This window comes from Ruegeria sp. CDSA077 (assembly GCF_059612265.1).
Window position 1 is genome coordinate 390,615 of record NZ_JBXWQG010000001.1, and the last position, 449,544, is coordinate 840,158.

438 protein-coding genes, 8 tRNA genes, 1 other RNA gene, 1 pseudogene and 1 riboswitch (2 of these 449 running past the window's edge) are annotated in these 449,544 nt (G+C 56.4%); of the genes and pseudogenes, 237 read left to right on the forward strand and 211 right to left on the reverse strand.

The window, feature by feature from the left end; genetic code table 11:
* The 7 genes in view from AC2FLE_RS01995 to AC2FLE_RS02025 are tightly spaced (at most 1 nt apart) and all read left to right on the forward strand, a layout consistent with a single transcriptional unit that may run on beyond the window.
* Positions 1-929, forward strand: the 3' portion of a protein-coding gene (locus AC2FLE_RS01995; protein WP_496694947.1) for a V-type ATP synthase subunit B. It extends 433 nt beyond the left edge of the window; the window shows 929 of its 1,362 coding nt (coding positions 434-1,362); its start codon lies off the left edge, out of view; it ends in the stop codon at positions 927-929.
* On the forward strand, positions 907-1,512 hold the full coding sequence (locus AC2FLE_RS02000; protein ID WP_496694949.1) for a V-type ATP synthase subunit D: 606 nt from the start codon (positions 907-909) through the stop codon (positions 1,510-1,512). The genes AC2FLE_RS01995 and AC2FLE_RS02000 overlap by 23 nt, the downstream gene beginning before the upstream one ends.
* Positions 1,509-3,305: a V-type ATP synthase subunit I gene (locus AC2FLE_RS02005; protein ID WP_496694951.1), complete on the forward strand. Its 1,797-nt coding sequence runs from the start codon at positions 1,509-1,511 to the stop codon at positions 3,303-3,305. The genes AC2FLE_RS02000 and AC2FLE_RS02005 overlap by 4 nt, the downstream gene beginning before the upstream one ends.
* Positions 3,302-3,745 carry an ATP synthase subunit C gene (locus tag AC2FLE_RS02010; RefSeq protein ID WP_281972343.1) on the forward strand — a complete coding sequence of 148 codons (444 nt, stop codon included), beginning with the start codon at positions 3,302-3,304 and terminating at the stop codon, positions 3,743-3,745. Before AC2FLE_RS02005 ends, AC2FLE_RS02010 begins: the two co-directional genes overlap by 4 nt.
* The gene (locus tag AC2FLE_RS02015; protein ID WP_496694952.1) at positions 3,745-4,422 is read left to right on the forward strand and encodes a hypothetical protein; all 678 of its coding nucleotides are present in this window, start codon (positions 3,745-3,747) and stop codon (positions 4,420-4,422) included. Before AC2FLE_RS02010 ends, AC2FLE_RS02015 begins: the two co-directional genes overlap by 1 nt.
* Before the next feature lies 1 nt (position 4,423).
* A complete protein-coding gene (locus AC2FLE_RS02020) occupies positions 4,424-5,116 on the forward strand; it encodes a hypothetical protein (protein WP_496694954.1) in 693 nt (230 codons plus the stop codon).
* On the forward strand, positions 5,113-6,954 hold the full coding sequence (locus tag AC2FLE_RS02025; protein ID WP_496694956.1) for a V-type ATP synthase subunit A: 1,842 nt from the start codon (positions 5,113-5,115) through the stop codon (positions 6,952-6,954). Before AC2FLE_RS02020 ends, AC2FLE_RS02025 begins: the two co-directional genes overlap by 4 nt.
* Before the next feature lie 5 nt (positions 6,955-6,959).
* Here the strand turns inward: AC2FLE_RS02025 and AC2FLE_RS02030 are convergent.
* From AC2FLE_RS02030 to AC2FLE_RS02055, 6 genes are all read right to left on the reverse strand, one after another.
* Positions 6,960-7,034: transfer RNA gene (locus AC2FLE_RS02030), tRNA-Glu, on the reverse strand.
* A gap of 71 nt (positions 7,035-7,105) precedes the next feature.
* Positions 7,106-7,180 (reverse strand) — tRNA-Glu (locus AC2FLE_RS02035).
* Positions 7,181-7,278: 98 nt separating this feature from the next.
* Entirely contained in the window at positions 7,279-9,021 is a 1,743-nt protein-coding gene (gene recJ / locus AC2FLE_RS02040; protein ID WP_496694957.1) for a single-stranded-DNA-specific exonuclease RecJ, read from the reverse strand.
* Positions 9,022-9,112: 91 nt separating this feature from the next.
* A complete protein-coding gene (glpX, locus tag AC2FLE_RS02045; RefSeq protein WP_271946243.1) occupies positions 9,113-10,096 on the reverse strand; it encodes a class II fructose-bisphosphatase in 984 nt (327 codons plus the stop codon).
* Positions 10,097-10,165: 69 nt separating this feature from the next.
* A complete protein-coding gene (locus AC2FLE_RS02050; protein ID WP_142634682.1) occupies positions 10,166-11,452 on the reverse strand; it encodes a homoserine dehydrogenase in 1,287 nt (428 codons plus the stop codon).
* A gap of 124 nt (positions 11,453-11,576) precedes the next feature.
* Positions 11,577-11,825 carry a hypothetical protein gene (locus tag AC2FLE_RS02055; protein WP_142634680.1) on the reverse strand — a complete coding sequence of 83 codons (249 nt, stop codon included), beginning with the start codon at positions 11,823-11,825 and terminating at the stop codon, positions 11,577-11,579.
* Positions 11,826-11,925: 100 nt separating this feature from the next.
* Between AC2FLE_RS02055 and AC2FLE_RS02060 the strand changes: the two genes are divergently transcribed.
* Positions 11,926-12,513, forward strand: a complete 588-nt coding sequence (locus AC2FLE_RS02060; RefSeq protein WP_496694958.1) for a TetR/AcrR family transcriptional regulator — start codon at positions 11,926-11,928, stop codon at positions 12,511-12,513.
* Positions 12,514-12,520: 7 nt separating this feature from the next.
* On the opposite strand, the gene AC2FLE_RS02065 is transcribed toward AC2FLE_RS02060, so the two are convergent.
* Complete coding sequence (locus tag AC2FLE_RS02065) at positions 12,521-13,432, reverse strand: pirin family protein (RefSeq protein WP_496694960.1); 912 nt, start codon at positions 13,430-13,432, stop codon at positions 12,521-12,523.
* A gap of 159 nt (positions 13,433-13,591) precedes the next feature.
* Between AC2FLE_RS02065 and AC2FLE_RS02070 the strand changes: the two genes are divergently transcribed.
* Positions 13,592-14,062: a hypothetical protein gene (locus AC2FLE_RS02070; protein WP_281972336.1), complete on the forward strand. Its 471-nt coding sequence runs from the start codon at positions 13,592-13,594 to the stop codon at positions 14,060-14,062.
* Between the two features lie 71 nt (positions 14,063-14,133).
* Here the strand turns inward: AC2FLE_RS02070 and AC2FLE_RS02075 are convergent, their stop codons facing one another.
* The 3 genes from AC2FLE_RS02075 to AC2FLE_RS02085 are packed head-to-tail and all read right to left on the reverse strand — an operon-like array spanning position 14,134 to position 16,968.
* Positions 14,134-14,814 carry a TadE/TadG family type IV pilus assembly protein gene (locus tag AC2FLE_RS02075; protein WP_496687444.1) on the reverse strand — a complete coding sequence of 227 codons (681 nt, stop codon included), beginning with the start codon at positions 14,812-14,814 and terminating at the stop codon, positions 14,134-14,136.
* Positions 14,815-14,818: 4 nt separating this feature from the next.
* On the reverse strand, positions 14,819-15,352 hold the full coding sequence (locus AC2FLE_RS02080; RefSeq protein ID WP_496694962.1) for a TadE/TadG family type IV pilus assembly protein: 534 nt from the start codon (positions 15,350-15,352) through the stop codon (positions 14,819-14,821).
* Entirely contained in the window at positions 15,349-16,968 is a 1,620-nt protein-coding gene (locus tag AC2FLE_RS02085) for a TadE/TadG family type IV pilus assembly protein (protein ID WP_496694964.1), read from the reverse strand. The genes AC2FLE_RS02080 and AC2FLE_RS02085 overlap by 4 nt, the downstream gene beginning before the upstream one ends.
* Positions 16,969-17,294: 326 nt before the next feature.
* Between AC2FLE_RS02085 and AC2FLE_RS02090 the strand changes: the two genes are divergently transcribed.
* The 4 genes from AC2FLE_RS02090 (at position 17,295) to rpoD (ending at position 23,300) form a co-directional block, all read left to right on the forward strand.
* Positions 17,295-18,725 (forward strand): Glu/Leu/Phe/Val family dehydrogenase, encoded by a 1,431-nt coding sequence (locus AC2FLE_RS02090; RefSeq protein WP_142634665.1) that lies wholly within the window; start codon positions 17,295-17,297, stop codon positions 18,723-18,725.
* Between the two features lie 145 nt (positions 18,726-18,870).
* Positions 18,871-19,167: a hypothetical protein gene (locus AC2FLE_RS02095; protein WP_142634663.1), complete on the forward strand. Its 297-nt coding sequence runs from the start codon at positions 18,871-18,873 to the stop codon at positions 19,165-19,167.
* A gap of 80 nt (positions 19,168-19,247) precedes the next feature.
* Positions 19,248-21,197: a DNA primase gene (gene dnaG / locus AC2FLE_RS02100; protein ID WP_496694965.1), complete on the forward strand. Its 1,950-nt coding sequence runs from the start codon at positions 19,248-19,250 to the stop codon at positions 21,195-21,197.
* 114 nt (positions 21,198-21,311) lie between these two features.
* Positions 21,312-23,300 carry an RNA polymerase sigma factor RpoD gene (gene rpoD / locus AC2FLE_RS02105; RefSeq protein WP_142634659.1) on the forward strand — a complete coding sequence of 663 codons (1,989 nt, stop codon included), beginning with the start codon at positions 21,312-21,314 and terminating at the stop codon, positions 23,298-23,300.
* Positions 23,301-23,493: 193 nt separating this feature from the next.
* On the opposite strand, the gene AC2FLE_RS02110 is transcribed toward rpoD, so the two are convergent.
* Positions 23,494-24,501: a helix-turn-helix domain-containing protein gene (locus tag AC2FLE_RS02110; protein WP_496694967.1), complete on the reverse strand. Its 1,008-nt coding sequence runs from the start codon at positions 24,499-24,501 to the stop codon at positions 23,494-23,496.
* Positions 24,502-24,776: 275 nt separating this feature from the next.
* On the opposite strand from AC2FLE_RS02110, the gene AC2FLE_RS02115 reads away from it, so the two are divergent.
* From AC2FLE_RS02115 to ribD, 6 genes are all read left to right on the forward strand, one after another.
* Entirely contained in the window at positions 24,777-25,241 is a 465-nt protein-coding gene (locus tag AC2FLE_RS02115; RefSeq protein WP_496694969.1) for a thiol-disulfide oxidoreductase DCC family protein, read from the forward strand.
* A 41-nt stretch (positions 25,242-25,282) separates the two neighbouring features.
* Entirely contained in the window at positions 25,283-25,786 is a 504-nt protein-coding gene (locus AC2FLE_RS02120; protein WP_496688205.1) for a DUF4166 domain-containing protein, read from the forward strand.
* Positions 25,787-25,864: 78 nt separating this feature from the next.
* Entirely contained in the window at positions 25,865-26,263 is a 399-nt protein-coding gene (locus AC2FLE_RS02125; RefSeq protein WP_142634653.1) for a hypothetical protein, read from the forward strand.
* Positions 26,264-26,282: 19 nt separating this feature from the next.
* Positions 26,283-26,696: a secondary thiamine-phosphate synthase enzyme YjbQ gene (locus tag AC2FLE_RS02130; protein WP_496694971.1), complete on the forward strand. Its 414-nt coding sequence runs from the start codon at positions 26,283-26,285 to the stop codon at positions 26,694-26,696.
* A 121-nt stretch (positions 26,697-26,817) separates the two neighbouring features.
* Entirely contained in the window at positions 26,818-27,288 is a 471-nt protein-coding gene (gene nrdR, locus AC2FLE_RS02135) for a transcriptional regulator NrdR (protein WP_142634651.1), read from the forward strand.
* Entirely contained in the window at positions 27,285-28,385 is a 1,101-nt protein-coding gene (ribD, locus tag AC2FLE_RS02140) for a bifunctional diaminohydroxyphosphoribosylaminopyrimidine deaminase/5-amino-6-(5-phosphoribosylamino)uracil reductase RibD (protein ID WP_496694973.1), read from the forward strand. The genes nrdR and ribD overlap by 4 nt, the downstream gene beginning before the upstream one ends.
* On the opposite strand, the gene AC2FLE_RS02145 is transcribed toward ribD, so the two are convergent.
* From AC2FLE_RS02145 to AC2FLE_RS02155, 3 genes are all read right to left on the reverse strand, one after another.
* On the reverse strand, positions 28,382-30,388 hold the full coding sequence (locus tag AC2FLE_RS02145; RefSeq protein WP_496696074.1) for a capsule polysaccharide biogenesis protein: 2,007 nt from the start codon (positions 30,386-30,388) through the stop codon (positions 28,382-28,384). The two genes, ribD and AC2FLE_RS02145, sit on opposite strands and share 4 nt — an antisense overlap.
* Positions 30,388-31,521 (reverse strand): polysaccharide biosynthesis/export family protein, encoded by a 1,134-nt coding sequence (locus AC2FLE_RS02150; protein WP_496694975.1) that lies wholly within the window; start codon positions 31,519-31,521, stop codon positions 30,388-30,390. Before AC2FLE_RS02150 ends, AC2FLE_RS02145 begins: the two co-directional genes overlap by 1 nt.
* A gap of 92 nt (positions 31,522-31,613) precedes the next feature.
* Positions 31,614-32,912 carry a capsule polysaccharide biogenesis protein gene (locus AC2FLE_RS02155; RefSeq protein WP_496694977.1) on the reverse strand — a complete coding sequence of 433 codons (1,299 nt, stop codon included), beginning with the start codon at positions 32,910-32,912 and terminating at the stop codon, positions 31,614-31,616.
* A gap of 138 nt (positions 32,913-33,050) precedes the next feature.
* Here AC2FLE_RS02155 and AC2FLE_RS02160 point away from each other — a divergent pair, with 138 nt between their 5' ends.
* From AC2FLE_RS02160 to AC2FLE_RS02180, 5 genes are all read left to right on the forward strand, one after another.
* Positions 33,051-33,638 carry a riboflavin synthase gene (locus tag AC2FLE_RS02160; protein ID WP_142634640.1) on the forward strand — a complete coding sequence of 196 codons (588 nt, stop codon included), beginning with the start codon at positions 33,051-33,053 and terminating at the stop codon, positions 33,636-33,638.
* A gap of 109 nt (positions 33,639-33,747) precedes the next feature.
* Positions 33,748-34,869 (forward strand): 3,4-dihydroxy-2-butanone-4-phosphate synthase, encoded by a 1,122-nt coding sequence (gene ribB, locus AC2FLE_RS02165; protein ID WP_496694979.1) that lies wholly within the window; start codon positions 33,748-33,750, stop codon positions 34,867-34,869.
* Positions 34,870-34,871: 2 nt separating this feature from the next.
* Entirely contained in the window at positions 34,872-35,423 is a 552-nt protein-coding gene (locus AC2FLE_RS02170; protein ID WP_496687468.1) for a 6,7-dimethyl-8-ribityllumazine synthase, read from the forward strand.
* Positions 35,420-35,902 carry a transcription antitermination factor NusB gene (gene nusB / locus AC2FLE_RS02175; protein ID WP_142634634.1) on the forward strand — a complete coding sequence of 161 codons (483 nt, stop codon included), beginning with the start codon at positions 35,420-35,422 and terminating at the stop codon, positions 35,900-35,902. Before AC2FLE_RS02170 ends, nusB begins: the two co-directional genes overlap by 4 nt.
* A 59-nt stretch (positions 35,903-35,961) precedes the next feature.
* Positions 35,962-36,267: a hypothetical protein gene (locus tag AC2FLE_RS02180; RefSeq protein ID WP_142634632.1), complete on the forward strand. Its 306-nt coding sequence runs from the start codon at positions 35,962-35,964 to the stop codon at positions 36,265-36,267.
* Positions 36,268-36,379: 112 nt separating this feature from the next.
* On the opposite strand, the gene AC2FLE_RS02185 is transcribed toward AC2FLE_RS02180, so the two are convergent.
* A complete protein-coding gene (locus AC2FLE_RS02185; protein ID WP_496690790.1) occupies positions 36,380-37,207 on the reverse strand; it encodes a TauD/TfdA dioxygenase family protein in 828 nt (275 codons plus the stop codon).
* Between the two features lie 90 nt (positions 37,208-37,297).
* Here AC2FLE_RS02185 and AC2FLE_RS02190 point away from each other — a divergent pair, with 90 nt between their 5' ends.
* Positions 37,298-38,194, forward strand: coding sequence for a LysR family transcriptional regulator (locus AC2FLE_RS02190; protein ID WP_142634628.1), 897 nt, complete (start codon positions 37,298-37,300; stop codon positions 38,192-38,194).
* Positions 38,195-38,469: 275 nt separating this feature from the next.
* Here the strand turns inward: AC2FLE_RS02190 and AC2FLE_RS02195 are convergent, their stop codons facing one another.
* Positions 38,470-38,895, reverse strand: a complete 426-nt coding sequence (locus AC2FLE_RS02195) for an SRPBCC family protein (RefSeq protein WP_496694982.1) — start codon at positions 38,893-38,895, stop codon at positions 38,470-38,472.
* A complete protein-coding gene (locus tag AC2FLE_RS02200) occupies positions 38,892-39,212 on the reverse strand; it encodes an ArsR/SmtB family transcription factor (RefSeq protein WP_271946295.1) in 321 nt (106 codons plus the stop codon). Before AC2FLE_RS02200 ends, AC2FLE_RS02195 begins: the two co-directional genes overlap by 4 nt.
* Before the next feature lie 113 nt (positions 39,213-39,325).
* Between AC2FLE_RS02200 and AC2FLE_RS02205 the strand changes: the two genes are divergently transcribed.
* Positions 39,326-39,757 (forward strand): MmcB family DNA repair protein, encoded by a 432-nt coding sequence (locus AC2FLE_RS02205; protein WP_142634622.1) that lies wholly within the window; start codon positions 39,326-39,328, stop codon positions 39,755-39,757.
* 4 nt (positions 39,758-39,761) lie between these two features.
* On the opposite strand, the gene AC2FLE_RS02210 is transcribed toward AC2FLE_RS02205, so the two are convergent.
* Complete coding sequence (locus AC2FLE_RS02210) at positions 39,762-39,950, reverse strand: DUF6324 family protein (RefSeq protein ID WP_142634620.1); 189 nt, start codon at positions 39,948-39,950, stop codon at positions 39,762-39,764.
* A gap of 77 nt (positions 39,951-40,027) precedes the next feature.
* On the opposite strand from AC2FLE_RS02210, the gene AC2FLE_RS02215 reads away from it, so the two are divergent.
* Together AC2FLE_RS02215 and AC2FLE_RS02220 are read left to right on the forward strand one after the other, a co-directional pair.
* Positions 40,028-40,510, forward strand: a complete 483-nt coding sequence (locus AC2FLE_RS02215; protein WP_496694984.1) for a GNAT family N-acetyltransferase — start codon at positions 40,028-40,030, stop codon at positions 40,508-40,510.
* Positions 40,511-40,557: 47 nt separating this feature from the next.
* A tRNA-His gene (locus AC2FLE_RS02220) sits at positions 40,558-40,634 on the forward strand.
* Positions 40,635-40,783: 149 nt separating this feature from the next.
* Here the strand turns inward: AC2FLE_RS02220 and AC2FLE_RS02225 are convergent.
* From AC2FLE_RS02225 to secG, 10 genes are all read right to left on the reverse strand, one after another.
* Positions 40,784-41,590 (reverse strand): ABC transporter permease, encoded by an 807-nt coding sequence (locus AC2FLE_RS02225; protein ID WP_142634616.1) that lies wholly within the window; start codon positions 41,588-41,590, stop codon positions 40,784-40,786.
* Positions 41,587-42,474: an ABC transporter permease gene (locus AC2FLE_RS02230; RefSeq protein WP_142635158.1), complete on the reverse strand. Its 888-nt coding sequence runs from the start codon at positions 42,472-42,474 to the stop codon at positions 41,587-41,589. The genes AC2FLE_RS02225 and AC2FLE_RS02230 overlap by 4 nt, the downstream gene beginning before the upstream one ends.
* Before the next feature lie 72 nt (positions 42,475-42,546).
* Positions 42,547-43,260, reverse strand: coding sequence for a transporter substrate-binding domain-containing protein (locus tag AC2FLE_RS02235; RefSeq protein ID WP_271946303.1), 714 nt, complete (start codon positions 43,258-43,260; stop codon positions 42,547-42,549).
* A 33-nt stretch (positions 43,261-43,293) separates the two neighbouring features.
* The gene (locus tag AC2FLE_RS02240) at positions 43,294-44,070 is read right to left on the reverse strand and encodes an ABC transporter ATP-binding protein (RefSeq protein ID WP_496694986.1); all 777 of its coding nucleotides are present in this window, start codon (positions 44,068-44,070) and stop codon (positions 43,294-43,296) included.
* 146 nt (positions 44,071-44,216) lie between these two features.
* Entirely contained in the window at positions 44,217-44,939 is a 723-nt protein-coding gene (locus tag AC2FLE_RS02245; protein WP_496696077.1) for a phosphate/phosphite/phosphonate ABC transporter substrate-binding protein, read from the reverse strand.
* Between the two features lie 5 nt (positions 44,940-44,944).
* On the reverse strand, positions 44,945-45,382 hold the full coding sequence (locus tag AC2FLE_RS02250; RefSeq protein WP_142634608.1) for a tellurite resistance TerB family protein: 438 nt from the start codon (positions 45,380-45,382) through the stop codon (positions 44,945-44,947).
* Between the two features lie 20 nt (positions 45,383-45,402).
* Positions 45,403-45,852, reverse strand: coding sequence for a tellurite resistance TerB family protein (locus AC2FLE_RS02255; protein WP_142634606.1), 450 nt, complete (start codon positions 45,850-45,852; stop codon positions 45,403-45,405).
* Positions 45,853-45,955: 103 nt separating this feature from the next.
* The gene (locus AC2FLE_RS02260) at positions 45,956-46,720 is read right to left on the reverse strand and encodes an isocitrate lyase/PEP mutase family protein (protein ID WP_496693321.1); all 765 of its coding nucleotides are present in this window, start codon (positions 46,718-46,720) and stop codon (positions 45,956-45,958) included.
* A gap of 102 nt (positions 46,721-46,822) precedes the next feature.
* Positions 46,823-48,466 carry a CTP synthase gene (pyrG, locus tag AC2FLE_RS02265; protein ID WP_142634602.1) on the reverse strand — a complete coding sequence of 548 codons (1,644 nt, stop codon included), beginning with the start codon at positions 48,464-48,466 and terminating at the stop codon, positions 46,823-46,825.
* Between the two features lie 161 nt (positions 48,467-48,627).
* Entirely contained in the window at positions 48,628-48,993 is a 366-nt protein-coding gene (gene secG, locus AC2FLE_RS02270; protein ID WP_142634600.1) for a preprotein translocase subunit SecG, read from the reverse strand.
* A gap of 151 nt (positions 48,994-49,144) precedes the next feature.
* On the opposite strand from secG, the gene nthA reads away from it, so the two are divergent.
* The 5 genes from nthA (at position 49,145) to AC2FLE_RS02295 (ending at position 52,518) form a co-directional block, all read left to right on the forward strand.
* Entirely contained in the window at positions 49,145-49,759 is a 615-nt protein-coding gene (nthA, locus tag AC2FLE_RS02275; RefSeq protein ID WP_496694988.1) for a nitrile hydratase subunit alpha, read from the forward strand.
* Entirely contained in the window at positions 49,756-50,436 is a 681-nt protein-coding gene (gene nthB / locus AC2FLE_RS02280; protein WP_281972315.1) for a nitrile hydratase subunit beta, read from the forward strand. The genes nthA and nthB overlap by 4 nt, the downstream gene beginning before the upstream one ends.
* Positions 50,429-50,764: a nitrile hydratase accessory protein gene (locus AC2FLE_RS02285; RefSeq protein ID WP_496694990.1), complete on the forward strand. Its 336-nt coding sequence runs from the start codon at positions 50,429-50,431 to the stop codon at positions 50,762-50,764. The genes nthB and AC2FLE_RS02285 overlap by 8 nt, the downstream gene beginning before the upstream one ends.
* Before the next feature lie 216 nt (positions 50,765-50,980).
* Positions 50,981-52,276 carry an adenylosuccinate synthase gene (locus tag AC2FLE_RS02290; RefSeq protein ID WP_142634592.1) on the forward strand — a complete coding sequence of 432 codons (1,296 nt, stop codon included), beginning with the start codon at positions 50,981-50,983 and terminating at the stop codon, positions 52,274-52,276.
* Complete coding sequence (locus AC2FLE_RS02295; protein WP_142634590.1) at positions 52,276-52,518, forward strand: DUF2842 domain-containing protein; 243 nt, start codon at positions 52,276-52,278, stop codon at positions 52,516-52,518. Before AC2FLE_RS02290 ends, AC2FLE_RS02295 begins: the two co-directional genes overlap by 1 nt.
* 113 nt (positions 52,519-52,631) lie before the next feature.
* On the opposite strand, the gene AC2FLE_RS02300 is transcribed toward AC2FLE_RS02295, so the two are convergent.
* Positions 52,632-54,227, reverse strand: a complete 1,596-nt coding sequence (locus tag AC2FLE_RS02300; RefSeq protein ID WP_496694992.1) for a hypothetical protein — start codon at positions 54,225-54,227, stop codon at positions 52,632-52,634.
* 134 nt (positions 54,228-54,361) lie between these two features.
* Between AC2FLE_RS02300 and AC2FLE_RS02305 the strand changes: the two genes are divergently transcribed.
* Complete coding sequence (locus tag AC2FLE_RS02305; protein ID WP_496694993.1) at positions 54,362-55,057, forward strand: thiamine diphosphokinase; 696 nt, start codon at positions 54,362-54,364, stop codon at positions 55,055-55,057.
* Here AC2FLE_RS02305 and AC2FLE_RS02310 read toward each other — a convergent pair.
* From AC2FLE_RS02310 to AC2FLE_RS02325, 4 genes are read right to left on the reverse strand one after another with little or no spacing between them, the layout of a single operon-like run.
* Positions 55,002-55,916: a DMT family transporter gene (locus AC2FLE_RS02310; protein WP_496694995.1), complete on the reverse strand. Its 915-nt coding sequence runs from the start codon at positions 55,914-55,916 to the stop codon at positions 55,002-55,004. The two genes, AC2FLE_RS02305 and AC2FLE_RS02310, sit on opposite strands and share 56 nt — an antisense overlap.
* Positions 55,917-55,959: 43 nt before the next feature.
* Positions 55,960-56,376 carry a GFA family protein gene (locus AC2FLE_RS02315; RefSeq protein ID WP_496694997.1) on the reverse strand — a complete coding sequence of 139 codons (417 nt, stop codon included), beginning with the start codon at positions 56,374-56,376 and terminating at the stop codon, positions 55,960-55,962.
* A 19-nt stretch (positions 56,377-56,395) separates the two neighbouring features.
* The gene (locus AC2FLE_RS02320) at positions 56,396-57,769 is read right to left on the reverse strand and encodes an L-serine ammonia-lyase (RefSeq protein ID WP_142634582.1); all 1,374 of its coding nucleotides are present in this window, start codon (positions 57,767-57,769) and stop codon (positions 56,396-56,398) included.
* Between the two features lies 1 nt (position 57,770).
* Positions 57,771-58,472, reverse strand: coding sequence for a glutathione S-transferase family protein (locus tag AC2FLE_RS02325; RefSeq protein WP_496694999.1), 702 nt, complete (start codon positions 58,470-58,472; stop codon positions 57,771-57,773).
* A gap of 167 nt (positions 58,473-58,639) precedes the next feature.
* Here AC2FLE_RS02325 and rpiA point away from each other — a divergent pair, with 167 nt between their 5' ends.
* The 7 genes from rpiA (at position 58,640) to AC2FLE_RS02360 (ending at position 65,314) form a co-directional block, all read left to right on the forward strand.
* A complete protein-coding gene (gene rpiA / locus AC2FLE_RS02330; protein ID WP_271946345.1) occupies positions 58,640-59,428 on the forward strand; it encodes a ribose-5-phosphate isomerase RpiA in 789 nt (262 codons plus the stop codon).
* Positions 59,429-59,431: 3 nt separating this feature from the next.
* Positions 59,432-59,968, forward strand: a complete 537-nt coding sequence (locus AC2FLE_RS02335) for a hypothetical protein (RefSeq protein WP_496695003.1) — start codon at positions 59,432-59,434, stop codon at positions 59,966-59,968.
* 61 nt (positions 59,969-60,029) lie between these two features.
* Positions 60,030-61,388 carry a glutathione-disulfide reductase gene (gene gor, locus AC2FLE_RS02340; protein ID WP_496695004.1) on the forward strand — a complete coding sequence of 453 codons (1,359 nt, stop codon included), beginning with the start codon at positions 60,030-60,032 and terminating at the stop codon, positions 61,386-61,388.
* A 72-nt stretch (positions 61,389-61,460) separates the two neighbouring features.
* Positions 61,461-62,603, forward strand: a complete 1,143-nt coding sequence (gene hflK / locus AC2FLE_RS02345) for an FtsH protease activity modulator HflK (protein WP_271946353.1) — start codon at positions 61,461-61,463, stop codon at positions 62,601-62,603.
* A complete protein-coding gene (hflC, locus tag AC2FLE_RS02350; protein ID WP_496695006.1) occupies positions 62,603-63,499 on the forward strand; it encodes a protease modulator HflC in 897 nt (298 codons plus the stop codon). Before hflK ends, hflC begins: the two co-directional genes overlap by 1 nt.
* Complete coding sequence (locus tag AC2FLE_RS02355; protein ID WP_496695008.1) at positions 63,499-63,693, forward strand: DUF2065 domain-containing protein; 195 nt, start codon at positions 63,499-63,501, stop codon at positions 63,691-63,693. Before hflC ends, AC2FLE_RS02355 begins: the two co-directional genes overlap by 1 nt.
* Positions 63,694-63,823: 130 nt before the next feature.
* On the forward strand, positions 63,824-65,314 hold the full coding sequence (locus AC2FLE_RS02360) for a Do family serine endopeptidase (RefSeq protein ID WP_496690773.1): 1,491 nt from the start codon (positions 63,824-63,826) through the stop codon (positions 65,312-65,314).
* Positions 65,315-65,529: 215 nt separating this feature from the next.
* Here AC2FLE_RS02360 and AC2FLE_RS02365 read toward each other — a convergent pair whose 3' ends face one another.
* From AC2FLE_RS02365 to AC2FLE_RS02385, 5 genes are all read right to left on the reverse strand, one after another.
* Positions 65,530-66,198, reverse strand: a complete 669-nt coding sequence (locus AC2FLE_RS02365) for a Crp/Fnr family transcriptional regulator (RefSeq protein WP_142634564.1) — start codon at positions 66,196-66,198, stop codon at positions 65,530-65,532.
* A 142-nt stretch (positions 66,199-66,340) separates the two neighbouring features.
* Complete coding sequence (locus tag AC2FLE_RS02370; RefSeq protein ID WP_142634562.1) at positions 66,341-66,946, reverse strand: inner membrane-spanning protein YciB; 606 nt, start codon at positions 66,944-66,946, stop codon at positions 66,341-66,343.
* A 17-nt stretch (positions 66,947-66,963) separates the two neighbouring features.
* Positions 66,964-67,866, reverse strand: coding sequence for an EamA family transporter (locus AC2FLE_RS02375; RefSeq protein WP_496695011.1), 903 nt, complete (start codon positions 67,864-67,866; stop codon positions 66,964-66,966).
* An 86-nt stretch (positions 67,867-67,952) separates the two neighbouring features.
* Complete coding sequence (gene ftsY / locus AC2FLE_RS02380; protein ID WP_496695013.1) at positions 67,953-69,065, reverse strand: signal recognition particle-docking protein FtsY; 1,113 nt, start codon at positions 69,063-69,065, stop codon at positions 67,953-67,955.
* A gap of 58 nt (positions 69,066-69,123) precedes the next feature.
* On the reverse strand, positions 69,124-69,762 hold the full coding sequence (locus AC2FLE_RS02385) for a lysoplasmalogenase family protein (RefSeq protein WP_281972305.1): 639 nt from the start codon (positions 69,760-69,762) through the stop codon (positions 69,124-69,126).
* Positions 69,763-69,895: 133 nt separating this feature from the next.
* Between AC2FLE_RS02385 and AC2FLE_RS02390 the strand changes: the two genes are divergently transcribed.
* Complete coding sequence (locus AC2FLE_RS02390; RefSeq protein WP_185956619.1) at positions 69,896-70,291, forward strand: hypothetical protein; 396 nt, start codon at positions 69,896-69,898, stop codon at positions 70,289-70,291.
* 12 nt (positions 70,292-70,303) lie between these two features.
* On the opposite strand, the gene xseA is transcribed toward AC2FLE_RS02390, so the two are convergent.
* On the reverse strand, positions 70,304-71,797 hold the full coding sequence (gene xseA, locus AC2FLE_RS02395) for an exodeoxyribonuclease VII large subunit (RefSeq protein WP_496695015.1): 1,494 nt from the start codon (positions 71,795-71,797) through the stop codon (positions 70,304-70,306).
* 75 nt (positions 71,798-71,872) lie between these two features.
* Between xseA and purD the strand changes: the two genes are divergently transcribed.
* Positions 71,873-73,135, forward strand: a complete 1,263-nt coding sequence (gene purD / locus AC2FLE_RS02400) for a phosphoribosylamine--glycine ligase (RefSeq protein WP_496695017.1) — start codon at positions 71,873-71,875, stop codon at positions 73,133-73,135.
* An 86-nt stretch (positions 73,136-73,221) separates the two neighbouring features.
* Here the strand turns inward: purD and AC2FLE_RS02405 are convergent, their stop codons facing one another.
* The 3 genes from AC2FLE_RS02405 to AC2FLE_RS02415 all read right to left on the reverse strand — a co-directional run bounded on the left by AC2FLE_RS02405 (position 73,222) and on the right by AC2FLE_RS02415 (position 75,466).
* Entirely contained in the window at positions 73,222-73,977 is a 756-nt protein-coding gene (locus AC2FLE_RS02405; RefSeq protein ID WP_496695019.1) for an FG-GAP repeat domain-containing protein, read from the reverse strand.
* The gene (locus AC2FLE_RS02410) at positions 73,977-74,300 is read right to left on the reverse strand and encodes a 2Fe-2S iron-sulfur cluster-binding protein (RefSeq protein ID WP_142634548.1); all 324 of its coding nucleotides are present in this window, start codon (positions 74,298-74,300) and stop codon (positions 73,977-73,979) included. Before AC2FLE_RS02410 ends, AC2FLE_RS02405 begins: the two co-directional genes overlap by 1 nt.
* A 230-nt stretch (positions 74,301-74,530) precedes the next feature.
* A complete protein-coding gene (locus AC2FLE_RS02415; protein WP_496695021.1) occupies positions 74,531-75,466 on the reverse strand; it encodes an alpha/beta hydrolase in 936 nt (311 codons plus the stop codon).
* A gap of 132 nt (positions 75,467-75,598) precedes the next feature.
* Positions 75,599-75,676, forward strand: a riboswitch (SAM riboswitch).
* 62 nt (positions 75,677-75,738) lie between these two features.
* Between AC2FLE_RS02415 and metZ the strand changes: the two genes are divergently transcribed.
* The 5 genes from metZ (at position 75,739) to AC2FLE_RS02440 (ending at position 82,323) form a co-directional block, all read left to right on the forward strand.
* Complete coding sequence (gene metZ / locus AC2FLE_RS02420; protein ID WP_496695023.1) at positions 75,739-76,929, forward strand: O-succinylhomoserine sulfhydrylase; 1,191 nt, start codon at positions 75,739-75,741, stop codon at positions 76,927-76,929.
* 171 nt (positions 76,930-77,100) lie between these two features.
* Positions 77,101-78,204 carry a GTP cyclohydrolase FolE2 gene (folE2, locus tag AC2FLE_RS02425; RefSeq protein WP_496695025.1) on the forward strand — a complete coding sequence of 368 codons (1,104 nt, stop codon included), beginning with the start codon at positions 77,101-77,103 and terminating at the stop codon, positions 78,202-78,204.
* Positions 78,205-78,479: 275 nt separating this feature from the next.
* Positions 78,480-79,241 (forward strand): hypothetical protein, encoded by a 762-nt coding sequence (locus AC2FLE_RS02430; protein WP_496695027.1) that lies wholly within the window; start codon positions 78,480-78,482, stop codon positions 79,239-79,241.
* Positions 79,242-79,291: 50 nt separating this feature from the next.
* Positions 79,292-80,740, forward strand: coding sequence for a TrkH family potassium uptake protein (locus tag AC2FLE_RS02435; protein ID WP_496678166.1), 1,449 nt, complete (start codon positions 79,292-79,294; stop codon positions 80,738-80,740).
* Entirely contained in the window at positions 80,740-82,323 is a 1,584-nt protein-coding gene (locus AC2FLE_RS02440) for a thiamine pyrophosphate-binding protein (RefSeq protein WP_496695029.1), read from the forward strand. Before AC2FLE_RS02435 ends, AC2FLE_RS02440 begins: the two co-directional genes overlap by 1 nt.
* A 45-nt stretch (positions 82,324-82,368) precedes the next feature.
* Here AC2FLE_RS02440 and AC2FLE_RS02445 read toward each other — a convergent pair whose 3' ends face one another.
* Positions 82,369-84,105 (reverse strand): serine protease, encoded by a 1,737-nt coding sequence (locus tag AC2FLE_RS02445; RefSeq protein WP_496695031.1) that lies wholly within the window; start codon positions 84,103-84,105, stop codon positions 82,369-82,371.
* Between the two features lie 204 nt (positions 84,106-84,309).
* Here AC2FLE_RS02445 and AC2FLE_RS02450 point away from each other — a divergent pair, with 204 nt between their 5' ends.
* Positions 84,310-85,239, forward strand: a complete 930-nt coding sequence (locus tag AC2FLE_RS02450) for a glycine--tRNA ligase subunit alpha (protein ID WP_496695033.1) — start codon at positions 84,310-84,312, stop codon at positions 85,237-85,239.
* An 8-nt stretch (positions 85,240-85,247) separates the two neighbouring features.
* Here the strand turns inward: AC2FLE_RS02450 and AC2FLE_RS02455 are convergent, their stop codons facing one another.
* The gene (locus tag AC2FLE_RS02455; protein ID WP_496690758.1) at positions 85,248-85,880 is read right to left on the reverse strand and encodes a MarC family protein; all 633 of its coding nucleotides are present in this window, start codon (positions 85,878-85,880) and stop codon (positions 85,248-85,250) included.
* 92 nt (positions 85,881-85,972) lie between these two features.
* Here AC2FLE_RS02455 and AC2FLE_RS02460 point away from each other — a divergent pair, with 92 nt between their 5' ends.
* The 9 genes from AC2FLE_RS02460 (at position 85,973) to glmM (ending at position 98,110) form a co-directional block, all read left to right on the forward strand.
* Positions 85,973-86,500, forward strand: a complete 528-nt coding sequence (locus AC2FLE_RS02460; RefSeq protein ID WP_496695035.1) for a DUF6446 family protein — start codon at positions 85,973-85,975, stop codon at positions 86,498-86,500.
* Positions 86,497-87,699, forward strand: coding sequence for a sodium/glutamate symporter (gltS, locus tag AC2FLE_RS02465; protein WP_496695037.1), 1,203 nt, complete (start codon positions 86,497-86,499; stop codon positions 87,697-87,699). Before AC2FLE_RS02460 ends, gltS begins: the two co-directional genes overlap by 4 nt.
* 9 nt (positions 87,700-87,708) lie before the next feature.
* The gene (gene glyS / locus AC2FLE_RS02470; RefSeq protein ID WP_496695039.1) at positions 87,709-89,841 is read left to right on the forward strand and encodes a glycine--tRNA ligase subunit beta; all 2,133 of its coding nucleotides are present in this window, start codon (positions 87,709-87,711) and stop codon (positions 89,839-89,841) included.
* 36 nt (positions 89,842-89,877) lie between these two features.
* On the forward strand, positions 89,878-92,439 hold the full coding sequence (locus tag AC2FLE_RS02475) for a putative PEP-binding protein (RefSeq protein WP_281972295.1): 2,562 nt from the start codon (positions 89,878-89,880) through the stop codon (positions 92,437-92,439).
* A 153-nt stretch (positions 92,440-92,592) separates the two neighbouring features.
* A complete protein-coding gene (locus AC2FLE_RS02480; RefSeq protein WP_271946407.1) occupies positions 92,593-93,267 on the forward strand; it encodes a cell wall hydrolase in 675 nt (224 codons plus the stop codon).
* A 77-nt stretch (positions 93,268-93,344) separates the two neighbouring features.
* Complete coding sequence (locus AC2FLE_RS02485; RefSeq protein ID WP_496695042.1) at positions 93,345-94,712, forward strand: multicopper oxidase family protein; 1,368 nt, start codon at positions 93,345-93,347, stop codon at positions 94,710-94,712.
* A gap of 100 nt (positions 94,713-94,812) precedes the next feature.
* The gene (locus AC2FLE_RS02490) at positions 94,813-95,733 is read left to right on the forward strand and encodes a dihydroneopterin aldolase (protein ID WP_496695044.1); all 921 of its coding nucleotides are present in this window, start codon (positions 94,813-94,815) and stop codon (positions 95,731-95,733) included.
* Positions 95,730-96,728 carry a dihydropteroate synthase gene (gene folP, locus AC2FLE_RS02495; protein ID WP_496695046.1) on the forward strand — a complete coding sequence of 333 codons (999 nt, stop codon included), beginning with the start codon at positions 95,730-95,732 and terminating at the stop codon, positions 96,726-96,728. The genes AC2FLE_RS02490 and folP overlap by 4 nt, the downstream gene beginning before the upstream one ends.
* Positions 96,729-96,766: 38 nt before the next feature.
* The gene (glmM, locus tag AC2FLE_RS02500; RefSeq protein ID WP_281972291.1) at positions 96,767-98,110 is read left to right on the forward strand and encodes a phosphoglucosamine mutase; all 1,344 of its coding nucleotides are present in this window, start codon (positions 96,767-96,769) and stop codon (positions 98,108-98,110) included.
* Here the strand turns inward: glmM and AC2FLE_RS02505 are convergent.
* On the reverse strand, positions 98,107-99,015 hold the full coding sequence (locus AC2FLE_RS02505; protein ID WP_496695048.1) for a DMT family transporter: 909 nt from the start codon (positions 99,013-99,015) through the stop codon (positions 98,107-98,109). The genes glmM and AC2FLE_RS02505 overlap by 4 nt on opposite strands.
* Positions 99,016-99,092: 77 nt before the next feature.
* Here AC2FLE_RS02505 and AC2FLE_RS02510 point away from each other — a divergent pair, with 77 nt between their 5' ends.
* A complete protein-coding gene (locus AC2FLE_RS02510; RefSeq protein WP_142634506.1) occupies positions 99,093-99,437 on the forward strand; it encodes a hypothetical protein in 345 nt (114 codons plus the stop codon).
* A gap of 39 nt (positions 99,438-99,476) precedes the next feature.
* Here AC2FLE_RS02510 and ilvC read toward each other — a convergent pair whose 3' ends face one another.
* The gene (ilvC, locus tag AC2FLE_RS02515) at positions 99,477-100,499 is read right to left on the reverse strand and encodes a ketol-acid reductoisomerase (protein ID WP_142634504.1); all 1,023 of its coding nucleotides are present in this window, start codon (positions 100,497-100,499) and stop codon (positions 99,477-99,479) included.
* A gap of 132 nt (positions 100,500-100,631) precedes the next feature.
* Here ilvC and AC2FLE_RS02520 point away from each other — a divergent pair, with 132 nt between their 5' ends.
* Both AC2FLE_RS02520 and AC2FLE_RS02525 read left to right on the forward strand, forming a co-directional pair.
* Positions 100,632-101,087, forward strand: a complete 456-nt coding sequence (locus AC2FLE_RS02520; protein ID WP_271946422.1) for an Lrp/AsnC family transcriptional regulator — start codon at positions 100,632-100,634, stop codon at positions 101,085-101,087.
* A complete protein-coding gene (locus AC2FLE_RS02525) occupies positions 101,084-101,542 on the forward strand; it encodes an Lrp/AsnC family transcriptional regulator (RefSeq protein WP_142634500.1) in 459 nt (152 codons plus the stop codon). The genes AC2FLE_RS02520 and AC2FLE_RS02525 overlap by 4 nt, the downstream gene beginning before the upstream one ends.
* A gap of 7 nt (positions 101,543-101,549) precedes the next feature.
* Here the strand turns inward: AC2FLE_RS02525 and hutC are convergent, their stop codons facing one another.
* A complete protein-coding gene (gene hutC, locus AC2FLE_RS02530; protein ID WP_496695051.1) occupies positions 101,550-102,164 on the reverse strand; it encodes a histidine utilization transcriptional repressor HutC in 615 nt (204 codons plus the stop codon).
* A gap of 316 nt (positions 102,165-102,480) precedes the next feature.
* Here hutC and AC2FLE_RS02535 point away from each other — a divergent pair, with 316 nt between their 5' ends.
* A complete protein-coding gene (locus AC2FLE_RS02535) occupies positions 102,481-103,608 on the forward strand; it encodes an aminotransferase class V-fold PLP-dependent enzyme (RefSeq protein WP_496695053.1) in 1,128 nt (375 codons plus the stop codon).
* 10 nt (positions 103,609-103,618) lie between these two features.
* On the opposite strand, the gene AC2FLE_RS02540 is transcribed toward AC2FLE_RS02535, so the two are convergent.
* From AC2FLE_RS02540 to AC2FLE_RS02550, 3 genes are all read right to left on the reverse strand, one after another.
* Positions 103,619-104,815 carry a UbiH/UbiF family hydroxylase gene (locus AC2FLE_RS02540; RefSeq protein WP_496695054.1) on the reverse strand — a complete coding sequence of 399 codons (1,197 nt, stop codon included), beginning with the start codon at positions 104,813-104,815 and terminating at the stop codon, positions 103,619-103,621.
* A 74-nt stretch (positions 104,816-104,889) separates the two neighbouring features.
* The gene (locus tag AC2FLE_RS02545) at positions 104,890-105,138 is read right to left on the reverse strand and encodes a hypothetical protein (protein ID WP_271946430.1); all 249 of its coding nucleotides are present in this window, start codon (positions 105,136-105,138) and stop codon (positions 104,890-104,892) included.
* 85 nt (positions 105,139-105,223) lie between these two features.
* A complete protein-coding gene (locus tag AC2FLE_RS02550; RefSeq protein ID WP_496695056.1) occupies positions 105,224-105,868 on the reverse strand; it encodes a pyrimidine 5'-nucleotidase in 645 nt (214 codons plus the stop codon).
* 99 nt (positions 105,869-105,967) lie between these two features.
* Between AC2FLE_RS02550 and AC2FLE_RS02555 the strand changes: the two genes are divergently transcribed.
* Positions 105,968-106,615, forward strand: coding sequence for a GntR family transcriptional regulator (locus AC2FLE_RS02555; protein WP_142634488.1), 648 nt, complete (start codon positions 105,968-105,970; stop codon positions 106,613-106,615).
* Positions 106,616-106,618: 3 nt separating this feature from the next.
* Here AC2FLE_RS02555 and AC2FLE_RS02560 read toward each other — a convergent pair whose 3' ends face one another.
* The gene (locus AC2FLE_RS02560; RefSeq protein ID WP_496695058.1) at positions 106,619-108,490 is read right to left on the reverse strand and encodes a glycosyltransferase; all 1,872 of its coding nucleotides are present in this window, start codon (positions 108,488-108,490) and stop codon (positions 106,619-106,621) included.
* 73 nt (positions 108,491-108,563) lie between these two features.
* Positions 108,564-109,730 (reverse strand): glutamine-hydrolyzing carbamoyl-phosphate synthase small subunit, encoded by a 1,167-nt coding sequence (gene carA, locus AC2FLE_RS02565; protein WP_496695060.1) that lies wholly within the window; start codon positions 109,728-109,730, stop codon positions 108,564-108,566.
* Positions 109,731-109,914: 184 nt separating this feature from the next.
* On the opposite strand from carA, the gene AC2FLE_RS02570 reads away from it, so the two are divergent.
* A complete protein-coding gene (locus AC2FLE_RS02570; RefSeq protein WP_142634482.1) occupies positions 109,915-110,394 on the forward strand; it encodes a GatB/YqeY domain-containing protein in 480 nt (159 codons plus the stop codon).
* A gap of 21 nt (positions 110,395-110,415) precedes the next feature.
* Here AC2FLE_RS02570 and AC2FLE_RS02575 read toward each other — a convergent pair whose 3' ends face one another.
* The 3 genes from AC2FLE_RS02575 to ctaD all read right to left on the reverse strand — a co-directional run bounded on the left by AC2FLE_RS02575 (position 110,416) and on the right by ctaD (position 113,364).
* Positions 110,416-110,907, reverse strand: coding sequence for a DUF2244 domain-containing protein (locus tag AC2FLE_RS02575; protein WP_496695061.1), 492 nt, complete (start codon positions 110,905-110,907; stop codon positions 110,416-110,418).
* 44 nt (positions 110,908-110,951) lie between these two features.
* Positions 110,952-111,551 carry a 2-hydroxychromene-2-carboxylate isomerase gene (locus AC2FLE_RS02580; protein WP_142634478.1) on the reverse strand — a complete coding sequence of 200 codons (600 nt, stop codon included), beginning with the start codon at positions 111,549-111,551 and terminating at the stop codon, positions 110,952-110,954.
* Positions 111,552-111,690: 139 nt separating this feature from the next.
* Positions 111,691-113,364 carry a cytochrome c oxidase subunit I gene (gene ctaD / locus AC2FLE_RS02585; RefSeq protein WP_142634476.1) on the reverse strand — a complete coding sequence of 558 codons (1,674 nt, stop codon included), beginning with the start codon at positions 113,362-113,364 and terminating at the stop codon, positions 111,691-111,693.
* A 188-nt stretch (positions 113,365-113,552) separates the two neighbouring features.
* On the opposite strand from ctaD, the gene AC2FLE_RS02590 reads away from it, so the two are divergent.
* A complete protein-coding gene (locus AC2FLE_RS02590; protein ID WP_496695064.1) occupies positions 113,553-114,308 on the forward strand; it encodes a glutathione S-transferase family protein in 756 nt (251 codons plus the stop codon).
* Between the two features lie 81 nt (positions 114,309-114,389).
* The gene (locus tag AC2FLE_RS02595; RefSeq protein WP_496695066.1) at positions 114,390-114,809 is read left to right on the forward strand and encodes an HIT family protein; all 420 of its coding nucleotides are present in this window, start codon (positions 114,390-114,392) and stop codon (positions 114,807-114,809) included.
* A 15-nt stretch (positions 114,810-114,824) separates the two neighbouring features.
* Here AC2FLE_RS02595 and AC2FLE_RS02600 read toward each other — a convergent pair whose 3' ends face one another.
* On the reverse strand, positions 114,825-115,238 hold the full coding sequence (locus AC2FLE_RS02600) for a MerR family transcriptional regulator (protein WP_281972282.1): 414 nt from the start codon (positions 115,236-115,238) through the stop codon (positions 114,825-114,827).
* A gap of 81 nt (positions 115,239-115,319) precedes the next feature.
* On the opposite strand from AC2FLE_RS02600, the gene AC2FLE_RS02605 reads away from it, so the two are divergent.
* The gene (locus tag AC2FLE_RS02605) at positions 115,320-116,246 is read left to right on the forward strand and encodes a cation diffusion facilitator family transporter (RefSeq protein WP_496695068.1); all 927 of its coding nucleotides are present in this window, start codon (positions 115,320-115,322) and stop codon (positions 116,244-116,246) included.
* Positions 116,247-116,538: 292 nt separating this feature from the next.
* Here AC2FLE_RS02605 and lipB read toward each other — a convergent pair whose 3' ends face one another.
* Positions 116,539-117,198, reverse strand: coding sequence for a lipoyl(octanoyl) transferase LipB (lipB, locus tag AC2FLE_RS02610; RefSeq protein ID WP_496695069.1), 660 nt, complete (start codon positions 117,196-117,198; stop codon positions 116,539-116,541).
* 38 nt (positions 117,199-117,236) lie between these two features.
* Positions 117,237-117,896 (reverse strand): DsbA family oxidoreductase, encoded by a 660-nt coding sequence (locus tag AC2FLE_RS02615; RefSeq protein ID WP_496695071.1) that lies wholly within the window; start codon positions 117,894-117,896, stop codon positions 117,237-117,239.
* A gap of 142 nt (positions 117,897-118,038) precedes the next feature.
* Between AC2FLE_RS02615 and AC2FLE_RS02620 the strand changes: the two genes are divergently transcribed.
* Positions 118,039-118,125 (forward strand) — tRNA-Leu (locus tag AC2FLE_RS02620).
* A gap of 160 nt (positions 118,126-118,285) precedes the next feature.
* On the opposite strand, the gene AC2FLE_RS02625 is transcribed toward AC2FLE_RS02620, so the two are convergent.
* The 4 genes from AC2FLE_RS02625 to AC2FLE_RS02640 are packed head-to-tail and all read right to left on the reverse strand — an operon-like array spanning position 118,286 to position 121,398.
* Entirely contained in the window at positions 118,286-119,056 is a 771-nt protein-coding gene (locus tag AC2FLE_RS02625; protein ID WP_496695073.1) for an ABC transporter permease, read from the reverse strand.
* Positions 119,056-119,769, reverse strand: a complete 714-nt coding sequence (locus tag AC2FLE_RS02630; protein WP_496696079.1) for an ABC transporter permease — start codon at positions 119,767-119,769, stop codon at positions 119,056-119,058. Before AC2FLE_RS02630 ends, AC2FLE_RS02625 begins: the two co-directional genes overlap by 1 nt.
* 47 nt (positions 119,770-119,816) lie before the next feature.
* On the reverse strand, positions 119,817-120,590 hold the full coding sequence (locus AC2FLE_RS02635; protein ID WP_496695074.1) for a transporter substrate-binding domain-containing protein: 774 nt from the start codon (positions 120,588-120,590) through the stop codon (positions 119,817-119,819).
* A gap of 31 nt (positions 120,591-120,621) precedes the next feature.
* A complete protein-coding gene (locus AC2FLE_RS02640) occupies positions 120,622-121,398 on the reverse strand; it encodes an ABC transporter ATP-binding protein (protein WP_282021356.1) in 777 nt (258 codons plus the stop codon).
* A 96-nt stretch (positions 121,399-121,494) separates the two neighbouring features.
* Between AC2FLE_RS02640 and AC2FLE_RS02645 the strand changes: the two genes are divergently transcribed.
* The 9 genes from AC2FLE_RS02645 to AC2FLE_RS02685 all read left to right on the forward strand — a co-directional run bounded on the left by AC2FLE_RS02645 (position 121,495) and on the right by AC2FLE_RS02685 (position 132,040).
* A complete protein-coding gene (locus AC2FLE_RS02645) occupies positions 121,495-122,145 on the forward strand; it encodes a TetR/AcrR family transcriptional regulator (RefSeq protein ID WP_496695076.1) in 651 nt (216 codons plus the stop codon).
* Positions 122,142-123,329 (forward strand): pyridoxal phosphate-dependent aminotransferase, encoded by a 1,188-nt coding sequence (locus AC2FLE_RS02650; protein ID WP_496695078.1) that lies wholly within the window; start codon positions 122,142-122,144, stop codon positions 123,327-123,329. The genes AC2FLE_RS02645 and AC2FLE_RS02650 overlap by 4 nt, the downstream gene beginning before the upstream one ends.
* A complete protein-coding gene (locus tag AC2FLE_RS02655; RefSeq protein ID WP_496695080.1) occupies positions 123,326-124,921 on the forward strand; it encodes a 5-guanidino-2-oxopentanoate decarboxylase in 1,596 nt (531 codons plus the stop codon). The genes AC2FLE_RS02650 and AC2FLE_RS02655 overlap by 4 nt, the downstream gene beginning before the upstream one ends.
* A gap of 18 nt (positions 124,922-124,939) precedes the next feature.
* Complete coding sequence (locus AC2FLE_RS02660; protein ID WP_271946472.1) at positions 124,940-125,722, forward strand: dimethylarginine dimethylaminohydrolase family protein; 783 nt, start codon at positions 124,940-124,942, stop codon at positions 125,720-125,722.
* A gap of 263 nt (positions 125,723-125,985) precedes the next feature.
* Positions 125,986-126,969: a glycosyltransferase family 2 protein gene (locus AC2FLE_RS02665; protein ID WP_496695082.1), complete on the forward strand. Its 984-nt coding sequence runs from the start codon at positions 125,986-125,988 to the stop codon at positions 126,967-126,969.
* A 5-nt stretch (positions 126,970-126,974) separates the two neighbouring features.
* Entirely contained in the window at positions 126,975-127,910 is a 936-nt protein-coding gene (locus AC2FLE_RS02670) for a hypothetical protein (RefSeq protein ID WP_496695084.1), read from the forward strand.
* Positions 127,907-129,925, forward strand: coding sequence for a hypothetical protein (locus tag AC2FLE_RS02675; RefSeq protein ID WP_496695086.1), 2,019 nt, complete (start codon positions 127,907-127,909; stop codon positions 129,923-129,925). The genes AC2FLE_RS02670 and AC2FLE_RS02675 overlap by 4 nt, the downstream gene beginning before the upstream one ends.
* A gap of 106 nt (positions 129,926-130,031) precedes the next feature.
* Positions 130,032-131,030 (forward strand): glycosyltransferase family 2 protein, encoded by a 999-nt coding sequence (locus tag AC2FLE_RS02680; RefSeq protein WP_496695088.1) that lies wholly within the window; start codon positions 130,032-130,034, stop codon positions 131,028-131,030.
* A gap of 26 nt (positions 131,031-131,056) precedes the next feature.
* Complete coding sequence (locus AC2FLE_RS02685) at positions 131,057-132,040, forward strand: hypothetical protein (RefSeq protein ID WP_496695090.1); 984 nt, start codon at positions 131,057-131,059, stop codon at positions 132,038-132,040.
* A 3-nt stretch (positions 132,041-132,043) separates the two neighbouring features.
* Here the strand turns inward: AC2FLE_RS02685 and AC2FLE_RS02690 are convergent, their stop codons facing one another.
* Positions 132,044-132,346: a DUF6476 family protein gene (locus tag AC2FLE_RS02690; protein WP_142634436.1), complete on the reverse strand. Its 303-nt coding sequence runs from the start codon at positions 132,344-132,346 to the stop codon at positions 132,044-132,046.
* Between AC2FLE_RS02690 and AC2FLE_RS02695 the strand changes: the two genes are divergently transcribed.
* From AC2FLE_RS02695 to AC2FLE_RS02710, 4 genes are all read left to right on the forward strand, one after another.
* A complete protein-coding gene (locus tag AC2FLE_RS02695; protein WP_496695092.1) occupies positions 132,345-133,379 on the forward strand; it encodes an RluA family pseudouridine synthase in 1,035 nt (344 codons plus the stop codon). The two genes, AC2FLE_RS02690 and AC2FLE_RS02695, sit on opposite strands and share 2 nt — an antisense overlap.
* A 145-nt stretch (positions 133,380-133,524) precedes the next feature.
* Positions 133,525-134,421 (forward strand): RNA polymerase sigma factor RpoH, encoded by an 897-nt coding sequence (rpoH, locus tag AC2FLE_RS02700; RefSeq protein ID WP_142634432.1) that lies wholly within the window; start codon positions 133,525-133,527, stop codon positions 134,419-134,421.
* Positions 134,422-134,551: 130 nt separating this feature from the next.
* Positions 134,552-135,529, forward strand: coding sequence for a Gfo/Idh/MocA family protein (locus AC2FLE_RS02705; RefSeq protein WP_496696081.1), 978 nt, complete (start codon positions 134,552-134,554; stop codon positions 135,527-135,529).
* Between the two features lie 59 nt (positions 135,530-135,588).
* A complete protein-coding gene (locus AC2FLE_RS02710; protein ID WP_281972270.1) occupies positions 135,589-135,858 on the forward strand; it encodes a DksA/TraR family C4-type zinc finger protein in 270 nt (89 codons plus the stop codon).
* Between the two features lie 936 nt (positions 135,859-136,794).
* On the opposite strand, the gene AC2FLE_RS02715 is transcribed toward AC2FLE_RS02710, so the two are convergent.
* The 3 genes from AC2FLE_RS02715 to AC2FLE_RS02725 form a co-directional block, all read right to left on the reverse strand.
* Positions 136,795-138,615, reverse strand: coding sequence for a M3 family oligoendopeptidase (locus AC2FLE_RS02715; protein WP_496695094.1), 1,821 nt, complete (start codon positions 138,613-138,615; stop codon positions 136,795-136,797).
* A 102-nt stretch (positions 138,616-138,717) separates the two neighbouring features.
* Complete coding sequence (locus AC2FLE_RS02720; RefSeq protein ID WP_496695095.1) at positions 138,718-139,659, reverse strand: alpha/beta fold hydrolase; 942 nt, start codon at positions 139,657-139,659, stop codon at positions 138,718-138,720.
* The gene (locus AC2FLE_RS02725) at positions 139,659-139,949 is read right to left on the reverse strand and encodes an SCP2 sterol-binding domain-containing protein (protein WP_142634424.1); all 291 of its coding nucleotides are present in this window, start codon (positions 139,947-139,949) and stop codon (positions 139,659-139,661) included. The genes AC2FLE_RS02720 and AC2FLE_RS02725 overlap by 1 nt, the downstream gene beginning before the upstream one ends.
* Before the next feature lie 69 nt (positions 139,950-140,018).
* On the opposite strand from AC2FLE_RS02725, the gene AC2FLE_RS02730 reads away from it, so the two are divergent.
* From AC2FLE_RS02730 to AC2FLE_RS02750, 5 genes are all read left to right on the forward strand, one after another.
* Positions 140,019-140,588, forward strand: a complete 570-nt coding sequence (locus tag AC2FLE_RS02730; RefSeq protein ID WP_416383904.1) for a tetratricopeptide repeat protein — start codon at positions 140,019-140,021, stop codon at positions 140,586-140,588.
* Between the two features lie 22 nt (positions 140,589-140,610).
* The gene (locus AC2FLE_RS02735; RefSeq protein WP_496695097.1) at positions 140,611-143,430 is read left to right on the forward strand and encodes a helicase-related protein; all 2,820 of its coding nucleotides are present in this window, start codon (positions 140,611-140,613) and stop codon (positions 143,428-143,430) included.
* A 6-nt stretch (positions 143,431-143,436) separates the two neighbouring features.
* Positions 143,437-143,802 carry an RNA-binding S4 domain-containing protein gene (locus AC2FLE_RS02740; RefSeq protein ID WP_496695099.1) on the forward strand — a complete coding sequence of 122 codons (366 nt, stop codon included), beginning with the start codon at positions 143,437-143,439 and terminating at the stop codon, positions 143,800-143,802.
* Positions 143,803-143,868: 66 nt separating this feature from the next.
* Positions 143,869-144,207, forward strand: a complete 339-nt coding sequence (gene fdxA / locus AC2FLE_RS02745; protein WP_085821728.1) for a ferredoxin FdxA — start codon at positions 143,869-143,871, stop codon at positions 144,205-144,207.
* A gap of 282 nt (positions 144,208-144,489) precedes the next feature.
* Positions 144,490-145,008 (forward strand): CarD family transcriptional regulator, encoded by a 519-nt coding sequence (locus AC2FLE_RS02750; protein WP_142634416.1) that lies wholly within the window; start codon positions 144,490-144,492, stop codon positions 145,006-145,008.
* 83 nt (positions 145,009-145,091) lie between these two features.
* On the opposite strand, the gene cobS is transcribed toward AC2FLE_RS02750, so the two are convergent.
* Complete coding sequence (cobS, locus tag AC2FLE_RS02755; protein ID WP_496695101.1) at positions 145,092-145,904, reverse strand: adenosylcobinamide-GDP ribazoletransferase; 813 nt, start codon at positions 145,902-145,904, stop codon at positions 145,092-145,094.
* Positions 145,905-145,935: 31 nt separating this feature from the next.
* On the opposite strand from cobS, the gene cobT reads away from it, so the two are divergent.
* Entirely contained in the window at positions 145,936-146,949 is a 1,014-nt protein-coding gene (gene cobT, locus AC2FLE_RS02760) for a nicotinate-nucleotide--dimethylbenzimidazole phosphoribosyltransferase (RefSeq protein WP_496695103.1), read from the forward strand.
* A 28-nt stretch (positions 146,950-146,977) separates the two neighbouring features.
* On the opposite strand, the gene AC2FLE_RS02765 is transcribed toward cobT, so the two are convergent.
* Positions 146,978-148,858, reverse strand: coding sequence for a monovalent cation:proton antiporter-2 (CPA2) family protein (locus AC2FLE_RS02765; protein WP_142634410.1), 1,881 nt, complete (start codon positions 148,856-148,858; stop codon positions 146,978-146,980).
* Between the two features lie 19 nt (positions 148,859-148,877).
* Positions 148,878-149,333, reverse strand: a complete 456-nt coding sequence (locus tag AC2FLE_RS02770; RefSeq protein ID WP_142634408.1) for an Lrp/AsnC family transcriptional regulator — start codon at positions 149,331-149,333, stop codon at positions 148,878-148,880.
* Between the two features lie 146 nt (positions 149,334-149,479).
* Here AC2FLE_RS02770 and hppD point away from each other — a divergent pair, with 146 nt between their 5' ends.
* Positions 149,480-150,577, forward strand: coding sequence for a 4-hydroxyphenylpyruvate dioxygenase (gene hppD, locus AC2FLE_RS02775; RefSeq protein WP_281994757.1), 1,098 nt, complete (start codon positions 149,480-149,482; stop codon positions 150,575-150,577).
* 43 nt (positions 150,578-150,620) lie between these two features.
* On the opposite strand, the gene AC2FLE_RS02780 is transcribed toward hppD, so the two are convergent.
* Positions 150,621-152,498 carry a hypothetical protein gene (locus AC2FLE_RS02780; protein WP_496695105.1) on the reverse strand — a complete coding sequence of 626 codons (1,878 nt, stop codon included), beginning with the start codon at positions 152,496-152,498 and terminating at the stop codon, positions 150,621-150,623.
* Positions 152,499-152,662: 164 nt separating this feature from the next.
* Here AC2FLE_RS02780 and AC2FLE_RS02785 point away from each other — a divergent pair, with 164 nt between their 5' ends.
* The gene (locus AC2FLE_RS02785) at positions 152,663-153,358 is read left to right on the forward strand and encodes an SIMPL domain-containing protein (protein WP_496695106.1); all 696 of its coding nucleotides are present in this window, start codon (positions 152,663-152,665) and stop codon (positions 153,356-153,358) included.
* Here the strand turns inward: AC2FLE_RS02785 and AC2FLE_RS02790 are convergent.
* The 3 genes from AC2FLE_RS02790 to AC2FLE_RS02800 all read right to left on the reverse strand — a co-directional run bounded on the left by AC2FLE_RS02790 (position 153,355) and on the right by AC2FLE_RS02800 (position 156,435).
* Entirely contained in the window at positions 153,355-154,071 is a 717-nt protein-coding gene (locus AC2FLE_RS02790) for a GNAT family N-acetyltransferase (RefSeq protein WP_496695108.1), read from the reverse strand. The two genes, AC2FLE_RS02785 and AC2FLE_RS02790, sit on opposite strands and share 4 nt — an antisense overlap.
* A gap of 3 nt (positions 154,072-154,074) precedes the next feature.
* Positions 154,075-155,367 carry an O-acetylhomoserine aminocarboxypropyltransferase/cysteine synthase family protein gene (locus AC2FLE_RS02795; RefSeq protein WP_496695110.1) on the reverse strand — a complete coding sequence of 431 codons (1,293 nt, stop codon included), beginning with the start codon at positions 155,365-155,367 and terminating at the stop codon, positions 154,075-154,077.
* A gap of 72 nt (positions 155,368-155,439) precedes the next feature.
* Positions 155,440-156,435 carry a GT-B fold glycosyltransferase domain-containing protein gene (locus AC2FLE_RS02800; RefSeq protein ID WP_496677799.1) on the reverse strand — a complete coding sequence of 332 codons (996 nt, stop codon included), beginning with the start codon at positions 156,433-156,435 and terminating at the stop codon, positions 155,440-155,442.
* Between the two features lie 171 nt (positions 156,436-156,606).
* On the opposite strand from AC2FLE_RS02800, the gene AC2FLE_RS02805 reads away from it, so the two are divergent.
* The 3 genes from AC2FLE_RS02805 to preA all read left to right on the forward strand — a co-directional run bounded on the left by AC2FLE_RS02805 (position 156,607) and on the right by preA (position 160,081).
* Positions 156,607-157,239, forward strand: coding sequence for a cupin domain-containing protein (locus tag AC2FLE_RS02805; RefSeq protein WP_496695112.1), 633 nt, complete (start codon positions 156,607-156,609; stop codon positions 157,237-157,239).
* 157 nt (positions 157,240-157,396) lie between these two features.
* Positions 157,397-158,731 carry an NAD(P)-dependent oxidoreductase gene (locus AC2FLE_RS02810; RefSeq protein WP_496690719.1) on the forward strand — a complete coding sequence of 445 codons (1,335 nt, stop codon included), beginning with the start codon at positions 157,397-157,399 and terminating at the stop codon, positions 158,729-158,731.
* Between the two features lie 45 nt (positions 158,732-158,776).
* Positions 158,777-160,081 (forward strand): NAD-dependent dihydropyrimidine dehydrogenase subunit PreA, encoded by a 1,305-nt coding sequence (gene preA / locus AC2FLE_RS02815; RefSeq protein ID WP_496695114.1) that lies wholly within the window; start codon positions 158,777-158,779, stop codon positions 160,079-160,081.
* Positions 160,082-160,333: 252 nt separating this feature from the next.
* On the opposite strand, the gene AC2FLE_RS02820 is transcribed toward preA, so the two are convergent.
* Positions 160,334-160,942, reverse strand: coding sequence for a TetR family transcriptional regulator C-terminal domain-containing protein (locus AC2FLE_RS02820; RefSeq protein WP_142634388.1), 609 nt, complete (start codon positions 160,940-160,942; stop codon positions 160,334-160,336).
* 169 nt (positions 160,943-161,111) lie between these two features.
* Between AC2FLE_RS02820 and AC2FLE_RS02825 the strand changes: the two genes are divergently transcribed.
* The 9 genes from AC2FLE_RS02825 to AC2FLE_RS02865 all read left to right on the forward strand — a co-directional run bounded on the left by AC2FLE_RS02825 (position 161,112) and on the right by AC2FLE_RS02865 (position 170,004).
* Positions 161,112-162,362, forward strand: a complete 1,251-nt coding sequence (locus tag AC2FLE_RS02825; protein ID WP_496695116.1) for a Zn-dependent hydrolase — start codon at positions 161,112-161,114, stop codon at positions 162,360-162,362.
* Positions 162,363-162,455: 93 nt separating this feature from the next.
* Positions 162,456-163,910 (forward strand): dihydropyrimidinase, encoded by a 1,455-nt coding sequence (gene hydA / locus AC2FLE_RS02830; RefSeq protein ID WP_496690715.1) that lies wholly within the window; start codon positions 162,456-162,458, stop codon positions 163,908-163,910.
* Positions 163,911-163,964: 54 nt separating this feature from the next.
* The gene (locus tag AC2FLE_RS02835; RefSeq protein WP_271946553.1) at positions 163,965-164,759 is read left to right on the forward strand and encodes an ABC transporter ATP-binding protein; all 795 of its coding nucleotides are present in this window, start codon (positions 163,965-163,967) and stop codon (positions 164,757-164,759) included.
* Positions 164,752-165,684, forward strand: coding sequence for an ABC transporter permease (locus AC2FLE_RS02840; RefSeq protein WP_142634380.1), 933 nt, complete (start codon positions 164,752-164,754; stop codon positions 165,682-165,684). Before AC2FLE_RS02835 ends, AC2FLE_RS02840 begins: the two co-directional genes overlap by 8 nt.
* Positions 165,681-166,526: an ABC transporter permease gene (locus tag AC2FLE_RS02845; RefSeq protein WP_142634378.1), complete on the forward strand. Its 846-nt coding sequence runs from the start codon at positions 165,681-165,683 to the stop codon at positions 166,524-166,526. Before AC2FLE_RS02840 ends, AC2FLE_RS02845 begins: the two co-directional genes overlap by 4 nt.
* 60 nt (positions 166,527-166,586) lie before the next feature.
* Positions 166,587-167,576 carry an ABC transporter substrate-binding protein gene (locus AC2FLE_RS02850; protein WP_142634376.1) on the forward strand — a complete coding sequence of 330 codons (990 nt, stop codon included), beginning with the start codon at positions 166,587-166,589 and terminating at the stop codon, positions 167,574-167,576.
* A 153-nt stretch (positions 167,577-167,729) separates the two neighbouring features.
* On the forward strand, positions 167,730-168,443 hold the full coding sequence (locus AC2FLE_RS02855; protein WP_281994749.1) for an ABC transporter permease: 714 nt from the start codon (positions 167,730-167,732) through the stop codon (positions 168,441-168,443).
* Complete coding sequence (locus AC2FLE_RS02860) at positions 168,436-169,170, forward strand: ATP-binding cassette domain-containing protein (protein WP_496695120.1); 735 nt, start codon at positions 168,436-168,438, stop codon at positions 169,168-169,170. The genes AC2FLE_RS02855 and AC2FLE_RS02860 overlap by 8 nt, the downstream gene beginning before the upstream one ends.
* Before the next feature lie 18 nt (positions 169,171-169,188).
* Positions 169,189-170,004, forward strand: a complete 816-nt coding sequence (locus AC2FLE_RS02865; protein ID WP_496695122.1) for an ABC transporter substrate-binding protein — start codon at positions 169,189-169,191, stop codon at positions 170,002-170,004.
* Positions 170,005-170,006: 2 nt separating this feature from the next.
* Here the strand turns inward: AC2FLE_RS02865 and AC2FLE_RS02870 are convergent, their stop codons facing one another.
* The 10 genes from AC2FLE_RS02870 to AC2FLE_RS02915 form a co-directional block, all read right to left on the reverse strand.
* Positions 170,007-170,879 carry a substrate-binding domain-containing protein gene (locus AC2FLE_RS02870; RefSeq protein ID WP_496695124.1) on the reverse strand — a complete coding sequence of 291 codons (873 nt, stop codon included), beginning with the start codon at positions 170,877-170,879 and terminating at the stop codon, positions 170,007-170,009.
* On the reverse strand, positions 170,880-171,005 hold the full coding sequence (locus AC2FLE_RS02875; RefSeq protein WP_271946568.1) for a hypothetical protein: 126 nt from the start codon (positions 171,003-171,005) through the stop codon (positions 170,880-170,882).
* Between the two features lie 13 nt (positions 171,006-171,018).
* Positions 171,019-172,281 carry a c-type cytochrome gene (locus AC2FLE_RS02880; RefSeq protein ID WP_496695125.1) on the reverse strand — a complete coding sequence of 421 codons (1,263 nt, stop codon included), beginning with the start codon at positions 172,279-172,281 and terminating at the stop codon, positions 171,019-171,021.
* Positions 172,282-173,463 (reverse strand): formate dehydrogenase subunit gamma, encoded by a 1,182-nt coding sequence (locus AC2FLE_RS02885; protein ID WP_496695127.1) that lies wholly within the window; start codon positions 173,461-173,463, stop codon positions 172,282-172,284.
* 121 nt (positions 173,464-173,584) lie between these two features.
* Positions 173,585-174,178, reverse strand: coding sequence for a formate dehydrogenase FDH3 subunit beta (gene fdh3B, locus AC2FLE_RS02890; protein ID WP_085821701.1), 594 nt, complete (start codon positions 174,176-174,178; stop codon positions 173,585-173,587).
* 11 nt (positions 174,179-174,189) lie between these two features.
* The gene (locus tag AC2FLE_RS02895) at positions 174,190-177,084 is read right to left on the reverse strand and encodes a formate dehydrogenase subunit alpha (protein ID WP_281972245.1); all 2,895 of its coding nucleotides are present in this window, start codon (positions 177,082-177,084) and stop codon (positions 174,190-174,192) included.
* Between the two features lie 107 nt (positions 177,085-177,191).
* Positions 177,192-177,380, reverse strand: a complete 189-nt coding sequence (locus AC2FLE_RS02900; protein WP_281994743.1) for a ubiquinol-cytochrome c reductase iron-sulfur subunit N-terminal domain-containing protein — start codon at positions 177,378-177,380, stop codon at positions 177,192-177,194.
* Between the two features lie 59 nt (positions 177,381-177,439).
* Positions 177,440-178,051 (reverse strand): TorD/DmsD family molecular chaperone, encoded by a 612-nt coding sequence (locus tag AC2FLE_RS02905; protein ID WP_496695130.1) that lies wholly within the window; start codon positions 178,049-178,051, stop codon positions 177,440-177,442.
* A gap of 4 nt (positions 178,052-178,055) precedes the next feature.
* Positions 178,056-178,637 carry a DUF3306 domain-containing protein gene (locus AC2FLE_RS02910; protein ID WP_496695132.1) on the reverse strand — a complete coding sequence of 194 codons (582 nt, stop codon included), beginning with the start codon at positions 178,635-178,637 and terminating at the stop codon, positions 178,056-178,058.
* Entirely contained in the window at positions 178,634-179,188 is a 555-nt protein-coding gene (locus AC2FLE_RS02915; RefSeq protein ID WP_142634353.1) for a DUF3305 domain-containing protein, read from the reverse strand. Before AC2FLE_RS02915 ends, AC2FLE_RS02910 begins: the two co-directional genes overlap by 4 nt.
* Before the next feature lie 230 nt (positions 179,189-179,418).
* Between AC2FLE_RS02915 and AC2FLE_RS02920 the strand changes: the two genes are divergently transcribed.
* Positions 179,419-181,371, forward strand: coding sequence for a 4Fe-4S binding protein (locus AC2FLE_RS02920; protein ID WP_496695134.1), 1,953 nt, complete (start codon positions 179,419-179,421; stop codon positions 181,369-181,371).
* Here AC2FLE_RS02920 and AC2FLE_RS02925 read toward each other — a convergent pair.
* Complete coding sequence (locus AC2FLE_RS02925) at positions 181,365-182,093, reverse strand: hypothetical protein (protein ID WP_496695135.1); 729 nt, start codon at positions 182,091-182,093, stop codon at positions 181,365-181,367. The two genes, AC2FLE_RS02920 and AC2FLE_RS02925, sit on opposite strands and share 7 nt — an antisense overlap.
* Positions 182,094-182,203: 110 nt before the next feature.
* On the opposite strand from AC2FLE_RS02925, the gene AC2FLE_RS02930 reads away from it, so the two are divergent.
* From AC2FLE_RS02930 to AC2FLE_RS02940, 3 genes are read left to right on the forward strand one after another with little or no spacing between them, the layout of a single operon-like run.
* The gene (locus AC2FLE_RS02930; RefSeq protein WP_496695136.1) at positions 182,204-183,265 is read left to right on the forward strand and encodes an Mrp/NBP35 family ATP-binding protein; all 1,062 of its coding nucleotides are present in this window, start codon (positions 182,204-182,206) and stop codon (positions 183,263-183,265) included.
* A complete protein-coding gene (locus AC2FLE_RS02935) occupies positions 183,262-183,957 on the forward strand; it encodes a biotin/lipoate--protein ligase family protein (protein ID WP_496695137.1) in 696 nt (231 codons plus the stop codon). Before AC2FLE_RS02930 ends, AC2FLE_RS02935 begins: the two co-directional genes overlap by 4 nt.
* Positions 183,957-184,436: a DUF6505 family protein gene (locus tag AC2FLE_RS02940; RefSeq protein ID WP_142634342.1), complete on the forward strand. Its 480-nt coding sequence runs from the start codon at positions 183,957-183,959 to the stop codon at positions 184,434-184,436. The genes AC2FLE_RS02935 and AC2FLE_RS02940 overlap by 1 nt, the downstream gene beginning before the upstream one ends.
* Before the next feature lie 3 nt (positions 184,437-184,439).
* Here AC2FLE_RS02940 and AC2FLE_RS02945 read toward each other — a convergent pair whose 3' ends face one another.
* From AC2FLE_RS02945 to acs, 8 genes are all read right to left on the reverse strand, one after another.
* Entirely contained in the window at positions 184,440-184,940 is a 501-nt protein-coding gene (locus tag AC2FLE_RS02945) for a flavin reductase family protein (protein ID WP_281994740.1), read from the reverse strand.
* A gap of 88 nt (positions 184,941-185,028) precedes the next feature.
* The gene (locus AC2FLE_RS02950; RefSeq protein WP_496695139.1) at positions 185,029-186,441 is read right to left on the reverse strand and encodes a 3'-5' exonuclease; all 1,413 of its coding nucleotides are present in this window, start codon (positions 186,439-186,441) and stop codon (positions 185,029-185,031) included.
* A gap of 1 nt (position 186,442) precedes the next feature.
* A complete protein-coding gene (locus AC2FLE_RS02955; protein ID WP_142634335.1) occupies positions 186,443-186,961 on the reverse strand; it encodes a hypothetical protein in 519 nt (172 codons plus the stop codon).
* 26 nt (positions 186,962-186,987) lie between these two features.
* Complete coding sequence (locus AC2FLE_RS02960; protein ID WP_496695141.1) at positions 186,988-188,811, reverse strand: DUF294 nucleotidyltransferase-like domain-containing protein; 1,824 nt, start codon at positions 188,809-188,811, stop codon at positions 186,988-186,990.
* Between the two features lie 111 nt (positions 188,812-188,922).
* Positions 188,923-190,707 (reverse strand): sodium:solute symporter family protein, encoded by a 1,785-nt coding sequence (locus AC2FLE_RS02965; RefSeq protein WP_142634331.1) that lies wholly within the window; start codon positions 190,705-190,707, stop codon positions 188,923-188,925.
* 6 nt (positions 190,708-190,713) lie between these two features.
* Positions 190,714-190,998, reverse strand: a complete 285-nt coding sequence (locus tag AC2FLE_RS02970; RefSeq protein WP_142634329.1) for a DUF4212 domain-containing protein — start codon at positions 190,996-190,998, stop codon at positions 190,714-190,716.
* 184 nt (positions 190,999-191,182) lie between these two features.
* Entirely contained in the window at positions 191,183-191,866 is a 684-nt protein-coding gene (locus tag AC2FLE_RS02975) for an adenylate kinase (RefSeq protein WP_496695143.1), read from the reverse strand.
* 7 nt (positions 191,867-191,873) lie between these two features.
* Positions 191,874-193,838 (reverse strand): acetate--CoA ligase, encoded by a 1,965-nt coding sequence (gene acs, locus AC2FLE_RS02980; protein WP_496695145.1) that lies wholly within the window; start codon positions 193,836-193,838, stop codon positions 191,874-191,876.
* Between the two features lie 428 nt (positions 193,839-194,266).
* On the opposite strand from acs, the gene AC2FLE_RS02985 reads away from it, so the two are divergent.
* The 3 genes from AC2FLE_RS02985 (at position 194,267) to AC2FLE_RS02995 (ending at position 197,385) form a co-directional block, all read left to right on the forward strand.
* Complete coding sequence (locus AC2FLE_RS02985; protein ID WP_496695146.1) at positions 194,267-195,283, forward strand: C4-dicarboxylate TRAP transporter substrate-binding protein; 1,017 nt, start codon at positions 194,267-194,269, stop codon at positions 195,281-195,283.
* A 65-nt stretch (positions 195,284-195,348) separates the two neighbouring features.
* Positions 195,349-195,978 carry a TRAP transporter small permease subunit gene (locus AC2FLE_RS02990; protein ID WP_142634321.1) on the forward strand — a complete coding sequence of 210 codons (630 nt, stop codon included), beginning with the start codon at positions 195,349-195,351 and terminating at the stop codon, positions 195,976-195,978.
* A 3-nt stretch (positions 195,979-195,981) separates the two neighbouring features.
* Positions 195,982-197,385: a TRAP transporter large permease gene (locus tag AC2FLE_RS02995; protein WP_496695148.1), complete on the forward strand. Its 1,404-nt coding sequence runs from the start codon at positions 195,982-195,984 to the stop codon at positions 197,383-197,385.
* A gap of 67 nt (positions 197,386-197,452) precedes the next feature.
* Here the strand turns inward: AC2FLE_RS02995 and ocd are convergent, their stop codons facing one another.
* From ocd to rocF, 3 genes are read right to left on the reverse strand one after another with little or no spacing between them, the layout of a single operon-like run.
* Positions 197,453-198,493 carry an ornithine cyclodeaminase gene (gene ocd / locus AC2FLE_RS03000; protein WP_496695150.1) on the reverse strand — a complete coding sequence of 347 codons (1,041 nt, stop codon included), beginning with the start codon at positions 198,491-198,493 and terminating at the stop codon, positions 197,453-197,455.
* A gap of 9 nt (positions 198,494-198,502) precedes the next feature.
* Positions 198,503-199,423: a citrulline utilization hydrolase CtlX gene (gene ctlX, locus AC2FLE_RS03005; protein ID WP_496695152.1), complete on the reverse strand. Its 921-nt coding sequence runs from the start codon at positions 199,421-199,423 to the stop codon at positions 198,503-198,505.
* Positions 199,423-200,343 (reverse strand): arginase, encoded by a 921-nt coding sequence (rocF, locus tag AC2FLE_RS03010; protein WP_496695153.1) that lies wholly within the window; start codon positions 200,341-200,343, stop codon positions 199,423-199,425. The genes ctlX and rocF overlap by 1 nt, the downstream gene beginning before the upstream one ends.
* An 86-nt stretch (positions 200,344-200,429) precedes the next feature.
* Here rocF and AC2FLE_RS03015 point away from each other — a divergent pair, with 86 nt between their 5' ends.
* Positions 200,430-200,858: an Lrp/AsnC family transcriptional regulator gene (locus tag AC2FLE_RS03015; RefSeq protein WP_142634311.1), complete on the forward strand. Its 429-nt coding sequence runs from the start codon at positions 200,430-200,432 to the stop codon at positions 200,856-200,858.
* Positions 200,859-200,956: 98 nt separating this feature from the next.
* A complete protein-coding gene (mprF, locus tag AC2FLE_RS03020; RefSeq protein WP_496695155.1) occupies positions 200,957-203,566 on the forward strand; it encodes a bifunctional lysylphosphatidylglycerol flippase/synthetase MprF in 2,610 nt (869 codons plus the stop codon).
* 3 nt (positions 203,567-203,569) lie between these two features.
* Here mprF and AC2FLE_RS03025 read toward each other — a convergent pair whose 3' ends face one another.
* From AC2FLE_RS03025 to AC2FLE_RS03050, 6 genes are all read right to left on the reverse strand, one after another.
* Positions 203,570-205,132, reverse strand: coding sequence for an efflux transporter outer membrane subunit (locus AC2FLE_RS03025; protein ID WP_281972232.1), 1,563 nt, complete (start codon positions 205,130-205,132; stop codon positions 203,570-203,572).
* An 11-nt stretch (positions 205,133-205,143) separates the two neighbouring features.
* The gene (locus AC2FLE_RS03030) at positions 205,144-206,289 is read right to left on the reverse strand and encodes an HlyD family secretion protein (protein WP_281994737.1); all 1,146 of its coding nucleotides are present in this window, start codon (positions 206,287-206,289) and stop codon (positions 205,144-205,146) included.
* Between the two features lie 21 nt (positions 206,290-206,310).
* Positions 206,311-206,673, reverse strand: a complete 363-nt coding sequence (locus tag AC2FLE_RS03035) for a DUF3302 domain-containing protein (RefSeq protein ID WP_142634304.1) — start codon at positions 206,671-206,673, stop codon at positions 206,311-206,313.
* Positions 206,674-206,707: 34 nt separating this feature from the next.
* Positions 206,708-207,277: a disulfide bond formation protein B gene (locus tag AC2FLE_RS03040; RefSeq protein WP_496695158.1), complete on the reverse strand. Its 570-nt coding sequence runs from the start codon at positions 207,275-207,277 to the stop codon at positions 206,708-206,710.
* Between the two features lie 9 nt (positions 207,278-207,286).
* Positions 207,287-207,442: a DUF5993 family protein gene (locus AC2FLE_RS03045; protein ID WP_271946630.1), complete on the reverse strand. Its 156-nt coding sequence runs from the start codon at positions 207,440-207,442 to the stop codon at positions 207,287-207,289.
* 97 nt (positions 207,443-207,539) lie between these two features.
* A complete protein-coding gene (locus AC2FLE_RS03050; RefSeq protein ID WP_496695160.1) occupies positions 207,540-208,322 on the reverse strand; it encodes a DeoR/GlpR family DNA-binding transcription regulator in 783 nt (260 codons plus the stop codon).
* 202 nt (positions 208,323-208,524) lie between these two features.
* Here AC2FLE_RS03050 and glpD point away from each other — a divergent pair, with 202 nt between their 5' ends.
* Entirely contained in the window at positions 208,525-210,102 is a 1,578-nt protein-coding gene (gene glpD, locus AC2FLE_RS03055; protein ID WP_496695162.1) for a glycerol-3-phosphate dehydrogenase, read from the forward strand.
* A 37-nt stretch (positions 210,103-210,139) separates the two neighbouring features.
* On the opposite strand, the gene AC2FLE_RS03060 is transcribed toward glpD, so the two are convergent.
* The 3 genes from AC2FLE_RS03060 to metG all read right to left on the reverse strand — a co-directional run bounded on the left by AC2FLE_RS03060 (position 210,140) and on the right by metG (position 216,464).
* A complete protein-coding gene (locus tag AC2FLE_RS03060) occupies positions 210,140-213,277 on the reverse strand; it encodes an efflux RND transporter permease subunit (protein WP_496690692.1) in 3,138 nt (1,045 codons plus the stop codon).
* A 3-nt stretch (positions 213,278-213,280) separates the two neighbouring features.
* Positions 213,281-214,459 carry an efflux RND transporter periplasmic adaptor subunit gene (locus tag AC2FLE_RS03065; protein WP_496695163.1) on the reverse strand — a complete coding sequence of 393 codons (1,179 nt, stop codon included), beginning with the start codon at positions 214,457-214,459 and terminating at the stop codon, positions 213,281-213,283.
* Between the two features lie 286 nt (positions 214,460-214,745).
* Positions 214,746-216,464: a methionine--tRNA ligase gene (metG, locus tag AC2FLE_RS03070; protein ID WP_496695164.1), complete on the reverse strand. Its 1,719-nt coding sequence runs from the start codon at positions 216,462-216,464 to the stop codon at positions 214,746-214,748.
* Positions 216,465-216,720: 256 nt separating this feature from the next.
* Between metG and AC2FLE_RS03075 the strand changes: the two genes are divergently transcribed.
* Both AC2FLE_RS03075 and AC2FLE_RS03080 read left to right on the forward strand, forming a co-directional pair.
* Positions 216,721-217,437 carry an OB-fold-containig protein gene (locus AC2FLE_RS03075; RefSeq protein ID WP_496695166.1) on the forward strand — a complete coding sequence of 239 codons (717 nt, stop codon included), beginning with the start codon at positions 216,721-216,723 and terminating at the stop codon, positions 217,435-217,437.
* A gap of 33 nt (positions 217,438-217,470) precedes the next feature.
* A complete protein-coding gene (locus AC2FLE_RS03080; RefSeq protein WP_496695168.1) occupies positions 217,471-219,141 on the forward strand; it encodes a flotillin family protein in 1,671 nt (556 codons plus the stop codon).
* A 33-nt stretch (positions 219,142-219,174) separates the two neighbouring features.
* Here the strand turns inward: AC2FLE_RS03080 and AC2FLE_RS03085 are convergent, their stop codons facing one another.
* The 7 genes from AC2FLE_RS03085 to AC2FLE_RS03115 all read right to left on the reverse strand — a co-directional run bounded on the left by AC2FLE_RS03085 (position 219,175) and on the right by AC2FLE_RS03115 (position 226,105).
* A complete protein-coding gene (locus tag AC2FLE_RS03085; RefSeq protein ID WP_496695169.1) occupies positions 219,175-220,398 on the reverse strand; it encodes an MFS transporter in 1,224 nt (407 codons plus the stop codon).
* Between the two features lie 70 nt (positions 220,399-220,468).
* Positions 220,469-221,065, reverse strand: a complete 597-nt coding sequence (locus AC2FLE_RS03090) for a YceI family protein (RefSeq protein WP_496695171.1) — start codon at positions 221,063-221,065, stop codon at positions 220,469-220,471.
* Positions 221,062-222,276, reverse strand: a complete 1,215-nt coding sequence (locus AC2FLE_RS03095) for an MFS transporter (RefSeq protein WP_496695173.1) — start codon at positions 222,274-222,276, stop codon at positions 221,062-221,064. The genes AC2FLE_RS03090 and AC2FLE_RS03095 overlap by 4 nt, the downstream gene beginning before the upstream one ends.
* Before the next feature lie 61 nt (positions 222,277-222,337).
* Positions 222,338-222,964 (reverse strand): ImuA family protein, encoded by a 627-nt coding sequence (locus AC2FLE_RS03100; RefSeq protein ID WP_496690685.1) that lies wholly within the window; start codon positions 222,962-222,964, stop codon positions 222,338-222,340.
* 48 nt (positions 222,965-223,012) lie between these two features.
* Entirely contained in the window at positions 223,013-223,594 is a 582-nt protein-coding gene (locus AC2FLE_RS03105; RefSeq protein WP_496695175.1) for a retropepsin-like aspartic protease family protein, read from the reverse strand.
* A 40-nt stretch (positions 223,595-223,634) separates the two neighbouring features.
* On the reverse strand, positions 223,635-224,255 hold the full coding sequence (locus tag AC2FLE_RS03110) for a MarC family protein (protein ID WP_142634274.1): 621 nt from the start codon (positions 224,253-224,255) through the stop codon (positions 223,635-223,637).
* Positions 224,252-226,105 carry an ABC-F family ATP-binding cassette domain-containing protein gene (locus tag AC2FLE_RS03115; protein WP_496695177.1) on the reverse strand — a complete coding sequence of 618 codons (1,854 nt, stop codon included), beginning with the start codon at positions 226,103-226,105 and terminating at the stop codon, positions 224,252-224,254. Before AC2FLE_RS03115 ends, AC2FLE_RS03110 begins: the two co-directional genes overlap by 4 nt.
* A gap of 106 nt (positions 226,106-226,211) precedes the next feature.
* Here AC2FLE_RS03115 and AC2FLE_RS03120 point away from each other — a divergent pair, with 106 nt between their 5' ends.
* Both AC2FLE_RS03120 and ndk read left to right on the forward strand, forming a co-directional pair.
* On the forward strand, positions 226,212-227,414 hold the full coding sequence (locus tag AC2FLE_RS03120; RefSeq protein WP_496695179.1) for a multidrug effflux MFS transporter: 1,203 nt from the start codon (positions 226,212-226,214) through the stop codon (positions 227,412-227,414).
* Between the two features lie 116 nt (positions 227,415-227,530).
* Positions 227,531-227,953 carry a nucleoside-diphosphate kinase gene (gene ndk / locus AC2FLE_RS03125; RefSeq protein ID WP_142634270.1) on the forward strand — a complete coding sequence of 141 codons (423 nt, stop codon included), beginning with the start codon at positions 227,531-227,533 and terminating at the stop codon, positions 227,951-227,953.
* Between the two features lie 54 nt (positions 227,954-228,007).
* Here the strand turns inward: ndk and AC2FLE_RS03130 are convergent, their stop codons facing one another.
* The 10 genes from AC2FLE_RS03130 to AC2FLE_RS03175 all read right to left on the reverse strand — a co-directional run bounded on the left by AC2FLE_RS03130 (position 228,008) and on the right by AC2FLE_RS03175 (position 239,997).
* Entirely contained in the window at positions 228,008-228,355 is a 348-nt protein-coding gene (locus AC2FLE_RS03130) for a TfoX/Sxy family protein (RefSeq protein WP_496696083.1), read from the reverse strand.
* Between the two features lie 75 nt (positions 228,356-228,430).
* Positions 228,431-229,801: a sensor histidine kinase gene (locus AC2FLE_RS03135; protein WP_496695181.1), complete on the reverse strand. Its 1,371-nt coding sequence runs from the start codon at positions 229,799-229,801 to the stop codon at positions 228,431-228,433.
* Positions 229,794-230,474, reverse strand: a complete 681-nt coding sequence (locus AC2FLE_RS03140; RefSeq protein ID WP_496695183.1) for a response regulator transcription factor — start codon at positions 230,472-230,474, stop codon at positions 229,794-229,796. Before AC2FLE_RS03140 ends, AC2FLE_RS03135 begins: the two co-directional genes overlap by 8 nt.
* Before the next feature lie 183 nt (positions 230,475-230,657).
* Positions 230,658-232,094: a Do family serine endopeptidase gene (locus tag AC2FLE_RS03145; RefSeq protein WP_496695185.1), complete on the reverse strand. Its 1,437-nt coding sequence runs from the start codon at positions 232,092-232,094 to the stop codon at positions 230,658-230,660.
* 753 nt (positions 232,095-232,847) lie between these two features.
* The gene (locus AC2FLE_RS03150) at positions 232,848-233,447 is read right to left on the reverse strand and encodes a nucleotidyltransferase family protein (protein WP_496695187.1); all 600 of its coding nucleotides are present in this window, start codon (positions 233,445-233,447) and stop codon (positions 232,848-232,850) included.
* A gap of 31 nt (positions 233,448-233,478) precedes the next feature.
* Positions 233,479-235,896, reverse strand: a complete 2,418-nt coding sequence (locus tag AC2FLE_RS03155) for a GcvT family protein (protein ID WP_496695188.1) — start codon at positions 235,894-235,896, stop codon at positions 233,479-233,481.
* Between the two features lie 93 nt (positions 235,897-235,989).
* Positions 235,990-237,297: an HlyC/CorC family transporter gene (locus AC2FLE_RS03160; RefSeq protein ID WP_142634257.1), complete on the reverse strand. Its 1,308-nt coding sequence runs from the start codon at positions 237,295-237,297 to the stop codon at positions 235,990-235,992.
* Between the two features lie 63 nt (positions 237,298-237,360).
* Entirely contained in the window at positions 237,361-238,314 is a 954-nt protein-coding gene (locus AC2FLE_RS03165) for a site-specific tyrosine recombinase XerD (protein ID WP_496677775.1), read from the reverse strand.
* 2 nt (positions 238,315-238,316) lie between these two features.
* A complete protein-coding gene (locus AC2FLE_RS03170) occupies positions 238,317-239,840 on the reverse strand; it encodes a hypothetical protein (RefSeq protein ID WP_496695189.1) in 1,524 nt (507 codons plus the stop codon).
* Positions 239,830-239,997, reverse strand: coding sequence for a hypothetical protein (locus tag AC2FLE_RS03175; RefSeq protein ID WP_496696107.1), 168 nt, complete (start codon positions 239,995-239,997; stop codon positions 239,830-239,832). Before AC2FLE_RS03175 ends, AC2FLE_RS03170 begins: the two co-directional genes overlap by 11 nt.
* Positions 239,998-240,058: 61 nt before the next feature.
* Between AC2FLE_RS03175 and AC2FLE_RS03180 the strand changes: the two genes are divergently transcribed.
* The gene (locus tag AC2FLE_RS03180) at positions 240,059-240,646 is read left to right on the forward strand and encodes a shikimate kinase (RefSeq protein ID WP_496695190.1); all 588 of its coding nucleotides are present in this window, start codon (positions 240,059-240,061) and stop codon (positions 240,644-240,646) included.
* Positions 240,647-241,753, forward strand: a complete 1,107-nt coding sequence (aroB, locus tag AC2FLE_RS03185) for a 3-dehydroquinate synthase (protein ID WP_496695191.1) — start codon at positions 240,647-240,649, stop codon at positions 241,751-241,753.
* Here aroB and AC2FLE_RS03190 read toward each other — a convergent pair whose 3' ends face one another.
* A complete protein-coding gene (locus AC2FLE_RS03190; protein ID WP_496695193.1) occupies positions 241,754-242,824 on the reverse strand; it encodes a site-2 protease family protein in 1,071 nt (356 codons plus the stop codon). It lies immediately after the preceding gene.
* 18 nt (positions 242,825-242,842) lie between these two features.
* Positions 242,843-243,340, reverse strand: a complete 498-nt coding sequence (gene ssb / locus AC2FLE_RS03195) for a single-stranded DNA-binding protein (protein WP_142634245.1) — start codon at positions 243,338-243,340, stop codon at positions 242,843-242,845.
* 207 nt (positions 243,341-243,547) lie between these two features.
* Here ssb and AC2FLE_RS03200 point away from each other — a divergent pair, with 207 nt between their 5' ends.
* Positions 243,548-244,126, forward strand: a complete 579-nt coding sequence (locus tag AC2FLE_RS03200; RefSeq protein ID WP_271946701.1) for a lytic transglycosylase domain-containing protein — start codon at positions 243,548-243,550, stop codon at positions 244,124-244,126.
* A 141-nt stretch (positions 244,127-244,267) separates the two neighbouring features.
* Here the strand turns inward: AC2FLE_RS03200 and AC2FLE_RS03205 are convergent, their stop codons facing one another.
* The 5 genes from AC2FLE_RS03205 to miaA all read right to left on the reverse strand — a co-directional run bounded on the left by AC2FLE_RS03205 (position 244,268) and on the right by miaA (position 251,972).
* Positions 244,268-246,355: a dipeptide ABC transporter ATP-binding protein gene (locus tag AC2FLE_RS03205; protein ID WP_496695195.1), complete on the reverse strand. Its 2,088-nt coding sequence runs from the start codon at positions 246,353-246,355 to the stop codon at positions 244,268-244,270.
* Positions 246,356-246,447: 92 nt separating this feature from the next.
* Positions 246,448-247,911: an ABC transporter permease gene (locus AC2FLE_RS03210; RefSeq protein WP_142634239.1), complete on the reverse strand. Its 1,464-nt coding sequence runs from the start codon at positions 247,909-247,911 to the stop codon at positions 246,448-246,450.
* Between the two features lie 13 nt (positions 247,912-247,924).
* Positions 247,925-248,971: an ABC transporter permease gene (locus AC2FLE_RS03215; protein ID WP_281972213.1), complete on the reverse strand. Its 1,047-nt coding sequence runs from the start codon at positions 248,969-248,971 to the stop codon at positions 247,925-247,927.
* 117 nt (positions 248,972-249,088) lie between these two features.
* Positions 249,089-250,759 (reverse strand): ABC transporter substrate-binding protein, encoded by a 1,671-nt coding sequence (locus AC2FLE_RS03220; protein WP_496690672.1) that lies wholly within the window; start codon positions 250,757-250,759, stop codon positions 249,089-249,091.
* 319 nt (positions 250,760-251,078) lie between these two features.
* The gene (gene miaA, locus AC2FLE_RS03225; protein ID WP_496695198.1) at positions 251,079-251,972 is read right to left on the reverse strand and encodes a tRNA (adenosine(37)-N6)-dimethylallyltransferase MiaA; all 894 of its coding nucleotides are present in this window, start codon (positions 251,970-251,972) and stop codon (positions 251,079-251,081) included.
* A gap of 95 nt (positions 251,973-252,067) precedes the next feature.
* Between miaA and pyrH the strand changes: the two genes are divergently transcribed.
* From pyrH to AC2FLE_RS03295, 14 genes are all read left to right on the forward strand, one after another.
* A complete protein-coding gene (gene pyrH, locus AC2FLE_RS03230) occupies positions 252,068-252,820 on the forward strand; it encodes a UMP kinase (RefSeq protein ID WP_496695200.1) in 753 nt (250 codons plus the stop codon).
* Between the two features lie 251 nt (positions 252,821-253,071).
* Entirely contained in the window at positions 253,072-254,298 is a 1,227-nt protein-coding gene (locus tag AC2FLE_RS03235; RefSeq protein WP_496695202.1) for an aminotransferase class V-fold PLP-dependent enzyme, read from the forward strand.
* Between the two features lie 48 nt (positions 254,299-254,346).
* Positions 254,347-255,771: a cryptochrome/photolyase family protein gene (locus AC2FLE_RS03240; protein WP_496695204.1), complete on the forward strand. Its 1,425-nt coding sequence runs from the start codon at positions 254,347-254,349 to the stop codon at positions 255,769-255,771.
* A gap of 69 nt (positions 255,772-255,840) precedes the next feature.
* A complete protein-coding gene (locus AC2FLE_RS03245) occupies positions 255,841-257,049 on the forward strand; it encodes a class I SAM-dependent methyltransferase (RefSeq protein WP_496695206.1) in 1,209 nt (402 codons plus the stop codon).
* A gap of 16 nt (positions 257,050-257,065) precedes the next feature.
* Entirely contained in the window at positions 257,066-257,506 is a 441-nt protein-coding gene (locus tag AC2FLE_RS03250; RefSeq protein WP_496695208.1) for a TrgA family protein, read from the forward strand.
* Positions 257,507-257,534: 28 nt separating this feature from the next.
* Entirely contained in the window at positions 257,535-258,653 is a 1,119-nt protein-coding gene (locus AC2FLE_RS03255; RefSeq protein WP_496695210.1) for an NUDIX domain-containing protein, read from the forward strand.
* A gap of 66 nt (positions 258,654-258,719) precedes the next feature.
* Positions 258,720-259,754, forward strand: a complete 1,035-nt coding sequence (locus AC2FLE_RS03260; protein ID WP_142634220.1) for a cysteine synthase A — start codon at positions 258,720-258,722, stop codon at positions 259,752-259,754.
* A complete protein-coding gene (locus tag AC2FLE_RS03265; RefSeq protein ID WP_496695212.1) occupies positions 259,754-262,180 on the forward strand; it encodes a DUF3772 domain-containing protein in 2,427 nt (808 codons plus the stop codon). The genes AC2FLE_RS03260 and AC2FLE_RS03265 overlap by 1 nt, the downstream gene beginning before the upstream one ends.
* A gap of 88 nt (positions 262,181-262,268) precedes the next feature.
* Positions 262,269-262,358 (forward strand) — tRNA-Ser (locus AC2FLE_RS03270).
* A 362-nt stretch (positions 262,359-262,720) separates the two neighbouring features.
* The gene (locus AC2FLE_RS03275; RefSeq protein ID WP_496695214.1) at positions 262,721-263,680 is read left to right on the forward strand and encodes a glycosyltransferase family 2 protein; all 960 of its coding nucleotides are present in this window, start codon (positions 262,721-262,723) and stop codon (positions 263,678-263,680) included.
* On the forward strand, positions 263,677-264,063 hold the full coding sequence (locus tag AC2FLE_RS03280; RefSeq protein WP_496695215.1) for a GtrA family protein: 387 nt from the start codon (positions 263,677-263,679) through the stop codon (positions 264,061-264,063). The genes AC2FLE_RS03275 and AC2FLE_RS03280 overlap by 4 nt, the downstream gene beginning before the upstream one ends.
* A gap of 9 nt (positions 264,064-264,072) precedes the next feature.
* Complete coding sequence (locus AC2FLE_RS03285; protein ID WP_496695217.1) at positions 264,073-264,822, forward strand: methyltransferase domain-containing protein; 750 nt, start codon at positions 264,073-264,075, stop codon at positions 264,820-264,822.
* Complete coding sequence (locus AC2FLE_RS03290) at positions 264,819-266,228, forward strand: hypothetical protein (protein WP_496695219.1); 1,410 nt, start codon at positions 264,819-264,821, stop codon at positions 266,226-266,228. The genes AC2FLE_RS03285 and AC2FLE_RS03290 overlap by 4 nt, the downstream gene beginning before the upstream one ends.
* A 40-nt stretch (positions 266,229-266,268) precedes the next feature.
* On the forward strand, positions 266,269-266,946 hold the full coding sequence (locus AC2FLE_RS03295; protein ID WP_496695220.1) for a YrbL family protein: 678 nt from the start codon (positions 266,269-266,271) through the stop codon (positions 266,944-266,946).
* Positions 266,947-266,949: 3 nt separating this feature from the next.
* On the opposite strand, the gene AC2FLE_RS03300 is transcribed toward AC2FLE_RS03295, so the two are convergent.
* Entirely contained in the window at positions 266,950-267,828 is an 879-nt protein-coding gene (locus AC2FLE_RS03300; RefSeq protein WP_496695222.1) for a LysR family transcriptional regulator, read from the reverse strand.
* A 211-nt stretch (positions 267,829-268,039) separates the two neighbouring features.
* Between AC2FLE_RS03300 and AC2FLE_RS03305 the strand changes: the two genes are divergently transcribed.
* Together AC2FLE_RS03305 and AC2FLE_RS03310 are read left to right on the forward strand one after the other, a co-directional pair.
* Positions 268,040-268,288, forward strand: a complete 249-nt coding sequence (locus AC2FLE_RS03305) for a hypothetical protein (RefSeq protein WP_496695224.1) — start codon at positions 268,040-268,042, stop codon at positions 268,286-268,288.
* A 43-nt stretch (positions 268,289-268,331) separates the two neighbouring features.
* Positions 268,332-269,336: a GlxA family transcriptional regulator gene (locus AC2FLE_RS03310; protein WP_496695225.1), complete on the forward strand. Its 1,005-nt coding sequence runs from the start codon at positions 268,332-268,334 to the stop codon at positions 269,334-269,336.
* A gap of 7 nt (positions 269,337-269,343) precedes the next feature.
* On the opposite strand, the gene AC2FLE_RS03315 is transcribed toward AC2FLE_RS03310, so the two are convergent.
* The 5 genes from AC2FLE_RS03315 to AC2FLE_RS03335 all read right to left on the reverse strand — a co-directional run bounded on the left by AC2FLE_RS03315 (position 269,344) and on the right by AC2FLE_RS03335 (position 275,325).
* Positions 269,344-269,904: a sarcosine oxidase subunit gamma gene (locus AC2FLE_RS03315; RefSeq protein ID WP_496695227.1), complete on the reverse strand. Its 561-nt coding sequence runs from the start codon at positions 269,902-269,904 to the stop codon at positions 269,344-269,346.
* A complete protein-coding gene (locus AC2FLE_RS03320; RefSeq protein WP_496695229.1) occupies positions 269,897-272,842 on the reverse strand; it encodes a sarcosine oxidase subunit alpha family protein in 2,946 nt (981 codons plus the stop codon). Before AC2FLE_RS03320 ends, AC2FLE_RS03315 begins: the two co-directional genes overlap by 8 nt.
* Positions 272,839-273,126, reverse strand: a complete 288-nt coding sequence (locus tag AC2FLE_RS03325; protein ID WP_496690657.1) for a sarcosine oxidase subunit delta — start codon at positions 273,124-273,126, stop codon at positions 272,839-272,841. Before AC2FLE_RS03325 ends, AC2FLE_RS03320 begins: the two co-directional genes overlap by 4 nt.
* A gap of 14 nt (positions 273,127-273,140) precedes the next feature.
* Positions 273,141-274,391, reverse strand: a complete 1,251-nt coding sequence (locus tag AC2FLE_RS03330) for a sarcosine oxidase subunit beta family protein (protein ID WP_496695231.1) — start codon at positions 274,389-274,391, stop codon at positions 273,141-273,143.
* An 85-nt stretch (positions 274,392-274,476) separates the two neighbouring features.
* A complete protein-coding gene (locus tag AC2FLE_RS03335) occupies positions 274,477-275,325 on the reverse strand; it encodes a LysR family transcriptional regulator (RefSeq protein ID WP_496695233.1) in 849 nt (282 codons plus the stop codon).
* Between the two features lie 108 nt (positions 275,326-275,433).
* On the opposite strand from AC2FLE_RS03335, the gene AC2FLE_RS03340 reads away from it, so the two are divergent.
* From AC2FLE_RS03340 to AC2FLE_RS03365, 6 genes are read left to right on the forward strand one after another with little or no spacing between them, the layout of a single operon-like run.
* On the forward strand, positions 275,434-276,033 hold the full coding sequence (locus AC2FLE_RS03340) for an amino acid synthesis family protein (RefSeq protein ID WP_142634190.1): 600 nt from the start codon (positions 275,434-275,436) through the stop codon (positions 276,031-276,033).
* A complete protein-coding gene (locus tag AC2FLE_RS03345; protein WP_496695235.1) occupies positions 276,005-276,784 on the forward strand; it encodes an alpha/beta fold hydrolase in 780 nt (259 codons plus the stop codon). Before AC2FLE_RS03340 ends, AC2FLE_RS03345 begins: the two co-directional genes overlap by 29 nt.
* Positions 276,781-277,689: a flavin reductase family protein gene (locus tag AC2FLE_RS03350; protein ID WP_496695237.1), complete on the forward strand. Its 909-nt coding sequence runs from the start codon at positions 276,781-276,783 to the stop codon at positions 277,687-277,689. The genes AC2FLE_RS03345 and AC2FLE_RS03350 overlap by 4 nt, the downstream gene beginning before the upstream one ends.
* Positions 277,690-277,701: 12 nt before the next feature.
* Positions 277,702-278,736 carry an LLM class flavin-dependent oxidoreductase gene (locus AC2FLE_RS03355; protein WP_496695239.1) on the forward strand — a complete coding sequence of 345 codons (1,035 nt, stop codon included), beginning with the start codon at positions 277,702-277,704 and terminating at the stop codon, positions 278,734-278,736.
* A gap of 8 nt (positions 278,737-278,744) precedes the next feature.
* Complete coding sequence (locus AC2FLE_RS03360; protein WP_496695241.1) at positions 278,745-280,223, forward strand: aldehyde dehydrogenase; 1,479 nt, start codon at positions 278,745-278,747, stop codon at positions 280,221-280,223.
* 32 nt (positions 280,224-280,255) lie between these two features.
* A complete protein-coding gene (locus AC2FLE_RS03365; RefSeq protein ID WP_496695243.1) occupies positions 280,256-281,122 on the forward strand; it encodes an urea carboxylase-associated family protein in 867 nt (288 codons plus the stop codon).
* Here AC2FLE_RS03365 and argE read toward each other — a convergent pair.
* From argE to AC2FLE_RS03380, 3 genes and pseudogenes are all read right to left on the reverse strand, one after another.
* Positions 281,119-282,276: an acetylornithine deacetylase gene (argE, locus tag AC2FLE_RS03370; RefSeq protein WP_496695245.1), complete on the reverse strand. Its 1,158-nt coding sequence runs from the start codon at positions 282,274-282,276 to the stop codon at positions 281,119-281,121. The two genes, AC2FLE_RS03365 and argE, sit on opposite strands and share 4 nt — an antisense overlap.
* Positions 282,273-282,518, reverse strand: a pseudogene (locus tag AC2FLE_RS03375) (ectoine hydrolase DoeA); the annotation flags it as partial. The gene argE and the pseudogene AC2FLE_RS03375, both read right to left, overlap by 4 nt.
* Positions 282,519-282,588: 70 nt before the next feature.
* Complete coding sequence (locus AC2FLE_RS03380) at positions 282,589-282,789, reverse strand: aminopeptidase P family N-terminal domain-containing protein (protein ID WP_465160558.1); 201 nt, start codon at positions 282,787-282,789, stop codon at positions 282,589-282,591.
* Between the two features lie 86 nt (positions 282,790-282,875).
* On the opposite strand from AC2FLE_RS03380, the gene AC2FLE_RS03385 reads away from it, so the two are divergent.
* The 6 genes from AC2FLE_RS03385 to AC2FLE_RS03410 all read left to right on the forward strand — a co-directional run bounded on the left by AC2FLE_RS03385 (position 282,876) and on the right by AC2FLE_RS03410 (position 290,720).
* The gene (locus AC2FLE_RS03385) at positions 282,876-283,919 is read left to right on the forward strand and encodes a pyridoxal-phosphate dependent enzyme (RefSeq protein WP_496695247.1); all 1,044 of its coding nucleotides are present in this window, start codon (positions 282,876-282,878) and stop codon (positions 283,917-283,919) included.
* Positions 283,920-284,495: 576 nt separating this feature from the next.
* A complete protein-coding gene (locus tag AC2FLE_RS03390; RefSeq protein ID WP_496690647.1) occupies positions 284,496-285,587 on the forward strand; it encodes an ABC transporter ATP-binding protein in 1,092 nt (363 codons plus the stop codon).
* Between the two features lie 100 nt (positions 285,588-285,687).
* Complete coding sequence (locus tag AC2FLE_RS03395) at positions 285,688-286,776, forward strand: extracellular solute-binding protein (RefSeq protein ID WP_142634172.1); 1,089 nt, start codon at positions 285,688-285,690, stop codon at positions 286,774-286,776.
* A 70-nt stretch (positions 286,777-286,846) separates the two neighbouring features.
* Positions 286,847-288,121 carry an ABC transporter permease gene (locus tag AC2FLE_RS03400; RefSeq protein ID WP_271946783.1) on the forward strand — a complete coding sequence of 425 codons (1,275 nt, stop codon included), beginning with the start codon at positions 286,847-286,849 and terminating at the stop codon, positions 288,119-288,121.
* A gap of 5 nt (positions 288,122-288,126) precedes the next feature.
* Complete coding sequence (locus AC2FLE_RS03405; RefSeq protein ID WP_281972192.1) at positions 288,127-289,338, forward strand: ABC transporter permease; 1,212 nt, start codon at positions 288,127-288,129, stop codon at positions 289,336-289,338.
* Between the two features lie 161 nt (positions 289,339-289,499).
* Positions 289,500-290,720 (forward strand): aminopeptidase P family protein, encoded by a 1,221-nt coding sequence (locus AC2FLE_RS03410; RefSeq protein WP_496695250.1) that lies wholly within the window; start codon positions 289,500-289,502, stop codon positions 290,718-290,720.
* Here the strand turns inward: AC2FLE_RS03410 and speB are convergent, their stop codons facing one another.
* Positions 290,721-291,716, reverse strand: a complete 996-nt coding sequence (speB, locus tag AC2FLE_RS03415; protein WP_496695252.1) for an agmatinase — start codon at positions 291,714-291,716, stop codon at positions 290,721-290,723.
* 136 nt (positions 291,717-291,852) lie between these two features.
* Here speB and AC2FLE_RS03420 point away from each other — a divergent pair, with 136 nt between their 5' ends.
* The 3 genes from AC2FLE_RS03420 (at position 291,853) to AC2FLE_RS03430 (ending at position 294,246) form a co-directional block, all read left to right on the forward strand.
* Positions 291,853-292,695: a glycosyltransferase family 25 protein gene (locus AC2FLE_RS03420; RefSeq protein ID WP_496695254.1), complete on the forward strand. Its 843-nt coding sequence runs from the start codon at positions 291,853-291,855 to the stop codon at positions 292,693-292,695.
* A 127-nt stretch (positions 292,696-292,822) separates the two neighbouring features.
* A complete protein-coding gene (locus AC2FLE_RS03425) occupies positions 292,823-293,191 on the forward strand; it encodes a group I truncated hemoglobin (RefSeq protein WP_271946797.1) in 369 nt (122 codons plus the stop codon).
* Positions 293,188-294,246 carry an adenylate/guanylate cyclase domain-containing protein gene (locus AC2FLE_RS03430; RefSeq protein WP_496695256.1) on the forward strand — a complete coding sequence of 353 codons (1,059 nt, stop codon included), beginning with the start codon at positions 293,188-293,190 and terminating at the stop codon, positions 294,244-294,246. The genes AC2FLE_RS03425 and AC2FLE_RS03430 overlap by 4 nt, the downstream gene beginning before the upstream one ends.
* 5 nt (positions 294,247-294,251) lie before the next feature.
* Here AC2FLE_RS03430 and AC2FLE_RS03435 read toward each other — a convergent pair whose 3' ends face one another.
* From AC2FLE_RS03435 to guaA, 8 genes are all read right to left on the reverse strand, one after another.
* Positions 294,252-294,866 (reverse strand): TetR/AcrR family transcriptional regulator, encoded by a 615-nt coding sequence (locus tag AC2FLE_RS03435; RefSeq protein WP_142634158.1) that lies wholly within the window; start codon positions 294,864-294,866, stop codon positions 294,252-294,254.
* A gap of 104 nt (positions 294,867-294,970) precedes the next feature.
* Entirely contained in the window at positions 294,971-295,840 is an 870-nt protein-coding gene (gene ppk2 / locus AC2FLE_RS03440) for a polyphosphate kinase 2 (protein ID WP_496695258.1), read from the reverse strand.
* 49 nt (positions 295,841-295,889) lie between these two features.
* Positions 295,890-296,843, reverse strand: coding sequence for an alpha/beta fold hydrolase (locus AC2FLE_RS03445; protein ID WP_496695260.1), 954 nt, complete (start codon positions 296,841-296,843; stop codon positions 295,890-295,892).
* Positions 296,833-297,750, reverse strand: coding sequence for a homoserine O-acetyltransferase MetA (gene metA / locus AC2FLE_RS03450; RefSeq protein ID WP_496695262.1), 918 nt, complete (start codon positions 297,748-297,750; stop codon positions 296,833-296,835). Before metA ends, AC2FLE_RS03445 begins: the two co-directional genes overlap by 11 nt.
* 39 nt (positions 297,751-297,789) lie before the next feature.
* Positions 297,790-298,662, reverse strand: a complete 873-nt coding sequence (locus AC2FLE_RS03455; protein ID WP_496695264.1) for an ATPase — start codon at positions 298,660-298,662, stop codon at positions 297,790-297,792.
* 233 nt (positions 298,663-298,895) lie between these two features.
* On the reverse strand, positions 298,896-300,020 hold the full coding sequence (locus tag AC2FLE_RS03460) for an OmpP1/FadL family transporter (RefSeq protein WP_142634147.1): 1,125 nt from the start codon (positions 300,018-300,020) through the stop codon (positions 298,896-298,898).
* Between the two features lie 125 nt (positions 300,021-300,145).
* A complete protein-coding gene (locus tag AC2FLE_RS03465; RefSeq protein WP_142634145.1) occupies positions 300,146-301,045 on the reverse strand; it encodes a DMT family transporter in 900 nt (299 codons plus the stop codon).
* Positions 301,046-301,141: 96 nt separating this feature from the next.
* Positions 301,142-302,701, reverse strand: coding sequence for a glutamine-hydrolyzing GMP synthase (gene guaA, locus AC2FLE_RS03470; RefSeq protein WP_496695267.1), 1,560 nt, complete (start codon positions 302,699-302,701; stop codon positions 301,142-301,144).
* A 276-nt stretch (positions 302,702-302,977) separates the two neighbouring features.
* Here guaA and AC2FLE_RS03475 point away from each other — a divergent pair, with 276 nt between their 5' ends.
* Positions 302,978-304,522 carry a trimethylamine methyltransferase family protein gene (locus AC2FLE_RS03475; RefSeq protein WP_496695269.1) on the forward strand — a complete coding sequence of 515 codons (1,545 nt, stop codon included), beginning with the start codon at positions 302,978-302,980 and terminating at the stop codon, positions 304,520-304,522.
* Here AC2FLE_RS03475 and AC2FLE_RS03480 read toward each other — a convergent pair.
* Positions 304,515-304,823 (reverse strand): DUF6477 family protein, encoded by a 309-nt coding sequence (locus tag AC2FLE_RS03480; RefSeq protein ID WP_496695271.1) that lies wholly within the window; start codon positions 304,821-304,823, stop codon positions 304,515-304,517. The two genes, AC2FLE_RS03475 and AC2FLE_RS03480, sit on opposite strands and share 8 nt — an antisense overlap.
* 241 nt (positions 304,824-305,064) lie before the next feature.
* Between AC2FLE_RS03480 and AC2FLE_RS03485 the strand changes: the two genes are divergently transcribed.
* Entirely contained in the window at positions 305,065-306,171 is a 1,107-nt protein-coding gene (locus AC2FLE_RS03485) for a DUF6456 domain-containing protein (RefSeq protein ID WP_496695272.1), read from the forward strand.
* A 52-nt stretch (positions 306,172-306,223) separates the two neighbouring features.
* Positions 306,224-307,144, forward strand: a complete 921-nt coding sequence (locus AC2FLE_RS03490) for a hydrogen peroxide-inducible genes activator (RefSeq protein WP_496695274.1) — start codon at positions 306,224-306,226, stop codon at positions 307,142-307,144.
* A 46-nt stretch (positions 307,145-307,190) separates the two neighbouring features.
* On the opposite strand, the gene AC2FLE_RS03495 is transcribed toward AC2FLE_RS03490, so the two are convergent.
* The gene (locus tag AC2FLE_RS03495; RefSeq protein ID WP_496687851.1) at positions 307,191-307,739 is read right to left on the reverse strand and encodes a peroxiredoxin; all 549 of its coding nucleotides are present in this window, start codon (positions 307,737-307,739) and stop codon (positions 307,191-307,193) included.
* Between the two features lie 265 nt (positions 307,740-308,004).
* Between AC2FLE_RS03495 and lipA the strand changes: the two genes are divergently transcribed.
* Together lipA and AC2FLE_RS03505 are read left to right on the forward strand one after the other, a co-directional pair.
* Complete coding sequence (lipA, locus tag AC2FLE_RS03500) at positions 308,005-308,955, forward strand: lipoyl synthase (protein ID WP_496696084.1); 951 nt, start codon at positions 308,005-308,007, stop codon at positions 308,953-308,955.
* Positions 308,952-310,097, forward strand: a complete 1,146-nt coding sequence (locus tag AC2FLE_RS03505; protein ID WP_496695277.1) for an amidohydrolase — start codon at positions 308,952-308,954, stop codon at positions 310,095-310,097. The genes lipA and AC2FLE_RS03505 overlap by 4 nt, the downstream gene beginning before the upstream one ends.
* 51 nt (positions 310,098-310,148) lie before the next feature.
* Here AC2FLE_RS03505 and AC2FLE_RS03510 read toward each other — a convergent pair whose 3' ends face one another.
* A complete protein-coding gene (locus AC2FLE_RS03510) occupies positions 310,149-311,165 on the reverse strand; it encodes an alpha/beta hydrolase (RefSeq protein ID WP_496695279.1) in 1,017 nt (338 codons plus the stop codon).
* Positions 311,166-311,344: 179 nt separating this feature from the next.
* Positions 311,345-311,884 carry a hypoxanthine phosphoribosyltransferase gene (gene hpt, locus AC2FLE_RS03515; RefSeq protein ID WP_496695281.1) on the reverse strand — a complete coding sequence of 180 codons (540 nt, stop codon included), beginning with the start codon at positions 311,882-311,884 and terminating at the stop codon, positions 311,345-311,347.
* Between the two features lie 72 nt (positions 311,885-311,956).
* Here hpt and AC2FLE_RS03520 point away from each other — a divergent pair, with 72 nt between their 5' ends.
* On the forward strand, positions 311,957-312,403 hold the full coding sequence (locus AC2FLE_RS03520; protein ID WP_142634123.1) for a type II toxin-antitoxin system RatA family toxin: 447 nt from the start codon (positions 311,957-311,959) through the stop codon (positions 312,401-312,403).
* Positions 312,404-312,441: 38 nt separating this feature from the next.
* Positions 312,442-313,737 (forward strand): MmgE/PrpD family protein, encoded by a 1,296-nt coding sequence (locus AC2FLE_RS03525; protein ID WP_496695283.1) that lies wholly within the window; start codon positions 312,442-312,444, stop codon positions 313,735-313,737.
* Here the strand turns inward: AC2FLE_RS03525 and pyrC are convergent.
* Positions 313,734-314,771 (reverse strand): dihydroorotase, encoded by a 1,038-nt coding sequence (pyrC, locus tag AC2FLE_RS03530; protein WP_496695284.1) that lies wholly within the window; start codon positions 314,769-314,771, stop codon positions 313,734-313,736. The two genes, AC2FLE_RS03525 and pyrC, sit on opposite strands and share 4 nt — an antisense overlap.
* 161 nt (positions 314,772-314,932) lie before the next feature.
* Here pyrC and AC2FLE_RS03535 point away from each other — a divergent pair, with 161 nt between their 5' ends.
* Both AC2FLE_RS03535 and AC2FLE_RS03540 read left to right on the forward strand, forming a co-directional pair.
* Positions 314,933-315,841: an AAA family ATPase gene (locus AC2FLE_RS03535; protein ID WP_496695286.1), complete on the forward strand. Its 909-nt coding sequence runs from the start codon at positions 314,933-314,935 to the stop codon at positions 315,839-315,841.
* Positions 315,841-317,097, forward strand: a complete 1,257-nt coding sequence (locus AC2FLE_RS03540; RefSeq protein WP_496695288.1) for a vWA domain-containing protein — start codon at positions 315,841-315,843, stop codon at positions 317,095-317,097. The genes AC2FLE_RS03535 and AC2FLE_RS03540 overlap by 1 nt, the downstream gene beginning before the upstream one ends.
* Positions 317,098-317,100: 3 nt before the next feature.
* Here the strand turns inward: AC2FLE_RS03540 and AC2FLE_RS03545 are convergent, their stop codons facing one another.
* The gene (locus AC2FLE_RS03545) at positions 317,101-317,601 is read right to left on the reverse strand and encodes a hypothetical protein (RefSeq protein ID WP_246097135.1); all 501 of its coding nucleotides are present in this window, start codon (positions 317,599-317,601) and stop codon (positions 317,101-317,103) included.
* Positions 317,602-317,826: 225 nt separating this feature from the next.
* Between AC2FLE_RS03545 and AC2FLE_RS03550 the strand changes: the two genes are divergently transcribed.
* The 5 genes from AC2FLE_RS03550 (at position 317,827) to AC2FLE_RS03570 (ending at position 323,727) form a co-directional block, all read left to right on the forward strand.
* A complete protein-coding gene (locus AC2FLE_RS03550) occupies positions 317,827-318,795 on the forward strand; it encodes an XdhC family protein (RefSeq protein WP_496695290.1) in 969 nt (322 codons plus the stop codon).
* Positions 318,792-319,793, forward strand: coding sequence for a molybdopterin-binding protein (locus tag AC2FLE_RS03555; protein ID WP_496695292.1), 1,002 nt, complete (start codon positions 318,792-318,794; stop codon positions 319,791-319,793). The genes AC2FLE_RS03550 and AC2FLE_RS03555 overlap by 4 nt, the downstream gene beginning before the upstream one ends.
* 147 nt (positions 319,794-319,940) lie before the next feature.
* Positions 319,941-320,426, forward strand: coding sequence for a (2Fe-2S)-binding protein (locus AC2FLE_RS03560; RefSeq protein WP_142634109.1), 486 nt, complete (start codon positions 319,941-319,943; stop codon positions 320,424-320,426).
* Positions 320,427-320,480: 54 nt separating this feature from the next.
* The gene (locus AC2FLE_RS03565; RefSeq protein WP_281994691.1) at positions 320,481-322,841 is read left to right on the forward strand and encodes a xanthine dehydrogenase family protein molybdopterin-binding subunit; all 2,361 of its coding nucleotides are present in this window, start codon (positions 320,481-320,483) and stop codon (positions 322,839-322,841) included.
* A 94-nt stretch (positions 322,842-322,935) separates the two neighbouring features.
* Complete coding sequence (locus AC2FLE_RS03570) at positions 322,936-323,727, forward strand: FAD binding domain-containing protein (protein WP_496695294.1); 792 nt, start codon at positions 322,936-322,938, stop codon at positions 323,725-323,727.
* Between the two features lie 52 nt (positions 323,728-323,779).
* Here the strand turns inward: AC2FLE_RS03570 and AC2FLE_RS03575 are convergent, their stop codons facing one another.
* The gene (locus tag AC2FLE_RS03575; RefSeq protein ID WP_496695296.1) at positions 323,780-324,679 is read right to left on the reverse strand and encodes a MurR/RpiR family transcriptional regulator; all 900 of its coding nucleotides are present in this window, start codon (positions 324,677-324,679) and stop codon (positions 323,780-323,782) included.
* A gap of 83 nt (positions 324,680-324,762) precedes the next feature.
* Here AC2FLE_RS03575 and AC2FLE_RS03580 point away from each other — a divergent pair, with 83 nt between their 5' ends.
* The 3 genes from AC2FLE_RS03580 to AC2FLE_RS03590 all read left to right on the forward strand — a co-directional run bounded on the left by AC2FLE_RS03580 (position 324,763) and on the right by AC2FLE_RS03590 (position 327,306).
* Positions 324,763-325,530: a beta-keto acid cleavage family enzyme gene (locus tag AC2FLE_RS03580; protein WP_496695298.1), complete on the forward strand. Its 768-nt coding sequence runs from the start codon at positions 324,763-324,765 to the stop codon at positions 325,528-325,530.
* Positions 325,527-326,843: an aspartate aminotransferase family protein gene (locus AC2FLE_RS03585; protein ID WP_496695300.1), complete on the forward strand. Its 1,317-nt coding sequence runs from the start codon at positions 325,527-325,529 to the stop codon at positions 326,841-326,843. Before AC2FLE_RS03580 ends, AC2FLE_RS03585 begins: the two co-directional genes overlap by 4 nt.
* 70 nt (positions 326,844-326,913) lie before the next feature.
* On the forward strand, positions 326,914-327,306 hold the full coding sequence (locus AC2FLE_RS03590; protein ID WP_496695302.1) for a hypothetical protein: 393 nt from the start codon (positions 326,914-326,916) through the stop codon (positions 327,304-327,306).
* A 48-nt stretch (positions 327,307-327,354) separates the two neighbouring features.
* Here the strand turns inward: AC2FLE_RS03590 and infC are convergent, their stop codons facing one another.
* The 7 genes from infC to cobA all read right to left on the reverse strand — a co-directional run bounded on the left by infC (position 327,355) and on the right by cobA (position 332,978).
* On the reverse strand, positions 327,355-327,936 hold the full coding sequence (gene infC / locus AC2FLE_RS03595; protein WP_246097134.1) for a translation initiation factor IF-3: 582 nt from the start codon (positions 327,934-327,936) through the stop codon (positions 327,355-327,357).
* A 123-nt stretch (positions 327,937-328,059) separates the two neighbouring features.
* Positions 328,060-328,893: a ferredoxin--NADP reductase gene (locus AC2FLE_RS03600; RefSeq protein ID WP_496695304.1), complete on the reverse strand. Its 834-nt coding sequence runs from the start codon at positions 328,891-328,893 to the stop codon at positions 328,060-328,062.
* A 109-nt stretch (positions 328,894-329,002) separates the two neighbouring features.
* Positions 329,003-329,410: a DUF934 domain-containing protein gene (locus AC2FLE_RS03605; RefSeq protein WP_496695306.1), complete on the reverse strand. Its 408-nt coding sequence runs from the start codon at positions 329,408-329,410 to the stop codon at positions 329,003-329,005.
* The gene (locus tag AC2FLE_RS03610) at positions 329,407-330,168 is read right to left on the reverse strand and encodes a phosphoadenylyl-sulfate reductase (protein WP_496695308.1); all 762 of its coding nucleotides are present in this window, start codon (positions 330,166-330,168) and stop codon (positions 329,407-329,409) included. The genes AC2FLE_RS03605 and AC2FLE_RS03610 overlap by 4 nt, the downstream gene beginning before the upstream one ends.
* The gene (locus tag AC2FLE_RS03615; RefSeq protein WP_496695310.1) at positions 330,158-331,822 is read right to left on the reverse strand and encodes a nitrite/sulfite reductase; all 1,665 of its coding nucleotides are present in this window, start codon (positions 331,820-331,822) and stop codon (positions 330,158-330,160) included. Before AC2FLE_RS03615 ends, AC2FLE_RS03610 begins: the two co-directional genes overlap by 11 nt.
* 65 nt (positions 331,823-331,887) lie before the next feature.
* Complete coding sequence (locus AC2FLE_RS03620) at positions 331,888-332,202, reverse strand: DUF2849 domain-containing protein (protein WP_496693226.1); 315 nt, start codon at positions 332,200-332,202, stop codon at positions 331,888-331,890.
* The gene (gene cobA / locus AC2FLE_RS03625) at positions 332,202-332,978 is read right to left on the reverse strand and encodes a uroporphyrinogen-III C-methyltransferase (RefSeq protein ID WP_496693225.1); all 777 of its coding nucleotides are present in this window, start codon (positions 332,976-332,978) and stop codon (positions 332,202-332,204) included. The genes AC2FLE_RS03620 and cobA overlap by 1 nt, the downstream gene beginning before the upstream one ends.
* Positions 332,979-333,120: 142 nt before the next feature.
* Between cobA and AC2FLE_RS03630 the strand changes: the two genes are divergently transcribed.
* Positions 333,121-333,600, forward strand: a complete 480-nt coding sequence (locus AC2FLE_RS03630; protein WP_142634084.1) for an Lrp/AsnC family transcriptional regulator — start codon at positions 333,121-333,123, stop codon at positions 333,598-333,600.
* Between the two features lie 3 nt (positions 333,601-333,603).
* On the opposite strand, the gene AC2FLE_RS03635 is transcribed toward AC2FLE_RS03630, so the two are convergent.
* On the reverse strand, positions 333,604-334,785 hold the full coding sequence (locus tag AC2FLE_RS03635) for a cytochrome P450 (protein WP_496695313.1): 1,182 nt from the start codon (positions 334,783-334,785) through the stop codon (positions 333,604-333,606).
* Between the two features lie 47 nt (positions 334,786-334,832).
* On the opposite strand from AC2FLE_RS03635, the gene AC2FLE_RS03640 reads away from it, so the two are divergent.
* From AC2FLE_RS03640 to AC2FLE_RS03665, 6 genes are all read left to right on the forward strand, one after another.
* Positions 334,833-336,566 carry a sensor histidine kinase gene (locus AC2FLE_RS03640; protein ID WP_496695315.1) on the forward strand — a complete coding sequence of 578 codons (1,734 nt, stop codon included), beginning with the start codon at positions 334,833-334,835 and terminating at the stop codon, positions 336,564-336,566.
* Positions 336,563-337,792: a sigma-54-dependent transcriptional regulator gene (locus AC2FLE_RS03645; RefSeq protein ID WP_271946867.1), complete on the forward strand. Its 1,230-nt coding sequence runs from the start codon at positions 336,563-336,565 to the stop codon at positions 337,790-337,792. Before AC2FLE_RS03640 ends, AC2FLE_RS03645 begins: the two co-directional genes overlap by 4 nt.
* A 362-nt stretch (positions 337,793-338,154) precedes the next feature.
* Positions 338,155-339,156, forward strand: coding sequence for a DctP family TRAP transporter solute-binding subunit (locus AC2FLE_RS03650; protein WP_496679567.1), 1,002 nt, complete (start codon positions 338,155-338,157; stop codon positions 339,154-339,156).
* A 114-nt stretch (positions 339,157-339,270) separates the two neighbouring features.
* Complete coding sequence (locus AC2FLE_RS03655; protein WP_142634075.1) at positions 339,271-339,948, forward strand: TRAP transporter small permease; 678 nt, start codon at positions 339,271-339,273, stop codon at positions 339,946-339,948.
* Positions 339,948-341,324, forward strand: coding sequence for a TRAP transporter large permease (locus AC2FLE_RS03660; RefSeq protein ID WP_271946870.1), 1,377 nt, complete (start codon positions 339,948-339,950; stop codon positions 341,322-341,324). Before AC2FLE_RS03655 ends, AC2FLE_RS03660 begins: the two co-directional genes overlap by 1 nt.
* A gap of 156 nt (positions 341,325-341,480) precedes the next feature.
* Positions 341,481-341,792 (forward strand): DMT family transporter, encoded by a 312-nt coding sequence (locus tag AC2FLE_RS03665; RefSeq protein WP_496695319.1) that lies wholly within the window; start codon positions 341,481-341,483, stop codon positions 341,790-341,792.
* Here the strand turns inward: AC2FLE_RS03665 and tpiA are convergent, their stop codons facing one another.
* Positions 341,793-342,542: a triose-phosphate isomerase gene (tpiA, locus tag AC2FLE_RS03670; RefSeq protein WP_496693221.1), complete on the reverse strand. Its 750-nt coding sequence runs from the start codon at positions 342,540-342,542 to the stop codon at positions 341,793-341,795.
* A gap of 125 nt (positions 342,543-342,667) precedes the next feature.
* Here tpiA and AC2FLE_RS03675 point away from each other — a divergent pair, with 125 nt between their 5' ends.
* Entirely contained in the window at positions 342,668-343,582 is a 915-nt protein-coding gene (locus AC2FLE_RS03675) for an isopenicillin N synthase family dioxygenase (RefSeq protein ID WP_496695321.1), read from the forward strand.
* Here the strand turns inward: AC2FLE_RS03675 and AC2FLE_RS03680 are convergent.
* Positions 343,579-343,944, reverse strand: a complete 366-nt coding sequence (locus AC2FLE_RS03680) for a HesB/IscA family protein (protein WP_142634067.1) — start codon at positions 343,942-343,944, stop codon at positions 343,579-343,581. The genes AC2FLE_RS03675 and AC2FLE_RS03680 overlap by 4 nt on opposite strands.
* A 200-nt stretch (positions 343,945-344,144) precedes the next feature.
* On the opposite strand from AC2FLE_RS03680, the gene AC2FLE_RS03685 reads away from it, so the two are divergent.
* Positions 344,145-344,474, forward strand: coding sequence for a hypothetical protein (locus AC2FLE_RS03685; RefSeq protein WP_496691309.1), 330 nt, complete (start codon positions 344,145-344,147; stop codon positions 344,472-344,474).
* Between the two features lie 22 nt (positions 344,475-344,496).
* On the opposite strand, the gene AC2FLE_RS03690 is transcribed toward AC2FLE_RS03685, so the two are convergent.
* The 3 genes from AC2FLE_RS03690 to AC2FLE_RS03700 form a co-directional block, all read right to left on the reverse strand.
* Entirely contained in the window at positions 344,497-344,859 is a 363-nt protein-coding gene (locus AC2FLE_RS03690; protein ID WP_142634063.1) for an SUF system Fe-S cluster assembly protein, read from the reverse strand.
* 97 nt (positions 344,860-344,956) lie between these two features.
* A complete protein-coding gene (locus AC2FLE_RS03695; RefSeq protein WP_281972169.1) occupies positions 344,957-345,235 on the reverse strand; it encodes an NfeD family protein in 279 nt (92 codons plus the stop codon).
* Positions 345,235-346,125, reverse strand: a complete 891-nt coding sequence (locus tag AC2FLE_RS03700; protein ID WP_142634059.1) for an SPFH domain-containing protein — start codon at positions 346,123-346,125, stop codon at positions 345,235-345,237. The genes AC2FLE_RS03695 and AC2FLE_RS03700 overlap by 1 nt, the downstream gene beginning before the upstream one ends.
* Before the next feature lie 173 nt (positions 346,126-346,298).
* On the opposite strand from AC2FLE_RS03700, the gene AC2FLE_RS03705 reads away from it, so the two are divergent.
* Together AC2FLE_RS03705 and tgt are read left to right on the forward strand one after the other, a co-directional pair.
* Complete coding sequence (locus AC2FLE_RS03705; protein WP_496695324.1) at positions 346,299-347,210, forward strand: nucleoside hydrolase; 912 nt, start codon at positions 346,299-346,301, stop codon at positions 347,208-347,210.
* A gap of 63 nt (positions 347,211-347,273) precedes the next feature.
* A complete protein-coding gene (tgt, locus tag AC2FLE_RS03710) occupies positions 347,274-348,404 on the forward strand; it encodes a tRNA guanosine(34) transglycosylase Tgt (protein WP_496695326.1) in 1,131 nt (376 codons plus the stop codon).
* A 49-nt stretch (positions 348,405-348,453) separates the two neighbouring features.
* On the opposite strand, the gene AC2FLE_RS03715 is transcribed toward tgt, so the two are convergent.
* The gene (locus AC2FLE_RS03715) at positions 348,454-349,623 is read right to left on the reverse strand and encodes a sugar-transfer associated ATP-grasp domain-containing protein (RefSeq protein WP_142634053.1); all 1,170 of its coding nucleotides are present in this window, start codon (positions 349,621-349,623) and stop codon (positions 348,454-348,456) included.
* A 351-nt stretch (positions 349,624-349,974) separates the two neighbouring features.
* On the opposite strand from AC2FLE_RS03715, the gene lon reads away from it, so the two are divergent.
* Positions 349,975-352,383, forward strand: coding sequence for an endopeptidase La (gene lon, locus AC2FLE_RS03720; protein ID WP_496695328.1), 2,409 nt, complete (start codon positions 349,975-349,977; stop codon positions 352,381-352,383).
* Positions 352,384-352,495: 112 nt separating this feature from the next.
* Here the strand turns inward: lon and AC2FLE_RS03725 are convergent.
* Both AC2FLE_RS03725 and AC2FLE_RS03730 read right to left on the reverse strand, forming a co-directional pair.
* Positions 352,496-352,570: transfer RNA gene (locus AC2FLE_RS03725), tRNA-Val, on the reverse strand.
* A 143-nt stretch (positions 352,571-352,713) separates the two neighbouring features.
* Positions 352,714-354,540 (reverse strand): M10 family metallopeptidase C-terminal domain-containing protein, encoded by a 1,827-nt coding sequence (locus tag AC2FLE_RS03730; RefSeq protein ID WP_496695330.1) that lies wholly within the window; start codon positions 354,538-354,540, stop codon positions 352,714-352,716.
* 562 nt (positions 354,541-355,102) lie between these two features.
* Here AC2FLE_RS03730 and AC2FLE_RS03735 point away from each other — a divergent pair.
* The 3 genes from AC2FLE_RS03735 (at position 355,103) to uvrA (ending at position 358,327) form a co-directional block, all read left to right on the forward strand.
* A tRNA-Asp gene (locus tag AC2FLE_RS03735) sits at positions 355,103-355,179 on the forward strand.
* Positions 355,180-355,223: 44 nt separating this feature from the next.
* Positions 355,224-355,300, forward strand: a tRNA-Asp gene (locus AC2FLE_RS03740).
* 168 nt (positions 355,301-355,468) lie between these two features.
* Positions 355,469-358,327, forward strand: coding sequence for an excinuclease ABC subunit UvrA (gene uvrA / locus AC2FLE_RS03745; RefSeq protein ID WP_496695332.1), 2,859 nt, complete (start codon positions 355,469-355,471; stop codon positions 358,325-358,327).
* A gap of 17 nt (positions 358,328-358,344) precedes the next feature.
* On the opposite strand, the gene AC2FLE_RS03750 is transcribed toward uvrA, so the two are convergent.
* From AC2FLE_RS03750 to AC2FLE_RS03775, 6 genes are all read right to left on the reverse strand, one after another.
* The gene (locus AC2FLE_RS03750) at positions 358,345-358,848 is read right to left on the reverse strand and encodes a site-2 protease family protein (protein WP_496695333.1); all 504 of its coding nucleotides are present in this window, start codon (positions 358,846-358,848) and stop codon (positions 358,345-358,347) included.
* 296 nt (positions 358,849-359,144) lie between these two features.
* Complete coding sequence (locus tag AC2FLE_RS03755) at positions 359,145-359,543, reverse strand: hypothetical protein (protein ID WP_496695335.1); 399 nt, start codon at positions 359,541-359,543, stop codon at positions 359,145-359,147.
* A 95-nt stretch (positions 359,544-359,638) separates the two neighbouring features.
* Positions 359,639-360,511 carry a 3-hydroxyisobutyrate dehydrogenase gene (gene mmsB / locus AC2FLE_RS03760; RefSeq protein WP_496679606.1) on the reverse strand — a complete coding sequence of 291 codons (873 nt, stop codon included), beginning with the start codon at positions 360,509-360,511 and terminating at the stop codon, positions 359,639-359,641.
* A 3-nt stretch (positions 360,512-360,514) separates the two neighbouring features.
* Positions 360,515-361,555: an enoyl-CoA hydratase/isomerase family protein gene (locus AC2FLE_RS03765; RefSeq protein ID WP_142634039.1), complete on the reverse strand. Its 1,041-nt coding sequence runs from the start codon at positions 361,553-361,555 to the stop codon at positions 360,515-360,517.
* A gap of 7 nt (positions 361,556-361,562) precedes the next feature.
* Positions 361,563-362,705, reverse strand: a complete 1,143-nt coding sequence (locus tag AC2FLE_RS03770; RefSeq protein WP_496695337.1) for an acyl-CoA dehydrogenase family protein — start codon at positions 362,703-362,705, stop codon at positions 361,563-361,565.
* 128 nt (positions 362,706-362,833) lie between these two features.
* Positions 362,834-363,949 carry a carboxylate-amine ligase gene (locus tag AC2FLE_RS03775; RefSeq protein ID WP_142634035.1) on the reverse strand — a complete coding sequence of 372 codons (1,116 nt, stop codon included), beginning with the start codon at positions 363,947-363,949 and terminating at the stop codon, positions 362,834-362,836.
* Positions 363,950-364,093: 144 nt separating this feature from the next.
* Here AC2FLE_RS03775 and AC2FLE_RS03780 point away from each other — a divergent pair, with 144 nt between their 5' ends.
* Positions 364,094-364,939, forward strand: coding sequence for a class I SAM-dependent methyltransferase (locus AC2FLE_RS03780; RefSeq protein ID WP_496695340.1), 846 nt, complete (start codon positions 364,094-364,096; stop codon positions 364,937-364,939).
* Between the two features lie 77 nt (positions 364,940-365,016).
* Positions 365,017-365,493 (forward strand): fasciclin domain-containing protein, encoded by a 477-nt coding sequence (locus tag AC2FLE_RS03785; RefSeq protein WP_496695341.1) that lies wholly within the window; start codon positions 365,017-365,019, stop codon positions 365,491-365,493.
* 55 nt (positions 365,494-365,548) lie between these two features.
* Here AC2FLE_RS03785 and AC2FLE_RS03790 read toward each other — a convergent pair whose 3' ends face one another.
* Positions 365,549-366,136: a L,D-transpeptidase gene (locus AC2FLE_RS03790; RefSeq protein WP_496695342.1), complete on the reverse strand. Its 588-nt coding sequence runs from the start codon at positions 366,134-366,136 to the stop codon at positions 365,549-365,551.
* Positions 366,137-366,338: 202 nt separating this feature from the next.
* The gene (locus tag AC2FLE_RS03795; protein ID WP_496691299.1) at positions 366,339-367,838 is read right to left on the reverse strand and encodes a CoA-acylating methylmalonate-semialdehyde dehydrogenase; all 1,500 of its coding nucleotides are present in this window, start codon (positions 367,836-367,838) and stop codon (positions 366,339-366,341) included.
* 101 nt (positions 367,839-367,939) lie between these two features.
* Here AC2FLE_RS03795 and AC2FLE_RS03800 point away from each other — a divergent pair, with 101 nt between their 5' ends.
* The 3 genes from AC2FLE_RS03800 (at position 367,940) to coaD (ending at position 369,917) form a co-directional block, all read left to right on the forward strand.
* Entirely contained in the window at positions 367,940-368,842 is a 903-nt protein-coding gene (locus AC2FLE_RS03800; protein WP_281972156.1) for a LysR family transcriptional regulator, read from the forward strand.
* A gap of 60 nt (positions 368,843-368,902) precedes the next feature.
* Positions 368,903-369,340 carry a CBS domain-containing protein gene (locus tag AC2FLE_RS03805; protein WP_142634023.1) on the forward strand — a complete coding sequence of 146 codons (438 nt, stop codon included), beginning with the start codon at positions 368,903-368,905 and terminating at the stop codon, positions 369,338-369,340.
* 85 nt (positions 369,341-369,425) lie between these two features.
* Positions 369,426-369,917 (forward strand): pantetheine-phosphate adenylyltransferase, encoded by a 492-nt coding sequence (coaD, locus tag AC2FLE_RS03810; RefSeq protein ID WP_142634021.1) that lies wholly within the window; start codon positions 369,426-369,428, stop codon positions 369,915-369,917.
* On the opposite strand, the gene gap (AC2FLE_RS03815) is transcribed toward coaD, so the two are convergent.
* The 3 genes from gap (AC2FLE_RS03815) to gap (AC2FLE_RS03825) all read right to left on the reverse strand — a co-directional run bounded on the left by gap (AC2FLE_RS03815) (position 369,909) and on the right by gap (AC2FLE_RS03825) (position 372,212).
* The gene (gene gap / locus AC2FLE_RS03815) at positions 369,909-370,913 is read right to left on the reverse strand and encodes a type I glyceraldehyde-3-phosphate dehydrogenase (protein ID WP_142634019.1); all 1,005 of its coding nucleotides are present in this window, start codon (positions 370,911-370,913) and stop codon (positions 369,909-369,911) included. The genes coaD and gap (AC2FLE_RS03815) overlap by 9 nt on opposite strands.
* A gap of 82 nt (positions 370,914-370,995) precedes the next feature.
* The gene (locus AC2FLE_RS03820; protein ID WP_496679620.1) at positions 370,996-371,139 is read right to left on the reverse strand and encodes a hypothetical protein; all 144 of its coding nucleotides are present in this window, start codon (positions 371,137-371,139) and stop codon (positions 370,996-370,998) included.
* A gap of 71 nt (positions 371,140-371,210) precedes the next feature.
* Positions 371,211-372,212 (reverse strand): type I glyceraldehyde-3-phosphate dehydrogenase, encoded by a 1,002-nt coding sequence (gap, locus tag AC2FLE_RS03825; protein WP_142634017.1) that lies wholly within the window; start codon positions 372,210-372,212, stop codon positions 371,211-371,213.
* Positions 372,213-372,396: 184 nt separating this feature from the next.
* Between gap (AC2FLE_RS03825) and AC2FLE_RS03830 the strand changes: the two genes are divergently transcribed.
* Positions 372,397-373,359 carry a DUF808 domain-containing protein gene (locus AC2FLE_RS03830; protein WP_496695344.1) on the forward strand — a complete coding sequence of 321 codons (963 nt, stop codon included), beginning with the start codon at positions 372,397-372,399 and terminating at the stop codon, positions 373,357-373,359.
* 58 nt (positions 373,360-373,417) lie between these two features.
* Here the strand turns inward: AC2FLE_RS03830 and tkt are convergent, their stop codons facing one another.
* Complete coding sequence (tkt, locus tag AC2FLE_RS03835; RefSeq protein WP_496695345.1) at positions 373,418-375,442, reverse strand: transketolase; 2,025 nt, start codon at positions 375,440-375,442, stop codon at positions 373,418-373,420.
* Positions 375,443-375,676: 234 nt separating this feature from the next.
* Between tkt and AC2FLE_RS03840 the strand changes: the two genes are divergently transcribed.
* Genes AC2FLE_RS03840 through AC2FLE_RS03850 form a run of 3 tightly spaced genes read left to right on the forward strand, consistent with a single transcriptional unit; the run spans position 375,677 to position 377,168 of the window.
* Entirely contained in the window at positions 375,677-376,423 is a 747-nt protein-coding gene (locus AC2FLE_RS03840; protein ID WP_496695347.1) for a hypothetical protein, read from the forward strand.
* On the forward strand, positions 376,423-376,818 hold the full coding sequence (locus AC2FLE_RS03845) for a cell division protein ZapA (RefSeq protein ID WP_281994664.1): 396 nt from the start codon (positions 376,423-376,425) through the stop codon (positions 376,816-376,818). The genes AC2FLE_RS03840 and AC2FLE_RS03845 overlap by 1 nt, the downstream gene beginning before the upstream one ends.
* 5 nt (positions 376,819-376,823) lie before the next feature.
* A complete protein-coding gene (locus AC2FLE_RS03850; RefSeq protein WP_246097133.1) occupies positions 376,824-377,168 on the forward strand; it encodes an MliC family protein in 345 nt (114 codons plus the stop codon).
* Here the strand turns inward: AC2FLE_RS03850 and grxD are convergent, their stop codons facing one another.
* From grxD to AC2FLE_RS03885, 7 genes are all read right to left on the reverse strand, one after another.
* On the reverse strand, positions 377,169-377,531 hold the full coding sequence (grxD, locus tag AC2FLE_RS03855; RefSeq protein WP_142634005.1) for a Grx4 family monothiol glutaredoxin: 363 nt from the start codon (positions 377,529-377,531) through the stop codon (positions 377,169-377,171).
* 1 nt (position 377,532) lies between these two features.
* Positions 377,533-377,808: a hypothetical protein gene (locus AC2FLE_RS03860; protein WP_282021284.1), complete on the reverse strand. Its 276-nt coding sequence runs from the start codon at positions 377,806-377,808 to the stop codon at positions 377,533-377,535.
* Positions 377,805-378,011 carry a hypothetical protein gene (locus AC2FLE_RS03865; RefSeq protein ID WP_496695350.1) on the reverse strand — a complete coding sequence of 69 codons (207 nt, stop codon included), beginning with the start codon at positions 378,009-378,011 and terminating at the stop codon, positions 377,805-377,807. The genes AC2FLE_RS03860 and AC2FLE_RS03865 overlap by 4 nt, the downstream gene beginning before the upstream one ends.
* 32 nt (positions 378,012-378,043) lie before the next feature.
* Positions 378,044-378,280 (reverse strand): BolA/IbaG family iron-sulfur metabolism protein, encoded by a 237-nt coding sequence (locus AC2FLE_RS03870; RefSeq protein ID WP_142634001.1) that lies wholly within the window; start codon positions 378,278-378,280, stop codon positions 378,044-378,046.
* A gap of 134 nt (positions 378,281-378,414) precedes the next feature.
* Positions 378,415-380,574, reverse strand: a complete 2,160-nt coding sequence (gene purL, locus AC2FLE_RS03875; RefSeq protein WP_496695352.1) for a phosphoribosylformylglycinamidine synthase subunit PurL — start codon at positions 380,572-380,574, stop codon at positions 378,415-378,417.
* A 234-nt stretch (positions 380,575-380,808) separates the two neighbouring features.
* Positions 380,809-383,058, reverse strand: coding sequence for a mechanosensitive ion channel family protein (locus AC2FLE_RS03880; RefSeq protein ID WP_496695354.1), 2,250 nt, complete (start codon positions 383,056-383,058; stop codon positions 380,809-380,811).
* Positions 383,059-383,335: 277 nt separating this feature from the next.
* Positions 383,336-384,241 carry a LysR family transcriptional regulator gene (locus AC2FLE_RS03885; RefSeq protein ID WP_142633997.1) on the reverse strand — a complete coding sequence of 302 codons (906 nt, stop codon included), beginning with the start codon at positions 384,239-384,241 and terminating at the stop codon, positions 383,336-383,338.
* Between the two features lie 169 nt (positions 384,242-384,410).
* On the opposite strand from AC2FLE_RS03885, the gene AC2FLE_RS03890 reads away from it, so the two are divergent.
* From AC2FLE_RS03890 to AC2FLE_RS03935, 10 genes are all read left to right on the forward strand, one after another.
* Positions 384,411-387,830 carry an indolepyruvate ferredoxin oxidoreductase family protein gene (locus AC2FLE_RS03890; RefSeq protein ID WP_496695356.1) on the forward strand — a complete coding sequence of 1,140 codons (3,420 nt, stop codon included), beginning with the start codon at positions 384,411-384,413 and terminating at the stop codon, positions 387,828-387,830.
* Between the two features lie 78 nt (positions 387,831-387,908).
* Positions 387,909-388,787: a lysophospholipid acyltransferase family protein gene (locus AC2FLE_RS03895; RefSeq protein ID WP_271946941.1), complete on the forward strand. Its 879-nt coding sequence runs from the start codon at positions 387,909-387,911 to the stop codon at positions 388,785-388,787.
* An 8-nt stretch (positions 388,788-388,795) separates the two neighbouring features.
* Positions 388,796-389,605 carry a glutamate racemase gene (gene murI / locus AC2FLE_RS03900; RefSeq protein ID WP_271946944.1) on the forward strand — a complete coding sequence of 270 codons (810 nt, stop codon included), beginning with the start codon at positions 388,796-388,798 and terminating at the stop codon, positions 389,603-389,605.
* Between the two features lie 94 nt (positions 389,606-389,699).
* Positions 389,700-390,728, forward strand: coding sequence for an N-acetyl-gamma-glutamyl-phosphate reductase (argC, locus tag AC2FLE_RS03905; protein WP_496695358.1), 1,029 nt, complete (start codon positions 389,700-389,702; stop codon positions 390,726-390,728).
* Between the two features lie 7 nt (positions 390,729-390,735).
* The gene (gene ccmE, locus AC2FLE_RS03910; protein ID WP_281972148.1) at positions 390,736-391,182 is read left to right on the forward strand and encodes a cytochrome c maturation protein CcmE; all 447 of its coding nucleotides are present in this window, start codon (positions 390,736-390,738) and stop codon (positions 391,180-391,182) included.
* 121 nt (positions 391,183-391,303) lie between these two features.
* On the forward strand, positions 391,304-391,915 hold the full coding sequence (locus AC2FLE_RS03915; protein ID WP_496691290.1) for a holin-associated N-acetylmuramidase: 612 nt from the start codon (positions 391,304-391,306) through the stop codon (positions 391,913-391,915).
* A complete protein-coding gene (locus AC2FLE_RS03920; RefSeq protein ID WP_496695360.1) occupies positions 391,906-392,484 on the forward strand; it encodes a holin family protein in 579 nt (192 codons plus the stop codon). Before AC2FLE_RS03915 ends, AC2FLE_RS03920 begins: the two co-directional genes overlap by 10 nt.
* 75 nt (positions 392,485-392,559) lie before the next feature.
* The gene (locus tag AC2FLE_RS03925) at positions 392,560-394,524 is read left to right on the forward strand and encodes a heme lyase CcmF/NrfE family subunit (RefSeq protein WP_142633981.1); all 1,965 of its coding nucleotides are present in this window, start codon (positions 392,560-392,562) and stop codon (positions 394,522-394,524) included.
* Complete coding sequence (locus tag AC2FLE_RS03930) at positions 394,521-394,979, forward strand: cytochrome c-type biogenesis protein (RefSeq protein WP_496691288.1); 459 nt, start codon at positions 394,521-394,523, stop codon at positions 394,977-394,979. Before AC2FLE_RS03925 ends, AC2FLE_RS03930 begins: the two co-directional genes overlap by 4 nt.
* Positions 394,980-395,050: 71 nt before the next feature.
* Positions 395,051-395,827, forward strand: coding sequence for an enoyl-CoA hydratase-related protein (locus AC2FLE_RS03935; RefSeq protein ID WP_496695361.1), 777 nt, complete (start codon positions 395,051-395,053; stop codon positions 395,825-395,827).
* A gap of 5 nt (positions 395,828-395,832) precedes the next feature.
* Here AC2FLE_RS03935 and bmt read toward each other — a convergent pair whose 3' ends face one another.
* Together bmt and AC2FLE_RS03945 are read right to left on the reverse strand one after the other, a co-directional pair.
* Positions 395,833-396,846, reverse strand: a complete 1,014-nt coding sequence (bmt, locus tag AC2FLE_RS03940) for a betaine--homocysteine S-methyltransferase (protein ID WP_496695363.1) — start codon at positions 396,844-396,846, stop codon at positions 395,833-395,835.
* Between the two features lie 118 nt (positions 396,847-396,964).
* Entirely contained in the window at positions 396,965-397,282 is a 318-nt protein-coding gene (locus tag AC2FLE_RS03945) for a DUF1476 domain-containing protein (RefSeq protein WP_142633973.1), read from the reverse strand.
* Between the two features lie 186 nt (positions 397,283-397,468).
* Here AC2FLE_RS03945 and purC point away from each other — a divergent pair, with 186 nt between their 5' ends.
* The 7 genes from purC (at position 397,469) to AC2FLE_RS03980 (ending at position 406,431) form a co-directional block, all read left to right on the forward strand.
* Positions 397,469-398,224, forward strand: a complete 756-nt coding sequence (gene purC, locus AC2FLE_RS03950) for a phosphoribosylaminoimidazolesuccinocarboxamide synthase (protein ID WP_496695365.1) — start codon at positions 397,469-397,471, stop codon at positions 398,222-398,224.
* A gap of 129 nt (positions 398,225-398,353) precedes the next feature.
* A complete protein-coding gene (locus AC2FLE_RS03955) occupies positions 398,354-399,013 on the forward strand; it encodes a MarC family protein (RefSeq protein WP_496691286.1) in 660 nt (219 codons plus the stop codon).
* Between the two features lie 95 nt (positions 399,014-399,108).
* A complete protein-coding gene (purS, locus tag AC2FLE_RS03960; protein ID WP_142633967.1) occupies positions 399,109-399,339 on the forward strand; it encodes a phosphoribosylformylglycinamidine synthase subunit PurS in 231 nt (76 codons plus the stop codon).
* Between the two features lie 22 nt (positions 399,340-399,361).
* Positions 399,362-400,030 (forward strand): phosphoribosylformylglycinamidine synthase subunit PurQ, encoded by a 669-nt coding sequence (gene purQ, locus AC2FLE_RS03965; RefSeq protein ID WP_142633965.1) that lies wholly within the window; start codon positions 399,362-399,364, stop codon positions 400,028-400,030.
* A 36-nt stretch (positions 400,031-400,066) separates the two neighbouring features.
* Positions 400,067-401,845 (forward strand): sensor histidine kinase, encoded by a 1,779-nt coding sequence (locus tag AC2FLE_RS03970; protein WP_496695368.1) that lies wholly within the window; start codon positions 400,067-400,069, stop codon positions 401,843-401,845.
* 12 nt (positions 401,846-401,857) lie between these two features.
* Positions 401,858-403,192 carry a sigma-54-dependent transcriptional regulator gene (locus AC2FLE_RS03975; protein WP_142633961.1) on the forward strand — a complete coding sequence of 445 codons (1,335 nt, stop codon included), beginning with the start codon at positions 401,858-401,860 and terminating at the stop codon, positions 403,190-403,192.
* Between the two features lie 506 nt (positions 403,193-403,698).
* Positions 403,699-406,431 (forward strand): Rne/Rng family ribonuclease, encoded by a 2,733-nt coding sequence (locus AC2FLE_RS03980; protein WP_496695370.1) that lies wholly within the window; start codon positions 403,699-403,701, stop codon positions 406,429-406,431.
* Positions 406,432-406,476: 45 nt separating this feature from the next.
* Here AC2FLE_RS03980 and AC2FLE_RS03985 read toward each other — a convergent pair whose 3' ends face one another.
* Positions 406,477-406,710: a sulfurtransferase TusA family protein gene (locus AC2FLE_RS03985; protein ID WP_496691281.1), complete on the reverse strand. Its 234-nt coding sequence runs from the start codon at positions 406,708-406,710 to the stop codon at positions 406,477-406,479.
* Between the two features lie 105 nt (positions 406,711-406,815).
* Here AC2FLE_RS03985 and AC2FLE_RS03990 point away from each other — a divergent pair, with 105 nt between their 5' ends.
* From AC2FLE_RS03990 to AC2FLE_RS04005, 4 genes are all read left to right on the forward strand, one after another.
* Positions 406,816-407,568: a cytochrome c biogenesis CcdA family protein gene (locus AC2FLE_RS03990; RefSeq protein WP_496691280.1), complete on the forward strand. Its 753-nt coding sequence runs from the start codon at positions 406,816-406,818 to the stop codon at positions 407,566-407,568.
* Between the two features lie 63 nt (positions 407,569-407,631).
* Positions 407,632-408,846 (forward strand): hypothetical protein, encoded by a 1,215-nt coding sequence (locus AC2FLE_RS03995; protein WP_496695372.1) that lies wholly within the window; start codon positions 407,632-407,634, stop codon positions 408,844-408,846.
* Positions 408,843-410,192, forward strand: a complete 1,350-nt coding sequence (locus tag AC2FLE_RS04000) for a cytochrome P450 (protein ID WP_496695374.1) — start codon at positions 408,843-408,845, stop codon at positions 410,190-410,192. Before AC2FLE_RS03995 ends, AC2FLE_RS04000 begins: the two co-directional genes overlap by 4 nt.
* A 72-nt stretch (positions 410,193-410,264) precedes the next feature.
* Positions 410,265-411,146: a fructose bisphosphate aldolase gene (locus AC2FLE_RS04005; RefSeq protein WP_496693197.1), complete on the forward strand. Its 882-nt coding sequence runs from the start codon at positions 410,265-410,267 to the stop codon at positions 411,144-411,146.
* Positions 411,147-411,152: 6 nt separating this feature from the next.
* On the opposite strand, the gene AC2FLE_RS04010 is transcribed toward AC2FLE_RS04005, so the two are convergent.
* The 4 genes from AC2FLE_RS04010 to fumC all read right to left on the reverse strand — a co-directional run bounded on the left by AC2FLE_RS04010 (position 411,153) and on the right by fumC (position 413,606).
* Positions 411,153-411,755, reverse strand: coding sequence for a DNA-3-methyladenine glycosylase I (locus AC2FLE_RS04010; protein WP_496695376.1), 603 nt, complete (start codon positions 411,753-411,755; stop codon positions 411,153-411,155).
* A 68-nt stretch (positions 411,756-411,823) separates the two neighbouring features.
* A complete protein-coding gene (locus tag AC2FLE_RS04015; protein ID WP_271947000.1) occupies positions 411,824-412,039 on the reverse strand; it encodes a ribbon-helix-helix domain-containing protein in 216 nt (71 codons plus the stop codon).
* On the reverse strand, positions 412,036-412,212 hold the full coding sequence (locus AC2FLE_RS04020) for a DUF4169 family protein (RefSeq protein ID WP_142633944.1): 177 nt from the start codon (positions 412,210-412,212) through the stop codon (positions 412,036-412,038). Before AC2FLE_RS04020 ends, AC2FLE_RS04015 begins: the two co-directional genes overlap by 4 nt.
* Positions 412,212-413,606, reverse strand: coding sequence for a class II fumarate hydratase (gene fumC, locus AC2FLE_RS04025; protein WP_496695378.1), 1,395 nt, complete (start codon positions 413,604-413,606; stop codon positions 412,212-412,214). Before fumC ends, AC2FLE_RS04020 begins: the two co-directional genes overlap by 1 nt.
* A 206-nt stretch (positions 413,607-413,812) precedes the next feature.
* Here fumC and AC2FLE_RS04030 point away from each other — a divergent pair, with 206 nt between their 5' ends.
* Positions 413,813-414,376, forward strand: coding sequence for a hypothetical protein (locus tag AC2FLE_RS04030; RefSeq protein ID WP_271947005.1), 564 nt, complete (start codon positions 413,813-413,815; stop codon positions 414,374-414,376).
* Positions 414,377-414,410: 34 nt separating this feature from the next.
* On the opposite strand, the gene AC2FLE_RS04035 is transcribed toward AC2FLE_RS04030, so the two are convergent.
* From AC2FLE_RS04035 to AC2FLE_RS04065, 7 genes are all read right to left on the reverse strand, one after another.
* Positions 414,411-414,869, reverse strand: a complete 459-nt coding sequence (locus tag AC2FLE_RS04035; RefSeq protein WP_281972137.1) for an SspB family protein — start codon at positions 414,867-414,869, stop codon at positions 414,411-414,413.
* A 76-nt stretch (positions 414,870-414,945) separates the two neighbouring features.
* Complete coding sequence (gene chrA, locus AC2FLE_RS04040; protein WP_496695381.1) at positions 414,946-416,202, reverse strand: chromate efflux transporter; 1,257 nt, start codon at positions 416,200-416,202, stop codon at positions 414,946-414,948.
* Positions 416,199-417,002, reverse strand: a complete 804-nt coding sequence (locus AC2FLE_RS04045) for a chromate resistance protein ChrB domain-containing protein (RefSeq protein WP_496695383.1) — start codon at positions 417,000-417,002, stop codon at positions 416,199-416,201. The genes chrA and AC2FLE_RS04045 overlap by 4 nt, the downstream gene beginning before the upstream one ends.
* A 129-nt stretch (positions 417,003-417,131) precedes the next feature.
* On the reverse strand, positions 417,132-417,563 hold the full coding sequence (locus AC2FLE_RS04050; protein ID WP_142633933.1) for an ester cyclase: 432 nt from the start codon (positions 417,561-417,563) through the stop codon (positions 417,132-417,134).
* 100 nt (positions 417,564-417,663) lie between these two features.
* Positions 417,664-418,009: a transfer-messenger RNA gene (gene ssrA / locus AC2FLE_RS04055) on the reverse strand.
* 37 nt (positions 418,010-418,046) lie between these two features.
* Entirely contained in the window at positions 418,047-418,409 is a 363-nt protein-coding gene (locus AC2FLE_RS04060) for a DUF4345 family protein (RefSeq protein WP_496695385.1), read from the reverse strand.
* Between the two features lie 7 nt (positions 418,410-418,416).
* On the reverse strand, positions 418,417-419,151 hold the full coding sequence (locus tag AC2FLE_RS04065; RefSeq protein WP_142633929.1) for a FadR/GntR family transcriptional regulator: 735 nt from the start codon (positions 419,149-419,151) through the stop codon (positions 418,417-418,419).
* An 87-nt stretch (positions 419,152-419,238) separates the two neighbouring features.
* Here AC2FLE_RS04065 and AC2FLE_RS04070 point away from each other — a divergent pair, with 87 nt between their 5' ends.
* From AC2FLE_RS04070 to AC2FLE_RS04150, 17 genes are all read left to right on the forward strand, one after another.
* A complete protein-coding gene (locus AC2FLE_RS04070; RefSeq protein ID WP_496695386.1) occupies positions 419,239-420,030 on the forward strand; it encodes a DUF2182 domain-containing protein in 792 nt (263 codons plus the stop codon).
* Between the two features lie 4 nt (positions 420,031-420,034).
* Positions 420,035-420,739 (forward strand): DUF1326 domain-containing protein, encoded by a 705-nt coding sequence (locus AC2FLE_RS04075; RefSeq protein ID WP_142633927.1) that lies wholly within the window; start codon positions 420,035-420,037, stop codon positions 420,737-420,739.
* Positions 420,740-420,879: 140 nt separating this feature from the next.
* Positions 420,880-421,983: a dimethylsulfoniopropionate demethylase gene (locus tag AC2FLE_RS04080; RefSeq protein ID WP_496695387.1), complete on the forward strand. Its 1,104-nt coding sequence runs from the start codon at positions 420,880-420,882 to the stop codon at positions 421,981-421,983.
* Between the two features lie 85 nt (positions 421,984-422,068).
* Positions 422,069-423,064: an acryloyl-CoA reductase gene (acuI, locus tag AC2FLE_RS04085; RefSeq protein ID WP_496695388.1), complete on the forward strand. Its 996-nt coding sequence runs from the start codon at positions 422,069-422,071 to the stop codon at positions 423,062-423,064.
* A 186-nt stretch (positions 423,065-423,250) separates the two neighbouring features.
* A complete protein-coding gene (frr, locus tag AC2FLE_RS04090; protein ID WP_142633921.1) occupies positions 423,251-423,814 on the forward strand; it encodes a ribosome recycling factor in 564 nt (187 codons plus the stop codon).
* Between the two features lie 9 nt (positions 423,815-423,823).
* Positions 423,824-424,555 (forward strand): undecaprenyl pyrophosphate synthase, encoded by a 732-nt coding sequence (gene uppS / locus AC2FLE_RS04095; protein ID WP_271947031.1) that lies wholly within the window; start codon positions 423,824-423,826, stop codon positions 424,553-424,555.
* Entirely contained in the window at positions 424,552-425,334 is a 783-nt protein-coding gene (locus AC2FLE_RS04100; protein ID WP_496695390.1) for a phosphatidate cytidylyltransferase, read from the forward strand. Before uppS ends, AC2FLE_RS04100 begins: the two co-directional genes overlap by 4 nt.
* The gene (gene dxr / locus AC2FLE_RS04105) at positions 425,334-426,509 is read left to right on the forward strand and encodes a 1-deoxy-D-xylulose-5-phosphate reductoisomerase (protein WP_496695392.1); all 1,176 of its coding nucleotides are present in this window, start codon (positions 425,334-425,336) and stop codon (positions 426,507-426,509) included. Before AC2FLE_RS04100 ends, dxr begins: the two co-directional genes overlap by 1 nt.
* 1 nt (position 426,510) lies before the next feature.
* Complete coding sequence (rseP, locus tag AC2FLE_RS04110) at positions 426,511-427,863, forward strand: RIP metalloprotease RseP (RefSeq protein ID WP_496695394.1); 1,353 nt, start codon at positions 426,511-426,513, stop codon at positions 427,861-427,863.
* Between the two features lie 92 nt (positions 427,864-427,955).
* A complete protein-coding gene (locus AC2FLE_RS04115) occupies positions 427,956-428,084 on the forward strand; it encodes a hypothetical protein (RefSeq protein ID WP_496695396.1) in 129 nt (42 codons plus the stop codon).
* Positions 428,085-428,212: 128 nt separating this feature from the next.
* The gene (gene bamA, locus AC2FLE_RS04120) at positions 428,213-430,573 is read left to right on the forward strand and encodes an outer membrane protein assembly factor BamA (protein ID WP_142633911.1); all 2,361 of its coding nucleotides are present in this window, start codon (positions 428,213-428,215) and stop codon (positions 430,571-430,573) included.
* A 108-nt stretch (positions 430,574-430,681) separates the two neighbouring features.
* Positions 430,682-431,164, forward strand: coding sequence for an OmpH family outer membrane protein (locus AC2FLE_RS04125; protein ID WP_496695397.1), 483 nt, complete (start codon positions 430,682-430,684; stop codon positions 431,162-431,164).
* 72 nt (positions 431,165-431,236) lie between these two features.
* Positions 431,237-431,710: a 3-hydroxyacyl-ACP dehydratase FabZ gene (gene fabZ, locus AC2FLE_RS04130; RefSeq protein ID WP_496691266.1), complete on the forward strand. Its 474-nt coding sequence runs from the start codon at positions 431,237-431,239 to the stop codon at positions 431,708-431,710.
* The gene (gene lpxA / locus AC2FLE_RS04135) at positions 431,707-432,492 is read left to right on the forward strand and encodes an acyl-ACP--UDP-N-acetylglucosamine O-acyltransferase (protein WP_271947043.1); all 786 of its coding nucleotides are present in this window, start codon (positions 431,707-431,709) and stop codon (positions 432,490-432,492) included. Before fabZ ends, lpxA begins: the two co-directional genes overlap by 4 nt.
* Positions 432,493-432,496: 4 nt before the next feature.
* Complete coding sequence (locus AC2FLE_RS04140; protein ID WP_496695398.1) at positions 432,497-433,291, forward strand: LpxI family protein; 795 nt, start codon at positions 432,497-432,499, stop codon at positions 433,289-433,291.
* Positions 433,291-434,448, forward strand: coding sequence for a lipid-A-disaccharide synthase (gene lpxB / locus AC2FLE_RS04145; protein WP_496695400.1), 1,158 nt, complete (start codon positions 433,291-433,293; stop codon positions 434,446-434,448). Before AC2FLE_RS04140 ends, lpxB begins: the two co-directional genes overlap by 1 nt.
* On the forward strand, positions 434,448-435,029 hold the full coding sequence (locus tag AC2FLE_RS04150; protein ID WP_271947048.1) for a hypothetical protein: 582 nt from the start codon (positions 434,448-434,450) through the stop codon (positions 435,027-435,029). Before lpxB ends, AC2FLE_RS04150 begins: the two co-directional genes overlap by 1 nt.
* Here AC2FLE_RS04150 and mnmA read toward each other — a convergent pair.
* Entirely contained in the window at positions 435,026-436,171 is a 1,146-nt protein-coding gene (mnmA, locus tag AC2FLE_RS04155; protein ID WP_496695401.1) for a tRNA 2-thiouridine(34) synthase MnmA, read from the reverse strand. The genes AC2FLE_RS04150 and mnmA overlap by 4 nt on opposite strands.
* Positions 436,172-436,300: 129 nt before the next feature.
* Here mnmA and sciP point away from each other — a divergent pair, with 129 nt between their 5' ends.
* From sciP to AC2FLE_RS04180, 5 genes are all read left to right on the forward strand, one after another.
* Positions 436,301-436,594, forward strand: coding sequence for a CtrA inhibitor SciP (gene sciP, locus AC2FLE_RS04160; protein ID WP_281994636.1), 294 nt, complete (start codon positions 436,301-436,303; stop codon positions 436,592-436,594).
* 82 nt (positions 436,595-436,676) lie between these two features.
* On the forward strand, positions 436,677-437,393 hold the full coding sequence (gene ctrA, locus AC2FLE_RS04165; protein ID WP_496695403.1) for a response regulator transcription factor CtrA: 717 nt from the start codon (positions 436,677-436,679) through the stop codon (positions 437,391-437,393).
* A 123-nt stretch (positions 437,394-437,516) separates the two neighbouring features.
* Positions 437,517-439,643, forward strand: coding sequence for an NAD-dependent DNA ligase LigA (ligA, locus tag AC2FLE_RS04170; RefSeq protein WP_496695405.1), 2,127 nt, complete (start codon positions 437,517-437,519; stop codon positions 439,641-439,643).
* Positions 439,640-441,730: an ATP-dependent DNA helicase RecG gene (recG, locus tag AC2FLE_RS04175; RefSeq protein ID WP_496695406.1), complete on the forward strand. Its 2,091-nt coding sequence runs from the start codon at positions 439,640-439,642 to the stop codon at positions 441,728-441,730. Before ligA ends, recG begins: the two co-directional genes overlap by 4 nt.
* 62 nt (positions 441,731-441,792) lie before the next feature.
* A complete protein-coding gene (locus AC2FLE_RS04180; protein ID WP_496676229.1) occupies positions 441,793-441,966 on the forward strand; it encodes a hypothetical protein in 174 nt (57 codons plus the stop codon).
* 186 nt (positions 441,967-442,152) lie between these two features.
* On the opposite strand, the gene AC2FLE_RS04185 is transcribed toward AC2FLE_RS04180, so the two are convergent.
* Both AC2FLE_RS04185 and AC2FLE_RS04190 read right to left on the reverse strand, forming a co-directional pair.
* Positions 442,153-442,791, reverse strand: a complete 639-nt coding sequence (locus AC2FLE_RS04185) for a MarC family protein (protein WP_142633886.1) — start codon at positions 442,789-442,791, stop codon at positions 442,153-442,155.
* Positions 442,792-442,851: 60 nt separating this feature from the next.
* Positions 442,852-443,304, reverse strand: a complete 453-nt coding sequence (locus tag AC2FLE_RS04190; protein WP_281972123.1) for an iron-sulfur cluster assembly scaffold protein — start codon at positions 443,302-443,304, stop codon at positions 442,852-442,854.
* 48 nt (positions 443,305-443,352) lie between these two features.
* On the opposite strand from AC2FLE_RS04190, the gene hisI reads away from it, so the two are divergent.
* The gene (gene hisI / locus AC2FLE_RS04195; RefSeq protein WP_281972122.1) at positions 443,353-443,742 is read left to right on the forward strand and encodes a phosphoribosyl-AMP cyclohydrolase; all 390 of its coding nucleotides are present in this window, start codon (positions 443,353-443,355) and stop codon (positions 443,740-443,742) included.
* Between the two features lie 4 nt (positions 443,743-443,746).
* Here hisI and gluQRS read toward each other — a convergent pair whose 3' ends face one another.
* The 4 genes from gluQRS to AC2FLE_RS04215 all read right to left on the reverse strand — a co-directional run bounded on the left by gluQRS (position 443,747) and on the right by AC2FLE_RS04215 (position 447,679).
* Positions 443,747-444,643, reverse strand: coding sequence for a tRNA glutamyl-Q(34) synthetase GluQRS (gene gluQRS, locus AC2FLE_RS04200; RefSeq protein ID WP_496695408.1), 897 nt, complete (start codon positions 444,641-444,643; stop codon positions 443,747-443,749).
* Positions 444,640-445,254, reverse strand: coding sequence for a class I SAM-dependent DNA methyltransferase (locus tag AC2FLE_RS04205; protein ID WP_496695410.1), 615 nt, complete (start codon positions 445,252-445,254; stop codon positions 444,640-444,642). The genes gluQRS and AC2FLE_RS04205 overlap by 4 nt, the downstream gene beginning before the upstream one ends.
* A gap of 37 nt (positions 445,255-445,291) precedes the next feature.
* On the reverse strand, positions 445,292-446,632 hold the full coding sequence (gene trmFO / locus AC2FLE_RS04210; protein WP_496695412.1) for a methylenetetrahydrofolate--tRNA-(uracil(54)-C(5))-methyltransferase (FADH(2)-oxidizing) TrmFO: 1,341 nt from the start codon (positions 446,630-446,632) through the stop codon (positions 445,292-445,294).
* 261 nt (positions 446,633-446,893) lie between these two features.
* Positions 446,894-447,679: an enoyl-CoA hydratase gene (locus AC2FLE_RS04215; protein WP_282021264.1), complete on the reverse strand. Its 786-nt coding sequence runs from the start codon at positions 447,677-447,679 to the stop codon at positions 446,894-446,896.
* 58 nt (positions 447,680-447,737) lie between these two features.
* Here AC2FLE_RS04215 and AC2FLE_RS04220 point away from each other — a divergent pair, with 58 nt between their 5' ends.
* Positions 447,738-448,181, forward strand: coding sequence for a PaaI family thioesterase (locus AC2FLE_RS04220; RefSeq protein WP_496695414.1), 444 nt, complete (start codon positions 447,738-447,740; stop codon positions 448,179-448,181).
* A gap of 59 nt (positions 448,182-448,240) precedes the next feature.
* Here the strand turns inward: AC2FLE_RS04220 and AC2FLE_RS04225 are convergent, their stop codons facing one another.
* On the reverse strand, positions 448,241-448,468 hold the full coding sequence (locus AC2FLE_RS04225) for a DUF1127 domain-containing protein (RefSeq protein ID WP_142633870.1): 228 nt from the start codon (positions 448,466-448,468) through the stop codon (positions 448,241-448,243).
* Positions 448,469-448,567: 99 nt separating this feature from the next.
* On the opposite strand from AC2FLE_RS04225, the gene AC2FLE_RS04230 reads away from it, so the two are divergent.
* A protein-coding gene (locus tag AC2FLE_RS04230) for an aminotransferase-like domain-containing protein (protein WP_496695416.1) crosses the window boundary here: on the forward strand, positions 448,568-449,544 show its 5' portion. The gene runs 427 nt beyond the window's last position; the window shows 977 of its 1,404 coding nt (coding positions 1-977); its start codon is at positions 448,568-448,570; its stop codon lies off the right edge, out of view.

The window sequence follows — 449,544 nt, forward strand, 5'->3', positions numbered from 1 at the left end:
TGTTCAATACGCTGGTCGAAAGCCAGAAGATCCCAATATTTTCGGTATCCGGCGAGCCGTTCAACGCGTTTCTCAGCCGCATCGGCATTCAGGCGGATGCGGATATTGTTGTGTTTGGCGGGCTAGGGCTGATTTTTGACGACTTCCACACGTTCAGAACCTCGTTCGAGGATGCGGGCGTGTTCTCGCGGACCGTGATGTTCGTCAATCAGGCCATGGACCCGTTGGTCGAACGCCTGCTCGTGCCGGATATGGCGCTGGCCGTTGCCGAGAAATTCGCTGTGGAAGAGGGCAAGCGTGTTCTGGTCCTGCTGACGGATATGACCGCCTATGCCGATGCGATGAAAGAGGTTGGGATCAGTCAGGAGCGCGTCCCATCGCAGCGTGGATATATGGGCGATCTCTACTCGCAACTGGCACGACGGTATGAGAAAGCTTGCGACTATGCCAAGGGTGGATCGGTTACTGTGCTGACTGTCACAACCATGCCCGGGAATGACGTGACGCATCCGGTGCCGGACAACACCGGATATATCACTGAAGGCCAGTTTTACCTGCATTCCGGGGTGATCGACCCGTTCGGCAGTTTGTCGCGCCTCAAGCAGAATGTAATCGGCAAGACCACGCGCGAAGACCACGGCCAGATCATGAACACGATGATCCGGTTCTATTCCGAAAGCCGAGATGCCGCGCAGAAACAGGCCATGGCGTTTGACCTATCGGATTATGACAACCAGTTGCTGAAATTCGGCGCTTTGTTCCGCAAACGCTTTATGGACATCAACGTCTCGATCCCGCTGGAGGATGCGCTAGATCTGGGATGGAAGACACTTGCTGAATGCTTTGCCCCCGAGCAGTTGCTGATGAAGCAGGATCTGATCGACAAATACTTCCCAAAGGATGCACATGGCGCGGTTGCAGCTGAATAAATCGTCGCTTGCACGCGAGCAGACGCAGCTGAAAAGCTATGAGCGGTTCTTGCCGTCTCTGGACCTGAAGCGTCAGCAACTGATGGCTGAACGGGCCAAGGCACGTAAAAATGTGCAGCACCTGCAGGAGGAGGTGACGCGCTTGGCACAGCAGGTCGGGGAAAAGCTGCCCATGCTGGCGCAACAAGGTGTCGACCTGGAAGGGTTGGTCGAACTAAAGGATTACCGGCTGAAGAAGGTCAACGTGGTTGGCGTTACCATGCCCGATCTGGACCGAATCGAGGTCGCGGTACGTCCGTATTCCCTTTTGGCCAAGCCACATTGGGTGGATGCAGTGGCGCGTTTGTTGCATGACATGATCGATGCCCGATTGCGCGTGAAAGTGGCCGAAGAAAGGGTCAGGATTTTTGACAAATCAGTCGCCACGATCACCCAGCGCGTCAATCTGTTCGAGAAGGTGTTGATCCCGCGCGCCAGGGCCAACATCAAGAAAATCCGCATCTATCTGAGCGATGAACAGATGCAATCCGTTGTGCGCTCGAAAATCTCCAAACGCAAACATGCGAAGGAGGTTGCGGCATGAGTGTTGCAAGGCTGAAAAAACTGTCTTTGGTCGGCCGTGCCGCGAACAAGGGGGACACTCTGGGCGCGCTGCAGACATTGGGATGCATGCATGTTTTGCCTTTGGCACCGCCGCCGGCAGAGCCAGAGCGGATCAATGAGCGTGGTGCCCGAGATGCGTATAAAGCATTGCGGTTTTTGAAAGAATCGTCGGAAACGCGCCGTCTGGTTCGGCGCGATTCTGGTTTTGATATGGACCAGTTCGTCGGTGAAGTCCTGGACTTGATGCAGCGCATAAGGGATATGACCGACCACCGGGATTTTCTATCCCACCGGATCGCTCAGGTGCGCCCGTGGGGAGATCTGGATTTTCCGCCGAGTGATGTGTTGGCAGGCAACCGGCTTTGGTTCTATCAACTGCCGCTAAAGCACCGCGAGGCACTGGCGGAGCTTCAGTTGCCCTGGGCCATCCTGCAAGAGGATCACCGGTTTCTCTACGCCGTTCTGATCGCCCCGGAAGATCCCGAAGACGACATACTTCCAGTGCCGCGCACCCATACGGGTTCGTTGCCCATTCACGAGCTTGAAGCTCAGCTGGAAGAGGCCGAAATCGCCATTGAGGCGCTGGAAGCCGAGCGTATCGGGCAGACCCGTTTTCTGGCGTTGATGCGGCGTAATCTTGCCGCCGCCGAAAGCGCAGCCGAACTGGCCCATGCCACGCAAAAGGTCCGCGACGAAGGCGAAGTGTTTGCCCTGCAGGGTTGGGTGCCCAGCGATCAGGTCGAGGCTGTCCTGGACATGGCCAATTCGCAGAACGCCGCTGTTTTGATCGAAGACCCGGGCCCGAACGAGATGCCTCCGACGCTGCTTGAGCAGCCGGAAAATCGCAGTGCAGCGGTGGACCTTGCCCTGTTCTATCAGGTTCCTGGGTACCGAGAATGGGACCCCAGCATAATCGTGTCCGTCTCGTTCGCGATCTTCTTTGCGATGATCGTTGCGGATGCTGGCTATGGCCTGGTTATCCTGCTGGGGCTGTTGGCCTTCTGGAAACGTCTCGACAATACACCGGCGAAAAGATCGTGGCGGCTTTATGGTTTGATCATCTCGGGCGCGACGGTCCTGTACGGGATTTTGGTTGGAAGCTATTTTGGCGCTTCCCCGGCCTCGGGCACGATCTGGGGGAAACTCAAGCTGTTGGACCTGAACAATTTCGACTCGATGATGATGATTTCAATCGTGGTCGGTGTTCTGCACCTGATATTGGCGAATGCGCTTGCAGCACGCGCGTCTTGGGGGCGGCGCAGTTCCGTTGCCAATCTTGGCTGGATCGCGGTGTTGATCGGCGGGTTCATACTGTGGCTGAGCTATATGAAAGGGGGACCCACAGCACCGGGTGCTGCGATTATGATCGCAGGCGCTTTGGCGATCCTTCTGTTCACCAGCGAGCGCGAGATTGCCAAACCGTCAGACTGGCTTTGGCGCCTTATAGAAGGGGTGCAGGGGCTGGCCGGGGCGATGGGGGCCTTTGGCGATGTGCTTAGCTACATGCGCCTGTTTGCGCTGGGGCTGGCCTCGGCTTCGCTGGCGATCACGTTCAACGATCTGGCGGTCTCGGTGATGCAGTCCCTGAAAGGGCTGGGCCTTCTGTTCGGAGTGTTGATCCTGATCGCCGGGCATATCCTCAATTTCGCGCTCGCCATGATGAGCGGCGTCGTTCACGGATTACGTCTCAATTACATCGAATTCTTTAAATGGGGCCTGCCGGATGAAGGCATCGTCTTTCGCCCGTTCGCCCGCAAGGAGGTTCAGGAATGAATGAGCTTGTACTTACATTGGGCTGGTTGGGAATCTATGCCCCCATGGCGCTGGGCGCCGCAGCAAGCGCGATTGGCTGTTCCATTGCTGGACAGGCCAGTATCGGAGCGATGACGGAAACCGAAGGCGGGTATGGCCGGTTTATCGGCGTGTCGGCCTTTCCATCGACGATGGTGATCTACGGCATCGTCATCATGTTCACGCTGAACCGCGATGTGACGCCTGAAAATGCAGGCGGGCTGTTCGGGATCGGTATCCTGTCGGGCATCGCCCTGATGTATTGCGGCATCTGGCAGGGAAGGGCCTGTGCTGCAGCGATCAACGCAACCAAGGAAAAGCCCGAGATTTTTGGCCTGGCACTTGCGCCTGCTGCAATCATCGAGGGCTTTGGCGTATTTGCCTTTGTCTTTGCATTGGTCATCAGCGCGGGGATTAGCTGATGGCACAGGACGGGATGATTTCGCATGGGGTGGATGCGCTGATCGACAAGCTGCGCAGCGATGGTGTGGCTGCCGGTCAGGCCGATGCAGACAATCTGCGCGCTGAAGCCAAAGCCGAGGCGGCCAAAATCCTTGCCGATGCCAAGCGCGACGTTGATGAGTATCGGAAAAAGGCCCGTGCCGAAGCGGATAATTATCGCACAGCCGGAGAAGAGGCGCTGAACACAGCGATGCGTGATGCGGTGCTTACAATGAAGGCCGGTCTGACAGATCGATTCCGCAAGGATGTTGAACGGCTGGTCACCAAAGAAATGACTGATCCTGAACTGCTGAAACAAATGATCCTTGAGGTCGTCGGTCGCGCCGCGTCAGACGCCAGACTGGAAGGGCCCGCGCAGGTCATACTGCCCCCCAGGGTCGCCACTCAGGATGACATCAAACAGAACGCCGATGATATTCAGTCGGGAAAGCTGACGCGTTACGTTCTGGGACTGACGGCTGAAATGCTGAAGGAACAGGTTGAGCTGCACAGCGCGGATGACACCCAGAATGGCATCCGCATCCGGGCTGATGAACAGGGGGTTGTTCTGGATCTGACCGATAAGGCCGTCGCCTCGTTGTTAATGGAACATTTGCAGCCGCGCTTTCGTGCCGTTTTGGAAGGTGTGATCCGGTAACATGTCGGACCCTGACGCCTATATCGCGCTGATCAGCAGCTTGCCGGGCTCGGAACGGTTGTTCATCGCCAAACAACCTCCGCTGTCGCGGCTCAGGCTGGACCGGCGCTTGCGGGCGCTGACACCAGCGGATGCGCGGGTTCTGGAGGTAATGGAACACGCTCTGAACTGGAACAACTATGATATGAACGTCACGGATGCACAGACCATTGAGCGATGCAAAGAAGCGCTCCGGCACATTCCACAACCGACCTTGCGCAAGCTGTTCATGGAACGGATGGATTTGAGGACGGCGGTTGCCGCGCTGCGCCTGCGCAAACAGGGGGGTGCTGCACCCAGTGGCGTCTATGGCGTTGGACGCTGGAGCCGACACATTCCGGCCAACTGGGGCGACCCTGCCTTTCGGCTCGAAACCCCAATGCCCTGGATCAAAGAAGCCAAACACTTGCTGGATGTCGATGATCCCCTGGGGCTTGAACGGTTGCTTTTGTCGGTCAGCCATAAGCAACTGAAACGCTACGCCGCGCGCCATCTATTCGATTTCGAAGCCGTGGCGATTTATGTTCTGATCTGGAATATTTTTGATCGCTGGGCGCAAAGCAATGCGCGTGACGCGGCAACGCGCTTTGAGAAACTGGCGCAACACGCCATGGCAAGTGCGATCGACTTGGATTTTGAGGGAGTAAGCGCATGACAGCCCCAACCTCCGCCACGCAGACCTCTACTGCCCGCGTCGTCTCGGTACAGGAAGGGCTGGTACAAATTCAGGCGAACCCTGATGCCACGGGCCATCCCGGACAGCTGGTCAAGAATGAGGTCGTTTTCATTCTGCCCACGCGGCCCGGCCCCGGTGGACGTCAGGAACGTCTGAAAGCCGAAGTGTTACGGGTGCGGGGCGACACTGCCGATGTGCAGGTATACGAAAGCACTGACGGCGTCGCCGTGGGCGACCCGGTCGAACAATCCGGGCAGCTGCTCTCGGTCGAACTTGGTCCCGGGTTGTTGGGGCAGGTGTTTGACGGCTTGCAGTCGCCTTTGGCCAAAGTGGCGGCAGAATTCGGAACCTTTCTGCCGCGTGGGGCGGACGTGGCGCCGCTGGACACTCAGGCAAAGTGGTCGTTTACCCCATCGGTCAAGGTGGGCGACACGGTCACTGCAGGCGACAGCATCGGGGCGGTGCCCGAGGGGCATTTTACCCATAAGATCATGCTGCCCTTTAACTGGGTTGGGGATTACAAAGTCATTTGGGTTCAGAAAGGTGCGGCCATGATCCATGATATCGTGGCGCGGCTTGAAGATGCACAGGGGGGTGAGCACACGCTGACCCTGTCGCAGAAATGGCCGGTACGGCGGGCTTTGCCGGAAAACGTTCTGAAACGCACCTTGTCCGAGCGGCTCTATCCGACCGAACCTGTCCTGACCTCTCAGCGCCTGATCGACACGTTCTTTCCGATTGCCCGCGGTGGGACGGCCTGTATTCCCGGTCCGTTCGGCGCAGGCAAGACGGTGTTGCAGAACCTGATTGCACGCAACGCCAAGGTGGACATCGTGATCGTGGTGGCCTGTGGTGAACGCGCGGGTGAGGTTGTCGAGACGATTGCGGAATTCCCGAAGATGACCGACCCGACCACTGGCGGCAGTCTGATGGACCGGACGATCATCATCTGCAACACCTCCTCGATGCCCGTAGCCGCGCGCGAGGCGTCTATATTCACCGGGATCACCCTGGGCGAATATTACCGTCAGATGGGGTACGACGTGCTGCTGATTGCGGACAGTACCAGCCGCTGGGCACAAGCGATGCGCGAGACATCCGGCAAACTGGAAGAAATCCCCGGCGAGGAAGGCTTTCCCGCCTATCTGGAAAGCTCAATCAAAGGGCTGTACGAGCGGGCCGGAGCGATGAAGACCAATGATGGGGACACCGGCAGCCTGACCCTGATCGGGACCGTGTCACCGGCAGGTGGGAACTTTGATGAACCGGTCACGCAATCGACGCTGTCCACGGTGAAGTGTTTCCTCGGCCTGTCGTCCGAACGCGCCTATAAGCGGTTCTATCCTGCGGTCGATCCGATGCTCAGCTGGTCGCGTTATCTGGAACAGCTCTCGGACTGGTACGACACCAACGCCGAAGCCGGATGGACGGGCAAAGTGCGCGAATTGCTGGCATTGATCGAAAGGGGTGAACAGGTTGACCAGATGATGCAGGTGACCGGCGAGGAAGGGGTCACGATCGAGGATTTTGTGACTCAGCAAAAGGCGCTGTTTGTCGACATGGTCTATCTGCAGCAGGATGCCTTTGACCCGGTGGATGCGTCGGTGCCGCTAGAGCGTCAGAAGATGACGTTCAAACTGGTCTATGGCGTCACTCAATCCACCGCGCAGTTCGCCGACAAGGCCGAGGTGCGCCAGGTCTTCACTCAGCTTACAGGGTTGATGAAGAACTTCCACTATGCCGCCGAAAACACGCCGGAATTCAAATCTGTCTGGGGACAGGTGCAGGCCCTGTGTCAGGAAAAGTTCGGTGTGTGAAGAAATGGTAGCCCGTAGGGGAATCGAACCCCTCTTTCCAGGTTGAAAACCTGGCGTCCTAACCGATAGACGAACGGGCCACATTGGCTAGCCTTGGGAATTCCACGGCTAGCTATGGCCAACCCGCTGGAAAATAGGCGAAAATTCAAGCTGGTAGCCCGTAGGGGAATCGAACCCCTCTTTCCAGGTTGAAAACCTGGCGTCCTAACCGATAGACGAACGGGCCACGCTAGCTTGTGGGGGGCCTTTTACGGTTTCACTCTGACCCCCGCAAGCCGAAAAACGCAGGGTTGTGAAAGTTTTTTGGCGGTGGCGAATGCGGCCTTAGATCGCCTCGGCGGCATCTTCCAATCTGAGTTGTACGGTTTGCCGTCCACCCCATGTGTTTACCTCAAGTCGTCCGGCGAAATGAAAGCGCGCGCCGCCGTGATTGGTCAGCCGTTCCCCCATTGGTCCGTCAAAGGCGCCAAACGCAATGGCATCCAACCCGGCACCCACCCCGTCCGATAGCGACAGCTTCAGATGGGAGTCGCCGACCCGCTTGGCAAAGCGCACCTGTAAGTCCGGAAAGGCATACCGCGGAGCCGGAGCACTGGCGCCGAAAGGCCCTGCTTTTTCAATCTGTTCAATCAGATCGACAGTGGCCGCGCCGGGCATAAGTGTGCCTTCCAGTTTCAGGTCTGCAGGGCCGGTTTGACCTGCCCCTTGTTTTGCCAGCAATTCGCTGAGCCGTTCCATCGCCGGTTCCAGCTGATCACGCATGACCGTCAGGCCAGCCGCCATCTTGTGGCCGCCGCCCTTGACCAGCAGACCTTCCGCAGCCAGCCGCTGAATCGAAGCGCCCAGATCGACGCCGGTCACTGATCGGCCCGATCCTTTGCCCTCATCCCCGTCCAGACCGATGACGATGGCCGGGCGGTTGGCGGTTTCTTTCAGGCGCGACGCGACGATGCCGACAACGCCCGGATGCCAGCCTTCCCCGGCCGCCCAGACCAAGGGCGCATCAAGGCCCCGTTCTTCGGCCTGTTCCATGGCGGCTGCCCGAACCGCATTTTCAATATCGCGCCGCTCGGTGTTCAACTCGTCCAGCCGTTGGGACAGAGCCTCTGCTTCATGGGTTGAATCGGTGCTGAGCAGCCGGGCACCCAGATCGGCCTGACCGATCCGACCACCCGCATTGACGCGCGGGCCCAGCATGAACCCCAGATGATAGCTGTTGGGCGCGGAATCCATCCGCGCCACATCCGACAGCGCCACCAACCCCGGTCTTTGTCGTTGCGCCATGACCTTCAGCCCCTGACGCACGAGCGCACGGTTTGCACCGATCAACGGGGCCACATCCGCCACTGTGGCCAGCGCAACAAGATCCAGCATGGCAATCAGGTCAGGCCCTTTTGCACCCGCTTCGCGCAGTTGCCGTCCGGCCTCGACCAGCATCAGGAACACGACAGCGGCGGCGCAGAAATAGCCAAGATCGCCGCTTTCGTCCTGTCTGTTCGGGTTCACCACGGCCACGCAATCGGGCAAAGTTTCACCACCAAGGTGGTGGTCCAGGACGATGACATCGGCCCCCTTTGCGGCGGCGATGGGTTCATGGCTGAGGGTTCCGCAATCGACGCAGATAATCAGATTATGCGCGGCGGCCAGTTCCTGCATCGCCGGGACATTGGGGCCATAGCCCTCATCAATCCGGTCAGGCACATAGAGCGTCGCCTGCAGGCCCATCTGACGCAACCACGTGAGTAGCAGAGCAGCCGAGCTGCCGCCATCCACGTCATAATCGGCAAAGATCGCAATGCGCTGCTTTAGACGGACCGCAGTCAGAAAACGGGTTGCAGCGGTTTCCATGTCTTTCATCGCGCGCGGATCGGGCAACAGCTCTTTCAGTTTGGGTTCTAGAAATCCCGGAGCTTCCATTGCCGGAACACCGCGCCGGGCCAGAACCTGACAGACGGCCCTCGGCAGGCCGGCTTGTTGTACCAGCATCTCGGTCGCGCGCTCTACATCCGCCGAGGGGCCGACCCAGCGACGTGCTGACAGTGAATGTTCAACCCCAAGAAAGCTCATGTCCTGCCCCTGATGTGCCAAGGCCGGACCCTCGCGGACCCGGCCTTATCATTTCTATGGATAGCCCTGCACGATGGTCAGGCGCAAGAACTTAGCCGTCGCTATGCGACCACGTCGGCGTGCGGTACGACATACGCCGAACCGACCCGGTTTTCGACCGCATCAACAGGGTGGTGGTTTCAACCCAGCCCGGCTCGCGCTTGATACGCGGCAGCAAAGAGCCGCCGGTGACGCCGGTTGCGGCAAAGATCACATCGGCGGTTACCATCTCATCGCGCGAATAGATGCGGTCCAGATCGGTGATGCCCGCTTTGGCGGCGCGGCCGCGTTCGTCATCATTGCGGAACAGCAGGCGGCCAAAGATCTGCCCGCCCATGCATTTCAGCGCTGCAGCGGCCAGAACACCTTCGGGGGCGCCGCCTTGGCCCATATACATGTCGATCCCGGTGACTTCGCTTTCGGCGCAGTGCATGACGCCAGCAACATCACCATCGGTGATCAGGCGGATAGATGCACCGGTTTCGCGAACTTCGGCAATCATAGCCTCATGCCGAGGGCGTTCCAGAATGCAGACGGTAATGTCGGCAGGCTCGCAATCCTTGGCCTTGGCCAGTGCTTCCACACGTTCGCGCGGGCTCATGTCCAGGCTGACAACGCCTTCAGGGAAACCCGGGCCAACGGCCAGTTTGTCCATATAAACGTCCGGTGCATGCAGCATTGATCCGCGCGGGCCCATTGCTATCACAGTTAACGCGTTGGGCATGTCCTTGGCGGTCAGCGTGGTGCCTTCCAGCGGGTCCAACGCGATGTCGACGCCGGGACCATTGCCGGACCCGACCTCCTCACCAATATACAGCATCGGTGCCTCGTCGCGCTCGCCTTCACCGATGACAACGACACCGGCGATATCCAGAAGGTTCAGCTGTTCGCGCATGGCATTCACAGCGGCCTGGTCAGCGGCCTTTTCATCACCTCGTCCAACCAGCGAAGCCGAAGCAAGCGCAGCCTGTTCCGCAACCCGCGCCAGGCCCAGAGACAACAGGCGGTCATTGAAATCAATCTTGGCAGCACTCATTTTCACTATCCTCAGGTCAGTATCGGCGTCTTGTCCGGCATAGCCTGCGTATCGTGCAGGCCGCAAGGGTCAAACCTCTTCAATCCGCAAAGCAACCGGTGTGCCCGAAACAACATCGGTCTCGTGCAGGCCCAGCAAGGCGACATCCAGCGTGGCACGGGTGGTTTTGTGGGTAACTATCAGAACCGGCGCGGTGCTTTCCGCATGGGCGTATTGGCGCATGCGATCAATCGAGACCCCGGCATCGCCCAGGATGGCCGCAACTTTGGCCAAGGCGCCGGGTTTGTCCAGCAGACCCAGACGCAAATAATAGGGGGCAGGGCGACCAGTCAGCGCTGGCACTGCGTCCTGCAACGAACTGGCAGGGCGGCCGAAGGTCGGAATCTGAAGCCCACGTGCCAGATCGCAGACATCGCCCATCACCGCGCTGGCCGTTGGCCCTTCGCCAGCTCCGGGGCCACGCAGAACAACCTGCTCGACCGCGTCGCCTTCGATCACCACCATATTGGTGCCGCCTTCAAGCTGGCCCAGGGGCGAGTCACTGGGCACCAGACACGGCTGCATCCGCTGTTCAAGCCCCCGTGCCGTGCGCTGAGCCACGCCCAACAGTTTGATCCGGTATCCCATGTCATGGGCCTGGTCGATGTCATCCAGACTGATCTGCTGAATGCCTTCGATCTCGATCCCGTCGAAATTCGGTTTGGTGCCGAATGCGATTGAGGCAAGCAGCGCCAGTTTATGGGCGGCGTCTATCCCGCCCACATCCAGATTTGGATCGGCTTCAAGGTAACCCAGCTGCGCGCATTCGTCGAACAGGGCGTTATATCCCTGCCGCTGCGATTGCATCCGGGTCAGGATATAGTTGCATGTGCCATTCATCACCCCCATGACGCGGGTGATTTCGTTACCCGCAAGTCCTTCGGTCAGGGATTTGATCACTGGAATGCCGCCAGCCACGGCCGCTTCGAAGCGGATCACACGGCCCGCGGCTTCGGCCATTTCGGCCAGTTCCTGACCGTGAATGGCCAACAGGGCCTTGTTGGCGGTGACGACATCCTTACCACTGGCTAGCGCCGCTTCGACCGAGGCTTTGGCAGGTCCGTTTTCCCCGCCCATCAGTTCAACAAAAACATCAATATCGTCGCGCTGCGCCAATGCGACAGGGTCAGTTTCCCAAGCATAATCCGACAGGTTCACACCGCGATCCTTGCCAGCGTCACGCGCGGAAACCGCTGTGATCTGGATGGGACGACCCGTTCGTGCCTGCAGCAGGTCGGCATGGCGGCGCACGATCCTGACGACACCCACACCAACAGTTCCCAAGCCCGCAATTCCAAGCCGCAGCGCCTGTGTCATCCTGTGGGTTCCTTTCCGCTCGAATATCCTAAACTGGGGTGTTTCCCCGTTCCCGCTGCCTTAGCGGGTTCGGCGCCGAGGCGCAATCCGCGACACCCATGCCGGGCGGCAGAAAACCTGAGGATTAATTGGTCTGAGCGTTTTGCAATGCCGTTGCCTTTTTCTTCAACGCCTTGCTGCGGTCGGTCAGTTCACTTTCGACCTCTGCCGCTTCGTACAGCGGGTCAACAGGCACAGCGAAAACATCTGCCAGTGGGGTTAATTTGGGGTAGGGGGCCGATTGCACATTTGGCCCTTCGCGGTCTTTCAGCTCGGGAAAATTGGTGCATCCCAGGCAGAGCAAAACTAGGGGCAGAAGAAGAAGGGGCTTCATGATGAAACCTTATTGTGGCAACTGGCATCCGTGATGCACTTTTTGTCCGGTCGTTTCAAGCGGGCTTCTATCTGAACATCCGTTCAGATATGGTGGATACATGGCACGTACACAAGGCTCACACTCGGACATTACCGGCCCGCGTATCCGGCAGGCAGCGCTTCGGCTTTTCGCGCGCCATGGGTATGCTGCTGTTTCCATGCGGAAAATTGCGGGCGAGGTTGGGGTGCAGGCCGGGGCATTGTACAATTACACCCCGGATAAGCAGAGCCTTCTGTTCCGTTTGATGCGCGACCATATGCAGGATTTGTTGTCCGCCTATGGCGAGCAAATGCAAACTGGCGATCCGCAGGATGCTTTGCGTCGGTTTGTCGGATTTCACATCCGGTTCCACCTGCAGCGCCCTGACGAGGTATTCATCGCCTATATGGAACTTCGGAACCTCACGCCCGAAAACTTCGCCGAAATAGAGGATCTGCGCCGCAAGTATGAAGACGGGCTTGAGGCCATTTTGCGCGAAGGTCAGCGGGCGGGTATCTTTGCGGTCGCGGATACGAAGATTGCGACATTGGCGGTCATCGCCATGCTGAACGGCGTCATGACGTGGTATCGCGCCGGTGGGCGGCTTTCGCTGGACGAGGTTGAAGCCGTCTATTGGGACATGGTCCGAAAGGCGATGACTGCTTAAGGGGCAGTCAATGTGCCGGCCGAATAAACGTCCCGTTGCGCAATTCGCGAAAAGCCTGTTCCAGCTCGGTCCGGGTGTTCATGACGATGGGGCCGTGCCACGCGACCGGCTCATTGATCGGTGCGCCGGAAATCAGCAGGAACCGGACACCTTCCGGACCTGCCTGAACGGTCACTTCGTCACCACTCCCAAAGCGAACCAGTGTTCGGTCTCCCGACATGTCACGAATGTTCACCTCTTGGCCGCCAACTTCTTTTTCCAAAAGGACCCCCGCAGGCCGCGAGGAATCAGCAAAGGCGCCCGCGCCTTCGAATACATATGCAAATGCGCGACGGTAGGTGTCTATGGGGAAGGTCTTCTTCACACCTGCCGGAATTTGGATGTCCAGATACTGAGGGTCGGCGGCGATGCCGTCGACTGGGCCTGTCTTGCCCCAAAACGTCCCCACGATCACGCGGACAACGGTTCCGTCATCGTCCATGATTTCAGGGATCTCTTTACGCGGCACGTCCTGATATCGCGGTGTTGTCATCTTTTGGGCCGCGGGTAGATTGCCCCACAGCTGAAACCCGTGCATTTGGCCGGTTTGGCTTCCCTTGGGCATTTCCTGATGCAGGATTCCGGACCCTGCCGTCATCCACTGCACATCACCCGCGCCAAGTGTTCCGTTATTGCCAAGTGAATCCGAATGGTCAACCGAGCCGGACAGGACATAGGTGATCGTCTCGATCCCGCGATGCGGATGCCATGGAAATCCAGCCTGATAGTCCTGCGGGCGTTCATTGCGAAAGTCGTCGAACAGCAAAAAAGGATCCAGTTCTGACGGATCCTGAAAGCCGAAGGCGCGGTGCAGTTTAACGCCTGCACCCTCCATTGTCGGTATGGCCTTTCGGGTTTCCAAAGTCGGTCTGAGGGACATTGCTGCGCTCCTGTTGCTATGGGGAAGATGTACCGCACTGCCATGGCGGGTCAATTTGCGCTGAAACACGCAACCTGTGCGAAATTCAGCAGGTGCGTTCGCCTCTGTTGTTTGGCTGGGAAAGTGGCTAAACCCAACTGCAAAGTGGGAGAGCAGCAAATGCAACAAGAAGTTCTGGCCGTGGTCAAAGCCTCATCACCCAGGCGGTGGATGGGTGTCGGAATGTTGTCGACCGTGGGCTTTCTGGTTGTTTTCGTCGCGCTTGCCGCGCCGCCGGAGCCATCCTGGCAGGCATTCCTGTTTGTGGTAGGCGCGGCGTCCTTCTGGCTGGCCTATCGCATGTGGCAGGCAACCTCGGATTGGATCGAGCTGACTGAGACCGAACTCAGAACCGGGGCAGGGCAGCCGATCGCCGCAATAGAAGACATTGAAACCGTCGAAAGAGGCGCGTTTGCCTTCAAGCCGTCGAATGGCTTTCTGGTAACAACCCGGCAATCAGGTGCAAATAGATGGGCGCCGGGGCTGTGGTGGCGCTTGGGACGCCGCGTTGGCATCGGCGGCATGACATCCGCCGCCGAAACCAAATTCATGTCCGAGATTTTGTCTGTGATGGTGGCGGAACGCGGCTAGGTCAGACCTTCAGCGCCACCTCGTTATTCGAAGGCGGGGTGGAAGGCACTAAGATGCCAACCCACCCTGTCCTAGTTCGTTGCGCTTTCCGCACTCGCACCGGAATCCCCTGTGCCAGGGTCCTCGATTTCACCGATCTCGCCAGACCCGTCGGGATTTTCCTCAATTTCAACAACGCCCGACACATTTGCCGCAACCTCATTGGTAAAGCGTGGGCGTGTAAAGACGAAATTTTCAAAGACATGTTCGCCTTTGAGGAAATCTACCCCATAGATCGAGTCAAAGACCGGAATGTAAGCATTCGCCGTTTCAACAATGATCAGTGTGTCCTGGTTCGGCATAGGCGGCAGGTTATCACGCATGCGGTCGATATTGTCGTCGGTCCAGATGCTGTCGTAACCGCGCGCGGTTGACCATCTGACGTAATGACGATCATCCTGTTCGTCGAACACAACCAGCGACACGCGCAGATTCATCTGTGATCGGTTGTTGACCATCGCCACCAGCAGCGAATGCAATGAGGTGATATAAGTGTCCGTGATCGTGCCGGTTTCGCGAGAGATCAAATCGCCAACAGTATACGCCGCTTTCAGGTTAGATGCGCTTTGGCGGAAGCCGTCGAAATACGTGAAAGCGCCTGTGATCGTCCAAACCAGCATCGGAAAGACAAGCAAAGCCTCAACCGTGAGTACCCCACTCTCGTCTTTCGTCTTGGATTTCAGAAGATTCCGGAGCTTTGAAATGAAAAACATAGGCTTACAGAGGCTCCTGTACGAAGGCAGTCGTCGCGGTAAGTTCGATCTGGCCTGAATCATCCGACAAAATACGCCCCATCGCCGATGTAGGGAAAATCGGATCGACCTTTGCGCAGGCCCGAAGGATCATCAACTCGTTCGAAAGGCCATTTTCGAAAGCGCGAACTGGGTTCACTTCTTCAGAATTGTCAGTGCAATCCGGAACAGGGGGAAGGTCCAACCCGACAAACGCGCTTTGTTGCAGCATCTCCAGCTGCAAGTTGGTGGTACAGCGTTTGATCACTACGACGCGATCACAGATCGTATCTTTGATCTGATCATGCGTTGGGTTGGTGCCCGTGCCGAGGCGAATGTCGCGAACTGTTTGGTCCACAGCCCGCTCTAACATCGCCTGCTGCAAAGTGACCACAGAATACTCCAACGCACTCAGGATGAAGAACATGAATGCCGGGAAGATGATCACAAACTCGACGGTGACCGCCCCATCTTCCCTGCGTCTCAGGCTTCGCAGCTTTGAAACAAGGGCTCCGATCATTGGGTCAACCGCAGTTTTCTGATCGACGACGCGATAGAAGCAAATGCGTCTTCCAGGTCCAGACCGTTCACATTGTATACATGGCTGTCCGAGCTGGCGCAGTCCTTGATGGTTTTGTACCCGGCTCTGGGTGCTTCGAAGGCGATGCCATAGACAATGACGCCCTCATCTTTGGCTGCGTCACAGATATGCTTGGTGCGCTGGTTCTTGGCCGAAGTTTCAACTTTGGCATACGCTTTCGAGTACCACTCGGCCCATGCACTTGACTGCCAGTAATAGTTATATCTTGCATTCCAGGCCAAAGACACACGGTTGAAGAGTTCTGGATAGGTCAGGCGAACAGCCGTACCCAATTCTTCGTTGGCTGGTGTCTCTGGATCAGGATTGCCGAACGGATGGTCCGCCCATGTGTTCTGCTGTGGCCAGAAAAAGTTAGGCCGACCCTGCGAATGGTAGACTGTGTATTCGGAGGCCTCAGCATTGTACCAGACATCCGACAAGCCCTCCCGAAGGGACGGGTTCAGCATATACTGGTCCGTGTTCTGACCGTCGGTCATTACGATTACAATTTTCAAGATGTCCGAGTTATAGTCTGACGGGCGGGTCCGGAAGTGATTTGGAACGATGTTGTCGTCAGCCAGGTCGCTCACAATGCCACGAACGCTTGGGTCCAGGAAGGCCACGCCCCATTTCATGCCGACATCTATCGAGGTGTTCCCGGTTGCAGTCAACGCCTTGATCTGTTTGGTCAATGCCTCCAGATTATCGGTAACAGGCGTAATCGCACTGCCATCGCGGACAGGGCAAACCGGTGTTCTGATCGAGCCTTCGGAATAGGTGAAGGGGTCAAAATGCGCGGTGCGTTCCAGCGTGTCATCACGCTCTAGGTCCGCGTCGCTATACTGTTCCGGGATAAAGTTCACACAATGAGAGTAGTTGTGCTCTGCTGTAACGTTGGTGAATTTGCTCAGGATGGGTTCACCCGCGTTGACCTGAGTCGCGTAAGGCACGATCGAGATCGAAATGCCCGTGCGGTTCGGATCATCTGAATCCAGCATCAGCGTGACAAATTCAGTGGCCGCATCCTGCAGAAGGGCAATTTTGCTCTTCCCGCCAGAACTCGAATAGTTGTTCATTGAGCCTGAGATGTCGAGAACCAGCGAGATTTCAACAGCACCAATGCTTTCGACAGCCGTGCTGGCCGCGTTAGCGGTCAAGCTGTTGACGCCAGAGAAATGCATAAAGTGAGTTTTGATGGTCGCCTCGGCGGTGGCTGATACTTTACGTGATCCAAAGCCTTCTTCTACCACGACAGAAGTGATTTTGCCGCCCAGCCCAGCCTTCTCGAAATAGGCATCGACAATTTCGCGTGCGGGCTTTTTCTGATCAAGGTCAGCGGCCGCAAGAACGGCGCGGTCCAATGTCGATTGCAGATTGGCGCGGTCGCGCTCAAAATTCATTAGGTCAACGCCAGCTCCGGTCGAAGCGAAGATCACCAGGAAACCCAACAATACAAAGATTGTGAATGTACCGTCTTCGCTTTTTGCGAACCGGCGCGCGCTTAGCGCGGATTTAGCGCCGCTTTTGCTTTCGCGTAGAAACTTGGGCATTTTCATCTTGCAGACCTCGCTGAGCAGACATCCAAAGCTGCTAAGGAAAAGTTAACGTATGGAAATTAACTGCGAAACGTGGCGGGAATTGGGCGAAAAGGGCCCAGTTTTGGCTGGTTTGAGGGAAATTGAGGGATAATTCCGGACCGTTGCGCGGGGCTGTATTCGATGCGTGAACAATTCGGCGGATAATGTCTGGGTTTGGCGACTCAGCCAGAGTTCGAATATTTCCCCGTAACTTGAGATTTTATTTCTGCTTAAACATTGATCGTTTAGCAAAGGGGTGCGACAAAACGTCAGAACGCAAGTCGTTCGCCGGCACGGAGGTTTAAATGACGGCCACAAAAGAACCCAGCTTTCGAGAGAGTGTAGATCTAATGTTTAACAGGGCAGCGTCCCTGATGGATCTGCCTCCGGGCCTTGAAGAAAAGATAAGGGTCTGCAACGCCACCTACACTGTACGCTTCGGCGTCCGGCTGCGCGGTGACATACACACATTCACCGGATATCGATCGGTGCATTCCGAGCATATGGAGCCGGTGAAAGGCGGTATCCGCTTTGCCTTGGCGGTCAACCAGGACGAAGTCGAAGCGCTTGCGGCGCTGATGACCTATAAATGTGCTCTGGTCGAAACGCCGTTTGGCGGATCAAAGGGTGGGTTGTGTATCGACCCACGCCAATACGAAGAGCATGAGCTTGAACAGATCACCCGCCGGTTCGCCTATGAGTTGGCCAAGCGCGACCTGATCAACCCGTCACAGAACGTGCCAGCCCCGGATATGGGGACGGGTGAGCGTGAAATGGCGTGGATGGCGGACCAATACGCCCGGATGAATACAACTGACATCAACGCGCGCGCCTGCGTGACAGGCAAGCCGCTGAATGCTGGCGGTATTGCCGGACGGGTCGAGGCCACGGGCCGCGGCATTCAATATGCGCTGCGCGAGTTTTTCCGCCATCCTGAGGACATTCAAAAGGCAGGGCTGTCGGGCAAGTTGGACGGCAAGCGCATTATTGTTCAGGGTCTGGGAAATGTGGGCTACCACGCTGCCAAGTTCCTGAGCGAGGAAGACGGCTCTCGTATCGTGGGCATCATTGAATGGGACGGAGCGCTGTATAATCCGGACGGGATTGACGTCGAGTCGGTTCGCCAATGGATTGTCAAGCATGGCGGCGTCAGCGATTATCCCGACGCCACCCATTCCGCCGAGGGAGGGGCCGTGCTAGAAGAAGAGTGCGACATCCTGATCCCGGCGGCGCTGGAAGGTGTGATCAACCTTGATAATGCCGATCGCATCAAGGCCCCGTTGATCATCGAAGCTGCAAACGGCCCAGTGACAGCTGGTGCAGACGAAGTTCTGCGAGATAGGGGCGTCGTGATCATTCCTGATATGTACGCAAATGCTGGCGGTGTGACCGTTTCGTATTTCGAATGGGTTAAGAACCTAAGCCATATCCGGTTTGGCCGCATGCAGCGTCGCCAGGAAGAGTCGCGGCACGAGCTGATCGTCAGTGAACTGGAACGGCTGGACCGCTATCTGGGCGATGCCTGGTCCATGTCTCCGAACTTCAAGGCGAAATACCTGAAAGGTGCGGATGAGCTTGAGCTGGTTCGTTCGGGGCTCGATGACACCATGCGGATTGCTTACCAGTCGATGCGTGAAGTCTGGCACAGTCGCGACGATGTCGAGGATCTGAGGACCGCGGCCTACATCGTGGCCATTGACCGTGTCTCGAAAAGCTACCGCGCTAAGGGGCTTTGACAATACTCTCTGCGGGCGGTTGGCATCTGATCCATCGCCCGCAGGACCAAGGCGCAACAGGGCTGCGCAAGATGCAATTCGACGATGGCGCGCATCCGCGCCCGGCAGTAGACTTCAGCGACGAGAACGAATCCCGGAGACCACCATGTTGCGTATTGCCGTTGCGGCTATTTTACTGGCCACACCTCTGGCTGCTCAGGAAACAAAAGAACAAAGCTGCCAGCATCAGGCGGATGTCGTGGCGGCGATCCAGCAGGCGCGACTTGACCGCGTGAAAGAGCGCGACGTGCCGCAAGCCGTGGCCGATACAGGTCCGACCTGGCCCGCGAACTATAATGCCGCGATCCCGCTGATCACCCCTTGGGTCTATGAGCAGAAGATGCGCGATGTGCGCAAAAAGGATCTCGGCGCCACGTGGATGGAGCTGTGCCTGCAGCAGTAATCCAAAACCTTGCGATTTCTTTGCGGACAAACGCGCGCCTTCCCCTTGGCGCGCGTTGCCGTTTCTGTCAGGTTTAACCCATGTCATTACCACCCGGTTTTCTGGATGAGTTGCGCACCCGGCTGAGCTTGTCTCAGGTCGTCGGGCGCAAAGTCATGTGGGACGCGCGCAAGTCCAATCAGGGCAAGGGCGACATGTGGGCTCCGTGCCCGTTCCATCACGAGAAGACAGCATCGTTCCACGTCGATGACCAAAAAGGATTCTATTACTGCTTTGGCTGCCATGCCAAAGGGGATGCGATCAGCTTCGTGAAAGAGACCGAGAATGTCTCGTTCATCGAAGCGGTCGAAATTCTCGCGCGTGAAGCCGGAATGCCGATGCCAGAACGTGACCCCAAGGCGCAAGAGAAACAGGATCGTCGCACGCAACTGGCCGAGGTGATGGAACAGGCGGTGCAGTTCTTTCGGTTGCAGCTGAAAACAGGGGCAGGTGGCGAGGCGCGCGATTATCTGGCGCGGCGCGGCTTGAAAGAGCAGGCGCTGGATCGGTGGGAAATCGGCTTTGCTCCCGACGGTTGGCAGGCGCTTTGGGATCATCTACGCGGCAAGAACGTGGCCGAAGATCTGATCCTTGGTGCGGGTCTGGCCAAACCCTCGAACAAAGGTAAAAAGCCCTATGACACGTTTCGGAACCGGATCATGTATCCGATCCGGGATCCGCGCGGGCGTTGCATTGCGTTCGGTGGCCGAGCGATGGACCCCAATGACAATGCGAAATATCTGAACTCGCCCGAAACCGAACTGTTCGACAAGGGGCGCAGCCTCTATAACCAAGGCCCCGCGCGGCAGGCTGCCGGCAAAGGGCGGCCATTGATCGTGGCCGAAGGATATATGGATGTGATCGCGCTTGCCGAGGCCGGTTTTGGCGCATCGGTGGCCCCATTGGGCACCGCAATCACCGAGCATCAGTTGCAACTGCTGTGGCGTATCTCGGACGAGCCGATCATTGCGCTGGATGGCGACACGGCGGGTTTGCGTGCTGCGATGCGGGCGGTCGATCTGGCCCTGCCGCTGCTTGAGGCAGGAAAGTCCTTGCGCTTTGCGCTGATGCCCGAGGGCAAAGACCCTGACGACCTATTGCGGGCGGAAGGACCGGCAGCCGTGCAGGCGGTGTTGGAAGGGGCAATGCCGATGGTCAGGCTGCTCTGGCAGCGCGAAACCGAAGGCAAGGTGTTCGACAGCCCCGAACGCAAAGCAGCTTTGGACAAGGTCTTGCGCGACAAGATCAAGCTGATCCGTGACTCGTCGATCCGGTCGCATTACGGGCAAGAGATCAAAGACCTGCGCTGGCAGCTGTTTCGCCCTCAAAGGCAGCCACAAAACCGCACCTGGCAAACACGCGGGAAATGGAAGCCCCAGCCGCAACCGGCCACACCGGGCGCGCGGGCGTCATTCCTGGCATCATCCGACAATGCCGATATCCAGATGCGCGAAGCCGCCATTTTGGCCATCGCCGCATTGAACCCCCAAGTCGTGGTGCAGTTTGAGCACCAACTGGAAGAAATGGAGTGCCGTGACCAAGATCACGCGGGCCTGCGCGATGCCATTCTGCGGCACGCGATAGATGATCCTGAGAACCTCAAACAACATATTGCGGAAACTTTGGGACATCACGCCCTTGAAAACTTGCTGGCCCTTCGCCATGTCGCAGTGATCCCCTGCGTGAATAAACCGGGCGACGTTGAAAAGGCCGAAATGACATTGGCTGAGGAACTCGCCAAAATCAAAGCTCTCAGGGGTCTGGACGCAGAGATTGCCGAAGCCGCAGAGGAGCTGTCTGATCTGGACGATGAAGCGTTGACCTATCGCTTGGCGCAAGCTGCCGAAGAGCGCAACAGAACAAGCCGAAGCCAGAATGAAGACAGGGCCGTTTTCGACATCGCTGACAATGGTGCGCGAATCAACCGCGACGAGAAGGATGCGTTTAAGGCAATCATGTCAGGTATCAATTTCGAGCGAAAACGCCGGTAATGTGGTGTTTTCGTAAGGCACTGGAAAAGAAAAACAGGTAAACGGGTGGCCGAATCACTTCAACGCGCTAATGATTCGGTTCAATCGAATCACCCATCCCTGCAGGAGCATTGAATGGCCGCCAAGGATACAAACGAAGACAGCAAATCCGACGAGCAGGAACAGGAAATCTCGCTGGACATGAGCCAGACTCAGGTCAAGAAGATGATCGCCGAGGCTCGTGAGAAAGGCTACATCACCTACGACCAGCTCAATCAGGTCCTGCCGCCTGATCAGGTCAGCTCGGAACAGATCGAAGACGTTATGTCGATGCTGTCCGAGATGGGGATCAACATCATCGAAGATGAAGAGGCGGAAGAGGAAGAGAATAAAGGCTCGACCGACCTGATCACAACGGAAAGCAACCGTGAGGTCACGCTGGCCGGTGCCGCCGCCGAAAAGCTTGATCGTACCGATGACCCGGTGCGCATGTATCTGCGCGAAATGGGTTCGGTCGAACTGCTCAGCCGTGAGGGCGAGATTGCTATCGCCAAGCGGATCGAGGCTGGTCGTAATACGATGATCCTGGGGCTTTGTGAAAGCCCGCTGACCTTCCAGGCGATTACGATCTGGCATGATGAATTGCTGTCCGAAGACATTCTGCTGCGCGACGTCATTGATCTGGAGGCCACTTTCGGCAATCAGATGGACGAAGACGGCGATGTCGAAGAGCCGGTCGTCGACACTTCGACCGTGCAGGCCGCAAAGCCCGCCAAGGAAGAAGGCCCCGAGCTGGATGCCGATGGCAACCCGATTGCGACCGATGATGACGATGACGAAGACGAGCAGGCGAACATGTCGCTGGCTGCTATGGAAGCTGCTCTGAAAGATCAGGTTCTGACGACGCTCGAGCGTATTTCGACTGATTTTGCGATGCTGAGCGAAATGCAGGACAGCCGGATTTCGGCAACCCTGAACGAAGACGGCACATTCAGCGACACGGACGAAGCGACCTATCAGAAGCTGCGCGCCGAGATTGTCGAGCTGGTGAACGGCCTTCATCTGCACAACAACCGGATCGATGCTTTGATCGACCAGCTCTATGGCATCAATCGTCGGATCATGTCGCTGGACAGCTCGATGGTGAAGCTGGCGGATCAGGCCCGCATCAACCGTCGCGAATTTGTTGACGCCTATCGTGGGCGTGAACTGGACCCGAACTGGCTGGCTGAGATGGCTGAAAAGCCGGGCCGGGGCTGGCAGATGTTCATCGAACGCTCGACCTCCAAGGTCGAGGAACTGCGCAACGATATGGCTCAGGTCGGGCAATATGTTGGCCTGGACATCAGCGAATTCCGCCGCATCGTACAGCAGGTCCAGAAAGGCGAGAAAGAGGCGCGCCAGGCCAAGAAAGAAATGGTCGAAGCCAACCTGCGTCTGGTGATCTCGATCGCCAAAAAATACACGAACCGTGGTCTGCAATTCCTTGATCTTATTCAGGAAGGTAACATTGGCCTGATGAAGGCCGTAGACAAGTTCGAATACCGCCGCGGGTATAAGTTCTCGACCTACGCCACCTGGTGGATCCGTCAGGCGATCACCCGGTCCATCGCGGATCAGGCACGCACGATCCGTATCCCGGTCCATATGATCGAGACGATCAACAAGTTGGTTCGGACCGGACGTCAGATGCTGCATGAAATCGGCCGCGAGCCGACGCCGGAAGAACTGGCCGAAAAGCTGCAGATGCCGCTGGAGAAGGTCCGCAAGGTGATGAAGATCGCCAAGGAACCGATCAGCCTGGAAACGCCGATTGGCGACGAAGAAGACAGCCAGCTTGGCGATTTCATCGAGGACAAGAATGCTGTGCTGCCGTTGGACAGTGCTATTCAGGAAAACCTCAAGGAAACGACCACGCGTGTTCTGGCCTCACTTACCCCGCGGGAAGAACGGGTTCTGCGGATGCGGTTTGGCATCGGTATGAACACCGACCACACTCTGGAAGAGGTCGGCCAACAGTTCAGCGTGACCCGCGAACGTATCCGTCAGATCGAGGCGAAGGCGCTGCGAAAACTGAAACACCCCAGCAGGTCGCGAAAGTTGCGGTCGTTCCTGGATCAGTAACCCAGAAAGGCGCCTCGACCGAGGCGCCTTTTTCGTTTGAAACCACTGTTCACGGTGGCTTGTAGAAACATCAATTTGGCGAGAACTCACAAGAAGCCCGCTGCGCGTCTTCCTATATCCGCAATGTCCACTCATGGGACGGGCCGGGGCGAGGCTGCAAGGCTGACGACCCCCGGCTACCTCAAAGTTACGATCACGAGTCCAGGCGGCTGCGGAAAGCGCTGGGCGCGCGACCCGTCCACCGTTTGAAAGCGGTGGAAAAGGCGGGTTGGTCTGCGTAGCCAAGTGAGAATGCAATTTCAGATAGCTGCATACCGTTGGTGATGAAAGTTTGGGCCAGATCACAGCGCAGATCGTCTGCGATCTCTCGATAGCTTGACCCTTCATCCTTTAGCCGACGCGCAAATGTTCGCGGGCTCATGCCGAGATTGGCTGCTATGTCATCGGCTTGCGGAAAATTCCCCGGCATCGAACGTGTAATCAGACCCTCGACCTGCGCCCGCAATTTTTGTTTAGGCGAAGCCCGTTCTGCCAGAACGCGTTCCCCGTACTCAATCAGATGCTCTCGAAGCATCGGGTCATATGTGGGCACGGGAAGATCCAGAGATGAAGGCGACAGAACAATCTCTAGGTTTTCTGCTCCAAACTCTACCGAAAACCCTGCAAGCTTTTGAAATAGGTTTCTTTTCTCTCCAACCTCGTGTTGAAAGCGAATTGCTATGGGGTGGAAGTCTGACTGCGTCAGGTTCCGCATTCGCGCCAGTGTCCCAAACATCAAAAACTCTGTGCGTCTGTGATACCGGGCAAAACTTGCGTCTTCCCAGTCCGCCTCGAAGGACACAAAATTCCCGGCATGGCGCAGACTGAAGGTGATTGTGGGATCTATGATGCGAGAGAAGCGGGTTGTGTTTTCAAACACCTGTCGGAGGTCACGAGAGTACTTGCTGATATAGGCTGTAATGCTAGAGGCCGAACTGACTTTTGAACCCGCATAGGCGGCAAAAGTTATGTCGCGCATAGCGTCGCAGGCATATCTGATGAACATCGCCTCAGTTTGCGCACTGTAGACTGTAGTGGGGGGAGCGATTGCCGCTCGGCTTAGACCGCTGCGTTCCAAAAGCTGGTCTGCCAACTCTGGGCCGCCCGAACGCTCATCTACCGTTCGGGTCAAGTGTTGAATTCTGGCAATATCAAGTTCCATATCCAATTCTTAATGCTTTCGCGAAAAATTTGAACCCAGTTTGCAGGAGTGCAGGCAAACCCATCTGGCAGGTTTTCACAAGTTTCTGGCACTTTTCAGCAAGGATATAGCAGCGCAAAGGCATAGTTACCCCGTGTTGTCGGGTCAGCACCTTATGGGGATGAGGGTAGAGCTCCGGTCGTCTCAGACTAGCGATCGGTGGCTCCCCGGCACGTTTCATCTGAAAACCTACGTGTCGCATTGCGGATTTTACCCTTCAATGGCACGGTCCGGTTGTGGCGAAATTGATCTGGTATCCAATGCAAGACTGGGCGATCTCAGATGTGGGAACCGAGCAGAACCTCATCGTTTTTGATGGAGAATGCGTGCTGTGTTCTCGGTTTTTCAGGTTCATGCTGTGGGCTGACACAAAGAAGCGGTTCAAGTTTGTAATTGCCCAGTCCCCCATAGGACAAAGCCTTTACCGGCAACTCGGCCTGTCCACCGACGAGTTTGAAACCAATCTTGTGATCGTTGACGGTGTTGTGCTTCAGCGCTTGGATGCTTTTGCTGCTGCAATGCGCAGCTTACCCGCTTTGTGGCCTGTTCTGTCGGCCTGTCGATTTCTTCCGCGGTTTTTGAAGGATCCGCTTTATCATTTCATCGCGCGCCACCGATTTGCATTCTTTGGACGGTTCGAAACGTGCCTGGTTCCGGATTCATCCATGAAAGCGCGGTTCTTCCCCGGAGGGTATGCGTGAGGCCGGACCCATTTCTGCAGGCCCTTCCAGCCAATTCTGAGGTGCCGGATGCGGTTCGAAAATTCCACAGTGAAACGGCAGAGTTTACAGGACTATGCAGCATCCAAAGAGGAACCGGGTGGTTGACCTCTTTGTCATTGTGGTTGGGTGGGTTTCCCCCCGCTGCAGATACTCAGACGGTCCGCATTCGAACCAAACTCACTGGCCAGGAATGGGAATGGTTCAGGGATTTTGGCGGGCATGAGACGCTGTCTCATCTGGTCTACGACGCAGACAGGCGGTGCGTGAAAGAGAGGATCGGAGGGCTGACCATCTGGATGCGCCCACAGGTTCGAGGTCAAAAGCTGCATTTGAACATCCTGCGCCTCACTCTATTGGGGGTGCCATGCCCAAACTTTCTTTTACCGCGTTCGGCGACGGTGGAATGGCAGGATGATCAAGGCCGGTTTCGGTTCGATGTTTCGGCAGAAATGCCGATGTTGGGTCAACTGATCCGATATCGGGGCTGGCTGATGCCGGTTCACGTAAATAGGAACAATGCCTGAATTGAACGTGAGGTGGCTTTGCCATGGCCGCCTGCAATCTACTTTAATATTTACCAAGAAACATGAGAGAGTAGCATTATGAAAAAAGTGATCACATCTGCGGTTCTGGCCGCCGCCACGTTGTTTGAACCGGGGGCGGTGACAGCAGCACCAAACGGTTTTCAGACTGTTGCAGTAAACGACAAAGTGTTTGAGGTGATCCCGCGCGCGCGTAGGGATGTGGATGGCTATTGGTGCGCTGCTGCAGATTTTGCTCGTCGCAGCTTGGGGGCAGGGTGGCAGCAGAATATCTATGTTGTGCGTGGATATGGCCCAAGCGAAGCCACCGGTCGCCGCACGGCGGTCCAATTCTCGTTGACCCCTCCAGCAAATGTCGAGCAGAGCACAAGCTTTGTTTCCATTGGTTTCCAGCCGGGGCAGAGCAGGTCCGTCCAGAACGCGAATGGCCTGTGTTTCCGGCAGCCAATTTTTGATTAAAGAAGGTAAGACCCGCGTTTTGCAGACCGAGTTTATAATTTCAACGCAGGGGCCGGGGCTGTATGAGTTCACCTCGGGTATACGAGACTGGCTTGCCCCAAGCGGTCGCGACGGATTGTTGACCCTGTTTGTGCGCCATACCTCGTGTTCTCTGGCCATTCAGGAAAATGCGGACCCCGAGGTGCGGACGGATTTGCAGGCCTTTTTCGAACGTCTAGTGCCACCGGCGGATGATCCGTCGATGGCGTATTTAAGGCACACCTATGAGGGGCCTGACGACATGCCTGCACATATTAAAGCTGCGTTGCTGCCTGTGTCCTTGGGCATTCCTGTCGCCGCAGGGGTGCCCAAGCTGGGGACGTGGCAGGGCGTTTATCTGTTTGAACACCGGACCCAATCACACAACCGACGCGTCGCTGCGCATTTCGCGTGACCCCTTTATTTAGCGGTAAAAATTTCCGACTACCCAAATCCTAGAGGCTGCCCTATAGTTGTGGATAAGTGGGCCACAGCGCTTACTAAAAGAGGCGGAACAAGAGACGAGGAGACGGCGGATGCGCTGCCCGTTTTGCGGAAATATCGACACTCAGGTCAAAGATTCACGCCCGGCAGAGGATCATGTCGCGATCCGCAGGCGCCGTTTCTGCCCGGCCTGCGGCGGCCGGTTCACCACCTATGAACGCGTTCAGTTGCGCGATCTGGTTGTGATCAAAACCAATGGAAAGCGCGAAGATTTCGATCGAGACAAGCTGGAACGTTCGATCCGGATCTCGATGCAGAAACGCCCGATTGATCCGGAACGCATTGATCAGATGATCTCGGGTATTGTGCGGCGGCTGGAAAGCATGGGCGATACCGACATTCCGTCCAGCAAGATCGGTGAAATTGTTATGGAAGCTCTGGCGCGGATCGACACCGTTGCCTATGTTCGGTTTGCAAGCGTATATAAGAATTTCCAGGCGGCCGATGATTTCGAGGAGTTTGTCCACGAACTGCGCCCGCCGCAGCCTTCGACGGACGAGTGAGCGAAACAGATAAGCGATATATGGCGCTGGCCCTTGCCTTGGGGCGGCGCGGACAGGGGACGTGCTGGCCCAACCCATCCGTTGGCTGCGTACTCGTACAGGACGGGCGGATTGTTGGGCGTGGTTGGACGCAACCTGGTGGTCGGCCACATGCAGAAACCGAAGCGTTAAGACAGGCAGGATCGCAGGCGCGTGGCGCGACTGCTTATGTCTCGCTTGAACCCTGCGCCCATCACGGACAGACCCCGCCTTGCGCTCAGGCCTTGATTGAGACCGGTGTGGCGCGTGTTGTTTCAGCCATCGAAGACAGTGATCCGCGTGTTGCCGGGCAGGGCTTTGCCATGCTGCGCGACGCTGGGATTGACGTGACAACCGGTATCCTTGCCGATCAGGCGGCCCGCGACCACGCCGGTTTCTTCTTAAAAACCGAACAGGGCCGGCCATTTGTCACGCTTAAACTGGCCAGCAGTTTTGACGGGCGCATTGCGACCGAAAGCGGCCATAGTCAGTGGATTACGGGTCAGACCTCGCGGCGGGCTGTTCATGCCATGCGGGCAACGCATGATGCCGTCATGGTTGGGGCGGGTACAGCGCGTGTAGACGACCCCTCTCTGACAGTTCGGGATCTTGGGATTGAACGTCAGCCTGTGCGCGTCGTCGTTTCGCGCCATCTGGATATCCCGTTGATGGGTCAACTGGCACGCACCGCCTCGAAAATTCCGGTGTGGTTGTGCCATGGTCCGTCACCGGATGCCGAACGTGCAAAAGCGTGGGAAGGACTGGGCGCAAGGCTTATCCCCTGCGCGTTACGCGATCATCACATTGACGCCGCTGACCTGTTGCAGCAGTTGGGGCAGGAGGGTTTGACCCGCGTCTTTTGCGAGGGCGGATCGTCCCTGGCTGCGTCGCTTTTGGTGGATGAACTGGTTGATGAGTTGATCGGCTTCAGTGCCGGGCTTGCGATTGGTGCCGAAGGTTTGCCTGCCATCGGGGCGCTTGGTATGGATCGTCTGGATGAGGCCCCACGGTTTGAACTGCTGGAGACCCGCATCATCGGTCAGGACGTGATGCATCGCTGGGCACGGGCATTGCGCTAACGGCGCCAGAGATGCGCCTGTGTTGCGAAAACGCCCTGTAGTTTCGAGAGCAGTCTAAGGCCATGACCCGATCGGCTCTGGTAGCCGTCTGTCAGCCTTTCCAATACCACTTCCGGAGGGCAGGGCATGCCGGTGACAGGGTCCAGATACCTCGGGTAATCGATCAGTGCGGCATGAATCAATCCCAGCAGGGAGGGCCGTGCACCACGACGGGCGGGGACGGACCCCAAATCCTGCGTCAAACCCCAACCAGCATAAAAGGGTGCGCCCAGCGTTGTGACCGGCAATCCGCGCATCAGCGCCTCGAACCCTAGCAGAGAGGTCATGGTCCAGACCTCCTGAACCTCACCCAACAATGCGGCGGGATCGGTGTACGTGACGATCAGGTCTGCCAGCCCTTCAGCTTCGGCCTCACCTTCACGCAGGCCAGCTTCGACATCGGGATGCGGTTTATAGATCAGAACGGCGGTCGGGTTCATCTCGCGGGCGGTGCGCAGAAGTTCAGTGTTGGTGCGAACGGTGCTGGTTCCAAACAGGATCGAGGCATCGTCCTCGACCTGTCCGGGCACCAGAATGCGGTGACCTTTTGGCAAGTCCGGAACTGGGCCGCCGGTGTTATATTTGCTGACCGCTCCGGCGATGATCTGTGTCACCAACCGCTCGGCCCGCAATTCCTGATCCGGCCGCAGGGTTTCACGCTTGGCGATCATCTCTTCCAGCCTGCTGGGCTTGGTCGGGTCGTAATAGATCCCAAGGTCATCCAGCGACAGCGACAGAGGCGGCACAAGGCTGGCCCCCAACCCACGGGACCGAACGAAGCCATCCTCGACCCGTGTGACGTTTTCCATATCACGGCCGTGCCGCGCCCAAACCATGTGGGGACGATCTGGGATTTCGGGAACGTCAGGCGTGAATTTTACCTTTTTCTCGCGCCCAAACATGTGCTGCAGGTGCCTGCGTTTCCAAAGCCGCATCCCGGATGCCGTCCAGCCCTTGTGATCTTGTCGCCAGGCGCGGGTCAGACCTTCAAGCGTGTCCAGCACGGATTCGAATTCGCACAGCTGATCCCGATAGGGATCGTACCACTTGGGATAAAGAACCATGGTGGCGGCGAAGAGTTGCGCGCGCGTCAGGTTTCGTTGGCGTCTTGGGAAATGGGCTTCGTCTTGGGTAAGACCCCATCCGGCGTAAAACGGTTGGCCGAAGACGCGGGGTTTGTGACCGGCCAATATGGCCTCGAACCCAAGTTGCGAGGACAGGGTGTAGACGCCCACAGCGCCCTCTAACAAGGTCCAGGGGCTGATGGCGCTGTGCTGAAAGGATACGCGGTCGGTCAGATCATCGGCAGAGTAATATCCGGGCCGGTGCCCTGCGATCGTGTCGGGGTGGGTTTTGATCAAAACGGTCGCGCCGGGGTTCTCCTCTTGCGCCATAACCAGCATCTCGCGGAACCGGGCCTCATCGCCGCCGCTTGCCCTTACAGAAGCATCGTCGCGTGCTTGATCGACAACCAGGACATACCCTGGGTCCGGCGCAGGGGTCGCGGGATCATAGGCGGAATACTTACTCAGATGCAGTTCGCGCAGCCGCGCCATCCCGCCACGTGCCCGGTTCAGCAGGGCCGTATTATCCAACGGGTCGGTCGCAAGAAGTGTTTCCAGATCCGAAGGCTGTGTTGGATCAAAATGCACACCGCTGCGATCAAGCAGCAGACCCAGCGGCGCCTCGCCACTGCGTCCTGAGTGCAGAGATCGCAGGAATGCATCCTCTACGCGCAAGATCGGAGCATTGTATTTGGTCGCTATACGCAGTCCACGATGTGCCGTCGGGCTATTGCCCCAGATACCCACCAGATCCGACCCTTTGGGCGTGCCGATGCCGATATCATATCCGGTCAGTGACAGAATTCTCCGCACGCGCGCGGCTGTCAGAAATCCGCCATTATAGACCAAAAGACGACTGCGTTCGGCCTTGGCATGCGTTCCTTGTGGAACGGAGGGCATCATCCGCCTGTCAGGGTCGTGACATTGGCAAGCGGGGTCAGGCCACCGGCGATCAACGAGATGGATTTGCTCCATTGCGCATAAGGTGCTTCGGTGACGTAAATTGTGTCATCATCGCGGATGACAAAGTCGCGGGCGATGAAAAGGCCATTGGGTGCTGTCAGGTTCAGCACGTAGATCATGCGCTGCTCTCCCTGCAGGTCCGGTTTTCCCATGACTGACCGGACAATGTCCTGTCGTTCCTTTCGTAGAACGAAAATGCCGGTCGGGTCCGAAGACAGGGGCTGCAAGCCACCAACCTGTGCCAGCGCTTCCAGCGCGGACAGATCCTGACTGTCGAATGCCACGCGCGACTGACCGCCCGTCGCCCCCAAGGCGACATAGGACCGGTTGTCGGCTTCGACTAGAATGCGGTCGCCACCCCGCAGGGCAACGTCAAATTCCGGGTTGCGGAACAAGTCATTGTACCAGACCGTCCCTTTTTGATTGCCTCGGATCAGTGTCACCAAGGCTATATCGGACCCTTCGATCACGCCGCCAGCCCGTGTCAGCATTCCGGCCAGTGTGCGGGTTGGTCGTTCGATCGGATAGATCCCGGGCGCGGACAGGGTGCCCGACAGCGAAACGGTTGATCCGTCCCCGGCGATACGGCGCACTTCGACCTGAGGATCAGGGGTCTGGTCCTGGAGCTTTTCCGTGATCAACATGCGAAGCTGTTCCGGCGTATTTCCGGCTGCGCGCAGGCGCCCGGCATAGGGAACAAAGATGAAGCCCTCGCTGTCGACCTGTACCTCTTCCAGGGATGTTGAGGCACCGGTCTCTCCGGATAACAGCCCGTCATCCACGTTTTCCCAGACTGTCAGGCCCAGTACATCACCCGGACGAACCGTGTCGGCGGTCAGGTTCTGAGCGCTACGGAAGGTTTGCGAGAACCCGTATTGAGGCACTGCGGACGTGACCTGCGCCACCCGATCGTCAACCTCAACGACATAGGCGTTTCCACCTTTCGTGGTCGAACCGGCAAGGATTTCGGATTTGTTTGGGCCGGTTTTAGGTAGTTGGCACGCGGCCAGCAGGCCAAGAGCGGCCACAAGGGTTACACCCCGTCCCCATCGGATTGGAAAGCGCTGCACTGCCGAATATCCTCGAACGTCTTGGTTTTGGTCTTTTGTTTCCAGCAGCGTACTTGTTTCCAACTGCAATCGCCAGCATCATGAGGGGTGATTTACTCAACGATCCTCAACTGTGGCGTCCGCGCCTCTTTGTCGGTCAGCACGGATTGGTAGGGATCTTTCGCCCTTAGCATCATATCCACGGCGCGCCTAAGCAACTGTCGCCGCCCACGGCGTGAATAAAACCCACCGGGGACCTGACTGGTTTCAAGCAGAAAACGCCTATAGCTTTGATAGGCTTCGGTATCGGGGATATCTGGATTGGAAAAGAAATCAGTGATCGGTTGGCTGGAAACAAATTCGGGCTTGTCATAGACCGATTTGCCAAAGGCGCGCAGAGGAATGCCGCGCCACAATACCTGCTGACCCGCAGTTGAATTGATCGTCACGGCCGAACTCGCTTCGTTGAGCAATGTGGCCAGTTTGCCCCCGGGTACATAATGGACCCGATCAGTGATACCCAGTGTTTTGGCCAGTTTGCGTGCCACCTGGCGCAATGGTTCCCGATGATTTTCCAGCGGGTGTTCTTTGATGACCAGATGATGGTGCGTTGGTGCGCCATTTGCAAAACCGTGCAGTACCTGCTCAAGAAACTCGGACATGCAGTCAAAGTCCGAGTGTGACTGAACCGAACTGTCATGTCCCAGTTGCAGCAATGCCAAGTGATAGGGAAACCCGCCCCGCCGGACCCGCTCCGTCGCCATTCGCCGCCGGATTCTGTGGAAGGGCATCATTGCCAGCCGTTTGAAATAGAGCCTGAACTCTTTCGAAACCGGTAGGTCACGGTGGGTTTGAAAATTGCGATACTTGCCGTTCAGGAACAGAACAAACCAATGATACAGCGCGCCATAGAAAATATGCTGTCGCATATCACCCCAATGCGTCGGAGGGGGCGGCATCGGCGCATCAGTACGCTCCAGCGCTCGCTGCATCTGGGTAACCTCCAGATTCATCAGATGCGAATTGCCATTCGTACCTGTGCGTTCGTAGGTGACCCACCAGGGCCTCAGATACCCTTCTTCGAAAACATGAACAGTGATCCCGTGGGCGCGGGCGATGCGGATGGCTTGGGCGTGGATTGGACGCGTATCGCCATACAGGACTATGTCTGTCACCTCGCGGCCGACAACCAGGTCAACAAATTTTGCCGGCCAGTTCTCGGGTTTGCCAGCATAGGGAATAAAGCTGGCCTTATCAGACCAGAAAGCCTGATCCCCGGCGTTGAAACCCACGCGCCACACCTCGGAACCCGCTGCGCGCAGGATCTTACCAAGCGCGCCAAAAAACGGCCCGTGCGGTCCTTGCAGGAAAAGAAATACGCGTTTTTGCGCAGCGCCGTTGAGTGGTAACATTTCTGCTGCTCTTGTCGTTAGATGAGGAATTATGCCTGTTTGTCGTATTTGCGGCAACCTGGGGCTTGCCCGTAGGCGCGCTTACGCTTACCTCGACGGTGAGCGCTGGCATCAGGTTAGAAACAGAGGATTAACGCAATGTTTACGGGGATCGTCACAGATATCGGCACCATCACCGAACTGGAGCAGCAAGGCGATCTGCGGGCGCGGATCAAAACCGCCTACAATACCCCGGGGATTGATATTGGTGCATCCATTGCCAGCGACGGCGTTTGCCTGACAGTCATCGCATTGGGCGAAGACTGGTATGATGTGCAAATCAGCGCGGAAACCGTTTCGAAAACCAATCTGGATCGCTGGACCGTCGGCAAACGTGTCAATCTAGAGCGGGCGCTGAAGGTCGGAGATGAGTTGGGCGGTCATATCGTGTCTGGTCATGTTGATGGCGTCGCAGAAGTGGTCGCCGTTCTGGACGAGGGCGACAGCACGCGGGTAACCTTGCGCGCACCCAAAGATCTTGCCCGCTTCATTGCGCCCAAGGGATCAGTTGCGCTGAACGGTACTTCTTTGACCGTAAACGATGTGGACGGGTGCGATTTTGGTATCAACTTCATTCCGCACACCAAAGAGGTGACGACCTGGGGGGATGTCGGCATCGGCGACCGGGTCAATCTTGAGATCGACACGCTGGCTCGCTATGTCGCGCGCCTCGCTGAAATGTCCTAGTCCACAATTCAACGTCGCGTCTGACCGGAACGGTGCCGCATGCGGTCTGGTCTTTGACCGCGCGGTGGTCTATCCACCCGGTCAAACTTGGCATGTGAAAGGCTGCCCCATGAGCTTTGAAACTCCCGGACCGGTCGAGGCCCAGCTGCGCGCGGCAATCAGCCCGATCAAAGAGATCATCGACGAGGCGCGCAAAGGCCGGATGTATATCCTGGTTGATCACGAAGATCGCGAGAATGAGGGCGATCTGGTGATTGCCGCCGAGTTCGCTGATGCTGAGGCAATTAATTTCATGGCCACCCATGGTCGCGGCCTGATCTGCCTGCCGATGACGGCGGAACGGATTGACACGTTGGGTCTGCCTATGATGGCGGTGAACAACTCGTCACGTCATGAGACCGCGTTCACCGTGTCGATTGAAGCGCGCGAGGGAGTGTCGACTGGCATTTCCGCTGGTGACCGGGCGTTGACCGTGGCGACTGCGATCAACGAGCAAAACACGATGGCCCATATCGCCACGCCGGGTCACGTCTTCCCCTTGCGGGCCAAGCGGGGCGGGGTGCTGGTGCGCGCGGGCCATACCGAGGCCGCCGTTGATATCTCACGCCTGGCCGGGCTGAACCCTTCGGGTGTGATCTGCGAGATCATGAACCCTGACGGTACCATGGCGCGGCTGCCTGACCTGGTCGAATTCGCCAAGGAACACGGGTTGAAGATCGGCACGATCAGCGACTTGATCGCCTACCGGTCGCGCAATGACAATCTGGTGGTTGAGACATCTCGGGAAACCGTCACATCCGAATATGGCGGCGATTGGGAAATGCGGATTTTCACCGATCAGACTCATGGCATCGAACATGTCGTGATGGTCAAGGGTGACATCACCACGCCCGAGCCGGTTTTGACCCGGACCCATGCGCTGCACGAGGCGCCCGACATTCTGGGTCTTGGCCCGAAATCCTCACGTGAGCTGCCGCGCGCGATGGAAAAGATTGCGGATGGAGGGCGCGGCGTGGTCTGTCTGTTCCGCCAACCGCGCAACTCGCTCTATGCGGCTGAAGATGAGGGCCCACGCACCATCAAACAAACCGGTCTGGGGGCGCAGATCCTGTCCAAGATGGGGATCCAGGAACTTGTGCTGCTGACCGACTCGCCGGAAACCGTTTATCTCGGGCTCGACGCTTTTGGCCTGTCCATTGTCGGGACCCGTTCAATCCTCAGGGAGGACTGATTGTGGCTGAACAAGACAAACACGGCGTGTTGCCGACACCGAGTTTCGACAAACCCGTCAAGCTGTTGATCGTTGTGGCCCCGTTCTATCGCGCCATCGCTGACAATTTGGTGGCTGGCGCAAAGGCCGAGATCGAAGGGGCAGGCGGCACCTGTGATGTGGTCGAAGTGCCCGGCGCCTTGGAAATCCCGACGGCTATCGCCATGGCGGACCGTCAGTGCAATTTTGACGGCTATGTCGCGCTGGGCTGTGTCATTCGCGGAGAGACCACGCATTACGAAACCGTCTGCAACGACTCCAGCCGTGCCATCCAACTGATGGGTCTGCAGGGGCTGTGCATCGGCAACGGTATACTGACAGTCGAGAATGACGATCAGGCCGAAGTGCGCGCCAATCCGGAAAAAATGAATAAAGGGGGCGGGGCTGCCGCTGCGGCCTTGCATCTGATCGCGCTCAGCCGTAAGTGGGGCTCTTCCAAAAAGGGCGTCGGGTTCAAGCCGCCGTCCGAGTCCATCCTTGTGGCGGGCGACAGCAACGGACCCACAACAGCATGACCAAGACAGACGCGCCAAAACCGGCCAACCAGAAACGCCTGATGAAATCCGCCGCTCGGCTCTATGCCGTGCAGGCGCTGTTCCAGATGGAGCAATCGGGTCAGACAACCGATCAGGTTGTGACCGAGTTTCTGGATCACCGCTTTGGCGCCGTCTATGAGGGCGAGGAAATGCTGGACGGCGATATTCGCCTGTTCCGCAAGCTGGTTGAAGATGCGGTCAATTATCAGGCGCCGATCGATCAGATGACCGATCGCGCTTTGGTTGCCAAATGGCCGATTGCCCGGATCGACCCGACCCTGCGTGCGGCCTTCCGGGCCGCCGGAGCAGAGCTGACACAGAACGACACACCGCCCAAGGTGGTCATCACTGAATTCGTCGATGTGGCGCGGGCCTTCTTCCCCGAAGGTAAAGAGACCAAATTTGTCAACGCAGTGCTGGATCACATGGCGCACGAGGCCAAGCCCGAGGCGTTCTGACGCGTTTACACGGATCAAATATGCGTTAAACTGAATATTATAGCGCAATGAGGTCCGCCATGCCCAAACTGATCCGTTTGTATATCACGCAAGTGGCCTGGGGCTTTGCCATCTCGGCAATTTTTGTCGGGGTGCTTCTGGCCCTGAACGTCGCCAACCTGCGTCATCTGATTACTGGTTCTGATATCGGTCTGGTTGCTCTGGCGATGATCTGGTTCATGAACGGGATCGTCTTTGCCGGTGTACAGTTTGCCTATGCCATTATGAGCATGGCCGAAAAACCTGGTGGCCCGCGCGGCGGAACGCCGGTTTCTGTCAGGCTAAAGCCTGCCTTGATCAAACAAGAGGCACGTACTGGGCGTTAAGACACGTGACACACCGGCTTAGGTGGACGCGGAGCTTGCCCGCCGTAATTGGTAGGTCAGGGCGTCAGTTTTAGTCTGACTGCGTTTTGTCTTTTCTCTGACAGGGTTCGGGTCATTCGGCAGACAAGGCGACCCCCTCCACGGTAACCCTGTGCATCAATCGTCGAAATCCATGATAGTCATTGACCGCTTTGTGCCATGTGGCCCGGTTGTCCCAGATGGTCATGTCGCCTGTTTGCCAACGAATGCGGCATTGGAACTCGGGTTGCTGGCAATGGTCATATAGCATTGCAAGGATGGCTGCTGATTCATCAGCGCTCAGGCCTTCGATATGGGTTGTGAACACTGGATTCACATAAATACCGCGCCGCCCGCTGAGGGGGTGTTTTATGATCACAGGATGTCGCGCGTCTTGGGTGGCTGCCTGTGCATTGCTTAGCCGACCACTTTGCGCCGCTTCACTGTCCTGTGTGCTTGTTCCAAAAACGTGCCGAGAGGAATGAACCGCCCAGAGCCCATCCAGAAAGCTCCGCATGGTAGGTGACAGCGCCTCATAAGCCGCACCCATCGAGACGAACAGCGTGTCGCCTCCAAAGGGCGGGGTTTCCAAAGCATGCAGGATAGACCCCATCGCCGGGATTTGGTCGTAGGAATGATCGGTATGCCAGCCCTCTCCGATGGCCTCTTTCTGATCCTTTTCCTTCAGCACCATAGCGATTTCTGGATGCCCCTCGACCGGCCTGAAGAAGCGGTTGATGTTGATCGCGCCAAAGCGTTGGGCAAACGCCAGATGCTCATCCGGGCCGACATCCTGCGCTCTGAGTACGATGACAGAGTGCTGAGCAAAGGCCGTATGAATGGCGTCGAACAGGCTGCCGTCTCGGATATCGGCGCCGATGATCTCTGCGCCCACACCGCCGGTAAGTGGTCTGATGTCCATCTGCTTTCTCCCTGAGTTTCAAACGCAGGGTAGCGCATTGCTAAAGGTCGAAAAAACTGATTTAAAATTTGTAAAGAGAAGATTTTATTGATGATACGTTTCACTTTGCGCCAGTTGTCGTTCTTCGCCGAGACGGCGCGATGTGGCGGTATCGCGCAGGCAGCCAGGAACCTGAATGTTTCGGCCGCCGCTATTTCATCGGCAATCGACAAACTCGAAGATGTCACTGGTTTGACGTTGTTTGATCGCTTTCCCGCACGCGGGATGAGGTTGACCCGCGTTGGCGCAGCCTTTTTGACGGATTCCGAAGCGTTGCTGATGCAAGCAGGCGCGCTCGGCAATCGGGCCGCTGTGATGGCTGAGGGTAAAACAGGGTCTATTGTGATCGGGACACACTATGCAATTGCGCAGAAGATCATTCTACCAGCTGTTCTGGCTTTTCGCCAAAGCCATCCCGGTATCCGCATCGAGGTTGTTGAGGATGATTTCCCGAACCTGGTTGCTGCGCTGGATGCGGGCGAGTTGGACGCGCTTGTGGTGTTTGATCAAGGGTTTGATCCCCAACGTCATCACGTTGAAGTACTTAAAGAACTGGCGCCTCTGGTTTTACTTCCGGCCTCCCACCCTATGGCGCATGCCGACAGCGTACAGCTTGAGCAGCTGACAGGCTTGCCCTACATTGCAGTGTCGCGTTCCGGTCCGGGTCCAAGCTATCTTGACCTGTTGCAGGCCGCCGGGCTTGATCCAGAAGTGCCGCTGACCTCGCAATCACGAGAGTTGGTGCATGCCTATGTTGGCAAAGGGCTTGGGTTCACGCTGGTTGGTTTTCCGCCAGAGGCGAGCCGCACGATAGAAGGCGATGCGGTCGTAGCGCGTCCGCTGGCACAGGATATCGGGTATTTCAATGTTGTGATTGTGCAGCCCCGCGCCATTCGGCAACCCGAACCCGTAAAAGCATTTCTTGATGCCTGTCTGATCCAGGTTTGATTAGTGCGATCTGGCCCGCAGGTCAGAACCCAGAGCACGTAAATCCGGCTATTTCCTGCCGGAGTTTGGATCGAGTGTGGCGGGACCACCAGTCAACCGTGCGGTTTGATTCCCGAGGACCTGTATGTACAGGTGGGCGCCAGGTAATCAGGCCAGGACCTGAACAGAGCCAGCCCCCTCGGAATTGCTTAAGGCCACCAGAATGCTACCAGTCACAAGAAGGGCAGAACCCGCCACGGGCCTAAGTAGGGCGTCCGGCGGGTTCGCACAAGGGGTCAGGCGTCAACAGTTTCGTGCAGGGCTACGCGCATCTTGCCGAAATGCTCGTCCCAGCCATTGTCCAGCGCCAGGATCAGGCCAAAGGCATCGGCACCTTGCGGCAGACCTTCGTGCAACAGGTCAAGGCGTGTACCGCCCGCAACCGGTTCCAGCGTCCATTTTACAATGCTGACTGCGTCGCCCATTGGCTTAACCGTAAACGAATACTCCAGATATGACGGCGGGCGCGCTTCGCGGACTTCTCCCCAGATCAGAAGGTCGCCACTGGTCGTTCCGAACATCTCCAGTTTTTGTCCCTGGGCCAGGGGGCGTTCAGGTTTGTGAAACCATTCCGCCAACCGGTCGGGTTCGGTCAGATAAGCCCAGACAGTCTCGGGCTCGGCCCTCAGGAAAATGGATTTCCTTAGAACGGCATTAGTCATTTTGATTTCCTTTCAACAGCTTCTTTAAGAGAGTTAAGGCGTTCATCCCAGAATTGATCAAAGTAGCTGAGCCAATCCAGAACAGGGGCCATGCCTTTTGGTTCAAGTCGGTTTATGCGTTCCCGGCCACGGGCTTCGACGGCAATCAGGCCGCCATCCGACAGGACGGTCAGGTGTTTCTTGACAGCCGCGCGGGTCATGTCGAAGCGATCAGTCAACTGAGCAATCGTCATGTCCTGCAGTGCCAGCATTTGCACAATGTCCCTGCGGGTAGGGTCAGCCAGAGCGCGGAACGCGTTTTGAGTTTGATTTTCCATATGCAACCTAAAGAGATACCATTTGGTTTCACATTAATGCGATACCAAATGGTACTATGTCAAGTCGTATGGGCTCACTTTACATTTGTTCACTAATTGTTCACATTTGGGATATGACATTGGACCTGCAACCCGGACAAAGACTTGCACGTGGAGTCGCCCGTCACCTGACGGCGCATGGCTTTGTATCCGTTGAGGAATTCGTGCCTATACGCGGACTGCGGGTTGATGTGATGGGGCTGGGTCCTAAGGGTGAGCTTTGGGTGATCGAATGTAAATCAAGCCGCGCTGATTTCCAGTCGGATTCCAAATGGCAGGGCTATTTGGAGTGGTGTGATCGATTCTTCTGGGCAGTGGATACGGAGTTTCCGACCGAGCTGTTGCCTGCCGAGACCGGGTTGATCATTGCCGATGCTTATGACGCCGAGATCGTGCGTATGGCGCCAGAGGACAAGATAGCTCCGGCTCGGCGGAAGAAGATGATCCAGAAATTTGCCACAGATGCAGCCCGGCGCTTGCAGTCCTTGAGAGATCCCAGATTCTGATAGCTCAGCTTTTGACCGCCCGTGCGGCATGCGCGGCGGCGCGGAGCTCGTCGGCAATCTCTTCGGCTTCTTCTGGATCGAAATCCATTGGAATCTCTAGGTTTTCTGCTTCGATGAATAGGCGCACCATCCCCTGATCTGTTGGTCCGATCTGCAAATTCGCCTGAATGTCACTTTCGGTATTGATGCTCATGTGTGCCTCCGGGGATGAGAGTTCGTGCTAGCGCGCAAAGGCTTGAGAATCAAGTTACCTTTGCGTTCAAATAGGGGATGCACTCTATTCAGATCAGACCCTTTGAAGCTTTGGATGCGCCGTGGTTGGTGGCTGTGCATGATCTTTTGTATTCACGAGACGAGGGTTTCGACGACTCTTTTGCCGTGTTGGTGAAAGAAATCCTCGACGATTTCATCTCGGACCATGATGCCAAGCGCGAGCGTGGCTGGATAGCCGAATGTGACGGTAAACCTTTGGGCAGTATTTTCTGCGTTGCCCTGAGTGAAACGACCGCAAAACTGCGGTTGTTCTTACTGTTGCCCGAAGCGCGCGGAATGGGCGTGGGAAAGCGGATGCTGGAGAGCTGCATGGGCTTTGCTCGCGGCGCCGGTTACACTGAAATGAGGCTGTGGACGCATGAAAGCCACAAGGCTGCCTGTGCGCTTTATGGATCCACTGGGTGGCAGTTGATGGATAGCAAACCGGTCCATTCCTTCGGGGTTGATCTGGTCGAACAAAGCTGGAAAATTCAGCTTTAATCCTCTTGCATTCCGTGAACGCGTTCGGTACATCGCCCTTCACAAGTGCCGCCTTAGCTCAGTTGGTTAGAGCGCTGGATTGTGGATCCAGAGGTCGCCGGTTCGAATCCAGCAGGCGGTACCATCTCCCCGATTGTCAGAAAATTCCCAGGCTAGTTCGGCCGCTAAGCCGCCGCGCAAATCGAAGGGCTGCCTTTACTCAAAACGGTACCGATTATTATTTGAGAAATTGTCTTTTCCGGGGATTGCAGCGGCTGTATCCCCGGTAGGTTCTTAGCGTGCCAGATTCAGGCGAAAGCGCATTTTTGTTTTTCGTTCCGCAGGTAAATGACGGTTCAGATGCTTGTTCACCAGGCCGAACCCCCCAACGATCACAAGCGTCAGTAAGATGAAATAGAAGGCAAGGATTGGATAGGCGACAAAGGGGTTGAACGTCTTGTCCGCGAAATAACTTGCGTAATACAGCGCATCGCCTCGTTGCTGCCAGGCGGGGAAGGCCGAGAAGAACACCAGCGTGGTGGCATGGAACAGAAAGATCGCCTCATTCGTGTAGGCGGGCCAGGCAAGCCGCAGCATGGTGGGCCAGACGATCCGCCGGAAGCGAGACCAACCGGACATGCCATAAGCATCTGCAGCCTCGGTATCGCCCTTGGGAATGGATCGGAGCGCGCCAAAGAAAATTTCGGCTGAATAGGCGGCTGTGTTCAGAAACAGAACGATCAGCGCCCCAATCCAGGCCGACGTCAGAGAATCGAACATCGGATAGGATTTCTTCAGCGACAGGAAGAAGAAATAGGCAAAGAAAAACTGAATGAACAGCGGCGAACCACGAAAGATGAAAATGAACCATTCCGAAGGTTTGCGCAGCCAGAAACTGGGTGAAGCTTTGCCAAGCGCCAGTGCTGTGGCCAGGAAAAATCCGGTCGCAAGCGCCATGACTCCGAAATAGATATTCCAGATCATACCAGACCCGATCAGGGTAAAGTGCTCACATAAGGTAAAGTCGGATTTTGGCAGCAGGCGCTCGCCATATCCAAGAGATCGCAGGCCGTAGTCCTGAATGGTCTGCAAGCAGCTCATGCGGTGGTCTCCTTGCGCAGCAATTCTCCGGCGGCGGTGGCCTGTCCGTGGGACAGCCGGCGCATCAGGCGTTCAAGCCCGATCTCGGACATACGGGTGAAGCCAAGGTAGAAAACCAGCAGGAACAGGAAATACCACATGCGCCAGTCACCGTGTGGGTATTGCGTAAACTTCGGAGTCTTGGTGCTGCCCAGTTCGCGGGCCCAGTACACGATATCTTCGATGCCCAGAAGGAACAGCAACGGTGTGGCCTTGATCAGAACCATCCAGAGATTGCTGAGACCGGGCAGGGCATAAACCCACATCTGAGGCACAAGGATTTTCCAGAATGTCTGGCGGCGGGACATCCCATAGGCTTCGGCGGTTTCCAGCTGTGTATAGGGTACGGCCCGCATGCCGCCGAACAAAACATTGGCGGCGAAAGCACCGAAAACAATAGAGAAAGTGATGACAGCCAGAAAGAACCCATAGGTTTCGTGCACCCATTCCGGCGAGGTGCCCAGTGGCAGTTTGGCAGATTGGCAGACGATAAAGTCGTTGCCCTGTCGGATCGAATCCGTCCAGTCCGGGCAGAGAATTTGATGCCGCGTCCATTCGAATGCCTGATCCAAAGCAATCACGAAGAACATGAAAAAGGCGATATCCGGCACGCCGCGCACGATGGCGATATAACCCTTACCCAGCCAACTGACCGGCAGAACGTGCGAACGGGCAGCCATGGCTCCGACGAACCCGAAACCCAGCGCTACGGGCGCCGTCACGGCAAGTAGGGCTAGTACCTTGAGGAAGGACAGGTAAAAGGACCAATGCACACCATTGGTCAGATAGCACGAGAACCAACGGAAGGTTCCCAGCGTGTCGGGATCAGTGCAGAACGAAAAAATGGCGGGCCTCTTCAGGTGGTAAAGGCGCTGGGGCGGCGCGCCCGTAGACTGGGGCACGCCGCCGGATCAGAATTAGAAGGTCGAAGACACTTCCCATTTGGTGATCAGCTCGTTCAGGCTGCCGTCATCCTTCATGGATTGGATGGCTGCGTTGAGCTTTTCTTTCAGCTCACCGTCGGATTCACGGACGCCAATGCCGACGCCACCACCCAGCGGAACCTCATCGGCCACAAAGCGCAGATCTGCGTCTTCGTCGACGATCGGGGCAAGGAAGGATTTGTCGGCCAGAACCGCATCGGCCTCACCGTTGCGTACGGCAGCGATGGTTTCCTCGGGGCTGGCGAACTCGACCAGGGTCGCGCCGGATTCGGCGATATAGCCAGCCTGAATGGTGCCGGTCTGTGCGGCGACCACACCACCTGCAACATCGGCGTCATCCGACATTGCTACATAGGCGGAAGGATCCGGCGGTGTGTAGTTCTGGGTAAAGTCGATGACCTCGTCACGCTCGTCGGTGATCGACATTCCAGCGATGATCACGTCGTAGTTGCCCGAGACCAGGTTCGGAATGATCGAATCCCAGTCGTTCTTGACCCACTCGCAGGTCAGGTCTGCGCGTTTGCACAGCTCGTCGCCCAGCTCGCGCTCAAAGCCGTCGATCTCACCTGCGTCATTGACGAAGTTCCAAGGTGCATAGGCTCCCTCGGTCCCCATCCGGATGGTGTCTGCCATGGCCATGCCCGCGCTCAGCGCAAGGGCCGCAGTGGTCAGGATCAGTTTTTTCATTGGATACTCCCCAGTTTTGGTTCTGATCTGAAGTTATGCCGCCTGAGTGGCGGAAAGAAAGCCCTGAAGCCGTGGAGATTCAGGGGTAGTAAAGAGATCTTCAGGCAGGCCTTCTTCTTCGATGAGGCCCTGGTGAAGGAAAACGACATGGCTAGAGATATCAGCGGCCATTTTCATGTCGTGGGTCACAATGATCATGGTGCGGCCTTCTGCAGCCAGGTCTTTGATCACCTTGATCACTTCTTGTTCCAATTCGGGGTCCAGCGCCGACGTGGGCTCGTCAAACAAAAGCGCCTCGGGCTCCATGCACAGCCCCCGCGCGATTGCGGCACGCTGTTGCTGACCACCTGACAACTGTGCGGGGTAGGCGTCGCACTTGTCGCCAATACCAACTTTTTCAAGGTATCTGCGTGCGCTGTCTTCAACTTCATTTTTGTCACGGCCCAATACCGTTACAGGTGCTTCCATCACGTTCTGCAGGATGGTCAAATGAGCCCACAGGTTGAACTGTTGGAAAACCATCGACAGGTTTGTGCGAATGCGCAGAACCTGTTTCGCATCTGCAGGCCGGCGCGTGTGGCTGTTACCGGACCAACGAACAGGTTCACCCTTGAAAAGGATTTCGCCCTGCTGGCTGTCTTCCAACAGGTTGCAGCACCGCAATAAAGTGGATTTCCCAGACCCCGAGGACCCAATCAAAGATACGACATCGCCCCGTCTGGCAGTGATATCCACGCCCTTCAGCACTTCCAGATTGCCGAAACTCTTGTGTAGGTTCTTGATCTCAATGACGGGAGTTGAATCTGTCACGGTTGGTCCAAGTGTTATTGGTGTTGGTGCGGTACTAGGGCTTAAAAATCAGATCAATGCAATGCGCAAATGACAGAGTAAGCGGGTGATTCCGTCAATTTGACGAAGCGTTCTGGTCAATTTGATCATGAATTATCCATCGCAGTTTACAATTTCGACGGATTTGGGACGCGCAGATAATCTTTGGCAGGAATTGAGATCAGGTCATGCAGGTGCAGAAGGTTCCGATCTTGCGGTGACATGGTTAGAATCGCGTTGCGAGCAGCGCGTGCGATCTGAGCGGCGTCCTGATCCTTCGCTGTGATATAAGGTAGCGCGGGGGTTGGGGTTGTTTCGGCGACCTCACGCAGAGCTTCTGGAAGGTCGGAATGGACCTTCAGTATCTCCCATGTCAGCGCATCCAGCGCGGCATAATCGGCACGGCCCTCGGAAATGGCTTGAGCAGACAGCGCATGACCACCGGATTGCAGAACCGACGATGGTGTTCGGTGGTATCGTTCAAGGTGAACCATTGGGGCGGCCCATCCGGATTGCGACAGCGGTTCATTATAGGCAAAAACACCATCGGCCAATTCATCAAGATCGCGGGGGTCGTGGCGGCGGGCTACAAAAACCGACCGGTAATGGCCAGGTGGGCAGCCAGGCAACGCGTAGTCCGGCGTTCCAACCAACTGCACCTTGCCATGCAGCCGGGTGCGATAGGGCATGCCGCAGGTCTGGGCAAAAACCAGATCCGAGTCCAACCAGACATCCCAGACATCCCGGTCTCGGTTTAGGTTTGCGGGGCCATAGCCAAGGTAATCCCGAATCGATGCCCAAAACCGATCATTCGCAGGGCGCAGCGCAGGCATGTCGTACATGCCCAGCATGGCTATCAAGATTTGGCAGCCTTTTGACGGGCCATTGCAGAGTCGACATCACTGATGCCCAGCAGGCTGACGACCAGTCGCAGTAAGGAATCCTCTTCACCCGTGCGGTGCCCATCCGCCAGAGCGACCGACCACAAGGCCTGAACGACTGCCAAGCGGTCGTCATAGGCAACGGCCTCTTTGATTGCGCGAGTGAACCGTACGGTGTCCGGTGCTTCGGCCTCGAGATCTTCGGCGCGGGCGCGCAGGCCGGCGGCTTCGAACGGGGATAGGTCATAGCGTTCAACCGAAATCCGGTCGATTCGCGCCATTTCACTGTCGGCATAGTCGTTGTCAGATCGGGCAACGCGCACCAGCAGGGCCGTCAAGGCCAGTCGAGCATCGTCATCGGTGAAAGGGGCGGGCTGAGGCTGGGTCAGTCGAGACAGAAAATCACTAAACATGAGACAGGTATAGAGAGGCCTTACGCCTCTTCCAAGCGTCTTTGCACACGCTTTCTGGCGGTCTTGCTGTCGTTAAAGCTCAGACCCATGGCGATGCGGGCTTCTTCGACGATTTTCATCTCGCCCTCATCTGTATTCCCGTCGGCCAGAACCACCTCCCAGAGGGCATCCAAAGCGGCCAAGCGCTCGTGCAGGTCCGTGGTTTCCCGGATCAGCTTACCGAACGTGTCCGTTTCCGGTGCGGCTGCGTGCAGTTTCTCGCAGGTGGCGCGGACCTTTGCGGCTTCGATCGCGTTATGTTGATAAAGTCGGGCGAGGATACGGTCGATCAGGCTGATCTCTTCCAGCTTATAATCCCTGTCCGCTTGTGCAACGCGCACCATAAGCGCCCCGAGTGCAAGTTCAGCGTCTGGGTCGGGCAGATTGTCGTGTTGTGGCGGGCGGAAAGCCTGAAAGAGTTTTTTCAACATGGTCAGAGATTATTCCATATTTGATAACCCGCCAAGCACGGACTATCGCGCAAGGCTCAGAATGATCAAAAGACCGCCTGCTACAGCCGGATAGCGCGCTGGGTCAGAGTACCTTTCGCGCTTCGTCTTGCAGCCAGGCCAGCATTTTCCGATAGGGTACAGGGCCATAGCTTATACGCGCGACTCCCAGCCCAGCCAAAGTGGCGGTGTCCGGTGTGCCGGGTAATGCTATGATATTTAGCGGCAGGTCGATTGACTTTACCAACCGGGCAATCATGGCCTGATCCCGTAGGCCGGGGGCAAAGAATCCGCTGGCCCCTGCATCTGAATAGGCTTGTGCTCGGACCATTGCCTCTTCCAGCATCGCATCATCATGGGTTTCGGGCTGCGCCTTCAGGAAAATGTCGGTCCGCGCGTTGATAAACGCAGGAACGCCAGCCGCATCGCAGCCTTCACGCATCGCGCTGACACGGGCGGCCTGAGTTTCAATATCGTACAAGTCTTTTGATCCGATGATCTGGTCTTCGAAGTTGAAGCCGACAACGCCGGATTCAAGGGCCAGCCTGATATTGGCAGAGATACCCTGAGCATCAGCCGCATACGCACCTTCGAAATCCAGAGTAACCGGTAGATCAACGGATTCGACAATCCGGCGAGCATTGTCCAGCGCGACCTGCATCGGGATGTTTTGGCCGTCGCTGAACCCTTGTGCCATCGCAACAGGAGCGCTTCCAGTGGCAATGGCTTGGGCGCCAGCGTCGCGCACGGCACCGGCACTGCCAGCATCCCAGATATTGTACAGGATAACCGGTTCGCCCTTTTTGTGCAGAGCCGCGAATGTCAGTGCTTTGGTGATCTGATCGGTCATGGCCGGTCTCCTATCTCTGAGTTGCGGACAGTTAACCGTGCAAAGGGTCAGCGCGTACAGTCTTTTCGCGCTGACCGATACAATCTGCTTTCGTGCCTGGTGTCAGACCAGACGCGAGGTATCCTTGGCAGCGCGCACAAAGTCGCGGAACAAAGGATGCGGGTCGAACGGCTTGGATTTCAGCTCGGGGTGGTACTGGACCCCAATGAACCACGGATGATCCGACCACTCGACGATTTCTGGCAACCGGCCGTCGGGGGACATGCCTGAGAAATTGAGACCAGCTTTTTCCAGCTTGTCGCGGTATTTGATGTCCACTTCATAGCGGTGGCGGTGGCGCTCCTCGATGGCGGTACCGCCATAGACTTCGGCCACTTTTGACCCTTCGGCCAGAACCGCGTCATAGGCGCCCAGGCGCATGGTGCCGCCCTTGTCATCACCGACTTTGCGTTCGACCTTGTGATTGCCCTGCACCCATTCTTTCAGGTGATAGACCACCGGTTCGAAACGTTTTTTACCGGATTCATGGTCGAATTCCTCGGACCCGGCCTCTTTGATGCCAGCGGCATTTCGCGCGGCCTCAATTACGGCCATCTGCATGCCCAGGCAGATGCCCAGGTAGGGCACTTTATGTTCGCGGGCGTATTGCGCAGCCTTGATTTTGCCTTCGGTACCGCGCTCACCGAATCCGCCGGGCACGAGGATCGCGTGGAAGCCTTCCAGATGCGGGGCGGCCTCTTCGGTATCGAATACCTCGGCATCGACCCATTCGACCTTGACGCGGACACGGTTGGCCATCCCGCCATGGGTCAGCGCCTCGGCTATCGACTTATAGGCGTCTTCCAACTGGGTGTACTTACCGACGATGGCGACCTTCACTTCGCCCTCGGCATTGTGGATGCGATCACTGACGTCTTCCCATTTGGTCAGATCGGGCTTGGGGGCAGGGCTGATCTGGAAGGCATCCAGAACCGCCTGATCCAGTCCCTCGCGGTGATAGGCGAGCGGAGCATCGTAGATGGTGCTGAGGTCCTGCGCAGCAATCACGCTATCGGGGCGGACGTTACAGAACAAAGCCAGCTTTTCACGTTCCTTGGTCGGGATCGGGCCTTCGGACCGGCAGACCAGAATGTCGGGGGCGAGACCGATCGAACGCAGCTCTTTCACCGAGTGCTGGGTTGGTTTGGTTTTCAATTCGCCCGAGGCTTTGATGTAGGGCAGCAGGGTCAAGTGCATGAACAGGCATTGGCCGCGTGGTTTGTCCTGGCTGAATTGGCGGATGGCCTCAAAGAAGGGCAGGCCTTCGATATCGCCCACGGTGCCGCCGATCTCGCACAGCATGAAATCAACCTCATCCTCGCCTATGGCGATGAAATCCTTGATCTCATTGGTGACGTGCGGGATCACCTGAATGGTTTTGCCCAGGTAATCGCCGCGGCGTTCTTTTTCCAACACGTTGGAATAAATCCGCCCGGAACTGACCGAGTCGGTTTTGCGCGCGGCTACGCCGGTAAAACGTTCGTAATGGCCAAGGTCCAGATCGGTTTCTGCCCCGTCATCTGTAACGAACACTTCGCCATGTTCAAAAGGCGACATGGTGCCCGGATCGACATTCAGATAGGGGTCCAGCTTGCGCAGACGCACCGAATATCCGCGGGCCTGCAACAGCGCGCCCAAAGCCGCCGAAGCTAATCCTTTGCCCAAGGATGAAACCACACCACCAGTGATGAAAATAAAACGCGCCATGTTTTTCGGCTGCTCCCCGTGAGACGTCAATATCAGCTGCCCGGCGGTTCAAGAAAAACCGCTGCATCACGGGACTTCACGTATAAAGGATTCGCGCCAATAGCGCAAGAGAACCGCAAGATGCTGTTGCAGTTCTCTTTTCGGTTTCTAGGTTTTGTGTGTCAGTTGGCCTGCGGGATCAAAGGCGCGTTGTCACCCTGTGCCGGAGGCAACAGGTCATCCGCCGACGGAATTGCCGGTGTGCTTTCTTCGGTCGCGGCCGGTGCCTGTGTCCCAATCCGGTCAAGCACAGAGCTGCCCGAGGATTTTTGTGCCGCCAGAATGGTCAGCGTGATCGAAGTGACGATAAAGCACGCGGCTAAAATCCAGGTCACCTTGCCCAATGCTGTTGCAGCCGACCGGCCAGCCATGGCACCGCCTCCGCCGCCACCCATGCCAAGGCCGCCGCCTTCGGACCGCTGCATCAGGACGACGGCGATCAGGCCCAAAGCCAGAAGAAGATGGATAATGAGAACGACGTTTTCCATGGTGGTCCTGTACAGCGTGGCGTGTATCGCGAGGTACTTATGCAAGTTTGGTTCCGGGGGCAAGTCACGAGTTACCATCACGCCAAGTGATCTTCGGGATCACAGCAAAGAGACTGGACAGGCAAGGGGATGGTAAAGCAGGCTGCGACCCATGCCACATGACGATCCCGACCATCCGCACGCCATATTGCCGCCTGAACCCGCCCTTCGCGTCAAGGCGCTGGAAACGATTCTGACCCGCAAGGGTTTGATAGACCCGGCCGCTTTGGATGAGATCATCGACACTTACCAAAACAAGGTTGGCCCGCAGAACGGTGCCCGGGTTGTTGCCAAAGCCTGGACTGATCCGGCCTTTAAGGCCGCACTGCTTAAGGATGCAACGCCCGAGGTGGCAAAGCTTGGCTTTTACGGTCGGCAAGGCGAGCACATAGTTGTTGTCGAAAATACCCCTGATCTCCACAACATGGTCGTTTGCACGCTGTGCAGTTGCTACCCATGGCCTTTGTTGGGGATTCCACCGGGGTGGTATAAATCGGATGCCTATCGTGCACGGGCCGTGCGTGAGCCGCGTAAAATTTTGTCAGAGTTCGGCGTTTCTCTGGCGGATGAAACAGCCGTGCGGGTTTGGGATTCAACGGCCGAGATACGCTATCTTGTTCTACCCATGCGCCCCGAAGGCACCGATGGGATGACCGAAGACGACCTGACCGCGCTTGTGACCCGTGACAGTATGATCGGAACCGGCCTGCCAAAGGTGCCGTCATGACCCGCGTTCACGATATGGGAGGACGGTTCGGCGACGGTCCGGTGATCCCCGAATCCCAAGATGCAGCGATTTTCCCAGAAGAATGGCACGGGCGCGCATTGGCACTGACATTGGCTGCCGGGTTTCTGGGACAATGGAATATCGACATCTCGCGCCATGCACGCGAACGACTGTCGCCCAAAGACTATGCACGATTCTCTTACTACGAAAAATGGGTGTCAGCACTTGCAGATCTGTTGGTAGAGCAGGGGGTCCTGACTTTGGAAGACCTTCTGGGCCAAGGAACGGATGCTTCACATCCTTTGGCTTCCCGCGCGCTGACAGCCGGGACGGTTGAGGGCGTACTGTCCAAAGGCGGTCCGGCTGATCGACCCTCGAATATCGCGGTGCAGTTTGATCCCGGTCAAAAGGTGCGTACTGTACGACCGGCTGCCAACCGCCTGAAAAACGGTGGTCATACCAGATTGCCATCTTACGCTTCTGGCGCTTGCGGTCGGATATTACGCCTGCATGGGACGCATGTTTTGCCGGATTCCAATGCTCATGGTCTGGGAGAGGCACCTGAACCACTATATGCGGTTGCATTCCCAGCCTCGGAGCTTTGGGCCGATCCCGAGAACCGAAATGACGAGGTCATATTAGATCTGTGGCAAAGCTATCTGGTGCCCGATGAGTGAGTGTAACGCACAGCCATTACCCGAGCTGGCATTCGCAGAGCCCTGGCATGCACAGGTCTTTGCGGTCACGGTCGCGCTGAATGAAGCGGGACGATTCGAATGGTCGGAATGGGCCGATCGGTTTTCGAAGATGCTAAAACGCCATGGTCTAAGCAAAGAGCTGAATGGTGGCAACGACTATTTCCATGCCTGGCTGGAAACACTCGAGGCCTTTTTAGCCGAAATGGGTGACGCGAACCCAAGTGATGTCGCTGCAGTATCGTTGGATTGGGAGAAAGCCTATCTGACGACTCCACATGGTGAACCCATTCATTTGTCGAATGGCTAGAAAAGGGGCGCTGCCCCCGCCGCGGCCAGCCGCGACTCCCCCGAGATATTTTGTGCCAGATGAAGCAAGGGATCTTCTCTTCATCTGGCCAAAAATACCTCCGCCGGAGGCACCGCGCACAGCGTGGTTATGATCTGCGGCGAATTATCGGTTTCCCTGTCGCTGACACATCGCTATACGAGCCGGGTTTGATATCTCAGCGCAAAAGGACCAGATATGGCCAATGTGGTTGTTGTCGGCGCCCAGTGGGGTGACGAAGGAAAAGGCAAGATCGTCGATTGGCTCAGTGAACGGGCCGATGTGATCGCGCGTTTTCAAGGCGGGCATAATGCCGGTCATACGTTGGTAATCGACGGTGCCGTCTATAAGTTGCACGCTCTGCCATCCGGTGTGGTACGTGGCGGCAAGCTGAGTGTCATCGGCAATGGCGTTGTTCTGGATCCCTGGCACCTGCTGAAAGAGATCGCAACGATCCAGGCGCAGGGAGTCGAGATATCGCCCGAAACGCTGATGATCGCAGAGAATACCCCGCTGATCCTGCCCATCCACGGTGAACTGGACCGCGCGCGCGAAGAGGCCGCAAGCAAAGGAACCAAGATCGGGACCACCGGTCGTGGAATCGGCCCCGCATATGAAGATAAGGTTGGGCGGCGTTCTGTGCGGGTTGCTGACCTGGCAGACGAAGCGACCCTTGAGGCACGCGTAGATCGTGCGCTGCAGCACCATGACCCGCTGCGCAAGGGATTGGGGATCGAACCCGTGGACCGCGATGCACTGATTGCTCAGCTGAGGGAAATTGCGTCCGAGATTCTGCCTTTCGCAGCACCCGTTTGGAAAGTGCTGAACGAAAAGCGCAAGGCTGGTAAACGTATTCTATTTGAAGGCGCGCAGGGTGCCCTTCTGGACATCGACTTTGGAACCTATCCGTTTGTGACCTCGTCCAACGTGATCGCCGGTCAGGCGGCGACCGGTGTCGGCATCGGGCCCGGCTCGATTGATTTTGTCCTTGGCATCGTAAAGGCTTACACGACCCGTGTGGGTGAGGGGCCGTTTCCAACCGAATTGGATGATGCGGATGGCCAGCGTCTGGGTGAGCGTGGGCACGAGTTTGGTACGACCACCGGGCGCAAGCGGCGTTGCGGCTGGTTTGATGCCTGTCTGGTGCGCCAAACCTGTGCCACTAGCGGCGTAAACGGTATTTCGCTGACCAAGCTGGACGTGCTGGACGGATTCGAGACGCTGAAAATCTGTGTTGCCTATGACCTTGACGGTAAGCGTCTGGATTATCTTCCCACCGCAGCCGATCAGCAGGCACGATGTACTCCGATCTACGAAGAGGTGCCTGGTTGGAGCGAATCAACGGAAGGCGCGCGCAGTTGGGCGGACTTGCCTGCAAATGCCATCAAATATGTGCGTCGGGTCGAAGAGTTGATCGAATGTCCGGTTGCATTGCTGTCCACTAGCCCAGAGCGGGATGACACCATTTTGGTGACAGACCCGTTTGCTGACTGATGGCGGGCGAACAGAAAAATGGCCTGAGCTATAAAGCGCGTCGTCGTTGGTCGATGGTGCTGCTGCTGATTGGCCTGCCGGCTTATATCGTTGCGGTGGTGACGGTGATAAACTGGTTGGACCGGCCACCAATATGGTTGGAACTTCTGGTATATGTAGCGCTCGGCATTTTGTGGGCTCTGCCTTTCAAATTCATCTTCAAAGGTGTCGGAAAAGAAGATCCAAACGGATCCTCTGACTGAGCGGCCTATTCCGGGCTCATCCTGCGGCGGGTTCATACGCCTGCCCACAAAAGATCGCCCAATGAAAAAGGGCCGGAGTTGGTCTCCGGCCCTTCTTTCTTTTCGGTTTGAATTCAGCCTGCGGCGCGTTCATCTCCGTCAGGGCGGAACCCTATCTCGTCCGAAGCCGCAAACCGACCTCCGCCAGCTTTCTCAATCTTGCCGTCGCGCAGCAGTTGCCCGAATGAGCGCAGGCTTTCCTCGCGATTAAAATCGTCCTGCTTGAGAGAACGGATCTTGTTCATCAGTTGCGGGCGCGAGAACTGTTCCTGTCCTTCGATGAACGACAGATAAGATGCCGCAGCTTCCAGCAGGTCCGGCAGAGATTGTGCGCCCTGTTCCTGCGCATAGTGCGCAAAGCCGCTTTCCTCGATCGGAAGACCCAGCGGTTTGGATTTTACACGGCGCGGAGAAATCGGCCCCATTTCATCCTCGTCTTTATTGTCGATGCGCTGTTCAGCAACCAGCTTGAGGGGAGCGGCAGGCTCTGCCTTGGGACGGGCAGTTGTAACATTGCTTTCGGGGCGGCGCGGGCTGATCTGCTGAGCCTGATTACGGTTCAGCGCATCTGCACGATCAGCATTGGTTGCGGCCACTGCATTGCGCAGACGGGAATATGTCTCGCGCTGAGTGGCAGTCGCGGGATCATCCATCTGTTCGACCGCCTTTTCCATCAGGCGAGAAACGTCCTCGTCCAGGTTCGGTTCCTCAGGCAGAGGCTCGGATGCACGGGCGGACAACACGGCTTCGACGCTGGCGATTTCGTCAAGCAGAGTTTCCTCGTCTTCTTCGGTCAAATAGCCGGCAACCTCTTCAGATTCGTCTGCGTCCGCCGAAATGTCTTCTGTCAGGATATTGTCGATTTCGTCGCTCTGGGCTTCGTCCGTCTCGGCACTCAGATCCGAAATCAAAACCTCTTCTGCCTCGACAGTGGTCACGTCGTCAGCAGTGGGTGCGACATCAATTTCTGGCACGGCGGGGGTCTCTTGGGCCGGGCCTTCGATCTCTGCCTCTTCCGCGGCGGGTGGGGGCATGTCAATCTGAGGTTCGGGCTCAAATTCCTGAGCTGCTTCAACCTCTGCATCGGCCGCGGGGGATTCGACCAGATCTGTGGGGGTCAGAGATCCGGCCTGAAAGGCAGCCGATACGGCATCAGTTGGGCCGGTTTCGGATTTCATCAGGGGGGAATCTTCATCCTCGGCGTAGATCACCGAGTTTTCTTCGCTATGAGAGACTACCGCCCGGATCCGTTGCAGCTTTGCGGCGATACTATCGGCGGCAGGTTCGGGTCGACCCTCAACCGGCTCGGCCTCTGCGATGGGCGCGGACTGTGAGGGGGCAGCGGTATAGGCCGGAGCACTCGGGGTACTGGGCGGGGTCATGGGCGCGGTAGAAAGGGACGGTGAAGCGGCACGGTCTTGCGCCCGCAGAAGCAATCCGTTTTCGCTCTGGCTGGCTTCGACTTTACGCGTCGCATCTCGCTGAGCAATGCGGGTCAGCATTTCGGCGTCTGGTTGCGGAGGTTCGGACCCAAAATACCTGTCATCCGCTGCAAGGTCGCGGAAGTATTCGGCAATCGACTTCATCGTTTCAAAAGAATCGTCAAATCCTTCCAAAGTGCACGAGAAGGTTCCGTAGGAAACTGTCAAAACCTTGTTATTCTGTACCATCAGACGTACGTCCTCTACAAACTACACGAGCCATCAGCCCGGTCGTGGGCAGAGCTATTGGCTCAGAACTTTGTCCATGAACCTATCATTTTGTGGTCTCAATGTGTCAAAACCCGGAAAAAATGATCAATCTCATGAAAAAGACGCGAATTGTACGTTCGAAAGAGTCAATCACGCTGGTTGGAAGCGGTCAAATTGGCCCTGAAGATTTGGATTTGGCGTTGATTCGCACAAAATTGGCCGTCGCCGCGGATGGTGGGGCGGCAAGTTTGTTGGAAATTGGGCGTACTCCAGACGCTGTTATCGGTGATTTTGATTCGCTCGATTCGGATCACAAAGATCAGATTCCGCTGGATCGACTGTTTCCAATTAGCGAACAAAACAGCACGGATTTCGACAAGGCCCTGCGCAGTGTCGAGGCGCCGCTGGTGATTGGGGTCGGTTTTCTCGGGGGGCGTCTGGATCACCAGTTAGCAGCACTCAACGTCTTGGTTCGCAGGCAAGATCAGCCCTGTATTCTGATTGGCGAAAGTGAGATTATCTTTCACGCACCCCCCCAAATCTCGGTTTCTATGGCGCCTCGAGATGTCGTCTCATTGTTTCCATTGCAGCGTGTATCAGGGCAAAGCCGCGGCCTTGAATGGCCAATCGACGGTTTGGTGATGGAGCCGAACGGCGCTGTCGGAACGTCCAACCGCGCATTGGGCTCGGTTGAATTGCGTATGGATGGGCCGGGCCTTTTGGTAATGTTTCCCAGGGCGATGCTGGATCAGGTCATGCAGGCGCTTCTGTCGGGGCCGTCCGGGCGCTGGCCCGCTCGCGCAGAATGACATAGAGGCCGGCAGCGATGGTGATGCAGATGCCCAAAGCGGCGACACCGTCGGGCAGGTCGTGAAAGATCAGCCAGCCAAACACCGTGGCGACCGGGATTTCGAGATACTGCATCGGGGCCAATGTTGCAGAGGGTGCATATCGCAGCGACCAGGTCATGAACAGATGTGCGACTGTGCCGAGAAGCCCGATTGCAAGCAAAAGCCAGACATCGCCCAAATTCGGAGCAATCAGGGACAGCTCCCAGATTCCGGCGGGTGTTCCCACCAACAGGGCAGGCAGTAGGATGACAGAAGCTATGACGCCTGACACGGCCTGAAGCGCAATGGGATCTGTAGCTTTTGCAATTTGCCGGGTCACGAGCATGAACAGGGCAAACACCACCGCGACGACAAGTGGAAGCAAAGCCGCATATCCGACCTCGGCAAAGCTGGGTTGAATGACAAGCAATGTACCACCAAAGCCCACAAGGCACGCAATCAGGCGTCGCTTGCCGACTTCTTCCTTTAGTACCAGTTTGCCAAGAAGCAACATGATAAACGGCATAACAAAGGCGATGGCCACAGCGTCGGCCAGCGGCAGGTATTGCAGGGCAGAGAACATCGCGGCGATGCCGACGATGTGCAGCAGGGTTCTTATGACAGCCAGGCGAAATATACGCCCCTGCATGCGCCAGGGCCTGCCAGTCCAGGCGACCAGCGGAACCAACAACATGGCTTGAATGGCAAACCGGACAAAGACCAGCATTCCAAGCGGCACGGTTTCACCCAGTAATTTGGCGACCGCATCCCCCAAGGGTGCAAGCGCACAAAAGCCAAGCATCAGCACGATGCCAAAAACGGGACGGTCCTGTGTCATGATGAGACGCTAGCGATTTGATTGAACCGGGGAAAGGCGAAAGCTAGGGGTCGGGCAGCGGTTGTACTTTGGTGTAGTCCGGGCCGATGCAGATCGGCAGCCCGTCATCCAGTTTCAGCCAGCCCAGCTGCTCTTCATGCGCGACATGCAGCGTGGGCTGCAGTTGGTTAGGGTCGTCCAGAAGGGCCACATACAGATGCATCACGCCGGACATCGCGTCGGACCGGAATGAGATCGGCGAGCCGCAGTCAGGGCAAAAGCTGCGCTCGACCCCGGGTGAGGATGCGAATGTCTTTGGTGCCTGGCCCGTCCAAGTCAGCTGTCCATCGCGGATCCCGAAATAGGCCGTCATCGGGGCCGCGCATTGTCTGCGGCAACTGTCGCAGTGGCAGGTCACACAGGACAGAACAGGCGGGTCCACCTGAAATGAAACTTTACCGCAAAGACAATGGCCATCCATTTCGCTTCCCCGCGTTGCCTCAGCAATTCGGCACGTTCACCGCCAAACCGCCCAATGACGTTTCCTTGTATTTTTCATGCATGTCATGCCCGGTCTGCCGCATGGTTTCGATGACGGCGTCCAGTGGTACGAAATGGTGACCATCTCCACGCAGGGCCAAGGAGGCCGCTGATACCGCCTTGATCGCACCCAGCCCGTTGCGTTCGATACAGGGTACTTGAACCAGCCCGGCGACAGGATCACAGGTCATGCCCAGATGATGCTCGAGAGCGATCTCGGCGGCATTTTCCACTTGTTCCGGCGTGCCGCCCATAACCGCGCACAGCCCGGCTGCAGCCATGGCTGCGGCGCTGCCGACTTCAGCCTGACACCCGGCCTCGGCGCCCGAGATCGAGGCGTTGTATTTGACCAGCCCGCCAATAGCGGCCGCAGTCAGCATGAAATCTTCGATGTGGTTTTCTGAAGCACCGGGTACATGGTCCAGATAATAGCGCATTACCGCTGGAAGAACCCCGGCAGCACCATTGGTGGGGGCGGTCACCACCTGACCGCCAGCTGCGTTTTCTTCGTTTACGGCCATGGCGTAAACGCTCATCCAGTCGTTGATCGTGTGGGGCGCGTTCAGGTTCATACCACGTTCGGCCATCAACGCGTCATAGATGCCTTTGGCGCGACGACGCACGTTCAAACCGCCTGGCAGAATGCCGTCGGTGGTCAGACCGCGCTCGATACAGTCGTTCATGACCTGCCATAGGCGCGCGGTGCCTTTGGCAAAACTGTCTGCACAGCCGCGCGCGATCTCGTTGGCGCGCTTCATCTCGGCTATGCTTTTGCCGCTGGTTTTGGCCATGTCCAACATCTCGACCGCCGATTTGAAAGGAAAGGGCACCGGTGCGCCTTCATCTGTTGCCTTGCCCTGGGCCAGTTCTTCCTCGGTCAGAACAAAGCCGCCACCGATCGAGTAATAGACCTGCCGCAGGATCACGTCGCCCTGTGCGTCCGTGGCCATCAGGACCATACCGTTAGCATGGCCCGGCAGATTGTTTTCATAGTCGAAAACCAGATCGGCCTTGGGATCGAACTGCAGCGTGGGCAATCCTTCGGGGGTCACGCTGTGGGTCTCACTTATGCCAGCCAGTGCGGCCTCGGCCCGTTCGTGATCATATGTGTCGGGCACAAATCCGGCCAGGCCCAGGATTGTGGCGCGATCGGTTGCGTGGCCGACACCGGTAAAGGCCAGCGACCCGTGCAGCGACCCGCGCAGCCCTGAAAATTCGAACGGAGAGGCGCGCATCATGTCCAAAAACCGCGCGGCAGCAACCATTGGTCCCATCGTATGGGACGAGGACGGGCCAATGCCCACTTTGAACATATCGAAGACAGACAGAAACATATCAGGTAGCAAAGCCTTCCGGTGGGTTAGCATAGGTTGGTGAGGTAAAGGGTGTAACCCCTAAACCCTCGGCCGCGATTGCGGCACGTGTGGCGGGGCGCGTCTCCAACTGCATCAGCATTCGCTGCAGATGCGGCGTGTCAGCGATCTGAAACCAGCTGCGATCAGCCTTCGCAGGATAGAGCGCCATCCAGCGCATCTGACAGGCCAGATAATAGCTCAGGACCGATGGTATGTCCGGGCTCAGCCAGGAAGGCGCGCTTTTCGCAACTTCATCAAGCTGGCGCAAGTGCTGGCGCAAACGAGGGCGGATACCGGCGCGCAAAGGATTGACCTGCGCTGCGTCTATATATTTTTCGGCATAAAACAGAATACGCAGATCAGCGTGCAGCGTATTGGAGGCAAAGAACAGCCACTTCAGAAACGCGGCGCGGTTGCTGTCCATGGGGGTAGGGGCCAGCCCACCATGCGTATCCGCCAGCCACAACAAGATAGCAGCGGTTTCGAAGATCGGCCCCTGTGGTGTTTCCAATACCGGGATCAGCCCATTGGGGTTCAGCGCGCGATATTCCGGGCTGTCCTGTGCGCTTTGGCGGCGGTCTACCAGAACCGTTTCATAGGGCAGGCACATCTCTTCCAGCGCCAGCCGGATGACCAGCGAAGCATTGTCCGGGGCATAGTGCAGGCAGTAAGGCGTGTTCATGCGAACTATGTATACCTCACGTATGTTTTCAACAGACCTGATTGCGACGTTTCCCATAGGAAACGCGTAGTTTCGCGACATGTTGGTCTACCGATCCGGACAATTCTCTCTCGCAGTTGTCGTAGGCATTCCGTATAAGTTCCGCAGCAAATTAGGGGGATGCTGAAATGGCTGGTGATCTGTCGCCCATCGACACTGCAAAATACGTCGCAGCACGCCGTGCGGCTGACATGGTGCAGAATGGGATGCGAGTCGGCCTGGGAACCGGATCGACCGCTGCATGGATGGTGCGTCGGCTGGGGGAACGGGTCAGAGAAGAAGGTCTGGCGATCAAGGGTGTTCCGACATCGACCCGGACGGCCCAACTGGCCCGTGAACTGGGCATTGAGGTTGTTTCCCTGGATCAGGCGGGATGGCTGGACATCACCATCGACGGTGCGGACGAATTCGACAGAGAGCTTAATCTGATCAAGGGCGGCGGCGGCGCGCACCTGCAGGAAAAGATCGTAGCCACGGCCAGCGACCAGATGGTGGTCATCGCCGATGCCGGCAAAGAGGTCGAGACTCTGGGTGCCTTCCCATTGCCGGTCGAGGTGATCCCCTTTGGCTGGCAGACCACTCGCACCCTGATCGAAGAGGTGCTGGATACCATGGATGTTCTCGGTACCCGCTCGGCACTTCGCATGAACGGAGAAGCGCCGTTTGTCACGGATGAAGGCAATCACGTGCTGGACCTGCATTTGCAACGGATCGGAAACCCAAGGCAGATGGCGCTGGTGCTGAACCAGGTACCCGGCGTGGTCGAGAACGGGTTGTTCATCGACATTTGCGACAAGGTCGTGATCGGTTATGGAGATGGCCGGGTCGAACTGCGCGACATCAACGAGGGAACGGTGGAACTGGACGAGTTGTTCGATGGCGGCAAAGACAACCTGTTCACGGATTTGGCGGATTAAGGAATGAGCACCTCTCCGGTTGCTGAATACCGCGAAACCGAAGCAGATTTGGCTGCGCGAGCCAGGACGCTAAAACGCAACCTGATCAAGATCGGGATTGCGGCTGTGGTAGCAGCGTGGGGTTTTGTTTCCGCAGGGTGGACAGGTGGCACGCTTTTCACATTGGTGCTCGTTGTCCTTACTACCGTCGTGTTGTTCATGAACTATCTAGGTTCACTCAAGGTGCCGTCGCTTGTGGCCCTAGTGGACTCTGGTGGATCGAAGCTCCGCACGCGTAGAGGAATGATCCAAGACATTGTTTGGCCTGATGTACGCTACATTGATGCGTTCGACGAAACCGAGCAGAAACGCCGCCCTATTTTTTTTGTTAGCTTCAACAAGTCAGATGGCGGGCATGAGTGTTTACCCCTTCCGTTGCAATCCATGCCGAAACCCATATCTGAGTGTTTCGTAGAGACGATTGAGCATTATCGACCAAATCTGTATGCGTCCTGGCAAGATCAACTGTCCCAGTGGTCCAGTCTGGGCCGTCATGAGTGACCGGGTACATCATTGATGATGGCTCGATAGCGTTGTCAGAAAACTGAAAGAGGCACTGTAAATGAGCTTTGACTATGATCTTTTCGTCATCGGAGGCGGCTCGGGCGGGGTCCGGGCGGCGCGTGTGGCGGCTGGCGAAAACGGGGCCAAAGTGGCGTTGGCGGAAGAGGATCGCTATGGCGGAACCTGCGTGATCCGCGGATGTGTCCCCAAAAAGCTGATGGTTTTTGCCAGCGAATTCTCTGGCATGGTCGAAGATGCGCAGGCCTATGGCTGGGACGTCAAACCCGGTGCATTTGACTGGGATTTCTTTCGCGGCAAACTCCATGCCGAGCTGGACCGGCTGGAAGGCATCTATCGCAACATCCTGAAAAACAACGGCGTCGAAAGCTTTGATCAGCGTGCACATGTGGTGGATGCACATACGGTTGAGCTGGCCGATGGCACCCGCATGACGGCCAAGCATATTCTGGTCGCCACAGGCGGACGCCCTGTTGTGCCCGAGTTTCCGGGGTCGGAGCTGGCAATCACCTCGAACGAGATTTTCCATCTGGAAAAACTGCCCGAAAGCATCCTGATCGTTGGTGGCGGTTATATCGCCAGCGAGTTTGCAGGAATCATGAACGGCATGGGCGTGAAAACCACCCAGTTCTACCGCGGTGCGCAAATCCTTCGGGGTTTTGACGAAGAAGCGCGCGGTCTGATCAGCGAAGAGATGTGCCAGAACGGGATTGATCTGCATCTGGGCACCAATGTGCTTGAGATGGCCAAAGACGGTGACAAGATTCGCGTAAAGGCCACCAATGGCACGGAACAGCTGTTTGACGTGGTCATGTATGCCACTGGTCGCGCGCCCAATGCCGACAATCTGGGACTTGAGGCGATCGGCGTTGAACGCGGCCGCAAGGGTGAGATCATCGTGGATGATTACAGCCAGACCGGCGTGCCCTCGATCTATGCGATTGGCGACGTGACGGATCGGGTAAACCTGACTCCGGTTGCGATCCGCGAGGGGATGGCTTTTGTCGAAACCGTATTCAAAGGCAACCCGACACCTGTGGATCACGACCTGATTCCAACTGCGATTTTCACGCAGCCGGAATTCGGCACGGTCGGGTTGAGTGAAGAAGACGCTGCAACCCAAGAGCCGGTCGAGATCTATGCAACCTCGTTCAAGCCGATGCAAAAGGCATTCGCAGGTGGCACGCAGCGGGTTTTGATGAAACTGATCGTCTCTCAGGCCACGCGTAAGGTGCTGGGCTGTCACATCGTGGCGCCGGGCGCCGGCGAGATGATTCAACTGGCTGGCATTGCCGTCAAAATGGGCGCAACCAAGGAAGATTTCGACCGCACCGTTGCAGTTCATCCGGTCATGGCGGAAGAACTGGTAACAATGCGTCATCCTGTGCGTACGGCTTGATTTGCAACCGCGCGCACACAAGTTACAAGGGAACCCGTGATCACACGGTTCAACACAAGGGAATAGATAAAAATGGCGGGCAACAGCGGCGGCCCCTGGGGGGGCGGAGGCTCTTCTGGCGGCGGAGGAAATCGGGGTGATAACGGGGACGGGCGCAAGCCCCCTGAAAACGAGGGCCCGCAGATCCCCGAGATCGACGAGCTGATGAAAAAAGGCCAGGAACAGCTGCGCGTCCTGATGGGCGGCGGCGGTGGCGGCCGTGGTAGCAATGGTTCGGGCGGTGGCGGGGGTGGTCCCATCTTTACCAAAGGGACTATTGCCATTGGGTTGGTGGTGGGTGCAGTCCTTTGGGGTGCCGCCAGCTTTTATACGGTAAAGCCGGAAGAACAGTCGGTAGAGCTGTTTTTGGGTGAATTTTCAAACGTTGGAAATCCCGGTCTGAACTTTGCGCCTTGGCCGTTTGTAACTGCCGAGGTCATTCCTGTGACCCGCGAGCAGAACGAAGACATGGGCGGAGCCCGTGGTAGCGATGATGGCTTGATGCTGACAGGCGACGAAAATGTTGTCGATATCGACTATCAGGTGGTCTGGAACATCAATGACCCGGCCAAGTATCTGTTCAATTTGCGCGACCCGCGCCAGACGATCCGCGCCGTGTCGGAATCGGCCATGCGCGAGATCATTGCACAAAGCGAGCTGGCACCGATCCTGAACCGAGATCGGGGTGTGATCGCTGATCGCTTGCAGGAATTGATTCAGTCGACGATGGACAGCTATGATTCCGGCGTGAACATTGTGCGTGTCAACTTTGACAAAGCCGACCCGCCACAGGACGTAATCGCGGCCTTCCGCGACGTTCAGGCCGCCGCACAAGAACGTGACCGTCTGCAGAACGTCGCCGACGCCTATGCCAATAAGGTACTGGCCGAAGCACGTGGTGAAGCCGCGCAAGTTGTGGAAGAGGCCGAAGGATATCGCGCCCAGCAGATCAACAGTGCTCAAGGTGAAGCCAGCCGCTTTAGCGCGGTTCTGGAAGAATACTCCAAAGCGCCGGATGTAACGCGCAAACGTTTGTATCTGGAGCGGATGGAGCAGATTCTGGGTGATGTCGACAAGATCATACTGGACGAAAACTCGGCCGGTCAGGGACAGGGCATTGTGCCGTATCTGCCGCTGAACGAACTGCGCCGCAATCAATCCGGGGAGAGCAACTGATGCGTAAGTCACCCATTATCCTCATCCTTGTGGTGATCCTCGGCGTTGTTGCGCTGTCATCGATCTTTATCGTGGACGAACGCCAGCGCGCATTGGTTCTGCAATTCGGCCGTGTGGTCGCGGTTAAGGAAGAGCCTGGTCTGGCGTTCAAAATTCCACTTATTCAGGAAGTTGTCCGTTATGACGACCGTATCCTGTCCATCGACGTTCAACCGCTTGAAGTGACGCCGTTGGATGATCGTCGTCTGGTAGTCGATGCCTTCGCACGGTACCGGATTTCCGATCTGAACCAGTTCCGCCAGGCGGTTGGTGTCGGTGGTATCCCGGTTGCCGAGGATCGTCTGGACCGCATCTTGCGCGCTGAAACCCGCGAAGTTCTGGGTTCAGTTTCGTCCCGTGACATCCTGAGCTCGGACCGGGCTGCACTGATGCTGCGTATCCGCAATAGTGCGATTGCCGAGGCACTTGCGCTGGGTGTTACCGTCATTGACGTGCGTCTGAAAGCGACCGATCTGCCGCAGGCCAACCTCGAAGCGACGTTTGACCGGATGAAGGCCGAGCGGGAGCGCGAAGCAACGGACGAACGTGCCCGTGGTAATGAGGCGGCACAGCGTGTACGTGCCCAGGCCGACAGGACCGTGGTCGAATTGGTGTCGGATGCGCGGCGTGAGGCTGAGATCATTCGCGGTGAGGCTGACGCCGAACGGAACTCGATCTTTGCCGAAGCTTACGGCGCGGACCCGGAATTCTTTGAATTCTATCGTTCGCTGACCGCCTATCAGAATGCATTGCAGGGCGGTAACAGCTCGATGGTATTGAGCCCGGATTCCGAGTTCTTCAACTATCTCAAATCACCCACCGGCCGGGGCCAATCGGCGGAGCAGGCGTCTGAATAATGGGTATGATCCTTCTGGCCTTTGGGCTGGTGTTGATTGTTGAGGGGCTGGCCTATGCGCTGGCCCCTTCGCTTATTGAACGTATGCTAGAGGCGTTGCGGTCGATGCCAGAGCAGGCACGTCGGCTTGCAGGATTGTTATGTGTGGTGGGAGGTCTCGTGTTGCTATGGGGTGCATATCAGGTCGGGTTTTGAACAACGGCTACACTTCATGGTGATTTCCCCGCGATCCTCAGTTGCGGGCAAGGACAAACCAGCTACATTGGATATCAAGAAGGGCCGCCTGCGGGCGATCCAGATAGTGTTGACGACAAGGAGTTTCCACGTGCAGTCACAAGCGCGCAGTATATCGGTCCGGCGGGACGACGTTGTTGGTTTCATGCGGTTGATGTGGCTGGCCTTTGCCGGGATGCTGCTTGTATTGGCGCAGTCAGTGGCCGCCCAGGCGCGGGGCGAAAGCCTGGCTCCGCTGGCCGATAAGATCAGCCCAGCGGTGGTCAACATCACCACTTCGACACTGATCGAGGGACAGACCGGCCCACAGGGGATCGTTCCCGAAGGCTCTCCGTTCGAAGATTTCTTTCGCGAGTTTCAAGACCGTAACGGGGAAGATGACAACCGCCCGCGCCGCAGCAATTCGCTGGGCTCGGGGTTTGTGATATCCGAGGATGGTTTCATCGTTACCAACAACCACGTTATTGCCGAGGCTGATGAGATACTGGTCGAATTCTTCCCGGGCGACGGTCAACCGAAGAAAGAACTGCCTGCGAAAGTGATCGGTACGGATGAAAAAACCGATATCGCCCTTTTGAAGGTCGAGGCCACCGGGCCGCTGAAATATGTCAAGTTCGGCGATAGTGACATTGCGCGCGTTGGCGACTGGGTGATTGCGATGGGCAACCCGCTGGGGCAAGGGTTTTCGGTTTCGGCGGGGATCGTCTCGGCGCGGAACCGCGCGCTCAGCGGATCTTATGACGACTATATCCAGACCGATGCTGCGATTAACCGGGGGAACTCGGGCGGGCCGCTGTTCAATATGGATGGCGAGGTGATCGGCGTGAATACGGCGATCCTGTCGCCGAATGGCGGTTCGATCGGGATTGGCTTCTCGATGGCCTCGAATGTGGTGGTCAAGGTTGTCGACCAACTGCGCGAGTTCGGAGAGACCCGCCGCGGTTGGCTGGGTGTCCGGATTCAGGATGTGACCGAGGATATGGCCGAGGCGATGGGCCTGGACAAGCCGGGTGGTGCGCTGATCAGCGATGTACCCGAGGGCCCGGCCAAAGAGGCAGGCCTGTTGGCCGGTGACGTGATCCTCAGCTTTGATGGTGTCGAGGTCGATGACACCCGTGGATTGGTACGTCAGGTTGGTGAGACAACGGTTGGCAAGTCGGTCCGTGTGGTGGTGCATCGAGATGGCAGCACGCAGACAGTGCTTGTGACTCTGGGCCGCCGCGAAGATGCCGAGCGGGCCGAAAGCGAAGAGGGTGAGGCCGAAGAAGCCCCGGTTGAGGAAAATGCCGATATTCTGGGGCTGACGATATCGCCCGTGACTGAAGCCCTGCGTGCTGATCTGGGGCTGGAGCCGGATACCGAAGGGCTGGTTGTGACCGAAGTGGACGAGGCGTCAGAAGCCTATGCCAAGGGTTTGCGCGCCGGTGATCTGATCACCGAGGCTGGCCAGCAGAAGGTCACTGCGATTTCTGATCTGGAGGACCGGATGGAAGAAGCCCGCACGGCCGGGCGGAAGTCACTGCTGCTTTTGGTGCGGCGCGGTGGAGATCCACGCTTTGTCGCGCTGAGCCTTGAAGAGTGATCTCTTAAGTTGAACAAACAGAAAGGCCAGGGCACCTGCTCTGGCCTTTTTTCTGTGCTGAAAAAAGATGAGCCACACGCCGGGGAAGGCGTATGGCTCTGGTACAGGGAGAGGTCAGTGGACAGATATCGGGGATGATTCTCTGACCTCCTACGGTAACAGTTCCTAACGTAATCTTAATGCGATCCGTCGTATGTGAAGCAGGTCACAACAGGTCAAATGAGGTCGGAATCCGCCAGTTCCCGCAGCGCCTCAAAATCATGGATCATCAGGCCGCCCCGCGAAGCTTCGACAACCTTGTCGCGTTTCCAGGTTGAAATTGTCTTTGAGACAGCTTCGCGCGTGGCACCAACGAATTCGGCCAGCTCGCTTTGGGACAGGGTAATGCGAGTGGTTGGATCGTCTTGAAGGTTGGACAGATGCAGCAGTTTGCGCGCAAGCCGGATAGGCATCGGCAAAAAGACCTGTTCATTCAGTTGCGACCCCATCCACCGCATGCGCAAACCGGCCAGTCGGATCATATCCACCGCAAGGTCAGGATGTTGGCGGATCTGGTTCATGACATCGGACCTACGCACACGCAGCACCCGAGAGGCCTCGGCCGCGGCCACGGTTGCGGTACGGGGGCCATTGTCGAACAAGCCGATTTCACCAAAGACCTCGCCAGGCTTCATCAATGTCAACGAGAGTTTTCGACCGCTCATCGCCAAGAAGGACACCTCTAGCGTGCCGGCAAGAATGGCATAGAGGGCATCCCCTTCATCCCCTTGTTCGAAAAGGATATCACCAGGTTCGAGAGAAATCTCTGTCGCCTGTGCCGAGAGCATTGATCTCAGCCGGTCTGAAGCTTCGGATAGAAAGCCACTATTTGGGAAAGCCGTCATTTGGTGTGGTGCTCCGGCGGGAAAAGGTGAGTGGTGACACAACTTTTCATAGCCCAAGCGTTTAGCCAAGGATTTTGTTAGGTTTTATGGCCTCCCGCGCTTCACGGAAAAGTCATCCGAAGGGCGGTTGAGGATTTAGCCGTCATTGATGATCGGGATCATCCATATAGCTTTGCAACAGGCTGAACTGCAGCATGAGGAACGCCATAAGGGCAATGGGGAATCCGAAGGTTTCAATCTTGACCCACAGGTCAGTCGACATCGTGCGCCACACGAATTCATTTGCGACGGCCAGAACAGCAAAACACGCACACAGACGACGGGTCAGGATCATCCAGCCTTCGTGTTTCATGGGCAGCATCTCGTCCAGAACATAGGCAAGATAGGATTTCTTTTGCAGCAGCCCGATCCCCAGGATCAGAGCAAACAGGCCATAAACAAGCGTGGTTTTCATCTTGAAGAACCGCTCGTCATTGAACCAGGCGGTCAGGCCGCCGAAGAAAATGACCATGAAAGCTGTAAATATCTGCATCCGGCTTAGCTTGCCGGTCAGGTACCACAAGATGCCCATTGCCCCCAGCATCAGCGGCACAAAAATGATCGTGGCAATGATAAAACCGGAATACTCGATGCCGCCGATCATAAAGCTGTCATCGCGCAAGCGCAGGTAGATGAAGAAAAAGGCCAGCGGAGGACCCAGTTCCAGCACCTGTTTCAGAAATGGATTTATGTCGGTCTTGCCTGTCATGTCTTTTGTCCTGCTGCTTACCCGCCCATTTCAACTATTACGGCGCCGAGTGCAATCAATGCCATCAGCGCGATCCGCCTTGGGCCGACGGTTTCTTTCAGAACCAGCCAGCCGATCAGGGCGGCAAAGACGGTGGAGGTTTCCCGCAGAACGGCGGCTTCGCCGACCTTGTCCAACCGCGTGGCCAGCATGATGGCCCCGAAAGATAGAGGGGCGATGATCCCGCCGGCGATGCCGCGCAGCGCCAAGGGTCCCAAGGCCGGGCGATGGGCCATCGCGCGCCAGCGATAGAACGCATAGATCGGCATCGTCGCCCCGTCGATCATGAAGAACCAGGCCAGAAAGGTGAACGGATCGGCCGTCGCGCGAATGCCATAGGCGTCATAGGTGGTGTAGAGCGCCACAAACAACCCAGTTGCCAGCGCCAGGGCCAAAGCGATCCCAAGCGTTTCGCGGTTGGTTTCAAGAAACCGCAAATTATAGGCCGCCAGCCCGAATATCCCCGCTAGCAAGACCGCGACACCAAACCATTGCGTGGCAGAAAAGGTCTCGCCAAACAAAAGATAGGCGCCGAAAACGGTGAACAGTGGTCCGGTGCCGCGCACGACGGGATAGACCACCGTGTAAGAACCCTTGGTATAGGCCATTGCCTGCAGGGTCTTATAGGCGATGTGGATCAGCCAGACGGTGGCGAAGATTGGCCACATATAGGGCTCGGGCCAAGGCACTACAAAAAACGCGAAAGGTGCAGCCAGAAGACAGTAGCTGGCGTCTATAGCCCCGCGGGACAGCCACGGGTCGTGACGGCCCTTTTGTAATGCTCCGAACACCGCGTGCAAGAAGGCGGCCATCAGCGCGAGCCCAAGGGCAAGGTCATGGCCCTTGGGCGTGCCTTCCAGAGAGATGAGCCAGTCGCTCAAGACATCGACCTTTCGCGGGTGGAGAGGGTGGGGGGCTGTCTGCCCCCCACACCCCCGAAGATATTTTTAGCCAGTTGAAGTTCGGATCAGCGTTGATCGAGGCCGGTTAGAGCAGCGGCGAATTCTTCGGGATCGAAAGGGGCGAGATCGTCGATCTGTTCTCCGACGCCGATTGCGTGAATGGGCAGGCCGAACTTGTCGGCCAGTGCCACCAGCACGCCGCCTTTTGCAGTGCCGTCCAGCTTGGTCATCACCAGGCCGGAGACATCGGCCAGTTTCTGAAAGGTATCGACCTGACTGAGTGCATTCTGACCGGTGGTGGCGTCCAGAACCAAAAGGGTATTGTGCGGTGCGGTTTCGTCGACTTTGCGGATCACCCGGACGATCTTGGCTAATTCCTCCATCAGGTCGGCACGATTCTGCAGACGACCGGCGGTGTCGATCATCAACAGATCGGCGCCATCCTCTTGTGCGCGCGTCAACGCATCGAAGGCCAGGGAGGCGGGGTCCGAGCCTTCGGGGGCTGTCAGGACCGGAACGCCTGCGCGGTCGCCCCAGACCTGCAGCTGTTCAACGGCGGCTGCGCGGAAGGTGTCTCCAGCTGCGATCACTACGTTCTTGCCGGCCGCCCTGAACTGGCTTGCTAGTTTGCCGATCGTGGTGGTCTTGCCCGATCCGTTGACGCCAACGACCAGTACCACCTGTGGGCGTTTGGAATAGAGCGGCATGGGCTTTGCAACGGGTTCCATAACCCGGGCGACTTCCTGCGCCAGAAGCTGCTTGATCTCTTGTGTCGAAAGTTTGCGGCCATAACGGCCCTCGGCCATATTGGCGGTGACGCGCAGCGCTGTGTCCACACCCATGTCGGATGCAATCAACAGCTCTTCAAGCTGTTCCAGCATGTCGTCATCCAGCGTGCGGCGAACTGTTGTCTCGGTCTCGGCGCGCCCGAAAAGCCGCCCGAGCATGGATTTGGACGGAGCAGACTCGGCTGTAATGGCCACCGGTTTGGCAACTGCCTGTTCCGGTGCCATGTCCGGTTGCGCGACTTCGGGTTCCGGTTCGGAATGCGGCGCTGGCGGGATTGGATCCGGTGCAGTTGTTTCCTCGCCCCCATCTTCAACGATGGCATCCAACCCTTGTTCAAGGCGGGATGAGGATTTGAACAGCTTGTCCTTGAGCTTTGAGAATAGCGCCATTTTTGGTCTCCGCAGGTGTTCCTCTCACCTAATGCGGAATTGCAGCAGTTGCAAAGGGTCAGAGGAAGGCGATCAGAAGACCGGCTTGCGCCCCCCAATACAATACCCAAACCAGATAGGAGGTGAAACGGCGGCTGGGATGGTCCACTGGCAGAAGAAACTTCTCAGTCGCCAGGATCAGGTCGGACGCGATAAAGGACAAAGCCGCAGGTAAAGCCCAACGCAGCGCGCCTGTCTCGGGCAGGGCCAGGACCGTGATACCCATGCCCAGAATGATCGGAATATACCCGAGAACGGGCCATTTCAGGTCTCCGGCACGCGGCGGTAATAGGGTGACAACGACAATACCGAGGAGGATCAAAGACCAGAAATATCCGGGCTTCTCCAGAATAAGCGCGGCGTCGCTGGCCGGATGGGACAGGAACAGCCCGATATAGGCCAGATGACCAGTTGCAAAGGCACCGATCCCGGCCATGAAGGTGGCATCACTTTCCCGGGACAGAAGGGCGTCCCCCAGCGCACAGAATGCCAGCGCAAGGATCAACAGAAATGGAGCGCCACTTTGGGCGGCAATGACCGCCAAAACTGCGACGGATAGGGTCTTTAGGATTGACCGAACAGCGCCAGCGCCACGCGAGGTCAATGGCAGGTAAGCCAGAGCGCAAGCTGTCGCAATCAGAAACAGGGCATTGGTCATAGAGTTATCTCCGCAGCATGTACTGAACACTTTCGCAGCGCATAACCGCAAAACTCAATCGGTGACGTGAAGGCACCCGGTTGGAATGAAAAGGGAATTGGCCTAGCGGCCTGCCATCTGACAGAATGAACCCATGCTGAAACGAATTGCGATTCTGTTGTCGATGGCTGCCCCGGCGGTTTGTGCTGACACATCTCTATCCGGCGCCGAATTTGACCGCTATACGCTGGGAAAAACCCTGTTCTATGGCTTTGAAGGCAGGATTTATGGGGTCGAGCGTTATCTGCCGGATCGCCGCGTGATTTGGTCTTTTCTGGATGGGAACTGCAAAGAAGGGCTCTGGTACGAGCAGGAAGGACAGATCTGTTTCGTCTATGAAGACCGGCATGACCCGCAATGCTGGGTATTCACCGAATCTGGCGGCGGTCTGATCGCTCAGTTCGAGGGAAATCCTGAGATGACCGAACTATATGAGAACGAAGACACAGACGCCGAGATGGTCTGTTACGGTCCCGAAGTCGGTGTCTAGCCTGTGCAGGGGTCAGAACAACGACCCCTGATCCGGCGCATCCTTTTTCGGCGGCTTTTTCGAAGTTGACGGTGACGCGGTAGACGGGCCGGTCTTCAATTCGCCATCTGCAAATTCAATGTCAAAGGATTGGTGTTTTGCCGCCTGTTTACGGGTTGTCAGTACCTGTCCTTCGGCGCGTACGACCGCATATCCACGTTGCAGCGTTGCCTTGTAGCTGAGCGTTTCCCGCAGCCGGTCTGCGGTTTCCAGGGATTGACGCATCCGGTCTAGACGCGCGGCTTGCGCTGTACTCAAGCGTTCGGCTAGGCGGTTGATGTTTTGCCGTTGGCTGTCGATTTCGCGCTGGATCGGCCGGACAGACAGGCGCGACGAAAGGCTGCGCAGTGTTTCCTGTCGGGTCCCGACCAGTGAGCGTAATGTGGACGGGCGCAGATGGGCGGACAGTTTCACAACTTGAAGGCGGCGGTTTTGTACGCCGCGCTCAAGTGCTGGTGTCAGTCGGTCCGCAATTAAATCAAGGCGTTGTCGCGGGTTGTTCAACAAGCTATCCGGGCGTGGTAATGCGCGGGATAAATCCCGCAACCGTTGCGACCGTCTTTGCACAGCGTCCGTGGCTGCACGGGACAGGCGGGCGCCCTGCTCTCCGGTCCAGGCCAAAAGTTCCATGCGGACGGGCACCGCAAGCTCGGCTGCGGCCGTGGGGGTTGGGGCCCGGCGGTCTGATACAAAATCAATCAGGGTCGTGTCGGTCTCGTGCCCAACCGCCGAGATCAGCGGGATCTCTGATGCCGCCGTAGCATGGGCCACGATCTCTTCGTTGAACCCCCAGAGATCCTCGATTGACCCGCCACCGCGGGCGACAATGATCAGGTCAGGTCGTGGCAGCGCACCGCCAGGGGTCAGTTGGTTGAAACCAGTAATCGCGTTCGCCACCTCAGGCGCGCAATTCGAACCTTGCACGGCGACAGGCCAGATCAGCACTTTGCGCGGAAACCGGTCACGCAACCGGTGCAGGATATCGCGGATCACCGCGCCCGAGGGTGAGGTCACCACGCCGATGATCTGAGGAAGATAGGGCAGAGGCTTTTTACGCTCGGGTGCGAACAGGCCCTCGGATTCCAACTGTTTCTTTCGCTTTTCAAGCAGGGCCATCAGGGCACCCTGTCCGGCCACCGAAACCTCATCCACGTTCAGATTGTATTTGGACTGCGCTCCAAAAGCGGTCAGACGGCCTGTGACGACCACTTCCAGACCTTCCTCGGGAACCACGGACAGGGCAGCAACCTGGCCTTTCCAAGTGGTGCAGGCCAGTACGTTCTTGTCGTCCTTGATGTCATAGTACAGATGACCAGATCTGGCTTTGAACACGCGACCGACTTCACCCCGAACACGGATTCGGCCGAAACTGCCTTCCAGCGTCCGCTTCACCTCGCCCGAGATGTCGGAAACAGTGTATTCAGGGGTATTTTGGCCGGGAATGGGGTCGTCAAGCAGGTCGGACATTTCAGCGCCTTGTGTCAAATGCTCGGCCAGCTTAGAACGCGCGGAAGGCGAGGCCAAGCAGATCGGAGAGCAGTCATGAACATCCTCATTCTCGGCAGTGGTGGGCGCGAACACAGCCTGGCCTGGGCGGTGATGCAAAACCCGAAATGTGACCGCCTGATCGTGGCTCCGGGCAATGCTGGGATTGCCCGGATCGCCGAATGTGCGGCACTGGACATCGAAAATGGCGGTGAGGTGGTCAGATTTGCGGATGAGAACGCGATCGACTTTGTGATCGTCGGCCCCGAGGCGCCATTGGCTGCGGGGGTTGCGGATCGTTTGCGCGAGGCCGGTGTGCTGGTTTTTGGCCCCTCGGCCGCGGCTGCACGTCTCGAGGCGTCCAAGAGCTTTACTAAAGAGATCTGCGACGCCGCCAATGCTCCAACCGCAGGATACGCCCGGTTTATCGAGGCCGAGCCAGCCAAAGCCTATATCAAAAAGCAGGGCGCACCTATCGTCGTCAAGGCTGATGGCTTGGCCGCGGGCAAGGGTGTGATCGTTGCGATGGACGAAGCGACGGCTTTGGATGCGATCGATGACATGTTTGGCGGAGCCTTTGGTGGTGCCGGTGCCGAAGTTGTGGTCGAAGAGTTCATGGAAGGTGAAGAGGCATCTCTGTTCGTGCTGTGCGACGGGGAAAGCATCCTGTCCATTGGCACGGCGCAAGACCATAAACGGGTAGGCGAGGGCGATACCGGTCTGAACACCGGCGGCATGGGCGCGTATTCTCCGGCTCCTGTGTTAAGCGCTGTAATCGAAGAGCGCGCGATGAACGAGATTGTGCGCCCCACCATGGCAGAGATGAAGCGGCGCAGAACGCCGTTTCAGGGCGTTCTTTATGTTGGTTTGATGATCAAGGACGGCCAGCCACGGTTGGTTGAATATAACGTGCGTTTCGGCGACCCGGAATGTCAGGTGCTGATGATGCGCCTGGGCGCGCAGGCGATGGACTTGATGCACGCCGCAGCAGAAGGCCGGTTGGCCGAGGCGCGTGTAAACTGGGCGGATGATCACGCCTTGACGGTAGTCATGGCCGCAAATGGTTATCCGGGCTCTTACCAAAAAGGCAGCGTGATCAAAGGGCTGGATGACGTATCTGAAGATAGCGGCAATATGGTGTTTCACGCAGGAACCAAAGAATCCGACGGTCAGATCGTCTCTAGTGGTGGCCGGGTATTGAATGTCACCGCACGCGGCCAGAACCTGCAGGAAGCGCGTGACCGCGCCTATGAGCTGATCGACGGGATCAACTGGCCAGAGGGGTTCTTTCGCCGGGATATCGGATGGCGGGCGCTGTAATCGCGACGGCTCCCGCGCCCAGCCACTGCATCAGAGATGCAGCGCCAATGGACTTGGGCCGGGCAGCCCTCTGACGCGGGCTGCAGTCAGGGCGAGGGTACGCAGTTAAGCGCAGAGGTCATTGCTTTCGGGCTAAAGGGGGCGACCAGATGCTGCACCCAGCCATTGTCAAAGCGGATGCTGACAATTTCGCGCCAGTCCGCAGACGCGACAACCAGTTCCGGGCCATTGCCACAGTCGCGCAGACCCCCTGTGATGAAATCTTCACCGATCCGATGATTTGTCAGCCTTGGTAGAGCGGCAATCTGGATTAATTCGCCGTCGACAAAGCGCCAAATGCGCAATGTCTTGGCCAGATGAGGGCGGTCGACATAGGCGATCTCGATATTGCCATCCCCATCCAGATCCGCCGCCCCGACCGGAGCAAGCCATCGAAAGCGGGTACCGATATGTGGAGTTGCGGCGATTTTGTCCCCTCTGGCATCATAGATGGCCAACTGAGCGCCCGCTTGGTCCTGAGATTCAACGACAATGGCCTCGGGGGTCCCGTCCTGATCCACGTCCACAAGCCGTGGAGCGAGATCTTCAAATACGCGATCAGATGGAAGACGGATGGTCACGTTTCCGCTTTGGGTAGTCAGCTCCAACGCGCCATATTCGATGTTATCACCCAGAACTCCGTGGGCGTAACGTGTTGTCGGCTCGGTGAAACGAGCGGCTGAGACGGTCTCTGCCAGTGCCAACGGGGCATGGCCCGTCAGCCAGAAGCACAACGTCAGCGCTGCGCCGCAGGCCTGACCCTGCCAAGTTCGGTAGGGTAGGCGCGGCGCTTTGCAGGGCATCAGATCTGTTTTTCCGGCATCTGAACGATCAGGCCATCCATCTCGTCTGTGACTTTGATCTGGCAGGTCAGGCGCGAACGGGCAGGGTCGGGCTCATAGGCAAAGTCCAACATGTCTTCTTCCATGTCATCCTTGCCGGGAATTTTCTCAACCCAGTCGGGGTGGATATAGACATGGCAGGTCGAACAGGCACAGGCGCCGCCGCAATCCGCTTCGATGCCGGGAATGTTGTTGTCACGGGCTCCTTCCATGACGGTTAGTCCGTTGGCGACCTCGACAGTGTGCTCGGTACCGCCATGCTCGACATAAGTGATCTTTGCCATTGCGTGCGTCTTCCTCTTGCGATGTTAGATCCTTCCTTAGTCAAGGCATTTAGGTGTTTCCAGCCTCATTTGCGACTCGATGTGCCGCGTCTGGGAATTCTTGGCCTTTGTTCCCCTCCCGTTCTTCTGCTCGCTGTATTTTTACCCGCAGCTACTGACTGGAATTGGCGTAGCCTGTCAGCGGCTGCCCGCTGTGAGGTCGAGGGTCAATAATACGCCGATTGCCGAGGTCATGAGGTTTTGCTGGAAAGCGAATTGAACGCCAAGGGTTCTGCCCATGCAAATAGCCGAGACCATCGGCGCTGGGGTAAGGGTGGGATGCCACTGCGCAGGACGGCCAGGCTCAGGGCGTTTGGGCTACGTAACAATGCCTGATAAACTTGCAACGCACCGGGGCGTGTGTAGCTGGACCAATGGCTGAACCTGCGTCTGGAGGCATGGATCGCAAAGGCGTGATGCTCCAGATGATTCAGCGTGTCCGGGCAATCCAGTTGCAGCGTGATAGCATTCGGGGCCGTCAAGCCGCTGCCTATGCTGCGATCGCCTTGTTCAGGCGGAGGGATCAGGCATTCGTATAGAAAATCAAACAGGTCATTTTCGCGGCTCGTAATATTAATGAATTCCGCCCGTCTACCCGCCGGAGTGGCCAGCGCTCTTAACGCGCGACTCTGATAGGCGGCTCCGGTCAACGAGATGATGCGGTTTAGGGATCCGGGTCGGATGTGATGCAGGGCTTCAAGCGCCAATTCGGTCCCCATCGAGTGGCCAATAAAGTGGATCGGACGTCGCGGGTTCAGATGGTGCAGTTCCCGGATCAATTCGGCCAGAACACGTCCGGCCTCGTGCGCCCGGCGGAGAGCACCCCAAAACGATCCCCGTGCATTCCAGCCAAAGGCAATGCCCAGCCCCTCGGTTTGCAAACCAGCGCCAAAACCAAGTTGCCGCGGCCAGCTGCAGAAAGATGTTGGCGAGGATGTCCGGGGCAGGGACAAGAAATGTTGGTGCGGGCAGGCCGTGGCCAGGCCTGGCCGGAATCTGTACCCATGTGACATGAGGATGACCGGGCCTTGGATGTGCCGGGTCTGACATAGCAGGCTGAAGGAGGACTGTGGGCTGTTGTGCAGCGTAAGCGTGTCGCCGGTCGCGTTGATCCGGATTATTGGCATTCTCACTGCCTCATACAGGATGTTGTGGCGGCAATATCCCAACAGCCTATGCCCCCTAGGTAAAGGGATTGTTACAGCTGCGCGACGTTGCGGGGGGCGGGGTTGACGATACTGCAGCCGCGGCGTAATTCAGCATCACCACGTGGCGATTTGTTACCGGATTGCGGGCCACGCTAAACAACACCGCTAAAAGGTCAGGATGAAAGACCCCTTTCGCTTGGCCGCGTCTGGGGTTTTTTGTTTACGTCCCTCAAGGGGCTGAAAGGAATGACATGAGCGAGAGCTGGAACAAGCGCACACAAGCCGTCCATGGCGGCACCCGCCGCAGCCAATACAACGAAGTGAGCGAGGCGATCTTTCTGACCCAGGGATTTGTCTATGATACGGCCGAGCAGGCCGAGGCGCGGTTCATCGAAACCGGCCCTGATGAGTTCATTTACGCTCGGTATGGTAACCCGACAGTTTCGATGTTTGAACAGCGTATCGCGGCTCTGGAAGGGGGCGAAGACGCTTTTGCCACCGCCTCTGGAATGGCTGCGGTGAATGCGGCACTGACTTCGATGTTGCAAGCCGGTGACCACGTTGTTTCTGCCAAGGCTCTGTTCGGGTCGTGCCTGTATATTCTGGAAAACGTGCTGACCCGGTTCGGGGTTGAAGTGACCTTTGTGGACGGTACCGATCTTGACGCATGGGAGGCTGCGATCCGCCCGGACACCAAAGCGGTTTTCTTCGAATCCATGTCCAACCCGACGCTTGAGGTCATCGACATCTCAGCCGTTTCCCTTCTGGCCCATGCGGTTGGTGCAACGGTCATCGTGGACAATGTGTTCTCGACCCCAGTTTTCTCGCGCGCGATCGCTCAGGGGGCTGACGTGGTTGTCTACTCGGCGACCAAGCATATTGACGGGCAGGGCCGCGCCCTGGGTGGTGTCATCATCGGCACCAAAGAGTTCATCCGTGGTACGGTCGAGCCCTATATGAAACACACCGGAGGCGCGCTTAGCCCCTTCAACGCGTGGATCATGTTGAAAGGGCTTGAGACCATGGCCTTGCGGGTCAACGCACAGGCTGAAACCGCCCAGAGGATTGCCGAGGCGCTAGAGGGCCATCCGGCGTTGGAGCGGACGCTTTTCCCCGGTCTGAAGTCTCATGCGCAGAATGATCTGATACAAACGCAGCTTGGCGGCAAAGGCGGGACAGTGCTGTCGTTGGATATCAAGGGCGGAAAAGAGGCGGCATTTTCCTTCCTTAACGCCCTGACGATTCCGGTGATTTCGAACAATCTGGGCGATGCCAAGTCGATTGCCACCCACCCGGCAACCACCACACATCAAAGATTGAGTGACGACCAAAAAGTTGAGTTGGGCATTGCTCCGGGCCTCGTCCGGTTCTCGGTAGGTCTGGAAGACGCCGATGATCTTCTTGCCGATATCAAACGCGCATTGGACGTTTCTCAGCAATAGGGGCGTCAGCCGGACTGTTAGGCATGGTTCGAAAACGGTTTGTGACTTGTGCGCATGGTGCGCCCATCACGAAGTTTCGATCCGGGCTGTGTTTCGGCGCGTATACCATTAGACTGGAAATCGCGTCGAACATATATATAGTCCGGCGACCAACCCGAGGAACCCTGATCGATGAACGTGTATCCCCGTGACATTGATGACGCCCCCAACAATGATGAGGCCGCGGCAGCGTTGAAAACCCTGCGGAAATGGGCCGAGAACGCGACCGAGGCTGAAATCGGTCAGCTTGATCCTGCTGTCGCGCGGCTTGTGCCGGGGCTCCTGCCGGTTAACTACCCATCCCTGTCGCGGCATTACCCCGAGGGGTTTGCTGTGGATGAGGCCTACCGCGCGTCGTTGCCTGACCTTCAGAATGGACCTTCCAGCCTGATCCGTGGGGCGAAGCAACAGATTCAACATGTTGGCATATCGAATTTCCGCCTGCCGATCCGGTTTCACCGCAAGCAGGGCGACGACCTGACGCTGGAGACCTCAGTGACTGGCACTGTCAGCCTTGATGCGGAAAAGAAGGGCATCAACATGTCCCGTATCATACGTTCGTTCTACAAACATGCTGAGCGCACGTTCAGCTTTGAGGTGATCGAGGCTGCGCTGAACGACTATATGACCGATCTGGACAGCTTTGACGCACGTATCCAGATGCGGTTCTCCTACCCGGACAGGACTCAAAGCCTGCGTTCGGGTCTGGAAGGCTATCAATATTACGATATCGCGCTGGAACTGGTCGAACAGAATGGCGTGCGTCAAAAGATCATGCATCTGGATTATGTGTATTCCTCGACGTGCCCATGTTCTCTGGAGCTCAGCGAGCATGCGCGGTCTACACGAGGGCAACTGGCGACGCCGCATTCGCAGCGCTCGGTTGCGCGGATATCGGTTGCGGTCGATTGCGATGCCGATTGCCTCTGGTTCGAAGATCTGATTGCGCTGTGTCGCAGGGCGGTGCCGACCGAGACGCAGGTCATGGTCAAACGTGAAGATGAGCAGGCCTTTGCCGAGCTGAACGCCGCAAACCCGATTTTTGTCGAAGACGCGGCACGCCTGTTTTGTGCCGAACTTTTGGCCGACCATCATATCGGCGATTTCCGCGTGATCGCCAGCCATCAAGAAAGCCTGCACAGCCATGATGCCGTTTCTGTTCTGACTGAGGGCCCGACCTTTGTGTCCTCTAGCCTGGATCCGAGACTGTTTACGACATTGTTTCACGTCGGATAGGCGCTAAACTTTTGTAAAACCTTGATTAAGTGCCGATGCGGTGAAATTTCGCCGCATTGCAGCGATAAATGCTGCAAGCGCGAAATCTTTGCTGTAAACTGTCCTTGAATGCAGCCATCTCGTGGTCACTGTTCTGGTGATCATTTCACTCAATCAGGAAGCCGGCACGTGCGACGCCAAGGACTGCAAGGCAACGTAATCCGCCCGTTTAGTCAGGGCGGGCAGGGTTCTTTACTCATTCGCGGGTTGCATCACTTTCACAGGAGAACAACCTCATGAACCCGTTTACCCAGCCATTTGAATTTCAGGCAGCAGCAATTCGATTTGCCGGTGAGGCAATGACCAACCATTTGAAAATCATGCAAATTCTGACCAACTCTGCGATTGAACTGCCCTTCGCCCAGGTTCAGGCCCTGCGTGTCGCCTCCGAAAAGACTGTTGCTGACGTGAAGGCACCTGAGTTCAAATCTCAGGCGATGCCTGTGGTCAATGCTGATCCGCAACCTGCGGCAAAGGTCAAAGTGGCCGTCCAGAAGAAGGCAGAAGTCAAGGCAAAGGCCGAATCGCCCAAGCCCGCCCTGGCGAAACCTGTGACAAAAGCCAGAGCGTCGGGGGGTGCGAAAAAGGCACAGACCAAATCCGCGGCAAGACCTGCAGTGGCAAAAGCCGCAGCCCCAAAAGTCGCAGCTAGGCCCGCTGCCCCCAAAGCCGCTACGGCAAAGCCTGCTGTTACCAAAACCGTAACTGCCAAATCTGAAACGCCCAAAGTAGAAGCCGCTAAACCTGCTGCAGTTAGGCCTGCAGTGGAAAAATCTGCTGCTCCCGCCGCTGCGATCGACGCTGCTGTTGCAAAAACCGCAGCTGTTAAACCCGTAGCGTCCAAGGTGAAGGCAGATCGGGTCGCAACCGCCAAACCTGCACCCGCAAATCCGGCCGCGTCGAAGACTCAGGCGGGACAGGCGGCAGCTGCACGCCGGTCACGCGCGCCTTCGAAACCGCCCGTGATGCCCGTCTCGAGCAGCAAAACCGAAAAGTAATCGGGACATCCGCTTGACACAGTCGTGCAGGCGCGCCAACGCTGCGCCTCATGACGGACATGCGCCCGGTAGGATATGTGATTGGCCTGTTGGTCGCCATTCTTGGGGCGACCATGATGTTGCCCATGCTTGCGGACCTTATCGAGGGCCGCGGCGAATGGCATGTTTTCCTTGAAAGCAGCGTTATTACCATTCTGACCGGCGCTGTCCTTTCTATGAGCTGCTCAAATGGCGTTGGCGAAGGGTTGACGATCCGCCAGACCTTTCTGCTCACGACCGGCGTTTGGGTGGCTTTGCCTTTATTTGGGGCAATTCCTTTCCTGTTCGGGGAAACCGAGTTGCGCTTTGTAGATGCCTATTTCGAGGCCATGTCTGGCCTTACGACCACGGGATCGACCGTGATTTCCGGGCTCGATGGGCTGCCGCAGGGCTTGCTTTTGTGGCGCGGTGTGCTGCAATGGCTGGGCGGTATCGGGATCATCGTTGTTGCAATGGTTTTTCTGCCCGAGCTTCGGGTCGGAGGAATGCAGATCTTCCGTTCGGAAGGTTTCGAAACCATGGGTAAGATCCTGCCGCGGGCGCAAGAAATCGCAGGCCAGATTTCCCTGATCTACGTGTTCCTGACCGTGGTCTGCGCGCTTGTTTACACCGGTCTTGGCATGAGCTTTTTTGACGCCGTGGTTCATTCTATGACCACAATCTCGACCGGTGGGTTTTCAAACTATGATGCATCGTTCGGTACCTTCTCGGGTCCGGCGGAATATGCGGCGTCGATTTTCATGATCCTCGCTGCCCTGCCATTTGTGCGTTATGTTCAGTTTGCCAATGGCAGCACCGGCTCCCTGTTCCGCGACAGTCAGATTCGGGCGTTTTTGGCCACGATCGTGGTTCTTGTAGCCGTCATGGCGGTGTTTTTGACCTCTGTCTTTCCGCATCACTGGGAACAGGCGGTGCGGGAATCGCTGTTCAACATCACATCGATCATTTCAGGTACCGGATATGCCAGCGTCGATTATATGGGTTGGGGCAGTTTTCCGATCATGGTGTTCTTCCTGATTGGCCTGATCGGAGGGTGTGCAGGATCAACTGCCTGTTCGATCAAGATTTTCCGCTATCAACTGCTGTTTGCATCCATCAAAACTCAAATCCGGCGTATCCGTTCACCGCATGGGGTGTTCATGCCTCTCTATGATGGGCGTCCCATCGGAACGGATGTCCTGACTTCGGTCATGAGCTTTTTTATGTTCTTCGTATTGTCTTTGGGCTTCCTGGCATGGGCGCTGGCGCTGACCGGGCTGGATTTCATTACCTCTGTATCGGGTGCAGCAACAGCGTTGGCCAATGTTGGTCCCGGCCTTGGGGATCAGATCGGACCAGCGGGTAATTTCAGCGGGCTCAGCGATACAGCCAAATGGCTACTATCTGCGGGGATGCTGGTCGGTCGGCTTGAACTGCTCGCGGTCTATGCGCTGTTCACAGTCCATTTCTGGAGAAGTTGATGAAAAGACCACTTGGCGCTCAAATTTCGCACATGCTCCGGGATCGGGGTGTTGATGTGATTTTTGGTATCCCCGGCGTCCATAATCAAGAGATGTATCGCGGGATCGAAGAAGCAGGCATCACCCATGTTCTTGCGCGGCACGAGCAGGGGGCCGGTTTCATGGCGGACGGATATGCGCGTGCAAGCGGCAATCCTGGCGTGGCCTATGTGATCACTGGGCCTGGCCTGTGCAACATCATGACACCCATGGGGCAGGGGTATTCGGATTCGGTGCCAATGCTGGTGCTGTCCTCCTGCCTTGATGATGATCAGGCGCTGCAGGGACAGCTTCATCAGATGAAGGATCAACGTGCCGCCGGAGAAACGGTCGCGGACTGGTCGTTGCAGGCTAGTACAGCTTCGGCCGCCTATGGCCTGGTTGAACGTGCTTTCGAAGAGTTTGCGCTGAGCCGCCCCAGACCCAAGCACATACAGGTGCCGATTTCGCAGCTTAAGGCACAGGCTGACCCGGCCCCATTCCCGAACCAGCCGGGTTTGCGGACAAAGGCTCTGCCGCCGGACGTCGCGCCGGTCTTGTCGATGCTGAACATTGCGCGCAGGCCGCTGTTCATTCTGGGAGGCGGTGCAAGATCAAACCTGTGGCGGCAGATTCTGACACAGATCGGAGCGGCCTGTTTCACCACCTATGCGGGGCGTGGAATGGTGGGGTTGGATTATGCGTTGGATTTTGGCGCTGCCTTGTCTCGCCCCGAAAGCGCCCAGATCATCGCCTCCGCCGATCTTGTGGTGGTCGTCGGAGCCGAGCTGGGTGAGGTCGATCTGTGGCGCGATGCGCTGGGGCATACGGCCAATATGATCCGCATTGATCTGGACCCTCAGGTCCTGTCGGACCATCATCGGGCATCGGTCAAGTTGCAGGCGGATGGCGAAAGCTTTGCCCAAGCGATGTGGGCGTCTATCGACCATGTCAAACCGGCAAATGGCTGGTCCTCGGATGAGGTCTCCGAAGCCCGCAGTAAATGGCGCGCGGAGATTGACGCAGAACGGCCCGGAATTGTCCCGGTGTTGGATGCCTTGCGTAAGGCAATGCCAGCGGATGTGATGGTGTATTCGGACATGACCCAGTTCGCCTATGTTGCCAAGGGGGTGTGGGAAATGCCTTTCCCCTATCATTGGCACCACCCGAACGGCTTTGGCACGCTGGGCTATGCGTTGCCGGCTGGAATAGGTGGCGCTATCGCGCGGCCGGGCAGGCCGACTGCTGTGATTGCTGGGGATTATGGCTTTCACTACACGATGATGGAATTGGGCGTGGCGGTAGAGCTGGGTTTGCCCCTGCCGATCATTCTTTGGGACAATGGCAAGCTGAAAGAGATCGAAGACAGCATGGTGGGCAGTCAGATCGCCCCGAATGCTGTCGTTGCGCGTAACCCTGACTTTTGCAAACTGGCCGAGGCATTCGGCGCCTTGTCTGCCGCGCCCTCAACACTGGAAGACATGCAGTCTGCGGTGCGAAAAGCGTTTACCGCTAAGGGGCCGACATTGATCCGGATCACTCCGGACATATGGCGCGCAGAATAAAAAACGCCGCCCGGATGGGCGGCGTTAATGCGCGATTTTACGAACTCAATCCCAGCATTGTACCAGAACAGTCATCCCATTTGCCCGGCGGCTAAGCTCATTGGGTGAGACCTGCGTGGCGGTGGTGGCGCTGGATTGACCTGCCAGCCCAGCCTTGCTCAGCGCCTTGTTCAGGCTCTCTGTATTGGCAGACAGGCTGACCGAGGCGGGCAGGGTCCGCCCATCCGTCGGGGTCGGCAAAAGCATCCCGACCACCTGACCGTTGCCGTCAAACACGGGGCCTCCTGCATCGCCGGGTTGGGTGGCCAGCGCCAGACGCTTCACGCCATCCTCACCGTTCAGGCCGCGCAGGTCGGCGATCTGCCCATATGACAGCGTCGGACCGCCCAAAACGCCCTGATACGAGAATCCGGAGACCGCAACCTCGGACTGAATCCGCGGCTTGGTGCTGCTGAACTCGGCCACGCTGATCGGGGAAAGGTCGCGGCTTGGCCGCAGAACGGCGATGCCGAGATTGGGATCGGTCGAGGCGACCTCAAGCTCGTGCGCGCCGTCCAGCGTGATCCGCGAGCAGCTATCTGCCGCCTCGGTCACGGTCAGGACGGTGCCTTTGGCATCCGCAAAGAACCCCGAGCGTGACAGGCGCGGTTTGCGAACCTGCAGGCCGGATACAAGATCAATGCTTTGCGCAGCGTCCGATCCGGCGGCGGCGTCAAGAACCGCATCAGTGGTGCTAAAGCCCGCTTTCATGGCGGCAAGAACGCGGGTACGGCGCGCCTCGTCCCCTTCGGGCCAGACCAGGGTAAAACCTTTGATCTGACCATCTTTCAGCTTGGCCTCGGTATAGGATACAATGTCATTGCCGCGACCTTCCAGCGTAAAGCTGTCACCGCGCAGCTGGCGAGGGCCTTCAAGCGGAACGATTTCCAGCGACTGCATGACTTCAAAAAGGGCCCGCAGGGTTGCTTTGGTGCCATCCTGACTGATCAGCAGGGCCTGAGCATTCAGGTCGGTCGAGCCGTTGAAATGTACGAAGGGAGCCTCGTAACGGTCGAATGCAACAACACCCAGCGGCATGGCCATCTCGATACCTGCCTGTGGGTCTGTGTAGAGCTGCATTCCCGCGCTGATTAATGGCGCGTTATAGTCATCCATCAAGGCCTTGCGCTGTGCCGTGGTCAAAACCCCGGTCGCCTCGTATCCGTTGAAACTTTGCCAGTCGCCCATCGAGCGGCGTGTCCCCTGACCAAAGGCACCGTCAATCGTCGAATTGTAGAAACCGGCTGCCTGAAGTGCGGTTTGAAGGCCCATACGCTCCTGCGCGCTCAGCAATCGTTCGCTTTGCAGCGCCTGTGATCTGGTTTCATCGGCAATTTGCGGGGTTGCCTCGGCCACTGGTTGTTCCGGTTCAGATGCGACCGGCGCTGTCACAGCGGCCTGGTCCTGAGTATTCGCACTGACCGGCCAGAACTGCTGCCCCAGTGTGTTCGAGAAGGCGATAAAGCTGTCGGCTGGAATTTGCCCCTCTGCGCGGTACACCCGCAGAACTTGCTCGGCATCGCCGCGCAGATACGGGCCGATCACAATGGCATACCAGCCCGAATTCAGGCGAAATCCATTTACGTCTGGCAACGCGCCAGAATAGGTTTGTGCGCGTTCCTGGGCTTCACGCAGCGAAGGCTGCGCCTCGACCTGGACCCAAACACCTCCGTCTTGCTGCGCAAATGATGCCCGCACGCCGAAAAGGAAAAGAACTGAAATTACCGTTAATATGCGTCTCATTGTGTGCCTGTGTCCGCGGTGTTTTTCTGCGATGAAGAGTACGCGATATGCGGGTTGAAACACCATGCCTGGAATACGGGGAATTTCCAGTTTGGCCGCTCAGTGGCTTCCCGGGCACACTGTCCCGTTGACGCCCCTTGGCCCCTTGCATAGGAAGGGCAAAACCCACCGGAACAGGGCGCAATGGCGTCCAAAGGGAATGTGATGACCGTTAAGTCCAACGCACCTCGCTCTTTTCAGGAGATCATCCTGCGCCTTCAGACCTATTGGGCGTCAAAAGGCTGCGCCATTCTGCAGCCCTATGACATGGAGGTCGGGGCAGGGACATTCCATCCAGCGACTACTTTGCGCGCTTTGGGGTCCAAGTCCTGGGCCGCAGCTTATGTGCAGCCCTCGCGCCGCCCAACAGATGGGCGTTATGGCGAGAACCCCAATCGCTTGCAGCACTATTACCAGTATCAGGTGTTGATCAAGCCTAGCCCGCCGGACCTGCAGGCGTTGTATCTGGGCAGCCTTGAGGCAATCGGCATCGACATGGACCTGCATGACATCCGGTTTGTCGAGGATGACTGGGAAAGCCCAACCCTGGGCGCCTGGGGCCTGGGCTGGGAGGTCTGGTGCGACGGCATGGAAGTCAGCCAGTTCACCTATTTCCAACAGGTCGGAGGCCATGACTGCGCGCCGGTTTCAGGTGAATTGACTTATGGGTTGGAGCGGCTGGCGATGTATGTGCTGGGTGTTGATCACGTGATGGACATGCCCTTCAACGATCCGCGGTCACCCAGCCCGCTGACCTATGGTGACATATTCAAGCAGACCGAAGAAGAATATGCCCGCTGGAACTTTGACGTGGCCAACACCGAAGTCCTACTGCGCCATTTCGAAGAGGCCGAGTCCGAATGCGCCAATATTCTGGCTCAAGAGCATGACGATCCAAAAACCGGTAAGCGTATCGTAATGGCGCACCCGGCCTATGATCAGTGCATCAAGGCATCACATATCTTTAACCTGTTGGATGCGCGTGGCGTGATCTCGGTGACGGAACGGCAGGCCTATATTGGGCGCGTGCGGACCTTGGCAAAGCAATGCGCCGACGCCTTCGTTCAGACCGATGCCGCCGGGTACGAGGTCTGATGCGTCAGTTACGCCAAACCGGGAAGCAGAACTTTAAGGCCGTCCGCGATCATGCTGATTGCGATGGCAGACAGGATCATACCCATAAAGCGGCTCATGATCACCCGAGCGTTGTCCGAAAGCCGCTTGGACAGCGCCGCGGCGTTCCAGAATGTGACGAACAGCAAAAACAGCACTGCCAGAAAAACGCCCGCATAGAGTATGACGTCCATAGGTTTGGACATTTGATGTGCATAGAGGATCAACGTTGTGATTGTGCCAGGCCCAACGAGGATGGGAAAGGCCAAGGGATAAAAGGCGACGGTGTCGGGCTCGGGATAAGATTTCTTTTCGCCTTCGGTTCCGTGATGCGCCGTGCTCTCGGTGCCGCTCAGCATGTTCAGGCCGATCATCAGGACAACAAGACCGCCCGCAACGCGCAGATCATTGACGCTGATGCCGAACAGTCCCAATGTCTTGCTGCCAATGGCTGCAAAAGCACCGCCCAGGATCAGACAGTAGGTGACGGTTTTCACCGCAACCTTGCGTTGATCTGCGGGGGTCAGACCATCAGTCACGCTCAGAAAAACGGGCAAGTTGGTGATCGGGTTCATGATCGCAAAAAGCGCGCCGAAAAAACCTGCGGCGAGAGTCGTGTCCATTTTCATAACCCTAATGTCAGCCTGTATCAGGTTGGAAACTGGCCCATTTTCGACCTCAATGAAAGAGGCCACGTGAATAGGATGCTCGAACGATGACCGGAAAACTACTTGCTATTCTCCTTCTTGGGTCGGCTGTTCTGGCTGGTGGGGCCATGTACTATCTGCAAGTTTACGGCTTTTATTATGAAGTGGTCTCAAAGCCGGGACAGGATGTCCGTTTGCTAGCAATCGGCGCAGATGAGCCCGAGACCATCGCCTATACGGACTTTCAGGCGATTGATGCGGACAGCTCTCCGATTCGATACCGCGCCTGCTTTGAAACTGACCTGACGCCAGCAGATCTGGCTGGTTATCAGACCGCCAATGACCCCGAACCGTTGACGGCGCCCGGATGGTTTGAGTGCTACGATGCCATCGAGATTGCCAACGCGTTGCAGACCGGTCAGGCGCAGGCCTTTGTCGGGGCTAAGAATATACACTTTGGCGTGGACCGGATCGTCGCTGTAACCCAGGATGGAAAAGGCTATGTTTGGCACGCGCTGAACAACTGCGGGGAAAAGGCCTATGACGGCACGGTCGTCGGAGAGGAATGCCCGCAGCAACCGGAAACGGGGCAATGACTTATCTCATCCCGGATATGATCGCCGCCACGTTGGGGCTAGCTGTCTATCTTTTGGGGGCGGAGTTGAACACGCAGGTGAAGCTGCTTCAGCGCTTCAACATACCCGAACCGGTCAGCGGCGGGTTGGTCGCAGCGCTGGTGATGTTGGGATTATACATGGCCACAGGCATCTCATTCGATTTTGAGATGGCCACGCGGGATTACATGCTGGTGCTGTTTTTTGCGGCAATCGGCCTGAATGCCCGGTTCCTGGATCTGCTTACCGGCGGCAAACCTCTGTTCTTGCTGTTGGTTCTTACATTGATCACCATCATCATGCAAAACGGCATTGGTGCGGTCGGGGCGGTTGCATTTGGTTTTCCTGCCCAATCCGGAGTGTTATTCGGATCAGCTGCACTGATCGGCGGGCATGGAACCGCCATCGCATGGGCGCCGGACGTTGGTGCCGTAACTGGGTTGGAAGGCGCGACCGAGTTGGGGGTCGCAGTGGCGACATTGGGCCTGGTGTTGGCCGCGGTGGTTGGTGGTCCTGTGGCCAAGTATCTTGTCGAACGCTATAATCTGACCCCCGACCGCCCCAACGAAGAACTGACAGTTGGTGTCGCAACCGAAGAACAGCGTTATCCTGATATTACGCCGCTTGGTCTGATGCGGGTCATGCTGTACCTCCATCTTGCCATTATCATTGGCTATGGCGTGAATGTCCTGATCGCAGAGGCCGGCCTGAAACTTCCCCTGTTTGTACCTTGTCTGATCATTGCCATTTTGATCGGCAACCTGCGCAGCTGGTTGCGGCCAAATGCAGTTCCCGTCAGCCGCACATCCGCGCTTGGGCTGGTTTCAGAGCTTGCGTTGGGTACCTTTCTGGCCATGTCGCTGATGAGCCTGCAGTTGTGGACGATTGCGGAACTTGGTGTGACCATTTTGGTCGTACTGGCGGCACAAACCGCCTTTACGGTAATCTTCGTTATCTACGTGTTGTTTCCGGTGATGGGGGCGGGATATCGCGCCGCGGTTCTGGCCGCAGGCTTCGGTGGGTTTGCGCTGGGCGCGACCCCCACCGCCATCGCCAATATGACCGCCGTAACCAAGCGATATGGCCCGTCCCCTATTGCCTTTATCGTACTGCCCCTTGTATCCGCATTCTTTGTGGATATCGCCAATGCCATCGTCATTCAGACGATCGTCAATTTCTAAGGACCGACTATGCCCGACCTGCTGATCGAACTGTTTTCCGAGGAAATCCCTGCACGCATGCAAACCCGTGCCGGTGAAGACCTGAAAAAGCGGATCACTGATGGTCTGGTCGAGGCCGGTCTGACCTATGCCGGGGCTGCCTCTCTGACCACGCCCCGTCGTCTGACGTTGGCGGTCGAGGGTTTGCTGGCCGAAAGCCCGTCCATCCGCGAGGAACGCAAAGGCCCGAAAGTGGGCGCACCCGATAAGGCCATCGAAGGCTTCCTGCGCGGCGCCGGCCTGACCCGCGATCAGTTGGAAGAGCGTGAAACGCCCAAAGGTGCGGTCTATTTCGCGATGATCGAAAAGCCTGGTCGCCCGGCGGCTGATATCGTGGCCGACGTGCTTGAGGCGACCATTAGGAACTTCCCCTGGCCCAAGTCGATGCGCTGGGGCAGTGGTCCGATGCGCTGGGTACGTCCGCTGCATTCGATCCTGTGCCTCCTCAGCGATGAGGCAGGCGCGCAGGTCGTGCCGCTTGAGGTCGAAGGGATCACATCCGGCGATACGACCGAGGGTCATCGTTTCATGGCCCCAAACCGGTTTTCTGTTTCTTCCTTCGAGGATTACGCCGCCAAGCTGAAACGCGCGTTCGTGGTGCTGTCGCCCCAGGAACGCGCTGAGCATATCTGGAACGACGCCCAGAACATGGCCTTTGCGGCAGGCTTGGAGTTGGTCGACGATAAGGGCCTGCTGGCCGAGGTTGCGGGGCTGGTCGAATGGCCCGTTGTGCTGATGGGGCAGATTGACGAGGAGTTCCTCGAACTGCCGCCCGAGGTGTTGCAGACCTCGATGAAAGAGCATCAAAAGTTCTTTTCCGTAAAGAACCCCAAAACAGGCCGGATCGAACGCTTCATCACCGTGGCCAACCGTGAAACCGCAGACAATGGCGCGACAATTCTGGGGGGGAACCAAAAGGTGCTGTCGGCCCGTCTGGCGGATGCGAAATTCTTTTGGGAGAATGACCTGCGCGTTGCCAAGTCGGATATGACCCAGTGGACCCGCGCGCTGGAGAATGTGACCTTCCACAACAAGCTGGGCACACAGGCGGAACGGATCGACCGCATCGCCGCACTGGCCCGCGAACTGGCCCCGATCACAGGTGCCGAACCGGCAGTGGCCGAGAAAGCCGCGCGTCTTGCCAAGGCCGATCTGAGCTCGGAAATGGTCTATGAATTCCCCGAACTTCAGGGGCTTATGGGGCGGTACTACATCGAGGCCGCAGGTCAAGACGCTGCCGTAGCCGCCGTGGCGCAGGAGCATTATTCGCCTCTGGGTCCGTCGGATGATGTGCCCACCGCGCCGCTTTCGGTGACCGTGGCGCTGGCCGATAAGCTGGACACGCTGACCGGGTTCTGGGCGATTGATGAGAAGCCGACCGGGTCGAAAGACCCGTTTGCTCTGCGCCGTGCGGCGCTGGGGGTTATTCGGTTGGTTTTGGAGAATAACGTGCGATTGAGGCTCAAGGACGTTTTGAGTGAGCGCATTCAAAAAGCTTATCTCAAGGACTATTTGTTCAGTAAGGCAGACCAAGAAAAGCCAAGCTCAATTCCAGTTAACTATAAGGTTGAGTCTACCGATACCCTCCTCTCCTTCTTCCACGACCGCCTCAAGGTCTTCCTCCGCGACGAGGGCATCCGCCACGACATCATCGACGCCTGTATCGCTATGGACGGCAATGACGACCTCAACCTGCTGGTCAAACGCGCTCGCGCGCTGAACGCGGTGATTGCCACCGAGGATGGTGAAAACCTCCTGCAGGGGTTCAAGCGGGCCAACAACATCCTGACTCAGGCCGAGGAAAAGGATGGGGTCGAGTACTCTTATGGGGCAGATGTGAAATTTGCCGAAACAGACAGTGAAAAGGCGCTGTTTGGAGCATTGGATCAGGCTCAGGCACAGATCGATACAGCGCTGGCGTCCGAAGATTTCCCGGCCGCGATGACGGCTATGTCCGCGCTGCGCGGGCCGGTGGATGCGTTCTTTGAGGATGTGCAGGTCAATACCGACAATGACATCCTGCGCCGCAACCGCCTGAACCTGCTCAGCCAGATCAGGAAGGTCTGTTCCAGCGTGGCCGATCTGGTCCGAATCGAAGGTTAACGCTCTTGCGCCACGGGCGCAGGGGCCTATGCTGCGGTGAAACCAAAAGGTGCCGCAGTGCAGAATAACCCGCATACCACTCTGATCACAGCCGAAGCGCCCGTAGCGGCGAATACTCATGGCGGGCGCGCGAAATGCCTGCAGCGCCTGGTTCGGCTGGATTTTCCCGTACCACGAACGGTTGCATTGTCCTTTGATGCAGTGCAGCGGATCGCCGGCGGGCAGGTGCCCGACATTGCGGCCATTCTCGAACAGTTCGACGAGGCGGCGCTGCTATGTGTTCGTCCAAGTTCCGAGGACCCCGATTGGGGCGGGCCTGGGGCAATCCTCAACATCGGTATGAATGATGCGCGCTATGTGGATCTGTCAGACGAGATGGGGAACGAGGCCGCGGCTGCACTGTCGCTGCGCTTTGTTCAAAGCTATGCCATTCATGTGGCGCGTCTGGATGCGGATGTGTTTGACGACATCGAGGCCGATGGGCTGGAAGGTCTGCGCCAGTCGTTGCGGGCCTATGAGGATGAAACCGACGAGCCTTTCCCACAGGATCGTGGTGAGCAGCTGGTTGCGGTTCTGCGTTCGATGGCGCGGGCATGGGATGGAACCTCAGCCCGGCTGTTACGCCAAGCAAAAGGTGCGCCAGCGGATGCAGGTCTGGGCCTGGTCATTCAAGAGATGGTCCCGGGTGTGGGGCAGGGCGAATGCGGGTCCGGCGTTCTGCAACTGATTGATCCGACAACAGGGCTGCAGCAGATAACCGGTCGTTACCTCAGCCAAAGCCAGGGTCGCGATGCGTTGGGCGAGGGGGTCGCTGCTCTGTATCTGGAAAAGGATCCGCGTGGTAAGTCGCTTGAGGAAGTTGCGCCCAAGGCATTCGCGGAACTCAAGGCACATGCTGCAATCATGCGCGAAAAGCTGCGTGAGGAAATGCAGGTCGAATTCGTCATCGAAAATGGGCACGTTCACATTCTGGACGGTGTGCGCGTGCAGCGCAGTGCCCGTGCCGCCATGCGGATTGCCGTTCGGTTGGCCGAGGATGGCATCATTCCTCAGCAAGAGGCGGTGATGCGGGTCGATCCGCATTCTCTGAACGAGTTGCTGCACCGGCAGGTTCACCCCGACGCGCGCCGCGATGTGCTGACCACAGGCATTGCAGCCAGTCCAGGGGCGGCAACCGGAAAGCTTGTGTTTACTGCGGCCGAGGCGCAGGCAAGTGCCGCGCGGGGCGAGCCCTGTATTCTGGTGCGCCGAGAAACGTCCCCGGAAGATGTCCGGGGAATGCACGCCGCAGTGGCTGTTCTGACCGAAAAGGGTGGGATGACCAGCCATGCGGCCGTGATCGGTCGCGGCTTGGGCCTGCCTTGCATCGTTGGCGCCTCTGAAATGCGGTTTCAGACCAAAGAGAAGATGTTGACAGCCCAGGATGGCCGCGTTTTCAAAACGGGCGACAAGCTGACGATAGACGGAACTTCGGGGCAGGTTCTGGCGGGGCAGCCCGCGATGCTTGAGGCGGCGCTAGACGATTGTTTTCAGACGCTTATGAGCTGGGCAGACGCCGAACGTGATATTGAGATCCGCGCCAATGCCGATACGCCTGCGGATGCGCAGACCGCTCGGAACTTTTCGGCACAAGGGATCGGCCTGTGCCGGACCGAACATATGTTCTTTGATCCCGGCCGCCTGATCGTGATGCGCGAAATGATCTTTGCCCAAACCTCTTCCGGTCGTGCGGCGGTTCTGGAACGTCTGCTTCCGATGCAACGCGCAGATTTCGTGCAACTTTTTCGAATTATGGAAGGTCAACCGGTCTGTATCCGCCTGTTCGACCCGCCGTTGCATGAGTTCCTGCCCACGACTCGCAGTGGCCAGCGTGAATTAGCAGAGGCACTTGATCTGCCGGTTTCGGATGTGGAACGCCGTGTTGCCGAGATGACCGAATACAATCCGATGTTGGGATTGCGCGGCGTCAGGCTGGGCATCACGGTGCCGGAAATCTATGATATGCAGGCCCGAGCAATCTTTGAGGCGACGCTCGAGGCCAGCAAAGAGGGCGCTCTGGTGGTCCCCGAGGTGATGATACCGCTGGTTTCGGCCAAGCGCGAGGTTGAGCTTGTCAAATCTCGGATAGACACGGTTGCGGCATCGGTAGCCGCTGAACGAGGGCAAGAGTTCGAATACCGGCTGGGGGTCATGGTGGAAACGCCGCGTGCCTGCCTGCGGGCGGACGAAATCGCTCCACAAACTGCGTTCCTTAGCTTCGGCACCAATGATTTGACCCAAATGACCTATGGATTGTCTCGTGATGATGCTGGTCGTTTCATGTCTGCTTATGTGCGTCAGGGTGTTTTCGCCGAGGATCCGTTCCACGTGCTAGATCCCGATGGTGTAGGGGAATTGCTGAAGCTGGGGTCTGAACGCGGACGCCGGGTTCAGCCGGACGTGACCCTGTCAGTCTGTGGTGAACATGGCGGAAACCCCGAATCAATCGCAATTTGTCGGGATTTGGGGTTCGACTATGTGTCATGTTCACCCTTCCGGGTACCTGTCGCTCGGCTGGCTGCCGCTCAACTGGCGATTTCGTCCAGACTTGGGGGTTGACAGTAACTGCCGACCCAAGGATTAGTGGGAAAAGAAGGTAGCCGTCGTCAACTTATTTTGACGTTACGGCGATTTTCCACTTGCATCTTCTTCTGATCTGGACGTTTCCGATTCAATTCGGTATGAGCCTCATCGCGCCCGCCGGGGGAGGGTATGGCGCAGAATGTGCCTGTGCGAGGTTATCTGATGCTAAGATATATTCTGGCTGTTGCCGTTATGGCGACAACCATGCTGCCTAGTGTGTCCTTCGCTGAGAGGGAAGCAACCGATACTGCGAAACGTGAGCTGGTCGCCCGTAGCGAACTGCCCGGTCAGAATTTTCGCGATTATCTGAATTTGTTCAAGCCCCGACAGGAGCCTGAGCCGAAAGAAGTGTCCTACTCCAAGAGCTGGTTGGACGAGCAACCCACCGCCACCGGAGGCGAACAATTCAAGTGCCTGGCCGAGGCGTTGTACTTTGAAGCGCGCGGCGAAGGCGTGCGCGGTCAGTTTGCTGTGGCGGAGGTTATCCTCAACCGTGTTGCCAGCAGCCGCTTTCCCGACACGCTGTGCGGTGTGATCAATCAGGGCACAGGTAAGAAATACCAGTGCCAGTTCACCTATACCTGTGACGGTCAAGAGGAAGTGATCCGTGAAAAGAAGGCCTATGAGCGTGTAGCGAAAGTCGCGCGTACAGCCATCGACGGGGCTGCTAAAAAGCTCACCGAAGGGGCTACGCATTATCACACGACCGCAGTGCGCCCGTCTTGGGCCAAGGTCTACAAGGAAACCGCGCGTATCGGTGTCCATATTTTCTACCGTCACAACTATCAGACGGCGAGTAACTGATTGACGCACCCGCGCTGGAACCCTACTGGCGCGGGACGAAAATCGGTTTAGATTGCGGGTCCAGGAGGCCCGTATTGGTGTTATCACGCAGACAGATTTTGCAATCCGGTACAGCAATGTTGCTGTTGCCCAAGGCAGTGCATGCCGCAATAGATGATTTGGTTGCCCAGATCGTCTCCCGACAGCTGGCCCCTGACGGGTACCCCGAGACCTCGGTTTGGTCCTTTGGTGGAAATGTGCCCGGTTCAGAAATTCGCCTGCGCAAAGGGCAAAGCGTCCGGTGCAGATTGGTAAACGATTTGCCCCAACCCGCTACGATCCACTGGCATGGCATTCGGATTGTCAATGCAATGGACGGAGTCCCGGGTCTGACGCAGGACGCTGTTCAGCCTGGCCACAGTTTTACCTATGACTTCGTGGTCCCGGATGCGGGAACATATTGGTATCATGCCCATAACCGATCCATGGAGCAGGTTGCGCGTGGCCTCTACGGCCCATTGATTGTCGAAGAAGATAATCTGCCTGATGTGGATCAGGATTTGACCCTTGTCCTGGACGACTGGCGATTGACCCCGGAAACCGGGCAGATCGTAGAAGATTTTTATAACCAGCACGACCTCAGCCACGCCGGGCGTTTGGGTAATCTCGTCACAGTTAACGGCCAGTTTGATCCAGAATATGCAGTGGCGCGCGGCGCGCGCCTGAGGCTGCGGCTGATCAATGCGGCAAATGCCAGGATATTCGATCTGGGGCTTGATGGTCTGACAGGTTGGATCGTCGCTTTGGATGGAATGCCTCTGGTTGACCCTTTGCCGTTTTCTGGGAACGTCCCGCTTGCACCTGCTCAGCGGATGGATCTGATCGCGGATGTGCAAAGTGATGAGGGTCAGATTGCCGGGCTTGTTAGTCAAGAACGCGGTGAAAGCTTCGGTCTGGTTCGGCTTGCAGTGGTCGGTCAGGTGGCGGCAAACAGGACTGGAATCCGCCCCTTGCAAGCAAATGAGATGCCTAAGGTTCGGCTGGACGACGCACCGATCCATCGCATGACGCTGCAAGGCGGGGCCATGCGCTGGCTGGATTCCGCCAATATGGGCGAGACCGAGCTATCAGGCCGTGAATTGGCCCAACTCGGGAGGTTTTGGGCATTGAATGGCTATTCTGATCGACCGGATGAGCCGTTTCTGGATGCGCGATTGGGAAGTGCTCATCAGATTGAGTTTGTCAATGAAACGGTATTTTCCCATGCTATGCACCTGCATGGGCACCATTTCCGCATCATCCTGGATGACGGCACGCTGGGCCCCTGGCGCGACACGATACTGATAGGGCGGGGTCAGACCCGTAAAATCGCGCTGATTGCTGACAATCCAGGCGACTGGTTGTTGCACTGTCATATGCTGGGTCATTCAGCATCGGGAATGATGAGCTGGTTTCGCGTCAGCTGACGCCGCATTCGAAGACTGGAATGGCGCTTGTTGCAGTGTTATAGGGCCTGCAATGTGTAAATAGGTCCGAAAAGTCCACCAAGCCCAAAGGGTCAACCGCATGAGTTCTGAAATCCGTCTTGCCTTTGCGCACCCCTCCGAGCGGTCCGAAGCGACAGCCACGCGGGGACCTCTGGATCGCATTTCTCTGCGGGACCATATTGTCGAGGTCGAAATTGGCGCTTTTCAGGCAGAGCGCGGAACGACGCAACGCATTTGCTTTAATATCGTTGTCGAGGTGCGCCCTTTGACCGACCCGATTGACGACGATGTTGATCGCATTTTGTCATATGATCGTGTGACCGAGGCTATCGCCTTTGAACTGTCAGCCGAGCGGTTGAACCTGCTGGAAACTCTGGCAGACCGGATTGCGGAAAGAATTTTGCTTGAGCCTCAGGCCGTAAGGGCTTTTGTCAGAATAGAAAAACTGGACCGAGGACCCGGCGCTTTGGGCGTCGAGATCGTGCGCGGTAAAGATGCATCTCACCACGATCTGGTCGAGGAAGAGCGTCCGCACCCGCGTTTGGCCTTCCTGTCAAACGAAGCAATCGCTTCGGACAATCTGACCGGTTGGATCGACCAGTTGGAGAATCGGAAACGCCCCTTGATCCTATGCGTTGGGGCGGCGGAGATGGCCGTTTCACAAACCGGGCACGCCATGACACAACGCCGGATCGACCTTTTGGCCATCGAGCAAAACGCCTGGGTATTGGCCGCGCGTGACCTGCGCTGTGTCGTCGTTTCCACGCGGACTGAGTTGGATTGGGCCATGAAGAACGGACAGATTTGTGTTTGGGCCCCGTCCAAGATCGTTCTTGATGCGGTGGATGGGCCATCTGCCGCACCATCTGACGCGGTCGCTTTGGCGGCGTGGTTTGCCGCGACTTTCGAAGCAAGTGAGCTGTTGGTTTTCGGAGGCGCCCTGCCGGACTCGCCACAGATTCCGCTGCGCGCTGTGCCGGTGGGTCAGGCGAATCTGTGACTGCATACTACCGACCTCTGGTTCAGCATGGTGAGGTGCGCCCTGAAGGGGCGGTGACCTTAGCCGGTCAGAAGCTGTGGTTTACCCATGTCGAACGTCTGAGCCGGACTGAAGCCGCGTGCATCATCCCGGCTGCGCAGATTCCGGGGGATGTGCTGGATCGACTGACACGTCCACGGGCAGCTGTTTCTGGAGTTGCGATGGATTGCCCTCAGATCATGGGGATCCTCAACGCCACGCCGGACAGTTTCTCGGATGGCGGGGTGCATAACTCGGTCGAGTCGGCACAGGCTGCGGCTCGGGACATGGTATCGCGGGACGCCAGTATTCTCGATATCGGAGGCGAGTCGACACGCCCGGGTGCAACCTTTGTCCCTGAAGATGAGGAAATCGCCCGTACGGAACCTTTGGTTCGGGCGATCAGATCGACGACCGATGCGTTGATTTCCGTAGATACCCGCAAAGCCGCCGTTGCCAAAGCCGCTTGGAAAGCCGGGGCAGGGCTGATCAACGACGTCTCGGGCTTTACCTTCGATCCGGACCTTGCGCCGTTCTGTGCCCAGGTTGGTGCGTCCGTTTGTGTGATGCACATGCAGGGCGATCCAGGTTCGATGCAGGACGACCCGACTTACGACAGTGTTTTGCTGGATGTTTATGACTTCCTACATGGGCAGGTCGGGTTTCTTGAAGACCTCGGCATGAGCCGGGACCAGATCGTTATCGACCCGGGCATAGGATTTGGCAAAACCGAAAAGCACAATCTTATCCTTCTGCAGAATCTCAGCCTGTTTCACAGTTTGGGGTGTCCGATCCTGCTGGGCGTGTCCCGAAAGGGGTTTATTGGTCAGATAGGCAAAGAACCCGGCAAAGATGCCCGTGCGCCGGGATCCATCGCCGTGGGGCTGGCCGGATTGGCACAGGGTGTGCAGATCCTTCGTGTTCATGACGTCGCTGAAACCGCTCAGGCCTTGCGTCTATGGGCCGCCGTCCGGTAATCCGGTCGCAACAAGCAAGAATTTACGGAGAGATACCAATGCGCAAGCTGTTCGGAACCGATGGGGTGCGTGGCACCGCCAATACGCATCCGATCACGGCTGAGATGGCCCTGCGCATGGGGGCCGCGGTTGGGCGGTACTTCCGACGTGACCAATCCGGCGTGCACCGTGTTGTTATTGGCAAGGATACGCGCCTGTCTGGGTATATGCTGGAAAACGCGCTGACGGCGGGGCTGACCTCGACCGGGATGAATGTTTTGCTGCTGGGACCAGTTCCAACGCCGGCTGTCGGCCTGATGACGCGGTCAATGCGCGCCGATCTGGGCGTGATGATCTCGGCCAGTCACAACCCCGCCGAAGACAACGGGATCAAGTTTTTCGGGCCTGATGGCTTCAAGCTGTCGGATCAGGCGGAAATTGAAATCGAACGGCTGATCGAAGAAGGGGTTAAGCCTGCGCAGGCGCAAAATATCGGTCGGGCCCGCCGGGTAGACGATGCGCGGTTTCGCTATGGCGAGCGGGTGAAATCTTCGCTATCCCGCGATCTTAGGCTGGACGGTTTGAAAGTGGTGGTGGATTGCGCCAATGGCGCCGCGCACCGTACCGCACCCGAAGTTTTGTGGGAACTTGGGGCCGAGGTCATTCCTGTAGGCACATCTCCTAACGGTAAGAATATCAACCTGAATTGCGGTTCGACCAAACCTCAGCTTGCAGCTGAAACAGTGGTGGCGCACGGGGCCGATGTCGGGATCTGCCTGGATGGTGATGCCGATCGGGTTGTGATCGTGGATGAGCACGGACACGTGGCCGACGGCGATCAGTTGATGGCGTTGTTAGCGACCTCTTGGGCCAAGGCAGACCGCTTGCGCGGCGGCGCTTTGGTCGCGACAGTCATGTCCAATCTTGGTCTCGAACGCCATCTCGGTTCGCAGGGGCTCAGGCTTGAACGAACGGCCGTAGGCGACCGCTATGTAGTCGAGCGGATGCGTGAAGGAGATTTCAACCTGGGTGGTGAACAATCTGGCCACATCGTCATGAGCGATTATGCCACCACAGGCGATGGCCTCATGGCGGGCCTGCATTTCCTGGCTGAAATGGTACATTCCGGGCGCAACGCATCCGAACTGTCGGTTCAATTCGAAACAGTTCCGCAACTGTTGAAGAACGTGCGCTATGGCGAGGGGCAGGCCCCGCTGGAAACAGCTGGTGTGAAAGCCGCAATCTCGGATGCCGAAGAGCGTCTGAAAGGAAAAGGCCGATTACTGATCCGTAAATCCGGCACTGAACCTCTGATCCGCGTCATGGCGGAGTGTGAAGATGATCAGCTGTTGGCCCAAGTCGTTGACAGTATCGTTGCTGAGGTCGCGGCGGTTGCAGGCTAGCGACCGGCAAGCATTCTGCGCAGGCTGAACCACTGGCTGATCGCTAGCCCGGTCAGGATCATCGCCAGAGCAACGTAAAACCGTATCGGCAATGCCTCGGACAGAATCCACGCGCCAAATACCATCGACCATATCGGAACCTGGTAGTTGACCAGCGTCAGAAAAACAGACCCGGCGCTGCGAATAATCGAGACGCGCAACAACGTGGCAAAGGCGGTCGGAACAAGGCCCAATGCGATTATGGCGAGGCTAGGCCGTGCGCCATGCCAATTTGGCACCCCTTCGGTTACCAGCATGATGGGCAACAAGATCGCCGCGCCGACCAGCAGAGTGAGCGCAGCCAGAACAACCGGATCGACCGGAGGGCATCTGCGCGTGAATATAGAAGCGCAGGAATAGCACAGTGCAGCACCAATACAGGCCAGCTGTGCCAGTGGTTCCGCACCTTGACCAAGCTGTGCAAGGCCAGGGCCAATCAGCACCAGTGCGCCTGCAAATCCAAGTGATACGCCAACAAAACGCCGCGCGTTGAGGGGCTCATCCGAAAAGAAATGTGCCAGTGGCAACACCATCAACGGGATGGCCGCCATCGAAAGGCCCGCAAAGGCGGACGGAACATATTGCTGGCCCCAGCTGAGAAGCAAAAAAGGTAGGGCCGTCGACAGAATGCCGATCACGATGATTGAGGGCCAAAGGCCCCGCGTGGTTGTTGGCAATTTGCGACCCGTCGCCCCCATCAGCAGTATAAGGGTGAGCGCGCCCAGAGTCGTGCGCGCTGTTGCTACTGTGACGGGCCCGTACCCCTCGAGCGCGATGGCCACGACCATAAATGTGCCGCCCCAGATGAAGCCAAGTACAGCGACCATAAGCCAGTTTTTGTTGGTGATTTCAGAGGGTTCTCTCATGGTATTGCCTGCTTCGTCACAATTAGCTGCGAGTGTGGTATTGTAGGGGTATTGGAAAAAGAATTTGGAGACAAATTATGGACTACAAAGAAGTGAATGCTGTTTGCCAGCCCGGAGACGATGTGGCTTCACGAGATTGGTATGCTTGGAACAACAAGATGCCTCCAGGGCCCGCTAGGTTGATTGTGACGGGCATTGTCACGGTTGGTAATCCAGGGGTCGAGCCCATGTTGGTTATCGCCAATCCGCAGGGGATCAATCCCAGCCATTTGCTGCTCAACATCTTCCTCTGTCAGAAGCCCGGGAAATGGCCCTCGGTGGTTGTCGACAAGCCGGTGCGGTTCGAGCAGCATTCGAACCCGATGTATACCCATGTGGATATTGTTGGCGGGCCGTCGATAGAAATTTTTGACGCCCATTAAATGAATGACGCCGCCCCGGGGGGCGGCGTCACGATAGGATCAGTTCTTTTCCTGATCGACCAGTTTACCGGCCGAAATCCAGGGCATCATGTCCCGCAGCTTTTTGCCGACCACTTCGATCTGGTGCTCGTCATTGGAACGGCGCGAGGCTTTGATGGTGGGTTGACCCACAGCATTTTCCAGCATGAAGTCGCGTACGAACTTGCCGCTCTGGATGTCCGACAGGGTCTCTTTCATTGCCTTCTTGGTCTGCTCATAAGGCAGGATGCGCGGACCAGTGACGTACTGACCGTATTCAGCAGTGTTCGAGATCGAGTAGTCCATGTTGGCGATTCCGCCTTCATAGATCAGGTCCACGATCAGCTTGGTTTCGTGCAGACACTCGAAATAGGCCATTTCGGGTGCATAACCAGCCTCGACCAGAGTTTCAAAGCCGCAGCGGATCAGCTCGACGATACCACCACACAGAACCGCCTGTTCACCGAACAGGTCGGTTTCGCATTCTTCGCGGAAGTTGGTCTCGATGATGCCCGAACGGCCGCCACCGATGGCCGAGCAATAGGACAGACCGATTTCCAGCGCTTTGCCGGTTGCGTCAGTGTCAACGGCCACAAGGCAGGGAACGCCGCCACCTTTGGTGTATTCACCACGGACGGTGTGGCCGGGGCCTTTGGGGGCCATCATGATGACGTCTACGCCTGCTTTCGGTTCGATCAGGCCAAAGTGAACATTCAGGCCGTGGGCGAACGCAATCGCAGCACCCGGCTTGATGTTGTCATGCACGTATTTCTTGTAAGTTTCGGCCTGCAATTCATCGGGCATGGTGAACATGATGACATCACACCAGGCTGCCGCTTCTGCAATGCCCATGACCGCCAGGCCTTCGGCTTCGGCTTTCCTAGCCGAAGGCGAGCCTTCGCGCAGGGCAACGACCAGATTCTTCGCGCCCGAGTCGCGCAGGTTCAGCGCGTGTGCATGACCCTGGCTGCCATAACCCAGGATGGCCACTTTTTTGTCTTTGATCAGGTTGATGTCGCAATCGCGATCGTAATAGACGCGCATGATGCTGGTCCTTTCTGTTTCGATTGCTGTGGGTTTTAAGGCGATTTTCCAAGGATAGCGATACTGTTATCCTTGAATTATCAAGGATAACTCGAGTATCTATTCTTGAAATATAGTAAAAAAGAAAAAATCATGCTTGATGATGTTGACCGCAGGCTTCTGCGTCATTTCCAGGCCGACCCGACGCTGACAACCGCTGAGCTGGCTGAGCTTTGTCGCATCAGCACAAGTGTCTGCTGGCGGCGTATCGAAAAAATGCAAGAGGCCGGGATTATTCAAGCCCAAGAGGCGATCATTGACTGGGCCGCATTGGGATATGCAGTCGAGGTTTCATTGCGGGTGACGCTGGATAAGACCCAACCGCGTGCATTCGACGAGTTCATGGGTGTCGCGCGTGAGGTTCCCGAGGTGATCGAGATTCAGACCTTTTTGGGCCGTGTGGATGTGCGCTTATCTGTGCTTGCCAAGGATATGGCACATTACCAGCAGCTGTATCGTGACCGTATCCTGACTTTACCGCATATCGCAGATATCGAGGCATTGATGCATATCGCGCGGGTCAAAAGCGATGAGGTGCTGCCGCTATGACCGAATTGGATGAGCTCGACCGCAAAATTCTGCGCGCTCTGATCCAGGATGCAACGCAAAGCGCGGGTGCCTTGGGGCGTAGATTTGGCCTGTCTCAGCCCGCGATGTGGCGCCGTATCCGGAGGCTTGAAACGACGGGGATCATAAAGGGGCGCCACCTGCGTTTGAATGCAGAAGCGTTGGGGTTTGGGGTGACAGTTTTTCTGGGGGTCAAGTTAGCGCGGAAAGGTCAGGTCAGCCTTGAAGATTTCGAACGCGCCGTCAGTGCGATCCCCGAGGTTCAAACCGTTGAACATGTGTTGGGCCTCTATGATTACCGTTTGCGCGTCGTGGCACGGGATCTCTCGGACTTTGAACGTGTTCTGCGCCGCCGGATAATGACTTTGCCCGGGGCCGGAGATGTCGAAGCCAATGTATTACTGAGCGAAGAGAGGCTACCCGGGCCTATCGGCTAGGCCCGTTTTAGTACCTGGTACGGATGTAATATCCGGGATGATGTGTCATGCGCGCAAAGGTAATTGGCTGCCCGTCTTTCCATGTCGTGCGCTCTAATTGGATCATGGACGTCCCCGAGGTTGTCCCCATGAATTCAGCCAGCCGTCCATCTGCCGAAATCGCGCAAAAGGCGACTTCAGCATCGGTGAAGGGGGCGGCGTGCAACAGCCACTCATGCGGGCCTTTGGTGTCGAGGTCAGCATGTTCCACTTCTGGAACTGCATCGATATTGATCCAGCGCTCTTCCAGTTGAAACGGCCGGTTGTCTGCATAGTGCATGCAGACAATATGCAAAACACGCGCTTCCTGCGAGACGCTTAACTGAGAGGCAAGCCATCCGGGGCTGGAGACGATATTACGCTCGACCAGCGCATAACGATAGGTGGAGTTCTGCCCCTCGACATCCAGTCGGGTCAGGGAAAACTCCAGTTTTGCGTGTTTGCTGGGTTCTTTTTTGACCCGCGTTCCGCTTTTACGTTTTCTTTCAACGAAGCCCTGATCTGCCAGTTCCCGCAAAGCACGATTTACCGTGGCACGGGCACAATTAAATTCTTCTGCCAACTGGGTTTCTGTCGGCAGCACCGACCCCTGTGGCCAAACTCTGGTTTCTATTCGTCGTTTTACTTCGTCACGTACAAACTGAAAACTGATCCGCTTATGCGCAGTCACGAGTGAAAATACCTTTCTTCTCCAAAGTGTATGTATCTGGTCAGAAACACGTAGGGGTGTAAAGGGTTGCTGACACTGTTTGGCGTCATTAGTTGTCGATAGGGCCTTTGAGGCGTTAAAATTTTCTTAGGAAACCGGGTTCCGTTGGGTCAATTTTCAGTAATAACTGAGAGGCAGTGAGCGAAGTTGCGAACACCCGCTCGTTTCGTGGAATTTGAAAGGAATACCAATGCCCCCGCTTTTGGACAAAATTGACCCCAATGGGTTAGAGGAGTTTTCGGTCGTCTTCACCGATCGCTCGCTTAATCACATGTCGGTTCAGTTTCAGCATGTGATGCGCGACATCTCTGAGATGCTGAAAGGCGTTTACAACGCTGACGGTGTGGCCGTTATCCCGGGCGGTGGTACCTATGCAATGGAAGCAGTCGCGCGCCAGTTTGCCCGCAATGCCAATGTTCTGGTGGTCAGGAATGGCTGGTTTTCCTATCGGTGGAGCCAGATCATCGAGTCCGGTGGGTTGACGGCGTCGGCAACAGTTCTGAAGGCGCGCCAGACCGGCAACTCGGCAACGTCCCCATTTGCGCCCGCTCCGATCGAGGAAGTCATCGAAACGATCCGCGATGGGCGCCCGGATGTTGTCTTTGCGCCGCATGTCGAAACGGCGGCCGGGGTCATTCTGCCCGACGACTATATTTCGGCGATGGCAGCCGCAGCCCACGAGGTTGGGGCGCTGATGGTTCTGGATTGCATCGCTTCGGGCTGCGCATGGGTGGACATGAAGGCGACGGGTGTGGATGTCCTGATCTCGGCCCCTCAGAAAGGGTGGAGCGCATCGCCTTGCGCGGGTCTTGTCATGCTGTCTGAACAGGCTGAGGCAAGGCTGGAGGAGACGACTTCGGACAGTTTTGCCGTCGACCTGAAGAAATGGCGTCAGATCATGCAAGCCTATGAAAATGGCGGTCACGCCTATCACGCCACGATGCCAACAGATGCGCTGAAAGCCTTCCGCGACACGATGGCTGAGACTCGAGACTATGGCTTTGACAAACTGCGTGACGCCCAGTGGGCATTGGGGGACGGTGTACGGGCAATGCTGAAGGAGAAGGGCATTGTTTCTGTCGCTGCCGATGGGTTTGGTGCGCCGGGTGTGGTGGTCAGCTATACCTCGGATCCCAATATCCAGAACGGTAGCAAATTCGCCGCCTTGGGCATGCAGATCGCTGCTGGTGTGCCCTTGCAATGTGATGAGCCAGACGGGTTCAGCACCTTCCGTCTGGGCCTGTTCGGTCTGGACAAGCTGTACGATATTGACGGCACAATCGCGCGTCTAAAGCGCGTGCTGGACCAGGTTTTGTGACCATCGGGCTTTAGCGGACGCCGAGGCCCATCTGCATCAGCGTCTTGCGCACGGTCGGCAGCGAATACAGCGCGTTCAACCCCATTGCACGTATGTCCCGTAAAGGCCGCGCCTCAATCATCGAGGCGCGGTTCAGCAAGTCGATACCCTTGACCCGGGCCTCGATCTCGGTGTGACGCGCTTTGTGATAGGCATCCAACATCTGCGCGTCACCCAGGCCCTCGGGACGGGCCTGTGCCAAATCCAGCAGGCATCGCAGATCACCCAAGGACATGTTCAGCCCCTGCGCACCGATGGGGGGCACGACATGGGCGGCTTCGGCCATCAGGGCCACGCGTTCGCCCGAAAGGCGCTCTGCCGATTGGCTGATGATCGGCCAGATTGTTCGGCGTGAAGCCAGTTTCAACGGACCGAACAACCCGCAGGACCGTTCGGTCATCAGCGCTTCAAAGCTTTCCGGATCGGTGTTCAACAGCTCTACCGCGCGCGGGCCACGCTCCATCCATACAATCGCGGACGAGGGCTGACCCTGCCAGTCGGGCAGGGGAACTAGCGTGAACGGGCCGCCGGACCTGTGAATCTCGGTCGAGACGTTCTGATGCGGGATCGAGTGTGTAACCGCGAAGGCCAACGCCTTTTGCCCATAGCGCGTGGTGTGCACGTTGATCCCGGCGGCCTCTCGCATGGGCGAGTTGCGACCATCTGCGGCGATCACCAGTTTACAGCGGATGCGCGTCCCGTCGCTCAGGCCAACGCGGGCTTCGGCTGTACGGGTGAACAAGCTGACCGTGCCCGTTCCGGGGCGAAAATCGACATTGGGCAGTTCAGCGAGACGGGCCACCATTTCGCGCCGCAAGAGCCAGTTTGGCAGGTTCCAACCAAAGGGCTGGTCCGAGATATCCGCGGCATTGAAGTCGCGCACCACGCGCGGCTCGGGCACATCTCCGCCTGCATCCACAATCCGCATGATCTGAAGAGGGGCGGCATGCGCGTCGAGTTTTTCCCACAGCCCGCATTGTTCCAAAAGACCGTGGGCTGGTTGCAAAAACGCGGTAGTCCGTAAATCCGATCCGTCCACGTCCCGCTGGGTCACAGGAGGGGTGGGATCAACGCAGACCACATTGAACTCAGCCGCGCCAAAGGCCGCCGCTGCGGTCAAACCGGCAATTCCGCCGCCGGAAATCAGGATGTCGCACTGGTCGTTCATGGCGCCCTCTTTGGTTCTGAGCCGACCCTAGAGCGGTTCCGCTGCCTGCGCCAAGTGACATCCTGTCTCGCAGGTCAGCCGCGCGAGATCAGGATGAGGATTAGGAATATCACGGGCACCATCACGACGGCGGGGATATACAGGCCCGGCAAGCCAAACAGCATCACCGAACAGCCCCACATGCTGAAGATGGCGGCGGCGGTGTAATACCAGTCGTCCCCATCTGCATCGGCCGCATCGCGCGCCATCCAGCCAAACAGGGGAACAGCAAATAGAAGGCGCTGCCAGATGGGTGAGCGCGGGGGCATTTCGATTGCGGACATCTGGGTCTCCGTTCTGTTCGTCGCAGTTGGGATATAGGGGCGGCGCCCGGGTCGCAGTACGTGCAGATCGTCGCAGTGTGACAGCCTATCGCAGGCGGGCCAGAAAGGCGGTCAGGTCGTCTGTATGATGGTGGATGTGATCGGCCATGTGCGGTTCGGGCGCGACATGAACTGTGCGCATCCCCATCTCATGCGGGGCCGCCAGATTGCGCGGATCGTCTTCGAACATGGCCGCTTTCTCTGCCTTGATTCCGTCTTGCGCAAAGATGGCCTGGAATGCGGCCTTTTCGGGTTTAGGACGGTATCCCGCATGCTCGACCCCATAGATGGCATCGAACAAACCGCTGAGGCCACGCGCCGCAAGGACGCGTTCGGCATAGGGCGCGCTGCCATTGGTATAGACAATGCGGCGACCGGGCAGGGCACGAATATGTGCCGCCAGATCCACGTCCGGGTCCATATGGCTCATATCCACCTGATGCACGGCATACAGGTAAGGGTCGGGATCCAGATCATGTTCGGCCATCAGCCCGGCCAGCGTGGTGCCATATTCGCGCCAGTAATGGGATCGCAGCCGGTCGGCTTCGGCCCGGTCGACGCCGATGGCCTGAACCACATAATCCGTCATCAGCACCTCGATCTGATCGAACAGGCGCATATGCGGCGGGTACAGGGTGTTGTCCAGATCGAACACCCATTGGGAGACATGGCTGAAGGCAGGTTTGACCATGTCTGCCGTTTAAGCCGCGCGGCGCAGGTTTTCAATGCAGTACTTGATTGTGCGCACTGCAGACGGATAGACATGTCCGAACGAGGAGAAAAACAAAAGATGCCCCAATCCAAGCAGTCCAACAGCGACGCCTACAGCCTTATTCTCGAAGCGATTGATGTTGGCATCTACAAGCCCGGTGACAGGCTGGTCGAAAGCGAGCTGGCCGAAAGGTTCGGTGTTTCGCGCACGCCAATCCGCGAGGCATTGCAGCGGTTAGAGACCCAATCCTTGCTTGAACGCGACGGGCGTTCGCTGATTGTGGCCTCATTGGACCACAATCAGATGGCAGAGCTATATGTCGTTCGCCGTGAACTTGAAGGTCTCGCTGCAAGTTTGGCCGCCAAGCACGCGACCGAGGAAGAGATCAAGGTGCTGCAGGAAATGGTTGCCGAAGATGATGCGCTGGTGGACAATCCAAACGCCCTGTCTCGGGCGAATCGGCGGTTTCACGAACAGATCCATCTGGCCTCGCACAACCGCTATTTGGTGCAACAGCTGAACCTTGTGCACCGCACAATGGCCTTGATGGCAACGACATCGCTTGCGGTTTCCGGGCGCGGTGAGATCGCGCAAAGTGAACATAAAGGCATCGTCGAGGCGATTGCCGCCCGTGACGAGCAAGCCGCAGAACGTGCGTTGAAAGAGCATATCTCGGTCGCTTTCATGACGCGTCTCAAGCAGGATGCGGTTCGTCGCGAAAGCTGACGGTCACATGTCGAAGGCTTCTTCACTGGCTTGACCGTGTTGAGTTTTATCCCAGAAGAACGGGTTGATAGCCAATTCCCAAAGGGCTTTGTAAGCTGCCAGCACACCCAAGGGGAAATACAGCGGCATTGTCGGCACCCACGGCATCAGAAACCGTCTTTCACGGGCGGCGACAGCCAGTATCCCGATGGTCACATTCGTGATCTCTGCAAATACGAACAGAGCTATCAGTATGGTCATGACCTTGCCCGGAATGACCGGATCCAGCGGGCTGGCCAATCCGAATGTGGTAAGCCAGAACAGCCACAAAACCGGGGCCAGCAGGAATTGTCCGACGGTGCCCAGAAAAAACGCCTGAAGCCCAAGGAAGCGCAGCACACCCAGCTCTTTCAGCAGATGGATCGGCGCGCGCATGTGGACAAGATATGTGACCATAAAGCCCTTGAGCCATCGTGAACGCTGTTTGACCCAAGGCCAGGCCCGAAAGTTTGCTTCTTCGAAAGTGGCGGTATCAACCATCTCGGTCCGATAACCCGCGCGGCTGAGGCGGACGCCCAGATCCGCGTCTTCGGTCACATTATGGGCATCCCAACCGCCCAGTTCCAACAGCTTTTCGCGACGAAAGAAAAAGGTTGTACCACCAAGTGGAACCACCAGCCCCAACCGGGCAATGCCAGGCAGGATGACCCGAAACCAACTGTTATACTCGATGGTAAAGCAGCGAGACCGCCAGTTGGTGCGCGGGTTGTAATAGTCCAGAACGCCTTGCAAGCAGACGACGTCTTCACTGGCTTGGGTGAAATGTCCGACGATGCGTTCGATTTGATCGGGAAGAGGGGCGTCCTCGGCATCCCAAACGCCCAGAATATCACCACGACAGAAATCCAGCGCATAGTTCATCGCGCGCGGTTTTGTCGTCAACCCGCTTAATGCCGGTACTTCGATCGTGCGGATCCAACAGGGCAGCTCGATTTTGGCCAGGGTTGCACGGGTTACCATATCCGTTTCTTCCAAAACCAGAATGACGTCCAAAAGAGCTTTGGGATATGTCAGACGTCGCAATCGGCGGATCAGAGCCCCAGCAATCTCTCGCTCTTTGTACAAAGGGACCATGATGGAAACGCGAGGCAGTCGAAGAGGAAGCGTGGTGGCGGTCTGACTGTGGCGTTTTCCTTTGTAACACAGAAACGAGAGCAATCCCGCCAGTCGCAATGTCAGGAATAATACAAGCGACGTAACGGCCAAAACGACCAGAGCCAGCAGCCCCGGAATGGGTTGCGCCAGGAATAGTGTGGCGAGGCCAAGCACTATGGCAATCGGCCCAATACGCGAGTGCCGAGTCCAGGATCGGCAACTCTGAGCTATTGCCACACGGGTTTCAGCCTTTTCAGCAAGGCTTTCCGAGAAAATGCTGGCGATTGCATCGTCGATCCGGTCCGCATCGGCAAGCACGGGTATGATCGTTTGCTTTTCCTTTGCCAACTGCTTGCGAACTGCGTCGAATTGATCGGGATTGGCGGTAGCGACCAGCAGAATGGGACCGATGCGCATCCAGGGAATGATGTTGTGACCCAGCCAAAAGCTGGCGGGGCGGATTTTGCAAAGGTCCGGATTTGGTGGATGCAGATCCAGGTCCGCGATCTGCAATCCTGTTTGTTCAGACAGCGCCGTCAGAACCTCGGACCGATCTACCCAGCCTTCGCCGACCAGGATTTCGCCCAGTGCAACATTTTGTCTGGATTGCAGGTGCAGGGCTTTTTGCAACTGATGGTTCGAAAGCAGCCCGCGGTCGATCAGGCAAGCCCCCAAAGGCTTGCGCACCGTTGTAGAAATCGGCGCGGCCGATGCGAAATGCTGCAGGTTCAGTTCAACCATTCAATCAACCCAGACGTGGTAATCTGCGTCAGGGTGGAGCGATTAAGGTTAATAGGCCGTTAAGACTGTATGATTATGCCTGTGCCTTCCGGGCGGCCATCGCATGCGAGAACCGCTCGAACAGGTAGAAGCTGTCTTGTGGACCTGGAGATGCCTCTGGGTGGTACTGTACCGAATAGACCGGTCGATCCGTCATGCGAATTCCGCAGTTTGAACCATCAAACAACGAACGATGAGTCTCAACGACACCGTCGGGAAGGGTTTGAGCGTCTACCGCAAACCCATGGTTCATAGACGTTATTTCCACCTTCCCAGTCTCGAGATCTTTTACCGGGTGGTTCGCCCCGTGGTGGCCGTGATTCATCTTGACAGTCTGACCGCCAAGGGCCAGCGCAAGCATCTGATGACCAAGGCAAATCCCGAATACGGGTAGGTCGGTGGTGTCCAATACCTCTTTGATCATCGGTACTGCGTATTCACCCGTAGCCGCTGGATCACCGGGGCCATTGGACAGGAATACGCCGTCGGGACTATGGGCCAGAACCTCAGCCGCGGTTGCCGTTGCGGGCAGCACAGTGACATCGCACCCGGTCGAGGCAAGGCATCTCAGGATATTGCGCTTTGCCCCGAAATCCAGTGCCACAACCTTATGTACTGGGGCCTCTTGCCGTTTATAGCCATCTGGCCAGGCCCAACGCATCTCATCCCAGCGATAGCTTTGCGCACAAGTCACTTCCTTCGCCAAATCCATACCTTCAAGCCCGGCAAAGCCACGCGCAGCCGATACCAGAGCTTCGATGTCAAAATTGCCCTCAGGATCATGGGCCAATGCCACATGAGGTGCGCCTTGCTGGCGAATTGCGCGGGTCAACCGGCGGGTATCGACACCGCCAATGGCAATACGCCCACGCTGGGCAAGCCATGATTTCAGCTCTTCAGCAGACCGCCAGCTGGACGGTTCGGTTGGGTCCCATTTGACGACCATTCCGGCCGCGACAGGATCACCGGTTTCGTCATCCTCGGGGTTCACACCAACATTTCCGATATGAGGGAAAGTGAAGGTTACGATCTGTCCGGCATAAGAAGGATCGGTCATGATCTCTTGATAGCCGGTCATTGCGGTGTTGAAACACAGCTCGGCCACGGTCTGGCCTGTGGCGCCGAAACCGACCCCGTAGAACAGTGTTCCATCGGCCAAAGCCAGACATGCGGTGGGCTTGGACGGGGCGTTCTGGGCCATAGCGCGACTCTCCTGCAGGGTAAATCGGCGCATACCTAAGGGGGTTATGCGCTTGGGTCAAGTGTGTTCAATTTTTGGGCTATTGAGTAATATCAATGACTTAGATGTTGAGGCCCCCGGTTGTATCACGCTTTTTGTTTCGATATGGTCGGGGTTCCTTTTGTCATGGGGATGGACAAACTAAATGGATATGCGATCACGGGTGAATTCCGCCCTGAAGCAAGCAATGAAAGACAAGAACGCCGAGCGTCTGTCGACCCTACGTCTGATCAATGCAGCAATCAAGGACCGGGATATCGCGTCTCGTGCTGCGGTCAACGAGGAAGCCAAGGGTTGCGGTGATGCCGAAGTTCTTGAAATTCTAGGGAAAATGTCCAAGCAGCGTAAGGAAAGTGCGCGTGCTTACGAAGAGGGTGGACGCCTCGATCTGGCGGAGCGTGAACTGCGCGAGATAGAAGTCATAGAAGAATTCCTGCCCGAGCAACTGGACGACGATGAGGTGACGAAAGCCATCCAATCAGCGATTACGGCCACTGGTGCCGGGTCGATCCGGGATATGGGCAAGGTCATGGGCGAGCTCAAGACACGCTATACTGGCCAGATGGACTTTGGGAAAGTTGGGCCCATGGTCAAAGATCAGCTTTGTGCGGCTGCCAGCGGCTGACTGCCGTGACATGCTGAAAGTTTACTGCGCGACTGGTTCGCGCAGTTTTTCTTTGAGGTCATCGTAAAGCGCAATCCGCTCTTCCTCGGACAGGAATGCGCCGATTTCGACTTCGCGACCTTCACCCTTGAGGGTGACGTAGTTCGGAACCGGGCCGCCGCTCTGATGGATCTCGGGGCGGGCCCAATAGCGATTACAGGCCCATTCCTGCTGCCCCCGTCGCGGGTCATGATGTATCAGATGCGCCTGTGTTCCGGTCAGCGTCAGGACTTCGAATATGCTACGGGCCCGATAGTTTGACCGGAGCGCCAGCCAAAGGCCAATTACTGTTAGCAGCAGGAAGGGCAGCAACCCCCAAAGCAAGGCCGAGCCAAGAACGGCCAAAAGTGGGATCAGCCCGAATAGAAAGACCCCAAACACAACTCGCACCGCCCAAGGACGCGGCAGTGAGTTATGCGGCCACAGGCGCAATTCAAGTTCTGAAGTGGTGGTTTGATTCCATCTGTAGGGCATGGCCGGAAGATAGCCCAAAGCGCGTCCGAGTCGACGCTGAAAATTCAGATGACGTGCCCGACGCGGGCCCACGATAGGGCATCGTCCAGCCGATCATCCCCCCAAAAGACTTCGTTCCCCACAACCAGGCTTGGGGCGCCAAAAATGCCCAGCTTAATTGCGCGTAGTGTTTCCGCCTCAAGTGCGGCGACAATGTCGGGGCTGCGCGCGCGGGACAGGATCAGTCGGGGATCCTGCTGACTGCGATGTAGCGCTTCGGACAGGGCGGTTTCGCTGCCGGCCTCTACACCTTCTTCGAACCAGATCCGATATAGAATTTGCGTAAAGTTCTTGCCCCAGCCTTCTTCCATTCCCAACAGCGCTACTTGATTTGCCAAGGCAAGGTCAGAAATGGGGTAGGGCGCAGGAAGCTGGGCGTGCATATGGTACTTAGCCGCCCGACGCTCAATGTCGCGCCACATATAGGCGGATTTGACGGGTTTCCCTGCAAAGGGGATGTTCTTCTGCTGCGACATAACTGTGCGTACATTGAACGGCCGCCATGTGACGGACGCATCGTGTTCAGAACACCAATCGTCCAGGCGCATGATCGTCAGAAAGCTGTAGGTGCTTCCGATAGAGTACCAGAAATCAAGATCGGGCATGTGAACCCTCGGGGTAGCCGATTGTTTTGCCTTTACCAGAGTACCCTATTTTGACCGATCTGGCGAATTTCCGGTGGCACGCCACTTAGAAATGAAAAACCCCGCCAAGTTGGCGGGGTTTTCTGTTGGTTCAGAGGGATCAGTGCGCGTGGCCCTTGTCCCAGTCTTCTTGCTTGGGCAGCTGCTCGAACGTGTGTTCGGGCGGCGGCGAGGGCAGGGTCCATTCCAGCGTATCCGCGTATTCGTTCCACGGGTTGTTCCGGGTCTCACGTGCGCCACGGAACAAGGCGTAGAACACGATACCAAAGAACAGCAGGAACGAGGCGAAGGATACAAAGGCACCAATCGACGAGACATAGTTCCACTGCGCGAACGCTTCGGGATAATCGATGTAGCGACGTGGCATGCCCTGACGGCCCAGGAAGTGCTGCGGGAAGAAGGTCAGGTTGGCGCCGATGAAGAACAGCCAGAAGTGAACCTTGCCCCAGAACTCTGAATACTGACGGCCTGTCATCTTGGAGAAGTAGAAGTAGATTCCGGCAAAGATCGCAAACACAGCGCCCAGCGACATCACATAGTGGAAGTGTGCAACCACATAATATGTGTCGTGATAGGCGCGGTCGATACCAGCCTGCGACAGAACCACACCGGTCACACCGCCAACGGTGAACAGGAAGAGGAAGCCGAAGGCAAACAGCATCGGTGTCTTGAACTCGATCGAGCCGCCCCACATGGTGGCAATCCACGAGAAGACTTTAACGCCGGTGGGAACCGCGATGACCATCGTTGCCAGCATGAAGTAGGCTTGCTGCTGGACCGACATGCCAACTGTGTACATGTGGTGTGCCCACACGACAAAGCCCAGTACACCGATCGCAATAAGTGCCCAAACCATCGGCAGGTAACCGAAGACTGGCTTGCGCGAGAAGGTCGCGATGATGTGGCTGATAAGGCCAAATCCAGGTAGGATTACGATGTACACTTCTGGGTGGCCAAAGAACCACAGGATGTGCTGATACAGGATTGGATCACCACCACCGGCCGGATCAAAGAAGGTGAAACCAAAGTTGCGGTCCATTAGCAACATGGTGATCGCACCTGCCAAAACCGGCAGCGACAGAAGAATCAGCCACGAAGTGATGAAGATCGACCAGCTGAACAGCGGCACCTTGAACAGGGTCATGCCCGGGGCACGCATGTTCAGGAAGGTGGTGATCATGTTGATCGCGCCGAGGATCGAGGAGGCGCCCGATACGTGCACGGCAAAGATCGCAAGGTCCATGGACATGCCGCCCTCGCTCGTCGACAGCGGCGGGTACAAAACCCAGCCGACGCCCGAACCAAGCTGGTCGTTACCACCGGGGCTCAGCAGCGAGGCCACGCCCAGCGAAGTACCGGCGACATAGAGCCAGAAGGACAAGTTGTTCATCCGCGGGAACGCCATGTCCGGCGCGCCAATCTGCAACGGCATGAAATAGTTGCCAAATCCGCCGAATAGGGCAGGGATGACCACGAAGAACATCATCAGAACACCGTGGTAGGTGATCATCACGTTCCACAGATGCCCGTTCGGAGTGCAGAGCTCGGCACCGCTGCCGAACAAGCGGAACCCTTCCATGCACATGTGCTGTACCCCGGGCTCCATCAATTCGATCCGCATGATAACAGTCATCAGAACTGAGATTAGACCGGCCAGGGCCGAGACGATCAGGTACAGAATCCCGATGTCCTTGTGGTTGGTCGACATGAACCAGCGGGTAAAGAACCCGCGCTGGTCTTCATGGTCGTGACCATGAATGGCTGCGTCTGCCATTAGGTGCCTCCTGTTGCAACTACACCGCGCTGTCGGACCTCTCCAACGCGCGGGATTCCTGCTGGTTTTAGATTGCGTGGGGGCGACCTTCAATGGTCGAGTTTGATCTGGATCAAGATTAATTGTCGCGGGTGCCGGTTGCAGGGCTTCGAAAAAGAGCACAACTTTCGGCAAATGGAGGAGACCGGATGGTTCTGAACTACGTGGCGACCGAAAAGGCTCAGGCGGCCACCGGGCTACGCATGATCGTTGTCGGAGGTGTGCCAAGCCCTTGGAGCGAAGCCGCAAAGAGTATTCTTCACGTAAAACGTCTGCCTTGGCTGCCAGTTTATCTGGACCATCAGGACCGGGCGCAGACCATCTGGGCGCAAACGGACAGCGCACCGGTTGTGTTCTGGAAAGATGAGGCACCGCTTTCCGAAACGGCCGATATTGTCGCCTTGGCACAACGAATCGCGCCTGAACCAGATTTGTTGCCAGCATCAATGGCGCCCGACATTCTCGCCTTCATTGACTTACTTGCGGCCCCAAATGGATTGGGCTGGCAAAGGCGGCTTCAGCAAATCCATGCTGGTATGCGAGGCCAAGAAGGTGGGTTCCATCCCAAGATTGCCGACTATCTTGGCAAGAAATACGGCTATGATACAGAAGCAGGTGAAATGGCTGCCGATCGCGCTGATGGGATATTGAAACGCGTCAGTAGCAAGCTCACAGAAAGTGGTGATTTTCTGTTTGGCAACACGCTCACTGCAGCAGATATTTATTGCGCTGCCTTCATGGCTTTGTTCGCACCGTTGCCGGAAGAGTTGTGTGCTATGCGGCTGAGTACCCGAAGGGTTTTCGAGCATATATCCGATCCTGTAAGGGATACTCTTTCGGCAGGTTTGCTGTTGCATCGGGACAGGGTATACCGCGATTTTCTGGAAACACCTTTGTCGCTCTGATCGCATGTGCATTGCGTCTTGACCGCCAAGATGCGGCACCGCACAAACACCTCATGAAAAACGTCCAAACGGAGGCCGAGTATGTCTGCCTATGATCCCGATAACATTTTCGCCAAGATCCTGCGTGGTGAAATCCCTGCAAACCGGGTCTATGAAGACGACGACACACTGGCCTTCATGGACATCATGCCGCGCACGGACGGGCATCTGCTGGTGATCCCGAAAACGCCTTGTCGCAACGTGCTGGATGCCAGCCCAGAACAGCTTGCTTCTGTGATCTCAACGGTTCAGAAGATGGCGCAGGCGGTGAAAGCGGCCTTTGATGCGGATGGCGTCACCATCCAGCAGTTCAACGAGGCTGCAGGTGGGCAAGAAGTGTTTCATCTGCATTTTCACGTTCTGCCGCGGCACGAAGGCGTTTCGATGCGACCACCGGGCAATATGGGTGATTTTGACCTGATCGCTGAAAACGCCGGTAAAATCAAAGACGCGCTGGCCTGATCACCCGCTACAGGATCAGTGCGATCCAAGGCATTTGCTATGGTCGCCAAACGCGTTCAGCACTTCACATACATGGTCGTGGGTGCCGTCACAGGCGGCTGTGATGCGTTCCAGTTCGGCCTCAAGGCTGCGCAGCAATGTAATCCGGTTGCGCAGTTCAGTCAGCTGACGATCCGCGATTTCATGAACATGGTCCAGATCCGCCCCCTGCGCCCCTTCCAAAGAAAGCAACGCTTCGACATCCGGCAAAGGCAGGCCCAGATCACGCGAGTGGCGGATAAATTGGAGGCGTTTCAGAGCAGTCTCGTCATATCTGCGCTGATTGCCCGCCGTCCGATACGGCTTGGCCAACAGGCCTTTTTCCTCATAGAAACGGATCGTGGGCACCTTGACCCCGGTTTGGCGCGACAAATCTCCGATTGAGTACATTTTGTGCTTTTTGCCTCTTGAACCTCTAGTGACTAGAGGAATTACATAAGATGGCAGTACAAAACAAGGATCTGATCTGCCATGTCACATAACCACACCCACTCTCACATTGATCCGAATGCCGGTGACCGGAGGGTGGTCGGAGCGATCGGCGTCAATATGGTATTGACGCTTGCACAAATAGTGGGGGGCATTTTGTCTGGCTCACTGGCCTTGATCGCAGATGCCTTGCACAATTTTTCAGATGCCATCGCGCTGATCATCGCGTTTTTCGCTCGTAAGATTGCGCGACGCCCGGCAGATCCAAGGATGAGCTTTGGTTATGGCCGGGCAGAGGTTGTGGCCGCTCTTGTTAACTACACCACTCTTGTCGTTCTGGCCGTTTACCTGATGTACGAAGGTGTCATGCGGTTTATAGAGCCCGAACCGGTGAATGGCTGGATCGTCGTCTGGATCGCAGCGCTGGCCCTGATCGTCGATCTGATCACAGCTGTCCTGACCTATTCGATGGCAAAGGACAGCATGAATATCCGGGCGGCCTTTCTGCATAACGTGGCAGATGCCTTGGGCTCATTGGCTGTGATCGTCGCCGGGTCCATGGTCATCGTGTTCAACTGGACATGGGTGGATCCCGCCGTAACCATTCTGATCTCGGTCTACATCCTTTGGCATGTGAAATCTGAAATTGGCGAAACCATTCACGTCTTGATGTTGGGCGCACCATCCGACCTTGACCCAGAAGAGGTCGCTTCGATGATCGAGGCCACCGAGGGCGTTGTTTCGGTCCATCACGTTCATCTGTGGAGTATGCAGGAGCATGAACCTGCCCTGACTGCACATGTGGTTGCGACCAGCCACGCAGACGAAGATGCCAGGTGGCTTTCCACAACCATCAAGAATGCGCTGCAGGATCAGTTCGGGATCGGCCATGCAACGCTTGAAATTGAAAGTGGGGAAGAGGTTTGTGGCCATCCGGCCCGGTTTGGACATGACAAACACGAGCACTAGAAAAGAAATTGCCGTTCCGATTTGGGGTCGGAACGGCAGACTCGTAACCAAAACACTTACCTGTTTTCCCAGGGTATACCTGCGATCACCGGCTTAACACACCACTCACTCTAGAACGGTAAATCCATACTAGGCGTTAATGGGACCCAAGTATTCATATTTGTGAAATTTAACTAGATTCCGTCGGAAACCAGACGGACCAATCGGGAATTGTTTCCAAATTTTGAAACAGAGCGGATCTGACGGCAGGATTGTAGTCGGTGCCGGGCTGTTTTTCGATTCGTGATCCGAGTTATTCCGCCCCCGCGGGCCCAAAAACCTCAGCGAAGGTTTTTCTAAGCGCGTTGTCCACATCATCCATCGCGACCGGAAGACCCAGATCGACCAGAGAAGTCACGCCATGGTTCGAGATGCCGCAGGGTACGATCCCAGAGAAATGGCTCAAATCCGGTTCGACATTGATCGAGATGCCGTGAAAGCTGACCCATTTACGCAATCGCAGGCCGATCGCCGCGACTTTGTCCTCGGCTTTTTCGCCTGCTGGCGTCAGCGGCTTGTCATCCCGTTGCACCCAGACACCAACACGGCCGTCGCGGATTTGCCCGGTCACGTTGAACTCGGCCAAAGCTGCGATCACCCAATTCTCAAGCTGCTTTACAAACTTGCGCACATCCCTGCCGCGTTTGTTCAGGTCCAGCATGACATAAGCAACGCGCTGCCCCGGACCATGATAGGTGTATTCACCACCGCGTTTTGACGTATAGACTGGAAATCTGTCCGGGTCTTTCAGGTCTTCGACCTTGGCTGAAGTGCCCGCTGTGTACAGGGCAGGGTGCTCAAGTAGCCAGATACACTCATCCGCCTCACCCGCCGCGATATCGGCCACGCGCGCCTCCATAAAGGCGATGGCCTCATCATAGTCGGTCAATCCGTCAGTAATCTTCCATTCCATGTCGGCTCCTTAGCGGCTGGATGCATGGATGGAAAGACCTAGGCTGCTTCGGTCAAACAGCGCTGCAGGACCTGTGTATAGCTGTCCGCTCCCTGCGCCCCAGTCAGCAAGTACTTTCCGCCAAACACCATTGCGGGAACGCCGGAAATACCACGACTGGTCCAGTATTGCTGTTTCTCTCGAACCGGCGCGGCATGAGCACCTGATTCAAGCACCCTGCGCGCAGCATTCCGATCCAGACCGGCAGTTTCCGCGGCCTCAAGCAGAACTTCAATATTCGAAACGTCCATTTGCTTGGTGAAATAGGCCTCGAACAAGGCCAATTTCAGTGGATGCTGGCGACCCTGAGCCTCGGCCCAGTCAAGAAGCTGATGTGCAGCAAATGTGTTTACGATGCGACTTTCTTCATCAAAGGCGAAGGTAAAGCCCAAGTCAGCCCCGATTTGCGTCAATCGATCCCGCATCGCTTGGCTTTGTTCCGTCGAGGAGCCGTATTTCTCGGCAATGTGCTCACGCAGGTTCTGACCCTCGGGCGCCATGTTTGGGTTCAATTCGAACGGATGCCAGCGCAGCTTTGCCAGAATATTTTGCTGTTTGAGCGCCAGATCCAACTGCCGGAATCCAACAATGCACCAGGGGCAAACCACATCCGAGACTATGTCGATCTGAACGATGGGGCGAGGGTCGGGCGAGGTCATGGCGGGGCTCCTGACGGGGTCATTTGGACGACAACCTGTTAAAGATAAGAGCGCCGAATGGGAATTCAAACCAACGTGATTTTTGCCTCTTCACATCTTGATCATCAAGGTCTATACGCCCCACTACCAAGTCACTAACAGTGCGGTCGTGGCGGAATTGGTAGACGCGCAGCGTTGAGGTCGCTGTGGGGTAACACCCGTGGAAGTTCGAGTCTTCTCGACCGCACCAAGTGATTGGACTTCATTCTTTTTAGGCCGAAATTCGCGACGCTCTGGGCGCCTTCAATCAACGATGCGAAAGCCGCCCACAAGTAGACAGCTGACAAGGACAGGTAGCTGGATAACTGTCCGATCTTAGAATTCAGGTTGTGGAACTATTCGGCGTCGACTTACCGGGCAGGGACCTGCAATTCAATTCGCCGGAATATCAGCGTGATGAAGCCTGCAATGATCAGATAGATCAGTGCCAACAGCAGCAGCGGTTCATAGACCACGAAGGTGTCCGCCCGAATTCTGGACGACACGGCGTAGATCTCGACCACTGTGATCGTCGCCACCAGCGGGGTTGCTTTCAGCTGCAGGATCGTCTCACCGCCTAGCGTCGGCAGCACGCTGCGAATGGCCTGAGGCAGCCAGATCCGGCGGAACATGGTGAACCGAGGCATGCCAAAGGATTGCGCCGCTTCGAGCTGACCCTTCTTAACGCTGGCAAAGGCGCCGCGCATGATTTCGCCCTCGTAGCCCGCGTAAGACAGGGTCAGGGCCAGAACCGCATAGGGCCAAGCCTGTCGCAGATAGGGCCACAGCTCGCTGCCGCGTATCCATGGAATCTGAGGGAAAAGCGATCCAAGCCCATAGTACAACAGCCAGATTTGCAGAAGAATTGGGGTGCCGCGAATGACGGTGCAGAACACTTTTGCCGGTGCCGAAAGGTACCAGGGACCAATCGCCTGAGCGAGACCCAGTGGAACGGCGAGCAAGAACCCAAGCACACAGGTGACGGCCAACAGCCAAATGGTCCTCCACAGACCTTCAAGCGCCAGCGGGGCATAGGTTGGAATCCAATCCCAGCGCAGTGAGACGGCGCACCAGATAACGAAAGCAGCAAAAAGTGCCATCAGCACGATCCGATGCGGCTGCATGAGTGCTCGCCAGTCCATTATCGGCTTCCTCCCTTCAACGAAGGCTGCCCACGACGGGCCCATTTCTCGATACGCGCGAACACGACACCGGAACAAAGCGTGACGATCAAGTACAAGGCACCTGCAGCAAGGAAGAAGGTGAAATAGGCGCGGGTGCTGGCCGCAGCCTGACGGGTCTCCAGCGTCAATTCGCTAAAGCCGACAATGGCCAGCAGGGCCGTATCTTTAGTTGCAATGAGCCACAGATTGGCCAATCCAGGCGTGGCAAAAGACATCATCGCGGGAATTGTCACCCGCCGCATGAGCAAAAGAGAGGGCATGCCATAGGCACGGGCGGCTTCGATCTGACCAGTAGGAACCGCTTGAATCGCCCCCCTGAGGACCTCGGTCGCATAGGCGCCCTGAACAATGCCCAAAACCCATATACCGGCGACAACGCCGCTGATTTCGACTCGGCCATATCCCATTGCCTGCGATGCCTGGTTGATCAGGTCTGTACCGACGTAATACAGGATAAGGATTAGCACCAGCTCAGGCACGGCGCGCATCACTGTCGTATATATGCCGAGCAGGTCACGTGTGACCGGCCCGCCATATAGTTTTCCATAGGCCCCGAAAAGCCCGATGATCAACCCGAACCCGAACGCTCCAAAAGCGATCTGCAACGAGTTAGCGAGGCCACGCAGAAGGTTGCCGCCCCATCCCGGAGGACTAAGGGCAAGCAACTCCATGCTTTGGGCCAAACCCAGGCTTTCGAGGATAGCTTCCACGGCGAACCTTACTCGCTATAGATGCTGGTTGTGAAATAGCGCGAGGTGATTTCGTCATGCGTGCCATCGGCAAGAATTGCCGCGATACCCGCATTCAGCTTTTCACGCAGCGCATCGTCACCTTTGCGGACACCCGCGCCGACGCCACGGCCCAGGATGGCAACGTCATTCTCGACCGCCCCTTTGATTTCACAACAGGCACCAGTGTCAGAAGAGACAAAATCTGCCATGGCGATGCTGTCGGCCTGGGTCGCGTCGATACGACCGGCGAACAGATCCTGATTTGCCTCGTCCTGGGTCTGATACACCCGGATTTCTGCGGCATCTTTGAAATGCTCATTGGCATAGGCCTGATGGATCGTGGACGCCTGAATGCCGATGATCTTACCGGCCAGAGATTCTGGTGTCGGTTCAATGTCCATCGACTTGTCGGCGACGATAACGGCCGGAGTGTTGTAGTAAGGGTCGCTGAAGTCGATCGTTTTCATACGCTCTTCGGTGATCGACATCGACGCCATTAGTGCATCAATCTGCTGACCGGTCAGTGATGGGATGATCCCGTCCCACGCAACCGGAGTGATCACACATTCAAGCTGGGCTGCGGCACAGACCGCATCAATAACCTCGACCTCCCAGCCGACCCATTTGCCAGAGGCATCCAGCGATGCGAAAGGCGGATAAGGCTCGGCTGCGATCCCGATCTTGACTTCATCTGCGCCAGCCGTTCCAGCCGAAAGCACAGCAGCAGCCAAAGCGGCCACGATTAGCTTTTTGTTTTTCATTGATATTCTCCCTGTTTGATATTTTGTTTGTTCAGCCGACTGATTTTAGGAATTGTTGCAGCCTTGCGGATTTCGGATTGTCGAAAAGTTCGTCGGGTGGCCCCTGTTCCTCGATCTTTCCTTCGAAAAGATACACAACATGGGTCGCAACCTCGCGCGCAAACTTCATCTCATGCGTGACCAGCAACATGGTTCGGCCCTCGGCCGCCAGATCGCGAATTACGGTCAGTACTTCACCAACAAGTTCTGGATCTAACGCGCTGGTTGGCTCGTCAAACAACATTACGCTGGGATCAACGGCAAGAGCACGCGCAATTGCAGCGCGCTGTTGCTGACCGCCTGACAGAAAGGAAGGGAAGGTTTCCGCCTTGTCGCCAAGCCCAACGCGCTCCAGCAACTGGTGCGCGCGCTTGATCGCCTCGTCCCGCGGCACTTTCAGCACGTGAACGGGCACCTCGATGACATTTTCCAGCAGCGTCCGGTGGGTCCAAAGGTTGAAGGCCTGAAACACCATTGCCAGTCGGGTGCGGATGCGTTCCAGCTGACGCCGGTCCTTAGGCGTGCCATCCGGGCGCATCTCAATCGGCTCGCCGTTTACGACGATTTCTCCGGAACTGGGCGTTTCAAGGAAATTGATACAGCGAAGGAACGTGGATTTCCCCGAACCACTGCCTCCGATGATGGCGACGACGTCACCCTGATGGGCAGTAAGTGAAACGCCTTTGAGAACTTCGAGCGAGCCAAAAGACTTGTGCAAGTCAGTGACCCGAATGGCTTCATCCGGCGTGGTTTCTGGGTCAGCGTTCATTTTGCAGTTTCATCCCTCTCAACCGTTTTTTTACTTGCAGCTTTAGCAAATCCCTACAATTATGCAACTGTATAATTATAATTTCTGGAAAGATAGATGTCGGATCACGCAACAAAATTCAAGCGAGAACCCGCGGAGCAGCGCAAAGAGGCGTTGATCCAGGCCACGCTGTCTTTGATCGCCGAGCAAGGTTTGCAAGGTGCGACCGTTCGGGCGATTGCCGAGCGGGCCAGTGTAACTCAGGGTCTGATCCGGCACTATTTTTCTTCGAAAGAAGATTTAATTACAGCAGCTTATGACTTTCATATGCGGCGGCTGACGGATATGACGTCGGCCCCTGCAGACGGAGATTATAGCACAGCCAGATTGCGGCTGGCGACGTTTGTAACGACCGGGCTGACCCATCCGGTGGTCGATCCGGGGTCAGTGTCCCTATGGGCGGGCTTTTTGAACAAAGTTCTGGCGGACGACAAAATGCAAGCGATCCACGAACAGACATATCGGGATTTTCGTGACCGCTTGGAATCACTCATTGCAGATGCGCTGAACGAGGTAGGCATACCAGCCAGCCCGACGGAACTGCGCAGGTTGGCTATCGCATGCAACGCCGTGGTCGACGGCTTGTGGATGGAGGGCGGCGCCCTGCCATACGCCTTTGAGCCGGATGAGCTGCCCGAGATTGGGCTTGCTTCGGTTGGGGCAATTATCGGTGTTGAATTGACGGATCTTGAGCAGAGGCAGACATGAAGAAAACAGCGATTACCGAACGCCTTGCCGGCCTGGGTGGCGCCAAATGGGAAGTTTATCTCAAGGCCAAGGAACTTGTCGAGCAGGGGCAGGATATCATCGAATTGACCATTGGCGAGCCGGATGTGCCAACGCCCACCGAACTGGTGGAAAGCGCTGTGGACGCTTTGCGCGCCGGGCGTACCAACTACTCCAATGGGCGTGGTGAGGCTGGACTGCGCTCAGCACTGGCCGACCGTTATTCGGCCAGATCCGGGCGCACGATCACGGATAATCAAGTGCTGTGTTTTCCAGGCACCCAGACCTCGCTTTTTACCGTCCTGATGGGCGTGGCCGAGGCGGGTTGTGAGGTGCTGGTGGGCGATCCAATGTATGCAACCTATCAAGGTGTGGTACGCGCAAGCGGTGCGGATATTGTGCCGGTTCCATTGCGGCCGGAAAACGGTTTTCGTATTTCTGCGGATGATATCGCGGACAGGATTACCGCGAAGACCACTGCGCTTTTGTTAACCACACCGCATAATCCTACCGGGTCGATCCTGACACGCGAAGACATAGACGCAATCGGCAAGCTGGCTATCGAGCATGATCTATGGATCATTTCTGATGAGGTTTATGAAGAACTGATCTTTGACGGATCTGTGTTTACCTCACCCCTGTCGCGGTCCGAGTTGGCGGATCGGGTAATCGTCGTCTCGTCGATATCAAAATCCCATGCCGCCCCCGGATTCCGCAGCGGTTGGTGCATTGGCCCCGAGGAGTTTACCGCGCGCCTTTTGTCGCTGTCGGAAACCATGCTGTTTGGAAACCAGCCCTTCATCGCCGACATGACCGAGACGGCTATTCGCAACGGATCATCCGTGGCCGAAGGCATGGCACAACGGTACGCCCGTCGCGCCCGGATGCTGAACGACAGGCTGCCGAACGAGACACATCTGCGTGTGCATCTTCCACAGGCAGGTATGTTTGCGATGATTGATGTCTCGGCCACCGGGATGAATGGAAACGAGTACGCCTTTCATCTGCTCGAACATGGCAAAGTCGCGGTGATGCCGGGGCCGTCTTTCGGTGACACGGTTGATAACTGGGTCCGTATCGCGCTGACGGTGGACGACGCGATCTTTACCGAAGCCTGTGACCGGATCGTTGCCCACGCGACCCAACTGCAACTGGAAAACGCATGACGAGCATTGGTGAGGCGCTGGTTGATCAACTGGTCAGGCGCGATGTGGATACCGTGTTTGGCATCCCCGGCGTGCATACGGTCGAACTGTACCGCGGGCTGGCCGCATCGGGCATTCGCCATGTCACCCCACGACACGAGCAGGGGGCAGGGTTCATGGCTGATGGTTATGCCAGGGTATCCGGCAAGCCCGGCGTTGCCTTTGTGATTACCGGCCCCGGTCTGACCAATACACTCACGGCGATGGGGCAGGCTCGGGCAGACAGCGTTCCGATGCTGGTTGTGTCTGGGGTCAACACGTTGTCCAGTCTTGGCAAAGGGCTTGGTCACTTGCATGAGTTACCGGATCAACGAGCGATGGCGCGAACAGTCGCTCTGTCATCGGACCGAGTTGAAAAGTCAGTTGAACTAACAGCCGCGTTGGACCGCGCCTTCGCCCTGTTTCAATCCGGTCGCCCAGGGCCAACACATATCGAAATCCCGCTAGACGTTGCGGGAGACGAGTTTGCTGGTTCGACCGATGCTGCGAAAGGTCCCGTCGATAAGTCTCTTGATCTGGCGCTTCTTGACCGTGCTGCCAAGCTACTGGGGTCGGCAAAAGCGCCGGTCATTCTGGTCGGCGGCGGTGCGCGCAGCGCGGGCAGGCCGATCCGGCAGCTGGCCGAAGCGCTGGATGCGCCGGTTGTTCAAACCGTGAATGCGCGCGGGTTGATGTACGATCACCCGTTGAGTGTACCAGCAAGCCCAAGCCTGAATTCAGTGCGTGCTTTGATCGAACAGGCCGACGTGGTTCTGGCTTTGGGGACTGAGCTGGGCCAGACGGACTACGATATGTACGCCACCGGCACGATGGCTGAAATGCCATCCCTGATCCGTGTGGACCTATGCCCCGATCAGCTGAAGCGCCACGCAGCGGACATCGCCATTGTTGGTGATGCGGCAATGGCAGCGGCCGAACTTGTGGATCGGTTTGCCGCATCGCCCAAGTCGGCAAACGGTGCCGCGCGCGCGACTACTTCGCGGCAGAACGCGGTCGAAGAAATCGGGCCAGAAATGCAGGCGTTACTGGATGTGCTGAACGCCATGCGCGATGCAGTCCCTAACGCGATCATGGTGGGCGATTCTGCTTATCCGATCTATGCAGGAAACCTGTACTACGATCATGATCGGCCCGGCGGGTGGTTTAACGCCGCGACCGGGTTTGGAGCGCTTGGATATGGCATACCCGCCGCGATCGGCGCTGCATTGGCGGACCCTGACGCTCCGGTCATTTGTATCGCAGGCGACGGCGGGGCGCAGTTCAGCCTTCCTGAGCTGATGTGCGCCGTTGATGAAAAACTGCCGATCACCTTCGTGATCTGGAACAACCACGGTTATCAGGAAATCGCCACATCAATGCAGGCGGTCGGTGTGACTGTGCTGGGATGCGATCCGACCCCACCGGATTTTGAAAGCGTCGCCCGGTCGTGCGGCATGCCGTTCTGGCGCACTGGCCCCGACCCGTTGGACGTGGCCCAAGCTTTGTCGTCTGCACAATCCCAAGATGGCCCGCGGCTTGTTGAAATCCGCGCGCCAAACCAATCACACTCTTGATGAAAAGTGAGACCGAAAATGACTGACCCGACCTATGAATTCTCGCGCGCGATTACCCGTCGCCCAGCAGCGTCCATCACCGATGGTCTGCGTGCCGAAGATATCGGTACACCGGACCTAGACCGAATGCTTGCATCTCATGCGCATTATGTTGAAACCCTCAAGAAAACCGGAGCAGAGGTTATCGAACTGGCTCCCCTTGAGACGTATCCGGATGCCGTCTTTGTCGAAGATACCACACTGTGTCTTCCTCAGGGTGCGGTGATGATGCGCCCCGGTGCACCCAGCCGCATGGGTGAGGTGGCCGAGATGGAGCCGACAATCCGCGGCGTTTATGACGAGGTTCGGCAGATCGCTGGGCCCGGCCATATTGAAGGCGGGGACATTCTGGTAACGGGTCGCGAAATTCTGGTTGGCCGGTCAGATCGGACCGATGCGGCGGGTGTCACAGAGCTGACCGAAATCGTTTCCGACTGGGGCCACACCGTACGCGAGGTTTTTACACCACCGGGCGTGCTGCACTTCAAAACGGATTGTTCGTTGCTGGATGGGGAAACCATCCTGTCCACGAAGCGGCTGGACGCATCCGGCTGCTTCGAAGGATATCGGGTTCTGCATGTGGCAGAAGGCGAAGAAGCCGCTGCAAACTCGATCCGGTTCAACCAATTTGTCCTGGCTCCGGCCGGCTTCCCGCGTACCACCGAGATGTTGCGCCAGAACGGTTATGATGTGGTCGAAATCGACAATGTGGAATGCGCCAAACTGGATGGCGGAATGTCATGTCTGTCGCTGAGATTCTGACCTGATTCACGATTCAGAACCGACTAACCTTGAACCAGCCAAATGCGTCCTGCTGCAGCCAAAGAAAGAGTAGGCGCATTTTGGCGTGATTAAGGTTAGCCGCCTCAACCACTTGGATACTCATTCGAAATAGTATGATCCCTATCCAGTGGGTGTAGCTTTGCACCAGTTTCGCGCAGTATTTCTTTTGCACCCAAATCCCATCTCGCCCGTGCTTGCTGGGTTGTGTATGACTTGGGCAAAGAAGTTATGGCAGGAAATACATGTCTCAGGCGCTCACCGTATTCACGACGATGAAGAACGAAGGCCCCTATATGCTGGAATGGGTCGCATTCCACAAAACAATGGGAGTCGATCACTTTGTGATCTTCACCAATAGCTGTGAAGACGGCACGGATGCCATTGCCCGCAGGCTGCAGGAATTGGGTCTTGCCACACATGTCCCGAACGAGGTCAAAGAAGGGGGAAACCCGCAGCATCAGATGCTACGGCGCGCGCGGCGTCAGCCCAAAGTGAAAGAGGCCGACTGGCTGATGTGTCTGGATGTTGATGAATTCTGGAACATCCGCTGCGGTGACAACAGCTTTGCGGCGCTGACCGCAGAAACCGAACAGCGGGCCGGAAAGCCGGTGGACGCGATATCCTTCGCGTGGAAACTGTTTGGTAGTTCGGGGAATATCAGCTTTGAAGACAAACCTGTGACCGAGTCCTTTTCGATGGGGGATCAGGAATTCCCGTATCATTCCGGCCGTGCTTATGGTCTGAAAACCCTGTTTCGGAACAACGGAAAATTTACGCGGTTCGGCCCGCATCGCCCGAAAGGGGTCGAAGAAGGGAAAGAAAGTGAAATCGCTTGGTCCGATGCCGGTGGCAGGCTGTTTCCGTCCGAGAAGGTCGGGTGGCGCGCATGGAGGAAATTTGATCATTCGCTGGGGCGGATTCATCACTATTCCGTCCGGTCTTTGGATGGGTTTCTGGTCAAAAGGGATCGGGGCCGGACCAATCATATCCGCGTAGACCAAGGGCAAGCCTATTGGCAGGACATGAATGCCAACAAAGAAACAGATCACTCGATACTGCCAGCAGCGCATCGCGCGGCCCCATTGCTGGCCGAACTGAAAGCCGATGAAGAACTCGGCCGCCTGCACGCGCAGGCATGTGACTGGCATCGCGCCAAGATATCAGAGATCAAGTTGCGGCCTGACTGGGTGGATTTCCGCCTCTGGCTTGCGGAAAATCTGGTCTGATCACCATGGCAGAAGACCTTTCAAAAGAGCAGCTCAAGCCTGATCACCCCGATCGTAAGACGGGGTATGAACGGATTCTGACAGACCCTGCGCCCCCTTGGTTTGTCGAGCTGTATCCAGGTGGGGACGGGACCGGGTTTCTGCAAAAGCTGAACAGACACTCGGTTTTGTTTCACCAAAGGCCTGCGTCCCGGCTTGTGGTCAGCTTTGACAACATTGCCAATGCCAACGACCTGTCTTTTTCCCGCGAACCCTGGGGCTGGAAGTTCTTCCGTGACGAAGGCTGGTCCCATATGGGGATATTTGCGCGGACCAAAGCCTGGTACCGCGATCCCGAGATCATCTCGTATTTTCAGACCCAAGCGGATCAGGGTTTTTTTGCACAGTTTGATCAGGTTGTGTTTGCGGGCGCTTCGATGGGCGGATTTGGAGCGCTGACATTCTCGACCCTTGTTCCCGGCGCCAATGTCATCGCTTTCAATCCGCAGACAACGCTGGATGAACGGCTGGTCCCGTGGGAGACCCGGTATCGGTTCGGGCAGGTGCAAGACTGGGATCTTCCCTTTAGCGATGCCGCGCAAACTGTTGAGAATGTGGGGAAAGCCTACGTTTTCTATGATCCCTTTTTTGATCTCGATCGCCAGCAGGTATCGCGATTGAAGGGCGATAACGTTTTGCTGCTTAAGACATGGTTTTCAAACCATTTCGCGGCCCCGATGCTGCGCAAATTGGATATACTGAAGCCGGTTATGCTCGAGGCGATGGACGGCACACTGGAACCCCAGGCCTATTACCGGATGATGCGGGCACGGCGGCGACTGCCTTTGTATATGCGCGGGATCGAGGCGATTGGCGGCGAACGTCACCCACAGCTTGTTACGCAAGCAAGGCAGAGGTTCCGGCGGCTGCGGCGCGCAGCCTTGGCCGAAGCAGCCTCATGAAGCCCGAAAAGGGGGTCTTTATCGGCCAGCGCAAAGACCGGATGGGTGCCCGGTTGCTGATGATGCTGACCTGCATCCGGTTGGCCGAGGATTTTGACACCAGCTATCGGGTCAACTGGTTTCCCAAAGGTGCGGATGCGCCAGAGCTGGACCAGCCGCAAGAATTGTTCTCACAAGAGTGGATGGATGAGCATTTCCTGAGCACCGAATCCTTTGATGCTCTAGGCGAGGATGCCTTGCCGATATGGTCGTTTCAGGGCGATGCGATACCGGACCGGCTGATATCCCATCTGAATTCCGGCCGCTCTGTTGTCGTCGAGGAAGGCTTTGAGGTTCTGGCCTTTCAATGGGAAGATGTCGAGCAGATCCGCCCCCGGTACCGAGAGTTCATCCATCAGATCGGGTTCACGGATGAAATCCGGAACATTATGGAAAAGGCAGATGCCAAACTAAGTGGCAAGGGGGTGTCGGCCTATCACATTCGCCGTGGCGACATCCTGAATGGCCTGCCGTGGAAGCATACGACCTGGCCGGCAAAGATCGAACCGGAAGAACTGTATGCGGCACATCTTGAAAAAAACGCAGGGTGTGCCGCGATCATGTTTTCAGATCAGTCCGAGATTGTGGCCCGATTCCAAGTGCAGTTTCCGCACCTTATGCAAATGTCAGATATCGCGGATCTTTCCAGTCTGACCCGCGCACAACGAGACTTTCTGGAACTCTATACCATGTCGCGCGCGGATCAGGTGATTGCACCGTTTATCTCGGCGTTTTCCATGGCAGCAGCGCGGATTTCCGGGCAACAAAGGAAGGTTTTTCGGGATGTTTTAGCGGAAAAGGACATCAACCAGGCCAACGAACAGATGATTGAACGGTTGCGCCTTGGTCCGGAAGAATTTCTAAATCTCTCAGAAGCCGCTCATATCTATTCCAAAGCGTCCTTTTATCTTCATGGTTTGGGCGCGGGAGATAGGGCCGAAGAGGCATTGGAACTCGTTCAGCCGCTGATGGATGCAGGTTCTGATAATGCTTTTGTGCCGCTGCTTCAGGCATTGAATTACTTTTACCTGAACCGATGGGCTGAAGCGTTGGAATTGACGGAAGAGGCCCTGAAGAACCCACATATCTGGCCGGAAGATTTTGCAGTCGCTACGGCACTAAAGGCAGCAATCTTGGGGGGGCAGAAAAAGCGCTGGATGGCAGCGCAAGTGCTTAGCCGGGCGTTCTGGACCAAACCAATGCGGCCGGATGTCATCATATTTGGCTCTCGGCTTTTGTATCGCGATCAAATCGCCCATCGCGCTATGCCGCCGATAGATTGGGCAATGCAAAAGATTATTCGGAGGCCTTGGTTCAACTATAATTCCCACGTTGCCCAAAGAAAAGTTCTGGTGCGCTTGCCCTGTAATTTCGACCTGATCCTATTGGATTGGGCTAGTCTGTCCGTAGATCAAAGGGCGCGCCGTCTAACCTCCAACCGATCCCGCTTGCAGACTTTGGCTGACGGGCTAGAAAGCTCAACTCAGTTGCCCGAGGACGTTCGCATTTCCCGCGAAGACCCGCGCTTTGAAGGGGTCCAATCTTTGCTGCGTTTGCATTTGGGAGATACATCTTTGGCGCAGTCTTTGGATATTGCGCGGAAAGTGGCCAAGCACCTTCCGGATAACCCGTTATACTCAAAGCGACTGGCCGAACTGTATGGGAAAGATGGAGATTTTGTAAACGGAAGGCTGGCCATGGCAGATGCGTTGGCCTGTGATCCGGGCAACCCATTTCTGGTCTTTGCGATGGGGCAATACCTTGAAAGGAACGGGGCCGAAGAACAGGGGCAAAACCAAATTATTCAGGCTGCGGAACTGGATGACAATACAGCGGCGATTCAAGGAGAGGCCGGCAGGATATTTCTGCAACGAGGTGAAAAGCAGAATGCGCGCGTTCATCTTTCCAAGGCCCACGCGCTGTGCCCAACCCTAAAACGATATTCCAATCAGCTGAAACGTGCGGGTGGAAAATAGACGGATTTCTCTTGGTGACCGGCTTGAATACCGGTAGTTTGCGGTCAAAATCTTAAACAAATCTCCGATACCACCGGGGCAATGAAAACAAGCAGGGCAGTCAGGTATGGCCGAACAGGATTCTCGATATATCAGCGTTACCCCTATGAAGAACGAAGGACCATTCGTTCTTGAATGGATCGCCCATAATCGTGCCATTGGTGTGGACCAGATTGTGGTCATGACCAATGACTGTACCGATGGTACAGATGCCTTGCTGCAGCGATTGCATGACCTTGGCATTGTCACGCATGTCGACAACAACTCGAGACGTCAGACCAGCCCGCAAAAACGCGCCTATAACACCTTTCTGAAAATGGAAGTGGCCCGTCCACAGGATTGGGTGATCGTTATCGACGCGGATGAACATATTAACGTCAGAACCGGCGACCATACATTGCGTGCGCTGACAGGTGCCATGCCGGATGCAAAAACGATTTCAATGACTTGGCGTCTATTCGGAAACGCCGGCATTGTTCGGTACGAGGACCGTTTCCTGTCGGATCAGTTTCGCCAAGCTGCACCTGAGCGTATTTTTCGACCGCCGCAAGCTTGGGGCTTTAAGACCATGTTCCAACGCGGCGTATGGGATGCGCTCGGTGTCCATCGACCGAAAAGGCCGACCGTTGAAACGATGGAAGAATGCCATTGGTACAACGGATCCGGTCAACCGATGCCCGAAAGGTATTTTACTGCCAGTTGGCGATCGGCGCGGGACTCCGTCGGGTACGAGCATGTTCAGATCAATCACTATGCTCTGAAATCCTGTGAAAGTTATCTGGTCAAGAAAATGCGTGGTCGGGCCCATCATCTGGGGGAAAGCCTTGGGATGGAATATTGGAACATGATGAACCAAAACGCCGAAACTGAGACCTCGATCGACACAATCCTCGATCGGAAACGGGCTTTGTACTACGAAATGCTGTCAGACGCTGAGACGGCACGCCTGCACCATATGACCTGCGATCTGCATCGCCAGCAGGTTGCCCAGTTGCGCGAACAACCCGAGATGCAAGACCTCATGCGTCAGATGACCGCCGGGTTCTCAGCCAAGGCCGAGACCTGAGGTCGCTTGGCGAATAGGAACGTTTCATGCTTTGGCTACACATAGGAATGCCCAAGACTGGGTCGACTGCGTTACAGGGGTTTGTTCGCAAAAACGGTCAAGTGATGGCTGGGGCCGGATTACACTATATGGAAACGGGCCGCAGGCGAACCGAGGGGCAGGGGCGTCTGGCCAGCAGTCATAACCTGATTGCCTTCCACATGAACCAAACCGATCAGCCGGTCACCGCCCTGCGCGAAGCGATGGCAAGGGAATATGCTGAGCATGAGGATAAGGCATGCTTGGTATCGTCTGAGATGTTGTACTCAGTCGATCTGCACAAACTGGCCGAGATTTTCGCTGAGATCCCCGCGCGTGAGATGAGGATTGCTTTCTACTGCCGTAGATATTCTGACTTTTTCGAAGCCGACTATAAACAAAGGGCAAAGAACGGCAGGCTTGCCGGGGGCGGCTCTGAATATATTCGTACCCAGCTGGACGAGATACGTGCGCATCCTGAGCGTTTCAGCTTTGCCAGTGCTGCGGCTCGGATAAGGTCAGCTTTTCCGGGCGTCTCGTTGGTGCCTATGCTGTATGAGCGCTCTGAAATGGCTAATGGCAACATTATCGATGATTTTCTGGATCGCATCGGCGTCCAACTGCCCTTGGACAGCAAGACCGAAACATCGTCCAATCCTTCGCATTCAAGAGCCGCGTGTGAGGCGTTTGGTGTGGTCACTAGGGCTATGGGACGCAAGAAAAGTCGCCAGTTGCGACGTCGGGCTGTCGATGATCCCGTGATGATGCGTAAGAATGATGTGCTTGAACCGGATGAACGTACCTGGCTGGACTCGTTTATGGCAAATGAAGATGTGAGTTTTCATCAAGAGTTCTTTCCCGACCGGACGCAGCTTTTTGCCCCTGTCAGGTTGAGTATGCATGATCAGTCGTTTCGCCGGGACACAGCCGCGGAATATCAGGCGCTGCGCCAGGCATCCGAGATCGTGTTTCGCATGGCGCTAGAGGGTTAGACCTCATTCGACGGTAATTTCCTGGCGCTGCCGGCCAGTGGTTTTGTCAAAGATCAGGATGCGATTGTCATCAGTCACAACCGCAAACCAGTTGTTTCCAATGGTGACCGCCTGTGCTTTTGCGCCATCGGGCAACTCAACCTGATCGGGCAGGGTAGGGGTCCGGTCCGATAGCCGGATGACAATCAGTGCGAATGTCACTAGAACCCCGCCAATCATCACCGCGGTCAGCAGCATGACCATTCTCCGCAGCAGGCGAAGCTGCGGCGTTTCCTGCGGTTCTTGGGGTTCAGAAGGGACAGTCATGGGCACTCGCCAGATTGAGTTTCAAATCGCGGCCGATCCGCCGCCCCGCCTTGATAAGGCGCTTTCCCGCGATGTGCCAGCGGGGGAAAGCCTGTCGCGGACCCGATTGGGGAAGTTAATCGAAGAGGGGGCCGTGATGATCAACGGAACCGCCACCCGCGACCCCAATGCCAAGGTTGCCGAAGGCACAGTGGTGGCGATCACCGTGGCCGAGGCCGAAGACAGCCATATCGGCCCCGAAGACATCCCGTTGGAGGTTGTGTTCGAAGATACTGATCTGATCGTGGTCAATAAACCGGCGGGTATGGTTGTGCATCCTGCGCCCGGTTCACCGAACGGGACATTGGTCAATGCGTTGCTGCATCACTGCGGTGATGACCTGTCTGGCGTAGGCGGCGTAAAGCGCCCCGGCATCGTGCATCGCATCGACAAGGAAACCAGCGGGTTGCTGGTGGTGGCCAAATCCGACGCGGCCCATCACGGGCTTGCCGCACAGTTCGAGGCACACAGTGTCGAACGCTATTATCGCGCCATTTGTTACGGTGTCCCGGATGCCAATGATCCCCGGTTGCGCGGCGTCAAAGGTGTCAGTTTTGAACCCGGAAATATTATGCGGATCACCACTCAGCTGGCCCGTCACAAAACAGACCGGCAACGGCAGGCCGTGCTGTTTCACGGTGGGCGCCACGCTGTCACGCGCGCCCGTCTGGTCGAAACGTTTGGGGCCGCGCAAGGGCTGGCTCTGATCGAATGCTGGCTGGAAACAGGCCGCACGCATCAGATTCGGGTTCACATGACCCATGCCGGTCATGGTCTGGTCGGTGATCCGGTTTATGGGGGCAAGCGGAAACTCGCAGCCAAAGCCTTTAGCGCGGCTGCCGCAGAGGCCGTACGAGACTTTCCTCGTCAGGCGCTTCATGCTGCGGTTTTGGGTTTTGAGCACCCGATATCGGGTGAAAACCTTCGCTTCGAGGCTGTGTTGCCGGATGATATGGAAAATCTGATTGAACAGCTGCGCACACCGCTGACATAATAAGCAAAGTTACGTGAATAACGTTTTCTTAGGTTTCCTTTATCAAACGTTAATTTCAAACTGTTAACGGTACCTCTTGAACGGATCGGGACGACCTCCCATATCCATGTTAACGACTTAAACATTTGTCGGAGGGACAAGAAACATGGCCAATTACGCAAATCTCCCCGCGCCGACGCCGGAAGGCGGGCTGAACCGCTATATGCAGGAAATTCGGAAGTTTCCCCTGCTGGAGCCAGAAGAAGAATACATGCTGGCCAAAAGCTGGGTTGAGAAGCAAGATACTGAAGCTGCACATAAAATGGTGACCTCCCACCTACGGTTGGCGGCCAAGATCGCTATGGGTTATCGCGGTTATGGGCTTCCACAGGCCGAAGTGATCTCCGAGGCCAATGTCGGTCTTATGCAGGCCGTGAAACGGTTTGACCCGGAAAAAGGGTTCCGGCTGGCGACCTATGCCATGTGGTGGATTCGCGCCTCGATTCAGGAATACATTCTGCGGTCATGGTCTTTGGTCAAACTGGGTACAACCTCGGCGCAGAAAAAGCTGTTTTTCAACTTGCGCAAAGCTAAGGCACGCATCGGTGCGCTTGAAGAGGGCGACCTGCGTCCGGAAAACGTGGCCCGGATCGCAAATGACCTTGGTGTGACCGAAGCAGAAGTGATCAGCATGAACCGCCGGATGTCCGGTGGCGACGCCTCTCTGAATGCGACCGTCGGGTCCGAGGGTGAAGGCACCATGCAATGGCAGGACTGGCTTGAGGACGAGGATGCCGATCAGGCGGGCGACTATGAGGCCCGCGATGAGCTCGACGCCCGCCGCGAGCTGTTGGCGGCTGCTCTTGAAGTTTTGAATGACCGGGAAAAAGACATTCTGACCCAACGCCGCCTGATGGATCAGGCCGTCACACTGGAAGAGCTGAGTACGCAGTACAATGTCAGTCGCGAACGCATTCGCCAGATTGAAGTCCGCGCTTTTGAGAAACTTCAGAAGAAGATGCGAGAGCTTGCCCGAGAAAAGGGGATGCTGGCCACAGCCTGACCTCTTCGTTAATTGAACGGGCCCGGTGCGACATTGGTCGTGCCGGGTTTTCTATTTGTGTTAGCGCTAATGACACTCGGACTGAGGGCGATTACAACAGACCGGATCAAAGCCATAGGGGGTGTCCATGATGCAGAATCCGGTGAATTGGGGCGTATTGGGAGCTGCGAAATTCGCGCGGCAATATATGGCCCCGGCAATCCACGCAGCTGAGGGCGCGCGTCTGGCGGGCCTTGCGACGTCCGATCCCGCCAAAGCCGAACCGTTTCAGGCCTTTTGCCCGGATTTGACGGTTTATCACAGTTATGATGCGTTGCTGAACGACCCACAGATTGAGGCCGTTTACATCCCGCTGCCCAACCATTTGCATGTCGAATGGAGCCTTAAGGCACTGGACGCCGGTAAACATGTGCTGTGTGAAAAGCCGATGGCTATGACCGTGTCCGAATTTGCCCCATTGATCAACAAACGGGATGAGACCGGATTGTTGGCGGCCGAGGCTTATATGATCGTCCAACACCCTCAATGGAAGTTTGTACGCAAGCTGATCGCCGACAAGGCGATCGGGAAATTGGCCCATGTGACGGGTGCGTTCAGCTTTGACAGCCGGGCGGATACGGCAAACATTCGCAACCGGGCTGAGACCGGCGGAGGTGGGCTGCGTGATATTGGCGTCTATGTGATTGGCAGCGCGCGCTTTGTCACCGGGCAGGAGCCGATTCAGGTCGAATCCGCCATCCGGTGGGAGGATGGGGTCGACGCTTTTACCGAGATTCGCGCTCAGTTCCCGGATTTCACCTATTCCAGCTATGTCTCGATCCGAATGCATCCGCATCAAGAGATGGTGTTTCATGGCGACCGCGGCATGATCCGGCTGACCGCGCCGTTCAATCCGCGTGTGTTCGGAGAGGCGCGTGTCGAATTGCACCGCCCCGGCCTGGAAATACAGGTCACACGTTTCCCCGCAGACGATCACTATAAGTTGCAGGTCGAAGCTTTTTGTCGTTCGGTCCGTGAGGGTGCCGAATATCCGTGCCCGCTTGAGTTTTCACGCGGCACGCAGGAAGTGATTGACCGTGTGCTGGAGAATGCAATGGCGCTGCCATGACTTGCCACGCTTCTTGAACCGCTGCAAAATCGGCTAACACCTTTACAGGAGGCATCCCGATGGCAGGTGGCTGGGCGCGCGACGGCGCAGTAAGCGAACAGATCGAGGCATCCATTTCGGATGAGCTGGCCCGAATGCAGGCCCAGAAACGGCCCGTAGGCGAAAGCCTGACCCATTGTGCCGAATGCGAAGAACCAATCCCCGAAAAGCGCCGCACAGCACTGCCTGGCGTGAAACTGTGCCTCGAGTGCCAGCAAGAACGTGACGGGGCGCATAAAATGCGCGGCGGTATCAACCGGCGCGGGTCGAAGGACAGTCAGTTGAGGTGAGTTTATTATGTTTGCTTTGAGCCCAAAGTAGAGGATGCCGCACAGCGCATCAAAGTCAGCTTTCCATCGGCATTGGTCAAAGCAAGCCGTGATTTCTGACCATACTTGGGAGACAATGGCCGACGTTTGTGATCTGTGGTGAAAACCGGCGCTAGCATGGATTTTGCCCTTGCGGTAGTTCCAACAATTGTACTGTATGGCATTAGAATTTTGGAGACCCTAAATGCTCAAAAGTCGATTTGAGAAAACAAAGGGCATGGCCGGCATTTTGCTGTTGTGTACACTACTGGCCGCTTGCGGCACGCCCGAGAGCCGGGCCGAAGTATGGGCATGGATTGATCGCAGAGATGGATATAGCAGCTCTGTCAATGCAATGATGAGTGCCCTAAGCGATGCAACACTAGTAACTCAAGACCCCAATTCTTTAGTTCAACAACACGGGACGCAGATAGAATATCATGCGTCTAACGGTAAATCGTATCTATGGTACCCGGGAAATCGCACAATCGTAGTAGGCCAATGGCGAGCCCAAGACTTCAACTCTGCAGGCGTTCAGCTCTGCTACAGATACGGCTCTAACGCATTCAACCCAGTTACAAAAAAGTCTGGTGGCTCATGGGAGTGCTCTAAACGCAGTTTTAGAGATTCTGATTTTCTTGAAGGTAACCCGTTCAAATTGAAGGCTGGCCCGGTACCTTTTGTCATACCTGATCGTCGCCGGTACTACCCCGAACATTTGGTAAAATGGCTGGGTGGAGACCCCACGAAGATTGCCTATAGAGACAGGACGCCTTATGCTGACCAGTTGCTACGTCGAATCGAACTTGAGACGCAATAACCTCAGACTAAGAGATGTCAAAGCAGACGTTGGTTGAAGGAAAATCAAGGTCGGCAATGTCCCCAAAGCTGACATCACCGCCTCCAAGACAGGCCGCATTAGCCCTCCATCGCTTCCAATTCATCAATAAAGCCCGAGATCATCGACAGGCCTTTGTCCCAGAACTTGGGATCGCTGGCATCCAGACCGAACGGGGCCAGTAGCTCTTTGTGGTGTTTTGACCCACCGGCGCGCAGCATGTCGAAATACTTGTCCTCGAACCCGTCGGCGCCGCTTTCGTAGACGGAATAGAGCGCGTTCACGAGGCCGTCGCCAAAGGCATAGGCGTAGACGTAGAAGGGCGAATGCACGAAATGTGGGATATAGGCCCAGAACGTCTCATACCCTTCCATGAATTCAAATGCGGGACCGAGGCTTTCGGCCTGAACGCTCATCCACAAGGCGTTGATGTCGTCCGGGGTCAATTCGCCTTCACGCCGGGCGGCGTGCAGTTTGCATTCGAAGTCATAGAAGGCGATTTGGCGCACGACCGTGTTGATCATGTCCTCGACCTTGCCAGCCAGCAGAATCTTGCGCTGTTCCGGCGTTTCGGCCTTGTCCAGCATTTTGCGGAAGGTCAGCATTTCGCCAAAGACCGAGGCGGTTTCGGCCAGCGTCAGCGGGGTGGATGACAGCATCTCTCCCTGATCGGCGGCCAGCACCTGATGGACGCCGTGGCCCAGCTCATGCGCCAGTGTCATCACGTCGCGCGGTTTTCCCAGATAGTTCAGCATCACGTAAGGATGGACGTCGGTAACAGTGGGATGCGCAAAGGCGCCCGGCGCCTTGCCCGGCTTCACAGCCGCATCAATCCAACCTTTCGAGAAGAATGGCGCGGCGATCTCACCCATACGGGGATCAAAGGCCTCATAAGCGTCCATCACGGTTTTCTCGGCTTCATCCCAGCCGACAATCTGCGTGTCTTCCATTGGCAGGGGCGCGTTGCGGTCCCAGACCTGCATCACATCCAGACCCAGCCATTTGCGTTTCAGCTCGTAATAGCGGTGGCTCAGCTTGGGGTAGGCGGCCACGACCGCCTCGCGCAGGGCCTCGACGACCTCGGGTTCGACGTCATTCGACAGGTGGCGACCGGTCTGCGCGGTTGGCATATTGCGCCAGCGGTCGACGATTTCCTTTTCCTTGGCCTGCGTGTTGTGAACGCGCGCGAAGGTCTTGACGTTGTCCTGAAACACGCGGGCCAATTCGCGAGAAGCCGCTTCGCGTTTGCTGCGGTCCTGCTCGGTCAGTAGGTTGAGTGTGCCTTCTATGTTCAACTCTTCTCCGTCAACATCAAAGGTCAAGCCCGCGATGGTCTCGTCGAACAGGCGTTCCCAGGCATCGCCAACAACACCCAGATCGTGCAGGAATTTTTCTAGCTCGTCAGATAGCTGATAGGGTTTCATCGCGCGGATGCGGCGGAATACGGGCTCGTAACGGGCCAGATCGGTGTTGGCGTCGAAATGCGCTTTTAGCGCGTCGTCGTCGAGGCGATTGATTTCCAGCGTGAAGAACACCAGCGGCGTGGTAAAGACAGTGATCTTTTCCTGCATGTCCGAGAGGAACTTGGCGCGCTCGGCGTCGGTCGTCAGCTGATAATAGCGCAGTCCGGCAAAGGACATGATGCGCCCGGCGATCGAGTTGATCTTTTCGTTCCGCAACACGCAGGTCAGCAAGCCCAGGGCATCAAGATCCGCCAAATTGCCTTCGTAATCTGCGGCAAAGGCGGCGCATTCGGTTTCCAACCAGTCCAAGTCACGCGCAAGCTCGGCCGCGTCTTCCGAAGCATAGAGATCCGTCAGATCCCATTCCGGCAGGTTGCCAAGATTATCGGCCCCGCCGACCGCGTTTGCGTCACGTACTGGAAAAGGAAGGTCGCGCATGGATCACCTCGAAAATCTGCTTTGGCAAACATCTAGGCGCGACCGACGAGGATCACAAGCGGACAGTCAAAGGGAAAGCGCCGGTTCCAGGGGGTGATCCGTCTATGCAGCTTTGAAATGCGCGGCGATTTGGTCAAATGCAGGGTCGCGCACCTCTGGCGGTTCCATCAGGACTTCGTGTTCACCGTCTGGAATTTCGATCAACGTGCTGTTGGGCCAGTTTGCCATGCGTGCGCGGATGGCCTTGCGGTCCACAATCTGCTCGTGGGAGCCAAGATATGTCAGGCATGGGATGGCTGGGGCAGTCTGCACCATCAACCAGTCGCATTCATCTAATGCCTCGCGCAGCCAGATCGTCGACGGTGCACCAAGAGACAGTTCAGGATACTTGGCCAGATGATCCTGCATCATTTTGTACATGGCAGGATCGCGCGTCAGGCTATTGCCTTCGAAAGGCTGTGTCAGAACATAGCTGTCCAGTGATGTGGTCGGGGGCGTCTTTTCGCCAAACCCCAGACGCGGGGCCCAATTTGCGGTCAACCGGCTGATGGGTTTCATAAGGGGCGTAAAGAAAATCCCCCACATCGGACCGGTAAAAACACAGGTAGCAAAACAATCGTTTTCCAAAACTGCCCGCAATCCAATGGCACCACCCATAGAGTGGCCGATAACATGCCAGGGCCTGGGCAGATCAAGCTTTGTGGCCAGCTCTAGCGACACATCTACGTCTTGCTGATAGTCAGTGAATTTATCGACATGGCCAACCCGCGGATCGTCAAGCAACCGGTCTGCCAATCCCTGACCCCGCCAGTCGATCACCAACACGGCAAAGCCACGCTTGACGAATTCACTCGCCGCATCACCGTATTTTTCGATGTATTCTGTGCGACCGGGAAACAGCATGACAGTCCCGTTCGCTGTACCTTCGGGGCGCCAATGCGCCACGCGAATTCGGGTACCGTCGGCGGTGTTCAACCAATGTGCAACACCGCCAGCGGGGCCGCCAGCCACGTCTTCGAACAAAGGGGCCGACGCATATTCCATCAGGCCAGGGCCGAGGCGAGTTTCATTGCCGCGCCCATGTCGCCGTCGATGCTCAGTTTTCCGGCCATGAAGGCGCTTGTCGGGTCCAGATCACCATTGAGAATTTGCTCGAACGTGTCCGCATCAGCGTTCAAAGTCACGTCCGTTTCTTCATCGCTGATGCGCGCGCCGCTTGCATCAACTACGATCGCGCCCAAATCCGCGATGGCAAATTTAGCCGATGCGTCGAAATCGCCGCCCGACAGTTTCTCATTCAGCACTGCTGCGGCTTTTTCCAATGAATCGCTCATGATCTTCCTCATTTTGTTAGTACGCCGTGAATGGACATCCTCGGTCGCAACGCTACACTGACACTTGTTATGAGCAATGCAATCAACAATCTCAAAGGTACCGTTGCGGCACTTTTTGTCCTAGTCATGTTTTCCTCCACTTGCCTTGCGCAGCAGGAGGATTCCCGCGACGAGGCCGAGTTGTTGCAGAACCTTGCACAGGCCACACCGGACCAAGCGACTGGAATCGACCGCCAGTTACGGGCGCTCTGGTCGCAATCGGGTTCGGCCTCCGCCGACCTGCTGCTGGAGCGTGGGCGCGAAGCACTGGATGATGGTGACACCTATGCCGCGATCGAGCATTTGACGGCCCTGACAGACCACGCGCCTGATTTCGCCGAAGGCTGGCACGCGCGGGCCTCTGCGTTTTTTGGGATCGAAAGGTTCGGGATGGCTGCCGCAGATCTGGAACATGCTCTGACGCTGAACCCGAACAACTATGAGGCCATCTACGGGCTTGGATTGATATTTGAGATTCTGGGTCAGCCCGAAAAGGCATTTGCGGCCTATTCCCATGCCTTGGCTATACATCCCCATTACGAAGAAGTAACCAATGCAGTGAATCGACTGAAAGCCCAGGTCGAGGGCTCGGCCCTCTGAGAACCGGGGGCAGGGGGCAAAGGTGAGCGGGTCATCCCGAATCGTGGCCGTACTTGGCCCAACCAATACAGGCAAAACCCATTACGCAATCGAACGTATGCTGGGGTACCGCACGGGGGTGATCGGCCTGCCGCTGCGCCTGCTTGCGCGCGAGGTATACGACAAAATCGTCGCCATTCGCGGACCGTCGGTGGTGGCGCTGATCACCGGGGAAGAACGTATCGTACCGCCACGTGCGAAATATTGGGTCTGTACGGTCGAGGCGATGCCCGAAGGCATGGGTGCCGATTTTGTGGCTATCGACGAAATCCAACTCTGCGCCGACCCGGAACGCGGCCACGTCTTCACCGACAGGTTGCTGCGCGCGCGCGGCACCAATGAAACCCTGTTTCTGGGATCCGATACCATGCGCGGTCCCATCGCGGCACTTGTGCCCGAAGCACAATTCGTCCGGCGGGAGCGGATGTCGCAACTGGTCTATGCCGGCTCCAAGAAAATCAGCCGCATGCCACCGCGCAGCGCCATCGTCGGGTTTTCGGTCGACAACGTCTATGCCATCGCCGAGCTGCTACGCCGTCAAAAGGGTGGGGCGGCTGTGGTCATGGGGGCGCTCAGTCCGCGTACACGGAATGCGCAGGTTGAGCTCTATCAGAATGGTGAGGTCGACTATTTGGTTGCCACCGATGCCATCGGGATGGGGTTGAACCTGGATGTGAACCATGTTGCGTTCTCGTCCCTGACCAAATTCGATGGCCGGCGGATGCGGCCCCTGGCCCCGAATGAGCTTGCCCAAATTGCTGGCCGCGCAGGGCGCGGAATGTCCGATGGAACCTTCGGCGTGACCGGCGAGGCGCCGCCTCTGGACGATGGTGTCGCGCAGGCCATTATGGACAGCCGCTTTGCGCCGATGAAAAAACTGAATTGGCGGAATGCCGCCTTGCAGTTTGGTTCGATTGACGCTCTGATCCACACGCTCGAGATTAGCCCGGATAGCGAACACCTGATCAAAGCCCGTCCGGCAGATGATCTGAATGTGCTTAAATCCTTGTCGCAAGTTGCCGAAATTGCGGCCCGTGCCAGTGATCCGCAATCCGTTCGTTTGTTGTGGGATGTTTGCCGAATCCCCGATTTTCGCGGCATCAGCCATGCCGAACATGCCAGCCTGCTCGAAGTGATTTTTGGCCACCTGCATGAAGGTGGTTCGATCCCGGATGACTTTATGGCGCGGCAAATCCGCCGGATCGACCGAACGGATGGCGATATAGATGCACTGTCAAAAAGGTTGGCATATATTCGCACCTGGACTTACGTTGCGCAACGAAATGGTTGGGTACGTGACGAATCCCATTGGCGTGATGAGACGCGCATTGTAGAAGACAGGCTGTCAGACGCTCTGCATGACCGTTTGACTCAGAGATTTGTGGACCGGCGCACATCCGTTTTGTTGCGCCGGCTCAAACAGAAGGAGGCCCTTTTGGCCGAAGTAAATGACAAGGGTGAAGTGACCGTCGAAGGTGAATTCGTCGGTCGTCTGGAAGGGTTCCGGTTCAGTCCGGACAAAAGCGCGCAAGGAGCCGAGGCGAAAGCCTTGAAATCGGCGTCCTTGCAAGCCCTCGCGCCGCAATTCCATCTGCGTGCCGATCGCTTCTATAATGCACCCGATACCGAAATTGATTTTACCGATCAGGGTGGCCTGATGTGGGGTGAATATGCCGTTGGCAAGCTGGTTGCCGGGGCAGAGCCTCTCAAGCCGCTGGTCGAGGTTTTTGTGGACGAGGCCGCGGGCCCCGATGTTGAACAGAAAGTTCAGCGTCGCCTGCAGCATTTCATCGACCGCAAAGTGGCCGCACTGTTCGAGCCGTTGCTGAACCTGTCGCGCGATGAAGAACTCAATGGGCTGGCTAGGGGCTTTGCCTTCCGCATGGTTGAGGCGCTGGGCGTATTGCCGCGCGCAGGTGTCGCGCAAGACGTCAAGGATCTGGATCAGGACGCCCGTGGCGCGCTGCGCAAACACGGTATCCGCTTTGGTCAGTTCACCATTTTCATGCCGCTGCTGCTGAAACCGGCCCCAACGCGTCTGCGTCTTGTTCTGTGGGCATTGGCAAATGGCCTGCAGGAATTTCCCGACGCGCCGCCTCCGGGTCTTGTTACTGTGCCCATCGCCAAAGGCGCACCTGACGGTTATGACACTATGTGTGGTTATCGCGATGCGGGCGAACGCTCGATCCGGATCGACATGCTGGAACGTCTGGCCGACATGCTGCGCGCTGAAGACAGCCGTGGTGGGTTCGAGGCCAAGCCTGACATGCTGTCGATCACCGGTATGACGCTGGAACAATTCGCTGACCTGATGCAGGGGCTGGGCTACAAGGCCGAACGCGCCGAGCGTGAAAAGGTTAAGCCCGCACCGGCAGAGCTACCTGCCGCAGAGGCCACGGAAGCAGCTGCCACCGAGGAAGTACCCGCACCAGAGGGAACCCCCGAAGAGGTCGCCGCACCCACCGAGGCGTCAGCCGAGGCCACCGAAAGCAACGAGGCAGCAGCCGAGGCCACCGCGCCGACAGCCGCAACAGATGAACCCGAGGTTGAGGTCTTTTATACCTTCACTTGGGGCCGTCAGCGTCAGGCCAACCAAGGCCCACGCCGCGAACAGCGACAGGGGCAGGGCAAAGGTAAGCCGCGCGGTAAGCCTCAGGATGGCCGGGGCAAGCCGCAGGGCAAGAAAGGTGGCAAGCCGCAGGGTGCCAAGACCTTCTCGTCTCGTCCGCCTAGGAAAGAAAAGCCCATTGATCCCGATAACCCGTTCGCGGCCGCGCTTATGGGTTTGAAGGAAGGCAATTAACGCCTGATGACCGAGGCCCGGCTTCGGATCGACAAATGGCTGTGGCAGGCTCGGTTCTTCAAGACCCGCAGCCTGTCCGCCAAACAGGTCAGTGGCGGCCATGTCCGCGTCAACGGAAACCGGATCCTGAAACCGGCGCAGCCTGTGGCCCCCGGTGATGTTCTGACCTTCCCTCAGGCGCGCGTTGTGCGAGTTGTGCGTATCGAAAAACTGGGTGATCGGCGTGGACCGGCAACCGAGGCGCAGACACTATATACCGATTTGACCGAAAAGCAGGACACGCAGCCGCGAAATCCAGGGTTTGGGGGAAAAGGTCGTCCCACCAAGAAGGATCGGCGTCTACTTGATCTTTCTCGCAATCAAGATAGCTGAACATATCTTGAAGCTGACGCCATACTGATTTAGCTAGACGCCCAAACCGCAAACGGGAAATTCACCATGACCTATGTTGTCACTGAAAACTGCATCGCCTGCAAATACACCGACTGTGTCGAAGTGTGTCCGGTGGATTGTTTCTACGAAGGTGAGAATACACTGGTCATCCATCCCGATGAATGCATCGACTGCGGTGTTTGCGAACCGGAATGTCCCGCTGATGCGATCCGTCCGGATACTGAGCCGGGCATGGATCAATGGGTCGAGTTTAATCGTAAGTTCTCTGAGCAGTGGCCGGTGATCGTGACCAAGAAAGACCCGCTGCCCGACGCAGAAGAGCGTGATGGCGAAGAGGGTAAGATGGAGAAATACTTCTCTGAGGCCCCCGGCGAGGGCGGCTAAGCGATTCGCGCTCTGAACTTGTCAGTTCAGCAGTGGGATGGCGCCTTATCTATCTGTTTCTTAAAACCTTTCTTTCATGTGGAAAGGGGCAGCCTTTCGAGTGTCTCAATTTTGTGATATACTCGAAAATTGAACGTTGATTGAGATGGGGATGACTCCGTAAGTATGCTCGCTTTGGAGTTCTGACTAGTTGAAAACACAGCAACCTGACCGGGCCGTACTGGCACGGGGTGGGTCGTTTTGTTGTCTGTCCCGCGCTCTCGTAACCAAGGAAGAACCTGTATGTCTAAGTCGAAGAAGCTTGAGTTTCGCCCCAACGACTATGTTGTTTACCCGGCCCATGGTGTCGGTCAGATCATTTCGATCGAAGAGCAGGAAGTTGCCGGATACTCGCTCGAGCTGTTCGTCATTTCCTTTGAGAAAGACAAAATGACCCTGCGCGTGCCGACCAACAAAGCGACCGAGTCTGGTCTGCGGTCGCTCAGCTCGCCGGATGTCATCAGCCAGGCGATGAAAACGCTGAAGGGCAAGGCCAAGGTCAAGCGTGCCATGTGGTCCCGCCGGGCACAGGAATATGAACAAAAGATCAACTCGGGTGATCTGATCTCGATTGCCGAAGTTGTCCGCGATCTGCACCGCACCGATGATCAGCGCGAACAGAGCTATTCCGAACGTCAGCTTTATGAAGCCGCGCTTGAGCGTCTGACCCGCGAAGTCGCGGCAGTATCCGGCGCAGGCGAAGTGTCTGCGGCCAGGCAGGTGGATGAGGTTCTAACCTCGCGCGCGGCAGCGGCGGCCTGAACCTGCTAAAATCAAAGTTTTAAGGCCATCCCCGCAAGGAGGTGGCCTTTTTATACTGCAGTCACCAGATGAAGTCGGGGCCACTAAACCTGCGTAGCTACGGCCATAAGAAACCCTATCTCGGCCAGTTGTTGAGTGGCGCCCAGTATATCACCGGTCTGACCCTCGATCTTGGCCTTGGCTAGCATCGCCATTGCCACCGCAGACAAAGCGGCAATCAGCGTAGGGAAAACCACCTGCAACCCGATCATTGGCAGAGTGAGCAGCAGCGCCATGGCCCCGCCGAGTATCACCGCGGTCGATCCGGGCGCGCCCACTGAATGGCTAAGGCCTGATTGGCGGGCATTTGGAAGGACGGACATAACAACAGGCATCATAGCCCGCGAAACGATGCATGCGGCCAATATGGTGGTAAAACCCGCATTCGAAAGGATCGCAGTAATCAACGACACGCGCAGCAATTGCGAAGAAATCAGGGCAAGGACGCCATAGGTGCCGATGTGGCTGTCCTTCATAATCTCTAGCCGCCGTTCAGGCGTGAAACCGCCCCACAGCCCATCGGCGGTATCTGCAAGCCCATCCTCGTGCATCGCGCCGGTGGTGATGGTCAGGACAAGAACGACAAGTATGGCACACGCTATCGACGGCAGCCCCATAGCCGTCGCCATCCATCCCACGGCACAGGCCAACAGGCCGACAACAAGCCCCGCCAATGGAAAGGCCCAAACGGCGCTGGCCTGACGCGAGAACACTCTGTCAGGCAGCCGCGGCACGGGCAAACGCGTCAACAGGACCAAAGCCAGCGGAATATCCCAGGCAGAAATGAGCTTGGTGTCGTTTTTTAGCACTCCTGCGCCTTTCAGGGTCTTGTCGGTTTGATCGCTTCGGTTAAACACGCAGGATCACTCTGATGCAACGAGGCTTTGGATGCTGCCCGAAATTAACAATCTGAATTCTTTCCGCGAAGCTGTCCGGCAAGCCTCCGGGCCCGATGATGCCGCTGTGCAAGGGGCGACTGACCGTAATGGGCAGCTGACCAAACCTCCGGGCGCGCTTGGTCGGTTGGAAGACCTGGCAATCTGGTATGCAGGCTGGCGCGGGGATGCCCGCCCGCAGATCACCTCGCCGCAGGTTATCGTGTTTGCCGGAAACCACGGTGTCACAGCACAGGGTGTTTCGGCCTTTCCGCCGGAAGTGACCGTGCAGATGGTGTTGAACTTTGAACATGGCGGGGCGGCCATCAACCAGCTGGCCAAGGCGGCTGGGGCAACGATGGATGTCCACGCGCTGGAGCTTGAACGACCGACCGCGGATTTCACATCAGGTCCAGCTATGTCAGAGGACGACCTGTTGCAGGCGCTGCGCACCGGGTGGACTGCGGTCAGACCAGACGCCGATCTTCTTGTTGTTGGTGAAATGGGTATCGGCAACACGACCCCCGCAGCGGCGATTGCTTGCGCCTTGTTCGGAGGTCAGGCGGGCGATTGGACTGGTCGCGGAACAGGTGTCGATGATGCGGGATTAGCAAACAAAACCCGTGTGGTGGCCGAAGGTGTTACGCTACATGCCGGTTCGGGCGATGGGCTAGAGATTCTGCGCCGTCTGGGCGGACGCGAGATCGCCGCTATGGCCGGAGCCATTGCCGCCGCACGCGCGCTGCACATTCCGGTTATTCTGGATGGCTTTATCTGCTCAGCGGCCGCCGCGTGCCTGTCTGACCTTTCAGAGAGCGCGCTGGATCACACGATCGCCGGGCACCAGAGCGCGGAAGGTGCGCATGGCGCTGTGTTGGCCAAGCTCGGTAAAGAGCCTTTGCTGAAGCTGGGGCTGCGACTGGGTGAGGGCTCTGGCGGGGCGCTGGCGATCAATATCCTCAAAAGCGCTGTTGCCTGTCATTCCGGCATGGCGACCTTTGCCGAAGCTGGCGTCTCGGACGGTTGATCCGCGCGGCCTGACCGTCAGTTGAAGGTCAGGCCGATTTTTTGTCGTTTTCTTCCGCCAATTCCAGCAGTTCGGTCTCAAGGTCTTTTTCCAGCTGCTGCGCACGCTCGATGTATTTTTTGTTCTCGGCGGTGGGCAGCCCGGGAATCCAGAGCTCTGCAAGTTCACGAACCGACATGCGATCATGGTGGTAGAAAGTCTGTTCGGCCTGCGCTGCCTCGTATTCGCTGAGACCCACATTCTCGAGCACATATCGCCCGGCCCGTAATGAGCCATCGAATGTCTCGCGCACAATGTCGTTCGCGCCGGCTTGATACAGCTCGTACACATGGGTCCGATCCCGTGCCCGCGCGACGATGTGTAGGTCTGGGCGCTGGCGGCGCGCATAGCCGACAAGACGCGTCACCTTCTTGCGATCATCCATCGCAGCCACCAGAACAGATGCTTTTTCAAGGCCGGCCGCGCGCAACAATTCCGGACGGGTCGGATCCCCCAGGAACCCTTTTACGCCAAAGCGACGCATCAGCTGGATGGTTTCGATGTTATGGTCAAGAACGATGGTTTTGAACCCGCTTGCCTGCACCAGACGATTGACGATCTGACCAAATCGCCCGATCCCGGCGATGATGACCGGGCCTTTCTCGTCGATCTCATCCGGTTCGGGTGCCGGAGTGCCATCCCCCATCCGGCGCGAGAGAAGATCATAAATGATGAACAAAAGCGGCGTGATCAGCATGGTCAGCGCAATGATCATCAGAAGTTTTTGTGACAGATCCCCTGGAATCACATTCTGCTGGGTCGAAAACGCCAGCAGGACAAAGCCGAACTCACCCGCTTGCGCCAGCCCCAGTGTAAACAGCCAGTGATCGCGCCCGCGCAGTTTAAATGCGCGGCCAACCAGGAACAGAATGATCCCTTTGACCAAGATTACCAACAGGGCCAGTCCGATCAGGTCGAAGGGGTCGTCAAAGAAATAGGCGACATCGATGCCCGCGCCAACGGTGATGAAAAACAGACCAAGGAAAAGGCCTTTGAACGGCTCTAGGTCGCTCTCCATTTCATGCCGGAACTCGGAACTGGCTAGCACCACACCTGCAAGAAACGCGCCCAGAGCGGGTGACAGGCCAACCAGCGTCATCAGGAAGGAAATGCCAACCACAATCATCAACGCCAGCGCCGTATACATCTCGCGGAGGCGAGTCGCATGAATAAAGCGGAACAAGGGCCTGGTCAGGTACACTCCGGCGAGAATGACGAAACCGATCGCGGCAATGGTGACAAGCGTTACCGCCCACCCTGGCAACCCCTCGACCAATGACAAGCTATGATGCGCCGCGCCGTGGTGCCCCGTGGATATGCGGTTGATAGATCCGTCATTTGCAATCTGGGGAATGGCAGGCAGAGCCAGCAGTGGAAGCAGTGCCAGGATTGGTATGACCGCGATGTCTTGAGTCAGCAGTACTGAAAAGGTCGCCCGTCCTCCGTTCGTTTTCATCAAGCCCTTTTCCGACAGGGTCTGCAAAACAATCGCAGTTGATGACAGGGAAAGCGTCAGCCCCACTGCCAGGGCAACGGACCATGGATGATTTGCATACATGGCGACGCTGGCGATCACTGCGGTCGATAAAAGCACCTGGAGGCCGCCAAGCCCCAAAAGCCTGTCCCGCATATCCCAAAGAGCGCGCGGTTCCAGTTCAAGTCCGATCAGGAACAGCATCATGACTACGCCGAATTCAGCCACATGCTGCAGGTTTTCCGTTTCCGCCCCCACCAATCCGAACAACGGCCCTATGACAAGGCCCGCGGCCAGATATCCCAGTACAGAGCCCAGTCCCAGACGCGCCGAAAGCGGCACGGCGATCACAGCCGCAGCCAGATAGATCGTCGCCTGGTAAAGGAAGTTGTCCATGATCGTCCTTTCAATGCGCTCAGGTGGGCAGGGGGGCGTCGCGTTTGAGCTGATCCATAACGATTTGGCTTTGTATCCGAGCCACTGCAGGATGTGGAAGGATTACCTGATGAAGCAAGCGATTAAGCGCGGATAGATCGTCGCAATAGACATGTAGTAAATAATCGGCCTCACCTGTCATTGTCCATGCGCTGGTGATTTCGGCGCGTGTTTCGACCATACGGGCAAAGCCTTCAGATTGCTCGGGGCCGTGCGTACTCAGATGAACCTGAACAAAACCCTGCACCTGCAACCCTAACTTTAGAGGATCGAGGCGTGCGACATAGCTGGTGATATACCCTTCAGCTTCCAGCCGTTGGCGCCGGCGACCAGCCTGACTGGGCGACAGGTTCAACATCTCTCCAAGTTGGTGTGCTGTTAGGTGGGCGTTTTTCTGCAGCGCTGACAGCAGGCGCGTATCAGTGGAATCAAGCATGTGCGGAAAAACTCCGTGATTGGCCAATCTTATGCGCAATTTACGCGCGCCCCTTTAAGTTATTGGAAAACTATGCGCGAAAAAAGTGCCGATTAAGACGTATTTTGAAATCAGCAAATAAATTCCTGTATTAACGGAGACGCGCCATGGGTCCTTTCCCTCACAACGCCCCGAAATCTATCATATCGGATGAAAACCCCGCCGGAACCGATGGGTTCGAGTTTGTCGAGTTCGCACATCCCGAGCCGCAAGAGCTGCGCGATCTGTTCGCAAAGATGGGTTTCGCACTGGTAGGTCACCACAAGGACAAGCCTGCGATTGAGTTGTGGCAACAGGGTGATGTGACTTACATCCTGAATGCAGATCCCGACAGCTATTCTGCCCGGTTCGTGGGCGAGCATGGCCCTTGTGCTCCGGCGATGGGATGGCGCGTCGTGGATGCGCAGAAAGCCTATGAGCACGCTGTAGCGAAAGGGGCTGAACCTTATGACGCGGCAGACAAGACACTGAATGTGCCTGCAATCAAGGGGATTGGCGGATCGTTGATCTATTTCATTGATCAATATTACGAAACATCGCCCTATAATCAGGAGTTCACATGGACCGAACAGTCCAAGCCTCGGGGGGATGGGTTCTATTATCTCGATCACCTGACCCACAATGTTTACAAGGGCAATATGGACAAGTGGTTCAAGTTCTATGGTGATTTGTTCAACTTCCGTGAAATCCGTTTTTTTGACATTCAGGGCAAATTCACCGGTCTTTTTAGCCGCGCGCTGACGTCTCCATGCGGGCGTATCCGCATTCCGATCAACGAAGATCGCGGCGAAACCGGGCAGATCGTTTCCTACCTGAAGAAATACAAGGGCGAGGGCATCCAGCATATCGCTGTGGGCAGCGAGGATATCTATGCCTCGACCGATGCGATTGCCGAAAAGGGGCTGAAGTTCATGCCCGGCCCGAACGAAGCCTATTATGAGTTGTCTAAAACCCGCGTGGTCGATCATGAAGAGCCGTTGGACCGGATGATGAAGCACGGCATTCTGATTGATGGAGAGGGCGTTCTGGACGGTGGTGAGACCCGGATTCTGCTGCAAATCTTCTCGAAAACGGTCATCGGACCGATTTTCTTCGAGTTCATTCAGCGCAAAGGCGACGATGGGTTTGGCGAGGGTAATTTTAAGGCGCTGTTCGAATCCATCGAGCGAGAGCAGATTGAAAGTGGAGAAATTTCAGCAGCTTGATGCAAGAAGGTAATCCTGCGTGGTCACCCGCGCAGGCCGCCTCTTAACCACGTGGCATCTTGAGAACCACGTTTCGCCCGCGTTTCTGATAGCGCAATTCATTGTCGCTGATAGCAATGACATTGCCGCCGTCAAGCCTGTCCCCGATCTTAAGCTTTTTGTACCTGCCGCTGGGCAGCCGAACCAATGCGCGGCGATTGGATGGGCTGCCGTAAACCCCGATCAGGTTCAGTTTCCGCAGGTTGATTGCATTGTCGATTGTGGCCTGCCGTGCAACCGAAGCCGAGGATGGGATTTTGGGCGCTGTGGTTTTGGGCTGGAACGTTCCGACCTCATTGTTGAGCTGTTCAATTCCAGCTGCCGAACCCAAAGTCGCAGTACCTGCACTGGCCTGCCGAGTCAGTCCGGCCGGTCGGAGTTTGGGGCGCGGCACCCTCATTTCCGCAAGGGGCTCAGTCGATTCCGGGGGCGGCGGGGCACGCAACAGGGATTCCGGGCGCGGTTTCGGGCGAATTCCAGACAATTCCTTCAATGTACGCCCTTGAAGCCGCTGCCGTTCAAAATTTTCGGCCAGGTTCTCGGGCCTTGATTTCGGTCGCAATGTCGCCAGCCTGTTGTCGACCACTTCTTCAACAGGTGCCTTTTCCAACCGGACCAAAGCCGATGGAGGGGGAGTTTTTGAAGGTGTTCCCAAATAGACAACCACCCCGTCCGGGTTCAAGACGCCTTCTTTGGTTGGTATTACCAGCCCGCGCTCATCAAGGCTGAACCTAGCCCCGGCAGCGGTTGAAAGTGGTTCGAAATCAAATGGCAGGTCGGTGTCGTATGTGTGTACTGGCGGCAATGCGATTGCATCACGCGACAGATTCGAGTCGTCTTTGGAGGCCAGATACAGCTCAATTTGCGGATCCTGCGCTGGCGCTATCAAAAGGCCCGGTGACGTGATTTCGATCTCCGGCTGTGTCGGAACTAACTGAGGTTCAGGCTCAAGCTCGATCTCGCCTACCAACGCGGGCGCAACGTTCAGCGCCTCAAGAATGGCCTGGTCGGTTGCAGACAGCTCGGGCTCTGATTCAGAGGTCGGTGCCATTTCTGGCTCTGCGGTCTCGGGCACTGTGACTTCGGCCTGTGCTGCGGGTGTCTCTGCAGGCTCGACAGGTCCAGAACTCGGCTCGAGTTGGGATATTGTTTCGTCCAGCAGGGCCAGTTCTGAATCGGCAGGGGCAGGGCTGTCTTCTCTGAAAAGACTCCATATGCCACCGGCCACCAACATCAAAGCCACCGCCGCTGCAATTCGCACTGATGGCAGAGAGGTCCAGTTAGGTGCGGCCACTTTTTGGACAGGCCAAAAGCTGGTCGGAGCGGTAGAATCGGCGATCGCGTGAACAACCGGACTATCCTGCGCGGGGTCTGTGGCGATCACTTTGGGCGCGTTTGTGGTCGCAGGCGCGCCCCCAAGCGGGAAAAACGGTTCGGTCGGAAAGTCATCTGTTTCATATGCAGCGCTGAACGCGACCGGAACGAATCCGTATCCCAGCACAAACCCCCGAGCTTCCTCCAGTGTATCGCGTGGAACGACGGCGACGCATGTGGTCGCCCCGTCATCTGCCGTGACATATACCAGCTCTGTCAGGTCATAAGGGGTGGCATCGGATACAGCGTTTTGCACAGCCTGTTCGGTGTCTTCGAAGGATGGTCGGGCGGTATCGACTTTGATGAATTTGACCTGATCCCTTGGGATGACGACCTTGCAACTCAGGTCATTTTCAAGCGCAAACCCCTTGTCCCGAAGCACTTTCAACTGCTCTTCCAAGTTGGAGGCATCCAACGACACCTCACCTATGGCGAACCAGTCGCCATCGGAATTGTGATGCAAAGAAATTCCGGTTGTAGAAATGGACAGCGCAAAAGCGGGTTTCATAATCCGGAGGAACCATAATTGTCAGTTGCAATGCAAACGATGCCTCGTCCGCAGACCGACATTAAAGCAGGATCTCGCCGAGGGAAAGAAAAAGCCTGCGTCTCCTCTTGCCCCGTGACCCGGTGCAGCCCCATGTTGAAATCAGGATAATTGGAGGGAAGATATTGAAGAAAATCGCTTTTCTGGCCGCTGTGCTGGCCATGACGTCGGTAGGGATGGCAACTGCGGAAGAACGTCGCATCATTGTTGATGCGGTAGGCATGGTGCATGCGGCCCCGGATATGGCCACCATTACCCTGGGTGTAACAAACGAAGATGCACAGGCATCAAATGCGATGCAGGCGACTTCGGACGCGGTGACCAAAATTCTGATTCGACTGGATGAGATGGGGATCGAAACCCGTGATGTGCAAACACGTGATCTGTCTTTGTCGCCGGTATGGTCTGGGCGGAACAGTTCTAGCGGAGAGCGGCCCGAGATTTCCGGCTTTGTCGCATCCAACAGCGTCGTGGTGCGTGTTCGCGATCTGTCGCAGTTGGGTACCATCATGGATGCGGTCATTGACGACGGGGCCAACAATTTCGGCGGGCTGAGTTTCGGAATTCAGGATTCTGCACCGCTCGAGGCACAGGCGCGGGCCAAAGCTGTCGGTGAGGCGCGGGCAAAGGCCAACCAACTGGCACAGGCGGCCGAAGTCACGCTGGGTCCGGTTCAGATGATCCGCGAACAGGCCGGAGGGTTCAATCCCATGCCTCAAATGCGTGCAATGAACATGGCGGCTGAGGGCGGCGTTCCGGTTTCCGGGGGCGAGATTTCGGTCTCGGTCAACGTGTCGATGGAATTTCTGATTTCCGACTAGGATGTGTCGCTGGTTCGGGCCATCAGGGATTGCCGCTGCTGGCCCGACTGATCAAAATTATCTGGTGAAAGCCAGGCATTGAAAGCAGAGCGGATGCGCGGCCATTCTGTATCGAGGATCGAGTACCAGGCCGTATCGCGGTTGCGCCCCTTATAATGGGTGGCCTGCCGAAAGATGCCCTCGAAGGTAAAGCCCAGCCTTTGGGCTGCGCTGCGGGACGGGGCATTCAGAACGTCACATTTCCATTCATAACGGCGATACCCCAGCTCGTCGAACACGCGGCGCATCATCAGGTACATCGTCTCGGTGGATTTCGGGCTGCGTTGCAATAGCGGTGAGAAATGGATGTGCCCAACCTCGACCACACCGGCCGCAGGTTCAATCCGCAGGAACGAGGCCATGCCAATCGGGGTGCCATCACCGTCTAGCACTGTGTGGAACATGGGATCGGCATCCATACAGGACGCGCGGGTCCAGGCGGCGAAATCTTCTTCGCTTTCGAATGGGCCATAGGGCAGATAAGTCCAGTTCCGCCCATCAGTGTCATTGGCAAACGCCCGGTACAGACCGGGCGCATGCCTGTTCACATCAAGGGGTACGACCGAGCAGTATTGACCTTCCATCGGTGTATAAGGCGGCGTCGGGCGCGGAAACTTGCCCGAAACCGGCCGGCCGATGGGTTGGCCAAGATCGTTGGTATCGTGCCCAGCCATTTGTCAGGCCGTTGCCTTGGCCAGCGCCTGATCCAGATCGGCAATCAGATCGTTGGCGTCTTCGATGCCAATGGAAACCCGAACAACGCCGGGACCGGCGCCTGCGGCCTCTTGCTGTTCCGGGGTCAGCTGACGGTGGGTGGTCGAGGCCGAATGAATGATCAACGACCGCGCGTCGCCCAGGTTGGCCACATGGCTGAAGATCTCCAGCGCGTTCACCAGTTTGACACAGGCGTCATAGCCGCCCTTGACCGCGAAGGTGAACAGCGCACCGGCCCCTTTGGGGTAATGCGTCTTGACCCGGTCGTGATAGGGCGACGACGGCAGGCCCGCATAGGTTACGTAGTCCACGCGGTCATCGGCCTCTAGCCAGGCTGCGATCTTTTGCGCGTTCTCTACATGACGCTCCATTCGCAAAGACAGGGTCTCGATCCCCATCAGCGTGTAATGCGCCGCCTGTGGGTTCATCGTCATGCCCAGATCACGCAGGCCGATGGCGATGCCGTGGAATGTGAAGGCCAGCGGACCGAATGTTTCGTGGAATTTCAGCCCGTGATAGGCCGGTTCCGGCTGGCTGAGCGAGGAAAATTTGTCATTCGCGGACCAGTCGAACTTGCCCGAATCCACGATACAGCCGCCGGTGACAGTGCCGTTGCCGGTCAGGTATTTGGTGGTTGAATGCACAACCAGCGTCGCGCCGTGCTCAATCGGGCGGCACAGATAGGGTGTGGCCGAGGTGTTGTCGACGATCAGCGGAATGCCGGCGCCATCCGTCACATCCGCCAGTGCGCGGATATCGGTGACATAGCCGCCCGGGTTGGCGATGGATTCGCAGAACACCGCTCGTGTATTTTCGTCGATCGCGTCCTTCACAGCATCCAGATCGTCAGTATCCACAAACTTGGCAGACCAGCCGAACCGTTTGATCGTCTGGCTAAACTGAGTGATCGTGCCGCCATACAGCCGGGTCGAGGCCACCACGTTGCAGCCAGGTCCCATCAGCGGGAACAGTGCCATGATTTGGGCGGCATGACCGGACGAGCAGCAAACTGCTCCAACGCCACCCTCAAGCGTTGCCACGCGTTCCTGCAGAACCGCCACGGTGGGATTGGTCAGGCGGGAATAGATAAAGCCGACTTCCTGCAGGTTGAACAGAGCCGCCGCGTGGTCTGCATCGCGAAACACATATGCCGTTGTTTGATAAATCGGCGTCTGACGCGCACCTGTTGCCGGGTCAGGGCGTGCGCCTGCGTGAATTTGAAGCGTGTCGAAACCGTAGGTGGGGCCGTCAGACATGGTGAAAATCTCCTGTTGGGCTATGTGTTGCAGAATCTCTAGGCGATTGGACGCGTGCGCACAACATTGCTGTCAGCGCATCCATAGACCTTTGCTTTTGATCTTGTTGCGAATGACCTGCTCGCGCTGAGGCAGGTTTTCGCGATCGAACATCTCGCGTATTTTGTGCCCTTTGCGCTGGAGCACCAGTTTCTTTATTGGGTCATAGCCCTTGAGCACTTTCTTGAACTTGTTGGGCGCAACCACAGTTTCCAGAACCTCGATCACATGGTCGCTTTCGCGGGCATACAGCAGAGGAAACAGACGGTAGTGGCACGTGACCGACCCGTCCAGCAGGCCAGTGGGCAGTGCGTCGCGGCCGCCGCCAAGGGCATGGATAACCAGCGGCAATGCGACCTGATCCAGCCATGGGTCCAGTGTTTGGCCTGCGAGTTCCGGGATATCCTCATCCCGGATGGTGCAGGCATATTCCAGGAACCGTTCGCCGAACTGGCGTGGGCATCTGTAAAAGAAATAACCCGCATTGAAATACAGGTAGCGCCGCCAGTATTCGGCTGGTTGGGCCTTGTCCAATGAGCTGTCGAAATCCAGTTCGAACCGCTCATACAGGGCGCGCCAGATACCGTCATACCCCGGACCATACAGGGTCGGGCGCGGCCATGTTCCCTCGACTTTCAGCGAGGCACCGGGGCGGTCAAAATCGAAGGGCACACTATTCAGGTCTCCGGTGACAAGCGTATCGCTGTCGAAAAAGACAAACGGTTCCCCCTCGGGCAAGGCCAACAGTGCTTCGATCTTGTTTCCATAGGGATAGCTTCCACCGAAAGCCCGGTTTTCAAACGGTAGAATTTCGGCCCCAAGCTGATGTAGCGCTTTCAGGACATCCTCATCCTGAATGCTGGGATCCTGTGACCATCGGGCCCCCGGTTGAGGAACGGCTACAAACAGGCGGCCAGCGAAATCGGGACAGCTGTGTCGTAACGAGGCTGCAAACAGCAGTGCCTCGTATTGCAGCCGATTGTTTTGGCCGATGACCACGATATTGAATTTATTGTTGGCGGTCTGCATCGGGCGTCTCTCGGGTTCGTGGCGTTGGGCCAGCACTGCTCGAATTTTGGTTGGGCGTACACTAGGTAGAGACGTGGCACAAAACCAGATGTGATCATAGATCATGCATCTGAATTTTGAATTCAGGACTTGCGCAACCATCTAGAGACCAGACCAAACAGGAGAAGCCGCATGAGAGTTAACGCAGATTTCACAAAACGTGTTGCTGTGCATTTCGACCGGAACGACTGGATTGCGTCACCTGCCGCAGGTGTCGAGCGCAAGATGTTGGACCGGATCGGGGAAGAGGTCGCCCGCGCCACCACGATTGTCCGCTTTGCCCCAGGAAGCGCCTTTGCCGCCCATACGCATGATGGAGGAGAGGAGTATCTGGTGCTGGACGGTGTGTTTCAGGACGAGACCGGTGATTTTCCTGCAGGTAGTTATGTGCGCAATCCTCCGACGTCTTCCCATACGCCTTCGGCAAAAGAAGGCGCGACGATACTAGTCAAACTGCACCAGTTTGACCCTGAGGACAGGACCGAAATTCGTCGGTCGATTACTGGGGATTCGAATCTTCAGCTTTTCAAGGACTCACGCGAAGATGTTCGCGTATTGAATCTGTCACCTGGCGAAAAGCTGGATCTGGATGCAGTCGATGGGTTGGAGTTGTTTGTCATCGCAGGTTCGGTGCAGGAATCCGACGAAGAATTTTCAGCCTGGGACTGGTTGAGATTACCGCCAGGTGCGCGTTCCACTGCTTTGGCAGGAGCAGAGGGCGCGCGAATTTGGATCAAATCCGGGCACCTGTCACAGATGATCTGAGCGGTTCCGGCCCAAAAAACCAGCAATGTACAGTAAAAAACCGGGTGTTTCGGCCTGGTTATTCATTTTTTGACCATTTGGCAAAATTTACCATTTGATAAAAAATCAGATTGTGCCAAGCTGAGGCCATAACAACATATCTACAGGGAGTAGAGCGATGGCACAGGGCCAGATGGTCCCCGGCATAGTCTCCGGGAGGCTTTCCAGCGATGAGCTGACCTCGAATTTCACGGATCTGCATCCACCACTTGCCCCGCATGAGGCCGCAGTGGCCGCGGATCGGTGCTATTTCTGCTATGACGCGCCGTGTGTGACGGCCTGTCCGACAGACATTGATATTCCATTGTTCATGCGCCAGATTCAGGCCGGTCAGCCTGAAGCTGCGGGTGAAACCATCCTTGGTCAGAATATCTTGGGTGGCATGTGCGCCCGTGTTTGTCCGACCGAAACGCTGTGCGAGGAAGTCTGCGTACGCGAAACCGCCGAAGGATCGCCAGTCGAGATCGGGCGTTTGCAGCGGTTTGCTACTGACAGCGTTATGGCATCGGGCGACCATCCGTTCCAGCGCGCCGCATTCACCGGCAAAACGGTGGCCGTGATCGGGGCAGGGCCCGCAGGGCTGGCCTGTGCGCATCGGCTGGCGATGCTAGGGCATGATGTGGTCATTCACGAAAGCCGCCCAAAACCCGGCGGTCTGAATGAATATGGAATTGCCGCCTATAAATCGACCAATGATTTCGCTCAGGCTGAGATCGATTGGTTGCTGAGGATCGGCGGCATCACCATCGAGACCGGATCGGTTCTGGGCGAGGGCCTGTCGCTGGATGGCCTTGTTGACAACTATGATGCGGTTTTCCTGTCCATCGGTCTGACAGGTGTGAATGCATTGCGGGCGGGCGGCGAGGATCTGACCGGCGTGCGCGACGCGGTCGACTTTATCTCGGATGTGCGTCAGGCGGCCGATCTGGCTGAGCTGCCCGTTGGGCGGAATGTCGTCGTCATCGGAGGCGGCATGACCGCGGTTGACGCAGCTGTAAAGTCGAAATTGCTGGGCGCGGAAAACGTCACCATCGCCTACCGGCGCGGACGCGAGGCGATGGGTGCCAGCCGCTATGAGCAGGATCTGGCCGCATCGCACGGCGTCAGGATCATGACCAATGTTCAGCCCGTAGCCGTACACGGCAACGGGGCAGCCGCCGAGATCGAATTGGAGTATACTGCCAGCCATGACGGTCAGTTGAAGGGCACCGGCGAGAAAACCCGCCTGCCTGCCGATCAGGTGCTGAAGGCAATAGGTCAGACGCTGGAAGGAGCGCCCGAAGGGCTGACGTTGGACGGGAACAAGATCGCCGTCACGGGCGCCGGGCGCACATCGGTACAAGCGGTCTGGGCCGGAGGCGACTGCGCCGCAGGCGGGGATGACCTGACCGTGACCGCAGTGGCCGAGGGGCGCGATGCCGCGATGGATATCCACGCAAGTCTGATTGCGTGAAACTCAATGATCAAGATGCCTGCAAGCATCAGGGAGGCCGGATAAATGGCTGATTTGAAATCGAACTTTCTGGGAATTGAAAGCCCCAACCCATATTGGCTGGCATCTGCGCCGCCGACGGACAAGGAATATAACGTCCGCCGTGCCTTTGAGGCCGGATGGGGGGGGGTCGTGTGGAAAACACTCGGGTCCGAAGGTCCACCGGTCGTCAATGTTAATGGCCCGCGGTATGGGGCGATCTACGGCGCAGACCGTCGGTTGTTGGGTCTGAACAACATCGAGCTGATTACAGACCGCCCATTAGAGGTAAACCTTGAAGAAATGGCGCGGGTTAAGTCTGATTATCCAGATCGCGCCCTGATCGCCTCGATCATGGTGCCGTGCGAGGAAGAAGCCTGGAAGGCTATCCTGCCGCGTGTTGCCGAAACCGGTGCCGACGGGATCGAACTGAACTTTGGCTGTCCACACGGAATGAGCGAGCGCGGGATGGGGGCGGCCGTAGGGCAGGTGCCGGAATATATCGAGATGGTGACGCGCTGGTGCAAGAAATACTATGACCGACCGGTCATCGTGAAACTGACGCCGAATATCACTGATATCCGCAAGCCGGCAGAAGCCGCAAAGAATGGTGGTGCGGATGCGGTATCGCTGATCAACACGATTAACTCGATTACCAGTGTCAATCTGGATAGCTTCAGCCCTGAACCCTCGATTGACGGCAAAGGCAGCCACGGCGGCTATTGTGGCCCTGCGGTGAAACCGATTGCCCTGTCGATGGTGTCCGAGATTTCGCGTGGACAGGCAACGAACGGAATGCCGATCTCGGGTATTGGCGGTGTGACTACCTGGCGCGATGCAGCAGAGTTTATGGCATTGGGTTGCGGCAATGTTCAGGTCTGCACGGCGGCGATGACCTATGGGTTCAAGATCATTGACGAACTGACGGCGGGTCTGTCGAAATGGATGGATGAAAAAGGGTATCAGGACGTCTCGGAAATTGTCGGTCTTGCGGTTCCGAACGTGACCGACTGGCAATATCTGAACCTGAATTATGTCGCCAAGGCCAAGATTGATCAGGATCAGTGCATCAAGTGTGGCCGTTGCTATGCCGCCTGCGAAGACACCAGCCACCAGGCCATTTCAATGTCCGAAGAGCGCGTGTTCGAGGTTATGGATGACGAATGTGTGGCCTGTAACCTGTGCGTGGATGTGTGCCCGGTCGAGGGATGTATTTCCATGGTGCCGATGGACGCTGGCGAAATCGACCCGCGCACGGGACAGGAAGTGCAGCCCGAATATAGCAACTGGACAACCCATCCCAACAATCCAATGGCGAAAGCCGCCGAGTAGTCCAAGAAAATTCGTCGAATCTTCTTAGAACAGGATGTCGATGGGGGGCGTTGTGGCAGTTTGCGACATATTTGGTGGCGGTGCGGATCAGATGATATCCGCGCCTCCTCACTTAGTCTTGGAACGCCTTATGTCCCACTTCTCGCTCTACCCACCCAACGAAAGCCTTACCACGGCACCTGTGTGTGGACAGGGAAGAAAAGAGTAGCGTCATCCTAGGCTCAGGGTGAGCGGGTTCCGGCTAACGAAAACCTAAGGCGCCAGCAATTTGCGGTAGAGCGTGTCGATAAACGGTTCAGCACCTTCATATGGGTCTTCGTCGCCAAGAATGGCCCGAACCTGGACATCGAAATCCGCATAATGCTGTGTCAAAGCCCAGATGGAGAAAATAAGGTGGTAGGGATGGAGGCGCGCGATTTTACCCTGTTCCATCCAGGCCGTAAGGATTGCGGTCTTCTCATCCATCAAAGTTTTGAGATCATTGGACAATGCATCGTGTATGCGTGGCGCACCCTGGACCAGTTCATTGGCAAACAGACGGCTTTCGCGCGGAAGTTCCCGGCTCATTTGCAGTTTGCGATGGATATAAGCGCGTATCTCTTCCAAAGGGTCCCCGTCGGCGTCGAGATCATGGAGGGGGGCCAGCCAAATCTCGAGAAGGCCAGATAGAAGGGCCGTGTGAATCGCTTCTTTTGAGGGGAAATAATACAGAAGATTCGGCTTGCTCAACCCGGCCTCGGCAGCAATCTGGTCGACGGTGGCACCGCGGAAACCGTAGGCAGAAAACACGTTCAAAGCGGCTTCTAGAATTGCAGCGCGGTTTTTTTTCTGAATTCGTGTTGGTGCGCGGTCTTTGGACATGTCTTTGCCTGTCTGATTTTTGGGCTCGCAAGTGCGGAATATGCCAAAAATTCCCACCGAGCTCTGCTATTTCTTGACTGATGTCGAACCCGTGATAGCGTGAGTTTGACCAGATGGTCAAATCAAGACACCAAAAGCGAGCAAATCGCAAGCAACAGGGAAGACTAGGATGGCAGCTCCGGCGCAGAACCTCAGGATCAATGGCGACAGGTTGTGGGACAGCCTGATGGAGATGGCCAAGATTGGCCCGGGTGTTGCGGGGGGCAATAATCGTCAGACCCTGACGGATGAAGATGCGGCAGGTCGCGCGCTGTTTCAGAAATGGTGCAAAGAGGCCGGGTGCACCATGGGGCTGGACCAAATGGGCAATATGTTTGCGCATCGAGAGGGCACGGACCCCGAGGCATTGCCGGTCTATGTGGGTTCACATCTGGATACGCAGCCGACAGGCGGCAAATATGACGGTGTTCTGGGTGTATTGGGCGGGCTGGAAATCATCCGCACGCTCAATGATTTGGGAATCAAGACCAAACATCCAATCGTTGCGACCAACTGGACGAATGAAGAAGGCACGCGCTATGCACCTGCGATGCTGTCCTCGGGGGTTTTTGCCGGGATGCATACGCAGGATTGGGCTTATGACCGTGAGGATGCCGAAGGTAAGAAGTTCGGAGATGAGCTGAGCCGCATTGGCTGGCGCGGTGATGAAGAGGTTAGTGCCCGAAAGATGCACGCCTTCTTTGAGCTGCATATCGAACAGGGCCCCATTCTTGAGGCCGAGGGGAAGGATATCGGCGTTGTCACCCATGGTCAGGGTCTCAGCTGGACCCAGATTACAGTTACCGGAAAGGACGCCCATACCGGGTCTACGCCGATGCCGATGCGCAAGAATGCCGGATTGGCGATGGCGCGCATCCTTGAAAAGGTTGACGAGATTGCTTGGTCCCATGCGCCCCACGCGGTGGGTGCGGCAGGGCATATTGATGTGTTTCCGAATTCGCGTAACGTGATCCCGGGGAAAGTTGTGTTTACTGTCGATCTCCGTTCGCCCGATCTGGACGTGATCACCGATATGGAAAATCGTCTTCGCGTAGCGGCCGAAGATATCGTGGATGAGATGGGCCTACAGATCGAATTCGAGAAGGTCGGCGGATTTGATCCGGTGCAATTTGATGAAGGCTGCGTGGCAGCCGTGCGCGATGCGGCTGAACGGTTGGGTTATTCTCATACAGATATCATTTCGGGCGCCGGTCATGATGCCTGCTGGATCAACCGGGTTGCACCAACAGCGATGGTGATGTGCCCTTGTGTGGATGGGCTAAGCCATAACGAAGCCGAAGAAATCAGCAAGGATTGGGCTGCCGCCGGGGCGGATGTTCTGTTTCATGCGGTCGTAGAGACGGCTGGAATTGTGGAATAGGGGGCTCTGCCCCCGTCGTCCGTTGGGCGACTCCCCCCGAGGTATTTGTAGCCAGATGAAGCAAGCGGCGTAGACCGCATCAGGGAGATTGATATGAGCACTGTTATCAAGAACGGGACCGTCGTAACCGCGGATTTGTCTTACCATGCGGATGTGAGGGTCGAGCATGGGGTGATCACCGAGATTGGGCCGGGCCTGAAAGGTGACACGGAACTGGATGCGACAGGCTGCTATGTGATGCCTGGCGGGATCGACCCGCATACGCATTTGGAAATGCCGTTCATGGGCACCTATTCCAGCGATGATTTTGAGAGCGGAACCCGGGCGGCATTGGCCGGAGGAACCACGATGGTGGTTGATTTCGCTCTGCCCAACCCAGGTGAAAGCCTGTTGGATGCGCTCAAGCGCTGGGATAACAAGTCGACACGTGCAAATTGCGACTATTCTTTCCACATGGCGGTGACCTGGTGGGGCGAGCAGGTGTTTGATGACCTCAAGACGGTGATCGAGACACGCGGTATCAACACGTTCAAGCATTTCATGGCCTATAAGGGCGCGTTGATGGTCAATGACGATGAAATGTATGCTTCGTTCAAGCGTCTTGCCGAGCTGGGTGGAACGGCCATGGTGCATGCCGAGAATGGCGATGTTGTTGCCGAGCTCAGCGCCAAGCTGTTGGCCGAAGGCAATACAGGCCCCGAGGCACATGCCTATTCCCGTCCGCCGCAGGTCGAGGGCGAAGCGACCAACCGCGCGATCATGATCGCGGATATGGCCGGAGTGCCGCTGTATGTGGTGCACACTTCGTGCGAAGAGGCGCATGAGGCCATTCGGCGTGCCAAGATGCAGGGCAAGCGGGTGTGGGGGGAACCTTTGATCCAGCATCTGACCTTGGATGAGAGTGAGTATTTCAACCAGGATTGGGACCACGCGGCGCGGCGGGTCATGAGCCCTCCGTTCCGAAACAAGCAGCATCAGGATAGCCTGTGGAACGGATTACAATCTGGTTCGTTGAGTGTCGTGGCCACCGACCATTGCGCCTTTACGACGGATCAGAAACGCTTTGGCGTGGGGGATTTCACCAAGATCCCGAACGGTACCGGAGGGTTGGAAGACCGGATGCCGATGCTGTGGACTCATGGGGTGAACACTGGTCGGCTGACGCCAAATGAATTTGTGGCAGTCACTTCAACAAACATCGCCAAGATATTGAATTGTTATCCAAAAAAGGGCGCAGTTCTTGTAGGTGCCGATGCCGATTTGGTGGTGTGGGATCCTGAGAAAGGCAAGACGATCAGCGCGAAATCGCAGCAATCTTCGATCGACTACAACGTGTTTGAGGGCAAAGAGGTCAAAGGCTTGCCGCGCTTTACTCTGACCCGTGGGCAGGTTGCAGTGCATGACGGAGAGATCAGGACTCAGGAAGGCCATGGCCAATTTGTTGAACGCGAGGCCAATACAACCGTCAACAAGGCGCTGAGTACTTGGAAAGAGCTGACAGCGCCGCGACCGGTGGTACGCACGGGTATTCCAGCAACCGGTGTATGACAGAATATGTGGCAGATATCACGTCTTATTACGGTTTAAGTTCAAGGGGATGGAATGAATATTGAAACCGCTGCACCGCCTGTAATCGAGGCGCGGCAACTGGATCTGACCTTTCAGACCAATGACGGGCCGGTCCACGCTCTGAAGGATGTGAACCTGACCATCGAAAAGGGAGAATTCGTCAGCTTCATCGGGCCCTCCGGCTGTGGTAAGACCACCTTTTTGCGGTGCATCGCTGCGTTGGAAACACCGACTGGCGGGACATTGACCGTCAACGGTATGACTCCGGATGAGGCGCGGCGGAAACGGGCCTATGGTTATGTATTTCAGGCCGCGGGTCTGTACCCTTGGCGCACCATTTCCAAGAACATCAAGCTCCCGCTTGAAATCATGGGATTTACAGCTGCCGAGCAGGAAGAACGCGTAAACAAGGTTTTGGAACTTGTTGATCTTGAGGGGTTTGGTGGAAAGTTTCCCTGGCAGTTGTCGGGTGGAATGCAGCAACGGGCCAGCATCGCACGGGCGTTGGCCTTTGATGCGGATATCCTGCTTATGGACGAACCTTTTGGCGCGTTGGATGAGATTGTCCGCGATCACCTGAACGAGCAGCTTCTGGCGCTTTGGGCGCGGACTGAAAAGACCATTGGGTTTGTCACCCATTCCATCCCTGAGGCCGTCTATCTGAGCACCAAGATCGTTGTAATGAGCCCTCGGCCCGGACGGATCACTGACGTGATCGACAGTCCGTTGCCGAAAGAGCGGCCGCTCGATATTCGCGACACGCCGGAATTCATCGAAGTTGCCCATAGGGTGCGAGAAGGGTTGCGCGCGGGGCATTCGGATGAATAGCAGCGGGTTCAAGGCATTCTGGGCTGTATTGACGGTACTGGCCGTCATAGTAGCCTTTTGGTACGCCGCTTGTATTCCGATGAATATCAAAGGCGTTCTGACCGAACAGGAACGGGCCGGGGCCACAGTTCAGCCACCCTCGGCAAAAGATCGTCGCGATCTGTCCGAATTCAGCCTGGTTCTGGACAATAGCTTTGCCATTCCAGCCACGTGGGAACAGGATCGTCCGCGGTTGCCCGCTCCGCATCAGGTGGCCGTTGAGATATGGAAGACAACAGTTCAGAAGAAAATCACCTCAAAGCGCTCGCTGGTTTATCACGGCTGGGTGACGCTGAGTGCGACGATATTGGGTTTTGCCATTGGCACCGGCCTGGGAATTCTGCTGGCTGTTGGGATCGTACATAGCCGGGTCATGGACCTGTCGGTCATGCCCTGGGCGATAGTCAGCCAGACCATCCCGATCATCGCTCTGGCCCCGATGATCATTGTGGTCCTATATTCCGTTGGCGTGCAGGGGATCATCCCCAAGGCGGTCATATCGGCCTATCTCAGCTTTTTTCCCGTCGTGGTGGGCATGGTCAAAGGTTTGCGCAGCCCTGATGCGATGCAACTGGATTTGCTGCGTACCTATAGCGCGAGCCACGCGCAGGGGTTCTGGAAACTGCGTTTGCCGGCCTCGATGCCGTATCTGTTCACATCGCTGAAGATAGGCATTGCGGCTTCATTGGTAGGGGCCATCGTGGGGGAATTGCCCACCGGGGCAGTTGCGGGACTGGGCGCGCGCCTGCTGGCAGGCAGCTATTATGGTCAGACCGTGCAAATCTGGTCGGCCCTGTTTGCGGCGGCGATTCTGGCGGCCTGTCTTGTGGGGCTTCTGGGGCTGATTGAAAAGTCGGTCCTGAAACGGATGGGGATTGCGCAATGATACCAATTCTGGGCGCACTCGGTGTGTGGCTGTTGGGATGGTGGTTGAACAGCCGCCTGGCCAGCGGGCCCTATGCTGATACGCGGATGGTCCGGTTTCTGGCTCCGCTGATCTTTGGTCTGACTATCATCATCATCTGGGAGCTTTTAGTGCGCGGCCTTGAGGTGTCTTTGGTCATTCTGCCCGCTCCATCGGTTATCTGGATTCGGTTCTGGGACAGTTTGCCAACGCTTTGGATGGATTTCGTGCAAACCATCATCAAGGGCGCGCTGAGCGGTTACATCATCGGCTGTGGAGCCGCCTTCCTGATGGCGATTGCAGTGGACCGGTGGGATTTTCTGCGCCTTGGGCTTTTGCCCGTGGGCAACTTCGTGGCTGCTCTGCCGATTGTTGGCACCGCGCCGATTCTGGTCATGTGGTTCGGGTTCGACTGGCACTCCAAAGCGGCGGTGGTTGTCGTGATGGTCTTTTTCCCAATGCTGGTGAACACCGTCGCCGGGCTGCGCGAGGCGACAGCAATGCAGCGCGACCTGATGGAGACCTATGCCGCCACCTATTGGCAAAGCTTTCTGAAGCTGCGCTTGCCTGCCGCGATGCCATTTGTTTTCAATGGTCTCAAGATATCCACCACCCTTGCATTGATCGGCGCTATCGTGGCCGAGTTCTTTGGCTCACCGACGCTTGGCATGGGTTTTCGGATATCAACCAGCGTGGGGCAGCTCTCACTGGATATGGTCTGGGCCGAGATCGTAGTGGCGGCTTTGGCTGGGACATCATTCTATGGTCTGGTGGCCATGATCGAAAAGGCGGTGACCTTCTGGCACCCATCGCAGCGCGGATAAAAATTCAACAGACCCCAAAAATGAAAAATGGGGCGCCAACTGAAACTAGGAGATGTGAAGATGAAAAAGATACTCAGCGGGGCGGTTGCCGCCTTTAGCCTGGCCGCCAGTGCAGCCTGGTCGGCGGATGAGGTGACATTGCAGTTGAAATGGGTCACGCAAGCTCAGTTCGCAGGTTATTACGTGGCCAAAGACAAAGGGTTCTACGAAGAAGAAGGTCTTGATGTCACCATTCTGCCAGGCGGCCCGGACATAGCGCCGACACAGGTCATTGCCGGTGGCGGCGCTGACGTGACGGTCGAGTGGATGCCAGCTGCGTTGGCCGCGCGCGAAAAGGGCCTGCCGCTGGTGAATATTGCCCAGCCTTTCAAAAGCTCGGGTATGATGCTGACCTGCTGGAAAGATGCCGGTATTTCCGCACCAGAAGACCTTAAGAACCGGACACTGGGCGTCTGGTTCTTTGGCAACGAATTCCCCTTCATGAGCTGGATGAGCCAGCTGGGCATTGATACCGGTGGCAAGAGCGAAAATGGCGTCGAGGTTTTGAAGCAGGGCTTTAATGTCGACCCGCTGCTGCAGCGTCAGGCTGATTGCATCAGCACCATGACCTATAACGAATACTGGCAGGTCATAGATTCCGGCGTCAGCCCCGACGAGCTGGTCACATTCAAATACGAAGATCAGGGCGTCGCGACGCTGGAAGACGGCCTGTACGTTCTTGAAGAGAACCTGAACGACGCGGCATTTGTCGACAAGATGGAACGTTTCGTGCGGGCGTCGATGAAGGGGTGGAAATATGCCGAAGAGAACCCAGATGAAGCGGCCGATATCGTGCTTGAAAATGACGCGACTGGCGCCCAGACCGAAGCGCATCAGAAACGTATGATGGGTGAGATTGCCAAGCTGACTGCGGGCTCCAACGGATCGCTTGATCCGGCGGATTTTGAGCGCACTGTAGGGACGCTGCTTGCCGGTGGTTCTGATCCCGTTATCACCAAACAACCCGAAGGTGCCTGGACGCATCAGATTTCGGATGCAGCACTGAACTGAGTCAGGTTCACGATGGAATATGGCGCGGTCCCAAACGGGGCCGCGTTTTTTGTTGGAAGCGTCGAAAATGTGACTGCACTTGTAGGGCGTTTGTCATAGTAATTACCTGTAAATTATAGCAAACTGTTCAACATGGGGGATATTGGGTAGATAATGCAGGATTTTACAACAGAATTCAGGTCGGCGCTTGCTTTGATCCTTCATTGGGATCCGGAGCTTTGGGCGATTGTTCTGTTGTCCCTGAAAGTCTCTGTTTTTGCCGTTCTGATTTCTGCCGTTATCGGGATGCCCATGGGCGCGGCTTTGGCCGTTGCGCGTTTTCCAGGGCGGCGGATTCTGATCGTCTTGATGAATGCCTTGATGGGCTTGCCCCCGGTTGTGGTTGGTTTGCTGGTCTATCTGATGCTGTCGCGTTCCGGCCCGTTGGGGGTCCTTGAATTGCTCTACACACCGACGGCGATGATTATTGCTCAGGTCGTTCTGGTGACCCCGATCGTTGCCGCACTGACACGTCAAGTGGTCGAAATGCTGGCCGAGGAATATTCCGAGCAACTCCGCTCACTCGGCCTGTCGCGGATGGCATCGATTCCGGTGCTATTGTGGGATGCGCGGCTGTCTCTTGTTACGGCATTGCTGGCGGGGTTTGGCCGTGCGATTGCCGAAGTTGGAGCGGTTATTATCGTTGGCGGCAATATCAATCACGTCACGCGGGTGATGACGACGACAATCGCCCTTGAAACGTCCAAGGGTAATTTGGCCTTGGCGCTTGCGCTTGGGGCGATCCTGATTGCCATAGCCATCGCAGTAAACGCCATGGTCAGCACGCTTAGCCTGCGGGCCGAGAAGGAAGGGTTGCGCCATGCGTGATCTGGTGCCCGAGATGGTGAAATGTCTTTCTGTTCACAGTTTACAGATTTCCCGCAAGGGAAAGACACTGCTTCAAGTGCCAGAGCTATCCCTGATGGGGCTGGGACCAACTTTGATCCTTGGGCCGAACGGAGCGGGCAAGAGCCTGCTTTTGCGCTGTTTGCACGGGCTTATCGTCCCGGATAGCGGCAGGGTTCAGCAGGACGGGATTGCCCTGAATGTGTATCACAAATCACGACAGGCGATGGTGTTTCAAAGACCGGTTCTGTTGCGCCGGTCCGTGTCAGCCAATCTTGATTTTGTGCTAAAGCGTCAGGGCATGTCCCGTGCAACTCGCAAATCCCGGATCGACGAATTGCTGGCCGAAGGTGGGCTAGAGGGTAAGGCGCGCCAGTCCGCCAGATCGCTGTCCGGGGGCGAGGCGCAACGGCTGGCCATCCTGCGCGCGCTGGCGCTGGACCCGGAGACTTTGTTCCTGGACGAACCAACCAGTTCGCTTGATCCCGGTGCTACGCAGATGATCGAACGGATGATCTTGCGCGCTTCGAACCGAGGGGTGCGCATTGTCATGGTATCCCACGATATCGGTCAGGCACGCCGTCTGGCGGCGGATATCGTCATGATGCAGGCCGGACACGTGGTCGAACACGGTGCTGCCAAACAAGTGCTGGATGCCCCGACAATTGACGCCGCGCGCCGGTTTGTTGCCGGTGGTCTGGTAACCTAATCAGAATATGGAGTTCAAATGATCCGCAAATTCGTCGGGGCTGCAGTAATAGCGCTTGGCCTGAACACTACAGCCGCATTGGCCGAAACGCCATTTATTGTAGTCCAATCAACCACGTCGACGCAGAATTCGGGCTTGTTCGACCATATCCTGCCAGGCTTTGAGGCCGAAAGCGGGATTGATGTCCGCGTAGTGGCCGTTGGTACAGGGCAGGCGATCCGCAATGCGATCAACGGTGACGGGGACGTCTTGCTGGTTCACGCCAAACCTGCCGAGGAGAAATTTGTGGCTGACGGTTGGGGTGTTGAGCGGTCGGACGTGATGTACAATGATTTCGTCCTTGTGGGGCCAAAATCCGATCCCGCCAAAGTGAAAGGGGGAACTGACATTATCGCGGCGCTGACCGCCGTGGCTAAGGCCAAGGCGCCCTTCGCCTCACGCGGGGATGACAGCGGGACGCATAAGGCGGAGCTGGGCCATTGGGCCACCTCCGGTATCGACCCGACCGACGCTTCGGGCACTTGGTACCGGGAAACTGGATCCGGGATGGGGGCGACACTGAACGTGGCTAGTGGGATGGGTGCCTATGCGCTGACGGATCGGGCGACCTGGCAGAGCTTTGGCAACAAGGGAAACCTAGAGGTCATGGTTGAGGGCGATCCACTCCTGTTCAATCAATATGGGATTATTCTTGTGAACCCTGACAAGCATCCCAAAGTGCGGGCGGCCTCGGGGCAGCGCTTTATTGACTGGTTGACCGGGCCCGAAGGGCAGGCGGCCATCGCATCTTACACGCTCGACGGCCAGCAGCTGTTCTTTCCCAACGCCCAATAGGGTCAGCCGCTGGCTCCATTGTGATGGATGGTTCCCAGATCCGACAAGTCATACCCGCCGAATTCTTCTGCCCGGGTGGCAAAGCGGTCGGATTGCACAAAGCCGAGCAACCGAAGCATCGGGCCATCGAAATAGGCGCGTCTCCAGATGGCAAGGTCCAGGCGTTCGGTATGAGTCGGGGCAAAGCCCAGATTGTACAGCCCCGCAAGCGCACCCAGGCCGAATCCGGCATCGGCTTTGCTGTCATGCAGGGCTATGGCCAGCTCTTCTTCGGTACGTGCGCAGGTCGGCAGGGTATCCAGATCGTCTCGGTTCAGGCCGTGCGCCTGCAGTTGCGTGTCGAACAACCGTTGACTGGCGGCACTGTCTTGACGAAGAAGAATGCGACGGCCCCTGAGGTCAGAAAAGTCCGATATCCCAGTCACACCGGGGGCCATCAGTAGCCCACGCTGGCGTTTTGCTAGTTCGAACAGAATGACGGGTGCCTCTCCCAGATGGTCCTGCAGAGATTGCGTGTTGAATCCGTCTGACTCGTGGATATGCAGCGCCGCAGCCTGCGCTGATCGTTCTTTCAGACGATTCAAGCCGTCAAATGAGCCGTCATAATAAGTTGCCAGGCCCGACCCGCTTTCCCGCAGAGCCCAATCCAACAGCGGATCATGACTGCCCGCCACGATCGGCGGCAGCGACGGTTCTGCGACCTGCGGTCCGCTTCGCGATGCGTTCAGCCAGGCAATGACTTCGGCCCTTGGAAACAAGAGTTTGCCCATGGCACGGACACAGGGGACCTCGCCGGATGAGGCAAGGTCATAGGCTTTACGCTCGCCAATGCGCAGCAGGTCGGCCAGTTCTTTGGTGGTCAGGTATTCTGACATTCAGTCGAGGCGCACGGCCGAACCCGCGCTGGCATTCGCCGCGCTGAATCCGAATTGGCCTAAGGCAAACGGCGCAGCGACGGCAATTACAGCCATCGTGGCAACTGCGGCTAGAAAGGCTTTCATATTTACCTCCGGTTCAGTTTTCCGGTGCCGTGACGCGGCGCAGAAAGGCGATCAAATCTTTGCGGTCATCCGCTTGTGTAATCCGTTGCATGGGCATCTTCGATCCCGGAATGTAATGGTCTGGTCCTTGGTCGAAAAGGGCATTTATCGTCTCGTCATTCCAAATGATATCAGAGTCTTGCAGCGTGTCCGAGTAGAAATATCCCGGTAAGCTGCCCGCCCGGCGACCAAACACACCAGAGAGCGTAGGTCCAGCACGTCTGTGCCCGTCCGCCGTCAGGCTGTGACAGATCGAGCATTTGCGCACGAATTGGCGTTCGCCATTATCCATCTGGTCAGGGTTCTTCAGAAAACTTGGTTCAGTCGCGGCCATCTGTTGTTGGTCGCCAAGGTCAGATACCGGCCAGCTATACATCGCCTCATCTATACCACCTGCATAGATGTTTTTACCATCGGTTGAGAAGGCCAGCGCCCAGACCGGGCCGCGCAATGTGGCCCGGAAATCCTGTGCGATGCGCCAGACGATGGTATCGACCAACATGATATGACCCTCACCATCCCCCACCGCCAGCAGGCGGCGGTCCGGGCTGAGAGCCAGCGCAAGGATTGGACGGCGGTCCAGGGTAAAATCATGCTCGTCGCCTGTAGTCAGATCACGAATGCGCGTGACGCCATCGACGGCCCCATAGGCAATCCAGTTTTCATGGGGGTTCAGGACCAGTTCGTTGATGCCGAACCCGTTATCAACCAGTCGCAGTTTTTCCTGACCGGTTGCGACATCCCAAAGACGAACCGCCCCATCAACCCCGCCGGTATACAGCGCATCTCCGTTTGGTGTGAACACAACAGCATTCACACCGCTGCCTGTGGGGCCCAATATCCTTGGCTCTGCCCCGTCAAGCGGCCAAACCCCTATCGTGCCGTCCCAACTGGCAGTGGCGATGTGGGAGTTTGAAACAGCAATATCGACGATCTTGCCCTTGTGCCGCCCGAGGATTTGGCCATCCGGCCACCGGCGCAGGGTAAAGTCGTCACCAGCAGAATAGATCGCTGTGTCGCCAAAGGCGACGCTGTTCACGGCAGCCTCGTGCCCTTCAAGCCATTGCGGCGTGCGGTCTGACCACAGGCCGACGGAGTTGTCGAAGCTGGCCGTCGCAATCCGGCCGTCCGGCGCGGCGGCAATCCCCATGATCGGTCCTCCATGACCTTTGAGCGTAAAGAACTCGGCCATTGCGGGCAGGGGGGTCAACACCAGTGCAAGGATTAGACCGCGCATCTATTCCGCAGGCGAGGCCGCTGCCTTATTGGCCTCTTTTTCCCGGACCTCTTCCAGCCAAAGCGAGTGGTGCTCACGCGCCCATTGTTCCTCGACCTCGCCGGTGCCCATCGCGTCGAAAGCGCCCTCCATGCCCACCGAGCCCAGGTAGATATGCGCGATGATGATGGCGATGAAGACATAGGCGACCATCACGTGCCAAACCTGAGCATATTGCATCTCTTCTTGGGGGGACATCTGCACCGGAAGGTTCATACCCAACATCTGCGGGATGCCGGTGGCATTTGCGATTGAGAAGGTCTTAGCAAACAGCGGCATCTCAAACGGGAACAGCAGAGACAGGCCAGACAGGCTGATCGATACGCCCAGCAGGATACAGGCCCAGAAGATGATCTTTTGACCCGCGTTGAATTTATTGGCCGGAGGATGGCTGCCTTTCGTGAACAACCCGCCGCCGGCGGCCAGCCATTTCAGGTCGGTGCGGTTGGGGATGTTGTGGGCGATCCAGTTCACAGTGACCATGATCAAACCAAGCATGAAGGCCCAGGCGAGGTTGTTATGCAGCCATTTGCAGCCCTGCGCTATGGCCGCAAAGCCTTCTTTCCCGAAGATCGGGATCAGAAAGTCTCGACCATAAAGGGTCAGCAAACCGGTCAGGCCAAGGATCAGGAAAGAGCCCGCGAACAGCCAATGTCCGAACCGCTCAAATCCCGAGAAACGCGTAACCGTGCGTCCCGTCTTTTCACCATCAATGCGGATTTTACCCCGGACCAAGAAGAACAGCAGCAGGATGCCCAGCATCCCCGCCAGAATATACGTGCCGTAATCGCGCAACGGGCCTGTTCGGAAATTCAACCACCACATGCCTCCGTCCTGTATCAAGACGCTGGCCGCAGGACCGTTCGACGAAACGGTCACATCCGCCGAGCCATAGCGCAAAGCGCGATAGACGTCGCTGTCAGACGCCACGCCACGTGTGCCCAACTGGCCCATCAGACCTTCGGCGTTGCCTTGACCGGTGTTACCTGAGCGATAACCGTTATCGACCGTCTCGCCACGCTGCCGGGCCAAGATATCCTCGAGCGTGGTCGCACCACCCGTCGAATTGCGATCCGGAGCATCCTGAGCAAGGGCAGGAACAGTCAAAACAATGAGACAGAACAGAAGTCGCAGGAAAGTCATATGAACCTCGTGACGCGGTCATTGGCGTAGGCCCTTTTCCGGGCGGGCAGAGATTTTTCGTCGAAAAATCTTAGTGCTCCCCGGCACACGGATTGCGCGCCGGGGAAGGTTTGGCCAAGGATCAGCCGTCTTTTTGGTCGTAGGCTGTGCCCCACCCCCAGGCGCCAGACCCGAAACCGCGCGCCACGACGCGTTCGCGGTAGATGGCCGACACCACATCGCCGTCACCGGCAAGCAGGGCCTTGGTGGAACACATCTCGGCGCAGATGGGCAGTTTGCCTTCTGCGATCCGGTTGCGACCGTATTTGGCGAACTCTGCGGTCGAGTGCGTTTCCTCGGGGCCACCGGCGCAGAAGGTACATTTGTCCATCTTGCCACGTGATCCGAAGTTGCCCGCCTGCGGGTATTGCGGCGCGCCGAACGGGCACGCATAGAAGCAATAGCCGCAGCCAATGCACAGGTCCTTGGAGTGCAGGACGACCCCTTCTTCGTTCTGATAGAAGCAGTCAACCGGGCACACCGCCATACAAGGCGCATCCGAGCAATGCATACAGGCAACCGATATCGAGCGTTCGCCCGGGTCGCCGTCATTGATCGTCACCACTCTGCGGCGGTTGATGCCCCAAGGCACCTCGTGCTCGTTCTTACACGCGGTTACGCAGGCGTTGCATTCGATGCAGCGTTCAGCGTCGCAGAGAAACTTTGCTCTAGCCATTGTCGTCCTCCTTACGCTGCTGAGATCTTGCAGAGAGTCGCTTTGGTCTCCTGCATCTGGGTTACTGAATCATAGCCATAGGTCTGGGCGGTGTTCGAACTTTCTCCCAGCACATAGGGATCAGCGCCTGAGGGGTATTTGTCCCGCAGATCCTGACCCTGGAAATGGCCGCCAAAGTGGAATGGCATAAAGGCCACGCCGGCACCAACCCTGTTGGTCAGCATCGCCATCACCTTGACCTTACCACCCTCAGGCCCTTCGACCCAGACCTGAGCCCCGTCGCGAATGCCCAGGTTGTTGGCATCACGGGGGTTGATCTCGACGAACATGTCCTGTTGCAGTTCGGCCAGCCACGGGTTCGACCGGGATTCCTCACCTCCACCCTCATACTCGACCAAACGACCTGACGTCAGGATTATCGGGTAATCCTTTGAAAAATCGTTCTTCTGGATCGAGGCATACAGGGTTGGCAGGCGATAGGACTGACGATCCTCATAGGTCGGATAGTCTTCTACCAGATCACGCCGGTTGGTATAGAGCGGCTCGCGATGCAGCGGGATCGGGTCCGGGAAAGTCCAGACCACGGTGCGGGCCTTGGCGTTGCCAAAGGGCGCACAGCCATGTGCAATCGCAACCCGCTGGATGCCGCCCGACAGGTCGGTTTTCCAGTTGGTCTTTGGCCCCGCAACGGCGTCAATGGCCGCACGTTCTTCGGCCGTCAGATCGCCGTCCCAACCAAGATCCATCAGCATCTGCATCGTGAATTCGGGATAACCGTCCTGAATTTCCGATCCAACGCTATAGACCCCTTCCGCCAGCAGGTTGTCACCATCACGTTCCACGCCAAAGCGCGCGCGGAAGGTCAGGCCACCTTCGGCCACCGGTTTGGACATGTCATAGAGGTTTGGTGTCCCCGTATGACCCATCTCTGGCGTTCCCCAGCACGGCCAGGGCAGACCGTAGTATTCGCCGTCGTTTGGTCCACCTATAGCTTGCAGCGTGGTTCTGTCGAACGTGTGCTGATTGGCCATGTGGCTTTTCAAACGCTCCGGCGACTGGCCGGTATAGCCGATGGTCCAGAGGCCCGAGTTGAACTCACGCGTGATGCTTTCAACATTCGGGGTTTCGGCGTCCTCCATCTCGATATTGCGGAAGAACCGATCCGCCCAGCCGAATTTGTTGGCGAACTTGGCCATGATGACCTCGTCCGGCAGGCTTTCGAACAGTGGTTCGACCACCTTGTCGCGCCACTGCAACGAGCGGTTCGAGGCCGTGACCGAGCCACGGGTTTCGAACTGCGTACAGGCCGGCAGTAGGTAAACGCCATCGGTCCGATCATGCAGAACGGCGGAAACGGTGGGATACGGGTCGATCACGACCAGCATGTCCAGCTTTTCCATCGCCGTCTTCATTTCCGGCCCGCGGGTTTGCGAGTTCGGAGCGTGCCCCCACAGAACCATGGCGCGGACATTGTTGTCCTGATCCATGTTGGCGGGGTCTTCCAGAACACCGTCGATCCAGCGGGAAACCGGGATGCCGCGCTCATTCTGCAGCGGTTTATCCTTGCCCTCCTTGTCCTTGATCGAGGCGAACTGGCCGGACAGCCACTCAGGGTCTTCACCCCAAACGCGCGCCCAGTGGCCCCATGCCCCTGCGGACAGCCCATAATAGCCGGGTAGGGTGTGGGACAGAACACCAAGGTCCGTCGCACCCTGCACGTTGTCGTGGCCACGGAAGATGTTGGTGCCACCGCCTGACGTTCCCATGTTGCCCAAAGCCAGCTGCAGCACGCAATAGGCGCGTGTGTTGTTGTTGCCATTGGTATGCTGGGTGCCGCCCATGCACCAGATCACCGTGCCAGGACGGTTGTTGGCCATGGTGCGCGCCACGCGCTTAAGCTGTGATCCGGGTACGCCGGTCACACGCTCAGTTTCTTCCGGGTTCCAGTTGGCGACCTCTTCACGGATCTGATCCATGCCCCAGACACGGGTGCGGATGAACTCCTTGTCCTCCCAGCCGTTGTCGAAGATGTGCCAGAGGATACCCCAGATCAGTGCGACGTCAGAGCCGGGGCGGAACCGGACATATTCATCCGCATGCGCTGCGGTGCGCGTAAAGCGCGGGTCGCAGACGATCAGCGGCGCGTTGTTCTGTTCTTTTGCGCGCAGAACATGCAGCAGAGAGACCGGGTGTGCCTCAGCCGGGTTGCCACCGATGATGAAGATAGCCTTGGAGTTGTGGATGTCGTTATAGCTGTTGGTCATGGCGCCGTAGCCCCATGTATTCGCAACACCCGCAACAGTGGTCGAGTGGCAGATACGGGCCTGATGGTCCACGTTGTTCGTGCCCCAATAGGCGGCGAACTTGCGGAACAGATAGGCCTGTTCGTTGTTATGTTTCGCGGAACCAAGCCAGTACACACTGTCCGGTCCGGATTCTTCGCGGATGTTCATCATGCCGTCGCCGATCTCGTTGATCGCCTCTTCCCAGCTGATGCGCTTCCACTCGCCGCCTTCCTTTTTCATCGGATATTTCAGGCGGCGTTCACCATGGGCGTGCTCACGGACCGAGGCCCCCTTGGCGCAGTGCGCACCCAGGTTGAAAGGGCTGTCCCAGCCGGGTTCTTGCCCGATCCAGACGCCGTTCTGCACCTCGGCCACTACGGTACAGCCGACCGAGCAATGCGTGCATATGGATTTGATGTTTTCAACGGCTTGATTGGCCGCTGACTGGGCACTGGCTGGCGTCACGGTTCCACCCGTGGCGCTGATCGCGGCCAACCCGCCGATCGTCAGGCCCGATCCGCGCAGGAATGCGCGGCGATCGACGGTTTTCTCGCCGACCTGGGACAGGATACTTGTCCGCTGGGAGCGTCTCGCAACCCCGTTGGTCTTTTTCCTAAGCATTTCTTTCCTCCCTTGCTGGCCATGTTTTCCATGGCTGGCTTGGTCCTGTTGGTGCCGACGTCAGGGCCAATCGCAACCGTCAGTCGGGTGGTGACAACGTCCGGGGTTCAGAACCGGGCGCTGTCCAGATATGCGCGCGTATGCGCGGTGTCCTGAATGCGGGTTTCATCCGTCGGTAGCTCGGCTGCTTCGGCTTGTCCGCTCAGGCTGGCGGCGGCGACTGCAGCGGGCGCTGCGGTTCCGGCCAGTTTCAAGAAGTCACGGCGCGTGGCGCCTTCTTCCTTGGTTTTGCTCATGGGATCCTCCTTTCCCAATTGCGATCTAGCGCCTTTTGGGGCGCTGGCGAATGGCGGGATCATCCCGCCGTCATTCGAAAGGCTTCACGCTCGATTTCCATGAAAACCCGACCGGCGGTGCCGACCGAGGCATAGAAAACCGAGTTTTCCGCGGCTTCCAAATCTGAATAGAAATGTGCGGCCCAGGGACCGATATGCTTGTTCCAGAACGTTTTTTGATCTTCCAGCGAGGCGGGTGAGCCAAAGCGTCCGACGATCATGCCCGCCATCATCTCCATCAACGAGGCGATATTGTCTTCGGGTTCAAACACGTTCTGCGCCCGTGTGATCTGACGAACCGCCATGTCGTTGCGCAGTTGCGCCAGCGGTTTTTCGTTCAGGAAACCAGTCAGGTAGAAACTGGCATAGGGCAGCAGTTCTCCGCGTCCTAGCCCGATGAACAGGGCATTGAATTCGCGTTCGGCAGCCGCGGGTTTGGTCACCTTGGCGACCCGCGACATGGCCTTGATAGCCTGACCCAGATCGGTTTCATCGCCGGTCAGACCAGTAACCTGAGACAGCAGCATCTGATCCGGAGGCGCCGCAAGCAGCAGCCCAAGGAAGTTATAGAAATCCGCGCGCAGACGATCCTCGGCTGAGACGTCCAGGTTTTGCGCGTTGCTTGCGGTCATACGGTTATCCTTCGTATTCAAACTTCATGCGGCGTGGGGCAGGCGTAAGCTCTGCCTCTTCCGGGTCGTCGATTTCAGAAATCATTACAGGTTCTGCCGAGTGTACCTCGGGCGTTTCGGGCAACTCAGGCTCAGGCTCTGGTGTTGGGTCTTCAACCTCAGGCGCTGCGTCTTCCTCTTCGGTCTGAGCGGCCAAAGCCTCGATATGGGCCAGCATTCCCTTGCCGACCTGATAGGCGGTCTGGATATTTTCGATCACGCAGGCGGCGTCGGTATAGTCCTCGCCGTAATCCACCAGCCCATCGACATTGGCCAGAACCGGGTTTAGGCGCCAGAGCTGCCGAAGGGCGCGGCGGCGCAATCGGTCAGGCACTGCCTTGGCCATAAAACCCGAGACGTCGTCACCAACTTGCAACTGATCAGGGTCGGGCAAATTGAATTCCGCCAGAATTTCGGCGTCAGTCTTTTCTTCCAGCTCGCCCCGCTGTTCAGCGAAAGCCTGTTCTTGTGCTGCTACAACCTCAGCTTTGGCCTCAGCCTGAACGGCGGCCTTGCGGCGCGACCAGAAATCGCGGGTTTCGGTCATTGCACGATCCTCCGCGGGGCGCGGAAAACATCCGAGTCCTGCCGGATGCGTACATCCCCTTTGCCGTCCTCAACCAGATCGGTGCGTTTCTTATCACGGCGGCGCTTGACGAAGACTTCGTTGCGATGGTGTTCCAGAGCAAAGTCACGTACCCAAGCGATCAGCCCATCAGTCATTGGGATTTTCTCGACAAGCTCTTCGCCGGTATCGGCGTAGTCCTGTCCTTCGAAGGGTGAGGCGGTCACCAGCACAGCGTCCATCGGTTGTGTTCCATCCAGCGCATCGCGCAGGACCAGATAGATCGAGGGTTGCCCGTCCGACAGGTTGACCATGTAGGCTTCGGCCTCATCTGACCACAGGGTCAGGGGCAGGGTGGCCGCGTGGTATTCGACCGCTTCACCCTCGCGCCGCATCTCCAACCAATCGGCCGGTCCAGCGCCGGGCAGCACGGCGACGGCGCGCCAGTTCCATTGCGCCCAGCGTGTAACCCCGGGTGTTTTGCGCACGACGACGCCGATTGGCATTTCAATCTGGCTGGCGGCCTTGGCCACTAAGTCCTCCCTGGAAAGCTCTCCCCTGCCTTCCTCAGGGTCTACTATGGTACACAAAGTAGCTTCCTGCCAAGTCCTTGGGTGGTCGAATATGCACCCTTCACCGATTGTTTACGGTCCTCGCGGCTCTTATCGGGCTTTGTTCCGGCGATCCGGCCCCCACGGGCATTGCTACTTTCTTCAGAGGTTCTAAGCTGACCTTGGACTGGGGAGGACATCCGGGGGAGGTTATGGGTACGAGATTGCTGCTATGTGACTGTGCGGGAACGCAAACCATTGACGCTGAGAAGCTATCGTCAGCTTGCGATGTCGCCTGCTCCAGAATTCACACCGCATTATGTACGAAAGAACTGGAATCCGCCGCCAAGCCGCTGCAAGAGGGCAACGTCGTAATTGCCTGTATGCAAGAGCAGGATGTTTTCCTGGCATTGGCCGATGAGTTAGGTGTCGAAGTGCCAGGGTTTGTCGATCTTCGCGATCGTGCCGGGTGGTCTGATCAAGGGCAGGATGCTGCCCCCAAAATGGCCGCGCTGGCTGCTGAGGCGGTGTTGCCTCAGCCGATCACACCCAGTGTCGATGTGGTCAGCGAAGGGACGTGTTTCATAGTCGGGCCCGGCGCAGTAAGTTTGGAGTTGGCTGAACGCCTCTCGGACATATTGGCCGTGACAGTTTTGACCACTGATGACACCGAGCCCATGTCGCGCCGCTTTGATGTGATACGCGGGCGCGTTCGTTTGGTGACCGGTGCGCTGGGCGGGTTTTCGATAAAGCTGGATGCGTTGCAGCAGCTTGAACCCGGAGGACGCGGGGCCTTTGGTTGGACCGAACCACGCGACGGGGCGAACTCCTCATGCGATATAGTTGTGGATCTAACGGGCGGCATGCCTCTGGTGCAGGCCCCGTCCAAGCGCGAGGGGTATTTGCGGGCAGATCCCAAAGATGCGGTGGCCGTGGAGCGTCTGTCGTTCGAGGCCATGCAACTGGTCGGGACATTTGAAAAACCTCTCTATGTCCGGCTGGAAGAATCTCTATGTGCGCATTCCCGTGCCGAACAGGTCGGGTGTACGAATTGTCTGGATATCTGCCCGACCGGGGCGATCACCCCTGCGGGCGAGCATGTAGCCATCGACCCTATGGTTTGCGCGGGATGCGGAGAATGCGCGGCGGTTTGCCCATCTACCGCGATAACTTACGAGGATCCGCCCGTTTCTGCGCTGCTGTCACGGATGCACATTCTGTCGCGAACCTACCGGCGTGCAGGCGGGCAAGCACCCCGACTGTTGGTGCATGACGCGCATGGGGCCGAAATGATCCGTCTGTCCGCCCGTTTCGGACGCGGGATTCCAGCGGATGTGATCCCGCTAGAACTGAACGTGATCTCGGGCTTTGGCCATGCCGAGATGCTGGCCGCGCTGGCGCATGGGTTTGCGCGGGTTGATGTGCTGCTGGCCCCAACAACCGAAAGGGATGCCTTGGACCGCGAACTGGCGCTGGCGCAGGCTATCGCTGGGACTGCAGGGATGGCACTGATCGACCAGGCTGATCCCGATGCGCTGTCCGACCTGCTATATGCGCAGGACGTGCCGCCCCCCTTGGCCGACCCGGTTCTGCCGCTGGGAAATCGCAGGCAGATTACGCGACTGGCCGCACAGGCGCTGAACCCGCAGGCCGCAGCCCCGTTGCCCTTGCCCGAGAATGCACCCTATGGGGCCATCGCGGTGGATACGGATGCCTGTACATTGTGCCTCAGCTGCGTGTCCCTTTGTCCGTCAGGCGCTTTGGCCGACAACCCGGATATGCCGCAGTTGAATTTCCAGCAGGACGCCTGTCTGCAATGTGGTCTGTGCCGGACAATCTGTCCCGAGAATGCAATAACTCTGGTTCCGCAACTGGATTTAGGTGATGCGGCCCTGTCTCAGGACGTGTTGAACGAAGAAGACCCTTTTGCATGTGTGGAATGCGGTGCCCTCTTTGGTGTCAAATCGACCGTCGAACGTATCATGGAAAAGCTGTCTGGTACGCATCCGATGTTTGCGACATCCGAGCAGGCGCGCATGATCCAGATGTGTGACAACTGTCGTGTGAACGCGCAGTTCCAGCACAAGGACAACCCGTTTCAGTCAAACCCGAAACCCAAAGTCGTCACGACCGAGGACTATTTCTCGAAAAGAAAGGATCATTGAAGCTGTAGCGGCGCGCCCAGATCTGCTGCCTTGATGGCCGAGACAAAGGCCATAATCGCCTCTAACTCCTCCAGCGTCATCTCGACCGGGTGGATTGGAGGGGGACGCAGAGGATCGAAGGGTGGGGTTATGTCCTCAATCTGCGTGAAAGCGGGATGAGGGTTCAGGGCAAAGAAGGCCTCGAACCGTTCGGACCAGTCCGGCATAGCCCGCAGCACGGCGAAAGAGGGGGTGGAGCCAAGCCCGTTCATTTGGTTCTCTGGACCGATCACATGGCACCGCCCGCAATGGGTCATCGACATTTCCGCACCCAGGACAGCGTCGCCTTCGATCTTCGGACCCTCTGTTGCGGCTTCGACAGTGAAACTGGCCGAATAGGACGGGCCGCTATCGGGGCTAAAGCTTTCAACGGTGCGTTTGCCGATGTCAGAAAGCAGCCACTCCCGAAACCGAATCTGCCTTGGGTCGTCCACAATGCGCAGGTGATAGGTGACGCCATGACGCTCGAATACCGGATCACCTGGCGGTGAACCGCCCAAAGCCATAGCGCCGGAATCGTCTGCAACGACGCGTATCCCGGTCTTGAGAGAAAAACGCGGAAGAATATGTTGCAACAGACCAGAGTCTGTAACCTCATCCGGGGCGGCAAGCCCCAGCGCCTCTTGCGACCAAGAGGGGGTAGCAGAGAGCAGCAAGCTCAGGCAAAAGAAGGTAACCCGCATAAAGGCAGCTTATCGGCCTGCGCCCGAATGCGTCAAATGAACGAAAAAAAGACGGAGACACATGCAATGAAACGTATCCCAACGACCGGGCAAACCAAAAGGGTAATGGCATGAGTGTTCGTGACGCGGTTCTGGCGAACCTGAAGAAAATCACCGATCCGGTTTCAGGCCAGGATATCGTCAGCGCCGGAGTTGTCCGCGCGTTGAATGTCGATGGCGATACAGTGCGGTTTGTGCTTGAGATTGATCCGAAACAGGCAGAGCGGATGGAGCCGGTGCGCGCCGCCGCCGAGCAGGCTGCGCAGTTGGTGGAGGGGGTCGACAAGGTTTCCGCCATGATGACTGCGCATTCCGAAAAGGCCCCGCCTGAACTGAAGCCCAAGCCGAAACCATCTCAGACAGGTCCGCAGGCCGTTCCGGGTGTCGATCGGATCATCGCCGTTGCATCCGGTAAGGGCGGAGTCGGTAAATCCACCGTATCCGCAAATCTGGCTTGTGCTTTGGCTGCAGAAGGGCGGCGTGTCGGGTTGTTGGATGCTGATGTCTATGGCCCTTCACAGCCTCGGATGCTGGGTGTCTCTGGCCGCCCGGCCAGCCCGGATGGCAAAACGATCCTGCCCCTGCGCAATCATGGCGTCACGATGATGTCGATGGGACTGATGACCAACGAAGGTCAGGCGGTCGTCTGGCGTGGTCCGATGCTGATGGGGGCGCTGCAGCAGATGATGGGGCAGGTGCAATGGGGAGCATTGGATGTATTGATTGTCGACCTACCGCCGGGCACCGGCGATGTGCAACTAACGCTCAGCCAGAAGTTCAAGGTGGACGGGGCCATCGTGGTGTCGACCCCACAGGACGTGGCCCTGATCGACGCGCGCAAGGGGATCGATATGTTCAATCAGCTCAAGACGCCGATTATTGGGATGATCGAGAACATGTCGACCCATATCTGTTCCAGCTGCGGGCATGAGGAACATGTGTTCGGACATGGCGGCGTCGCCGCTGAGGCCGAGGCGCTGGGCATTCCGCTGCTTGGTGAGATTCCGCTGCATCTGGATATCCGGGTTGCGGCGGATGGGGGAGCGCCCATCGTTGTCAGCAAGCCGGACAGCGCACAGGCCGAAGCTTTCCGCAAGATTGCCCGCGACATGATCACCAAGGGCAATGCATGACCCAGCCGGTCTTTCCTCCGTTGCTGACTGGACATGCCGTTCAGGGCGGGGAAGACCCGTTCGAACGCGCCCAGGCGATGGCTGCGCTGGGCTGTGATGCCGGAACGGTGGTCTACAACATTCAGGCCAACCGTTTGCGCGTTGCCATTGTATTTGCACCTGAGGTTCCATTGCAGGACGCCATGGTGATGTTGCCGCTTTGCGGAGTTGGGTTTCAGAATGCGCTGGGCGCTCTAGCCCCGCCCGAGGTTGCCGTTCATCTGGACTGGGGCGGCCCTATCTGTGTGAATGGTGCGACCTGCGGCAAGTTTCAGGTTGCTGCGTCGACTTCAGACCCTCAGATTGAGCCTGACTGGTTGATTGTCGGCTGGGAGCTGGCCTTGCTACAGACCAGCACCGCGCCAGGCCAGACCCCGGATATCACAGCGCTCTACGATGAAGGGTGTGCCGAGGTCCAGCCTGTCCAACTGATCGAAAGCTGGTCGCGCCATATGCTGACATGGCTCAACCGCTGGCAAGAAGACGGCAACGCGCCGTTGCACAGCGAATGGTTGGGTTTGTTGCGTGGTGTTGGCGAACCCTTTGGCGAGATCGGGGTCTTTTTGGGCACTGATGAACGGTTTGGCATGCTTATCCGCAATGGTGCGGACACCCGCCTGCACCCGCTGACTAACTTACTGGAGAACGGATAATGAAACTGGCCCGTGCGATCCATTTCGATGAAAGCGACATGAATGTGTTTCATTCTCCGGCGAGAACGGGTGAGTGGTGCATTTCCGGCGGGTTCGAGTTTTCGAATTGGGGCGAAGGCGATTTGGAGGGTAAAGCCCGCCAGGCCTTTGCGAATGGTTGGTTGGGGGTTGAGACATTCGGCCGGGTGACCTTTGTAGCGGTGACGCAGGTTGAACAGGCCGAGATCGACCAGATTGCCCGGAATTTGGCGGAACATTTCGTGCAATTCTACGGGGCCCCATCGGTCGAGGCCGCCATGGGTGTTGCGCAGGAAGAGATCGCGCATATGGCAGAGTTATGCGATGATCACGCCGCCAATACCTTGCTGACGGTCGCCCGTGAGCTGTCTGAAACCGGGGTGCTTGAGGCGTTTCGCATCATCACACCGCAGGAAACCCAGCTTGAGGCGCTGGCCGTCCACGGATCGCTGGACGAATAGGGCTTAAAGAAGATCGGCAAACCCGCCGAACTGACCGCGTTTGAAGATCAGACCTTTGCCGGTGCGGTACATGGCCTGTTCTACTTCACCCACGATGATCAGATGATCCCCTGCCTCGTGCCGGGCATGAAGCTGGCAGTCGAACCGTGCCAGACAATCCGCCAGACGAGGGCGACCACGGTGATCTGCGGCCCAGTTGGCATGTGAAAAATCCGCACCCTCGCGCGCGAATTTTAGGGCCTGTTCCTGCTGTTCCTCAGCCATCACATGGATCGAATAGTGATCGCAGTCTTTGAAAGCGTCGAACCGGTTTGAATCCTTCGCCAGGCACCACAGCACCAGCGGAGGCGTCAGCGAGACCGAGGAAAACGAATTGACCGTGATTGCGCGGGGCCCCAGCGCTGTTTCGGTGGTGACAACGGTGACGCCGGTTCCAAAACACCCCAATGCCTCGCGAAACGCGGTGCTGTTGTCCGGGGTTGGGGTGAAGGTGCGGTCCGTCATCTCACGCTCATTCTGTGGCCGCGCCTCAGGTGCCATGGCAAGCCGGGATTGTCCATGAAAAGCTGCGCTTGAGGTGCATATTTCGCCCTCAGTTCAGGTCCTCAAGCAGACGACCATGCCGGCGGGTTGCTTCGATGACCTCGCCAAACGTATTCATCCCGCGCGCTTGCAGCATTGGAAGCATCCGAACCAGCGCCTCGGCGGTGGCAACTGCATCACCCAATGCCGTATGGCGCAGCTCATGCGGAATTGTAATGTCCAGCCGTTCGCACAGCGCGTCCAAAGTGTGCGTGTCGCTGGCGCCGAACAGGACCGCAGATAGCAGGACCGTATCCAGTACGGGATGCGTCCACTCAACTTTCATACGGTCGGCGTGGCGTCGCAGAAACGCCATATCAAAAGGTGCATTATGCGCCACGATTACGGCATTTCGCGCGAATTCGTGAAAGATACGCCCGGCTTCGGCGATTTCCGGCGCGCCTTCGACCATTCGATCCGTGATCTTGTGAACCTTGGTCGAGGCGGCAGGGATCGGCATGACCGGGTTCACCAGCATATCCAACCTTTCGCCTTCGACCATCCGTCCATTTACCACACGGACTGCGCCGATCTGGACGATCTCGTCTTTGTGCGGCAGCAGGCCTGTGGTTTCGGTGTCGAAGACAACAAAACAAAGCTCGCGCAGAGGCAATGTCTCGAATGATTGGTCGGTGGATGTGTTCAGCAAACCAAAGTCATAGACCAGAGGTCTGGCAGCCTCAGGCGCTATATTGGCGGCGCTGTCATCTAGGATTAGCATATAGCCGGAAGTTTCCCCCAGCGGTTTCATGCGGGCTGAATAGGTCTGCGCCCCATCAATGCTGGTCAGCGAGCAGGATGCCTCCATCCCGGTCTTGGTCAGTTTGGCATAGGCTTTCTGCAGCGCGTCTGGCTGGAAGTAATCGAACAGTGGCGCATTCAGGCGTGGATGCGAAATCTGTGCCAGAACCTCGGCCGCCTGTCCGTCATACAAAACGAGCCTGTGAGAGGGGCTAGCCAGCAATATGGCTACAGGAATTTCAGTCAAAAGCGCCCTAAGCCTTTGCTGTTCCACAGCCAGATGCTCGGTTTCAGCAGCGACAGCCTCTGCCACGCCCATGGTCTTGTCGGACAGTTGGTTGGCCAGACCGGCAGCCGCAGGGGCCAAGTCGCCAAGATACCGCGCGGCTTGCAGATCGAGGTCGCGGCTGACACCGGCATGCGCTCGTGCGCGCAGTTCAGCGGAAAGCCTTTCGATCGGCTTGGCGACATTATCGTCGAACAATAGCCAGACAGCGGCGATCAGGGCCAGCAGACCGAACCCGATGACGATCTCTGCAAAGATGAACGCGTCGAAAAGGGTCGGATCCGCCGCCCGCCTGTAGCTGACCCAAAGCGCAACCGAGCTGACGGCAACCCCGCCGACCGCCAGCAGGCAGAAGAACAGGAAAATCCGCAGGCGCAGGCTTAATCGGGTCAGCATGTTACACTCCGCAAGTGGCCTCGATGATCGGATCGTTCGTAGAGCCTGTTACCCAATCGGCGTTCAGCAACTGGCCGTTGTCACCAAACTCTGCCCCATCCGCCAGATTGGCGCGTTGGTTCTTGTCGCAATCCACAGCGACCGGCAATTTTGAAACCGGTGCCCAGCGGCCAAAGAAATACAGTTCAACGAGGCGCTGCTCAGGCACTTGGTCATTGGTGCGCACAGATAGGGTGTCGATTGCGGCAAAACGATCAACAAAGGGCATCGCATAGGTCCAGGGACGGTACAAAGCGCGGCTTTCGACCTCTTGAATGATGATCAGACCATCTGGAAGCGTATCGCGCGTGCGGTCAAACCATGAATACTCGCTGTTGATCGTCATCCCGATCATGCCAATGCCCGCCGCGACTGGTGCGGACCAACGAGGCAGGCGTCCACCTGTCAGTTTGTTGATCACCATCACGATGCCGGCTAGGGCGACGCCTGCAAATATCGTGCCGATCAGTTCTAAGAACATGAATACTCTCCAAGGTTCCTGAGGGTTTAGCCCAGCATTCCTTTACCGTGGCCGACCGCCGATTGCATTGTTTTTACCACGACAAAGGCATCTCGCAGATGACTTCGCTCAAAGTCCGAAAGATCGGAAGGGGGCAGGAAATTGTCCGGCTTCTTGTTGCCTTTCACCAGACGGGCCTGATGGTCCAGCCGCGTTTCGGCGATCAGATCGTAAGCGTCCAGCAGGTCGCGGGTACCTGAGGGGCTGAGGACGCCTGCCGCCCCAGCTGCTTTCAGGCGGGCACGTGTATTGGCCTGGGACAGTTGCCCCTGAAGGCTGTATATCCGGGCCAGGTCAACCACAGGCACGACGCCATTATGCTTTAGATCCAGCGTGTTGCGATGTTCACCCGAGCGTACCGTGGCAAACCCGCGTAACAGGCCCAGCGGCGGCGTGTGCTTTAACGAGTTCGAGATCATATGCGCCACAAAGATTGAATTCGCTTGGGCCGCGGCCAGCGTTTCGGCCTGCAGGTCATCGAACAGGTGAAATGCGCCGCCAATGGGGCGCAGGTCGAACATGACCGAGGCCAGCATCTGCGCCTCGGGGTTTGGTTTGGCGATCCACCCGCGAAAATAATCACGCCAGACACTTACCGGTTGGCACCAGCGTGGATTTGTCGCCATCATGTCGCCCGGACAATAAAAGTACCCACATTTATCCAGCCCGTCCGACACGATTTTTGCCAGTGTCTGGAAATATGGCATGTCGTCATCGGTTACTTTGTCATCCAGCATCAAGCAGTTGTCCTGATCCGACACCCCGGTTTGTTCCTGTCGTCCCTGCGATCCGCAGGCCAGCCATAGGTAAGGCACAGGTGGTGGTCCAAGCTGCTTTTCTGCCATTGCCAGCAAACGTCTGGTGGCTGTGTCGGCGATATCGGTAATCAGGCGTGTAACGATCTCGTGGCGATTTCCGGCAGCGACAAGCTGGACCAGAAGCCGGGGAATTTCTTCGGTCACTTCTGCCATCTGCTGCGCGGTTTGCGCATTTGCTATCCGGCGCACCAACTCGGCGGAATTGACCGCCTGATAGTGGGTCAGGTCTGTCTGGGTGACAATTCCGACCAGACGCCCAGCTTCGGATACCGGAATATGGCCGATGCCGCGCTCCATCATGATGTGAAGAACATCCGATCCGATATCCGACGGCGACAGCGTCACCGGGTTTGCCGTCATTATTGCCGATACAGGGGTATCCACAGACATCCCATCGGCAACGTATTTGCCCGAGATATCTCGTAAGGTGGCGATCCCCAAAAGAATGTCCCCCTCGGTGATGCAGAGAGAGGAAATATGTCTGCCCCTCATCATCTGCGCCGCTTCGCGAACCGTGGTATTAGGGGGGCAGGTTGCGGGGTTATGTGCCATCAGAACGTCGATAGCGCTGGTTGCAAGGCTTTGGGGGCTGGAGCGTTCCGAGCGGGTCCGGTCAAAGAATTTGGCGACGATTTCATGTTCGTCAATGAGGTCTTGGATCAGGTTGGGCGGGATCACCAGAAAAACCGAGTTTGCGTGCGCCTGCGCTTTGGTCGCGGCTTTACCGTCTTTCAGTAAACCGCGTTCCCCGAAAGAATTGCGCAGTCCCAGATGAGAGACAATCGCGCCGTTCCTGTCAGTGATTTCAACCTGTCCTTCGTAAATCACGAATACGCCGGGCAGGGGCGCGCCCAGTTGATACACCGGGGATCCTTCTTCGACCTCCCAAACTTCGATCTGATCAGACAGCGTTGCCAGATCATCGGCGGGCAGGGCGTCATAAGGGTGAACGGATTTCAGAAACCGCGTGATCTCGGCTTGGGGCAGGGGCATCGGATACTCCTCGGTTTCTATTCGAAAAATCCCGCCCGGTGGAATGCCGGGCGGGAGTAGTCAGTCGAAAGACACGGCCTTTGGCAAGGTGCTCAGGGGCCGCATCTCTACTCAGTGATCCTGAGCGGCACCCGCGCCACGGGGAATGCGGACGCTTTCGACCAGATCCTTGATCTCTTGCGGGGTTTCCTTGGTCATGCCAGCCACCACATAGGCGACAGTGAAGTTGACCAATGCACCGATCGCACCGAACGAAGTCGACTTGATCGTACCCAACAGAGGATCAGCATCCGTGAACGAGTTGGTATCCGGAATGAACAACCAGCCCTTGTGCAGGAAGATGTAGACCAGGGTCACAGTCAGACCAGCCAGCATACCAGCAACCGCACCGGTGTTGTTGATGCGGGTCGAGAAGATCCCCATCATCAGCGCCGGGAAGATCGAGGCAGCTGCCAGACCAAACGCCAGGGCAACGGTCTGCGCTGCAAAACCCGGAGGGTTCAGGCCCAAATATGTCGCCACAACAATGGCCACGCCCATTGCGATCCGCGCCGACAGAAGCTCGGATTTTTCCGAAATCTGCGGGTTGATCGCGCCTTTGATCAGGTCGTGTGACACCGCGGACGAGATCGCCAGCAACAGGCCCGCAGCGGTCGACAGAGCAGCCGCAAGACCACCGGCAGCGACCAGACCGATCACCCAACCCGGCAGGTTGGCAATCTCGGGGTTGGCCAGAACCAGGATGTCACGGTTGAATTTGGTCAGCTCGTTTCCGACCCAGCCCTTCTCTTCCGCAAGCGCCTGCATGTCGGCATTCTTGTCGTTATAGTACTGGATCTTGCCGTCGCCGTTCTTGTCTTCCCAGTCCAGCAGGCCGGTTTTCTTCCATGTGGCCATCCAGTCATAACGGGCGTCGTTGTCGATATCTTCGACGGATACGGCGCCACCTTCGATGCCGCCATTTGGCCACATCATGTCACTGATGTTTAGACGGGCCATTGCGCCAACCGCAGGGGCGGTCAGGTACAGCAGTGCGATGAACACCAGCGCCCAACCGGCAGACCAGCGGGCATCAGCCACTTTCGGCACGGTGAAGAAACGCATGATAACGTGCGGCAGACCGGCCGTACCGATCATCAGCGACAGCGTGAACAGCACCATGTTCAGCGTGTCCGAGTGGTGGGCGGTGTATTCGTTAAAGCCCAGCTCGGTCACGATCGCATCCAGCTTGGTCAGCAGCGGTTCACCGCTGGCGGTATCACCAAACAGACCCAGAGCCGGAACCGGATTGCCAGTCAGTTGCAGGGAAATAAAGATGGCTGGGATTGTGTAGGCAGTGATCAGCACGCAGTACTGAGCGACCTGTGTGTAGGTCACGCCCTTCATCCCCCCAAACACCGCGTAGGCGAACACAACGGCTGCACCAATTAACAACCCGGTGGTGTTTGACACTTCAAGGAAGCGGCCAAAAGCTACGCCAACGCCGGTCATCTGGCCGATCACGTAGGTCACAGACGCTACGATCAGACAGATCACCGCCACGATACGCGCGGTCTGGCTGTAAAAGCGGTCGCCGATGAACTCTGACACGGTGAACTTGCCGAACTTACGCAGGTAAGGGGCAAGAAGCAGCGCCAGCAGCACATAACCACCGGTCCAACCCATCAGGAAGGACGAGTTGTCATAGCCGGTAAAGGCGATGAGGCCCGCCATCGAGATGAACGAGGCCGCAGACATCCAGTCTGCCGCTGTCGCCATACCGTTGGTGACCGGGTGAACGCCGCGACCGGCGGCGTAGAATTCTGATGTGGACCCAGCACGGGCCCAGATCGCGATGCCGATGTAAAGCGCAAAGGACGCGCCCACAAACAGCAGGTTGATGGTAAACTGGTCCATAGGGCCTTACTCCTCCTCAACGCCGTATTCAGCGTCTAGCTTGTTCATCCGCCAGGCGTAGTTGAAGATCAGCAGCAAAAAGACCAAGATGGATCCCTGTTGCGCGAACCAAAAGCCGAGATCGGTTCCGCCGACGGAAATGCCGGACAGAAGTGGACGCAGCAAAATGCCGAATCCAAACGACACCAGCGCCCAGATCACCAGGCTGATGTAGATAAGACGCAGGTTGGCCTGCCAATAGCCCTTATCGGCTTCGGCAGTCTGCGCGGAGTGTGTTGATTGATCCGCCATCGCGGGTTCCTCCTTCGCTTCCTCTTTGAGCGGCCCGTTGTCCTAACCCTCCAGCGCGCGGGGCCACTTTTCGATATGCTTGATGCCAGGTGGCATCAGGCAAGACTTCTCTGGTCCGCCAGAGCGGGTCCTTTGAAGTTTTCCTTTAGGAATTCGGCCCTTATTGAGGGCGGGCCATATTCCCCTAGTTCATTGTGTCGCTGACGATCCGTTCCAGATTGCTGGCGATGTCTTCGATATTGCCCATTGCGTTCAGACCTTTCAGAACGCCATGGTCTTGGTAATAAGTGATCAGCGGCGCGGTCTGCGCGTGATAGGCAGCCAGCCGTGAGGCGACGGTTTCAGCATTGTCATCTGCGCGGCGCTTGAACTCGGTCTTGCCGCATTTGTCGCATTTGCCTTCGACTGCGGGCGTTTTGAACCGATCATGGAACCCTTCGCCACATCCGGCACATGTGTAACGGCCGGAAATACGGATCACCATTTCAGCGTCTTCAACCTCAAGACTGATGGCTGCGTTGATCTTCTGACCGGTCTCTGACAGCAGCGCGTCCAGCGCCTGTGCCTGAACCGTGGTGCGGGGGAAGCCGTCCAGAATGACGCCCTTGGCGCAGTCCGGTTCGGCCAGACGATCCCGCAGGATTGCAATTACGATATCGTCACTGACCAGATCACCTGCCTCCATGACAGCTTTGGCGGCTTTTCCGGCTTCGGTTCCCGCGGCAACTGCCGCCCGTAACAGGTCACCCGTGCTGAGTTGGACAAGCCCGAACTTGTCTTCGAGCATACGAGCCTGTGTACCCTTCCCGGCGCCCGGGGGGCCGAGAAGGATCAGTACGGTGGGTGTAGTGATCGTGGCAGCGTCCATCACATCCTCACTTGCTTGCGCGGTTTTCGATCAAGTTGTCGACCACGGACGGATCAGCCAGGGTCGATGTGTCACCGAGCGATCCAAAATCATTCTCGGCGATCTTACGCAGGATACGGCGCATGATCTTGCCCGAGCGGGTTTTTGGCAGGCCAGGAGCCCATTGGATCACATCAGGGCTGGCAATCGGTCCGATCTCGGTCCGAACCCAGGTGCGCAGCTCTTTCACAAGCTCGTCCGAGGGTTCGCGATCATTCATCAAGGTGACATAGCAATAGATGCCTTGCCCTTTGATATCATGGGGATAACCCACAACCGCGGCCTCGGCCACGGCGGCATGTGCCACCAGAGCGCTCTCAACCTCGGCCGTACCCATGCGGTGCCCCGAGACGTTGATCACATCGTCCACACGTCCGGTGATCCAGTAATCGCCATCCTCGTCCCGGCGACAGCCGTCACCGGTGAAGTAGTAGCCTTTGTAGTCCGAGAAATAAGTCTTCTCGAACCGTTCATGATCGCCCCAGACCGTACGCATCTGACCCGGCCAGCTGTCCTTGATGCACAGCACGCCTTCGACTCCGTTGCCTTCGATCTCGACCCCCGATTGCGGGTCAAGAACAACGGGCTGAATACCAAAGAAAGGCTTCATAGCCGAGCCGGGCTTCATCGCGTGGGCGCCGGGCAGGGGAGTCATCAGGTGACCACCGGTTTCGGTTTGCCACCAGGTGTCCACGATCGGGCAGCGCCCACCGCCGACAACGTCATTATACCAGTTCCACGCTTCCGGGTTGATCGGCTCACCCACAGTGCCTAGCGTGCGCAGATCGCTCAGATCGCATTTCTCGACCCATTCATTGCCTTGCCCCATCAGGGCGCGCAAAGCGGTAGGAGCCGTGTAGAATTGATTGACCTTGTGCTTTTCACAGACCTGCCAAAAGCGGGATGCATCCGGATAGGTCGGAACACCTTCGAACATCAGCGTGGTCGCGCCATTGGCCAGCGGGCCATAGACGATATAGCTGTGGCCGGTCACCCAGCCGACATCGGCGGTACACCAATAGACGTCGCCTTCATGGTAATCGAAGGTGATCTCATGCGTCATTGCCGCATAGACCAGATATCCGCCGGTCGTGTGCACGACACCTTTGGGCTGACCGGTCGAACCGGAGGTATACAGAATGAATAGAGGGTCTTCGGCGTCCATTTCCGCAGGCGCGCAATAGTCATCCGCCTCGAGCGCCATCTCGTTATAGTCGTAGTCGCGCCCGTCGATCCATGTGGTCTGGCCGTTGGTACGCTTGACAACCAAGCATTTCACCGTGTCCTTGCAGTGCAGCAGGGCCGCATCTGCGTTTGACTTCAACGGTGTCTTACGGCCGCCGCGAGGGGCTTCATCAGCTGTAATCAGAACCTTGGCGTCGCATCCGTTGACGCGTGCAGCCAGGGCATCAGGGGAAAACCCTGCAAAAACAATCGAGTGGATTGCACCAATACGTGCGCACGCCAGCATCGCATATGCAGCCTCGGGGATCATCGGAAGATAAATGACCACACGGTCGCCTTTGCGCACGCCCATGGAAACCAGGATATTTGCCATCCGGCAGGTACGGCGGTGCAGTTCGGCATAGGTGATGTGTTGGGCGGGTTCATTCGGGTCATCTGGTTCCCAGATGATCGCAGTCTGATCGCCGCGTGTATTCAGATGACGATCCAGGCAGTTGGCTGAAACGTTCAGAGTGCCATCCGCATACCAGTTGATCCCGACCGAGCCCAAATCATAGCTGACGTCTTTCACTTGGGTATAGGGTTTGATCCAGTCAACGCGTTTGCCCTGTTCGCCCCAGAATGCAACGGGGTCGTTTATAGAAGCCGTGTACATTTCGCCGTATTTCTTGGCATCGACATGCGCACGCGCTGAAATTTCTGCGGATGGCGGATAAACTTTGGCATCTGCCTGAGCAGCGGTTGTCATTCTGAGGTTCCTCCCTCTGGACTTAAATTCACTGGGACAATCTTGCCCGCTGAACAGGCAATGTCGACCTGTTTCCTCCCGATGCAGGATAATACGGAGATCAGAAAACAAAGAAATAAATTACAGAAATAGCAGGGTTTATTTGTTAATAAATTTCAATCCCTTTGAGAGAATTGTAAAGGAAATCGTTTGATATTAAAAAAACATATTTAAAACAATAATATAGATGTTAATCACATTTTCACTGTTTTCAAAGTGCTTGCCCGTGAAATTTACACATTTCATATACACCTTATGATTGTTAGCGCTGGCGGGCGGTTTGCAGATTTTAGTGGGTGGTCTGGCAGGGGTTGGCACATATCGATGTTGGCGCTAGCTTTACGCGCAAGCGACCCAAAAAAGGGGGCGCATCAATGGGAGAATTCACTATGACTAAAATGTTGAGCGGTGCCGCCGTCGCCGCCCTGACTGTTGCATTCGTTACCGAAGCTGCAGCAACAGAATGGAATGCTTCGGTCTGGGGCAAACGCCGGGCCTTTACCGAACATGTCGAGAAACTGGCTGAACTGGTCAGCGAAAAAACCGGTGGCGAATTCACGATCAATGTCAGCTATGGCGGGCTGTCAAAGCCGAAAGAGAATCTGGACGGGATTGAGATCGGTGCATTCGAGATGGCGCAGTTCTGCGCAGGCTATCACCGCGACAAAAATCGGGCGATCACTGTACTTGAACTGCCGTTCCTGGGTGTGAACAATTTGGAAGAAGAGGTGGCCGTCAGCCACGCTGTATATGATCATCCCGCCGTTAAGGATGAGATGGCTCAGTGGAATGCCCGGATCATCATGACGTCGCCAATGCCCCAGTATAATATCGTTGGAACCGGTGATCCGCGCTCAACGCTTGCCGATTTTGACGGCATGCGTGTACGTGCGACCGGCGGGCTGGGTAAGGCGTTTGAGGCCGTTGGCGGTGTTCCAACATCGGTGCCCGCGACCGAGGCGTTTAATGCGATGGAATCCGGTGTTGTTGATACAGTGGCCTTTGCTCAGCACGCACATTTGTCTTTCGGCACCATCAACGAAGCCGACTGGTGGACGGCCAACCTGAACCCCGGCACTGTAAACTGTCCGGTTGTGGTCAATATCGACGCCTACGAAGCGCTGCCTGCAGAACATCGCGAAGCGCTTAACAGTTCTGTCGACGAGGCCATTGCCCATTATCTCGCCAATTACGGCGGTCTGCTGGAGCAGTGGGATGGTGTGTTGACCGAAAAAGGCGTGCAGAAAGTTCAGATCGACGAAGCCGTGCTGGAGGAATTCCGCACCAAGGCTGCTGATCCGATCCGCGAGCAATGGATCGCTGACATGTCCGCGCAGGGTCTGCCTGCGCAGGATCTATATGATCTTGTTCAACTGACGCTGAAACAACAGCGTGGCGGGAACTGATCACGCGTTCCGGGTACCCAGCGCGGTACCCGGACACTGATTCCAATACAGAAAGGGCCAGCGGAATGGCAGGACAGGCGACGGTGCTTGCGGATGATAGCCGTCTGAGCAGGCTGGACCAGCTGCTGTTAAGGGCCGAGCGTACGCTTGCACTGATCAGCGGAATTGCCGTGTTCGGGTTAATGGTGCTGGCAGTTGTCTCGGTGAGCGGGCGCAACGCCTATAACGCGCCATTGCCGGGCTATGTCGATTGGATCGAGCAAGCCATGCCTTTGATTGCGTTTCTAGGTATCTCTTACGTACAACGCGATGGGGGCCATATCCGGATGGATATTGTCATTTCGCGGCTACACGGACGGGCTTTGTGGCTGTTCGAGTTGATTTCGGTCGTTCTCATCCTGGTGCTCATGTTGGCATTGGTCTGGGGCAGCTGGTCCCATTTCGACAGATCATTCGACTTTGGCGCACCTCTGTGGAGCCGGGACAGCTCGATCGACATTGGCATCCCGCTCTGGCCTGCCAAGTTACTGGCACCTATTGCGTTTTCGGTACTTTGCTTGCGGCTTGTGCTGCAAATCTGGGGTTATGGACGGGCCTTTGTGCTGGGCCTACAAAACCCAGTTGCGGTGCCGATGATACAGGACGCTGCTGCGCAGGCTGCCGCTGAAGCCGAACAATTCGAAGGGCAGGACTAGTAAATGGACTCGATTGAGATTGGCCTCTGGGTCACCGGTGGTCTGCTGGTTCTGGTTATCACCGGAATGCGTGTGGCTTTTGCCGCGGCTTTGGCGGGGCTGATCGGTCTGGTTTGGATATTCTGGGCCAAATTCGGATATGATCCTGACCGATTTGGCAAGGCGCTGACCGTTGCGGTAAAAACCGCAGGGCAAGTGCCGCATTCCAAGATTGCAGCCCATACGCTCAGCCTGATCCCGACCTTTATCCTGATCGGTTACCTTGCCTACTACGCAGGCCTGACGCGCGCGCTGTTCGAGGCTGCCAAACGCTGGGTGGCCTGGGTTCCGGGTGGGCTTGCGGTCGCAACCGTGTTCGCCACCGCTGGTTTTGCTGCGGTCTCGGGGGCATCGGTCGCGACATCTGCGGTGTTTGCCCGGATCGCGATCCCGGAAATGCTGAAGGTAGGGTACAACAAACAATTTGCGGCGGGCGTAGTTGCTGCAGGCGGCACGTTGGCCTCGCTGATCCCACCTTCTGCGATCCTTGTGATTTATGCGATCATCGTAGAGCAGGATGTGGGCAAGCTGTTGCTCGCCGGGTTCATACCGGGCGCCTTTTCGGCAGTTATTTACGGTTTGCTGATCGTTGGCATCGCCGTTGTGTTCAAGAACGTCGGCCCACCGGTCACTGGCTTTACCTGGAAACAGCGTTTTGCCGCTCTGCCTGGCGCTCTGCCGATTGTGGCGGTGATCCTGATCATCATCTGTTTTGTCTATAACCCCTTTGGTGAGAAAGCCTGGGGTACACCAACCGAAGGCGGGGCAATAGGTGCCTTCATCGTATTCTGTTTCGCCTTGTTCCACGGCATGAGATGGGCAGAGTTGAAATCCGCACTGCTCGAGACAGCCAAATTGACCGCAATGATCTTTTCGATCATCTGGGGTGTGCTGATCTATGTAAGGTTCCTGGGATTCGCCGATTTGCCGAACGCGTTTTCCGATTGGATCACATCGCTGACGATGTCACCCATGCTGATCCTGATCTGCATCCTGCTGGCCTATGCGGTTCTCGGCATGTTCATGGATGCCATCGGGATGCTGCTGCTGACTCTGCCGGTTGTCTATCCGGCAGTTATGGCGCTGAACGGGGGCGAGGCCGTCACCGCTGCGGAAAGTACGTTTGGGATGTCCGGTCCGATGTGCGCCATCTGGTTTGGTATTTTGGTGGTGAAAATGGCCGAGTTCTGCCTGATCACGCCACCGATCGGTTTGAATTGCTTTGTCGTTGCCGGCGTCCGCCCTGATCTGAGCGTTCAGGACGTGTTCAAGGGCGTGACGCCGTTTTTCATCGCCGACGCCGTGACGATTGCGCTGCTGGTCGCCTTTCCGGGCATCGTTCTATACCTGCCTTCGCTGGCCGGGTAATTGGCATCTGGCGAAGTCAATCTTTGGTGATACCTGCCCCCGGCTGGCGCGTGGGGGCAGGGTATCTCTATTTCGCTCGCATCAGCATTCCGTACAGATCGCGCGGATCGTCAGGGTCTGCCAGCATGTCCAGGGGTTCGTAGTAATCTGTGCCCCGGACTGCGGACTGGATGTAGCGCAGGGCTGAAAAATCCTCGATCGCGAAGCCTACGCTGTCAAACAACGTGATCTGACGATCATCTTTGCGACCCTTGGCCTGTCCCGTCATGACCTGCCACAACTCGGTGACGGGATGATCGTCTTCAAGGGCCTGAATCTCGCCCTCAATACGGGTTTGTTCCGGGTATTCGACGAATATTTCAGAGCGTAGCAGGATATCTCTGTGCAGTTCGGTTTTGCCAGGACAGTCGCCGCCGATCGCGTTGATGTGGACGCCTGGGCCGACAAAGTTATCGGTCAGGATCGTGGCATTTTTCTTGTCCGCCGTGCAGGTCGTGATGATATGCGCGCCTTCGATGGCGTCCTCAGGGGATTTGCATTTCACGACCGAGAGGCCAGAGCCCGCCAAGTTGGCCGCACATTTTTCGGTGGCAGCCGCGTCAGTATCGTACAAGCGAACAGTATCAATCCCGCACATGGCCTTGAAGGCGAGACACTGAAATTCGGATTGCGCGCCATTCCCGATCATTGCCATGGTCGAGGCCGATTTGGGCGCAAGATAGCTGCCGACCAGAGCAGAGGTTGCTGCGGTGCGCAATGCAGTCAGCATGGTCATTTCGGTCAGCAGGGTCGGATAGCCTGTGTAGACGTCTGCCAGCAATCCAAATGCGGTAACGGTCTGTAGGCCCTCGGAGGTATTCTTGGGGTGGCCGTTGACGTATTTAAACCCATAGGCCTCACCGTCTGAGGTTGGCATCAGTTCAATCACCCCATGCGGCGAGTGGGCAGGGATGCGGGGTGTTTTGTCAAAGCTTTCCCACCGTTTGAAATCAGCTTCGATTTGCGCCGCAATATCGGTGATCATACGTTCGACGCCGATGTGGTGGACCAGTCTCATCATATTGTCGACGGACACAAACGGCACCAGGGCCTTTTCAGATGGTTGCATTAGGGGCTCCTATCGGCGGGACAGGTGGATGCCCGCAATCATGCAGCGCACGGATCCACCGGCAGTTTCAATGGTGGGAATCGAAAGCGGCAGAGGTGTCGCGCTGGCTTCGATTGTAGCGATTTGTTCCGGGGTCAGGGCGGCAAGTGCCCTGCTGGACAGCGCCAGCACGGGACCATTCAGGCCGCTCAGTTCGATGGCGTTGCCAGCAAATTCAGCGATCTGATCATGGGTCAGGTCAATGACCGTGCGACCGGATTCTTCCAGCCTGGCTTTCACTGTCGCGCGGCGTTCGGGGTCCGCGATCATATCAAGACAGATCAGCGCGTATTTGGAGCCGATGCCCATCAGAACATTCGTGTGATAGACATCACGTCCTGCGGCATCATGCGCCTCGAATGCGATGGGCTCATAGTTGAAATGGGTGCAAAAACGCTCCAACAGAACGGGGTCGGCGCGGTTGGATTTGACCGTGTAGGCCACGCGGCCAATGTGGTCCAGAACCATCGCTCCGGTGCCTTCCAGCGCCAGTCTGTCCTGTTCAAGCCCGGAATAATCGATCACGTCCTGAACACGATACTCCTGTTTCAACATTTCTATGACGTCGGCGCGACGTTCGCGCCTGCGCGACGGCACAAACATCGGATAGATTGCCACATGCCCGCCGGGATGGGTCGAGAACCAGTTGTTCGGAAATACGCTGTCTGGTGTGTCGAGGTCTCCGAAATCGTCGAAGACATGGACCTTAACACCCGCATCGCGCAGCAGCGCTACCGCCTGATCATGTTCATCGCGTGCTTGGACAGACGTGGCCGCTGCGGAGCGGTTGGCCAAGGTCTGGAACGCATTGTCGTCGCGTGTCTCGGGGTTCGAAGCAAACGCATGGGGCCGGATCATCACAACGGCTGGTGGGGCTTGTAGAGATTGCATCAGAAGCTCCGGGTGGGGCGGTCAAAGATGCGGCGACCCAGCAATGAGGCGGCCAGATCGACCATCAGCTTTGCAGTGCGGCCGCGTTCGTCCAGAAACGGGTTCAATTCTACCAGATCCAGCGAGCAGACAAGACCGCTTTCGTGTAGCAGTTCCATCACTAGATGGGCCTCGCGTTCGGTCGCGCCACCTGGAACTGTTGTGCCAACTGCAGGAGCAATGGACGGATCAAGGAAATCCACATCCAGCGAAACATGAAGGATGCCATCCGCTGCCCGGACCCGCTCAAGAAAGGCCATCAGCGGTGCTTTGATGCCGTTTTCGTCGATGCTTCGCATATCGGCCAGCATTGCGCGATCCTGTTCCAGCCGAGCCCGTTCGGCTGGGTCGACCGAGCGCAGACCGATCATGCCGACCCGGTCGGTCGGAACTGGCGATGAAACCGGTGGAAAGTCGTCAAATCCGGGCTGTCCGGTGAAATAGGCCACGGGTGTCCCGTGCAGGTTGCCGCTATCGGTGCTCTCAGGTGTGTGGAAATCGCTATGCGCGTCCAGCCAGAGAACGAACAGTGGGCGGTCGATCCGCTCGGCGTGCTGTGCCATGCCCAAAACCGTGCCCATCGAAAGCGCATGATCGCCGCCCATGAAAATTGGCAGGCCTTGTGGGGCGACATCCTGCGCGACACGGCTGAGAGCTTTGGTCCAGCCGACACACTCGGGCAGGGCGAAGAGATGCGAATGTTCGGACATATCCGGAATGTCAGGTGTGATATCGCCGAGATCCCGTAGGTGAAGGCCGAGATCGGAAAGAGCTGATTGAAGCCCCGCAACCCGATAGGCATCGGGGCCCATCCGGCAGCCTTGTCGACGCTTGCCCGAATCCATCGGGGCGCCAACCAGAATTACGTTGTTTGTATCCATATGGAATACTACTCCGGCAATGTGGCTTGCGGATAGGGATCAAAATGCTCAAAATGGAACCGCAAGTGACATAACGGAAGTATTGAATGGACGATTTGGATGGCAAGCTTCTCAGCGCTCTGCACCGGGATGCCCGTGCTTCACTCTCGGAACTGGCTGAAACACTGGGGGTCACACGCACAACAGTGCGCAGCCGTCTGCAACGTTTGAAGCAATCCGGCGAGATTGTGGGCTTTACGGTTCTGACACGGCAGGATGTGGCGCAAAGCCCGGTCAGAGGGTTGATGATGCTGGAAATCGAAGGGCGCGGCACCGAGCGCACCATGGCCCAAATTGCCGCCATGCCACAGGTGCGGGCTGTCCATTCGACAAATGGCGGTTGGGACTTGATTGCCGAGATTGGGACCGAGACCCTGGCCGAACTGGATGAAATCCTGTTTCGCATCCGCAGGATCGAGGGGATTACGCGATCCGAAACCAACTTACTTCTTTCTACTCGGAAAGGCCGCGTCTGATTGCTGTAGTGCTTTGAGCAGCAAGGAATATGTGTAAAAGTTGCGATGCGTTCGCCATCCGCGCAAAGGCAGCTGCAAACCTGAAACAGGGAAATCACATGACTGATCAGGATACAGGCAAAGAACTCTGGGCCATCCGACTTGCCGAAAGAGTATCCGGTTTTCTCGAACGACCCCTGGTCAGAATCGCCATTCCCGTAATTGTCATGCTGGTCGCCCTGACCGTGCTGCATGAACTGTCTGCACATGTGAAATGGTCATCCGTTCAGACGGATGTGGCGAACACCTCTTGGACGCTGTTGTTCATCGCCCTGTGCTGGACCGCTTTTAGCTTTGTTTCCCTGTCTTTATACGACGTCTTTGCAGTCCAGAGCGTTGCCGACGGTGAGGTTCCTTTGCCGGTTGCGGGCATGGCCGGGGCCTGTGGTTATGCGGTGTCAAACTGCCTTGGGTTTTCCTATATCACGGGCACGGCGATCCGGTATCGGATCTACGCATCTTTGGGGCTGGATCTGGGGCGCGTCGCTGGGGTTATTGCGACCTCGTGGATCGCTTTCTGGTCTGGCATGACCTTGCTGTTGGGGGCTTTGCTGACCTTTCATCCCGACGGGATATCGAAGGTTTTGCCAATCAGCGATACGGTCGAGACGGTCATAGGATTGGGCCTTTTGATCGCTCTGGCAACGCTGTTCATCTGGCTGTCGAAAGGCGGGCGCAGGCTGGCCTATGGCGGGGTTGGATTTAACCTTCCCGGCGGCAAACTGGCCGGATTGCTGACGCTGGCGGCCTTGGGCGATGTTTTTGGTGCGTCGATGGTTCTGTATGTGCTGCTGCCGACAGACCTTGGGATCGGCTACCCCTATTTCTTCACCATCTATATTGGCGCGATTGCGGTCGGCATCCTCAGCCATGCGCCGGGCGGAATTGGTGCCTTCGAGGCGACTATGATCGCGGGACTTGGCGCGTCAGGCCGGTCGGATGTCATTGCCGCGCTGCTGCTGTACCGCCTGGTCTATACGTTTCTTCCCTTCCTCATCGCCACACTCTCGATCGCTGTGGCATCGGCATTGACCCATCGTCGACATATTACTGGTGCAGCCACTTGGGTTTATCGAGTGATCCGTCCGATCGTGCCCATGGTGGCCGCAGGCGTGGCCGCAGTGGCCGGTGTGATACTTCTGGTCTCCGGCGCGTTGCCTGCAAGCAGCGGTAACCTGGGTGTGCTACGGGATTTCCTGCCCCTTTCCTTTGTCGAAGCGTCCCACCTGGCCGGAAGTGCGGTAGGGGTCTTGCTGATCCTTGTGTCACGGGGGCTGTTTCGCAAGCTTTACCGGGCTTGGGTTGTGGCCATGCTGTTGATGCTGGCCGGTTTTGTCGCTTCGCTGACCAAAGGGCTGGATACGCACGAAGCGCTCAGCATGGTGGGTAGCATCGTTCTGCTGGCCATGTTCCGGGATGCGTTCTATCGGGTTAGCGGCGCGTCGATCTTCAGGTTGAACATACCTTGGCTGGTCAGCGTTCTTGCATTGCTTGCCGTGATCTTTTGGGTGGGTCTGTTTGCTTATTCCCATGTCGAATATCAAAATGCCCTGTGGTGGGAGTTTGCCTGGAACGGCGACGCCTCGCGGTTCCTACGATCCAGCCTTGTGGTTGCGGTCATCCTTGGGGTGGTTGCCGTTAGCTCTCTGTTCGGGCGCGAGATTCCTGTTCCAGTCCGCACAGAAATCCCCGAAGTAGTCGAACGTCTGGTGATGGAAAGCGAAGACACGGAATCCCAGATTTCCCTGACCGGGGACAAGCAGTTCCTGATCGCGCCGGATGAAACCGCTTTTCTGGCTTATGCCGATACCGGCAACGCACTGGTCACCAAAGGTGAACCAGTAGGGGATGAAACCGCCGGTAAACAGCTGATATGGCAGCTGCGCGAGATGGCGGACCGTGAGGGTAAACTTTGTGCCTTCTACAGCGTTTCCACCAAATACCTGCCGACCTTTCTAGACCTTGGCCTGTCGATCCTGAAAATTGGCGAAGTAGCGCGGGTGCCGCTGAAAGATTTTTCGCTGGACGGAAAATCCCGCAAGCGATTCCGTCAGGCCAAGAACCGGGCCGAACGCGAAGGGTATGTTTTCGAGATTATTCCAAAACAGGAACTAAACCTGATCCTGCCCGAGTTGCGCAAGATTTCGGATGACTGGCTGGCACAAAAAGCTGGGGCCGAGAAAGGTTTTGCGCTTGGCGGATTTGATGAAACCTATCTGTCCTATTTCGACCACGCGGTGCTGCGGAATGGCGAAACAGGTGAGATCGTCGCGTTTGCTAACCTGTTTCAGGGCGGGCAAAAATCAGAACTGTCGCTGGATCTGATGCGGTATGAACCAGATAGCCCAAGTTTTGTTATGGACGCGCTGTTTGCCGAGATGATGTCATGGGGGGCCGAGCAGGGGTTCCACTGGTTCTCGCTGGGGGCGGCACCGTTTTCCGGGATCGAAAACCGGCAACTGGCATCGCTGTGGAACCGCATTGGCGGCTTTGTCTATGAACATGGCGAACAGTTTTATCACTTCGAGGGGCTGCGCTCGTTCAAGCAGAAATTCGAACCGGAATGGAGCCCGAACTATTTGGCCAGCCCCGGAGGACTGGCCGCGCCGCGTATTCTGTACGAGGTCAACATTCTGATTTCGGGCGGCTTGCGCGGTCTGACGAAATAGCGCTCAGTTCAGGCTCGCTTGGGTCGGAGCCTGTTGCAGCAGGTCTCCCCAATCGGTGCGATAGGCCATTTCGGCCAGCACGGTTTCCGGCAGGAACTCCTGATTTTGCCGGATTTGCCAACCACCGCCTAAACCTTTGTAGACTGCAACCAGATTGCTCGAAACCTGCTGGCGGGCTTCGATCAGATTGGCCTGTGATCGAAGCAATGCGGTTTGCGTGTTCAGAACGCGGGAATAGCTGGCGATGCCATCCCGGTATTGGTTCACCGCTATCTCGGCAGCTTTGCGCGATGCGGTGACGCTGTTTTGGTAGAATGTCACCTGTTTGCGTGATTGCGTATAGGCGACCATAGCACTTTCGACCTCGGAATAGGCGGTCAGGACGGTGTTTTGATAGTTGGCGATCAATGCCTGATAAGCTGCGTCCTGGGCGCGGACATTATTCTTGATCCGCCCATAATTCAGCACATTCCAGACCACTCCGGCACTGGCCAGCCCAGTATTGCTGGCGGATGAAAACAGGTCCTGACTGCCCGAGGCCTGCAGGCCGATCGAACCGGACAGGATGAACTGGGGATACAGGTCAGCAATCGCAATCCCAACTTGCGCAGACTGTGTGGCAGCGGCCAGTTCTGCGGCGCGTACATCCGGGCGTCGGCGCAGCAATTCCGCTGGTACTCCAACCGCGACGTTGGATCGGGCCGAAGGGATACGACCGGAATTACCCAGCAACCCGGCCATGCGCGAGGGTGTTGTTCCCAGTAAAACAGCCAAAGCATTCTTGGTCTGTTGAAGATCGCTTTCAATTTCCGGCACCAGCGCCATGGTATTGTTCAGCAGGGCGGTGGCCTCTTGCACATCCAATTCAGTGGTGACGCCGTTGTTGAAACGCAGTTGCGTCAGATCAACCGATTCCTGTTGCAGCTTTATATTCTCTCGTGCCACGAACAGAGTTTCTTGCAGCGCGCGGAAGCTTACATATAACGCTGCTACATCGCCGGTCAGCGTGACCAAAGCGTCATCGTAATTAGCGACCTGAAGTGCCAGATTGGATCGTGCGGCCTGCACACCCCGGCGTTGCTGCCCCCACACATCCAGTTCCCATTGGGCGTCGAAGCCAACCTGCGAGGTCGAGAATTCGGTATCCAGAGGGATGATCCGATTGATATCGGAAATCGGCCCGATATTATCGCTGATCTGGCGCCGCTCGATCGAACCTCCGATGGCCTGCGATTGGGGGTAAAGCTCACCAAAGGCAATCCCAAGCTGTGCGCGGGCCTGTAATACGCGCGCACCGGCCACCTGTAGCGCCAGGTTCTGGGCATAGGCTTCGGCGATCAAACGGTTCAAAGTGGCGTCGTTGAAGGTCTCCCACCATTTTGCCACAGGGGCACTACGCGAGGTGAGGCCGCTGGGACCGACTGAGGGGTTGTTTACCTCGATCCATTCCTTCACGACCGGAGAGTTCGGTCGCACAAAATCAGGACCGACAGGTGCGCATCCCACCAGCAGCGCGGCACACAGGGCTGTGCCCATCAAACTGCGGTTTAGCCTGGCCCGTGTCATACAGCGTGTCCTTAAATGTCCAGTGGTCGGATGAAGTTTGCGAAGGAATAGAGGCGGATATTGATGCGCCGCAGGAACTCAAAGCTTTTGCCCTGGCCGGTATAGATTGCCACCGCGGCGTGTCCACCGGCGGGAAAGACGTGGCCATCTGGAATTTCGACCGAAATCTGCACGGCAATATGTCCAGGAATTTTTGGCAGTTCAAATCCGGGCAGGCGGCCTGATGGCAGATATTGACCCTGGCGGGTTGCCCACCAGATTGCCTCGACTTTGCCGGTCAGGATTTCTCCGGGATATAAGTCCAGCGCGACCTCAACCTGTTGCCCGGGTTTCACAAATTTCAGGTTCTGCTGCCGGTAAGTGGCGAGAATATAGGGGTTTTCCTTGGTCACAAAGCTGGCGATTGCGCCCAATCGGATATCACCGACAACCAGACCCGGGCGTGCCTGTTGTGAAACGATCATACCATCTTCGGGCGCGTAGATCGTAGTATTGTCCAGAAAATACCGGGCCTTTTCCAACTGAGCCTGAGCTTGAACGATTCCGGTATTGACCCCGTCGATCTGCGAATCCAGCGCCAGCTTTGCCTTTTCCAGATTGGCTTCGGCCTCTTTTATCTTGGCCTGATCTTCCGTGACCTGCTCGTTCCAGCGATCCAGCTCATCCTCTCGGGCACCACCCGCAGGGACAAGGTTTTCATACCGTGCTTGCTGGGTCAGCGCATATGCCAGTTGTGCGTTGGCTCGCTCGACGGCTTCACCCGCGACGATCACATCCTGTTCCAGAATTTTGGCGTTCTGCTGGGCTGCAACCAACTGTGCGGATGCCTCTTCGAATTCAAGCGCAAAGACGGTGTCGTCGAACCGATACAGCGGATCCCCTTTCTTCACCTCTGTATTCGGCTCGACCAGAACCTCGGAAAGGATGGTTGGTTCAGTCAGGCGCGGCACGATCTGTATGGTTGAGCGAACCACGTGGCTGTCGATCGAAAATGGCTGGAAGAACCGCAGCGCAACCATAAAGATCAATAACAGATGAGCACCCACCCAGAAGGAAACGATGCCCCAGGCGATACTGAACTTAAGCCATTGTAGTTTGAAGAAGATCAGCCAGACAAAAATGATGTAGAAAAGCGTAATGCCAAGAGCGACAAACATATTGTGGGACTTCCTTTAGCCTTAGCTTTTTTGTGTTTCGTCCGGGTCCAGTGGATCGCGATATTCTTCGGTCAGATCACCGCCTAACCGTTTGATGTCCTTCCGTATCGCATCGCGTTCATCATCAGGCATACGGCGGATATCGACAGTGGCTGCATCGTGGAAAGCCCACATAAAGGCGTGAATCCAGGGAACGACGGCCAGAAACCCCATCCAGCCCATGATCTTGACTGCCTCGGCATGGGGATGGTTGCGTTTGATTGCGATGCGGCCGGGCAGTCCCATTATGAACAGAAACAGCGCCATTACAGCGGCCAGCAGCAGTATAAGTGCTATAAATGTCAGATAGTCATAATAGCCTAGCGGCTGCCCCAGTAGTCCCATTCCGATGCCTCCATGAGGGAAGGTTTATCCATCCTCAGTTGTTGGTGTCCAGTTCGTCAATCAATTTGTAGCTTGTCGGCGGGTCAGCGCAGATACCTGGGCCACATTCCAACAAGGTCGACCCCGCATTCAGCGCGGCCAGCCCTAGCATCACAAAGAACGCGGTTTTGGCCAGCGTATTGCCCCCGAACCGTGGTTGATCGACGGTTGTGTCCTGATATTGACGGTCGAAAAGCAGCAAGATTGCCGTGCCCAGCAGGATCAGAAAAAAGCAGATCGCGGCCCATGTGTAGTAGTGATACCCAAAAACAGGCGAACCATAGTGGCCGGTACCCGGTACGATATGCAGCAAGATCTGGCGAACGGAAACGCTGATCCCAAACAGTGCCGCAAGCAACATCAACGCATAATGCTGCGGCCGGGCTCCGTATAGCAGGTTCAGGCCCAAACCAACGCCCACCGCTACGAACCCGACCCGTTGCAATAAGCAAAGCGGGCAGGGCAGTTCGTTCAGCGCCAGCTGGTATCCGAAGGCCAGCACAAGAACGAGGCTGACCGCCAGGGTTCCCAACGCGTTCAGGGTGCGGGAAAGCTCGGGTGTCATTGTGGCCTCCTACAGCTGAATGGTCAGTTGGCTGGTGGCATGAAACTTCAGCCAATAAACACTTAGGGCCATGGTGATGAAGAACACAACATTGGCCGCTTTGGTTTTTCTATAATAATTCAGCCCCATAGTGGCTGTGAGTAACGCAAATAAAAGCGCGATCATGGCCCGGATCTCCCCCTTGCCGTGCACTGATTGCAATATGTTGCGATACTGTCAGGGCCGGTCGCCTATGACAAGAACCACGTTTGGAATTACGCGTTTAATGCGAATCTCCGGTGGTTCGGCAGCTGTATACGACCCGCGTTCCCCATTCCTTGCATTTACGTGCAAGCCCACTTGGAAGAGGTTGATCTGTAAAGAAAACGTCAACTTCGGACATCGAGGCAATACGGGCAGGGGCCGAGCGCTGAAATTTCGAATGATCGGCAACCAGAAAGCTGTGTCTGGCCTGTGCAATGATAGTCTGGCTGACACGGACTTCTTGGAAATCGAAATCCAGAAGATCACCATCGGCGTCCAGTGCGGAACACCCGATTACCGCATAATCGAACTTGAATTGTTCAATCGTTGAATTGGTCAGGTTGCCGATCAGACCACCGTCCGACCGGCGCAGAACACCACCGGCGACGACGATCTGGCAGTTCGTGTTTTCCACCAGGATACGCGCGACATTCATGTTATTTGTCACCACCATAAGATCTTTGTGGTTTAGCAACTGATGCGCGACAGCCTCGGTCGATGTACCGATGTTCAAAAAAAGCGATGCACCATCCGGTATGTTGGCAGCGCAAACCTGTGCGATACGGGTCTTGATTTCAGCATTCAGGGCGCGCCGGTCCTCGTAACCGATATTCGAAACGCCGGATCGCAGGACCGCGCCGCCATGAACCCGGTCCAGCTTGCCCAGTTCCGCAAGCTCGGAAAGATCACGCCGGATCGTTTGGACCGTGACACCAAACTGCAACGCCAGATCCTCGACCATGACGCGACCATTCTGCTTGGCGATTTCTATGATGTCTGACTGGCGGAACGAAAGAGACAAGGGAAGCTCCGGTTATTGGGTTCTTTCGTTTTTGTTCCTTTTTTCGCAATATTGCAACCGGCAGAAATCAAACATCGTTTGGACAACAACAAAAATCGCTATTCTTGTTCGTTACGCGAAAAAAAACGAAAATCCACATTGACGAACCGAGTATCGAACGGGTTAATTGCCGCACGTTTTCAGCAAAAGGACTGACCTGCAAATGGCACAGCAGACTGGCCAGGTTACTGACCTATTCATCATCGGTGGCGGTATTAACGGTTGCGGGATCGCGCGTGATGCGGCCGGGCGGGGATTGTCGGTGACATTGGCCGAGATGAACGACTTGGCATCGGCCACGTCCTCGGCCTCGACCAAACTGTTCCACGGCGGCCTACGGTATCTGGAATATTTTGAGTTCAGGTTGGTCCGCGAGGCGCTGATTGAGCGGGAAACGCTGCTGCGGGCAATGCCTCATATCAGTTGGCCGATGCGCTTTGTGCTTCCCTACCACGATGGGATTCGATTTGACTCGGACACTCCGACCTCACGGCTGCTGAGTACAGTGATGCCTTGGATGCGTGGTCGTCGTCCAGCCTGGCTGATCCGTCTTGGCCTGTTCATGTACGATCACCTTGGAGGGCGGAAAATTCTACCCGGGACCTCTGCGCTGAATTTGCGTTCCGCGCCTGAAGGTGTCCCGCTGCAAAACAGGTTCGAAACCGCCTATGAGTATTCCGACTGCTGGATCGAAGATTCCCGTCTGGTTGTTCTGAATGCCCGTGATGCCGAGGCCCGTGGCGCCGATATTCTGGTTCGGACCGAAGTTCTTTCAGCCGAGCGGGTGGATGATGTTTGGCATGTGACGATCCGCGATAACCAAAATGACGAAACCCGTATCGTCTTGGCAAAGATGTTGATCAATGCCGGTGGGCCCTGGGTTGGCGATATCATCCAGGAAAAAATCCACGTGAACTCGCGCGAGGGGGTTCGGTTGGTCCGCGGCAGCCATATCGTAACCCACAGGTTATTCAACCATGACAAATGCTATTTCTTCCAAGGTGAAGACGGACGCATCATCTTTGCCATTCCCTATGAGAGAGATTTCACCCTTATTGGAACAACTGATCAGGATCACCCAGACCCATCGGTTCCTCCAGTCTGTACCGAGTCTGAACAGGAATATCTGTGTGCGTTTGCGTCAAAATATTTTGAGCAGCCTGTGACCCGCGAAGACATCGTCTGGACCTATTCCGGTGTGCGCCCTCTGTATGACGATGGGGCTAGCAGCGCAACGGCCGCGACCAGAGACTATACTCTGAAGGTCAATGGGCTTGGCGGCGCTCCGGTTTTGAATGTTTTCGGCGGCAAGATTACGACCTATCGCAGATTGGCCGAAAGTGCGCTTGAGAAAATCGCTGAGTACTTCCCGGATTTGCCCGGTCCATGGACCGCTGGTGTTTCTTTGCCGGGTGGCGATTTCCCCGTTAGCGCAGTGCAAGACCTTATTGCCGGTCTGGAATTCGACTATGCCTTTTTGAATCGCACATGGGCGGAACGGCTGGTGCGCGCCTATGGAACCGAGGCGCGCGCTATTCTGGCCGATGCAAAGACCGCTGAGGATCTGGGGGAAGAGTTCGGGGCGACTCTGACCGAACGCGAAATGGAATGGCTGGTCACCAAGGAATATGTGCGCTGCGCTGAAGATGCCATCTGGCGCAGAAACAAGCTGGGCCTAAGACTTGATGCCGATCAGATCGCTGCCATCCAGCGCTGGATCGAAAAGCGCCTGGCCCATTAAAGAAAAGCCCCGCGTTTTTGGCGGGGCTTTTTTTGATTTATGCGGCTTCTTCCGAAGGGTCGGGGTCGTTCTTTGTCCCTTTGAGCCATTCCCTCAGCCCCTGCATCAGGGCGTAAAGTACCGGCACAAGGATAACGCCAACCAGAGTTGCCGCCAGCATTCCGCCAAAGACGGCGACACCGATGGCCTTCTGGCTAGCCGCACCCGCGCCATTCGCGGCAAGCAACGGTACAACACCCAACAGGAAGGAGAGGGCGGTCATCATCACCGCGCGGAAACGTTGATGGGCGGCTTCGGCTGCAGCATCTTTGATCGAAAGGCCATTGGCACGCTGTTCCATTGCGAATTCAACGATGAGGATACCGTTCTTCGACGCAAGCCCCACCAGCATGATCATCCCGATCTGCGTGTACAGGTTTATGTCGCTGCCCACGATGGCCACCGCCGCAACCGCCCCGAACAGGGCAACAATAACCGATAGAAGAATGGACACCGGCATCGACCAGCTTTCGTATTGCCCCACCAGGAACAAATAAGCGAACAGGACAGCAAGCCCGAGGATAATGATCACAAGGCTGCCGGATGCAAGCTGCTGTTGTGCGGTGCCTGTCCATTCAAACGCGTATCCCGAGGGTAGGGCGTTGGCGGATTCTTCTGTCATCACAGTGATAGCATCGCCACTGGACAGCCCTGGCGCAGGTACAGCTGTAACTGTTGCCGAACGGAACAGGTTATGCCGTTTTAACAGGACTGGCCCCAACACGTTTTCCACGTCGATCAACGTACCCAATGGAACCATATCGCCCTTGGTCGAGCGCACATACAGGTTCGAAATATCTTCGACCTTGTTCCGATAGCTCCCCTCGGCCTGAATCATCACGCGGTAGACGCGGCCAAACAGGTTGAAATCGTTCACATAGTACGAGCCTAGTTGGGCTTGCATCGTCTGGAAAATCTCAGCAACAGACACTTCCAGGGTTTTCGCTTTCTCACGGTCCAGATCGACAAATAGCTGAGGAACATTGGCCCGGAATGTTGTATAGGCCTGACCAATCTCGGGTCGCTGGTTTGCAGCATAGACGAAGGACCCAACGGCCGAGGCCAGATCCTGAGGCGTACCGCCCCCGACTTGCTGAACCTCCATTTCCACACCGGCTGACATGCCGAGGCCCTGAATCGGTGGCGGGTTGAAGGCCACGATCGAAGCTGCGGATTCGCCATTTGCAATCGCCAGAACCTTGCCCAGAATGGCATCGGCAGACAGGTCGGGATCTTGCCGTTCGTCCCAGTTGTCGAGGTTCACAAAAACGGTCGCTCCATTTGTGGTTGTGCCGTTCAGCAGCGAAAACCCGTTGATCAGAACCGTACTGGCGACCCCCGAGATATCGCGGATCTGGTCGTCGACCCGACCTGCGATAGTCTCGGTGCGTTCCAGCGTTGCCGCATCTGGCAACTGGATGTCCACAAAGAGATAGCCGTTGTCTTCAAGCGGAATAAAACCGCTTGATGTGTTCGACATGATCGTCCCTGTACCCATTGCCAGAACAACGATGACGCCCAGTCCGGCGACTGGCAGAATTAACAGTTTGCGCACAATGACAACATAACCGTCACGCAGCGTTCCGATGAAACGCTCAAACAGGGCCAGAATACCCTTGGGCGGACCCGAGCGTGCGCGCAGAACCAATCCGCAAAGCGCCGGAGACAAGGTCAAAGCGTTGATTGACGAAATCACGACCGCAGTTGAGATGGTGACTGCAAACTGAGAATACAGTCGCCCCGAGATGCCAGGCATAAAGGTTACGGGCACAAAAACGGCCAGCAGAACCAGTGTGGTTGCGATGACGGGTCCGGTGATTTGGCCCATTGCTTTCCGTGTCGCCTCAGGCGGGGACAACCCTTCGTCGGCGATAATGCGTTCAACGTTTTCAACCACCACGATGGCATCATCGACCACGATCCCGATGGCCAGTACAAGCGCGAACAAAGAAATTGTGTTCAGGGACATCCCAAACGCCAGCAGGAACGCGAACGTCCCGATCAGCGAAACGGGAATAGCAACCGCCGGAATGATCGTGGCACGCCAACTGCCCAAAAAGACAAATACGACCGAAATCACCAAAACGAACGTCAGCATCAGGGTGGAAACCACGTCGTTCAGAGATTGTTCCACGAAGTCTGTCGTGTTGAAGGGTACCTGATATTCAACATCTGTTGGGAACGAACGCGACAGCCGGTCCAATTCGGCCTGAACACGATCTGAAACAGCCAACGCATTGGCACCGGGGGCTTGATAGATACCGATAACCGTTGCGGGTTCTGCCTGGAAATAACCCGAAGCCGAATAGAACTGCGCTCCAAGTTCGGTTCTGGCAATGTCCCTTATGCGTACGATTGCCCCTGCATCACCAGTACGGATGACAATATTGCCGAATTCAGCGGCCGAGGTCAGTCGGCCCTTGGTCTTGATCGTATATTGAAATGTCTGTCCCTCAGGGACAGGCGGCGAGCCTATCGAACCGGCAGACACTTCGATATTCTGTTCTCGGATAGCGTCTATGACATCACCCGGTGAAATCGACAGGGCGGTCATCTTGTCGGGATCCATCCAGATCCGCATTGCATATTCAAGGTTAGTCAGAACATCGGCTTTACCAACACCCTGTACCCGTGCCAGCGCATCTTTCAGGTTGATCGAAGCGTAGTTCGACAAGAATACGCTGTCATAGGTGCTTTTGGGTGAGGTCAGCGTGACCAGCATCAGCATATTGGTCGATGCCTTCTGCGTAACAACACCCGACGAAGTCACCTCTGACGGAAGCGAAGACATGGCCTGCGCAACGCGGTTCTGCACGTTGACGGATGCAATGTCAGGATCGGTGCCGACTTCGAAGGTAATATTCAACGAATACGAGCCGTTATCCGAAGAGGTGGACGTCATGTAGATCATGTCATCCACGCCGTTGACCTGCGCCTCGATCGGCGCGGCGACGGTGTTCTCGACCGTTTCGGCATTGGCACCGGTATAGGTGGCGGAAACGCTGACGACCGGTGGCGTAATATCAGGAAACTGGGCGACCGGCAGAACCATATAGCCGATCCCGCCCATGATCGTCAGGACAAGCGAAATAACTAGGGCCAGCTTGGGCCGGCTGATGAACAGGGATGAGAACATCTGTTACTCTCCCGGCTGCTCGGATGCGGTGACAGCATCCACTGCCACACCCGGGCGCACGCGCTGGAGGCCCTCGACGATCACGCTTTCTCCTTCGCGCAGGCCGTCCAGAACGATCACAGCAGTTCCGACATTGTCGCCGGTGGTGATATAGCGCTGTTCGACCATTTGCTTATCGTTAACGACCAGAACGAAATCACCGCGCTGATCACGTGACAAGGCCGCCTGCGGGATCAGAACCTGCAAGGTCGGCTCCAGCGCTTCGATATGAACGCTCAGAAACTGACCATCGAGGATCAGCCGGTCGGCATTTGTGAATTCGGCCCGCATTGCAATCGTTCCAGTTAGCGGGTCGATACGGTTGTCAACGAAAACAATCGAACCTGTTTCGCCCAAGTCCGATCCATTGGGCAGTGTTACATGCACATTCGGGCTTTTGGGGCTTTCGGCCAGCGTCGATGCATTCTCGCCATATTGTTCAAGAACCGAGGTAAACTGTTTCTCGTTCAACGAGAAATTCACATACACTGGTGCCTCGCTGACGATATTCACCAATGGTGGGTTGTTCGGGCCGACAACGTCCCCGACGCTGATAGCGACCCGCCCGATACGGCCGGTGAACGGTGCGTGGACCTTAGTATAGCTCAGATCAAGTTCGGCCTGTTGGATCGCGGCTTTCGCGGCTTTGACTTCGGCAATGGCCACAAGTTCGTTGGCACGGGCGATATCCCGTTCGCTTTCCGGAGTGGCATCGCGTTTGTAAAGTTCTTCTTTACGGGCCAGGTCAACTTTGGCGAGCTCAAGATTTGCTTCGGCACGGTCCAGATCGGCATTCCGTGCATCTAGTGTCGCCTGATACAGGTCCGGCTCGATCGTGAACATAAGGTCGCCTTCATTCACCATCGCGCCGTCTTCAACATTCTGACTGTCCAAAAAACCGCTGACCCGGGCGACAATATCGGCCTTGTTCAGCGCCTCAGCTCGACCGATGAAAGTCGCCTCGTCCGTGATTTCTTGTGTGTAGGCCGCTGCGATGGACACTTTGGGCGGTGGGGCGTCACTTTTATCCTGCGCGGCAGCTGGCACCACCAACCCACACAGGGCAAAAGCTGCGGCATACCAAACGGATTTGGCTATGGGGTCGTTCGGTCGAAAGCTGAAAAGTGTTGATGCAAGGATCATGGCAGAAGCCCCATTGAAACAAAAACTGGACACAACTCGGGTCGCCGCCAGCGGTCCGAGTCGCCTAAACTCTTTGTGAGGATGGCTGGTTTTGGTAGGTTTCTCAAGCGTGTTAGCCCGTAAGGCAATCGCTTACCCAAGGATATTTTTCTGTAGGGCGGCAGGTTTACGCAAATCGGCCAGGGTTAGTTTCCTGATCTGGCAAGGGCGTTTCCGGCAATCTGGATCAAACGCAAAATGAAAAAGGGGGCCGTTAAGCCCCTGTATTTTTTCCCGGTCGGGTGTCTTAGGTGCGGATACCAGCGAAACGGCTCTGCCAGTCTTCGCGCTGTTCGTCCGTTATCTTGGCGAACAGCACTTCGGGAACGGCAAAGTCATGGCCTGGGGGCAGGGCGGACAGGGCCGCCGCAACATCGTCAGGCCAAGCAGTATCCAGCGTGTTCATCGCACTCAACATCCGGGCAGTGGTTTCGGGAATGAACGGCGCACTGAGCACGGCATAGAGCCGGATCAAGTTCAGACCCAGACGCACCTGTACCGCGGCCTGTTCGGGATCTTCCTTGAAGGTCGACCAGGGTGCCGCGGATTGAAGATACTCGTTCCCGGCAACCCAGATGGCGCGCAATTCCTGCGCGGATTTGCGAACTTCCATCGCCTCCATGAACCCTTCATAGGCGCGGACGCGGCGGGTCAGCTCTTCGATCAGGGCCTGCTCGCGCTCGCCATAGGTGCCGCCTTGGGGCACCGCCTCGCCGAATTTTGAGCGGCAGAACTTGGTGATCCGGCTGACGAAGTTGCCCAACACATCGGCCAGATCCTTGTTCACCGATTGCTGGAAGTTCTCCCAGGTGAATTCGCTATCGCTGCTTTCAGGCGCATGGCTCAGCAGCCACCAGCGCCAGTAATCGGCGGGCAAGATGTCCAGTGCCTGATCCATGAATACGCCGCGACCTTGGCTGGTTGAGAACTGGCCGCCGTCATAGTTCAGGTAGTTGAAGGATTTCAGGTGGTCGACCATCTTCCACGGCTCACCCGAACCTAGAATGGTCGCCGGAAAGGACAGGGTATGGAAAGGCACATTGTCCTTACCCATGAATTGAACATAGCGCACGTCATCGGCACCTTTGTCAGTGCGCCACCAGCGCTCCCACTCGGCATTCGCTTTGCCGGTCGCATCGGCCCATTCCTTGGCGCAAGCGATGTATTCGATCGGCGCGTCGAACCAGACGTAAAAGACCTTGCCCTCCATGCCGGGCCAGTCCTGATCGCCTTTCTTGACCGGCACGCCCCAGTCCAGATCGCGGGTAATGCCACGGTCTTGCAGGCCGTCGCCGTCATGTAACCATTTCTTGGCAATGGATGTGGTCAGGATTGGCCAGTCGGACTTGGAGTCGATCCAGGCATCCAGTTGATCCTTCATCGCGGATTGACGCAGATACAGGTGCTTGGTCTCACGCACCTCAAGGTCGGTCGACCCGGAAATGGCCGAGCGCGGCTCGATCAGGTCGGTCGGGTCCAGCTGTTTGGTGCAGTTTTCGCACTGATCACCGCGCGCGCGGTCATAGCCGCAGTTGGGGCAGGTGCCTTCGATATAGCGATCCGGCAGGAAGCGGCCATCGGCGTGGGAATAGACCTGCTTCTCGCTCACTTCGCGGATCAACCCGGCGTCTTCCAGCTTGCCCGCAAAATGCTGGGTCAACGCTTTGTTCTGGGCGCTGGATGAGCGGCCAAAGTGATCAAAGCTCAGGCCAAAGCGCTGTGCGATATCGGCCTGCACACCATGCATCTCGGCACAGTAATCAGCGACCGGCTTGCCTGCCTTGGCGGCGGCCAGCTCGGCCGGAGTGCCGTGTTCGTCGGTGGCGCAGAGAAACATGACCTCATTCCCCCGGCCGCGTTGATACCGCGCATATAGGTCGGCAGGCAATTGCGAGCCGATCAGATTGCCGAGGTGCTTGATCCCGTTGATATAGGGGATCGCCGAGGTGATGAGAATCCGAGCCATGTTCCGTTTCCGCGTATGTAACTGCAGGCTCGTCTATCGTATGTCACTGCCCAGCAAAAGCCCGGCTTTTGCACGGATGCCACTTTCCGGCCCCAGGCACCGAAAAAACCCCGAAGAACGGATTTCCCGACTGCCGCTGTGTCACCATGTTAATTACCCATAGGTTGAAATATAGAATCACAACCTCTTGAAACTTTGTCATGACTCCCCATATTTACTGCATACCATCGTATACAATAACGGAGACAGCCCACTGATGTTCAGCTTTCTACTCGAGGGTGCATTTGTGCCCTTTACGATTGCGATTGCGCTGTTGTTTGGCCTTTTGGGGCTGGAACTGGTGGCGCTGTTGCTGGGTGGAAGCCTGATGGCGGGTGAGGGCGAGGTTGACCTTGATCTGGTTGACGCTCCGGAATTGGACATTGGTGATTTCGAACTTGATCTGGACGCGGATGTTGATCTGGGTGAGTTCGAGCTGGCCGAGGTTGCGGCGGAAACGCCGGTTGTGACCTCGGACGGTCCTGCAAGCTGGCTGGGCTTTGGCAAAGTGCCTTTTATGATCTGGCTGGTGGTTTTGCTGGCTGGTTTCGGCCTGTCGGGCATCGGCCTGCAACTGGGCCTGCGTGATGTGATGGGCTTTGATCTGCCCTCATGGATGGCCGCGATCCCGGCCGGGGCCTTTGGCATCTGGTTTGCGCGTGGCTTTAGCGCGGTCTTTGCCCGCCTGCTGCCGAAAACCGAGACCGAGGCTATGTCCGAACGGATGCTGGCCCGCCGTCGCGGTTTCATCTCGCAAGGGACGGCATCCCGAGGCCGCCCGGCCGAAGTGCGGGTCATGGACCGCTTTGGCAATGCGCATTACCTGCGCGCTGAGCCCCTGCAGGACAAGGATACGCTGGAACAAGGCACCGAAGTGCTTGTCCTGCGCGACCGACGGCGCGACCGGTTCGTTCTGGTCGGCTTGTCAAACTAACCAATTCAACAACCCCAAATCGGAGGATTTTGCATGGAACTTACATTCCTAGCCGTCACAGTTGTGACCATTTTAGCGGTCGTTATGTTCATTGGCCTTGTACTGGCCCGACTGTACCGCCGCGCAACCCGCGAGGTGAGCCTGGTGAAAACCGGTGCTGGCGGTAAGAAAGTCATCATGGATGGTGGCGTCATAGTCGTGCCGCTTTTGCACGAGGTCAGCCCCGTCAACATGAAGACCCTGCGTCTTGAGGTGCAGCGCAGCGCCGAGGCCGCTTTGATCACCAAAGACCGGATGCGTGTTGACGTGGGGGTCGAGTTCTATGTCTCGGTCATGGCCACGGAAGAGGGCATCGCACGTGCCGCCCAAACCCTGGGCGCCCGCACATTCGATGTCGAACAACTGCGGGAAATGATCGAAGGCAAGCTGATCGACGGTCTGCGTGCCGTGGCTGCGCAGATGACCATGGACGGTCTGCATGAAAACCGTGCCGATTTTGTGCAAGAGGTGCAGAATGCCGTCTCCGAAGACTTGCTGAAAAATGGTCTGTCGCTGGAATCGGTCTCGCTGACCGCGCTGGACCAGACCCCGTTCGAAGCGCTGGATGAAAACAACGCCTTTAACGCCGTGGGTATGCGCAAGCTGGCCGAGGTGATTGCGACCTCGAAAAAAGAGCGGGCGCAGATTGATGCGGATGCCGAGGTGGAAGTGCGCCGTGCAGCGATGGAAGCTCAGCGTCAGAAGCTGTTGATCGACAAGGACGAAGAGCAGGCGCGCATCGAACAGACGCAACAGATCGAAACCCTGCGCGTGGCGCAAGAGGCCGAGATTGCCGCGCGGACCGAAGATTCGGTACGTGAAACCGAGCGCGCCCGGATTGCCCGTGAAGAAGCCATTCGTGGCGCTGACATTGAACGCGAGCGTAAAATCCGCGAGGCCGAGATCTCGAAAGAGCGCGAGCTGGAGGTTGCCGAGCAAGAGCGTCAGATCATCATCGCGCAGAAATCCGAAGAGGAAAGCCGCGCCCGTGCATCTGCTGATCTGGCCCGCGCCGAGGCGACCAAAGCGACCGAAGCGGTGGTTACCGCCCGCGATGTGGCCGAAGCCGAGCGTCAGAAGCAGATCGTGCTGATCGAAGCGACGCGTGAGGCGGAACGTCAGGCCACAGCCATCCGTCTGGCCGCCCAGGCCGAGAAAGAGGCCGCCGCCGACCGTGCTGAGGCGCGCCGCGAAGAGGCGCAGGCCGAAGCGGATGCGCTGAATATTCGCGCCGAGGCCAAGAAGAACGACATGCTGGCCGAAGCGGAAGGTAAGCGCGCGATTGTCGAGGCTGACAATGCCCTGTCCGTCGATCAAATCCGTCTGAAGGTTGATCTGGCCCGGATTGAGGCGATGCCGACGATCATTGCGGAAATGGTGAAACCTGCCGAAAAGATCGATTCGATCAAGATCCATCAGGTCGGCGGGATCGGAACAGCCGGTGGTGGTGGAGCCGCGAGTGGCGACAAGCCTGTTGTGAATCAGGCGCTGGATTCGATCATGGGCATGGCCGTGCAGATGCCCGCGCTGAAAAAGCTGGGCGAAGAGCTGGGCCTATCGATGGAGAACGGTGTGGGCGGTATCGTCAACGGCGCGCTCGAGCCGACGGTTGATCCGGTGGAAGAGGTCGAAGTTGTCGACAAGGAACCACATACCGAACACTAAAGCGAATGGGCCGGGATTTTCCCGGCCCTTTTTCTATCGCCCCTCGCGGGATCGTTTCAGCAAGCGTCCGATGGTAAACGAGGTCCGCGGTGAATAGACATAACTGGTGCGTTCCTCGGGTGTTGGTCGAGACCGCATCCGCGCCAGACCAAAGATGATCAGGAACACGTGGCCAAGCGCTACAAAGGCAAAAAGCGCGCCGGGTCCAAAGGATTGGATCAAAGTGGATGACACGTAAGGCGAAGCAATCGCACCAAGCGCATACCAAAACATCAGCGCGGCAGAGAGCTCGACCCGTTGTTCGGTTGTGGCAAAGTCGTTGGCATGCGCGGACGAAACCGAGAAAATCGGGAAGGTCGTAAAGCCGAACAAACACGCGGCCAGCATGACGCCGACGGTCCCGGTGTTGCTGGCGGCCATGGTCACACCGCAGCTTAGGACGGCGGCTACCGAAAGCCAGATCAGTACCCAGCGCCTGTCGTATTTATCGGCCAGCCATCCCATCGGATATTGCGCCAACGCGCCGCCCAGCACGAAAGACGCCAGGAAAAACGCGATCTGATCGACGCCAAGCCCGACCTCTTGCCCGTAAACAGGGCCAACCATCCGAAAGGACGCCGAGCTTAACGCGGCAACCACCACCCCTGCCACCGCCAGAGGAGAGCTGTTCCAGGCCAGTTTCGGGCGCAGCCGCGGGGCGTCGGGCGTTTCGGGCTGGCTGGCGCGCGTCAGTGTCAGTGGTAAAAGGGCAGCGCAGCACAGGATCGCCAGCAAGTTATACGAGACATATGATGCTGGCGGCAGAACTGCGATGATCAGCTGAGCGCAGAGGGACGCGCCCATATCGACGATGCGATAGGTGCCCATGGCGCGCCCGCGCGTCTCATTCGTGACCTTTGCGTTCAGCCAGGCCTCGATCACTGTGTAGCACCCGGCGACACAGGCGCCTGACGCGATCCGAAGCATCGCCCAGATATAGGGGTCGTCGGTCAGTGTGTGCCCCAGCAACCCCATTGCGCCCAAAGCTGTGCAAACGGCAAATGCCCGCGAATGGCCGACGCTTCCCATCAGGCGCGGGGCCCACCAGCATCCGACAAAGAAGCCAACGAAATGGGCCGAGCCCAACAGGCCAATCTGCCCGGTGGTGAAATTCAGGGTCAGGCCGGAAATCGCATCCAGCGGGCCAACGCCACCGGTGGACAGTTGAAGCAGAATGACGGAAAGAAATAGGGCGGCAAAGGAAATGATCGTGCGCATGATGGGCTCAGATTGCGATATTTCCAGCGCGGTGCGCGCAGCTTATCGACTTTGTGGCGTCGTTTTTGATCTATCCAGTCTTTTTGATCTTGGCCCGGATATCAAGGCCAACAGTTTCCTTTACGAGGTCGGAATAACCCGAGGCGCCAAATTCGTGACGGTTCAGTGAACCGCTGAGTTGGATGGAGAGGTTATTCAAGTTGTCTCGGGCGCTGCCGGGCGGGCGAAAAATATTGGCGCGCAATGTGATTGGTCGCGTTACGCCACGCAAGGTCAGATCTCCTGTGATCTCGGCCCCGTTCGAGATACGTCCACCTTCGCCAAGCTGAATATCGGTCGAGGTGAAATTAATTGTGGGAAATCCTGTGGCGTCCAGAACCCCAGCGCTGAGCATCGGTTTGCGGGCGAAGGGCAGGTTGGTGCGCGCCTTGGCGACGTTTAGCGAGACATCCACCCGGCTGTTGGCCAGGTCGGTCATGTCAATTCGGATATCTGCAGATTGTATCGGCATGGTTCCGGACTGTGTGATGCCGGACAGCTCGAACGTAAAATCTACGGAAGTGCCATTGCGGACCAGTTCATAGGGACGCAACCCGGCCAGAGCCGGGTGCGCAAATGGAAGGGCGGTCAACCCGGACAGTACAGCGCGCCTTGTCAGTTGGGTCATATCATGACCTCCTGCCTGCGGGGCCGCGATCGCCTTAGCAACATCAGCAGGATAGCGATGTTCAGCCCGTTCCAGAGGATGCCATTGATAAAGGCCAGTTGATAATTTCCGGTTAAGTCGTAAATCCAGCCGGACATCCATCCGCCCAGTGCCATGCCCATGATGGTCATCATCATGACAAAGCCAACGCGTGCTCCGGCCTCTTGCGGGGGCATATATTCACGTACGACCAGCGCATAGCTGGGGACAATGCCGCCCTGCGCCAGACCGAACATGAGGCTGATAATGTAAAGTGAGGCCATCCCGTCATAGGGCAGGAACAGAAATAGGGCGATACATTGCAGGAAAGAGCCGACCAGCAATGTCATCAACCCGCCCAGCTTGTCGGCGACCAACCCCGAGATCACTCGGCTGACCACGCCGCCCAGCAACATCAGCGAGAGCATCTCGGCCCCGACCGCCGGGCCATATCCGAGCCCGACGCAGTAGGACACGATATGGACCTGCGGCATCGACATGGCCACGCAACAGCCGATTCCGGCCAGACCAAGAACGTATTGCAAGCTGCGCGGCGATATTCCCACGCTGCGCGCGTTGATCTGCGCATTGGCGGCGGCGGTCTGATGGGCCTCGATCGGGACTTGCCGGCGCAGCAGCAGAGACAGGGGGATGACAACGAGCAGCGTTATGACCGCCAGCGTCAGATAGACCTGCTGCCATCCTTCACGTGCAAGGATGCCTGACAGAAGCGTAGGCCAGATCGCCCCGGACAGGTAGTTTCCGCTGGCAACCAACGCCACTGCGATCCCGCGGCGTTTCATGAACCAGTGTGAGATGTCCGCGATCAGAGGGCCAAAACCAACAGCCGTGCCCAACCCCAACAGCAGATGGGCCAGTGACAAGAGCAGCATATTCGGCGCCCATGTTGCCAGCAGATAGCTGACCGCGCTCAGAAGGGCGGCACCGATCAGTGCCTTGGTCACGCCCAACCGATCAACCAGTTGCCCCAGCCACATGTTCCCCAGTGCAAACCCGATCATCGACAAGACATAGGGAAATGAGGCTTCGGCCCGACCGGCGCTGAATTGCGCCTCGATCGCGGGCATCACGACGATTACCGCCCACATGCCCACATTCGCCACCGTAGCGATTGCGAGGGTGATCAGAAGGCGAAGCCAAGAATAGCGGCTGTCATGGATTGGATGGCTCATACCGGAACGCTAGGGTTGGATGTGGCACTTGGCTAGTCACAAGTACCGTGAGCCGCGTAACTTATTCACCCCAATACACATCTTGGGCCTTGATCCGCGTCAGGTTCAGCCCGGCATGTGGCTTGGTCTGGGTGGCCTGCCAGCTGACCGGGGGCAGGGCGCGGGCGCGACGGCGAGTCAGGGTCCAGCAGGGAACCCCGGCGTGATGATCCGCAGCCATGTGCCAGCGGGTTTCAACCCCCTGTGCGCCGCCATCGCCAGGGGTCAGTAACAGGCCCAGCGGGGCTGGCCCCATCGTGCCGCCTTGTTCCGCGGCCAGATGCATCCGTCGGACCGGCGTCAGGCCGGGTGCCTCGGGCAGATCGCAGATCACCAGTGGGGTTGCCCCGCTGCGCAACGCTTCTTCCATGCACCACAGCAGGTCCTCGGCATGGTTGGGGCGGGCAAACAGGAACCGAGCAGGATCGGCAAAGGCCATCATCCCACCCGGGTGCAACTGGCTGGCCTCCCACGCGGGGGAAATCCACAACACCGGCCCCTGTGCCTGACCGGCCAACCACATGGCAAAGCTGCGCCGGGCGGGGCCGCAGGCCTCGTGCACGCGGGCCAGTTGCAGGGTGATCTGCGGATGGAGCTGCAGCCCCGCCATTTGTCGTGCAGGCTTGCGGCCAAGAAGATGTGTGGACATGCTATTACTCTAGCATGTTCTCATTATGTTCTCAATATCGAGAGGGCATCAGCGCGACAGGATCAGACGCCCATCCGCGAATTGAATATTCGAGAACCGGTGCAAGTAATCCATGCCGAGCAAGGACTGATCTAGCGCCCCTTCATTCACCCAGGCCGAGACATTGCGATCCGTGATCGGCCCCAGTTCAAGGCTGTCCAGCCGTATCGGGGCGGTGCGCACCTCGCCATTGGCCGTCAGGGCCCGCCCGAAATAGTTCAGCTGATCGGGGTCAACACCGATGCGTCTGGCATCCGCCTCGTTCAACACAATCTGGCTGGCGCCGGTATCGACCAAAAAGGTGATGGGTTCTCCGTTGACCAGAACCGGTAGATAGTAATGCCCGTCATAGGCGCGCGGCACTTCAATGCTTTCGCCGGTCACGGTCATCTGCGGGGCAGGGCCCACAGTGCTGCGGATATCGCCCCACAGTCCATAAGCGGCAATGATACCGATAAAAATAAACACCCAGGCCAGAGCCTGTTGCAACGTTTTGTTCAGGCTTTGCCGGTTCTGAGAGATAAACCAGGCCACGACCGCTGCGCCCAGCAATCCAAGATAGACCAGATTTGCGATGCTGTCGCCGTCCATACCGCTACCTTACTGCGTCACTCGAATCCAATATGGGGATTTATGACGCAAATCCAAAGGCTTTTAGCCCATCCAAGATAAACTGAACTGACAAGGCCGCCAGCAGCATGCCCAACAGGCGGGTCAGCACATTCAGCCCGGTCTTGCCCAGAATTCGTGCCACCGCGCCTGAAGACAAGTAGGTGACGAACACCATCGCCACTACGATCAACATCATGCCGATCACCACGGCCAGACCCTCTATGCCCGGATGCTGCCCGGCCAGCAGGATCATTGTGGCAATCGCGCCGGGTCCTGCAATCAGGGGAATACCCAGCGGAAATACCGAAGGATCAGGATGCTCTTCTTCTTCGGCGCTGTTTTCGCGCCGCTTGGTGCGCCGTTCGAACAGCATGTCCAGCGCTGTGAGGAACAACAGAACTCCGCCCGCAACGCGGAACGCCTCCATCGAGATGCCAATAAAGCCCAGAACCGCCTCGCCGAATGCGGCGAACATGGCCAGAATCCCAGCCGCTGTCAGACAGGCGCGCACCGCTATTGTATAACGCGCATGCCGATCCATGCCTTGTGTCAGGGCCACAAAGATCGGCGTTTGTGCTGGCGGATCAATGACCACAAGCAATGTTGTAAACGAGGTGATGAGAAAGGCTGTATCCATCATGCTGCGGTCTCTGCCTGTTCCAGCCGCTCTGCTGCAACCACCCAAAGTGCCTCGGCTTTTTGCATGGCCTTGACCACCTCGGCAAATTTCCGGTTCCAGATTGCCAGGTCGTTGATCTTGTCATCTTCATACAAACTGGGGTCCGCCAGTTTGGCCGAGAGCTTTTCGTGCATATCCGTCAATTTCTCGATCCGTTCCTCGCATTTGCGCAGATCGGCGCGCAGGGTCAGAACCACCTCGCGCGATGGGCGTTTGGGCTTGGCCGTCAGCGGCTTTTCCTTAACAGGTTTGTCGCGGCCCAGCAGTAGGGACCGATAGGATTCCAGATCCCCGTCAAACTGTTTGACGGATCCGTCCGAGACCAGCCAGAGGTGGTCCGCCACCAGCGACAGTAGGTGCATGTCATGACTGACCAGCACTACGGCCCCGGAATAGGCGGTCAATGCCTCAACCAGCGCCTCGCGGCTTTCGATGTCCAGATGGTTGGTCGGTTCGTCCAGAATCAGCATATGCGGGGCGTCGATGGTGGCAAGCAGCAGCGACAGGCGCGCCTTTTGACCGCCGGACAGCCGCCCGACCTTGGTTTCTGCCTGATCGGCATTCAATCCGAACCCGGCCAAACGCGAGCGCCACTTGCCCGGTGCTTCATTCGGGCGCAATCGGCGGAGATGATCCAAGGGCGTCTCGTCCACATGCAGCTCATCCACCTGATGCTGTGCAAAATAGCCGATGCGCAGCTTGGTGCTGCGGCTCATCTTGCCAGCCATCAACGGCAGACGATCAGACAGCAGCTTGGACAGGGTCGATTTGCCCTGACCGTTCTTGCCCAGCAGCGCGATACGGTCATCCTGATCAATGCGCAGGTTCAGTCTGCGCAGCACCTCGGTCTCGCCGTATCCCGTCACACCGCCTTCGATCTGAATGATCGGGGGCGACAGTTCTTCGGGTTCTGGGAAGGAAAAAGCGCGCAGAGCAGCCTCTTGCGGGGTCGAGACCAACTGAATGCGTTCGATCATCTTCAGCCGCGACTGAGCCTGAACTGCTTTGGACGCCTTATAGCGAAAGCGATCCACGAAGCTTTGCAGATGCGCGATGCGCGCCTTGGCCTTGGTGTTTTCCGATTCCGCCTGTGCCAGACGTTCGGCGCGGCGTTCCGCGAATTTATCGTAAGGCACCGCGTAATAGGTCAGCTTGCGGTCTTCCAGATGCAGGATCGACCCCACAGCGCGGTTCAGCAACCCGCGGTCATGGCTGATGATGATCACCGTGTGCGGGTATTTCGCCAGATAGCTTTCCAGCCACAGAGCGCCTTCCAGATCCAGATAGTTGGTCGGTTCGTCCAGCAGCAACAGATCAGGCTGCGAGAACAGCACCGCTGCTAGCGCGACGCGCATGCGCCAGCCGCCGGAAAAGTCCGAACAGGGTTTCAACTGATCCTCGTCATCGAACCCCAACCCCTTGAGGATCGAGGCTGCGCGCGCTTCGGCCGACCAGGCGTCTATATCGGCCAGCCGGGTCTGAATATCGGCGATGCGTCCGGGGTCCGTGGCACTATCGGCTTCAGTCATCAACGCGCTGCGCTCGGTATCGGCGGCCAGAACGGTATTGATCAGCGAGACATCGGACGAGGGCACCTCTTGCGCCACGCCACCAATACGCGCCCGTTTCGGGACTGCGATACTGCCCGATTCCAGCGCCAGTTCCCCCCTGATCAAGCGAAACAGGGTGGTCTTGCCGGTGCCATTGCGCCCCACTAGTCCAACCTTGTGGCCATCGGGGATGGTTGCGCTTGCGCCCTCGAACAAAGGGCGGCCTTCAACGGCATAGGTGATGTCTTGGATCCGTAACATATGCTGCTCTTAGCAGAGCTGTTATGCCGCCACCAGCAGCTTGCATGTTCAACCGGCATTCAATGTGTTAGCGCTGATTTGCCTGAAGTTTTCACACGGTTCCATCATGCATACAGCCCGAACACCTCCGTCGTTGGTCACGCTGGTCTTTGCCACGGCGCTGTCGGTGCTGACGCTGAATATGTTCCTGCCCTCGCTGGCGCATATGAGCGAAGATTTCGCGGTGGATTATGGCGTGATGAATCTGGCGGTTGCGGGATATCTGGCGGTTTCTGCTGTGCTGCAACTGATCATGGGTCCTCTGTCGGATCGATATGGGCGCAGACCGGTCCTGTTGATCTGCATGTCGATCTTCGTGGTCGCATCCATCGGCTGCGTGCTGGCTGGGTCAATCTGGGTGTTTCTGGGTTTTCGCCTCATTCAGGCTGTGGTCGTCGCCGGGTCTGTGCTGTCCAGCGCCTCAATCCGCGACCGCTATCCCCCCAACGAGGCGGCCAGCAAGCTGGGCTATGTCGCAATGGCTATGGCGCTGGCGCCAATGCTAGGACCGATGTTGGGCGGCGCGTTGGACATGCTGTTCGGTTGGCGCTCGGGGTTTATTCTGTATTCCTTACTTGGCACCGGTCTGCTGGCTTTGCTGTGGTTTGATATGGGAGAGACCAATATAAACCGCGCCCCAACATTCGCGGCTCAGCTGAAGGAGTATCCGCATCTGTTCCGCGCCCGAAGGTTTTGGGGTTATGCCCTGTGCGCGGCATTTTCGATCGGCGGCTTTTTCAGTTTTATCACCGGTGCACCGTTGGTTGCAGCTGCTTGGTTTGATCTGAGCCCCGCGATGCTGGGTCTTGGGATCGGCATTATCACCGGCGGGTTCATGGTCGGGAATTTTGTCACTGGCCGATTGGCGGCGCGGACGCAGTTAACAACGATGATCCTGATAGGGCGGAATGTGGCCACGGCAGGGCCGCTTTGCGGGCTGCTTCTGTTTTGGGTCGGGCTTGGTACGGTTTGGGTCTTTTTCGGCTCGGCCATCTGTGTCGGTTTCGGCAATGGACTGACCAACGCCAATGCATCGTCGGGCGTGATGTCGGTTCGTCCCAAACTGGCAGGCAGCGCGGCGGGCCTGTCAGGTGCAATGATCGTTGCGCTGGGGGCGGTTCTGACGACGATCACCGGCGCCTTTGTCAGCCCTGAAAACGGACCTTTTCTTGTGCTTGGCATGATGTGCGGGTGCAGCTTTATCGGCCTTCTGGCCGTGCTCTATGTTCGTAGGATCGACAGTCTGGACCCGTTGCCCGGCACATTGTGACCGGCAAAGCGCCGGAGCAGGGCATCATAACACTTTTCATAAGCTACAGACCATGATACGCGGCCCGCGATGGATTTCGGCGCGGGCCCCGCGCCCAATTTTAAGGAGAGGCCGACATGGCACTGGAACGCACATTCTCGATCATCAAACCCGATGCAACCCGCCGCAACCTGACTGGCAAGATCAACGCCAAGTTTGAAGAGGCCGGTCTGCGCATCGTAGCGCAAAAGCGCATTCACATGACCAAAGCACAAGCTGGCAAGTTCTATGACGTCCACGCCGAGCGCCCGTTCTATGACGAACTGTGCGAATTCATGTCGTCCGAGCCGGTTATTGTACAGGTTCTGGAAGGCGAAGGCGCCATTGCCAAGAACCGCGAAGTCATGGGCGCTACCAACCCCGCAGATGCGGCCCCTGGCACCATCCGCGCTGAGTTCGCTGAATCGGTTGGCGAGAACTCGGTCCACGGTTCAGACGCACCGGAAACCGCAGCGGTTGAGATCGCCTATTTCTTCTCGGGCATCGAACTGGTCGGCTAATCTGTTTTAAGATCAAGCCTATAAAGCCGCTCCCGGGGTCGGGGGCGGCTTTTTCTATGCGTGTTTCAAATCGTCCGAAGATACCCGGACGCCGATCGCATCCAAGTCGGCAATCATCTTCGTTTGCGGCGCAGTGCTGTTGCTGGCTTTGATTGCGTCGAACCTTTGCCGTAGGGCCTTTTTCTCTTCGCCTTTGCAATCGTTCCAGGGGCGGCCTTGCAGCCCCATCACCAAAACATAATAGCCGATGAAATGAGGGCGCGATCCTGCCTGCAAGAGTTTTGCGTAGGCCGCGTCGGGGCCTATCTCGCGCAGTTGCTGGGCTGAGTGGATACCGGCACGCGCGCAAGCCTGTTCATAGGCCGGGCCGAGATTACGGATAGTTGAGATCGGGTCAGACATAATCGACGTTTTAACCGGTGTCAGAATTACTGTCACCCGATCCTTTTTTTACCTTCGCGGTTCATGATCACTGGATCAGGGTTTGCGCGAAAGACGAATAGTAGCTTCAAGGCCGGGATCACAGTTGCTGGCGTCGAACATGCCTTTGTGCATATGCGATATCGCTGCGACCAAAGCCAGGCCCAGACCTGCATTGCGCTCGGTCCGGGCGGGATCGAGTGTCACAAAGGGCATCTGCAGACGGGCCAGATCGTCCTGTGGTACACCGGGGCCGTGATCCCGCACGCTGAGGTTGGTATACAGGCCGTCATCCGCAATATTGATCGTGATGGTCGAACCATCAGGCGCGTATCGCAGAGCATTTTCCAACAGGTTGGACAGTGCCTGAGATAAAAGGGGGCGGTGGCCGGGAAGGGGGGCAGTTGACCCCGTAACTTCAAGTGTTACGCCCTGATCCGTGGCAACCGGATCATAGAGCTCGACCACGTCCGCCACGAGTTGCTTAAGGTCGACATCTTCGAACTGCTCTCGCCCGACACCTGCTTCGGCACGCGAAATCTCAGTCAGTTGGCCCAGAACCCGCAGGACATGATCAACCTCGGTCGTCGCGCGCGCGATGTCGATTTCGCGATCCTGTTCGGATTTGCGGCTATCTGACAGGGATTCGACCCGCTGTTTCAACCGCGACAAAGGAGAGCGTAGATCATGCGCGATCGAATTCGAGGTCGTCCGTAGATTGCTGACCAACTCCTCGATCCGGTCCAACATCGTATTGAGCGTACCTGAAACTTGATCGAATTCATCACCGGTCCCGCGCAAGGGCATCCTGCGCGACAGGTCGCCTGAAACGATATTTTCTGCGGTCGAGGCGATGTCAGACAGGCGCGAAAAGACGAGCCTGGTAAACAGCCAGCCTGTCAGGACGCTCAGCGCCAGCGCGATTGCCAGCGCGAAGCCGACCGAGCGTAAAAGAACACGGTCAAACTGCTGTCGTGCCAACGCATCCCGCCCGACTAGCAGGCGTTCTCCGCCCGGCAGACGAATGGATGCAGCCGAGATTGGCACCAGCTGTTCGCTGTCCGAGCGTCGCAGCTCAAGTTGGACCCAACCACTTCCGGCAGTGATGTCATCGGGCCATTGCCTCAGGTTGCCAGCCAATTTCGTCCCGTTGCGGTCGGTCAATAAGTAAAGGGCATCCCGTTCAGAGGCGGTGGGAATACGGCGTTCGATGGCTGTCAGCAAACCGATGAGCCCGCGCCTTTCGTATTCATCGGCCAGACCGGTCAATTCCGCGGAAACCACCGAGCGGGTTTCGCTTTCGATACTGCGATTTGCGGTGACATAGACAAGGGCCAGCACGGTGGCTGTCAGCAATGTGCTCAGAACCATGCTGGCCAGAACCAAACGTGTTCTGGAATTATTGAACGAAAGCCGTAGGTTATCCATCAGACATCATGTAACCTGCGCCCCGGACTGTTTCAATCAACGGGATCTCTCCGCCTTCATCCAATTGGCGGCGCAGTTTCGAGATATGGACGTCAACCACATTGGTGTTCGGGTCGAAATGATAATCCCAGACACCTTCCAGCAACATAGTGCGTGACACTACGCGGTTCTTGCGTCTCAGGAAGAATTCCAAAATCTGAAATTCACGCGGTGTCAGGGTAATCTCTCGCCCGTTGCGGGTGACTTTGCGGGTCAGCAAATCCATATCCAGATCGCGGCAGGTCAGGGTCGGGTTTTCCTCAGATTCCTGCGGGCGTCTTAACAGAGCTTCGATCCGCGCATGCAGTTCCTGAAAAGAGAACGGTTTGACCAGATAATCATCTGCACCGGCCCTCAGGCCTTTGACTCTCTCATCGACCGCGCTCATTGCGGTCAACATCAGAACCGGAGTTTTCAGACCCGCGGCGCGCATGGATTTGATCAGTGACAGGCCGTCTAGACCGGGCAGCATTCGGTCCAGAACGATGGCGTCAAAGCCACCATCTGTGGCGTGATACAGCCCTTCGCGCCCATCCGCGGCCTGTTCGACGACATATCCTTCCTCGCTGAACCCTTTTGCTATGAATTCCCGGGTGTCTTCATCATCTTCAACGATCAACAGGCGTCGGCTCATGATCTGAAATCCTTTCTACCGGAACTTAAACACAATTTTTCAAACAAAGTACAAGATTTGACCGGTTTAGATGCCGGGTGCGTCGTAGCGCACCCGGCTGCTCCAGCAGATTGCGGACAATTCAATCATGCCAGAGAGGCGCCCGCCAGATCTCCCCATCACGTGGCGCGCGCAGGTGTTCGATCAGGCGATTTCCACCGCAACAAAGATCTGGTTGCCGCCACGGTTGATCAGGACAAGCGCGGGATCGGTTTTTTCGCTGTCCAGCGCGTCTTTCAGCGCGTCAGGAGTGGCCGTATCCTGGTTGCCCAGCTTCACGATCACGTCGCCACGCTGAAGACCGGCTTTGGCTGCAGGGCTGTCCGGTTTCAGGTCCGTGACGATCACACCGTCAATATTCTCGGCCACGCCCAGTTCCGCACGGTTGGTTTCTGTTAGCGGTGCAACGGTGACGCCCAGGGCGGTGCCCGAAATGCCTTCATCCACTGACTTGTCCATTTCGGCCGATGCGGACTGATGTTGTCCAATCGTCAACTTTATGTCTTGCTCACTGCCGTTGCGTAAAACTGTAAGCGTGCTTTCTGTTCCAACCTTGGTAGTCCCGACAAGGATCGGCAGGTCGCTGCTGGACGCGACGGGTTCGCCGTTAAAGGTCAGGATGACGTCGCCCTGTTCCAGGATGCCTTCGGCAGGGCTGTTGGCAACAACGTCCGAAACCAATGCGCCGTTTGAGGCATCAATTCCCATCGCCGCAGCGATCTGAGGGCTGACATTCTGGATTGACACACCCAGCCAACCGCGGCTGACCTGGCCATCATCGCGCAGATCCGCGGCAATATGGTCCACAATGTTCGACGTGACGGCAAAACCTAACCCGACCGACCCACCGCTCGGGGAATAAATGGCCGAGTTCACGCCGATAACCTCACCATCCATGTTGAACAGCGGGCCACCGGAATTGCCTTTGTTGATGGCCGCATCCGTCTGGATGAACTCGGCATAAGGTCCCTGCGAAATATTGCGGTCCTTGGCCGATACAATCCCGGTCGTCACGGTCGAGCTGAGGCCAAACGGGTTCCCGATGGCGACAACATCCTCGCCCACACGGATCACATCGCTATTGCCAAGCTCTACGGCCTGAAGTGGCTCGCCCGCGTCGATCTTGAGAACCGCGATATCGGTCAACGGGTCGGTACCGATCACCTCAGCCTCAAAAGTTCGGTCATCATTGAGGCGCACGGTCACGGTCGCTGCATCGTCGACCACGTGATGGTTCGTAATGATGTACCCGGCTTCATCCAGTACAAAACCTGACCCCAAACCCTGAGACGGACCACGTCGGGGGGCATCGAACCCTTCAGGCACGCCAAAGCGTTTGAAGAACTCACCGAAAGGTTGGCCTTCGAAATCAAACTGCTGTCCGTTTTCCGGGCCCTTGGCGGCGTTTTGTTCCGCGATGATGGTCACGACAGAAGGTGACACGCTCTCAACTAAATCAGCCAGCGCTTCGTCAGCTTTCGAGGGCAGGGCGGTCGTCGCCAACAATGCCGCACTCAGCGCTGAGACGCCTATCCAGTTTGATGTGCGTGGCATAAGAAGAGAGGATTTACGGATGCTCATTTTGGTCTCCTGATTGAAGCACGCGACACTGGCCGCGCCTTGGATCAAGAGATGCTGCATCAGTCTGTGACTTTCCTGATTGGTTGGTTAATAAATCTTAATTTTGCCACAAACGAGAGGCTCTATCCCGGCGTCGGGTGGCAAAGATTCGCGGAAATCTTCCGAATCATAAGGTTAGAATCGGTGGATTGTTGCCTGTTCGGCAGTCAAATGATGATTTTAGTTGAATTAAATCTGTTTGATAAACAAAGCGAGCTCTCGGAAATTGATGGATTTATGACACAGCCATTGGTTGTGAGTGGATCTGGTCTCATAGGCTGAATTTGCCGGAAACATATCATATTATGAACATGTTATATATATGGTCTGTGATAAATGGAGTGTACTTGCTTTTAGATTTTCTCGGACGAACAACCTATAGTAGAAACGCATTGAGAGAGATGTTGCGTAAAAACCAAACTGAAACATCAGAAAATGCAAGTTTAGGCCAATTTTACGTTGTTTGAGAGCATCTGATAGGTGACGATGGTCTTGCCCAAGCGAAGGGAAGTCGGCGGCACTAGGGGGTGCCAACGGCTTGTCACAGTCTCTGGAAGCGCTGAGCGGCATGTTAACGAGGGGGTCTTGTTTAGGTTCGGTTGCGGAATATTCGGAATGCCTAGTGTGTTCTGGACGCGCTTTCAGGATCAGTGAAAAGTGGTAGTCCTTAATTGGGTAACCGGCCCGGTCTTCATCGACCGGGCCGTACTCGTTTTAACTGTTGCGATTTTTGGTCCAGATATCCCATGCTTCGGGCGTGTCCAGATCCAGCACGGCATGTTGGCCGGGGAGCACACACAGATGGATCTTGTCCCGATGGTCCCGAACCACAGATTGTGCGCCTTCGTCTCCGGTCAGGCGGCTGATCTGATCAAACAGGAGACGGCTGAAGATCACAGGGTGGCCAGGCTGTCCTGACGCCGTCGACCCGCGCCAGATCAGCTTATCCGGATACGCCTTAGTCGCCTTGATCAGCGTCTGAAGGTCATCCAGAGTGATTTCAGGCAGGTCAGCTAGCAGAACCATGGCGGCTTCGGCCTCTGGCCCAACAGCAGACAGGGCCCCTCGTAAGCTGGCATTCATACCTTTCTCCGCATCTGCGATTTCGACCAGATGCAGGTCCAGCCCCTGCAACACGTCGTACCTGGGATGAGGCTTGGACGGCAGGGCAACAATAACCGACGATGCGGCCCGTGCTGTCTGGGCGGAACGGAGCAGCAGCGGGCAGCCATCAATCTCTTGCAGCAGCTTATCTGCGCCTCGCATACGCCGAGATTGTCCGGCGGCCAGAAGGATGATGGGTATTCGCGTCATGCGCCGACAATGCAGACGTATGAACGCAGTGTCATCCCCTCATACGCGCGCCATCGGCGTCGAATAACGGTTCTGAGATCAGGCGTGCCTTGCACAACTGGCCAAGTATTTCGATTTCTACTTCCAGCCCGTCCACAGCGCGGTCTGTTGGCAGAAACCCCATGGCAATGGACTTGCCTGCATAGTGTGAATAGCCACCCGAAGTGCAGAAACCGGCGACTTTTCCGTCCAGCCAAATCGGCTCATACGCGTTGACATCAGCGTCCTCGGCATCAACCTCGAACGCGACCAGTCGGCGGGCAGGGCCAGAGGCGCGTTCAGCCTCGGCAGCTGCGCGGCCAATGAAATTGGCGTTCTTAGAGAAGGAAATAAACCGATCCAGACCGGTTTCCGCGGCTGTGTAGTCAGGCGAGAATTCTCGCATCCAGGATCCAAAGAACTTGTCCAGACGCAGGCTCATCATCGCGCGCATGCCAAATGGAACGATGCCGCGTTCTTGCCCGGCCTGCCATAAGGTCCACCACAACTGCCTTTGTGCCATGGGATCGCAGTAAATCTCGTACCCCAAATCGCCGGTATAGCTGACGCGCTGGACGATACAGTCGGTCATCCCAACGGTCATACGGCGCAGATCGAGGAACCGAAATCCGCTCAGGTCATCACGGGTGCAGGCCGCCAGAACCTGCGTGGCTTTTGGGCCTGCGATCTGGAACCCGTTCTGCCGATCGCTGATGTTTTCGACAGTCACGCCATTCTGCGCATTTTGCAGGAACCAGCGCATGTGAAACGCCTGAGAGCCGTAGGAGGCGGTCAGGCGGAACTCGGTCTCATCAAGACAGGAAACGGTAAAATCACCGATCAGCTTGCCCTTTGGTGATAGCATCGGGGTTAGCGACACGCGGCCCGGTTTCGGGATTCGGCCCGCCATGATCCGATCCAGCCAATCACGGGCAGCAGGTCCAACAATGCGGTATTTGCCAAAATTGTGCACTTCGTTGATGCCAACACCTGATCGCACGGCCCGAACTTCGCGCCCGGTGGCATCGAATGCGTTGGATCGGCGGAACGAGGGCGTTTCATAGCCTGGTTCATCCCCCTGGGCGAAGTAATTGGGCACCTCAAGCCCGTATTGCTGACCCCACACAGCACCAAGATCGGTAAAGATATCATACATCGGCGTTGTGCGGGCTGGGCGGGCTGCCGGCAATTCCTCGTTCGGATAAGAGACGCTGAACCGTTTCTGATAGTTCTCGATGACCTTTGGACGGGTATAGCCCGGGCTGATCCAATCCCCGAACCGCGCCACGTCCATCGCAAAGACGTCGCGCTCTGGCTCACCCTCAATCATCCATTGCGCCAGTGTCAGACCAACGCCGCCGCCCTGGCTGAACCCGGCCATCACGCCGCAGGCCGACCAATAGTTGCGCAACCCCGGAACCGGCCCGACCAGAGGATTGCCGTCCGGTGCAAAGGTAAACGGCCCGTGGATCACCGATTTCACACCAGCCTCGGCCAGAACAGGAAAGCGGCGATAAGCGAATTCAATACTATCGGTGATCTTGTCGAAATCATCGGGAAGAAGCTCGTGACCGAAATCCCACGGGGTGCCGTCGACAGCCCAGGGCCTGCAGGTTTGTTCATAAAAGCCGATGCACAGACCGCGTCCCTCTTGCCGCAGATAGCTTTCGCCGGCGGGATCCATGACATGGGGATGTTCGCCACCTGCGTCGATAATTGCCTCAATTTGGGGGATCGAGTCGGTGACCAGGTACTGATGTTCCATCGGATGCAGCGGGAAATAGACACCGGCCATGGCGCCAACCTCGCGCGCCCAGAGCCCACCAGCGTTGACCACATGTTCAGCATGAATCGTGCCCTTGTTGGTGACCACATCCCAGGTGCCATCGGCGCGCTGATTTGTTTCGTGCACCATGCAATGGGTTTCGATTGTTGCGCCGCCTATCCGCGCCGCTTTGGCATAGGCATGGGTGGTTCCGGACGGATCAAGATGCCCGTCCAGCGGATCATAGAGCGCGCCGATGATGCCGTCGGTATTGGTGATCGGTGCGATTTTCCTTATCTCTTCAGGGCCTACGATTTCGGTCTCTAACCCCATAAAGCGGTGCTTGGCACGTTCGGCCAAGAGCATGTCAAACCGGTCGCGGTCGTCGGCCAACGTTATGCCGCCAACGTGGTGCAGGCCACAGGACATGCCGGTGATCTCTTCCAGCTCTTTATACAGCCGGATCGTATAGCCTTGCAGTGCGGCCATATTAGTGTCGCCGTTCAAGGTGTGGAAACCACCCGCCGCGTGCCAGGTCGAGCCACTGGTCAATTCGGACCGCTCCAGCAGCATCACATCCGACCAGCCCAGCTTGGTCAGGTGATAAAGAACCGAACACCCGACAACGCCGCCACCGATTACAGCTACCTGAGTTGTTGTCTTCACGTCACGGACTCCCCTTGCGATATAGTCAAAGCCTGCAATCGCAGAACCAGGGATACTGTTCCGTTCACGACAAAGGCTGTCGCAGCGAGAGGATCAGAGGGGACGGATCTTCAGCTCTGTGATCCTGTTGCCTTCGCGCGCGACGACTTCGAATCTGAAACCGTGAAACGAGAATACCTGACCCGTGATCGGGATCATCTGCGCTTCGTGGATGACCAGACCGGCCACGGTATTGGCCTCTTCGTCGGGCAAAGACCATTCCATCGCGCGGTTTACATCGCGGATCGTCATGGCGCCTTCAACAAGGTACTGGCCGTCTTCGGTTCGCGTTACCGGGACGTCCTCATCAATGTCAAACTCATCAGCAATCTCGCCGACGATTTCTTCGAGGATATCTTCAAGCGTGATCAGACCCCTGAGTGAACCATATTCGTCGACCACCAGCGCAAAATGGCTATGCATCCGCAGGAATTCCCGCATCTGATCGTCCAGAGTGGTCGTTTCAGGCACAAAATAAGGGGCGTTCGCTACCTTTGAGACATCGAACTCTTTCAGTCGGTTGTTTTCACGTTCGCTGCTTCCTGCATGAGCATACATAGCGCGGAACAGGTCTTTGGCGTGAACAACCCCAACGATGTTTTCTGGTTCGTCCCTAAAGACAGGCAGGCGTGTATGGGGGCTTTCAAGGCATTGTTTCAGGATCGCCTCGGGAGCGTCATCCGCATCAACCATCTCGATATTCGAACGATGGAGCATGATCTCTTCAACCGCACGTTCACCCAGATCCAAGGCGCCCAGAATACGGTCACGGTCTTCCTTCTCGACCACGCCTTCGGAATGGCCCAGATGCAGGGCCCCAACGATTTCGTCGCGCACGGCCAGAATGTTGCTATCCGGGTCGATCTGTACACCGAACAGGCGTAAAACTCCCCGTACCAATAGGCGTACGGCCGAAACGACCGGTGAGAATAAGGTGACAACCACGCTGATGATCGGAGCAACGGCGGATGCCGCTTTTTCCGAATTGGTTATGGCATAGGTCTTGGGCAAAACTTCAGCAAAGATCAGAACCAGCAAGGTCATGACCAGGGTTGCCAATGCTACGCCGCTTTCGCCAAAGAGGCGCGTGAACATCGCTGTGGCCAACGAGGCCGCAAGAATGTTGACCAGGTTGTTGCCCAGCAAAACCGATCCGATCAGCCGTTCGTTATCGTCGGTGATGTCCAGAGCCTTCTGCGCCCCGCGCGACCCTTTGTCCGCCTGCGCCCGCAGCTTGCCGCGTGACGAGGCCGTCAGAGCCGTTTCAGAACCCGAGAAAAACCCCGATAAGAAGAGCAATAGCAATATGGCACCGGACGTAAGCCAGAATGTGCCGTCGATCAGAGAAGTTGAGGGTTCCATCGGTCCTTAGCTGCTTGTGTTTCTGCGTCTGTTATGGGGGCGCGGCTTGACTGGATCAAGGAGTTAGCCCTTTTCAACTGGATCTTTAGCTAATGGGTGATGCTGCAACACCAGCTCAGCCAGCCGTTCTTCCAGGACATGAGTATAGATTTCTGTGGTCGCCACATCCGCGTGACCAAGCAATGTTTGGATCGATCGCAAATCGGCACCGTTGGCAAGAAGATGTGTCGCAAAAGCGTGACGCAAGGTGTGCGGTGTAACCTTTTCGGGCGAGACCCCACCGTGAACCGCCAGTTCCTTGATCAGATGATAGAACATATGCCGAGTCAGATGCCCGGCCTTGCCACGTGAAGGAAAAAGAAATCGGGAACTCTGCCCACCCTTTGTAACACGCTTTTCCTCAGTCTCATCCCGAGCCGCCAACCATGCCGAAAGCGCCTGTCGAGCCGGAGGGGACAGTGGAACCATCCGCTCTTTGCCGCCTTTTCCCAATACCAAGAGCATCCTCGGATCGCCGCGCGCCGATGACACCGGCAACGATACCAGTTCAGTGACACGCATCCCGGTGGCATACAGGATTTCCATCAGGCAGGTATTGCGCAGCTTTTCGATGTTGTTTCGCCCGCTTTCGCGCGCAGCAACCAATAACCGGTCCACCTCGGATACATCCAGAGTTTTCGGCAGCCGCTTTGGCCGTCCTGGGCCTTTGATCTTGATCGCGGGGTTTGTCGAACGCCAGCCTTCCTCGAATGCGAACCGATAAATCTGTTTTATGGCAGACAAACGGCGGGCGCGGGTGGATTGAGCCAATCCCTGTGCGTCGCAACTGATCAGGTAATCCTCAACCTGCTTGGCGTCGGCCTCGGCAAACCCAATTTTCCGGCGCCGCAGCCAGGCCGCAAAATCCTTGAGATCGCGGCCATAGGCAACAAGCGTATTTTGGGCAGCGCCTAACTCGGCGGCCTGTGCTTCCAGAAAGGTCGAAATCCAGATTTCGTCAGAGCCCGGAGACGTCATGATCACTTGCCCTGCAGGATCAGCAGGTTCAGCGCGGCGCGGCGCGCGGTATCTTCTAGACCGACCCGGCGCAGGGTTGCCATGGCTGCTGTCAGGTCGACCAGATTTCCCCGCGATCCATGGGCAAACAGGACCATCGTCTCCAGAAGCGCCTCACCGAGGCGGCCTTCGTCCAGCATGTTGCTGATATCGGTTGGCACCGGCGCCGCCCATGCAAACCCCTCTGCGATGGCATCCGCCAGCGGCGAAGGGGAGGGCGCGCGCCCCGGATCACCCTGAGCCAGCGCAGCCAGAAACTGACTTTCTTCAGAATTGTCCGGAGCCGACAACGCCGCTGTTTCATATAGATCTGACAGCAACAGAATGCGCCACCGCAGATCCTCGGCCGAGGGTTTCTGTAGTTTGACCTGAGAGAGGCGCCCGGCGAAAAGTTCAGCGAATGGTACTTCCAGGCCGATATTGCGCATCTGGTTCCAAACCACCGGCAGAGCTTTGGCGATCTTTGCCGAATTGCCAGAATCCAGTGCATTTTCGAACCGCTGTATCGACGATACCCGGTCCCATACGGCTCCAGACGCAGCCGGAGACCGTTCTGTATAGAGCCCCAGCAGTTGATTTGGCGTTAGCGCTCCAACGCGGGTCAACCGTTCTGCGGCTTCGACCTGAGCCTTCCAGCCCGCAACATCCCGCAGATCTGCATTTGCGAAGACGCGGGGCAAAGCAGCCGAGGGCAAACGTTCGCCAATAGCTTCGAACAAGCGGAACATCAGGGGCGAGGGGTCGTCCGGTTGCGGCAGATACTCGGCGTCTTCGTACAGTTCAGGGCTTAGAAACCTGTCCAGAACCTCCAGCTCTTGTGGTGCCAGAACCTGTAGGGCATGGGCTGCCTCAAGCGTGAGAGCGGCCGAGTCCCAATCCCCACGCCGGGCCTTGCAGAAAATCTGAGCGGCATAGTCCCGTGACAAATGCGGCTGAGCAATCAGCGCCGTGCAACTGCGATCTTCATCCCCGGTCAGAAGGGTGGCGTCGAACCAGCGTTGAAATCGGTCAAGACTGTTCGTCGGGCCTGCCAGCTGTACCAATGATTGCGTGGGGTCCGCAGCGCCAAGATGCATGAGGCGGTCGAGCCGCGCCAAAAGCAAAATCTCTTCCCCTTTACTGGACGTCGGTGCCCGAGCTTCGGTTAAAAGCAACGTGAACAGCAAACGCTGCATTGCAGGGTTGTACTTGACCGGGACGCTTTCGATCAGTTCGGACAGGCGTTGGGGATCGCTGTTCTGCCACATGTCGACAGGCAATCCTGTGACAGTCGAAGCAACCAGGCCCAGGGGTTGTGACAATGCCTGAAGTGGGGTCACAAGAACATCGGGCTGACCGCCGGGCTGCGCCACGGGTGGCTCAAGCAAAACCGTCCCCGGAAGATTTTCCGGAGGATTGGCCAGCCATTCAATAACAGAAAGGGGTTCCTGCTGCGCCTGCGCTGTTCCTGCAAGAAACAGCGCAACCACCGCCACTTTATTCGACATTCAGTATTACCGGCTCCCTGACCTCGCTTTGCGGCGCAGAGAAATCCGCACCAAAAAACTCACCCAGGTAGACATATCCCACCAGCCCGATGAAACACAGGCAAATCAGATATATCAGGAACTTGATCAGACGGCCCATGGTCAAACGCTGCCTCAATTTTCTCTTTTGACCAAGTTATAACTGGCATTTTTCCTAAGATCACGTCATTCACGATGAAATGAGCGAAATTAAGCATAACACCCATGCGGCATCTGCCGTTTCGGACTATACACTGCACAAAACAGTGGTGCTTGTAGGTATGATGGGGGCCGGAAAGACCGCCGTAGGCCGCGCATTGGCCGCTCGGTTGAGGGTTCCTTTCCTCGATAGCGATGCCGAAATCGAATCAGCGGCCAACATGACCATCCCCGAGATATTCGAGCGTGATGGCGAAGCCTTTTTTCGCAGCAAGGAAAGCCAGGTCATCGGGCGGCTTTTGGTCGAGGAAAAAGGTATCCTTTCTACTGGCGGCGGTGCCTTTATGACTGAACAAAACCGCGACATGATCACTCAACGTGGGGTGTCCGTTTGGTTGCGCGCCGATTTGGGTGTGTTGTGGAACCGCGTTCGCCACAAGGATACGCGCCCGCTTTTGCGCACCGAAAATCCGTTTGCGACCCTTCTTGCATTGTACGATCAGCGTGTTCCGATCTATGAACGCGCCGATCTGGCGGTTTCCTCCGACGGGGATGTCTCGATTGAAGATATGGTAGAGCGTGTCGTCAAAGCTCTTATGACGCGACCTGATGTTTTGGAACGGAAATAGATGCACCAAACCGTACATGTTGAGCTTGGGGATCGGTCCTATGATGTTGAGATCGGCCCCGATCTGCTGACGCAGGCCGGTCAGCGCATAGCGCCTTTGCTACCGCGACCCAAAGTAGCGGTTCTGACCGATGAAAACGTGGCGAGCCTGCATCTTGACGCGTTGCGGGATGGGTTGGCCAGCGCAGGGATCGAAATGTCCGCATTGGCGCTGCCCGCGGGCGAAGCGACCAAAAGCTGGCCGCATTTTGAGCGTGCGGTCGAATGGTTGTTAGCCGAGAAAATCGAGCGGCGTGACGTGGTGGTTGCGCTCGGAGGTGGGGTTATAGGTGATCTCGCCGGATTTGCCGCGGCCGTTTTGCGCCGGGGCGTACGGTTTGTTCAGATACCAACTTCGCTGCTTGCGCAGGTCGACAGTTCGGTCGGCGGCAAAACCGGGATCAACGCACCGCAGGGCAAGAACCTGATTGGCGCATTTCATCAACCCTCACTGGTGCTGGCGGATACTTCGGTTCTGGGCACAATGACCGACAGGGATTTCCTGTCCGGTTATGGTGAGGTCGTAAAATACGGGCTGTTGGGGGATGCGGCATTCTTTGAATGGCTCGAGGGCCATGGCCCCGATGTCTCGGGCGGGGATATGGCCGCGCGGGTTCGGGCCGTCACCCGATCCGTTCAGATGAAAGCCGACATCGTCGCTCGTGATGAGACCGAACAGGGGGATCGCGCCCTGCTGAATCTCGGGCATACGTTCTGTCATGCGCTTGAGGCTGCGACCGGGTATTCTGATCGTTTGCTGCATGGAGAAGGCGTTGCGATTGGATGCGCACTGGCATTCGAACTGTCGGCGCGACTTGGTTTATGTTCGCAAGAGGACCCAAGCCGGGTTCGGGCACATCTGCGTGCGATGGGCATGAAAACCGACATTTCCGATATCCACGGGGATTTGCCCGACGCCGAAGCGCTGGTCGAGCTGATGGCGCAGGACAAGAAGGTTATCGATGGCCAGCTGCGTTTCATTCTGGCCCGAGGCATCGGGCAGGCATTTGTCACGTCGGATGTTCCGCGGGATGCGGTTTTGAGTGTCCTCAAGGACGCGCTGGGTTGATCAACGCCCGCGAATGATCATTAACTCGCCAATATTTTCACGGGTAATATAGCCGACCATTTGATCTGACCGCGTGCAGACGGCAACTGCGGGGGCACCCCCGTGGAACTGTTTCAGAACCGCTTCCAATCCGCTGCTCAGGGTCACTGTCGGGATATCCTCAACCATGATTGAACTGGCCAATTCTGACCGGGGAATATCTTTGGCGAGGGCAGCAAACAGCCGGTCGCGCGTGACAAAGCCCTGCAGTTTCCCCGTTGCATCCAACAATGGAAATTCATGCTGAGTGGTGTGAATGACCGCTTGAGCGGCGGTCGCAAGCGTGTCGGTTGGCGATAGGGCGTGAAACTCGGTGATCATGGCGTCGCGGGCCAGAACCTGACGCGCCACTGATCGCATTGCGACGTCCTGGCTTTCTGCATTGGCGGCAACGAATACAAAAACCGCGATCAGAACCAACAACGGATTGCCTGTGCTTAGCCCCAGAAACCCCAATCCTACCGCCACTATCTGACCGGCAAATGCGGCAATGCGCGTGGCCTTGACCCGATCCATCCTCAGGCAGAGCAGTGCGCGAAAAACGCGTCCACCATCCATCGGGAATGCGGGGATGAGATTAAAGGCAGCCAGAAGAAGGTTCACATAGGCGAGGCGGTTCAAAAGCCCGGTCTCGGGTGAATCAATATTGGCGAGTGTTTCAAATGGCATTCCTGCGCCCAAAAAGACGAGGATGATCCAGATGATGACGTTTACCGCAGGACCGGCCAAAGCCACCGATACCTCTTGCATGGGGTTCTCTGGCATCCGTTCCAATCGGGCAAGACCGCCGATCGGCAATAAAGTAATGTCCGGAGTTTTTATGCCATAGCGCCGCGCCATCAGCGCGTGACCAAACTCATGCGCGACCACACATGCAAAAAGGGCAAGCACGAAAATCAGATTCCCGATCGCGGCCTGCATCCCTCCGGTAGAATAGGCAGCGAATCCAACCCATGCCAACAAGAGGAAAAAGGTGACATGGACCTTCAGTTCCGACCCCAATAGTCGGCCGAGCGAGAAGGACCATGTCATGATGTGTCTCCGGTGTGCCTAGAACGGAATCTCGTCGTCGTCTATTCCACCAGATGCGGGTGCCGGGGCGCTGGATTGTCCGCCATAGGGGTCACCATAGCCACCACCTGCCTGGCCGCCACCGTAACCGCCGGATTGACCACCGCCACCGCCGCCGCCTTCTCCACGCGCATCCAGCAAAGTCAGCTCGCCGCGATAGGGGCGCAAAACCACCTCAGTGCTATAGCGGTCCTGACCGGACTGATCCTGCCACTTGCGGGTTTCCAGCTGACCTTCGATATAAACTTTGCTGCCCTTGCGCAGATATTGCTCGGCAATGCGGGCCAATGGTTCTGAAAAAATCGCGACCGAGTGCCATTCTGTCCGCTCGCGGCGTTCGCCGGTGTTGCGGTCTTTCCAGGTCTCGGAAGTGGCGATGCGCAGATTGCAGACCTTGCCACCGTTCTGGAACGACCGTACCTCGGGATCGCGCCCCAGATTTCCTACCAGAATGACCTTGTTGACAGAACCCGCCATGTATTTCCCCGTTCTTAACTGACTTGAGTGCGCCCGAATCTGGCGCTGTGTATTTCTGAGACCCTATACGCCCTGAACCATGGTTGGAACATGGATCATGAGAAATGAACTGGTCGGGAGTTTGCACAGAGAAAATTTACCATGCTTTCATTATTGGCTGAAATACATATACTCACTCGGGTTCGTGACAGTGCGGGACAGGCATTAATGCGTTTCAGATTTGGTTTTTTATCGGTTCTATGCTTTGCGTTGACCTGTGGACTCGCTGCGGCGGATACGCTGTCTACCAAAAGCCGTAAGGACATCTTTCTGAAGCAATCCAAATATTTGGACGGCCGTGCGGCCACCCAGTACCGCGATTCAGATCGGTTGAAGCCTAAGACGCCTCAACCACAATTCAGTAAGCGATATTCCGGCAACTATCGGGGTGAGTACCTGACGATGGCGCGGCAAGCGGCTCGTAAACACGATGTTCCCGAAGAACTGTTCCTGCGCCTTGTTCAGCAGGAAAGTGGATGGAATCCGCATGCCGTGTCACATAAAGGCGCGTTGGGTCTGGCCCAGTTGATGCCCGGGACCGCGCAATTATTGGGCGTGAACCCGCGCGACCCGAAACAGAATCTTGAAGGTGGGGCCCGGTATTTGTCCTGGCAATACCGCAAGTTCAAATCCTGGCGGCTTGCGCTGGCCGCCTATAATGCCGGACCTCAGGCTGTTGAAAAACACGGTGGCGTACCACCCTACAAGGAAACCCAGAATTACGTGAAGGTGATTTGGGGCGGTTAGGCCGCCCGATGAATTGCCGGATCAACAGGTGATGCGGCTTGGCCAAATCAGCGCGTTCAGTGACAGGCTGCTCGAGGTCGTGTCGCTTAATTAGGGCGCCGGAACCACCTTACCGACGCCCTTGTTGCGTACCCAATCCCATTACTCAGCGGCGATTTTTATGACGGGTTCCATACGTGCCAGGATGTCGTCTGCCAGATGGCATTTGACCTGATGACCGTCTGCCAGGGTTTTCACGGGTGGGACATCTCTTTCGCAAAGACCGTTGGGGACTTCGGATTTCCAGCGACAGCGGGTCTGAAACGGACAGCCAGGAGGCGGGTTCATCGCTGATGGGATGTCGCCTTCCAAGACGATGTGCTGCTTCTCGACCGATGTATCGGCGATGGGGACCGCGCTCAGCAGGGCTTCTGTATAGGGGTGATAGGGCGGCGAAAACACCTGATCAGTGGTGCCCAGCTCGACCACATGGCCCAGATACATCACCATCACCCGGTCGCTGAGATAGCGCACGATCGACAGGTCGTGGCTGATGAACAGCAGTGTGGTTTTGTGCTCGCGTTGGATCTCCATCAGCAGGTCGGTTACCGCCGCCTGCACCGATACATCCAGCGCCGAGACCGGCTCATCCGCCACCACGATCCGCGCATCCCCGGCAAAGGCGCGGGCGATGCCGACACGCTGTTTCTGACCACCCGAAAGCTGTCGCGGCATCCGCTCGGCAAAGGCGCGGGGCAGTTTCACCAAGTCCAACAGTTCGAGCATCCGCTTCTTGCGCTCGGCCTCGGACTTACCGACGCCAAAGATTTCCAGAGCGCGGATGATTTGACGGCCCACGGTCATCGAAGGATTCAACGTGTCGAACGGATTCTGGAACACCATCTGAACCTCGCCCACCGTCTTGGCGTCGCGCTCTTCGATGGGCACGTCCTCGATATTGCGGTTGTCCAGCAGGATCTGCCCGTCCGTGGCCGTCTCCAACCCCATAAGAACTTTGGCAAAGGTGGATTTGCCGCAGCCTGATTCGCCCACAATGGCGAGTGTCTCGGATTCATGCGCCTCAAAGCTCAGCGTTTCGTTGGCTTTGACTACCTTCGCTTCGCCGCCTCCGAACAGTGCATTTGCCGCAACCTCATAGTATTTCTTGAGATTTTCCATCTTTAGAACAACGCGGCCAATCTCACCTTTTTCCTTTTGCTCGGCCAGGGTGATGGGCGCGTTCCAGTCGATCTCCTGAAATTTCAGACAGCGGGTATGATGCCGGTCATTGCCTGGCACGGCCTCCATCAGAATGTTCTGCGCGTCACAGCGACCTTCCTCGAAATAGTCGCAGCGTGGGCCAAAGTTGCAGCCCGGAGGGCGCTCATGGGGCAGGGGGAAATTGCCCGGAATGGCCACCAGCGGGCGCGCGTTCTTGTCCGCACCCGGCAGTGGAATCGACCGGAAGAGCGCCTGCGTATAGGGGTGCTGCATTTCGTCGAACACATCCTTGATCGAGCCGCGCTCGACCGCTTCGCCGGAATACATCACGCACAGCCGGTCGCAGGTTTCCAGCACCAGCCCCAGATTGTGGCTGATGAACAGCATAGAGGTGCCGTATTTCTTGCCCAGATCCTTGACCAGCTCGACCACCGCGGCCTCGACGGTCACGTCAAGCGCGGTGGTGGGCTCGTCCAGGATCAGCAACGATGGCTTGGACATCAGCGCCATCGCGATCACGATGCGCTGCTGCTGGCCTCCCGACAGCTGGTGGGGGAAAGAATTCAGCATCCGTTCAGGGTCGGGCAGGCGTACATCGGTGACCACTTCCAGCGCACGGGCATAGGCCTCGTCCTTGCTGACGCCCTCGTGGATCATCGGTACTTCCATCAGCTGCCGACCGATCTTCATCGCGGGGTTCAGGCTGGCCATAGGTTCCTGATAGATCATGGCTATTTCATTGCCGCGAATATCGCGCAGTTCTTCGGCCGTCATCTCGGATAGGTCACGACCCTTGAACTTGATGGATCCGCCAACAACACGCCCGTTCTTGCCCAGATCCTGCATGACGCCCAACGCAACGGTGGATTTCCCGCACCCCGATTCCCCAACCAGCCCCACAGCTTCACCAGGCTGCACGCTGACCGAAAAATCCATCACTGCAGGGATCTCGCGCAACCGCGTGAAAAACGAAATCGACAGCTTGTCGATCTCCAATATCGGGCCCTCATAGGACGCAAGTTTGGTCATCTGTGTTGCTCCTCACCAGATCCCGGGGATCCCCTTCATCTGGCCAAAAATACCTCGGGGGTCCGGGGGCAGGGCCCCCGGCCGCTCATACATCAGTCCTTCAGACTTTCTTCGCGCAGGCCATCAGCCAACAGGTTCAACCCAAGAACCAGTGTCAACAGCGCCAGCGCAGGTGGCAGGGCAGGGTGCAGATAGATCGACAAGAGCTTGCGCCCTTCATTGATCGTCGACCCCCAATCGGGACTTTCGGGTGGTAGCCCGAGGCCAAAGAATCCCAAGGTTCCCAAAAGGATGGTCGTATAGCCAATGCGCAGACAGAAATCGACGATCAGCGGCCCGCGCGCATTGGGCAGGATTTCCCAAAGCATGATGTACCATGGACCTTCACCACGGGTTTGCGCTGCGGCAACATAATCGCGGGTTTTGATGTCCAACGCCAGGCCACGCACGATACGGAATACCGTGGGTGAGTTTACGAAAACCACCGAAACGAACACGACCAGAATGCCGCCGGGGATATTGAATAGGTCCAGATAGGTGGGCAGTCCCCAGATGTTGTAGCTGTTGGTTTCGATGATGTAGCCGTCTGTTGAAATCAGAGATAGATAGAGCCACATCGCGATGCCCAACACTCCGATCAGCAGAGGTGTGCGGAAATTGGGCCGCGTATAGAACCGCGAATTCAGCAGGACGCAAAGAAACAGGATCGGAAAGACGAACAACACAGCTGCCATATAGTTCGGCACACCGGTTGCCACGATCTCGGGCGTGACCAGCAGATAGAACAGCAGGATTACCGGGAAGGCCAAGATCAGGTTTGCCAGGAAGGACAGGAATGTGTCCAGACGTCCGCCATAAAACCCCGCAGGCAGGCCCAAAGTAATCCCGACCATGAAGGCAAATATGGTTGCCATCGGTGCGATCTGCACCACGATCCATGCCCCTTTGACCATCCGGCTGAACACATCGCGGGCCAGATTGTCCCCACCTAGCAGATACCAGGAATATGTTCCGTCCTCAGTGCTGGGCATTGGAGTTCCGGGCAACTTGTTCTTCATACCTGAAACTTGCGCCAGCGGATCATGCGTGACGATCAGGTCCAACGCACCAAAAATGCCGGTAAAGACCCAGAACATCACAAGGCCAAAACCGATCATGCCGATGGGGCTGTCGAACAGTTTGCCGTAAAGGCCCAGCTTGCGCTTGAAGGCGATCGACATTGCAAACAGGATGATCAGCGACATCCAGACAGGTAAAAACTGCCGAGAGATCGCTCCGATAATCCCGGCGCTTGTCCCCATCAAAATGCCAAGCACCACATATGCCAGACACAGCGCAACGCAGGCGAAAAAGCTGTATCTTAGCGCGATCTGCGTCAGGCCGCGCAGGCCGGTATCTGCATTGATTGTGCCGTCGATATTCACGACGACCGGCGTTTCGGGCAACACGATGCTGCCCAAGATCCAGACGATGATTGATACCCCTAGTGCAACCAGTGCGATCATCAGCAAGGGGTTCAGAATGGCGATAGAGCCGGTCCAGGTAAGTGGTTCCATGTTCTGTCCCTCCTTACGAAATTCGGATGCGTGGGTTGAGGTAGACATAGCCGATATCCGAGATCAGCTGCGTTACCAGCACCACAAAGACCGACACGACCGAAATCGCCAGCAGCAGCTGGATGTCGTTATTGCCTGCTGCCTGAACCAGCGCCCAGCCGAACCCTTTATAGTTAAACAGGGTCTCGACGATCACCACGCCGTTCAGCAGCCAGGGAAACTGCAGCATGATGACTGTGAACGGTGCGATCAGCGCGTTTCGCAGCGCGTGCTTCATGACGATATTCGGGAAGGAAACACCTTTGAGCCGCGCGGTACGGATATATTGCGCCGTCATCACCTCGGTCATCGAGGCGCGGGTCATACGAGCGATATAGCCCATCCCGTAGAGAGCAATAGTCAGTACCGGTAGAAAGAAGTTCTCAAAGGTCGGGTTCTCCATCGCCTGTGTCGCGGTGCCTTTGAACCATTTCAGGCCAACGGCAGACGAAGTGAAGATCGCGATAAAGATCACGCCCGAGACATATTCCGGGGTCGCTGTCGTCGTGATGGCGAATGTTGAAAGGGTTCGGTCGGTGGCCGATCCTTCTTTCATACCCGCCAGAACCCCAAGGATCAGCGCCGAGGGGACCATCAGCAACATAACCCAAAGCATCAACCGACCGGTCAGGGCCAGCCGAGTGCCAACAACTTTCGAAACTTCCTCTTTGAAAACGGACGAGTATCCCCAGTATCCCTGCAGGATGCCGCAGAAACTTGGCGAGCTTTCTGCAGTTTCGCCGGGCAGGATACATCTTCCTTGCACACTGCCGTCGTCGTTGGTGTGCCGATAGGATGGCAGCACGCCCAACCACTCGCCGTATTTGATCGGCGTCGGCTGCAGATACCCGTTTTTCAGCAGATAGCTTTCAACCTGTTCGTCGGACATACGAAAATTGCCCTGCGTTTTCGCAAGCTTTTCGAGGTTTGGATACAGGTTGGTGAGGAAGAAGACCAAGAATGTCAGGCACAAAGCTGTGATGAGCATGATGCCGACACGCTTTAGAATGAATAGTCCCATATTAGCCCCTGTTGGTGGCCAGTGCAGGTGTCAAAAGCCCCACACTTCGCTGTTTTTTGGTCGCCACGATACGGACGAAAAAGCCGCGCCCAATCGGCGCGGCTTGTATCTGTCGGCTTAGGAAAGAATGCCGAACTTATAGATTTGTGGCAGGTCGGCGATGTGCTTTTCAACCCCAACCATATTGTCCCGGTGGTGACGCATCGCCGTCCGCCAATAGGGTTGGATGGTCACGCCTTCTTCGATCATGATCGCCTGCAGCTTGGCCATGACTTCGCGACGTTTGTCGACATCCGCGATCGAGTTTGCCTCTGCCAGAAGCGCGTCGAACTCGTCATTGGCGAAACCAGCCTCGTTCCAGGCTACGCCCGATTTGTAGGCCAGCGCCAGAACCTGCGTGCCCAGCGGGCGGTGGTTCCAGTTGGTCGACGAGAAGGCGTATTTCGTCCAGTCGTTCCAGAAGGTCGAACCCGGAAGAACTGTATGACGTGCCTTGATGCCCGCATCGTTCAACTGAGCGACCACGGCCGCGGTCGTGTTGCGGCGCCAGTCGTCGTCGATGGACTGAACCTCATGCTCGAAGTCACCCATTCCGGCCTCGTCCATCAGCGCTTTGGCCGCTGCGGGATCGAAGGGCAGGCGGGTCACAGCCGAGTCATATTCCGGGTGCATCGGGCCAACATGGCAGTTGTCGGCAGGAATGCCGTATCCCGACATGCCCAGCTCCAGGCAAACGGCGTTGTCGACGGCCATGGCCAGGGCCTGCCGCACACGTTTGTCGGCGTAGATCTTGTTGCCGTCGGCATCTTCGGCCAGCTGGTTCGGGCGGATGACGATGGTAAAGCCCGATGGGATCTCGGACCGTGTCAGACCGATGCTGTCAAAGATGTCGACGAATTCGCCGACCGACTCCCAGTTCATGTCGATCTCTTCGGCCTCATAAGCAGCCAGGAAGGCCGCTGGGTCTGTGCCGTAGTCGATGAATTCGATCCGATCGATATAGCCACCCTTGCCCGCAGCATATCCCCACCAGTCGTGCTCTTCATTGCGGACCAGTACACCCTTTACGCCCACTTCGTGGCTTTCAGGGATCATGAAGCCAGTGCCAATCGGGTTGGCCAGCATATTGTTGGGATCGTGGCTGCTGTGCACGATGGCTGCCGGATAGTCGGCCATACCAGGAATGATCGTGATATCGGGCGTGTTGCAGGTCAGCTTGACCGTGTGATCATCGACCACAGTGATTGCACCTTCACCCGCTTTCTGGGTTGCCTCGTCAACCAGGGATGACATGCGCGATGCCATCGAGTTCCCCTCGACTGCCGCGTCACACCACATTTCGATGTTGCGGGCGACATCCGCTGCGGTGAAGTCATCACCATTGTTCCACTTGACGCCTTTGCGAACGTTCAGCGTGTGCTCAGTCGCGTCATCGTTGGATTCCCAGCTTTCCAGCAACATCGGCTTGAACGAACCGTCATTGTTGTATTCGACCAGATATTCCAGCCAGCCAGCCGTGAAGGTCGCAATTTGCGTCCAGTCATAAGTACGTGGATCTTTCAGGCCGCGCACTTCCATCTGATAGCGGATAGTTCCACCGCGCGGTGGCTCTTGTGCTTGTGCCGGAGACGCCAGGCCGATCATTCCATAGGCGGCGGGGACGGTAACCCCCAATGCCGTCACGCGCGCCAAAAACTCGCGGCGGCTTAGTTGCCCGTCGCGGTACTCTTGCGCGTGCATTTCCGCGGCACGATGGATCGGCGCTCCGGTAATGGTTTGGTGTTTCATTAATGTCTCTCCCTGTGACATCGATTTTGATGAAGTAGCTCTGAACCGCTCAGACCAGTTGGTGCCAGGCAGCAGGTTCGTGTGTTCTTTTTTGGATAAGCAGCATCCCCATGGCGTCATTCGGCACCAGATTTCCCATGAGGTCAATGTCGGAAATCGTCATCAACTGCACAAAAGCGACATGTTGCGGCCGAAGTTTCCGTCATCGCGGATGCTTAATCTGTGCTCTGGGTAATTCGAATAGTGACCGCCAATCAGATTCGATCACTTCGAATCTGCGGTTGGTGTCCTGAAAATGGGTTTGTAACTACGTTAAGTATCACTTTGATAAATCAACGCGAATCCAGTTTTTCATGCGTGCGCGAAACCATGTGCGCTGACGTTTGGCAAATTGACGGGTCGAGATTGTGGCACGCTCGCGCGCGTCATCCAGTGTGATACGGCCTTCAAGATAGGCTACCAACTCGGGAACGCCGATGGCCTTGAAAGACGGCAGCGAGGCGTCATACCGGTTTCGCATCGCCTCAACTTCTTCCAAAGCACCACTTTCCAGCATCAGGTCAAACCGGCGCCTGATCCGATCCAATAGCCATTCTTTGTCGACATCAAACACAATGGGCACGGCGTCTTGCGGGTTCAGAACCGGAGGAGGGGTGTCGGCTTGCCAGTCCCGCAAGCTGCGCCCGGTGGCTTGCTGAACTTCCCACGCACGTTGAACGCGGGCGCGATTCCGGGTGTCAATCCCGGCCAGGGTTTTGGCATCGACCCCATCAATCAGTGTAGCTAGGTCCAGTTGATCCGCGGCAGCCCGAACTTTGGTCGGAGTCGCCGGGATATCGGCCATACCTTCGGTCAGGGCAGAAAAATACAAACCTGTACCGCCCACAATGATGGGGCGCTTTCCGCCGGACAGCAATGGCTTGACCTCGCGCAACCAGTGGCCAGTCGAATAGTCCTGATCATAAGGCACATGACCATAAAGCAGATGCGGCGCGCGGTCTTCTTCCTCGGCGGAGGGACGCGCCGAGATCACGCGCCAGCAATCATAAACCTGGCTTGCGTCTGCATTGACGATCACGCCGCCGAACGTTTCGGCGATCTTCAGCGCCAATGCTGATTTCCCCGATGCGGTAGGCCCGGCGATCAAGACGGGTTTGTCGCCAGGAATAGGGGGAAGGCGGTCCCAAAACTGCGTCATCTTGGCATTGGCCATTCAGGTTGCCTCATTCCTCATCATCCGCATTGAACCCGCGGAGCTTTTGCTTCATTTTGCGCCGGAATTAAACCCGTGCCAGCCCGGAGCGCAACATGACCCTTTCCCCCACAACCGACACTGTCGATACAACCAAGGCGAAATACAGCCGAGTGATGCTGAAGATTTCGGGCGAGGCGCTGATGGGAGATCAGGGTTTTGGCCTGCATCCGCCCACCGTCCAGCGCATCGCGCAAGAGGTAAAGTCAGTTCACGATCTAGGGGTCGAGATTTGTATGGTCATCGGTGGTGGCAACATCTTTCGCGGTCTCAGCGGTTCAGCTCAGGGGATGGAACGGACGACGGCGGATTACATGGGTATGCTGGCTACGGTCATGAATGCGCTTGGCATGCAATCGGCGCTTGAGGAGGTTGGCGTGTTTACTCGTGTGATCTCGGCCATTCGTATGGATGAGGTTTGCGAGCCTTACATCCGCCGCCGCGCTGTGCGGCATCTGGAAAAGAAACGGGTCTGCATCTTTGCCGCTGGAACAGGGAATCCGTATTTCACCACAGATACTGCAGCGACACTGCGCGCCAATGAGATGGCTTGCGAGGCGATCTTTATGGGTAAGAACGGCGTGGACGGTGTCTATGACAAAGACCCCAAAGAACATGCGGATGCGGTGCGTTATGACACGGTCAGCTACGATGACGTGTTGGCAAAGCGGCTGAAAGTCATGGATGCATCGGCCATTGCGCTAGCGCGCGACAATAACCTGCCTCTGATCGTATTCGGATTGGATGAGCCGGGCGGTTTCCGCGGTATCCTAGCCGGTGAGGGAACCTACACAAAAGTTCAGGGCTAGACACCCGAACGGTACTCATTTTCAAGGCCGGGCATAATTGCCCGGCTTTTTCTTTGGTTCAGGGCACAGTGTTCTTGACGATGGCAAAAGCTGTGGGCAATTTGTCGGCGTACTTGCGCGGCAAAGGCGCAGGTTCTGCGGGCACCTGAACGTGTCGGCTGGGCTGGAAGACCTGCCATGATTTCTGAGGGTTCCGAAATCATGCTCGGGCACCTCTTGGATAGGCAAGCATGATCAAGGAGGCACGTGCCATGAGCACTCTGGATATCAATTTTGTTCGGTCGCAGTTCCCGGCTTTTTCCGAACCCAGCCTGCAGGGACAGGCATTTTTCGAAAATGCTGGTGGATCATATACTTGCAAGCCGGTGCTTGATCGTTTGACGCGCTATTACACCCAGCGCAAGGTACAGCCCTATGCCCCCTATGATGCCAGCCGTCTGGCCGGAGAGGAAATGGACGAGGCCCGCGCCCGAATGGCTGCGATCATGGGTGTGGATGCAGATGAACTGAGCTTTGGCCCGTCGACCACGCAGAACACCTATGTTCTGGCGCAGGCATTCCGACAGTGGATGCAGCCGGGTGATGCGATTGTCGTGACAAATCAAGATCATGAGGCCAATTCGGGGCCTTGGCGCCGTCTTGCTGATGAAGGCATAGAGGTTCGCGAATGGCAGATAGACCCCGAATCCGGGTCTCTGAACCCGCAGGATCTTGAGGACATTCTGGACGAAAAGGTGCGTCTGGTCTGTTTTCCGCATTGTTCGAACGTGGTCGGGGAAATCAATCCGGTTACCGAGATAACTGCGATTGCACATGCGGCAGGCGCGTTTGTCTGCGTCGACGGTGTCTCTTACGCGCCGCATGGATTTCCGAATGTCGGTGATCTGGGACCGGATATCTATCTGTTTTCGGCGTATAAAACCTATGGTCCTCATCAGGGATGCATGGTGATCCGCCGGGCATTGGGGGAGCTGTTGCCCAATCAGGGGCACTATTTCAACGGCGATGTTCTTTATCAACGATTTACCCCTGCAGGGCCGGATCACGCACAGATCGCCGCCAGCGCGGGCATGGCGGATTACGTCGATCTACTATGCGAACATCATGACGGACCCGGAACTGGTGCTGCAGCGCGGGGGGCGTTTGTCCACGACCTGATGCGCGGGCACGAGATCGCCCTGCTACAACCGGTTCTGGATGCGGTTAAAGATCGCAATGCAGCCCGTCTGATCGGAACCTCTGATGCCTCGCGGCGTGCGCCAACGGTGGCGCTGGCGCTGAACCGAAATGCTGAATCTGTTGCTGCCAGTCTTGCCTCGCATGGGGTTATGGCCGGTGGCGGAGATTTCTATGCCGTGCGTCCTTTGCAGGCCATGGGTGTGGATCTGGGTCAAGGTGTTTTGCGAGTCAGCTTTACGCATTACACATCGAAACAGGAAATTGATCAGCTTTTGAATGCGTTGGACGCTGTTTTGTGATCCAGTTCTGACACTGCTGCGTAGAAAGGTAAACAATACGGAGCAGTCATGGGACCCAAGAGCCCGCCGATAATTATGTGGTTCCGACAGGATTTGCGACTGTCGGACCATCCTGCACTCAGCGCTGCTTCGGCAACCGGGCGGCCAATCATTCCGGTCTATATTTTCGACGATCTTGGGCAGGCCTTGGGTGCGGCTCCTAAATGGCGCCTCGGCAAGGGCCTGGAGGTGTTTGACCGCGCGTTGGCGCAGTTGGGAAGCCGTCTGATCTTGCGGCGCGGGGATGCATTGGAGGTTCTGCAAAACCTGATCAAGAAAACCGGATCCACCGAGGTCTATTGGTCTCGGGCTTACGATCCGGACACGATTGCCCGAGATACAAGGATCAAGACGGCTCTGACCAGACTGGGCGTACAGCCCAAATCGTTTTCCGGGCACCTGCTTTTTGAGCCCTGGACCGTCCAGACCAAGACCGGAACGCCTTTTCGCGTGTTTACACCAATGTGGCGATCGGTACAGAAACGCGAGGTTCCATTCCCACATGCGCGACCCGCCGCGCTGACCCCGCCGAAGGAATGGCCGCATACAGATACTCTGGAGTCGTGGGGATTGGCCGCGGGAATGAACCGCGGGGCATCAGTTTGCGCCCGCTATGTACAGCCAGGGGAAGACGCAGCGTTCAAAACGCTCCATCGGTTCTTGGAACGGCTTTCGGGGTATCCCGAAGCCCGGGATCAGCTGGCCGAGGATGGAACGTCGGGCATTTCCGAATATCTATCGCTTGGTGAGATTGGACCACGTAGCGTCTGGCACGCCCTTCAGGGCGCAGAGATGTTCGGCATGTCCGGTACCGAAGCCTATTTGCGGCAGTTGGTTTGGCGTGAATTTGCCTATCATTTGATGTTCCATACGCCTCATTTGTTAAGCAACAACTGGAAACCGGAATGGGATCAGTTCCCTTGGGGCCAAAACGCCTCTAGCCCCGAGATCATTGCTTGGAAGCAGGCAAGGACAGGCATTCCCGTGGTCGATGCTGGGTTGCGACAGATGTACGTCACAGGTCGCATGCACAATCGCGCCCGGATGATTGTCGCCAGCTATTTGACCAAACATCTGATGGCGCACTGGAAAATCGGTATGGGCTGGTTTTCCGATTGCCTGACCGATTGGGATCCGGCCTCAAATGCGATGGGTTGGCAATGGGTTGCTGGGTCCGGCCCAGATGCGTCCCCGTTTTTCCGTATCTTTAACCCCGAGGCGCAGCAAAAAAAATATGATCCCCATTGCGACTATGTACGGAAATGGGTGGCCGAAGGACAGTCAAACCCGCCCTCGAGCGCACTTGATTATTTTGAAGCCATTCCCTGCAAGTGGGGTCTTGATCCGTCTGCGCCATACCCAAACCCTGTTGTGGGTTTGGCCGAAGGACGCGCGCGTGCCTTGTCGGCCTATGAGGGCCGAAAAAGCCGGTAAAGAACTGAAAACTTGCCAGAAACACAAACTCGTTTTAGCCTTCTATAACAACCGCACAGAGGAGAGCGGATGGTTCTAACTACAATCGAAGGGCAGACAGACCTGCCAAGATATTTTGCACATGTTCTGAATATGCTGAACCAGATGGAGCGGGGGCAGCTTGATATTGCCTTGCCAGACGGTCGTGTATTTCGAACCGAAGGCAAACGCCCTGGGCCTGTCGCACGGGTCGATATTCACAATCCGGACGTATTTGCACGACTTATCCGGGAGGGTGAGCTGGGGTTTTCAGACGGATATCTGGAAGGCGATTGGAGCACACCAGATCTGCGTGCCTTCATGGATCTAGTGCATCTGGGTACCGAGACCGTGTACGACGATTTCACCGGGAAATTTCTGGTACAGGCCTATGAACGCCTGCGCTTTTGGCTGCATCGAAACAACCGTCGACAGGCTAAAAAGAATATCTCTTATCATTACGATTTAGGTAATGAATTCTATGGGTTATGGCTGGATGATACCATGACCTATTCCAGTGCATTGTTCGAAACCGGACAGGAAAGCTTGGAAAAGGCACAAACCGCTAAATACGCCAGTCTGGTTGATGAAATGGGTGCCAAACCCGGTGACCATATTTTGGAAATCGGCTGCGGATGGGGTGGTTTCGCCGAATATGCAGCAAAAGAGCGTGGCCTGCGGGTCACAGGCTTGACGATCAGCAAGGAACAGTTGAGCTTTGCCAGACAACGTATTGAAAAAGAAGGACTTACAGATTTAGTTGATCTGAAGCTGCAGGATTATCGTGACGAACGGGGCCAATATGACGGGATCGCCTCTATTGAGATGTTCGAGGCGGTTGGTCAGAAATATTGGCCGGTTTATTTCGACACTATCCGTGATCGCTTAAAACCTGGCGCACAGGCAACGTTGCAAATCATTACCGTTGGCGATCATCGCTGGGATGTGTATAAGAATGGTGTTGATTTCATTCAGAAATATATCTTTCCGGGTGGGATGCTTCCGGCTCCGACAATTCTGCAGGAGCAGGTGGCGAATGCGGGTCTGACCGTGGTGAAGTCAAAAGAATTCGGCAAAAGCTATGATCTGACACTGCGCCGCTGGTACGAGACGTTCAATGACAAATGGGACGAGATTTCGGGAATGGGGTTTGATGAGCGTTTTCGCCGCATGTGGAATTATTATTTGACTGCTTGCGGCGCGGCCTTTGACACCGGCAACTGTGATGTGACACAGATCACCATAGCGAAACCTACTTAGTAAACGGACCTTTAGAATGCCCAGCGCCTCACGTCTTGTCGCAGCCCTTTGTCTGGCGGTGGTGGCATTTCTGGTTTCCAGTATGATCATCGCAAATGGTGAAGAAGGCAAAAGCTATGGCTACTTCACTGTCGTCAACATGGCCCTAGGGGTCGCGTGTGGTTGGAAAATCATGGGTAAACGGACCGGCAAAGGGTGGACCGCTGCCGTCAATAACGGACTGACAGGCATTGCTTCGCTGGTGTTTTGGGGTCTTTTCGTTCAGGGCACCTATGAGATGTTCCGCTTGGCCATGCGCCACCGTTATGATGGACCGTTCGAGGCCCTTACTGCGATTTTCAAAATCAGTGTTGGCTATGGCGAACAGTTGTTAGCTCCGGAAATTCTGTGGACTTTGGCTATTGGCGCTCTTATCGCCGGTTTGGCGACGGAAGAAGCAAGCCGCCGCTGGCGCTAGCACCCAAACACCAACGCGAGATACCCTTGTGAACGATCTGTTTTTCTATGGCACGCTTCGGCATCTGCCACTGCTGCAACTGGTGCTTGGCCGTCCGCTGTCACGCCTGACTTTGTCAGAGGCCAAGCTGAAGGATCACGCGGTTTACAGCGTGCGCGACGAGGCATTTCCGATGATCCAGCCAGAACGTGGGGGCGTTGCGGATGGCCTTCTGGTTCAGGGCCTCGAACCCGAGGATTTCAGGCGACTGATTTTCTATGAAGGGGGGTTTGATTATGATCTGCAGCTGCAGCCCGTTGAACTGCCCGATGGCTCTGTTGTCGAAGTCAGCGTGTTCTTTCCCGAGCCTGACCTGTGGTCGCCCGGTGAGCTATGGTCCTTGCAGGACTGGGCAGACGCGTGGGCGGATCTGACCCTAACCGCCGCGCAAGAGGTCATGGGCTATTACGGCAAGGCCGATGCCGTCAAGATCGCGCGCAGTTTTCCGTCGATCCGAACCCGCGCCTGGGCCAAGCTGGCTGCACGCAAACGCGGAACCGGTGACGCGCGTGATCCGAAGAAAGATGTGATCGTACACAAGCATACCCATGCCTATATTGACTATTTCGGCATGCAGGAGGTTCAGCTTCAACACCGCCGGAATGACGGCACGATGGGGTCAGTGCTGAACCGCAACGGATTGATGCAGGGCAGTGCTGTGGTGGTTCTGCCATATGATCCGGGGCGTGACGCGGTGCTTTTGGTTGAACAATTTAGGACGCCGGTTTTCCTGATCGAAGACCCCGAGCCGTGGATGTGGGAACCCGTTGCAGGCATGATTGACCCCGGTGAAACGCCGCAACAGGCTGCGCGGCGTGAGGCGATGGAAGAAGCCCAGATCAACCTCAAGTCGCTTGAATTTGCCGGAGAGGCCTATTCGTCCAGCGGATCGTCCACCGAATACGTTTATCTTTACGTAGGGTTGGCCGATCTTGAGAAAACGATAGACGATGGCGGGCTGGCCTCGGAAGGTGAGGATATCCGCACCAAAATCATTCCCTATGCTCAGTTCATGGATCAAGTCGACGGGCATGGGTTCAAGGATTTGCCGCTATTGTCACTGGCGCATTGGCTGGCTCGGCACAGAGACAGGCTGCGTGGGGCGTGATCGCGGCTTGTGGTTGTTGCGTAGCATCTGTAAATCTTCGTTGATACGTAAAGAAATGAGGGCGCCATGCGCATTGCGAAAGACCTTGCCGACGCAGTAGGGAAAACTCCGTTGATCCGGCTGCGCCGTATCAGTGAGGAAACCGGGTGTGAAATTCTTGGCAAGGCCGAGTTCATGAATCCTGGTCAATCGGTCAAGGACCGTGCCGCTCTTTATATCATTCGCGATGCCATAGCACGGGGCGACCTGAAACCTGGGGGCACCATCGTTGAAGGCACCGCTGGAAACACCGGTATCGGTCTGGCGCTTGTCGGGGCGTCGATGGGCTTCAAGACCGTGATCGTGATCCCGGAGACCCAGTCCGAAGAAAAGAAAGACATGCTGCGTCTCGCGGGCGCACAGTTAGTTCAGGTCCCGGCAGCGCCGTATCGCAACCCGAACAACTTTGTACATTACTCTCGCCGTCTGGCTGAAGAACTGGCGCAGACGGAACCCAATGGCGCAATCTGGGCCAATCAGTTCGACAACGTCGCCAACCGTCAGAGCCATGTCGAGACCACCGGCCCCGAGATCTGGGAGCAAACCGGCGGTAAGGTCGACGGCTTTGTCAGTGCGGTTGGTTCAGGTGGCACGTTGGCCGGTGTGGCCGAGGCCCTGCAGCCCAAAGGCGTCAAGATCGCATTGGTCGATCCGATGGGGGCCGGGTTGTATTCCTATTACAAAACCGGTGAGATCGCGATGGAGGGAAGCTCGATCGCGGAAGGTATCGGGCAGGTGCGGATCACCAAGAACCTTGAGGGGTTCAAACCGGATTTCGCCTATCAGATGACGGATAACGAAGCGTTGCCCTATATCTTTGACCTTCTGCGCGACGAAGGTCTGGTCATGGGCGGATCGACCGCCATCAACATGGCTGGCGCCGTGCGCCTGGCCAAGGATCTGGGTCCGGGCCATACCATTGTTACGATTCTGTGTGATTATGGCACGCGCTATCAATCCAAGCTGTTCAACCCGGAATTCCTGCGCGAAAAAGAATTGCCTGTTCCTGATTGGATGACCGAGGCGCCGCGTAGCATTCCGGGCGTTTTCGAGGACGTATGATGTTGCGGCTGGTCCGCCTGTTTCTGGCCCTTGTTTCACTTTTGTTTGCAGTTCTGTCTGGTCCTGCAACGGCCCAGCTTTCGGATCGGCAAAGTGACTACTATCAGGGTTGGGTAAAAACGGCGGATCGGGCCGAAGATGTGATCGAGGCCAATCGGGCCTCGAACGCTTCGCTGGAAAATCTGCGATCCGAAATTCATACCTATCGAGATGTTTTCAACAGCGCGCGTGGTGCAAATACCGAACGTATTCAGACCCTGGAAAGCCAGATCAAGGCTTTGGGTCCCGGACCGGAAGGTGATGCCACCGAACCGGAAGACATTGCTACGCTGCGTTCACATCTTGAAAACCAACTGAACGCGCTGCGGGTGCCGCATATCATTTCCGACGAGGCCTTCAGTCGCGCCAACGGACTGATCGCAGAAATTGACCAGATCCTGCGAAATAGGCAGAAAAAAGAGCTGTTGGAGCGCGGCCCATCGCCACTGAACCCCAGCTATTGGCGACCAGCCTGGGTTGACCTGACTGAAGCGGGCCGAAGCCTTTTCAACGAGGCTGTGCAGAACTACCAAACAGATGTGGTGCATGAGCAGCTTCGCAAACAGGGGCTTGGAATTCTATTGTTGGTCTTCGTGGCCATTGTTTTGCTGGGCTATGGAAAACGTTGGTCCGAGGCTGCCGGGAACTATCTGCGTACCATAGGGGGGCAGGGAACTGGCGTATGGACATTCCTGACATCGCTGTTTCGGATAATTCTGCCATGGCTGGGTGTTTTGTTGCTGGTAAAAGCCGTCGTCTTGACGGGGATATTGGGATTGCGGGGAACCCTTCTGATACAAAACGTACCGTTCTGGGCGGCCATTGTTCTGTACTACGACTGGATTGGTCGTCAGGTCTATGTAATGCAGCAGGCGCAGGGTTTCAGAAAGCTCTCGCCAAAGCGGATCACCGAGCTTCGAATCTACCTGGATCTGCTTGCCGTTTTTCTCATTTTGCATGATCTTGGGAACCTTTTCGAACAGATCGAGAATACTTCGGATGCGACGCGCGCGGTTGTAGGCTTCCCAGTTATTCTTGCAACTGCTCTGGTTCTGTTGCGTGCGCGGCAGATACGGCTTGCCGAGGTGCAGGCAGAACCTGATGGCAATGCCCGTGGAACCGGGGTTATCCAGCTGGTCGAATTCTTGCGCCGAGCATTGTTCCTGTTGGGAGTTGTCAGCCCAGTTCTGGCCGCCATCGGTTATAACAACGCGGCTGAGGCCATTGTTTTTCCAGCGGTAAAATCGTTGATCCTGATTGCCGCACTGATCATCCTTCAACGATTCCTGACTTCGGTTTATGGATTGATAACCCGCAAGGGTGAGGCAGCCCGGGACACATTGTTTTCGGTTCTGATTGGCTTTGCCATGGCCATTTTGGCCCTGCCGGTTCTGGCGCTGATCTGGGGCGCACGCGAGACCGATTTGTTAGAGGCATGGTCGCGGCTCCTTTTGGGGTTCGACATTGGGGGCGTGACCGTCTCGCCCAGTAATTTCTTTACTTTTCTGGTGGTCTTCCTGATCGGATACGGACTGACACGCGCCCTGCAGGGTGGGTTGCGGACCTCTTTGTTGCCAAAGACGAGCATTGATCCTGGTGGTCAAAACGCGATTGTTTCAGGGACGGGGTATGTCGGTATTTTCCTGGCAGCCTTGGTCGCCATCATGGTTGCGGGTTTCGATCTGTCGTCTCTGGCCATCGTGGCCGGGGCGCTCTCTGTCGGGATCGGATTTGGTCTGCAAACCATTGTCTCGAACTTTGTGTCCGGCATTATTCTTTTGGTCGAACGTCCGATCTCAAAAGGCGATTGGATCGACGTAAACGGGATGATGGGTTATGTGCGCGACATCTCGGTACGCTCGACCCGAATTGAGACCTTCGATCGAACAGATGTCATTGTCCCGAACTCGGACCTGATCAGCGGTGTTGTCACCAACTATACCCGTGGAAACACGATCGGACGCGTCATTGTCCCGGTCGGGGTAGCCTATGGTACCGATACCCGCGTGGTTGAGACAATCCTGGGCGAAATCGCCAACGCACATCCGATGGTATTGGCGAATCCGGCACCCAGCGTTGTGTTTCAGGGGTTCGGAGCGGATTCTCTGGACTTTGAAATCCGCGCCATTTTGCGGGATGTGAATTGGGTTCTTTCGGTGAAGTCCGACATGAACCATGAGATCAATCGCCGCTTTGTCGAAGAGGGGATCGAGATACCGTTTGCTCAGCGTGATGTCTGGCTGCGAAACCCCGAGGCCCTTCAATCGTCAGGTAACGCGCAAATGCCCCCATCTGAGCCTGTTTCAGAGACAAAAGCGCCCCCGGCCTCTTCGCCCGCCGAATTGACCGAGGCTGATCTTTCCGACGGTGATGGTGACGAACCCTGAGGCAAGTTCGGGCCTGAAACGAGCCAGAGAATTTTACACTAATCGGGCCTTGCAAATCCCCAGGCGATAGTCCAAATAACGCCCGCACGGAGAGGTGGCCGAGTGGTCGAAGGCGCACGCCTGGAAAGTGTGTAGGCGGGAGACCGTCTCCAGGGTTCGAATCCCTGTCTCTCCGCCACAACACCAGCTCTTGTCTTGGACGCTTAGGTGTTTCACATCTCAGACATTGTTTTGGAGCCCGGAGCAAAAAAGGCTCGGTAAGCGTTTCACAAAACCCATGTTGAGCGAAATCATCCAATTTAGATGGCCCCGAATTACTGTTTCTTTCAGGCAAGGGAATTTCAGGATGCGAGGCAGTCAAAATGTTGGTTAGGGCCTATTCCTGTGTCGGTTGGGTAACTACAGGTGAAAACTCGGCGCCCGGCTTGTTCGCTGATGCGTGTGTTGAGATATCAATACATCTACAACGCCAAGTGAACGTTATTCCTTGGCTGGTCCGTTTTGCGATAGGTGCGCAGCAAAATTGCGCCCGGAGGTTAGATGTTACTGTCTGTCGTCATTCCATGCATGAACGAAGAGGAGTCGATCCCCATACTGGTGGAGCGCCTGATCGCTGCGACTGAACAGTGGAACGCCGAATCCGAGATTATTCTGGTGGATGATGGGTCTAATGACGAAACATGGCGCGCAATCTGTGCCCAAAGCGAGTTTCATCCGCGTATTCGCGGTTTGAAGCTATCGGGTAACCGCGGTCACCAGATCGCTCTGACAGCGGGGCTGAATGCAGCCCAAGGGCAGCGGATTTTCATGTTGGATGCCGATCTGCAAGACCCGCCGGAGCTTTTGTCGGACATGATGGCGATGATGGATCAGGGTTATGATGTGGTTTATGGGCGTCGGAGTGAGCGAAAAGGCGAAAGTTGGTTTAAGAAAGTAACAGCTCATGGTTTCTACCGCATATTGAACCGGCTTTCGGACGTACCCATTCCAAATGACACGGGCGATTTCCGGCTTGTCAGCCGTCGGGCACTGGATGCGGTTCTGAGTATGCCGGAACGCGCGCGGTTCATTCGGGGCATGTTCGCTTGGGTTGGTTTCCGTCAAATCGGGATCGAATACATCCGCGACCCACGGATCGCGGGCGAGACAAAATACCCGATGTCCAAGATGATCCGCTTTGCGCTTGATGCACTGGCAAGTTTTTCGATCAAACCGCTGCAGATCGCCACACGAATGGCCTTTCTGACACTGGTTATCGCCGCGCTGATGGCGGTTTACGTCTTTTGGTCCTTGATCCTTTACAACGCAGTTGCGGGTTGGGCGTCGACGGTTCTGGTGATCAGTTTCTTTTCGGGTATCCAGCTGTTGACGCTTGGAATCATGGGGGAATATCTCGGACGTCTGTATATCGAGGCCAAAAACCGACCACTCTATTTTGTAGATCAAGAGACCTCAGAGATTTCGGACACCATAGTAGAAGAGAAGACCGCGCAGAAATGAACGAACGGCGCCGCATAATCCGGTTTGCCATCGTGGGCTTAGGCGTGGCTGGTTACTACATGCTGGCTTATCTGGGCCTGTTGGGCGTGTTTCATTCGCCCTGGATCGCCAATGCATTGGCTTTTGGGTCCGCAATCCTGATCCAATATATTGGGCAAACAGTCTGGACCTTCGGGCAGGCGCTGGTGGTTCCTGCACAGTTTGGGCGGTTTCTTTGCATGGTCGGAATTGGGCTGCTGGTTTCAGCTGCGATTACCGGACTGGCCGGCCCTCGTTTTGGCCTGAGCGAAGTTGTCTCGGCCGCTGTCGTTGTAGTTGTTCTACCTGTGATCAACTTCGCGTTCCTACGGCTGTGGGTCTATAAACCGCAGAATTCAACCTAGAGATTGGCAATGTCGCATATCTATTCAAACGAGTTCTTTGACTATATTGACCAAGGCGCCCGGCGGTCCGCAAACAGGCTAATTGCTTGCCTTCTAGGAAAAATCTCTGCGGACAGTGTCGTGGACTTTGGCTGCGGGCGGGGTGTGTGGCTGTCGGAGTGGCAGGCCGCGGGTTGCAAGGATATTGCCGGTGTCGATGGCGACTATGTGGATCGTGACAAGCTTGCGATACCGGCTGAGGCGTTTATCGGTGCAGATCTGTCCAAACCGGTCGAGCTTGGACGCCAGTTTGATTTGGCTCAGTCGCTTGAGGTCGGTGAACACTTGCCGCATGACGCGTCGGCCAGCCTGGTTCAGAGCCTGACCACACATAGCGATCTGGTCCTGTTCTCAGCCGCCGTTCCGGGGCAGGGCGGCGAGTTTCACATAAATGAACAGCGCCTGTCCTTTTGGCAGGGTTTGTTCGCTGAACGGGGATACACGGCCTATGATTGTTTGCGGCCTGAGATGTTCGGGGATCAATCGATCGAACCCTGGTATCGGTATAATTCTGTCCTCTATGCGAACCAATCAGGGGCAGCCCGGCTGCCTCAGGACGTGCTGGATACCAAAGTCGCGCCCGGCGCGTTGAAAGAGGTCGGCAGTTTAGGCTGGACCCTACGCAAGCTGGTTGTGCGTGCCTTGCCCCGGTCGGCTGTCACCACGATCGCGCAGGTCCGGGCCTCTGTTATTGCAAGGTCATATGGCGACAAATCATGACGGAAAAAACATCTCGGCAGGAGTTTCTTTTTCTGTCCCTGCTTTGCACCGCTGCGTTGTTCCTGATCAACTGGCCACAGCTTTTCGACCCTTTCGTACGTCATGATGATTTCCCGGCGCTGCTGGGCTGGACCGAGATTGCCTACCACAAGGCCTTGGATGAAGGTCGTTGGTTGAACTACTGGTGGCAGTTCCGGCCATTTCTATGGCCCTCACAGATAAGCATGTATCTCTATAACATAGCCTGGGGCTTGTTCTCGGCTGCGGCGGCAGTCGCTATCATGGAGCGTTCGGACCCGATCTGGTATAAAGGCTATCTTGCGCTATTCATTGCGTTTTCGGTTCCAGCATTCCTGATTTCATACTGGTTCAACACGTTGCTGCCGGGGATCTGGGTTATCACCTTGTACAGCCTGGCAGTTCTGTTTCTTCCGCATCGTGTCTCGCTGGCCCTTTTGGTCTTGGCAGTGCCCTTATCCTTCATGGCCTACACGACCTATCCGTTCCTGTTGCTGACACTGATCCTGCTGTCAAACAAGGCACCAAAAACCTATACAAACGTCGCTGTTACGTTGATCATTTTCTTTGTCAGCTTGGTTCTGGCGCTCCTGTGTGTTTACACCCTGAACTACTTCTACCATGGCATATTCGGTATTCCGGTTGCTGAATGGCGTGGGCCGAACGAAGTAAATTCGGTCGATGACCTGCTGCTGAACCTTACCAAGGTCAAAGTATTCCTCCGATCCATCATCTATACGATGGGCGGAGGGACAATCAGCTATGGCTTGATGCTCTTGGCCCTATTTGCAGGCGCCTGGGGGTTCATGTTTACCCGAAGACGGATGTTTGCCGTCGCGATCCTGATGGCTGCACTTGCTGGTCTGGCACCGCTTATCCTCAAGGCGATGATGTCGGGGGTGCAGGTCCCGGTTCGGGCGTTGAACTGGCTTTGGATCTTGTTTGGGGTCGTGCTCACCACGTGTGGGGTTCAGTTTCTGCAGTCTTCAAAAAGATGGTTAAGTGTTTCGCGTATCTTGTTGATGTGCGTGTTGATGATCAATTTGATGCTCATTGGCAAAACATCGTTTATGTTCATCCCGCCTTGGCAAAAAGCAACGCGCGCATTGGCGCAAAGCCTGCCTGAACAGGTCGAAACCGTATATATCTATGGGCATTTTCTTGGCGTGAATGGCGCGGCAGACGCCAGAGTTCAATTCGAACGGGGGCTGCGGTTGCGGTTAAACTATCTGACCGGGGCCGAGATCATCATGTGCTGGAAGCAGCCCGATAGATGCGATGGGATTACACCTCCGTTCGATCCAGGCGACTGGGTCTCGACGCCTGTTGTCGCATCAACTGGTGACCAGGCCTTTATCCTTTTGCCGCGTCCCAATCTGGGGCCCTGATCAAAAGGTGAGTTGTAACAGGTTTGAGAAAATTCTATGAATGCGCCCACTTGGGCTGTCCGGCATTCAAGGACACAGACCCCAACCCCTGTTGGAACACCCGGACATGATTGACCTGAGCGACCACAAACCCCTGCGAAAAAGTCGCAACTATCTGATTTTTCAGCACCCCGAGGTCGAAGGGGCGCTGCTGAAAGTGCGGGTGGACGAACCTGTGCGTAGCCATTTTTTGCCGCGTTATGCCGAATGGCGCTATGGCAATCTGCGCCAATGGAACCGCGAAGCAAACGAATATCTGGCGGCGCTCAACCGTGGATGCCCCGAGATCGAGAGGTTGGCGCAATTCATGGGATATGCGCCAACATCAGCGGGCCCGGCGATAGTGGTGGAAAAACTGACCGGCCCGGACGGAGATCTTGCGCCAACCCTGCATTCGGAACGCGTCGCGCTGGCCAAGGATCACGCCGGACGTGAACGTCTTCATGCTGAATTGATGGAACTGTTTGACGATCTCGAAAGCGGCCGGATCATTGTGGGTGACATGGGGTTCGAAAACATCGTTCGTGCGCAGGAAAGAGGCGGCAAGCTGACCGTGATTGACGGCGTTGGCGAGAGGGTTCTTTTTCCGCTGTCACTGGTCAGCGAAACAGCGTTTCGCAAGTCAATCGACCGTCGGCGACAGAGGATGTCGAGTGGCTTTGGTTTAATGAAGACCTGACCACTAAACTGCTACGCGCAAGGGAAACGCGCGTTCGACCTCTTTTGCTATCTCCGCAATCAGCGCTTTTGTCACGGCGTTGCGGTTGTTCATCTGAACCCGCGCGACATAGGCAAGCTCTGGAGGGGTAGGGAAGACATCGTTGATGACTTCCATGTCAGGTGTAATGTGCATCCCGTTCAATAGCGCTATGCCCAGCCCTGATCGAACAGCCGACTGGATTCCTGCTGCACTTGGACATTCCAGGATATTGTCAAAACGGTTGTCCCGCTGCTGACTGTCTTCCATTCCCCACCTTCGGTAGAAACACTGTGTGTCAAAGGACAGAAACGGAACCGGTTCTGACAGATTCAGACGATAGTCGGGTGATTTGACCCAATGAAGGGAATCCTGAAACAGGATCAGATCTTCGGGCTGCACGTCGTTGCGAAATATCTGAATCACCGCCAAGTCTAATTCACCGGCCTTCAACCAATCCTGAACATTCAGGCTTTGACCAGTGCGGGTTCGTACGCGAACATCGGGGTACAGCCGCGTGAAACGTCCAAGAATTTGGGCGATCCCGCTGGTTGTCGCATCCTCGGTCATGCCAAGCCGCAAGTGGCCGGTGAGCGGCCTGTTACCAAGTGAGGCCACCGCTTCGTCATGCAGAGTGGTAATTCGACGGGCGTATTCACAAAGACGCAGCCCGTCTTCGGTGAACAAGGGGGCACCTTTGCGGCGAGTCAGCAGTTTGCAATTCAGTGCGCGCTCTAAACGGCCAATCTTATGGCTGACTGCCGATTGCGAAAGCGCCAGATGTCGGGCCGCACGGGTCACACCACCATAGGTCGCGATTGCGAGCAGCGCGCGCAAGGCGTCTATTTCCAAACGTTCGTTCATGAAATCCCATGACAGATTTTGATCATTGAATGATAATCATTCATTTGCGGCAAAGGCAAATGTCAGATTAGGTATCGCGAACACAATGTACGCGGAGCTTCGAAATGAACAATCTATACCCGGAGGATATCACAGACTTCGAACATCAGTCGGAATGCAAATCTGGCCCGCTGACGCAGTCTTCTTCTTTCGGCAAAGGTAAGTGTAATTGATGACGGAAGACAGAATAGCTAACCGCCGCCTGACAACATTGTTTGAGATCACCGGATCGGTTCTGGCTATGGCTTATGCCTTGCTGATTGCTTCGAATATTGGCGCTGAGATTCTTGGATTCTCCCTACTGTTGGTGTCGTCGGCACTGTTTGCCGCATGGGCATTGATTGATCGGCGCTGGACGTTTTTGCTGTTGCAGGCGTTCTACGCGACCTCTGCCATTATTGGACTGATCCGTTGGGCATAAACTTGGTGTAGGGTTGCCGCCAGGAACTTGTTAGGACGGATCTATGACGGATCAGGACAGAATCGATATCGGCTTTCTGCTGTTTGATGGCTTTCCGATGGCTTGTTTGACATCGGTGATTGAACCCATGCGGGCGGCCAATGAAATCGCGGGTCATCAAGCGTTTAGATGGTCGCTGGTTTCTGAACGTGGCCAAAAGGTTCAGTCAAGCGCAGGGGTTGGGTTCGAAGCAGATCGCGCGTTGGCGGACTGCAGGAATATCGACATTCTATTCCTGCTCAGCAGCCCGTCTTCGGTCTTTGACAACGCTGTTAGCGGCAATGCCTTGCTGCGTGGTCTTGGGAGGCACGGAACAGTTCTGGGCGGGATCAGCGGTGGCGTATTCCCTCTTGTGCGATCCGGTGCAATGGCAGGTCAGCCGGTCTCGGTCCACTGGTGCTATGAGGCGGCATTTGAGGCCGAGTTTCCCGATATGGACGCCCGGAGCGAAGTGATCGTGCGCACCGTGACGCGCTATACCGCCGCCGGTGCAGCTGCAGGGTTCGACCTGGCACTGCATTTGGTTCACGATCGCTTGGGCGGTGACATTGCGCATGAGGTTGCGTGCTGGTTTCAACATCCGATGATGCGCGGTGCGGCAGTGCGTCAGCAGGTGCCCAATGCGACAGCGCCGAAAACGGGAGACCGCCTTCCACCGCTTGTTTCACGCAGCGTTGAAATGTTTGCCGCCAATTTAGGTCAAGCGATCTCGATTGCTGAAGTTGCGAAACAAATGGGCGTCACACCTCGTCAGATCGAGCGGGCATTCAAACAGGCAACCGGACACAGCCCCAGCCATTATTACCGCGCAATGCGGATGAAAGCGGCGCGTCAGATGGTGGTTTATACCAAAGACCCCATTTCCCAGATCGCGGCCGCTGTCGGCTATGGATCTGTTGCGCCCTTGGTAACACATTACCGGTCGGCTTTTGGCCTGAGCCCCAGCGAGGACAGGCGCCGCATCAACCGTTTCCGGGTTGAGGATAACGCCCCTTTGCCCTCGGTCTAGGCGCTGACTAAAGCGCCGATCGCATCGCCGTCAGGATCGCATGGTGCAGAGATTTGGCGGACGAGCGCGGACCGTACAGGCTGTAGTGATCCGAACCACGACACAGCACGAAACAGCCAATATGGTGGATCGAGCTGCGCGCCGCCGTTCCCTTAGTCAATATGCGCAGATCCAACTGGCACAAAAGCTCCAGCACTGCTTGAATGTTCGCACCAGCCAAGTCGAAACGCACCCAGGCATCGGTCTGTTCCGTGACAGAGGCCGCAGACCCAATGGCAGATTTTACTTGCGTAGCAAGGTCCTCGTGCGTGTCATGCGGTGCTTCAACCATCCATTGCTCCGGCCCCGCCCAAAAGGCGGTGATTGCGGTTCCTTCAAACCTCTGGACCTTTGGTGCCTCAGCGCAAATCAGTTTCTTCAATGCGGCTTTGGCCGCTGTTTCCTGACCGAGCCGCGCCGCGACTGATGCCAACGCCACGCCCGGTATCTCGGAACAGGTGACAGGCCCAACCGTGTCTACCCGAGGGTCAGCCGCGCCGAGGGCGGTTATCGCAACCAGATTATCCACGCAGACGTTCTCCTTCCGGGTCAACGAAATGGGCCGAGACAATTTCCACCTCGACCGTCAGGTCCGTCAGCGGAGAGACAAGGCGCATTTTCTCGCCCAGCCTGTCGCCGCCGTTTTTCAACAATCCCAGCCCGATATTGCTGCTCAGAATGGGTGAGTAGACGGCTGAGGTGACATAGCCCTGATCATGGGCTGCATCGACCGGGCCGTCAGTGTTCATCAGGTGGCCACCGGCGGTTACCTTGTTTTCAGGCTCCAACGGTTTGATCCCCACCAGCATCAGTGCATCGGGTTGGTTCAGTCCCTCGCGTTCCGACAGGGTTGATCCGATGCTGTCCTTCTTTTTGGACACCATGCGGCCCATTCCCAGGCTCAGGGCGGTTGTGGTGCCGTTCAACTCGCTGCCTGCAGCATGGCCTTTTTCGACCCGCATGACGCCCAGTGCTTCGGTGCCATAGGGGACAACGTCGAACTCTTCGCCCTCGGTCATCAGCCGCCGCATCAGCGCGTCGCCATAGCGAGAGGGAACCGCGATTTCGAATGCCAACTCGCCAGAGAACGAAATCCGGAACAGCCGCGCCCGATGGCCGCCACACACGGTGATGGTGCCGCAGGCCATGAAAGGGAAGCCCTCATTCGAGATGTCGAATTCCGGGTCGACGATCTTTTGCAACAGCTTGCGCGAATTGGGCCCGGCGACCGCATATTGCGCCCATCCCTCGGTGGTGGAAATCAACTGCACGTCCATGTCCGGGCACAGGCACTGGCGCACGAACTCCATGTGGCGATAGACCAATACGGCATTTGCGGTCGTTGTGGTTACGACGAAATGATCCTCGGCCAGTCGCGCGGCGGTGCCGTCATCCATGGCTATGCCATCTTCGCGCAGCATCAGGCCATAGCGGGTTTTGCCGACTGCCAGCTTGGCGAAAGCATTGGCATAGACGCGGTTCAGGAACGCTGCCGCATCGGTGCCCTGGACGTCGATTTTGCCCAATGTCGTGCAGTCGCACACCCCGACCGAGGCACGCGTCTGACGCACTTCACGGTCCACGCTCTCGCGCCAATGGGTCTCGCCGGGCAGGGGGAACCACTGCGCACGAAGCCAGTTTCCAACCTCGACAAACACCGCGCCGCGTTCTTCGGCCCAGTGATGTGAGGGCGTCAGGCGCGTAGGGTGGAACTCTTTGCCCTTCATCCGGCCTGCGAAAGTAGCAATCGGGACGGGGGTATAGGGCGGGCGGAAGATGGTGGTACCGGTCTCGGGGATCGACTTACCGGCCAGCTCGGCCATGATCGCCAGCCCGCCGATATTCGAGGTCTTGCCCTGGTCCGTGGCCATGCCCAGCGTGGTATAGCGTTTCAGATGCTCGACCGAACGGAAGCCCTCCTGATAGCTGAGACGGACATCCTTGACCGTCACATCGTTCTGTTGGTCAAGCCAGGCGCGTTTGCAGCCCTGGACGTACCAGAATGGTGTCTGCGCGATGGGCGCGTCCTCGGCCTCGGGCAGATCGGGTTTGGCACTGGTCAGGTCCAAAGCGGCGATTGCGGCCTCGGCGCCAGAGCGCAGCGCGCCGTGGGTCGACATATCGCCGTTTGCCGCGCCGGCAACGGACATGCCCACCGGCAGGTCCGCGCCGGGAACAAAGGCGGCCAGCGTCTCATCCCAGGTGGGGCGGCCCCGCTGATGACAGGTCATGTGGACATTCGGGTTCCACCCACCAGAAACGCCCAAGGCACCACATTCCAATGTCCGGGTTGAGCCATCGGGCAGGGCGACTTCGACAAAACTCAGCCCCAGACGGCCCTTGGTATTTGTGACCTGAGCGCCCTGTAGAACTTCGTATTCGTGGCTGATTGGCGCGTCCTTGCGTACATCGATCACCGCGGTGATTTTCACACCTTTGGCGTGCAGATCAGCTGCGGTGCGGTGACCGTCATCATTGTTGGTAAAGACCGCGACGCGCTGCGATACCGCTGCTCCAAACCGGTTGGCATAGGTCCGCAGGGCGCTGGCTGTCATGATGCCGGGGCGATCATTGTTCTCGAATGCGATTGGCCGCTCGGTCGCGCCTGCGCACAGCAGCGCCTTTTGGGTATAGATGCGCCACAGGACTTGCCGGGGTTTGCCTGCGGGCAGGCTGGGCAGATGATCGCCCGTACGCTCGACCGCGCCATAGATGCCGTGGTCAAACGCGCCAATCACTGTGGTGCGCGGCATCAAGCGAACATTTGGCAGCGCGGACAGTTCGGCCACAGCCTGCGCCGCCCAGTCAGACGCCGCAGCATCGTCAATGATGAGTGTTTCGCTGTTCAGGCGACCGCCAAGGGCGAAATCCTCATCCGCCAGAATGACATCCGAGCCCGCACGACCCGCGGTCAATGCCGCCATAAGACCGGCTGGTCCGGCACCAATGATCAGCAGATCGCAATGGCGAAAACCCTTGTCGTATTCGTCCGGGTCCTCTTGCATCGAAAGCGATCCAAGGCCGGCTGCGCGACGGATGATCGGCTCGTACAGCTTTTCCCAGAAGGCTGCAGGCCACATGAACGTCTTGTAGTAAAAACCCGCAGACAGGAAGTTGGAAAACATATCATTCACGGCCAGCGCGTCGAATTTCAGGCTGGGCCAGCGGTTCTGTGATCGCGCCTCAAGCCCCTCGAACATCTCGATGGTTGTTGCGCGGGTATTGGGCTCTTTGCGGGCACCCGAGCGTAGTTCGACCAGGCCGTTCGGCTCTTCGGATCCTGCGGTCAGCAATCCGCGCGGACGGTGGTATTTGAAAGACCGCCCGATCAGACGCACATCATTGGCCAGCAGGGCAGATGCCAAAGTGTCGCCGGGATGGGCGGTATAGCTGCGCCCGTCAAAGCGGAAGTTCAGCGTTGTATTGCGGTCGATCTGTCCGCCATTCAGCCGGTTCACCTGCGTCATTTGGAGCGCCCCCGTTCGCGGGCCACATCGCGGGCCAGTTCCACCTTTGAAATCTCGTGGGTCAGCGTGTTGCGCGTGACTACCAGCCAGGATCGGTCACCTGTTTCGTGGTACCAAAGTTCACGGTGCTCGCCTGCCGGGTTGTCACGCAGATAGGCATAGTCGTGAAAGACCTCGGCGGCATTTTCCGCCTGCCAATCGGGGCGGTCAATCAGCGCGGCGTCGCCCAGATAGGTGAATTCCGATGCGTCGCGAGGCCCAAGAAGGGGGTGGTTGATTATCATGTCTGCTGTCCCCTTTAATGCAGGTTGGGCTGATTGCCCGCGCCTTTTTCGTCGATCATCCGGCCGGTGCGGAACCGGTCCAACCGATAGGCCGTTGCGACAGGGTGCGGTTCGTCCTTCGCAAGCAGATGTGCAAAGCAATAGCCCGAAGCCGGAGTTGCCTTGAACCCGCCATAGCACCAGCCCCCGTTGAAATAGAGGCCCTCGACCGGCGTTTGGTCAATGATCGGAGAGCCATCCATCGACATGTCCATCACGCCACCCCACATCCGCAGCAACCGGGCGCGTCCGATCATCGGCATCAATGCCATGCCACCTTCGCAAACATCCTCGACCACGGGCAAGTTGCCGCGTTGGGCATAGGTGTTATAGCCGTCAAGATCGCCACCAAACACCAGCCCGCCCTTGTCGGACTGACTGACATAAAAATGCCCCGCTCCATAGGTGATGACACTGGGCAGGACAGGCTTTAGCCCCTCAGATACAAAGGCTTGTAGAACGTGGCTTTCGATAGGCAGGCGCAGTCCGGCCATCCCCATAACGCGCCCCGAACTGCCCGCAACTGCGCATCCGACTTTGGAGGCGCCGATAAAGCCCTTAGTCGTTTCGACCCCAAGACATTTGCCATCTTCGATCCGCAGCCCGGTAACTTCACAGTTCTGGATAATATCGACGCCATGCAGGTCGGCTGACCGGGCATAGCCCCAGGCCACTGCATCATGGCGCACGGTGCCGCCGCGCCGTTGAACAAGGCCGCCCTTGATCGGAAAGCGAGCGTCGTCGAAATTCAGATAAGGGTGTTCGCGCCGCACCTGATCTGCGTCCAGCAATTCGGCATCGGCCCCGTTCAGGATCATCGCATTGCCACGTCGCGTATAGGCGTCACGCTGTCCGTCTGTATGGAACAGATTGACGATACCGCGCTGACTGACCATTGCGTTATAGTTCAGGTCCTGCTCGAGCCCTTCCCACAGCTTCAGCGAGAACTCATAGAACGGCTCATTCCCATCCAGCAGGTAGTTCGAGCGAATGATCGTTGTGTTTCGGCCCACATTTCCGCCACCGATCCAGCCTTTCTCGATTACGGCAACATTTCGTTGGCCGTAGATTTTGGAAAGGTAATGCGCGGTTGCCAGACCATGCCCGCCGCCGCCGATTACGATGATGTCGTAATGGGCCTTAGGTTCAGGTTCACGCCAGACCGGCTTCCACCCTTTGTGGCCGGTTAGCGCCTCTTTGATAACTCGAAAGCCGGAATATCTCATGAATCGGACCTTTTCTTCCAAACTTCATTATTTTCGGGCGCGGCGATATCCCCATATGCGACATGGGTGTGTCTGAATCAGACCCTCAGGCACAAGAAATAAGGCCGGAAAACCAATCGGTGAAATCCGATACCTCGGCTGAGTTGCGAAGGACGGATAAAAAATAGCCCTCACTGGCGGGTGCGGAATCTTTGCTGGCAAGGCGGACTTTGCCCGATTTCAGGGCTTGCTCTGCGATGATAGAATTCACCAGCGCAACACCGCTGCCTGAAACAGCAAGTTGCAGGGCGAGGCCATAGGAATCCACAAAATATGATGGCTTGCGCAGTTTCTGGCCGGTGATTTCACCCCATGACGCCCAACTGTCCGATGTGCCAACGGATTCGATCAGGGGCAGTTCAAGCCAATTGCCGCTTAGATTCGGCGACACCACCGGGACAAGGCGATTGGGATTCAACGGTTTCGCATTTTTCCCGACTTGTTTTTCTGAACCAAAGCGTACCTCAATATCGGCGCGCGATGCTGCGTATTCGTCAGGCCAGATCGTGCTGACAAATCGGAGTGAGGTTTCCGGGTGCTGGGCCTGAAATTCGGGTAATGCCGGCGAGATGACCCATTCGATGATGCTGATAGAGGCAGCCACCGTGATATGGCGAGCTTTTTCTTCGGCCAAATAGGGTGAGGCTGCGGAGTGCAGCATATCCAAGGCTGCCTCGACCTGTGGCAGCAGCTTCCGCCCTTCATCCGTCAAAGAAAGACCGCGCGCGTGGCGGTGGAACAGAACGACGCCCAGACGGGTTTCCAAGGCTTTGATTTGTTGGCTGACTGCGGATTGCGTCAACCCGATTTCATCCGCTGCAGCAGTTGAACTAAGCCGCCGCGCGGCTGCTTCGAACGACCGGAACCACGTCAGGGGAGGGAGTGTTTTTGCCATCGGTAACCGACCTATTAGTGTTGTTAATACCTAAGGCTCAAGTTCTTTCGTTTGTCAAAAGATGTTTCTAACGGTGATATTTCCTCAAGCAGATTTGGGGAGACGGCAGTGCAGCCAAATATCAGAAAAATAGTGACTTTCGACGAAGAGGTTCTGGTTGAAGGATTTCGGGCAGCGGAACGCCCGTGGCGCATGTTTGCCGTTGCGGCGGTTGTGTCGAACCCCTGGGCTGGTCGGTATGTCGAGGATCTGAGACCGGAAATTCTGGCCTATGGGCCTGTGCTGGGGCAAATGTTGACTGACCGAATGGTCACGCTTGCAGGTGGCGGCGAGGTGATCGAAGCCTATGGCAAAGCGGCGGTTGTAGGGCTGGATGGCGAGGTCGAACATGCCTCGGGCCTGATCCACACGCTGCATTTCGGGAATTACTATCGTCAAGCGGTTGGGGCCAAGTCCTATCTGTCCTTCACCAATACCCGCGGTCCGGCGAACACTCCGATCATGGTGCCCATGATGGACAAGAATGATGCCGGGCGTAGATCGCATTATCTGACGCTGCAGTTTGCAATCCCCGACGCACCGCGCGCGGATGAAATTGTGGTCGTGCTGGGTGGTGCAACCTCGGGCCGTCCCCATCATCGGATCGGCGACCGTTATCAGGATCTCAAGGATTTGGGCCATGACGTGGACAACCCGGCCTCGGTCTGAACTCAGCACCCTGGCGGTGATTGATCAGGGCGAAGGGCCATTGGTCATTCTGCTGCATGGGGTTGGCCTGCGGGCCGAGGCGTGGGGTGCGCAGATCGACGCTCTGGTCGCGGCGGGGTATCGTGTCTTGTGCCCGGATATGTCAGGACATGGTCAGTCGAGCTTTGATCATCCGACTGGCTTGGAGGCATACGTGCACCGCACGGCGTCCGTGCTAACAGAGCCCGCTGTCTTGATCGGCCATTCAATGGGCGCCCTGATAGCGCTCCGACTGGCGACGGATGTGCCAGATAGCGTTCTTGGCGTTGCGGCATTGAATGCGATCCATCGGCGTCCGGCTGCCGCGCGCAAGGCCGTCGTCGCACGTGCCTCGGCCTTGGACGTATCGGGGCCAAATGATCCCACTGTCACGTTGCAACGTTGGTTTGGCGAAGCCTCGTCCGCCGAGCGACTGGCCTGCATGCGCTGGCTGACCGAGGTTGATACGGCGGCCTACAAATCCGCGTATACCGCTTTTGCCGAAACGGACGGTCCTTCCGATGATGAACTGGCCCGTATCGCTTGTCCCACCTTGTTCATGACCGGCGCGGATGAGCCGAATTCGACGCCTGAAATGTCTCGGGACATGGCGCGTTTGGCTCCCTCGGGACAAGCGGTAATCATCGCAGGTGCCGCACATATGTTGCCGATGACTCATCCCGCCGAAGTAAACGCGCAGCTGTTGGAATTTGTAAGGGATTGCCAGCCGTGACCAGCATAGACCCGCGCGCATTGCGCGACGCCTTTGGCAGCTTTATGACCGGTGTGACCGTGGTGACGGCACGGGATCCGCAGGGCGCGCCAGTTGGGTTCACCGCAAACTCGTTTTCGTCGGTGTCGCTTGATCCGCCATTGCTGTTGGTGTGTCCGGGGAAATTCCTGTCCAGCCACGATATATTCGCCAACTGCACGCAGTTTGCGGTGAATATCCTCGCAGATGGGCAGCAAGAGATTTCGAACACTTTTGCCGGGTATAAAGGGGATCGGTTTGCGAGGGTCGCGCACAGCAACGGTCTTTATGATCTGCCCCTGATCGACGGGGCGCTGGCGCAGTTTTGCTGCAAAACCCATCAGGTCCTTCCGGCCGGAGATCACACCGTATTGATCGGTGAGGTGGCCGAATTCTCGCGTTCGACCGGGCAGGGACTTGGATATGTTGGCGGGTCGTATTTCAGCCTTGGACTTGAGAGGGAAGTGGACGCCATGGTGCCCACGATCTGCGGCGCGATCATCCGCAAGGATGACAGTGTTTTGCTTGAGCAGAGAAACGGAGCTTATCGTCCCATTCAAATCGCCGGAGTCGAGCGGGGTGGACAGCGAAACCGGTTGACCCAGGGCCTGTCCGAACGCGGGCTAAAGGTGCAGGTCGAACAGGTCTATTCCTCATTCGATGATGCCGAAACCAAGCAACATTATACCTATTTTCTGGCCAGCTGTTCCCGACCAACGCCGCTTGAGGGCGCCGAATGGATCAAAACGGATGATCTTCCGACCCTGAAATACGTGTCCGGCGGTGTCCGCCACATGATGACCCGCTATGCGATGGAAGCCAAAGAGGGGGATTTCGCTCTCTACCTCGGTGACGCCTCGCAGGGTGACATTCACAGTTTACGATAAAGGAGCAGGTCTATGGAATTCTCCCTGTTTGCCCATATGGAACGTCTGTCGCCTGACCAGCCACATGACGTTTTGTATGATGAATTCGTCAGCCTGGTGAAAATGGCGGACGAGGGCGGGATGCGCGCCGTCTGGACCGGTGAGCATCACGGGATGGAGTTCACCATCGCGCCGAACCCCTTTATCTCGCTGGTCGATCTGGCCCATCACACCCGGAATGTACGGTTGGGGACGGGTACGGTTGTCGCTCCGTTCTGGCATCCGATCAAATTGGCCGGAGAGGCAGCCGCGGCAGATCAGATTACCAAAGGCCGGATCGAACTGGGGATCGCACGCGGCGCATATTCATACGAATATGAGCGCCTGATGCCGGGGATGGATGCCTGGGAAGCAGGCCAACGGATGCGCGAAGCCACCCCTCTGCTTCCGAAAATCTGGCAGGGCGATTGCGCGCATGAGGGAGAGTTCTATTCCTTCCCGGCCACCACATCTGCGCCGAAACCCTATCAAGAAGACGGCCCGCCAATCTGGATCGCAGCGCGGGACCCAAACAGCCATGAATTCGGCGTTCATAACGGGTTCAACATTCAGGTCACCCCGCTGTGGCAGGGCATGGAAGAGATCGAAACGCTGATAGAGCGGTTCAACGCAGCCTGCGACAGCCATAGCGGCGCGCGCCCCAAAATCATGCTGTTGCATCACACATATGTCGGCAAGGACGCAGATGATGTTGCACAAGGCGTTCAGGAATTGCGTCGGTATTATAACTATTTCGGTGCCTGGTTCATGAACAAACGTCCAGTCGAGCAGGGATTGATCCAACGGATCACCCCGGACGAGATGGATGCCAACCAGATGTACACAAGTGATAAGCTGGCGCGTGATTTGACAGTTGGAACAGCGCAGCAGGTTATCGACCGGATCAAACGCTATGAAGATCTGGGCTATGATGAGTTTTCGTTCTGGGTCGACAGTGGGATGACGAACGACCGCAAACGCGCCTCTCTGGCGCGGTTCATCGACGACGTCATGCCAGCCTTTCAGTGAGGAATATTATGGGAAACCTACCGCATTTTCAGCTTTTCATTGATGGGGCCTGGACCGAGGGGGCGACGTCTCAGGTCATGACATCTGTCAACCCCGCGACCGGTCAGGTCTGGGCGACCTTTTCCTGCGCAGCATCCGAGGATGTGGACAGGGCAGTCGCCGCCGCCAAGCGGGCGCTTGATGATCCACAATGGCGCGACATGACGGCCACCGCGCGCGGCAAGCTTTTGTATCGTCTGGCCGATCTGGTTGCCGAACACGCCGCGCGGCTTGGGGAATTTGAGACAACCGACAGCGGTAAACTGCTGGCAGAAACCTCGGCGCAAACGGGGTATGTCGCAGATTATTACCGCTATTTCGCGGGGCTTGCGGATAAGGTTGAAGGGACGGTTCTGCCCATCGACAAGCCGGATATGCATGTGTTTACCACGCGCGAACCTATCGGTGTTGTCGCGGCGATTGTGCCGTGGAATGCGCAAATGTTCCTGACGGCGACCAAACTGGGCCCGGCGCTTGCAGCTGGCTGTACCGTCGTGTTGAAGGCATCCGAAATCGCACCCGCCCCGATGCTGGAATTCGCGCGTTTGATCGAACAGGCCGGATTCCCTGCGGGGGTCGTCTCGGTTATCACCGGGGATGCGGAAAACTGCGCAATTCCACTGACCCGCCATCCCGATCTGGATCGCATCGCCTTTACCGGAGGCCCCGAGACTGCGCGCCATGTGGTCAGAAACTCTGCCGAAAACTTCGCCGTCACTTCGCTGGAGCTTGGTGGCAAATCGCCGATACTTGTTTTTGAAGACGCGGATCTGGATGGGGCCGCAAATGGCCTGATCGCCGGAAACTTTGGCGCGTCGGGGCAAAGTTGCGTTGCGGGCACGCGCGGGCTGGTGCAGCGATCCGTTCTGCAAGATCTGATCGGCCGCATCAAAGAAAAGGCGGGTGCAATCGTTTTGGGTGACCCGCTGGAGGCCGGTACCCATGTCGGACCGCTATGTACCATGGCGCAAGTGAACAAGATCGAAGAGACCCTGGCCAAGTCAGCGGAGCAGGGGGCCGTGGTCCATTTCGGCGGGCAACCTGCGGATCGGCCCGGCAATTACATGAACCCAACACTGGTCGAGTGCATATCGCCCGAGACCGAGACGTTGAAAGTTGAGATGTTTGGCCCGGTTATGTCTCTGCTGCCCTTCGAAACCGAAGAAGAGGCCATCGCATTGGCCAACAGCACAGTCTTTGGGTTGGGTTCAGGTGTGTTCACGCAGAACCTGGCGCGGGCGCATCGGGTGTCCAAGCGGATCAAGTCTGGGATTTGTTGGGTTAATACCTATCGCGCGATCTCTCCTATCGCGCCGTTTGGCGGATTCAATCAATCAGGGTATGGCCGTGAAGCCGGGGTTGAGGCGATCCTGGATTACACCCGGACCAAGACCACCTGGATCAGCACCTCGCAAGAGCCGATGGCGAACCCGTTTGTGATGCGCTAGGTCTGTTGTCAGACAGATATCGGAGCGCGGTCATGAAATTGAAACATCCGAATTTTGAACCTCCGGCAGACGCAAATGACCGGAGGGCGATCGCTCCGGTCATTTGCTATCCGCCCGAAACGATACCGCAACCTGATCTGGCTGCGTTGACCGACCTGAGGCAGCGCGCGGTGAAAACCGCCGAAGTCATAGCAGCCCCGCGTGATGCGGCCTGTATTGAAGTGCCCGCGGGGGCCTTTATTCGGGTGGTGTCGGTCGATGGCGCGCAGGTCGGTGATCTGAACATGTGGTACAAGCACGACCTGACCGAACGGTTCTATTCCGGCAAAACCCGCGCGCTGCATGGCACGCATCTGTCGACCGGGGATCGGATGTGGTCAAGTTTTCCGAATATGCGGCCCATGGCGACCATCGTTACGGATACTCTGGATTGGTATGGGTTCGATGCATTCGGCGGATCGGTGCATGACGTGATCGGGACCCGCTGTGACCCCTATACCGGGCGATTGCTGTCTGGCGATGACTACCATTATTGCTGCCATTCCAACCTGACACGGGCATTGGCCAGCCATTGTGGCCTGCCGCTGCATGAGGCCGAAATGCACGTCCACGACGTGTTGAACGTCTTCATGTGCACCGGATTTACGCAGGACACAGGCCAATACTTCATGAAGGCAAGCCCGGTGCGTCCGGGTGATTATCTGGAATTCTACGCTGAGATTGACCTGATCGTCGGCCTTTCAGCTTGTCCCGGGGGCGATTGCTCGTCCGAGCATTCCTCGGACGCAGCCGCCTGTTATCCATTGGTTATGGAAGCCTATGACCCCGGTGAAGACATCCGAAACGCGCATATTCAGCCCAAGCGATCTGCTTATGATCGCACCCATGGAGCAGGTTAAGAGGTTAGGCGTTGCCCAAGCCGGTCCAGCATCCGACAGCATAGGTCGAGCTGTTCGATCTCGACGTACTCATCTGCTTTATGGGCCTGTGTGATCGAGCCGGGACCGCAGACAATCGCGTGGGTGCCAAGCTGCTGAAACAGGCCAGCTTCAGTGGCGAATGACACAACACCTGTTCCGTTCGCCCCGGTCAGCTCGGCAACCAGTTTGCGGGCGGCGTTTTCTTCCATGGGCTCAAGGCCTGCAACCTCGGCCGTGATATCCTGCGTGATGTTGGCTTCACTATGGACGGCCTGCATTTCGGGCAGCAGGCTGTGCGTCACATAGTCAGTCAGGGTTTGCTTGACGAAATCCGCATCGCTGGCCTGAACCGGGCGCATTTCCCAGCCGACATCGGCTTTGCTGGCAATGACGTTATGGGCGACGCCGCTATTGAAGAACCCCACGTTTATAGTGGTCCAGGGTGGCTCGAAGGGGCTGCTTGTTGGCGCGCGGGATTTCAATATCTGGCGCAGTTCCAGAAGTTTTCCTACATAGCGTGCCGCGTATTCCGCAGCATTAACCCCATCATCCGGGGCCGAGCTGTGTCCTTCGAGCCCGACAAATCGTGTCGTGTATTCATAGCACCCCTTATGCCCTTCGATCAGGCACATTTCGGTGGGCTCACCGATTATTGCGATATCTGGCACTATTCCTCGTTCGGAAAGATCGTTCACCATGTTCTGCGCGCCCAAACATCCGGTTTCTTCATCATAGGTGAAGGCAAAGTGCAGCGGTTGGGTCAGTTTTCTGGCATCCAGCGTTTCGGCAAGTGCAAGTGCGGCGGCGATGAAGCCCTTCATGTCACAGGTGCCACGTCCGTAAAGCCTGCCATCTTTCTCGGTCATCAAAAACGGGTCTGATGTCCAGTTCTGATCCGCGACGGGAACTACGTCCGTGTGGCCGGATAACAGGATGCCGCCGGGAATGTCTGGGCCTAAGGAAGCAAATACATTGGCCTTGGTGCCAGTATCATTTCGGGTTTCGATGCAGCGTGCACCCAAGGCCTGCAACCTGTCCCTTAGATAGCTGATGATCTGAAGATTGCTGTCTGCAGATACCGTTTCAAACGCGATCAGATCGGCGAGGATATCTTGGGTTCTTTGCAGGGTCATGGCTTTACAAACAGCTTTCTTGGGCGGTTACAGAAACATTCGGCAGGACCGGTATCGGTGATCAGGATCGACACGGTGATCTCTAACCCCCAGTCATTCAACCAGAGGCCAGGCATAAAGTGAAACGTCTTGCCAGGTTCCAGGATTGTCTCATCCTCGGGACGCAGAGATACCGTGCGCTCACCCCAGTCCGGGAGATAGCTCAGACCTACTGGATAGCCGCAGCACGCGCGGCTTTCAATGTGGACGTATCTGACAATCAGGCATCCACACTGTACGTCGTTCCCCATTCGTATCCTGATTGCGTCCCCACTAGATCGGGTCTGCGTCATGAAAGACCAAAACGCCTTGATGGACGTAGAACGACCACCCCTCGTATCCGGTTAGCCACGTCATGTTCGAAGGATCTTCGAAGAACAGCGCGTCCAGCCCGACCTCGGTCACGGCTTTTCGTGTTTTGGACAGCCGACGGTCAAATTCCCCCCGCATGAATGCCGGATTCACTTGGCTCATCGGATCCTCGTGTCGTGATTAGAGACGTGTTGACAGAACTTTACGAATCCGATCACGTCAATGGACAACTCAGGAAGGAAATACTGTTGAAACTCAGTTCAAACCCGCACCGCGGCAAGGAAAAATTGATTCCTAATGCTCCATTTCCTTCGATAAACGCGGCTCGCGTAGCTGATTTGTTAACAGTTTGCCCTGCAGCAGCGGAAACCAATCTGGTTGAAGCCAAGGATTTGGCCAATGTCGCCGATCTATGGGTCAAAGATGAGCGTGGGCGCATGAACCTCGGGTCATTCAAGGCTTTGGGGGCTGCCTATGTCATCGCCCGTCACGCTGCTGATCTGGCGCAGACACCGGATAAGTCTACTTTACGCGGGAAAACCTATGTCACCGCTAGCGCGGGTAACCACGGGATGAGTGTAGCAGCAGGTGCACGGATATTTGGGGCTGATGCAGTGGTCTATATCGCCGAAACCGTACCTGAAAGTTTCGCGGAACGCCTTCGTGCGCAAAAAGCCAGGGTCGTTCGTCAAGGCACGGATTATGCCGCCAGTATGGAGGCTGCTAGCAAAGCGGCGCAGGCTAACGGTTGGACATTGCTATCTGACAGTTCGTGGGACGGGTATTACGAGCTGCCGCACACCCTGATGGAGGGATATCTGCAGATGGCTGCAGAAGCGGTGCGCCAATGCCCAAATGCGCCCACGCATATCATTTTGCAGGCCGGAGTAGGTGGGCTGGCAGGGGCGGTTGCAGCTTATGCGCGCCATGCCTGGGGGGATGGACCCAAGATCATTGTCGTGGAACCCGAAGCGGCCCCTGCGTTGCAAGCCAGTATCGAAGCAGGTACCTGCGTCTTTGCGGATGGGCCTGACAGCATCATGGGGCGGCTGGACTGTAAAGAACCCTCGCTGATCGCGCTGAATGGTCTGGCGCGGGATGCAGACTGTTTTCTGACGCTCTCGGATGATGACGTGGTGCGGTATTTACCGGCCATGGCAGAGGCTGGGTTGGCGACAACTGCTTCGGGCGGGGCAGGCGTCGCAGCAGCGATGAATGCAGATGTCTGCGAGGCCCTGAACATTGGGAGCGATGCCCAAGTTCTGTGCATTTTATCCGAAGTGCCGGATTGAAGAAGGTCAAGAAACATCTGAATCCTGCCCCGGAATAAGCGCAGGAAGCCGCAAGTTAAGAGGGTGCAACTGCCCCCAAAGGCAGAATCCGATTGCGCCTGAAAACGGGAGGTGCGCAAATCCGCACCTCCGCCCTATCAAAATGAGATTTATTGCCCCCCACAGCGCGGTTTTTAGATTGGATTGCGCCAGATAATTTTGGCGTTTTCCGATCGGTCTAGGAATTTCGACATGCAAATCTCTCAGCAACTCAGTATCGATGTCGAGGTCTGAGCTGTGAGATGTGGTGGTTTAGGTTGTGGTTATAACCCATTCAAAATATTATAATAATTTTATGGATTAGGAAATTGAATGGAGGCGAATGATGCAAATTAATTACGCCATTCAAGGCCTTGCGTTGCGGGCGAGATATCGAAATATCAGTTGAGCAGAAGTGAATTTCAGGGTTCTTTGTCGCCTAGCTGTAACATTTATGGTTGCGTGGTTGGTCCCCCATGTCCTTAAATAGGGTGGACTGGTCTTTGAGATCCGGATGAACCGGGCAAGCAAAGACCGCACAGGGGAGCCAAGTTGGTAATGTCAAATGACGCAGCGTTCGTCGAATTTCAGCGTGTTCAAAAATCTTATGACGGCGAGATACTCGTCGTAAAAGACCTTAATCTCTCGATGCCAAAGGGTGAGTTTCTAACTATGCTCGGCCCCTCGGGGTCAGGCAAGACAACTTGCCTAATGATGTTGGCCGGATTTGAAACCGCTACTCATGGCGAAATCATGTTGGACGGACGCCCGATCAACAACATTCCACCACATAAGCGCGGGATTGGCATGGTGTTCCAAAACTATGCATTGTTCCCGCATATGACTGTGGCTGAAAACCTTTCGTTCCCGCTTGAAGTGCGCAACATCGGCAAAAGCGATCGGGAAGAAAAAGTGAAGCGTGCGCTGGATATGGTCCAGATGGGCGCCTTTGGCAGCCGCCGTCCGGCGCAACTGTCCGGCGGTCAGCAGCAGCGGATTGCCTTGGCCCGTGCCTTGGTGTTCGAGCCTGAGCTGGTCTTGATGGACGAGCCACTGGGCGCGTTGGACAAGCAGCTGCGCGAACATATGCAGTTCGAGATTACCCGTCTGGCGCATGAGTTGGGGATCACGACGGTCTACGTCACCCACGACCAGACCGAAGCGCTGACGATGTCGGATCGCGTGGCCGTGTTCGACGACGGACGCATCCAGCAGCTTGCGCCGCCGGATCTGCTCTATGAAGAGCCCGAAAATAGCTTTGTTGCCCAGTTCATTGGTGAAAACAACACCTTGGAAGGCGTTGTTAAGTCAATCGACGGCGACTCGTGCGTGGTTGCACTGGATGATGGATCAGAAATCGACGCCAAACCGGTCAATGTCACTGCAGCCGGTGAACGGACCAAGGTTTCAATCCGTCCCGAGCGGGTCGAATTCAACAAAGATCGCCTGCATGCTGATGCGCATACGCTCAAGGCGACTGTCAAAGAATTCATCTATATGGGTGATGTCTTCCGGTTCCGCCTGTCCGTGGCGGGTAATGAAGACTTTATCATCAAGACCCGAAACGCCCCTGACGCGATTCGGTTGTCGCCCGGCCAGGAAGTTGAAATCGGTTGGTTGGCCCATGATTGCCGGGCACTTGACGCCTGATGCAGAACGTCCCCTGGTGGATCGCTGGGGGTAAATGGCGGCCGGGTTGCCCCGTGATCCGGTCTGTTCAGAAATTTACGGGTATAACAGGGAGTTAACAATGAAAGTTAAGACCACTTTGATGGCAAGCGCCATTGTTGCCGTGGCCGGAGGCGCCATGGCCGAGGAGATGACGATTGTCTCGTGGGGCGGCGCCTATTCCAAGTCACAGCTGAAAGCTTATCACGAGCCCTATTCTGAAAAGAGCGGCATCACTATCCTTAACGATGACAGCTCGGCCGAAGCGGTTGCCAAGCTGCGCGCGATGAACGAAGCGGGCAACATCACCTGGGACGTAGTGGATGTTGTTGCTGCGGACGCAATTCGTCTGTGTGACGAAGGTCTGGCGATGGAGATCGACCCAGACACAATGCTGGCCCCGGCGCCCGACGGCACCTCGGCTGCCGATGATTTCGGTGACCTGCTGGTCAGCGAATGCTTTATCCCGCAGATCGTGTATTCGACTACATTCGGCTATCGTACGGACCTGGTAGGTGACACACCTCCGACTGATGTTTGCGCCGTATTTGATCTGGAGGCCTATCCGGGCAAGCGTTCACTGGAAAAGCGCGCCATCAACAACATGGAATGGGCGCTGATCTGTGATGGCGTCGCCAAAGATGACGTTTATGACGTTCTGGCGACCCCTGAAGGTCAGGATCAGGCGTTGGCGAAACTGGGAACCATCAAGGACAACGTCGTCTGGTGGTCCGCGGGTGCCGACACGCCGCAGCTTCTGGCCGATGGCGAGATCATCATGGGCTCGACCTATAACGGCCGTCTGTTCAGCGTGATCGAAGAGCAGAAGCAGCCCGTTGCCATGCTGTGGGACGCGCAGATCTTTGACCTGGATGGCTGGATCATCCCCGCCGGTCTGAGCGAAGAGCGTCAGCAGCGTGCGCTGGACTACATCATGTTCGCAACGGACACGCAGCGTCTGGCGGATCAGGCCAAGTACATCTCGTACGGTCCGGCCCGTGCCTCGTCGGCTCCGCTGGTTGGTCAGCATGCCGAGCTTGGCATCGACATGGCGCCGCACATGCCGACCGATCCGGAAAACGCCAAGAACACGTTCCTGTATAACTACGAGTTCTGGGCGGATTACCGCGATGACATCGAAGCGAAATTCCAGGCTTGGCTTGCGAAATAATCGTTTGATTTCATGAAACAGTCGGGGGCGGTGCGCCGCCCCCAGACCCAAGCAGAGTCAAGGGGCACAGATGACTGACGCAAGCCAAAATGCGGGGCCGATGCTGGCAGCGGACGGAACGCCGCTTAAGCAATCGCTGGCACGTTCACTGCGGCGGCAGAAGTTACGAGCATTGATGCTCGTCGCTCCGCTTCTGCTATTTGTCATGTTTTCCTTTATCGTGCCGATTGCTTCAATGCTGTTCCGCTCGGTTGAAAACAGCATGGTTTCAGAGACCCTCCCGCTTACGGTGGAAGCCCTGCAAAGCTGGGACGCCCAAAGCGGTGAGCTTCCGGACGAAGCAGTATACGACGCATTCGTTCGCGACATGGTCGTTGCCGTTGATAGCAAAACCCACACCCGCCTTGGCTCGCGTCTGAACTACGAGGAGACTGGCATGTCTTCTTTGTTCCGCCGCTCTGGCCGGAAAATGGGCAAGCTTGACCCTGAAACCGATGGACCCTTTAAGGAACAGATCATCGAGATTCACGAGGGCTGGGGTGATCCTAAGACGTGGGCCGTGATCAAGACCCATTCGCCAACGGTTACCAATGGTTATTTCCTGAACGCGGTCGATATGCGCCGCACGCCCGAAGGCGCGCAGTCGCAGCCTGAAGACAAGCAGATTCTGATCAAGCTGTTTGGCCGCACATTGTTCATGTCGCTGGTGATTACAGTGTCCTGTATCCTGCTGGCCTATCCGGTTAGCTACCTGCTGGCGACCCTACCGATGCGGGTGTCGAACCTGCTGATGATCCTTGTCCTCTTGCCTTTCTGGACCTCACTTCTGGTGCGGACCTCGGCGTGGAAAGTGATGTTGCAACAGCAGGGCGTGATTAATGAAACATTGGTCTGGCTTGGACTTGTGGCCGATGATGCACGACTGGTGATCATCAATAACCAGATCGGCACGATCATTGCGATGACGCATATCCTGCTGCCGTTCATGATCCTGCCGATGTATTCAGTGATGCAGACGATCCCGGTGACTTACACGCGCGCGGCGAAATCAATGGGCGCGACCAACTGGACGACGTTCTGGCGCATCTACTTCCCACAATCCATTCCGGGTATCGGAGCGGGCTCGATCCTCGTATTCATTCTGTCGATCGGATACTACATCACGCCTGAAATCGTTGGCGGCACAAAGGGTGTCTTCATCTCGAACCGGATCGCCTATCACATCTCGTCCTCGCTGAACTGGGGACTGGCTGCGGCCTTGGGTACGATCCTGCTGGGTGTCGTCATGCTGCTCTACTGGGTCTACGACAAGATCGTGGGCATTGATAACGTGAAGTTGGGATAATCGACATGGCTGCACTTACACCGATATCCCGCAAACCGCTCTCCATGGTTCTGCCCAGTGTCGCCTTGGCGGGTGCTTTCGCCGGTGTCTTTGTCGGCGCGGGCAACGGCTCGATCCTTTTGGGCATTCTGGGTGGCGCAGCTCTGATCGCCGCGCTGGCCTGGGTCTACATCAACGTTCTGAAGAACGAAAAACTGGCGCGCTGGATCAATATCCTGGGTTTCGGCATCATCGGTTTCCTGTTGTCAGGTCCGATGGGTGGCATTCTGGGCCTGTTGGGCGGTTGGTTTTTTATCTTCTTTATCTATTGGCTCTATGAAGGCCGGTATCGCCGTAAACTGCTCAGCTATCTGACGCCAAAACAGGTATTCTATCACTATCTGTTCCGGGTTATCTGCGGTGCGATCTTCGTGTTCCTGATCACCCCGATCCTTGTGGTTCTGCCGCTGTCGTTCAACGCGCAGGACTTCTTTACCTTCACCCCTGAGATGCTGAGTCTGGACCCCGAAGGGTATTCGCTAAAGCATTACCGCGATTTCTTCACCAACAATGAATGGCAGCGCAGCTTCAAGAACTCGCTGATCATCGCGCCGATTGCGACGATCATCTCGGTCTCGCTGGGCACGTTGGCGGCCATCGGACTCAGCCAGAGCCACGTACCCGGCCGCCGCGTCATCATGGGCGTCCTGATCTCGCCGATGATCGTGCCGTTGATCATCTCGGCCACCGGCATGTTCTTCTTCTACAGCGATATCGGTCGCTTCATGGAAGGCACGCTGGGCATGAACAAGAACTTCGTGGGCTATGTGAAAGTTGTCCTTGCCCACGCCGTTCTGGGCATCCCCTTCGTCATCATCACCGTGACTGCGACGCTGGTGGGCTTTGATCGCTCTCTGACGCGGGCGGCGGCGAATATGGGCGCGGGCCCGGTGCGGACGTTCTTCAAGATTCAGATGCCCCTGATCCTGCCGGGTGTGATCTCGGGCGGCCTCTTCGCCTTTATCACCTCGTTCGATGAGGTGGTTGTGGTGTTGTTCGTTGGCTCTGCCAGCCAGAAGACACTGCCATGGCAGATGTTCACCGGCCTGCGCGAACAGATCAGCCCGACCATTCTGGCAGTAGCGACCATCCTTGTGGTGATCTCGATTGCGCTGTTGACCACGGTAGAGCTGCTGCGGCGGCGGTCTGAACGCCTGCGGGGGCTCAGTCCCGCTTGACGCCACTCACAAGGTGATTTAGCGATTTCACCATGCACCCCGGTCACGATGGCGTCGTGACATCTAGGCGGGTGCATGGCTCTCGGTTCCCGAGGCCGCTTGTCCTGAACGCCGGGACTTGTGGCCGGGCTTTGCCTGTCCGGCATCGAGGAGAGACAAAGATGAATGATCTAAACAACCGCCCCGAATTCTTTACCTGCCACAACGGTGACAAGGCGCCTTTGCCCTTTAGTAAGGCGGAATATGCACGCCGTCTGGCCAGCTTGCGCGCCACGATGGCCGCCCGCGATATTCCAGCAGTTCTGCTGACTTCCATGCAAAACATCGCCTATTACTCGGGCTTCTTGTATTGCTCGTTCGGGCGTCCTTACGGTTGCGTTGTCACTCAGGACAAATGCACCACTGTGTCGGCCAATATCGACGCCGGCCAGCCTTGGCGTCGCTCAGTTGAAGACAACGTGATCTATACCGACTGGAAGCGGAACAATTACTGGCGCGCGGTGGCTGATCTGATTGGATCAGCCGGTCGGGTCGGGATCGAAGGCGATCACATGACCCTGGCAATGCGCGACACCGCACTGGATATGCTGGGCCAGCCTGAACTGGTTGATATCGCACCTGACACAATGGCCGCACGTATGGTGAAATCCGCCGAAGAGATCGCGCTGATCAAAGGCGGCGCACACACTGCAGATGTGGGCGGCGCAGCCATTCACGCGGCGATCCGCGAAGGCGCAACCGAGATCGAAATCGCCATGGCGGGCCGTGACGCGATGGAGGCCGAGATTGCTCGTGCTTATCCAGAAGCCGAGTACCGCGACACCTGGGTCTGGTTCCAATCCGGCCTGAACACTGATGGCGCACATAACCCGGTCACCAAGCGGGCGCTGGAAAAGGGCGATATCCTGTCGCTGAACACATTCCCGATGATCTCGGGCTATTACACTGCGCTGGAACGCACCTTGTTTCTGGGCGAACCCGACGCTGACAGCCTGCGCATCTGGAAGGCAAACGTCGCCGCGCATGAGTTGGGGCTGAGCCTGATCAAACCGGGCGCGACCTGCTCGGGGATCACGGCTGAGATCAACCGTTTCTTCGCCGACGAAGGCCTGCTGCAATACCGGTCCTTTGGCTATGGCCATTCCTTCGGCATACTCAGCCATTACTACGGTCGTGAAGCGGGTCTTGAACTGCGCGAGGATATCGACACGGTTTTGGAACCCGGCATGGTCGTGTCCATCGAGCCGATGCTGTGGATACCTGAAGGTCAGAAAGGCGCCGGAGGCTACCGTGAGCACGACATTCTGGTGGTCGAAGAGGCCGGTGCCGAGAACATCACCGGCTTCCCCTATGGGCCTGAGCACAACACGATCAACGCCTGATCACATGGGCAGGAGGGGCGATTTGCCCTTCTTGCCCCGTTCGTGAAAGATGAAGCCGATAAAGTTCAACAGCAGCTGTGCCGCCAGAATCTGCGTGCTTTCGGTTGGGTCGTAACTTGGGGCGACTTCAACAAGGTCGATCCCGACCACGTCACCGCGTTTCGCCAGCCCCTGAAGAATTTCCAGCACATCGTAATACAAAAACCCGCCATGGCTGGGCGTACCCGTGCCAGGTGCGATTGAGGGGCAAAACGCGTCGATATCAATCGTAACGTAATACCGCGCGCCCTCGGGGATGCGCTCCAATACACCCTCGGTGCCCAGTTTGCGCACCTGTCGTACGGACAAGATGTCCGAGCCGCGAGCGCGGGCATCCTCATACCCTTCCTTGGCGGTTGATGACACGTTTCGGATCCCCAACTGGGTCATGCCGGCGACATAAGGCTTTTCAATCGCCCGCCGCATCGGATTGCCGTGGCCAGCAGTGACGCCATGACGCTCGTCAACGAAATCCAGATGCGCGTCGATCTGGACCACATGGATCGGACCGTTCTGCGCGCAATCTGTGGCAAAGGCGTTGATGCAGGGGATATTCACCGAATGATCGCCGCCGATGGTGACGGGCAGGGCGCCTGCAGACAGAATGCGTTCGACGCCGTATTGAATATTGGCGTGGCTCTCATCTGTCTTGGTGTGGATAATATCGGCATCCCCAATATCGACCATCCGCACCGATCCATCCAGATAGGTAGCGTCATCCTCATGGTCATAGGCCCCGGCATGGCCAAAGCTGAACAGGGTCGAGGCCTCGCGCACCGCACGCGGCCCAAAGCGCGCGCCGGACCTCCATTGAGTGCCAAAGTCGAAAGGCGCCCCTATGACTGCGACATCCGCGTCGATATTGTCCCAATCCTCGACATACGGCGCTTTGCCGAAGGTCGAAATGCCGACGAAAGGCAGATTAAGCCGCCCACCGCTATACCCATGTGATGACATGGCGAGTTTCCCGTTTCTTGCTGTTCAACGGCAGCTTAGACAGGAATTCCAGGCGGCGATAGGTGGGGGTGATCTGTGGGCTTGATTGTCCGATTGTGCGATGTGTATCTGGTGCAGGCATTAAAAAGGAACAGCCGTGGGCCATCATGAACTGCCACCGGGAACGGGTGTCTACTATATCAATCTGGATCGGGTACCCGAGCGGCGCAACTTTATGGAGGCGCAGTTCGCCCATACCGGGCTGATTGGGGCCGCGCGTTTCAGTGCGACCGACGCGCAACAAGAAGGCGCACTGGATGGTCACGGCTATGTTGCCGGTTCTGGCAGCCGCTGGGGTCTGAAACAAAGTGAAGTCGCTTGTTTCGAAAGCCATCGCGCCGTTTGGAAGCGTGCCGTTCAGCAAGACCTGAAGGCTGTTGCGATCTTTGAAGACGATGTCGAAATGTCGACCCAAGCTGGCGGTGTGATTGCCAGATTGCTCGAAGCAGGGTCAGGGTTCGACTTCCTAAAGCTGGACTATTCCCCCCGGTCGCTGAGGTTTGGCCCGGAACAGCAGATATCCGGCGTACCGGTTCGCCCGATGCTGGAAATGGCACCCAGCGCGGCCGCATATATCCTGTCGCAGGCGGCCTGCCGTAAATTGCTGAAGTGGTCCGAGAAATACTCGGATCACCTGGATGATTTCGTATCTATCCCCCGCCCGGATTGGCAAATGTATCAGTGTTTTCCAGCAGTCGGCGTTCAAATGATCTGGTCGAAACAGCAAGATCAGGCTGAAGATACCGTGAAAGTCAGTGAACGTTCACAAAACAGAAAGACCAATAGCGGTCTGGATAAGGGACCCCTATGGTTTCGCATTCGTCGCGAATTGCAGGCCGCGAAACGCAAGTTGTATTGGCGCCAGAGAGGCGAAGCCCGATTGCTTGAAAGCGGGGGTTATGTCGGATTTATCCCCTGTGCCGAAGACCTGAGGGTTTAGTTTAGATCGTGGGCTGATCACGGCTTTCCAACCAAGCAAAAATAGTAATTCTCGATAAGCGTTAACAAAACTGTCAAATTGATATAATCTTCCAGTGTTGTTGGTGTTTTTCCGGTTTGGGGTTGGTGTGGGTCAGACAATCTATGAGCATTATGGCGGTTTCAAAACGATCAGCCGGATCGTTATGACCTTTTACGAAATGGCACTGGAGTCTGATCAGATCGGTGACCATTTCGAAGATATCGACATGCCAAGGCTGATTGATCACCAGACCAAGTTCGTATCGTCTCTGATCGGTGGCCCGACATCTTTTAGTGATGATCGAATTGAAGCGGTTCACAGAAATCTGAACATCTCGCACGCAGATTTCGACGAAATGGCAGATCTGTTTGGTGAAGCGCTGGCGTTACATGGAATGGAAGATCGGCACGTAAAGATTGCCTTGGGAGCGATCGAATCCAAACGTGCAATTATTGTTACGCGCGATGCGGCATGAGCATTCTTGCGATCAATGAACAACTGCTGCGCGCGATCGGTGTTGGTGTCGCAGTGGTTCGGGCTTCGGATCTTACATTCGTATTCTGCAACGGCCCTTTTCAGGAATGGTTTGGCCCTCCGGCTGATGGACAGACATTGTTGGATATTTTTCCTGACCTTGATGCGCGTGAACTTGAAGACGTAAAGCAATCGGGGCTCAGATACTCGGTCGAATTGCAGATCAAGCCGAAACGCAGGACATTGGTTTTCGCAACGGCAGTTTCTCTGGCAAACGGTCTTTCGGAACAGGTTCTGGTCATCGAGTTTCAGAACATCACCAAAATCCGCGAACTTGAAAGCATGATTGACAGCTACTCGACTATGGTCGAACGCAACACGCGCGAGTTGGAGCGTGAGAAGGAGCGGGTTGAAAGGCTGTTGCTGAACCTGATGCCGCGCGCTGTTTATGAAGAATTCAAGACATTCGGTGTGGTCACGCCGCAGCTTTACGATCAGGTGTCAGTTGTGATGCTGGACTTTGTGGGGTTCACGGATTTTGCCGCCAAGACGGACCCGACGGTTACCCTAAGCGAGTTGAATGACATCTTTACGGCCTTTGACCGGATCGTCGAACAGTTCGGATGTGAGCGGATCAAGACCATTGGCGATGCTTATCTTGCGGTGTCAGGCATGCCGGATGCTACGCCAGATCATGCGACTGCTGCTGCCCATTGTGCAGTCAGGTTCCTTCGCTATCTTGAGCGGAGAAATGAAAGCCATCCGCACAAGTGGCAGGCACGTGTGGGGCTGGGTATGGGGCCGGCGGTGGGATCAGTGGTTGGTATTCAGAAATATGTCTATGATGTTTTCGGGCCCGCCGTGAACATCGCTTCCCGGCTGCAAGTCTTTGCAAACCCAATGAATATTGTTGCGCCTGAAGAAATGAAATACGCCCTGATTGACGAGTTTCAGGTCTCTGATATCGGGCGTGTGGACATCAAGGGTATGGGTGAGATGGATCTGATTAATGTCACATCCGGTCTCAGCATTCCGCAACGGAAACCGGTGTTCTGACGGCCTTATTCGTCCGGAGGCACCAGCCCTAGTCCCCGCAAATAAATACCAATCCCCGTTTCCAAAAGATCTTCGGGCGGGAAGGGTGCGGTGGCGCCGGTGTTACGGGCAAACAATTCGACTACACCGTGACTCAGCGCCCAGATATGTGCGCTGAACATTGAAGCCGGCGGACGTTTTTCCGGCGGAATATGTTGCGACAGATCGGCTGCAGCTTTTTCTAGAACATCTCTGGCCCGGTTTGCAGCTAGGGCAAGTTCTGGGGTGCGGTTGACGGAAATCCCACTTTCGAACATCGCGATATAGTGGCCAGGATTCTTGCGAGCAAAGGCCAGATAGGCGCGCCCGGTTGCTTCGAATGCAGCCAGCGCCGAAGGCTGGCCTTTGTCATAAGCGAATTGAATTAGATCGGCGAACATCTCGAACCCCTGACGCGCCGCCTCGGCGATCAGGTCCTCGCGCCCGTGGTAGTGGCGATAAACGGCTGCAGGCGTGACGCCTGCCGCTTTTGCAGCCTCTGACAGGGTGAACCCGGTCGGACCCTTTTCCTCGATCAGGGACAGAGCTGCGTCGATCAGAGCCTGTTTCAGGTTGCCGTGGTGATACCCGCGTTTTGTCATCCCTGATTCAGACGCCTTTTTTGTTCAATTCTTGAGGAACTAAGACATAAACCGGTAGCACGTATTCGTCCAATCTTTGTGATGATATTGGCCGGCAAGAAAGATCAGGTATCCCAGATATCTGGCCCGCCACATATCTTGGTGTCGATATCGCCAATCGCATTTTTGTCCTTTTCATCATAGTCCAGCGCATGAAGCACGGTTTGGATTGCTGCCAGCCTTGCCCGTTTCTTGTCGTCGGAACGAACTATGGTCCAGGGGCAGGCTTCGCTGTGACTGCGTGTAAGGGTTTCGGAAATCGAAGCAGAGTATTCATCCCATTTGTCCAAACCAGCGATATCGATAGGGCTCAGCTTCCAGTGTTTCAATGGGTCCGTTTCGCGCGCAAGAAACCGGTTCAACTGCTCGGCCCGTCCGACGTTCAACCAGAACTTGAACAAGCGGATACCATCGTCACACAGGCCGGTCTCTAACGGCAGAACCTGGCGGAAGAAGCGTTCACGCTGTTTTGTGTTGCAGAACCCAAACACATTTTCCACCACGCCGCGGTTATACCAGCTGCGGTCAAAGAACACGATTTCTCCGGCTGCGGGCAGATGTGGGATATAGCGCTGAAAATACCATTGGCTGCGCTCTTGATCCGATGGCTTGCTGAGCGCAACGTTCCGAGCCCCACGCGGGTTCAGGTTCTCACGGAACCGCTTGATCGTCCCGCCTTTTCCAGCGGCATCGCGGCCTTCGAAGATAACAGCGACACGCTGGCCAGTTTCCTTCACCCAAAGCTGCATTTTCACAAGCTCGATCTGCAGGGACTGCATTTGTTTCTCATACGCCTTACGCTTCATGCGTTCGTCATAGGGGTATGTAGGGTTCAGAATGTCATCCTTATCGGCCTCTTTGATCTCGTTCCGGACTTCTTCTGGTGCACGTTTTTTGTAATATTCCTCGATGGTGCCTTTGCCAGTTCGTGTCATGAGTCACCTCGCGATAAAATCCATATCTTACTATGGATTAGCCTCGGAATTAACGCAAACCCGCGCGTCTTGCGGCCCGGTCGATTGTGATGGCAACTTCGGGTGCAGCCACGACCTGCGGCATGTGGCCAATTCCTGGCAGCTCAATCAGTTCAGCACCGGGGATTTGTTCGACCAAAGGCTCGGAATGCCATCCTAGGCCCACCGTAATATCGGCTGTGCCATGTACGATTTCGGTTGGAACAGAAATTTCCTTATATCGTGGTTGCAGGGCGCGAACTTCGTTCAGCAAGTTAAACCGCTGCTTGGCATTGGCATGCATCGAAGCACGACGCATGGTCAGCCCGGGGCCGAAATGTTCGGCATAGCCTTCGGGTGCAGTTTGGGGGGAAAAGACACCGTCTAGGGCCTGCTCGACATACCAATCGGGAACAAAGGCATTGATCAGGGGCAGCACCAGCGCATTTCCGGGCTTGGTCGCGGCCATTCGGTTGAAACCGTCCAGCGGCGTCTCCCATGGGATTGCGGCCGGAGCAATCAAAACCAGGGCCGAGATATTTTCGGGCTGTGTAACCGCCCATGACAGCGCCACGGACCCACCATAGCTTTGACCGACGACGATGGGTTTGTCCGCACCCAATTTGATTGCGGCGCGACGGAGAATTTCGGCTTGTTCTTCAAGGGTTTCGCCGTCCGGATTGAAGCTGTCGGAATACCCCAGTCCGGGCCGGTCAAAAACAATGACACGGAAATCTTCTGCCAGAATTGGTGCGAGGGCAAAAGTCATGTCCCGAGTGTTGCCACTGGACCCGTGGATCAGCACGACATCGGGCCCGTGCCCCATGACTACGGCATGAACGCTGACTCCATCGACGTCGATCAGCTGACCCTCGGGTGGGAAACTGGCCTCGGCTACAGCTTCGTTCCGTGACACGCGCCAAGTTGTTACGGTGGCCAGGCCAGCAATCAGCAGGGCAAGAGCTATGATGGTTTTAAGAACCAATTTGAACCATATCGAACGGTGTTGTCTGATAGATTTCGTTAATCCAGTTGCCATAGAGCAGGTGCGCATGGCTGCGCCATCTGTTCTGAGGCCGGCGCGAGGGGTCGTCGTCTGGATAGTAGTTCATCGGCACGTTTATCGGTGTGCCGTTGTCGATATCGCGATCATATTCCTGCTTGAGCGTATCACTGTCATATTCAAAGTGGTTGAAGATATAGATCGCGCGATGGTCCTTATCTTCGACTAAGCAGGGGCCTGCCTCATCACTACCCAGCAAGGTGGTCAGGCCCGTAGCGTTGTCGATTTCGGCCTGCTTCATTTCGGTCCACCGGCTGACCGGGATGACGCAATCATCGGAAAACCCGCGCAGAAACGGTGAGGAGGGAGCCAGATTGCGGTGCCGGAAACATCCGAAAGCCTTGGCGTCCAACATATGTTTACGCACCCCATGGAAATGGTTGATCATCGCCATTCCGCCCCAGCACACGCCAAAGGTCGAATGGACATTTGTCTGGGTCCAGTCAAATACTTCGCTGATCTCTTCCCAATAGGTGACATCCTCGAATTCAAGATGTTCGATCGGGGCGCCGGTGATGATCAGGCCGTCAAATTTTTGGTCCCTTACCTCCTGAAACGGGCGGTAGAACTCGGCCATATGCTCGGCTGCGGTGTTCTTGGTCCGATGTTCGGTCATACGGATCAGCGACAGGTCGATCTGCAGAGGGGTTGCACCGATGAGTCGCGCGAACTGGTTTTCGGTCTGAATCTTCTTGGGCATCAGATTCAGCAACCCAATCCGAAGGGGGCGAATATCCTGACGCATTGCCTGATCCTCGGACATGACCATGACGCCCTCATTGGTGAGAACGTCATATGCGGGCAGGTCAGAGGGAATCTTGATCGGCATCGGATGCAAGCCTTTGGTTTGAGTGTGTAAGTGCCGTAGTTAATCGCGCTTTGGCCGGGTCTCAAGGGCACGTTCGATCAACTCATCGAAATCACCGTCGTCGCGAATACTGTGCATGTCGCTGGCAGCGATCGTCAGACCCCAGTTGTCGGCCATCGCCCTGTATCTCGGTTGCCGATGCGCAAGAGCTTTGGCATAGGTCCAGCGAATGAATGCGTTGGGATCGACCTGTTCGGCGGAACAGCCCTGTTGGGTCAGATATTCGTCCCAGACACGTGTCAGGAATTCGAGCTGATAAGACATGGGCTTGGGCGCACGGTCAAAGCGCCTGATCAGCTCGGACGTGTGGTCGTCATCACCTTTGATCCAAATCATCAGCGTTTGGCGCGACAGTTCGGACAAGACCTGATCGCGCGGATCGTCGGGATCAACCCATTCGCAGATCGAACCGCCGGTATCGCAAATGAAATGCGGGTATTGGTACAATCTCTGCGCCCGATCCACGAAATACTCGGTATCCAGCAGAGCGTGAATTTCTGCCAAACGGAATTGTTCCTGACGGCGTTTATACTCTGTCAGCTCCATGCCGCCCTGTGCCGGGTTGCCCGGTTTTCCCAGATAAGCGGCGACAGGGGTCAAGTTCTCGAACGAGATATTTGATCCGATGTAAATGGAATCAGACAACAGCAGGTCACGCAGGAAAGGGACTTTCATCGCCTCGGCCTTGGCGTTGTCGATGATATACTCGCCCATGTATCGCGTGCCGATCCGGTAATCGACCGAATAGTGGAACCAGTCCCCGGAATCGCGCAGAACGTTGGACACATAGGTCTTTCCCAGGCCTGACATGCCAAAAAACAGCACCTTTTTGCGCGCGGCTTCCCGCCAGTCTTTTGCCGAGTTGTAGATCATTGTCCACTATCCCTTTTCCGACCTTGCTAAAACGAGCGGGGGGCGGCGTCAATCGCGCGTGCAGCGGTTGTTTAGAACCAACAGTCTTGGGCACAGGTTTCGTTATGCCAGAATGGGAGTAGATATCTGTTCCATGCCACGCAGGACCGCATCATCTCAATTCGTGATCATGCGGATCTATGCAAAAAAGGCTCCGCCGGAGGGCGGAGCCTTGTGAACAGTTTTGCCGCTGATCAGTTCAGAGAGTAGGTCAACTGAAGGCCGACGCTCCAGGCAGAGTTGCCGCTGAATTCACCACCCGTGGTGGTTGTCGCATCGCCAATGTCCGTATAACGGACACCGCCCGAGATCTGAGCATTTTCCACGGTGTAAGTACCGCCTACGCCAATGCTCCAGAAACCGTCAGTCGGCCCCAAGTTTGATACTTCGGTACCATTCGACTTTTCGTAAGATGTGGATATCGCGCCAGAAAAAGCCTCTGAGAACTGATATCCCATTCCAAGAGTATAGGTGAATGTGTCGTCGTCAAAGTCGACGAGGTTGTCCCCAACGATCCCGACATAGGCGGCAGGTGCCACTACTGTCTGAGGCCAGTCAACCCAGCGGATCGATCCGAACACCAGCGTTTTTGGGGCAACCCCGGTCTGGAAATCCAGGTTGATGGATTGCGGTGTCTCGACCCTGGTCGTGTCATCGATTGTTTGCAACCCGGCGGGGACGGGCGGCACTACGTTGAACGACTCGGTCGACGACAGATCGTGAGTGATCTTGGAGTTGTAGACCAGCGAAACCCGAGCTGCGATTTCAGGTTTTTCCCAGGCAACCCCGACGAGATAACCAAAGTCAGTATCGGCATCCGCATCAAATTCGTATCCGGCTGCTGCCGGTACAACGACTTTTGCGCTAGCACGTTGCGCGCGAATACCGCCAATGGCGCTGAAGCCACCGTCAAGCTTGTAGCGCAGCAATGCGGTGAGGGAGTCGACATCAGCGCTGGCTCTCAGAATCCCGCTGCGTCCTCCAAACGCTGCAGTTGGATTCTGCGACAGGGGATAGTCGGCGGAATACCCAATATCCGCACCGAATGGTTCGTCATAGATCAGCGCAAAGTCCAGTTTGTCAGTAAATGAACGTTTGTAAGCCAGGCCCGGTGAGAAGAAAGCATTCGACACATCACCTGATTCTACGCCATTTTGTTCACCGCTTACGTCAGGTGACGCATATCCAAGACGAAGTTGGACCACGGATCCCTCTTCGAAAATGATATTGATTCCCTGTCCACTACGGTCCAGACCACCGGCTTGAATGCTTGTTGCGCCCACGCACAAAGCACACGCCTGTAGAAGCGTCTTCTTCATCCATTCCTCCCAATTATATCGCTAAGTTGCGCGAATTTGTGGTGTCTGCGCACAACCGAGTTATTCTTACAGGTGGATTTCACTCTCTCAACAATAGCTGGTCAACGGGTGACTGAACGTTACCCTTAGTGAGTGTTGCGAGAATCTGTTGCTAAACTGTTACGGTTTTCCGACTGAACGTTAAGGAAGATACCCACAAAAATGACAGCAGCCCCCACGAGCGTCCACTGATCGAGAGCCTCATGATAGAAAAGCATACCGACAATCGCGATTGTAGGAAGGCGCGCAAAATCGAATGGGATCACAACCGTAGCCGGTGCGATTGAGAGTGCATTCGTAATGCAGAAATGCGCTAATAGGCCTGCAAGCCCTACAAGCAAAAGCCAAGGCGCGGTTGCCATCGTTGGTAACGCAAGTTCTCCGTCGATCGCAGAGGCTGCCAGCCCAAGACCAGCCTGTATAACGGTCAGCCAGAACATGATGCACCCGATGCTTGCAGAACGCGTGAGTTTTTTGGTGGAAATTGTAGTCAAAGCGAAGAACACCGCCGACATCGCGGCGGCGACAATTCCTGCGCTTAACGGAACAGCCCCCGGTCGTGCGACTATAAGGATACCAGCAAAACCGATAAGTGCTGAAAGGACCCGCACGACTGTCAACCGCTCGGCGAGAAGCATCGGGGACAGCAGGATCACCCAAATCGGTTGCGTAAACTCAAGTGCAAAGACCTGTGCCAGTGGTGCCACGGAAACAGCGTAGAACCAGAGATTCTGACCGGTGAAATGCAGGGTATTTCGTACCCCGTGAAGGCCAATCCGTTCGGTCGATACCTGATGCCACTTTCCGGTAACCGTCAGGACAAGGCTGACCACGCACATGCCGACCAGGCTGCGATAAAACATGATTTCAAAGGTGTCATGGGTGACGCTCAGCTCACGTCCGGCCACGGCCATAGACGTAAAAGATGCGATTGCCCCGATCATCCACAGCGCGGCTTTGCCGATTTGGGGTTTGCTGCTTTCCATTGAGTTGCTCGCGCACTAGGAGTTCTACAATGTTGATTGGTAACCAAATATTTGTGACGCAGAAACAAAAAAGCCGGGCGCTGGCCCGGCTTGTTTTTATTCCCACTCGATTGTGCCCGGAGGCTTCGACGTGATGTCATAGGTGCATCGGTTGATGCCTTTGACCTCATTGATGATCCGGGTGGCGGTTTCGCCCAGGAATTCATGACTGAACGGGTAATAGTCGGCGGTCATTCCGTCGACTGAGGTAACTGCCCGCAGGGCGCAGGCATAGTCGTACGTGCGGCCATCGCCCATGACGCCGACGGTTCGAACCGGTAGGATCGCCACGAAGGCCTGCCAGATATCATCATAAAGCCCGTGTCTGCGAATCTGGTCGATATAGATCGCATCGGCTTCGCGCAGGATATCTAGTTTTTCGCGGGTGATTTCACCGGGGCAACGGATTGCCAGACCAGGGCCGGGGAAGGGGTGGCGGCCGATAAAGCTTTGGGGCAGGCCCAGCTCGCGTCCCAATGCGCGCACTTCGTCCTTGAACAGTTCGCGCAGCGGTTCAACCAGTTTCAGGCCCATTTTCTCTGGCAGACCACCAACATTGTGGTGGCTTTTGATCGTGACCGAAGGCCCGCCCGAGAACGAAACGGATTCAATCACATCAGGGTAGAGGGTACCTTGGGCCAGGAATTCGGCCCCGTCGATCGTGTCGGCATGTTTCTGGAACACGTCGATGAATAGCTTGCCAATTATCTTGCGCTTGGTTTCCGGGTCGCTTTGCCCCTCAAGCTCACCTAGGAACAGATCGCTTTCATCCGCGTGGATCAGCCGAATATTATAGTTGTCGCGGAACATGCCGACGACTTCGTCAGCCTCGTTCTTGCGCAACAGGCCGTGATCAACGAACACACAGGTCAGCTGGTCGCCAATCGCCTCGTGGATCAGGATCGCCGCGACCGAACTATCGACACCTCCGGACAGACCGCAGATCACTTGTTTATCGCCCACTTGTTCGCGGATCGTCGCGATCATCTGCTCACGATAGGCACCCATGGTCCAATCGCCGCTGAACCCGGCGAGCTTTACAAAATTCTCATAAAGCTTGGCGCCCTTTGGTGTGTGGTGCACCTCGGGATGGAACTGAACTGCATAAAAATGGCGGGATGTGTCTGCGGTGATCGCAAACGGTGCGTTGGGCGAGGTGCCATAAACCTGAAACCCCGGCGCGATTTCACTGACATGGTCGCCGTGACTCATCCAGACCTGTTCATCGCCGTCGGTGAACCAGCCATCGAGAATATCCAGTTGGCCTTTGGGGGTCACAAAGGCGCGGCCGAACTCTGCGGTGCCATGGCCGCTTTCGACCTTGCCGCCCAACTGATGCATCATCACTTGCTGCCCATAGCAGATACCAAGGATGGGAACGCCAATGTCAAAGATTTCCTGCGGGACCCGCGGAGACCCTTCTCGTGTCACGCTATCGGGACCGCCCGAGAAAATAACGGCCTTTGGGGCCATTTTCCGAACAAAGTCCGTGGTAACATTCTGATAAGGATGGATTTCACAATAGACATTCAGCTCGCGCAGGCGGCGCGCAATCAGTTGCGTTACCTGGCTGCCGAAGTCGATGATCAGAAGGCGGTCATGGGTGTCTTGGGTCATGGGTCTGCTACTAGGTTGCGAAGATGATAAGCGCAAGGGATTTCAAGTGGAATAGACACGCCAGTTGGTCGCGGTTAGGGCCCGCTAGTCTGGTGGACGGTCCCGAAACGAATGACGAAGACCCGCGCGACTTTAAAAACATGTGCTGGGTCATTTGTGGCGGTTGTCCCCGACATTTTGTCGCTTTTTCCCCTATAGCGCCGTTATCCACGACTGCCATTGCGGCGGGTTCCTGTAACACACATGTAAATTCAACAACTGATACGGGATTTTCTCATGACAGAGGCAAACACCCGGCGCAGGGCGAGAGGTGGCGGTGGCGCTGCCCGCCGGGCCGAACGTACAGCGGTTCGTATCGAGACCGCAAAGTACATCGAACGCAATATTCCGAATTTCGAGGTTCTCAACGAAGAAGCGTTGCAGATCATCGAAACAAATGCGGAAACGCTTCTGGCCGAAGTCGGCGTCAATTTTGTCGACAACCCTGCGGCGCTGGAACGTTGGAAAGACGCGGGCGCCGATGTGGATGGCGAACGGGTGCGCATCCCACGCGGCCTTGCGCGCGAGTTGATCAAAACTGCGCCAAGCGAGTTCACGCAGCACGCAAGAAACCCTGAAAAGTCCGTTGTCATCGGCGGTCGCAATCTGGTTCTGGCGCCGGTCTATGGCCCTCCGTTCGTGCGTGATGCGCAAGGTGGCCGTCGCTATGCGACCATGGACGATTTCAACAAGTTCGTGAAACTGGCTTACATGTCAAAGTGGCTGCACCACTCGGGCGGTACTGTGTGCGAACCCACAGACGTTCCGGTGAACAAGCGTCACCTGGACATGCTGATGGCGCATATGACCTTATCGGACAAGCCATTCATGGGCTCGGTCACCGATCCCAGCCGCGCTCAGGATTCGGTGGAAATGTGTGAGGTCCTGTTCGGCAAAGAGTTTGTTCAGGAAAACACGGTCATGACTTCGCTGACCAACATCAACTCGCCGATGACCTTCGACGATGTGATGATGGGGTCGCTGGAAGTCTACGCCAGGAATAATCAGGCCTGCATCATCTCGCCGTTCATCGTCGGTGGTGCGATGGCGCCGGTTTCGATAGCGGGGACATTGACACAGGTTCTAGCCGAAGTTTTGGCCGGTGTCGCCTACAGTCAGATCATCCGCCCGGGAGCGCCTGCTATCTTTGGTGCTTTCGTTTCGTCGATCGACATGAACTCAGGCGCGCCAACCTTTGGCACACCCGAGGCGTCAATGGTTACCTATGGCGCGGGACAGCTGGCGCGGCGTCTGGGTCTGCCGTTCCGCTCAGCCGGGTCGTTCTGTGGCTCGAAACTGCCCGATGCGCAGGCCGCTTATGAGACCGCGAACTCGCTGAACATGGGGCTGATGGCGGGTGTGAACTTCATGCTGCATTCCTGCGGCTGGCTAGAAGGTGGCCTGGTTGCGGACTTTGAAAAGTTCGTCATGGACGCAGATCAGCTTGGCGTTCTGCACGGTCTGGCCAAGGGTGTGGCCTATGACGAAAACGCCCAGGCCATGGACGCAATCCGCGAGGTCGGCCCGGGCGGCCACTATCTGGGTTGTGCTCATACGCAGGCAAACTTCAAAGAGGCGTTCTGGAAGTCCGACCTGCTGGACTACAAACCTTACGAAACCTGGGAAGACGAGGGTGCGCGCGATACGCGACAGTTGGCCTCGTCTCGGGTCGAGCATTTGATTGCCAACTACAAGCAACCGGAACTCGACCCGGGAATTCACAGCGCTTTGGCCGAATATGTTGAAAAGAAAAAGGCCTCTATGCCGGACGCTTTCAGCTGATAACTGAAAACTGTGAGGCGCGGCTGGCTTTGTACAGCTGCGCCTCACCCAATAGCGCGATCAGAAGGTCCAAATGACGGACCAGCGAATAGCCTGCATCTTCTGCCAGTCTCTGCGCGTTAACCTCTCGTTCAATATCCATCAAACGCATCAGCGCCGCACCCGACCCAGGTAGCGATCCGTACCCAAGTATGCGTTGCAGGTGGCGGTCCCGATCATAGTCCTGCGCCCCGTGCTTGGCTGCCCGTGCCAATAGGCTGGGGCGGCGGAGGGCGGAAATCATGGTCATCAGGTCCTGCATATTTGGGCTCCACGTGTTGGATTAATGTTGCCCAATTTGTTACACAACCTAAGCGGGTGTTGCCTTAATCGGGTTCTCCCCGAACTCTCGCTTCATGAGTGTTTATGAATTTGAATGAAATCTGGTCATCACCTCCGGCAGTTAACGAACGAGTAACGAAAGCGACTCTAGTTAGAATTGGTTAACAAAGTCACCGGGGGCGATAGAGAACAGATTGTTTCGTCGATGAGGGCACAGAACTATGGAAAACAACATGGCTTTCACCATTCCGGCTTGGGTACCTGAGGGGGCACAGCGATACCTGGCCCACACAGAAACCGGCCAGTCGATCCGCGATATTGCGCGATCTGCGGGGTGCCATGCTTCGACCATTCTTAGACAAATCCGCCGAATTGAGATGCGTCGTGACGATCCATTGGTGGATGCGGCTTTGCAGTCGTTGGCCGAAGAACATTTTTCGGTCAATGATGCTTCTGATCGAACGGTTTCAGCGTTCAGTCATGATTCACACGTCGAAAAAGAAGAGGAATTCAACCACGAGGCCCTAAGGGTACTGCGCAGACTGTGTGAGACCGGTTCGGTCCTGGCTGTCGCTGAAGAAATGAACAAAGCAGTGGTGGTGCGCGATACCGGCGACGCCGCTGCGACCAGGACTGCGGTGGTTGATTGCAAGATCGCACAGGCATTGGCGTTGAAGGATTGGATTTCCTGCGACAACCCAGGCCGGATATCGCGCTACCGGATTACTAGCGCGGGCCGTACGGCACTGAGCCAGTTAATGGCCGATTTCGAGAACCAGGCAAGGTCTCGCAACGAACATGGAATGGCAGACGCGCCTGCTTCGTTTCATGGGGCGCCCTCTCACGCGACGACAAATCGCGCCCATCCAGAACGTCCCAGAAGAATGCGCTATTGCGCCGCAGAAAGCCCGCTGATCGCCCTGGCAAGGCGTCGGGATCGGGATGGAAAGCCGTTTTTAGATGAAGCACTTGTCGGGGCAGGAGAGCGCCTACGTGAGGATTTTGAACTGGCTCAGATCGGACCTCAGGTTGCGCAGAACTGGGACCATTTCCTGACTGCCGGTGGGCGCGGAAGTTTTGGAAGCGACGACACTGGCAACCGGGGTTCTTCAGAAGCGCGCGACCGCGTAGAGCGTGCATTGTCTGATCTTGGACCGGGGCTGAGCGACGTGGCTTTGCGCTGCTGTTGCTATCTGGAGGGGTTGGAATTGGCGGAAAAGCGAATGGGGTGGTCAGCGCGGTCCGGCAAAATCGTTTTGCGTATCGCATTACAGCGCCTGAAACGTCACTACCAGGATCAGGAAGAGCGCAGCCGTATGATCGGATAACGCTTTGATCGGTTTTGGTTGCGGTTTCAGGGTGGAGTGATAGCTAGGGGTTATGAACTTTACCCTTCGACAGCTCCTATATTTTAACGCTGTTGCGCAGCAGCGCAACTTTGGGCGGGCGGCGCAGATGTGTAACGTTTCGCAACCGGCATTATCGGTTCAGATCAAGGCGTTAGAAGAGACCCTCGGTGGTGCCCTGTTCGAGCGTAAGGCCCGTGACATATTGCTTACCCCTTTGGGGCGGGATGTGCTTGAATATGCGCGTCAGATACTTGGTGCCTCGGACAGGCTCGACCAATTTGCCAAGGATCACTCAAGCGGGCATCGGTCTTTGTCGATCGGAATAATCCCGACGATTGCGCCCTATGTTCTGCCAGGTGTTCTGGCGGGGTTAAGGGCGGCCGATGTTTCTTTGAGAGTGCAGATACGTGAAGCGCGGACAGAGCGCCTGTTGACGATGCTGCGCGCTGGTGAGATCGACGCAGGTGTGATCGCGCTGCCCTCCGGGGGAAGCGAATTGTTCGAACTTCCCTTGTTCGAGGATCGGTTCTTATTGGCCGGAAGTTCGGCACGGTTGCGCAATTTTTCCAGCGATACAGAGCGTTTGCGCCCTTTGGACCTTCAAAATGCACAGCTTATGCTACTGGATGATGGGCACTGTTTGACGGATCAGGCCTTGGAGGTTTGTGGTCAGGACCGCAGCAGCGGTCTGATTAACATGGGTGCCTCGTCTTTGGCGACATTATCCCGTTTGGTTGCCGAAGGGTTTGGATTGACGCTCATGCCAGAGCTTGCCGCCCGTTCCGAATCCGACGCGGTACCGGGTCTTGAGCTGATGCGATTTGCCTCGCCGCAGCCCGCAAGGACAGTGGGGCTAGTTCGTCGATCTTCTACCTCGCAAGAAGATTGGTTCGAAAGCCTGGCGGATACCATTCGGACCGTCGGCGAGAGCATTGTCACGCAAACGCGCTAGTCACAAAAAAGCCCGCCTGAAGCGGGCTTTTCTGTTGAGGACGAACTCAGGCCAGTTCCGGCTCTTTGACTTCGTTCAGATGTTTCATCAGGTTTTCCGGTGACGAAACGCCATAGGGATCCTCGGGGCAGTTATCCATCAGTCCAGGCTCTTCAAACCAGGCTTCTACGATGCCGTCATTGATGATGGCCGCATAGCGCCAGGACCGCATGCCAAAGCCTAGATTATCTTTGTCGACCAACATGCCCATTTTACGTGTGAACTCGCCCGAGCCATCAGGGATGACCTTGACGTTTTTCAAGCCTTGATCCTGTGCCCATTTGTTCATGACAAAGCTGTCATTCACGGACATGCAATAGATTTCGTCCACACCTGCGGCTTTGAAATCTGCGTGGCCGTTTTCAAAACCGGGCAACTGATAGGTCGAACATGTCGGGGTGAATGCGCCAGGCAGTGAGAACAGAATCACGCGCTTTCCTGCGAAATAGTCCGCCGTGGTCTTGTCTTCCCAGCGGAAGGGGTTTGGTCCTTCGACAGAGGCGTCTCGGACGCGGGTGTGAAAGGTCACTTCGGGCAGTTTGGTGCCAGATTTCATGATCGAACTCCTGTGAATCACGTACGGTTTTCGTGGACTTAAAAGGATTCCAAATCCGCTTCAATGGCGGATGTTCCAGGTGCGTCAGAATTTACCTGACAACGCGTAAGTTGCAGTTAATGATAGGAAATTATTTAGAATTTTGGCCCTGAGACGTCAAAGTCTTTCACCCTGATGCATAGCGGCTATGCATGGGTGGTGTAATAGCAGAGGTCAGTTTATGTTATGGGTAAACCGAATTGACCCAAAGTCAGAAAGACAGGCCGTGCGCGATCTGAACATTCCCGAACAAAGACACCCAGAAAAGGCTCATCGGCCCGACAATTCGCAGCCGAAAAAGCCCAGTTGGATACGCGTCAAAGCGCCCGGTGGTCAGGGTTATGCCGACACGCGCAAGATCATGCGTGACAACAATCTGGTTACGGTCTGTGAAGAAGCCGGATGCCCCAATGTCGGTGAATGTTGGAGCCAGGGCCACGCGACCATGATGATCATGGGCGAGATTTGTACTCGCGGCTGTACCTTTTGCAACATCGCCACCGGTCGCCCGGATTCGCTGGATGCGTTTGAACCGGGTCGCGTTGCTCATGCGGTTGAAAAGCTGGGGTTGAACCATGTGGTCATCACCTCTGTCGACCGCGATGACCTTGCAGATGGCGGGGCAGAGCATTTTGCGCAGACCATTCGCGCCGTGCGTCACCGGTCTCCGGGTACGACGATTGAAATACTGACGCCTGACTTTCTGAAATGCGAGCCGTCCGTTCTAGAAGTTGTCGTTGAGGCAAAGCCAGACGTCTTTAACCATAATCTTGAAACCGTACCCGGCCTCTATCCCGAAGTGCGCCCGGGCGCGCGGTATTTCCACTCTTTGCGTCTATTGCAGCGCGTGAAAGAGCTGGACCCGTCGGTCTTTACCAAATCCGGGATCATGGTCGGTTTGGGTGAGGATGGTCAGCAGGTCCGGCAGGTCATGGATGATATGCGCGCCGCTGAAATTGATTTCCTGACCATCGGTCAGTATCTGCAGCCCACGCCCAAACACCACGGAGTCGATCGGTTTGTGACGCCCGAAGAATTTGCAGCCTATGAAAAGGCGGCATTTGGCAAAGGGTTCCTGATGGTATCGGCCACACCTTTGACCCGGTCGTCTTATCACGCCGGAGACGATTTCGCCCGGCTGCGCGAAGCCCGGAACAACAAGCTGGGGCTTGCATGACGCCAGCGCGCCTGGCTGAGCTGGTCAAACTGCGCCAAGCACTGCATCGGATCCCAGAAATTTCAGGGGCCGAGGAACAGACCGCCGCATTGGTTGAAAATCAACTGCGGTTTTGTAAACCCGACCAGTTGCTAACCGGTTTGGGTGGCCACGGGGTAGCCGCCGTTTTCGACGGTGTGTCCAAAGGGTGCACGGTTTTGATCCGGTGCGAATTGGACGGATTGCCGATCCCCGAAATCTCGAACCAGCCTTATCGGTCCATTCACGAAGGCCAGGGCCATCTGTGCGGACATGACGGGCATATGACGATGGTGATTGCCTTGGCCGAATGGCTTTCGGTCAACCGTCCCGCCCAAGGTCGGGTGGTGCTGTTGTTTCAGCCTGCGGAGGAAACCGGCAAAGGTGCTATGCAGGTGATTGCAGACCCGCAGTTCAGTTCAATCGTGCCTGACTACGCATTTTCGCTGCACAATCTGCCGGGGTTGCCAATAGGTCAGGTCGCTCTGTGTTCTGGGGCGGCAAGTTGCGCCTCGCGCGGGATGCGTATCCGGTTGTTCGGCAAAACCTCTCATGCTGCCGCGCCTCAGGATGGGGTTTCGCCCGCCCGAGCGATCTCGCGCCTACTGCCCGCTCTGACGGCGCTTTCAGAAGGTGATGATCTGGGGCCTGAGTTTGCCTTGGTCACCCTGACACATGCGCGACTGGGTGAGGCCAGTTTCGGCATCGCACCGGGGCAGGGAGAGTTATGGGCCACTTTGCGTACAGTTACTGACGCGCGCATGGCGCAGCTTTTAGTCGATGCCCGCGCGCTGGTTGAACAGGTTGCCACCAGCGAAGGGTTAACCTGCAAAATCGAATATGATGACATATTCGACGCCTGTACCAATCATTCTGAGGCAGTTTCTATCTTGCAAGCAGCGGGGCGTTCATCCGGGCATCCGATGCAGATGTGTGACACCCCGCAGCGCTGGTCCGAGGATTTCGGCCAGTTCGGCAAGCTCGCAAAAACGGCGATGTTCTGGCTAGGATCAGGGGCTGATCAGCCCCAATTACACAACCCCGATTACGACTTCCCTGACCAGGCTCTACCTGTTGGGGTCAGTGTTTTCACCGCCGTGATTGACGCGCTGCTGAACTCATAGACCATATTCAACCCTTTGCCGGTGATGGTGGTTCACTGGTTTGCATGACAGTCAGATGTTTTCGCGCAGGATCTGCACCACTTCATCATGTGCGGCCCGTGCAGCGGGGATGTGTTTGGCAAAGTGAATAAAGGGGTGGGTCAGGTTCTTTTTCAGCCGGACGTCCGTCCTGACGCCCGCTTCTTTCAGTTTTTCGCCATAGGCGAGACCTTCGTCGCGCAGGGGGTCAAAACCGGCGACCATCAGCGCTGCGGGGCAGACTCCTTCGACGTCCCCAAGCAAAGGCGAGGCCAGGGGATCCAGAGCGTCTGCTTCGGTGCGAAGGTAATGTTCTGTATACCATTCCATCTCGGGCTTTTCGAGGAGGAACCCAAGGTCGAACAGCTCATAGGAGCGCGTCTGTTTGCTCATATCGACCCAAGGCACCCAAAGCATCTGGAACCTGGGCGGATGGTCGGCGGTCTTGCGCTGCTGAGCGACAACAGCCGCAATATTGCCCCCGGCACTGTCGCCTCCGATCGAAATCCGGTCGGGGTCGAATCCCAATTCGGCGGCTTCTGAAACGACCCCGTCATAGGCGGCCAGACAGTCGATGATTCCGACAGGGAACTGATGCTCGGGCGAAAGGCGATAGTCGACGGCCAGTACGACGCAGTTGACCTCGAATGCAATCCGGTTGCAGACCTCACGATGCGTCGTGAGCGATCCCATCGCATATCCGCCGCCGTGGTAGAAAACGAATACAGGCGCTTTCTCGGGCAGTCCATTGGGCCGATGGGTTTCACAATTTATGGGCCCGTTTGGGCCACTAAAGACATGTTTGGTGATAGGCACATCCGGGCTGAGTGGAAAGGCCAGCCAATGGGCCTTGATGTCGTAATCCAAGCGCTTTTGTTGGATCGGAGGGATAACGCCGGGCGGGTCCGAAAAATTCTTGACGATGTAGCTGATCAAGGGGTCCAGGGTCTGACCATCTTTCTGGATCGGAGGGCCGCCCAGCACGCGAAGGACAGGCGCGGGCAGGCGACAAATGGCGCGCGAGGCAGTCCTGAGCATTGCGTTTTTCAATTCGAGCCCTCTTTTCTGATGCCATCCGAACATTGGATTAGTTTATGAAAAGGCGCAGTTTTCCGGCTTTCAGTCAACCAAAAGAAACAGAGAAACCTGGCACCACTTACTGGTCGCCCTTGAACGGGTCCTGCGCTGCATCTGTGAGTTTCTGGGAATCGGCGACTGGCAACCCGCGGTTATTCGGTGAACCTGACCTTGCCAATGAAAGGCAGGTTGCGGTTGCGCTGTGCATAGTCGATGCCATAGCCGACGACAAACTCATCAGGAATTTCAAACCCGATCCAGTCCGAACGGAAATCGACTTCGCGCCGGCTGGGCTTGTCCAATAGTGCGATCGAGCGAAGTTTTCCAGGATCGCGGCTTTGCAGCAGATGAGTAACATGGTTCAGCGTGTGCCCGGTGTCGACGATATCCTCGACTACCAGAACGTCGCGACCCTCAATAGCGCCGCGCAGGTCTTTTAGAATGCGGACTTCCCGGCTGCTTTCCATCGCATCCCCGTAGGATGACGCCTCAAGGAAATCCACTTCAATGGGCAAGTCCAATTCGCGCACCAGATCGGCGATAAAGACAAAGCTACCACGCAGCAGGCCGACAACAACCAGCTTGTCGGTTCCGTCGAATTCGGCAGTGATTTCGCGGCAAAGTTCTTCGATCCTGGCGGCAATGGCCTTTGCCGAGATCATCTCATCAATCACATATCCGCGCTGGCTCATCACTGCCCCCTTGATCTTTGGCGCGCAACATACGACATGACGCGCCATTGTCACCTGCAAAAACCGGACGCCATGCCTATACATTCGGAAACGCGACACCTGCCTTACACTGCGCAACAGATGTACGATCTGGTTGCCGATGTAGCAAAGTATCCCGAGTTTTTGCCCTGGTGTGCGGCTGCACGTATTCGACGCTCATATGCAGCAGGAGAGGCACAGGTGATGGAAGCTGACCTGATCATTTCGTTCAAAGTGTTCCGCGAACGCTTTGGCAGCCGGGTTACCCTGTTTGCCGAACAACGCCGGATCGACACGGAATATCTGGATGGGCCCTTCAAATACATGAAGTCGGACTGGCATTTCGAGGACGCGGCAGAAGGCGGGTGCAACGTTTCGTTCCATGTTGATTTCGAATTCAAGAATGCCATTCTTCAGGGTATCATCGGAGTGGTCTTCAATGAGGCGATGCACAGGATCGTGAGGGCGTTCGAGGGCCGGGCAGAGGAATTGTACAGCTAAGTCTTTACCCGAAAGCGGCGCTTGCTAGACTGCGCCACATGACTGATTTTACCACAGCATTGGCCGATTTTGCCTCGGGGCCTGTTGCGACCTCGTCAGAGGCCCGTCTCGTAACCTCTCTGTCTGCGCTGGATTGGGTAGCTGTTGGCCGCGTCGGTGTTAGCGAACCCGTATCTCAGACCGTGCGCGCGCTGGTTCTGGATGAAGGGGGCAACCCGCAGGCCCATCTATTTGGCGGGGGGCTGGCTCCCGTCAGGGCAGCTGGTTTGGTTAACGGAACCATTTCCCACGCTTTGGATTATGATGACACGCATTTTGCGCATATCGGGCACCCTTCGGTCGCGGTTATGCCTGCGGCCTTTGCCCTTTGTGATTGGGACGACCGGATTCTTGTCGATATCCTTGAGGCCGCTCTTGTCGGGATGGAGGTTTCGATCCGCGTAGGGCTTTGGCTGGGGCGTGCGCATTACCAGGGCGGGTTCCATCAGACCGCGACGTCAGGTGCCTTTGGTGCGGCGGTCGCCGCTGGCCGGGTGCTGCGGTTCAATACGGAAAAGATGCGCCGGGTTCTTGGTCTGGCTGCCACCCGCGCCGCAGGGCTGAAAGCTCATTTCGGCACGATGGGAAAGCCCTATAATGCCGGGCTAGCTGCCGCTGCAGGGGTTGAGGCTGCGCTGTTGGTGTCCAAGGGGTTTGAACCCAACTCGGATGCGCTTGAGGGGCCCTATGGTTTTGGTGCAACTCATATGGGTCAGTCCGAACAGGCCGCTGCTCTGGATGGAATTGGAGAGACGTGGCTGTTCAAAGATGTAAGCCATAAGTTTCATGCCTGCTGTCATGGGTTGCACGCCGCATTAGAGGCCGCACGTGACCTGGATATTGCAGAGCCCGAAGTAGCCGAGATCAGGATCAGGACCCACCCACGTTGGATGACAGTGTGTAATCAAACCTCTCCGACCACCGGGTTGGGGGCCAAGTTTTCCTACCGGACGGTAATTGCTATGCAAGCGCTGGGATATGACACAGCCTTGCCAGACAGTTTTTCGGATAAGGTATGTGCGGATAGGCGCCTGCAATCGCTGCGGGACCGGATTTCAGTCGAAGCCGATGAGACGCTGTCTGAAACTCAAGCGGATCTGTCTTTGCTGCGCCGCGATGGGGCACGTAAACAGGCCAGCCACGATTTGCTTGGCCCTATGACATTGGCCGACCGGGAAGATCGGGTCAGAAGCAAGGCGGCCAAGCTGATCGGTGCCGAGGACGCAGACGCGATCTGGTCGATGCTGCGTACCGGTGGCCGCACCCGTGATCTGGCGAAAATGCTGGCGCGTTAGACGACGCGCCAGTGCAAGGGGAACCCGGGTTCGAATACTGTTACCGGGCCGTCGTCAGTTTCGATCTTGTCGGGATATTCAACGGGGTCGCCCTTGGTAAGGGTGATGGTTTCTTTATTCACCGGCAGGCCATAAAACGCAGGTCCGTTCAATGATGTGAACCCTTCCAGCTTGTCCAGCGCACTGGCTTTGTCAAACATCTCGGCCACAAGGGACATGGTGTTTGTGGCGGTGAAACATCCCGCGCAACCACAGGCCATTTCCTTGTTCGCGTCTGAGTGCGGCGCGCTGTCGGTGCCAAGGAAGTAGCAAGACATCCCAGAAGTTGCGGCGCTCATCAAAGCCTGGCGATGGGTCTCGCGCTTGGCCACGGGTAGGCAGTAGTAATGCGGTTTGATCCCGCCCACCAGGATGTGATTGCGGTTGATGATCAGGTGATGGGCCGTGATTGTTGCAGCAAGATCATCTCCACCGGATTGCGCATAAATCGCACCCTGAGCCGTCGTGATGTGTTCCATCACCACCCGCAAACCAGGAGTCGCCTGGCGCAGTGGATCAAGTATCGTATCGATGAAAACCTCTTCGCGGTCGAAAATGTCGACCTCGGCATCGGTGACTTCACCATGGACACACATCGGCAGACCGATCTCAGCCATTCTCTCAAGCACCGGGCGGACCTTGTCGAAATCACGCACGCCCGAGGCGGAATTGGTGGTTGCGCCTGCGGGATACAGCTTTACGGCCTTGATCAGCCCACTTGCATGGGCTGCGGCGACATCCTCGGCGTCGGTGTCTTCGGTCAGGTACAAGGTCATCAGCGGCTCGAACGGCATGCCTTCGGGCAGGGCGGCCAGAATACGGTCACGATATGCGGCGGCCTGATCGCCGCGCACAACTGGCGGAACGAGGTTCGGCATTATGATCGCACGGGCAAAATGGCGTGCGGTTTCGGGCAGAACGGCCTGCAACATGGCGCCATCGCGCAAATGCAGATGCCAGTCATCGGGGCGGCGAATGGTGAGGGTATCAGTCATGCGCATCCGCTAGCACAGCCTCGGCCAAAGACCAACCAAACCGTGAGGATCTGGTGCAAAAACTTCGCCCCTTTGCTGCTATGGCGTCAGGGTGGCGGGGCCGGGGCCTTGACGCCCCCGCGCTTGCATGACCTGTTAAGCAATGAAAGAAAGAGGGTTCCATGACGCAGCAAGATTCCATTGATGCCGTGCAGCAGATGCTAGGCTCGCAAGGGTACGTTTGCGGCCGGGCTTTGGCGACAGTGGTGTTTTTGTCGCTTAAACTGGGCCGCCCGCTATTTCTAGAAGGTGAGGCAGGCGTCGGGAAAACCGAGATTGCCAAAGCGCTAGCCGCTGGTCTGAACCGTCGCCTGATCCGCCTGCAGTGTTATGAAGGGCTGGACGCGTCCTCGGCGGTTTACGAATGGAATTTTCCGGCGCAAATGGTGGCGATCCGAACTGCCGAAGCCTCGGGCGGCGCTGACCGGGGTTCGTTGCAGACCGAATTGTTTTCTGACGACTACCTGATCGAGCGTCCGTTGCTGCAGGCCATGCGTCCGGATGAAAACGGGGCTCCCGTCCTGTTGATTGACGAACTTGACCGCACGGATGAACCGTTCGAGGCCTTCCTGCTGGAGGCGCTCAGCGATTTTCAGGTCACCATCCCCGAATTGGGCACTGTCAAAGCGTCGGAGCCACCGATTGTCGTCGTTACATCGAACCGAACGCGAGAGGTGCATGACGCCCTGAAACGCCGTTGCCTGTACCATTGGGTCGATTACCCGGATTTTGACCGTGAAATTGAAATTCTGAACGCCCGCGCCCCCGAGGTCGCCGAGGCGCTAAGCCGAGAGGTCGTCGCCTTTGTCCAACTCCTGCGCACAGAGGATCTGTTCAAGAAACCAGGAGTGGCCGAGACCATCGACTGGGCCAAATGCCTACTGGCGCTGGACGTCATCAACCTTAGCCCCGAAGTGATCGGCGACACGCTGGGGGCGATCCTGAAATATCAGGACGATATCCAGCAACTGCAAGGGTCCGAGGCGAAACGCATTCTGGATGAAGCCAAGGCGTCGCTGGAACCTGCCTGATGGCTGAACAGCTCCCTCTCGACATCCCCGACAACCCAAAACTGGCGCAGAATATCACTCATTTCGCGCGGGCTTTGCGCAAGGCAGGGCTGCCGATTGGCACCGGGCGGGTTGTGGATGCGATCCGGGCGGTTCAGGTTGCGGGCTTCTCGGAGAAGCGCGACTTTTACTGGACGTTGCACGCTTGTTTCGTGACCCGACCCGAGCATCGGGCAGTATTTGCGCAGATTTTCCGCATGTATTGGCGCGACCCACGTTACATGGAACACATGATGTCCATGATGCTGCCCGCGATCCGCGGCGTTCAGGAAGAGCGCAAGGCCGAAGCTGCAGAGAAACGCGCGGCCGAGGCTCTGCTGGACGGCGTCGAACGGGACTTGCCTGACAGCTCTGACATCGAGGAAGAAACTGAGCTGGAGATAGATGCGTCGCGGACCGCGTCCTCGGAAGAACGGTTGCGCAATCTAGACTTTGAGCAAATGAGCACCGAAGAAATTGCCTTGGCCAAGCGCATTCTGGCACAGCTGAAATTGCCGGTAAAACCAATCGAGTCGCGCCGAGGCCAAGCCAGCCACCTTGGGCATCGGATCGACCGCGCCCGCACGCTGCGCGCATCCATGCGGCAAGGTGGTGAACTGCGGGACATCGCGTATTTGAAGCAGAAACAACGGTGGCCGAACCTTGTCGTTCTCTGCGATATTTCAGGATCTATGAGCCAGTACTCTCGTATCATCCTGCATTTCCTGCATGCGGTTTCAAACGTCAAGGGCGCGGGGTGGGCCAAGGTTCATGCGTTTACCTTCGGCACGAGGTTGACGAATATCACCCGGCACCTGCGCCAACGCGATGTGGATGCTGCCCTGTCGGCGGCAGGGGCCGAGGCGCAAGATTGGGAGGGTGGCACGCGGATCGGGGAATGCCTGCACGCTTTTAACCGTGACTGGTCGCGTCGGGTTCTGGGGCAGGGTGCGGTGGTGTTGTTGATTACGGATGGTCTGGATCGGGGCGAACCCGAGGTGCTTGGAAAAGAAATCCAGCGCCTGCAACTGTCAGCCCGCCGGTTGATCTGGCTAAACCCTTTGTTGCGCTGGGATGGCTTTGCGCCAAAAGCGCAGGGGGTGGCGGCGATGCTTCCCCATGTTGACAGCTTTCGGGCCGGTCATTCCATTGCGTCGCTGGAAGATCTGGCCAAAGTCATCTCAAAACCGGATGACATGGGTGAGAAAGCGCGGTTGATGGCCGCGCTTTCGAAGTAGGTCTCAACCAAGCTGTTCTTCGTTGCACTTACGCGCCATTTCCATCGCTTTGTACGTACCGGTCAGATCAACGGTGAAGGCGAATTCCTTTTCGGGGAACACAACCATAACTTTCTGTTTGGCAAGGTCTTCGGCAAACTTGGGGTCATCCGACAGCACATAGCCACCCGAATAGCCTTTGGTGATGTTGCCCTTCATGCCGGTGGCTTCTCCAAGATACAGGTTTTCGCCCAGCAGGATCGCCACAGCCTCGGTTTCGCCACGCTTGATGTTGGTTTCAGCTTTGGTGAATACGCCAACATATCCCACGCCGCGGTCTTCGGTCAGGCCCATCTGAACCACGTTTTCCGCGTCATCGACAGCTTCGATCAGGCAGGATTTCTTGTCTTCGTCGATGAAGATTTTCCATCCGTCCACTTCGCCATAGCGCAGGAAGGTATCTGCGCTGGCCACTGTCGCCGCTAGCATTCCCAATACTGATCCGAGTGTAATAATGTGTTTCAAGTCTCTGTCTCCTTTTGAAAATAATCTGCGTCACAGCTGCGCATGATCCGCGTTTAGGTCAGAATCGGGAGGGCTGGCAATCAATGCTTGGGATGTTCGGCTGAAACCCGCGGGGCTTTGCATAGCATTTGGAATTTCTTTCAAGGCCCATGAGTTAGCCTGATGGCTTACTTTTCATCCTGCCAAACCTGCCTATGTTGGTGCGGGAAACGCCAGGAGGGCGATATGGACAGATTCGACAACAGCCCCGAGACTGCTCTGGATTGGTATGAAACGGGAAAGCCAGTTGCGCTGGCTACGGTTGTTCAGACTTGGGGCAGTGCCCCCAGACGTGTTGGCGCTCAGCTTGTGATAGCAGGTGATGGCCGCTTTGAGGGGTCAGTATCGGGTGGTTGTGTCGAAGGTGCGGTTGTCGTCGAGGCGTTGGAAGCGATCGAAGAGAGTGAAGCGCGCCTACTTGAATTCGGGGTCAGTGACGAAGATGCTTTTGCGGTCGGGCTGGCCTGTGGCGGAACAATTCGGGTACTGGTCGAACCTATTGGATCGGTCCTTCCTGAAAGCATATTGCGCGATCTGGTCGCTGCACGCGCGCAGCGCGAGCCTGTGGCTTATGAGGTGAATATCGAATCCGGCCACCGTGCGTTGCAGCGCGATCGTTATCCCGAACGCATGCGCATGGACCGGTCCGGTTTCGAAGAGGATGCGAAGACATTTGTTTCGGTCCACAATCCGCCCTTGCGGTTGATAGTGGTCGGGGCCGTTCATATTGCTCAGGCCCTGGTCCCGATGGCGCGAATTGCGGGGTACGACCCTGCGATTGTGGATCCGCGAGATGCGTTTGCAACCGCCGCAAGATTCCCTCAGGAAACCGTGCTGACGGATTGGCCGGATGAGGCCGTTGCAAAGCTTGGAATGGATGCGCGAACGGCTGTTGTCTTGCTGACCCATGATCCAAAACTGGATGATCCCGCGTTAGAGGCCGCCCTGAGAGCCGGTGTGTTCTATATTGGGGCGCTGGGGTCTAATCGAACGCATGCGAAACGCGTCACCCGGATGAAAGAAGCCGGATTTACTGAAAGGCAGATTTCACAGATTCACGGTCCCGTAGGCTTGGATATCGGCGCCGCCGATCCCGCGGAAATTGCGATTTCAATATTGGCCGAAATGACTGCGGTGTTGCGGGGCAAAGCATGAAGTTTGGCTCGGTTCCTTTGCGCGAGGCCGCTGGTGCAATTCTGGCACATTCAGTGAAAGCCCAAGACACAAAGCTGCGTAAGGGCCTTTTGCTCACGCAAACTCATCTGGATGAAATGGCCGCCGCCGGGTTGACCTCGGTCACTGTTGCGCAGCTGGAACCCGGTGATTGTCACGAAAACGACGCTGCCCGGATGTTGGCAGAGGCTTTGGCCCCGGACCCGGCAACCGTGGGATTGCGCGTCACCGAGCCGTTCACAGGGCGCGTTAACCTCTTGGCGAGAGGCCCCGGAGTCACTGTTCTGGACGTACAGGCGCTGGAAGCGTTCAACTTGGTTAACCCAATGATTACCGTGGCCACAGTTCCCCGATATCAACAGATGGGATCAGGCGGGATGGTGGCGACGATCAAAGTCATTTCTTATGCCGTCCCCGGCGAAGATGTGGCGCGTGCCTCGGCGCTGGCACAAGGGGCGGTGCGCCTGTCCGGCCCGGTGTTTCGCAGTGCTGGCCTGATCGTCACAGACATCCCCGGAGGTGTTTCGAACGACAAGGGTATTGCCGCAATCCGAGGGCGTGTCGAAGCCCTGGGTATGGGTTTGGATGACATTCGGGTGGTGCCACATGAGATTCAGGCGCTGTCTGCTGCATTGACGGGTGTTAAAGGGGATATTGTCCTGATCTTGACGGGCTCAGCAACTTCGGATGCACATGATGTCGCGCCGCAGGCCGTTCGTGTTGCAGGCGGTCAGGTGGATCGGTTTGGAATGCCAGTAGATCCGGGCAACCTGTTGTTCACCGGTCTGCTGGACGCCAGACCCGTAATCGGTTTGCCGGGGTGCGCGCGCTCTCCCGCACTGAATGGTGCGGATTGGGTTTTGTCGCGCGTGGCCTGCGGGATTGAGACTACGGCGGCGCATATTGCAGGTATGGGGGTCGGTGGATTGCTCAAGGAAATCCCGACCCGGCCACAGCCACGCGCATCTATCAATCGGTAAGGCGTTTGACATCAATTTAATGCCCAGATCAGGCCGCTTTGCTCGGCATTGTGATCTGTCCTAAACGGCGCCCTGCGAAATTTTTGTTCTCAAACAATAAGTCCCGTGTTTAACTCGACAGAGAAAAATATGACATGGGAGGAACTTATGACACAGGTCACCATGACCGTGAACGGGAGGTCTGTTAGCGGAGAGGTTGAGGGTCGGACGTTGTTGTCTGGATTTTTACGTGATCATCTGTCGCTGACCGGAACGCATGTTGGATGTGACACGGCGCAATGTGGGGCGTGTGTTGTTCATGTGAATGGCGCGGCGGTGAAGTCGTGCAACATGCTTGCGCTGGAAGCGGACGGGTCTGAAGTCGCCACGATTGAGGGCCAGGCCGCTGAGGATGGGTCTTTGAACGTTATTCAGCAGGCGTTTCAGGATCATCACGGGTTGCAATGCGGGTTTTGTACGCCGGGCATGGTGATGAGCGCCGCCGCCTTGCTGAAAGAGAACCCGCGCCCGAGCGAAGCCGAGATTCGAAAGTATCTGGAAGGCAACCTGTGCCGCTGCACAGGCTATCACAACATTGTCAAAGCGATCATGGCCGCATCGGGCCAGGACGTAAGCGGCATCGCTGCCGAGTAATACCGACGTAAAGAATTTTCGACGAAAATTCTTTTTCAGGGAGGAGAACAAGCAATGCCCAAAGACAGTGGCATCGGAGCCAGTTCCAAACGGCGCGAGGACGTGCGCTTTTTAACCGGAGCAGGCAATTACACCGACGATATCAACGTGCATGGCCAGGCCTATGTGCATTTTCTGCGGTCCGACATCGCGCATGGCCGGATCAACAGTATCGACACTTCGTCTGCCGAGGCCATGCCGGGCGTGGTCAAAGTGTTTACCGGCAAGGATTTCGAAGGCGTGGGCGGCATGCCCTGTGGCTGGGAAGTGACCGACAAGCACGGCGCACCGATGCAGGAACCTCCGCATCCCATTTTGGCACAGGGCAAAGTGCGCCATGTGGGCGATCCGATTGCTGCTGTGGTCGCCGACAGCCTGGAACAGGCCCGCGACGCGGCTGAGGCGATCGAGCTTGATATCGAGGAGCTGCCCGCCGTGATCGACATGAAGGCCGCCGCGCAAGAAGGCGCGACGCTGGTCCATGACGATCTGAAAAACAACATCTGCTATGATTGGCAGCTGGGCGAAACCGATGATGCCAAGGTCAATGAGGTCTTTGCCAATGCGGCCCATGTCACCACGCTGGATCTGGTGAACAACCGTCTGGTTGCCAATCCGATGGAGCCGCGTGTGGCGGTGGGCGAGTACAGCCGCGGCACCGAAGAATACACACTTTATACCACGTCGCAGAACCCGCATGTGATCCGCCTGTTGATGTGTGCCTTTGTTCTGGGCCTGCCCGAACACAAGGTTCGCGTGGTCGCGCCGGATGTGGGTGGCGGCTTTGGCACCAAGATCTTCCACTATGCCGAAGAGGCGTTCTGCACCTTCGCCGCCAAGGCTTGTAACCGCCCGGTCAAATGGACCTCGAGCCGGTCCGAGGCGTTCATGTCTGACGCGCATGGGCGCGACCATGTCGGACAGATCGAACTGGCGCTGGATGCGGACAATAACTTTATCGGTCTGCGCACCAACACCTATGCAAATATGGGTGCGTATCTGTCGACCTTCTCCAGCTCGGTTCCGACATGGCTGCACGGGACGCTGATGGCGGGCAACTACAAGACGCCGGTCATTCAGGTCAACGTCAAGGCGATGTTCACCAATACGGTCCCGGTGGATGCCTATCGCGGCGCGGGCCGTCCTGAGGCGACGTTCCAGTTGGAGCGGGTCGTGGACAAGGCAGCGCGTGAACTGGGTGTCGATCCGATCGCCCTGCGCCGGCAGAACTTCATCACCCAGTTCCCCTATGACACACCGGTGGCGCTGACCTATGACACAGGCGATTATAATGGGACGATGGACAAGCTTGAGGCCGCTGCAGATCTGGCAGGCTTTGCCGCGCGCCGCGCTGAAAGCGAGGCCAAGGGCAAGCTGCGAGGTCTGGGCGTCAACTGCTATATCGAGGCTTGCGGCATCGCGCCCTCGAACATCGTTGGTATGCTGGGGGCCCGTGCGGGTCTGTATGATGCGGCGACTGTGCGGGTGAATGCCACCGGCTCGATCAGCGTCATGGTAGGTGCCCATAGCCACGGGCAGGGGCATGAAACGGCTTTCCCGCAGGTTGTGGCGGACATGATCGGTATCGACGAGTCGATGATCGAGATCGTGCATGGCGACACGTCGAAGATTCCGTTTGGCATGGGCACCTATGGCTCGCGGTCTTTGGCGGTCTGTGGATCGGCGATGGTAAAGGCAACCGAGAAAGTGATCGACAAGGCCAAGAAGATCGCGGCGCATCTGTTGGAGGCGTCCGAGGCTGATATCGAGCTGAAGGACGGTCAGTTCAGCGTGGCAGGGACCGACAAGTCGGTGGCCTGGGGTGATGTCACCCTGACGGCCTATGTGCCGCATAACTTTCCGCTGGAGGTCGAGCCCGGGCTGGAGGAGACCGCCTTTTATGACCCGGCCAACTTTACCTTCCCGGCTGGCGCCTATGCCTGTGAGGTCGAGGTTGACCCCGAAACCGGCCGGGTCACCATCGAAGCCTTCACCGCCGCTGATGACTTTGGCAATATCGTCAACCCGATGATCGTGGATGGTCAGGTGCATGGCGGCATCGGTCAGGGCATCGGTCAGGCATTGCTTGAAAACTGTGCCTATGACGAAAACGGTCAGCTGCTGAGCGCATCCTTCATGGACTATGCGATGCCGCGTGCCGATGATGTGCCGTTCTATGCGGTGGACCACTCGAGCCAGACGCCATGTACGCATAACCCGTTGGGTGTGAAGGGCTGTGGTGAGGCCGGGGCAATCGGTTCACCACCTGCGGTGGTCAACGCGGTGCTGGATGCGTTGAATTCAGGCGGCAAAGCCATCGATCATATCGATATGCCGGTGAGTCCATCGCGTGTCTGGACCGCGATGCACGGGTGAGAGGTTGGGGTGCGAGGGGTCAACCCCTCGCGCTCCCCGAGATATTTATAGCCAGATGAAGGGCGGATCAGCGCCTTTCGGAAAGGAAGACGAAATGTACAATTTCGAATTTGAGAAACCCTCGACCATAGCCGACGCGGTTGCCGCTTTAGGGGCTGAGGATGCGCAGGCGTTGGGTGGTGGGCAAACCCTGATCCCGACGCTGAAACAACGATTGGCGGCGCCATCGGCACTCGTCTCGCTCAGCGGAATTCCCGAATTGCAGGGCGTCTGTGTTGGGGATGACGGTTCGGTTTCTATCGGTGGCGTAACGCCGCATGCATTTGTTGCTCAAGAGGCAGCGGGATCATACCCGGCGCTGGCCGCATTGGCCGGTCAGATCGGTGATCCGGCGGTGCGCAACCGCGGCACGATTGGCGGCTCGGTTGCGAATAACGATCCGGCGGCCTGTTACCCGGCGGGTGTGCTCGGATCCGGGGCCACGATCGTGACCAACGCCCGTCAGATTGCGGCAGATGCGTTTTTTGATGGCATGTTCTCGACCGCACTGGATGAGGGTGAGATCATCACATCCATCCGCTTTCCGGTGCCACAGGCCGCGAGCTATCAGAAGTTCTTGCAGCCAGCCTCGCGCTTTGCGTTGGTGGGCGTCTATCTGGCCCGGTTCGCCGATGGTGTGCGTGTGGCGGTCACAGGCGCCAGCGAGGATGGGGTGTTCCGCTGGTCCGAAGCAGAACAGGCGCTGAATACTGAATTCCGACCGGACGCGTTGATGGGGCTGAACATCAACCCGGCCAACATGATCGGCGATCTTCATGGCAGCAAAGCGTATCGCGCGCATCTGGTCAGTGTGATGACCAAGCGGGCTGTGCTGGCCTGCATGTAAGTAAACCGGCTTTTAGTCGCAAAGCCCCGGGGTGTGTCCCTCGGGGCTTTTTCTATTTTCGGCGAATTTTCGGAAGCTTGTTTGGCTGCCAATAGGCCCCGGTATCTTCGCGCGCCTTTTGATAGGCCTCAACGCGGTGCGCTGCTGTTTTGCCACCAGCGTCAAATAAATGGCCGATGAGACATTCCAACACAGCCATGACACCGGTAAAGCTCGAGGTGTGATGTTGTGACCTTGTGCTGACGGTAAAGGCGACATCCGGTTCAACGCCCGGCGCAATTACTTCGCTATCCGATATCAGGATGACCCGAAGTCCTTTTTCCCGGGCGTACCTCACGGATTTTATCGTTTCGGCCGAATAGGGGCTTACGGTGATTGCCAGTAGGCAATCCTTGTCATCCGCGTCCAGCAGATCATCAGTGGCCGAGCCAATGTGGCGGGGGATCAACTGAATGCCCGGGTGCGCCATGCGCCCGTTATAGGAGAAATAATAGGCCAGCGCGTAACTAGCACGAGTGGCTGTTACGAAGCATCGGCGGGACCCGAGTATATGTTCAATGGCCAGATGCGCTGTATCGGGCCTCATCAATCGCAGCGACCTGACAACGACATTCTGTTCGTTGCGGGCAAGCTTGGCTTGAAGTTGACCATGGGCTCCTTCAGCGTGCATGTGGGTTTGCCAGGCAGCGCCAAGGAATTCTTCGTTATCCGTCGCCAGATTTTGACGGAACGGAGAGCGGAAGGCCTGAAACCCACCATAGCCCATATACTGGGCAAGCCTGACAAGGACATTTGCACTGACACCGATTTTCTCGGCAGTTACCCGTATCGGGTCGAGGCCAAAATCCGCGGGGTGATCTATGATGTATTTGGCTGCCGCCTGAAGTCTGGGCGGCATCTGGTCGATGTTTTTCCTCAGGTTATCTGTCAGCTGGCGTTGGGTCTCTGTCATGAAAAAACATATGTTATGAAAGAAGAAGGTGTAAAACATAGGCCGCTTGCATAGATGCGGCAACAGGTAAACGGGGGCAGGGAATGTCACAGAATCGGTCGAAATCTGCACCCTACATTCTGGCGGCGCCCAATGGTGCGCGCCGAGGTGCGGCAGATCACCCAGCCCTGCCTGTCACAACCTCGCAAATTCTTGAAGCGGCCAGAGCATGCCATGAGGCCGGTGCGGCCGGTCTTCATCTGCACATTCGGGACACAGAAGGCCGTCACTCTTTGGACGCGGGACAGTACCTGGAAACACTTGCCGAACTTCGGCGGCGGGTTCCGGCCCTGGACATCCAGATCACAACCGAGGCGGCAGGGATTTTTGATGTAAGCAGCCAGTTCGAATGTCTGAGGAAGGTTAGACCGGCTTGGGCGTCGATCTCGGTCCGCGAAATCGCGCGCGATAACGATCTGGCTGACCGGATCTATGGTCTTTGCGCGGATCAGGGGACGCGGGTTCAGCATATTCTTTACGACGCTGAAGATGCGGCCCTATTAACACGGTGGCAAAAGCGTGGTGTTGTGCGCGAACAGCAATCCGACCGTTTGCTTGTTCTGGGGCGCTATCGGACTGATCAGGAATCAAAGCCCTCGGATCTGGATGCGTTTCCGGACGGGGATTCGCCTTGGATGATCTGTGCCTTTGGAAAGCGAGAGCATGACTGTTTGATACATGCGGCGTCCTTGGGCGGTGATGTCCGAGTCGGATTTGAAAACAGCATCGCAGACCGGAACGGAGACACTTGGGACAATAACGCCGCCTCAGTCGCGGCCTTTGTCGCCAGATTGAAAGAGGATAGATCATGAGCCACGTTTTCCCACGCCATACGAAATCTCAGCTGCCAGTCGCGGTTGGCGGCGAAGGCTGCTATCTGATCGATGCTGACGGTAAGCGGTATCTGGATTGCGGTGATGCTGCTGTGTCCTGTCTTGGCCACTCAAACCGGGCGGTGATCGAGGCGGCTCAAAGCCAGGTTGAAAAGATCGCCTTTGCGCATACCGGGTTTATGACGTCCGAACCTGCCGAAGCCCTTGCGGACCTTCTGATTGATCATGCGCCCGGGGATTTGGATCGCGTATATTTCGTATCCGGAGGGTCCGAAGCAACAGAGGCCGCCATCAAACTGGCGCGGCAGTATTTTCTTGAGATCGGTCAGCCCGAGCGCCGCCACGTCATCGCGCGCCGCCAAAGCTATCATGGAAACACTTTGGGGGCCTTGTCAGCGGGGGGAAATGCCTGGCGCCGTGCGCAATTCGCACCGATGCTGATCGAAATGACCCATATCGCGCCCTGCTACGAATATGCCGAAAAGCAAGATGGTGAGAGCAGCCATGCCTATGGTCAACGGGTGGCCGATGAGTTGGAGGCCGAAATTTTGCGTCTTGGCCCTGAAACCGTCATGGCGTTTATGGCCGAGCCAGTCGTGGGGGCAACGCTGGGGGCGGTCCCGGCGGTCGAAGGGTATTTTAGGCGCATACGTGAAATCTGCGATCAATATGGCGTTTTGCTGATCCTGGATGAGGTCATGTGCGGAATGGGGCGCACCGGGCATTTGTTTGCCTGCGATCACGATGGAATTGCCCCGGATATTCTGTGCATCGCCAAGGGTTTGGGGGCGGGTTATCAACCCATCGGCGCAATGTTGTGTACGAGCCGGATATATAAGGCGATCCAAAATGGGTCAGGGTTTTTCCAGCACGGGCATACCTATGTCGGCCATCCGGTGGCAACTGCAGCGGCATTGGCGGTGCTGAAGGAATTGACGAGCCAACAACTGCCCCAGCGCGCCGAGTTTATGGGACAGAGACTGCAATCTGCGCTGGAAACTGCGTTCAGCGAGCACCCTAATGTCGGCGATATTCGGGGCCGCGGGCTGTTCCGCGGTATCGAGCTGGTCTCGGATCGGGCCGGAAAAACACCGTTTGATCCCGCACTTGGTCTCGCGGGCAAGATCAAGAAGGCGGCATTAAACGCTGGTCTGATCTGTTACCCCATGTCTGGCACGCGCGATGGTCGAAGTGGCGACCATATTCTGTTGGCACCGCCTTTCATTATCGACGACGCACAGATTGAGGAATTGGTTGAAAAGCTGGAGGCCGCACTCAAAGCCGCGATCTGACGCTCTTTTGATCTGACTTTCTCTTTTTACTCAATAGGGTATCGACAAAAGGTCAATTCCTGAAGGAGCAATGATGATTGTCGACATCTGGAAGAGTTTTCGGGACTTGCCCGCCTGGGTACAGATCTGGTTGGTGGTGCTGCTCATCCCGACCAATTTGGCACCTCTGGCGTATCTGGATCAGCCAAATGGTATTCTAATCGCAGCACTCTCAATCGGTGGGATGGCATTGAATCTTCCGATCATGCTAGCGACACGAGGGATGAGCAAAGCGATGGCATTTCCGCATCTAATATGTTGGGTGCCAATGGTTTTCGTCGTGATTGCAGTATTTGCAAGCGAAGCCGAACTGGCGACTGGATATGCGAAATTTCTGGTTTTTCTACTGGTTATTGACCTGATTTCGCTGGCATTTGATGTGAATGACGCAAGGGTCTGGCTCAAGAGCCGAAGCGCAAAATAAAACCCCCTCAATCCGAGGGGGTTTCGAATAACTCAGTTGTCGCAGGGCTTACTTCTGCGGCAGCGGGCCGATCATCATGATCATCTGACGGCCTTCCATCTTGGGCATGTTCTCGACCTTGCCGATTTCCTTGGTGTCCACGGCAACACGTTCCAGCAGCTCACGGCCCAGATTCTGGTGTGCCATCTCACGACCACGGAAGCGCAGAGTCACTTTTACCTTGTCGCCGTTTTCAAGGAATTTGAACACGTTGCGCATTTTGACTTCATAGTCATGAGTATCGGTGTTGGGCCGGAACTTGACCTCTTTCACCTCAATGACTTTTTGCTTTTTGCGCGCTTCGGCCTCGCGTTTCTGCGTTTCGTATTTGAATTTACCAAAGTCCATGATTTTGCAAACCGGAGGGTTTGCATTCGGCGAAATCTCGACCAGATCCAGGCCGGCTTCGTCCGCGAGTTGCATGGCTTTGGCGGGATGAACCACCCCGACATTTTCACCTTCGGCGCCGATAAGGCGAATTTCGGGGGCACGGATCTTATCATTGACGCGCGGGCCGGTGTCTCTCTGAGGCGGCGCGTTGTGAGGTCTGCGAGCTATGGGTTCATTCCTTTGATGATTGCAGAATTTCAAGCCCGGAATTTAGACTGGGCTGCGGGACGATTCAAGCGGCATAAGTGAGCACCAGCGTGAATTTCCCATGATATTCCCGCGTTTTTGCCGATCTGATGTCGCATATCAGACCGGCAAACCGGATTAGCCAACAAAGGCCTTTTCAATGACGAATTCCTTGGGGTCGGAATTTGCGCCTTCGCGCAGTCCGAAATCCTCGAGGATTTTTTTGATATCCAGGTTGAAAGCCAATGATCCGCAAACCATCGCGCGGTCCGTATCCGGCTGGATGCCGCCCTCAATCGCCAGATCGGCAAATACTGTGCCGTCTTTCAACAGCTCTGTAATGCGGCCCATCTTGGGGCTCTGTTCGCGTGTGGTGGTCGGGTAGTAACGAATCTTGTCCGCAAAACCTTCGCCCATTAGCTCAGCCAGCATTTCGTCCTGGCGAATGTCTTCGATCAGCTGACGACCATATTCCAGCTCGGCCACTTCGCGGCAGGTATGAGTGATGATGATCTCGTCATAATCCTCATAGGTCTGCGGTTCGCGTAGCAGTGAAGCGAAGGGTGCAAAGCCGGTGCCGGTGGCAAAGAACCACAGGCGCTTACCGGGCAGCAGGGCGTCATGGACCAGCGTGCCAACCGGCTTTGGCCGCAGGATGATCTGATCGCCTGGTTTGATGTGCTGAAGTTTCGAAGTCAGCGGGCCGTCCTGTACCTTGATCGAATAGAACTCAAGCTCCTCATCCCAGGACGGCGAGGCGATGGAATAGGCGCGCAGCAGGGGTTTGCCGTTGTCGCCCAGCAGGCCGATCATCACAAACTCGCCCGAGCGGAACCGCAAGGACGCGGGGCGCGACACTTTGAATGAGAACAGGCTGTCAGTCCAATGCTTGACGTCTGTCACAGTCTGGGCGTCCGGCAGAACGGGGGCCTTCACGGCGGTTGCTTCGGTCACGGGTTTCATCTCTGTCATCGTTTCACTGCCGGTGGAGTAAACCGACATCTCCGTTTAATCTTTGATCCAAGTCAGGAAAAGGGGGCTCTTGCCCCTACGTTCCTATTTGAGGCTGCGAAAGGCGATTTTAGCCGCGCAGGCGGGCCTGATAGTTGTTGTCCTGCCAGTTGGCGCGAGCCACCCATTGATCTTCGGGCTGACGATCGGCCAGAGTGTCTTCAATCTCGACCTCATCAAAGCCGCTGCGCCGCGCCATGGCATACTGGTCGGCCAAGACATGGCCTTTGGCGCGCAAGCGACCGGTATAGCCTTTCAGGCGCAGGGTCCGCGCGATGGTAAAGCCGCGCCCATCCGCAAAGGACGGGAAATCGACGCGCACCATCTTGGCGCAGCCCAGCCGTTCGGCAAGTTCATCCGGATCCGTGTCCGAGCTGACATCCAGCGCGACCACATCATTGGCCGCGTCTTCCAGCGTGACATAGCCATCAGTCCAATCATCGGGGGCGAACCCCTCATCGGTTACGATAACGTTCATGTGTTCTCTCCGGCGCGCATCATCTTGCCATCGACAAAATGAATGCCGCATTCTTCCTTGTTCTGATCGCGCCACCGTCCGGCGCGGGGGTCTTCGCCCTGTTTGACCGGCGAAGTACAGGGCGCACAGCCGATCGAAGGGTATCCTTTGGCCACCAGCGGGTGCCTGGGCAAGTTGTTCTCTTCCATATAGGCGCGCACATCTTCGGGCGCCCAATGGGCCAGCGGGTTGACCTTGATCCGGCCTGTGCCGTCCTCGACCTCAAAGAAATCAAGCGTGGCGCGGGACCCGGCCTGAAACCGTTTGCGCCCGGTGATCCAGCCATCATATCCCAGCAACGCCTGTTGCAGCGGGAAGGTCTTGCGCAGGTTACAGCACGCATCCATGTCCCGCAGACGCAGCGCGCCATAGGGGTCGTCGCGTTGAACATCCTCTTCATCCGCGCGGATGATCTTGACGTTTCGCAACCCCAACCGCTCGCTCACTTCCTGCTGATACTCCAGCGTTTCGGTGAACAGCATCTGCGTGTCGATGAACAGCACCGGGATCATCTTGTCGACCACGGCCGCCATATGCAGCAACACCACCGATTCCGCACCAAAACTTGAGACCAGAGCGAGATCATCGATCTCTCCCATTGCTCCGTGCATCACGTCATGCGCACTGTGGTGGCGGAACCGGGCGTTCAACTCACTGACCCGTTCGGTCAGTTCACGTCTATCCCGGCCCAGTTCAGTCTGGATCAGATCAAGCGGCATTCGCTCGCGCCTCGGGGTAGAGGGCCGCCTTGAACGGAGCCATTCCGACACGGCGATAGGTCTCGAGGAAGGTTTCTTCGGCACCCTCACGCTGCTCCAGATAGGTTTCGACGATGCGCTCAACGGCCGGAACGATCTCATCATAGGCAAAGCCCGGACCCGTACGATCACCGATTGCGGCGTTTTCCGTGCCGTCACCACCCAGAGTGATCTGGTAGTTTTCGACGCCCGCACGATCCAGACCAAGAATGCCGATATGGCCGACATGGTGGTGACCACAGGCGTTGATGCAGCCCGAGATCTTGATCTTCAGGTGGCCTATATCATGCTCCAGTTTGAGGTCTTCGAACCGGGTCGCAATTTCCTGAGCAACCGGGATCGAACGCGCCGTTGCCAGCGCGCAATAGTCCATGCCGGGGCAAGCGATGATATCGCTGATCAGGCCGATATTGGCGGTCGCCAGTTCGTATTCCTTCAGCTTGGCATGGATCGCGGGCAGGTCCGATTTGTGGACATGCGGCAGGATCACGTTCTGCTCATGGCTGATGCGCAGCTCGTCATAGGCGAACTCTTCGGCCAGATCGGCCATCACGCGCATCTGCTCGGCAGTTGCATCACCCGGCGTCGCGCCGTGTTTCTTGATCGAGATCGTCACAATCGCGTGGTCCGCATTCTTGTGCGGCGCAATGTTTGTATCCACCCACGAGCGGAAGATCGGATCATCGGTGTAGGCGCCTTCAAACGACGCAACCGACGCTTCGCGGAAGGTAGGTGCAGCGAAGTGGCCCTTGATCTCTTCCAGCAGGTTCATATCCGCGCCTTTGAACTGCGGGCGGACCTGCAGGAAACGCTCGTTCACCTTGGCGCGGATGGCGTCGATGCCGTGTTCATGCACGGTGATCTTGATGCGCGCCTTGTACTTGTTGTCACGGCGACCGATCTGGTTCCACACGGACACGGTGGCCTCAAGGTAGGCCAGCAGGTCGTCGAAGGCGACGAAGTCAGACAGTTCTTTGCCGATCATGGGCGTACGGCCCAGACCGCCGCCTACGATAACACGGGCACCCAGAACGCCGTTACGTTCGACCAGTTGCAGGCCGATATCATGCGCCTTGATCACGGCACGGTCGTTCTCTGACCCTGTGATGGCGATCTTGAACTTGCGCGGCATGAACTGGAATTCCGGGTGGTCGGTCGACCACTGGCGCAGCAGTTCCGCATAGGGGCGCGGATCGGCGACCTCATCCGCGGCGGCACCGGCGAAATGGTCGGCGGTCACATTACGAATGGTGTTGCCGCTGGTCTGGATGGCGTGCATGCCAACCTCGGCCAACGCGTCCAGCATATCCGGCACGTCATTCAGCTTGGGCCAGTTGTACTGGATGTTCTGACGGGTAGTAAAATGGCCGTAGCCCTTGTCCCACTTTTCTGCCAGCAGGGCCAGTTGGCGCATCTGCGCACTGTTCAGCGTGCCGTAAGGAATGGCGACCCGCAGCATATATGCGTGCAGCTGCAAATACAGGCCGTTCATCAGGCGGAGTGGCTTGAACTCATCCTCGGTCAGCGATCCGTCAATGCGGCGCTCGACCTGGGTGCGAAACTGTCTGTTGCGTTCTGCCAAAAATGCTGTGTCGAACTCGGAGTAGCGATACATGATTAGCTGTCCTTAAGTGCAGCCCCGATCCTGGGGCCAATGTAGGGGAGAGAGAGGGCCAGGGATCAGGCCCGGGGCTGCTGGGAAGTTTCCTGTTTGCCGTGGGCATAGTTGGACGGACCAGTCCGGCGGAAGTCTTCCCGAAAATGAGTTGGTTCTGGGCCTTCGTCGCCAGCTATGGCATCCGCCAGATAGGCACCGACAATCTTGCCTGCCTGACGTTCGGCATCCAGAAGGCGGATCTGTGCGTGGGCTTCGTCTGTGATCAGCTCTGCCTCGGATAATTCACGCGACCAGCGGTCGTCCTCGGTCAGATAGATGACGTCACCTTCCAACAGATCGTTGGCGGTTACCACTTTGGGGGTAAAAGCGCGGGCCATCAGGCGTGCTCCTTTTTGAATTCAGTCAGGGCCTTGGCTGCCTGGCGGGGGGCAAGGCCGTAAAAAGTAAGGGTGGGGCCGTCCATGTCCGAGGCGCTCAGATCGGCGGACATGTGATCCAGCGTCGTGGTCAAAATGCGCTGATCGGGACGCGACGCGTTTTCGATCAGCGTCACAGGTGTGGCCCGGTCGGCGCCGTGCATGATCAGGCGGCCCTGAATAAACCGGGCAGACTTTTTGCCCATATAGATCGCCGCCACCGAACCGGGCTGCGCCAGGGCGCTCCAATCGTGATCGGCGAACCCCTTCATGTCGTGCCCGGTCAGGAAACGGATCGAAGAATTGCGCCCGCGGCGGGTCTGGCTTTGCCCGATGCCCGCAACTGCGGCCGAGGCTGCGGTGATGCCGGGGATAATCTGCCACGAGATGCCAGCTGCTTCAACGGCGTCGATTTCTTCGTCCAAACGACCAAATACGGTGGGGTCACCGGATTTCAGGCGTACAACGCGTAGACCCTTCAGAGCGTACTCTACCAGCAGCGCGTCGATGTCTTCCTGTTTCCACGAGGGGCCGAACCCGGCTTTGCCAACATCGACCAGGTCGGCCGTTTGCCCGGCAAGGGCCAGCACCTCGGCGCTGATCAGCCGGTCATGCAGGACAACATCCGCGCGCTCGAATGCGCGCAGGGCCTTGAGCGTCAGCAATTCGGGATCACCGGGGCCCGCGCCGACAAAGTCGACATGGCCTGCGTCCTGATATGTTTGCGTCACTTGCATGTTTCGGTCCGGGTTGGTTTGACTTGACCCTCAATATAGGAAATATTCCCGGTATTACGCCATATGTGCGCATAAATAAGAACAAGCGTTTCGCTGTGTTGGTAAAGCGATACGAAAGTTTCGAAACGAGGAAGAAATTGGAATGTCAGTGCGGATTGATGACACGGATCGGAAAATTCTGGTTGAGCTGCAGCGCGACGCCAGCCAATCGCTGGACGAAATAGCAGCCCGCGTCGGCAGTTCCAAGACGCCTGTCTGGAATCGCATCCGCAAGCTGAAAGGGGCCGGGGTGATCGGTCAGCAGACGGTATTATTGGATGCCGAGGCGCTTGGTTTTGAGGCGACGTTCTTCGTGCTGATCCGCACCTCTGAACACGAGGCGGATTGGCAGCGAAAGTTCCTCAAAGCCCTGCGGGACCGCCCCGAAGTGCAAGAGGCGCACCGGCTGGCGGGGGATATCGACTATATCCTCAAGGTGCGGGTTAAGAACGCGCGCGCCTATGACGTGTTCTATCAGACTCTGATTTCCGAGGTGCGCGTCCACAATGTGACGGCACTGCTGTCGATGGAAGAGATCAAGTCGACGACCATGCTGCCGCTGAATGCCCTGATCGAGAACTAGCGGTCAGACCTGAACCATCAACCGCTTTAGCCCGTGAAAATGGTAGCTGTTGGAATATTCCGGTTCCTCGCTGAGCGCTAGGTTGGGACAGCGTTCGAACAGTGCCGCCAGCGCTATTCGCATTTCGAGTCGGGCCAACGGTGCTCCGACGCAGAAATGCAGACCCGCGCCAAAGCTGCTGTTGGTCAGGATGGGGCGGGTTGGATCGAACTTATGAGGTTCGGCCCAGACTTGGGGATCACGGTTCGCGGCTCCAAGCAACAAAGCGACTTCGTCACCGCGTTTAAAACTGTGCCCGAACAGGTCGATCTCTTCATAGGCATAGCGCGTGAACATATGCAGCGGGGGATCAAAGCGCAGGATTTCTTCGACGGAGGCGTCAATCGTTTCAGGCTGAAAGGCATCGGCTTTTACACCTTGTCGCAATACGGTCCTAAGCCCATTTCCCAGAGAATGAACCGTGGCCTCATGACCGGCATTCAACAGCAGAATGCAAGTTGCAACCAACTCGTCACGTGACAGTTTTTCACCATCTTCTTCTGCGGCGATCAACCGGGTAATCAGGTCATCCCGAGGGTCAGACCGGCGCTTTTCGACGTAAGACGAGAGAAAGTCGGTGAACTCTTTTGCCGAGGCCGCCGCCGCATCCTCGGTCTGGCGTGTGCGGCTGGCCTGATACATCGCCACCATGTCATGGGACCAGCGCAAAAGCTCGGGCGACATCTCTTCGGGAACGCCTAGAAGGCGGCAGATCGTAACGACCGGAACTTGCGTGCAATAGGTGTCCAGAAGATCGAAGGGCGCATCCGGAAAGGCGTCGATCAGCTTGTGGCTGAGGTCTTGGATCGTTGGTTCCAGTGCCGCAATGGCACGTGACGTAAAGGCGCGCATGACCAGGCGTCGAAGCCGGGTGTGGCGCGGCGGCTCTGCTTCTAACAACGAATGAGATTCGACCATCAGCCAGGGGGCTAGATGCGCAGGACCTGGACGTTGCATTTCCGCCGGTACTTCGCGACCGAAACGACGGTCCTTCAGCAAGGCCTGAACCGCCCGGTGGGATACAGCAGCGTGCATCCGGTAGTCGGCCCAATACACAAGGTCGCCATGCGCGCGGGCCGCATCATAAAACGGATAAGGGTTCTGGACAAAATTCGGGTCAACAGGGGATTGATGCAAAGTCTTCATGGCGGGCACACTTGCCATGAGGCGCGTTGAATGCAAGACCCAATGTCATGCAAAGGGTATGGTTAATTTCGACATTTCTGATTGCTGTTGGGCTGCTCTCTGTTGGAGTGTGGTCATACGGCTTTCGTCAGGCTTTGTCGCCGCTGAGCGATAAGGCTGAGGCCGATCTGGAATTGGCCGCCGACCGCCTTAGCACACAAATGCAGGTCTATCAGGAACTGGCTGTCTTGATGGCCAGCCACCCGGCTGTTCGAACGCTTGTCACGCCGAGCGATCGCGCCATCGCGCAGGCTGTGTTGCTGGACGTGGCAGACAAAACTGCCGCCGTTAACATTGTCTATCTGGACCGTCTGGGCAGGGTACTTGCAGCCGCCCACCCGGTGCCTGAATTGACGATGGCAGACCATCCCGCATTCAGGCGCGCCATGCAGGGTGCTATGGGCAGTGCCCACGGGGTTGAGTCCACAAGCGGCGATCGAACCTATTCCTATGCAGCTCCTGCCTTTGGTCCCACCGGTATAGTCGAAGGCGCATTGATGGTTATAGCCGATGTGCAGGATGTCGAACAGACTTGGCGGGGCAGTACCGAGGCCATTTTCTTTATTGATGGGGAAGGTGTGGTGTTCATCTCGAACCGTTCCGACTTGTTGTTCTGGCGTCGGGCCGAAGGTCAACCGGGGCTGGTGCCGCCCGAGGGGCAGACGGTCGATTTCTCGTCGAATCTGATCGGACGACACGAGCTTTGGACCTTGAATTGGGGCCGGTATCTGCCACAGCGTGCGTTACACCTTACACTTGATCTACCGGTGATAGACATGACAGCCGAGGTGCTGGTGGATGTGGCCCCGGCGCGCCGTCTGGCGAATTTGCAAGCAGCGGCGGTAGCTGCGATCTGTCTGGCCTTCGGGGCGCTTTTGTTTATGGCAACCGAACGCCGGCGCGCGCTTGCTGAGGCCAATGCGGTGCTGGAAAGCCGCGTGACGCGCAGAACCCATGCACTTACCGCCGCGAACTCCGCCCTGCGGCGCGAGGTCCATGAACGGGAAGAGGCAGAGGTGGCGCTGAAACATGCGCAGGAAGAGCTTATACAGGCCGGGAAGTTGAGTGCGCTCGGGCAGATGTCGGCGGGCATCAGCCATGAGTTGAACCAGCCGCTGATGGCCATTCGCCAATTCGCCGAGAATGGAACGGCTTTTCTGACCAGAGGTGACGAGTCAAAAGCCGCCGAGAACCTCACCAGAATTTCCGATTTGGCCGCGCGAATGGCGCGAATTATCAAGAACCTCAGGGCTTTTGCCCGCAATGAAAACGAGCCCATGGGCAGAGTTGATCTGGTTCAGGTAATAGAAACGGCGTTGGAATTGACCGAGGCCCGGCTGAATTCGGAAAACGTTCGTATGGAATGGCAGGCTCCAGATGTCCCTATCTATGCTTGGGGTGGCGAAGTGAGATTGGTGCAGGTGTTCGTAAATCTGATTAACAACGCCGCCGATGCCATGAGTGAGCAACAACAACGCATGATCAAGATCGCGATAAACAGTGACAAGACCCTGACGGTCACGGTCAGCGACACAGGTCCGGGGATCGAGAACTCGGAGAAGCTGTTCGAGCCGTTCTATACTACCAAAGCTGTTGGTTCGTCTGAGGGCATGGGGCTGGGGCTGTCGATCTCTTATGGTCTGGTTCAAAGCTTTGGTGGTAATATTCGGGGCACCAACGCTCCGACAGGTGCGGTATTCACTGTGGAACTGGAACATTTCAGGGAAGTAGGGGCAGCATGACCCGCAAAGTGCTTTTGGTCGATGACGACTCGGCAGTGCGCGAAGCGCTGGCCCAAACGCTGGAGCTTGCCGATTACGAACCTGTGACAGCAGGGTCCTTCGTGGCGGCGAAGGATCATATCCGGGCGGATTTCGCGGGAGTGATCGTGTCGGATATCCGGATGCCTGGTCGGGACGGGTTTCACCTGTTGACCTACACCCGCGATATGGATGCTGATCTGCCTGTCATCCTGTTGACTGGAGAAGGCGACATACCAATGGCAGTGCAGGCCATGGGGCAGGGTGCATTCGACTTTTTGGAAAAGCCCTGCGCCGCGGCAGATCTGCTAAAGGTGTTGGGCAAGGCATCCGAAGCGCGAGAACATGTCCTGCAACAACGCGCAATGAAAAGCGAACTCGAACGCGGCGATCCAGCGGCACGCCTGCTGTTCGGTCTCTCATCAAAGGCCGAAGAACTGAGGGAAAGGGTTCGTACAGTAGCCCAGACAGGGGCCGAAGTTTTGGTCACCGGACCGGCTGGCAGCGGAGTGTCCAAAGTTGCCGAGGTCGTTCACCTAATGTCGCCGCAAAGTCAGGGCCCATTTGTCAAACGTCCATCCGCCGGTTTGTCGACCAGCGATCTGGTTCATGTCTGCGAAGATGCAGCCGGTGGTTCCCTTTTTCTGGACGAAATCTCGGCCATGCCCGAGGCCACGCAATATGCAGCACTGGAGATGGTTGAACAGGGTGTAGGCGCCCGAATTCTGGCGGGCACGACCACTGACCTAGCCGAATTGTCTTCGGATGGACGGTTCCTTGCAGATTTGTTCTATCGTTTAGATGTGATGCGCGTTCGCATACCGTCGCTTGCCGAGCGCCCCGAGGATATACCTGTAATCTTCCGCCACTATGTAGCACAGGCAGCCGAACAGGCCGGGATAAAGGAACCGGAAATCACGTCGGACCATCTGGCATCGCTGATGACCAGAGACTGGCCGGGCAATGCACGGTCGCTGATGTCAGCCGCAATGAGGTTTGTGCTGGGAATGCCCGAGGATGTCTCGCAGGCCGCAGAACTGGGGTTGAGCGAGCAGATGGCACGGGTCGAAAGATCTCTGCTGATTGCTGCCCTTGGCCGGCATAACGGCAAAGCATCAGAAGCCGCAAAGGCGCTAAAGCTGCCTCGCAAGACCTTTTACGACAAACTGGCGCGATATCACATTCGTCCGGAAGACTACCGTAGGTGAAAGCTCCTGCCAGCTTTTCCCGCATTGTCATGCGGTTAAGCTGTTGGGTGTAGCAGTCCGCTGACGCGGACCGTGGGAAGAGCCAAAACCTGGTAAACGATTCGCGTTCGGCGAATCGCTATTTGTGCGGATATCCACACAATGGCGCATATATATGTGCGGATTCTCGCACGGCTTCCCGAATGGCTCAAATGGATACCAGACAGAAAGTTCGTAACACTCAGTAAATAAATGATAAAATACTACCCGGTAGTGAAGCCCACAATAAGTTGAGGGCTTGACCCCGATTCGGTTCACTCGCCGCCATGGGACGGCTTCTGCGCGTCCGGAGACGTAGTGAAGTATCTGGGAGAACTCGACTGATGAAATTTTTGACAACGGCAGCGACGGCCGTCGCTCTAACCGTAACAGCAACCGCAGGCATGGCCGCTTGTGAAGACGGCGAAATCGTCGTGAAATTCGCGCATGTGACCAATACCGATAAACATCCCAAGGGTATTGCAGCCTCGTTGCTGGAACAGCGCGTTAATGATGAGATGAACGGCGTGATGTGCATGGAGGTCTACCCGAACTCCACGCTCTATAACGACGATAAAGTCCTTGAGGCGATGTTGCAGGGCGATGTGCAACTGGCGGCCCCGTCATTGTCCAAGTTCGAGAAGTTCACCAAGCAATTCCGCCTGTTCGACCTGCCGTTCATGTTCAAGAACATTGACGCGGTAGACGCATTTCAGGCTTCGGCTGACGGTCAGGCGATGAAAGACAGCATGCAGCGCCGTGGCCTGCAGGGGCTGGCATTCTGGCACAATGGCATGAAACAGATGTCGGCCAACAAACCGCTGGTCGATCCGTCGGATGCCGATGGCCTGAAATTCCGCGTCCAATCCTCTGACGTGCTGGTCGCGCAGATGGAGGCGATTGGCGGAAGCCCGCAGAAAATGGCTTTCTCAGAGGTTTATGGCGCGTTGCAGCAAGGTGTCGTCGACGGACAGGAAAACACTTGGTCCAACATCTACGGCAAGAAGTTCTTTGAGGTTCAGGACGGTATCACTGAAACCAACCACGGTGTCATCGACTATCTGGTCGTGACATCGGTTGACTGGCTGGACAGCCTGGATCCTGCGGTGCGGGAACAGTTCCTGACCATTCTGGGCGAAGTGACAGAACAGCGGAACAAAGAATCCTTCTCGGTGAACGAGGAAGCTAAGGTCTCGATCACAAATGCGGGCGGTATCATCCGTGAACTTAACCCTGAACAGCGTCAGGCCTGGATCGACGCCATGAAACCTGTCTGGGAACAGTTCGCCGGTGACGTGGGTCAAGAAAAGATCGACGCCGCACAGGCTATCAACGCCGGGTTCTGATCCTGGTATACGCCGCGCGTCCGGGGACTGGGGAGTATTCGACGCGCAGGCAGGGTGGGCCGGTTTGGCCCGCCCAAACAGCACTTATCTCAAAAAAAATGTGGGGACAGATAGATGTCTGGTGCGCAATCCGGCCAAGGCGGGCTGGTCGACCATATCGAAGAAACCTTGATCGCATCGTTGCTGGGCCTGATGACGGCTGTGACATTTGCCAATGTGATCGCAAGGTATTTCTTTAATTCCAATATCCTATGGGCACTGGAGCTGACGGTTTTCGCCTTCGGCTGGTTGGTGCTGCTTGGGGCGTCTTATGCCGTCAAGAAACACGCTCATCTGGGAGTGGACGCCATCCTGAACATGCTCAGCCCGGCGCCTCGACGGATTTTGGCTCTGATCGCTGTAGCCTGCTGTCTGGTGTTTTCTCTGCTGATGCTAAAAGGCGCATATGACTATTGGGCCGTGTTCGCGGATCTGCCACCCACATCGGGGCGATGGTTCCCTACCGGGTTCAACTTCGATGCGCGCAGTCAGAGCTTTTATGAAGTCGACGACATTCCGATGGTTGCCCCGCTGCGGTTTCTTGAGGATCTGATCAACTATGGCGAGGGCTATGAAAAACTGCCCAAGGTGGTGCCGTATCTGGTTCTGCCCGTGTCGATGCTGCTTTTGGTGATCCGCTTTGCGCAGGTTGCGGTACAGATTTGGCGCGGCGAAGCCGATCGGATGGTCGCTAGCCACGAAGTCGAGGACGAGATTGAAGAAGTCCGCGCTCAGCAAGGAGAGCACAACTGATGGATGTCATTCTTCTGTTCTCGATGGTCGTAGGCTTACTGTTGATCGGTGTACCGATTGCGGTGGCTCTGGGGCTCAGTTCGACCCTGTTTCTGCTGATCTATTCCGACAGTTCGCTCGCTTCGGTCGCAGGTACCTTGTTTGAGGCTTTCGAAGGGCATTTTACCCTGCTGGCGATCCCTTTCTTCATTCTGGCCTCGTCCTTCATGACCACGGGCGGCGTGGCTCGGCGCATCATCCGTTTCTCGATTGCCTGCGTGGGGCACTTGCCCGGAGGTCTGGCGATTGCGGGCGTGTTCGCCTGTATGCTGTTTGCGGCACTGTCGGGGTCGTCTCCGGCTACGGTGGTGGCCATTGGTTCGATTGTGATCGCTGGTATGCGGCAGGTTGGCTATTCCAAGGAATTCGCCGCTGGCGTTATCTGTAACGCAGGAACGCTGGGTATTCTGATTCCGCCGTCGATCGTGATGGTGGTCTATGCCGCCGCTGTCGAAGTTTCTGTCGGGCGCATGTTCCTCGCCGGTGTGATCCCCGGCCTGTTGGCTGGGCTGATGCTGATGATCACCATCTATGTGATGGCCAAAGTCAAGAACCTACCCAAAGGTGAATGGAAAGGCTGGGGCGAAATCCTTGTCTCGGCACGCGAAGCAGGTTGGGGTCTGTTCCTGATCGTGATCATTCTGGGTGGCATCTATGGGGGTATCTTTACCCCGACCGAGGCCGCTGCGGTGGCCGCAGTCTATGCATTTTTGATTGCCAGCTTCGTCTACAAGGACATGGGCCCCCTCAGCACCGAGGGTGAGGAAAAGAATATCTCTTTGCTCAGAAAGCCTTATGCGCTGATCACGGCGATTTTTCACCCTGACACCAAGCAGACGTTGTTTGAAGCTGGGAAACTGACCGTTACCCTGCTGTTCGTTATCGCCAACGCCTTGATCCTGAAACATGTTCTAACCGATGAGCAGGTTCCGCAGCACATAGCAACTGCCATGCTGTCGGCAGGTCTGGGACCGGTGACTTTCCTGATCGTGGTCAATGTGATCTTGCTGATCGGCGGCCAGTTCATGGAGCCTTCGGGCCTGCTGGTTATCGTAGCACCACTGGTGTTCCCGATTGCAATCGAGCTGGGCATCGACCCGATTCACCTGGGCATCATCATGGTTGTGAACATGGAGATCGGGATGATTACCCCGCCGGTCGGCTTGAACCTGTTCGTGACCTCGGGCGTGGCGGGCATGCCGATGATGGGCGTTGTCCGGGCGGCCCTGCCATTCCTGGCGGTCCTGTTCGTCTTCCTGATCATGGTGACCTATATCCCGTGGATATCCACCTTCCTGCCCAACACCTTCATGGGGCCGGAGATCATAACAAACTAGCGGGTCCAACCGCTGAGAAAAAGACCGGGCAGGGGATCTCTGCCCGGTCACTGCGTCTTGAACGGGGCGCCAAGGGGATTATCTAAAGGGCAGAGGACGACCTCTCCATCACGGGACAGTATCCGGGACGACCCGGACTGATCAGAGGTCTCTTCTATGCCCTGGATTATCCTGTTGTTTGCTGGCCTGCTTGAAATTGTCTGGGCCGTGGCGATGAAACAATCTGCCGGGTTCACCCGGTTCTGGCCGACCGCCCTGATGGCGGTTTCGATGCTGGGTTCGTTCACCTTGCTGGCGCTGGCCATGCGGACGCTGCCTTTGGGAACAGCCTATGTCATCTGGACGGGAATAGGAGCGGTTGGCGCGTTTACCTTTGGTATTCTTTTTCTGGGCGAAGCCCTGACCGCCACGCGGATCTGCGCGGCAGTCTTGATCATAGCCGGGATGGTGACGATGAAATTGGCCTGATCACGCCTGTTCCAGAGCCTGAATGATGCCCGAGAAATCGTCGGCCTTCAGGCTTGCCCCGCCAACCAACGCACCATCCACGTTCGACACGGCGAAAATCTCGGCGGCGTTCGATGGCTTGACCGAGCCGCCATAAAGCAGCCGGACCGAACGCCCAACGCCTTCGCCAAAGCGCCGTTCCAGCCGGGCACGAATAAAGTCATGCACCTGACCGATTTCGTCCAGAGTGGGAACTTTCCCTGTGCCTATGGCCCAGATCGGTTCGTAGGCGACTATTAGGTTTTCGCCCGTTGCCTGATCCGGGATCGAGCCGGACATCTGACCGCCGATTATATCCAGGGTATTGGCGGCCTCGCGCTGTTCCAGGCTTTCACCGACGCAGATGATCGCCTTTAGCCCACCGTTCATAGCGGCAATAGACTTAGCACGAACATCTTCATTCTGTTCACCATGGTCTTCGCGGCGTTCAGAATGGCCAAGAATGACGGCTGACGCTCCGGCGTCGACCAGCATCTGGGCGCTAATGTCACCTGTATGCGCGCCCGAGTTTGCCGCGTGGCAATCCTGACCGCCTATCTGGATGTTTCCGCCCGGGACCTTCTCTTTGGCCCGATGGATCAAGGTGGCAGGTGGGCAGATCAGAATATCAACTGCCGGGGCAGCATGCATGTGAGAAAGGGCCTGAAGCTCTCTCAAGTCGGCAGCATTACCATTCATCTTCCAGTTTCCAGCCGCCAGTTTGCGCCGCATATCGCGTCCCCTTGAAATAAATCGGTTTTCTGGTGACCGGATATCATTGCCAGTCAGGTCTGACAATTCCGGTTGCAGAGCCCGTTGCAAAACGGCAGTTTCCGCCGCGATGAGGAATGAGCAATATGATCGAACATCTTGATCTTGAAAAACTGGATCGGTGCGACACGGCGGAATTGGCCAAATTGACCCGCGCCGTCGGTGAAGTTGGGTTTCTGACCGTGTCCAATACTGGTATCTCCGCCTGTCGGGTGGAACGGGTCATCTCGGCATATCACGCATTCTTCCGGCTGCCAGAGGCCGAGAAACGGCGTGTTGATATGGCTGTGACCGGGTCCAACCGTGGGTGGGGCGCCTCGCGCTCGGAACAGGTAGATCCAGCTGCAAATCCTGACTTCAAAGAGGTGTTCGATTGCGGATACGAGCTAGCTGAGACCAATAGGTACTTTGGCAAGAACCTCTCGGTTTATGCCCCGAACCAATGGCCGGAGATTATGCCCGAGTTTCGATCAATCATCGAGGCCTATTATGGTGACGCCTGTTCGGTTGCCATGCGGGTGTTGCGCGCCATTTCGGTGTCATTGGGCAAGGATGCCAACAGCTTTGACACTGCCTTCGACACGCCCATGGCCCTTTTGCGCGGCAATTATTACCCGCAACGTCCAGTCTGGGCAGGCGAAAAGGATTTCGGTATCGGAGCGCACACTGATTATGGCTGTCTGACCCTGCTGGCCACCGATGGTCGAGCAGGGTTAGAGGTACAGATGCCGGACCAGAGTTGGGCTCAGGTCCAAGCGCAGCCCGGAACATTCATTATCAATTTTGGGGAGATGCTGGAGTTCTGGACGGCAGGGGCGGTCAAGGCAACTCTGCACCGTGTGATCGGTGGATCTGCTGAAAGGCTGTCGGTTCCTTTGTTCTTCAACCCGTCTTATGACACCAATGTTGCCCCGCCACATTCAGAGAATGTCATCCAGGCAGGAGAGCACTTGACGCGTCGTTTCAACGAGACCTATGTGCACTTGCAGGCAGCGTCTTAAGGCTGAGTTGCAATGCTTTCGTCGAACTTGATGGATTCTCCGCAACCGCAGGCATCTACAACATTCGGGTTGCGGAACTTGAAACCGGATTCAAGCAGCGAGACCTCATAGTCGATCTCTGTTCCAAACAGGAACATCTGTGCCATCGGGGCGATCATGATCCGCGCGCCGTCCTGCTCGACCACTTCATCATTGGTGTCAGGCTGGTCGACATAGTCCATGGTGTATTCCATCCCGGCACAGCCGCCTTTCTTGACGCCAATACGCAAACCAGCATGGCCGCCCGAAGTCATCAGGCGGGCAATCTGCTCTGCAGCCTTTGGTGTCATTGTTACGGCCTGTTTGCCGGGGATGCCGAACATCATGATCTCCGTCGTTGTTCGTTGTTGCTAATGTAGTGCCCCGAGGCATCAGGCTCAAGACATAGCAGGTTTTCTTACCTAACTTTTACTGTCGGATTAGATTTCCCGCCTGAGTCGGTAAGCAAGGCTTGCTTTGCAAATTACACTCGTCATAGCCTGACCCATGATCCACTTTTGGAAAAAATTTGAGGTTGAATAGCATGAAAAGACTTTGGTTTAGAAAAAAAGAAATTCTTACAATTCCTTCTCTGATGCTGTCTGTGTTTTTGGCTCAGACGGCGATCGCAGAAGAAAAGCAACATCCGGTAAACTGTGCAACGGCAGAAGGTGATTTGCGCGCGATTGCAACCGAACGAAAACATGCAGAGGAAGAGCAGGCCAAAAGTGTAATTGCCATTACACCTGCTGGGGCGCTTCTGGGCCTTGTGACTGGAACCGAAAAGAAAAGACTAACTATGTTATCAGGAGATTACATAGAGAAGCTTAACCAGAGGTCGGACGAAATCAAATCGACCTGCGGAATTCAATAACAGCAGACCTTCGCACTTGGCCTTACATAAATCCAAGTTCCAGACGCGCTTCGTCTGACATCATTTCCATGCCCCAGGGGGGCTCCCAGGTCAGTTCCACGTCAACTTCTTTAACACCGGCCACGGGTTCGATTGCCTCGACGATCCACCCAGGCATTTCGCCGGCAACCGGGCAGCCGGGCGCGGTCAGTGTCATGATGACCTTGACCGCGTTTTCCTGAGTGATGTCGATCGTATAGATCAGACCCAGATCATAGATGTTTACAGGGATTTCGGGGTCATAAACCGTTCGGCAGGCGTCGACCACCGGCTCATAAAGAGGGTGTTCAATCGTTGAAGGGGCAATAAGAGGTGTGCCTTCAAACTGTTCGCTCGGATGAGTCATTCGTGCCTCGGGTTTGTTACCTGACGAATTATATAGGGAAAGCCTCGGGCAGCGTCCAGAGGCACAATGACACCCCCTATAGGGGTGCCATAAGAGTTTAGTCGTTTATGTCATGCCTGAACTTCTTCACTTGGCCATGGGGCAGAGCAAAGACGCGGCGCAGGATCAGCCAGGCAATCAGCGACAAAGTCGCAAAGATCATAAGAAGGATCGGCAGCGACGGTGCTATTCCAGGGATTGCCAGCAGAATACCCGTCAGCCCGGCTCCGATGGCGAAACCCAGAAAGATGAACCCAGGTAGGACTATTTCGAGGATGCCCAAAGCCAACGCGCCAGCCAGCCATAGCCACCATGTTAACCAAAAGGGATCAGCCATTATGTACGTCCTTTCAACATGTTGAAGGCGTTTCCGAAAGCTTCAAGCGCATTGGCAGGCACAACGATAGTCTGCGAGCCATTGCCGGTGCCCAGCGTGTTCAATGCCTCAACCTGTTTCAATGCAACCTGGTACTGAGCCGCTTCTATACCGTTTTCCTTAATCGCCTGGGCAACAACACTGGTTGCATAGGCTTCGGCTTCGGCTTGAATGCGGCGCGCTTTGGCCGTTTGTTCTGCCGCATAGAGTTCAGCGTCGGCCTGAAGCTCAACAGAACGTTTCTTGCCCTCAGCCTCGGTCACCTGCGCGCGGCGCGCGCGTTCAGCATTCAACTGTTGCAGCATCGCGTCACGGGTCGCCTGATCGAGGTTAACGTCCAAAATCTCGGCGCGCGTCACTTCGATCCCCCAGTCATCCACTGCGGTTTCGACGCTTCCTTGAATCTGAGTGATCAGTTGAGCACGGTTCGACTGAACTTCGTCCAGGTCCATCTTGCCGATTTCCGCCCGGACGATACCCGCAACGGTCGTCGCGATAGCACCATCTACATCGCGGATGCGGTAGACTGTCTTTTCCGGCTCTAGGATGCGGTAAAAGACCGAAGTGTCGATTTGGACCAGAACGTTATCTTTGGTGATTGCGTCCTGCGTTGCATTGGGAAGCTGGCGTTCCAGAATGGATATCTTGTGCCGCGCAACATCCAGTAAAGGAACGATAAAGTTGATCCCAGGGCCAAGCACCGAATGCAAGCGCCCGAACCGTTCGACCACATACTTTTCCGATTGCGGCACGATTTTAATGCCTTTAAGCGTGATGATGACGATCAATGCCGCCGCGAGCAGGTAAATTATGTTCGAAGAAAGCAATCCAATGATTTGGTCTTCGGTCATATCTGTCCTCTTTTATTGTGTACGATAGTATACATTTGGGGGTTGAATCGCCCTTTTTCAACTCTGGTATGGAGGGATTGTGCTTGGATTCAAAACGCTGATCCATGGATTTTGGTTAGTTTTTGCTATTGTGACCGCTTTGCATCCCCTCGCGTTTGCGCTATCGGGCTGGGATGAAACTGATTATTGATACAGACCCCGGCATCGACGATGCGATGGCCATTGCATATGCCGCTGCAGCCCCCGAGATTGACTTGATCGGCCTGACGACCGTTTTTGGCAACACCCACGTTCATCAATCCAGCCGCAATGCACGGTTTTTGGTGGATAAACTTGGGTTGGACATTCCCGTCGCCCAAGGCGCGGCCTACCCACAGGGAACAGGGCACCACGCACCGTCCGAACATGTTCACGGTCCCGAAGGTTTTGGGGATATTACCGATATCCCGGAAATCGGGGCGAACCATGATTTGAATGCCACGGAATTCCTGGTGGAAATGGCGCGCCGCCACAAGGGAGAGCTGACGGTTTGTGCAATCGGCCCCTTGACTAATATTGCTGCGGCGATGCGTTTGGATCCTGAGTTTTCGCAGAACATCAAACAGTTGGTGATCATGGGTGGGGCGGTTTTCTGCCCAGGCAACATCACGGAACATGCCGAAGCAAACATCTATCACGATGCCCTTGCCGCAAATGAAGTGTTTGCAGCACCGCCGGCGACCGTTGTGGTTGGTTTGGATGTCACCTTGAAAACGCTGTACAAAAGTGCGGATTTTGACGGTCTGGCCCAACGCTCGCCCGATATGGGGGCTTTCCTGCGCGACATCTCGGTATTTTACCTGAAATTCTACAAGGATATCGGGGGGTTGGAGGGCTGCGGCCTGCATGACTCGACTGCTGTGATCGCCTGCACCCATGGCACGATGTTCGAGATGGTCGAAACCGGGGTTGAGGTAATTGTAGGCGGTTCGGAATCCGGCGCTACGCGTCCGGTCTCGACGCGACCGGCTGTGCTGGTATGCCGGGATGTTGACGGGGCAGGGGTTGTTGATCTGTTTACCCGGCAGGTTGCCTCTTTACCCTGACAACTTGCAATGGCTGAACAGATCGGGCAAATCCTGCCCGGTTCAGCGACCCGAGGATGCCCAATGACAGACCGTTTCTCATTTGACCTGAAGGCCACCGACGGCAAGGCCCGCGCCGGGGTGATCCACACGCCGCGCGGTGAGGTGCGTACTCCGGCGTTCATGCCCGTAGGCACTGCTGCGACGGTCAAAGCGATGATGCCGGAAAGTGTTCGTGCAACCGGAGCCGATATCTTGTTGGGGAACACCTATCACCTGATGCTGCGCCCTACGGCTGAACGCATCGACCGTTTGGGTGGGTTGCATAAATTTATGAACTGGGATCGCCCGATCCTGACGGATTCCGGTGGATTTCAGGTCATGTCCCTGGCTGGTCTGCGCAAGCTGACCGAAAAGGGCGTGACATTCAAATCTCATGTCGATGGGTCCAAGCACGAGCTGACCCCGGAACGCTCGATGGAGATACAGCGCTTGCTGGGTTCAGACATCGTGATGTGTTTTGACGAATGTCCAGCCCTACCCGCAGATCGAGATCGAATTGCTGAATCAATGCGCTTGTCGATGCGATGGGCCGATCGATCGCGACAGGCTTTCGGCGACCGTCCTGGACATGCGTTGTTTGGGATCATGCAAGGCGGGCTGGAACAGGATTTACGCGAAGAAAGTGCCGAGGCGCTGAAAGCGATCGGATTCGAAGGTTACGCGGTTGGCGGTCTGGCCGTGGGCGAAGGTCAGGAGGCCATGTTTGGTTGCCTCGACTACGCTCCTGACTTTCTGCCAGCCGACAGATCGCGCTATTTGATGGGCGTTGGAAAGCCTGACGATATTGTCGGAGCTGTCGCCCGCGGGATCGACATGATGGATTGTGTCTTACCCTCACGGTCCGGTCGCACAGGACAGGTGTTTACTCGTTACGGCGTGGTCAACATAAAGAATGCCCGCCACGCCGATGACCCGCGCCCGCTGGATGAGGCCTGCTCATGCCCGGCTTGTTCGAACTACTCTCGCGCCTATCTACACCATGTGTTCCGCTCGAACGAGATGATCTCGGGCATGCTGCTGACCTGGCATAATCTGCACTATTTCCAAGAAATCATGCAGGGTATGCGCGATGCCATTGCTGCTGGTACATTCGATGCCTGGCAGGCGACCTTCCATGCGCAGCGCGCGCAAGGGGATATTGAACAGATTTAGGTTCAGCGCCTTTTCAGTCGACCTAACAAGACACCAGATTGAGGGCGCTTTATCTGCGTTTACCGAACAACCAGCGCTTCTTTTGTGGTTTTGCATCGAGGTCGTAGCCAAACCCTTCGAAAAAGCTACGAACTTCTGGGGTCAACATCCCACGGCCACTTGCATATTGAGGCAGGTCGAAGCCACCGCCATAGTTCAGCTCGACAACGACCGGACCAGACTCGGTTATAGCGATGTCGGTCGACTGGTATCGAATTGGCTGAAAGGTTCTTGCAGCACGGTCATTTATTTCGATCAATTCGTCCCAAAAAGGCAGTTTCAAGCCCATTAAACCGGGGTTGTCAGGATGGTCATCCAGGAATTCTGTTTCCATCTTGGCGCGGCGCGCGACGGTTTCGATAACACCGGTTTCGATATTGATCGAACAAGCAAGGTTCCCCGGTCTCCAGAAGGCGTCCGCAATATTGGGGCCCTGCGGAAGTTTAATAACGGCAACTGGGCAAAAGACGTCGTTTTCTCTTACCAGAGTAACCATTCGCACCGTTGCAAGTGCTGAAGCGTAGTCTTGGATTGCAGAGTGATTTTTGAGCAAAGGTTGCACGACATATGAATTCTGCCCAACGAACTCGTCTAGGAATGCCTCATAGGTGATCGGCGGTTGGCCTGCACAAGTGATAGTGGATTGATCCGCGTCCTCGATCAAAAAGGCCCCAAAACTAACCATCCCCTCGACGATCTTTCCAAAAAGCCCACCTTCAAGATGGTTGCAAACGAGATCGCGCAACGCCTCTGGAGTGTTGATCTTCGTAACCCCGGGGTAGTGTCGGTTCGAACGGTCGATGACGCCAACGGTTTCCGGGACAGGTACACCCGCTGTTTCAAGCAAAGTAGAAGCCAGTATCTTGTCTTCTGCGGCACTGTTCCAACCATGATGGTTACACTTGTGGGCGATGGGCCAATGGAGATCATTGGAGATGTATGCCGCGCGTTCGGCGTCGGTAAAGCGGTCTTCGTGATGAAGGCCATTGCGCACATACTCAACCATATTCAAACGGCTGGGAGGCTTTGCCATTTGATTGAAGCTCCGTTGGACTTGTAAAACAGAGCGCCCAGAGCTTTTGGCGGCATGCGCTAAAAGCGTCGCATGATCGGAGTCGCGGGCAGATAGGTACCGTTGATGGTCGGATTCCGCAGCATTGATATTTTTTGGATTTGTCATCTCTACGACTCACAGTAATCGATCAGAAGTTGGGGTATGCAATCATATTGTTTGCAATGATGGCAGGCTTTGGGCAGCTGCCTGTTAGATAGTGTTGTACTTTTGCTGTTGGTTTCTGAATTTCCAGGCAGGCAATCGCCGAAGAAACCAAGCGGGGTCAAATTGAGAATTTGACAAGACCGATCATGTTATCGTCTTGCGGAGGCGCAACCTTCCGGTCATTGTTAGGTCCACTACAGGTAAGGTTGAAATAGGACGCTTGGCGCACCACCTTTACCTTCCAGACAGGAGACGGCCGGGGGTTGCCTAGATGAGGGACCAGTGCTGTCTTGCCAAAGATAAGGATTGAGCATGCAAGAGCCCCTGAATTCCTCATACCCAGTACTTCCGCTGCGCGACATTGTGGTTTTTCCTCATATGATCGTGCCTTTGTTCGTGGGTCGGGAAAGGTCTGTCCGCGCACTTGAGGAAGTGATGCAGGACGATAAGCAAATTCTGCTGTCTAGCCAGATTGATCCAGGTGATGACGATCCGGAAATCGACGGAATCTATCGCTCGGGCGTGCTGGCGAATGTGCTGCAGCTGCTGAAGCTACCAGATGGAACCGTGAAAGTTCTGGTCGAGGGGCAAGCGCGCGTACAGATTACAGAATACCTTGATAACGAAGAGTTTTTTGAGGCTCGCGCAGAATATCTGACCGAGATTCCGGGTGACGTGACCACAACGCAAGCATTGCTGCGCACCGTCGCGGATGAGTTCGAGCGCTATGCCAAAGTGCGCAAGAACATCCCCGAAGAGGCTTTGACCGCTGTTGGTGAAACCGCCGAGCCCGCCAAACTGGCCGACCTCGTGTCGGGGCATCTTGGTATTGAGGTCGAACAAAAGCAGGAACTGCTGGAAACCTTGTCTGTCAGCGAGCGGCTGGAAAAGGTCTATGGCCTGATGCAGGGCGAGATGTCGGTTCTGCAGGTCGAGAAAAAGATCAAGACCCGTGTCAAAACCCAGATGGAGAAGACACAGCGCGAGTACTATCTGAATGAGCAGATGAAAGCCATTCAGAAGGAACTTGGCGATGGCGAAGACGGCTCGAACGAAGTGGCCGAGCTGGAAGAGAAAATCGCCGAAACCAAACTGTCGAAAGAGGCGCGCGAAAAAGCAGAAGGCGAGCTGAAGAAGCTGCGCAATATGAGCCCGATGTCGGCTGAGGCCACGGTCGTGCGCAATTACCTCGACTGGGTTTTGGCTCTGCCTTGGGGCACCAAGTCCCGCGTTAAAAAAGATCTTGGTCGCGCGCAGGAAATTCTGGATGACGATCACTATGGGCTTGAGAAGGTCAAGGAACGGATCGTCGAATATCTGGCGGTTCAACAGCGTTCGAAAAAGCTGAAAGGCCCGATCCTGTGTCTTGTTGGCCCTCCGGGCGTTGGTAAAACGTCGCTGGGTAAATCCGTTGCCAAAGCCACTGGGCGCGAGTTCATTCGCATCAGTCTCGGCGGCGTGCGCGACGAATCCGAGATCCGCGGCCACCGCCGGACCTATATCGGCTCAATGCCCGGCAAGATTATCCAGGCGCTGAAAAAGGCCAAAACTACGAACCCGTTGATCTTGTTGGATGAAATCGACAAGATGGGGCAGGATTTCCGCGGTGATCCGGCCTCGGCCATGCTGGAAGTGTTGGACCCGGAACAGAACAGCACGTTCATGGATCACTACCTTGAGGTTGAATATGACCTATCCAACGTGATGTTCCTGACCACCTCCAACAGCTATAACATGCCCGGGCCTTTGCTCGACCGGATGGAGATCATACCTCTGGCGGGCTACACCGAAGATGAAAAGAGCGAGATCGCCAAGCAGCACCTGATCAGTAAGCAGATCAAGAACCACGGTCTGAAAGCCAAAGAGTTCGAACTATCCGATGAGGCGCTGCAATCGATTATCCGCACCTACACCCGAGAAGCTGGCGTGCGGAACCTTGAACGCGAAATCGCCAAGGTGGCGCGGAAGTCGCTGACCAAGATCATCAAGAAAGAGGCGGATTCGGTCACGGTGACGCCGGACAATCTGGATGAATTCTTGGGCGTGCCCAAGTTCCGCTATGGTTTGGCTGAACAGGACGATCAGGTTGGGGTTGTAACAGGTCTGGCCTGGACCTCCGTTGGCGGCGATCTGCTGCATATTGAGGCGCTGAAACTGCCCGGTAAGGGGCGGATGAAAACCACGGGTAAGCTGGGCGATGTGATGAAGGAATCCATCGATGCGGCCTCATCTTATGTGCGGTCAATCTCACCTAAGATCGGGGTTAAGCCGCCCAAATTCGACAACCTGGACATCCACGTCCACGTACCGGACGGGGCAACGCCCAAGGATGGACCTTCGGCCGGTTTGGCAATGGTGACCTCAATCGTATCGGTTCTGACGGGTATCCCGGTGCACAAGGATATTGCCATGACAGGAGAGGTTTCCTTGCGCGGCAATGCGATGCCCATCGGTGGATTGAAGGAAAAGCTGCTGGCGGCTCTGCGCGGCGGGATCAAGACTGTTCTGATTCCGGAAGAGAATGAGAAAGACCTAGCCGAAATTCCTGACAACGTGAAGGAGGGGCTGAAAATCATCCCGGTCACGCATGTTTCGGAAGTTCTGAAACACGCTCTGGTTCGGGATCCTGAACCTGTCGAATGGGACGAAGCCGCAGAAGAGGCCGCCGCGGCTGCAGCCAAAACGGCTGAGAACACGTCCCCGTCCGCCAGGGCGCACTAAAGGTCAGAATATGGCAACCAGGGGCGGGGTTAGCACCTCGCCCTTTTTCTTTGGTCAGACCAAATAGTCAGCCAATTACTGGCTTTGCATGTCGGATCGCAGAGTAGTGAAATGGTGGGTGATAAGAGATTTGAACTCCTGACATCTTCGATGTGAACGAAGCGCTCTACCACTGAGCTAATCACCCGTGAGCAGGGGTCTTATAAGGAGTTCAGCAAAGCCGCAAGAGGTCTTTGCGCCTTTTGGGCCCCGGGGGTTACCCTGCAAATGCCTAGTCGAGGTGCCCATAAACGGGCGGCCTTGTGGGGCCGCCCTTTCACTTGTTCGATGTCAAAGAATGAAATCGTCCTGGGTCAGATCGTGCAAGCCAGAGATCTTGATAACCATCTCAGGATTTTTGTCGCCGTCAGTATCCACAAGAACAAGTGTGAAGTCGTTCTTGGTGCCTGCGTTGTTTTTCTTGACGTAATAGATTTCGCCTTCGTCCGACGTCTGGGCGGGTGTTGTACCGTTGAAGACAAATGAATCATCGCCGTCAATTACGGTGCTTGCGTCGATCGCACTTAGGTCGATCTTGTCTTCACCCTGAGTGAAATCGGTAATCCGGTCGGCATATTTCGCTTTGCGTGAACTTTCATCTGTTGACGTAAACACAAAGTCATCGGCACCTTCACCGCCGGTCATGATGTCCCTTCCGGCACCACCGATCAAAGTGTCGCTGCCTGCGCCACCATTCAGTGTATCTTTGCCAAGGCCCCCGTCCAGGCGGTCAGACCCTCCATTACCCTGCAGGATGTTTCGACCGTCCGTACCTGTAATGTCGTCATTTTGCTCGGACCCATCGACGTTTTCGACACCCGTAATGGTATCGGTTCCGTAACCGGTTGCCTGTGCATTGGTGTCAGACAAATCAACGGTTACGGCGCTTGTGCCGATATAACGCAACCAATCCAGGCCCTCTCCGCCGTTAATGATATCGTCGCCGTCGCTGTCCTCGGCTACAAAGTTGTCCGTGCCCTTGTGGCCGTACAGTTCGTCGTTTCCAAGACCTCCGGTCAGGGTGTCATTGCCGCCACCCCCAAGAACAATGTCATTACCCTCGCCAGCAGAAATAACATCGCTACCGCCGACACCCAACAATAGGTTATCAGCTTCATTCCCGACGATGAGATCGCCCTTTTTGCCGCCCACAGCATTCTCAATGACGACTCCATTTGCGATCGTAAATCCGCCGGTTATGCCTTTGGCATGGGATGGAGTGCCGCCTGCATCGCTGCCATCAAGATCCGCGTCATTGAGGTTGATCGTGACGCTGCGCTTAACACCATTTGCTGAAATCGTATCGACCCCATCGGTGTCCCAGATGGATGTCCAGAAGGTCCCGGCGCCATTTTTGCCTTTGATTTTATAGACGTTATCGTCGGTATTGTGATCCGTCGTTCCGTAGATGGCCTGCAACGCGGCGATATCCAGGGCCATAGGCGAGGCCGTGCCGCCAGCCTTATATGTCTTCAGTGGAACAACTTCGGGATAGCCCGAGTTGTAGGACATGATGGTGTAAACACCCTGGTTCTGCCCATCTGTCCCGTAATCGTCGAAGGGCTGCGTAACCCCCGGAAAAATAGTCGAGCTGCCGCCTTCATCATGTGGGTGGGCTAGACCAAGGCCGTGAAGAATCTCATGAATGATTGTCGCGAAGCCTTCACCGCCTTTGCGTAAGGCCTCTTTGCTAAACAGAGGCGTATCATAGGCAAAGATGCCGAACAGGGCGTCGATGCCAGAATCCTGCAGCAGGGGGTCGTCACCCGGAACTTGATGGACACCAAGAGATCCGGGTCCGCCAAGATCGTTTTGGGTCAGCAAAGCGTAGGTGATGTTAACGTCATTAATCTCGCCTGCTGGTGTCAGAAAGCCGACTTCGTTGAACTCGATCGGAATGATCGTCTCGATAATTGCAAATGCTTTGCGGATTGCTTCCTTCATGTAGGAGGCAAAGCCACGGCGACCTAACGATCCATCATCGAAGGAGTACGTGATTGTGCCCGGAGCACTGACGCCTCCGGCGCTGGTGTCCCAAGATGTGCCCCAAATCAGGCTGTCTACATAAACATGACCGGTAACATTTGCACCCGGAGAAGTTGTGCTGGCAACTGACATCTTAAATTTCTTCCTTGTCTAACACGCCGTTTGTTCCCGGTTTTTCCGGAATACAAAATTGGCGCCGTATATATTGACCGGTTCTAGAATCGGTAATTCTTCCTTTGGCATCAGGAATTTCCAACGTTTTGGCCCGAGGATCAACCGAGCGTATGAAGTCTCTTTTGGCAGAGGTGTTTGTAATCGTCTTGCAGACCATTTGTGGTTGAAATGAGGCAGAACGCGGTAAGCTTTGAGTAACTCTCTGCCAGCAAGTTGATATGACTGTTCACATTGGGTTTATGTCAGAATAAGCTTGGGGATGAGTTTGGGGGCTGTCCTGAGATCTGGATCTAGCGGACCCATGCCAGGTGATGTGCTGCTCAAGGTTTCAGAATATTTTTGTCTGGCCAAAGGCAGCGGGTTGTGAATTATCGGCTGGTTTCTGTTTGGCCATTCGTCGTGTGACGAGAAAACATCTCTAACAAAAATTACGTTCTGAGAAAAAACTTCAATTCGCCGCTTGACGATGTCCGGGCGTGGCCATAATACACCCCAACGTTCAGCAACGAACGGGCAGCGGGCGGTTGTAGCTCAGTTGGTTAGAGTACCGGCCTGTCACGCCGGGGGTCGCGGGTTCGAGCCCCGTCAACCGCGCCATCGCTGCCATCCTTGGTCCAGGGTAAAGGCCACGAAATAGATGCGCGGTTGTAGCTCAGCTGGTTAGAGTACCGGCCTGTCACGCCGGGGGTCGCGGGTTCGAGCCCCGTCAACCGCGCCATTTTCCACTAGTTTTCAGAAATCATACCGTTTACCGGGTGACTCTATTGGTTTTGTTGTCAGTAGGTGGCGGCAACATCTCTCTCGTTCACATTTTGTTCTAACTTTTCTGTTGGAGACTCAGTGTGGCTCGCTTATCTCTAGGACACTTATGTGTTGGGGGCCAAACATGGCTGAGCTGAAGAATATCGAGGTGCGCGGCGCGCGCGAACATAACCTCAAAGGCATTGACGTGGATATTCCGCGTGACCAGCTTGTGGTCATCACTGGTCTGTCAGGCTCGGGCAAGTCGTCGCTTGCCTTTGACACGATCTATGCGGAAGGGCAGCGCCGGTATGTCGAAAGCCTGTCGGCCTATGCCCGGCAATTTCTGGATATGATGGAAAAGCCAGATGTGGACCATATCAGTGGTCTATCTCCGGCTATTTCCATCGAACAGAAAACGACCTCAAAGAACCCACGGTCTACCGTGGGTACCGTGACCGAGATTTACGACTATCTGCGTCTGCTGTTTGCCCGCGCTGGTACACCGTTCAGCCCTGCCACGGGCAAGCCGATCGAAGCCCAGCAGGTGCAGGATATGGTCGACCGGATCATGACGATGGAGGAGGGCACGCGAGGGTATCTCCTGGCCCCGATCGTTCGAGACCGAAAGGGCGAGTATAAGAAAGAGTTTCTGGAGCTGCGCAAGCAGGGGTTTCAACGCGTCAAGGTTGATGGCGCGTTTCACGAGCTGGACGAACCGCCGACACTGGACAAGAAATTCCGCCATGATATCGACGTTGTGGTCGACCGGTTGGTCGTGCGCGAAGGTATGGAAACGCGGTTGGCGGACAGCTTGCGCACGGCGCTTGATTTGGCCGATGGCATTGCGATTTTGGAAACCGCACCGCGTGAAGGCGACCCGGAGCGGATTACGTTCAGCGAGAATTTTGCCTGTCCTGTCAGTGGCTTCACCATCCCCGAGATTGAACCGCGCTTGTTTTCCTTCAATGCACCCTTTGGGGCCTGTCAGGATTGCGACGGGCTGGGTGTCGAGCTGTTCTTTGATGAACGCCTTGTCGTTCCGGACCAGACACTGAAACTGTATGACGGCGCCTTGGCTCCGTGGCGCAAAGGTAAGTCGCCGTATTTTCTGCAGACCATCGAAGCCATCGCGCGACATTATGAGTTCGACAAAAACACGCCGTGGAAAGATTTGCCCGAAAAGGTGCAGCAGGTTTTCCTGCGCGGGTCGGGTGAGGAAGAAATCCAGTTCCGCTATGACGAGGGTGGCCGGGTATATCAGGTAACCCGCAGTTTCGAAGGCGTTATCCCGAATATGGAGCGCCGCTACCGCGAGACTGACAGCGCCTGGATACGCGAAGAATTCGAACGCTATCAAAACAACCGGTCCTGCGGCAGTTGCGAAGGCTATCGACTGCGGGCCGAGGCGCTGGCCGTCAAGATCGCCGGATTGCATGTTGGGCAGGTTGTGCAGATGTCGATCCGCGAGGCGCTGGCTTGGGTTCAGGATGCACCAAACCATCTGAGTGCTCAGAAAAATGAAATCGCACGGGTGATACTCAAGGAGATTCTCGAGCGGCTTGGTTTCCTGAATAACGTTGGTTTGGAATATCTTACGCTGTCACGTTCAAGTGGAACGCTTTCGGGCGGGGAAAGTCAGCGTATCCGTCTGGCCAGCCAGATCGGTTCGGGTCTGACCGGGGTGTTGTATGTACTGGACGAACCTTCGATCGGGTTGCATCAGCGCGACAATGACCGCTTGCTGGGTACTCTCAAAAACCTGAGGGATCAGGGGAACACGGTCATCGTCGTAGAACATGACGAGGAAGCCATCCGCGAAGCCGACTATGTCTTTGACATCGGACCGGGCGCAGGCGTGCATGGCGGACAGGTCGTCAGCCATGGTACCCCGTCCGAGATCGCGACCGATGCAGCCTCGATCACCGGCCAATACCTGTCAGGCACACGCGAAATCCCGGTGCCGTCCGAGCGGCGGAAGGGGAACAAAAAGAAAGTGACTGTGGTCAAGGCCACCGGGAACAATCTAAAGAAAGTGACCGCTGATTTTCCTCTGGGCAAGTTCGTCTGTGTGACCGGCGTATCCGGCGGTGGCAAATCGACCCTGACGATTGAAACCCTGTTCAAGACAGCCTCGATGCGGCTGAATGGCGCGCGGCAGACACCTGCGCCATGCGAGACGATCAAGGGGCTCGAGCATCTGGATAAGGTGATCGACATCGACCAGCGGCCCATCGGGCGTACACCACGCTCGAACCCGGCCACGTATACCGGGGCGTTCACGCCGATCCGTGACTGGTTCGCTGGTCTGCCCGAATCCAAGGCGCGAGGGTACAAGCCTGGCCGGTTCAGCTTTAACGTCAAAGGCGGTCGGTGCGAGGCTTGTCAGGGCGACGGCGTCATCAAGATCGAAATGCACTTTCTGCCCGATGTCTATGTAACCTGCGAAACCTGCAAAGGTGCGCGGTACAATCGGGAAACCCTTGAGATCAAATTCAAAGGCAAGTCCATCGCGGATGTCCTTGATATGACAGTCGAAGATGCACAAGAGTTCTTCAAAGCCGTGCCGTCGATCCGCGATAAGATGGACGCGCTGGCGCGGGTCGGTCTGGGGTATATCAAGGTCGGGCAACAGGCGACGACACTGTCGGGCGGTGAAGCGCAGCGGGTGAAGCTGTCAAAAGAACTCTCCAAACGCTCAACTGGTCGGACGCTTTACATTCTGGATGAGCCGACGACCGGTCTTCATTTCGAAGATGTCCGCAAGCTGTTGGAAGTGCTGCATGAATTGGTTGATCAGGGTAACACGGTTGTTGTGATCGAACACAATCTGGATGTTGTCAAAACGGCCGACCATATCATTGATATCGGACCCGAAGGCGGTGACGGTGGTGGTGAAATTGTCGCCACGGGAACGCCCGAAGATGTTGTTGTTGTGGAACGCAGCCATACGGGCAGGTATTTGAAACAGTTGCTGAACCCCGAGCGGGTCGCGGCGGAATAACCTCCGTCGCGTCAACTTCAGTATCTGGCGTATCGCAGCGTCTGCCAGTGGCGCAGTATTGGCGGAAAGAACAGTAACACGAAGCCGAAGCTGACATGGGCAAAAATCATCATCGGGATCCACAGCAGAACGCCAACCAGCCCAATAAACCCGGAAACACGTGCGGCTGAGTTCGCCGACATAATGCGCGTGAGCAAAGCGAAGAGCAGACGCCCCCCATCAAGCGGCATCAGGGGCGGCATGTTAAACAGCGCCAGCCACAGGTTTAGCTCTGCCGTCACCATCAGAACCCAGCCAATTTCAGGCGAGTTGGAAAACGGTTCCAGCAATGAACACACCGCCCAGAGGGTCAGGTTCACAATCGGCCCCATAGCCACAATCAATTCGTCTTCATATGCCGAGGTCGACCGGCGATGTTCGCAGAATCCGCCGCCCCCATAAAGGACGACTCGATTGACGGGCACGCCCTGCACAAGACGGCCCCATGCGTGGCCCAACTCGTGCAAGAGAATCGAAATCAACTAAATCGCCACGAAGGCGAGCGCATAGGGCAGGTTGACCGGAGCGGCGTTAAATCCGACAACGATCAAAACCAGAAAAATAAGGCTTTGGCTGAAATGTATCGGTACGTTCCATCGGCCGCGGGGCTCAAATAGCACGTTTTCAGTATTCATAATAAAACCTCGAAATAGTGAGGTTTATGATGATGTTAGATCGCGTCAATATTTTGAAAACAGGCCGGAAAACGCCCGAGCCTGCTTACTTTCTCAAATCGACTGAGGTTGGTTTTCGCCCGCTTGAATTCAGGCCGCGCTTGTCAGTTCAGGATGTCTGCAACCGCGCCGATCAGGTTCAGAACTTTGCGTGTATCTGGGTCGACCCGATACACGTAGTCGCCTGCGCGGACATAGCTTCCCCTATTCAGCCCATACCGAAACGGATCATCAATCCAGCGATAATCGCCATTGATAAACTCGCCATTTCTGTACAGCTTTTTGGCCTGTCCCGGAGGGACACAGGGTACGTTTTTCTTGGCCAGACCCGGCGGGCAGTGGACGGCGTTTCCAGTTGCAACAATACCGCCCTGAGGCGCAATGCGGATGACCTTATTGCTATTCTTGTTCTTGCCGTTTCCCTTCCCGTTACCGGCCATGGCCGCCACCGGGGTCACGACCAGAGCAAGAACAGTAAGCGCTTTGACCAAATTATGCGTCATCGTAGCCCCCTGGAATCGATGTTGAACTTCTCCATTAGATGGACATCGGCAGGAAAGGGGTCAACCCTATGGGCAGGAAGCCGCCCAAGGGCATCCTAGTTCCGACCGCGCTTTTCAAATCGCGGAAGCATGGCCGAGAAGTCCAGCCCCAGCCCATCTTCGCTTTCGACGAATTGCTGATACAGCTCGGTCGCCATCATCCCCATTGGGGTGTCGGCATCCGAGCTTTCCGCCGCCTGCTGACTGAGACGCAAGTCCTTCAACATCAGTTCGGCGGCAAAGCCGGGTTGATAACCATTGTCGGCCGGGCTTTGCGGGCCGATACCGGGGGCAGGGCAGTATGCGTTCATCGTCCAGCTATAGCCCGAGGAGGTGCTGACAACGTCGAACATTTTCTGCCGGTCCAGCCCCAACTTGTCGGCCAGCGCGAAGGCCTCGCAGGTTGCAATCATGGTGACGCCCAAAATCATGTTGTTGCAGATCTTGGCCGCCTGACCCGCGCCCGCGTCTCCGCAATGCACTGCCTTTTGCCCCATGATGTCGAACAAGGGCCGGGCTTTTTCGAATGCCTCGGCGCTTCCACCTGCCATGAATGTCAGCGTCCCAGCCGAGGCACCTCCGATACCGCCCGAGACGGGCGCGTCGACGGCCAAAACTCCCGCAGCCAAAGCCATATCGGCAACAGCTCGAGCGCTGTCGACATCCACTGTCGAACAATCGACCCAGACGGCCCCTTCATTCATCGCTGGAATGATCTCATTTGCGACGGATCGAAGTATCTGGCCATTCGGAAGCATGGTGATGACGATGTCTGCGTCTTTTGCAGCGTCGGCCCCTGACCCAGTCAAAGTAACACCGGAAACCGACACCTCGGCCATATCAAACCCAGCGACTTCATGCCCGGCATTGGCAAGATTGACTGCCATTGGATTGCCCATGTTTCCAAGGCCGATAAACCCGATTTTCATTCTTTAATCCTCCTCGAATGTCAGGGCGACGCTGCCCAGGGGCCGCAGCATTGCGGAAATATCCACGGCGGGAACAGGTTTGCCATGGTGACGCCAATTTGGAGAGCGATCCTTGTCTATGATCTGCGCGCGGATACCTTCCAGAAAGTCTCCGTGTTCCATGGCGCGCGCCGTAAAGCGGTATTCCATCTCCAGGGCTTTTCGGATCGACAGATCCAGCGCCTTAAGCCGATGAATCATTTCAATGGTACAAGCCACGGATAGTGGAGAGTTGCGGCCCATCAACTTTTGCGCCGCGTCAGAGAACGGGGTTTCGGAAAAGCGCAACGCGTTGAGGATGTCGTTCAATCCCTCGCCATTGAAAAGCACGTCGATTTCCGCCTGGACCTTTTCAAGGTTACCTGTGGGTGGCGTCTGGGAATGCTCGACCAACAGGTCTGTGTTCCCGGAAGCTTCGAGCAGTTCGATCAGGCCGGGCCATTCTTCAATGGGGATAAAATGGTCGGCAAAGCCCGCATAAATGGCGTCCGCAGGGCCCATTCGGTGACCTGTTGTGCCCAAGTATTCTCCCAGTCGACCCGGAGCCAGCGCGAGCATCAGAGAGCCACCAACATCCGGCACCAAACCGATAGAGCACTCGGGCAGGGCAATCTGAGATGTTTCACCGACTATGCGATGGCTTCCATGGCACCCAATTCCGACGCCGCCACCCATAGTAAACCCTTGTAGGAAACTGACCACGGGCTTGGGGTATTCGAAAATCAGTGCATTCAGCCTGTATTCATCGCGCCAGAAAGTCTGCCCATAGGCAAAGTCGCCTTTGCACCCGGTATCATAAAGTTCTGCGATATCTCCCCCGGCGCAAAATGCTTTATCGCCAACGGCGTCCAGTATGATCAGGTCAACTGACTCGTCCTCGCGCCAGTTACGCATGGCCGTATCTATCGCCATGCACATGTCATAACTCAGCGCGTTCAAAGCTTTGGGGCGTGTCAGAGTGATGCGTCCAGCGCGGCCGGTAGTGTGAATTTCAATATCTGACATCGGGGTCTCAGCGTTGGGCAAGCATCTGACGAGAAACAATGACGCGCATGATCTCGTTTGTGCCTTCCAGAATTTGATGAACGCGCAAGTCGCGGACAAGCTTTTCGATACCGTAATCGGCGAGATACCCATAACCGCCGTGCAGTTGCAGGCATTGGTCGACCACTTTTGATCCGGTTTCAGTCACGAATTTCTTGGCCATTGCACAGAACTTGGTGGCATCCGGTGCGCCAGTGTCCAGTTTCCAGGCTGCCTGACGCAAGAACGTCCGGGCCGCCTGCAATTCTATTTCCATATCCGCAAGCCTAAACTGCAGCGCTTGAAACTGATCAATCGACTTCCCGAATGCCTGACGCTCGGACATATACTGAAGCGTCATGTTCAGACCTGCTTGTGCCGCCCCCAAAGAACATGAGGCAATATTCAAGCGACCGCCATCCAGGCCCATCATCGCATACTTGAATCCGTCACCTTCTGTACCCACAAGATTGCCCGCCGGAACTTTGCAGTCGTCAAACTGAACCTGCGCCGTTGGTTGGCTTTTCCAGCCCATCTTTTGTTCAAGCGCGCCAAAGCTAAGACCTGGAGTGCCATCTTCGACATACAGAGTTGAAATCCCTTTGGGGCCATCCTGTCCGGTGCGCACCATACAGACATAAGCATCTGAGTATCCGCCGCCCGAGATGAAGGCCTTTGTTCCGTTCAGCGTATAACCTTCGTTCGTGCGTTCGGCGCGAGTTTTCAGCGCGGCTGCGTCCGAGCCTGATCCGGGTTCGGTCAGGCAATAGCTGAGGACTGTGTTCAGGTTAAGAATATCCGGCATGATCCGCGATTTCAGCTCATCCGCGGCAAATGTGTCCAACATCTTGGCGCACATATTGTGGATCGTCAGGAAGGCCGCGACTGAAGGGCAAGCCATCGAAAGGGCCTCGAACACCATCGTCGCATCCAGCCTACTAAGACCGGAACCGCCACTATCTTCGGACACATAGAGACCGCCAAAGCCAAGCTCCCCTACACGGGGCCAAAGGTCTTTGGGAATAGTGCCTTCTGCCTCCCATTGCCGGGCGAAGGGTGCGATATGCTCCTGCCCGAACTCATAGGCCATATCGAAGATAGCAGTTTGCTCTTCGGTTGGTGCAAAATCCATTGGTTTCCTCCCACGTCGCCGGATGAATTGAACGAGTGTTTATTTCCTGATTCTTACAGAAATTTTGCACGCCCAGCAATTCCTGACAGGGATATTGCGAAAACGATTAGATCATACTTCGAGGCAGGTCATAAATCCTGATGGAATTCTTCGATCAGATGCTGAACCACAGCCCTGCCTGCATCCGCACCTTTGGCCGTCGCTTCGGCGTGAACACGTCGTTGCCGCGTGGCAGATGTGCCGTTTTGTGCGATTTGCTGTAGCCGGGCAAGTTCAGTCATGGTGCCCAGTGCTTCGGCATCTTCGGCCAGCATCCCCATCAGTTCACCCATAAGTTCCGGCATGGGCTTGATGGATCGATCCCCGAAATCAATCATGCCTTCGCCGACTCCGTAACGCTGCGCACGCCACCGGTTTTCACCAATCAGGAACCTGTCATATTGCCTCCAACGCAAATTGCGGTCTTTCAGACGGCACAACATTCGGACCAGCGCCTGCACCATGGCGGCCAGCGACAATGTGTGCTCCAACCTCGGCTGTACGTCCATGATGCGTGTTTCAAGCGTTGGAAAGCGATGCGAGGGGCGCAAATCCCACCAGATTTTCGAGGTATCCTCGATCACGCCAAGTTCGACCAGAATGCCTGTCGTACGTTCATATTCCGACCAACTTGCCAGGACCGGTGGTAATCCGGTGCGGGGCAGGTTGTCGAACACGGTCAGACGATAGGAAGACAGGCCGGTATCCTCTCCGTTCCAATAGGGCGAGGATGTGGAGAGCGCCAACAGATGCGGCAGGAAATAGGAAAGCTGCGGCATCAGGTCGGCCCGCAAGGATGGTTCTTCAACACCGACATGCACATGCATCCCGCAGATCAGCATCCGTCGCGCGACACCGCCCAGGGCATGCTGCAAGGCGTCATAGCGCTCTCGGCGCGTGTGGTGCTGTTTCTTCCAGTCCGCAAAGGGGTGGCAGGACACAGCAATCGGGGCCAGATTGTATTCGGCGGACCGATCCGCCACACCCGCCCTCAGGCGTTTCAAATCTTCTCGGGCCGTGCGGATCGTCGCATGGGGGCGGGTGCCAACCTCGATCTGGCACTGCAGAAACTCAGGGCTGACCTGGCCCTGAAAATCGGCCTGGCAGGCTTCCATCAGTGCAGCGGGTGCTTGGGCAAGTTCAAGGCTGTCGCGGTCGACCAGAAGATACTCTTCCTCAATGCCCAGCGTGTATTCCTGCTGCATGGCGGCCCTCTTTCTAGCTTTATGCGAAACAGTGAATACGGAAATACGCTTTTTGCCAAGTGTTTACCGGCAGAGTCCTTGCGGTCATCGGGCTAGCAACGGTAAGGAACGGGTCAAAGTTCAGAAGAACCCCGGAGCCTTTGTGTGAAACCCAGGAAATTCCCCCGGCTGAATGCCGTTCTCGACCGATTTGGTGTCAGGCTGATTGACAAAGTCACGGAACGGGACGAGCGCGCCCGGCTGGAGGCGTTCGAAAGGGCAGGCGGGCTGACCCGTCCGGCTTATTCGTTGTCACCGGGAATGGCCGAATTCGACATCTCGCAGCTGGTAGCCGAATATGGTGAACATGCCGCCGCTTTGGCTGCATTGAAAGATCCGTCCCGCAATCAAACCGGGTATAGGATCGGCAACGGGTATTATGACAGCCCAGATGCGGATGCGTTGTATCTTATGGTCCGTCGTTTCAAACCCAAGCGGGTGATTGAGGTTGGCTGCGGTAATTCAACGCGCGTGACACGGCAGGCTGTATTGGATGGCGGGCTGCAGACGCAAATCACCGCGATTGATCCTTATCCGCGCGCGGACATCGCGCATGTTGTCGATCAATTCGAACAGAAACGGTTGGAAGAGGTCGATCCAGCCCTCTTCGAACAGCTTGAAGCGGGTGACATCCTGTTCATCGATTCCAGCCATGTTGTCCGGATGAGCAATGATGTCGCGCATCTGTTCTGTCGCATCATACCGGCCTTAAAACCGGGCGTTGTGATCCATGTGCACGATGTTTTTCTACCCTACGAATACCCCAAGCGGTTCTTCTATGACTGCCCGGGATGGGGCGAGCAATATATGTTGCATGCATTGTTGCAATCTAGTGCATATTCAATGCTTTGGCCTGGATACTTCTTGCAACAGGATCGCCAAGATGCGGTCGAAGCGCTACCGTTTTTGAAAGATGGGCGCGCGCAAAGTATTTGGGTTCAGGTCAAATAAATCTGACACTAAATTGATCCGGTGCAGCGAAACGCCCGTACCCCTTTCCATAACAACCTGGATAGGAGATCTCAAATATGTTTCGCCGTACTTTCCTGAGCGCCGCCGCCGCAATCGCACTTACCTTGCCGGTTCAAGCGAAGGCCGCCGATATCGTGGATACCGCCGTATCTGCCGGATCATTCACCACTCTGGTCGCGGCGGTTCAAGCGGCGGGTCTAGTCGATACGCTGAAAGGGGACGGTCCGTTCACCGTTTTTGCCCCCACGGATGAGGCCTTTGCCGCACTGCCCGAAGGGACGGTGGAATCGCTGCTACTGCCCGAGAACAAAGACCAACTGGTCGCAATCCTGACTTACCATGTGGTTCCGGCCAAAGTCATGTCAGGTGACATCGCTGGCAAGCGCGCCAAAGTGCTGACCGTGCAGGGTGATCGCCTGAGTGTGAATGGTAAGAACGGCGTAAAAGTGAATGGCGCCAAGGTTGTGCAGGCCGATATCGAGGCCAGCAATGGCGTGATCCACGTCGTCGATGCGGTGATCCTGCCGGAATAATTGGCAACCACCGTGTTAAAGCAAAAACCCCGGCCGTTATGGCCGGGGCGTTCTGTCAGACCAATCTGACTTTGGTGCCAACCTGAACCAGCGGGTACAATTCTTCAACATGCTGATTATAAAGGCCAATACATCCAGAAGAACTTTGGCGTCCAATCTTGCGTGTATCGTGCGTGCCGTGCACCAGATATGCTGGCCAGCCCAGATACATCGCCCGCGTACCCAGCGGATTTCCGGACTCGCCACCTTCAATTCGGATGGGCAGGTTCGGGTCGCGCTCGCGCATTGAGGCGGTCGGGGTCCAGCTTGGGTTTTCGCGCTTGCGTACTACTTCGGTATAACCACGCCTTGTGAGTTCTTCGCTCATAGGGACTGAGCTGGGGTACAGTTTGTACGTCCCGTCAGCCCCCCAATAGTGTACAGCGCGGCTTGTGATATCTGCCAGCAGGCAGCCGACACCTAACTCATTGAAGTGATCCTGCCAATTCTGGTGCGAGAATGAAGAGACATTCCGCCGCACAGCGAGCTGTGTGCTGATCGCCTCTTCGTCGAGCGGGAAAGCATCGGCGCTGCTTTGTGCCCGCACCAATGCAGGTGTCATCAACAGAGACGCTGCACCTAACAATGCAGAGCGACGGGTCATGCGGGGATCTGACAAATTGGCCTCCGGTTCAGGAACTGCTCGCGCGAAACTGCGTGTAACTTATGTTTTGCTGATCAGATTTCCTAGGGAGTGTTGAGTGAATTTATTGTGAAGCGAACATCACAAGCGAAACTTGGCCGTGTATTGAAAAAAGCCCGGCCAGTGGTGGCCGGGCTGTGTGGATCCGCCGCTTTCGTTTGGATCAGTCCATGGCTTTGAAGTTGAACTCGCCGCCTTCTTTGATGCCTGACGGCCAACGCGCGGTGACCGTTTTTGTGCGTGTATAGAATTTGAAGCTATCCGCACCATGCTGGTTCAGGTCACCGAACATGGATTTCTTCCAACCGCCAAAGGTGTGATAGGCCAACGGAACCGGGATCGGAACGTTGATACCGACCATGCCAATATTGATCCGGCTGGCAAAGTCACGCGCGGTATCTCCATCGCGGGTGAAAATCGCCGTGCCATTGCCGTATTCGTGATCCATAGCCAAGCCAATCGCTTCTTCGTACGATCCTGCGCGGACGGTCGACAAAACCGGACCAAAGATCTCTTGCTTATAGATGTCCATGTCGGGCGTCACGTGGTCAAACAGGTGAGGGCCGACGAAGAAGCCGTCTTCATAGCCCTGCAGGCTAAAGTCGCGATTATCGACAACCAGTTTGGCACCCTGTTCAACACCCGAGCTGATCAGTCCCAAAATGCGCTCTTTGGCAGCACCGGTCACGACCGGTCCCATGTCAACATCATCGCCGGCAGTGTAGGGGCCGACCTTCAGTTTCTCGATACGCGGAATAAGCTTTTCGATCAGCGCGTCGGCGGTATCCTCTCCGACCGGGACGGCAACCGATACGGCCATGCAGCGTTCGCCAGCCGCGCCGAAACCGGCGCCAACCAGGGCATCTGCTGCCTGGTCAAGATCGGCGTCGGGCATGACGATCATGTGGTTCTTGGCACCGCCGAAACACTGCGCGCGTTTGCCGTTGGCCGTGGCGCGCGAATAGATGTACTGCGCGATTGGGGTCGAGCCCACAAAGGAAACGCCCTGAATGATCTCGCTGTCCAACAGGGTGTCCACGGCCTCTTTGTCGCCATTGACCACCTGGAACACACCTTTGGGCAAACCTGCCTCAACGAAAAGTTCCGCCAGCATCAAAGGTACTGAAGGATCGCGTTCGGACGGTTTCAGAACAACAGCGTTGCCACAGGCCAGGGCAGGGCCCACATGCCACAGAGGCATCATGGCCGGGAAGTTGAACGGCATGATCGAGGCCACAACCCCTAAAGGCTGGCGCATAGAATACATGTCGATGCCTGGGCCCGCACTGTCGGTGAATTCGCCTTTCAACATCTGCGGAGCACCGATGCAGTATTCGATCACTTCTAGACCGCGCTGTAGATCGCCTTTCGCGTCAGGGATCGTCTTGCCGTGCTCACGGCTCAGCGCTTCGGCCAGCTTGTCCATGTCGCGGTTCATCAGGTGAACCATCGCCATCATCACGCGCCCGCGTTTTTGCGGGTTCGTTGCACCCCAGGCCGGTTGTGCGGCTGCGGCGCTAGCAATGGCTGCTGTGGTCTCGGCAGCACTTGCCATCGGGCATTTGTACTGTACCTCGCCGGTAGCGGGGTTGAACACGTCATCATATCGGCCGGACGTGCCGATGACATTCTCACCGTTGATGAAATGGGACAGTTCGTTCATTGCGAATTCCTCCGAAGGTCTGCGCGCAGAATAGGCTTGCATAAATGGCTTGAACAGAGGCAATGTCCCAAAGGTGTTTTGCAAAATTGCAAAGGTGAAGCGTGACACCTAATTGGGATGATATGAGGGTCTTTCTGGCCGTTGCCCGCGAAGAAAGCCTTTCGGCGGCGGGACGATTACTTCGGATTGACCCGGCTACGGTCGGACGCCGTGTTGCGCGGTTGGAAGCGTCTCTGGATGCGCCGCTGTTCACCAAATCGCAGCAGGGATATGTGCTGACCTCAGCTGGTGAGCGTTTGATGGACCACGGTCTGAAAGCCGAAGAGGCGATGCGCGCTGCAGCAGGCGCCATGGCTGAACCATCTGAGAGGTTGAGCGGACAAATCCGGATCGGCGCACCGGACGGGTGTGCGAACTACTTGTTGCCGCAGGTGTGTGGCAAGATTTGTGACGCCAATCCCAATCTGGACATACAAATTCTGGCCTTGCCGCGCGTCATCAACCTTTCCCGACGTGAAGCCGATATGGCCGTGACCGTCAGCGCACCGACCGCTGGAAAACTGCTTGTACAGAAAATTACCGATTACAAACTTCATCTTGTCGCAACGCAGGAATACCTTGCCGATCACCCTGCGGTTCATTCCATCAGCACGTTAGGGGGGCATCGTATGATCGGATACATACCTGATATGATATTCGACCGCGAACTTGACTATCTGGTCGATCTGGGTGTTGACCGTGTCGCGCTGGCCTCGAATTCGGTCTCTGTCCAACTGCGGCAGGTTTCGCAAGGATCAGGGATCTGCATTGCGCATGATTTCACGCTGCCATTTCACCCGAAGTTGAAGAAAATATTGGTTGATCAAGTGAGTTTGACACGCAGTTTTCATCTGGTTCGACATCAAGGTGACCAACGAAACGAGCGGTTGAATCGGTTCGCGCAGGCCCTGTCCCAGGGGATTCGCGATGAAGTTGAGCGGCTTGAGGCTGAAGCTTCACCTTGACAGGCTATTTCATTCCGGCAACGCTTTGGAAAACACGAAGTTATTTCGGAGGTTACGTCAATGCTTGTTCAGGCCATTCTGAAATCCAAAGCCACCGGAGGCGTGGTGACAGTTGCTCCTTCGCGCACAGTTTCAGAGGTTGCAGGAATTCTTGCAGAAAAGCGCATCGGAACGGTGGTTGTATCAGAAGACGGCGGTAAGACCGCATCAGGCATCTTATCAGAGCGTGACATTGTGCGCGAACTGGCCGCAAGCGGCAGCGGATGCCTATCAAAACCCGTAAGCGCTTATATGACCCGCGAGCTGGTGACAGCGACGCAACAGGATACTGTCCAGGATATAATGTCGCGGATGACCGAAGGGCGCTTTCGCCATATGCCGGTTGTTGAGGACGGTAACCTCGTTGGCATTGTTACCCTAGGCGACGTTGTCAAAGCACAGCTTTCCGAACTGGCAATGGAAAAAGACGCATTGGAAGGCATGATCATGGGCCATTAAGCCCATAGAAACGCGACGCAACTACTTGCACCCATAGCCAAGTTATGTTTGCTTGCGCAGAAATTTCGTTGCGCAGGAGGCGGCAATGAGGGTTGGATTGTATCCCGGAACATTTGATCCGATCACCCTGGGTCATATTGATATCATCCGTCGCGCGGCTGCTCTGGTTGACAAGCTCGTGATTGGGGTAGCGATCAATCGGGAAAAGGGGCCGTTATTTTCGTTGGAAGAACGGGTCGAGATGATCGAAGCCGAGTGTTCCTTTCTTTCCGAACAGACCGGAACTGAAATTGTCGCCCATCCTTTTGAAAACCTGCTTATCAACTGTGCCCGCGACGTAGGTGCTCAGGTCATTGTCAGAGGCCTGCGTGCTGTTGCGGATTTCGAGTATGAGTTCCAGATGGTCGGTATGAACCGCGCATTGGACGACTCAATCGAGACGGTGTTCCTTATGGCTGAGGCCCGCCATCAGGCGATTGCTTCGAAGCTGGTGAAAGAGATCGCGCGATTGAACGGGGACGTGTCGAATTTCGTCACGCCCCGCGTAAATGACGCGCTGCGTGCGCGCTTAGGATAGCGCGCCCATCGCGGCCGCCGTGTCCAGCATCCGGTTCGAAAAGCCCCATTCATTGTCGTACCAGGCCAGCACCCGGACCAACGTGCCGTCTGTCACCTTGGTTTCAGCCAAAGATACGGTCGAACTGTGTGCGTCGTGATTGAAGTCGATCGACACTAGTGGGCGGCTTTCCGCAGCCAGGACACCGCGAATATTGGCCGCGGCATCAATGAACAACTGGTTGACCTCTTCTTCGGTTGTTGGGCGCGACACCTCGGCCACCAGATCCACAACCGAGACGTTCGGAGTGGGTACACGGATTGCCTGTCCAGTCAATTTACCTGCCAACTGGGGCAATACGAGACCTACGGCTGAGGCTGCCCCCGTAGTGGTGGGAATCATCGACAATGCAGCCGCGCGTGACAGATACGGGTCTTTTCCGGCGGTATCGTGAACTGGTTGGCTGGCTGTATAGGCATGAACGGTTGTCATGTTTCCGTGGACAATGCCCAAACCCTCGTCCAGCGCCGCAGCAACGGGTGACAAACAGTTGGTCGTGCAGGATGCGTTCGAAACGATCGTATCCTCGACGGTCAGCTCATGGTCATTTACCCCGAAGACGATGGTTTTGACCGCACCATCCCCGCGGGCAGGAGCAGAAATCAGAACTTTTTTGGCGCCGTTGTCAAAATGGCGCGCCGCGGCTTCGCGCGTGCGAAACACGCCTGTGCATTCGAGAACAACGTCAATATCGGACCAATCGAGTTTCTCAGGCTCACGTTCGCTGGTTAGGCGGATCGGGCCTGCACCGACATCCAAACCGGCGTCGGTCAGGGAAACGGGCTTTGTATAACGTCCATGCACACTGTCGAATTCAAAGAGATGCGCGTTAATTTCGGGCTTGGCCAAATCGTTTATGGCCACGATCTGAACGTCGGTCCGCCCAGATTCCATCAAGGCCCGCAAAACACCGCGCCCGATCCGTCCAAATCCATTGATTGCCAACTTGAGTGTCATGGTCTGCTCCGTCTGGGTGTCTGTTATTGCAAAGTTAGCGCTAACAAAGCTAGATCAAGGAAAAAGTCAAGAAAAACCTCTGTCAGCGCCAGAAGGCGAGCCAGTCCAGGAAGGTGTAAAGTTTCTTTCCCAGGAAGATCAGGTTCTCAGAGTCGAACATTGCGTAATCGACTAGCAGACAGCCAAGTATTAGAAGGCCAAGCCAGATAGCAATTTGATTGGTCATGTTGGCCCCGAATGAAAACACCCGCCCAGATAAACTGAGCGGGTGTAAAGGTACAACATTTCTACGGCGTTTTAGTTAAGCCGTCCCATGGCCACGGCGACGTCTGCCATACGGACCGAGAAGGCCCATTCGTTGTCATACCAAGCCAGAACACGAACCATGCGGTTGTTAACGACCCGTGTCTGGTCTGGTGCGAAAATCGAGCTTTCTTCAGTATGATTGAAATCGGTCGAGACCAGCGGCGCAGGCTCATATCCCACGACGCGCTGCATTGATCCCCGTGATGCTTCACGAACGATGGCATTAACATCTTCGACAGTCACGTCACGCGCCGCATGGAAAGTCAGGTCGACAGCAGAAACGTTTGGTGTTGGTACACGGATAGCCGAGCCGTCCAAACGACCCTTCAGGTTCGGCAGAACTTCGCCCAGAGCTTTGGCTGCACCTGTTGAAGTTGGGATCATGGACATTGCCGCAGCGCGAGCGCGATACAGGTCACTATGACGGCGATCCAGTGTCGGCTGGTCGCCGGTATAGGCATGGATCGTAGTCATGATACCGTGTTCGATCCCGATACCTTCGTCCAGCACCTTGGCAAGCGGAGCAAGGCAGTTCGTGGTGCAAGAGCCATTCGAAACCATTCTATCTTCAGTAACCAGGCTGTTGTGGTTCACGCCATAGACAATGGTTTTATCAACATTCTTACCTGGCGCAGACAAAAGAACCTTCTGAGCACCGCGTTCCAGATGCGTTTTGGCTTTCAGGCCATCGTTGAATTTTCCGGTGCACTCCAAAACGACGTCACAACCTTCCCAATCAAGCTCGTTCATATCGTAAGTCGAGAACACCTCCATTGGGCCGCGGCCCAAATCCATGGTGTTGCCTTCGATCGAAACATCGCGGGGAAAGCGGCCGTGGATGCTGTCGTATTTCAGCAGGTGGGCGGTGGTTTCCAATGGGCCGGTCGCGTTGACCTTGATCACTTCGATGTCGTTGCGGGCCGATGCCGCAATATGCGACAGGGTGCAGCGGCCGATACGGCCAAATCCATTGATGCCGACCTTGATGGTCATCTGACGTCTCCAAAAATGCGCTTGCTCTGCGGGGCATATAGCGGCACAGACGCTTTCTCAAAAGGGCAAAAGTGACATATTCTTAACGTGTTAGCGCAAACCTTCGCCGGTTGCGCTAACGCTTGCGCTAGCCGTCGGATCGGGTAGGGTCCCCTGGCGACAGGTGAGATGAGAGGAAACACGCATGAGTGGTTTGTTGGCACTGTTGGATGATGTTGCTGGCATAGCAAAGGTTGCTGCGGCGTCAGTGGACGATGTGGTCGCTGCCGCCGGCAAGGCCGGGGCCAAGACTGCGGGCGTGATCATCGACGATGCAGCAGTTACTCCGAAATATGTGCAGGGCTTTGCCCCGGCGCGGGAATTGCCGATCATCTGGCGCATTGCGCGCGGCTCGATTTTCAACAAGATTATCCTGCTGTTGCCAGTCGCTTTGTTGCTGGCCAATTTTGCACCCTGGTTGATAACGCCCTTGTTGATGCTTGGCGGGTCCTATTTGTGCTTCGAAGGGGCAGAAAAGATATTTCACCTGCTTTTCCCTCATGGCAGCCACGTCATAGATGAAGATATGAAGGTCAAAGACCCGGGCCATCTGGAAGAGCAGAAGGTCAAGGGTGCGATCAAAACCGATTTCATCCTGTCCGCCGAGATCATGACAATCGCCCTTGCCGCCATCGAAGCACCGAATATCTGGATGCAGGCGGCAACGCTGGCCGTTGTTGGACTAGGTGTGACTCTGGTCGTTTATGGCTCGGTCGCCTTGATCGTGAAGATGGACGATGTGGGCCTTTTCCTGGCGCGGAACGCACCAACGCCGATCGGGCGCGGATTGGGGCGTGGATTGGTCAAGGCGATGCCGGTTGTCATGAAAGTGCTGTCGATTGTCGGCACAGCTGCGATGCTGTGGGTTGGCGGCTCGATCATCATTCACGGGCTTGAGGTTCTGGGTTTTGGCTGGTTGGGGCATCAGATCCATGACATGGCCTATGCAGCCGGGCATGCGGTTTCGGCGCAATGGGAAGGTGCCGTGGAGTGGATTTCCAAAGCCACGATGGATGGCATATTCGGACTGGCCTGGGGGTTCGTGCTGATCCCGATTGCAACCAAAGTGGTCGCGCCGATTTTGTCTCGGAAATCTGAAACGCATTAATCAGAAAACGAAAAGGGCGGCGCATGGCCGCCCTTCGCTTGATATTTGAAATTGGGAATTACGGCTCCAGCAATTCTTTGACCTTTGCAACTGTGGCCTCGGCAGTGATGCCGAAATGTTTGTACAGTTCATCAGCGGGGGCAGACGCGCCAAAGCCCGACATGCCGATGAAGCCTGCCTTGGCGTCACGGCCGCGTTCACCCAGCAGCCAGCGGTCCCAGCCTCCGGCGCGGACGGCGGCCTCGATGCCGACACGGACGGCTCCACCGGGCAGAACCCGCTTGCGATACGCTTCATCCTGCTCGGCGAACAGTTCCATGCATGGCATCGACACGACGCGCGTGCCAATGCCCTCGGCCTCGAGCATCGCCTTGGCTTCCATCGCCAGCGACACTTCCGAACCGGTTGCGATCAGGATTGCCTGACGCTTGCCTTCGGCTTCGGCAAGAACATAGCCGCCTTGTGCAGTCAGGTTTTTGGTTTTGTGATCCTTGCGTACGGTCGGCACGCCCTGGCGGGTCAGGGACAAGACCGAAGGGCTGTCCTTGAAAGTCAGCGCCAGTTCCCAGGATTCCGCTGTTTCAACGGCATCCGCCGGGCGGAAAACATAGGTATTCGGTGTCGCGCGTGAGATCGCCAGATGCTCGACCGGCTGGTGGGTCGGGCCGTCTTCGCCCAGACCGATCGAGTCATGGGTCATCACAAAGACCGTAGGTATCTTCATCAGCGCTGCAAGCCGCATCGAGGGCCGCGCATAGTCGGTGAACGCCATGAAGGTACCGCCATAGGGGCGTATACCGCCATGCAGCGCCATACCGTTCATCGCGGCGGCCATGCCGTGTTCGCGGATACCATAATGGATGTACCGACCCTTGCGGTTTTCCGGCAGGAACACGCCCATATCGGCCGATTTCGTGTTGTTCGAACCGGTCAGGTCAGCAGAGCCGCCAATAGTTTCCGGCATGATCGGGTTGACCGCGTTCAGAACTTTCTCGGACGAGGCGCGGGTGGCCAGTTTGGGCTGATCTTCCGACATCTGCTTTTTGAACGAGCGGATGGCACCGGCCAGCTTTTTGGGTGCCTCGAACGCATAAGAGCGGTTGAACTCGGCCTGTTTGCGTTCAGAGATCTGTGTGAAACGCTCCTCCCACGCAGACCGCTCGGCCGCGCCGCGGGAACCGATTGCTTCCCAGGCAGTTTTGACATTTGCCGGAATTTCGAACGCGCCATGCGGGGCGGCATAGGCCTCTTTGGCCGCTTTCAGCTGTTCCTGATCGGTCAGGGCGCCGTGGCCTTTCGAGGTATCCTGCGCGGCGTGACCCAAAGCAATATGGCTTTCACAGGCGATCATGGTCGGCTTGTTTGACGATTTCGCCTTGGTGATGGCCTCGTCGATGGCCTGCGGATCATGACCATCAATCTCGATGACCTGCCAGCCCGAGGCGGCAAAACGTTTCACCTGATCGGTCCGGTCAGCTATGTCGACCGTGCCGTCGATGGTGATGTTGTTGTTGTCCCAGAACACGATCAGCTTACCCAGCTCGTGACGGCCGGCCAGCGTGATGGCCTCTTGGCTAACGCCTTCCATAAGGCAGCCGTCGCCCGCGATGACATAGGTATAGTGATCTACGATCTTCTTGCCGTAATGAGCGCGCTGAATTTCCTCGGCCATGGCAAAACCAACGGCGTTCGAGATCCCCTGACCCAGCGGGCCGGTTGTGGTTTCGATCCCGTTGACAAGGAAGTTCTCGGGGTGACCTGCAGTTTTTGCGCCCAGCTGACGGAAATTCTTGATCTGTTCCAGCGTAACGTCAGCGTTCCCAGTGAGATACAACAGCGAATAGATCAGCATCGAGCCGTGACCGGCGGACAGGATGAACCGGTCGCGGTCGGGCCAGTTTGGGGCCGAGGCGTCGAATTTAAGGTGCTTTTCGAACAGTACAGTCGCGACATCGGCCATGCCCATTGGCATACCGGAATGGCCGGAATTGGCGGCGGCGACGGCGTCGAGGGTCAATGTGCGGATGGCCGCAGCTTTGTCCCAGTGTTCGGGGTTGGCATTGCGCAGCGCAGTCAGGTCCACGGGTGTTGTTCCTTTGGATTACAGGCAGATGGCCGCTCAATACCATTCAGCCCTCAAAGTGCAAGTAGAACTGGGTGCTGCAAGGTTTTGCTGGATCAAGAATGTGACCCAAGTCGTTGAAAGCAAACAGTGGGTATTTTCGATGCCATTGGGTTAGACTAGGCCAAGACGCGTACAAGGTTGATTCGGATAACCTCGCGAAACAAGGAACCTTGATAAAAAGGTGGCAGGGGCATGAGCCAGATCGAAGAACTACAACGCCGTATTGTGGCCGCGATGGATCGGATTGGATCCGGCATTGCGACAATGGCGGAAGTTGGCGCAGGCAGCGGTGGAGAAGATGACACTCTGCGTGTAGCTCTGGATGATGAGAGGGTTGCGAATGCTCAACTTGAAGAGCGTCTCAGATCATTAAAAGAAAGACACGATTCCGAAGTCGATGCCATGCGCTTAGAAATCGAAGCCTTGCGTAATACCTCGTCCGATAGTCAGGAAAGTGCAGCGCTGCGCGAGCAACTCGACGATGCCAAGGCACAGCTTACCTCGGTCGAAGCCGCACGGGCCGAGTTGGCAAGCGCAAAGGCAGCATTGGAAGATCAGGATGTTGTCGAAGAACTTAAAGCCGAAAATGCCCGTCTTCGTTCGGAATTGGCGGATAGTGAACGCGTGGCGGAACTCAGCGCCGAGTTAGAAATGCTGCGCGCAGAACGCAGTAGCCATGGCTCGGCGATGTCGCGTCTGGATGATGATCTGCAGCGCATGCGCAAAGCCAACGAACAACTACGAATGTCGGTCGAAGAGCTGCGCACAGCTGCAGAAGACGGAATGACCGATGCGGATCTGTTGAACCGTGCCACAGCTGCCGAGCTTGAGGCAACGCGCGCAGCGCAGGCCACCGATGCGGCCGAAGCACATGCCGTGCTGGCCCGGTTGGAACCGTTGCTGTCTCAGGCGAAATTGGCCGAAGGAGAGGTGGAATAATGCCTGAATTGACCATTCAAATCGGGGGGCGCGGCTTTGAGGTTTCGTGCCAGGAAGGCGAAGAGGTTTTCCTGCAGGCTGCTGCAAAATTGCTGGATGATGAAGCGCAGGTATTGTCGGATCAGATCGGTCGGATGCCTGAATCCCGGATGCTTTTGATGGCTGGATTGATGTTGGCAGACAAAGCCGCCGCCACAGGTGACAAAATCAACTCGCTGGAAAATAAGCTGGCGGAGGCCGAAGCCGAGCTTCGGAACCTGCGTAGCATGCCACAGCCCGAGCCGGAAAGAATTGAAGTTGCCGTGGTTCCACCTTCGGTCACCGACACCTTGGCAGAGTTGGCTGCTCGGGCCGAGGCAATGGCGGCATTCATAGAAGAAAAGTCAACGAAATGATAAATATGCGTACTATTGCTATTGCGACTTTCATGTCTGTGTCAGCGCAGGTTTCCTGGGCTGGGATCGATATTCTGCCCGTCACATTTACTTGTGATAACGGCGTGCCTCTTGAGGTTGCCTATTTCAATGCCGAGGACGGATCCAGCGCGGCAGCCATGATGGTCGACAATAAGCTGGTGACTTTGCGCCAAGCTCAGAGCGGCTCTGGTATCCGCTATGAATCCGACGGAACAACTGGCACTTACATCCTGCGCTCCAAAGGCTGGGACGCCACGGTGAGCTTTCTGGCGACAGGTGCAGATGCCGCCAGCGAGCAGGTCTTATTGGGAAATTGCGTCAGCCGCTGATCAGGCGTTTGCTTCCCTGATTTTATCAGCGGCTTCCTTGTTGTAGCCGACACCGTTTTCGTCAAACAGCGTGTCCAATTCGCCCGACAGGGTCATCTCGGTGATGATGTCGCATCCGCCTACGAACTCGCCTTTGACATAGAGTTGCGGAACAGTCGGCCAGTCAGAATAGTCCTTGATCCCCTGACGCAAGCCTTCGTCGGCCAGTACATTCACGTCAGCAAATTCTACGCCCATGTAGTTCAGCACGCCTGCCACGCGCGAGGAGAATCCGCATTGCGGCATTTCCTTGGTGCCTTTCATATATAGCACCACATCATTGGCTTTGACGGTCTCATCGATCTGGGTTTTCACGTCGGTCATGTTACTTTTCCTTGTCATCCGCATCCGGGGCGGTCGTTTCATCCTGTGATGGGGCGGCGACCCATCCTTCCTTTTCCAGCCGTCGGTGTTCGGCCTGCGCCAGGGCCAGCGGATTCAGCCCGTATCTCTCGATGCCGTCAACCTTGCTGATTTTGTCCGGGTTTGGACGCATGTCGACCAGTTTACGCTTTCTGTTTCGCTTCACATAGGCCTCGATCAGCGCGGCGGCAACTATCAAAGCCGCGATTGCTGATATCCAAGCCAGCCATGTACTCATTTTTTTGGAGCCATGGCTTTAGCATATTCTTGAGGGTCTCTGGTGATACGGGAAACTGTTACATGACCGCCGCCGCCGCCCAACACGGTTCCGTGGTCAATCAGTTGCTCGCCTTGACCGGGTTCTGTGCCCCGAATTTTGTCAGCACGCTCATTCTTTATCGTAGATCTGAAAATGATGACGCTACCGACGAGGGCGATCAATCCACAAATCCCGTAAATCCAGAAAGTCGTGCTCACTCAGGCACTTTCGTCGTCAGAGCCAGCGCGTGCAAGTCGCCATCTGGGCCGTCCATCTTGCCTTTGAGGGCTGCATAAACTGCTCGCTGTTGTTGCACCCGGTTTTTGCCACGAAAGCTCTCATCCACGACCATGGCCGACATATGTACGCCGTCGCTGCCGCCGACCTGAATGTCCGCATCGGGAAACGCGTCGCGCAGCAGGTTCTCAATCTCGTGGGCGCTCATCGGCATGTAGGTTTCTCCTGAAAGTCTTTCCCAAGATGTAGTGCGCCGGGGCGGGGCGCGCAAGGGTCAGATAGACGCCCCGAAATGACAAAAACCTGCACTTGTCAAAGTGCAGGTTTTCAGAAGCGCAGGTGCCAAAATCAGGCGACGGCTTCGGCGAAGCTGTTGCGGAAAGTGGCAGTCAGTTCATCAAGCAAGGCCTCAGAAGAGCCGATGCGGACGCTGTCGCCCGTGAACCGCCCGACCGATACCAGTGGAACGCCAGCCTGACCTGCAGCAATCATCAGGGCTTCGGCCTGGTCAAAGTTGCAGGCGACCAGATAACGGGCCTGATCCTCGCCAAACAGGAATTCGGTCGAGGCGTCGTCAAGCGTTATGCCGACGCCGGTTGCTTCGGCCAGTTCGAAGGCTGCCAATGCCAGACCACCATCGCCAAGATCGGTGCAAGCCTTGATCATCTCTCGGTTTGCGCGGATGAACTCTCCGTTGCGCTTTTCGGCGTCCAGATCAACATGCGGCGCGTCGCCATCTTCGCGGTTGAACACTTCGGCCAGAAGGGCGGATTGGCCCAGATGCCCCTGCGTATCGCCGATGACCAGAGCCACGTGGCCGTCGCGGACCTCATTACCTATGATCTCGTCCGTGTGCGCCAGAAGGCCGACCGCTCCGATTGTCGGGGTCGGCAGGATCGCCTGACCGTCGGTCTCGTTATACAGCGAGACGTTGCCGGAAACGATCGGCATATCCAATGCTTCAACTGCGGCACCGATGCCTTTGATCGCTCCGACGAACTGGCCCATGATCTCGGGCTTTTCGGGGTTGCCGAAGTTCAGGTTGTCGGTGGTCGCTAGTGGCAATGCCCCGACGGCGGTCAGGTTGCGGTAGGCTTCGGCAACAGCTTGCTTGCCGCCTTCTACAGGGTTGGCTCGCACATAGCGCGGGGTTACGTCACTGGTGAAAGCAAGAACCTTGTCGGTGCCGTGTACACGAACCATGCCGGCGCCCAGACCAGGCGTACGCACGGAATCGGCCATAACCATGGTGTCATACTGCTCGTAAACCCATTGCTTGCCCGCATAGTTGGGCGAAGCGAGCAGGGCGCGCAGACCGTCGATTGGGTCGATCTGAGGTACGTCGGCCAGATCTTCTGCTTGCGGTGTAGGCTCCCACGGGCGATCATATTCGGGCGCGGTTGAGGAGAGTTTGGACAGAACCAGATCGGCTTTGACCTCACCATTATGCATGATCAGAAAGCGATCTTCGGCGACGGTTTCACCCACGATAGCGAAATCCAGATCCCATTTATCGAAAACGGCGCGAGCCTCGGCCTCAAGCTCGGGTTTGAGAACCATCAACATGCGTTCTTGGGATTCCGACAGCATCATCTCATAGGCTGTCATGTTCTCTTCGCGCTGGGGGATGTTTTCCAGATCAAGCCGAACGCCCAGACCGCCTTTGTCACCCATCTCAACTGCGGAACAGGTCAGGCCCGCCGCGCCCATATCTTGGATCGAGATCACTGCGCCGGTTTGCATCAGCTCCAGCGTCGCTTCCATCAGGCGTTTTTCGGTGAACGGGTCGCCAACCTGAACGGTGGGGCGCTTTTCCTCGATCGTGTCGTCAAATTCGGCGCTGGCCATGGTGGCTCCGCCCACGCCGTCGCGTCCGGTCTTGGCTCCAAGATAGACAACCGGCATGCCGACGCCCGATGCGGCTGAGTAGAAAATCTTGTCACTGTCAGCCAGCCCGGCTGCGAAGGCATTCACAAGGCAGTTGCCATTATAGGCCGGGTGAAAGCGCACTTCGCCGCCAACGCAAGGCACGCCGAAACAGTTGCCATAGCCGCCGATACCTTCGACCACGCCATTGACCAGCTGACGGGTCTTGTGGTGGCCGGGTTCACCAAAAGACAGCGCGTTCATCGAGGCGATTGGGCGCGCACCCATGGTGAAAACGTCGCGCAGGATACCTCCAACCCCGGTGGCCGCACCTTGATAGGGTTCGATGTAAGACGGATGGTTGTGGCTTTCCATCTTGAAGACCACGGCCTGACCATCGCCGATATCGACCACACCTGCATTTTCACCCGGTCCGCAGATCACCTGGGGTCCAGAGGTGGGCAGGGTGCGCAGCCATTTCTTGGAGGATTTGTAGGAACAATGCTCGTTCCACATGGCCGAGAAAATGCCCAACTCGGTAAAGGTTGGCTCGCGCCCGATAATCTCCAGGATCATCTTGTATTCTTCGGGTTTCAACCCGTGCGCGGCAATCAGATCCGGTGTGATGGCGGGCTCTTGCATCGTTTGTCCTGTATCCATGGTGGCCGAGATTGCGGGCCTTGTAGGGCAAGGGCGCGTCTGTGGGAAGGGCCAAGTCAGCGCAGGGTCGAATAACGTCACCGGTATAAGTTAATTTCGAGCTTTTCTGCGCTTTGTGTGCCCAGAAAAAGAAACGGAACCGCGCCAGTGGCCGGTTCCGTCTATAGTACTTCCTGCCAGGCGGCCCAGAAGCCGCGTGGCGTCTGTATCTGGTCTTTAAGCTGGGGTTTCTCCCTTGTTGATCGAGTCCGCCGCAGCGGCCCCAACAGCAGCTTTTTGTTGTTCGGTAAGGTTCTCGGCCTCTTCCAGACCAGGAATTGCTACGCGAACTTCGCGGCGGGCAAAGTCGATGCCATTGGCATTGAACTCGGCCTTCACCCGGTTGAAGATTTCCTTGCGAAGCGTGAACTGCTTGCCCGGCTTGGCCATGAACTTGCCGCGGATGATCATGCCAACATCGTCAAAGTCGAACACACCTTGCGATTTAAAGGGCTGCAAGAAGCCTTCTTTGTGGGTTTCGTCCGCCATCATCTCGGCGCCGATCTTCTTGAAGATCTTCTTGACCTTGTTGGGATCAGTGTCAAACGGCACGGTGAACTTTAGCTTCATGATCACCCAGTCACGGCTGAAATTGGTCAGCTTTTGAATCTCGCCATAGGGGATCGTGTGAACGGGCCCACGGTGATGGCGGAGCTGCATCGAGCGGATCGAGATTTTCTCGACGGTGCCCATGGTGCCACCGACATCGACATATTCACCCACGCGAAACGCATCGTCGATAAGGAAGAAGACACCGCCGACGATATCAGCCACCAGCTTCTGAGCGCCGAAACCGATCGCAAGACCAAGGACACCAGCACCTGCCAGAAGTGGGGTGATGTTGATGCCCAGCGCGCCCAATGCGAGCAGGCCGAAGATGACCGCAATCGTGACTTGCGCCGTGATCCGCAGCAAGGGAAGAACCGTCGCCAGACGTGAACCGCCTGCGCCGCCACCCTCGCCGCCGGCCTCTTCATCCAGCTCTTCTGCCGTTGTCTGTTCCTTGGCAAGGCGACGGTTGATCCATAGTGAGACGACCTCGTTCAAGATGTATCCGACAGCGATGATCATCAGGAATTCGATAACCGTACCGCCAACGTCGGTTCCGATCCCGGCAGAGGCGACATGTCGAAGATCAAGCTGCCAGACCCGCGCGATCATAAAGACCACAAACAGGCCGGCCAGCACGCGACCAATCCGGATATAGCTGCGCTTGGCTGATTTATAGGCGCGTTCGGCCAATGGTCCGTCGCCCAACATTGGGGGTTGAAGATGGCGCACGAGGCCACGGATCAGCGTATCAAGCGCTGGAGCGATCAGCAGCCAGAACATCGTCGTGAAATGTGGCCCTTTGCCAAGCAGGGCAAGTGTTCTGGGATCACGCTGTGCGATCAGGAATTCGACCAGGAACCATATCACCACCGAAACGCCGATAGCGAAGTAGGGATAGTAATGAGCGACTTTTTCATCGAATTTGGTGTGGTCCGGGTCCGTGCCCAACATCATCTGAGACAACCCTTCGCGCGCGGTCCAGGCGATGATCCCAATGTATATATGGATGCCAGCGTTCAGCCAGAAACCGATACGTGTATCGGCCGGGGTGATACCGTTAAGCAAGTTGAACCGTACGATAAAGAGCGTGAGGCCGATCAGTAGAAGAAGGCCAATCAGGTTGCGATGCAGATATTTGGCCCAATGATCGTCTATGTTGACCAACCGGTAATGTGGCTTTTTGGGCGCCAGTACAAAGCGTGAGGCGGCGGCGCCCAGACGCGGAATCCAAATCAGGTAGAAAACGAATGGGGCGGCATAGGTAAGCTGTTCTGTCGTCAGCAAGCCCCGTCCAATCGCCCGGATAACAACATAGAACACAACAAGTCCTGCGATTTCCCGGCAGAAACGGCGGAACAAGTAACGTACTGCGCTCCAAAGATCGGCATCAGAATTCCCACCGGGCTCTTCGTGCCATTTGCGGGTGAGAAACCCAAACAATTTTTCAGCAGCGTATCCGGCCACCAGAACTGCTAGGATCAGCCCAAACAGGCCAAACACCCCGGTAGATCCGAATTTCGCTGAGAAATTGCTGAACGCCTCAACCTGGGCGCTGACGATATTTGGCAATGTGGTCAAAACCTGCGTCCAAGAGGTAACCATCTCGGCCCAGATTTCACTGATTTCGGTAAGCGGATCTTCATGGTTTTCGTTTGCTGCCGCCTGCTTTTCTGCAACAGCGTCGAGCCGTTCCAGCAAAATGGCGCGAACTTGATCGTCGGACATACGTGCCACCAAGCCATCAACTTGATCGGGCGTCAGGTCCTCTGGAATTGTGACCGTAGACGACGCGGCCCCACTGTCTTGTGCGTGTACTGGTACCGCAAGAAGAATGGCGGAAATCAACGCCAGTAATAGGCGGAGTGGATGGTGCATGAATTTTCCCTCGAACACGAATTTTTGATCTTTTACGGGATCATAGGCGCGGAGGTGGAAATTTCCCAGCAGTTTTCGGCTGTTCGGTGTCACCGATTAAGTCAGGACCAAAAAAAAGGCCGAGCACTAAGCTCGGCCGTAGTCCAACAGGGAGGTATGAAGATGATGAGCGTTACAGCATCACCGCCTTCGAGTGCTCATTTAGGCATCAGTTTGATAACGATCAAGGCGTTTCAGTGTGATAGTCCGTCATGTCCGCTATGACGTTGACGCATAGCTATAGTTTCCCCATTTTCTTCAGGTGTTTACGCTGCGCGATGATCTCGTCCTGCACAAAATCGCGGAAGGCTGCCACGCGTTTGGAGTGGCGTAACTCTTCGGGGTAGGCGAGATAAACAGGAACGTCTGCCGTTTCGATGTCTGAAAGTACCGGCAGCAGATGCGGGAAATCATGCGTGACATAATCGGGCAGCAAGCCAATTCCCAGATTGTGCAGTACGCCCTGCAAGACACCGAAATAGTTGTTCACTGTCAGCAACGACGCCGGGTTATAGGTCATCAGATGCCGTACCATTGCCGCACTGGCCCCTACTTGGGGGGCTGAGGGGGTCTGACAGATAAGTCGATGGCTCGAGATTTCTTCGAGGGAGGCAGGTTGACCGCTTTCCTTAAGATATTCCGGGGTAGCATAAAGCAGCATCTGTACTGTCATCAGGCGCTTGCGCACCAGATCAGCCTGGCTAGGCTCTTTCATACGGATGGCGACATCGGCCTCGCGCATTGGCAGGTCAAGAACGCGTTCCTCAAGCATGAGGTCGATATTTAGGTCCGGGTATTGTTCATACAGCTTTGGCAACCTCGGAGCGAGCCATAGAGTCCCAAAGCCAAATGTGGTTGTGACCCGCAGCACACCAAAGACTTCTTCTTCGCTGTCTCGTATGCGCGCTGCTGCCGCGTCCAGTCGCTTGGACATTGCCGAGGTGGCGTCGAACAGCAGCTCACCCTGTTCGGTCAGAATCAGACCGCGGGCGTGACGATGGAACAACGTCGAATCAAGTGACTCTTCCAATGCCCGAATTTGTCTGCTGACTGCCGATTGAGATAGGTTCAGCTTATCGCCTGCATGTGTCAGGCTGCCCGCATCTGCAACCGCGTGAAATATCCTAAGCTTGTCCCAATCCATCGCCGCAACTTTCGTTATCCTGCCGAACGCCTATATGAAATAGGTGACAACTTCCACATTCAAACGGCGAAATCCTTGCGTTTCAGAGGATAAGCTCTAGGCAGGTCAGTTATTATGACCTAATATGGAAGCAGATGAAGCACACTGATCTGACGAGGGGAGGCGTTTGATGAGTAAGCCACAAATTTCTTTGAACGACCGTTTCGACCTAAGCAAAAACACGGTTTTATTGAACGGCACTCAGGCGCTTGTGCGCCTTATGCTGATGCAAAAGGCGCGCGACACGAAATCGGGTCTGAACACTGCAGGATTGGTGACGGGATACCGCGGATCGCCTCTTGGAGCGGTCGACCAGCAGATGATGCGCGCGCAGAAACAGCTGACAGAAAGCGATGTCACTTTTCAATACGGTCTGAATGAGGATCTTGCGGCAACCGCGCTTTGGGGCAGTCAGCAGGCCGGGTTAAGGGGTGACGGCAAGTTCGATGGCGTCTTTGGTCTGTGGTACGGAAAAGGACCTGGTGTAGATCGGTCAGGCGACGTGATGCGCCATGCCAATATGGCAGGGACTGCGGCACATGGTGGCGTTCTGATGGCCATGGGTGATGATCACACGGGCGAAAGCTCGACCGTGCTGCATCAGTCCGAGTGGTCGTTGGTTGATATGTACATGCCAGTGGTCAGCCCGGCCGGAGTACAGGAGATACTCGACTACGGCGTTTACGGATTCGCGCTCAGCCGGTTCGCCGGTGTCTGGGTCGGCCTCAAGACCATGAAGGACACGATAGAGGTGACTTCGGTCGTTGATGGCAACCCCGATCGCATGAAAGTCGTGGTGCCTGAGTTTGATATGCCCGAAGGAGGGCTGAACATCCGGCTTGGCGATACGCCTCATCTGCAGGAAGAGCGCATTATTGATTACAAGCGTTTTGCGGCTGAAACGTTTTCACGCGCTAACCGGATGGACAAACGTGTCTGGGGCAAACCCGGTGCAAAGATCGGACTGGTGGCCGCTGGCAAGAACTGGCTGGACCTCGCCCATGCGCTTTCCCTGCTGAATATTGATGAGGCCGAGGCCGAGCGCCTTGGCATCACGACCTATAAGGTCGGACAGACATTCCCTCTGGATATGTCCGGATTTCATGACTGGGCAGAAGGTTTGGACCTGATTGTAATCGTTGAGGAAAAGCGCAAACTGATCGAGGTTCAGGTTAAGGAAGCGATCTTTGACGACCGCCGTGGTCGACGAGTCTATGGCTGGTACAAGGGCGGTGCTGGGACGCTACACCGGGAAGAGCTGTTTCCCACCCGCGGTGCCCTTGATCCGAACATGATCGCTGAAAAACTGGGCGGTATTCTGATTGAAGAAGGCCGTGATACCGACGGGGTCCGCGCAGGTTTGACCAAGCTGACCGAAGCGCGCCGGGCGGACAATGCCGAGGAAATAGCCTCGCGCCTTCCGTATTTCTGTTCAGGATGCCCGCATAACAGTTCGACCAAGGTACCAGACGGAAGCCGGGCCTATGCAGGCATCGGATGCCATTACATGGTTCAGTGGATGGATCGAAGCACATTTGGCTTTACTCAGATGGGTGGCGAAGGGGCAAACTGGATCGGGGAAGAGCCGTTCTCGACCACCAATCATGTGTTCCAGAACCTCGGAGACGGCACCTATAACCATTCCGGTGTTCAGGCGATCCGGGCAGCTTTGTCGGCGGGTACGAACATCACCTTCAAGATTCTGTTCAACGATGCGGTCGCAATGACGGGCGGGCAGGGCAATGAGGGTGATCTGACCGCCGAAAGGATCGCGGCGGAGGTCAAGGCTATGGGCGTCACACATGTCGCGCTGGTCTATGACGAAAAAGAAGATGTAAACTTCAAAGCCCTACCCGCAGGAGTAGAGAGCTTTGAGCGCACCGAACTGATGACTGTGCAAGAGAAATTCCGCACCTATGAGGGCGTCTCGGTCATCGTCTATGTCCAGACCTGCGCCGCTGAGAAACGTCGTCGTCGTAAACGCGGAACCTTTCCCGACCCGGACAAAAGGGTCTTTATCAATACGGATGTCTGTGAGGGCTGCGGTGACTGTGGCATCCAATCGAACTGTGTTTCGATTGTTCCCAAGGAAACCGAACTTGGCCGGAAGCGCGCGATTGACCAATCAAGCTGTAACAAGGATTTTTCGTGTCTGAGTGGGTTCTGCCCCTCCTTTGTGACGCTGGAAGGCGCGAAGATTCGCAAAGAAGCGACGACCGAACTTGATCTGCCCGATCTTCCGATGCCCGAGCTGCCTGAAATAGTGGGCACACATAATGTTGTCATCACCGGCATCGGTGGGACCGGAGTTGTCACGCTGGGCGCGATTCTGGCACAGGCGGCCCAGATTGACGGCAAAGGCGCCGGAATGATGGAGATGGCAGGCTTGGCCCAGAAAGGCGGTGCGGTTCATATTCATTGCCGTATTGCCAACCGGCCAGAAGATATCAGTGCAATACGTGTGGCAACGGGTGAAGCCGACACATTGATCGGTGGTGATTTGGTTGTGTCCGCCGGGGCCAAAACACTTGGCCTGACACGCTTGGGTCAGACCGGAGCGGTGGTCAACAGCCACGAAACCGTTACCGGTGACTTCACGCGCGACACTAAGTTTAGGATTCCTGGTGAGAGGCTGGAATTGGCGCTGCAAGCACGATTGAAAGAAGACGTTTCCCTGTTTGATGCCACTGAGCTTGCGCGCGCAGTGATGGGAGACTCAATCTATTCGAACATGATGGTTTTTGGGTCCGCATGGCAGCGCGGGCTGATACCCGTCAGCCTCGATGCGGTGATTGCAGCCATTGATCTGAACGGAACGGCGGTTGAACGCAATAAAAGAGCCTTTGAGATCGGTCGTTGGGCGGTTTTACACCCGGAAAAAGTCGATGAGATTCTACGGCCAAGTGTTTCCAACCTCCCGAAATCACCAGAGCAGGTCATCGCGTTCCGCGCAGATCATCTGACCCAGTATCAAAGCGCTCGTTTGGCGAAACGCTACCGCAAAATCGTTGACTCGTTTGAGGATGCAGAAATTCGTGATGCTGTCGCAAAAGGGTATCATAAACTGTTGTCTTACAAAGACGAATACGAAGTAGCCCGGTTGTTACTGTCCAGTCGGGAGAAAGCCGCCGCCGAATTTGATGGCGAATTCAAAATGACTTTCCACCTTGCCCCACCGCTGCTTGGTGGCAAAGGACCAGATGGCCGACCCCGCAAACGGAGTTTCGGCGAATGGATGCTGAAGCCGCTGAAATTCATGTCTCGGCTAAAAGTTCTTCGAGGTACTCCGCTGGATATCTTTGGCTATAGTGTCGAACGTCGAATGGAGCGCGCGCTGATCAAGCAATATGAGCGTGATCTCAAAGAGATCACTCCGCTGATTTCCATCCAAACAAAGGATGCCGTAATTGCGCTCGCTAAGTTGCCCTTGGATATCAAAGGTTTTGGACCCGTCCTTAAGGCGAATGAGGCGAGCGCCGCCAAACGCAGAGAGGAATTGTTGACCACGATACGGAACGGAGGACCTGAATTACAGGCCGCCGCCGAGTAATTCGTCACAACCGTGTCACGACAGCTAGGCAAAATTGTTACTTGCATTTAAAATGCAGGTACAAAACCGGAGACTTCCATGCCCTCGCGACGCCATGTTGCACGTGACATTTCTTATGCCTATTCCGCCGAAACCAAAAGCGGACGGATGGTCATCAAGCTTATGGAGAACACCACAGGCCGCCTGCGCCTTATCAGGCGTGCTGATGGGTACGAAAAAGACGTGGCCAACGGGCGAGATTTCTGGTCGGTCATGGTTGAGAGATACGGTTTGTCTCTGGATGTGGTTGGCGGGTCATTGTCTAATATTCCCCGTGATGGCCCTCTGATTCTGATTGCCAATCACCCATATGGAATTCTGGATGGGTTGATGATGGGGCACATGTTGTCCAGTACGCGTGGGGATTTTCGCATTCTGGCCAACCATGTGTTTCGTAAGGCAGAGGATCTGAATCGGGTCGTTCTGCCGATTTCATTCGACGATACAAAAGCTGCGATGAAGCAGAACCTGGAGACCCGCAAGAAAGCTTTGAACTATCTGGGCGAGGGCGGCGCGATTGGCATATTTCCCGGCGGTACCGTCAGCACAGGGGCAAAGCCTTTCTCGTACCCGATGGACCCGGGCTGGCGTGGCTTCACAGCGCGGATGGTTGCCAAATCAGACGCGACAGTTGTGCCGGTCTTTTTTGACGGTCATACCTCACGCCTGTTTCAGATTGCCAGCCATCTGCACAATACATTGCGCATGGGATTGCTGATCAAGGAATTCAAAAAACGCGTTGATACCCCGGTCCAGGTGGTGATCGGAGAGCCCATCGGCCGCGACGTTCTGGACCCGTTGGCCAAGGATACGCGCAAGATGATGGATTTCTTGCGCAAAGCAACGTATGAGCTGTCTCCAAAGCCACTAAAGTCTTATGACTATGGCTATGAATTTGAGGAACGGCATCGCGCCTAAAGGGGCAAATGGCAGTAGGCATTTTTGATTCTGGTTTGGGCGGTCTGACCGTTCTAAACGCCGCGCAGAAACGTCTTCCCGACGTTGATTTCCTGTATTACGCGGACAGCGCACATGCGCCTTACGGGGTGCGTGACGTAGAGAATATCTATGAGCTGACCCGGGGTGCGGTGAACGACCTCTGGAACCGGGGCTGTGATCTGGTGATTCTGGCCTGCAATACGGCCAGCGCTGCTGCTTTGCGGCGGATGCAGGAAGAGGGCGTGCCTCAAGGCAAGCGCGTCTTGGGCGTTTTTGTTCCTTTGATCGAAGCACTGACTGAGCGGCAATGGGGTGACAACAGCCCGCCGCGTGAAGTCGCGGTCAAACATGTCGCATTATTTGCGACCCCGGCCACCGTATCCAGTCGCGCGTTTCAACGCGAATTGGCCTTTCGTGCGATTGGCGTAGATGTTGAGGCGCAGGCCTGCGGTGGGGTCGTTGATGCAATCGAGGAAGGCGACATGATCTTGGCCGAAGCGCTGGTGCGAAGCCATGTGGACGCCCTGAAACGCAAGATGCCAGAGCCTCAGGCCGCAATTCTGGGCTGTACGCATTATCCCTTGATGGCTGAGGCGTTTCAGAAGGCCTTAGGACCCGACGTTGAGGTGTTCAGCCAGGGTGATCTGGTTGCCGAAAGTCTGGCAGACTATTTGCAGCGGCATCCGAATATGCAGGGTGCGGCGAAGGGCGGTTATCTGACCACTGGTAAGCCAGGCGTTGTCAGTGATCGAGCCACCCAGTTCCTCCGACGACAAATTACTTTCGAGGCTGTCTGACTTTGGTCAAAGACGCGGCCTGAAAGAACCCGTAATCCCATGACTGTCACAGTGGCGGGCATGAACAGTGGCATACAGTTTCAAGAGGTCCAAGATGACCCACAAAATCGCAATTCTGGGCGCTTCGGGTTATACCGGCGCTGAACTGGTTCGGTTGATCGCCGAGCATCCGAATATGGAAATCGCTGCACTTTCTGCCGAGCGGAAAGCCGGACAGTCGATGGCGCAGGTATTTCCACATTTGCGGCACTTGAAATTACCGGTTCTTTGCAAAATTTCAGAAATCGACTTTTCAGGGATCGACCTGTGCTTTTGCGCGCTGCCACATAAAACCAGCCAGGAAGTTATCCGCGATCTGCCGAAGGACCTGAAAATCATCGACCTGTCCGCCGATTTCCGGCTACGCGACCCTGAGGAATATGAAAAATGGTATGGCAACCCTCATGCGGCTTTGGAGCAGCAGGAGGAGGCCGTTTACGGCCTGACCGAGTTTTATCGCGATCAAATTTGCACGGCCCGTTTGGTTGCCGGAACAGGTTGCAACGCCGCTACCGGACAATATGTATTGCGTCCCTTGATTTCGGCCGGTGTCATTGATCTGGATGACATCATTCTGGACCTCAAATGCGCGGTGTCTGGTGCAGGGCGGTCGCTGAAAGAAAACCTGCTGCATGCCGAACTTAGCGAAGGGTATAACGCATATGCTGTTGGCGGTACGCATCGGCATTTGGGGGAATTCGATCAAGAATTTTCTGCCCTTGCAGGGCGCCCGGTCAATGTTCAGTTCACTCCGCATCTGGTTCCAGCAAACCGGGGTATCCTAGCCACTACATATGTCAAAGGTGACCCCACGAGCGTTTATGAAGCGCTCGTGAAAACCTATGAAAGCGAACCATTTATCCAGATTCTGCCATTTGGCGAAACACCCTCGACCCACCATGTGCGCGGCTCAAATTTCTGCCATATCGGCGTGGTCAGCGACCGGATCGAGAGGCGCGCCATTGTGATCGGAGCACTGGATAACCTGACAAAAGGTAGCAGTGGCCAAGCCTTGCAGAACGCTAACCTGATGTTAGGTGAAGCTGAAACTGCGGGTCTGATGATGGCCCCACTTTTCCCATGAGGAACAAATGAAAACGCTCAAGAAACGTCGTCGCGTTCAAATCATCCTTCTGTCAATCGTTGCTTTGGCAGTGTCTACGGCGTTGATCGGATACGCTATGCAGGACGGCATCAATTTCTTCCGCTCACCCAGTGAAGTAATGGCAGAGCCGCCAAAACCGACTGAAATATTCCGGATCGGTGGTCTGGTCGAAGAGGGTTCGATCGTGCGGGGGCAAGGGGAAACCGTGCGTTTTGTGGTGACGGACGGCGGCGAAAGCGTGCCGGTCACGTTTACTGGAGTTTTGCCTGATTTGTTCTCGGAAAACCAGGGTATGATTGGCACCGGAAGCTACGTAAACGGAGTCTTTGAAGCCTCAGAAATTCTTGCGAAACACGATGAGACCTATATGCCAAAAGAGGTTGTGGACGCGTTGAAAGAACAAGGTATTTACAAGGAGGCCGGCGAGAGCTGAGCCATAGGCTTTGAGATCGGAATTCGGGCGTTGCGTGGATCGACATGCAGCGCCCTTTCTATTTTCGCTGTATTAACAGAATTGTCCGAGCGTCTGTCTGTCCCAAGTTGGAGAACAGTACATGCAGACGGTTCGGCAGATCGCGGAACAGATAGTTACGCGTGAAGGTGGTTTTGTCGATGACCCCGACGATCCGGGTGGAGCGACAAAATTCGGCGTAACAATCCATACCATGCGCAGATTGCAACTGGACCTGACGCAGGACGGGATGGTTGATGTATCCGATGTAAGGCGGCTGAGCCGATCGCAGGCCGTTGAAATCTTTATCCGCCACTATTTCTCAAAACCGCGATTACACCTACTGCCTAACATTCTGCAGCCATCTGTTTTCGACATGTACGTGAATTCAGGCGCTCAAGCTGTTAAAATTATGCAATATTTGCTGCGTGAAATGGGGTATCGTGTCGTCGTAGATGGCGTTGTAGGCCCGCAGACGGCGCAGGCATGTAGTGCTGCGTCTGAACCGGACCCTGTCGCGCTGCGGGATGCCTATGGCGTTGCCAGGAGAAACTATTATTTCCGGATAGCGGAACGGCGTCCAGCCTCTCGCAAATATGCTCGGTCCCGGTCTGGGGCAAAAGGTGGCTGGATACGACGCGCTGAGGAATTCCTGTCACCGACCTATCATCTTAGCGACGCAGAGTTTCAAAGGAGGGTTTCCGAATGGGGCTGATCTCGGGAATATTTGCGTTCTTGTTTGGCGAGGGTCGGAACGTCGTGCGTGAAACAACCGAAGTCTTTCGTGAAAATGCTGAGCAGGGCGCCAAACGCGACCTGACGCGACAACAGGGAGTACTGGAACAGTATAGGGCTGAGCTCGAGCGGGTTCAAAAAAGTGCATTTGACCGTTTTATGGATGGGCTCAACCGGCTGCCGCGCCCCGCCATGGCCTTGGGAACATTGGGGCTGTTTATCGCCGCTATGGTCGATCCGCTTTGGTTTGCCGCTCGGATGCAGGGGATTGCGTTGGTGCCGGAGCCCTTGTGGTGGTTGTTGGGCGTGGTCGTCTCGTTCTATTTCGGCGCAAGACACCAGACCAAAGTGCAGGATCTGCAGCGTGAAATTTCGGCAACGATGACACGTACTCCGAAAGTTATGGAAAACATCGAAACACTGGCAGAGATGCGGGAACGTTTGATTGGGGTCGCTGATACTGGGACAGATGCAGGCTTGGCCGATGAGGTCCTAAAACCCGATTTCAACCCTGCGCTCGAGGATTGGCGGCGGGGTCGGCCCGCCTGACCCGCGACACTATGTGCGTCCTGCAGAGGCGAAAGTGATTGGTGATTGTCCCTCAACAGGAATATATGCGGGACCATGATTACAGAACTTGGTCACTTCGCGCTGATACTCGCCTTTCTCGTCGCCATCGTTCAGACGGTCATTCCGCTGATAGGGGCGGCGAAACGGTGGACTGGCTGGATGTCCTTTGCAGAAACCGCCGCTATTGCACAGTTTCTGTTAGTCGCCTTCTCTTTCGCGGCGTTGGTCTGGGCCTTTACCACCTCTGATTTCTCATTGCGGATAGTGGTTGAAAACAGCCATTCCGCCAAACCGATGCTGTATAAAATCAGCGGCACGTGGGGCAACCACGAAGGGTCAATGTTGCTGTGGGTCCTGATCGTCGCAGTTTTCGGGGCCATGGCCGCTTTTTTTGGCGCAGGGTTACCTCCGACGCTCAAAGCGCGCGTGCTGGCGGTTCAGGCGGCCGTAGGGGTGGCGTTTTACGCTTTTATCCTGCTCACCTCGAACCCATTTGACCGTCTGATTATCGCGCCATTCGATGGGCGGGATCTCAACCCATTGTTGCAAGATCCAGGCTTGGCATTCCACCCGCCGTTTCTGTATCTGGGCTATGTCGGCCTGAGCATGGCATTCAGCTTTGCAGTGGCCGCGCTGATCGAAGGGCGCGTGGATGCCTCTTGGGGGAGGTGGGTGCGTCCCTGGACGCTGGCCGCATGGATTTTTCTGACCATTGGGATCGCGCTTGGATCTTGGTGGGCCTATTACGAGCTGGGCTGGGGCGGGTTCTGGTTCTGGGATCCGGTCGAAAACGCTTCTTTCATGCCGTGGCTATTGGCGGCAGCACTGTTGCATTCTGCTATCGTGGTCGAAAAGCGTGAAGCGCTGAAGAGCTGGACAATCCTTCTGGCGATCATCGCCTTTGGCTTTTCGCTGATCGGGACGTTCATTGTGCGATCGGGGCTTTTGACTTCGGTACATGCCTTTGCCAATGATCCTGAACGCGGCGTGTTTATCCTGATCATCCTTGTGGTCTTCATTGGCGGTGCGTTGACACTTTATGCGGCACGCGCGCAGGCGATGGAGGCCAAGGGCGTGTTTGGTATGGTCAGCCGCGAAAGCGCCCTGGTGCTGAACAACATTCTATTGGCGGTCAGCTGTTTCGTTGTGTTCTTCGGAACCTTGTGGCCGATGGTGGCCGAGATGGCATTTGATCGCAAACTCTCGGTCGGCGCGCCGTTCTTTAATGCGGCGTTCACACCGTTCATGGTTGCGCTGGGGATAGTATTACCGCTTGGTGCAATGCTCCCGTGGAAACGTGGAAAGCTTGGCAAGGCGGCGCATTCGTTGCGGTTCGCATTCCTTCTGGCGGTAGCGCTTGGCTTGCTCGTTTGGGTCATGCAGACCGGTCGCAGCGCATTGGGACCCGTGGGGCTGTTTCTGGGGGCCTGGATCACATTTGGCGCTATTGTGGACCTTTGGAGCCGTACTGGAAGAAAAAACAACCTACAGCGTCTGTTCAGACTGCCCGGTGCCGATTGGGGCAAGGCTGCAGCCCATACCGGACTGGGGGTTACGATCTTTGCCATCGCCGGGCTGACCGCATGGGAGGTCGAGGATATCCGCGTTGCGCAGACGGGGCAGCCTTTCGAGGTTGGCCAGTTCACCCTGACACTTGAACAGGTTCGGAATGTCGAGGGGCCCAACTATTTCTCAACCACAGCCGATGTTAAGGTCGAACAGGCCGGTCGAACAATCGCAACACTGCATCCGGAAAAACGCGACTACCCAGTTTCAAGGATGCCAACGACTGAAGCTGCGATTGACTATCGGTTTCTCAGGGATCTTTACGTCGTCATTGGAGATCAGCAGGCAAATGGTGGCTGGGTCGTGCGGACTTATATCAAGCCTTTAGCGAATTGGATTTGGGGCGGGTGCCTACTGATGGCGCTCGGAGGCGTTCTTAGCCTGTGCGACAGGCGTTTTCGCGTTGCGGCAGGCGCGCGCAAGACGCCGACGCAGGGGGTTCCGGCGGAATGAAACGGTTTCTACTGATACTGCTTTTATTGGCAACGCCAAGCATGGCTGTCCAACCTGACGAGGTGCTTGATGATCCGATCCTGGAACAGAGGGCGCGGGATCTGAGTGCCGGCTTGCGCTGTCTGGTTTGCCGCAACGAAAGCATAGACGAAAGCAATGCAGGATTGGCCCGTGACTTGCGCCTGTTATTGCGCGAACGCCTGGTGGCCGGCGACACAGATGGACAGGCGATTGACTTTATCGTTGATCGCTACGGCGAATATGTTTTGCTAAGGCCAACAACGTCAGGATCGAACATCCTTTTGTGGCTGGCCGGTCCGATCATGCTTTTGATCGCTGTGGCGACTGGTTTCAGCTTTTTACGCAAAAGATCGGCGGAACAGGACCGAAGGGAAGGTGACGGCCTCCTTAGCGACGCCGAGAAAGAACGATTACGCGAAATCCTCAAAGATTGACCTTCGGTTCACCTTTTCCTTCATTGGAAATTGAGGCAGGGTCGCAGGCGCAGCGAACCTTGGAGGGGTGGATGGAATACGAAGCGATCCTGTTGGACATTGCGGATGATCTGGCAGTGGTAACTCTGAACCGCCCTGAGAAGTTGAACGCAATGACCGCTCAGTTGCGGGCCGAAGTCACGCACGCGATGAAATACGCTGCCACCCATGCCCGCGCGATTGTTTTGACCGGTAAGGGAAACGCTTTTTGCTCGGGTCAGGATTTAGGTGATGCCTCAAGCACCGGGAAGATTGATCTTGAGCGCACGCTGCGCGACGAATACGAGCCCATGCTTGAAGCAATCTATAATTGCCCGGTTCCAACAATCGCCGCAGTAAATGGCGCTGCTGCGGGGGCAGGGGCCAATCTAGCGCTATGCGCGGATATCGTGATCGCGACGGAGAGTGCTTATTTCCTGCAGGCTTTTGCCCGTATCGGCCTGTTGCCCGACGCTGGAGGCACCTGGTTTATGCCGCGCCAGATGGGGTTCGCCAAAGCCATGGGCGCTGCTCTTTTTGCCGATAAGATCAGTGCTCGTCAGGCCGACGACTGGGGCCTGATCTGGGAAGCCGTTCCCGACGCGGAGTTCGAAGCGCATTGGCGCAAGCGGGCCATGTATCTGGCCAAAGGTCCAACCTCAGGGTTTGGCGCCATCAAAAAGGCTATTCGCGGCACCTATGAAAACACTCTGCCGCAACAGCTCGAGGCAGAGGCGCATCTGCAAGGTGAATGTGGCCGCAGCCGAGACTTTTCCGAAGGCGTCGTTGCCTTCATGCAAAAACGCCCCCCGAAATTCGAAGGGCGTTGAGGTTGTCAGGCGCGGCGGCGTTTACGCACGCGGCGTTCCGGAAGGGCGGACTCGCCAGTCCCGTCAGTTGCGGATGAGAACGGGCCCAACGCGTCCGTGATCTGATCAAGGGTTGGGCGTATACCGGAGGGGGAAGCGTCAAGCGCAGCTCTCATGTGCCGCAGATGCTCGGGCATTGTGCCGCAACACCCGCCGATAATGCTTGCGCCAGCCTCTCGTGCCATGGTCGCATAATGGCCCATCAGTTCCGGCGTGCCGTCATAATGAATATGTCCATCCACATATTTCGGAATACCGGCATTGCCTTTTGATATCAGCGGCCGTTCCGTACCTTGTGCGACAAATCCAAGGACAGTGCGCAGAATATCAGACGCGCCAGTCCCGCAATTTGCGCCAAAGGCAACCGGCGGGTTAGGGAGCGTTTCAACCAACTGAGCAAAGTCGGCGGATGTGACACCCATCATTGTGCGGCCAGCCGTGTCAAAGCTCATCGTGCCACACCAAGGCATATCGACCAGCGCAAAGGCTTCTGCCGCGGCCCTGAACTCTTCTGGGGCGCTGATGGTTTCGACCCAAAGAACATCGACACCGCCGTCCTTCAATGCCTGCGCCTGTTCGTGGAACATTTCCACGGCATCGGCATGGGACAGGGCGCCAACAGGCTGCATGATCTCGCCGGTTGGTCCGACCGATCCCGCGACGATAACCGGACGGTTGGCTTTGTCAGCAACCTCACGGCCAAGTTCTGCGCCTGCGCGGTTCAGTTCAGCGACCCGGTTCTGAGCCTCGTGCAGTTTGAGACGCGCAGATGTCCCGCCGAATGTGTTGGTCAGGAAAAGGTCGCTGCCTGCGTCTACTGAGCCCTGATAGAGCGCGCGGATTTTATCCGGTGCATCGACGTTCCAAAGCTCGGGCGCGTCGCCCGACTGCAGGCCCATGTTGAATAGGTTTGTACCTGTTGCTCCATCCGCCAAAAGAGTCGTGTTGTAGTCCAGAAGTTTGCTGAGCGCATTTGTCATAAGAATATTCCGAAACTGGCGAGCCGCGCTAAAAATGCGAGACGCCCCGTGTCTCATGACCGGGGCGTCAAATCAAATTCATAAATCTCATGAAGATCATGAATATTGCGGGGAGACCTTAGTTGGTTTCGTTGAGAACCTGTGCTTTGGCCTCAACCAGAAACTCGGCCATCTTTGCACGGATATCGTCATCCGAAGACAGATCCCCGAGATCGCCGGAAACTTTGCGCACGACATCTTCGTGCCCGGTTTCTTCCAGGTCTGAAATCACAACGGATTTTGCGTATTCATCGGCTTCATTACCGGTTTTGCCCAGTTTTTCGGCCGCCCACAGGCCAAGCAGTTTGTTGCAACGCGCCTGTGCTTTGAACTGCATTTCTTCATCGTGGGCGAATTTTGCTTCGAATGCATTTTCGCGCTCGTCAAACGTAGTCATCAGTTGGACCCCTTGGGTTGGTAGTTCTTTCCTTAATGATATGACGATACGACGATCCGGGTGCAAGGTATTTGCGCTGCGTCAAAGCCTCTCGGTCCTCGGAACTTGCGGGAAGGTGGGGGTTGGACTAAGAGAGCGCCAAGGCGAAGGAACTTTTTCCCTCGCGACAGTCTGGAAAGGTCGCTCATGGCGCGTCGCAAGAAAATTTACGAAGGTAAGGCCAAGATTTTGTATGAAGGCCCTGAACCGGGTACAATCGTGCAGTATTTCAAGGATGACGCCACCGCCTTCAACGCTGAAAAGAAGGACGTGATCGACGGGAAAGGTGTGCTGAACAACCGCCTGAGCGAATACTTCATGAACGGGTTGAATCAAATCGGTGTACCGACCCATTTCATCCGTCGCCTGAACATGCGCGAACAGTTGGTCCGCAACTGCGATATCGTACCGCTTGAAGTTATTGTACGCAATTTCGCGGCTGGCACGATGTCCAAACGCCTTGGCATTGCCGAGGGGACACAGCTGCCGCGCCCGATAGTAGAATACTGCTACAAGGACGACGCGTTGGGTGATCCTCTTGTCACCGAAGAACATATCGCCGCCTTTGGCTGGGCCAGCCAGCAGGACATGGAAGACATTCTTAGCCTCGCATTGCGGGTGAATGATTTCATGAGCGGTGTGATGCTGGCGGTTGGCATTCGTCTGGTCGATTTCAAAATTGAAATCGGTCGCGTCTATGAAGGTGACTTCCAGCGCCTGATCATAGCGGATGAAATCAGCCCAGACAGCTGCCGTCTTTGGGATATCGAAACCGGCCAAAAGCTGGACAAGGACGTGTTCCGCCGCGACCTGGGCAGCCTGACCGACGCCTACTCGGAAGTTGCGCGTCGCCTAGGTGTTCTGCCGAAAAGCAATGTGACCAAACCGACCCTGATCAACTGATCGAAAGCCGAAGAACAATGCAAAAACGCCGCCAATACCGGGCGGCGTTTTTTAATTGAGATCGGGTAATTGACAGGGTCGCAGCTTGTCCGGCATTGTCTGTTGAACAAGCGTAATCGGGTGAAAAAAATGGCCGAGCTATTTGATCAGGCAGTATTTTTAAAGTTCCTCGCTGCGCTGCTGGCGATCTTCAACCCGCTATACGGCATCCCGATCTTCCTCAGCATGACCGAGGGGTACAGCCCGCCAGAACGTAAACGCGTTGCAATGGTTGTGACAGCCACGGTGGTGATTGTATCACTGATTTCGGTACTGATCGGCGAAGAAATTCTGGCGCTTTTCGGTATCGACATTCCGTCTTTTCGCATCGCTGGTGGGTTGATCATTCTTGGGGTTGGCATGTCGATGCTGAACGCGTCTGACCGGTCAGAAAGCGATCAGAAAGCCGTTAAATATGGCGCGCAGAAGAAGAACATTGCGGTTGTTCCCCTGGCTATCCCGTTGACGATTGGGCCCGGCACTATCGCGACAACCATTGTGTTCGCGCATAGTTTGCCCGACGGCGCCGAGGTAGTAACGTTGGGGGCGGCCGTTTTGATTGCCTGCGCTATTGTCGGGCTGGGATTGTTATTCGCTGACCCTATTTCCAGGTTCTTTGGGCCGACAATGATCAATGTGATCACCCGTGTTATGGCCATCATTTTGGTTGCCGTAGCGGTTGAAATGGTTCTGACAGGGACCTTCAACGCAATAGATACGCATTATCCCGCGCTAAAGGGTTCCGGGTAGGTGCTGACAAGGGTTGTCGAACGCCGACAGTCGCGCTATCCCCGCGCACAACGGAACGGGCCTCAATTACCGGCCCTCAGCTGGAGTTGCAGTAAATGAAAGCACGTGTGCATGTGATGCTGAAAACCGGGGTACTTGACCCGCAGGGTGAAGCGGTGCGCCACGCATTGGGTGCCATGGGTTTTGATCAGGTCGAAGGCGTCCGTCAGGGCAAGGTGATTGATCTTGAACTCGCCGAGGGTGCGACGGAATCGGACGTCACCGAGATGTGCGAAAAACTGTTGGCTAACACGGTCATCGAACGCTACGAGATCGAACTGGTCTGAACCGCTTGTAGGAGGGCTAGCCATGCGCGCAGCTGTCATCGTTTTCCCCGGTTCCAACTGTGATCGGGATCTTGCCGTTGCCTTTGAACAGGCCGGATTCCAGGTAGACATGGTCTGGCATAAAGATGCCGCTCTGCCCAAGGGCGTGGACATTGTCGGTGTCCCCGGCGGGTTTTCTTATGGAGACTACCTGCGCTGCGGAGCGATTGCCGCACAATCCCCGATCTGCAAGGCCGTGGTCGACCACACCGAGCGGGGCGGATACGCCGTTGGTATCTGTAACGGGTTTCAGATCCTGACCGAGACCGGAATTCTGCCCGGCGCTCTGCTGCGCAATGCGAACCTGAAATATATCTGTCGTACTGTAGGCCTGAAGGTCGCAACCAGCGACAGCGCCTTTACCCAAGGCTATAACGCTGGCGATGTGATCGGCATTCCGATTGCGCATCATGATGGAAACTATTTCGCGGATGAGGCTACATTGTCCGCGCTCAGGGATCACGACCGGATCGCATTCACCTATACCGAGAATCCGAACGGCTCGGTTGGCGACATTGCGGGCATTCTGTCTGAAAACCGCCGTGTTCTTGGTATGATGCCGCATCCCGAACGAGCGGCAGACGAAGGGCATGGTGGCACCGATGGAACGGCATTGTTTCGCGCATTGTCGGGCATCGTCGCACCTGCGTGACTTGAGCTTGCATCTTAGCCCGCGTAACTTTCGGGGATGAGTTCCGACACACGCTCTACCTGGTCTGCACTGTTCAAACCGCTCCGCGCTGCGCCTCTTGGCTGGCCTTTGCGCGCGGCTGTTCTGGTGCTTTTGCTGGCAACGGTTGCGACGATATGGATAACCAACAGTCTGCTGACGGATCGGTTTACTGAATCCACGAGAAACCGGGCCGAGCTGCGCCTTGCTCTGTATTCCGGGAACCTGCTGAGCGAGCTGCGCAGAAATGCGATTGTACCGCAGCTATTGGCACGCGACCCGACGCTGATCTCGGCGCTGCAATCCAGTGATTTTACCCTGTCTACGCAGCGGCTTATTTCCTTCGTCGAGGAAATCGGCGCCGCGTCATTGATGCTGTTGGATCGGGATGGCCGGTCTGTGGCCGCAACCGATCGCAATCGTTTGGGCGAGACGCACCGGAACACGCCGTATTTTGTAGATTCCATTCGGTCAAACTCGACCATCTTCACCGTGATTGAAAAGGAATCCGGTGGTTACAGCTTTATCTATTCGCGCCGGATGGAGGCCTCGTCGGACATCCTTGGGGTCATAGTCGTCGAGGTTGATTTGCAAAAATTTGAGCGCGCCTGGGCAGGTATCTCCGATGCTGTTCTGGTCGCTGACAGTACGGGCACCATTATTCTGTCAACCGAACCGCAATGGCGCGGAGTAGAGGAGGGGGCTGCCATGCTGCGGCAGCCGCCGCAAAGTGCCATCCAGCGCGCTATCAGGGCCACGACCGATTGGACGGCTCTGCCCCCCGACGCCTATTTACAGGGCGAGGCGGTGATCCGCATGGAGACACGCATTCCATTCCGCGGCTGGACCATGACCTCGTTCACGACCTACGCCTCGATCCGCGAGAAGGTAAACAGCGTTCTTGCATTGGAAATCATGGGTTTTGCGATTCTGTTGGCGCTTGCCTTCTATGCGCTCAGCCGTAGGGCCACGTTCAGAATGGCCTTGTTCCAGCGCGAGTCGGCAGAGCTTCGCGCATTGAACGCAAGGCTACAGCGGGAAATCGCTGAGAGGGAACGGGTTGAAAAGACGCTGGAAGTAGCCGAGCAGACGCTGGCCCAAAGCTCGAAACTCGCGGCCCTGGGCGAGATGTCTGCGGCCGTCAGCCACGAGTTGAATCAACCTTTGGCTGCAATGAAGACCTATCTTGCCGGCGCGCGTTTGCTGCTGCGACGGAACCGCCCCGAAGAGGCGCTGGCCAGCTTTGGCCGCATCGACGGTCTGATTGAACGAATGGGCGCAATAACACGCCAGCTCAAGTCCTATGCCCGCAAGGGTGCGGATGCGTTTTCACCAGTTAACCTTGGCGAAGCGCTCGCTTCATCCCTCTCTATGATGGAGCCGCAACTGCGTCAGAGGCACGTCAAGATTACGCAGATACTACCGGAAGAAACCGTACTGGTCATGGGCGACCGCATGCGGATCGAACAGGTGATGGTGAACCTCTTGCGTAATGCCTTGGACGCCACCAAGTCTGTATCGGAACCGGATGTTGAAATCATACTGGCCGCGGGTGACCAGGCGGTGCTGACTGTACGCGATAACGGCTATGGGATTGAAGACATCGAAAACCTGTTTGAACCGTTCTACACGACCAAACAACCCGGCGATGGAGTCGGTCTGGGGCTTGCCATCTCATCCGGTATCGTGAACGACCATGGGGGACGGCTGACCGCGCGCAACAGCCAGCACGGTGGCGCGGTGTTTGAGATGCAACTGCCGATACTTGGAAGCGATGGCCTTGAGGCCGCTGAATAACGAGGAATGAATATGGCACAGGCCATGAAAATCGCCATTGTTGATGACGAACAGGACATGCGCCAGTCGATCAGCCAATGGCTGGCACTGTCGGGATATGACACTGAAACCTTTTCCAGTGCCGAGGATGCACTGAAAGTTCTGGGTCCGGATTATCCGGGTATCGTCATATCGGACATCAAGATGCCTGGTATGGACGGTATCCAGCTGTTGAAAAAGCTGATGGGCGCGGACAGCACCTTGCCGGTCATCATGATTACCGGCCACGGTGACGTGCCAATGGCGGTTGAGGCCATGCGCGTGGGTGCGTTTGATTTCCTCGAAAAGCCGTTTAACCCGGATCGGATGTCCGAACTGGCCAAACGTGCCAGCAATGCCCGCCGGTTGACGCTGGACAATCGGGCCCTGCGCCGCGAGCTGTCCGGTGGCACTCAGATCATGAACAAGCTCATCGGTGCCAGCCCCGTGATGGAGCGCCTGCGCGAGGATATTCTGGATCTGGGGCAGGCTGACGGTCATGTTCTGATCGACGGAGAAACCGGCACCGGGAAAACCCTGGTTGCACATGCGTTGCACGCTGTTGGCAGTCGCGCAGGCAAAAAATTTGTTCTGGTTTCCTGTGCTGCCCTCGAAGAAGAGGCCTTGGGAAAGCGTCTGTTCGGCCCGATGATGCCAGAAGACAGCCAGTTGCCCGCGATTGAGGAAGCCCGGGGTGGAACCCTGGTTCTGGAGGATGTCGAGGCGCTCAGCGATACGCTTCAGGCAAAACTTCTGAGTGTCATGAATGATCAGGGCACGCCTGCTGAAACCCGCATCGTCGCCATTTCCAACCTGCAGGAAGCTGGGAAAACCAGCGAGGACGTTCTGCGCCCCGATCTCTTCTACCGGCTTGCAGCGTTGCGGATCACAATGCCGCCGCTGCGTCAGCGCGGCGAAGACATTCTGACCCTGTTCACACGGCTGAGCGAGCAATTCGCCGAAGAATACGGCTGCGATGCACCTCAGGTCAGTGCGCAAGAGGCGGCTCAGCTTTTGCAAGCGCCGTGGCCCGGAAACGTACGGCAGCTGATAAACATCGCGGAACGTGCCGTGCTGCAATCCCGTCGCGGATCGGGGACGATCGCGTCTCTGTTGATGTCTGATCACGAAGAAATGCAGCCCGTGATGACGACCGAAGGCAAGCCGCTCAAGGAATATGTCGAGGCATTCGAGCGGATGCTGATCGACAATACCATGCGGCGGCATAAGGGGTCGATTGCCTCGGTTATGGATGAACTATGCCTGCCGCGTCGGACATTGAATGAGAAGATGGCCAAATATGGCCTGCAACGTTCCGATTACCTGTGACCGGCTTGAGGCGATGCCTTTGTCGCCCTTTGGGTGATACCAAGTAATGTTTTTAGCTGGATAACGAGATCCCGACCGGTGGTCGGGGTCTTCAATGCAGTTTGCCCATTGTCTTTTCCACAGGACTGCTTTTATTGTAACCAGACGGGCCGGGCGGATTTGACGCCGAAAAGTCCCGATCTTTGAGATTCGCTGCTACGCCACTGGTGGAGACCAGGTCCCACACTGGCCAAGCAGACCGATTGTGCCCCTTAACGGGGTGATTGAACGCCTGAGCCCGCAGAAAAGCGGGCGAAAGGAATAAATGGGCAGGCAGCGGTCGTTCGCGCCTGTCGGAGAAGAACCGCGATGACGCGCGCGCAACGACTGAGTGTACGGGCAGGGGGCCACAGTGCCAGACCCTGCAGCGCGCCGTCTGAAATCGCCCTGACAAGACACCACCCCAAAAGCACCCGTCCTCCTGGACGGGTTAGGACAACGCGTTTGGCGCGGTGCACCAAGGAAACATGGCTAAGAAAATGCTTATCGATGCCACCCACGCGGAAGAAACCCGCGTCGTGGTGGTTGACGGAAACAAGGTCGAGGAATTTGATTTTGAATCCGAAAACAAACGTCAGCTTGCTGGCAACATATATCTAGCAAAAGTTACACGGGTCGAACCCTCGCTGCAGGCAGCTTTTGTTGACTATGGCGGAAATCGCCACGGATTCCTGGCGTTCTCCGAAATTCATCCCGACTATTATCAGATTCCCGTCGCTGATCGCGAAGCTCTGATGGAAGAAGAGCGCGCCTATGCCGAGGCAATGCGTGCGCGTGATGAGGCTGAGGAAACCAAGCCCAAAAGACGCCGTTCGCGCTCGCGCGCCAAGGCCGCCGATATCAAATCGGATGATGCAGTGGAATCGGTCGAGGTCTCGTCCGAACCCACAGGCATGGAAACGATTGACCTGGATGAGAGCGATGAGGCCAATGATCCTTCTGTAGAAGAAGGAACATCTCCGGCCGATCATGTGGCAGAAACTCCGGTAGAAGAGCCGACGGACGAACCAGAGGCGGAAGAAGCAACCGCAGAAACTGAAGACGCGCCTGCGGATGAAATCGACCAATCGGATGCCAGCGCTGATCAAGTCGGCACGGACGAAGAGGCCGGGGCGCAGGAAAGCGCCGCGACTGAGACGGACGCGGATGACGCGACAAGCGCTGAAGCCAACGCCGAGGACGCCCCTGACGAGGTTGGCGACGACGAAGAAAACACCCGTACGGACGCCACCGCAAAAGACGAGACCATTGAGTCGGTTGCCGACGAAGATGACAGCGAAGACATACGTCCACCGCGCAAACCGCGCGCGCGCCGGTACAAGATTCAAGAAGTCGTCAAAGTACGCCAGGTTCTGCTTGTGCAGGTCGTCAAGGAAGAGCGTGGCAACAAAGGTGCAGCTCTGACCACTTATTTGTCACTTGCTGGCCGATATTGTGTTTTGATGCCGAACACCGCGCGGGGCGGCGGCATCAGCCGAAAGATTACCAACGCGCCTGATCGCAAAAAGCTTAAGGAAATTGCGGCTGAGATTGACGTCCCGACAGGGGCCGGTCTTATCATTCGGACCGCCGGGGCGAAACGCACCAAATCCGAAATCAAGCGCGATTACGAATATCTGCAACGTATGTGGGAACAGATCCGCGAGCTGACGTTGAAATCCATCGCGCCTGCGAAGATCTATGAAGAAGGCGACCTGATCAAACGGTCGATCCGCGATCTCTATAATCGTGACATCGACGAGGTACTTGTCGAAGGCGAGGGCGGATATCGCATCGCCAAGGACTTCATGAAAATGATCATGCCGTCGCACGCCAAGAATGTGCAGCGGTACGAAGACGCGCTGCCATTGTTCGCGCGCTATCAGGTGGAAAGCTATCTGGCGGGGATGTTCAACCCGACGGTACAGCTGAGATCTGGTGGCTATATCGTGATCGGCGTAACCGAAGCGCTTGTCGCGGTCGATGTGAACTCGGGTCGGGCAACCAAAGAGGGTTCGATCGAGGAAACGGCACTGAAGACCAACCTTGAGGCCGCCGAAGAGGTGGCTCGCCAGTTGCGCCTGCGTGATCTGGCCGGTCTGATCGTCATCGACTTTATCGATATGGACGAGCGGAAGAACAACGCCGCTGTCGAAAAACGCCTGAAAGAAAAGCTGAAAACAGATCGTGCGCGCATCCAGGTTGGTCGCATATCTGGTTTTGGTCTGATGGAAATGAGCCGACAGCGCCTGCGTCCCGGTATGTTAGAGGCAACGACACAGCCTTGTCCGGCATGCCATGGCACCGGCCTGATCCGTTCGGATGACAACATGGCGCTGAGCATTCTGCGCCAGATCGAGGAAGAAGGCACGCGCCGTCGCTCACGTGAGGTGCTGGTGCGCTGCCCGGTCAGTATCGCCAACTTCCTGATGAACCAAAAGCGCGAGCATATCGCACAGATTGAGGCGCGTTATGGTCTGTCGGTTCGCATCGAAGGGGATGTGCATCTGGTAAGCCCTGATTTCTCGATGGAGAAGTTCAAGACCGCCAGCCGGATTGTTCCAGAAGCCAGTGCGCCGGTTGTATCGGTTGATGCCACGCTGATGGAAATGGTCGACGCCTCTGAAGAAGAGACCGTCGAAGAAGAAACGCCGCAGGCTGAAGATGAAACCAAACCCAAGCGCAAGCGCCGTCGGCGTCGTCGCAAGAAGGGCAATGGTGGTGCCGAGGGGCAGGATTCTAACGGGCAAGAGGCTGATGAAGATACAGCTGAAGCGTCCGAGGAAGCTGTGGAAGAACCTGCAACAGATGCCGTAGTAGCGGTGGAAGAGACGCAGGAAGAAGCGCCTGCCAAGCCTAAACGCCGCCGGGCTCCGCGTCGCAAGAAGAAGGACGCCGAAGATGCCGAGACGATAACCGAACAGGTCGTCAAAGCTGAACCAGAGGCCAAGGTCGAAGCTGAAACGGAAGCTCCGGCAGAAATCGAAACTGTCGAAGCCGAAGCAGCACCGAAACAGGAAACGGTTTCGGAAACTGCCGTGCCGACAGAAGAAACGCCGGAAGCGGCAGAGCCTGTTCAAGAGGTTGTTGCGGTTGAAGCCACTGAGGAACCAACAGTAGAAGTCACAGAGCCTGTGCTGGAAGTGGTTGCGGATGAACCGGAAACGCCATCGGAGCCTGCCAAGCCAAAACGGCGCGGTTGGTGGTCGTTGGGCCAGTAACTTGAAAAGGCGGGCCTCAGAGCCCGCCTTTTTATTTGATAGGTCTCAAACGGACTTCTGGATGGTGTAGACCTGATGCCCGTCAGAATCTTCCTGTGACAGCAAGCGATGTCCACTTTCCGTGCAGAAATGTGGAACATCAATGACTGCAGCGGGATCATCCGCCAGCACTTTCAAGACCGCTCCCGCGGGCATTGACTTGAGCCGTTTACGGGCCTTCAGGACGGGCAGAGGGCACAGCAGCCCCAACGCGTCCAGTGTCTCGGTTTGGTTTGACATGTACCTGAGATATTTCCACTTTCAGACGGTGTCCAGCGTGCAACCACGAGGATGTGACCGAATGGCCCCGTGACGCGGGCGACTTCATGACATATGTGCTGAAACATGTTCGGAATTGATATCATTGACGCAGGGCTGTTGCCCGCCATGTTCATCGCATTGCTCGGTGGGTTGATCAGCTTTTTATCGCCCTGCGTGCTGCCGATTGTGCCGCCCTATCTCGCCTATATGAGTGGCGTCACGATCAACGAGATGCAGGATGAGGCCCGTGCACGCAGAAAGGCGACACTTTCGGCGCTGTTCTTTGTTATGGGGCTGTCCACGGTGTTTCTGTTGCTTGGCTTCACAGCCTCTGCGTTTGGGGCGTTCGTGCTGCAGAACCAGGTGCTGTTCGCCAAGATTTCGGGCGCGGTTGTCATAGTCTTTGGCCTGCATTTCCTGAACGTTTTCCGCATCCCATTCCTTGACCGTGAGGCCCGGATCGAAGCCGGCGACAACGGCGGGTCTGTCTTTGGGGCCTATATTCTGGGTCTGGCGTTCGCCTTTGGCTGGACGCCCTGTATCGGCCCGCAACTGGGTGCGATCCTGTCGCTGGCTGCCTCCGAGGCATCCGTCGCACGTGGGACATTGTTGCTGGGCGTCTATGCAGCGGGTCTTGGCATACCTTTCCTGCTCGCTGCAATGTTCCTGAACCGATCCATGTCGGTGATGAACCGAATAAAGCCCCATATGGCACTGATCGAGAGGATCATGGGTGGCCTGTTGCTGTTTGTTGGTATCATGCTGATCACCGGCCTGTTCACTGAGTTCAGTTGGTGGCTGTTGGAAGCCTTCCCCGCGCTGGCAAACTTTGGGTAACCCTCTTATCTGACTTACTTTGGCTGTAATGCTGCGCTAACCTGCGTCGCAGAAGGTAAGACCATGAGCAGTCAGACAAATCAGCCTCGGGTGAAACGGCGTAGGGTATTCTATATTCCCGGATATGACCCGATCCCCCCACGGCGCTATCGCGAGCTTTACCGCAGTGAAAGCGCAAGACAGGCGGCTATTTCAGGGTATGAAATCTCGGTCTCGCCCAAAACCGGAGAGGGCTTGTATGGATGGCACGTCCATTCGGTTCAGAACGGGGCTGAAGTTCACACAGATGTCGAGGTGCTGGTCTGGTCCGACATCGTACGCTCCAGCATGTCGAACTCGATTGCGGCCACCTATCTGCAGATGCTGCGTACGGCATGGATCTATATCTCGACCGGCGTGTTATGGCGCCTGATGCGATTGCGCAAAGGTCCGGTGATTGCCGCGCTTTATCCGATCGTGATGCTGATCGCACAGCTTTTGGTCGCAATGGCTGTGGTCATCGGGCTGACAGTTCTGCTTGCGCCGGTCCTGTCTTTGGTGGCGTTGGTTCTGTCTATTGGTGTTGCCTATGTGCTGATGCTGTGGTTCCGGAAAATCGACAACAGGCTGTTCGTCTATTACCTGATGCACGATTATGCCTATTCAGCGGCTTCAGGCGGTAAAACACCTCCTGAATTGGCCGGACGCCTAGCGGAGTTCACAAATGCGATTGCCGCAGCTCTTACCGATGAGACGGATGAGGTTCTGATCGTCGGCCACAGTTCCGGCGCACATCTGGGTGTCACGGTTCTGGCCGATCTGATTCGATCCGGACGGGTGGGCACAGACGGGCCTGAGCTGTCCTTTCTGACATTGGGGCAGGTGGTTCCCATGGTCTCGTTCCTGCCCAACGCATATGATCTGCGCGCGGACCTGAGGTTTCTTTCGAAACGCGAAGACTTGGCTTGGGTCGACATTTCTGCACCTGGGGACGGCTGCGCATTTGCTCTGTGTGATCCTGTCGCTGTAAGCGGGGTAGCCGATGCCGATCAGCGCTGGCCTTTGGTGTTATCTGCCGCGTTTACGCAAACGCTGTCAGCAGAACGGTGGCGCGCCCTGAGGTGGCGGTTTTTCAGACTGCACTTCCAATATCTCTGCGCCTTTGATCACCCGGACAGGTACGATTATTTCCGCGTGACTGCCGGGCCTCTGTCGCTTGGGCATCGGTTCGCAGGGCGTAAACCCTCGGGATCACGGATTGCGCAATCCGTTTCCAAATATGTATCGGTGCAGCCATGACCCCGCCAAAGCCCACATCGCGGCCAGACAGGGTTTCGCTGTGGCGCTATTTCAGGTTGTTTCGCAAGGACATCCTCTCGGCACAGCCGCAGCGATTGTACCGCGCATGGATGGCCGAGTTTAAGACGCCGTTCTTTCGATCATATTTGACGAACCAACCAGAGCTTGTTGAAACCGTTCTGAAAAAACGCCCCGATGATTTTCCGAAATCAGACCGTATTGGCGAGGGTCTGCGGCCGTTGCTGGGGAATTCGGTCTTTCTGACCAATGGTGAAAACTGGAAACGCCAGCGCCGGGTTATCGACCCGGCGTTTGAGGGCGGGCGCCTGAAAGATACCTATCCGGCCATGGTCCAGGCGGCAGAGGCCTGCGTCGCGCGTCTGCGCGGGCAGGCCGGTTCTGTCATCGAGTGCGAAGAGGTCACCAGTCACGTCGCCGCGGATGTGATCTTTCGAACGCTTTTTTCTGTACCGATTGAAGACCGCGTTGCGTCTCAGGTTTTTGAGAAATTCCGAACCTATCAAAGAGAGCAACCGCTGTTGAACTTGGCGGCGTTTCTGCCTCTGCCCAAATGGATGCCGCGGCTACATTCCAGAAAAACTCGCAAGACCGCGCGTGAAATCAGGATGCTGATCACCGAAATGACCGCTCAACGCGCGAGGATGATTGAGGCCGGGCAGGCGCCGCATGATCTGGCGACAAAGATCATGACAACGGCTGATCCCAAGACCGGCAAGTGTTTTGACACGCAGGAGATGGCTGATCAGGTGGCGATCTTCTTTCTGGCAGGCCACGAGACCAGCGCTTCTGCGTTGGCTTGGGCATTGTACCTTTTGGCGACCCACCCGGATTGGCAGGACAAGCTGGCGGCCGAGGCGCAAGGGCTGGACCTATCCGATTTTACCTCCGTATCGCTGCTGAAGCTCAGCCGCGATGTGTTTCGGGAAACGCTGCGCCTGTACCCTCCGGTCCCGATGATGGTGCGAGAGGCCACATGCCGCGAATACTTCAGGGGCCGGGCTATTAAACCGGGCTCGCAGATAGTCATCAGCCCATGGCACCTGCATCGGCACGAACGTCTGTGGGCAGACCCCGACGGGTTCGACCCGTCCCGCTGGGCCAAGGGCAATGAGGAAAGTTGTCCCAGAGAGGCATTCATCCCATTCTCGGCCGGGTCGCGCATTTGCATCGGTGCCGGTTTTGCAATGGTCGAAGGTCCCTTATTGCTGTCGTCACTACTGCGGAAGTTCAGGTTCGAAATCTCGGACACGTCAGAGCCGGTTCCGGTGGCTCATCTGACCGTCAGATCCAAAGATGGAATTTGGTTGCGCCTGGTTGAGCGCTAACAAACTACCATCGGCATGCTCCATGCTGTATGCGGTTGAAAAACGCGGAATCATTTCGAACGGGAAAGTCATATGTCCAAAACACAACAGCGCGAGCAGATGTCCAACGGTGCCGGTTTTATTGCTGCTCTGGACCAAAGTGGCGGCTCGACCCCAAAGGCGCTGGCGCTTTATGGGGTAGACGCGTCAGAATACGGCTCGGACGCAGAGATGTTCGGCGAAATCCAGAAGATGCGCGCGCGTATCATTCTGGCGGATGGCTTCACAAACGACAAAGTCATCGGCGCGATCCTGTTCGAACGCACGCTCGGCGAAGAGATTGATGGCCGTAAAGTAGCAGATTTTCTTTGGAACGTAAAAGGCATTGTTCCGTTTCTGAAGATCGACAAGGGCCTCGAGGATGAGGCCAATGGCGTTCAGGTCATGAAACCGATCCCCGGTCTGGCCGACACTTTGGCTAAAGCCGAAGGCGTTTTCGGCACTAAGGAACGTTCCGTGATTCATGAGGCCAACGCCAAAGGCATCGCAAACGTTGTCGCGCAGCAGTTCGATGTGGCGCGTGAAGTCGTTGCCGCCGGTTTGGTTCCGATTGTCGAGCCCGAGGTGAACATCAACTCGACCACCAAAGCCGAAGCCGAAGCAATTCTAAAATCGGAAATCTTGCAGAACCTAGATCAGTTGGATGATGGTCAGGATGTCATGCTTAAGCTTACCATCCCCAGCCAGGCTAATCTGTATGACGATCTGGCTGACCACCCCAGAGTTTTGCGGGTCGTAGCCCTGTCCGGCGGATATTCGACCGAACAAGCCTGTGATCTGCTGGCGCAGAATAGCAAGATGATTGCGTCTTTCTCTCGTGCGCTGACCGAAGGACTGTCGAAAAAGCAGTCAGATGCCGAATTCAATACGGCCCTCGGCAGCAATATCGATAAGATTTCTCGCGCCTCTGCCTAAGCTGCGCTATTCCGGTTTAGTGAAATCGCGGCGCATCTGCGCCGCTTTTTCCCGCATTGAGCACTCGGTCGCATGATCGTTTACAAGACCCATGGCTTGCATGAATGCAAAAACCGTGGTCGGGCCCACAAACTTCCATCCCCGCTTTTTAAGGTCTTTGGACATGGCAATAGATTCAGCCGAAGTTGAGGCTGTTTGTGGCGCTGGCGGTGAACTGGCCTCATAGCGCCAGACATAAGCTGCAATCGACCCCTCAGCTGCCACCAGCTCCTGGGCGCGCCGGGCGTTGTTGATGACTGCTTCGATCTTTCCGCGGTGCCTGACAATGCCTGCATCCAGCAAAAGACGGGTGACATCTGCCTCATCAAACTTCGCTATTGCGTTGTAATCAAAATGTTTAAATGCTTCTCGAAAGTTCTCGCGTTTGGAAAGAATGGTGCGCCAGCTGAGGCCGGACTGAAAGCTTTCAAGGCACAGCTTCTCAAACAAACGCTGATCGTCGCTGACCGGATAGCCCCATTCATTGTCGTGATAGTCGAAAAACTCTGGCGCAGACTGACACCATGCACAACGCGGTTGACCGTCTGGGCCGGTAATTGTCTTGCTCATCGCGATGTACCCCTTTTGTTCTGGTATGAGCATAGGCGTTTTTCAGAGGTCAAATCAAGAACGGAAAGTCAGCCGCGATACCAGTTCAGAATATAAACGCGTATTGCCGAAGCCAATCCGACCTCAGGGTCGCGGTTAAAATCAATTTCCGCAGCTAAGGCGTTGATTGCCATATCTTTATCAGCCGCAATGGCACGAAAGGCTTTCCAAAACTCGTCCTCAAGAGATACCGAGGTTCGATGACCTTTAAGCGTCAATGAGCGTTTGATGGGACGTCCACTCATTTGTCGATCTCGTGCCCATCCAAGTCGCGCCGCGACTTTTCCAGATGTTTTTTACTTGCGTCTTTCTCGGCTTTGTTGCGCCCAAATGACACAGCGTTCTGGTCGGCGCGGGCCTTTTTCTCGGCCCGCGCCTTGTCTTTTCTGTACCGGTTCAGATTGACCGGCTTTGCCATCAGTCCTTGGGTCCAATCATTTGTTCGGGGCGCACAACCGCGTCAAAGGTTTCGGCGTCGACAAAGCCAAGCGCGATGGCCTCTTCCTTAAGGGTGGTGCCGTTTTTATGCGCGGTCTTGGCAACAGTCGTTGCGTTGTCGTACCCAATGGTTGGCGCCAGCGCGGTGACCAGCATCAGCGATTCCTTCATCAGCTTTTCGATGCGTGGTTCGTTGGCCTGAATGCCTAGCAACATCCGCTGGGTAAAGCTGTCTGTGGCATCACCAAGTAACTGGATCGACTGCAAAAGATTGTAGGACATCATAGGGTTATAGACGTTCAGTTCGAAATGCCCCTGGCTGCCGGCGAATTTTATGGCGGCATCGTTGCCCATGACGTGTGCTGCGACCTGTGTCAGTGCTTCGGCTTGTGTTGGGTTTACCTTGCCTGGCATGATGGACGATCCGGGCTCATTCTCTGGCAGGATCAATTCGCCCAGACCGGAACGCGGTCCAGATCCCAACAGCCTGATATCATTTGCAATTTTATAGCAGCTACCAGCGATGGTGGCCAATGCGCCTGACAGGAAAACCATCGCATCATGGGCGGCCAGCGCCTCGAATTTGTTCGGAGCGGTCACAAAGGGCAGGCCGGTGATATCCGCCATGTTCGCAGCGACCGCCTCGCTCCAACCGGTTTGGGTGTTCAGGCCAGTGCCAACAGCGGTTCCGCCTTGGGCAAGCTCGTAAATTCCCGGCATCGCGGCGTTGACCCGTGCGATACCCTGACGAATTTGATGGGCGTAGCCGCCAAATTCCTGACCCAGTGTCAGCGGCGTGGCATCCTGCGTATGGGTCCGGCCGATCTTGATGATGTCTTTGAATTCTTCGGCCTTCTGCTCCAGCCCCGAGGCCAGCTTTTCCAGACCCGGCAGCAGAACGTCCCGAACGCTCATACCCGTGGCGATATGCATGGCCGTCGGGAACGTGTCGTTGGAGGACTGGCCCATGTTGCAATGATCGTTTGGATGAACCGGGTCTTTTGTGCCGATTGTACCACCCAGGATTTCGATAGCCCGGTTCGCAATAACCTCGTTCGAGTTCATGTTCGACTGGGTGCCGGATCCTGTTTGCCAGACGACCAGCGGAAAGTTGTCATCGAACTTACCTTCAAAAACCTCACCCGCGGCCTGAATCACCGCATCCGCAATCCGCGCGTCCAGTTTCCCGGTCGACTTGTTCTGCATGGCGCAGGCTTTTTTGATCACACCCAATGCCCGCACGATGGCCACAGGCTGTTTTTCCCATCCGATCGGGAAGTTCATAATCGAACGCTGGGTCTGTGCACCCCAATATTTGTCTGCGGGAACCTCCAGCGGGCCAAAGCTGTCGGATTCGGTGCGGGTTTGAGACATCGGTCACTCCGTCATGTATACCATTGCATGCCAATTACAGTCAGCAGCGTCGCGGTGCAATCGGCCAGTTGCGCGCACCATAAACTTATGCCTGACAAAGGTATAGGCGCAGAGCTGCGTCATTTTTCTCGTCGCAATCGCCATCACCGCCATTGTACGCGCCGGTGGGTGAGCTACTATAGAGTCAGAGCACGCCGGAGGCCGCAATGCGTCTGAATCACCCGACCACTTGCCTGAAATTCATTATCTATTCCTTTGCCACCGTTTTGTGGGCCTCCTTGGTGGTAAATCCGCTTCATGCGGCAGATATTGAGCCCTTTGTTGGCAGCTACGTTGGGTCTGCCAATGTTGTCGATGCAAACGGGACCGAAACACCTCGTGATATGAGTGTGTCAATCCAGGAATTGAAGAACGGGTTCAATGTTAGTTGGAAGACGACAACTTACAAACTGAATGGCCGCGTCAAGGAACAGGCATTCTCGATTGATTTTCAGACCTCGGACAGATCGGACATCTTTTCCGCGGCCATGAAGCGCAATGTATTCGGCCATGAAGTTCCGCTTGACCCGATGCAGGGGGAACCGTTCGTCTGGGGCCGGATTGAGGGTCAAACTCTGACCGTGTTTTCGTTGTTCATTGCAGAAAATGGCGGCTATGAGCTGCAGCAATATGACAGAACGCTGGCAGAAGGCGGTCTGAACCTGTCATTTTCCCGTTTCCGCAACGGTACCAAATCACGTTCCGTAGAGACGTTCCTGACGAAAGAGTAAGCCCCGCAAACCGCGAGGCTTTCCAGCGCATATACTATTTTCTGAAGCTGTCCAGCGACACGACATCAGCGTCATGCTGTTGCGGTTCTTCTTCGACCTCGATTATCTCATCGTCCATCGGATCAAAGTCATCCTCTTCATCCGGGCTTTCAAAACGCAGGCCAAATTCCACAGAGGGGTCGACGAATGTTTTGATCGAGGCATAGGGGATGTACAATGGTTCCGGCGCGTCGCCAAAGTTGAGCGTGATGGCAAATCCGCTTTCGCCGACCTCAAGATTTTCGAACCAATGCTGCATCACGACAGTCATCTCTTCCGGATAACGATCATGCAGCCAGTCGGCAATTTCCACGCCGTCACACCTGGTATCAAACGTAATGAAAAAGTGGTGCGCACCCGGCAGGCCATTTTCTGAAACGCTGGTCAGAACCGTCTTGATCAACCCGCGCATGGCGGTGTGCATCAGGTTCCCATAGTCGATGTCTTGCGACATGTGTCATCCTCAAAAGTGGCTTCCCTCAGCATAAGGGATTCCTTTGGAAACGAAAGGCCGGTTACACGCTGACTGTTCAGAGAAAAAACAGGCCGGTGCCAGCAGCTAGCATAACCATTAGCGTAAGCGCCATGCCGAATTTAAGTTTAAAAATCAACGCTCCGGCGAAGACAGTCAGCACAGCGGCTTTCACATCCAATGAGGTCAATTCAGGCCAAGGCAGGCTGATTGGTCCAAAGGTTTTATTTGGCAGTTCTGAAAACAGCACATTCAGGGCAAACCACACGGATAGGTTGAGAATCACCCCAACTACAGCAGAGGTAATACCTTGCAGGGCCGCCGATAACCGGGGCCGCGCAGCGATGTGGTCAAGATAGGGGGCTGTGAGGAATATCCACAGAAAGCAGGGAACGAATGTTGCCCAAAGTGCAACGATACCGGCGGCGATGGCCAGCATCGATCCGCCCGAGATCTGACCGGTCAGCATAGCGACAAATTGTGTTACCAAAATCAAAGGCCCCGGTGTCGTTTCCGCCAGACCAAGCGCGTCGATCATCTGATCTGTGGATATCCAGTTATACTGATCCACAACGGTCTGCGTCATGTAAGCTAGTACAGCGTAGGCTCCGCCAAATGTCACAACTGCGAGGCGGGCAAAGAACCAGCCAAGATCGCTGAGAAGTTTCTGACCAGAAAGACTTAACAGCCACAACGGGCCAAGCCACAGAACCAACCAGATCGACGCGTTCCGCAGCACTTCGCTTAGGCGCGGGGTGGGGGTGTCGACCGGTCGGGCGGCGACGCCGTTGAAGCTCAGATACCCCCAAAGGGCTGCCGCCACTATGATCGCTGGGAAGGGGAGGTCGAACAGAAAGATCGCCAGAAACGCGAGGCCCGAGATCGCACGATGTGAGACGTCCGACAGCGCTTTGCGGGACAGGTTTCGCAGGGCCTGTAGCACGATGATGATCACCGTAGCTTTGACGCCGAGAAACGCGGCCTGCACCAGAGGAAGCGCGCCATAGGCCGCGTATAGTGCCACCAATGCTGAGATAATGATCGCACCGGGCAGAACAAACAGGCTGCCTGCGATCATACCGCCCGAGACGCCGCGCAGACGCCAGCCGGAATAGGTTGCAAGCTGCATCGCCTCGGGGCCGGGCAGCAACATGCACAGCGACAGCGCCCGAAGATAGGTTTCCTCATCCAGCCAGGGGCGCTTTTCGACGAGTTCCTGATGCATCAATGAAATCTGAGCTGCGGGTCCGCCGAAGGACAGCAATCCAATGCGGCCGAACACTTGGATGAGTTCAGGGAATGTTGGTGTGGTCATTTTTCGACTGCCGGCCAATCGTGTTTCTCGTCAAACCCGTCGCGGGCCCAGAGATACAAGGCATCGTACAGATGCATCCCGGCCTCGATGGCCTGATGGTCGTCTTTATATAGGCGCGATAGCCCCACCGAAACCGCAAGAAGCCCGGCTGCTTCGGGCGCCAGATCATGCCTGTTCGTATCCGCGGCCCGGACAACTGTCGCAAGCCTGTTCATTGCGGGCGTAGCAAGCTGGAAATCTTTTACCAAAGCATCAAATGTGCAGTTATCCCCACGATGGCTCCAGCGGACGCCCTCAACATCGAACGGGGTGGCGTTAAAGACTTCGGATACCTTTGCCACTTCGGATGGGGCAACAAACAGAAAACGTGCGTTGGGGTCGATGAAACGCCGGATCAACCAGGGGCAAGCAATGCGATCAATCTTAGGCCGATGGCGCGTTACCCAGAGTGAAGGAGTCGCTGGTATATCTGTAAATGGGATGCGCGGTGCATCGGGCGTCTCGCGCCAAGCATACATGCCGCCTTCCAGATATTCTGCAGCAATGCCTTCACTTCTGAGCCAGGAAACGACGGCCTGGCTCAGCTTTTTTCCCTTTTGGCAAATGATGATGCAGGGGCGGTTAGCGATGAGCCTCTTCAGCCCCTCCAGATCCTTCGCCGGATGACGAACCGAGCCCGGTATCAGATAGGGATCCTGTTCAAAATCGGTGTCAGTGCAGATGTCCACCAGAACAGGCGCCCGGGACGTTCCGATCAGACGTAACAGTTGTTTCGGTGTTATAGCATTAGGCGCAGGCATGGCATGTCTCCTGTGATCGACGGATACATGCGAAACTTGGGCTGTCGCCTCACGGGGCGTTCGCAATCTTACCCCATAGGCTTTGCTACCGCGACAGGCCGGTCGGGGTCAAGATTGCGAGCCCATTTCCTAGGCCCAGTCCAGCCGTTGACCAGTCATGCATACGGGCAGGGTGTCCTTGGGAAACTGACCAAGCTGTTCAAATAGGGAAATGAAGTCAAACTGATTATACGCCTCGACAATACGACCTTCTTTAATGCGGCCAATCATACTGCCAGAGGCCTGCAGTGGTGCGCCGTTATCGGCGCGTGTTGTGCTGACCTGCAATATCGCCGATACCCAATCGCCATTTTCGATGATTTTGGGCAGCTCAACATGGATATCGCCCAGAATGTGGCGAAACGCCATGACCAGATCCCGAAAATCATCGGCCCCCACCTGCATTTCCGGAATCAGTCCTTCGGCTGTCGTTTCCGGCGCGAAATACCGATCAATCGCATCGGTATTTCCGTTTTCCCAAACCTCTGAATACCATTCTCTGAGTATATCTGCGTGTGACATCCCAGCTCTCCTTTTCCTCACGGGCCGAGCATGACGCGAATGAGTGAACAAACTCTGAACGTGAACACAGACAGGGTTAAACAGCAGACATTTAAGGGAAAATGCAGGTTTCTGTTGCCAGGTACCTGCGAACCCCGCCTTACGCTGCTAGGCGCAAGGGCTTAAGTTTCGGTCTTGCTACTGCTTACGCAGCAACTGCAACCGGAGCACGATTGTCATTTGCAATTGTACTGTTTGGGCCGGTACGGTGGCACCCCGCCGAGACAAAGCTAACCCCTTTAGACGTTCGTCGATCCTATTTCGGCCCCGCGATCCTCAAATGAAGGATGTTGGTGGAGCCGCCGGGTACCGCCCCCGGGTCCGATCCGCTTATTACGAGCGCGTTTATGTCCATAGTCCCGAAGGACATCCCCTATATAGGTGAGCCACAAGGGGAAAGCAAACCCCATACTTCAACGAAAAGACGGATTATATAATAACGCCTTAGCTTGGTCGGTTAATGTTTGCCAGGATCAGCCACAGCGCCAATATCAGCTCGATTCCCCCAAATGTCATCGCTTTGATCAAAGGGGGGTGATCCAGAATGACGGAAACAAACCGGCCCAAGGCTGCGCCGGCATAAACAACGCCCAACATAGCATAGGCCATGGGAGTGTTCAGCCAAATGACCGCAATTCCGGTGACAACAAAAAGCCCACCGACCGAGGCGCGCAATTCGCTTAACCCCATGGTGCTGTTCGTAGGCGCCAGGTCCAGCGAGGCCGCGGTCCAAGCGGGTGCTAGAAACCCAAAGAGGCCGAAACCGATTGTCAGAACCGCCGCGGCAATATTCAAAATCGACGTCATTGTACCCTCATTCGGTTGGTTTGCGCCGCTGTTTGGCGACGTCCAGGGCAAGCTTACGGGTATAAGCTTCGAGATCCACCAGTGCTGAATCTACCGCAGCAGCGTCCCGCCGATCCAAAGCATCGGCAATCTGGTTGTGCAACACGATGATCTCTTCTCGGGACCGCGCCGTAAACGTGATCATGTTCATCAAAGGCTGCATCGCCTCGACGGCGCCGGCCAGTTGATAGGACAACACCGGATTGCCGGCCCCATCGACCAATGCCCGGTGAAAGGTCACATCCGAGGCGCAAAAGGCTTCGTCTGTCAGCCCGGGTTGAGCCTGCCGAAATATCTCGGCACGCATCGTCGCCAGATGATCCGCCGTCCTGCGTTCGGCTGACAAAGTAGCGCAGGCGCGTTCCAGCGAATACCGAGCCTCGCAAGCCGTTTCAAAACTGACCGCATTCATGGACAGCAGCAACGTGGATGTGGTGATCTGTTGGGAATACGCATCCTGATAGCTCAGCCGGTTGACAAATGCTCCGCCCGTCGCGCCACGTTGGGTGCGGATCAGGGACTGTGCCGCAAGGCGTTTAAGGGCCTCACGCACGGTTGGTCGGGACACCTGAAACTGGTCGGACAGCTCCGCCTCAGAAGGCAGGCGTTCATCTACAATCAACCGACCCGATATGATCGCATCTCGGATTGATTGGGCGATCTGAACCGAAAGATCAGCAGGTTTCTTGGGGTCGATTTTCATTTTGAGCAGGGCCGCAGGCAAAATTTCATTTGTCTGACATTTAAAAGTCTGACATTTGAATTGCAAGGACTGAGTCGGGAGGAACAAGTGAGTCGCGCAGTTCTACGTAATGGGTTTTGGCTGGGATTCTACGCTCTGATCCTGTGGGCGTGGTGGATGATGTTCGTGATGAACCGCGCCATGGATCTGGATTGGATCGGCCGTCCCGGAGCGATGGGGCAGGCGATGCGCGCCATGGACCCCAGGATGGACATGTATATGCCCATGGCAGAGTTCGGCCCGCTGTTTTGGATGTGGGCCATCATGATGGCCGCAATGATGTTGCCGACCATTATTCCAACTCTGCGCAGCTACGACGATCTAATCCGCAGTGCAAATGGCACACGCTCCGGCTGGATTGGTGTCTTGATTGGCTACTTCGTCGTCTGGGTCGGGTTTGCCGCGCTCATTACCGGGGTGCAACTGGTTCTGCTGTTTGGCGGCGTTGTCGACATGCTGGGCATTGCGAAATCCGGGCTTGTTGCGGGCGGGTTGATGATCGCCGTCGGCGCCTTTCAGTTCACCCGCGCCAAAGAGCTGTGCCATGGGGTCTGCCATGCACCAATGACCTATTTTCTTGGCCACTGGAAAACCGGGTTTTCAGGCGGTTTTCGGATGGGGCTGGGGCTTGGCGCATTCTGCGTCGGATGCTGCTGGGGCTTTATGGCGCTCGGCTTTGTCGGCGGCGTCATGAGTCTTCTGTGGATGGGTCTGGCGACCTTTTTCATGGTTCTCGAAAAATTGCCCCAGATCGGTCACGTGATTACACGACCACTGGGATTTGCTCTTATCGCGGGCGGCGGTGCCTTGCTCGTGTACCCCTTTATCTATGGAGGATAAGCTATTGGCTAAGAATAAAAAACCAGAGGCAGATCGCCTGCCGATCAGCCAACGTATCGACAGCCGCATGCCCAACCCCAAGCGGCGCGAGATGAGCCCGACAAACTGGGCGATCAAGGGAGAGCTGATCCTGAACTGCTCGTGCGATCTGTTCTGCCCCTGTGTCGTATCGCTGGGCGCGCATCCTCCGACCGAGGGTCATTGTCATGCCTGGATGGGAATTGTCATCGATGAAGGCCATTTCGAGGGCGAGGACCTGTCGGGCCTCAATGTTGGCCTTCTGGTCGATATTCCGGGTCGCATGGGTGAGGGGCAGTGGAAAGTTGCCGCCTATGTCGACGAACGGGCCAGCGGTAAGGCCTATAACGGGTTGCTCCAGATATTCAGCGGTCAGGCCGGGGGCACGACCGGCTTGTTTACCATGCTGGTCAGCGAAATTATCGGGGCCGAACGTGCTCCGGTTCAGATCGAACGCGACGGGACCAAGCGCCGCATCATGATTGGTCGGAAAATCCAGGGCGAAATCGAGATGTTGGCGGGCAAAGACCCCGAGCATCCTGTGATGGTCTCAAACTCGAAATACTGGATGGGACCGGACATTATCGTGGCGCGCGGCACCAAATCCAAGGTCCGCGATTACGGTCGGGTCTGGGATTTCGGTGGAAAATCCGCCGAAATCTGCCCAATCGATTGGCAAGGGCCGAAATAATACGAAACCACAAAGGATTACGCGCAATACGTGATCCTAATTTTTAATCGCCAGACACGCCATCGCGGCCTGTTGCACCAGATGTTGACGGGAACGCAGGCTTCGAATTGTGATCTGGCATTATGCCCGAGGAGGCTTGAGTGGCCAATATTTCCTTCTCTCGCCGGTTGCGGCGCACACCTTTTTCTGAAGGGGTCGAAGCCGCAGGCGTAAAGGCATTCACGGTTTATAACCGGATGCTATTGCCAACTGTATTCGACAGCGTCGAGGCTGATTACCGGCACTTAAAAAAGCATGTGCAGGTCTGGGACGTCTCGTGTGAGCGACAGGTCGAACTCAGAGGTCCCGACGCGGCACGCCTTATGCAAATGCTGACGCCACGCGATTTGAGAGGCATGTTGCCCGGCCAATGCTATTACGTCCCTATCGTTGATGAGACCGGTGGCATGTTGAATGATCCGGTTGCGGTGAAACTGTCCGAGGACCGCTGGTGGATCTCCATCGCGGATAGCGATTTGTTGTTATGGGTCAAAGGAATCGCGAACGGCTATCGGCTGGATGTTCTGGTGGATGAGCCAGACGTCTCACCCTTGGCGGTACAGGGGCCCATGGCGGATGAACTGATGTCTCGCGTATTTGGCGAGCGCGTCAAAGACATCCGGTTTTTCAAGTTCGACATGTTCGAGTTTGCGGGCCGCGATCTGGCCATCGCCAGGTCAGGGTATTCAAAGCAGGGCGGGTTCGAGATTTATGTCGAGGGCAGCGATATCGGAATGACGCTGTGGAATGCGCTGTTTTCGGCAGGCGAGGATTTGAACGTACGCGCAGGTTGTCCCAACCTGATCGAACGCATTGAGGCTGGGTTGCTGTCCTACGGAAACGATATGACCGACGACAACACCCCACATGAATGTGGCCTGGGCAAGTTCTGTAACACACACACGGCGATTGGGTGCATTGGCCGGGACGCGTTGTTGCGGGTCGCAAAAGAAGGGCCGATCCAGCAAATCCGTCCGATTGAAATCGCTGGGCCGGCCGTTGGTGCCTGCGTTGCTCCATGGTCGGTATACGCTCAGGGGAAACGGGTCGGTCAAATCACTTCTGCCGCTTGGTCTCCGGATTTCAACACCAATGTTTCCATTGGGATGCTCAAACTCAGCCATTGGGACGCGGGCACAAGGGTTGAGGTCGAAACGCCCGACGGTATGCGTGAGGCGACTGTACGGGAAAAGTTTTGGATCTGATCGCAAGCGGCGTATCGGGTTCAGAAACAGGTTATTACACGGGGTCGGGGCTTTACTCTGACGTCCAAAACAGGAGGACATTTTGATGTTCAACGCACTGGTGATGGAAAAAGACGAGGAAAGCGGGCTGGCCAGCCCCTCGGTTCAACAGCTTTCGGAGGGGGATCTGCCGCAGGGTGAGGTTACCGTGGCGGTTCAGTATTCAACGGTAAATTATAAGGATGGTCTTTGCCTGTCGCCCAAAGGCGGGGGGCTGGTACGCAGCTATCCGCATGTTCCTGGCATCGACTATGCGGGGACGGTCGAGTCGTCTTCGGATGAGCGATATAAACCGGGTGACAAAGTGGTCCTGACCGGTTGGCGTGTCGGTGAGGCGCATTGGGGTGGGTACTCACAAAAAGCCAATGCCCGTGCCGATTGGTTGGTCCCGCTGCCCGATGGGTTGGAGCCCCGCCAGGCGATGGCCATCGGAACCGCTGGGTTCACCGCGATGCTGGCGGTTATGGCACTTGAGGATCATGGGCTGAAACCGGGGCAGGGTCCGGTTTTGGTCACAGGGGCAGCAGGTGGTGTTGGCTCGGTCGCGACGGCGATTCTTGCCAATTTGGGATACGAAGTGGCAGCCGTCACCGGACGACCGGAAACCAGCGATTACCTGAAGTCTTTGGGCGCCGCGACCATTGTGCCACGCGATGAGCTGAACGAGACAACTAAGCGCCCTCTGGAAAGCGAGGCATGGTCTGGCTGTGTGGACGCGGTCGGCGGCGCAATGCTGGCACGCGTTCTGGGGCAGATGAAATACGGTGCCTCGGTCTCGGCCGTGGGGTTGGCTGGCGGCGCGGGCCTTCCGGCAACTGTTATCCCGTTCCTTTTACGCGGTGTGAACCTCTTGGGGATCGACAGCGTTATGCAGCCTTATGAAAATCGGCTGCGGGCTTGGCAGCGGATAGCAACCGACCTTCCGATGGACAAGCTTGAGGCGATGATCCATCCCGCAAAGCTGAGCGATCTGCCCCAATTAGGGGCGGATATCCTGCAAGGTCAGGTTAAAGGTCGTGTTGTCGTAGACGTAAACACCTGATCCGGAATGAATATGTCTGACCGACCGCATTGATTTGCGGTCGGTTAATTTTGTGGCTGCAGGTTCGGGAAAATCCGGCAAACACCTCTGGTCAATGGCGTAAATACGGATCATCATTGCTATACATCCCAAATTGAATGGCTTATGAGCCATGCAAACAGTACCTGAAGACGGGGAGTGAGCAGAATGTCTGACGATTTCGAACTGGACACAGACGACCTGAAACGCCGCATGGACGGCGCAATGTCAAACCTCAGAACCGAATTTGCATCGCTGCGCACCGGGCGCGCCTCGGCCTCGATGCTCGAGCCGGTGATGGTCGATGCCTATGGTTCGATGACGCCGATCAACCAGGTGGGAACGGTCAATGTGCCCGAGCCGCGTATGGTAACGGTCAATGTCTGGGATAAAGGGCTGGTCGGCAAAGTGGAAAAAGCGATCCGTGAAAGTGGGCTGGGCATCAACCCTCAGCTCAACGGAACGATCATCATGCTACCGATCCCGGAACTGAACGAAGAACGCCGTCGCGAGTTGGGCAAAGTCGCCGGGCAATATGCCGAACACGCACGGGTCTCGATCCGGAATGTGCGCCGCGACGGGATGGATCAGATCAAGAAGGCCAAGGCCGACGGTATGTCCGAAGATGACCAGAAGTTTTGGGAAAGCGAAGTGCAGGATCTAACCGATCAGATGATCAAGGTAGTAGATGCCGCGCTTGAGACCAAGCAGGCAGAAATCATGCAGGTCTGAGACCGGGTGATGCCCTCTTCCTCGCATACCATGCCCGAAAGAGGGCCCCAGCATGTCGCGATCATCATGGATGGTAATGGTCGCTGGGCGCAGGCCCGCGGGCGACCTCGCCTGTTTGGCCACCACGCCGGGGCAAGACGTGTGCGCGATGTGGTCGAGGCCTGCCCAAGGCTTGGTATTAAGTATCTGACTGTTTTTGCGTTTTCGACCGAGAACTGGAAACGCACTCAGGTCGAAGTTGCCGGTCTGATGAGCTTGTTTCGGCGCTATATTATCAAGGAAACCCGGACGCTCCGAGACTCGGGTGTTCGGGTGCGTTTCATCGGTGACAGAGTCAGGTTGGATGCCAAACTGATCGAATTGATGGATACGCTTGAGGCCGAGACCGAGGGAAATGATCTGGTTCACCTGACCATTGCGTTGAACTATGGCGGTCGGGATGAAGTCGCGCGGGCTACCAAACGTCTGGCACAGGATGTCGCTGACGGGCGCTTGCATCCTGATGATGTAGACGAAGAAACGCTGCCGAAATATCTGGACACACATGTTCTTCCCGATCCTGATCTGGTGATCCGAACCAGCGGCGAGGCGCGTATTTCCAATTTTCTGCTATGGCAATCCGCCTATTCGGAATACGAATTCATCGACACGCTCTGGCCAGACTTCACTGCGGCAGAGCTTGAGCGCCTGTGCCGGAGCTATGGCAGCCGCGACCGACGGTTCGGAGCTGTACCGGCATGAGTGACGGGCGCTGGTCCGACCTGACTGCCCGCGTATTGTCGGCGGGAGTCCTTGTTGCCGTTGGCGCTGTCGAGGTCTGGCTGGGCGGTCTGTGGTTCGAAGCCTTCATTTCCATTGCTTGCGGGCTGATGACCTGGGAACTGGTCCGTATGATTGACCCGGGCAGGAAAGCTGTTGCGATCCAGCTTGCCATATTGACCGGTTTTGCGGTGGTGCTGAGTTACCATCTTCCGGCACTCTATAAACTTCCCTTCTTGCTTGCTCCGGCACTGGCCGGGGCAGGGCAGGTCAGCCGGTACCGGGGTATCTATACTCTCTTCGCGCTGTGGATCGCGGCCGCGGGGCTGGGCTTTATCTCAATCCGGACGAATATGGGATTTGTCTGGATGGTCTGGCTGATATCGGTCGTCGTTGCTACGGATGTCGCCGGATATTTTGTCGGAAAGGCATTGGGTGGGCCAAAATTCTGGCCACGAGTCAGCCCGAAAAAGACGTGGTCGGGAACAGCGGGAGGCTGGGTAGCGGCTGCCATTGTTGGCTTAGCCTTTGCGGCTTACGGCGGCTTCGGAACTTGGTTCATCGTGATCTCGGTTCTGGCGTCAATGGCCAGCCAGGCCGGCGATATTGTCGAAAGCGCGGCCAAACGAAAATTCGGCGTCAAGGACAGTTCGAACCTGATTCCCGGCCATGGCGGCTTCCTTGATCGATTCGATGGGATGATGGGGGCCGCTCTGTTCGTTCTGCTCGTGGGGTTGATTTATTCCCCCGGAGCCATGTGATGCGCAAAATCTCTGTTTTTGGCGCGACGGGTTCTATCGGGCAAAACACGATAGATCTGATTGACCGAAATCCATCAGCGTATGATGTTGTCGCCCTGACCGGTGGAGCCAATATCGAACAACTTGCGCGTGACGCCAAACGTTTGAAGGCGGATATCGCGATTACAGCCCACCCAGACCGGCTTGAGGATCTGCGAGCGGCCTTGGCCGGTTCTGATGTCGAGGTCGCCGCCGGGGCGAATGCTCTGGCCGAAGCTGCAGCGCGACCGGCTGACTGGGTCATGTCTGCCATCGTTGGGGCTGCGGGGTTGCAACCAGGGCTGACGGCGCTTGAACAGGGCGCGACGCTGGCTTTGGCGAATAAAGAAACGCTTGTCTGCGCGGGTTCTTTGGTTCTGGATACTGCCCGAAAGCACAATGCCCGATTGCTACCAGTGGACAGCGAACATTCTGCTGTTTTTCAGGCTCTGGTCGGTGAAGATATGGCATCGGTCGAGCGTATCATCATCACTGCCAGCGGCGGCGCCTTCCGGGATTGGCCACTGAGCAAATTGGCCTCGGCCACGGTTGAGCAGGCCTCGAGCCACCCGAACTGGAATATGGGGCAGCGGATCACGATTGATAGCGCTTCGATGTTTAACAAGGCGCTCGAGGTGATCGAAACACGCGAATTCTTCGGAATATCCCCGGATATGATCGAAGTGATTGTGCATCCGGAATCCATCGTTCATGCGATGGTCGGGTTTAACGATGGCGCGGTTATGGCCCATATGGGCGCGCCAGATATGCGCCACGCGATCGGATATGCCCTGAATTGGCCAAAACGTCAGACCCTTCCGGTCGAAAGGCTGAACCTTGCAAAGCTGGGACAGTTGCGATTTCAGGAACCAGACGAAAACCGATATCCGGCTTTGCGGTTAGCACGCGAAGTCATGGAGCGGGGCGGGCTGTCCGGAGCGGTTTTCAACGGAGCCAAAGAATGTGCACTCGACCATTTCATTGCAGGTCGCATTGGTTTCCTTGATATGGCAGACATCGTGGCCGCCGTCTTGGATCGTTTCGATGCACAAGACAACCATATTGACGCCCCAATGACCCTTGATAACGTGCTGCAAACCGACCATCTGGCACGTATATGGGTCGATAACGCCGTTGCGCAACGAGCAGGAAAATAAATTGGACGTACTCTCACTGATCCCACAATTCGGCAATTTGATTTACACCATATTCGCCTTTGTGATCGCGTTATCCGCCATCGTAGCCGTACATGAATACGGGCATTACATCGTTGGCCGTTGGTCCGGCATCTACGCCGAAGTGTTCTCAATCGGTTTCGGTCCCGTACTCTGGAGCCGTATCGACAAAAGAGGAACGCGCTGGCAGATCGCAGCGCTTCCATTCGGTGGGTATGTCAAGTTTTTGGGTGACGCCAATGCAGCATCCGGCAAAGACGAAGCGGCTATGTCTGAAATTTCTGAGCAAAGCCCGGAGGAGCTGCGCCGCACAATGCATGGCGCGCCACTTTGGGCCAGGACGGCAACTGTTGCGGCAGGGCCAATCTTTAATTTCGCAATGTCGATACTGGTCTTTGGCCTAATTTTCTTTACGCAAGGCGCAACCAGAGACCCTCTGACCGTTGGGTCTCTGCATCCTCTGCCGGGGACAGTTCAAGAGCTGCGTGAAGGTGATGAAATCCTCGCGATTGCAGGTATTGACCTGCCAGATTTCGAACAAGAAGGATCGTGGAGCGAGTTCGTAGACTCTTTGCCCGTTGACCCCGTTCTTGATTACACAGTTCTTCGTGAAGGTGACACATTGGACGTTTCCGCACCTTGGCTGTTCCCCCCCCTGATTCAACAGGTTGTTCCGCGCAGCGCAGCAATGGATATCAGCCTGGCACAGGGGGATGTCATAACAGCGGTTAACGGCGAACCGGTTTATGCCTTTGAACAGCTCAAGGACCATGTGGAAGGCTCTGATGGGCGGCCACTGCTGTTGAATGTCTGGCGTGACGGAGCAGAACTGGAGTTTGCCCTGGCTCCACGCCGCACGGATGAGCCGCAGTCTGATGGTGGTTTTGTAACGCATTGGAGGATCGGGATCGTCGGCGGCATGATGCTAGAACCTGCAACCGAAAGGGCGGGCATCCTGACATCTCTTGGCGGCGGTGTGCGACAAACATTGCGTATCATTGACGGGTCTCTTTCAGGTATCTGGCACATGGTGACCGGAGCGATCAGCACCTGCAACATGTCCGGCCCGATCGGAATCGCCGAAACCTCGGGTGCGATGGCCAGCCAGGGAGCGCAGAACTTCATCTTCTTTATCGCCGTTCTGTCAACTGCTGTCGGTTTGCTGAACCTGTTTCCGATTCCGGCTTTGGATGGAGGACACTTGGTATTTTACGCATATGAGGCCATCTCGGGGAAACCACCCAGCGACAAAGCGCTGCGGATTTTGATGGGCATCGGAGTGTCAATCATTCTGGCTCTGATGCTGTTTTCCGTCTCAAATGACCTGTTTTGTTGATTTGGGCGGAGCTTGCACAATCTAGTCGCAATTCCGCCCCAATTCCCTCATAGGATGTGTTCGTTTCATAATTTTGTCTGTCAGAGGCGATCATGGCGAATGCTATCAAAAAATCATATCGCAGCTTTAGCTTCCTGCTTGTGCTGAACTGGGACTCGATCTTGTTTTTCGGCGCCACTGCGTTGGCTATGGGTGGATGCGCTTATCTGATCACCATGTGATTCTGTTCCTTTCTTTTTATTTGCTGAACAGCGGCCCATTGGGCCGCTTTCTCTTTTTCGGCTTTTGACAAGGCCAGACAATCCCGTTACTCAGCTTTAAAGTCTTAAAATTCTGGGTAGAGAAAAATATGACCGACAGGCGAGGCGCAGGCACATCCTGCGGGGGGCAAAAGCCGGTAAACAAGATTTTGTGGCAGGCCCTAACATTCTTTTTCCTATTTGCCACAGTTAGTTTGCTGTCATTGCCGCAGGCTGCTCAGGCGCAAAGCTACACCATCAACTCGTTTGAAGTTGAGGGGAACAGGCGCATCGAGACATCGACAATCATTGCACGTTCGGGAATCGAGCCTGGGCAGACGGTGACAGCTGGACAACTCAACGATGCCTTCCAACGGCTGCTTGACAGTGGTGTTTTTGAAACAGTCGATTTGACCCCTCGTGGCAGCACTTTGGTCATCAAAGTTCAGGAATATCCGACGATCAACCAGATCAGCATCGAGGGTAACAAGAGGCTTAAGGATGAGCTGTTGCTCAATGCCGTTTCGTCTCAACCCCGCCGGGTCTTTACGCCTCAGGTCGCTGAAGCTGACGCAGACATGATTGCCGAAATCTATTTGGCTCAAGGACGTGTTGCAGCAACCGTCATCCCCAGAATCATCCGCCGCAGCGACAATCGGGTAGACCTCGTTTTTGAAATCTCCGAAGGTACGACGATCGAGGTTGAGCGCGTAAGCTTTGTTGGCAACCGGGCCTATTCCGACCGGCGTCTGCGCCGTGTGCTTGAAACCAAGCAAGCCAATTTCCTGCGTACATTCCTGCGGGGCGATACTTTTATCGCTGACCGGATCGAGTTCGACAAACAAGTGATCCGTGATTTCTACTTATCGCGTGGCTATGTCGATTTCCGCGTCAACAGCGCCAATGTTGAATTCACACGTGAGCGCGACGCGTTTTTCCTGGTGATGAATGTAACTGAAGGTCAGAAATTCTCATTCGGCAAGATCACCACCGTAAGCGAAATACCCGGTGTGGATGCGGCCGAATATCAGGCCGCACTCAAGATCAAGCCGGGTGTCACCTATTCTCCTTCACTGGTCGAAAACTCTATCGCCAGGCAAGAGCGTCTGGGCATTCGGCAAGGGGTGGACTTTCTGCGGGTTGAGCCGCGCGTCACGCGCAATGCACGTGATCTGACGCTGGATGTTGAATTCGTTCTGACCAAAGGACCGCGTATCTTTGTCGAGCGTATCGACATCGAGGGCAACACCACCACGCTTGACCGCGTGATCCGTCGTCAATTCGACACCGTCGAGGGTGACCCGTTCAACCCGCGTGAAATCCGGCAGGCGGCTGAACGTATCCGGGCATTGGGCTATTTCGCCGTCGCTGACGTTGAACCGCGCGAGGGTTCGACGCCCAGCCAAGTGATCGTGGATGTCGACGTCGAAGAACAGCCAACGGGCTCGCTCAGCCTCGGTGGTAGCTACTCGATCTCTGACGGTTTCGGCATTGCAATCGGCCTAAGTGAGTCAAACTTCCTAGGCCGTGGACAGACCGTCGGGGTTACGATTTCGACCGCACAGGATTCAGAAGAGTACTCCCTGAATTTCACCGAACCCTATCTTTTGGGCCGCAAGCTTCGCTTTGATCTTGGTCTGGGTTTGGCGTCGACCGACTCCAGTTTTGCCAGCTATAACACCGAGCGTGTGTTCTTTAACCCTCAGTTGAGCTATGCGATCGGAGAGCTGTCTTCGTTGCGCGTTCGCTATGCCTGGGAAAACAGCGAGATGAAGCAGCAGGACAACGAGGCAAACGGCGCGGTCATCGCCTCTGAGATTGATCAGGGTGAACGCACGACTAGTTCTTTGGGTGTGTCCTATGTATATGACAGCCGCCTTGGTGGGCTTAACCCCAATGCCGGTGTTCTGTTTGAGGTTGGCCTGGATGCCGCTGGACTGGGTGGGGACAACAAGTTCTACAAAACCAGCGCACGCGGGATTGCCCAAACACGCGTTCTGAGTGAAGAAGTCGTTCTTCGTGCATCGCTTGAAATGGGTGCAATGCACTGGACTGGCAACGATTTCAGCCGGACGTTGGATCGCTTTGTGTTGGGCCCCAATAAATTCCGCGGGTTCGAGCCAGCCGGTTTGGGGCCACGGGATCTGTCAAATGGTCAGGATGACGCTATCGGCGGGAATTACTATTGGGTCGCGCGTCTGGAATCGGACTTTCCTCTGGGCTTGCCAGAAGAATTGGGCCTGCGTGGAGGCGTGTTCTATGATTTCGGTAACCTGTACAATATCGACGATGTAAACACTTCGGGTGCCAACATTGTCGGTGCGGATGGGTCTATCCGTCATGTTCTTGGTGTTGCAGTCCTATGGGAAACACCTTTTGGCCCGCTGCGCTTTAACTTTTCGCAAGCGCTCAAGAAAGAGGACTTTGACAAGGAACAGAATTTCGACCTGACCATTCAGGCGAGGTTCTGATCTCGGATGCGAAGTAGTCTTCAATCCTATATGCAGGGCCCCTTTCGGGCCCTGTGTCTTTTTCTGACCTTAACCCTGGCAGGACCGGTTACCGGACAGCAGCTTGGCGTGACACAAGCCAGCGTCCTGACAATCTCCAGCGAACGGTTGTTTTCTGACTCGGCGTTTGGACGTCGCATTCTCAGTGAGATCGAAGCAGAGGGGACTCTGCTTGCTGCCGAGAACGAGCGGATCGTTGCAGAGCTCAGCGCGGAGGAGAAGGACCTCACCGAAAAGCGCGCCTCTCTGTCTGCTGAAGAATTTCGTCCCCTCGCAGAGGCGTTCGACAGAAAGGTTCAGAACCACCGAGAAGGGCAGCGCGCCAAGCTTGATGCCCTTGCGCGTCGCAGTGAAGATGCACAACAGATGTTTTTTGAACTCGCCCGCCCAGTATTGATCGATCTTTTGCGCGAATCTGGCGCCTCGGTCATTATTCAACGCTCCAGCGTGTTTCTCAGTTCGGATCTGTCCGATGTGACAGATGCCGCCATCACCCGAATTGATACAGCCATTGGTGATGGAACAACACTTGACGAAGGTACAGGCGAATAGGTTTGCTTGCCCTCGGGTCGCGGTGTTGCTAACCACATTGAAAAGAGAAATCCAGAACAGGATATCAGAACTATGAGCACGGACACCAAAAGCGCCGACATTCAGCTGATTCAACGGATATTGCCGCACCGCTATCCGTTTCTGCTGGTCGACAAGGTGGTCGAGATTTCAGGCTATCAGTCAGCGGTCGGCATCAAGAACGTCACCATGAACGAGCCGCATTTCCAGGGCCATTTCCCTGGTACACCGATCATGCCTGGTGTGACCATTGTTGAAGCAATGGCGCAGACCGCAGGTGTTATGCTTGGCGTTGGGATGGATGTCATCGACAGCGACTTGTTGATCTATTTCATGAATATCGACAAGTGCAAGTTCCGCCGCAAAGTCGTGCCCGGTGACGTGCTCGAGATGCATGTTGAAACTGTGCGCGGCAAGAAGGGTGGCAAGATTTTCAAGTTCTCTGGCAGGGCCACGGTTGATGGAGAGGTCGCAGCCGAAGCTGAGTTCTCAGCCTATGTTGATTGGGACATGGAAAAGACAACATGAGTGGCATTCACCCTAGCGCAATCATCGAAGACGGTGCTCAGATCGGAGAGGGCTGTGTCATCGGCCCTTTTTGTTTTGTTGGTTCAAGGGTGCGGTTGAAAGACCGGGTAGAACTGAAGTCGCATGTTGTTGTTACCGGTGACACCGAGGTGGATGAAGACACCATAATCTTCAATTTTTCGGTCATCGGTGAAATCCCCCAAGACCTTAAGTTCGGCGGTGAAGATACGCGGCTGGAAATTGGCAAACGAAACCGTATCCGTGAACATGTAACTGTGAATTCTGGAACAGACGGCGGTGGCGGTGTAACCCGGATTGGCGATGACTGTTTGCTGATGGCTGGTGTTCACGTGGCTCACGACGTTCAGATTGGCAATCGCGTGATCATGGTGAACCATTCTGGTGCCGCGGGACATTGCATTATCGAAGACGATGTTATCGTCGGCGGGATTTCGGGTTTGCATCAATGGGTTCGTGTGGGCCGTGGGGCGATTATCGGCGCGCTGACGATGGTGCCCAACGACGTGATTCCCTATGGGCTTGTTCAAGCGCCTCGCGGCGAGCTGGACGGCCTGAATCTTGTTGGCCTCAAACGGCGCGGTGTCGCACGAGCTGATATTTCAGCTTTACGCGCAGCGTTTCGCGAATTGTCCGATGGTGACGGAACTTTTATGGACCGCGCCAAGCGCTTGGGTGAAGATGCCGAAAGCGAATATGTCCGCGAAATCGTCAATTTCGTAACCGGCGATTCGGATCGGTCCTTTCTGACACCGAGGAAGTAACATCATGTTGGCACTGATCGCGGGAACAGGTGTGTTGCCGGACGAAGTGGTTTCCTGTCTGGCTGAACGGCCCTTGATCTGCGCGATGGAAGGCTTTGCCCCGGATACTCTGTCTGCCGACATCGTTTTCCCGCTGGAACAGCTTGGATCATTCATCGCAGATCTCAAAACCCGTGGCGTAACTGAAATCTGTATGGCCGGAGCGGTTCAACGTCCCGCCGTTGACCCGTCGCGCATTGATGCCGCGACGATGCCGTTGGTGCCTATTCTGGTGCAGGCGATTCAATCCGGCGATGACGGCGCATTACGGGCTGTCATTGGGATATTCGAAAACTCAGGCCTGAATGTCCGTGCCGCGCATGAGATTGCGCCTGAACTGCTGCCTCCGCTTGGTTGTTTGACAGAGGCACAGCCCTCAGACGCGGATCGCGCAGATGCGGATCGGGCATCCAGTATCCTGCGTGCCATGGGGGCAGCTGATATCGGCCAGGCCTGTGCAGTTTCCAAAGGGCAGGCTTTGGCGATCGAAGGAATTTTTGGCACCGCATGGATGCTCGAGTCTCTGACTCAACGGCCCGATGCGGGGGGTGGGGTGCTTTTCAAGGGTCCAAAGCCCGATCAGGACTTTCGCGCGGATCTGCCAGCTATTGGACCTGAAACCATTTTCAGCGCCGTCGCAGCTGGTTTGTCCGGGATCGTGATCGAAAAGGGCGGGGTGCTTGTATTGCAGCGACAACGTGTAATTGCTGAGTGCGATCGCCTGGGTTTGTTCCTTTATGTGCGTGAGCGAACCAACTGATGCGGGTGTTTCTGGTCGCCGGCGAACCTTCGGGCGATCGATTGGGCGGCGCGTTGATGGAAGGGCTACGTGCCCTTGTCCCAGATGTTACATTCGACGGGGTCGGCGGACCATTGATGCAGGCCCAGGGTCTGAACAGCCGCTTTCCGATGTCCGAATTGTCAGTGATGGGCTTGATCGAGGTATTGCCAAAATTCTTTCACCTCAAGCGCCGGATATCTGAGACAGCGCAGGCCGTTCTGGACACCAAACCTGACGTATTGATCACCATCGACAGTCCGGACTTCTCGTTGCGCGTTGCCAAGTTGGTCAAAGCAGCAAGCGATACTCGAACCGTCCACTATGTGGCCCCCAGCGTTTGGGCCTGGCGACCGGGGCGTGCGGATAAGATGGCCAAGGTCATCGACCATGTGCTGGCGTTGCTTCCGTTTGAGCCGCCCTATATGGAACGCGCCGGGATGGAATGCGATTTTGTTGGCCATCCGGTTGCAAGCGAACCCATCGCCTCAGATCGCGATATCCAGGAGTTTCGCGCCGCCTATGATCTTGGGGATGCTCCGCTGGTTCTTGCCTTGCCGGGGTCGCGCAAGGGTGAGGTTGACCGTCTGGCGCCTGTATTTGGTCAGGCCTTGGGGCAATTCCTAGCCGACCGGCCGGGTACGCGGGTTATTGTTCCGGCGGTTGCACATATGGTAGAGGCCGTAACCGAACATCTGCAGACATGGCCAGGCAATCCCGTCGTGATCGACCCGCGCAATGTTCCGACCGAAGAGGCAGTTCAGCAGAAACGCGCAGCTTTTGCCGGAGCGGACCTTGCTCTGGCGGCATCGGGTACCGTGTCGCTTGAACTTGCAGCCCAAGCAACACCCATGGTGATTGCCTACCGCCTCAGCTGGCTGACCCAGAAACTGGCAGTACGTATGGTCAATCTGGACACGGTTACATTGGTCAATCTTGTCTCGGAAACGCGTTCCATCCCGGAATGCCTGCTGGATGACTGCCTACCGGACAAGATTGCCGTAGCGCTACGAGAGGTCGCCCTGAAACCTGACGCGCAGCGCAACGCGATGGATCTGACAATGGAGCGCCTGGGCCGTGACGGCGACGCCCCTGGTTTCAGAGCTGCAAAGGCCGTGTTGGCCAGAATGCCGTCCTGATGGCCGAGTTCATCCTCTTTGGTTTTTCGGCCTTTCTGGCATTGATACTGACCAATCTGGATAATCTTGCCGCCTTGGTGGCGCTGATCTTGGTGTCAGGGGACAAGCGGGCCGTCTTTGGCTTTCTGTTCGCACAGGGCTTGGTGATTTCGGCGTCCTTGCTGTTCGCCATGGGGATCGAGGGCGTAATACCGGGCTGGGCCGGGTATCTGGGGATGATCCCGCTGACACTGGGCTGTCTGGCCGCCATCCGCCAATGGCGCGGGCAGGGCGTCGACACTCCTGCGCATCTCGAAGCCGGAGCATCAATTTTGGTGACAACCTTACTGTTTACTAGCCTGTCGATGGACACTTTGGCCGTTCTGGCGCCGTTATTGGCGGATTCAACGCCAGGCTTTCGGATCGCCGGAGCCTTCGGCGCAGGGCTTGCCGTGGTAGGATTGGCCACGCTGGCGCTGCTGGGCGCCAAATCGCCGCTCATCAGTGGTCGCATCGCGCGCAAGCTTGAGATGCTTGTTCCTTACGTGATGATTTGCGCTGGCCTTTATATTCTCAGCAACTCGTGGACTGACGCAGTTTAGTATCCGCGCCAAATCCAGCCGCCGCCAAAGATGCGGCTGCCTTCGGACGCATAGAAAACACAGGCCTGACCGGGCGACACACCTTCTTCCGGGGTCAGCAACTCGACCTCGGCCGTGGTGTCCGAAAGCGGGCGGATGATGGCCTCACGCGGGGGGCGGGTCGAGCGAACCTTGACCAGGACGTGCCATTCATCGCGTGACGTAAACGGCTCATCGCCCAGCCAGTTGATCTCACGCACCGGAATGGTGCGGGTGGCCAACATCTCTTTGGGGCCGACTACGACGTGTTTCTTGTCGACATCCAGCTTCACCACGTAAAGCGGATCGCTGAGGCCTCCGATACCAAGCCCGCGGCGCTGACCAATGGTATAGTGGATCACCCCGTTATGCTGGGCCAGCACACGACCATCCGCATGAACGATCTCACCCGGTTCCGCCGCGCCGGGGCGCAGCTTTTCGATTACGCTGGCATAGTTGCCGTTGGGCACGAAACAGATGTCCTGACTGTCGGGCTTGTCGGCAACAGCCAGCCCATATTGCGCAGCCATTTCGCGCGTTGCATCCTTCGAGGGCAGGTGGCCCAGTGGAAAGCGCAGGAAATCCAGCTGTTCCGGGGTGGTCGAGAACAGGAAATAGGATTGATCGCGGTTGGCATCCTCGGCGCTGTGCAATTCCGGCCCGTTGGGGCCTGTCTTGCGCTGAATATAGTGGCCGGTGGCCATGCAATCAGCCTCAAGATCCTTGGCGGTTTCCAGCAGATCCTTGAATTTCACCCGTTCGTTACAGCGAATGCAGGGAACCGGCGTCGCACCGGCCAGATAGCTGTCGGCGAATTCGTCGATCACTGCGTCTTTGAAGATGTTCTCATAATCCAGAACGTAATGCGGAAACCCGCGTTCCTCGGCCACGCGGCGCGCATCGTGAATGTCGATACCGGCACAGCAGGCCCCCTTTTTGGCCAGCGCAGCACCGTGGTCATACAGCTGCAGGGTGACGCCGATGACGTCATACCCCTGATCCGCCAAATGCGCGGCCACGACCGAGCTGTCCACGCCTCCGGACATGGCAACAACCACCCGCGTTTCAGACGGGGGCTTGGCAAAGCCAAGAGAGTTCAGCGGTGTCTCGGTGTCGAGGGCCATGACGGTTCCAGTACGGGTTAAGAAAGACCGGCAGAATATAGGAAAATTCTAGATACTCTCAAGGGGCGGTTTCACAACACATTAAGTAGCATGGTGTCAGCTTTGTCGCAGCACGAAGAGGACCGAAAGATGTATTTGCACAAAGTAGAGGGGCCCAGGTCGGTAACCCTGCCGGATGGAACGGTTTTATCCCGGGCTGATCTGCCGCCAAAAGAGACAACCCGCTGGGTGGCATCCCGTAAAGCGATTGTAGTCCGTGGCGTTCTTTACGGATTGATTACGCTTTCGGAAGCCAAAAACCAATATGGCCTCAGCGATGAAGAATTTAATTCCTGGGTTTCTGCGGTCGCAGAACACGGAACGGACGCATTAAAGGTCACCACAATAAAAAAATATCGACAACCTAAAGGAGAGTGTGAATAAATGATTCAACGGTAACGTCAGATTAACCATTTTTGAGCAGGCTCGATTTTAATCGGTAAATTGAGCTGAATTGGAGCAGTAAATGCGTATACTTCTTGTCGAGGATGATCCAACCACGTCCAAAAGCATCGAACTGATGCTGACACATGCCAATCTGAACGTATATGCGACAGATTTAGGCGAAGAAGGGATCGACCTCGCAAAACTTTACGATTACGACCTGATCCTCCTTGATCTCAACCTTCCGGATATGAACGGGCATGAAGTGCTGCGCCAGTTGCGGATTGCGCGGGTGGAAACGCCGATCCTGATCCTGTCGGGGGCCGACGATACAGAAAGTAAAATTAAGGGCTTCGGATTTGGTGCTGACGATTATCTGACCAAACCATTCCATAGAGAAGAATTGGTTGCACGTATCCACGCCATTATTCGCCGCTCAAAAGGGCATTCTCAATCCATAATCCACACCGGGCGCGTTGCAGTGAATCTGGATGCGAAAACCGTCGAAGTGGAAGGCAAGGCCGTTCACCTGACCGGCAAAGAATATCAAATGCTCGAACTTCTGAGCCTTCGAAAGGGAACAACCCTGACTAAAGAGATGTTCCTTAACCATCTCTATGGGGGAATGGATGAGCCCGAATTGAAGATCATTGACGTCTTTATCTGCAAATTGCGCAAAAAACTTAGCAATGCCACCGACGGCGAAAATTATATCGAGACCGTCTGGGGCAGGGGGTATGTGTTGCGCGATCCTCAGAAAAACAGCGTCGATGAACCTCGCATTGCGGTTGGCGCCTAGGCGCGCAAGTTTTACGTCGCCAAGGGTCCGGGGCGACACCCTCGCTCACTGAACAGCACGTCTGGACCTAGCCATGCCCTCGCCCTATCACTGAACTCCAAGAACAGTTGACGGGGCGAGGGCATGAGCAATTCCATTTCTGTATCAGACCTGACGGAAGATCAGGCACGCAATGAACTGGCGCGGCTGGCTGGGCTTTTACATCATGCGAACGCATTGTATCACCAGAAAGACGCCCCCGAGATTTCTGATGCCGACTATGATGCGCTGAAACTCAGAAACTCAGAAATCGAGTCGCGATTTCCGCAACTCAAGCGATCTGACAGCCCATCGGATATCGTTGGTGCCCGCCCCGCCGATGGGTTCTCCAAGATTTCACATGCCGTGCGCATGCTGTCTTTGGGCAACGCTTTTCAAGACGAGGACGTCTCTGATTTCGATCGATCTGTCCGAAAATACCTAGGGTTGGATGACGAGACGGGATTGAGCTATACGGCTGAGCCCAAGATCGACGGTCTCTCCCTTTCGCTTCGGTATGAGAGGGGTAGGCTTGTCCAGGCGGCCACGCGGGGAGACGGAGAAGTCGGGGAAAATGTTACCGCAAATGCGCTAACCATATCGGATATTCCACAGGTAATCACCGGCGCACCAGACATCCTTGAGGTTCGCGGCGAGGTCTATATGTCTCACGAAGACTTTGATCGTCTAAATGAGAGCCAGTCCAAGAAAGGCGAAAAAACCTTCGCCAACCCGCGAAATGCCGCCGCAGGATCCCTTCGTCAGTTGGATTCCGCAATTACCCGTTCTCGTCCCCTCAAGTTTTTTGCTTATGCCTGGGGGGAGCTGTCTGAGCCTCTGGCAAGCACCCAATACGAAGCCATACAGCGCCTGAAGGAATTCGGATTTTCAACCAACCCGCTAACCCGTTTATGCGCGGATACAAAGCAGATTCTGGATCACTATCGCAGCATCGAGCTGCAGCGCGCGACGCTTGGATATGACATTGATGGAGTGGTCTACAAGGTAAACGATCTTGCGCTGCAATCACGGCTTGGGTTCCGGTCCAGCACACCACGTTGGGCAATTGCGCATAAATTTCCGGCCGAGCTTGCCTGGACCCGTCTTGAAGCGATCGACATTCAGGTCGGCCGCACCGGCGCGCTGAGCCCGGTGGCCAGGCTGCACCCGGTTACTGTCGGCGGTGTGGTCGTGTCGAACGCAACGTTGCACAACGAAGATTACATTTCTGGTAAAGACGCAAAAGGCGGCGAGATACGCGAAGGCAAAGACATTCGGATCGGCGACTGGGTTCAGGTTTATCGCGCCGGCGATGTGATTCCGAAGGTTGCCGATGTCGACATTTCGAAACGCCCGGATGATGCCGAAAAGTTCATCTTCCCGGAAATATGCCCCGAATGTCACAGCGATGCGATCCGCGAGGAAGGTGACGCGGTCCGTCGCTGTACCGGTGGCGTTATCTGCCCTGCGCAAGCCGTTGAGAAATTGAAGCATTTCGTCTCACGCAAGGCCTTTGACATCGAAGGGTTTGGAGCAAAGCAGATTGAGATGTTCTATGATGATCCCGATCTGCCAGTTCGGACCCCGGCTGACATTTTTACTCTGAAACAACGAGATAGTGTAAACCTGAACAGGCTGGCTAATCGCAAGGGATGGGGGGCGCAGAGCGCCACCAATCTGTGGCAAGCGATTGATGAAAAACGAGTTATTCCACTGGGTCGGTTGCTGTTTGCACTGGGCATTCGACATGTCGGCGAGGCAGCGTCGAACCTAATCGCAACGCATTACGGATCATGGGATGAGCTGGAAAAAGCGGTTACCATAGCGCATAGTCAGACCGGGTCAGAATGGGATGAGCTGCTGAACGTTGACGGTGTTGGTGAGGTTATGGCCCGCGCATTGGTTTCAGCCTTCGCCCAGCCTGCCGAACGGCAGAGCATCGACGATCTTGTGGCTCAGCTTGATGTCCAAGACGCGAAACGGCCCGATACCTCGGGTAGCCCCGTTGCGGGAAAGACCGTGGTTTTTACGGGAACGCTTGAAAAGATGACCCGCGCCGAAGCCAAAGCACGTGCCGAGGCATTGGGCGCTAAAGTGTCGGGGTCGGTGAGCAAAAAGACCGATCTTTTGGTTGCGGGACCGGGCGCTGGATCAAAGGCGAAAAAGGCGGCTGAGCTTGGGATCGAGACGCTCGACGAAGATGGCTGGTTGCAGCTGATCGACGGCAAATGAGCGGTCGTCCCGAATCTCTGTTCCCGCTGTTTTCGCGGCTGGAAACGCTTGACGGCGTGGGGCCGAAGACGGCTCAGGTCTTGGCGCAGTCAGGTGTCGAGACCCCGCGCGACGTCTTGTTCGGGCTGCCTTATGCGGTGATTGATCGGCGCAGGCGCGATACCATTCAAGGCGTCGATTTGCCTTCGACGCTGACCGTAGAAGTCAGCGTTGGCATCCATCGCCCCCCTAGAAACAAGGGCGGTGCGTACCGTGTCCATGTTGAAGACAGCCAGACTGAATTTCAGTTGGTGTTCTTTCATGCCCGCGGCGATTACTTGCAAAAAGTGCTCCCTCAGGGCGCGCGCAGGGTGGTTTCTGGCAAGATCGAGCTTTTCGACGGCATTGCTCAGATGGTTCACCCGGATCACATGCTGCCGCCTGCGGATGCAAAGGATATCCCTGAGTTTGAGCCTGTCTATCATTTGACCCAGGGGCTGACCCAGAAAACTGCCTTCAAGGCCGCGCGTAGCGCGGTTGCACTCTCGCCGGAATTGACGGAATGGATTGATCCCGCGCAGGTCGCAAAAGAGAACTGGCCAGACTGGCTGAGCGCTGTACAAGCAGCGCATAATCCGCAGGGTGCGGATGATGTAGCGTCTTTTTCTCCAGCGCATGAGCGTTTGGCCTATGATGAGCTGTTCGCGCATCAATTGACGTTGGCATTGGCCCGCCAAAGAGAGCGCAGGGTCAAGGGGGTCGCTAGCGCTGGTACGGGCAAGCTGCAATCCCGTGTGTTGTCGAACCTGCCATACAAGCCCACCAACGCCCAACAGCGCGCAATTCAAGAGATCGCAGGGGATATGGCCTCCGATACGCGCATGAACAGATTGCTTCAGGGGGATGTTGGGTCCGGCAAGACTCTGGTTGCGTTCATGGCGCTGCTGGTCGCGGTCGAGGCGGGCGGGCAGGGCGTCATGATGGCCCCAACCGAGATACTCGCTCAGCAGCATCTGGAAGGGTTGCGCCCCCTCGCCGAAGAGGCGGGCGTGGTTCTGGAAATCCTGACCGGTCGCGACAAGGGGGTGGATCGGCGTGCCAAGCTGTTGGCGCTTCAACGGGGGGATATTCACATTTTGGTGGGCACTCACGCCGTATTTCAAAGCGATGTCGCGTTTCAGGAATTACGGCTGGCAATCGTCGACGAACAGCACCGATTTGGGGTCCGTCAACGTATGGAGCTGTCGGAAAAAGGCAAGGGGGCGGATGTGCTGGTCATGACCGCAACGCCGATCCCGCGCAGTCTGGCCCTGACCCAATATGGTGACATGGACGTGTCCGTGCTTGATGAAAAGCCACCGGGGCGAAAACCTGTCAAAACAGCGATTGTCAGTACTGAGCGGATTCAGGAAGTCGTCTCGCATTTGCAAAAGGCTATTGCTGAGGGCCGCCAATGCTACTGGGTCTGCCCGCTTGTCGATGAGTCTGAAGTCTCGGATCTGACCGCGGCTGAGGAACGGTTCAAAAGGCTGCGTGCCATTTTGGGGGACGGGGTCGTAGGGCTGGTTCACGGCCAAATGCCGCCCGCCGACAAAGACGCTGCGATGAAGGCATTTCAGCAGGGGCAAACCAAAGTTCTGGTGGCGACCACGGTAATCGAGGTTGGCGTGAATGTTCCAAATGCCTCGATCATGGTCATCGAAAGGGCCGAGATTTTTGGCCTGGCGCAGCTGCATCAGCTGCGCGGTCGTGTTGGGCGAGGCGAGGCAGAATCGACATGTCTGCTGATGTATCAGCCGCCCCTCGGCAAAGGGGGGCGCAAAAGGCTGGAAGTTCTGCGCGAAACCGAAGACGGGTTCAAAATCTCTGAGACAGACCTGCAAATGCGCGGAGCGGGCGATCTGATCGGTACCGCGCAGTCTGGTCTGCCGAAGTTCCGTATCGCCGATTTGGAAAGGCAGGCCGGTTTGATGGCAGTTGCGCAGTCTGACGCAAGGGCTCTGCTGGGCGCGGACGCCAAACTTGAAACGCAAAGGGGCAAGGCGGCTCGTGTTCTTTTGTGGCTGATGAAACAGGATCAGGCAATCCGTTTGATATCAGTTGGTTAGACGAAAACAGGAACATTAGTTCACAAATGTTCTCAAAAAGTTCTTTACCAAGACATCAAAATATGAGAACAAAAGGTCAACAAAGGATTAAAACCCTGACCGGAGGAACCCATATGCTGACCCAGATCAAGACCACCCTAAGTCGTTCCCAGTCGACGCTGTTGCAGGACGCAGCAGGTGCGGTTGCACTGGTGGTCATACTTATGGTCGCACTTCATCTTCCCGGAACGTATTAAGCCTTTCTGCCTGCGATCTCGTGCCGATCACGCCGCGCTTGTCATCCCCATTTCAATCAAGGGTGACCTGCCTGTCCCAATACCCTTGAAGGGCCATGCCTCGGCCCCGCGCGGATATCCGGACCCCACATGAGAAACGCATTACCTGCCGCCGCCCTTTCCGCCCGGAAGGAGCGGCGGTTTTTTTTAGAGCTGGCCGGTTTTCATAATTTCCAACAACGCCGACAGAACCGAGTTTACTGCGACCGATGCCAGGATCATCCCCATGACACGGCTGATGATGGCGGCGCCTGAATGGCCGATCAGCCGAATGATCGGTTCGGCCAGCAACATCAGGACAAAGGCAATCGCAACAACCGACAGCATGACCAAAGCCGTGATCCCCTGATCAGCAACACTGTACCTGTTGTTATCGGTCAAGATGACGATGGCCAGCATCGCACCTGGTGAGGCAAGCGAGGGGACGGCAAGAGGAAAGATCGCTGGGTTGTGTTTGTGGAGTTCGTCTTTGATGTCGTCCTCGGCAGCGCGCTGCTCGACTTCCTGTTTGGGCTCGCCAAAAATCATGGTCAGCGCGAACAGGAAAAGGATAATGCCGCCAGCGACTTGAAAAGAGTTCAGGCCGATATCCAGTGCCTCGATCAGCAGTTGCCCGAAGACCAGGAAAAACAACAGAATCCCGGCGCTGATAAGCGAGGCCACAAGCGCCATTTTGCGGCGTGCAGCGGCCCCAAGCCCTGCGGTAACAGCGATGAAGACCGGGATTGTTCCAATAGGATCAATAACAACCCAAAGCGTGACAAAATGCTCAAGTAAACCGTTCAAAACTGGAATTCCCTTCGTATATTCCGAAAGGCTATAACGTTTCGCCCGTCAAAACCATGTTTAGGCGCAATTTGCACGTTCCGCCTGTTCAAATGCCTCTGCGGTTGCATCAAGAACCAGCAGGATCGAGGCATGGCGGTTCTTATATTCCCGTGCGGGCATCAAAACCTCTAGCCCATCAAATGGGGCCTCGGGTGCCGATCCATCCTTTTTCAGCATCGCGGACAGTTGCTCGCGCGCCTTTTCGACCTGAGCACGCGTTGTTCCGACGATTGCCCCGCCAACAACCGAAGCGGAGGCCTGTCCCAAAGCGCAGGCTTTCACGTCCTGACCGAACTCTGAAATTCTGCCATCCTGAACTTTGACATCAACCGTGATGGTCGACCCGCATAGGGGCGAGCGTTTTTTCACCGTAGCGTCAGCATCATCAAGCCGGCATAGGTGTGGGATGTCAGCAGCAAGGGCCAGAATTCGGCCAGAGTATAGCTTTATCAGGTCATTCTCACCGGACATGTCTTTCCCTCGTTGAATGTTCCCAATACATAGTGGCCATCCACCGGGATGCAAAAGGTTTTTGTCATGTCTTCCTCAGTCGCGTTCGATGCATCGAGTTTGAAATTCAACGAGGCTGGGCTGATTCCAGCCATCGCTCAGGACGAAAATACGGGCGAGGTATTGATGATGGCCTGGATGAACCAGAGCGCCATTGAAAAGACGCTCGAAACCAGACGCGTTACCTATTGGTCCCGCTCGCGCCAGTCATTCTGGATCAAGGGTGAAAGCTCGGGCCATGTGCAGGAATTGGTTGATCTCCGCGTGGATTGCGACCGGGATTGCCTGCTTGTCCTTGTGCGCCAGACCGGCCCGGCCTGCCACACCAACCGTCGATCTTGTTTCTACACAGCGGTCAGAGACGGGGACGAGGTCGAAATCATGCACCCCATGACCTGATTGGTCAAAGCCCCACCATCGCCCGAATATCTTCGGGCGTCGCACCTTCCTCGCGGAACTTGGCAATGGCTCGTGCATCGTCGCGTTTAGCCAGCCGTTTGCCGGCCTGATCGCGTATCAGGCAGTGATGGAGGTAGATGGGTGTCGGCAAATTCAACAACGCCTGCAGAAGAACGTGGATACGTGTGGCTTCGAACAGATCCTGACCGCGAACCACATGCGTAACTTTTTGTGCAGCGTCATCCAGAACGACCGACAAGTGATACGACGTGCCCATATCCCGGCGCGACAGAACGACATCCCCAACCGTTTCCAACATCTCTGCCTGTGTAAACCGGACACAGCCGGATTCAGCGCTTGGACCTTCTCCAATCTCTTGAAACCATGCAGTGTTTTTATCGCTCTGAAACAGGCTGGATGTTTGTTGCAAAGCTTCGGCCATATCCAATCGCAACGGAATACTAAGCGGGCGTGGTTGACCCGATGAACCCTGTTGTTTCCAACGTGTGCGACACGTCCCCGGATAGATAATCCCGTCCGGACCAAGAAGTGGGGCTCCTTCCTGGGGAGCGCTGGCCGCGTTGGCGATGTCTTTTCGGTTGCAGCTGCACGGGTACAGCAGCCCCCGCGACCACAGATCGTCCAGCACGGCATCATAGAATGCGGTTCGCGTGGATTGGCACAGCACTGGTTCAGGCCAAGACAGGCCAAGCCAATGCAAATCATCGTAAATCTGGGTTTCCCATTCCGGACGCGAGCGAGATCGGTCGATGTCCTCGATTCTCAGCAAAAACAGTCCATTATTCGACTTTGCAAAATCATGGGCCAACATCGCCGAATAAGCGTGGCCAAGATGCAGCGGTCCTGTAGGTGATGGTGCAAATCTGGTTACTAAAGTCACACTTTTTCAACAATATAAACGTCAGACTTCATGTCCATTCCCGGAAGGTGCGGGCCATATTCCCGGAACAGCAATCGTGCTGCGCCCATATCCAGCCACTCACTTAGGCGAACGGTATAGCTGTGATCTTCAAGCGTATGATCATTATAAGAAAAAGCTAAAAGACCGTGTGATGGCAATGCGTTTATGAGCATATCCAGTGTCTCTGGCGGTGCGGCGCCGACGCCGATGACTCCGATCGCTGTGATTACTTTATATGCGCCAGCTTGCAGAGGGTTGGGATCTGTGATGTCGAAACTGGTTAGGTTGCGATAAACCCCCTTTGCCAGAGCGCCCTCTAACATCTGCGGGGTGGGGTCTATTCCGTCGATGACCTCAAATCCTACCGCGTTCAGTGCGACACCCGACAGACCGGTACCGCAGCCATAGTCTAGAATTGGGGTTTTCGTTTCAGGTAATTGCGACAAGAGAGCCCGGGCTATACGCCCCGGGGTCGCATAGCCGTTCGATCCAACCTCATCATCATAAGACGAGGCCCATTTCTGATAATGCGCTTTGGTCGCCTGAGGCGAATCCAGCCCATAGACACCCTTTAGGAATTTATCGCTCATGCCGATATGTTAGGACGCCGGGGCCGGACCCGTCCAGTCACCAATGCGCCAACCACTTGGCCCATTCTTCTTTGGCGCGGTCAGTATAGGCCTTGTAGCGGTCTTTTCGGCCACGCCGACCGCCTTTCAACCCATCGACAGGGCGGAACAGACCGAAATTAACGTTCATAGGCTGGAATGTCTTTGCCTCGGCACCGCCAGTGATGTGGTGGATCAAAGCGCCCATGGCACTGTCCTGCGGAACTTCGGGAACGGTACGGCCCAACATCTCGGCAGCAGCCAGACGTCCGGCCAAAAGACCCATCGCGGCGCTTTCCACATAGCCTTCGACACCGGTAATCTGACCAGCGAACCTGATATTGGGCTTTGATTTCAGCCGCATCTGGGAATCCAGCAATGTCGGAGAGTTGATGAACGTATTGCGATGAATACCGCCCAGCCGCGCAAAACTGGCATTCTCCAACCCCGGAATCATGCGGAACACATCGGTTTGGGCTCCGTATTTCATCTTGGTCTGAAAGCCGACAATGTTGAACAATGTTCCTAGCGAGTTATCCCGGCGCAGTTGAACCACCGCATGGGGCTTTACCTCGGGCTGATGCGGGTTCGTCAGGCCGACCGGTTTCATCGGTCCGTGGCGCAATGTTTCACGACCCCGCTCGGACATAACCTCTATCGGAAGACAACCATCGAAATAGCCTGCGGTCTCTCCTTCGTGGAACTCGGTCTTGTCCGCGGCCAGCAGAGCGTCGATGAAGGCGTCGTACTGTTCTCGGTCCATCGGACAATTCAGGTAAGCGGTGCGTTCTTCTTCGGTCTCACCCTTGTCATACCGAGATTGCATCCAAGCTTTGCTCATGTCGATGCTGTCTGCATAGACGATTGGTGCAATGGCATCAAAGAACGCCAACGACTCGGCGCCGGTTTCCGCGCGGATTGCTTCTCCCAATCCAGCAGACGTCAGTGGGCCGGTGGCGAAAATCCATTGGCCGTCATCGGGCAGGGCGGTCACTTCTTCGCCAGTGATTTCGACAAGGGGGTGAGCCTTTAACTTGGCCGTCACAGATTCCGCAAACGGATCGCGATCCACAGCCAATGCGCCCCCGGCCGGAAGTCGGTGCGCATCTGCCGTTTTCAAGATCAACCCTTCGGCCTCGCGCATTTCCCAATGCAGCAGTCCAACGGCGTTCTGTTCGTCATCATCCGACCGGAATGAGTTCGAGCAGACCATCTCGGCCAAATTGCCGGTCTGATGCGCAAAAGTTCCGACTTTTGGGCGCATTTCGTGAATCACGACCTCGACGCCCATTTCCGCCGCCTGCCATGCGGCCTCGGACCCGGCCATGCCGCCGCCCACGATATGCAATTTCTGTGTCATAAGCTGCCACATAGGGCACAGAAGATCGCAACGCAACACAGCAGCGATGGCGCACGGGAAATCATGTTTTCAAGGGATTTTTGGGGTCGCCGATGCGGGAATGTCTGCGCCAGTGAGAGAATCCAGCTCGGAGGGACCTTCCGCCCACGGCGACCCAAAAAGTGTTCAAGGCCTCAGCCTCGTCTCAGCATTGCCACAGTAACGCCCATTTGAAAAGTCCAAAAATGGCGACATTGCGGAAAAATATGCATGACAAATTCCTTATTGGCTCCAATTTGGATCTCTTTTTCCGATAAATGCAGATATTCCTTCTTCGGTATCCCGATGCATCATATTCTGAGCCATTACCTCGCCGGTATAGGAATAGGCCTGATCCAATGGCATATCCAACTGGCGGTAGAAGGCCTGTTTTCCGACTTTCACGGCAGATCCCAGTTTTGAGGCAAGCTGCTCGGCCAGTGAAACAGCCTCATGCTCCAACAGCATTTCTGGCACCACGCGATTGACAAGACCCAGCTCAGCAGCTCGTGACGCCGGAATGAAATCCCCGGTCGTCAACATCTCGAAGGCGTGTTTGCGTGGAATGTTTCGGCTAAGAGCAACCATTGGGGTCGAACAGAACAGCCCGATATTCACACCGTTTACGCCAAACCGCGTCCCTTCGGCAGCTACAGCAAGATCGCAGGTTGCAACCAACTGGCATCCGGCCGCCGTAGCAATGCCGTGCACCTGGGCAATAACCGGCTGCGGAAGCGACTGAATTGAAAGCATCATTTTCGCACAGCGATTGAAAAGGTCCTGAAAATAGGCTTTGCCGCCGTCTTCAGATTGGCGCCCAGCTGTCATCTGTTTCAGATCATGACCCGCACAAAAAGCTTTGCCTTTACCAGAAAGGATCACCGCCCGGATGGAACTGTCTTCGCGCAGGGCATCAAGTTCAGTCTGCAGCGCAGCCAGCATTTCGTCGCTTAGGGCGTTGAGTCGGTCTGGCGCATTCATTGTAAGTCTAGCCACGGCGTCTGCGTCATTTCGTTCCAGAATTCCCATCTTGCCCTCCGATCTGATGTGAGGCCAACTCTAGGTCGGCAAATCCAGGAGGGGAAGTATGTCATTGGCAATGAATCGGGAGGAACTGGAGGATTATATGAGCCAAATCTTCCCCCAGGTCAGGCAGGATTATTCGGTCCAGGATCTGACCGAAGAGTCCATCGTCATGAGACTTGCCGTTGGCGACCGTCATTTGCGCCCCGGTGGGACTGTCTCGGGGCCGTCTATGTTTGGATTAGCTGATGTAAGCGTTTACGCACTGATCCTGGCGCGCAGGGGCCAGCAGTCTCTGGCCGTGACAACCGGTTGTTCAATGGACTTCATGCGTAAACCGAATGGAAATGCAAATTTGATTGCGCACTGCACCTTGCTGAAGCTAGGAAAAACCCTTGCCGTAGGTGACGTTCTAATATTTTCGGAAGGGTCAGACAAACCCGTCGCACGCGCAACGATGACCTATTCTTTACCACCAGAGGGGTCAGCTGCGGCAGCTTTTGGGTGAAAAAATGGCCGGGATAAACCCGGCCAAGGAAGAGGTCCCATATAGGGACTGGGGATTACCTAGCCCTGCCAAAAAGGGCGTTCGATCTCTCGTCTGGCCTGATAATTAGTCAGGCCCACATCCTTCAGCAGCCTGTCATCGAGATTGGACAAGTTAATTCGGCTGCGGCGTTGCCGCTCCCATTTTGTGACCGTCGCCGCAAACCGCACGGCCAGTGCGGCAATCAGCGGCAGCCGGGGGCTGTCGTTAAGCGCTATCAGGGCGGGGTTGTGCATTGCGCGTGTCATCTTGGGGTTCCTTTCAAATTGTATTGACACAAACGTTATATGTTCGGTATGAACACTTGATACATTCATAATTGTGCTGCAATCAAAGGAAGAATTGTAATGGATACAATTTGGCCAGAGTCACTGCCTAAATCCAAAGGGCCAAAATATACACTGGTCGCCGATACAATTCGAAAAGCTATAGATAACAATATTTTGGAAGTCGGTACAAAGCTGCCGCCGGTGCGGGAACTTGCCTATAGGTTACAAATCACACCCGGCACCGTTGCGCGCGCCTATACGATACTCACAGACGAAGGTCTGCTCAGTGCCGAAGTAGGACGTGGTACATTTGTGGCCCCGCCCAAGGCGCCTCTGCTCGATGATGTCTGGGCTCGGCAACTTCATCTCAGAGATGACAAATATGAAGCCAATGTCAGCCTGTTCAGCCCAAGGCTCGCCGATATGGGGCAGGTGGCCCTGATCCGCGAATGTATGCAGAAAGTGGCACAATCCGATCCACGCCTGTTTATGAATTATCCAACCCGCGATGCGTATAAACCTATGCGACAGGCTGTTGTAGATTGGCTTTCCGATTTGCCATTGGGACCAATTTCGCAGGACGATATCGTTCTGACCCACGGCGGACAAAACGGCCTTTGCCTTGTATTTCAGACAATATTACGCGGACCAAAGCCGATCGTTCTGGTCGAGGATCTGTCATACGCAGGGTTCCGACGGGCCGGTGAGTTGATGCGTGCAGAGGTCATTGGCGTAAAGATGGACAAATGGGGCGTGGATCCAAACGCTATGGAGCATGTCCTTCGCCAGTCGGCGGCGCAGGCCATATGTGTCTCACCCGAGGTTCAAAATCCGACCGGCTCACATACACCACTGGAACGCCGCAAAGAAGTTGTGGAAATCGCGCGGCGGTTCGGCGTCCAGATAATCGAGGACGACTGCTACCGCATGGGTGATGCAAGAGCGCCCAGCTATCGCGCCCTGGCGCCGGAAAGGGGATGGCATGTGTCGTCGATCTCGAAGATTTTGACGCCCGCACTGCGTGTCGGGTTTGCCATAGCGCCGCGCGAGCGCAG

Excerpts from the sequence above, each read along its gene's own strand:
- glpX (WP_271946243.1), bottom strand. The coding sequence starts at position 10,096 with ATGAGTGCTGCCAAGATTGATTTCAATGACCGCCTGTTGTCTCTGGGC.
- AC2FLE_RS03770 (WP_496695337.1), bottom strand. The coding sequence starts at position 362,705 with ATGGATTTTGCACCAACCGAAGAGCAAACTGCTATCTTCGATATGGCC.
- argC (WP_496695358.1), top strand. The coding sequence starts at position 389,700 with ATGACCCACAAAATCGCAATTCTGGGCGCTTCGGGTTATACCGGCGCT.
- tgt (WP_496695326.1), top strand. The coding sequence starts at position 347,274 with ATGACAGACCGTTTCTCATTTGACCTGAAGGCCACCGACGGCAAGGCC.
- AC2FLE_RS03980 (WP_496695370.1), top strand. The coding sequence starts at position 403,699 with ATGGCTAAGAAAATGCTTATCGATGCCACCCACGCGGAAGAAACCCGC.
- AC2FLE_RS02550 (WP_496695056.1), bottom strand. The coding sequence starts at position 105,868 with ATGGTCAAACCTGCCTTCAGCCATGTCTCCCAATGGGTGTTCGATCTG.
- AC2FLE_RS03630 (WP_142634084.1), top strand. The coding sequence starts at position 333,121 with ATGTCAGTGCGGATTGATGACACGGATCGGAAAATTCTGGTTGAGCTG.
- coaD (WP_142634021.1), top strand. The coding sequence starts at position 369,426 with ATGAGGGTTGGATTGTATCCCGGAACATTTGATCCGATCACCCTGGGT.
- AC2FLE_RS04015 (WP_271947000.1), bottom strand. The coding sequence starts at position 412,039 with ATGAGTGGACGTCCCATCAAACGCTCATTGACGCTTAAAGGTCATCGA.
- AC2FLE_RS02880 (WP_496695125.1), bottom strand. The coding sequence starts at position 172,281 with ATGCGCGGTCTAATCCTTGCACTGGTGTTGACCCCCCTGCCCGCAATG.
- AC2FLE_RS02680 (WP_496695088.1), top strand. The coding sequence starts at position 130,032 with ATGGCCGAACAGGATTCTCGATATATCAGCGTTACCCCTATGAAGAAC.
- AC2FLE_RS03280 (WP_496695215.1), top strand. The coding sequence starts at position 263,677 with ATGAACGAACGGCGCCGCATAATCCGGTTTGCCATCGTGGGCTTAGGC.
- AC2FLE_RS03845 (WP_281994664.1), top strand. The coding sequence starts at position 376,423 with ATGCCTGAATTGACCATTCAAATCGGGGGGCGCGGCTTTGAGGTTTCG.
- AC2FLE_RS02325 (WP_496694999.1), bottom strand. The coding sequence starts at position 58,472 with ATGAACACGCCTTACTGCCTGCACTATGCCCCGGACAATGCTTCGCTG.
- AC2FLE_RS03860 (WP_282021284.1), bottom strand. The coding sequence starts at position 377,808 with ATGAGTACATGGCTGGCTTGGATATCAGCAATCGCGGCTTTGATAGTT.
- AC2FLE_RS03215 (WP_281972213.1), bottom strand. The coding sequence starts at position 248,971 with ATGGGACTATTCATTCTAAAGCGTGTCGGCATCATGCTCATCACAGCT.
- AC2FLE_RS02855 (WP_281994749.1), top strand. The coding sequence starts at position 167,730 with ATGCAGGATTTTACAACAGAATTCAGGTCGGCGCTTGCTTTGATCCTT.
- AC2FLE_RS03805 (WP_142634023.1), top strand. The coding sequence starts at position 368,903 with ATGCTTGTTCAGGCCATTCTGAAATCCAAAGCCACCGGAGGCGTGGTG.
- AC2FLE_RS02655 (WP_496695080.1), top strand. The coding sequence starts at position 123,326 with ATGACGAGCATTGGTGAGGCGCTGGTTGATCAACTGGTCAGGCGCGAT.
- AC2FLE_RS03170 (WP_496695189.1), bottom strand. The coding sequence starts at position 239,840 with ATGTCGAATAAAGTGGCGGTGGTTGCGCTGTTTCTTGCAGGAACAGCG.
- AC2FLE_RS03715 (WP_142634053.1), bottom strand. The coding sequence starts at position 349,623 with ATGACAAATCCAAAAAATATCAATGCTGCGGAATCCGACCATCAACGG.
- AC2FLE_RS03380 (WP_465160558.1), bottom strand. The coding sequence starts at position 282,789 with ATGAGCCAAGTGAATCCGGCATTCATGCGGGGGGAATTTGACCGTCGG.
- AC2FLE_RS02525 (WP_142634500.1), top strand. The coding sequence starts at position 101,084 with ATGACCGAATTGGATGAGCTCGACCGCAAAATTCTGCGCGCTCTGATC.
- AC2FLE_RS02145 (WP_496696074.1), bottom strand. The coding sequence starts at position 30,388 with ATGCCCTCCGTTCCACAAGGAACGCATGCCAAGGCCGAACGCAGTCGT.
- AC2FLE_RS03220 (WP_496690672.1), bottom strand. The coding sequence starts at position 250,759 with ATGAAACACCAAACCATTACCGGAGCGCCGATCCATCGTGCCGCGGAA.
- AC2FLE_RS02695 (WP_496695092.1), top strand. The coding sequence starts at position 132,345 with ATGGGCACTCGCCAGATTGAGTTTCAAATCGCGGCCGATCCGCCGCCC.
- AC2FLE_RS03535 (WP_496695286.1), top strand. The coding sequence starts at position 314,933 with ATGACGCAGCAAGATTCCATTGATGCCGTGCAGCAGATGCTAGGCTCG.
- AC2FLE_RS03285 (WP_496695217.1), top strand. The coding sequence starts at position 264,073 with ATGTCGCATATCTATTCAAACGAGTTCTTTGACTATATTGACCAAGGC.
- AC2FLE_RS03335 (WP_496695233.1), bottom strand. The coding sequence starts at position 275,325 with ATGGCAAAAACACTCCCTCCCCTGACGTGGTTCCGGTCGTTCGAAGCA.
- acuI (WP_496695388.1), top strand. The coding sequence starts at position 422,069 with ATGTTCAACGCACTGGTGATGGAAAAAGACGAGGAAAGCGGGCTGGCC.
- pyrH (WP_496695200.1), top strand. The coding sequence starts at position 252,068 with ATGACCCTTTCCCCCACAACCGACACTGTCGATACAACCAAGGCGAAA.
- AC2FLE_RS03690 (WP_142634063.1), bottom strand. The coding sequence starts at position 344,859 with ATGACTCATCCGAGCGAACAGTTTGAAGGCACACCTCTTATTGCCCCT.
- AC2FLE_RS03395 (WP_142634172.1), top strand. The coding sequence starts at position 285,688 with ATGAAAGTTAAGACCACTTTGATGGCAAGCGCCATTGTTGCCGTGGCC.
- AC2FLE_RS02000 (WP_496694949.1), top strand. The coding sequence starts at position 907 with ATGGCGCGGTTGCAGCTGAATAAATCGTCGCTTGCACGCGAGCAGACG.
- AC2FLE_RS02810 (WP_496690719.1), top strand. The coding sequence starts at position 157,397 with ATGGCACAGGGCCAGATGGTCCCCGGCATAGTCTCCGGGAGGCTTTCC.
- AC2FLE_RS03275 (WP_496695214.1), top strand. The coding sequence starts at position 262,721 with ATGTTACTGTCTGTCGTCATTCCATGCATGAACGAAGAGGAGTCGATC.
- AC2FLE_RS02535 (WP_496695053.1), top strand. The coding sequence starts at position 102,481 with ATGCCCCCGCTTTTGGACAAAATTGACCCCAATGGGTTAGAGGAGTTT.
- ctrA (WP_496695403.1), top strand. The coding sequence starts at position 436,677 with ATGCGTATACTTCTTGTCGAGGATGATCCAACCACGTCCAAAAGCATC.
- AC2FLE_RS03040 (WP_496695158.1), bottom strand. The coding sequence starts at position 207,277 with ATGACACCCGAGCTTTCCCGCACCCTGAACGCGTTGGGAACCCTGGCG.
- AC2FLE_RS03200 (WP_271946701.1), top strand. The coding sequence starts at position 243,548 with ATGCGTTTCAGATTTGGTTTTTTATCGGTTCTATGCTTTGCGTTGACC.
- cobA (WP_496693225.1), bottom strand. The coding sequence starts at position 332,978 with ATGCAAGTGACGCAAACATATCAGGACGCAGGCCATGTCGACTTTGTC.
- AC2FLE_RS03360 (WP_496695241.1), top strand. The coding sequence starts at position 278,745 with ATGGGAAACCTACCGCATTTTCAGCTTTTCATTGATGGGGCCTGGACC.
- AC2FLE_RS03675 (WP_496695321.1), top strand. The coding sequence starts at position 342,668 with ATGATCGAACATCTTGATCTTGAAAAACTGGATCGGTGCGACACGGCG.
- AC2FLE_RS03555 (WP_496695292.1), top strand. The coding sequence starts at position 318,792 with ATGAAGTTTGGCTCGGTTCCTTTGCGCGAGGCCGCTGGTGCAATTCTG.
- recG (WP_496695406.1), top strand. The coding sequence starts at position 439,640 with ATGAGCGGTCGTCCCGAATCTCTGTTCCCGCTGTTTTCGCGGCTGGAA.
- AC2FLE_RS02670 (WP_496695084.1), top strand. The coding sequence starts at position 126,975 with ATGGCAGAAGACCTTTCAAAAGAGCAGCTCAAGCCTGATCACCCCGAT.
- pyrG (WP_142634602.1), bottom strand. The coding sequence starts at position 48,466 with ATGGCGCGTTTTATTTTCATCACTGGTGGTGTGGTTTCATCCTTGGGC.
- AC2FLE_RS03390 (WP_496690647.1), top strand. The coding sequence starts at position 284,496 with ATGTCAAATGACGCAGCGTTCGTCGAATTTCAGCGTGTTCAAAAATCT.
- AC2FLE_RS02740 (WP_496695099.1), top strand. The coding sequence starts at position 143,437 with ATGACCGAGGCCCGGCTTCGGATCGACAAATGGCTGTGGCAGGCTCGG.
- AC2FLE_RS03205 (WP_496695195.1), bottom strand. The coding sequence starts at position 246,355 with ATGACCAAACTTGCGTCCTATGAGGGCCCGATATTGGAGATCGACAAG.
- AC2FLE_RS02685 (WP_496695090.1), top strand. The coding sequence starts at position 131,057 with ATGCTTTGGCTACACATAGGAATGCCCAAGACTGGGTCGACTGCGTTA.
- AC2FLE_RS02555 (WP_142634488.1), top strand. The coding sequence starts at position 105,968 with ATGCCCCAATCCAAGCAGTCCAACAGCGACGCCTACAGCCTTATTCTC.
- AC2FLE_RS02935 (WP_496695137.1), top strand. The coding sequence starts at position 183,262 with ATGACCCAGCCGGTCTTTCCTCCGTTGCTGACTGGACATGCCGTTCAG.
- tpiA (WP_496693221.1), bottom strand. The coding sequence starts at position 342,542 with ATGCGGCGCAAACTGGCGGCTGGAAACTGGAAGATGAATGGTAATGCT.
- AC2FLE_RS03580 (WP_496695298.1), top strand. The coding sequence starts at position 324,763 with ATGTCACAGAATCGGTCGAAATCTGCACCCTACATTCTGGCGGCGCCC.
- AC2FLE_RS02860 (WP_496695120.1), top strand. The coding sequence starts at position 168,436 with ATGCGTGATCTGGTGCCCGAGATGGTGAAATGTCTTTCTGTTCACAGT.
- AC2FLE_RS02460 (WP_496695035.1), top strand. The coding sequence starts at position 85,973 with ATGACCGGAAAACTACTTGCTATTCTCCTTCTTGGGTCGGCTGTTCTG.
- AC2FLE_RS02390 (WP_185956619.1), top strand. The coding sequence starts at position 69,896 with ATGCTGAAACGAATTGCGATTCTGTTGTCGATGGCTGCCCCGGCGGTT.
- lpxA (WP_271947043.1), top strand. The coding sequence starts at position 431,707 with ATGAGTGGCATTCACCCTAGCGCAATCATCGAAGACGGTGCTCAGATC.
- AC2FLE_RS02990 (WP_142634321.1), top strand. The coding sequence starts at position 195,349 with ATGGCAGGACAGGCGACGGTGCTTGCGGATGATAGCCGTCTGAGCAGG.
- hpt (WP_496695281.1), bottom strand. The coding sequence starts at position 311,884 with ATGAGCCAGCGCGGATATGTGATTGATGAGATGATCTCGGCAAAGGCC.
- AC2FLE_RS02410 (WP_142634548.1), bottom strand. The coding sequence starts at position 74,300 with ATGGCAAAGATCACTTATGTCGAGCATGGCGGTACCGAGCACACTGTC.
- AC2FLE_RS03210 (WP_142634239.1), bottom strand. The coding sequence starts at position 247,911 with ATGGAACCACTTACCTGGACCGGCTCTATCGCCATTCTGAACCCCTTG.
- AC2FLE_RS03640 (WP_496695315.1), top strand. The coding sequence starts at position 334,833 with ATGCAAAGGGTATGGTTAATTTCGACATTTCTGATTGCTGTTGGGCTG.
- AC2FLE_RS02370 (WP_142634562.1), bottom strand. The coding sequence starts at position 66,946 with ATGACAGGCAAGACCGACATAAATCCATTTCTGAAACAGGTGCTGGAA.
- AC2FLE_RS03655 (WP_142634075.1), top strand. The coding sequence starts at position 339,271 with ATGTCTGGTGCGCAATCCGGCCAAGGCGGGCTGGTCGACCATATCGAA.
- murI (WP_271946944.1), top strand. The coding sequence starts at position 388,796 with ATGGCAGTAGGCATTTTTGATTCTGGTTTGGGCGGTCTGACCGTTCTA.
- ppk2 (WP_496695258.1), bottom strand. The coding sequence starts at position 295,840 with ATGACACGAACTGGCAAAGGCACCATCGAGGAATATTACAAAAAACGT.
- AC2FLE_RS02960 (WP_496695141.1), bottom strand. The coding sequence starts at position 188,811 with ATGCCCCTGCCCCAAGCCGAGATCACGCGGTTTCTGAAATCCGTTCAC.
- AC2FLE_RS04180 (WP_496676229.1), top strand. The coding sequence starts at position 441,793 with ATGAGAACAAAAGGTCAACAAAGGATTAAAACCCTGACCGGAGGAACC.
- AC2FLE_RS02640 (WP_282021356.1), bottom strand. The coding sequence starts at position 121,398 with ATGAACGCTGACCCAGAAACCACGCCGGATGAAGCCATTCGGGTCACT.
- AC2FLE_RS03830 (WP_496695344.1), top strand. The coding sequence starts at position 372,397 with ATGAGTGGTTTGTTGGCACTGTTGGATGATGTTGCTGGCATAGCAAAG.
- AC2FLE_RS02955 (WP_142634335.1), bottom strand. The coding sequence starts at position 186,961 with ATGTTCTTAGAACTGATCGGCACGATATTTGCAGGCGTCGCCCTAGCC.
- AC2FLE_RS02850 (WP_142634376.1), top strand. The coding sequence starts at position 166,587 with ATGAAAAAGATACTCAGCGGGGCGGTTGCCGCCTTTAGCCTGGCCGCC.
- AC2FLE_RS03565 (WP_281994691.1), top strand. The coding sequence starts at position 320,481 with ATGCCCAAAGACAGTGGCATCGGAGCCAGTTCCAAACGGCGCGAGGAC.
- AC2FLE_RS02650 (WP_496695078.1), top strand. The coding sequence starts at position 122,142 with ATGAAGAAAACAGCGATTACCGAACGCCTTGCCGGCCTGGGTGGCGCC.
- AC2FLE_RS02440 (WP_496695029.1), top strand. The coding sequence starts at position 80,740 with ATGAAAAGACCACTTGGCGCTCAAATTTCGCACATGCTCCGGGATCGG.
- AC2FLE_RS02795 (WP_496695110.1), bottom strand. The coding sequence starts at position 155,367 with ATGTCTGACGGCCCCACCTACGGTTTCGACACGCTTCAAATTCACGCA.
- guaA (WP_496695267.1), bottom strand. The coding sequence starts at position 302,701 with ATGACCCAAGACACCCATGACCGCCTTCTGATCATCGACTTCGGCAGC.
- AC2FLE_RS03100 (WP_496690685.1), bottom strand. The coding sequence starts at position 222,964 with ATGTCCACACATCTTCTTGGCCGCAAGCCTGCACGACAAATGGCGGGG.
- AC2FLE_RS03475 (WP_496695269.1), top strand. The coding sequence starts at position 302,978 with ATGACAGAGGCAAACACCCGGCGCAGGGCGAGAGGTGGCGGTGGCGCT.
- uppS (WP_271947031.1), top strand. The coding sequence starts at position 423,824 with ATGCCCTCTTCCTCGCATACCATGCCCGAAAGAGGGCCCCAGCATGTC.
- AC2FLE_RS02510 (WP_142634506.1), top strand. The coding sequence starts at position 99,093 with ATGGACTACAAAGAAGTGAATGCTGTTTGCCAGCCCGGAGACGATGTG.
- AC2FLE_RS02635 (WP_496695074.1), bottom strand. The coding sequence starts at position 120,590 with ATGAAAAACAAAAAGCTAATCGTGGCCGCTTTGGCTGCTGCTGTGCTT.
- AC2FLE_RS02895 (WP_281972245.1), bottom strand. The coding sequence starts at position 177,084 with ATGCTTAGGAAAAAGACCAACGGGGTTGCGAGACGCTCCCAGCGGACA.
- AC2FLE_RS02305 (WP_496694993.1), top strand. The coding sequence starts at position 54,362 with ATGAAAAAGACGCGAATTGTACGTTCGAAAGAGTCAATCACGCTGGTT.
- AC2FLE_RS03560 (WP_142634109.1), top strand. The coding sequence starts at position 319,941 with ATGACACAGGTCACCATGACCGTGAACGGGAGGTCTGTTAGCGGAGAG.
- AC2FLE_RS02195 (WP_496694982.1), bottom strand. The coding sequence starts at position 38,895 with ATGACTAATGCCGTTCTAAGGAAATCCATTTTCCTGAGGGCCGAGCCC.
- AC2FLE_RS03775 (WP_142634035.1), bottom strand. The coding sequence starts at position 363,949 with ATGCAGCAGGAATACACGCTGGGCATTGAGGAAGAGTATCTTCTGGTC.
- AC2FLE_RS04005 (WP_496693197.1), top strand. The coding sequence starts at position 410,265 with ATGTCCAAAACACAACAGCGCGAGCAGATGTCCAACGGTGCCGGTTTT.
- ctlX (WP_496695152.1), bottom strand. The coding sequence starts at position 199,423 with ATGCAATCTCTACAAGCCCCACCAGCCGTTGTGATGATCCGGCCCCAT.
- AC2FLE_RS02070 (WP_281972336.1), top strand. The coding sequence starts at position 13,592 with ATGCAACAAGAAGTTCTGGCCGTGGTCAAAGCCTCATCACCCAGGCGG.
- ocd (WP_496695150.1), bottom strand. The coding sequence starts at position 198,493 with ATGCAACCATCTGAAAAGGCCCTGGTGCCGTTTGTGTCCGTCGACAAT.
- AC2FLE_RS04225 (WP_142633870.1), bottom strand. The coding sequence starts at position 448,468 with ATGACACGCGCAATGCACAACCCCGCCCTGATAGCGCTTAACGACAGC.
- AC2FLE_RS03590 (WP_496695302.1), top strand. The coding sequence starts at position 326,914 with ATGATGATTGTCGACATCTGGAAGAGTTTTCGGGACTTGCCCGCCTGG.
- purC (WP_496695365.1), top strand. The coding sequence starts at position 397,469 with ATGGCGCGTCGCAAGAAAATTTACGAAGGTAAGGCCAAGATTTTGTAT.
- AC2FLE_RS03925 (WP_142633981.1), top strand. The coding sequence starts at position 392,560 with ATGATTACAGAACTTGGTCACTTCGCGCTGATACTCGCCTTTCTCGTC.
- AC2FLE_RS02060 (WP_496694958.1), top strand. The coding sequence starts at position 11,926 with ATGGCACGTACACAAGGCTCACACTCGGACATTACCGGCCCGCGTATC.
- AC2FLE_RS03405 (WP_281972192.1), top strand. The coding sequence starts at position 288,127 with ATGGCTGCACTTACACCGATATCCCGCAAACCGCTCTCCATGGTTCTG.
- dnaG (WP_496694965.1), top strand. The coding sequence starts at position 19,248 with ATGTCATTACCACCCGGTTTTCTGGATGAGTTGCGCACCCGGCTGAGC.
- grxD (WP_142634005.1), bottom strand. The coding sequence starts at position 377,531 with ATGACCGACGTGAAAACCCAGATCGATGAGACCGTCAAAGCCAATGAT.
- AC2FLE_RS03060 (WP_496690692.1), bottom strand. The coding sequence starts at position 213,277 with ATGTTCTCATCCCTGTTCATCAGCCGGCCCAAGCTGGCCCTAGTTATT.
- AC2FLE_RS02790 (WP_496695108.1), bottom strand. The coding sequence starts at position 154,071 with ATGGCTGGGCACGATACCAACGATCTTGGCCAACCCATCGGCCGGCCG.
- AC2FLE_RS02355 (WP_496695008.1), top strand. The coding sequence starts at position 63,499 with ATGGGTATGATCCTTCTGGCCTTTGGGCTGGTGTTGATTGTTGAGGGG.
- AC2FLE_RS03610 (WP_496695308.1), bottom strand. The coding sequence starts at position 330,168 with ATGCCGCTTGATCTGATCCAGACTGAACTGGGCCGGGATAGACGTGAA.
- AC2FLE_RS03400 (WP_271946783.1), top strand. The coding sequence starts at position 286,847 with ATGACTGACGCAAGCCAAAATGCGGGGCCGATGCTGGCAGCGGACGGA.
- AC2FLE_RS02630 (WP_496696079.1), bottom strand. The coding sequence starts at position 119,769 with ATGGAGTTGCTTGCCCTTAGTCCTCCGGGATGGGGCGGCAACCTTCTG.
- AC2FLE_RS04100 (WP_496695390.1), top strand. The coding sequence starts at position 424,552 with ATGAGTGACGGGCGCTGGTCCGACCTGACTGCCCGCGTATTGTCGGCG.
- gltS (WP_496695037.1), top strand. The coding sequence starts at position 86,497 with ATGACTTATCTCATCCCGGATATGATCGCCGCCACGTTGGGGCTAGCT.
- AC2FLE_RS03190 (WP_496695193.1), bottom strand. The coding sequence starts at position 242,824 with ATGACATGGTCCTTCTCGCTCGGCCGACTATTGGGGTCGGAACTGAAG.
- secG (WP_142634600.1), bottom strand. The coding sequence starts at position 48,993 with ATGGAAAACGTCGTTCTCATTATCCATCTTCTTCTGGCTTTGGGCCTG.
- mprF (WP_496695155.1), top strand. The coding sequence starts at position 200,957 with ATGACTGATCAGGATACAGGCAAAGAACTCTGGGCCATCCGACTTGCC.
- AC2FLE_RS04030 (WP_271947005.1), top strand. The coding sequence starts at position 413,813 with ATGCGTCTGAATCACCCGACCACTTGCCTGAAATTCATTATCTATTCC.
- AC2FLE_RS02310 (WP_496694995.1), bottom strand. The coding sequence starts at position 55,916 with ATGACACAGGACCGTCCCGTTTTTGGCATCGTGCTGATGCTTGGCTTT.
- AC2FLE_RS03945 (WP_142633973.1), bottom strand. The coding sequence starts at position 397,282 with ATGACTACGTTTGACGAGCGCGAAAATGCATTCGAAGCAAAATTCGCC.
- AC2FLE_RS02970 (WP_142634329.1), bottom strand. The coding sequence starts at position 190,998 with ATGGCGGATCAATCAACACACTCCGCGCAGACTGCCGAAGCCGATAAG.
- xseA (WP_496695015.1), bottom strand. The coding sequence starts at position 71,797 with ATGTCCGACCTGCTTGACGACCCCATTCCCGGCCAAAATACCCCTGAA.
- AC2FLE_RS02605 (WP_496695068.1), top strand. The coding sequence starts at position 115,320 with ATGTCACATAACCACACCCACTCTCACATTGATCCGAATGCCGGTGAC.
- lon (WP_496695328.1), top strand. The coding sequence starts at position 349,975 with ATGCAAGAGCCCCTGAATTCCTCATACCCAGTACTTCCGCTGCGCGAC.
- ssb (WP_142634245.1), bottom strand. The coding sequence starts at position 243,340 with ATGGCGGGTTCTGTCAACAAGGTCATTCTGGTAGGAAATCTGGGGCGC.
- AC2FLE_RS04190 (WP_281972123.1), bottom strand. The coding sequence starts at position 443,304 with ATGTCCGGTGAGAATGACCTGATAAAGCTATACTCTGGCCGAATTCTG.
- AC2FLE_RS02625 (WP_496695073.1), bottom strand. The coding sequence starts at position 119,056 with ATGGACTGGCGAGCACTCATGCAGCCGCATCGGATCGTGCTGATGGCA.
- AC2FLE_RS03310 (WP_496695225.1), top strand. The coding sequence starts at position 268,332 with ATGACGGATCAGGACAGAATCGATATCGGCTTTCTGCTGTTTGATGGC.
- acs (WP_496695145.1), bottom strand. The coding sequence starts at position 193,838 with ATGACAACCGCTGCTCAGGCAGATGCCAAAGTTTATCCGCCATCCGCA.
- AC2FLE_RS03430 (WP_496695256.1), top strand. The coding sequence starts at position 293,188 with ATGAGCATTCTTGCGATCAATGAACAACTGCTGCGCGCGATCGGTGTT.
- AC2FLE_RS03115 (WP_496695177.1), bottom strand. The coding sequence starts at position 226,105 with ATGTTACGGATCCAAGACATCACCTATGCCGTTGAAGGCCGCCCTTTG.
- AC2FLE_RS02770 (WP_142634408.1), bottom strand. The coding sequence starts at position 149,333 with ATGCTTGATTCCACTGATACGCGCCTGCTGTCAGCGCTGCAGAAAAAC.
- AC2FLE_RS02430 (WP_496695027.1), top strand. The coding sequence starts at position 78,480 with ATGAACCCGTTTACCCAGCCATTTGAATTTCAGGCAGCAGCAATTCGA.
- AC2FLE_RS02710 (WP_281972270.1), top strand. The coding sequence starts at position 135,589 with ATGGCAGGTGGCTGGGCGCGCGACGGCGCAGTAAGCGAACAGATCGAG.
- AC2FLE_RS02160 (WP_142634640.1), top strand. The coding sequence starts at position 33,051 with ATGTTTACGGGGATCGTCACAGATATCGGCACCATCACCGAACTGGAG.
- AC2FLE_RS03265 (WP_496695212.1), top strand. The coding sequence starts at position 259,754 with ATGTTGCGGCTGGTCCGCCTGTTTCTGGCCCTTGTTTCACTTTTGTTT.
- AC2FLE_RS04045 (WP_496695383.1), bottom strand. The coding sequence starts at position 417,002 with ATGCCTGCGCCTAATGCTATAACACCGAAACAACTGTTACGTCTGATC.
- AC2FLE_RS02385 (WP_281972305.1), bottom strand. The coding sequence starts at position 69,762 with ATGACCAATGCCCTGTTTCTGATTGCGACAGCTTGCGCTCTGGCTTAC.
- AC2FLE_RS02945 (WP_281994740.1), bottom strand. The coding sequence starts at position 184,940 with ATGACGGACCGCACCTTCACCCCAACCCCGGACAACAGCACCGCGTTT.
- AC2FLE_RS02910 (WP_496695132.1), bottom strand. The coding sequence starts at position 178,637 with ATGACCGAAACCCGCGATTTCTGGTCGCGCCGCAAGGCCGCCGTTCAG.
- AC2FLE_RS02995 (WP_496695148.1), top strand. The coding sequence starts at position 195,982 with ATGGACTCGATTGAGATTGGCCTCTGGGTCACCGGTGGTCTGCTGGTT.
- AC2FLE_RS03840 (WP_496695347.1), top strand. The coding sequence starts at position 375,677 with ATGAGCCAGATCGAAGAACTACAACGCCGTATTGTGGCCGCGATGGAT.
- AC2FLE_RS04215 (WP_282021264.1), bottom strand. The coding sequence starts at position 447,679 with ATGGGAATTCTGGAACGAAATGACGCAGACGCCGTGGCTAGACTTACA.
- AC2FLE_RS02540 (WP_496695054.1), bottom strand. The coding sequence starts at position 104,815 with ATGAACGACCAGTGCGACATCCTGATTTCCGGCGGCGGAATTGCCGGT.
- AC2FLE_RS03975 (WP_142633961.1), top strand. The coding sequence starts at position 401,858 with ATGGCACAGGCCATGAAAATCGCCATTGTTGATGACGAACAGGACATG.
- AC2FLE_RS03105 (WP_496695175.1), bottom strand. The coding sequence starts at position 223,594 with ATGGACGGCGACAGCATCGCAAATCTGGTCTATCTTGGATTGCTGGGC.
- AC2FLE_RS02020 (WP_496694954.1), top strand. The coding sequence starts at position 4,424 with ATGTCGGACCCTGACGCCTATATCGCGCTGATCAGCAGCTTGCCGGGC.
- hisI (WP_281972122.1), top strand. The coding sequence starts at position 443,353 with ATGCAAAAGGTTTTTGTCATGTCTTCCTCAGTCGCGTTCGATGCATCG.
- AC2FLE_RS03520 (WP_142634123.1), top strand. The coding sequence starts at position 311,957 with ATGCCTATACATTCGGAAACGCGACACCTGCCTTACACTGCGCAACAG.
- AC2FLE_RS02215 (WP_496694984.1), top strand. The coding sequence starts at position 40,028 with ATGCACTCTATTCAGATCAGACCCTTTGAAGCTTTGGATGCGCCGTGG.
- AC2FLE_RS02965 (WP_142634331.1), bottom strand. The coding sequence starts at position 190,707 with ATGGACCAGTTTACCATCAACCTGCTGTTTGTGGGCGCGTCCTTTGCG.
- AC2FLE_RS02665 (WP_496695082.1), top strand. The coding sequence starts at position 125,986 with ATGTCTCAGGCGCTCACCGTATTCACGACGATGAAGAACGAAGGCCCC.
- AC2FLE_RS02285 (WP_496694990.1), top strand. The coding sequence starts at position 50,429 with ATGAGTGAGTGTAACGCACAGCCATTACCCGAGCTGGCATTCGCAGAG.
- AC2FLE_RS03620 (WP_496693226.1), bottom strand. The coding sequence starts at position 332,202 with ATGGCCCGCGCTTTTACCCCCAAAGTGGTAACCGCCAACGATCTGTTG.
- AC2FLE_RS03505 (WP_496695277.1), top strand. The coding sequence starts at position 308,952 with ATGACGCCAGCGCGCCTGGCTGAGCTGGTCAAACTGCGCCAAGCACTG.
- AC2FLE_RS03730 (WP_496695330.1), bottom strand. The coding sequence starts at position 354,540 with ATGTCAGTTGCCAGCACAACTTCTCCGGGTGCAAATGTTACCGGTCAT.
- AC2FLE_RS02660 (WP_271946472.1), top strand. The coding sequence starts at position 124,940 with ATGACTGACCCGACCTATGAATTCTCGCGCGCGATTACCCGTCGCCCA.
- AC2FLE_RS02520 (WP_271946422.1), top strand. The coding sequence starts at position 100,632 with ATGCTTGATGATGTTGACCGCAGGCTTCTGCGTCATTTCCAGGCCGAC.
- AC2FLE_RS03150 (WP_496695187.1), bottom strand. The coding sequence starts at position 233,447 with ATGACGCGAATACCCATCATCCTTCTGGCCGCCGGACAATCTCGGCGT.
- AC2FLE_RS02335 (WP_496695003.1), top strand. The coding sequence starts at position 59,432 with ATGAGCACCTCTCCGGTTGCTGAATACCGCGAAACCGAAGCAGATTTG.
- hydA (WP_496690715.1), top strand. The coding sequence starts at position 162,456 with ATGAGCACTGTTATCAAGAACGGGACCGTCGTAACCGCGGATTTGTCT.
- AC2FLE_RS03045 (WP_271946630.1), bottom strand. The coding sequence starts at position 207,442 with ATGATCGCGCTTTTATTTGCGTTACTCACAGCCACTATGGGGCTGAAT.
- chrA (WP_496695381.1), bottom strand. The coding sequence starts at position 416,202 with ATGACCACACCAACATTCCCTGAACTCATCCAAGTGTTCGGCCGCATT.
- bamA (WP_142633911.1), top strand. The coding sequence starts at position 428,213 with ATGACCGACAGGCGAGGCGCAGGCACATCCTGCGGGGGGCAAAAGCCG.
- AC2FLE_RS02870 (WP_496695124.1), bottom strand. The coding sequence starts at position 170,879 with ATGTCAGAATACCTGACCACCAAAGAACTGGCCGACCTGCTGCGCATT.
- AC2FLE_RS03305 (WP_496695224.1), top strand. The coding sequence starts at position 268,040 with ATGACGGAAGACAGAATAGCTAACCGCCGCCTGACAACATTGTTTGAG.
- AC2FLE_RS02800 (WP_496677799.1), bottom strand. The coding sequence starts at position 156,435 with ATGCAGACCGCCAACAATAAATTCAATATCGTGGTCATCGGCCAAAAC.
- gap (WP_142634017.1), bottom strand. The coding sequence starts at position 372,212 with ATGACCATCAAGGTCGGCATCAATGGATTTGGCCGTATCGGCCGCTGC.
- AC2FLE_RS03245 (WP_496695206.1), top strand. The coding sequence starts at position 255,841 with ATGGTTCTAACTACAATCGAAGGGCAGACAGACCTGCCAAGATATTTT.
- AC2FLE_RS03920 (WP_496695360.1), top strand. The coding sequence starts at position 391,906 with ATGGGGCTGATCTCGGGAATATTTGCGTTCTTGTTTGGCGAGGGTCGG.
- AC2FLE_RS02435 (WP_496678166.1), top strand. The coding sequence starts at position 79,292 with ATGACGGACATGCGCCCGGTAGGATATGTGATTGGCCTGTTGGTCGCC.
- AC2FLE_RS03700 (WP_142634059.1), bottom strand. The coding sequence starts at position 346,125 with ATGACCGAAGACCAAATCATTGGATTGCTTTCTTCGAACATAATTTAC.
- AC2FLE_RS02930 (WP_496695136.1), top strand. The coding sequence starts at position 182,204 with ATGAGTGTTCGTGACGCGGTTCTGGCGAACCTGAAGAAAATCACCGAT.
- AC2FLE_RS02085 (WP_496694964.1), bottom strand. The coding sequence starts at position 16,968 with ATGAAAATGCCCAAGTTTCTACGCGAAAGCAAAAGCGGCGCTAAATCC.
- AC2FLE_RS03355 (WP_496695239.1), top strand. The coding sequence starts at position 277,702 with ATGGAATTCTCCCTGTTTGCCCATATGGAACGTCTGTCGCCTGACCAG.
- AC2FLE_RS03680 (WP_142634067.1), bottom strand. The coding sequence starts at position 343,944 with ATGTTCGGCATCCCCGGCAAACAGGCCGTAACAATGACACCAAAGGCT.
- purS (WP_142633967.1), top strand. The coding sequence starts at position 399,109 with ATGAAAGCACGTGTGCATGTGATGCTGAAAACCGGGGTACTTGACCCG.
- AC2FLE_RS02505 (WP_496695048.1), bottom strand. The coding sequence starts at position 99,015 with ATGAGAGAACCCTCTGAAATCACCAACAAAAACTGGCTTATGGTCGCT.
- AC2FLE_RS04000 (WP_496695374.1), top strand. The coding sequence starts at position 408,843 with ATGACCCCGCCAAAGCCCACATCGCGGCCAGACAGGGTTTCGCTGTGG.
- gap (WP_142634019.1), bottom strand. The coding sequence starts at position 370,913 with ATGACACTCAAGTTGGCAATCAATGGATTTGGACGGATCGGGCGCGGT.
- preA (WP_496695114.1), top strand. The coding sequence starts at position 158,777 with ATGGCTGATTTGAAATCGAACTTTCTGGGAATTGAAAGCCCCAACCCA.
- AC2FLE_RS03480 (WP_496695271.1), bottom strand. The coding sequence starts at position 304,823 with ATGCAGGACCTGATGACCATGATTTCCGCCCTCCGCCGCCCCAGCCTA.
- AC2FLE_RS03635 (WP_496695313.1), bottom strand. The coding sequence starts at position 334,785 with ATGAAGACTTTGCATCAATCCCCTGTTGACCCGAATTTTGTCCAGAAC.
- ilvC (WP_142634504.1), bottom strand. The coding sequence starts at position 100,499 with ATGCGCGTCTATTACGATCGCGATTGCGACATCAACCTGATCAAAGAC.
- AC2FLE_RS03030 (WP_281994737.1), bottom strand. The coding sequence starts at position 206,289 with ATGTTTGTCGCTCTTGGCATTACGCTTTTCTACATCATTTTTGTCTGG.
- AC2FLE_RS02750 (WP_142634416.1), top strand. The coding sequence starts at position 144,490 with ATGTCTAAGTCGAAGAAGCTTGAGTTTCGCCCCAACGACTATGTTGTT.
- hflC (WP_496695006.1), top strand. The coding sequence starts at position 62,603 with ATGCGTAAGTCACCCATTATCCTCATCCTTGTGGTGATCCTCGGCGTT.
- ndk (WP_142634270.1), top strand. The coding sequence starts at position 227,531 with ATGGCACTGGAACGCACATTCTCGATCATCAAACCCGATGCAACCCGC.
- AC2FLE_RS02290 (WP_142634592.1), top strand. The coding sequence starts at position 50,981 with ATGGCCAATGTGGTTGTTGTCGGCGCCCAGTGGGGTGACGAAGGAAAA.
- AC2FLE_RS02575 (WP_496695061.1), bottom strand. The coding sequence starts at position 110,907 with ATGCCCTACAGATGGAATCAAACCACCACTTCAGAACTTGAATTGCGC.
- AC2FLE_RS03490 (WP_496695274.1), top strand. The coding sequence starts at position 306,224 with ATGAACTTTACCCTTCGACAGCTCCTATATTTTAACGCTGTTGCGCAG.
- sciP (WP_281994636.1), top strand. The coding sequence starts at position 436,301 with ATGTATTTGCACAAAGTAGAGGGGCCCAGGTCGGTAACCCTGCCGGAT.
- hppD (WP_281994757.1), top strand. The coding sequence starts at position 149,480 with ATGGGTCCTTTCCCTCACAACGCCCCGAAATCTATCATATCGGATGAA.
- AC2FLE_RS02455 (WP_496690758.1), bottom strand. The coding sequence starts at position 85,880 with ATGGACACGACTCTCGCCGCAGGTTTTTTCGGCGCGCTTTTTGCGATC.
- speB (WP_496695252.1), bottom strand. The coding sequence starts at position 291,716 with ATGTCATCACATGGGTATAGCGGTGGGCGGCTTAATCTGCCTTTCGTC.
- AC2FLE_RS03895 (WP_271946941.1), top strand. The coding sequence starts at position 387,909 with ATGCCCTCGCGACGCCATGTTGCACGTGACATTTCTTATGCCTATTCC.
- AC2FLE_RS02320 (WP_142634582.1), bottom strand. The coding sequence starts at position 57,769 with ATGTTTCTGTCTGTCTTCGATATGTTCAAAGTGGGCATTGGCCCGTCC.
- AC2FLE_RS03300 (WP_496695222.1), bottom strand. The coding sequence starts at position 267,828 with ATGAACGAACGTTTGGAAATAGACGCCTTGCGCGCGCTGCTCGCAATC.
- AC2FLE_RS03660 (WP_271946870.1), top strand. The coding sequence starts at position 339,948 with ATGGATGTCATTCTTCTGTTCTCGATGGTCGTAGGCTTACTGTTGATC.
- AC2FLE_RS03550 (WP_496695290.1), top strand. The coding sequence starts at position 317,827 with ATGGACAGATTCGACAACAGCCCCGAGACTGCTCTGGATTGGTATGAA.
- AC2FLE_RS03025 (WP_281972232.1), bottom strand. The coding sequence starts at position 205,132 with ATGACACGGGCCAGGCTAAACCGCAGTTTGATGGGCACAGCCCTGTGT.
- AC2FLE_RS02245 (WP_496696077.1), bottom strand. The coding sequence starts at position 44,939 with ATGCTGGGCATGTACGACATGCCTGCGCTGCGCCCTGCGAATGATCGG.
- AC2FLE_RS04035 (WP_281972137.1), bottom strand. The coding sequence starts at position 414,869 with ATGTCGCAAGACATCGACTATGGGAACCTGATGCACACCGCCATGCGC.
- AC2FLE_RS03645 (WP_271946867.1), top strand. The coding sequence starts at position 336,563 with ATGACCCGCAAAGTGCTTTTGGTCGATGACGACTCGGCAGTGCGCGAA.
- AC2FLE_RS02615 (WP_496695071.1), bottom strand. The coding sequence starts at position 117,896 with ATGACCTCGCCCGACCCTCGCCCCATCGTTCAGATCGACATAGTCTCG.
- AC2FLE_RS02595 (WP_496695066.1), top strand. The coding sequence starts at position 114,390 with ATGTCTGCCTATGATCCCGATAACATTTTCGCCAAGATCCTGCGTGGT.
- AC2FLE_RS03755 (WP_496695335.1), bottom strand. The coding sequence starts at position 359,543 with ATGACGCATAATTTGGTCAAAGCGCTTACTGTTCTTGCTCTGGTCGTG.
- AC2FLE_RS03145 (WP_496695185.1), bottom strand. The coding sequence starts at position 232,094 with ATGAGCATCCGTAAATCCTCTCTTCTTATGCCACGCACATCAAACTGG.
- AC2FLE_RS02780 (WP_496695105.1), bottom strand. The coding sequence starts at position 152,498 with ATGAAACCCGCTTTTGCGCTGTCCATTTCTACAACCGGAATTTCTTTG.
- AC2FLE_RS03915 (WP_496691290.1), top strand. The coding sequence starts at position 391,304 with ATGCAGACGGTTCGGCAGATCGCGGAACAGATAGTTACGCGTGAAGGT.
- AC2FLE_RS03650 (WP_496679567.1), top strand. The coding sequence starts at position 338,155 with ATGAAATTTTTGACAACGGCAGCGACGGCCGTCGCTCTAACCGTAACA.
- AC2FLE_RS03460 (WP_142634147.1), bottom strand. The coding sequence starts at position 300,020 with ATGAAGAAGACGCTTCTACAGGCGTGTGCTTTGTGCGTGGGCGCAACA.
- purL (WP_496695352.1), bottom strand. The coding sequence starts at position 380,574 with ATGCAAGAGCCCGCCATCACACCGGATCTGATTGCCGCGCACGGGTTG.
- AC2FLE_RS02155 (WP_496694977.1), bottom strand. The coding sequence starts at position 32,912 with ATGTTACCACTCAACGGCGCTGCGCAAAAACGCGTATTTCTTTTCCTG.
- trmFO (WP_496695412.1), bottom strand. The coding sequence starts at position 446,632 with ATGACACAGAAATTGCATATCGTGGGCGGCGGCATGGCCGGGTCCGAG.
- AC2FLE_RS04060 (WP_496695385.1), bottom strand. The coding sequence starts at position 418,409 with ATGACGTCGATTTTGAATATTGCCGCGGCGGTTCTGACAATCGGTTTC.
- AC2FLE_RS02205 (WP_142634622.1), top strand. The coding sequence starts at position 39,326 with ATGACATTGGACCTGCAACCCGGACAAAGACTTGCACGTGGAGTCGCC.
- gor (WP_496695004.1), top strand. The coding sequence starts at position 60,030 with ATGAGCTTTGACTATGATCTTTTCGTCATCGGAGGCGGCTCGGGCGGG.
- AC2FLE_RS03935 (WP_496695361.1), top strand. The coding sequence starts at position 395,051 with ATGGAATACGAAGCGATCCTGTTGGACATTGCGGATGATCTGGCAGTG.
- AC2FLE_RS03785 (WP_496695341.1), top strand. The coding sequence starts at position 365,017 with ATGTTTCGCCGTACTTTCCTGAGCGCCGCCGCCGCAATCGCACTTACC.
- rpoH (WP_142634432.1), top strand. The coding sequence starts at position 133,525 with ATGGCCAATTACGCAAATCTCCCCGCGCCGACGCCGGAAGGCGGGCTG.
- carA (WP_496695060.1), bottom strand. The coding sequence starts at position 109,730 with ATGGCCCAGAACGCCCCGTCCAAGCCCACCGCATGTCTGGCTTTGGCC.
- AC2FLE_RS03600 (WP_496695304.1), bottom strand. The coding sequence starts at position 328,893 with ATGACAGAGATGAAACCCGTGACCGAAGCAACCGCCGTGAAGGCCCCC.
- AC2FLE_RS02725 (WP_142634424.1), bottom strand. The coding sequence starts at position 139,949 with ATGAGCGATTCATTGGAAAAAGCCGCAGCAGTGCTGAATGAGAAACTG.
- AC2FLE_RS02050 (WP_142634682.1), bottom strand. The coding sequence starts at position 11,452 with ATGACACAGGCGCTGCGGCTTGGAATTGCGGGCTTGGGAACTGTTGGT.
- AC2FLE_RS03970 (WP_496695368.1), top strand. The coding sequence starts at position 400,067 with ATGAGTTCCGACACACGCTCTACCTGGTCTGCACTGTTCAAACCGCTC.
- hflK (WP_271946353.1), top strand. The coding sequence starts at position 61,461 with ATGGCGGGCAACAGCGGCGGCCCCTGGGGGGGCGGAGGCTCTTCTGGC.
- ligA (WP_496695405.1), top strand. The coding sequence starts at position 437,517 with ATGAGCAATTCCATTTCTGTATCAGACCTGACGGAAGATCAGGCACGC.
- nrdR (WP_142634651.1), top strand. The coding sequence starts at position 26,818 with ATGCGCTGCCCGTTTTGCGGAAATATCGACACTCAGGTCAAAGATTCA.
- AC2FLE_RS03820 (WP_496679620.1), bottom strand. The coding sequence starts at position 371,139 with ATGACCAATCAAATTGCTATCTGGCTTGGCCTTCTAATACTTGGCTGT.
- argE (WP_496695245.1), bottom strand. The coding sequence starts at position 282,276 with ATGACCCTGCAAAGAACCCAAGATATCCTCGCCGATCTGATCGCGTTT.
- AC2FLE_RS03325 (WP_496690657.1), bottom strand. The coding sequence starts at position 273,126 with ATGATAATCAACCACCCCCTTCTTGGGCCTCGCGACGCATCGGAATTC.
- AC2FLE_RS03685 (WP_496691309.1), top strand. The coding sequence starts at position 344,145 with ATGAAAAGACTTTGGTTTAGAAAAAAAGAAATTCTTACAATTCCTTCT.
- AC2FLE_RS02690 (WP_142634436.1), bottom strand. The coding sequence starts at position 132,346 with ATGACTGTCCCTTCTGAACCCCAAGAACCGCAGGAAACGCCGCAGCTT.
- AC2FLE_RS03850 (WP_246097133.1), top strand. The coding sequence starts at position 376,824 with ATGCGTACTATTGCTATTGCGACTTTCATGTCTGTGTCAGCGCAGGTT.
- purQ (WP_142633965.1), top strand. The coding sequence starts at position 399,362 with ATGCGCGCAGCTGTCATCGTTTTCCCCGGTTCCAACTGTGATCGGGAT.
- AC2FLE_RS02840 (WP_142634380.1), top strand. The coding sequence starts at position 164,752 with ATGAATAGCAGCGGGTTCAAGGCATTCTGGGCTGTATTGACGGTACTG.
- AC2FLE_RS02075 (WP_496687444.1), bottom strand. The coding sequence starts at position 14,814 with ATGTTTTTCATTTCAAAGCTCCGGAATCTTCTGAAATCCAAGACGAAA.
- AC2FLE_RS04205 (WP_496695410.1), bottom strand. The coding sequence starts at position 445,254 with ATGAGCGATAAATTCCTAAAGGGTGTCTATGGGCTGGATTCGCCTCAG.
- AC2FLE_RS02185 (WP_496690790.1), bottom strand. The coding sequence starts at position 37,207 with ATGGACATCAGACCACTTACCGGCGGTGTGGGCGCAGAGATCATCGGC.
- nthB (WP_281972315.1), top strand. The coding sequence starts at position 49,756 with ATGACCCGCGTTCACGATATGGGAGGACGGTTCGGCGACGGTCCGGTG.
- rpiA (WP_271946345.1), top strand. The coding sequence starts at position 58,640 with ATGGCTGGTGATCTGTCGCCCATCGACACTGCAAAATACGTCGCAGCA.
- AC2FLE_RS02295 (WP_142634590.1), top strand. The coding sequence starts at position 52,276 with ATGGCGGGCGAACAGAAAAATGGCCTGAGCTATAAAGCGCGTCGTCGT.
- AC2FLE_RS04220 (WP_496695414.1), top strand. The coding sequence starts at position 447,738 with ATGTCATTGGCAATGAATCGGGAGGAACTGGAGGATTATATGAGCCAA.
- AC2FLE_RS03035 (WP_142634304.1), bottom strand. The coding sequence starts at position 206,673 with ATGGGACTACTGGGGCAGCCGCTAGGCTATTATGACTATCTGACATTT.
- AC2FLE_RS02260 (WP_496693321.1), bottom strand. The coding sequence starts at position 46,720 with ATGACCGATCAGATCACCAAAGCACTGACATTCGCGGCTCTGCACAAA.
- AC2FLE_RS02985 (WP_496695146.1), top strand. The coding sequence starts at position 194,267 with ATGACTAAAATGTTGAGCGGTGCCGCCGTCGCCGCCCTGACTGTTGCA.
- AC2FLE_RS02315 (WP_496694997.1), bottom strand. The coding sequence starts at position 56,376 with ATGGATGGCCATTGTCTTTGCGGTAAAGTTTCATTTCAGGTGGACCCG.
- AC2FLE_RS02720 (WP_496695095.1), bottom strand. The coding sequence starts at position 139,659 with ATGGAATATGCGTCGGCCCCTTTGTTCGAAGACGTGGCTGGCGGCCCC.
- AC2FLE_RS02490 (WP_496695044.1), top strand. The coding sequence starts at position 94,813 with ATGAGTTCTGAAATCCGTCTTGCCTTTGCGCACCCCTCCGAGCGGTCC.
- AC2FLE_RS02450 (WP_496695033.1), top strand. The coding sequence starts at position 84,310 with ATGACCGTTAAGTCCAACGCACCTCGCTCTTTTCAGGAGATCATCCTG.
- AC2FLE_RS03890 (WP_496695356.1), top strand. The coding sequence starts at position 384,411 with ATGAGTAAGCCACAAATTTCTTTGAACGACCGTTTCGACCTAAGCAAA.
- AC2FLE_RS03435 (WP_142634158.1), bottom strand. The coding sequence starts at position 294,866 with ATGACAAAACGCGGGTATCACCACGGCAACCTGAAACAGGCTCTGATC.
- AC2FLE_RS03990 (WP_496691280.1), top strand. The coding sequence starts at position 406,816 with ATGTTCGGAATTGATATCATTGACGCAGGGCTGTTGCCCGCCATGTTC.
- AC2FLE_RS03540 (WP_496695288.1), top strand. The coding sequence starts at position 315,841 with ATGGCTGAACAGCTCCCTCTCGACATCCCCGACAACCCAAAACTGGCG.
- AC2FLE_RS02600 (WP_281972282.1), bottom strand. The coding sequence starts at position 115,238 with ATGTACTCAATCGGAGATTTGTCGCGCCAAACCGGGGTCAAGGTGCCC.
- AC2FLE_RS02820 (WP_142634388.1), bottom strand. The coding sequence starts at position 160,942 with ATGTCCAAAGACCGCGCACCAACACGAATTCAGAAAAAAAACCGCGCT.
- AC2FLE_RS03525 (WP_496695283.1), top strand. The coding sequence starts at position 312,442 with ATGACTGATTTTACCACAGCATTGGCCGATTTTGCCTCGGGGCCTGTT.
- AC2FLE_RS02190 (WP_142634628.1), top strand. The coding sequence starts at position 37,298 with ATGATACGTTTCACTTTGCGCCAGTTGTCGTTCTTCGCCGAGACGGCG.
- AC2FLE_RS02835 (WP_271946553.1), top strand. The coding sequence starts at position 163,965 with ATGAATATTGAAACCGCTGCACCGCCTGTAATCGAGGCGCGGCAACTG.
- AC2FLE_RS02705 (WP_496696081.1), top strand. The coding sequence starts at position 134,552 with ATGCAGAATCCGGTGAATTGGGGCGTATTGGGAGCTGCGAAATTCGCG.
- bmt (WP_496695363.1), bottom strand. The coding sequence starts at position 396,846 with ATGACAAATGCGCTCAGCAAACTTCTGGACTACAACACGACTCTTTTG.
- AC2FLE_RS02805 (WP_496695112.1), top strand. The coding sequence starts at position 156,607 with ATGAGAGTTAACGCAGATTTCACAAAACGTGTTGCTGTGCATTTCGAC.
- AC2FLE_RS03320 (WP_496695229.1), bottom strand. The coding sequence starts at position 272,842 with ATGACGCAGGTGAACCGGCTGAATGGCGGACAGATCGACCGCAATACA.
- AC2FLE_RS03015 (WP_142634311.1), top strand. The coding sequence starts at position 200,430 with ATGGACGATTTGGATGGCAAGCTTCTCAGCGCTCTGCACCGGGATGCC.
- pyrC (WP_496695284.1), bottom strand. The coding sequence starts at position 314,771 with ATGACTGATACCCTCACCATTCGCCGCCCCGATGACTGGCATCTGCAT.
- AC2FLE_RS03455 (WP_496695264.1), bottom strand. The coding sequence starts at position 298,662 with ATGATCTACAACTCGGCAAAAGACTGGCGGGAAGCCGCGCGCAAAAAG.
- AC2FLE_RS04050 (WP_142633933.1), bottom strand. The coding sequence starts at position 417,563 with ATGTCACACGCAGATATACTCAGAGAATGGTATTCAGAGGTTTGGGAA.
- AC2FLE_RS03135 (WP_496695181.1), bottom strand. The coding sequence starts at position 229,801 with ATGGATAACCTACGGCTTTCGTTCAATAATTCCAGAACACGTTTGGTT.
- ribB (WP_496694979.1), top strand. The coding sequence starts at position 33,748 with ATGAGCTTTGAAACTCCCGGACCGGTCGAGGCCCAGCTGCGCGCGGCA.
- AC2FLE_RS02300 (WP_496694992.1), bottom strand. The coding sequence starts at position 54,227 with ATGGTACAGAATAACAAGGTTTTGACAGTTTCCTACGGAACCTTCTCG.
- AC2FLE_RS03695 (WP_281972169.1), bottom strand. The coding sequence starts at position 345,235 with ATGGCTGATCCCTTTTGGTTAACATGGTGGCTATGGCTGGCTGGCGCG.
- AC2FLE_RS03465 (WP_142634145.1), bottom strand. The coding sequence starts at position 301,045 with ATGGAAAGCAGCAAACCCCAAATCGGCAAAGCCGCGCTGTGGATGATC.
- AC2FLE_RS02975 (WP_496695143.1), bottom strand. The coding sequence starts at position 191,866 with ATGGACGCTGCCACGATCACTACACCCACCGTACTGATCCTTCTCGGC.
- AC2FLE_RS03665 (WP_496695319.1), top strand. The coding sequence starts at position 341,481 with ATGCCCTGGATTATCCTGTTGTTTGCTGGCCTGCTTGAAATTGTCTGG.
- AC2FLE_RS02865 (WP_496695122.1), top strand. The coding sequence starts at position 169,189 with ATGATCCGCAAATTCGTCGGGGCTGCAGTAATAGCGCTTGGCCTGAAC.
- cobT (WP_496695103.1), top strand. The coding sequence starts at position 145,936 with ATGCTGCCCGAAATTAACAATCTGAATTCTTTCCGCGAAGCTGTCCGG.
- AC2FLE_RS03885 (WP_142633997.1), bottom strand. The coding sequence starts at position 384,241 with ATGGATTGGGACAAGCTTAGGATATTTCACGCGGTTGCAGATGCGGGC.
- mnmA (WP_496695401.1), bottom strand. The coding sequence starts at position 436,171 with ATGGCCCTCGACACCGAGACACCGCTGAACTCTCTTGGCTTTGCCAAG.
- AC2FLE_RS03120 (WP_496695179.1), top strand. The coding sequence starts at position 226,212 with ATGCATACAGCCCGAACACCTCCGTCGTTGGTCACGCTGGTCTTTGCC.
- AC2FLE_RS03410 (WP_496695250.1), top strand. The coding sequence starts at position 289,500 with ATGAATGATCTAAACAACCGCCCCGAATTCTTTACCTGCCACAACGGT.
- AC2FLE_RS04065 (WP_142633929.1), bottom strand. The coding sequence starts at position 419,151 with ATGAAAATCGACCCCAAGAAACCTGCTGATCTTTCGGTTCAGATCGCC.
- AC2FLE_RS02925 (WP_496695135.1), bottom strand. The coding sequence starts at position 182,093 with ATGCGGGTTACCTTCTTTTGCCTGAGCTTGCTGCTCTCTGCTACCCCC.
- AC2FLE_RS02580 (WP_142634478.1), bottom strand. The coding sequence starts at position 111,551 with ATGCCCGATCTTGATTTCTGGTACTCTATCGGAAGCACCTACAGCTTT.
- AC2FLE_RS03095 (WP_496695173.1), bottom strand. The coding sequence starts at position 222,276 with ATGAGCCATCCAATCCATGACAGCCGCTATTCTTGGCTTCGCCTTCTG.
- AC2FLE_RS03110 (WP_142634274.1), bottom strand. The coding sequence starts at position 224,255 with ATGATGGATACAGCCTTTCTCATCACCTCGTTTACAACATTGCTTGTG.
- AC2FLE_RS04020 (WP_142633944.1), bottom strand. The coding sequence starts at position 412,212 with ATGGCAAAGCCGGTCAATCTGAACCGGTACAGAAAAGACAAGGCGCGG.
- glpD (WP_496695162.1), top strand. The coding sequence starts at position 208,525 with ATGGCACAGCAGACTGGCCAGGTTACTGACCTATTCATCATCGGTGGC.
- AC2FLE_RS04150 (WP_271947048.1), top strand. The coding sequence starts at position 434,448 with ATGGCCGAGTTCATCCTCTTTGGTTTTTCGGCCTTTCTGGCATTGATA.
- AC2FLE_RS03065 (WP_496695163.1), bottom strand. The coding sequence starts at position 214,459 with ATGATCCTTGCATCAACACTTTTCAGCTTTCGACCGAACGACCCCATA.
- rpoD (WP_142634659.1), top strand. The coding sequence starts at position 21,312 with ATGGCCGCCAAGGATACAAACGAAGACAGCAAATCCGACGAGCAGGAA.
- AC2FLE_RS02065 (WP_496694960.1), bottom strand. The coding sequence starts at position 13,432 with ATGTCCCTCAGACCGACTTTGGAAACCCGAAAGGCCATACCGACAATG.
- AC2FLE_RS02005 (WP_496694951.1), top strand. The coding sequence starts at position 1,509 with ATGAGTGTTGCAAGGCTGAAAAAACTGTCTTTGGTCGGCCGTGCCGCG.
- AC2FLE_RS02090 (WP_142634665.1), top strand. The coding sequence starts at position 17,295 with ATGACGGCCACAAAAGAACCCAGCTTTCGAGAGAGTGTAGATCTAATG.
- ftsY (WP_496695013.1), bottom strand. The coding sequence starts at position 69,065 with ATGGCGCTATTCTCAAAGCTCAAGGACAAGCTGTTCAAATCCTCATCC.
- AC2FLE_RS03085 (WP_496695169.1), bottom strand. The coding sequence starts at position 220,398 with ATGCGCACGATCATTTCCTTTGCCGCCCTATTTCTTTCCGTCATTCTG.
- AC2FLE_RS03180 (WP_496695190.1), top strand. The coding sequence starts at position 240,059 with ATGAGCGAAATTAAGCATAACACCCATGCGGCATCTGCCGTTTCGGAC.
- AC2FLE_RS03930 (WP_496691288.1), top strand. The coding sequence starts at position 394,521 with ATGAAACGGTTTCTACTGATACTGCTTTTATTGGCAACGCCAAGCATG.
- AC2FLE_RS02095 (WP_142634663.1), top strand. The coding sequence starts at position 18,871 with ATGTTGCGTATTGCCGTTGCGGCTATTTTACTGGCCACACCTCTGGCT.
- AC2FLE_RS02560 (WP_496695058.1), bottom strand. The coding sequence starts at position 108,490 with ATGGTTGAACTGAACCTGCAGCATTTCGCATCGGCCGCGCCGATTTCT.
- miaA (WP_496695198.1), bottom strand. The coding sequence starts at position 251,972 with ATGGCCAATGCCAAGATGACGCAGTTTTGGGACCGCCTTCCCCCTATT.
- AC2FLE_RS02480 (WP_271946407.1), top strand. The coding sequence starts at position 92,593 with ATGGCGCAGAATGTGCCTGTGCGAGGTTATCTGATGCTAAGATATATT.
- glmM (WP_281972291.1), top strand. The coding sequence starts at position 96,767 with ATGCGCAAGCTGTTCGGAACCGATGGGGTGCGTGGCACCGCCAATACG.
- glyS (WP_496695039.1), top strand. The coding sequence starts at position 87,709 with ATGCCCGACCTGCTGATCGAACTGTTTTCCGAGGAAATCCCTGCACGC.
- aroB (WP_496695191.1), top strand. The coding sequence starts at position 240,647 with ATGCACCAAACCGTACATGTTGAGCTTGGGGATCGGTCCTATGATGTT.
- metA (WP_496695262.1), bottom strand. The coding sequence starts at position 297,750 with ATGCCGATCAAGATTCCCTCTGACCTGCCCGCATATGACGTTCTCACC.
- AC2FLE_RS03165 (WP_496677775.1), bottom strand. The coding sequence starts at position 238,314 with ATGACGTCTCCGGGCTCTGACGAAATCTGGATTTCGACCTTTCTGGAA.
- AC2FLE_RS03585 (WP_496695300.1), top strand. The coding sequence starts at position 325,527 with ATGAGCCACGTTTTCCCACGCCATACGAAATCTCAGCTGCCAGTCGCG.
- AC2FLE_RS02645 (WP_496695076.1), top strand. The coding sequence starts at position 121,495 with ATGTCGGATCACGCAACAAAATTCAAGCGAGAACCCGCGGAGCAGCGC.
- AC2FLE_RS02055 (WP_142634680.1), bottom strand. The coding sequence starts at position 11,825 with ATGAAGCCCCTTCTTCTTCTGCCCCTAGTTTTGCTCTGCCTGGGATGC.
- AC2FLE_RS02445 (WP_496695031.1), bottom strand. The coding sequence starts at position 84,105 with ATGAGACGCATATTAACGGTAATTTCAGTTCTTTTCCTTTTCGGCGTG.
- AC2FLE_RS03345 (WP_496695235.1), top strand. The coding sequence starts at position 276,005 with ATGACGTGGACAACCCGGCCTCGGTCTGAACTCAGCACCCTGGCGGTG.
- AC2FLE_RS03605 (WP_496695306.1), bottom strand. The coding sequence starts at position 329,410 with ATGAACGTTATCGTAACCGATGAGGGGTTCGCCCCCGATGATTGGACT.
- AC2FLE_RS03765 (WP_142634039.1), bottom strand. The coding sequence starts at position 361,555 with ATGTCAGATATTGAAATTCACACTACCGGCCGCGCTGGACGCATCACT.
- AC2FLE_RS03955 (WP_496691286.1), top strand. The coding sequence starts at position 398,354 with ATGGCCGAGCTATTTGATCAGGCAGTATTTTTAAAGTTCCTCGCTGCG.
- AC2FLE_RS03160 (WP_142634257.1), bottom strand. The coding sequence starts at position 237,297 with ATGGAACCCTCAACTTCTCTGATCGACGGCACATTCTGGCTTACGTCC.
- AC2FLE_RS02765 (WP_142634410.1), bottom strand. The coding sequence starts at position 148,858 with ATGGACAACTTCCTTTACCAGGCGACGATCTATCTGGCTGCGGCTGTG.
- fdh3B (WP_085821701.1), bottom strand. The coding sequence starts at position 174,178 with ATGGCTAGAGCAAAGTTTCTCTGCGACGCTGAACGCTGCATCGAATGC.
- AC2FLE_RS02250 (WP_142634608.1), bottom strand. The coding sequence starts at position 45,382 with ATGTTTAGTGATTTTCTGTCTCGACTGACCCAGCCTCAGCCCGCCCCT.
- AC2FLE_RS03365 (WP_496695243.1), top strand. The coding sequence starts at position 280,256 with ATGAAATTGAAACATCCGAATTTTGAACCTCCGGCAGACGCAAATGAC.
- AC2FLE_RS03235 (WP_496695202.1), top strand. The coding sequence starts at position 253,072 with ATGAGCACTCTGGATATCAATTTTGTTCGGTCGCAGTTCCCGGCTTTT.
- AC2FLE_RS02570 (WP_142634482.1), top strand. The coding sequence starts at position 109,915 with ATGGATATGCGATCACGGGTGAATTCCGCCCTGAAGCAAGCAATGAAA.
- AC2FLE_RS02415 (WP_496695021.1), bottom strand. The coding sequence starts at position 75,466 with ATGCCAATAATCCGGATCAACGCGACCGGCGACACGCTTACGCTGCAC.
- fumC (WP_496695378.1), bottom strand. The coding sequence starts at position 413,606 with ATGTCTCAAACCCGCACCGAATCCGACAGCTTTGGCCCGCTGGAGGTT.
- AC2FLE_RS04115 (WP_496695396.1), top strand. The coding sequence starts at position 427,956 with ATGGCGAATGCTATCAAAAAATCATATCGCAGCTTTAGCTTCCTGCTT.
- rocF (WP_496695153.1), bottom strand. The coding sequence starts at position 200,343 with ATGGATACAAACAACGTAATTCTGGTTGGCGCCCCGATGGATTCGGGC.
- AC2FLE_RS03140 (WP_496695183.1), bottom strand. The coding sequence starts at position 230,474 with ATGAGCCGACGCCTGTTGATCGTTGAAGATGATGAAGACACCCGGGAA.
- AC2FLE_RS03575 (WP_496695296.1), bottom strand. The coding sequence starts at position 324,679 with ATGACAGAGACCCAACGCCAGCTGACAGATAACCTGAGGAAAAACATC.
- AC2FLE_RS03090 (WP_496695171.1), bottom strand. The coding sequence starts at position 221,065 with ATGACCCAACTGACAAGGCGCGCTGTACTGTCCGGGTTGACCGCCCTT.
- recJ (WP_496694957.1), bottom strand. The coding sequence starts at position 9,021 with ATGAGCTTTCTTGGGGTTGAACATTCACTGTCAGCACGTCGCTGGGTC.
- AC2FLE_RS02715 (WP_496695094.1), bottom strand. The coding sequence starts at position 138,615 with ATGCGCGACCTTCCTTTTCCAGTACGTGACGCAAACGCGGTCGGCGGG.
- AC2FLE_RS03075 (WP_496695166.1), top strand. The coding sequence starts at position 216,721 with ATGTTCAGCTTTCTACTCGAGGGTGCATTTGTGCCCTTTACGATTGCG.
- AC2FLE_RS03260 (WP_142634220.1), top strand. The coding sequence starts at position 258,720 with ATGCGCATTGCGAAAGACCTTGCCGACGCAGTAGGGAAAACTCCGTTG.
- metG (WP_496695164.1), bottom strand. The coding sequence starts at position 216,464 with ATGGCTCGGATTCTCATCACCTCGGCGATCCCCTATATCAACGGGATC.
- AC2FLE_RS02225 (WP_142634616.1), bottom strand. The coding sequence starts at position 41,590 with ATGAGCTGCTTGCAGACCATTCAGGACTACGGCCTGCGATCTCTTGGA.
- AC2FLE_RS02235 (WP_271946303.1), bottom strand. The coding sequence starts at position 43,260 with ATGAAAAAACTGATCCTGACCACTGCGGCCCTTGCGCTGAGCGCGGGC.
- AC2FLE_RS02845 (WP_142634378.1), top strand. The coding sequence starts at position 165,681 with ATGATACCAATTCTGGGCGCACTCGGTGTGTGGCTGTTGGGATGGTGG.
- AC2FLE_RS02950 (WP_496695139.1), bottom strand. The coding sequence starts at position 186,441 with ATGCTGACCCGATTAAGCCTGCGCCTGCGGATTTTCCTGTTCTTCTGC.
- AC2FLE_RS02180 (WP_142634632.1), top strand. The coding sequence starts at position 35,962 with ATGCCCAAACTGATCCGTTTGTATATCACGCAAGTGGCCTGGGGCTTT.
- fabZ (WP_496691266.1), top strand. The coding sequence starts at position 431,237 with ATGAGCACGGACACCAAAAGCGCCGACATTCAGCTGATTCAACGGATA.
- ccmE (WP_281972148.1), top strand. The coding sequence starts at position 390,736 with ATGAAAACGCTCAAGAAACGTCGTCGCGTTCAAATCATCCTTCTGTCA.
- AC2FLE_RS02125 (WP_142634653.1), top strand. The coding sequence starts at position 25,865 with ATGAAAAAAGTGATCACATCTGCGGTTCTGGCCGCCGCCACGTTGTTT.
- AC2FLE_RS02920 (WP_496695134.1), top strand. The coding sequence starts at position 179,419 with ATGGGTACGAGATTGCTGCTATGTGACTGTGCGGGAACGCAAACCATT.
- AC2FLE_RS03495 (WP_496687851.1), bottom strand. The coding sequence starts at position 307,739 with ATGAAATCTGGCACCAAACTGCCCGAAGTGACCTTTCACACCCGCGTC.
- AC2FLE_RS03615 (WP_496695310.1), bottom strand. The coding sequence starts at position 331,822 with ATGTATCGCTACTCCGAGTTCGACACAGCATTTTTGGCAGAACGCAAC.
- AC2FLE_RS03250 (WP_496695208.1), top strand. The coding sequence starts at position 257,066 with ATGCCCAGCGCCTCACGTCTTGTCGCAGCCCTTTGTCTGGCGGTGGTG.
- AC2FLE_RS02940 (WP_142634342.1), top strand. The coding sequence starts at position 183,957 with ATGAAACTGGCCCGTGCGATCCATTTCGATGAAAGCGACATGAATGTG.
- AC2FLE_RS02885 (WP_496695127.1), bottom strand. The coding sequence starts at position 173,463 with ATGACTTTCCTGCGACTTCTGTTCTGTCTCATTGTTTTGACTGTTCCT.
- AC2FLE_RS02545 (WP_271946430.1), bottom strand. The coding sequence starts at position 105,138 with ATGTCCGCAATCGAAATGCCCCCGCGCTCACCCATCTGGCAGCGCCTT.
- AC2FLE_RS03790 (WP_496695342.1), bottom strand. The coding sequence starts at position 366,136 with ATGACCCGTCGCTCTGCATTGTTAGGTGCAGCGTCTCTGTTGATGACA.
- AC2FLE_RS02025 (WP_496694956.1), top strand. The coding sequence starts at position 5,113 with ATGACAGCCCCAACCTCCGCCACGCAGACCTCTACTGCCCGCGTCGTC.
- AC2FLE_RS03795 (WP_496691299.1), bottom strand. The coding sequence starts at position 367,838 with ATGAACGAACTGTCCCATTTCATCAACGGTGAGAATGTCATCGGCACG.
- frr (WP_142633921.1), top strand. The coding sequence starts at position 423,251 with ATGTCTGACGATTTCGAACTGGACACAGACGACCTGAAACGCCGCATG.
- AC2FLE_RS02900 (WP_281994743.1), bottom strand. The coding sequence starts at position 177,380 with ATGAGCAAAACCAAGGAAGAAGGCGCCACGCGCCGTGACTTCTTGAAA.
- nthA (WP_496694988.1), top strand. The coding sequence starts at position 49,145 with ATGCCACATGACGATCCCGACCATCCGCACGCCATATTGCCGCCTGAA.
- AC2FLE_RS02405 (WP_496695019.1), bottom strand. The coding sequence starts at position 73,977 with ATGCCCTGCAAAGCGCCGCGCCTACCCTACCGAACTTGGCAGGGTCAG.
- AC2FLE_RS03290 (WP_496695219.1), top strand. The coding sequence starts at position 264,819 with ATGACGGAAAAAACATCTCGGCAGGAGTTTCTTTTTCTGTCCCTGCTT.
- AC2FLE_RS03485 (WP_496695272.1), top strand. The coding sequence starts at position 305,065 with ATGGAAAACAACATGGCTTTCACCATTCCGGCTTGGGTACCTGAGGGG.
- AC2FLE_RS02875 (WP_271946568.1), bottom strand. The coding sequence starts at position 171,005 with ATGAAAGCCTTTCTAGCCGCAGTTGCCACGATGGCTGTAATTGCCGTC.
- AC2FLE_RS03570 (WP_496695294.1), top strand. The coding sequence starts at position 322,936 with ATGTACAATTTCGAATTTGAGAAACCCTCGACCATAGCCGACGCGGTT.
- AC2FLE_RS02200 (WP_271946295.1), bottom strand. The coding sequence starts at position 39,212 with ATGGAAAATCAAACTCAAAACGCGTTCCGCGCTCTGGCTGACCCTACC.
- AC2FLE_RS02825 (WP_496695116.1), top strand. The coding sequence starts at position 161,112 with ATGGCAGCTCCGGCGCAGAACCTCAGGATCAATGGCGACAGGTTGTGG.
- lpxB (WP_496695400.1), top strand. The coding sequence starts at position 433,291 with ATGCGGGTGTTTCTGGTCGCCGGCGAACCTTCGGGCGATCGATTGGGC.
- AC2FLE_RS03080 (WP_496695168.1), top strand. The coding sequence starts at position 217,471 with ATGGAACTTACATTCCTAGCCGTCACAGTTGTGACCATTTTAGCGGTC.
- AC2FLE_RS02110 (WP_496694967.1), bottom strand. The coding sequence starts at position 24,501 with ATGGAACTTGATATTGCCAGAATTCAACACTTGACCCGAACGGTAGAT.
- fdxA (WP_085821728.1), top strand. The coding sequence starts at position 143,869 with ATGACCTATGTTGTCACTGAAAACTGCATCGCCTGCAAATACACCGAC.
- AC2FLE_RS03240 (WP_496695204.1), top strand. The coding sequence starts at position 254,347 with ATGGGACCCAAGAGCCCGCCGATAATTATGTGGTTCCGACAGGATTTG.
- ctaD (WP_142634476.1), bottom strand. The coding sequence starts at position 113,364 with ATGGCAGACGCAGCCATTCATGGTCACGACCATGAAGACCAGCGCGGG.
- lipB (WP_496695069.1), bottom strand. The coding sequence starts at position 117,198 with ATGGAATGGAAGATTACTGACGGATTGACCGACTATGATGAGGCCATC.
- AC2FLE_RS02255 (WP_142634606.1), bottom strand. The coding sequence starts at position 45,852 with ATGTTGAAAAAACTCTTTCAGGCTTTCCGCCCGCCACAACACGACAAT.
- dxr (WP_496695392.1), top strand. The coding sequence starts at position 425,334 with ATGCGCAAAATCTCTGTTTTTGGCGCGACGGGTTCTATCGGGCAAAAC.
- AC2FLE_RS02905 (WP_496695130.1), bottom strand. The coding sequence starts at position 178,051 with ATGACCGCAAGCAACGCGCAAAACCTGGACGTCTCAGCCGAGGATCGT.
- AC2FLE_RS02210 (WP_142634620.1), bottom strand. The coding sequence starts at position 39,950 with ATGAGCATCAATACCGAAAGTGACATTCAGGCGAATTTGCAGATCGGA.
- AC2FLE_RS03130 (WP_496696083.1), bottom strand. The coding sequence starts at position 228,355 with ATGTCTGACCCGATCTCAACTATCCGTAATCTCGGCCCGGCCTATGAA.
- AC2FLE_RS02730 (WP_416383904.1), top strand. The coding sequence starts at position 140,019 with ATGAGCAATGCAATCAACAATCTCAAAGGTACCGTTGCGGCACTTTTT.
- AC2FLE_RS03995 (WP_496695372.1), top strand. The coding sequence starts at position 407,632 with ATGAGCAGTCAGACAAATCAGCCTCGGGTGAAACGGCGTAGGGTATTC.
- AC2FLE_RS03985 (WP_496691281.1), bottom strand. The coding sequence starts at position 406,710 with ATGTCAAACCAAACCGAGACACTGGACGCGTTGGGGCTGCTGTGCCCT.
- AC2FLE_RS02010 (WP_281972343.1), top strand. The coding sequence starts at position 3,302 with ATGAATGAGCTTGTACTTACATTGGGCTGGTTGGGAATCTATGCCCCC.
- purD (WP_496695017.1), top strand. The coding sequence starts at position 71,873 with ATGAACATCCTCATTCTCGGCAGTGGTGGGCGCGAACACAGCCTGGCC.
- AC2FLE_RS02365 (WP_142634564.1), bottom strand. The coding sequence starts at position 66,198 with ATGACGGCTTTCCCAAATAGTGGCTTTCTATCCGAAGCTTCAGACCGG.
- AC2FLE_RS03705 (WP_496695324.1), top strand. The coding sequence starts at position 346,299 with ATGAAACTGATTATTGATACAGACCCCGGCATCGACGATGCGATGGCC.
- AC2FLE_RS03295 (WP_496695220.1), top strand. The coding sequence starts at position 266,269 with ATGCGCCCACTTGGGCTGTCCGGCATTCAAGGACACAGACCCCAACCC.
- AC2FLE_RS02590 (WP_496695064.1), top strand. The coding sequence starts at position 113,553 with ATGGTTCTGAACTACGTGGCGACCGAAAAGGCTCAGGCGGCCACCGGG.
- AC2FLE_RS03870 (WP_142634001.1), bottom strand. The coding sequence starts at position 378,280 with ATGCCGATGAGCGCCCACGAGATTGAGAACCTGCTGCGCGACGCGTTT.
- metZ (WP_496695023.1), top strand. The coding sequence starts at position 75,739 with ATGAGCGAGAGCTGGAACAAGCGCACACAAGCCGTCCATGGCGGCACC.
- AC2FLE_RS02675 (WP_496695086.1), top strand. The coding sequence starts at position 127,907 with ATGAAGCCCGAAAAGGGGGTCTTTATCGGCCAGCGCAAAGACCGGATG.
- AC2FLE_RS03330 (WP_496695231.1), bottom strand. The coding sequence starts at position 274,391 with ATGAGATATTCCGGCTTTCGAGTTATCAAAGAGGCGCTAACCGGCCAC.
- mmsB (WP_496679606.1), bottom strand. The coding sequence starts at position 360,511 with ATGAAAATCGGGTTTATCGGCCTTGGAAACATGGGCAATCCAATGGCA.
- AC2FLE_RS02080 (WP_496694962.1), bottom strand. The coding sequence starts at position 15,352 with ATGATCGGAGCCCTTGTTTCAAAGCTGCGAAGCCTGAGACGCAGGGAA.
- AC2FLE_RS02015 (WP_496694952.1), top strand. The coding sequence starts at position 3,745 with ATGGCACAGGACGGGATGATTTCGCATGGGGTGGATGCGCTGATCGAC.
- AC2FLE_RS04010 (WP_496695376.1), bottom strand. The coding sequence starts at position 411,755 with ATGAGCAAGACAATTACCGGCCCAGACGGTCAACCGCGTTGTGCATGG.
- AC2FLE_RS03880 (WP_496695354.1), bottom strand. The coding sequence starts at position 383,058 with ATGCACCATCCACTCCGCCTATTACTGGCGTTGATTTCCGCCATTCTT.
- folE2 (WP_496695025.1), top strand. The coding sequence starts at position 77,101 with ATGAACGTGTATCCCCGTGACATTGATGACGCCCCCAACAATGATGAG.
- nusB (WP_142634634.1), top strand. The coding sequence starts at position 35,420 with ATGACCAAGACAGACGCGCCAAAACCGGCCAACCAGAAACGCCTGATG.
- AC2FLE_RS04140 (WP_496695398.1), top strand. The coding sequence starts at position 432,497 with ATGTTGGCACTGATCGCGGGAACAGGTGTGTTGCCGGACGAAGTGGTT.
- uvrA (WP_496695332.1), top strand. The coding sequence starts at position 355,469 with ATGGCTGAGCTGAAGAATATCGAGGTGCGCGGCGCGCGCGAACATAAC.